This is a genomic window from Sphingomicrobium aestuariivivum, from assembly GCF_024721585.1.
Classification (GTDB): Bacteria; Pseudomonadota; Alphaproteobacteria; order Sphingomonadales; family Sphingomonadaceae; genus Sphingomicrobium; species Sphingomicrobium aestuariivivum.
The window spans coordinates 1,622,501-2,071,762 of record NZ_CP102629.1; the positions used below are offsets into that span (position 1 = coordinate 1,622,501).

Here is a 449,262-nt window from a genome sequence, read left to right on the forward strand (position 1 = left end):
TCGGATGAGCTGTGTCTAGGGGTGAAAGGCCAATCAAGCCGGGAAATAGCTGGTTCTCCGCGAAAACTATTGAGGTAGTGCCTCGGATGTATGCCGTTGGGGGTAGAGCACTGGATGGGCTAGGGCTGCGCGAGCGGTACCAAACCTAACCAAACTCCGAATACCAACGAGACTTATCCGGGAGACAGACGGCGGGTGCTAAGGTCCGTCGTCAAAAGGGAAACAGCCCTAACCTACAGCTAAGGTCCCCAAGTCATCACTAAGTGGGAAAGCATGTGGGAATCCCAAAACAACCAGGAGGTTGGCTTAGAAGCAGCCATCCTTTAAAGAAAGCGTAACAGCTCACTGGTCTAAATAAGGGTTCCTGCGGCGAAGATGTATCGGGGCTAAAGTGATGCACCGAAGCTTAGGGTTCGTGATTTATCACGAGCGGTAGCGGAGCGTTCTGTAAGTCTGTGAAGCCGAAGGGTAACCGACGGTGGAGATATCAGAAGTGCGAATGCTGACATGAGTAGCGATAAAGAGGGTGAGATGCCCTCTCGCCGAAAGCCCAAGGGTTCCTGCGCAAGGCTAATCCGCGCAGGGTGAGTCGGCCCCTAAGACGAGCCCGAAGGGGGTAGTCGATGGGAAACAGGTTAATATTCCTGTACCTGGAGATGTGTGACGCATGGCGGATGTAGTTCGACCTTATCGGATTGGTCGGGCTGCCAAGTTGTGCCGGGAAATAGCCTCTCCATTATAGACCGTACCCGAAACCGACACAGGTGGGCAGGTAGAGTATACCAAGGCGCTTGAGAGAAGGGTGTTGAAGGAACTCGGCAAATTGCCTCCGTACCTTCGGAAGAAGGAGGCCCCGTTAGAAGGCAACTTTTAGCGGGGGGCACAGGCCAGGGGGTAGCGACTGTTTATCAAAAACACAGGGCTCTGCTAAGTCGGCTTCAAGACGACGTATAGGGTCTGACGCCTGCCCGGTGCTTGAAGGTTAAAAGGAGGAGTGCAAGCTCCGAATTGAAGCCCAAGTAAACGGCGGCCGTAACTATAACGGTCCTAAGGTAGCGAAATTCCTTGTCGGGTAAGTTCCGACCTGCACGAATGGCGTAACGACTTCCCCACTGTCTCCAACACCTGCTCAGCGAAATTGAATTCTCCGTGAAGATGCGGAGTACCCGCGGTTAGACGGAAAGACCCCGTGCACCTTTACTGCAGCTTCAGAGTGGCTGTGGGAAACATTTGTGTAGGATAGGTGGGAGGCTTTGAACTTTCGGCGCCAGTCGGAAGGGAGCCATTGGTGAAATACCACCCTGATGTTTTCTACAGTCTAACCTCGAACCGTTATCCGGTTCAGGGACCCTCTGTGGCGGGTAGTTTGACTGGGGCGGTCGCCTCCTAAAGAGTAACGGAGGCGCGCGATGGTAGGCTCAGGACGGTTGGAAACCGTCTGCAAGAGTGCAATGGCATAAGCCTGCCTGACTGCGAGACTGACAGGTCGAGCAGAGACGAAAGTCGGTCATAGTGATCCGGTGGTCCCTCGTGGAAGGGCCATCGCTCAACGGATAAAAGGTACGCCGGGGATAACAGGCTGATAACCCCCAAGAGCTCATATCGACGGGGTTGTTTGGCACCTCGATGTCGGCTCATCACATCCTGGGGCTGGAGCAGGTCCCAAGGGTTTGGCTGTTCGCCAATTAAAGTGGTACGTGAGCTGGGTTCAGAACGTCGCGAGACAGTTTGGTCCCTATCTGCCGTGGGCGTCGATACTTGAAAGGAGTTGCCCCTAGTACGAGAGGACCGGGGTGAACATACCTCTGGTGGACCTGTCATCGTGCCAACGGTGCAGCAGGGTAGCTATGTATGGACGGGATAACCGCTGAAAGCATCTAAGCGGGAAGCCTCCCTTGAGATAAGGTATCATCGAGTCGTGGAAGACCACCACGTTGATAGGCCGGGTGTGGAAGTGCGGTAACGCATGGAGCTAACCGGTCCTAATTACTCTTTTCGCGCTTGAGAGTCCCACCATCATCGACAGCCCTTTGGCTCGACATGATGCGGTATCGCTCAGCAAGATAACGCCCCAAGATTTCTAGATACTTCATACGACGATCCCATAGCTTGGTGACCATAGCGTCCGTGCCCCACCCGATCCCATCCCGAACTCGGCCGTGAAACCGGACAGCGCCGATGGTACTTCAGCTTAAGCTGCGGAAGAGTAGGTCGTCGCCAGGCTTTGCGATCGCCGTATGAAGTGACCCATTCTCAATGTTACAAAAACCGCTGCTGGATCCCTGGCGGCGGTTTTCGTGTTTATAGATCGAGCCAATGCCAGCACGCATGAAGCGTGCCGTCATCACGGCTCAGCTGGTGACGCGGGGTGGAGCAGTCCGGTAGCTCGTCAGGCTCATAACCTGAAGGTCGTAGGTTCAAATCCTACCCCCGCAACCATCACACTCACAAACACACACCCGCACCCCGCCCCAAAAAGGCGGGGTTTTTTATTGACCAAAATCCCAACAGGACGGGGCCGACAGGCTCAGGGAACCCGCTCCCCCCTTCAGGGCGTTCAGCCTGCGGATCCAGACGATAGGGGACATTCCATGAAGACCATTACGCTCGCGCTCGGCGCCATCGCCCTTGCCGCAGCAGGCACGCACCTCAACGCCCAGCCCGCGGGCGCGCCCGCAAGCAGCGAGGAAGTCGCGGCAGTCACAGCGGGCAGCTATGCCACTGACCCCGCCCATACGCTGGTCCGCTGGTCCGTCAGCCATTTCGGCTTCAACCCCTATTGGGGAAGTTTCGGTGATGTGACCGGGACGCTCGACATCGACCCCGACGATATCGAGTCGGCAAAGCTCGACGTCACGATCCCGATCGACAGCCTGGCGGTGGTCAGCGAGGACCTGCGCGCCCATATGCTGCGGCCGGGGAGCGAGGGCGCCGCGCCCGACTTCTTCGGGCCCGACGCCGGCAATGCCCGTTTCGTATCGACCAGCGTCAGTCGCACCGGCCCGATGACGGCGACCATCCACGGCAAACTCAGCATGATGGGCGAGACCCGTCCCGTTGCGATCGCCGCACAATTCACCGGCGCAGGCGCCAACCCCATGACCAAGGCCGAGACGATCGGCTTCACCGGCCGCGCCCGCATCCTGCGGAGCGAATATGGCATCGCTTTCGCGCTGCCGGTCATCTCGGATGAGGTCGACCTCGAGATCAGCGTCGCCTTCGAGCGCCAGTAGCGCACACGACGTCAGGGCCGACTATGGGGCTTGGCGCGCGGCCGCGAGCCAGCGACGCGTGCCGGCGAGAAAGAAGCGAAGCAGGTCGGGCGTATGGTCGATCGCGCCGATCAGCTGCCTGCGATCGAGCCGGCAAAGCAGCACCTCGCCGATGGCATGAGCGGCAAGGATGGCGCGCGAGGCGAACAGGTCGCCGACGATGTCTCCCTTGCCAAGCTCGCACAGCGTGCCGGCATCGGGGCGCACCAGCGCGACCTTGCCCGACAGGATGAGCCCGAGCCGGTCGTTGGCGTCGCCGCTATTGAAGATGATCGCGCCCGGTGCGAGGCGCTCGGGCCCGGCGACGACCAGTTCCTGCCGCAGGCCATCCGAAAGCAGGCAGCAAGGCGGCACCGTTTGGCCCTTGCAGCAGCGGCAGGCGGCCGGCGTGCTCATCGGGGTTTCACCCGCTCCTCGCGAAGGCAGGCCGCGTGACACGCGCCGGCCTGTCCACCGTGCTGGTGTCGCCCGGGTTCCCGCTCGCCATCATCCATGTCCATGGCCTCGTGCGGACATTCGCAACGCGCCATCCCGAAAGGCGACAGCGCCATTGCAAGGGCGAGCAGCCCCGGCATCGCCAGGCGGGCGCGGTCAGACAGCACTGCTGAACTGCCGTTGGCTCTGCTCACGCCACGGATCGAGCCGTGCGGCCATCGCGCGCGCATAGGGCCAGCCCTCTTCGAGGATCTGGAGGCGCCCGTCGTCTAGGCGGGCAAGCCCGCGCTCGAGGAACGGTTGCAGCCGCTCGGCAATGCGGGCGCGATCGGGCAGGAGGTCGAGCCGTGTCGAGCCGTTGCACAGCAAGCGCTCGATGACGCGCCCGCGCAGGACGTCAAGCGGCTCGAGCGCGATCCCGCGATTGCCCGATAGCAGGCCGTTCGACGCGCGCAGCGCATAGCGGCCGCTATTCTTCTCGGTCTGGACGAGGAGTCCGGGGAGGCGGCTGATCGAACTTGCGCCGAGACCGATCAGCGTCTCGCACGGATCGTCGGTATAGCCTTGGAAATTGCGACGGACGCGGCCGAGATCGGCTGCTTTCGCGAGCGGATCGTGAGGTCGCGCGAAATGGTCGAAGCCTATCGCCCGATAGCCGGCCTCCACGAGCTGCATTCGTGCAATGTCGGCCTGTGCGAAGCGTTCGGGCGCCCCCGGCAGTGCGCGCGCGTCGATCACTTTCTGGCGCGGCACGATATGCGGCACATGGGCATAACCGAAGACGGCGAGGCGGTCGGGCGAGAGCGCCACTGCCCGCTCGAGGTTGTCGGCGAGCAGCGCCGCATCCTGCCCCGGCAGTCCGTACATCAGGTCGAAGTTGAGGCTGGTGACGCCCGCCTCGCGCAGGGTCATGGTGGCCGCGGCGATCATCTCTTCGGGCTGGACGCGCCCGATCGCGGCCTGGATCGCGGGATCGAAGCTCTGCACGCCGAGGCTGGCGCGCTCGAACCCGATCCGCGCCATTGCCTCGGCGAAATCAGGCGTCAGCGAGCGCGGGTCGATCTCGATCGACCAGCTCGCATGATCGCCGCCGAAGGCATCGGTGAGCCTCGCCGCGAGCGCATCGAGCTGCGCGGCCGTCAGGGCGTTGGGACTGCCGCCGCCAAGCGCCACGCGAACGACGCGCCCGCGACCCTCGAGCTTTGCTGCCACCATGTCGATCTCGGCATGGAGCGCGGCCATGTAGCGCTCGAGTCGTGCCGCCTTGCCCGCCGCCCCCGTGTTGCAGCCGCAGTAGAAGCAGATCTTCTCGCAGAAGGGGATGTGGACGTAGAGCGACACGGGTGCGTGCTCGCGCACCCTCCCGAGCGCGCGCGCCTGGTCGTCGGGGCCGATGCCGTCATGGAATTCGGCAGCGGTCGGATAGCTGGTGTAGCGGGGGACGGGGGTGGCGAGGAGGTCGGCGTGATAGGGCATGACCGCCCTATGCGCCGCGCATGTCGTCCCCGCCTTGATCCGCGTCAAATGGCACATCCTCCTCTTCATCGATGAGGATGCGGTGGGCCGCGCCGTCGAGATCGTCATATTGTCCCGAGCGCAGCGTCCAGAAAAAGGCCGCGAGCCCGGCAAGCCCCGCGAGGAGCGCGATGGGGACCAGCCAGCCGAGCGCGGTCACTGCGCCGCCCTTGCGAGCCGGAGCGAATTGGCGACCACGATCAGGCTCGAGCCCGACATGGCGATGGCGGCGATGAGCGGCGTGACCTTGCCCGCCAGCGCGAGCGGGACGGCGAAGGCGTTGTAGATGATGGCGAGCGCGAAATTCTGGCGGATGACCGCCATGGTTCGGCGCGCACCGCGGACGGCGCGGGGGACAGCCTCGAGGCTTTCGCCAAGGAACAGGAAGTCGGCGGCGCTCTGGCCCACGTCGCTGGCCGAGGCGGGGGCGATCGACACGTCCGCGCTCTTGAGCGCAGGGCCGTCGTTGAGCCCGTCGCCGACCATCAGCACCGCATGACCCCCGGCGCGCAATTCGGCGATGCGGTCGCTTTTCTGGCCGGGGCGGACTGCACCGCGCCCCGGAACGCCAAGGTCATGGGCCACGCTGGCGACGCTAGCCGGTCGGTCCCCGGACAGGATTTCGCTGCGGATGCCCAGCCCCGCCAGCTGCGCCAGGCTGGTCTTCGCATCGGGTCGCAGCTGGTCCTCGAAGCGGAGCAGCGTGGCGCATCCACTGACTTTCTCGCCGAAGGCCGCGAGGGCCTGTGTCTCGGTCTCCGCGACCCCGATCCCGACCCAGTCGGGCCGTCCGAAGCGGAAGATGCGCTCGCCGATCCGCGCTTCGACCCCCTTGCCGACATGCTCCTCCACCCGGTCGAGACGCGCGGGTTCGACCTTCTCCAACAGGCAGCGGGTGGCGCGGCTCAGCGGGTGGCGACTGGCGGCGACCATCGCGGCGAGGGTGCGGCGGTTCTCGTCCCCCAGTGGCAAGGCGAGCGGGCGCAGGTTTCCGCTGGTCAGCGTGCCGGTCTTGTCGAACAGCGCATGGTCGACGCCAGCAAGCCGCTCGAACGCGCTGCCCTCCCGCACGAGGATGCCCGAGCGCATGAAGGCGCCCGCCGCGACCACCTGCGCGACCGGGACCGCGAGGCCGAGCGCACAGGGGCAGGTGATGATGAGCACCGCGACCGCGATGAGCAGCGCGTCATGCGCGCCCATGCCCGCCAGCATCCAGCCGACGAAGGCGAGGAGCGCGAGGCTGTGGACGAGCGGCGTGTAGAGGCGGGCGGCGCGGTCGGCGATGCGGACATAGGCCGAGCGGCTTTCGCTCGCCCGTTCCATCAGGCGCGCGATCTCGGCGATGGCGGTCGCGTCGCCTGCCGCGGTCACCCGCATCTCGATCGGCGCGGCCAGGTTGATGGTGCCCGCGAGCAGCGCGGCGCCCTCGTCGACCGCGACGGGCAGGCTCTCGCCGGTCACCAGCGAGCGGTCGACCTCGCTATGGCCGCGCTCGAGCGTGCCGTCGGCGGGAATGCGCTCGCCCGCGGCGACGAGCAGGCGGTCGCCGGGCGCCAGTGCATCGACCCGCACGGCGCGGACCAAGCCGTCTTCGCCGACGAGGCTTGCCTCGCGCGGCAGGCGGCGCATCAGCGTGGCAACCGCGCCCTCGGCTCGCGCGCGCATCATGCTGTCGAGGACGCGCCCGACGAGGAGGAAGAAGAGCAGCATGACCGCGCTGTCGAAATAGGCATGGGGCGCGTGGGTGGCGGTCTCGTAGAGGCTCATCCCCGTCGCCAGCAAAACGCCGATCGAGATGGGCACGTCCATGTTGGTCCGGCCCCGTTTCAGCGCGGCGAGCGCGGAAGAAAAGAAGGGGCGTCCCGCATAGGCGACCGCAGGCACCGCGATGAGCGCCGAGAGCCAGTGGAACATCGAGCGCGTGATGCCCTCGGCGCCGGCCCAGACCGACACCGAGAGGAGCATGATGTTCATCATCGCAAAGCCCGCGACGGCAAGCGCCTTGACCAGCGCGCGCGTCTCGGCCGAGCGCGGGCTCTCGACATCCTCGCCAGCATAGGGGTGCGCATCGAAGCCGGCCCTTGCGAAGGCCTCGGCGATCACCTCTTCGGCGAGCCCGTCGTCATGCTCGACGCGGACGCGCCGCGCCGACAGGTTGACCCGCGCTGCGCCGATCCCCGCGGTCGCCGGAAGCGCGCGCTCGATCCGCGCGATGCACGCAGCGCATCGCATGCCCTCGACCGACCATAGCGAGCTGGCGGCGGGGGGCGAAGACCGGGGTGCGTCCATCAGGCGCCCAGCGGCAGGAGGAAGCGCGCGCTGCCGGCGGGACCGTCGGCGGTAACGCGGACGCTCCACCGGCCCTCGCCGACCGCTTCCTCGCTGAGGAAGAGATTGTCGCCGAGAGGGACGAAGGCCAGCGCGACATCCTCGCTCTTGCGGAGGCGATGCTCGGCACGGCCCTCGAGCCGGTCGGCATCGGGGCCCGTGATGCGCACCTCGACGCGGCCGTCGCTGCGCCAATGCGCCTGCGCGCCCCAGCCGAGCGCGTCTTGGCGTTGCTGCGCCTCGCGCCACTCGTCATGGGCCTGCCCCGCGACATAGCTGTTGTCGACGACCGTGCCGCCGAAATTGCCGATCGCGAAGCGCGCCATCGTGAAATTGACGGCCATGACGACCCCGAAGAAGGCGACGAGGACCAGCGCCATCTTGCGTCCGGTGAAAGGTGTTTTCATCGCTATCGTCCCTCGCGGTTGAAGTTGGTTTCGGCGCTGGCGGTGCCGCCCTCGTCGTCGAGCGCGGTGGCCTCGAAGAGGATGTCCTGCCGCGCGGGGCCTTCTCCTGGCGCGGCGAGGTAGACAGTGGTGCGCTGGACCGCATCGGCCGGCACCTCGACGGTGATGCGGGTTGCCGCCTCGTCGCGGATCTGGCGGTCGGTCCACAGTTCGACATCCTCGAGCCCCGACACGCCGACCGAGAAGCTGCGCGGACGCTGCTGCATGTTGCGCAGCTTGACGACATAGCCGTTACGGATGTCGCCGTCGGACAGGGTCAGGCTGAGCGGGTTGCGGATCTGGCCTGCGTCCAGCTCGATGCGGGTGCGGTTCGACACGGCGAAAAGCATGGCCAGCCCGATCGCCGCCCAGATGCCGAAATAGAGGAAGGTGCGCGGGCGAAGCAGGCGCTTCAATGGCGGCTCGGGTGCCTGTCCGCTGGTTGCCAGCTTCTCGTCCTCGATGGTGGTGTAGCCGATCAGCTTGTCGGGCCGCCCGACGCGGCGCATGACCTCGTCGCAGGCATCGATGCACAAGGCGCAGGTGATGCAGCCGATCTGCGGGCCTTCGCGAATGTCGATCCCGGTAGGGCAGACCGCGATGCAGGCCTTGCAGTCGATGCAATCGCCCTGCGGCAGCAGCTTGGCGGGGTCGTCGGCCTCGAGCGCGGCCGCCTTCGCGCGCTTGACCCCCCGGCTACGCGGTTCGCCGCGCCAGTGCTTGTACGTGACGAGCAGGCTCTTGTCGTCCATCAGCGCGGTCTGGATGCGCGGCCAGGGGCACATGTAGATGCATACCTGTTCGCGCATGAAGCCGCCGAAGATGAAGGTCGTCATCGTCAGGATGAAGATCGAGAAATAGGCGGTGTAGGGCGCCGTGCCCTCGACCAGCTGCATCGCCAGCGTCGGCGCATCGGCGAAATAGAACACCCAGGCCCCGCCCGTCAGCACGCCGACGAGCAGCCACAGGCTCCACTTGGTCAGCCGCTTGGCGATCTTGCGCGGGCCCCAGGGCGCCTCATCTAGCCTATATTGTTCGCGCCGCCCGCCATCGACGAAGCGCTCGATATGCATGTAGAGGTCGGTCCACACCGTCTGCGGACAGGCATAGCCGCACCAGGCGCGTCCAACCGCCGAGGTGACGAGAAACAGCCCCAGCGCGGCCATGATAAGGAGCCCCGCGACATAATAGAATTCATGCGGCCAGATCTCGATCTGGAACATGTAGAAACGCCGGTTGGCGATATCGACCAGTACCGCCTGGTCGGGCGCATAGGGACCACGGTCCCAGCGGATCCACGGGGTCACGTAGTAGATCGCCAGCGTGACGATCATGATCGCCCATTTCAGCCGCCGGAACGACCCGTCGATGCGGCGCGGGAAGACCTTCTTGCGCGCCTCGAAGAAGCGGTTGGTCTCGCGGTCGGTGAGGTTAGCCGGCTGGTTGTTCATTCTGCGTCACCGGGTCGGGGGCATCGCTGCCGGTGGATTGGACTTCTGCATCGGAGACTTCAGGCACGAAGGCCTCACCCCCGCCCAGCGAGTGGACATAAGCGGCGAGCATCTTGACCGTGACCGGATCGAGGCGGCTGCCCCAGCTCGGCATGATGCCGTAGCGGCTGTTGGTCACGGTTTCGGTCAGGCTCGCGCGGTCGCCGCCGTAGAGCCAGATGGCGTCGGTCAGGTCGGGCGCGCCCATCGAGCGATCCCCCTTGCCGGTCGCACCGTGGCAGGCGGCGCAATTGTCGGCGTAGAGCCCGGCGCCGCGAAGGCTGCTTTCGCTCGAGCCTTCCGCGCCGGAGATGAAGCGGACGTGGCTGACGACATCGGCGATCTGGGTGCGGTCGAGGATGCCCATCTTCCCGAAGGCGGGCATCTCGCTGTAGCGCGTGTCGTCATTGCCGGGTTCGCGGATGCCGACCTCGAGCGTCTCGTGGATCGACTGGAGGTCGCCGCCCCACAGCCAGTCGTCGTCGTTGAGGTTGGGATAGCCCTTCGAGCCCGCCGCGCCGGAGCCGTGACACTGGACGCAATTGACCTTGAAGGCCGAACGCCCGCCCTCGACGGCGAACTGGAGCAGGCGGCTGTCCTCGGGCAGGCGCTCCAAGGGGATCTGCGCCAGCGCGGCGGTCATCGGGGCCTTGCGGGCGGTCTCGGCGGCCATCTCCTCGGCCAGCTCGCCGCGGCTGGACCAGTCGGCCGTGCCCTCGGTGAAGCCGGTGATGCCGGGCCAGGCGGGATAGACCACGGTATAGCCGATCGCCCAGATGATGGTCGCATAGAGCGTCCACAGCCACCAGCGCGGCATCGGCGTGTCGAGCTCCTCGATGCCGTCCCATTCGTGGCCGACGGTCTCGGTGCCGGTCGGCTCGTCGATGCGCTTTTTCTCGTCAGCCATGGGTGCGGCCTTCCTGTTCGTCGTCATGGTCGAAGATGCTGTGCTTGGCGCGTTTCGCGGCGGCCTTGCCGCCCGGACGCCAGCCCCAGCCGATCAGGCCGAGGAAAAGGAGCGTCATGAAGAGGAGCCCCCAGCTGTCGGCGAAGGTGCGGAGGAACTGGTACATCAGCGCTCCACCTCCTGCGCCTCGACCTCGCTGAAGTCGATATGGGTGCCGAGCTGCTGGAGATAGGCGACCAGCGCGTCCATCTCGGTGATCACGCTCGGCTGGAGGTCATAGTCGCGCGCCTCGGCATCGGGGTAGCGTGTCGTCAGCCCCGCGACATCGCCGCGACCGGTGGCCTGCGCGCGAAGGTCGGCCACGGCGTTGGCGAGATGTTCCTCGCCATAGGGAACGCCGACCGCCGCATTGGCCTCGAGATGGCCCTCGATCGACTTGGGATCGAGCACCTTGTCCCTGAGGAAGCCATATTGCGGCATGATCGATTCCGGCACGACCGACTGCGGGTCGGCGAGATGCTGGACGTGCCATTCATCCGAATAGCGACCGCCGACGCGGGCAAGGTCGGGTCCCGTCCGCTTGGAGCCCCACAGGAAAGGGTGGTCATATTTGCTCTCGGCGGCGAGGCTGTAGTGGCCGTAGCGCTCGACCTCGTCGCGAAACGGACGGATCATCTGGCTGTGGCAGGTATTGCAGCCCTCTCGGATGTAGATGTTGCGCCCCGCCAGCTCGAGCGGGGCGAGCGGGCGGATGCCCTCGACGTCCTCGATGGTACTGTCGAGGTAGAAGAGGGGGGCGATCTCGACGATCCCGCCGATGAGGACGGTGACGAGCGCGCCGGCGGCGAGAAGCGTCACGTTCTTCTCGATCTTCTTATGCTGTTCGACGATTTTTCCCATGGGTCTTTCCTCAGGCGCGCTGGCGGGCAGGGACGGGGGCGGGGGCGACCGGACGGTCGGCGGCCACGTCATGCGGGGTTTCGGTCATCGGCGCTTCGTCGCGCACGCGGCCCTTGACCGTCATCCAGATGTTGTAGGTCATCAGGACGGCGCCGGCGAAGTAGATGAGCCCGCCGCCCATGCGCATGACGTAATAGGGGTTCATGGCGGCAACGACGTCGGCGAAGGCGTAGACGAGGTAGCCGTCGGCCCCATATTCGCGCCACATCAGCCCCTGGGTGATGCCTGCCACCCACATGGAGGCGGCGTAGATGGCGATGCCGAGGATCGCGAGCCAGAAGTGCCAGTTGATCATGCGGAGCGAGTACATGCGGGTCCGGCCCCACAGGCGCGGCACGAGATAGTAGAGGCAGGCGAAGGTGATCAGCCCGTTCCAGCCGAGCGCGCCCGAGTGGACGTGGCCGATGGTCCATTCGGTGTAGTGCGACAGCGAGTTGACCGCCTTGATCGACAGCATCGGGCCCTCGAAGGTCGACATGCCGTAGAAGGCGAGGGCGGCGACCATCATGCGGATGATCGGGTCGGTGCGGATCTTGTCCCATGCCCCGTTGAGGGTCATCAGGCCGTTGATCATGCCGCCCCAGCTGGGCATCCACAGCATCACCGAGAAGACCATGCCGAGCGTCTGCGCCCAGTCCGGCAGCGCGGTGTAATGGAGATGGTGCGGGCCGGCCCAGATGTAGAGGAAGATCAGGCTCCAGAAGTGCACGATCGACAGCCGGTAGCTGTAGACCGGGCGCTCGGCCTGCTTGGGCACGAAGTAGTACATCATCGCGAGGAAGCCGGCGGTCAGGAAGAAGCCGACCGCATTATGCGCATACCACCATTGGGTCAGCGCATCCTGCACGCCCGAGAAGGCCGAATAGCTCTTGGCGCCGAGCAGGCTCACGGGCACCGCGAGATTGTTGACGATGTGCAGCATCGCGATCGTCAGGATGAAGGCGAGATAGAACCAGTTGGCGACATAGATGTGCGGCTCGGAGCGCTTCACGATGGTCCAGACGAAGACCACCGCATAAGCCACCCAGACCACCGTCAGCCACAGGTCGACATACCATTCGGGCTCGGCATATTCCTTCGAGCTGGTTGCGCCGAGGAGGTAGCCGGTCGCCGCCATCACGATGAACAGCTGGTAGCCCCAGAAGACGAAGCGGGCGAGGCCGGGGAAGGCCAGCCGCGCGCGGCACGTACGCTGGACGACGTAGAAGCTGGTCGCGAGCAGCGCATTGCCGCCAAAGGCGAAGATCACCGCGCTGGTGTGCAGCGGGCGCAGCCGCCCGAAGTTGAGATAGGGCTCGATGTTGAGCACGGGGAAGGCGAGCTGGGCAGCGATGAACACGCCCGCGAGCAGCCCCGCGATGCCCCAGAAGCTTGTCGCGACCACGCCCCAGCGGACGATCTGGTCGTCGTAGCGGCTCTCTAGGTCGCGCGCCGTCGGCTGGAGGATACCGAGCTGGTTGGCCGCCGCGAAGGTGGCGATGAATGCGGCCGCGGCGAGCAGCAGCATGTGGAACGAGAAAATCGAATCCTTCGCCGCCGCCGCGGCAATGACGAGAAGGACGCCGGCCCAGAGCCAGGCGAAGCTGCGTTGAAAAGCGGTATCCATAAAAAAGCCTCCCGGAATGGGTCGGCCTTAGGGCAGCTGCACGTCAGGCGAATTGACCGCGGTCAAAGACGGGCCCGCCCCGCTCGGCGAGGGACAGGGGCGCATCGCAATCACCCTGGGCCGCGCCGGGCGGCCACTGCGATGCCGGAAGATTATCGCATGAAAGCCGCATTCCTCGCCGCGACCGCCACTGCCGCGGCCGCGCTCCTCGCCCAGCCTGCCGCCGCGCAGGAGCAGGGTCGTGTCCAGATCAAGCTGCTCGGGACCGCCGTGCTGCCCGATGGCGAGATCAGCGAGGTCGACACCGACCTCGTCGGCCTGCCCGCCACCCTCCAGACCGAGGCCAGCGACAATTATGTCCCGACCCTCGCTATCGAATATTTCGTCAGCGACAATTTCTCGGTCGAGACCATCTGCTGCATGACCCAGCATGACGTCGATGGCACCACCGGCCTGCCGGGCGCCGAGCTCGTCGCCGACGGCAAGCTCATCCCCGCGACCATCATGCTGAAGGCGCATCTCGATGGCGGCTGGATCAAGCCCTATGTCGGCGCCGGCCCCGCCTATTTCTGGTGGGTCGATGTCGATACCGGCGCGGCCGCCGCCGCGCTCGGTGTGACCGAGACCAGCCTGTCGGACGAATTCGGCGTCGCGCTGCAGGCGGGTGTGGACTTCCCCATCGAAGCCAACGGCTGGTCGCTCAGCGTGGACGCGAAGAAATATTTCATCGGCACCACCGCGCGCTGGTTCGTCGACGGCACCAAGGTGATCGAGACCGAGCACAAGCTCGACCCGTGGGTGCTGAGCGCGGGCGTCGGCTACCGCTTCTGACCCCCGAGCAGGAGCGGAGAGAGGGCGTCGCGACCGACGGGTCGCGGCGCCCCTTCTTCATCTTGTCAGCGGATGGGCAGCGGGGTGCCGGGATCGGGCAGTGGCGCGATGGCGTCGATCGCCTGCATGAGGTCGGCCGACAGCGGCGCGGCCGCGACCGCCGCCGCGATCTGGTCGAGATGTTCCTGCCGCGCCGACTTGGGGATGGGCGCGGCGAGCCCCAGCGTGAGGTGCCACGCTACCGCCAGCTGGGCGAGCGTCAGGCCCGCTTCTTCGGCGACCTCGTCGAGGCCCTCCATCTCGCGCATCGGCCCGATCTCGAGCGGCGAATAGGCGATGGCGGCGATGCCGCGCTCGGCCATGAAGGGAAACAGGCCCGCCTCCGCCGCCCGGTGCGGGATGTTGTGCATCACCTGGTTGGCCGCGACCATGTCAAGGAGCTGGCGGTCGGCGAGGTCAGAGAGCGCGTCCTCGTCGAAATTGCTGACCCCGAAGGCGCGGATCCTGCCCTCGTCCAGCAGCCGCCGCGCGCCCTCGAGCGTCTCCTCGAACGGCACGTCACCCGGCCAGTGAAGAAGGTAGAGGTCGAGCTGCTCGATGCCGAGCCGGTCGAGCGAGGCCGCGCAACTTGCCAGCATTGCATCCGGATCGGCATTCCACGGATAGAATTTGGACACGAGGAAGAGCTTGTCGCGGTCGGTATCGGCGATGGCTTCGCCAAGCACTTCCTCGGCCCCGCCATCGGCATACATTTCGGCCGTATCGAAATGGGTGAAGCCGAGGTCGATCGCATGGCGCAGCGCGGCGACCTCCTCGCGGCGCTTCGAGCCGTCCTCACCCATGTGCCAGGTGCCGATTCCGACAGCGGGGATTTCCACGTCGGCGGCATCGGGGCGGAAGGGGTCGAGATCGAACATGGCCCCCCAACGCGCCGCCTGCGCGTGATGTTGCCTAAAGCGCCTCGACGATGGTCGCGTTGGCGATGCCACCGCCTTCGCACATGGTCTGGAGGCCGAAGCGCTGGCCGTTCTGGCGAAGCGCATGGATCATCGTCGTCATCAGCTTGGTGCCCGAAGCGCCGAGCGGGTGGCCGAGTGCGATCGCCCCGCCGCGCGGGTTGAGCTTGTTCCTGTCCGCGCCCGTCTCTTCCAGCCATGACAGCGGTACCGGCGCGAAGGCCTCGTTGACCTCATAATGGTCGATATCGGCGTGGGCACGCCCGGCGCGCTCCAGCACTTTTGCCGTGGCGGGCGCGGGCTCCATCAGCATGACGACCGGATCGCCTGCGGTGACCGCCAGCGCATCGATGCGCGCGAGCGGGGTGAGGCCATGCGCCTTCAGCGCCGCCGCCGACACCACCAGCACGCCCGAGGCGCCGTCGCAGATCTGGCTCGCATTTCCCGCCGTGATCACGCCGCCGGGCGTGATCGGATCGAGCCCCGCCAGCCCCTTCATCGAGGCATTGGCGCGAATGCCCTCGTCATGGGCGTGGCGGATGGCATTGCCCTCCTTGTCGAGACCGTCGAGGACGAGGATTTCGTCCGCGAAGGACCCCGCCTCGGTCGCTGCCGCGGCGCGGCGGTGGCTCTCCAGCGCGAAACCGTCGAGCTCCTCGCGGCCCATGCCGTAGCGCTCGGCGATCATCTGGGCGCCGATGAACTGCGAGAAGGTCGGCACGCCGAAGCGGTCCTTGATCGACTTCGGGAAGGGGTCGGCGGGAAGGCCCGCCTTCGCGACCGCCATGATCGGGGTCCCCATAGGCACCCGCGTCATGCTCTCGACCCCGCCCGCGATGACCATATCCTGCGTCCCGCTCATCACCGCCTGCGCGGCAAAATGCAGCGCCTGCTGCGAGGAGCCGCACTGGCGGTCGATGGTCACGGCCGGCACCGACTGCGGCAGCGAGGAGGCGAGCACGCAATTGCGTGCGACATGGAAGGCCTGTTCGCCCGCCTGGCTGACGCAGCCCATGATGACGTCGTCGACCGCTGCCGGATCGACCCCGCTGTCGGCGACCAGCGCATCGAGGATCGCCGCGCCCAGGTCGGCGGGGTGCCAGTCGCGCAGCGCGCCCTTGCGTTTGGCCCCCGCGGTGCGCCGTGCGGCGACGATATAGGCCTCGGCCATTCGATCCTTCTCCCTCGTCATTCGTTGATCACCTGATGGACAAGCGCGCTGCGATTGTCGATGCCGCGCCCGCTATGCTAGGCGCCCCAGCGAAACGGTATTCCCATGGAGAGGGACAAGGAAAATGGCTGACCTGTTCGACAACCCCGCCGGCCTCGACGGCTTCGAATTCGTTGAATTCGCCGCGCCCGAAAAGGGCATGCTCGAGCCGGTGTTCGAGGCGATGGGCTTCACCCATGTCGCCAACCACCGCTCCAAGGACGTGCAGCTGTGGCGCCAGGGTGGCATCAACCTCATCACCAATTACGAGCCCGACACCCACGCCGCCTATTTCGCCGCCGAACACGGCCCCGGCGCCTGCGGCATGGCGTTCCGCGTGCGTGACATCGAGACCGCCTGGGACCATGTCATGGAGCAGGGCGCCCAGCCGATGCCGACCGAGACCGGCCCGATGGAACTGGCCATCCCCGCGATCCGCGGCATCGGCGGCAGCTACCTTTATCTCGTCGACCGCTATCGCGATGAAAATGGCGAAGGCCTCGACATCTACGACATCGATTTCGACTATATCGACGGCGTTGAGAAATGGCCCGAAGGCGCCGGCTTCAAGGTGATCGACCACCTCACCCACAATGTCTACGGCGGCCGCATGGCCTATTGGGCCGACTATTACGAGAAGCTCTTCAACTTCCAGGAAATCCGCTACTTCGACATCAAGGGCGAATATACCGGCCTCACCTCCAAGGCGCTGACCGCGCCCGACGGCAAGATCCGCATCCCGCTCAACGAGGAAGGCGAGGGCGGCAAGGGCCAGATCGAGGAATATCTGCGCCAGTTCAACGGCGAGGGCATCCAGCATATCGCGCTCATCTGCGGCGACCTCTACAAGGCGTGGGACAAATTGCAGGCGCTCGGCGTGCCCTTCATGACCGCCCCGCCCGAAACCTATTACGAGATGCTCGACGAGCGCCTGCCAGGCCATGGCGAACCGGTCGGCGAATTGAAGGCGCGCGGCATCCTGATGGACGGCACGACGGAAGGCGGCAGCCCGCGCCTCCTCCTCCAGATCTTCGCCGAGGCGAAGATCGGCCCCGTCTTTTTCGAGTTCATCCAGCGCAAGGGTGACGAAGGCTTTGGCGAGGGCAACTTCAAGGCGCTGTTCGAGAGCATGGAGCGCGACCAGATCCGCCGCGGTGTGCTCAAGACCGAAGACGCCTGAAGACGGCCTAGCCCAACACCACCGGCACGAGCAGCAGCGCGATCGCGCTGATCACGGCCACGCTCAACAGGTTGAGGAGGACGCCCGCGCGGATCATCTGCGCGGTCGTCACCTTTCCGCTCGAGAAGACGATTGCATTGGGCGCGGTCGCCACCGGCAGCATGAAGGCGCAGCTCGCCGCCAGCGTCACCGGCACGATCAGGAGCAGCGGGTCATGCCCCGTCTGCGTCGCGATCGCCGCCATCACCGGCAGGAAGGTCGCGGTGGTGGCGAGGTTCGAGGTGAATTCGGTCAGGCTGATCACCAGCGCGCAGGCCGCCACGACGAGCAGCGCGATATGCCAGCCCGCCAGCGGCGCGAGCTGGCCGCCGATCCATTCCGACAGCCCGCTCTCGGTCATCGCGCCCGCCAGCGCGAGCCCGCCGCCGAACAGCACGAGCACGCCCCACGGCATGCGCTTCATTTCTTCCCAGTCCATCAGCGCACCGGGCCGCGAGCCGGCGGGGATGAGGAAGGCAAAGAGCGCCGCGGTCATGGCGATGGTCGTGTCGGTGATGGCGGTGATGCCGGTGAGGCTGGCGAAGGGCGCGCGCAGCACCCAGGCTAGCACCAGCCCGAGAAACAGCATCCCGACCCGCTTCTCCGCCGTGGCGGCCGGTCCGAGATCGTCATGCAGGCGCTCGATCTCGGTATGGGCTTCGGACGCCGAGCGGAAATCGACCCGGAAGGCGAGCCGCGTCAGCACCCACCATGCCAGCGGCAGGAGCAGGAGCGTCACCGGCAGCCCGACGAGCATCCACTGCGCAAAGGGAATGGCGAGCCCGTAACTCTCGTCGAGGAAGCCCGCCATCAGCGCATTGGGCGGCGTGCCGACCAGCGTGGCGACCCCGCCGATGGTCGCGCCATAAGCCACACCGAGCAGGAGCGCGGTCTCGAACTGGACGCGCTTGTCCTCGTCCAGATCGGGCAGGCAGCCGCGCATCGCCACCGTGATCGACAAAGCGATCGGTACCAGCATCAGCGTGGTCGAGGTGTTGGAAATCCACATCGACAGGAGCGCGGCCGCCAGCATGAAGCCCGCGACCAGCGCGCGCCCGTCACTGCCGATCCGCCGCACCATCTTCAAGGCGATGCGCTGGTGCAGCCCGCAGCGCTCGATCGCGAGCGCCACGACAAAGCCGCCGAAGAACAAGTAGATGACCGGATGCGCATAGCGCGCCGCCGTGGCGTTCATGTCCATCGCGCCGATCAGCGGGAAGAGGATGAGCGGCAGGAAGGCGGTGGCCGCGGGCGGGATCGCCTCGGTCATCCACCAGCTCCCCATCAGCACCGCTGCTGCCGCCGTCAGCCGCGCTTCCTCGCTCAGCCCCGGCGGATCGAAGAAGAGCGCGATCAGGAGCGCCGCGACGAGCCCCCCGAAACGGCCGATGATCTGCGTACGGCTGGGCGCGATGCCGCGCCGTATCTGGCTGTCCCCCGTCATGGGCGCGACGGTGGGAAAGCGAAGGCCCGCTGTCAAACCGCAACTTTGCGGGTTAGGCTAAGGCATGACCGACATGCCGCCCTTCCATCTCGCCTTTCCCGTCGACGACCTTGCCGCCGCGCGCACCTTCTATGGCGGCCTTCTCGGCTGCCCAGAGGGGCGATCGAGCGGTGAGTGGATCGACTTCGACCTGTTCGGCCACCAGATCGTCGCCCATCTCGACCCGAAGCATGCGGGTCTGGCGCGGACCAATGCGGTCGATGGTGATGCGGTGCCGGTCTTCCATTTCGGCGTGGTGCTCGACTTCGCCGCCTTCGACGCGCTCGCCGCGCGCCTGCGCGCGGGCGGTGCCGACTTCATCATCGAACCGCGCACGCGTTTTGCCGGCCAGCCGGGCGAGCAGCGCACGATGTTCGTGCGCGACCCCGCCGGCAATGCGCTCGAATTCAAGGCCTTCGCCAGCCGCGACCGCATCTTCGCCACCGATTAAGTCTCATCCGATCAATGACTTCATGTTCCATCGAAATCTTCGATGGATGTGACCAATGTTGTTGATTGGACGGAACGTTCGCGGGGGCGCACCCTTTGGCACGACAGGAAAGTGAGTCGAACCAGCCAAGGGGAGAAGTACCGATGGACGCCAAGACCGGAACGACGGGGGGCGGCTGCCCCTTCCATGGTGATGGGGGCGTGCGTTCGCTCCTCGGCCGCCAGAACAAGGACTGGTGGCCCGACCAGCTCGACCTCGAGATCCTCACCACGGGGGCCAAGAGCGTCAATCCGCTGGGCGAGGACTTCGACTATCAGAAGGCGTTTCTCGAGCTCGACTATCAGGGCCTGAAGAACGACCTCAAGGCGCTGATGACCGACAGCCAGGAATGGTGGCCGGCCGATTACGGTCACTACGGGCCCTTCTTCATCCGCATGGCGTGGCACGCGGCGGGCACCTATCGCACCGGTGACGGTCGCGGCGGCGCCTCCTCGGGCCAGCAGCGTTTTGCCCCGCTCAACTCTTGGCCGGACAATGGTAACCTCGACAAGGCGCGCCGCCTGCTTTGGCCGATCAAGCAGAAATATGGCAACAAGATCAGCTGGGCCGACCTGTTCGTGCTCACCGGCAATGTCGCCATTGAGAGCATGGGCGGCCCCGTCTTCGGCTTCGGCGGCGGGCGCGCGGACGTGTTCGAACCCGAGATGGTCTATTGGGGCTCGGAAGAGAAATGGGTCGATGAAGGCGTCGAGACGCGCATCATCCCCGACGAGGGCAAGGCGCTCGAAAACCCGCTCGCGGCGATCCAGATGGGCCTCATCTACGTCAATCCCGAGGGCCCCGGTGGCAATCCCAACGACTGGGAAGGCATGGCGCGCGACATGAAGGAAACTTTTGCGCGCATGGCCATGAATGACGAGGAGACGGTGGCGCTGACGGCTGGCGGCCACGCTTTCGGCAAGGCGCATGGCGCCAAGCCGATCGACACCTTTTCAGGTGCGCCCGAGGGCGAGCATCTCCACCGCATGGGCTTCGGCTGGCTCACCGACCCCGAAGAGATCGGCAAGGGCCATATCACGACCTCGGGCATCGAGGGGGCGTGGACGCCCAACCCGACGCAGTGGGGCGGCGACTATTTCCGCCTCCTCTTCAAATATGACTATGAGCTCGTCCAGTCGCCCGCCGGTGCCAACCAGTGGCAGCCGGTCGACCCCGACCCCGAGGACATGGCGCCCGACGCGCGCGACCCCTCGAAGAAGGTGCCGACGATGATGACGACGGCAGACATGGCGCTGAAACGCGACCCCGACTATCGCAAGATCTCGGAGCGCTTCCGCGACGACCAGGCGGCATTGGACGATGCCTTCGCCCGCGCCTGGTTCAAGCTGACCCACCGCGACATGGGGCCCAAGGTCCGCTACCTCGGCCCCGACGTGCCAGATGAAGACCTCATCTGGCAGGACCCGACGCCCGCCGGCTCGACCCCGTCCGACAGCGACGTCTCGGCCTTCAAGTCGAAGATTCTCGACGCCGGCCATTCGGTCAGCGAGCTCGTCAAGGCGGCCTGGGCCTCGGCCTCCACCTATCGCAAGTCGGATCATCGCGGCGGTGCCAACGGTGCCCGCGTCCGGCTCGAGCCGCAAAAGGACTGGGCGGTCAACGATCCCGAGGAACTGTCGAAGGTGCTGGCCACCATCGATAGTCATCGCGGCAGCCTGTCGATGGCCGATGCCATCGTGCTTGCGGGTGCCGCGGCGATCGAGAAGGCAGCCAGGGATGGCGGCTTCGACGTCAGCGTCGAGGTCACCACCGGCCGCGGCGATGCCAGCCAGGAGCAGACCGACGCCGAGAGCTTCGAGCCCTTGGAGCCCTTCGCCGATGGCTTCCGCAACTATCTTCGCACCAAGGCGCAGGTGAAAACCGAGGACATGCTGATCGACCGGGCAGAAAACCTCGACCTGTCGGTGCCCGAGATGACCGCGCTTCTCGGCGGCATGCGCGCGCTCGGCGCGGTCAGCAACCATGCCGATCATGGCAGCAGGATCGGCGTCCTCACCGACCGTCCCGGCAAGCTGTCGAACGACTATTTCGTCAACCTCCTCGAGATGGGGACGGTCTGGGAAGTGGTCGATGAAAGCGGCGACGAGGAATTCGTCGGCAAGTGCCGCAAGTCGGGCGAGGAAAAGTGGCGCGCGACCCGCACCGACCTCGTCTTCGGGTCGAATTCGCAGCTCCGCGCCGTGGCCGAAGTCTATGCCGAGAGCGGCAATGAAGAGAAGTTCGCGCGCGACTTCGTGGCGGCCTGGACCAAGGTCATGGACGCCGACCGCTTCGATCTTCGCTACAAGAAGTATCACGGCTGATGCCGTGCCCCGCGCGGGGCATCGCTCACCCAGACGGTAGCGCCCCCGACCCCGGCGGTCGGGGGCGCTATCGTATCGGGGCCTCAGGCCGTGCCGGTGGCGGCCATGACCAGCGTCAGGGTCGTGCCGCAGGCGACGACGAGCGCAAACAGGCGTTGGATCTGCATCGCATCCTCCATCTCAAGTCGCGTCCCTGCATCCGCGATCGCGCCCAAATGTGGCAGTCCCGCGTCATAATTGGCTGGCTTCGATGAAGGGGCGGGCAGCATCGACCGGCGGCACTGTGGCCGATAAGCCGCTTGCCAGTGACATGTTGGTCGTTATCGTCGGCGCCCGAACGGAAACATCATCGCGCTCGGGGAGGGCGTCTTCATGGCTGCAACACAAGAGGTCTCGCTGATCGATCGCGTGACCAACATTTCCGACTTTATCTGGGGCGGCGCGTGGAATGGCGAACAGGTCATCCCGCTGCCGCCGATGGTGCTCGTGCTGTTCGGCATCGGGCTCTACATCATGATCGGCCTCAAATTCTATCCGATCCGCCAGCTCGGCAGTGCCTTCAAGGGCCTGTTCGCGGGCCGCAAGAGCGCGGGCGATGGTGAAATCTCGCCTTTCGCGGCGCTCTCGACCGCTTTGTCGGGGCAGGTCGGCACGGGTAACCTTGCCGGTGTCGCCACCGCCATCACGCTGGGTGGCCCGGGCGCCATCTTCTGGATGTGGATCACCGCGATCATCGGCATGGCGCTCGCCTTCGCCGAAGGCAGCCTCGCCATCCGCTATCGCGAAAAGGCCGCCATCGGCGTCTATCGCGGCGGCCCGATGACCTACATCATGATGGGCCTGGGCAAGAAGTGGACGTGGCTCGCCATCCTCTTCTGCATCGGCACGCTGTTCTCGGCGGTGGTCACCGGCAACTCGATCCAGGCCAACTCGATCGCCGACAGCTTCGGCGAACTGTTCGGCTTCCAGGAATGGCTGTCGGGCCTCATCGTCGCCATCGCGGTGTTCCTCGTCATCATCGGCGGCATCAAGTCGATCGGTTCGGTGGCGGAGAAGATCGTGCCGGTGATGGCAGTCGCCTACATCCTGCTCGCGATCCTCGCGCTCATCCTCAACATCGAGGACCTGCCGGCGACCTTCGGGCTGATCTTCCACGGTGCCTTCAACCCGCAGGCCGCATCGGGCGGTTTCCTCGGCGCGATGATCATCATCGCGATCCGGGCGGGTGCGGCGCGCGGCCTCTTCTCGAACGAGGCCGGGCAGGGTTCGACCCCGATCGCCCACGCCGTGGCGCAGACCAACGATCCCGAGCAGCAGGGCCGCATGGCCATGCTCGGCACCTTCATCGACACGATCGTCATCTGCACCATGACCGCGCTGGTGATCCTCACCGTGCGCGGCGACTTCACCTATGAGGGTGAAGCGGTGGCGCATGCATGGCAGTCGGGGCTCAACGGCTTCGAGATGACGTCGGCGGCCTATGGCGCGGCCTTCCCGCTGCCGGTGCTCGGGATCCCGATCGGGACCTTCATCGTCAGCCTCGCGCTAATCCTGTTCGTCTTCACCACGCTCCTCACCTGGAGCTACTATGGCGAACGTGCGATCACCTTCATCTACGACCGCGTCCCCGGCGCGAGCGTGAAAGGCGAGAAGGCGCTGCACCTCGTCTGGCGCCTCCTGTGGTGCGTCGTCATCTACGTCGGGGCGAGCCAGGATCTCGAACTGGTCTGGCGCATGGGCGATATCTCCAACGCGACGATGGCGCTGCCCAACCTGCTCGCGCTGGCGCTGCTCTCGGGCGTGGTCTTCAAGCTCGCCAAGGGCGAGCGTGACGCAGGACCCACGCATGAGCTGAAGAAGGTGAAGAAGGTCGGCGAGGAGGACGGCGCTGCCGTTCACACCCCGCCACCGGGTGTCGGCCACTAGGGCCGGCGCATCACCGCCTGAAACGTGAAAGGCCGGGGTTCATCGCCCCGGCCTTTTCCTTGTCTCGCCCCTTAGCTGTTGTAAGCGCGCTCGCCATGTTCGGCGAGGTCGAGCCCCAGGCGCTCGTCCTCTTCCTCGACGCGCAGCGGCATGACCGCGCGAATGGCGAAGAGGATGAGGGCGCTGCCCACGCCCGACCAGCCGACGGCGATGAGGACGCTGAGCAGCTGCACCCACAGCTGGGGCAGGAAATCATAGCCGCCCTGCCCGCCGAGTGCGGGAAGGCCCGCGAAGACGAGACCGACCGACCCGACAAGCCCGCCGAGACCATGGATGCCGAAAACATCGAGGCTGTCGTCGAGCTTGAGCTTGTGCTTGGCGACCGCGACGAAGCCGTAGCAGGCCAGCGCCGAGACCGACCCGAGCAGCAGCGCGCCGAGCGGGCCCGAGATGCCTGCGGCGGGCGTGATGGCAACGAGCCCCGCGACCGCGCCCGAGGCACCGCCGAGCAGGCTCGCCTTGCCAGAGCGCAGGCGCTCCGCCGCCATCCAGGCGAGGACGCCTGCGGCGGGGGCGATGAAGGTGTTCATCATGGCAAGCGCGGCAAGGCCGCCCGCGCCGAGCGCCGAGCCCGCGTTGAAGCCGAACCAGCCGACCCACAGGAGGCCGGTGCCGACGAGCACGAGCGCGAGGCTGTGCGGGGGCATCGCGTCCTTGAGGAAACCGCGGCGCTTGCCGACGAAGGCGACGGCGACCAGCCCCGCGATACCGGCGTTGATATGCACCACCGTGCCGCCCGCGAAGTCGATCGCGTCCATGCCGAGGATGATGCCGCCCTCGGCCCAGACCATGTGCGCGATGGGGGCATAGACGAAGGTCAGGAACAGCGCGGCAAAGGCCAGGATGGCGGAAAAGCGCATCCGCTCGACCACCGCGCCGACGATGAGCGCGGCGGTGATGGCGGCAAAGGTCATCTGGAAGGCGGCAAAAAGCAGGGTCGGGATCGATCCGCTCGTATCCTCGGGTCCCAGCCCGACGAGACCGGCGAGCTCGAGGTTGCCGACCAGCGCGCCCTCGCCCGAGAAGGCGAGGCTGTAGCCCCACAGCACCCAGAGGATCATGACCAGCGCGGCGACCCCCATCACCTGGCTCATCACCGACAGGAGGTTCTTGGCGCGCACGAGCCCGCCATAGAATAGTGCGAGCCCTGGCAGGATCATGAGCATGACCAGGAGGGTCGCGGTCAGGAGCCAGGCGGTATCGCCGCTATCGATCATTTGAGTGTCCCCGCTCGATTTGTTGCACCTGCGAACGGTAACCGGCGGGGGTGGGGAGACAATTAAAATGGCGGCTGGAGTGAACTTTTCACCAGCAAGAACAGCGGGCTAGCGTGACTCGAAGCCTGCCAGCGCCTCGGCCATCCAGCGCCCCGCGACGAGGCTCGACAGGTCGGTGCCATCGAGCGGCGGGTCCCATTCGACCAGGTCGACGATCCTGACGCGCGGTTCGGCGGCGAGCCTGCGCACGGCGGCGAAGAAGTCGCGCGCCTGCATGCCGCCGGGGCGCGCGCCGGGAGCGCCCGGGAATTGCGCGCGGTCGATCACGTCGATGTCGCAGTCGACGACGATCGCCTCGACATGGTCGAGATGTGCGATCGCGGCACTGATCGCGGCCATCACGCCCATCGCTTCGGCCTCGGCGAGCGTGATCACGCGGTTGCCCGCTGCCCGCGCATCGTCATGCATGACCTTCGAATTGGCGAAGGGCAGGAGCCCGACTTGCGCCACATTGGCGCCGGGCAGCCCGTCTTCGAGCAGCGCGCGCACGGGGTTGCCGTTGAGCAGCCCGTCCTCGGTGCCGCGCATGTCGAAATGGGCATCGAGCGTGATGAGCCCGACTTTCCCGAGCGGCAGCCCGAGCGCATGGACGCAAGGGCGCGTCACCGCATTGTTGCCGCCGATGACGAGGCTCAGGGCGTGCGCATCGACGCTGCTGGCGATGGCGTCGACCATCGCGCCGGTCACCGCCTCGATCGTCTCGCCCTCCAGCGCCACGTCGCCATGATCGGCGACGCGCGATGAAAGTTCGCGGCCCGTGTCTACGTCATAGCGCCCGATCCGGCGCAGCACCTTGCGTAAGCCGGCGGGTGCCTCGTCGCAGTTTCCCGGCGTTACCGAGCCGATACCGAGGGGAACACCGACGAGACCGACCGGTGCGTCGGCGGGTGCGGGGGTGACGAGGTCGGTAAGATTGGGCCAGCTCATGGCTTGACGAATAGCACCGCGCGCGCGCACTGCCAGCCTCATGGGGGAAGTGATTTTTCAAGGTGGCGGCATCGCCACGATGGAACCTCGTGACGGCGACCCGCTCGGCCGCATCGCCGACGGCGCGGTGCACGTGTCTGACGGCCGCGTCGTGGCGGTCGGACCGCGCGACCGGATCGATGCCGGCGGAGCCGAGATCATCGACCTTGGCGGCCAGTGGCTGACCCCCGGCCTCGTCGACTGCCACACCCACCTCGTCTTCGGCGGCAACCGCGCGCGCGAACATGCGATGCGCCGTGCGGGTGCGACCTATGAGGAGATCGCCGGGGCGGGAGGGGGCATCGTCTCGAGCGTGCGTGCGACCCGCGCCGCGAGCGAGAACGAGCTGTTGGCGTCCGCCCGCAAGCGGCTCGAGGCGCTGGCGAAAAGCGGCGCGACGACGGTCGAGGTGAAGTCGGGCTACGGGCTCGATGCCGACACCGAGGTGAAGATGCTGCGCGTCGCCCGTGCGCTCGACGGCCATGCGGGCGTCAGCGTGGTGCCGACCTTCCTCGCGCTTCATGCCCTCCCGCCCGGCGTCGACCGCGCCGCCTATGTCGAGGAGGTCGCTCGCAACACCATCCCCCGCATCGCGGCCGAAGGCCTCGCGCGGAGCGTCGATGCCTTTTGCGAACGCATCGCCTTCACCGCTGAAGAAGTCGAACAGGTCTTCGCCGCGGCGCAGCGCGAGGGGCTGCCCGTGCGCCTCCACGCCGAACAATTGTCCAATTCGAACGGTGCCGCGATGGCCGCGCGCTTCAAGGCGCTGTCCGCCGACCATCTCGAACATCTCGACGAGGCCGGCGCGCGCGCGATGGCCGCGGCGGGCACGGTCGCCGTCCTGCTCCCCGCCGCTTTCTATTGCCTGCGCGAGACGCACCTGCCGCCCGTTTCCATGCTGCGCGAGGCGGGCGTGCGCATCGCCATCGCCAGCGACTGCAACCCCGGCACCTCGCCGACCCTGTCGCTGCCGCTCGTGATCAACATGGCCGCGACGCTCTTCTCGCTCAGCCCCGAGGAAGCGCTGGCCGGCATGACGACCCATGCCGCCGCCGCCCTCGGTCTCGACGACCGTGGCCACATCGCGCCCGGCCAGCGTGCCGATTTCTGCACCTGGGACGTCGAGGCGCTCGACGAACTTGCCTATTGGATCGGGCATCCCGGCCCGGCCCGCCGCTTCGTGGCGGGCGAACAGAGATGAGGAACGACATGACCGACCCGCGCCGCGACAACAGCCGCGTCATCCACGCCCGCACCGGCCCCGAAAAGGTGGCCAAGCACTGGACCACCGAGGCCGCCGTGCGGATGCTCCAGAACAACCTCGACCCCGCCGTCGCCGAGGCACCCGAGGAGCTGGTCGTCTATGGCGGCATCGGCCGCGCCGCGCGCAACTGGGCCGCCTACGACAAGATCATCGAGACGCTCGAGCGGCTGGAGGAGGACCAGACGCTGCTGGTCCAGTCGGGCAAGCCCGTCGGTGTCTTCCCGACCCACAAGGATGCACCGCGCGTCCTCATCGCCAATTCCAATCTCGTCCCCAAATGGGCGACCTGGGAGCATTTCAACGAGCTCGATGCCAAGGGCCTCATGATGTACGGCCAGATGACCGCGGGCAGCTGGATCTACATCGGCAGCCAGGGCATCGTGCAGGGCACCTACGAGACCTTCGCCGAGATGGGCCGCCAGCATTTCGGGGGCGACCTTTCGGGCAAGTGGGTGCTCACCGCGGGCCTCGGCGGGATGGGCGGCGCGCAGCCGCTTGCCGCGGTCATGGCAGGCGCCCATTGCATCGCCATCGAGTGCCAGGAAAGCCGCATCGATAAGCGCCTCGAGACGCGTTATCTCGACCATAAGGCGCATTCGATCGAGGAAGCGCTCGAGATCATCGCCAAGGCGGACAAGCCGACCAGCGTCGGCGTCCTCGGCAATGCCGCCGAGATCCTCCCCGAGATGGTGGAAAAAGGCATCCGCCCCGACGCGGTCACCGACCAGACGAGCGCGCACGATCCCGCCAACGGCTACTGCCCCGCCGGCTGGAGCGTCGCCAAGTGGACCGAGATGCGCGAGAAGGATCCCGCCCTCGTCGCGGCCGAAGCGCGCAAGTCGATGGCGGTGCATGTGCGCGCGATGCTCGCCTACCACGAAATGGGCATCCCGACGTTCGACTATGGCAACAATATCCGGCAGGAAGCCTTCGACGAGGGCGTCGACAATGCCTTCGACTTCCCCGGTTTCGTGCCTGCCTATGTCCGTCCGCTCTTCTGCCGCGGCGTCGGGCCGTTCCGCTGGGCCGCGCTGTCCGGCGATCCCGAGGATATCGCCAAGACCGACGCCAAGGTGAAGGAGTTGATCCCCGACGATCCGCACCTCCACCGCTGGCTCGACATGGCGGCCGAGAGGATTTCCTTCCAGGGCTTGCCCGCGCGCATCTGCTGGGTCGGCCTCGGCCAGCGCCACCGCCTCGGCCTCGCCTTCAACGAGATGGTTCGGAATGGCGAACTCAAGGCCCCCGTGGTGATCGGCCGCGACCATCTCGATTCAGGCTCGGTCGCCAGCCCCAACCGCGAGACCGAGAGCATGATGGACGGCTCGGACGCGGTCAGCGATTGGCCGATCCTCAACGCCCTCCTCAACACCGCGGGCGGCGCGACCTGGGTCAGCTTCCATCACGGCGGCGGGGTCGGCATGGGCTATTCGCAGCATAGTGGCGTGGTCATCGTCGCCGACGGCTCGGAAGACGCCGACGCACGCCTCGGCCGCGTCCTGTGGAACGACCCCGGCACGGGCGTCATGCGCCACGCCGATGCGGGCTATGACATCGCGAAAGAGTGTGCGCGCGAACAGGGTCTCGACCTTCCCATGCTGGAGAACGACCAGTGATCACCCTCGTCCCCGGCAACGTCTGCCTCCACGATTTGAAGCGTCTTTGGGAAGGCGCTCCCTGCCAGCTTCACGACGCCGCCAAACGCGATATCGAGGACAGCCATGCGGTCGTCACCCGCATCGTCGCGGGCGGCGAGACCGTCTATGGCGTCAATACCGGTTTCGGCCTGCTCGCCTCCGAGAAAATCCCGCAGGAACGGCTGGCCGAACTCCAGCGCAACCTCATCCTCTCGCACAGCTGCGGCCTCGGCGCGCCGCTGCCGCGCCACGTCACGCGGCTGATGATGATCCTCAAGCTCATCGGCCTGGGTCGCGGTGCCTCGGGCGTGCGGCTTGAATTGGTCGAGGCGCTGCAGAAGATGGTCGACAAGGATGCCATTCCCGTCGTCCCGAGCCAGGGCAGCGTCGGTGCCTCGGGCGACCTTGCGCCGCTCGCGCACATGACGGCCGCGATGCTCGGCGAGGGCTGGGTCGATCTTTGCGGCGAGCGCCTGCCCGCCGCCGAGGCGCTCAAGCGGATCGGCATGGAGCCGGTGGTGCTGGGCCCCAAGGAGGGGCTCGCCATGATCAACGGCACGCAGGCCTCGACCGCGATCGCGCTGGACGCCTTCTTCAAGGGCCAGCGCGTGTTCGACGCGGCGATGGCCGCCGGCGCGCTGTCGGTCGATGCGCTCAAGGGCAGCGTCAAGCCGTTCGACGAACGGATCAGCGAATTGCGCGGCCATCGCAGCCAGGAGTTCGTCGCCATGGCGATGCGCGACTGGCTCGAGGGGTCGGAGATCGTCGACAGCCATCACCGCTGCGGCAAGGTGCAGGACCCCTACAGCTTCCGCTGCCAGCCGCAGGTCATGGGCGCCTGCCTCGACCTGCTCACCAAGGTCTCGCAGATGCTCGAGATCGAGGCCAATGCAGTGACCGACAATCCGGTGCTGTTCGGCGCCGGGGACGAGGAGGCCGACGAGGCCATCTCGGGCGGCAATTTCCACGCCCAGCCCGTCGCCTTCGCCGCCGACATGCTGGCGATGGCGCTGTGCGAGGTCGGCAGCCTGTCGGAGCGTCGCACCTCGGTCCTCGTCGATCCCAAGATGAGCGGGCTGCCCGCCTTCCTGATCGACGATGGCGGGGTCAATTCGGGGCTGATGATCCCGCAGGTCACTGCCGCCGCGCTGGTCAGCGAGAACAAGGCGCTGGCGCATCCGGCGAGCGTGGATTCGATCCCCACTTCGGCGGGGCAGGAGGACCATGTCTCGATGGCGCCGATCGCCGCGCGCAAGGCGGGCCAGATCGCCGACAATGCGGCGGGCGTGATCGCGGTCGAACTGATCGCGGCGGCGCAGGGGGTGGATTATCACGCGCCCCTGAAGACCTCGCCCAAGCTCCGTGCGCTTCACGAGAAGGTGCGCAAGCATAGCGCCTACCTCGAGAGCGATCGCTACTGGGCCGACGAGATGGCGGCGCTGCAGGCCGCCGTGCTGGCGGGGGAGATCGCCTAGGGCGTTTCTCCCTCGAAGCGGCGCGCCAGCATCGAGGTCGCGATCAGGAAGATCGGCCCATAGCCGATGATCCCGATATTGCGTACCTGCATCGATCCGGTCAGCGGCCCGAGCCAACCCGCGAGGGCGAGGAGCCCGCCGAAAAGGAACAGGCGGCGCAGCAACTGCCTGCTGCGGTCGATCGTCGTGGCAGCGGCAACCATGGCGAGCGCAAAGAAGCCGTCCCAGGCGATGATGTCGGTCCAATAAGCCAGCGAGGGCCATTCGAAGTCCAACCCCTGCCGGGCACGCTGCGCTGTCGGCGTCGTGATAATGGCATGGTGAAGGGTGCCGGTCAGGATGGCCGTGCCCCACGCGCCGATGCGCAGGAGCCTCCTCTTGATGGGGTCGGATTCCTGTCCGTTCTGGGCAAGCGCCTCGAATTGTACGAGCAGCGCGGGAAGCAGCGCGAGGATGAGCAGTTCCATCAGCGTGAACCAGGGCTCGCCGATAGGCCTGCCGGGCACCATTGTTGCGAGGCCGATGGCAAGGACCAGGAGGTAGAGGGCCAGGAGCGCTGTTAGAATTCGTGCAGCGCCGCGCCCCATCCGTGGCGTGAAGCTTGGCATGGACCGACACCTTTCGTCGCGCGAGCGATGCTATATTCTAGCGGAAATTGCGTCCCTTGGGGATGCAGTCGACGTTGCGCGGATGGACGCCGGTGGTGCGCGGGCGCATCGCGCCGGCGCCGTCGCCGCGCCCCGGAGCGGCGACCAGCATGTCGTCGGACAGGTGCTGGAGGAGCGCCGTATCGTCTTCCAGATGCGCGGCGATGACGTGGACCACCGCATCGTCATGCTGGACGATGCCCGTCACCTTCAAAAGCCGCGCGCCCATGACGATGGGACGATAGGCCTCGAACGCATCGGGCCAGACGACGAGGTTGGCGACCCCTGTCTCGTCCTCGATGGTAGTGAAGCACACGCCCTTGGCGCTGCCCGGGCGCTGGCGGATGAGGACGAGGCCGGCAAGACTGACGCGGCGGCCATAGCGCATGTCGCGGAGTTCGCCCGCGGTCACGCAGCCTTGCGCCGCATAATGGGCGCGCAGGAACTGCATCGGATGCGCCTTCAAGGACAGCCGCGTGGTCTGGTAGTCGGTCACCACCTGCTCGGACAGCGGCATGGCGGGCAGCCGCACCTGCTCGACTTCCCAGCCTTCATCGCGCGCGTCGGCCGCCTCGAACAGCGGGAGCGCGGGCGCGCCCTTCAATGCCTTGGCGTCCCACAAAGCGGCGCGGCGGTCGAGCCTCATCGAGCGGAAGGCATCGGCCTCGGCGAGCTTTTCGACACCCGCGACCGAAATCCCCGCGCGCTTCTTCATGTCCTCGACGCTGTCATAGGGCGTGCCCGAGCGCGCCGCGACGATGCGGGTGGCGTCGTCGAGGCGTAGCCCGTCGACCTGTCGCAGCCCGAGGCGGAGCGCCATGCGCGGGCTGGGCGGGGGCAGGCTGTCGGGCGCCCATTCGCCCGTCGGCAGCGCGGTCGAGCCCCATGAACGCCGCTGCGCCACCGGCTCGCGGTCGGTCGGCTCGAGGGTGCAGTCCCAATGCGAGTGATTGACGTCGATCGCGCGCACCTCGACCCCATGTTCGCGCGCATCGCGGACGATCTGCGCGGGGGCGTAAAAGCCCATCGGCTGCGAATTCAACAGCGCGGCGGCGAAGGCGGCGGGGTAGCGCCACTTGAGCCAGCTACTCACATAGACCAGCAGCGCGAAGCTCGCCGCATGGCTCTCGGGAAAGCCATATTCGCCAAAGCCGCGGATCTGGTGGAAGCAGCGCTCGGCGAACTCGGGATCGTAACCGCGCTCCACCATCCGCCCGACCATCTTGTCCTGGAGCAGGTCGATGGTGCCGCGCGAACGGAAGGTCGCCATCGCCTTCCTCAGCTGGTTGGCCTCGGCGCTACTGAACTTGGCGGCATCGAGCGCGATCTTCATCGCCTGCTCCTGGAACACCGGCACGCCGAGTGTCCGCCTGAGGATGCGTTCGAGCTCGTCGGGCGGGCCGTGGTCGGGGTCGGGGCAGGGGTAGACGACCGGCTCCTTGCCCTGCCGCCGCTTCAAAAAGGGGTGGACCATGTCGCCCTGGATCGGCCCCGGGCGCACGATCGCGACCTCGATGACGAGGTCGTAGAACTCGCGGGGGCGAAGGCGTGGCAGCATGTTCATCTGCGCGCGGCTTTCGACCTGGAAGACGCCGAGGCTGTCGCCCTCGCACAGCATGTCGTAGACGCCCGGCTCCTCCTTGGGCAGCGTGGCGAGGTCCCACTTCTCGCCGTGATGCGCCTCGATGAGGTCGAAGGCCTTGCGGCAACAGGTCAGCATCCCCAGCGCGAGCACGTCGATCTTGAGGATGCCGAGCTCCTCGATGTCGTCCTTGTCCCATTCGATGAAGGTGCGGTCGGGCATGGCACCATTGCCGATCGGCACCGTCTCGGTGAGCGGGCGCTGGGTCAGGATGAAGCCGCCGACATGCTGGCTCAAATGGCGCGGCATGCCGATCAGCTGCTCGGCCAGCGCGACGGTACGCCTGAGGTGCGGATCGCTTAAATCGAGCCCCGCCTCGGCCACCCGCTCCTCCCGCATCTCGCTTTCCATCGAGCCCCAGAAGGTGCCCGCGATGGCGGCGCACACATCCTCCGACCAGCCCATCACCTTGCCGACCTCGCGGATCGCCATGCGCGGGCGATAGTGGATCACCGTCGCCGCGATGCCCGCGCGCTCGCGGCCATATTTGGCATAGATGTGCTGGATCACCTCCTCGCGCCGCTCATGCTCGAAATCGACGTCGATATCGGGCGGCTCCTTGCGCTCCTCCGAGATGAAGCGCTCGAACAGGAGGTCGGTCGTGGACGGGTCGACCGCGGTGATGCCGAGGCAATAGCAGACCGCGCTATTGGCCGCGCTCCCGCGTCCCTGGCACAGGATCGGCGGGTCGAGGCTGCGGGCGTAAGCGACGATGTCGTGGACGGTGAGGAAGTAGCGCGCGAAGTCGAGCTTTTCGATCAGCGCGAGTTCCTTCTTCAGCTGGGCGATGATCGCTGGTGGCACCCCCTCGGGCCAGCGGCGGCTGGAGCCCGCCCAGGTGAGATGTTCGAGATGCTGCTGCGGGGTGCGCCCGCCGGGACAGGTCTCTTCCGGATATTCGTAAGCCAGCTCGTCGAGGCTGAAGTCGATGGCATCGGCGAACGCGCGGGTGGCGTGGATGGCGTGGGGCCAGCGCTCGAACAGCGCCGCCATCTCGCCCGGGCCCTTGAGGTGCCGCTCGGCATTGGCGTGGAGGCGCCAGCCCGCGGTCTCGAGCGTCACCTTCTCGCGGATGCAGGTCATGACGTCCTGCAGCGGGCGCTTCTCGGGGGCGTGATAATGCACGTCGTTGGTGGCGAGGATCGAGCAGCGGTGCGCGCGCGCGAGCCGGTCGAGCCGCTCGATGCGGGCGACATCGTTGCCACGATAGAGATAGCTGGCGGCGACATGGGCCAGGCCCGGTAGCGCCGCGACCAGTGCGGGCAGCGCTTCGGCAAAGGCGTCGACATCCTCGCCGGGGATGGCGATGAACGCGATATCGGCCCCTCGGGCCGCGATCTCGGAGAGGAGGAGGTCGCATTCGCCCTTCTCGCAGCGCATCTTGCCGGTCGAGAGGAGCGCCGAGAGATTGGCATAGCCCTCGCGGCTGAGCGGATAGGCGAGCAGCTCGGGCGCATCCACGGGGCACAGGCGGCAACCGATCAGCGGGGTGAGCCCCGCCGCCTTGGCCGCGCTATGCACCCGCACCACGCCGGCCAGCGTATCGCGGTCGGCGACCCCGATGGCGTCCATCCCTTTCTCGAGCGCGGTCAGGACGAGCTCGATCGCATCCGACGCGCCGCGCAGGAAGGAAAAGGGGGTGGTGACGCCCAGCTCGACATAGGGCGCGCGCGGGATCTTGGGCCGCGGCGCGCCGTCGCCCAGCACGAGCTTGCGCTTGGACAGCGAGGAAGGGCTGGCGTCGGGCATGGCGCGCTACCCGAACAGGCCGTGGATATACCAGACCGGATCGCCCCCACGCCCGTCGCCGAAGACGCCCTCGCGAAAGATCCAGTAGCCGCGCCCGGCCTGGTCCTCGACGCGATAATAGTCGCGCAGCCGGGCGGGCCGATATTCGCGCCACCATTCGGGCGAGATGCGCTCGGGCCCCTCGACGCGCTTGATGTCATGCACCGCGCGGCGCCAGACGAAGCGGCGCGGCAGGCCCTCGGGGGTGGCGTAGAGCACGCTGATCGCTTCGGGCGTATCGAGCAGCCGCTCGGGGCGCGGCGCCTGTGGCGGCGGTGTCTCCGCCTCGGCCGGATCGGCGAGCGCCGACTGCCAGCCTGCCGAGCGTTCGGGCATATGCGCGGGCACGCGGTGCGGGCGGCTCACCGCCTCGCTGCCGAGCCGGGTGGCGATGCGGTCGACGAGGCGCCCCACGGCGACACCGGCGGGCTCGCCCCCGTCCAGCGCGTCCTGCGCGGGGTCCAGGGGTTCGGCCCAGCTGGCGGTCAGCGCGAAGGCGTCGAAGCCGAATTCGGGGTCGAGCCGCTCGGTCCGTTCCGCGAGCAGCCGCCGGAGATGGTCGGCCTCGCGGGTCGCCAGCGCGGTCGAGGCTTCCACGCTCGCGACCGAGCCGTCGACGCGAAAGCCCGCCAGCGTGACCGTCCGCGCCCCCAGCCGCCGCACCTCCAGCTGGCGCGCGAGGTCGGGGACGAGCAGGTCGAGCGCCTGTGCGGCCGCGGCGGGATCGTCGACCGGCTCCTTCAGCCTCAATCGCGCGGCGGGCGGCGGTTCGTCGGCCTCGGCGGTCAGCGGATCGGCGATGCGGCCCAGCGCGCGGTCGAGCGCGTCCAAGGGATTGTCGGCGGCGCGAAACCGCCGCGCGAGGCTGCGCCGCTCGATCCCCGACAGGCTGGCAATGGTCTTGAGGCCGAGGCGGTTGAGCGTCTGCACCACGTTGGGCGGTAGCCGCAGCGCCGAGACGGGCAGCGGCGCGAGCTGCGCGGCGAGTTGTCCCGATGCCAGCCTGCCCTCCAACTTGTTGCGGGGCGGGGTGTGTGCCGAGCCGACAAGCTCCCCCCGCCCCGATCCCTCGCGGGAATGATGCGCCAGCGCCCAGGCGGCGAGCGGCGTGTCGGCGATCGCGGTGCGCGCGGTCAGCCCGAGGCCGGCAAAGCGCGCCTCGACATCGTCCAGGAGCGCCTTCTCGCCGCCCCACAGGTGCGCGATCCCGCTTGCATCGAGCCGGAAGCCATCCTCGCCGTCGCGCTCGACCAACGGCGACCAGCGCTGCGCCCAGCGCGCGAGCCGCGCCATGAGCTTGCCGTCCCCGATGAGGTCGCAGGCGATGACGGTCGCCTTGGGATCGACCGCGCGCGCATCGGTGAGCCGCATGCCCGCGCGCAGCCCGAGGAGCGCGGCATTGTCGCAGGTCGCATGCACCAGCGTGCCATGCGGCCCCTCGCGTGTGAGGAGGATTCGCGCGTCCTCAGGAGGCGCGTCGCCATGCGCGTTCGCGATCTTGCGCCAGCGCTCGATCGACAGGCGCGGCAGCCAGATGGCCAGCGTCCTTGCGCGCACCTTCCTCATCGACCCACTCCCATTGCCCCGGCGCACGCCCGCGCGCGCGGAACAGGTCGAGCGCCAGTCGCGATGGCCCGGGCGCTTTCATATTGTAGGGGTTGGGCCCCGAGGGCCGGCTCTCCACCCGCCAGCGCCAGCGCGCGCCCGACAGGTTGGCCGCGCCCGCGCCCAGCCGGACGAGCCAGCAGGGCACGCCATGCGCCTCGGCGGCAAAGGCGAGGCGCCGCGTGGCGGTGAAATCCAGCCGCGCATGCTCGCCCCACGCCTCGCCCACGACCCCGCTCAGGGCCGAACATCGCAAGGCCTCCTCCATGACCCAGAGCAGCTTCGGCGTGTCGGCCGCGCAGACGTGGATGAGCGGAAGATTGCCGTCCCCGAGGCCGGGGGGATGGATGCGCCCGGCCTCGAGGATGGCCATCCGTTCCTGTACCCACAGGAGCGGACGATCGGGGGTGGCTTGCGCCAGCAGGAACCGGACCCAGCCCGCATCGCGCGCATGGGTCGGGAAGATCTCGCCGAGCGTCGGGCGGTCGGGCAGCGGGATGCGCTCGCGCTCCGATGCGCCATCGCGTTCCTCGCCTTCCCCTCCGGGAAGGTCGGAAGAAGGCCGCACAAGCCCCCGCGCGGCGCCGTCGGGCAGCACCACGGGAAGCTCGCCGGCGCGGATGGAAAGGCCATCTGCCACACGACTCGCCGTCACCTTGTTCTTGTTATGTTCTATTTCGCCCAACAGGCAGGGGCGAGTCAAATCTGGCGGAAATGCAGGGCGCGCCGGGCGGCGCTTTTCAGGCCTGCCGCGCCGACTCGGAGGCGTCGCGCCGCGCGCGCTTTTCGGCACGCTCATGGGCGCGCTGCTCGGACCTCGTGCGCGCCGGCATCTCGCCTTCCACCTCGCACACGAAGCGGTTCACATGCGCCATGATACGGCTCAAGGCAGGGCGCCAGACGGCAAACCCCATGTGATGCGTGTCGATCTCGATCGCACGGTCCGAATGACACTCGTCGCCGCGTGCCGCGCGCGGTGCGACGATGCCGTCCCTGCGGCTCCAGAAGGCCATGGTCGGCACCGGCGGCTTGTCCTCCAATCGCGGGAAGGGCGGCTCGTTGACGTCATGGCCCGCGACCCATTCGTAGAGCCAGCGGACATTGTTGTTGCTCTTCAGGTCGCCGCAGAAGGGCGAGGCGAGGGTGACGACCGCGCGCACCTTGTCGGGGGCATGGCGCGCCAGCTCGCGCGCATAGAGCCCGCCGAGGCTCCAGCCGAGCACCAGCACCTTGCGCCCGTCGCCGACCGCATCGAGCCGCTCCTCGAGCGTTTCGAGGAGCCCGTGATAGGCGCCCTTGTTGGTGCCGAGTTCCCACGGATGCGCGCGCCAGCCATAGCGGCCCAATGCACCACGGATCTGGCTGGTCGAACGGTCCGAGGAGAGGAAGCCGGGCAGCACCAGCGCGGGCGGGCCTTCCTCGGGGCCGGTCGGTTCGATGGGCCCCCAGGCCGAGGCGAAGCGCGGAAACTGCCACAGGACTTCGCGCGTCCGCTCCCAGGCCGACGGGGCGATGTCGTCGGGATGGATGCGGTTCGAAGGATCGACCGCGGCCTTGTCGCGCTGCCAGATCATGATTCCCATGTGGGGTCGATAAACCCCCGTAACAAGGGAAGTTCCGGCAAATCCGGCCCGGAAGCGGCCTATTTCGGGACGAAAGCATTCACCGCGTCGACCACGCGCGCGATCATCGGGCGCGACATGCCGATGCGGAAATGACCGCAGGGAATGCCGATGCAGGCATCGCTCTCGTGGGTCTCACCACGCTGGCAGCCCTGCGCGAGCAGCCCGTCCTTCTCGGCATAGAGCGCCAGTGTCGGTACCGGCGGTTTGTCGGGCTTTTGGGCGACCGGCGGATCGTCGACCGCATGGCCCGCGACCTTCTCGTAATATTGCCAGACATTGTTGTGCCGCCGGTCGCCCGAGAAGGGCGAGGCGAGGGTGACGACCGCGCGGACCTTGTCGGGATGGGTGCGCGCCAGTTCGCGCGCCATCACCCCGCCGAGGCTCCAGCCGACGACCAGCGCCTTGTCGCCGTGCCGGACCTCGTCGAGCCGTTCGTCGAGATCCTCGATGACGCCCGCATAGGCGCCATTGTTGCGCCCGCGTCCCCAACCATGCACCCGCCAGCCCCCGTCGGCGAACCCGCGCCTTAGCGCCAGTGTCGTCCGGTCGGTGGTGAGGAAGCCGGGAATGACCAGCGCCGGCGGGCCGCCCCTCGGCCCGCGCGGCCCGAGATGACCGAAGCGGTGCGGCAGGCGCGAGAAATTGTTGGCGACCTCGACGATCTTCTCGCCGAGGCCGGGGACCCGGGTGAGGTCCTCAGAGATATTCATCGCCGTTCATGAGATGGCGGATGCCCTCGGGAAGGCGCACGCGACCGTCCTCGGTCTGGTGGTTCTCGAGCAGCGGCACGAGGATACGCGGGCTCGCCAGCGCGGTGTTGTTGAGCGTGTGCGCGAACACCACCTTGCCCTCGGCATTGCGATAGCGAAGCTTGGCGCGGCGTGCCTGCCAGTCGTGCAGCGTCGAGCAGCTGTGCGTCTCGCGATACTTGTTAAGGCTCGGCACCCAGCTTTCGAGATCGTTCATGCGATACTTGCCGAGGCCCATGTCGCCGGTCGAGGTCTCGATCACCTGGTAGGGGATGTCCATCGCCTTCAGCAGCTTTTCGGCGGCACCGAGGAGCTTCTCGTGCCATTCGGCCGAGACATCCTCGTCGGCCTGGCAGATGACGAACTGCTCGACCTTGACGAACTGGTGGACGCGCAGGAGGCCGCGCACATCGCGTCCCGCGCTGCCCGCCTCACGGCGGAAGCAGGGGCTGTAACCGGCATAGAGGACGGGAAGCTGCGCTTCCTCGAGGATCTCGCCCGAATGCAGGCCCGTCAGCGCCACCTCGGCGGTGCCGGCGAGGAACAGGTCGTCCTTCTCCAGCTCGTAGGTCTCCTCGCGGTGGCCGGGGAATTGCCCCTGCCGGACGAAGGCTTCCTCGCGCGCGATGGCGGGCAGGGTGATCGGCTGGAAGCCGTTGCCCATGATCTCTTCCAATGCCCAGGCCATCAGCTTCTGCTCGAGTAGCGCGAGGCGGCCCTTGAGGCAGTAGGTGCGGCTACCCGACACCTGCGTGATGCGGCTCAAATCGGCCCAGTCGTTCTTCTCGAGCAGCGCGACATGGTCGAGCGGCTCGAAGTCGAACTGGCGCGGGCTGCCTTCGGTGCGGATGACGATGTTATCATCCTCGCCGGGGCCGACGGGGGCACCTTCCCACGGGATGTTGGGCATCTTCAGCATCATCGCCTCGAAGGCCGCGACCTTCTCGCCAAGGCCATTTTCAAGTTCACCCGCGCGCTTGCCCGCTTCCTTGGCCTTCCTGCCGAGCTCGGCTTTTTCCTCGGGCGCGGCGTCCTTGAACATGCCCGAGATGCGATTGCGCTCGGCGCGCAGCTGGTCGATCTCGGTCTTGGCCGAGCGGATCTCGGCGTCGAGGGCGAGGAGCGCGTCGAGGTCGAGGTCGACATTCTTGGCGGCGATGGCATCGCGCACTTGCGCGCGATTGTTCTTGATGAAGTCGATGCTGAGCATGGCCGCACCCCTGCGCCATTATGGTGGCGATTGGCAAGAGGTCGCGCCGCCCCGCCGCGATGGCGCGAGGTCTTTACGGAACCGGAAAGGCCTGCCACCCCTTCACGACGATATATCTGAAGTGAAGGGGTTTTCGATGCCGTCAGGACTGGTTGCACTGCTCGACGACGTCGCGCTCATCGCGCGGACTGCCGCTGCCAGCGTCGATGACGTGGCCGCCGCGGCGGGCAAGGCGGGGACCAAGACGGCCGGCGTCATCATCGACGATGCCGCCGTGACACCGCGCTACGTCACCGGCCTCGACCCCAGCCGCGAACTGCCGATCATCGGCAAGATCACGCTCGGCAGCCTCAAGAACAAGCTCATCTTCCTGTTGCCCGCCGCGCTGCTCCTGTCCGAATTCGCGCCTTTCCTCATCATCCCCATCCTGATGCTCGGCGGCGGCTTCCTTGCGTTCGAGGCGACCGAGAAGATCATCGAGGCGATCACCGGTGACCATCACGGCGAGGCGACGCTCGCCGCTACCGACACGCCCGAGGAACTGGAAAAGCGGCAGGTGTCGGGCGCGGTGCGCACCGACTTCATCCTGTCGGCCGAGATCATGGCGATCACCCTCAATGAGCTCACTGCGGGCGGGATGGTCGACAATATCTGGATGCGCGCGGGCGCGCTGGCGATCGTCGCGGTGGCGGTGACCGTCATCGTCTACGGCAGTGTGGCAATCATCGTGAAGCTCGACGACATCGGCCTCCACCTCGCAAAGCGTGAGAACGGCTTTGCCAGGAAGTTCGGCCGCGCGCTCATCGCCTTCGTACCCAAGCTCCTCAAGGCGCTTAGCATCATCGGCACCGCCGCCATGCTGTGGGTCGGCGGCTCGATCCTGCTTCACGGCTTCCACGAGCTGCACGTCCTCGGCTTCCTTTACGAATGGAACCATGACGCGGCGGTGGCGGTCGCGGGCGACAATGGGGTCGGCGTCTGGATCATGGAAACGCTCGGCGCGGCGCTGACCGGCCTCGTGTTCGGCTTCATCATCGTCCAGGTCGTGACGCGCCTGTTCGGCCACCACCCGCTGCACGGTGGCGGCGAGCCGGTGAAGGATACACATTGATGCACGCGCTGGCGGTGTTCCTCGGCGGCGGCCTGGGCGCGCTCGCCCGCTATGGCGTGGGCAAGTGGACGATGGCCTGGTTCGGCACCGGCTTTCCGGTGGGCACGCTGGCGGTCAATGTCGCGGGCAGCCTGATGATCGGCATCGCGGTCGGCGCGCTGGAAGGCGTCGGCCAGCCCGCCAAGCTCTTCTTTGTCACCGGCCTGCTCGGCGGCTTCACCACCTTCTCGGCCTTCAGCCTCGACACGATGACGCTTTGGGAGAGGGGACAGGTCGGGGTGGCGCTCGCCTATGTGGGCGCCTCAGTCCTCCTCTCGCTCCTCGCCTGCGCGGCGGGCTGGGCGCTCGCCCGCTAGGCCGGGGCCTAGTCGTCGAAGTGGAGGCGGCGGTAGCGGCCGCGATAATAGAGTAGCGGATCGGGCCCTTCCTCGAAGCGCGCGCGCAGCACGCGGCCGACGAGGATCCAGTGATCGCCGCCGTCATGCACGGCATGGCGCGCGCATTCGAAATGCGCGAGGCTGCCGGTCAGTAGCGGCGCGCCGCCCGCGCCCTCCTCCCACTGCGTCTTGCCGAAGCGGTCGCCCGCGGGCGTCGAGAAGGTGATCGAGGCGGGGCGCTGCTCGGTGCGCAGCACGTTGACCGCGAAATGGTCCGCGCTCGTCAGCGGGTCGGCGCTGGTCGTCACCTTGGCGGGGCAGACGATCAGCAGCGGCGGATCGAGGCTGAGCGAGGTGAAGCTGTTGGCGGTCAGGCCGTGCGGCACGCCTTCGGCATCGCGGCAGGTGACCACCGTCACGCCGGTCGCGAAACTCCCGAAGGCGTCGCGCAAATCGCGCGGGTCGCCGTCCTCACCGTCAAATGTGCGCCATCCGCTCATGCTCTGCCGCATAGCGGGGTGCCTCGGCGCCGCCAAGGCTTGCCAGCCCCTTGATCGTGAGGTCGGCGATCTTGGCGCAGCTGCCCTCGACGCTGTCCGACACGAAATAGAGCGGCTGGAAGCGGTCGGAGCGATAGGCGGTGGCCGCCGCATCGCGGAGGGTGAAGCGCGGGCGCGGCAGGTCGGCGACCAGCGCATGCTCGGCCTCGCCATAGGAGGACGCCAGCCCCGCGCCCCACAACTTCAGCTGCTCGTCCTCGCGCGCGAGCCCGAATTCGATGGTGTGCCAGTAGAGGCGGCTCATGATCTCGCCATGTCCCCCAGCGCAGGCCGCCATGCCGAGATGCCCCATCGCCTCCATCGCATCGGCGACCGGCTGCCACGCGAGCAGCGGGACATGGCCGAAGATGTCGTGGAAGCAGTCGGGTTCCTCGAGATAGTCGAGGTGGCGTCCGTCGCGGATGAAATTGCCGATCGGGAAGCGCTTCTCGCTGAGCATGGCGAAGAAGACCTCGTCGGGGACGATCCCCTCGACCGACACCAGCCGCCAGCCCGACTGGCCCTCGAGCCGGTCGCTGAGGCGCTCGAGCCGCGGGATGCCCGGCTCCTGCAGGCCGAGGCGGACCATGCCGCCGATGAAGGCATGGACGAAGTCGCCGCGATGGCGCGCGACCTGCCGTTCGAACAGTCGGTCCCAGGTGGCATGGTCGGCGGGCATGAAACGCGCCCAGTTTTCGGGCACGAGATAGGCGCGCCAGTCGACCTTGGCCTTTGAGGGGGCGATACGGGACTGGAACATCATCACGTGCCTTTCTTCTGCTTTGCCGGAAAATAAAAAAACCCGCCGAGGCTGGGAGCCTGGCGGGCGGTGGTTTCCGGTTGATGTCTATTAGATGATCAACTCGTCTCCACCGCGCGCCCATACGCATAGATGGCTCGCACCGTCGTCGGCGCGAGATACATGCAGGGAAGGGCGATCGAATTGGTCATCGAGATGGAAGATGACGAAAATTGATCCATGTTGCAAGCGCTAAGTCGGCCACTCGACGAAGCCCCGGACCCGTTCGTCACTTTTTCGGCGTCGCCTTGCGGCGGAAGAGCTCGGCGAGGAAGACCGCGGCGCCCGCGACCAGCGACATTTCGAGCGCCCGCTCGGGGCGGTCGAACACCACGGCGGCGAAGAACCAGACGAGGCCAGCGGCAAGCGCGGCATCGAACAGGGCGCCGGGAACGGGCGGCAATCGCGACCTCATGCCACCACCTTGTCGATCGCGGCGGCCAGCGACTTGTCCTTGTCGGTCACGACATTGCCGGCGCCATGCGTGGTCAGCCGGAGCGTCACCCGGTTCCAGACATTGTGGATCTCGGGATGGTGGTCGTGCTTCTCCGCGAGCAGCGCGACCCGCGCCAGGAAGGCGAAGGCCTCCGAAAAATCCTCGAAGGCGAAGGTGCGGACGAGGGCATCTTCGCGCTCGTGCCAGTCGTTGCTGTACATGTCATCGAGCCTAGCGGGTTGCATGGGCGGCGCAAGATGCGCTTATGCCTGCCTCGAACAGGAGAGATTATGACCGACGCCTTTATCTGCGATGCCATCCGTACCCCCATCGGCCGCTTCGGCGGGGCGCTTTCGTCGGTGCGTGCCGACGACCTCGCCGCCGTGCCGCTGAAGGCGCTGAAGGAGCGCAATGCGGGCGTCGACTGGGCGATGCTCGACGATGTCATCATGGGCTGCGCCAACCAGGCGGGCGAGGACAATCGCAACGTGGCGCGCATGGCTGCGCTGCTGGCGGGGCTCGGCGACACCGCGCCCGGCACCACGGTCAACCGCCTGTGCGGCTCGGGGCTCGACTGCGTGTCGATGGCGGCGCGGGCGATCAAGGCGGGCGAAGCGGACCTCGTCATCGCCGGCGGGGTGGAATCGATGAGCCGCGCGCCCTTCGTCATGCCCAAGGCCGAGACCGCTTTCTCGCGCAACAATGCGGTCTATGACACGACCATCGGCTGGCGCTTCGTCAACAAGCGGCTGCAGGCCGAATATGGCATCGACTCCATGCCCGAGACTGCCGAGAATGTTGCCGCGGACTATGGCATCAGCCGCGAGGACCAGGACAGGTTCGCGCATGAAAGCCAGGTCCGCGCCGCCCGTGCGCAGGAAAATGGCCGCCTCGCCGCCGAGATCGTCGGGGTCGCTATCCCCCAGCGCAAGGGCGATCCGCTCCTTGTCGAACAGGACGAGCATCCCCGCCTGTCGAGCGTGGAGGTGCTGTCGAACCTCAGGCCCATCGTCAAACCCGACGGCACCGTCACGGCGGGCAATGCGAGCGGGGTCAATGACGGTGCCGCCGCGCTGATCGTCGCCTCGGAGGCCGCGGTGAAGCGCCACGGCCTCACGCCGCGCGCCCGCGTGCTCGGCGGTGCGGTGGCCGGCGTGCCGCCGCGCATCATGGGCATCGGCCCCGCGCCCGCCTCGGCGAAACTGATGGAGCGGCTCGGGCTGCACATCGACGACTTCGGCGTGATCGAGCTCAACGAGGCCTTTGCCGCGCAGGGGCTGGCGGTGATGCGCGAGCTCGGGCTGGCCGACGATGCGCCCCATGTGAACCCCAATGGCGGCGCCATCGCGCTCGGCCACCCGCTCGGCATGAGCGGCGCGCGGCTCGCGCTGACCGCCACCGAGGAGTTGCAGCGCTCGGGTGCCGACAAGGCGCTTGCCACCATGTGCATCGGGGTCGGGCAGGGCATCGCGCTGGCGCTCGAGCGGGTCTGATGGACAAGGCGGCCCTCCTCGAGCTGCTGGCGGGGGTGCCCGACCCCGAGATCCCCGTGGTCTCGGTGCTCGACCTCGGCATCGTCCGCGGGCTGGAAGAGGATGCCGAGGGGATGAAAGTCATCATCACCCCGACCTATTCGGGCTGTCCCGCGACCGTCGCCATCGAGGAAGCGGTCCGCGCCGCGCTCGACGCCAACGGCTTTCGCGAGGTCCGGATCGAGAACCGGCTCGTCCCGCCCTGGTCGACCGACATGATCAGCGAGGAGGGCCATGCCAAGCTCAAGGCCTATGGCATCGCCCCCCCGAGCCGCGCCGAGACAGCCGAATGTCCCCGATGTGGTTCGACGAACACCAAGGAAATTAGCCGTTTCGGTTCAACGCCCTGCAAGGCGCAGTGGCAGTGCAAGGACTGTCTCGAACCCTTCGACCGGTTCAAATGCCATTGAGCCTCCCGACTGATCAATGAGCGAACCGACCGCCTTCCTCCTCGCCATGCTGGCGATCTACACGCTGCCGTGGCTGCTCTGGCGCGCGCTCGGGCGGCGCAGCTGGGCGCCGCTGGTCGTCGTCCAGATCGTCGGCGGCGTCTTGGCGGGGCCGGCGCTGCTGGGGGCGGTGGTGCCCTCGGTCCACGAGGCGGTGTTCACGCCGTCGGTCCTCGGCGCGCTCGGGGGCATCGCCAGCTGGGCGGTGATGCTGTTCGTCTTCGTCGCCGGGCTCGAACTCGACCTGCCCGACGCCTGGGCCAAAAGGCGCGACACCGGCACGACGGCGGGGCTTGCACTGCTCGTCCCCTTCCTCCTCGGGGCGGGGGCCGCGATGCTGGTGATGCGCGATGCCTTGTGGATGGGCGAGGGGGCGGAACGCTGGCAGTTCCTGCTCGGCATCGGTCTGGCCTGTTCGGTCACCGCGCTGCCCATCCTCCTCCTCTTCCTCGAGAAGCTCGAGATATTGCGCAGCGCGCTCGGCCAGCGGATCCTGCGCTATGCCAGCCTCGACGATCTCGTCGTCTGGGCGCTGCTCGCGCTCATCCTCGTCGATGCCGAGATGCTGGGGCGGCAGGCGGTCTTCGCGCTCGCCTTTGCTGCTGCCACCTTCCTTGCCCGCAAACTGTTTGCCCGGGCAGGCGGGAAGGACCGCGTGCCGCTGGCGCTCATGTGGCTGATCCTCGTGGCATTGGGGGCCGACTGGGCGGGGCTGCATTACATGGTCGGGGCCTTCCTTGCCGGCGCGGTGCTCGAGGCGAGCTGGTTCGGCATTACCGCGATCGATGAATGGCGCGACCGCATCCTCACCCTGCTGATGCCGGTCTTCTTCCTGTCGACGGGTCTCAGGACGCGCTGGGAGATGGGAGGGATGGACGTCATCCTCGTGGCGCTGGCACTGCTCGTCGCGGCGGTGGCGGGCAAGCGACTGGGCGTCGCGCTGGCGGGGCGGATGCTCGGCTGGGCAAAGGGGGAGGCGCGGCTGGTCGGCTGGCTGCTCCAGACCAAGGCGCTGATCATGATCATCTTCGCCAACATCCTGCTCGACCGGCAGGTGATCAGCTCGACCGCCTTCACCGCGCTCCTCCTGATGGCGGTGCTGTCGACCATGCTGGCGATGCCGATGGCGGCGCGGGCGCTGGGCAAGGCGCGCGCCGCCTAGCCGCTGCGGCACGCAAAACGGACAGTGTCCACTTTGTCCACTTCGGGAACTTCGGGGTGCCGGCGCGGGAGAAAGAGCAGTCGGATATTAGCCCGCGCGGGCCGTGTAGGACAGCGCGCTCAGCCGCCGCACTGGGCGCGGTGGAGGAGGAAATGATCGGCCAGCACGAGCGCCATCATCGCCTCGGCAACGGGGGCGCCGCGAATGCCGACACAGGGGTCGTGACGGCCGCGGGTCGAGGCGTCGACTTCCTCGCCCCGGGCGTTGATGCTCGGGACCGCGGTGCGGATCGAGCTGGTCGGCTTGAAGGCCATGCGGACGATGATGTCCTGGCCCGTCGAGATACCCCCCGCCACGCCGCCGCTATGGTTGGCAGTGAAGGCGGGCCGTCCGTCCTCGCCCATGCGCATGGGGTCGGCATTGTCCGAGCCGCGCGCGGCGGCGGTCGCCATGCCCGCACCGATCTCGACACCCTTCACGGCGGGGATCGACATCATCGCGCCGGCGAGCGCGGCGTCGAGCTTGGCATAGACGGGGGCGCCCCAGCCGGCGGGCACGCCGCTGGCGACGACCTCGACCATCGCGCCGAGGCTATCCCCGTCGGTTCGCGCTTGATCGAGCATTGATTCCCATTTGGTACCATCGCGCTCGCCGCCGATGGCGGTGACGCGGGCGTCGATGCGAACGTCGGGGATGACGAGGCGCGCCACTGCGCCGCCCGCCACACGGATCGCGGTTTCGCGCGCGGACGCCCTGCCGCCGCCGCGTGGGTCGCGGAAGCCATATTTGGCGTCATAGGCATAATCGGCATGGCCGGGGCGATAGGGGGCATCGGCCGGATAGTCCTTCGAGCGCGCATCCACATTGTCGATCATGAAGGCGATCGGCGTGCCGGTGGTGCGGCCTTCGAAGACCCCCGAGAGGATGCGGACCCGGTCGGGCTCCTGCCGCGGGGTGACATTGCGTCCCGTGCCGGGGCGCCGCTTGTCGAGGAAGGCCTGGACATGGGCCTCGTCGAGCTCGAGCCCCGGGGGGCAGCCGTCGATCATGCCGCCGATGGCGGGGCCGTGGCTCTCGCCCCAGGTCGACAGGCGGAAGAGGTGGCCGAGGCTGTTGATGCTCATCGCGTCGCGATCCCCGCGCCAAGGCCGCGCATCAGCGCGGTGAAGTCGGGGAAGCTGGTCGCGATCGGTTCGGCATTGTCGACCGTGATCGCGGCCTTGGCGGCGAGACCCAGCGTGAGGAAGGCCATGGCGATGCGATGGTCGTGGCGGGTCGAGACCATGCGGCCGCCCGCGACCGCGCCATTGCCGATGACGCGCAGGCTGTCTTCGGTCGCGAAGGCGGTCACGCCATTGGCGGTAAGGCCGGCGGCGACCGCGCCGATCCGGTCGCTTTCCTTGACGCGCAGCTCGCCGATCCCCTCGAACACGCTCTCGCCCTCGGCGAGCGCGGCGACGCAGGCGAGCATGGGGATCTCGTCGATCATCGCGGGCACCTCCTCGGGGCGCACGTGGACGGGCTCGAGGCGGTCATGCGCGACAGTGACATCGCCGACCGGTTCGCCCGAACGCAGGACGTGATTGTCGAGCGTGACGGCGGCGCCCATTTCCTCGATCTTCTCGATGAAGCCGGTGCGGGTGGCGTTGACTAGCACACCGCGGGTGGTGACGCGCGCGCCCGGGATCATCGCGGCGGCCGCCCAGATGAAGGCGGCCGACGAGGGGTCGCCCGGCACGTGCAGTTCGGTCGCGGTGAGGCGGCGCTGCTCGCCCAGCGTGATGGCGACGCCTTCCTCGACCTCCTCGACCCCGCCCTCGACGCCGAACTGGGCGAGCATGATCTCGGTATGGTCGCGACTGGGGCGCGGCTCGACGATCCGGACGGGCGCGTCGGTGCGCAGCCCCGCGAGCAGGATCGCCGACTTGACCTGCGCCGAGGCGACGGGGCTGGCATAGTCGATGCCGCCGAGGCGCGCGCCGATGAGGTCGAGCGGCAGTGTTTCGCCGCCGTCGATGGAGGCGCCCATGCGGCGGAGCGGCTGGGTGATGCGGTCCATCGGCCGCGACGACAGGCTGGCATCGCCGGTGAAGGTTGCGGCAAGACCCTCGAAGCCTGCCGCAGCACCCATCAGGAGGCGCGCCGAGGTGCCGCTGTTGCCGCAATCGACGGGCTCGGCAGGCGACTGCCACGTGCGGCCGGTGACGAGCGCGGCGCCTTCGCTGTCGCGCTCGACATGGGCACCGAAGGCTTTGACCGCCTCCTCGGTGGCGCGCACGTCGTCGCTGGCGAGCAGGCCGGTGATGCGGCTGGTGCCATTGGCCAGCGCGGCGAGGATCAGCGCGCGATGGCTGATCGACTTGTCGCCGGGCAAGTCGGTCTCGCCGCCGAAGCGGGGCGAGGGATGGGCGGTCAGCGGGGTCACAACATTCTTTCCAGATCGGTTATAAACTGCATCGCCTGATCACCATTCAGGCGAGGGTCGCAGGCGGTGCGATAGGCGCGGCCGAGCTCGTCGGCGCTTTCGGGCCCGCCGCCACCGAGGCATTCGGTGACGGGGTCGGGAGACATTTCGAGATGCACGCCGCCGGGATGCACGCCGGCCTCGCGGGCGAGGCGGAAGAAGGCGGCGGTCTCGTGGAGGATGCGGTCATAGCGCCTGAGCTTGCGTCCGCCTGCTTTCTCCGTGTTGCCATGCATGGGGTCGACGATCCACGCCAGCGGGCGGTCCTTCATGGCGGCGAGCAGCGGGGGCAGGCGGTCCTCGACGAGATCGGCGCCGAGGCGGAGGATGAGCGTGAGGCGGCCGGCCTCGCGCCGCGGATCGAGCCGGTCGACGAGGGCGCCGAGCGCATCGGGTTCGACGTCGGGGCCGATCTTCACGCCGAGCGGGTTGGCGATGCCCGAGAGGAAGGCGACATGGGCGCCATCGAGCTGGCGCGTGCGATGCCCGAGCCACAGGAAATGGCCCGACGTCGCCCACCAGCGCCCGTCGCGATCGGCCCTCGTCAGCGCTTCCTCATAGGGGAGGAGCAGGGCCTCGTGGCTGGTGAAGACGGGCGCGCGGCCGTGGCGCGCGGCCGCCAGCGTGGCGGCAGTGCCGACCGACTGGATATGCGCCTGCACCATGCGCTCCGGATCGGGCGCGCGGGCGGCGCCCGAGAAGCCCTGCCCGTTGATGATGTCGCCGCGATAGGCGGGAAGCTCGACCTGTCCGCGCTGTTCGGTCGGGGCCGAGCGCGGCTTGGCGAACTGGCCGGCGATGCGCGCGATGCGTAGCACGGGCGCGCCGGTGCGCGCCTCGATGGGTGCCGCCATCGCGTCGAACAGGGTGGCGAGACGGGCCACGCGCTGGGCGATGGCATCGTCGAAATTCTCGGCACAGTCACCGCCCTGGAGGAGAAAGGCACGGCCCTTGGCGACGCTGGCGATCTCGCGGCGCAGCGCGGCGATGTCGGCGCTCGCCACGACGGGAGCACCCTCGTGCAGCCGCGCCTCGACCGCCGCCAGCCGTTCGGCATCGGCATAGTCGGGCTGCTGGTGCGCGGGCGCGCTGCGCCAGCTGTCGGGGCGCCAGCGGTCGGCGGAAGGGGCGAAGGGGCGGTTCATGGTGCGCGCCGAGGAGTAGCCGAGCCGGACCCCGCTGCAAAGCGTGGAAGAAGGGCCTAGTCGGCGGGCCGGAAGGTCGAGCCGTAGCCCCAGTCGTCGGCGCGGCTGAAGCTCTTGTAGTCGCCCTCCTCGGTGCGCTCGAGCATGGTCGCGTTGCCGTAGCTTTCGGAATAGTCGAGCACGGTGACGATGTCGGGGTCGATCGCCATGACCGCGGCGCGGTGCGGGTCGGGGCGGTCGAGCTGTTTCAATGCGGGGCGCGAGGCGATGAGGAGGTCGATGGCCTTGTCCCGCTCGGCCGCGTCGGTGACTTCCTTGGCATGGCCCGCGATCGACAGGCCCTTGATCGACACGGGATCGATGACGTCGCGCCCGATCGTGGCGGAGACTCGATCATCGGCGCTGATGTTGCGAAATTTCTGGCTGCGCTTGGAGACGACGAAATAGAGGCGCATGCCGTCATGGGCGTAGGCGACCATCGTGACCTGCGGCCAGCCGTCCTCGCGCAGCGTGGCGATCGACATCAGCCGGTTGTCGCGCAGGATCGAAAGGGCCTTGTCGAGCATGGCGTGTCTCCCTCTTTTTTCGAGGGCGAGTATCGCAGATCGGGGGGCAGGGGTCGAGCCCGAGGGAAATGGCGGAGCGGGTGGGATTCGAACCCACGATACGGGGTTACCGTATACACACTTTCCAGGCGTGCGCCTTCGACCACTCGGCCACCGCTCCGCGCCAGTGCGAGCGCCTAGCCCAAGCGGCGCGCCCGTTCAAGCAAGGGTTGCGGGGGGCGGGCGGCTTTGCTTAGGCGAACATCATGACGCGAGCGTTCGGCACGGCGCCCTCGGGGGCGGAGATGGAGGAAATCGCGCGTGCGGCTTTTGCAAGGCTGCCCGCCGAATTCACCTGCCATCTCGGCGCTGTCGTCATGCTGGTCGAGGACTTCGCCGACGAGGAAACGCTTCGCCAGATGGCGATCGAGGATCCTTACGAGCTCACCGGCCTTTATGAAGGCCTGCCGATGACCGAGCGGTCGATCGACCATAGCGGCACGCTGCCCGACAAGGTGCGGCTGTTCCGCCTGCCGATCCTGCTCGAATGGATGGAGCGCGGCGACGAGACGCTGGAGCATCTCGTCGCCCATGTGCTGATCCACGAGATCGGGCATCATTTCGGTTTTTCCGACGAGGACATGCACGCGCTCGAGGACATGGTCTGATGGCGGGCGTGATCCCGCATTTGCGCTTCGAAAGCGTGACCTGCCGCCGCGGCGGGCGAACCCTGTTCGAGGATCTGAGCTTCGAGCTGGCGCCGGGCGAGGCGATGCTGCTGACGGGGCCCAATGGCGTTGGCAAATCCTCGCTGCTCAAGGTGGCCGCGGGGCTGCTGCCGCCTGCCGCGGGGCGGGTGGTGAGCCGCGAGCTGGCGTTGGCCGATGACCGGCTGGCGCTGGAGCGTGACCGCCCGCTCGGGCAGGCGCTGGACTTCTGGGCGGCGCTTGATGGCGGGACGGAACGGCTCGGCGCGGCGATGGAGGCCTTGGGCCTGTCGGCGTTGGCCGATGTGCCGGTGTCCTATCTGTCGACAGGGCAGAAGCGGCGCGCGGGGCTGGCGCGGGTGGCGGCCTCGGGGGCGAGCCTGTGGCTGCTCGACGAACCTGCCGACGGGCTCGATGCCGCGTCGAAGGAGCGACTGGCCGACCTTGTCGCGCGGCATCGCGCGCTGGGCGGGGCGGTGCTGGCGGCGAGCCACCAGCCGCTGGGCGAGGACTGGCGCAACCACGAGATGCGACCATGATGCGCGCGCTTGTCGGACGCGAATGGCGGCGCGCACTGGGCGGCGGCGCGGGGCTGCCGATCGCCTTCTTCCTGCTCGTCGCCACGCTGGTGCCCTTTGCTACCGGCCCCGATGCCGAGCTGCTGCACCGCGTCGGGCCGGGGATGGTGTGGATCGCCGCGTTGCTGGCCGCGCTGCTACCGGTCGACCGGCTGGTCGGCCCCGACCTTGCCGACGGGACGATCGACCAGCTGCGCCTTCGCGGTGCCTCGACCGAATGGATCGCGTTGTCGAAGCTCGCCGGTCACTGGCTGAGTTTCGGCCCGCCGCTGATCGTCGCGCTGCTGCCTGCGGCTGCATTGCTCGGGCTTGAAGAAGGCGAGGTGCCGCGGCTTGCCTTGACGCTGCTGATCGGCACGCCCGCGCTGGCGGGGCTGGGGCTGATGGCGGCGGCGCTGACCGCGGGGCTGTCGCGCGCAGGGGCCTTGGCGGGGTTGCTCGTCGTGCCGCTCGGCGTGCCGGTGCTGATCTTCGGGACGGGCGCGGCGCAGGGTGAGGCGGGGGCGATGGCGCTGCTGGGCGCCGTGTCGCTCTTGCTGACCGCGGCGAGCCCCTTCGTTGCCGGAATGGGGCTGCGCGAGGCCTAGTCGTTGACGTAGCGGGCGAAGATGGCGGTGGGCAGGACGAGCCCGCGCCGTTCCTCGCGCACGCCCATCTCGCCGAGCTCGACACGGCCGGGCAGGTGCGCGGCCTGCTGGCGCATCAGTTCGCCGATGGCGAGCGCGCTCATCCGCACGGCATAGACGGTCAGGATGCAGAAGCGGCTCTTGTCGTCGAGCAGGCTGATGCAGTCCTTCAAGAGCGGGGCGAGGCCGGTGTCGATGTCCCAGCGCTCGCCCTTGGGGCCGCGCCCGAACTTGGGCGGGTCGAGCATGATGCCGTCGTAGCGGCGTGTCCGCCGGACCTCGCGCGCGGCGAACTTGCCGGCGTCCTCGACCAGCCAGCGGATGGGGCGGTCGGCCATGTTCGACAGCGCCGCATTCTCGCGCGCGCCCTCGACCGATTTCTTCGAGGCATCGACATGGACGAGCTCGGCGCCCGTATCGCTCATCTGCAGCGTGCCGACGCCGGTGTAGCCGAACAGGTTGAGGGCGGTGCTGCCTTCGCCAAGGCGTTCCCGAGCGAAATCCCATTGCGGCGCCATGTCGGGGAAGAAGGCCAAGTGGCGGAAGGGGGTGAGGCTGGCATTGAAGGCGACATTGCCGCGCTTCAGTTGCCACTGGTCGGGGACGTCGCGGTAATGCTGCCAGCGGCCCTTGCCCTCGGCGTCGGAGGCGGGGACGAATTCGGCATGGGCGTCCCAGTCATGGTCGGCCGGCTCCCACATCGCCTGCGGCTCGGGACGGATCGTGCGGATGGGGCCGAAGCGCTCGAGCTTTCGGCCGTTGCCGCTGTCGATGAGCGCGTAATCGTCCCACGGCTCGGTCACGAGGGTGAGGAGGTCGGTCATTTTCCGGCGTCCTGCTTTTTCTTCTTGCGGGTAGCGAGGAGGAAGATGGTGGTGGCGATGGCGGCAAAGGCGAACCACTGGATCGCATAGGCAAGGTGGTTGTTGCGGATCGCGTCGAGCGAGGGCGGGGCGCTGGCGGCGAGCCCGCCGAGGCCGGTGTCCGACACGAGGCGGTAGCGATATTTTTCGTCGGGGCCGATCACCCCCTCCACCTGCCCGCCCTGCCAGTCGGTGCCTGCGGTCGGTTCCTGGCTCCAACCGGTCTCGACCGCCGCGCCCGGGCCCTCGGCGCCGAGGCGGCAGTCGGCGACATGGACATAGCCCGACCTGCCGTCGCGGTTGGCCCCTGCCTGGTGACGCCAGCCGGTGACCTCGAGGCAGGTGAGCGCGCTCTTGCGGTAGAGCGGGAGATCCTCGCCCGGCATCAGAGGATAGGCGATCGGCGGCTGGTCGGCAGCGGCCTCGTAGCGGGCGATGAGCGCCTCTTTTTCCTCGAGCCGGTCGAGTTGCCAGAAGCCGAGGCCGATCATGACCGCGACCGCGCCCGCGGTGATGATGCCGCCGATGAGGAGCTTGGTGCGGTTCATTCGGACAGGCGTCCTTCGCGCGCGTCGTTCTTCACCTCCTGGTAGAGCAGCGCGGCCTTGCCCACGCGCAGCCCCCAGATGGTGAGGGCGAGGAGGACCGGCACCCAGACGAGATGCACATACCAGGCCGGTTCAAGCGCCAGCTCGAGCCAGATGGCGGCGACGCCGATCACGGTGCCGAGGATGAGGATGAGGAAGGCGGCGGGACCATCGCCGACATTGAAGCTGCCGATGTCGAGCCCGCAGGCGGGGCAGTGGTCGGCGAAGGTCAGGAGGCCCTTGAACAGGGTCTTGGCGCCGCAGCGCGGGCAGCGGCCCCCGAGGCTGGCGTCGGCCAGCCCCGGGCGATCGCCACTAGTGATAGGTCGCGCCCCAGCCGCCCCACACGTAGATGGTGGCGAAGAGGAACAGCCAGACGACGTCGACGAAGTGCCAGTACCAGGCCGCCGCTTCGAAGCCGAAGTGGTGCTTGGGGGTGAAGTCGCCGCGCTTGGCGCGCAGGTAGCAGACGATCAGGAAGATCGTGCCGATGAGGACGTGCGCCCCGTGGAAGCCGGTCGCCATGTAGAAGGTCGAGCCGTAGATGTTGCCGCCATTCTCGGTCGAGAAGGCAAAGGGGGCGACGGCATATTCAAATGCCTGGATGCACGAGAAGACGACGCCGAGCGCGATGGTCGCGAGCAGGCCCTTCTTCAGGCCGTCGCGGTCACCGTGGATGAGGCTGTGGTGCGCCCAGGTCACGGTGGTGCCCGAGCACAGGAGGATCAGCGTGTTGAGCAACGGATAGCCGAAGGGGTTGAGGACTTCCTGCCCGGCAGGCGGCCATTCGCCGCCGACCGCGTCGACCGCGCTGGGGAAGAGCGAGGCGTCGAAATAGGCCCAGAACCACGCGACGAAGAACATCACTTCCGAGGCGATGAAAAGGATCATGCCATAGCGATGGTGCAGCTGGACGACGGGGGTGTGGTCGCCCGAATTGGCTTCCTTCACCACGTCGGCCCACCAGCTGTAGAAGGTGAACAGCACGCCGATGAGGCCGGCGCCGAAGACGAGGCCGCCATAGGCGTAGTCGTGCATCCACATGACGGCGCCGGCGAGCATGGTCATTGCCGAAATGGCGCCGACCAGCGGCCAGGCGCTGGGGGGAAGAATGTGATAGTCGTGGTTGACGGTGCCAGCCATGAAACAGGTCCTCTAGTTCAGCTTTGCGCGGGTCCTAGCCCGCCTCTCCTCATTTTTCCACCGGGAAAAACGTATAGGAGAGCGTGATCTCGTCGATGAAGTCGGTGTTGGGGTCCTCGGCGATCGCGGGATCGACGAAGAAGATGATCGGCATTTCCACCTTCTCGCCGGGTTTCAGCGTCTGTTCGGTGAAGCAGAAACATTCGATCTTGGAGAAATATTGCCCCGCCTGGAGCGGGGAGACGTTGAAGGTCGCGGTGCCCGTGACCTCGCGCGCGGTGAGGTTGGTCGCGGTGTAATTGACCACCGTGCGCGCGCCCGGCTGGATGCGCACGGTCTTGGCGGCCTCGACCTTCCACGGCAGCGCGCCGTTCACATTGGCATCGAAGCGCACGCCGATCTCGCCCGCCACCGCGCCGGGGGCCTCGACCGCCTGCTGGGTGGTGCCGCCGAAACCGGTGACCTGGCAGAAGATCCGGTAGAGCGGGACCGCGGCGAAGGCGACGCCGAGCATGAGAAGCGCGAACAGCGCGGCGCGAATCGCGATGCGATTGTTGTTCTTCGAGGCGAGCGCTTCGCTCACGAATAGAGCCCCATCTTGGCGATGGTGATGCCGAAGACGAGCGCCACGAAGGCGATGAGCAGGATCGCCATGATGCGCGCGCGTTCGCGCTGGCGGCGGCGATATTCGTTCTCGTCGAAAGGCGGGGGCGTGTCGGTCATCAGAAGAACATCCGGTCGATGGTGAGGATCGCGAAGAGCGCGAACAGGTAGAGGATCGAATAGCCGAAGAGCTTTTTCTCGGGGCCCATGTCGGCGGGATCCTCGGCCTTGTTCATGCCGACGCGGATCGCGAGGAAGAGGAAGATGGCGTTGAGGACGATCGAGGCAATACCGTAGACGGTCCCGGTCAGGCCGAGCGGCCAGGGGGCGAGCGCGGCGGCGACCATTGGCAGCGTGTAGATGACGATCTGGCGGCGGGTCGTCGCATTGCCCGCCACGACGGGGAGCATGGGGATGCCCGCCGCGTCGTAATCGGTCTTCACGAACAGGCTGAGCGCCCAGAAGTGCGGCGGCGTCCACAGGAAGATGATGAGGAACATCAGCACCGGCAGCAACGTGACATCGCCCGTCACCGCGGCCCAGCCGATGAGCGGCGGGAAGGCGCCGGCGGCGCCGCCGATGACGATATTCTGCGGGGTGCGGGGTTTCAGCCAGACGGTGTAGATCACCGCGTAGAAGAAGATCGAGAAGAGAAGGATCGCGGCGGCGAGATAGTTGGTCGCCAGCCCCATCAGCACGACCGAGAAGGCGCCGAGGCCGACGCCGAAATGGAGCGCCGAGCGCTTTTCCATCCGGCCCGCGGGGAGCGGACGCCCCCTGGTGCGCTTCATCTTGGCGTCGACATCGGCCTCGTACCACTGGTTGAGCGCGCCCGAGGCGCCGGCCGCGACCGCGATGCACAGGATCGCGGTGAAGCCGAGGACGAAGGGGATCGTCTCGGGCGCGGCGAGCAGGCCGCACAATGCGGTGAAGACGACAAGGCTCATCACCCGCGGCTTGGTCAGCGCGAACAGGTCGGCGGCGCTGGCGGGATAGCGCGGCATATCGGTGGCGGCATTCTGCATGGTCGGGCTGGCCTATAAGGCGTTGATTGCATGAATCAAAGAGGGACTTGGGGGAAGGGGGCGGTGGAGCTAGGATGGCGGCCATGACGAACCTGCCCCTCCTCCTCGCCGCCCTGCTCGCCACCCCGCTGCAGGAGACCGCGCCGCCGCCCGCCGATCCGTTGGCCGTGGCCGCGCCCGAGGCGGTACAGGTCGCCGAGGACCTCGTGCGGGTGGCGATCGACACCGACAAGGGGCGCATCCTGCTCGCCCTCGACCGCGGGCGCGCGCCGGTCACGACGGAGGCCTTTCTCGGCTATGTGGAGAAGGGTTTTCTCGAGCATGCGACCTTCTATCGCGCCATGCCTTATGCCGATGGCGGGATCGCGCAGTTCGGGGTGCGGCGCACCGACAAGCTGCTCGACCCGATCGCGCATGAATCGACCGCCGACACGGGGATCCTTCACGAGCGCGGGGTGATCTCGCTGATCGCGCCGCAGCCTGGGCAGGGGCGCAACGACTGGTTCATCACGCTGAACGAGATCCCCGCCTTCGACGCGAGCACGGATTTCCACGGCTTCACCCCCTTCGGCCGCGTGGTCGAGGGGATGGAGGTCGTCGAGGCGATCTTCGGCTCGCCCGTCGATCCGGAGGCGGGCGAGGGCCCGATGAAGGGGCAGATGCTGGTCGAGCCGGTCAAGGTGACCGGCGCGGAAAAGCTTTCCGACTAGCGCAGGAAGTTGACGTAGAGGCCGTGGATCAGGCCCGGCACGAAGAAGAGCAGCGTCAACACGAGGTTGATCCAGAAATCGCGGTCGAGCCCGTGCTTCAGCGCCACGCCCAGCGGCGGGATGAAGATGGTGGCGATGAGGATGAGAAGGTTGGCCATCAAATACTCCTGACAAAGGTGCGGGCCGCCCGAAGGGGACGGCCCTTTGCCTTGTCGAACCGATGATGGCGCGGCGGCGTTCCCGCCTCAGCTGCCGAGGTTGGTGAAGATGCCGACGGCAAGCTCGGCCCAGATGTAGAGAAAACCGAGCAGCGCGGCGATGATCGCGAGCGCACGGGTCGAGCCGCTGCGGATGCGGGCGACGATCAGCTCGACGGCAAGGCCGACGAGGCCGAGCAGCATGGCGAAGATGACAAAATCGCCGGGGCCCCAGCGGACCTCGTCGCTGAATTGCATGGCGACGGCAGGGGCGAGGAGGAGGGCGAGGGCGAGGCCCCAACCGAGCGGGCGGATGAGGCGGCTATCGAACGTAAGGGTCATGCGGAAAATCTCCTGTTGGACAGGCTTCCTGCCTAGCCCGCGGCCTCCTCGCCTGCATGAGCGGGAGGTGAGGATGTCGTGATTTCCGCAGCTTTGCGGTGGAGGCGCAGGAGGATGGCGGCGCTGATCGCGGCACCGTAGAGGAGGCCCTCGAAGGCCCCGACCGCGACCGGCAGCGCGCCCGCGCCCTCCGACAGCGCGCCGAATGCGCCGAGGTCGGTCGAGGCGCCGTGGAACTGGCGGGCGAGCGCGCCGAGGCTGGCCGCCATGAGCTTGCCGCCGGCGATGAGGATGAGCGCGCCCGCGAAGGCGCCCGCGAGGCCCGCGCCGAGGATGACGCGGCGGCGGGGGGCGTCCGTGCCCCCCGCCATCTGCGCGCCCGCGGCAATGGCGCCGCCGAGGATCAGTCCCTCGAGCCCCCCGGTGAAGTCGCGATGCTCGGTGCCGAGGAGGACGGAGAAGCTGCCCGAGGCCAAGAGGTGGAAGAGGTCGCCAATGATGAAGCCGCCGAGCCCCGCGCCTACCGCGCTAAACAGCCAGCGCCGCCCCGCGAGGCGGCTCGCTACCGCCATGCCCGTGCAGAGCGCAAAGGCGCCGAGCAGTGCGACGAGGGTGGTCAGCGTGGTCATGACGAGAAGGATCGGGAGCCACGCGTCGTTGGCGATGCCCGCGCTGAGGCCATAGACGAGCCCGCCGGCGAGCCCCGCCATGCCGCCGCCGAGCGTGCCCGCGAGGACGAGGTCGAACTGGCCGTGGGGACGGCTGGCAGGTGTCGAAGGCGCTGAAGTTTCGACGGGCGCGATGAAGCGATAGCCGCGGCCGCGCACGGTCTCGATATAGGCAGGCTCGGTAGCGCTGTCGCCGAGCGCCTTGCGGAGGTCCTTGATCGCCTGCGTGAGCGCCTCGTCACCGACGGTGACGCCGGGCCAGACCGCCTCGAACAGCGCGTCCTTGCCATGGAGGGTGGCGGGGTGGCGGACGAAATGGACGAGCAGGTCGAAGGTGCGCGGCTGGAGCGGCACCACGCTGCCGTCGTGCGTCAGCCGCGCCTCGTGCGGGGCGAGGAGATAGGGGCCGAACCCGTAGGTGGTCGCGTCGCTCATGCGGCCAAGCTGTAGCAGAGGCCGCGGCGCTGCAAAGACCGTCGCGACCGTTTCGCTATGGGAACAATAGGCGTCCCCAAGCGCTGGGCCTGCATTAATTCTCGCATCTGAAAACAAACTGTGATACAGATGTCATATTATGGCAACGCAAATGAAACATTCCGTCCGCGCATTCGATGATGATCTCACCACCCTTCGCGACCTGATCGTGGAGATGGGAGGCATGGCGCGTACCGCGCTCGACGGGGCGATCCACGCCTTGTCCAAGAACGACCGCGCGCTGGCCGAGAAGGTTATTGCGGGCGATGCGGCGATCGACGCGCTCGAGGCGCGGATCGACCAGTTCGCCATCCGCACCATCGCGCTGCGCGCGCCGATGGCGGACGATCTGCGCGACATCATCTCGGCGTTGAAGATCGCCAATGTGCTCGAGCGCGTCGCCGACTATGCCAAGAATATCGCGCGCCGCTCGCGCAAGGTGACCGACGAGGATGCCGAGCCGCTCAAGGGCCGGCTGGCCGAGCTGGCGCTCTTGTCGGGCAACCTTATCGACCAGGCGGTCAAGGCCTATGCCGACCGCGATGCGGATCTTGCCACCAAGACCTGCGAGGACGATGACGCGATCGACACGCTCTACGCGTCGATCTTCAAGGACACGGTCGGCTACATGCGCGGCCATGCCGACGAGGTCGACTGGGCGGCGCACGGCCTGTTCATCGCCAAGCATCTCGAGCGTATGGGCGACCAGGCCACCAATATCGCCGAGATCGTCTATTACATGGAAACGGGCGAATTGCTGCCCGACCGGCCCAAACAGGACGAGACGGCGGCGGATTAAATCCGCGCGCCGTCCCGGCTCCCTTCAGATTGTCGCCTGACTAGAAGGCGAATTGCGCGCGAGCGCCAACGACGTCGACGTCATAGTCGCGGTCGCCCGCGGCGCTGATCGCGGCGTCCTCATAGGCAATGTTCGCATAGTTCACGAGGAAGCGCATGTAGGCGTTGGGGCTCCACGACAGCGAGGCCATGATGGCGTCCTGCGTGCCGCCGACGATGCCATTGTCGCTGAGGTCGAGACGGTCGTAGCGGAGGTTACCCGAAAGGGCACCGAAGCCGCTCCAGCTGCCGTTCTTGACGGGGGCGACGCCCTTGAACTTGCCGCCCGAATAGCCGCGCTCGTAGCCGGGCGTGAACACATAGCCGATTTCTGCATAACCACCGAAGAAAGTGGGGTCCTCGCCGAAGATGACGTCGGGCTTCATCCAATGACCCTCGGCGGCGATGTGGAAGCGGTCGAACAAGGCGGCGGCCTCGAGCCCGTAGTTCAATTCGGTGTAGGTCGGCAGGCTGCCGGTGTTGAGGAAGCGCACGTCGGTGACGTGGAGCTGCGGACGCTGGCGATAGCGCACCGAGCGGCCGTCATTGTCGAGGTCGCGCCAGTGGAGCGAGCCGCCGAAGTGGAGCTGCGCATCGCCGACCGAGGGGCTGAACACCGCGCGGGTGTCGAAGCTGTAGCCCTGCTCGCCGTCATCGCCGAGGTCGGAGATGTTCGAGGAGAAGACACCGCCCCAGACGGTGAGGTCGCCGGCACCATATTCGGCCGACACGCCGAGGCGACGTTCGAAGCCGAAGGCGTCGGTGAAGGCGGCGCGCTCCATGAAGCTGATGTCGTTCGACGAGGTGATTTCCTCGAGGCCCTGGAAATTGTTGTGTTGGCCCAGCGTGAAGGTGGCATCGCCGGTCTCGTAGGTCACGAGCGCGTCGGTGAAGGCCACTTCGCTGTCGGCGAAGTCGAGCTCGAACTTGTAGCCGAAGTCGCCCGGCAGGTCGCCCGAGACACCGAGGCGCGCGCGGCGCACTTCGGTCGAATTGCCGAGGCCGTCCTCGTCGATCGCATCGGGGGCCCCGACGCCGCCCATGTCGAACTGGAGGCGGCCGCGCGGCTTGAGGGTGAAGCCGTCGGCCTTCTTGAAGGAGGAGATGGTGGGGGTCTTGGCCGCTTCTTCCTTGGCGACTTCGACCTCGGCCTGGACGGCGGTCGTGTCGGCCTGGGCAGCGGCGGCGACCGCGGTGGCTTCGGCGGCAGCGGCTTCGGCGGCGGTCAGGCGCGCGCGGAGCTCGGCGCTTTCGGCTTCGAGCGCTTCGAGGCGCTCGAGCATGGCCTGCGCCTCTTCGGTCGTGATGTCCTGCGCATGGGCCGGATTGGCGGCGAGCGCGATGCCGAGCGCCAGCGGCGCCGTGGTGATCAGTTTGGCCATGATGGCTCCCTCCCTCATGCCCCGCACGGGGACTTTGTGACTTTGCGATGGCCGTTCGACGACGAACGAGAAACCTTGATGGCTTCTCGGTTTCTGTTTGATGACGGTGCGCGGCGGTCACCGAAACGGGCGAGCAACGAGATCGTCAAATAGCGCGATGCGAGAGGCCACGCGGGGGCAGGGCGGCCTGTCCCCGTCCGTCCTGTCGCTGACGCGCAGGCTGGGCGCGGCCCGGCTTCTCTTCGACAAAAGAAAAAGCCGCCCCCGAAGGGACGGCTTTGTCTTTTGCTCGGAGCCTACGCTCAGTCGACGCGCGGGAGCGTTTCGAACTGGTGGTAGGGCGGCGGGCTCGACAGCGACCATTCGAGGGTGGTCGCGCCTTCGCCCCATTCGTTATCCGGAGCGGGCTTGCCCTTGGCGAGGCTCCAGAAGACATTGACGAAGAAGATCACCATCGAGGCGGCCATGATGAGATAGCCGATCGAGCTGACTTCGTTCCAGTAGCTGAAGGCTTCCGGATAGTCGGGGTAGCGACGCGGCATGCCGTCGAGGCCCAGGAAGTGCTGCGGGAAGAAGATCACGTTCACGCCGATGAACATGATGAAGAAGTGCAGCTTGCCGAGGAACTCGTTGTAGCGCTTGCCCGACATCTTGCCGAACCAGTAGTAGAAGCCCGCGAACAGCGCGAAGACCGCACCGAGCGACAGGACGTAGTGGAAGTGCGCCACGACGTAGTAGGTGTCGTGCATGTAGTTATCCACGCCGCCGTTGGCGAGCACGACACCGGTCACGCCACCCACGGTGAACAGGAAGATGAAGCCGATCGCCCAGAGCATCGGGGTCTGGAAGCTGATCGAGCCGCCCCACATGGTGGCGATCCACGAGAAGATCTTCACGCCGGTCGGGACCGCGATGATCATGGTCGCGGCGGTGAAGTACATCTTGGTGTTCACGTCGAGGCCGACGGTGAACATGTGGTGGGCCCAGACGACGAAGCCGACGACACCGATCGCGACCATGGCATAGGCCATGCCGAGATAGCCGAAGACGGGCTTGCGGCTGAAGGTGGCGATGATCTGGCTGACGATGCCGAAGGCCGGCAGGATCATGATGTACACTTCGGGGTGGCCGAAGAACCAGAACAGGTGCTGGTAGAGGATCGGGTCACCACCGCCGGCAGCGTCGAAGAAGGCGGTGCCGAAGTTGCGGTCGGTCAGCAGCATGGTGATCGCGCCGGCAAGGACCGGAAGCGCGAGCAGCAGCAGGAAGGCGGTGACCAGCACCGACCAGACGAACAGCGGCATCTTGTGCAGGGTCATGCCCGGCGCACGCATGTTGAAGATGGTGGTGATGAAGTTGATCGCGCCGAGGATCGAGGCGGCACCGGCAAGGTGCAGCGAGAAGATCGCGAAGTCGACGGCGGGGCCGGCCGACCCCGAGGTCGAGAGCGGCGCATAGACGGTCCAGCCGGTGCCGGCGCCGGTGCCCGTGCCGCCCGGCACGAAGGCCGAGGCGAGGAGCATGACGAAGGCGACCGCGGTCAGCCAGAAGCTGACATTGTTCATGCGCGGGAAGGCCATGTCGGGGGCACCGATCATGATCGGCACGAACCAGTTGCCGAAACCGCCGATGAGCGCGGGCATGACCATGAAGAAGACCATGATCAGGCCGTGCGCGGCGATCAGCACGTTCCAGTGGTGAAGCGCTTCGTTGAAGGTCGCCTCGGCGCCGGCGCCGAAGGGCCAGCCCATGGTGTTGAGATACTGGATGCCCGGCTCGGCGAGCTCCATGCGCATGATGCCCGAGAAGGCACCGCCGATGATGCCGGCGATGATCGCGAAGATCAGGTAGAGGGTGCCGATGTCCTTGTGGTTCGTGGACATGAACCAGCGGGCGAAGAAGCCCGGCTTGTGGTCGGCGTCATGCGCGTGGTCGTGCGTGTCGCCCTTGGGGGCGTCGAACGGCAGCGTGTCAGCAGTGGTAGCCATGGATATCGTCTCTCTTAGGCGTTCGTATTGGCAGCGGCGGCTTCGGCTTCTTCGGCCGCAGCCTCGTCACCGGCTTCGAGCGCGTCCGCGGCGCTCTCTTCGTCTTCGGCGGCGGTTTCCTCGCCCTCGCCCGGGAGCGTGCCACCCTTGGCGGCGACCCAGGCGTTGAACTGGTCTTCGGGGAGGACTTCGACGGCGATCGGCATGTAGGCGTGACGCGCACCGCACAGCTCCGAGCACTGGCCGAAGTAGAGGCCGGGCGTCTCGACGTTGACCCAGGTCTCGTTGATGCGGCCCGGCACGGTGTCGAGCTTCATCCAGAAAGCCGGGACGGCGAACGAGTGGATGACGTCGTTGGCGGTCATCAGGAACTTCACGTTCTTGCCGGCGGGGATGACGAGGCGCTCGTCGACGGCGAGCAGCGCGGGGCCGTCGGCGTCGGTACGGAAGCGCGAGCCTTCCTCGCGGTCGGGATCGTCTTCCTCGAGCAGCATGTTCGACACGATGCTGATGCCCATGTCGGGATATTCATATTCCCAATACCACTGGTTGCCGATCACCTTGACGGTGAGGTCGGCCGGCGGGGCGTCATACTGCTTCTTGATGAGGCCGATCGAGGGCACCGCGAGGACCAGCAGGATGAGCACCGGCACGACCGTCCAGATCACTTCGATCGCGGTATTGTGCGTGGTGCGGCTGGGCTCGGGGTTGGCGCTGCGGCGATAGCGGACCATCGCCCAGATCAGAAGGATGAGGACGAAGATGCAGATCGCCGTGATGATCGGCAGCAGCATGTTGTCGTGGAAGGCCGCGGCCTGGCGGCCGACCTCGGTCACCTGGTCCTGGATCCCCATGCGGCCGTCGGGGCCGGCATAGCCCTGCGTGGCGTCGAGGCCGACCCATTCGGGCGCGGCGGCTTCGGCCGGGGCACCGTCGAGGTCGGCTTGCGCCGCGACCTGGTCGCCGATCGGCGTCTCGATCGTGGCCGAAGCGGCGCTCGGCAGGAAAGTGAGGGCGGTGAGGGCGGCTAGCCAGCGTTTCCCGTTCATCGTCATCCTAGGCTTATCTGTTATGGGCGCGCGAGAAGGCGCGAACCTATCGCGAATTGCGGCCTCTATAGAGAGACGGCCCCGATAGCTCAAGGCCGCAAAAAGGGCCGGGGCGGGCGACTTTACGATAGCCCCCCCGAACCTTATGTGCAGAGCCGAACGCACAGAGGAAAAATCATGACCGAAGACGAGGTTCTGGCCGAATTCCGTAGCGCCGATGCGCTGCTGGAAGGACATTTCATCCTTTCCTCGGGCAAACGCAGTGCCGCCTACCTGCAATGCGCGCGCGTGCTGATGGAGCCGGCCCGCGCCGCGCGCCTCGCCGAAGCGCTGGCCGCGAAAATCCCCGCCGACGTGCGCGACTCCATCGATGCGGTCGTCTCGCCCGCGATGGGCGGGGTGATCATCGGCCATGAAATGGGCCGCGCGCTGGGCAAGCCCGCCATGTTTCTCGAGCGCCCCGAGGGTACCTTCCACCTGCGCCGAGGATTCGCACTGGAGAAAGGTGCCAAGGTGCTGATGGTCGAGGACGTGGTGACCACCGGCCTGTCGAGCCGCGAGGCGATCGAGGCGGTGGCCGAGGAAGGCGGCGAAGTGGTGGGCGAGGTCAGTCTCGTCGATCGCGGCGGCGGTGACAGCCTCGGCGTGCCTTATTGGGCGCTCGTGAAGCTCGACATCCCCGCTTACGATCCCGACGCACTGCCGCCCGAACTGGCCGCGATTCCCGCGATCAAGCCCGGCAGCCGCGCTTCGTGAGGGCGCTGGCCGCGCTCCTGCCGCTCGCGCTGGTCGCCTGCGCGCCGTCCGTCGCCGAGGTCGCGCCCGAGCCGGCACCGCCGCTGCTCGAGGAAGGCGCCGACCCGCTGACGGCGGTGATCGAGCAATATGGCTTCGAGGGCGAGGTCGCCCTGTCGCGTGGGCCGGCGGCGGACGACTATAGCTATCGCGGCGGTCCGGCGGAGGCCGTGTGGCCGTGGGCGTCGGTGACCAAGCAGGTCGTCGCCATCATCGTCATGCAGGAAGTGGAGGCGGGGCGCCTGTCGCTCGATGCGCCCGTGTCCGATTATGTCGACTGGGCGGGCGAGGGCCCTGCCGCGCCGAGCCTGCGGCAGCTCCTCCGGCACCAGTCGGGGCTTTTTGACCCCGAGGACCAGCCCGGATTCGACGGCGATACCGGCTTCCCGCTCGACCTCGATGACTGCATCGCCCGCCGCGGCGCGCCGGGCGGCGATTTCGATTACAGCAATTGCGACACGCTGCTCGTGGCCCGCGTGCTCGAGGCGGTGACGCAGCACGACCTTGGCGCGCTTTATCGCGAGCGCATCGGCATGCCGCTCGGCCTCACCTCCTCGGGCCTCGTCACCGCCACGACCCCGCTGGCGCCGAGCGCGGGCGGGACGACTGCCGAGCGGATCGCGGCCTATGGAGCGGCAGGGGCACTTGCCGGTCCCACGAGCGACCTGATCGCCATCGACGAAGGGCTGATGGCGGGGGCGCTACTCGGGGCGGATGCGCTGGCGACCTTGTGGCAGGGCGATCCGGCGGTCGGCTATTCGGCGCTCGGGCAATGGGAATTTACGGCCCCGCTCGCCGGCTGCGAGGCGCCGGTGCGGATCGTCGAGCGCCGCGGCGCCATCGGCAGCTACCAGGCGCGCAACTATATCCTGCCCGAACAGGGGCTCGCGCTGGTCGCCTTCACCGGCCTTGGCGAGGACATGTTCGGTTTCGGCGAGATCTGGACGGGCAGCGGCTTTTCGCACGACCTGTTGGCAGCGGCGGCGTGCGGCGCATGACCCCGACGAAACTTCGCCTCGGGGTCAATATCGACCATGTCGCGACCGTGCGGAACGCGCGCGGCGGCGATCACCCCGATCCGGTGCGTGCCGCCGAGATCGTCGCCAGCGTCGGCGGCGATGGCATTACCGCGCACCTGCGCGAGGACCGGCGGCATATCCGCGATGCCGACCTCCGGCGTATCCAGGAGGCGACCGACCTGCCGCTCAACCTCGAGATGGCGGCGACCGAGGAAATGCTCGAGATCGCGCTCCGGCACAGCCCGCACGCCGCCTGCATCGTGCCCGAGAAGCGCGAGGAGCGGACGACCGAGGGCGGGCTCGACGCCGACGGGCTGCACAACCAGCTCGCCCCCATCGTCACCCGGCTGTCGGACGCGGGCATTCGCGTGTCGCTCTTCATCGAGGCCGAGGAGCGCCAGCTCGATGCCGCGCTCCGGCTCGGCGCGCCGGTGGTGGAATTCCACACCGGCGAATATGCGCACGCCTTCCTCGACGGCGATTCGGAAAAGCTGGCGCGCGAATTGAAACGCATCGCCGACATGGCCGCGCTCGCCGCAAAGAACGGCATCGAGCCCCATGCCGGCCACGGCCTCACCTACGAGAATGTGCAGCCGATCGCCGCCATCCCGCAGATCGCCGAACTCAACATCGGCCATTATCTCGTTGGCGAAGCGATCTTCGTCGGGCTCGAGGCGGCGGTGTGGCGGATGCGCGAGTTGATGGACGAGGCGCGATGATGGCCACCGCCACGATCCGCAAATCTACCGCGCTCCGGCTCGTCATGCTTTTCGTGGCGGCACAGGCGCTGCTCTTCTGGGCGGCGGCGGCGTGGTTCGGCTTCCTGTTCCGCGTCGAATTCGGCTGGGTCGCCGCGGCCCTGATCGGCTTCTTCGCGCTGCAGATGGTTTCGGCAGGATGGTTCTTCCTGTCGGGCCGCCATGACCGAACCCCGAGCGCGGGCCACCTTGTCGCCCATGTGCTGATCGTCGTGCCGCCGACGATCGCGCTGGCACTGCATGTCGGGAGCTAGGCGATGATCATCGGGCTCGGCAGCGACCTGTGCAACATCGAGCGGATCACCAATTCGCTCGAGCGTTTCGGCGAACGTTTCGAGATGCGCGTCTTCACCGAGGTCGAGCGCGCCAAGGCCCGCCGTCGCCCCTTCACCATTGCCGGCACCTACGCCAAGCGCTTCGCCGCCAAGGAGGCTTTTTCCAAGGCGGTGGGCACGGGCTTCAAGCGCGGCGTCTACATGAAGGACATCGGGGTGGTGAACGCACCCTCGGGCGCGCCGACGCTGGCGCTGACCGGCGGGGCGCAGGCGCGGCTTGACGAACTCACCCCCGAGGGCCACCGCATCCACGTCCATGTGACCCTGACCGACGACCATCCCTGGGCGCAGGCCTTCGTCATCCTCGAAGCCAAGCCCCTCTGAAGAGTTTTTTCGTGAGCGACACCGAGACCCCCGCGCCCGAGACCCCCGCGACGCCGCCCGTCGAAACGGCGGGCAAGACGCCGGCGCGCAAGCCCCGCAACCTGCGCGAGACGGGCGCCTTCCTGTGGCGCGAGCTTAAAGGGTTGTTCTGGGTGATGCTGGCGGTGCTGGGCTTCCACAGCTTCATCGCCAAGCCCTTCTACATCCCGTCCGAATCGATGATGCCCGTGCTGCTCGAGGGCGACCGGCTGGTCGTCTCGAAATTCCCTTATGGCTACAGCCATGTCAGCCCGACCATTCCCAATCCGGCGGCGCTGACGCGGATGCTGATCCTGCGCGGGCCCGCCGAGCCGTGGAGCGTGACCCTGCCCGAAATGGAAGGGCGACTGTTCGGCAGCTATCCAACACGCGGCGATATCGTCATCGTCACCCCGCCGGGGCGCTCGGACGATTATATCAAGCGCGTGATCGGCCTGCCCGGCGACACCATCGCCATGACCGGCGGCCGCCTGGTGCTCAACGGCAAGCAGGTGACGTCCGAAAAACGCCCTGCCGCGCTCATCCCCGTCGATGCCAATGCGCCGTGTCACATCATGGACGGGACGCGGGTGAAGGGCGCCGACGGCGCGCTCTACTGCCGCCTGCCGATCGTGCGCGAGACGCTGCCGGGTGGCGTGAGCTACGACACGGTCGACCTCGGCTACCGCCGCTCGAGCGACGAGTTCGGGCCGATCACCGTGCCGGAAGGCCATGTCTTCCTGCTCGGCGACAATCGCGACAGCTCGGCCGACAGCCGCGTGCCGCTGGCGCAAGGGGGGCTGGGCGGCCCCGTGCCCGTCGAGCGGATCGGCGGGCGCGCCGAATTCATCACTTTCTCGCTCGATGGCAGCGCGACGCTCAACCCCGCGACCTGGTGGTCGAGCTTGCGTGACGGTCGAAGCTGGTCCAGCCTCAGGGGAACGACCGCGACCGGCATGGAGGACTGATGAGCCCGAGCCTTGAAGAGCAGACCGCAGGCCCGACGGAGATCGAGGACCCGCGGCTTCGCTTCGAGGTCAAGAAGGCGCTCATCTGGATCGGGCTCATCATGCTGGCGGCGGGCGTCGTGCTGCTCGCCGCGCCGCTTCTCCTCATCACCGGCGGGATGGTCTTTGCCGTGATGCTCGATGGTGGCACGCGGCTCCTCGGGCGCATCCTGCCGATCGCGCGCGGCTGGCGCCTGCTGATCGTCATCATGGCCTTCTTCGGCTTCATCGGCTGGACCGGCTGGTATGCCGGCACCTCCTTCTTCGAACAGTTCGCCACCCTGCGCGACACGGTCGCCGGGCAGATCGCGCGATTGTTCGATTGGGGGCAGCGGATCGGCGTCATCAACGAGCTGACGGTCGAGCGGGTGGAGACCACCCTGTTCGATTCGGTCGGGCGCGTGACCAGCATCCTCGGCACCGCGCTGGGCGCTATCACGGGGGCGATCCTGATGATCGTCATCGGCATCTTCGTGGCCGCCGAGCCGCGGCTCTACGACCGCGGGGTGGCGTGGATGTTGCCCACGCGCACGCGCCCGAAATTCTACGAGATCTCCGACCATGTCGGCTATGCGCTGCGGCGCCTCCTCGCGGGGCGACTTCTCGGGATGTTCATCGAGGGGGTATTCACCTTCATCATGCTGACGGTGGTGGCGCAGGCGATCGGTATCGGCACCTTCCCGCTCGCCGCGCTGCTGGCGCTGCTCACGGGCCTGCTCGCCTTCATCCCCAATGTCGGGGCCTTCGTGTCGGGGGTGCTGATGGTGGCGATGGGTTTCTCGCTGTCGAACGAGGCGGGCTTCTACGCCATCTTCGTCTATCTCTTCGTCCAGAATTTCGACGGCTATGTCGTCATCCCGATGATCGCCAAGAAGACGGTCGACCTCGCGCCCGCGCTGGTGCTGGCGATGCAGATCGTGATGGGCACCTTGTTCGGGATCCTCGGCCTCTTGCTCGCCGATCCGCTCATCGCGGCGATCAAGGCGGCGCTCGAGCAATATTCGAAGGTAACGCCGAACAAGTCGGCTGACCTTCCAGACAAAGAAGAACGCCCGGCCAGCTGAAGCTGACCGGGCGTCTCTTGTTTCCTGGCGTGGGCCGTCCGCTTATTCGGCGGGAGCGGCCTCCTCACCGGCTTCGGGCGGCAGCGGCTGGGGTGCCTGCTGCTGCATCATCAGCGCGGCGCCGCGGACCACATCGACAATCTCGATGTCGAAGTAGAGGTCCGCGCCGGCGGGAATGATGCTGCCCGGGGGCGGGTTGTCGCCATAGGCCAGCTCGGCGGGGATGCGCACCTTGTAGGAGCCACCGGGACGCATCGCCTGGAGCGCTTCGGAGAAACCGGCAACCGTCTGGGCCGGCAGCATGGGCACCGGACGACCGTCGCTCGTGTCGAACACGCGGCCGTCGGCAAGGCTGCCGGTATAGTTGACGAAGGCGCCGTCGACCACGTCGATGGTCTCGCCCTCACCCTCGACGAGGGTGCGGATCGATACGCCGCTCTCGGTCGTCTCGGCCTGGAGCGGACGGGTCGCGGCCCAGGCGACGGCAAAGCCGAGCACCATGAGCGCGACGATCGCGACCCAGAATTTGGCGACCGATCCCTTGGCGATCGGACGAAGCGGGACCTGCGTGACCGACATCAACCTTCCCCCTGCAAGAAGGTCCTAGCGACCGCCTTCGCGTTCCATGCGCTTGCGCTCGAGCTTGCGGGCGCGGCGAACGGCGGCAGCCTTTTCGCGGGCACGCTTTTCCGAGGGCTTCTCGTAATGACGGCGCAGCTTCATCTCGCGATACACGCCTTCACGCTGCAGCTTCTTCTTGAGCGCGCGCAGCGCCTGGTCGACGTTATTGTCGCGAACGATAATCTGCATAAAAAACCACCAGCTCCTTTAGTCCCGCCGGAGGGTTGGACAGGCGGGATTGTCCATAGAGAATCGGGCCGCGGACGCCCGAACGGGCCGCAGCGAGGTCGCGCCCTTAGCAACCTTGGGCCAGCTGTTCAACCGCCAGCACAGCTTTTCATCGCCTTGCCGACACCTTGGCTCGGGCTGCCGTTTAATATGGATAAGTTCCGACCGTCATCGGTGAACCGTTGCGGCGAAAGGACGAATGGAACCCCACCTCATGTCGCGTTAACTTTTTGATAGGTATAAGAAAAGACGTTGAGTGCATGGAGTGACACACGAGAGCGGGGAAGTTTGTAGTGACGGATCTGGGGCGGCGTACGCTTTTGAAAGGTGCAGTGGCGGGGGCAGCGGGTTTGGCGCTTCCGGGAGCCGCATTCGCGCAGCCGGTCCCGCGCATCGTCCGCCCCGGCCAGCAGGGTGCCATGTTCGTCGACCAGGCCGCGCCCGCAGGGATCAATCCCCTGCTGTTCGCCAAGGCCAAGGCGGCGCTCAATGCGCACCGCACCCGCATCCGCCATCACGACCGCATCGGCATCGTCGATTATTCGAAGCATAGCTCGGAGAAGCGCTTCCACATCGTCGACCTCGCCTCGGGGCAGGTCGAGAATTTCCTCGTCACGCACGGCAGCGGTTCGGACCGCAGCCACAATGGCTTCCTCGACCAGTTCTCGAACCGGCATGGCAGCCATGCCAGTTCGCAGGGCGCCTATGCGACGGCCAACCGCTATCACGGCAAATACGGCCTCTCGATGAAGCTCCAAGGCCTCGACTTCACCAATTCGAACGCCATGTCGCGCTACATCGTCATGCATTCGGCCGATTATGCCGAAGCGGGCATGGTGCGCCGCCACGGCAAGCTCGGGCGGAGCCAAGGTTGTTTCGCCTGTGGCAAGCGCGACCATTGGCAGGCGATGAACCTGCTCGGCGACGGGCGCCTCCTCTACGCCGACAAGCTGGCGTAGAGGCTTTCACTGGCGAGCATGGACAAGGGCGGGGCGTCTGGGCGACCCGCCTTTTTTTCGAGCGCGCCAAATTCAATGTTGCAGGCGGAGCAGTCGGCAGACAGGCTGGGCACCGCCGATCCTAATGCGTGCCAGGGGGACCTTCATGAAACGTCCGTTTCACCGCTCCATGGGAAAGATCTTTCTCTTCGAGATCGTCTTCCTGTTCACCGCGACCCTCGCGGCGCGCCATCTTGTCGGCAGGGCCGAGACCAGCGGGACGCTGCATGCCTGCGACACCGGTTGGGGAGAAAGGCTGCCCTATTTCCAGGATCACGTTGCCGCTTATTGTGCCGATGAAGCAGCGCGCCAGCTGATTGCCGCCTATTTCCTCTCAGGGCTGGCCGTCTACGTCCTGACGACCTTGTTGGCGATGACCAGCGCCAAGATCGCCAGCCATGATGGCGGCCCGCTTGTCGACGAGCGATTTATCAAACGTCCCTTGCTGGTGAAGCTGGGCTGCTGGGTTCTGTTCGTGGGCGGCGTTGGCCTCTGGCTGTACGGCGTGGACGGTGCCCGCGGCGACTATCAGGTCTTCGACAGCTCGACGGGCGAGTTTGTCGGCGCGCTGTTCGTGACCAGCCTGTGCCTGCCCTTCATGCAGTTCATGGCGACGCAGATCGGGCGCCGGGGCGGGACGGTCCGGAGAGCGATCGATACCGACCAGCGCGAGGTTCTTGGCACCCTGCTGGAGCGTGCGGTCAAGGAGCAAAAGCGCTAGAAAAGAAAAACCCTGCCGGTGAGGGCAGGGTTTTCCGGTTCAGTTCGTCCGGGTCGAGCCTAGTTGGCGCTGGCGACCTCTTCGCCAAGCGGGGCGAGGGGGTCGGCGGCCTGCTCGATCTCCTCGGCCCCGGGCATCGGCACCGTGCCGGCGTCATTGAGCGCCTGCAGCACCTGGCCGTCGCGGTCGTAGATGTCCTCATAGGCGAGGATCGAGCCGTCGCCCTTGGCCGCCACCGACATGTAGACGATGTAGACCGGGATCGGGTTGACGAATTTGGCGCCCGTATTCTCGCCCGAATTGACGACGTCGACCGTCTTTTGCGCCGACCAGTCGCCGCCGTCTTCCTCGAGCAGCATGGTGGCGAGGCCGAGGATGTTCTCGGTGCGGATGCAGCCGTGCGAATAGGCGCGCGCCTCGGTGTCGAACAGGCCGCGGGCGTTGGTGTCGTGCAGGTAGATGAGGTGCGGATTGTACATCACGAACTTCACCCGGCCGAGCGCATTGGTCGGCCCCGGCGGCTGGCGCCAGCGCACGACATTGCCGTCGGCGTCCTTGACCGCCTCGTAGCCGCCCTTGCCGCGGATCTCGGGTTCGATCGACTTGGGCACGTTCCAATAGGGGTTGAAGATGACCCCCGTCGCCTCGGCCATGAGCTGCGGCGTCGGTGTGCGCTTGGCACCCGCGACGGCGCGATGGCGCGACTTGGTCACGCCATCCTCGACCAGCGCGGCGGTATAGGCCGGCACGTTGACGATGATGTAGCGATCCCCGAGGTCGCGCGGCAGCCAGCGCCAGCGGTCGAGGTTCAGGCGGATGTCGGCGATCTTCTCCGCATCGGCCGCATCGCCCTTGGCACGCTCGGCTTCGAGCGCGTTGACCAGCGCCGCATATTGCGGGTGGGTGGGGGCCAGCTGGTCGAGCGAATTGGTGATCGAGGCCGAGGCGATGGCCTGCGCGGTATAGCCGCGCAGGCTGCCGTCTTCGGCGAAGTCGGTGTCCTTGATGTGCCAATCGACGCGGCCGTCCTGGCCGACATGGCCGAGCGCTAGGTCGCGCGCGAGTTTCTCGAAAAGTTCGGTCGCGGCGACCGACATGGCGTCATAGTCGCCGGCGGCGATCGCGGCATCCACCGCGGCGCGATCATAGTCGGCGGCATCGAGGCCGAGCGTGTCGATGGTGTCGATATAGCTCAGGAGCTCCTCGACATCGGCGACCTGCCAGAAGGGAATCTGTTCCACGGGTTCGACCGGCCACATCGGCGCGCCCAGCTCGCGCTCGGGCGAGGCGGGGAGGAGATGCTGGTCGGGCCCGGACTGCGCTTTGCCGGTCGCGGCGGGCGCGGTCTCGCCCGGCACCTCGGCGGCGGGCAGCTCGACCGGGTCGACCTGCGGCACGGCAGGCGGCGTCGGCGCGGCGTCCTGCGCGGCCAGCGAGGCGGGCAGGAGGATGGTGGCGGCAGCAAGCGAGCGAAGCGAACGGGTCATGGAAAATCCTGCAGGACCAAGGGATTGACGACACCCCACATGTCGTCTTCTGCCCCCCGGATAGCAAGGCTGGACAATATACAAGCTGAACGGCCAGCACCAGCGATTCGGCACGCGTCCGGACGCCCCGCGATCACGCCCGGTCGCGGCCGCGCGGCTCAAGCCTTCGAGAAACTTCCCCCTTTTGCGAATTTGTGACTATAAGGCGCGCGAATTGACCGCCTCGGGCGGACGGAAAAAGGACGAACGGAAACTCATGGTCGAAGCGCGAATCGCGGAAGTCGATCCGGCGGCCGAACGGCGGCGCTCGAAGCGCCAGCCGGTCGATGTCGACGCGCAGGTCCGCGAAATGGGCGCCGAGGGCAGCGAGGCGCGCCTCGTCAACATCTCGGCGCACGGCTTTTCCGCCGAAGTGCCGGGGCACGAGTTCGATACCGGCATGCGCATCTGGCTGATCATCCCGAACCGCGACCGCGCCAGCGCGATGGTCAAGTGGATCGCGGGCGACCGTCTCGGTGCCGAATTCTTCGAGGAAGTGGACGTTACCGGTCTCGTCGGCGACGAGGACTAGTCGAGCAGCGGCACCAGCCGCGCCGTGAACGCCGTCACGATCTGCTTCACCCCTTCGAAATTGGGATGCACGCCGTCGGGGAGCAGCAGCCCCGCGCGGCTCGCGCCTTCGGGGACGAAGGGCAGGACGGGTATGCCATAGCGCTCGCCGAGCGCGGGATAGACGGCATCGAAGGCGGCGACATAGTCGGGGCCGTAGTTGCGCGCGGCGGGGATGGCGGCGAGCACCACCTCGATCTCGCGCGCCTGCAGCGCCTCGATCATCGCGGCGAGATTCTCCTCGGTGACCGACGGGTCGAGCGCGCGCAGCATGTCGTTGCCGCCCAACTCGAGGATGGCCACGTCGGGCAGCTCCTCGAGGCTGTCGAGCGTCCAGCCGAGGCGTTCGCGCCCTTGGGCGCTGGTATCGCCCGACACGCCCGCATCGATCACGGTGGCGGCCAGCCCCTCGCGGCGCAGGGCGTCCTCCAGTTGGGGCGCGAAGCCGAGACCTTCGGCAAGGCCGTAACCTGCCGTCAGGCTGTCGCCGAACGCGAGGATGGTAACGCCGCGCGGCTCCGCGACTTTCGCCGTTTCCTGCGCCCCGCCTGCAGAAAGCGGCGCGACGAGGAAGGCGAGAAGGAGAAGGATGCGCAGCATGGTCGAAGGTCGGGCTAGCGCGTTCGGCCCTCGCCCGCAATTGCCAAGCTGCCCAACTGCCCCTAGCCCCGAGAGCCATGACCCAGACCCTCCTCGATCTTTCCGACGTCCATCTTTCCCTCGGCCAGGGCGCGGCCCGCGTCGACATCCTCAAGGGTGTCGATCTCAAGCTGTCGTCGGGCGAGACGCTCGCCATCCTCGGCCCCTCGGGCTCGGGCAAGTCCTCGCTGCTCGCGGTGATGGCGGGGCTCGAGCGCGCCGATAGCGGCAGCGTCGAAGTGGCGGGCGAGGACCTTGCCGGGCTCGGCGAGGACGGGCTGGCGCGGCTGCGCGGCCGACACGTCGGGATCGTCCTCCAGGATTTCCAGTTGCTGCCGACGATGACGGCGCGCGAAAATGTCGCTGTGCCGCTCGAACTTGCCGGCGCCAAGGACGCCTTCGCGCGCGCGGAGGCCGAACTGGCGCGCGTCGGGCTGGGCGAACGGCTGACCCACTATCCGAGCGAACTGTCGGGTGGCGAGCAGCAGCGGGTAGCCATCGCCCGCGCCACCGCGCCCGGCCCCGCGCTCCTGCTCGCCGACGAGCCGACCGGCAATCTCGACACCACCACGGGGGCGGGGATCGCCGACCTGTTGTTCGAACGCGCCGCCGAGCGCGAGGCGGGGCTCGTCATCATCACCCATGACGCGGGGCTGGCGGCGCGCTGTGACCGCACCGTGCACATGCGCGACGGGAAGCTCGCCGAATGATCGGCTGGACGCTGGCGCGGCGCGACCTCAAGGGCGGACGCGCGGGCCTCGGCCTCCTGTTCGCCTGCCTGCTCCTGTCGGTCGCGGGGCTGGCGGCGGTGTTGAGCCTCGTCGCCTCGATGAACAGCGCGATCGACGAGAATGGTCGCGCGCTGTTGGGCGGCGACCTGCTCGTCAGCCAGGCGCAGCGCCCCGCAACCGCCGAGGAGCGCGCCGCGATGGATGCGCTCGGAACGGTGAGCGAGGCGGTGGCGACCCGCTCGATGCTGCGCCGCGACGATGCCATCGCGCTCGTCGACCTGCGCGGCGTCGATGCGCTCTTCCCGCTGGCGGGCGAAATCACGCTGCAGGGCCGCGCGCCCGATGCCGCGGACGAGATCGCACTGGGGCGCGGCGCGGCGCGCCAGCTCGGGCTCGACGTCGGGGACAATGTTTCGCTGGGCACCGCCGACTATGTCGTCGCGGGGCTGATCGACCGCATGCCCGGCGGCACCTTCCTCTTTGCCCCGCCAGCGCTGGTCACGAGCGAGGGGCTGGCGCGCAGCGGGCTGGTCGTGCCCGGCAGCCTCGTCGATTATCAGTATCGCATCGCCCTCGATGATCCCGCCGCGCTCGAGGGCGCGGAGGAGACGCTGCTCGCCGCGCTCGAACCGATCGGCTGGGAAGCGACGACGCGCGAAGGGGCGAGCCGCGGCACGCAGCGCTTTGTCGCGATGGCGGGCGACATGCTTCTCGTCATCGCCATCGCCGCGCTGGGCATCGGCGCGCTCGGTATCGGCGCGGCGATGCGCGCCTTTGCCACCTCGCGGCAGGCGGCGGTGGCGCGGTTGAAACTCATCGGTGCCCAGCGCCGCGACCTTGCTGCCATGCTCGGGATCGAGATCCTGCTCGCGGTGGGGCTTGCGCTGCTGCCCGCGCTGCTGATCGGCGCGGCAGTGCCGCCGCTGCTCGAGGATTTGCTCGCCGACCGTTTCCCCGTGGCGCCCGATGTCGGGCCGCACTGGGGCGCGCTGGCGCTGGCGGCGGGAATCGCGGTCGCGGTGACGCTGGCGGTGGCATGGCGCCCGCTGCTCGGGGCGCTGCGCACCGCGCCCAAGGCGCTGCTGCGCGCCGATGCGGGCAGCGGCCGGCTGCGCGGGCGGCGGACCGACTGGCTCGTGCCTGCGCTCGCCGCGCTCATCGCGGTGGCGCTGCTGCTGCTCGGTTCGGACAGCTGGCGGCTGGCGGCGGTGGCGATCGCCGCGCTGGCAGTGCTCGCGCTGCTCTTCTGGCTGCTCGGGTGGGTGATCCAGTTCATGGCGAGGCGCGCCAGCGGACGCGGCGGGCCGATCGCGCGGCTCGGCGTGGCGGCGCTGCATCGGCCGGGCAATGCGACCCGCGCGCTGACGGTCGCACTGGGGCTCGGCCTGTCGATCCTCGTCGCGCTGGCGGCGACCAGCCAGAGCCTGCTTGGCGAACTCGACGGGGCGATCCCCGAGCGCGCGCCCTCGCACTTCATCACCGACCTGCCGCGCGGCAGCGGCGATGCGCTGGCGGCGCTGGTCGAGGAGGAAATCCCCGGCGCCACCTTGCGCGTCGTGCCGAGCCTGCGCGGATCGGTCAGCGCGGTCGACGGCGTGGCGGTGGCAGACCTGCCCGAGGAGCGCCGCAGCTGGCTTACCAGCGGCGACCGCGGGCTGACCTGGTCGGCGGGCGTGCCCGAGGGCAACAAGCTTACCGCGGGCGACTGGTGGGCGGAGGATTATGACGGCCCGCCGCTCGTCAGCCTCGAGGAAGAGGCGGCGCGCGATCTCGGCCTGTCGGTCGGCGACACGCTGACGCTGTCGATCGCGGGACGCGAGGTCACCGCGACCATCGCCTCGCTGCGCAGCGTCGACTGGCGCAGCTTCGGCTTCAATTTCGGCATCGTCTTCGCGCCCGGCGCGCTCGAACAAGCCCCGCATGTGCTGATGGCGACGATCGAGCCCGAGGGGCGCGAGATCCCGCAGGGCTTCGAGGCCAAGCTGGCGCGGCGCTTCCCGACGGCAAGCGCCATCTCGGTGGCGGGCGTGCTCGAGGACGTGCGCTCGGTGCTGACCGCATTGGATGCGGCGGTGCGGATCGCGACCCTGCTCGCCATCCTCATCGGGGTGGTGGTGCTGACCGGCTCGGTGCTGGCAACGCGGGCGGCGCGGGCACGCGATCTCGTGCTGTTGCGCCTCGTCGGCGCGCGCGGGGCCCAGCTCGTCGGCACCCAACTGGTCGAATTCGCGATCCTCAGCCTCGGCGCGGTGCTCACCGCCATCCTCGCCGGCATCACGGTGGCACGCTTCGTCGTCGCCGACCGGTTCGAGATCCCCTTCGCACCCGATGCCGGCGCGATCGCGGGGCTGGCGCTGGCCACCGTCGCGGTGGCGATCGGCAGCGCGATGCTCGCGGTCCGGCCGGCGCTCAAGCGGCGTCCGGCGGCGGCGTTGCGGGCGCATTGAGGACAGGCGCGCCAAGCCCGCTTCGTCAAAAGTGACTCGAATCCTGTCCTAAATTAAGACTTTGGAAACCCTTTCGGTCGGGCGGACGTTTATGCGGGTTGAAAGGAAGCCCGAATGAGCCAGGTCCCGCAGATGAACCACGACATGGTCAGCCAATCGCATGACCGCGGCTATCACGCCGTCTATCGCGAGGCCGAAGTGAACCATTGTCCGGGCTGCGGGCGCACCCACTGGCTGGTCGGACGGACCTCGGCCGAATGTGCCTTCTGCGCGACGGCGCTGCCGCTCGAGGGCGCGGTGCTCGACCAGGGGCCGGTCGACTTCATCATCGCCCATCGTCCCAAGCGCGAGACGCATCGCGACGTCTGGGCCGCCTGAACCCAACCGTAGCGCGTCCTATTCGGCGGCGCGCACCGGCACCTGCACATTGCACACATCCACCCCGCCCGCGGGGACGTCGTAGAAGGCGTCGTCGCGGTTGGCGCGCACCGCGACGTAGCGCGCGAATGCCTCGCTGTCGGAGCGCAGCACCTCGTAGTTCGGGCGATCCTCGGGCGCCAGCATGTCGGCGAGGATCACGCTCTTGATGGGCGCGGCGACCTCGCCTTCTGGATACATGCCGAGCACCTCGGTGCCGCGGGTGAGCGAGGTGTAATGCGCCATCCCGTCGACGACGCGGCCGACGATGGCGATATTGCGGTCGAGATGGCGCGGGGCGTGGCCGATGACGGCATAGAGCTCCTCGCCGGTGCCGGTGTCGGGGCTCATGTTGCGGCCGACGCCGACCGCACCATAGCAATGGGTGAGGCTCGCCGTGCCGTCCGAGTAAAGGGCGACGGGCCAGCCGTCCGAAAAGCCGACGGCGGCGGCATAGCTGTCGCGCATGCCGAAGCCGTTCACGGCAAGGCCCTCGATCGAGCGGACATATTCGGCGGGCGGGGTTTCCTCGACCCCGGCAGGCAGTTCGGGCTGGTCGTCGCGGTGGCCCCACTGGACGACATAATTGTCCTGTACGCGATAGACCGAGGCGCCACCGCCGGTCCAATAGCCGGCGCGCGCCATGGCCTGGATGTTGGCGACATGGACGGGGGCGAAGGTCGAGTTGAGCTCGATCGCCACCTCGCTGTCGTCGGCTAGCGTGACAAGGAGGAGATGGTCGGGCGCGATGGCGCGCCAGGCCTCGGCGGGCGCGGCGGCGACGACTTCGCCCGGGGTCTGCCCCGCGACGTCGGGATCGACCTCCTGCGCGAGAAAGGCGGCAAGGGCGATGGCGGCGGTCAGCATAGGAGGATCTCCGGACGGGAAAAACGGGTCGGGCGCCACCATGCCAGCGGGGGGTGAAAGCGCAAGGGCGCGTCAACCGCGCATCAAAATTCGCGTGCCGGGAAACAAAGTGCAAAGTGGATCATTGCTCCTTGCATGGAGATGGACACGACCCCCCGGCTTTCGCCCCGCGAATTGAGGACCATGGCGCAGACGAGTGCCGATCCCACCATTCGCCGCGCCCTCAAAACCCTTGCGCAGGACTATGAGGAGGAGGCATCGAGGCCGGTGCGAGGGGAGAAGTGGATTTGATCTTCAGGAAGTCGTTGCCAGTCATGGCCTGTGCCGCGTTGCTCCAGGGGTGCGGTGAACCCGCCCCGACCGAGGATGCCCCGGTGACCGTGCGCTCCGAAGCGCAGAACCGGATGTTCGACCTCTCCCCCGTCAATCGCGATATCGCGCTCAAGCGCGCCATCCGCGCGAGCGGGCTGCGCTGCGAGCGGGTGACGCGCTCGGGCTATGTCGCCGATTACGAGAATCTCATGATGTGGACCGCGAGCTGCGACGACGGGCGCGACTGGGCGATCTTCATCGGTGCCGACGATTCGGCGCAGGTCCGCAATTGCGTCGATGTCGCCGAGCAGGGCCTGCCGGCCTGCGAGATCACCCGCGCCGACAGCGAGGGGCAGAACCAGCCCGAGCTTGGCGAGGTCGAGCCCGGCTCGAACGAGCCCTAGGCGCCGGCCGCCGCCTTTTGCGGCGGGAAGCGTGCGATTTCCACGAACTCATGGGCGTTGCGGTGGCCCACCACCGGCAGTTCGCCCGAACTCACCCAGACATGCGCCTCGAGCCCGTCCACGCCGCGGCGGGTGCCGTAGTGCAGCAGGACATCGCGCCGGCGCCGCTCGAGCATGCGCATGGCGACGATGGCCTGGATGAAACATTCGGTCTTCCACGGCAGCCGGCGGGCCCAGCCGCGGGTGGCGCGCTCGATGAGGTCGCGCTCCTCCATCGTGGCGCCCGGACGGTGGCGCTGGCGGGTCGGCACGAGCGCCTCGAAGGGGCGCGACCGGAGCGCGGCGGCAGCGGCGAGATGGTCGCCGAGTGCCTCGATGACGACGCGGGCGGGAAGGCGGCGCACGGGATTTTCGCTCACGGGCAGCCGTCCTCGACCCATTGCGAGAAGGCGGCGCAGGTCATCGCGCGCCCCAGATGGATGCGGTAGCGAATGACCTGGTCCTCGTCGTCCCAGCCGCTGGCGGGCCAGTCGTCGAGGGCGCGGCGCATGGCGCGGGCGTTGAACAGATGCGCGCCGGCATGGCCTGCCTCGAGCCGCTCGAGGATGTTGCGCATGAGCCCCGCATCGCGCAGCGCGGCGGCGCGCCAGTCGGCACCCTGTGCGGCGGTCATCACCGGTTCGCGGATGGCGGGCGGCAGGCGCGGGTCGAGCATGGCGCGCTGGAGCCAGCGCGAGCGGCCCTCGTGGCGGTAGATATGTTCGGGCAGGCGCAGGCAGAACTCGACCAGCTCGCGCTGCGCGTAAGGGTCGACGAGCGTGACGCCGTGGCGCAGCTGGGCGGCGCGGGTGCGCGGGGCGGGGTCGAGCTGGAGGATATATTCGCGCAACCGGCGCTCTGGCACCCAGCTGCCGTCGGCATTGTTGTCGATGCGGATGCCGGCGTCGACCTCGGGGCGGAGCGCGGCGCGGATGTCGCCCGACCAACGGTTGGCGAACAGCGCGCCTGCGTGGCGCCAGCCCGCGGGGATGGCGAGGAGCCGCGCCAGCCAGCGCGGCGGGGCGGCGCGCAGCGAGGCGCGGATGTCGCGCCCGCCATTGGCGAGGATGAGCGAGGCCCAGCGCCCCCACTGGCCGCGCGCGGCGGCCGCAATGGTCGGGCGCACGCCATTGTGGCCGAGCGTATAATTGCCCTGCATCCCGTCGAGCATGCGGTTCATGCCGAGGTCGGCGGCAAGCGCCTGGCAACCGTCGACCCAGCCGAGATTGGACGGATTGTACATGGGGCGCTGGAAGGCGGCGAAGCCCCAGTTGAGGGCATCGCGCAGCCCGCTCGGCGCGGCGCGCAGGCGGTGGTGCTCGCTGCCGAGGTCGAGGCTGCGCAGGCCGGCGTGGGCGAGCGGATATTCATCGACCAGCTGGATCGTCGAGGGATCGGCATGGGCGGATGGCGAGCCGGTGATGGCGCGCGGGCTGCGGCCCATCGCGGCGAGCCGCGTGAGGATGACGTTGCTGTCGACGCCCGCCGAGAGGAAGAGGTCGCCGCGTTCGCGGTGGATGCCGCGGTCGAGCAGGCGCGTGGCCTCTGCCAGTGCCTCGTCGAAGCTGATGTCGAGGGCTGAGAAATCGGGCTCCCACCAGCGTGCGACACGCACCTCGTCGCCGCGCATCTCGACGACATGGCCGGGGGGCACGCGGCTGACGCCGATGTAAGGGGTGCGAGGTCCCTCTTCGGGCAATGTCAGGAAGAAGCGCGCCAGCCACTTGTCGTCGAGCCGCGGGGCGCCGAGCTGGCGGGCGAGCGGGAGAGGATCGCGTGCCAGCAGGATCCGGCCGTCGCCGGTGGCGGCGTAATGGAGCGGACGATGGCCGAGCGCGTCGCGGAAGAGGATCGCGATGTCGGGCCCGGTGAACAGCCCGGCGAAGCCGCCTTCGATGAGGTCGAAGGCCGCTGCATCGTCAGCGACAAGCAGCGACAGGATGCGGTCGAGCGTGTCCGCGTCGGGCAGGATGTCGGCATCGAGCCAGAGCGCGAAGCCGTCGCGCTCATGGGCGGGAGGGGGTGTGTCGGCGGGAGAGCCCCCGGGAACGACGTGCCGGGGGAGGGGGAATTCGGAATCGGGTTGCGGCGTCAGCTGCAATTCATCGACTTGCCGACCTTGGTATATTGTCCCTCGCACAGGTTCCCGTTCGTCGCCATGCGCGCATGCTTGGCAGGAACGCGATCGAGACGCGGACAGGACCAGACGGCTTTGTTGACGGTCATCTTGGACATACTAGTGGATCCGAACATGAAATACAGGCTGATTTCACCGCGTTACCTAATAAGAGGTAGCGTTCGCGTCTACAGCTATATTTAACCGAGCGTTAAATTAACGGGATCGCGCGGGCTCAGCTGCCGCAGAGCCGCGACTTGCCGATCTTGCCCGAGCAGCCCTCCGCCGAAGGCCCGTTGCCGGGCATGCGGGCGCTCTTCGCCTCGAGGCGGGCGAGCTTGGGCGCCATCCAGGGCGCTTTGGGGGTGACGGTTTCGGTCATATCGAATCGGCACCGTTCTGTTTAAACAGTGATGCTTGACGATCCGTTAAACCTGTCTGTTGAGCGTCACGATGCGGTCCGCGAGCGCCTGGCTCTGCGGGCGGTGGGAGACCATCAGCGCGGTGAGATCGGGGGCCATCCGGCGGATGTTGGCGACGAGCGCGGCCTCGGCCTCGAGGTCGAGCGCGGCGGTGGCCTCGTCGAGGATGAGGAGGCGTGGGCGGCGCAACAGCGCGCGGGCCAGCGCGAGCCGTTGCCGTTCGCCGCCCGAGAGGGTGGCGCCATGTTCGCCGAGCGGGCGATCGAGCGCGGGGCCGAAGCGGCTGCGCAGGGCCGAGAGGCCGAGCGCGTCGAGCAATGCATCTACCCTTGCGTCCGGGGCGCCCGCGTCGAGGCCGAGCATGGCACGCGGCGTGTCCCCGAGAAGGAGGTCGTCCTGCCCGACATAGGCGAGGCCCGCGGCCCAACCGTCATGGCGCGTGAGGTCGACCAACTGGCCGTCGAGGGTGATGCTGCCGCCAAGCGGCGGGACGAGCCCCGCGATCGTATCGAGGACGAGCGACTTGCCCGTGCCCGAGGGGGCGACGAGCGCGGTCCAGCTGCCGCGTTCCAGCGCGAGGTCGACGGGCGCGGTGGCAATACCGTCGGCGATGCCCGCGACAAGGCCGCTTGCCTCGAGGCGGCGCCAGTCGGCGGGCGCGTCGCCCGAAAGCGGTACGGGGGCGGGAGCGGCGCTGGCTTGGGCAAGGAGGGCGGACAGCTCTGCGAAACCCGGCGCATTGACCGCGATCCCCTGCCACGCGTCGAGCAGCGCGCGCAGTGGCGCATAGAGGCGCGCGAAGAGGATGACGAGGAGGATGAGGAGCGCGGGCGCGAGGTCGAACAGGAAGAGGCCGGCGTAAAGCAGGGCGACGAGGCTGGCGGCGGCGACCAGCTGGGCGACGGTGGCGGCGCGGATCTGGCCGTCGTCGATGGCGACATAGGCGTCGCGCTCGGCGGCGAGGCGCGCGGCATAACGGTCGAGGAAGGCGCTGGTGCGCCCCTCGGCGAGCGCGGCCTTGAGGCCGGCGCGCAGGCGGTGGGCTTCGTCCACGCTGAGACCGCTCAGCGTCGTGAGGCCGACGGCAGCGCGCTGGCTGGCGCGCAGGAAAGGAAGGCCGACCGCCATGCTGGCCAGCGCCAGCGCAACGGCGGTCAGGGTGAGCGCGGGCGAGAGGAAGAGCGCGATCGCGCCCTGCACCCCGATGATGAAAGCGGTGACGATGACCTGCTCGACATAAGCGGCGGCAGTGGCGCTGCGCGTCACGTCATGCTGGAGGAGGCGCTGGAGGCGGGCGGGGCCGAGCAGCTCGGCCTCGCGCCAGCCGATGCGCAGCAGCGCGTCCGCGACGGCTTCGCGCAACCCGGCCGGATAGCCCTGCGCAAGGCGGGTGCGCAGCCGCCCGCGCCATTCGACCAGCAGCGCGCGCAGGGTCATGACGAGGAGGAAAAGGAGGAGCAGCGTGCCCGTGCCCGGAAGCGCGGGGAGCCAGTCTGGCAATGCGCCGCGACCCGCCTCGCTCGCGCTGGCGAGGACGGGAACGAGGAGGAGGAGCCCTGCGCCCTCGGCGAGCGCGGCGACGAGCGACACCGCGACGAGCCGGTCCAGCCGTGCGCCTTCGCGGGCGCGCAGGTCGGCAAGGAGGGCGCGGGCCTCGCGCGTCATGCCTCGACGATCACCAGTCCGGCCTCGCGGGCCTGTTCGAGGAAGGGCAGGATGTCGGCGAGGCACTGCTCGGGGCTGACGTCATGGTCGGCGACCATCGCCTCGACCAGCGCGGCCACGGTCGTGCCCCCGCCGATCCGGTCCCACAGGAGGGTGGCGATGGGGTCGAGCCCGAAGACGTCGCCCGCGCGCGGGTCGAGCGCCATCAATTCGCCATCGACGCGGCCGGTCGGGATGGTCTCGTTGCGCCGGATGCGCGTTTCGGGGGTCAGGGGGGGTGCCTTTGCCATGCCCGTTGGGGTAAGCCGCCCCCAGATGGAGGGCAAGAGGATGCACGGTCACGGCGCCTTCGGGCTGCACTTTGCAAGCGAATTGCCGCTGCCCGAGCTATATGCCGCCGAGGGGGAGGCGGATGTCGTCATCCGCTTCGGCCGCGATGCTGCGCTCGAGCCCGACCTCGAGACCGACTGGCGGGTGGAGGAGGACGGCACGGTCGCCTTCGAACTCCACGGCATCCGCTACCGCGTGCGCGAGGGGCGCGAGATCCATGTGACCGCGCCCGAGGAGACGCCCGAGGCGATGGTGCGGGTGTGGTTGCTCGGTTCGGTGATGGGCGCGCTGTTGCTCCAGCGCGGGATGCTTACCGTCCATGCCAATGCGGTGGCATTCGGCGAGGGCGACGCGGCGGCCTTCCTCGGCGACAGCGGGGCGGGCAAGTCGACGCTGGCGGCGAGCCTCCGGCAGGCGGGGCTGCGGCCGCTGTGCGACGATTTGCTGGCGATCCAGTTCGACGGGGAGGGCGCGTGGGTGCGACCCGGCATCCCGCGGATCAAGCTCGGGCCGGTGGGCGCCGACGCGCTGGGCATCAGCCTCGAGGGGCTGCCCAAGGTGGCGCCCGACATCGACAAGTACCAGCTGCCGCTCGACCGCTCGGCGCCGTGGCAGGACCGCTTCCGGCTGTCACGGCTCTACCGGCTCGACCAGGGGGAGTTCGCCATCACCCCGATCCGCGGGCAGGAAGCCGCGCTGGCGATGCTCGACAACCTGTTCCGTCCCGCGATCGGCGAGGAACTGGCCGATGACGACCGCCGCTTCGTGCAGGCGATGCGGCTGGCCAATGATTGCGCGACCTTCGCTTTCGCGCGGCCGTTCCGCCTCGACGAGGCGGTCGACAATGCGCGCCGGCTGAAGGCGCATCTCGACACGGCGCTGTAGCGCGAACAGCAAAAAACGCCCCCGAAAGCTCGGAGGCGTTCAATGCTGTCTCAAGACCTGCGCTTGGGCAGGCGCCGGAGGCTTAGCCCTGGCGCGCCTTGAAGCGGCGGTTGGTCTTGTTGATCACATAGGTGCGACCGCGACGACGGATGACGCGGCAATCGCGGTGACGCGACTTCAGCGATTTCAACGAGTTACGGATCTTCATGTCGCAAAACCTTGCAGATAAAGTGATTCTGTTTTTCGGGAGCCGAAAAGTCTGAGCGCCACCTAGGGGTTGACGCTGGCGGAGTCAAGCGCGGCCGGACGTGTCGCGCGCGCATCGCCCGGCGCGAAGCGGTCGCCGAAGAAGGTGCCTGCATACCAGAGCGGGCGTTCCTCGTCCGCCGCAATGGTTTCGGCGATGCGATAGTTGAGATCGGCATATTTGGCGAGCGCGTCCCATTGCAGCGGCTGCGACAGGTCATCGCCCGCCTGGTGGTAGCGCTCGGCGAAGAAGGCGCCCCACTGCTCCTCGCCGCCATTGGCATAGCCGGTGAAGAGGAGGATGGCGGGCACGCCCTCTTGCGCGAAGGCATAATGGTCCGAGCGCACGAAGATATTCTGTTCGGGCATGGGGTCGGACGAGACGGTGATGCCGAGGCTGGCGCCCGCATCGGCGACCTTCTCGGCGACGCTGTTATATTGTGCCCCGAAGGCGACGACATCGGTGAAGTCGTAGAGCGGCACGGGCATGTCGAGATTGACGTTGGCGACGATCCTGTCGGTCGGCACGGTCGGGTGGGCGGCATAATAATAGGCGCCGAGCAGGCCCATTTCCTCGGCCGAGAGGGCGATGAAGGTGACGCTGCGCGGCGGGGCCTTGTCGGCGAGCGTGAACAGGCGCGCGGCCTCGAGCATGGTGGCGATGCCAGCGGCATTGTCGAGCGCACCGTTGAAGATCTTGTCCTCGCCGCGCGTCTCGGGCTTGACCCCGACATGATCGAGGTGGGCGGACATGATGACATGTTCGTCTGCAAGCTCGGGATCGCTACCGGGCAGGCGGGCGATGACATTGGGGCTGGTGAAGGCCTCGTGGGCCGAGCTGACGCTGGCGGCGAGGCTGGCGTCGGTCGCGACCGCGGCAACGGCGCCGCCATTGCGGGCGGCTTCGACATGATCGGTGAGGTCGGTACCGAGCACGGCCTCGGCGCCTGCCTTGGTGAGGATGCCGCTCAGCTGCAGCGCGCCGGGGAGCGAGCCGGGGCTGCCGTCGGGGGCGATCCAGTCGACCTTGGGGTTCTTGCGAAGATAGCCGATGAAGTTGCGGGCGCGGGCGTCATCGGCGCGGCTGATTTCGAAGAAGCCGACCGCGCCATTGGCTGCGGCAGTCTTGGCCTTGGCCGATGACAAATGCGCGGCGACATCGCCTTCGATTCCCTCCGGCAGGCCGCCAATGGCGATCACGATCTTGCCCGTGACGTCCTTGCCCGCATAATCGTCATGGCCGAGCAGCGGCTCGTCGAGGCCGTAGCCGACGAAGACGACATCGGCATCGACCGCCACCTCTTCGCCGCGCGCATTGGCGGTGATGACATAGTCTTCATCGGCCAGCGCGGTGGCGGTGCCATTCACCGTCGCGACTGCTTCGGTGCCGGTGAGGCGAGCGCGAATGAAGGGGACGTCCTGGTACCAGCTGCCGTCGGGGCCGCCGGGCTCGAGGCCAATCGCGCGGAACTCGCTGACCACGTAGAGCGCGGCGAGGTCATAGCCGCGGGTTCCCGACTGGCGGCCTTCGAGCAGGTCGTCGGCGAGATATTCGACATGGGCGCGGACCTGGTCGGCATCGGCGCGCGGGGCGCTGTCGAGCGAGGTCGCGGGGGTTTCGGCGGCAAGCGCGAGGCCTGCGGTGAGGAGAAGCGGGAGACTGGGCACGGGATCCGTTCCGATCGTTAAATGGGCGTTTGGCGGAGAAGCGTAACGGGCCCGCGTGCGATGGCGAGCCTTTTTCGACGAGGAGACGGGCCGAGCAAGCTCGACGGACGGGCTTTTCCTTCCGCGCCGCCTTGCCTAGAGAGGGCGGCAACCAAGAGAATAGCAGCGAAAGAGCTTCATGACCCTATCCGTGACCAGCGCCTTCGACAGCGGCAACATCCGCCTTGTCTCCCAGCAGGGCGACCGCCTCGAACTGGAGATCGTCAAGGATCACCAGTCGGACTTCTACCAGTGGTTCCACTTCAAGCTGGTCGGCGGTGCGGGGCGCGAGGTCGAGCTCGCCATCACCAATGCGGGCGGCGCGGCCTATGTCGACGGCTGGCCCGGCTATGAAGCGCTGATGAGCATCGACCGCGAGGACTGGACCCGCGTCAAGGCGACCTCCTACGAGGACGGCACGCTGACGATCCGCCTCGTGCCCGATACCGACTGCGTCTATCTCGCTTATTTCGTGCCCTATTCGATGGACCGGCACCTCGATCTCGTCGCGACCGTCGCGGCGCTGCCCGATGTCGAATATCGCAGCCTCGGCAAGACGATCGACGGGCAGGACCTCGACTATTTCGTGATGGGCGAGGGCGATCTCGTCGTCTGGCTCTATGCGCGCCAGCATCCGGGCGAGAGCATGGCCGAATGGTGGATGGAAGGCGCGCTCGAGAAGCTCACCGATCCCGACGATCCGGTCAGCCGCAACCTCTTGAAGCAGTGCACCTTCCACATCGTGCCCAACATGAACCCCGACGGGTCCAAGCGCGGGCACCTTCGCACCAATGCGGTCGGCACCAACCTCAACCGCGAATGGGACAATCCGACCGCGGAGAAGAGCCCCGAGGTTCTCTACGTGCGCAACCGCATGGACGAGACCGGCGTCGACTTCGCGATGGACGTGCATGGCGACGAGGCCATTCCGGCCAACTTCCTCGCGGGCTTCGAGGGGATTAAGAGCATCACCGACGAGCAGTATGGCCTGTTCAAGAAATTCAGTTCGACGCTGGTGACCAATTCGCCCGACTTCCAGGAGCAGAAGGGTTATGAGGTCTCCAAGCCGGGTGAAGCGAACCTCAGCATGTCGACCACGCAGGTCGCCGAGCGCTTCGGTGCGGTGTCGATGACGCTGGAAATGCCCTTCAAGGACAATGACGACCTGCCCGATCCCGTCTACGGCTGGTCGACCGAGCGGTGCAAATATCTGGCCGAGGCCTGCCTTTCGAGCCTCAACCAGATGCTGCCCGACCTCAAGGCCTATCGCGGCAAGGGGAAATAAGCATGGGTGCCAAGCTGATCCTCGTCCGCCACGGCCAGTCGCAGTGGAACCTCGAGAACCGCTTCACCGGCTGGTGGGACGTCGACCTCACCGACAAGGGAGTCGCCGAGGCCCGCAATGCGGGCGAGGTGATGAAGGAGAAGGGCATCGCCCCGACCCGCGCCTTCACCTCGATGCAGACCCGCGCCATCCGCACGCTGCACCTCGCGCTCCATTCGCTGGGGCGGCTGTGGATCCCCGTGACCAAGGACTGGCATTTGAACGAGCGCCACTATGGCGGGCTCACCGGCATGAACAAGCAGGAGATGCGCGACAAGGTGGGCGACGAGCAGGTCCACATCTGGCGCCGCAGCTTCGACGAGCCGCCGCCCGCGCAGGAGGAAGACGACAAGTACCGGATGGACGATGATCCTCGCTATACCGGTGTCGACGTCCCCGCGACCGAGAGCCTCAAGGACACGATCGCGCGCGTGCTGCCATATTACGAGGCGAACATCCGCCCCCATCTCGAGGCGGGCGAGACGGTCATCGTCTCGGCGCACGGCAACAGCCTTCGCGCGCTGGTCAAGCATCTGTCGGGCATTTCGGACGATGACATCACGGGGCTCGAGATCCCGACGGGGCGCCCGATCATCTACGAATTCGACGATGGCATGCAGCCGGGCGAGCGGCGCTATCTCGACGAGGCCTGAGCCGTTGAAGGCGGGCCCCGTGTGGCCTAAGTGAAGTCCACGACATTTCGGCAAACGGGGGAATGAACGCGTGAAAGTCGGCATCATCATGGGGAGCCAGTCCGACTGGGAGACGATGGCGCGCGCCGCCGCGATCCTCGAGGAATTCGGCGTGGACCATGAAGTGAAGATCGTCTCGGCGCATCGCACGCCCGACCGTCTCTACGATTATGCGAAGAGCGCGCGGGAGCGCGGACTGCACGCGATCATCGCGGGCGCCGGCGGCGCCGCGCATCTGCCCGGCATGGTCGCCGCGCTGACGCCGGTGCCGGTGCTCGGCGTGCCGGTGCGCTCGAAAGCGCTGTCGGGGCAGGACAGCCTGCTGTCGATCGTCCAGATGCCCGCGGGCGTGCCGGTGGCCACCTTCGCCATCGGCGAGGCGGGGGCGGCCAATGCGGCGCTCTTCGCGGTCGCCCAGCTGGCGGTGAACGACGATGGCCTGGCGACAAAGCTCGACGACTGGCGCAAGGCGCAGACCGAAAAGGTCGGGGAGACCCCGCAATGACTCCGCTGCCGCCCGGATCGACCATCGGTATCGTCGGCGGGGGGCAGCTCGGTCGCATGCTCTGCCTCGCCGCCCAGCGCATGGGGTATCGCACCCACGTCTACGCGCCCGATCCCGCGCCGCCGGCGAGCGAGAGCGCCTCGCTCTACGTGTGCGCCGACTATCAGAATTCGGATGCGCTGGCGGCCTTTGCCAACGAGTGCGACGTCGTCACCTACGAATTCGAGAATTTGCCCGTCGCGCCGCTGGAGGCGATGGGGGACAAGCTGCGTCCCGGCACGCGCAGCCTCGCCATCGCGCAGGACCGCGCGGCGGAAAAGCGCTTCATCGAGGAACATGGTGGCACGGTCGCCAACTGGCGTCCCGTCAGCGAGACGAGCGACCTCGACGGACTTGAGGAGGCGATCGGCTTTCCGCTCGTCCTCAAGTCGCGGCGCCTTGGCTATGACGGCAAGGGGCAGGCGTGGGTCCGCGAGAAGGGCCAGCTGATGGACGCGTGGGAAGCGATCGGGCGCGAGCCGGCGGTCGCCGAGGCCGCGGTCGACTTCGCCGCCGAATTCTCGATCCTCGTCGCGCGCCGCGCCGACGACACGCTCGCCGTGTGGAACGCACCGCGCAACATCCATGACGGCGGTATCCTCCGGCGCTCCGAAGTGCCCGCGGGCGAGCCGGTCGAGGAGCAGGTCGAGGAAGCCGTCGCCATCGCCTGCAGGCTGGCGCAGGAACTCGGCCATATCGGCGTGATGGCGGTCGAATTCTTCGCCACTGCCGAAGGCCCGCTCGTCAACGAGATCGCGCCGCGTGTGCACAATAGCGGGCACTGGACCATCGAGGGTTCGCAGTGCAGCCAGTTCGAGCAGCACCTCCGCTGCATCGCCGACCTGCCGCTGGGCGACCCGGCGCTGGTCAGCCCGCGCGTGACGATGGACAATCTCATCGGCAGCGATGTCGACCTGTGGGCCGAGCTGCTCGCCGAACCCGGCGCGCACCTCCACCTCTATGGCAAGAAGGAAGCCCGCCCGGGCCGCAAGATGGGGCACGTTACCCGCCTCGGCTGAGGCGCCCACGTTCTCCTAGTCCAAATGGAAAAGGGGCGCGCCACCCGCCTGGGTGACGCGCCCCTTTCTTTCGGGCCCTGGCGGCTTATTCGCCGTCGAAGGCGCGGGTTTCGTAGGTCACGCCCGCGGCATCGAGCTGCGGCGCGACGACATCGGCATCGCCGACGATGACCCAGATGAAGTCCTCGGGGTCGATGACCGCGCGGATCGCCTGGTCGAGGCTCTCGCGGGTCTGCGCCTCATATTTGGCGGGCAGCGTCTCGTAATAGTCCATCGGACGGCCGAGCTCGACATTGTTGCGGATGCCGCCGAGCACCGAGGTCGAGGTCTCGAAGGCCCCGGGCAGCGAGGCGATGTTCGAGGCCTTGATGCGGGTGATTTCCTCTTCCGAAAGGCCGTTGGCGGTCAGGAAGTCGACCGTCTGGTCCTGCAGCGCCTTGAGGCTGTCGGCGGTGCGGTCGGCCTGGACCGGTGCCGAGAAGCCGTAGCGCACGTCATTGTCGGTGCGGGTCACCGAGCCGCGCACACCGTAGGACCAGCCCTTGGTTTCGCGCAGGTCCATGTTGATGCGGCTGAGGAAGTTGCCCCCGAGCGCTTCGTTGGCGGCATTGAGGTCGACGAGGTCGGCCTTCGGGTCGATCGGCAGGAGCTGCGCGCCGGCGATGATCGACTGCGGCGAGTCCGGACGGTCGAGCAGGATCACGACCGGTTCGTCGGGACGCACCGGGCGGTCGGGAAAGACCTTCGCGCCGGCCGCGGTGGCGGGCGCCTGCCAGTCCCCGAGCTCGGCCTCGAGCGCGGCCTTGACCTCGGCCAGCGACAGGTTGGAGGTCACGTAGATCTCCATATTGTCGGGACGGATATAGGCCTGGTGGAAGGCGGTGAGGTCGCCGGCATCGATGCTGTTGATCGCCGCGACGTCGCCATAGGGGCTGCCGCCATAGGGATCGGCCTCACCATAGATGATGGCGGGGAGCGTGTCGGCGATGAGCCCGTTGGGGCTCTTCAGCGAGCGGGCGCGGTTGGCCAGCGTCTGGCTGCGCACGCGCTCGATCGCGTCAGCCTCGAAGTCGGGCTGGCGCAGCATGGTGCCGAACAGGTCGAGCGTCTGGTCGAGATTGACCGACAGCGCGCTCATGCTCGCGGTGGTTTCATCGAGGCTCGATCCGAAGCCGATGTTGGCACCGAGCGATTCGGTCTTCTCGGCGATTTCCTGCGCGTCCATGCCACCGGCGCCCTCGTCGAGCAGGCTGGTGGTCATCGAGGCCAGGCCGCGCTTGTCCATCGGGTCGGCAGCGCTGCCGGCGTCGAATTCGACGATCATGTTGGTCACCGGCACGGTATCGCGCATGGCGTAATAGACGGTCGCGCCGTTCGACAGCGTGGTGGTTTCCACATCGGGGAAGTCGAGCGCGGCGGTCGGGTAGACCGGCGGCTTTTCGCGCGGTGTGATCTCGTAATCGGCGGCAACGGCGCTTTCCGGCTGCGGGCCGGTGGCGCCCTGCGCTTCCTCATAGCCCTGGCGTTCGCCCGGCATCAGCGTGATGGTGAGCGAGGGGCGCGACAGCCACTTGGCAGCGGCGGCCTGCACATCGGCCGGCGTCAGCGCAGCCAGTGCGGCGAGGTCTTCGGAATATTGGTCGCTGTCGCCATTGTAGAGCAGGCCCTCGGCCAGCGTGTTGGCCTTGCCGCCGAAACCGCCGACGGATTCGAGCCCGCGGACCTGGCCGGCGAGATAGTTGGTGACCGCGCGGTCGACTTCTTCCTGCGTCGGGCCGTTGATGACGAAATCGGTCATCACCGACTGGAGGTTGAGTTCGAGCGCCTCGATCTCGGTTCCTTCCTTGGCCTCGCCGCCGAGCTGGAAAAAGCCGACGCGGTGGTTGGGCGAATAGGAGGAGTAGGCGAAGTTGGCGATTTCCTTGCCGCGCACCAGCTCGGCATCGAGGCGGCTCGACGACAGGCCGCCGAGGATCGAGGAGGCGATGTAGAGCGCATAGCGGTCATCGTCCTGCAGGCCCGGCATGGCCCAGTTCTTGATGACCCGCGGGCGCGAGACATTGTCGTACATGACATGGCGACGGGGCGCATCGAAGGTGGGCACCTCGGCCATCGCGGGCGTCAGCTGGGGACCGCGCTCGATGGCGCCGAAATATTTCTCGACGAGCGGCCTGGCGGTCTCGACATCGACATCGCCGGCAAGGACGAGGACGGCATTGTTGGGGCCGTAATTGTCGATGAACCACTGCTGGACGTCGCCGAGGCTGGCGCTGTCGAGGTCGGCCATCGAGCCGATCGGCAGGTGGCCGTAGGGGTGATCCGGCCCGAACAGGCGTTCGAACACCTCGTACCAGACGAGGCCGCCCGGCTGGTTGTCGCGCTGGCGCTTCTCGTTCTGGACGACGCCGCGCTGGTTATCGAGCTTTTCCTGCGTCACCGCGCCGAGCAGGTAGCCCATGCGATCGCTTTCCATGAACAGGACGCGCTCGAGGGCGCCGGTCGGCACGTTCTGGAAATAGTTGGTGCGGTCGAAGCTGGTGGTGCCGTTCAGGTTGGTGGCACCGATTTCCTCGGTGTAGGTGAAATAGTCGCCCGGCAGGTTTTCCGAGCCGTTGAACATGAGATGTTCGAACAGGTGGGCGAAACCGGTCTTGCCCTCGGGCTCGTCCTTCGAGCCGACATTGTACCAGACGCTGGCCGCGACGATCGGCGCCTTGCGGTCCTCATGGACGATGACGGTGAGGCCGTTGTCGAGCTGGAAGGTCTCGTGCGGGATGCTGACCTGGCTCGCGAGCTCGGCGACGGGGTCGGCTTGCGCCGCGGTCGCGGCGGGCGTGGCCACCGCCATCGTGTCGGTGGTCGAGCAGGCAGCAAGCAGCGATCCGCTGGCGAGCAGCAGCGCGGTCATGGGCAGACGGGACATGAACTTCTCCGGGAGATTGACGTCGTTACGCCCGCGTTCATGCACCCCGTTTCCGGCAACCGCAATACGGCACTCTGCAGACGGCGGTGAACGCCCTCCTAACGACCCGGACGCAAATCCTCGTTGGGAATGATCCGGTAGCGCGCCTCGATGAGGCTGAAGATGCCGAACAGGATGAGGCCGATGCACAGGAGCGTGAAGACCGTGCCCATGTCCTTGAGGCTGGCGAGCGCGCCGGGCAGGCCCTTGGCCGCATCGGCATTGCCGGTTGCCTGGATGACGGCCCAGCCCGAGACGATGAAGACGATCCCGCGGGCCAGATGGCCGGCCAGCCCGAGCCAGCCGACAAAGGGCGGGGTGCCCGCCGCGAGGCCGCGCAGGAAGTCGCGCGTGACGCCCTTCTTGATCTGGTAGACGCCGGCGATGAGGATGCCCGCGCCGGTGGCGAGCAGCAGCCAGTCGGGCGCCATGGCGGCGGCTTCCTCGGTGCCGTCGCCCGAGCCGCCCGACCCGAAGACGGTCTTGGCGGCGAGGAAGGCGAGGATCCAGTAGCCGACCCCGCCGACGATATAGAAGAAGCGCTTGGCCTTGCCCTTGGCATCGTCGTCAAAGCCCTCGAGGTTCTTCACCGCATCGAAGATCTTCCACAGCCCGTATCCGAAGGCCCCGATCATGATGATCCACAGGAGGACGGTCCCCGCGGGCAGTTCCTCGACCTGCTTGAACAGCTCGGACGAGCTGTCGGGCGCGCTGGCGGATAGCGCAACATAGCCGAGGAGGATGTAGATGAGGCCGCGCGCGACATAGCCGACGCGGGTCCAGTTCTCTAGGCTGGAAGCGGTGGATTCGAGACTCGACGTGGTGACCATGCGCATGAAACTCCCTGTTATCCACGAGGAGACGAGCGGCAGGCCGTGACGGTTCCGAAAGTGCTGACAGGCGCGCCAATCGCTGCTAGCTGGCGTGCCAATATGGCCGTGGAACATCCGCCGGCCCTTCAGCTTTCAGAAGAATCACATGGCCGATCTCGAAAAAATCCGTAATTTCAGCATCATCGCGCATATCGATCATGGCAAGTCGACGCTTGCCGACCGGCTCATCCAGGTCACGGGCGGGCTGACCGAACGCGAGATGAAGCAGCAGGTGCTCGACAATATGGAGATCGAGCAGGAGCGCGGGATCACCATCAAGTCGCAGACGGTGCGCCTCAACTGGCAGGCGGCCGACGGCGAGACCTATGAGCTCAACCTCATGGACACGCCCGGCCACGTCGACTTCGCCTATGAAGTCTCGCGCAGCCTTGCCGCCTGCGAAGGCGCGCTGCTGGTCGTCGACGCGGCGCAGGGCGTCGAGGCGCAGACGCTCGCCAACGTCTACCAGTCGATCGAGCACGATCACGAGATCGTACCCGTCATCAACAAGATCGACCTGCCCGCCGCCGACCCCGAGAAGGTCAAGCTCGAGATCGAGGAAGTCATCGGGCTCGACAGTTCGGACGCGGTCGAGGCGAGCGCCAAGTCGGGCATCGGCATCGAGGACATCCTGCAGGCGATCGTCGACAAGATCCCGCACCCGAGCGGCGACCGCGATGCGCCGCTCAAGGCCATGCTCGTCGATAGCTGGTACGACCCCTATCTCGGGGTCGTCATCCTCGTGCGCGTGGTCGAGGGCAGCCTGAAGCGCGGGCAGAAGATCAAGTTCATGCAGGCGGGCACCGAGCATCTCATCGACCGCGTCGGCTGCTTCACCCCCAAGAGGGTCGAACTCGAAAGCCTCGAGGCGGGCGAGATCGGCTTCATCACCGCGCAGATCAAGGAAGTCAGCCAGACCGCGGTCGGCGACACGATCACCACGGTGAAGAACCCGACCGACAAGCCGCTGCCGGGCTTCAAGGAAGTGCAGCCGGTGGTGTTCTGCGGGCTCTTCCCCGTCGATGCGGCGGACTTCGAGAAGCTGCGCGAGAGCCTCCACAAGCTGCGCCTCAACGATGCGAGCTTCAGCTTCGAGATGGAGACATCGGCGGCGCTCGGCTTCGGCTTCCGCTGCGGCTTTCTCGGTCTCCTCCACCTCGAGATCATCCAGGAGCGGTTGACCCGCGAATATGACCTCGACCTCATCACGACCGCGCCGAGCGTCGTCTATACGATGCACCTGTCGCACTCGAAGACCGAGGATGCGCAGACGATCGAGCTGCACAATCCGGCGGACTATCCTGATGTGAACCGGATCGAGAGCATCGAGGAGCCGTGGATCAAGGCGACCATCTACACCCCTGACGAATATCTGGGCGGGATCCTCAAGCTGTGCCAGGACCGGCGCGGGATCCAGAAGGACCTGACCTATGTCGGCGGGCGCGCGCAGGTGGTCTACGAACTGCCGCTCAACGAGGTGGTGTTCGATTTTTACGACCGGCTGAAGTCGATCTCACAGGGCTATGCGAGCTTCGATTACGAGCAGATCGGCAACCGCGAGGGCGACCTCGTGAAGATGAGCATCCTCGTCAACGAAGAAGCGGTCGATGCGCTCTCGATGATCGTCCACCGCTCGACCGCCGAGAGCCGCGGCCGCGGCATGTGCGAACGGTTGAAGGACCTCATCCCGAGGCACTTGTTCAAGATCCCCGTCCAGGCCGCGATCGGCGGCAAGGTCATCGCCCGCGAGACGATCAGCGCGATGCGCAAGGACGTGACGGCGAAGTGCTATGGCGGCGACGCCACGCGCAAACGCAAGCTCCTCGAGAAGCAGAAGAAGGGCAAGGCGAAGATGCGCGAATATGGCAACGTCTCGATCCCGCAGGAAGCCTTCATCGCCGCGCTCAAGATGGGGGATGAGGGCTAGGATCGCCGAGCAGAAGGCGGCGATTGCGCGAGCAATCGTGCCTTCTGTCGAGAGGCGATCCTGATCGGCCGGCGGGTCGGCATAGCCGAACCCGTTCGACGACGGCAGGCCGCCCTGCCGTCGATATCGTCCGACTACCCGCTTGCATTGTCGAGCAGGCGGAGCAATTCCGCAGTGTCAATCCCGTAGGCTTCGACCAGATCAGCTTGAGTAATCTTCAGGCCCAAAGCCTGCAATTTTGCCGACCTGGCGCCGAACAGGCGAAGCAGAAGTTCAAGGCGTTCGTGAGTGGCGGCATGGTGCAGTTTTCGATGGCAGGTCGGGCAGAGGGCAACAATGTTTGCTTGAGAATCCAGTGTTGGATCGTGCGAGGCTTGAGTCGATAGGGGTACGAGATGGTGAGCTTCTACGAAGGGCTCACCTGAGACCGCCGAGGTGAAGGTTGCGTGTCGCTCTCCGTCGACCTCCGCCTCGCATCGAAAACCAGCCTGTCGGATTGCCGCCAGTGCGATCTTCGGATCCCTTGGATACCTCTCACCGGAAAATTTCACGGGCTTTTTTGCGGCGGCATCCTCGATTGCCTGCTGAAAAGTTGCATCCTCGCTCTCGTCATCGAAGACATAGCGTTCCTTGTCGTTCACGACATCTGCGCGCTTCGCATTCCGTAGGGTTGCAAGGGAAGAGGGCGTGATCGTACCGACAAACGGGTTCGGCTCACCCTTTCTAGTGAAGATGTAGAACAGCTCATCCGCCTTTAGATCGATAATCGAATTCGTGCCATATAGACGCAATTCGCTCCCAGTCTGTTTGGGCAGCAAGATCCGCAAAGACTCCAAGGAGGGATTTCCTACGAGGTGAGGGTTCACAAGAAAATTTTTGTATTCGGATTTCCCATCTGGCGCGGCACCTCCCCTACGCGCAAAACTACCTTCGTGGTAACGCGTAAAAAGAACGCTTTTCTCAAACCTATCCAAAGTAACACTTCGGTCTCGCGTGGCCTCCCTCACAGTGATTTTCGAGATCGCACCGTTTTCCGCACCAAAAGCAGTCAACTGTTCTGTCGTCATTCGAGGCATGATCACCCTCCTTTGCATCCAATACGGATATACATAACCGGCAAACCGGACAATTCAACCGGCCGGTCGGGTAAATGCAGGGGAACTCGGGTCGATCCAGTATAAGCATATGAATTGACGATGAAAAAATATCAAAACTTATGTGGATCAGACGCCTCGAATGTCGAAATCTTCTGTTTTGCGTCGGATTGAGGCGATAAGTCGTTGTGCGAGGGTTAATCGGGGAAGTTGTTTCCGTCCCTTCAGCGCGCACTCCCACACTGTCAATACGCGCCAGTCTGCGGCGGTTAGGATAGCGATGTGTTTGGCATCTCGCTGCTTGTTGGCCTCCACCTTATCTGCCCAAAAGTCGGTATTCGATTTCGGAAGGCGATATAGGTGGCACGCTTCATGGCCATGCCAGAAGCATCCGTGGACAAAAATAGCCGCGTTCCACTTCGGGAGCACAATGTCCGGCCGAGTATCGAGAATTTTCTTGTTTAGCCGAAATCGAAACCCTGATCGATGCAATACGCTCCGGACAATCAACTCTGGCTTGGTATTCCGGTTTTTGATTCCGGACATCATTTCGCTACGTTTTTGTGGCGAGACGATATCAGCCAAGAGCTGTTTGATCAGTTATTGCTTGGGCTTTACCTAGCTGCGAGACCATAGCCTGTGCCAGGGCCCTGATGACAGGGACCGAAACCGAATTGCCGAACTGTCGATAGAGTTGTGTATCTGAACAGGCATCCAGCTCGAACCATTCGGGAAAACCTTGAATGCGCGCGCATTCCCTCGGGGTCAGTCGGCGGGGGTTGCGGCCAAGAGTGCTTTGATCGATCAGGATTTCGCGACCATCCTTATAATAGCGCGATGTAATCGTATTGCAGTACGGCGCGTCATGGCTGAACACCTTATGGCCAAAGCCATTACCTTTGGCCTCGTGTCTCGCCATCCGTCTCTGCAGCCCGTCCCAGAGACGATCACTGATCGTATAGCCCGTGACAGAATTGCTTCCTTGTGGCTCCAGAGCATGCGCTAAAAGGGAGACATCTTCCCGCCCCTCAAGACCATCAAAAAACGTATCGAAATCGACTTCACCGAACTGACTTCTGTCGAACCCGACAATATAAATTCTCTCGCGGTTCTGCGGTACGCCAAATTCCGTGGCTCCGATGACCTTAAAACCGACAGAATAATCAAGGCGCTTGGATAGCGATTTTCGCGCTTCGAGCGACATAGGGATTTCATCGGGCACTGCTACGTCGGAGTCCCCCCGCAGGATCGAAAGGATTGTTTCGAGCGTGCGGCCTTTGTCATGTCCACGAAGCTGTTTTACATTCTCGAGCAGGAACATGGCTGGACGGTGCTCGGCCAATATTCTCTGGATTTCGAAGAACATGGTCCCTCGCGTATCCATGAATCCCTGCTTCAGCCCTGCGTTGGAAAACGCCTGGCAGGGAAAGCCCGCCAAGAGGAGGTCGTGCGCGCCAATCTTCTTGGCGGAAATTTGGGAGATATCTCCCTCCGGCAAATGACCGAAATTGCGTTCGTAAGTCCGTTGGGCAAATTTGTCCCATTCCGAACTGAAAACGCAATGACCGCCGAGTTCATCGAACGGAATACGCATCCCACCTATGCCGGCAAACAGGTCGATGAACCGGAAATTCCGGCCTTTTCCAAAATCGGGTTTGGGTTGGGCTAGCGCCTCGGACAGCTTCATAATTCGACTTTCTTTCGGTCGTTTACGACTGCCATGCCTATATCGGCAATGCAATATCGTCCACGTTTTGTTCTCGAATTCCGCCCCGAATTGGCGACTATTGTGCTATGACTTCGCCCCCCTCACAACCGCTTGATCATCATCCCCCCGGGCCCCTGCTCGAACCCTCGCGCGATCAGCTCCTCTCGCGTCACGTCGCGATAGTCCTTGGGGTGGCGCTCGCCGAGGCGGGTCTTGGCCTGGGCCTGCTCGATGGTGGCGCTGGCGTTGGGGTCGGTGGGGGTTTCGGGCGCCGGCTCCTCCGCTTCTTCCGCCGCGAGGACGGGGAGGGGCGGGGTGTCGGGGGTGGATCGCTCGCCCGAAGTGCTGGCTCTCCACGCCGCATCGCGGGCGGCTTGCTCGCGCACCGCCTCCCAGTCGACCTTACCGTAGAGCACTTCCCAGGCGGCGCGCTTGTCGGGGTCGTCCATGATCTTCGCGCGCTCGTCCTGCGTGTGTTCGGCGGCGAGGCGCTGCAGGCGTTCGAGGATCGCGGCGCGGGCGGCGGCGACCTGTTCGGCGTCGGGGCCGTGGTGGTCGGTGAAGTCGACCTTGGGCGGGCGGCCTCTCGCCTTGCGGGGGAGGATCGCGCTGCGGCGGGCCTCGCGCTGTTCGTCATGTTCGGCGGCGAGGTCCTCGAGATTGTCCTTGAGGAGGGCGAGTTCGCGTTCGCGGTAGAGGTCGAGCGCATTGTCCCAGGCCTCGGCGAAGCTGCGGCCCTTGGGGTGCTTGCGCAGGCGCTCGGCGCCGTTGGGCCAGCGGCCGATGGCGCGGGCGGCGGGGCGGACGTTGCCGGTGGTGGCGAGCGCGGCGATGAAGGCGCGCTGATGCTCCCCGGTCCAGGTGTTGGCGTGGCTCTTTACCGGCACGGGGGTGAAGGCGAGGAGCTCGGCAAGCTCGGCGAAGCGATCATCGCCGGCGGCGCCGCGGGCGCGGCAGAGATCGCACAGGACGGGAATAAGGGGCTGGTCTGGCATAAGGCGGCTCCGGGGACTGGCGCCTGCCACTTTATCGCAAGGGGTGCGCTGTAGGACAGGGCACGGCGTCGTGGGCACCCAAAGCGGTTTCGGTTGCGTTCAGGAACGGATCCGTATAGGGGCCACAGCACATATCGGCGCAGCGTGACGTCCCGTATCCGGGAACCGGCGCCCTTCACTCTCCTAGAGCTTCTCTTTTCACGCAGGGTCGCATCGCAAGCCAACCCTGCTGCGTGAGCGGTGCATGCGTGCACGCTCGCGCCGCTCTTTATTTGAAAGAACATCCATGAGCTTTTTTGCCAAGCTTGGCCTCGCCAAGCCGATCCTGCGCGCCTTGCAGGAACAGAATTATTCGACCCCGACCCCGATCCAGGAGCAGGCGATCCCGTCGCTTCTCGAAGGCCGCGACCTCATGGGGATCGCGCAGACGGGCACGGGCAAGACGGCGGCCTTTTCGCTGCCGTCCATTCACCGCCTCCTCGAGCGCGGCTTCGTGATGCGCCAGCCGGCCTCGTGCCGCATGCTGGTGCTCTCGCCGACGCGTGAGCTCGCCGCGCAGATCGCCACCTCGATCAAGGGCTATTCGAAGGGCACGGGCCTCAAGACGCACGTGGTCTTCGGCGGCAAGCCGATCACTGCGCAGGCGCGCGGGCTCACTGGCGGCACGGACATCCTCGTCGCCACCCCGGGGCGTCTCCTCGACCTTATCGACCGGCGCGCGCTGACGCTGCGCAATGTCGAGATCTTCGTGCTCGACGAGGCCGACCAGATGATGGACCTCGGCTTCATCAAGCCGCTCCAGCAGATTGCGCGCATGCTGCCCAAGGAGCGCCAGTCGCTCTTCTTCTCGGCGACCATGCCCAAGGCGATCGCCGACCTGGGGCGCCAGTTCATCTCCGATCCGGTGAAGGTCGAGGTGACCCCGCCGTCGACCACCGCCGAGCGGATCGACCAGTCGGTCACCTTCATCGACCAGCGCGAGAAGCAGGCGCTGTTGACGCTGCGCATCCGTGACGGCCTGCGCGACAATTCGATCGACCGCGCGCTCGTCTTCACCCGCACCAAGCATGGCGCCGACCGTGTCGTGCGGCATCTCGTCGGGGCGGGCATCGAGGCGGCCGCGATCCACGGCAACAAGAGCCAGGGCCAGCGCACCGCTGCCTTGAACGGCTTTCGTGAAGGCAAGCTGCGCATCCTCGTGGCGACCGACATCGCCGCGCGCGGCATCGACGTGCCGGGCGTGAGCCACGTCTTCAACTTCGAGCTGCCCAACGTGCCCGAGCAATATGTCCACCGTATCGGCCGTACCGCGCGTGCGGGGCGCGAAGGCGAGGCGATCAGCTTCTGCGCGCCTGATGAAAAGGCCTATCTGCGCGACATCGAGCGGCTCACCGGCGTGAAGCTCAACCCCGCGCGCCTGCCCGACAATTTCAACCAGCAGGCTGGCGCGCTGCCCAAGCCGGTCTCGCGCGGGGAGACGCAGGGGCGCTGGACGCCGACGGGCGAGGATGAGGGGGACGGCGTCAACAGCCGTCCGCCGCACCAGCGCCGTCCGCGCACCGGTGGCCACAAGGTCAAGCCCCGTCACGGCGGTGCCGGCGGGTTCGAGCGCCGCGAGAGCGGCGAGGGCGGCGAGCGTCGCGGTCCCAAGAAACGCTTCAACAACGAGGCCGGCGGCCAGCGCGACGAGCGTCGCGGGCAGGGCCAGCAGCGCGGCGGCGAGGGTTTCCAGCGCCGCGAACGCCATGAAGGCGGCGAGGGCGGCGAGCGTCGCGGTCCCAAGGCGGGACAGCAGCGCCGCAACGGCCCGCCGCGCGGCAAGTTCGCGGGAAGCGCGGAAAATGGCGATAAACGCGGTCCGCGCGGGCCCCAGCGCAAGGGCCGTCCGCAGCGCCGCGGCGCCCCGGCCTGACTTTTGACGTAGCAAAAGGGGGGGAGGCGATCTCCCCCTCTATTGCCTGATCGTTAATTGCGGTTAAGCTTCCCCTATGGAGCGAATGGGGGAACACGAGTCGCCCTCTTTGCCTTCGGGGGAAGGGGATGCGCCGGGCCGTGATGCACGGGACGGGCTGACACGCACCCACAACATCGGTCGCGAGCTCCGCCTCCTCCTTGCCAACCTGCCCGATCGCGTCGACTTCGACAGCGTCGTGGCGCTGGCCGACGCGCTGCCCGTGATGATCGCTTATTGCGATACCGAGCTGCGCTACCGCTTCGTCAACCAGCCGCTCGCCGACTGGCTGAACCGCAGTCGCGAAGCGATGATCGGGAGGCGCATCGCCGACATGATGGGCCCCGAAAGCTATGCCGCGCGCGAGCCCATGCTCAAGAAGGCGCTGGCTGGCGAGAACCAGTTCTATGCCGCCGAATATAGCCATCCGAGCAAGGGCGACCTGGTCACCGAGGCCGAATATATCCCCCATGTCGGCAGCGACGGGACGGTGCTCGGCCTCATCCTCATCATCAGCGACATCACCGGCCAGCGCGGTGCCGAACGCGCGCTGCGCGAAAGCGAGGACCGCTTCCGCCGCATCGCCGATTCAGCGCCCGTGCCGATCTGGGTCGCGGGGCAGGACGGCACGCGCGAATTCATCAACCAGGCCTATGCCGACTTCCTCGGTCTGCCGCGCGAGGCTGCCGCCGAGATCGACTGGGTCGATCTTGTCCATCCCGACGATGCCCAAGCGACCCGCGAGGCGCTGGTCGAGGGCCTGAAGGCGGGCAGGGCCTTCTCCTTCTGTCCGCGGATCCGGCGCCATGACGGGGTCTATCGCTATCTCGCGGTGCAGGTGCAGCCGCGGATCGATGCCGAGGAGCGCGTCGATGGCTATATCGGCACTGCCAGCGACGTCACCGCGGCCAAGGAAGCCGAGAGCCGGCTGCGCCGCGAGGTCGCCGACAAGCGCGGCGAACTGGCCTCGAGCGAGATGCGCTTTCGCGCCGTTTTCGACACGCTCGACATGGTCGCGCTGATCGATCTCAAGGGCTGCTATCTCGACATGAATCGTGCCGCGCGCTCGGTGCTCGGCGAGGAAGCGGTGCTGTCGGGCAAGAAGGCGTGGGAATTGCCGCCGGTGGCCGACCACCCCGCCAATGCGGCGGTGATGCGAAAGCTCATCGAGCGGGCCGCGCGGGGGCATGAGGGACGCGCCGAGATCGACCTCGACCTCGAGACCGAATATGCCACCCACCTCCTGTCGATCCGCCCGGTTCGGGACGAGGAGGGGCGGCCGCAATATCTGGTCGGCGAGGCGCGCGACGTGAGCGCGCTCAAGGCCGCCGAGAGCCAGCTGCGCCAGTCGCAGAAGATGGAAGCGCTCGGCCAGCTTACGGGCGGCATCGCGCATGACTTCAACAACCTCCTGACCGTCGTGCTCGGCGGGCTCGATCTCATTTCCAAGCGGGTCGAGGACGAAAAGCTCAAGCGCTATGCCGACAATGCGCTCGCCGCCGCGCAGCGCGGGGCACGGCTGACCGGCCAGCTCCTGTCCTTCAGCCGTACCCAGAAACTGGAGGTCCGCCCGGTGCGGATCGCCGACATGAAGCGCGAAGTCGGGCCGTTGATCGCCAATGCGATGGGCGGGCGCTACGAGGTGCAATGGAAGGTCGAGGACGGGGGCGAACGGATCCTCGCCGACCTGACGCAGCTCGAGGTGGCGCTGCTCAACCTGGCGATCAACGCGCGCGACGCGATGGAGCGCGGCGGTCGGCTGGTGGTCGAAACACGGCGCGTGCATCGCGAGGGCGGCGACGACCTGCCGGCCGGCGATTATCTCGAGCTCAGCGTGTCGGACAGCGGCAGCGGCATGGCACCGCGCACGCTCCAGAAGGCATTCGAGCCCTTCTTCACCACCAAGGAAGTGGGCAAGGGCACGGGGCTCGGCCTGTCGATGGTCTATGGGATGGTGCGCCAGTCAGGCGGCAGTGCGCGCATCGACAGCACGCTCGGGAAGGGTACCACCGTGCGGCTCTACTTCAGGCTCGCGGAGGCGGAGGCAGACAGCGGCGATGCGGTCGCGGCGGCACGGCACTGCGCCGAAAACATCGAGGGCCGGTCGATCCTCGTCATCGATGATGACAGCGATGTGCGTGCTTTCGTCTCGCAGACGCTGGAGGACCTTGGCGCCAAGGTCAGCCGCGCCGCCGACGGGGCGCAGGGGCTCGATGTGTTCCGCAAGGTGCGGCCCGACATCGCGCTGATCGATTTCGCCATGCCCGGCCTGTCGGGGGCCGAGGTCGCGGCAAGGCTGCTCGAGCGCCATCCCGACCAGCCCATCCTCTTCATGTCGGGCTATAGCGAGACCGACGCCATCCGCGCGGTCGCGCCCGAGGCGCCGATCCTCGTCAAACCCTTCTCGCCCGATGCGCTCGAGGAAGCGCTGTGCCGGCTCCTGACCGACTGAGCGGGGCAATGGCGGGTCGTTAGCCCGCCTTGCGCGACAGGCCGACGACCATCTGGTTGGCGCGCTCGTAGGTGAGCGGGCGGCCGAAGAGATAGCCCTGGATGGTGTCGACACCGAGGCTGCGCATGCGCTCGAAATCCTCGGCCGTCTCGACGCCCTCGGCGGTGACGTTCATGCGGAACGACTTGGCGAGCTGGACGATCGACTTGATGATCGCGACATTTTCCTCGCGGGTGCCGGCTTCGCGCACGAAGCTGCCGTCGATCTTCAGCTTGTGGAAGACCGCCTTGTTCAGATAGCCGATCGAGGAATAGCCGGTGCCGAAATCGTCCAATGCGATGCCGACGCCGAGCTGGCGCAGGCGCTGGAGGATTTCGAGCGTGGCCGAATTGTTGCCGAGGAAGACGCCCTCGGTGACCTCGAGTTCGAGGCGGTTGCCCGGCACCTTGTGACGCGCCAGCGCCTGGCTGACGAGCTGGGGCAGCGAGGGCATCTGGATCTGCTTGGGGCTGACGTTGACCGCGACGGTGATCGGTTCGGGCCATTGCGACAGCGTCTTGCAGGCCTCCTCGATGACCCACTGGCCGATTTCCATCATCAGGCCGCACTCTTCGGCGATCGGGATGAAGACCGGCGGGGGCACGAGGCCGCGCTTGGGGTGGTTCCAGCGGATGAGCGCCTCGAAGCCGATGAGCTTCTGGTCCTTGGCCGAGACGAGCGGCTGGTAGAGGAGGTGGAACTGCTTCGACGCGATGGCGGCGCGAAGGTCGCTCTCGAGGCGGACGCGGTCCTCCTGCTCGCTCATCAGTTCCGAGGAGAAATATTTGGCCACGCCGCGACCGGCATTCTTGGCTTCGTAGAGCGCAAGGTCGGCCTTGAGGATGAGGTCGTCGACGGTGGCGCCGTCGATGGGACCGAAGGCGCAGCCGATCGAGACGCCGATGCGGATCTCGATCTGGTCGATCATATAGGGTTCGGCGACCGAGGTGATGATGCGGTCGGCTAGCGCCTGCACGCCCTTCCGGCTCTGCGCGTCCTTGATGATGATGGCGAATTCGTCGCCGCCCATGCGCCCGACATGGCCCATGTCGCCAACCTCGTCGACGAGGCGCTTGGCGACCGCCTGGAGAACGGCATCGCCCTTGGGGTGGCCGAAGGTGTCGTTGACCGGCTTGAAGCCGTCGAGGTCGAGGAACATGATTGCGCAAGGGACATTGGAGCTGGTCGCATTGCGCAGCGCCTCGCCCGCGAGCTGGCGCACGCGACCACGGTTGGGCAGCCCCGACAGCACGTCGACATTGGCGAGGTGGGTGAGGCGTTCCTGCTGCTGGCGCACCTCGGTGATGTCCGAGCCCACGCCGCGGAAGCCGGCAAAGCGGCCGGCATGGTCGATGATGGGATCGCCCGCGAGGCTGATCCAGCGCCCGCCGCGCTGGGTATCGAGCTGCATCTCGAGATTCTGGAAGGGCTTGTGGTCGTAGAGGACCTCGCCGAATTCCTTCTGCCCGCCGAGCAGGGCGGGGAGCGAATGGCCGATGATCGCCGAGGAGGGGCGCCCGATGAGCGCGACCATGCGGCTGGACAGGTAGGTGACGCGGTTTTCCTCGTCGACCTGCCACAGCCAGCCGACACCGCGCTTTTCATATTCCTGGAGGAGGAGCGAGGCGCTCTCGGACTGCGAGCCGACGTCGGCGTTGGTCTTGAGCTGGTGGAAGGCCCAGCGCGCGACGGTCATGACGCCTGCCATGGCCACGCCGATGACGAAGATGATCGCGACCATATGCTCGAACGGCACGGTGTCGCGGCCGATGAAGAGATTGACGCACAAGGCGGTGACGAAGACCGTCATCCACGTCATGGCGGCAGTCGGCACGGCGACGAGGCCGAGGGCCGCGACGCCGAGGCCGGCGATGACGGAGGCGGCGATGATCTGGTCCGACGGGCCGAGGCCTGCGAACACCATCATCGGCAGGCTCAGCCAGACGGCGGCGCGCAGCGCGACGTCGGAGATCATCAGCCAGTGCGGCACGCGGCGGCCCGAGCGGCCGATATGGGTGATTGCCTGGCGACGCGCGAGCATGGTCATGAGGACATTGATGACCGCCACGCCGAGGATCCAGCCGCCCATCAGGACGACCTCGATCGAGCTATGCATCGAGGCGGCGAACAGGAGCGCGGCGAGGATGTTGGCGGCGGCGAAGAAGGGCGCGAGCTGGGCACGGCTGATCAGCTGCACGTCGCGCAGGGGAGTCGAGGCCTGGTCGTCATGCACGCCCTGCGCGACGCCGAGCGAGGCGCCGTCAGGCAATTTTGCCGAAATCATGCGTTTGTAGCGGTCGGGTGCCTGATACATTCGACTCACGCGCTCCTATGATGAGAGCGTGAGTCGTAGGCCCGTGGTGGTTACGACGGGGTTAAGGCCGTGGTTAACCCTGCGTTGATTGCGCTACGTCAGCCTCGCCGCCGAGGCCCATTTCATCGAGTTCCTGGTAGGTCACCGGATGATAGAGCGGGCGGGCGCGGGGATAGATGTCCCTGGCGATCGGCAGGCCCCATTCCTCGTCCTCGGCCAGCGCGGTGAAGAGCGGGCGGACGAACTTGCGGCGGCCCTGGCTGGTGAGGAAATCGTCGAGCCGCGCAACGGCGGGGTCGTAACGGTTCTCGACCGCCAGCTTGAGCCAGAGGAAGAGGATTTCGTTATTGCCCGTCGCGTTGAGGCCGAACGCCTCGTCGAGCGCGGCGAGGCGTTCGTCGGTAAGGTCGGTGTCGATCTTGCCGAGGAAGCGCAGCCTTTCGGCGGTGTTCCATTCGGCCCAGCCGAGGCTGGCGGGGTCGGCGCCGCCGTCGAAATCGACGACCGCGGCATCGACCGCGGCGAAGGCATCGGCGTTGCCGCGCGCGATATTGTCGGGAAGCCCCGCCTCGTAGATCCACTCGTTGAGGCCGAAGGCGGCGATCTTCTCCTCGTCGCCCTCGAACAGCTGCTGCGCGACCGCCTCGAAGAACATGGAGGAAGTCACGGGCTCGAAGGCATGGTCGTCGAACCACTGGCGGATGAAGGCGTCGAACTTCTCGCGCCCGACCTCGGCCTCGAGGGTGCGCAGGAAGGCGGCGCCCTTGTCATAGGGGATGTCGGTAAAGCCATCGTCGGGATGGCGGCCGGCAAGGTCGACCGCGAGCACCTGGTCGCGTTTCTCGAGTTCGGCGATGGCGCCGTCGGTGGCGTCGAGCGAGAGGCTGACGGCCTGGTCGAAGGCTTCCTCGCCATAGACCGCCTCGACGATGCGCTGCTCGGCATAGACGGTCATGCCCTCGTTGAGCCAGAAGTCGGCCCAGGTGGCGTTGGTCGCAAGGTTGCCCGACCAGCTGTGGGCGAGTTCGTGCGCAATGAGCGCGGTCAGCGACTTGTCACCCGCGATGAAGGTCGGGGTGAGGAAGGTGAGGACGGGGTTCTCCATGCCGCCGAAGGGGAAGCTGGGGGGCAGGACGATCATGTCGTAGCGGTCCCAGCGATAGGGGCCGAACAGCTTTTCGGACGCCGTGATCATGCGCTCGGTATCGGCCAGTTCGGCGGCCGCCTCGTCGAGCATCCCGGGCTCGGCCCAGACGCCGGTGCGCAGGCCGAGCGGGCGGAACTCGATGTCGCCGACCGCGATGGCGATGAGATAGGGCGGGACCGACTTGTCCATTTCGAAGGAGAAGATGCGGTGGTCGGGGCCGTCGGGGACGGGGTCGCCGGCCGACGGCGCGCTCATGACGGCGGTCAGCGGGTTGGGAACGCGGATCTTCGCTTCCCAAGTCTGGCGGATGCCGGGGCTGTCCTGCGTCGGGATCCACGAACGGTTGAGGATCGACTGGCCCTGCGAAAAGAGGAAGGGATGCTCCTTGCCCGAGGTCTGTTCGGGGCTGAGGAACTGGAGCGCGTCGCTGTCGGGGGCGGCGACATAGTCGATCACGATCTGCTCGTTGCCGCCCAAGGTGACGGTAATCGGCTGGCCGAGCTCCTCGCTGCCGTCGCCGACCGTATAGTCGAGCGCGCTGCCGTCGGGCGCGGTGATCGAGTTGATGGTGAGATTGCGGCTGTCGAGGACGATCTCGGTGGCATCTTCGGCGACATCGAGGTCGAGGGTCGCGATGCCCGACACGCGCTTGGTGTCGAAGTCCATGTCGAGATCGAGCGCGACATGGTGGACGCGCGCCTCCAAGGGCTTGGCGAAGCTGTGCTGGTCGACGGCGTCCTCGCGGTCGAGGATCGGGGCGATGGTCGGGTCGCTGCCCGTGGCGGCATCGTCGCGGGTCGAACAGCCTGCAAGGGCAAGCGCCCCGAGGGCGATAAACGCGAGACGAACCATCGAAAACTCCTGCCAACCGTGTCTGCCGTGCGACGAGGCCAAAAGCTGCGCCTCTAGGAAACACTGCATCTGCGCCTTATGTTGCGCCAGCGCAACCATGATGGAGCAAGCATTTGGCGAGCGAGCCTGTATCGGGGCTGAAGCAGTCAGGCAGGGACGAGCGACCCGCGCGCCGTGAGCGCGTCGGGGGCACGTCGGTCGAGCAGGCCGCGCGCAAGGCGGGCGACAGCGCCGCTGCCGGCGTGCCCGAGGGACAGGTCATCGGCGCGGTCGGCCTCGACCGGCCCTTCTTCTCCGACAAGAACCGCGCTTTCTGGCTGCTCCAGAGCTTTGGCTGGTCGGGCTATCTCATCCTCAGGTACCTGACCGGGGTGGTGAACGGCTTCCAGCCGATCGTCTTCCTGTTCCACTGCCTGATCATCACCGCGACGGGCTATTCGCTGACCCTCCTGATGGCGGCGCTCTACAAGCGGCTGATCAAGCTGCAGGCGGCAATCACCATGCTGGTGTCGATCGCCACGGTGGTGCTCGCCTCGGTGCTGTTCAGCTTCCTCGAGACGTGGAGCATCTCGACCTTCGTCAACCCGACCTTCGAGCCGCGCGGGACACAATTCCTCGGCGCGATGGTGCTCGACTTCGCGCTGCTCGCGGCGTGGACCGCGCTCTATTACGGGATCAACTATTACCTGCTCCTGGAAGAGCAGATCGACCAGCGCCGCGCGCTCGAGAGCCAGGCCTCGGCGGCGCAGCTGGCGATGCTGCGCTACCAGCTCAATCCGCACTTCCTATTCAACACGCTCAACAGCATTTCCACGCTGGTGCTCCTGTCCGAGCGCGAGCGGGCCAATGCGATGCTGGCGCGGCTGTCGAGTTTCCTTCGCTATACACTCGCTAACGAGCCCACCGCGCAGGTGCCGCTGGCCAAGGAAATCGACACGCTCAAACTCTATCTCGAGATCGAGAAGATGCGCTTCGAGGAACGGCTGAAGCCGCATTTCCGGATCGAGGCGGAAGCCGCCGGCGTGCCGGTGCCGAGCCTCATCCTCCAGCCGCTGATCGAGAATGCGATCAAATATGCGGTGACACCCGCCGAGAATGGCGCCGATATCTGGATCAACGCACGCCGCGAGGGGCAGCACGTGCGGATCGAAGTGTCGGATTCGGGGGCCGGCGGGGCGGTGGTGAGCGAGAGCCAGTCGACGGGACTCGGCCTTGCCAACACCCGCGAACGACTGATCGCCGCTTATGGTTCGGACAGTCGTTTCGAGACGAAAACGAACGAAAAGGGGGGCTTCAGCGTTATCCTCCACATACCCCTTGGTAAGAAAGACGAAGAATGACCATCCGTACCCTATTGGTCGACGACGAACCGCTCGCCACGCAGGGCCTCCAGCTGAGGCTCGAGGCACATGACGATGTCGAGGTGATCGGCACCGCCAACAATGGCCGCGAGGCGATCCGGCAGACCAAGACGCTGAAACCCGATCTCGTCTTCCTCGACATCCAGATGCCGGGGTTCGACGGTTTCTCGGTGATCTCGGGGCTGATGGAGGTCGAGCCGCCGCTGTTCGTCTTCGTCACCGCCTATTCGGACCATGCGGTAAAGGCGTTCGAATCCAAGGCGGTCGACTATCTGGTCAAGCCGGTCGAGGAGGATCGCCTCGCCGAAACGCTCGACCGCGTGCGCCAGCGACTGGCCGAGAAGGGCGCGGCGCGCAAGGCGCGCAAGCTCGAGGAAGCACTGAACGAGCACGCCCCCGAGGCCGCCAGCGAATTGTCCAAGCAGGACCCGAGCGCGCCGGCGGCGAGCCGCTATGAAAGCGTCATCAACATCCGCGACCAGGGGCAGATCTTCCGCGTCGACGTCGAGGATATCGAGCGTATCGATGCCGCGGGCGACTACATGTGCATCCAGACGGGCGACAATACGCTGATCCTGCGCGAGACGATGAAGGACCTCGAGAAGCGGCTCGACCCGCGCAAGTTCCAGCGCGTCCACCGCTCGACCATCGTCAACCTCGACAAGGTCAAGCAGGTCAAGCCGCACACCAATGGCGAATGCTTCCTGATCCTCGGCTCGGACGCCGAGGTAAAGGTGTCACGCAGCTATCGCGACGTGGTGGCGCGGTTCGTGCATTAGGGCGGGCTAAAGGTCGGCCGCCTCCCATCGCGCCCGCCCGCGGCGTTCGATGTCGGCGCGGGCGTCGTCGGGGATGAGCTGTTCGACCCATTCGCCGGTGCATTTTCGACCCTGCTCCTCGGCAAGGACGACGCACAGGAAGGCGGCGTCGTCGAGCAAGTCGTTGCGATAGCGTTGGAAGACGGCCTGATTGCGGACCGCGAAATTGACGGCGTCGGCAAATTCCCTGTCGGCGCAATAGGCCTCGCGATCGAAGACCATCCGCATCCCCCTGCCTTCGTCCGAACCGCTGGCGTGGACGGCGAGCCGGGGGTCCTCGGGGCGAAGGAATTCTTCCTGCGAGCGGAAATTGGGTAGCTGCCCCTTCACGTAGTTGAGGCTATTGCGATAAAAGTCGACCGCGAGACGGGCGTCGGCGGACAGCGCGGAGACGCCGACCGAATTGACGAGTTCGTCATAGACGCCGCTCGGCGGGTCGATCATCTCGTACAGCTGGACCGACCAGAGACTCTGGAAGGCGGCATCGTCGGGGCAGCGGCCTGCCGCGAGGTCACGCGCCGCGCTGCGCGCCAGTGGCAGCTCTTCCTCGCGCTGCGAGGTGCGCCGCCAGATCAGACCCAAGGCGGTGCGGGCTTCTTCGAGAAGTTGCGCCTCGATCCGGCCCAGACGCGCGGCATCGCGGCGATTTTCGGCAAATTCGCTCAATTGGAAGGCGGCGAAGATCGAGAGAAAGACGATGACGCCCTCGATGGCGAGAAGCGCCCATTCGGTCGGGCCGATGCCGCCGACTGCACTCCTGACCTTGCGCCACAAGACGATCATCACTGCCCCCCGCTCTGGAGACTAACCTGCGTCAAGCGACCATCGGGGGCAAGCGCTTATGCGGCGCCTTCGCGAGGCGCGGTGGCGAGGAGCCACAGGCCGAAGAGGATCTCGCTGGCGGCAACGAGCAGCGCGACGCTCAGCGCGGGGAGGCCCTCGCCCCAGATGGCGTAGCCGCCGATCGCGGTGACCACTGCTGCCAGTCCCCAGAAGCGCACATCGCCATAGGCCGTGCGGAAGGCGAAGAAGTGGGTGCCGACCGCGATGGCGACCAGCGGGAAGACATAGTCGGGGCGGCTGCCGAGGAAGAGGTGGGCGATGACGATGCCTGCGATCATCGCGAGCGTGCTCTCGAGCGCGACGCGGCCGAGGGGGTTCTCCTTGGCGGCAGGCGCGCGGCCGAAGAGGAAGCGGCAGATCAGCATGGCCGAGGGAAAGATGAACATGCCGGTGACGAAGAGGACGGCATAGCCGGTGGGCACGCCCTCGGCGTTGGCGACGAGGCCGGCAGCGAGCCAGAAGAGGCCCGAGACGATAAGGCCCGGGCCGCCGCCCACGAAGGCGCGGCGGAGGTCGGCCTGGGCGTTGGCGATGGTCATGATGCTTTCTCCAGGGTGGGATCACGGTCGATGGCCCGTGTGAGGCGCGGCAGCGCGAGGCGCTGGAAGACGGCGCGGGCGATGAGGAAGAGGGTGAAGCTCAGCCACAGGCCGTGGTTGCCGAGGCTCCATGTCGCCCACAGGCTGACGGCATAGACGGCGGTGCCGCCGATCATGGTGAGGAGCAGCGCGCGGGTCCACGAGGCGCCGACATAGACGCCGTCGTAGATGAAGCCCGCCACGCCCGCGAAGGGCAGGACGACGAGCCAGGGCGAGACGAACATGGCGGCGGCGGCGACCTCGCGGGTGGCGGCGAAGCTCTCGATCAGCGGCACGGCGAAGGCGCCGAAGAAGAGGCTGACCAGCGCGGCGGCGCCGAAGCCGCGGAACAGGATGGCACGGGTCAGCCGCTCGAAGCGGACGCGGTCGGCGGCGCCCTTGGCTTCGCCGTTCAGCACCTGCGCGGCATTTTCGAAGCCGTCGAGGAAGAGCGCGGAGAAAAGGAAGAACTGGAAGAGGATGGCATTGGCGGCAAGGACCACCGGCCCGCGCTCGGCACCGATGCGGGTCAGCGCGGCGAGCGCGAGGCTGAGGATCACCGTGCGAAGAAACAGGTCGCGGTTGACCGAGAGGAAGGGCAGGAGCCGCTCGCGCGACAGGACTTTCTCGCGCAGCGCGGCACCGATCGCCTCGCGGTTGGCGGCAAGGACCACCGCGCCCGCCACGCCGAGCTTGGCATATTCGGCGATGAGGCTCGACCAGCCGATGCCCGCGATGCCCATGTCGAGGCGCAGCACGAAGAGCAGGCCGAGGGCGACATTGAGGAGGTTGTAGCCGACCTCGATGACGAGGACGGCGGTCATGCGGCGCTGGCCCACGAGCATGCCGACGAGCGCGAGGTTCATGAGCACGCCCGGCGCCGACCAGTAGCGGATGCCGGCATAGATGCGCGCGGCGGTCATCACCTCGCCCTTAGCGCCCAGCGCCTCGAGGAGGAGGGGGAGGAGGACGGGCTTGAGTGCAAGGAGGAGGAGCGCGATGACGAGGCCGACGGCGAGCCCGCGCAGGAGGGTGGCGGCCTGCTCGACGGGCCCCACCCGCGTGCCCGCCTGCGCGACGAGGCCGGTCGTGCCCGTCTTGAGGAAATTCATCACGGTGAAGAGCAGGGCGAAGAGCCGCGCGCCGAGATCGACCGCGCCCTGCGCCGGCGCGCTGCCGAGGCGGCCGACGATCCACAGGTCGGCCACGCCGATCAATGCGGTGGCGACATTGGTGATCATCGCCGGAATGGCGATGGCCCAGATCAGCCTGCTGTCGATCTTCCCCCCTGTCATCCCGCGATGCTATGCACAGGCTTCACGACAGGGGAAGCGAAATGGCTGGAATCACGGGTCTGGGCGGCGTGTTCGTCAAGCGCAAGGACGTCGAGGCGTCGACGAAGTGGTACAAGGAGGTGCTCGGCATCGCGGGTGAATATGGCCCCGTCTTCCGCTGGTCGGACGAGCCGCAGGACGATCCGTTCAGCCTCCTGTCGAGCTTTGCCGAGGACACGACCTATCTCGATCCGGGCACCATGCCCTTCATGATCAATTTCCGCGTCGACGATCTCGACGCCTTCCAGGCCGAACTGGAAGCCAAGGGCGTGGAGATCCTCGGGCGGCAGGACGAGCCCTATGGCAAGTTCGCGTGGCTCCTCGATCCCGACGGCATCAAGATCGAGCTGTGGGAGCAGATCGGGCCGGCGCCCACAGAGTAGCCGCTAGCGATCAGAAATGCGCCAAACCACGGGGAAGATATAGGCGCCGGACACGGCATTGCCCGCCGCATCGCGGGGCGGCGAGGAGGCGCGGTATCGGCGGAAGAGCACTTTGCAGGTCGGCTCGTCGAGGATTTCGTGGCCGCTCGATTGCCAGACTTCGCAGTGCTCGATCCGGCCTTCGGCATTGACGACATAGAGGATGGGGACGGTGCCGCTGATACTGCGGTCCAGCGCAGCGCGCGGATAATCGTCCCCACGATAGGTCGAGGCGATATGCGGGGAGGGGGCGGTGACGGGCCGCTCGATGAGGTCGGGCGTGAGATTATGTTCGGCCCACAGATCGACCATACAATCGCGCAGCGCGGTCTCGAGCGCGTGGGCCTCGGGGACCTCGAGCGTCAACACGACCTCGCCTTGTGCCGCAAAATCGATCCGCCTGGGGACATGGGTAGTGGCATTGTCGGGATAGAAATCCATCGCGGCCGCGAGCTTTTCGCCGTTGGCGAGGTCGCCCATCGCCACCTGCGCGCTGTGGGCCGTCGACGGTGCGCCGGGCAGGTCCCAGCGGGCCTCGTCCAGCATCGGCATGGCGGGCGGGTCGACGAATTTCACGAGGAGCTGGCCCTTCTTGCCGAGCATGTCGGGCTTGAAAGCCAGCGCGAGCCTGCCCAGCGCGGCATGGTCGAAGGTACGCATCGCGAGGCACTGCCGGTCGCCATAATCGACCGACCATGGGCCCTCGGGCGTGGCGAGGGTCGAGGCGTCGGCGGGGGCGGCGGCGAGCGCCAGCGCGGTGAGGGTAAGCGACATGGGAACTCTCCGTTAAGACAATCAGCTCGCCTTGCGGCGGCGCCACGGCCAGCGGATCGGCTTGCCCGACTTGAGCACGCTTTTCCTGAAGATGCTGGCGGCGCCCTTGAGGATGAGCGCGACCCAGAGCGCCTGCCACAGGAGCGCGACGAGATGGGGCCAGAGGGCGTCGACTTCTGCGGCCCGCGCGATCATCGCGAAGGGGCTGGTGAAGGGGAAGATCGCGGCGGCGATGGCGTTGCGCCCATAGGGATCGCCGACCGCCATCTGCGCGCCGAGGAAGATGACCACCTGGATCATCGTCACCGGCATCGACAGCGTCTGCACCTCGCGCACGGTCGAGGCCTGCGCGCCGATGCCGAGGAAGGCCGCGCCAAGCAGCAGGTAGCTGGTCGCGAAATAGAGAAGGCCCAGGAGGATGAAGACCGGCCAGCCGACCGCGGGGGCGGGGGGCACGAGCGCGAAATCGCCGCCACCGAAAGCGAAGAGCGCGAGGATGATGGTCGCGATCCACACCGTGATACCGGTGAGCGAGATGGCGAGCATGGCGAACAGCTTGCCGATGAAGATGCTGTCGACGGGCACGGCGGAAGCGAGCACCTCGATCGCCTTGTTGCCCTTCTCCTCGAGCATCTGGGAGAGGAGCATGCCGGCAAGCAGGATGGTGACGAAGAAGAGGATGAGCTGGCCCATGCGCGCGGTGATGACCTGCGCGAATTCGGTACGCGAGGCGGTGGTGCGCAGCGTGCGGACTTCGAGCGGCGGGTCGTGGACGGTGAAGGCGGCGCCCGCTTCGCCTCGGCGGGCCTCGACGATGAAGGCCTCGAGCTGGTGGGCGGTGCGCGAATGTTCGCCCATCGTGCCGGTCAGGACCGGCGCATCGAGAGGACCTTCGAGCACACCGAGGACAGGGCGCTCGGTGCGCGACAGCAGCGCCTTGCGCTGGGCGTCGGTATCGGCCTCGGGCTCGACCTGTTCGAGCTGCACGAAGCCGCCGCCGGGGGCAAGGATGCCCAGCCGGTCGCGCGCGGCCTCGAGGTTGGCGACCTCCTCGGCGCTGGCGACCACCGCGACGACGGGTTCGACGTCGTTGGAGGCGATGTTGGTGCCGACCGCGCCGAACAGGACACCGATACCGACGGGAAAGAGCGGGCCGATGAGGAAGAAGAGGAAGGTCTTCGACATGACGGTCGCGAAATAGTCGCGGCGGCCGATGACGAAGGCGGCGCGGATGATTTCCTTCACGAGCGGGCATCCTTCTTCATCTGGGCGGCGACCGCCTCGCCCGCGATGGCGACGAAGGCGTCGTGCAGGCCGGGGCGCTCGATCGACAGCGTGTCGATGCCCGCGCCATGGTCGATCAGGCTCTTGAGCATCTTCTCGGGGCCGCTGCCCGGCAGCTCGAAGCGGAATTCGTTGCCCGAGCGGCGCGCATCGGCGGGCAGGTCGGCGAGCCACGGGCCGTCGGCCTCGCGGGTGCGCAGGTTGACGATGGGGGAGAGGCGGTTGCGCGCCTCGTCGACCCCGCCCTCGAAGGCGATGGCGCCATTGGCGATGATCGCGACCTTCTCGCACAGGCGCTCGGCATGGGCGATGACATGGGTCGAGAAGATCACCGTGGTGCCCTCGGCGGCGAGACGCCGGATGAGGTCTTCGAGCTTGCCCTGGTTGATCGCGTCGAGACCCGAAAAAGGCTCGTCGAGGACGACGAGGCGGGGGCGGTGGACGATGGTGCCGAGGAGCTGCACCGTCTGCGCCATGCCCTTCGACAGGGAGCGGATCGGCTTGTCGACCCATTCGGCAAGGCCGTGGCCCTCAAGCAGTTCGACCGCGCGGGGGCGACCCTCTTTCAGCGGCAGGCCGCGCAGCGCGCCCATGAAGGCGATGGCCTCCTTCGCGCTCATCGCGGGATAGAGGCCGCGCTCCTCGGGCAAGTAGCCGACATCATGGGCGACGCGCAGCGGGTGCTCGTTGCCGAGCAGGGTGCGGTGGCCGCTGTCGGGATCGATGATGCCGAGCATCATGCGCAGCGTCGTCGTCTTGCCCGCGCCATTGGGGCCGAGGAAGCCATAGATGGAGCCGGCGGGGACCGACAGGCTGGCGCCGTCGACCGCGGTCTTTCCATCGAAGGTCTTGACGAGGTCGGTCGCCTCGGCGGCGAGGCCCTCGATGGGAGCAGTGGCGTTCATCCCCTGATTTGGTAAGGGCTGGTGTCCTGATGGCAAGCCTCGAATCCCGCATATCCCAAGAAGCGACGGCGCTGGGCTTTGCCGCCTGCGGCTTCGCGCGCGCCGATGCGGCCGACGCGGCGGGGGAGGATTTGCGCGCCTTCGTCGCCGAGGGGCGGCATGGCGAGATGGGCTGGATGGAGGAACGGCTTCACCACCGCGTCGGGGTCAGGGCGCTGTGGCCCGAGGCGAAAAGCGTGATCGCCTTGGGGCTGTCCTACGCGCCCGCGACCGATCCGCGCGCGCTGGCGGACGCGCCGACGCGGGGACGGATCAGCGTCTATGCGCAGGGCGCCGACTATCACAAGCTCGTCAAGCAGAAGCTGAAGGCGCTGGCCCGCTGGCTGGTCGCGGAAGAGCCGTGCGAGGTGAAGGTGTTCGTCGATACCGCGCCGGTGATGGAAAAGCCGCTGGCGGCGGCGGCGGGGATCGGCTGGCAGGGCAAGCATACGAACGTGCTCAACCGCACCCACGGCAACTGGCTGTTCCTCGGCATCATCTACACGACGCTGGAGCTCGAGCCGTCGGCACCCGCCAAGGTGCATTGCGGCAGCTGCACCGCCTGTATCGCCGACTGTCCGACAGGCGCGATCACCGCGCCGCACCGGATCGATGCGCGAAAATGCATCAGCTACCTGACCATCGAGCATCCGGGGCCGATCCCCGAGGCCTATCGCGACGCGATGGGCAACCGCATCTACGGCTGCGACGACTGCCTTGCGGCCTGTCCGTGGAACCGCTTTGCCGACCCTTCGCAGGGGCATGAGAAGTTCAGGCCGCGCGCCGAGCTGGCGGCGCCCGAGCTCGCCGACCTGCTGCAACTGGACGATGCGGGGTTTCGCGAGATGTTCGCGGGCTCGCCGATCAAGCGCATCGGCAGGAACCGCATGATCCGCAATTGCCTCATCGCGGCGGGCAATAGCGGGGAGGAGGCCCTGCTCGAGAGGATCGAGCCGCTGCTTGGCGATCCCGACCCGGTGGTCGCCGAGGCGGCGGGCTGGGCGAAAGCGAAACTGCTGGCGGGCTAGCGCTGCGCTTCCAATGCGCGGATGCAGGCGTCGCGGTCGACGCTCGACCCGTCGGGGCCGCGTGCCTCGACATGCGTCGTCTCGGTGCCGCCGCGGCGGTTGGGGTAGAGATAGGCATCGAGCGTGCAGCCCGGCGCCTTCCACTGGAGCATGAGGCTTTCGCCCTCGGGCACCTGAAGCGCGGGGCTGCCGAAGCGGCCGAGCAGGGTGGCCGCGCCCATGCCGATGAGCGCGCCGGCGCTGGCGGGCGCGGTGGCGGCGACGAGCGAATAGTTGGCCGAGGGGATGGGCGGGCGCGCCGAGGTCGCGCGCGAACCGCAGGCACCGAGTGACATTGCGGCGGCCCCGAGGGCAAGGATGGCAAGGCGGTGGTTCACGGCGCGGGCAACTCCAACTGGCAGGGCCGCCAGCCTAATCGGGCGCGGCGCATGCGCCAACCGGATTCGACGCGGGCAGAGAACGGAATGGCGCCCGCGTTGACAGGCGCGGGCCATGGGCGGAAAATCGGGGCTTCGAGCGACGTGCCATGCCCGGAGGGGGTGCCTTCATGTCGACTGCCGTTGCCCTGGTTCGACCCTATGCGGTCGCCGCCCTGCTCGGCGGCGCGGTCGGGCTGGTGTCGGCCGCCTTCCTCGGCGCGGTGCATGTGCTGCAGCGGCTGGTGTGGGACGTCGTCCCCGCCACGCTGCCTTGGTGGCAGGGCCATCGCGCCGCGGCGACGCTTCTCACCTGCACGCTCGGCGGGCTCCTCGTCGGGCTGGTCAATCGCGGGGCGGGAGGCGGCGTGCATGCGCAGGAGGGGCCGCACGATCTCGAGGAGAGCCTCGTGCAATCGGAGGATCCGCGCACCGGCGGGGCGGCGCTGGCGCGGCTGGCCACGTTGGGGGTGGTGTCGCTCGGGTTCGGCGCGGCGCTGGGGCCCGAGGCGCCGCTGATCGCGCTGGTCGCGGGAATGGCGGCGAACCTTCGCGGCGTGCTCCACCTCGCGCGCGACGAGGCGGTGCAGCTGTCGCTGGCGGCCGCCTTGGGCGGGCTGTTCGGCGCCCCGCTCGGCGCGGTGGCGATGCCGGTCGAGAAGGCCTCGCCGCCGGTGCTGCGCGAACGGGTCGCGCGGATCGCGCCCTCGCTCTTGGCAGCGATCGCGGGGCTGTGGGTGCTGCTCCTCATCCTGCCCGAAGGCTCGCTCCATCCGCTGACCTTCGCGCATACGCTGGCACTGCCGCAGACGGGGCGGCCGGGGCTCGAGGTGCTGGCGTGGATCGGCGCGGCGGCCGTGGGCGGGCTGGCGGGATGGGCGCTGCTCCTCGCCATCCCCGCGCTCCAGCATCGGGTTGCCCGCGCCATTCCCGCGCTGCCGCTGCGGGGCATGGCGGGCGGGCTGGTGCTCGGCATCATGGGGGCGATCACCCCGCTCGCGCTCTTCTCGGGGCATGAGGGCATCCAGCATGTCTACAACGAGGTGGCGACCATCGGCGCATGGGCGCTGGTCGGGCTGGCGCTCGTCAAGGCGGTGGCGCTCGTCGCCTGCCTCGCCACCGGCTGGTTCGGCGGGCAGATTTTTCCGGCGGCGATGGTGGGCACCACGCTCGGGCTGGCGGTGGCGGCGCTGTTCGGGGGCGATGCGGTGGCGGGCGCGGCGGCGGCGGGTCTTGTCGCCGCCTCCGCGGTGCTGATGCAGCGGCCGGTCGCGGCGCTCCTCGTCTTCCTCTTCTTCCTGCCGGGCGGCACGCTGGTCGCCTCCGCGCTCGGGGCGGCGGTGGGGGCGCTCGTGCTGGCGCTGGCGGGACGCGGCGGGACGGGGCGGGCGCGGGCCCACTGAAGGCGGCGGGACTTGCTTATTGAGGGGGGCTCCAATAGGGGCGCAGGCGATTGTTTTTCCATCCAAGGCCCAAGTGAAATGACCCAGCCCCGTCTCGCCGTGCTCGCCATCGGCAATGCCATCGTCGACGTGATCAGCGACGCCAGCGAGGAATTCCTCGAAGAGCAGTCGCTCGACAAGGGATCGATGCGCCTCATCGACGAGGCCGAGGCCGAGCGCCTCTACGACCTGATGGGCGCGGGCCGCGAAGTGTCGGGCGGCTCGGCGGGCAACACCGCCGCGGGCATCGCCGCGCTGGGCGTGAAGACGGGCTTCATCGGGCAGGTCGCCGACGACCAGCTCGGTGCCATCTACAAGCATGACATCGAGGCCGCGGGCGTGGAATTCCTCGTGCCGCCGAGCGCCGATACCGAGGCCGCCACCGCGCGCTGCCTCATCCTCGTCACCCCCGATGCGCAGCGCACGATGAACACCTTCCTCGGCGCCGCGCAGGAACTGCCCGCCGCCGCCATCGCCGACGACATCATCGCCGATGCCGGCATCCTCTATCTCGAGGGCTATCTGTGGGACCCCGAAGCGCCGCGCATGGCGATGGAAAAGGCCATCGACGTGGCGCGGGGCGCTGGGCGCAAGGTGGCCTTCACCCTGTCGGACACCTTCTGCATCGATCGCCACCGCGACGATTTCATCCGCCTCATCGACGAGGGCCGGATCGACATCCTCTTCGCCAACGAGGCCGAAGCCAAGGCGCTGGCGGGCAAGGGCGACCTCGACGAAGCCGTCGAGTGGATCGCCCCCAAGGTGCCGCTGCTCGTGGTGACTCGCTCGGAAAAGGGCGCCATCGCGGTCGAGGACGGCCACCGCGCCCGCGTCGGCGCGCAGCCGATCAAGGCGCTCGTCGACACCACCGGTGCCGGCGACCTGTTCGCGGCGGGCTTCCTCGCGGGGATGGCGCAGGAGCGCGACCTCGAGGAATGCCTCAAGATGGGCGCCATCGCGGCGGCCGAGGTGATCCAGCATTATGGCGCGCGTCCCGAAGAGGACCTGCGCGCGCTGGTTGCCCGCAAGCTGGCCTAGGCCAGCGTCCACTGACAAAGGAAAAGGCCCGGCGGGAGACGATCCCGCCGGGCCTTTTTCGTTGGGGCTGGACCCTGTCCCTAGCCGAGCAGGCCGGGGAAGAGGCCGAACAATAGCACCAGCCCGACCGCGATGGGGCAGAGCCACGCGATCAGGAAGCGCCACAGCTTGAACATGCCGCCCGACAGGCCGGTCGCCGCCTGCATCATCTTGCGGTCGGCCTTCCAGCCGATGAAGATCGACAGGATCATGACGCCGACGGGCAGCATGATCTTGCCGGTGAAGCCGTCGATGGTGTCGAGGATGTCGGCATTCTCGAAGATGCCCCAGAAGCCTAGCGGACGCACGTCGGACAGGACGTTGTAGCCCAAGAGCGCGAACACCCCGAGGCCGAAGGCGCCGAGACCGAAGATGGTGGCCGAGGTATGACGGCTCCACTTGAGTTCGCCCTTGCCCCATGCGGTCGGTACCTCGAGCAGCGAGACCGAACTGGTCAGCGCGGCCACGAAGATGAGGAGGAAGAAGAGGAAGCCGATCAGCGCGCCGCCGGGCATCGTCTGGAAGGCGACGGGCAGCGCCTGGAAGACGAGCGTCGGGCCGCCCGCCGGGTCGAGCGACGCGCCGAAGACGATCGGGAAGATCATCAGGCCCGCGAGCAGTGCGACGCCGGTATCGGCGAGCGCGATGGTCGCCGCGGTCCCGCCAAGCCCGCCCGACTGCTTGATATAGCTGCCGTAGGTGATGAGGCCGGCGACGCCGAGCGAGAGCGAGAAGAGCGCCTGGCCCAGCGCTTCGTTGATCACCTGCGGGGTGAGCTTGGAGAAGTCGGCGGTGAACAGGAAGGCGGTCGCCTCGCTGAAATTGCCGGCAAAGGCGCCGTAGATGGTGATGCCGATGAGCAGGAAGAAGAAGATCGGCATGAGGATGGTGGCCGCCTTCTCGATGCCCGAATGCACGCCGCGGCTGACCACGAACCAGGTCACGCCCATGAAGGCGGCATGGAGGCCGAGCAGCAGGGGCCAGTTGCCCAGAAGGGCGCCGAGGCGCGACTGGATCTGCTCGTTATTCTCGCCCGCGAAGGCGCCGCCGAGCGGATCGCCGCGACCGATGGCGGAGACGAGCTCGCCGCCCATGACGCCCGCATAATAGAGCACCCAGCCGGCCACGACCGAATAGAAGGAAAGGATGAGGAAGGCGCCGATGGTGCCGAGCGTCGCGGTGATCGACCAGCCGGTCGAGGCGTTGGAGCGTCGCGCGACATCGCGCACCGAGCCGACCGCGTCGGTCTGGCCGATGCGCCCGGTGGCGATTTCGGCCAGCACCAGCGGCAGGCCGAGGAGCGCCACGAAGGCGACATAGACGAGGACGAAGGCACCGCCGCCATTTTCCCCCGCGAGCGTGGGGAAGCGCCAGATATTGCCCAGACCGACCGCTGCGCCGACGGCAGCGAGAATGAAGGCACTACGGCTCGACCAACCTTCCTTGGCCGATGCACTGCCCATCGCGGCTCCCTTGGAAACCATCAAAACCCTCCCCGGAGAAAAACTGTTGGCGCGAAGTGGTAACGGGCAAAATCGCGCCCGCCTAGTGCGTTAGCGCAACGCCCTTTCGAAGATTACTTGCAGAGCATCGGCCCCAGCGGCTCGCCCGCGAACAGGTGGACGTGCAGGTGGGGCACTTCCTGGCCTGCGCGCTGGCCGACATTGGCGAGCATGCGATAGCCCTGCTGCTCCATCCCGCGATCGCGCGCGACCTTGCCGACGAGGCGGACGAAATCGAGGATTTCCTCGTCCGACGCCTTGGCGGTGAAATCGTCCCAGCTGACATATTGCCCCTTGGGAATGACGAGGATGTGGTGCGCCGCGAGCGGATTGATGTCGTGGAAGGCGAAGCTGTGGTCGGTCTCGGCTTCCTTGTGGCAGGGCAGCTCCCCGCTCAGGATCTTGGCGAAGACATTGTCCGGATCATAGGGCTTGGTGGCATCGATCGGCATGGATGTGCGGCTCTCTCGTGACTAGCGTTTCCCTTGACCCATCGCGCATGCGGGTTCACGAGGCAAGCCATGACCGACGAGACCCCCGAGAGCCTGATTCCCTATGACGAAATCGTGCAGGAAGCGCTGCGCGCGGTGGTCGGCCGTGTCCTGACCAGCGTTGCCACGCAGGGAGGGCTGCCGGGCGGGCACCATTTCTACATCACCTTCCGCACGCGCCATCCGGGCGTCGACATCCCCGCGCATCTCTCCGAGCGTTTTCCCGAGGAGATGACGATCGTCATCCAGCACCGCTTCTGGGACCTCAACGTGGACGCGGACGGTTTCTCGGTCGGCCTCAGCTTCGGCGGCGTGCCTTCGACCCTGCGCGTGCCCTTTGCCGCGGTGACCGACTTCGTCGATCCGGCGGTCGAATTCAGCCTCAAGTTCCACGCGAACGAGGAGGATGAAGCGCCGGGCCCCGAGGGCAATGGCGATGCGCCCAAGCCCGAACCGGTCGAGGACGGCTCCAACGTCGTCGCGGTCGACTTCACCAAGAAGAAGTAGCGCGGCGGCGGCGTGAACCCGCTCGCCGCGATCCTGTTCGCGCTCATCGCGCCCCCGCTCATCGCGCTGTTCTGGGACGGGCGCCGGCTCCACCGGTTGCGCCAGCGCGCGAGGGCCGAGGGGGTGGACCCCGCGCCGGCCAGCGTCCCCCGCTATCTCGCGCGGGCGTGGCCGGCCTTCCTGACCGCCAGCCTCGGCATCGGCCTCACCATCTCTCTCATGCGAAGCTTTTCCGCGGTATTGCCGGAGCATGCCGAACTGCTGCTGTTCGCGCCCTTCGCGCTGGCCGCGATCAGGATCCAGCACGCATCGGTGCGAGGGATCGAGGCGGCGATGTTCGACAGGAAGCGTTGAGCGGTCAGCCGCGGCCGCGGGTGCCGGTGCGACCTTCCTTGTAGGTCTTTTCCAGATATTCGATGATCTTGCCCGCGACGTCGATCTCGGTCGACTTCTCGAGGCCTTCGAGACCGGGCGAGGAATTCACTTCCATCACCACGGGGCCCTGGTTGCCGCGCAGGATGTCGACGCCGCACACGCGCAGGCCCATCGTCTTGGCGGCCAGCGTGGCGGTCTTGCGCTCGATCGCGGTGATCTTGACCGGCTCGGCCGAACCGCCGCGGTGGAGGTTGGAACGGAAGTCGCCTTCCTTGCCGGTGCGCTTCATCGCGGCGACGACCTTGTCGCCGATGACGAAGCAGCGGATGTCCGAGCCGCCGGCTTCCTTGATGAACTGCTGGGTGAGGATGTTGGTGCCCACGCCCGCGAAGGCCTGGATGATCGATTCGGCGGCCTTCTGCGTCTCGCCGAGCACCACGCCGATCCCCTGCGTGCCCTCGAGCAGCTTGACGACGACGGGCGCGCCGCCCGCCATCTCGATGATTTCCTCGGCGCGGCTGGTCTGGTGCGCGAAGACGGTGACGGGCAGGCCGACGCCCTTGCGCGCGAGGAGCTGCATCGAGCGCAGCTTGTCGCGACTGCGGCTGATGGCGACGCTCTCGTTCAAGGGAAAGACGCCCATCATCTCGAACTGGCGCAGGACGGCCGTGCCGTAAAAGGTGACGCTCGCGCCAATGCGCGGGATGACCGCGTCATATTTGGGCAGGTCCTCGCCCTTGTAGCGGATCGTCGGGCGGTTGGAGGTGATGTTGATGTAGCATCGCAGGTGGTCGATCACGTCGATCTGGTGGCCGCGTTCCTCCGCCGCCGCGACGAGCCGCTTGTGCGAGTAGAGGTTGGCGTTGCGGCACAGCAGTGCGATTCTCATGCGGGGACCCCCTTGGGCGGCTTGTTACGAGTGACGAATGATTGTGCCGGATCAACGAGCCAGCGTCCATTGAGTGCCTGGCGGCCGATCAGCATGCGGAAACCCATCGAGTCGCGGTTGGTCAGCGTCAATTCGATCGGATAGGTCGCATCGCCCATTTCGAGGTCGACGGCAATGACGAAGCGGCGCTGCTTCATGCCGTTGGAGGAGGTGATGACGCGGGTGTCGAGGAGCGGGCATTCGCAGGCGATTTCCTCGCTGTCGTTGCGCTGCTCGGGATGGAGGTTGAAGCGCACGTGCTCGACGCCGTCCTTTTTGAAATGATGGACGTCCCAGGCGTGGATCGCGCTGGTCTTGGCGCCGGTGTCGATCTTGGCCTTGATGGCGCGCACGCCGAGGCCGGGAAGGGCGACCCATTCGCGCCAGCCCACAATCGGTCGATCCATATGCCTCGTCCCCTCGACAGTCGCCCCCCGCTTGGGCTAGCGCGCGCCCCAAAGTCAATTGGAGAGCGAATATGAGCGACATCCGCATCGAGAGCGACAGCATCGGCGACATCGAGGTGCCTGCTGCTGCCTATTGGGGCGCACAGACCCAGCGCAGCTTGCAGAACTTCCCCTTCTCGGAGCGCGAGCGCATGCCGATGGGGATCGTCAAGGCGCAGGCCATCGTCAAGCAGGCCGCCGCGCGGGTCAATCGCAAGCACGGGCTCGACGAGGACCTCGCCGATGCGATGGAAGATGCCGCCCAGTCGATCATCCAGGGCAAGCGCGATGGCGAATTCCCGCTGACCATCTGGCAGACGGGCTCGGGCACGCAGACCAACATGAACGTCAATGAAGTGATCGCGGGCATCGCCAACGAGGCATTGAGCGGGCAGCGCGGCGGCAAGGAGCCGGTCCACCCCAACGATCACGTCAACAAGTCGCAGAGCTCGAACGACAGCTTCCCGACCGCGCTCCACGTCTCGGCGGTACTGGCGACCGAGAACGAGCTCTTCCCCGCGCTCGACCGACTGACCGCGAGCCTTGCCGCCAAGGCCAAGGAATTCGACCATATCGTCAAGATCGGCCGCACCCACACGCAGGACGCCACCCCGCTGACGCTGGGGCAGGAGTTCTCGGGCTATGTCGCGCAGCTGGTGAGCGCGCGCAAGCGCATCGAGGGGGCGATGAACGGGTCGCTGCGCAAGCTCGCCATCGGCGGCACCGCGGTCGGCACCGGCCTCAACGCTCCCGAGGGCTGGGCCGGCGACATGGCCGCGGCGATCAGCGACATTGCCGGCACCAAGTTCGAAAGCGCCCCCAACAAGTTCGCCGAACTGGCCGCCAAGGACGGCATGGTCTTCTTCCACGGCGCGCTGAACAGCCTCGCGGCCGCCTTGAACAAGATCGCCAACGACATCCGCTTCCTCGGCTCGGGGCCGCGCTCGGGGCTGGGCGAACTCAACCTGCCCGCCAACGAGCCGGGTAGCTCGATCATGCCGGGCAAGGTGAACCCCACCCAGAACGAGATGCTGACGATGGTCGCCGCGCAGGTCATGGGCAACCAGACCGCGGTCACCGTGGGCGGGGCGCAGGGCCATTTCGAACTCAACGTCTTCATGCCGCTGATCGGATCGAACGTGCTGCGCTCGATCGAGCTGATGGCGACCGGCATGGTGAGCTTCGCCGAGCGTTGTGTCGACGGCATCGAGGCCAATGAAGAGCGCATCAAGGAACTGGTCGACCGCTCGCTGATGCTGGTGACCGCGCTGGCGCCGGTCATCGGCTATGACAATGCCGCGGCCATCGCCAAGCATGCGCACAAGAAGGGCCAGACCCTCAAGGAAGCCGGCCTCGAGCTCGGGCTGGTCGATGAGGAGACGTTCGACCGTGTCGTCCGGCCGGAGACGATGATCGGCCGTTAATCGGCGGTTTTCCGCCACCAACTCCTTGAAAAGGGGCGTCGTTAACGCGGCGCCCCTTTTTGCTTTAACGACAGGGCGTTAGGTCCGGACGCCGAACCGCTCACCCTGTTCATTGAGCCGCCACCCCCTTTTTGACACTGTGTCAAAACGGAACAAACGGCGGGGTGGCGCGAACCACCTCGGCTAAACACGGGGTGGGGAAAAATTGGTTAACCAGAAGTTTCTCGGGCTCACGGGCCTGATGCTCGCCAGCGCGTTCGCGCTCGACCTTGGTGCCACGCCGGCTTCGGCCGCCACGATGGCCAGTGCGGCGGCCGCTGCCAAGGCGACGAGCCCGCACCGCTATGTCGATGTCGCCGCGTCGGCCGCGCTCTACCAGGTCGAGGCCGCCAAGCTCGCCGAGCGCCGTGCGCGTTCCTCGAAGGTGAGGGCGCTGGCCAAGGCACAGAAGGATGTCGGCTATGGCATCGGCGGCCAGCTGAGCTGGGCGGGGCGCCGCGTCAACGCGCTGCCCGACAATGTGCTGACCGCCAAGCACCAGCGCATGCTCGATACGCTCGCGCGCTCGAGCAATTTCGATGCGACCTACCTCGCGCAGGCCAAGGCCCTCGTGCCCGAGATGCGCCAATTCCATGAGAGCTATGCGACGAGCGGCGGCTCGGCGACGCTGCGCCCCGTGGCCCAGTTCGGCGCCGCCAAGATGCGTGACCAGGAAGTCGCGCTCCAGCGCCTCAACTAGGCGCCAATTCCCCGCCCCTTGCCCGCTCCCCCTGTTGGAGTAGGGTGTCGGAACGACAAGCAGGGGACGGGGCATGAAGAAGTTTCTTGGCATCACGGCCGGCGCGATGGTGCTGGCGGGCTGTGCATCGAGCCAGCCGGCGGCCGCACCGGTCGCGGCGGCAGCCTCGCCCGCGGCCGCGGTCAATCCGGGGGTGATCCTCACCGCCGCGCGCTTCGTCGATGTCGCGGCATCGGCGGCGCTTTACGCCATCGAGGCCGCCAAGCTGGCCGAAACGCGCTCGGGAGACCGTGACGTGCGTGCGCTCGCGGCGATGCAGAAGGCCAATGGCGAGGGGATCGGCGGCCAGCTCAGCTATGCCGGCCGGCGCGTCAACGCGCTGCCCGACAATGTGCTGACCGCCCAGCACCGGGCGATGCTCGACGAATTGCGCTATGCGCGTGATTTCGACGCGACCTACCTGGCGCAGCAGCAACGGATGGTGCCGCTGATGCGCCAGTTCCACGAGCAATATGCACGGCAGGGCGATTCGCCCACGCTGCGTCCGGTGGCGGAATTCTCGGCGGAGAAGCTGGCAGCGCAGGAACGCGCACTCGGCCGCATCCGCTAGTCGTCGCTGTCTTCGGCACCGGCCCTTTCGGCCTTGGCGCGGGCGAGCGCCTCGTAAGCGAGCGCGAGATGGCCGGCGACGCGGGCCTCGCGGCCACCCGCCTTGTCGCATGCACGCACGCGGGCCTGTTCGGCCTGCGCCGCGAAATAGTCGCCGTCTTTCGGTGCCATGCGGGCCAATATACAGGAGTGCGGGCTCGCGCCTAAGGGCGCGACTCGGGAGCCGGTCGCGCCGAGCCTGCCCTTCGTCGAACGCTGACGGAGCTTTTGCGGCTTCCCACGCTTTGCCTCTTTGAAAAACAGGTGCTAGGGCGCGCGGCATATCGCGCGCACGACCGTTGCCGCGCACCACGGACACGAACCTCAAAGGAGCCTCCATGACCGCCACCGGCCAGGACAGCCTGAACAGCCGCTCGACCCTCGAGGTCGATGGACAGACCTTCCATTATTACAGCCTCGAGAAGGCCGCCGAGACGGTCGGCGACGTGAGCCGCCTGCCTTTCTCGATGAAGGTGCTGCTCGAGAACATGCTGCGCTTCGAGGACGGCAAGACGGTCACGAAGGAAGACGTCCAGGCGATCGCCGACTGGCAGAAGGAACAGCGCATCGACCGCGAGATCCAGTACCGCCCCGCGCGCGTGCTGATGCAGGACTTCACCGGCGTTCCCGCCGTGGTCGACCTTGCCGCGATGCGCGACGGCATCAAGGCGCTCGGCGGCGATCCGCAGAAGATCAACCCGCAGGTCCCCGTCCACCTCGTCATCGACCATAGTGTCATGGTCGACGAGTTCGGCACGCCGATGGCCTTCGAACAGAATGTGGCGCGCGAATATGAGCGCAACAAGGAGCGCTACGAGTTCCTCAAATGGGGCAGCCAGGCGTTCGACAACTTCAAGGTGGTCCCGCCGGGCACCGGCATCTGCCACCAGGTGAACCTCGAATATATCGCCCGCGCCGTCTGGTCCTCGAAGGATGCCGACGGCAACACGGTCGCCTATCCCGACACGCTCGTCGGTACCGACAGCCACACCACGATGGTCAACGGCCTCGGCGTGCTCGGCTGGGGCGTCGGCGGGATCGAGGCCGAAGCGGCCATGCTCGGCCAGCCCATCTCGATGCTCGTTCCCGAGGTCGTCGGCTTCCGTCTCGACGGCAAGCTGTCGGAAGGCGTGACCGCGACCGACCTCGTGCTCGTCATCGTCCAGATGCTGCGCGAAAAGGGCGTCGTCGGCCGGTTCGTCGAATTCTACGGCCCCGGCCTCGACAACCTGTCGCTCGCCGACCGCGCGACCATCGCCAACATGGCGCCCGAATATGGCGCCACCTGCGGCTTCTTCCCGATCGACCAGCGCACCATGGATTATATGGAGCTGTCGGGCCGCGGCGACCAGATCGGCCTCATCAAGGCCTATGCGCAGGCGCAGGGCATGTGGCGCGATGCTGGCACCCCCGACCCCGTCTTCACCGACACGCTCGAACTCGACATGGCCTCGGTCGAACCGAGCCTTGCCGGCCCCAAGCGCCCGCAGGACCGCGTCGCGCTGTCGGCGATGGCGAGCGAGTTCAAGAAGCTGCTCGACACCCAGTATGACGGCGGCAAGAAGGGCGCCGACGTGGCGGTCGAGGGCGAGGACTATGGCATCACCGATGGCGATGTCGTGATCGCCGCCATCACCAGCTGCACCAACACCTCCAACCCCGACGTGATGATCGCCGCGGGCCTCGTCGCCAAGAAGGCGCGTGCGCTCGGCCTGACCCGCAAGCCGTGGGTCAAGACCAGCCTCGCGCCCGGCAGCCAGGTCGTCACCGACTATCTCGACAAGGCCGGCCTGTCGGACGATCTCGACGCCATCGGCTTCGATCTCGTGGGCTATGGCTGCACTACCTGCATCGGCAATTCGGGCCCGCTGCCCGCACCGGTCTCGAAGGCGATCAACGAGAACAACCTCGTCGCCTGCTCGGTGCTGTCGGGCAACCGCAACTTCGAGGGGCGCGTGTCGCCCGACGTGCGCGCCAACTACCTCGCCAGCCCGCCGCTGGTCGTGGCCTATGCGATCCTCGGCAACACCCGCGAGGACATCACCACCTGCGTGATCGGCCAGGACAAGGACGGTAACGACGTCTACCTCAAGGACATCTGGCCCTCGAACGAGGAAGTGCGCGCGCTGGTCGACGCCAACGTCAACGCCGAGATGTTCAAGTCGCGCTATGCCGACGTCTACAAGGGCGACGAGCGCTGGCAGGGCATCGAGGTGTCGGGTGGCGACACCTACGACTGGCCGGCCTCCTCGACCTACATCCAGAACCCGCCCTACTTCCAGGGCATGGGCATGGAGCCGGCTGCGACCAGCGACATCGACGGCGCGCGTCCGCTCGCCATCTTCGGCGACTCGATCACCACCGACCACATCTCGCCGGCCGGTGCGATCAAGCTCGACAGCCCTGCGGGTGCGTATCTGCAGAAGCACGGCGTCGAACGCGCCGAGTTCAACAGCTATGGCGCGCGTCGCGGCAACCACGAGGTCATGATGCGCGGCACCTTCGCCAATATCCGCATCAAGAACCAGATGCTCGACGATGTCGAAGGCGGCTACACCAAGGGCCCGTCGGGCGAGGTCGAGCCGATGTACGATGCCGCCATGGAATATATGGCCAAGGGCACGCCGTTGATCGTGCTCGCGGGCAAGGAATATGGCACGGGTTCGAGCCGTGACTGGGCCGCCAAGGGGACCATCCTCCAGGGCGTGCGCGCGGTCATCGCCGAGAGCTTCGAGCGTATCCACCGCTCGAATCTCGTCGGCATGGGCGTCCTGCCGCTCCAGTTCTTGGACGGCGAAGGGGCGGGGAGCTTCGGCTTCGACGGCTCGGAGACCTTCTCGATCTCGGGCCTTGCCGGCCTCGAGCCGCGCCAGGACGTGAAGGTCACCGCCACCCGCGCCAATGGCGAGACCGTCGAGTTCACCGCCAAGTGCCGGATCGACACCTATAACGAGCTCGAATATTTCAAGAATTCGGGCATCCTGCACTACGTCCTGCGCAAGCTCGCGGCGTAAGCATGACGATGTGGCGCCTCGCTCTTCCCTGCCTCCTCCTCGCCGCCTGCGGTGAGAGGGAGGGGGCGAGCGAGGCGTCCACCATCGCCGAAGCGCAGGTCGCGGCCTCTGTCGTGGCGCTGTCCGCGACGGAAGCGGCGGCGATGCGCGAGGCGCCCGAACCGCCGACCTTCATCGACGTGCGCACGCCCGAAGAATGGGCCGAGGGACATGTCGAGGGCGCACGGCTGATGCCGCTCGCCGACTTCGACCCCGCCGCCTTGGATGGCGAGAATGTCGTTCTCTACTGTCGTTCGGGGCGCCGTTCTGCGGAGGCCGCGACTATGCTGGCCGAACATCGCGGCGAGAGTGTCGCGCATATGGACGGCGGCTTCATCGCCTGGGCGGACGCGGGCTATCCGACGGTTACGCCGGAGGGCTGATCGCTTCTTCCAGCCAGTCGGGCAGGAGCGCCTTGTCCGGTACCGCGTCGATCCGCGCATGGACGACCGACAGCCCGGCTTCCGGATAGGAGGCGCGGGCTTTTTCGTGCATGCCTTCGACGACGAACAGGCGGCGATTGACCTTGGCGCGCCAGTTCATGCGTGCGGTATTTTCCTGTCCGACGAAACAGCCCTTGTTGAAGGCGACCCCGTTGAGCTCGCCCGCATTGCATTCGAGCCAGAGGAGATCGCCGAGTTCGGGCTGGCCCTCGCAGATGTTGAGGCGGAGGCGGTGCTCGCGATAACCGGTGGCGGGATCGGCCGCGGGGGCCAGCCAGCGGCGACCCATCGCGGGGTGGCGCGGATCGGCATGACCGTCGTCGCCATCGGGGCTCCAGTGCACGGCGAGGCTGTCGTCCTCCGCTATCTCGATCTTGCGGCGCAGACGATACATGGTGAGGCGTTTCGCCAGCGCCTCGGCCTCGTCCGCCGCGACATCGATGAGCATGTCCTCGCCATCGACCCACAGGAAGAAGTCGGCGATGGCCTTGCCCTGCGGGGTGAGGAGCGCGGCCCAGCTCGGGCCCTCGTCGGCGATGCGATTGGTGACGAGCTTGTCGAGAAACTCGCGCGGATGATCGCCCGAGAGGCGGAGGAGGGTGCGGTCGGTCAGGGTCGTTGCGGGCATGGAGCTTGAGCTAGGTAGCGCCGGCTCCTAAGGCAAGCGCCATGACCGAGACGATCACGATCCGCCGCCCCGACGACTGGCACCTCCACCTGCGCGATGGCGCGATGATGGAAGCGGTGCTGCCCTATACCGCACGCCAGTTCGCGCGCGCGATCGTGATGCCCAACCTTGCCCCGCCGGTGACCACCGCTGCCGCCGCTGCGGCCTATCGCGAACGCATCCTCGCGGCGCTGCCCGAGGGGATGGACTTCACCCCGCTGATGACCGCCTATCTCACCGACGATACGGATCCGGACGATCTGGCGGCGGGGTTCGAGCAGGGGATCTGGGTCGCGGCCAAGCTCTATCCGGCGGGCGCGACGACCAATTCGGCGAGCGGCGTGACCGACATCCGCAACATCGACCGCGTGGTCGAGCGGATGGAAAAGATCGGCATGCCCTTCCTCGCGCATGGCGAGGTGACCCATGACGAAGTGGACATCTTCGACCGCGAGGCGCGCTTCATCGAGGAGGTGGCGATCCCGCTCCTGAAGCGGCACGAGGGGCTGAAGTTCGTGTTCGAGCATATTACCACCCGCGATGCCGCGCAGTTCGTCGAGGCGGGCGATGCACGGATCGCCGCGACAGTCACGCCGCAGCATCTCCAGATCAACCGCAACGCCATCTTCAAGGGCGGCATCAACCCGCATGCCTATTGCCTTCCGGTCGCCAAGCGCGAGGAGCATCGCCTCGCGGTGCGCAAGGCGGCGACGGGCGGCTCGGGCAAGTTCTTCCTCGGCACCGATTCGGCGCCGCATGCGAGAAGCGCCAAGGAAAGCGCCTGCGGCTGCGCGGGAATCTTCAATGCGCCCTTCGCGCTCGAGGCCTATGCCGAGGTGTTCGAGGAAGAGGGTGTGCTGGGTCGCCTCGAAGCCTTCGCCAGCCTCGACGGGCCGCGCTTATACGGCATGGCGCCCAATGAAGCGACGGTAACGCTGGAGAAGGTGGAGACCCGCGTGCCTGGCACGATCGATGGCGGGACCGAGCCGGTCGTGCCCTACCGCGCCGGCGGCACGATGGGCTGGCGCCTAAAAGCCTAGCGCTGGCAGCTGTCGATCCATCTGGACTCGGTATCGCCGAGGACATGGTCGAAGTGGCGCTTGACCGAGGCGTAGCATTCGCAGGCGCGATGCTCGAGCTCGTCGCGGTCGGTCACGGTGACGATGCCGCGGCGATAATGGATCAGCCCTTCGTCCTGGAGCTGCTTGGCGACCGCATTGACGCTGGTCCGCTGGACCCCGAGCAGCGCGGCGAGCGCGCTCTGCGTCAAAGCCAGCTCGTCGCCGGCACGGTCCTGCGCGGTCAGTAGCCAGCGCGCGGCGCGCGCCTCGATCGGGTGAAAGGCGTTGCAGGCGACCGACTGCATGATCTGCGCGAGGAGGGCATCGGCATAGCGGCAGAAGAGGTCGCGGATGACGAGGCTGTCGCGCTTGGCCTTCTCGATGGCCTCCATCGGCACGGCGAGGACGCGGCCCGCCACCTGCACCTGCGCGCGCGTGTAGGCGGGCAGGTCGCCGCAGCTGACGATGCCGCCGATGGCGCCTTCCTGTCCAATGGTGGCGACCTCGACGCGCCTCCGGTCATCGACCTCGACGAGAAGCGAGACCATCATCGGCAGCATCGGGAAATAGGTCCGCTCGATGTTGCGGCCGCTCTCGAACAATACCTCGCCCGAGGCCAGGTCGATGGCCTCGCCCGCCTCCTCGATCGCCTCGCGCTGGGCGGCGGGGAGCATGTCGAGCAGGGCGTTGCCGGTCGAGGGCGTCTCCTCGGGGCTGGCGGGCGGCGGCGAATAAGGCATGGGTCCCTCTCTTCATGCGCAAGGCTCCGCGCCCTCGAAAAGAGGTCGCGGTGGTCGGTTGGCCAACGGTTTGCCGAAGAAAAAAGGTCCGAGCGTCGATCACTGCCCGATCAACGGTTGAACTGCTGCGCGATCCTCGCTAGATGCGCCGCTCAGCCCCCGATTATCGGGATGCGGAGACGTGGGTGAGTGGCTGAAACCAACGCTTTGCTAAAGCGTCATACGGGTAATCCCTGTATCGAGGGTTCGAATCCCTCCGTCTCCGCCATTTTCTTTCCTTCACGAACAGTGGCTTGATCGCCGGACGGCAGTGCGTCCGACGCGATAGGTCGTGCAACCGACATAGGGCTTTGACGTTCTAGGGGGCAGGAGGTGCGCTGCACGTCATGTCCGACCTGCCCGTCGAATTGCACGACTATATCACCGGCTCTTCGCTGGCGCTGTCGGCGTCGCCGGTCGGGGTGGAAGATCATCCGTTGCGGGCGGTCAGCGACGGCTTCTGCCATCTCACGGGGTTTGGGCGCGACAAGGTCATCGGCAGGAACTGTCGCTTCCTCCAGGGAGGCAAGCGCGAGCAGGAAGGGCTCGGCAAGCTGCGCGCCTTTCTCGCGAGCAAGGGACGGGGCATGTGCCGCGTCAACCTCGTCAATTTCCGCGCCGACGGCACCCCCTTCATCAACATGCTCACGCTGACCCGGATCTGCGACCATGACGGCAAGGACTGCTTCCTGTTCGGCAGCCAGTTCGACATTGGCCGTGCCGAGGTCGATGAGGCCGAGGAATTCGACGGGCAGTTCCGCGACGTGGCCGAGCGCGTGAAGAAGCGGCTCGATCCGCACAAGCTGTCGATGGTCGGCAGCGTCTCGGCGCTGGCCAATGCGGCGAGCGCGATCGCCGAGGCCAAGATGCTGGTCTCGCAGCTCGAGGGCGCCGACCGGCTCTACTGACGCGACACCGGCTTTGGGGCAGGTGGATCCTTAGGGGCTTGGCGACAACGATACGCCTGCGTATCAATGGCGCCATGTCGGAAGGGACGCGTAGCATCGACGTGAGTAAGCAGCAGGGTAGCGAGGCCAAGGAGCCTCCGGTGCCGATCATCGGCGTAGGCGCCTCCGCAGGCGGCCTCGAGGCGCTGCGCGAGATGTTCAGTTCGGTCAAGGACCGCACGGGCATGGCCTTCGTCATTGTCCAGCATCTCGACCCCGATCACGAGAGCCTGATGGCACAGCTGATCGCGCGCGAGACCGCACTGCGGGTGACGCAGGTAGAAGGCGGCGAGGAGCCGCTGCCCGACCAGGTCTATGTGATCCCGCCCGGCAAGGCGCTCGCGCTGCGCGAGGGGAGGCTCATGCTCGAGCCCTTCGATGCGCCGCGCGGCCAGCGCCGCCCGATCGACGATTTCCTCATCAGCCTCGCCGAGGAACGCGATCAGTTCGCCGCGGGCGTGATCCTGTCCGGCACCGGAGGCGACGGCGCCATCGGGCTGCGCGCCATCAAGGAGCATGGCGGCCTCGCCATCGCGCAGGAACCGACCAGCGCGCGCTATGACGGCATGCCGCTGTCGGCGGTGGGGACCGGCATGGTCGATTTCGTCCACGAGCCGAGCGACATCGTCGAGGAGGCGCGCGACTATTTCGAGCGGCTCAAGGGCTCGAGCATCTACAATCGCGAAGCCAGCGGCATCGTCGGCCATATCGACAATCTGTGCGCCACGCTGCGCGACGCGGTCGGCCATGATTTCACGGGCTACAAGCGCTCGACGCTGGAACGCCGCATCGCGCGGCGCATGCAGGTGCTCGGCATCGAGCAGGCGTCCGAATATGTCGACCTGCTCGGCGCCGACCGCGAGGAATGCGAGACGCTGTTCCGCGACCTCCTGATCAACGTCACCAAATTCTATCGCGATACCGAGCATTTCGATGCGCTGCGCAAGGGCGTGGTCGAGCCGCTGGTCGCGGCCAAGGAGCGCGACACCGAGATCCGCGTCTGGGTGCCGGGCTGTTCGTCGGGCGAGGAAGCCTATACGATCGCGATGCTGCTGTCGGCCGAGCTGGAGGCACAGGGCAAGCGCGCCGACGTGCAGATCTTCGCCACCGACATCGACGAGGCGATGCTCAACATCGGGCGCGAGGCGCGCTATGCGCCGGCCGCGCTCGTAGACCTGCCGACCGACCTGCGCGAGCGTTACACGGTGAGCCATGGCGACCATTTCACCGTGTCGCCGCGGATCCGCGACATGGTGCGTTTCTCCAACCACAGCATCATCAAGGATGCGCCTTTCTCGAAGCTCGACTTCGTGAGTTGCCGCAACCTGCTCATCTATTTCGGCGACCGGTTGCAGCAGGCCGTGATCCCGCTCCTTCATTATTCGATCGTGCCGGGCGGCTATCTCATGCTGGGTCCCTCGGAGACGATCGGGCGCTTCGAAGACCTGTTCGAGCCGATCGACCAGAAATCGCGCCTGTTCCGCCGCAAGAGCGGGCGCGGCACCTATCCGACTCATCTGGCGACCGGCCACGACCACCGCGCCCAGCGGCAGGTCCGGCGCACGCGGCGCATGCGCCACGACCGCAGCTGGGAGGACGATGCCGCGCTCAAACGCCTCGTCGACCGCTATTCGCCCGCCGCGATGGTGCTCGATCCCAATGGCGAGATCCTCGCCAGCTATGGCCGCCTGTCGCGCTATTTCGAATTTCCCAACAGCCAGACGGGCGAGGTGAGCGCGACCTCGCTGGCGCGTCCCGGCCTTCGCGAGGTGCTGGTGCCGCTCCAGCACGAAGTCCGGCTCGAGCACAGCCGGGTCGTGGCGCGTGACGTCGAGGTGCGCAGCGAGTTCGGTTCCCAGAAGATCAACGTCATCGCCGACCCGCTGCCCGACGGCAGCTACCTGTTCGTGTTCCGCGAGACCGCCGACTTTCGCGCCGAGCTCGACGAGGACCTCGTCGAACTGGGGCCCAATGACGGGCAGGTGCAGATCCTCGAGGACGAGCTCCGGCTGGCGCGCCATCGCTTGCGCTGCACGGTCGAGGAACTGGAGACGGTCAACGAAGAGCTCAAATCCTCTAACGAGGAAATGATGAGCATGAACGAGGAGCTCCAGTCGACCAACGAGGAGCTCACCACCGTCAATGACGAGCTGAAGTCGAAGGTCGACCAGCTCACCATCGCCAATGCCGATTTGAAGAACTTCTTCGAATCGACCCGGCTCGCGGTGGTCGTGCTCGACGGCGACCTCAATATCCGCAGCTATACCGAGGCGGCCGAAGAGCTGTTCCCGCTCAAGCCAGCCGACCGTGGTCGCAAGCTGGAGGAAATGACCTCGGAGCTGACGAGCGACCGGTATCTCCAGGATGCGCGAGCCGTGTGCAACGGCAGCAGCGCGATCGAACGCCAGCTCTACAGCCGTGATGGTCGCGCCTATCTGCTGCGCGCCATGCCTTATCGCGTGCTCGACGGCAGCGTCTCGGGCGTCACGCTCGTCTTCACCGACATCACCGAGGCGCAGGCGCTCGAGGCCGAATTGGCGCAGGAGCGCGAACGGCTCAAGTTGGCGCTCGAGGTCGCGGGCATCGGCGTGTGGGAATATCTGGTCGAGGAGGAGAATACCCATCTCGACGAGGCGGTCGAACGCATGTTCGGGCTCGAGCCCGCCGACAATCACGATATCTCGGCGGTGATCTCTGCCATCCACCCCGATGACCGATCGCGGGTCGAGGCGGCGCTGCGCCGCGCCATGACCGGTGAGACCGATTATCATTCGACCTTCCGCGTGCTTGATCCCGACGGCAGCATTCGCACACTGCGCGGGCTAGGGCGGCTGGTCTCGGGCGAGTCACCGCGGCGACTGGTGGGGGTCAATTTCGACATCACCAGCGAAGCCGAGGGCAATGCCATGCGCGAGCTCCTGCTGCGCGAGATGAACCACCGCGTGAAGAACCTGTTCGCGGTGATCGGCGGCTTGACCAGCCTGGCCGCGCGCTCGAGTCAGGATGTCGGCGAGATGGCGCGCACGCTGCGCGAGCGCATCGCCGCGCTCGGCCGTGCCCATTCGCTCACCAATGCGAGCGCCGAGGATGGCAGCGACCTTGGAAAACTGGTCGGTGCCGCGCTGGCGCCCTATGCCGATCACGACGGGCTCAAGATCGGCGGCGATGCGGTGAAGATCCGCCAGAATGCCGTTTCGGGACTCGCCTTGCTGCTTCACGAATGGGCAACCAATTCGGTCAAATATGGAGCGCTCGCGGACCCCGAGGCGCGCCTTTCGGTCAGCTGGTCGCTGCGCGAAGACGGAGGCATTGGTCTTTTTTGGGAGGAAAAGCTCAGCCGGACACGGAACGCCGCGCCGCATGGCGGGTTTGGAACCACATTGGTCGATGTGTCTGCCCGCCAGCTCGGGGCAACGGTCGAGGAAGAAAGTAGCGAGAGGGCATTCCGATTAGCGTTGAACCTGCCAGCAGCCTGTCGTCCGGCGACCACTATCGAATCCTCGTCGTAGAGGACGAGATCCTCATCGCGATCGATATCCAGCACACGCTCGAAGATGCGGGCTATGAGGTGATCGGACCGCACGAGAATGTTCGCGACAGCCTCGCCACCATCGACCTCGGCAAGCCCGATGCGGCGATCCTCGACGTCCAGCTTGACGGCGAGGACGTCTTTCCCGTTGCCGAACGGCTAAAGGCCGACGGCGTGCCGATCGTCTTCCATTCGGGCCATGCCGAACCCGCCCAGCTCGCCGAGCGCTTTCCCGAGGCGCGCTTCTGCTCGAAGCCCTGTACGCCCGGACTGCTCGAGGACGAACTGAAGCTGGCGATCCAGAGCGGCGCCTAGGCGCTACGCCCCTTCGGATTGATCGGGCCTGGGCGCGGCATTGCCGCCCAATGCCTGCCACAGGTTGATGCGTGCGCGCGCGGCCTGCCCCCTCGCGGCGGCAGCGCGTTCGCTGCTGGCATCGGCGGCGCGGCGCGCATCGAGCACGGTGAGGAAATTGTCGAGGCCGGCGCGATAGCGCGTGTCGGCGAGCGATGCGGCGCGCGCGGCCATCATGGCCTCCTCGGTGCTGGCGCTGGCGGCGAGGTCGGCGGCGGCGACCAGCGCATAGGCGCCCTCGACCTCGCCGAAGGCGGTGTAGAGCGCTTCGCGATATTGTTCGAAGGCGAGGCGGGTGGCGGCCTCGTCTCGGTCGATCTCGGCGGCGATGCGGCCGAAGTCGAGCAGGGGACCCGCGAGCCCCGCCCCGAGGTTGCCGACCACCGCGTCGCCGTCGAACAGCCCGCCCAGCGAAAAGGCAAGGAGGCCGAGGCCCGCCGACAGGTTGATCTGCGGGAAGCGCTGTGCAGCCGTGGCGGCAAGGTCGGCATCGGCGGCGGCGAGGCGGTGGACGGCGGCGAGGATGTCGGGGCGGGTTGCGACCAGCGCGGACGGGAGCGCGGGCGGCACTGGCGCGAGCGCCATGTCCTGGCCGTCGAGCGCGAGGATCTGCGTGACCTGCTCGGCCGGCATGGCTGTGAGGGTGACGAGGCGGCCGAGGATGGCGGCGCGCTCGAGCCCCAATGCGGCGAGGCGCGACTGGCTGGCGGCGGCCTGCGCCTCGGCGCGGTAGCGGTCGAAGCCCGGCGCGATGCCCGCTTCTTCCCGCGTGGCTGCGAGGGCGGCGAGCTGGGCAGCGGCACCGAGATCCTCCTCCAGCGCTCGGGTGCGCGCTTCCACGGTGCGCCAGTCGATGACGGTGGCGGCGATGTCGGCGGTAAGCGCGAGGCGGATGGCGGCGGCATCGGCACTCGCGGCGTCGAGGCGCAGCAGCGCGGCGCGCTCGGCATTGCGCAGGCGCCCGAAGACATCGGCGTCCCAGCGCGCGGTAAGGTTGGCGCCATAGGTGACGCGTTCGCTGTCGATGGCGAGGCTCGGCGGCAGGCTGGCACCGAACTGGTCGGGGTTCGTGCGGCTGCCGACGACGCTGGCGTCATAGCCGACCGAGGGAAGGCGCTCGGCGCCCGCGCGGGTCGCGCTGGCGCGGGCGATGTCGATCCGCGCGAGCGCCTGCCCGAGCGTGGGGTTCTGCGCCAGCGCCTTGGCGGCGAGCAGGCCGAACGCGGGATCGTCGGGCAATAGCGCGGCCACCGCGGCCTCGTCGGCGGGGGTCGCCCCGGGGGCGAGGAAGAAGCTTTCGGGCACGACCGCATCGCTGGCGTTCGGCACGGCGTCGGGGCCAGCGACGCAGGCCGACAGGGAGAGCGCGCTGGCGGCGGCGAGAAGGGCGCGGGCCATCACTCGCCCTCCGCCTTTGCCTTGGCGGCGGGGATGAAGGCATCGACCTGCTGGCCCACGCGGAAGGCGTCGGGGGCGTCGGCCGGCAGCGCGTAGATCAGCTGGAGGACGCGGACATCGACCCGCTCCTGCGCCGAATTGGTCAGGCTCTGCTTGGGCACGACGAGGGGTTCGGCGCGCACGAATGTGGCTGCCACCCGCTGCTCGGCGCCGCCGCGCGGGGAGACGGTGGCAGGGGCGCCCAGCTCGACGCGCACGGCCTCGTCCTCGTCGACATCGATGCGGACGTGGAGCGGGTTGGTCTCGCCCATGCGCACATAGGGGCCGCCGCCGCCCGGGCCTGCGTTGACCAGCTCGCCCGGGCGCACGTCGACGCGCAGGATCTCGCCCGCGATGGGGGCGCGGACGGTGGCGCGGTCACGCTCGGTGCGCGCGGCCGACAGGCTGGCGCGGGCGGCGGCGAGTTCGGCCTCGGCCAGCTGGCGGCGGGCGCGGGCAGCGCTGGCATTGCCCTCGGCATTGATGATCTCGGCGCGGCTGACCGCGAGCGGGTCGTCGACGCCGCGGTAGAGCGAGAGCTGGCGCGCTGCGGTGGCCTCGGCGGTGCGCGCTTCGGCAATGGCGGCGCGGGCGCGGGCGATATTGGCTTGCGTTTCGCGGATGCGCGCCTCGAGGCTGCGGGTGTCGACGCGGAACAGCGGCTGGCCCTGGCTCACGCGGTCGCCGGGGCCGACGAGCACGGCCTCGACCAGACCCGACAAGGCAGTGCCCACCTCGATGATCTCGCTCGAGGGCTCGACCACGCCCGAGCCGGCGACGCGGGCCTCGCGCGCGAGGTCGCCGGTCGCCATCGCGGGGGTCTCCTCGGCCTCGGCCATCGAGCGGTCCGGCGCCTGCACCACGATCAGGTAGATGGCGAAGGCGATGCCGACGAGGGCGATGATCGGTAGGATCTGGCGGGAGAAGGAGAGCTTGGCCATGGTCTAGTGGTCCCCAAGGTCTTGTGGCGGCATGCTGGTGCCGTCATGGGTAACGCGGCCGTCCTCGAGGACGAGGATGCGGTCGGCGAGGTCGAAGATGCGATTGTCGTGGGTGACGATGATGCAGGCGCGGTCGGGCGCGACGGCAACCTCGCGCAGGAGGTCCATCACGCGGCGGCCCGACGAAGCATCGAGCGCGGCGGTGGGCTCGTCGCAGACGACGAGCTTGGGTTCGTGGACCAGCGCACGGGCGATGGCGACGCGCTGTTGCTGGCCGCCCGACAATTGGCTGGGGAGCTTGTCGGCCTGGTCGCCGATGTTGAGCTTCTCCAGCATCTCGCGCGCGCGCTCGCGCGCCTCGAGGCGGGGCATGCCTTGCGCGATCAGCGGCACGGCGGCGTTGGAGGCCGCATCGATGGTCGGAATGAGGTTATACTGCTGGAAGATGAAGCCGATATTGTTGAGGCGGAAGTCGACCAGCTGGCGGTCCGACAGGGCGTAGATGTCGGTGTCGAAGACACAGACGCTGCCTTCGGTCGGCCACAGGATGCCGCACATGATCGAGATGAGCGTCGTCTTGCCCGAGCCGCTCTCGCCGACGAGATAGGTGAGCTCGCCCTTGCGGATGTCGAGGTCGATGCCGTGGAGGACACGGATGGTCTGCTGGCCCGCCTCGAAGTCGCGGGTGATGCCGCGCGCCGCGATGGCGGCGCCATTGGCCTGCGCCCCGCTCATCGGAACACCGCCGCGGGTTCGGTCTTTAGGACGCCGCGCAGCGCCACCCAGCCGGTGAGGAGGATGATGAGCGTGACCGAGACGAGGCTGATCACGGGGATCTGCCACGGGGTGTAGAAGCCCTTGAAGGTGGGATTGCCCGCGAAGGCCTCGATGAAGATGGCGGCGCCGAGAAGGCCGAGGCCGTAGCCGATGATGCCGACCATCCCCGCCTGCGCGGCGACCATCGCGCGGATTCGGCCATTGTGGACACCGATCGCCTTCAGCGCGCCGAACTGCTTGATATTGTCGCGGATGAAGAGGCTGAAGGTGAGGCCGACGATGGCCACCCCGACGATGAAGCCCAATCCGACGGTGATGCCGAAGTTCAACGGAATGCCGGTGTTCTCGATGATGAAGTCGATGCCGTCGCGGGCGAATTGGTCCCGCGTGCGCGCGCGAAGGCCGGTCTGCTCCTCGATGGCGGCGGTGAGCGCGAGCGGGTCGACCCCGTCGGCGGCCTTGACGAGGATGAAGCTCAGCCGGTTGCGCTGCCCCGGGACATAGCCGAGCGCATTGGAATAGCGGGTCGTCAGCGTGACCTGGCTGGTGAAGGTGGGGATGCTGTCGGTGACGCCGCGGATGACGGCGCGGCGGTCGTTCAACTCGAGCCGCTGGCCGATGAAGTCGAAGCCTTCGGGGAAGAGGCGGGTGGCGCCGACATCGTCAATGAAGACCGCATCGGGGCTGGCGAGCAGGGCGCGGTCGCCCTCGATCATGTTTTGCGGCAGGCCGATGAGGGTGGTGTCGTCAACCCCGATCACGGTGACGCCCTCGAGATCGCCTTCGGGCGTACGGATGGTCGCGCCCGAGCGCAGATGCGGCACCGCCCATTTGACGCCCGGCACGCCGCGAACCTGGTCGAGGGCGGTAGCGGGCATGGGATAGGCCACGTCTGGCGTGCGGCTCACCTTGTCCATCACCCATATGTCGTTCGAGCGAATGTCATAGACCGCGCTCGCGCCGCGCTCGAGGAGGTTGACGAAGATCGTCAGCTGCTGGGTGATGAGGAGCGTCGAGAAGGCGATGCCGAACAAAAGCCCGAAGAACTTCTGCCGGTCGCCGGTCAGCATGCGGATCGCGATCCAGATCATGAGCACCCGATCATCGTCAGTGGCGGCCTTTCTTGCCTTCCGGCGGAATCACGCATACTTTGAACGATAGCGTTCAATTGAACGGAGCCGTTCATTTTGTCAACACCACCCAAAGGGAAGGGGATGCGCCCCTCGTCCGAAGCCAAGCGTGCCGCCATCGTCGAGGCGGCGGCGCGGGTGTTCTTCGAGGCGGGTTACGAGGCGGCTTCGATCGAAGCCATCGCGGCGGCGGCGGGCGTATCCAAGGTGACGGTCTACAATCACTTCGGTGGCAAGGAGGCGCTGTTCAAGGCGTCGGTGCAGGCCGAATGCGCGCGGATGGAAGCGGCGATGGCGATCGATCCGGCTGGCCTGCGCCGCCCGATCGAGGAGCATCTGCGGCTACTCGGCGAAAGCTTCCTCGCCTTTACCGCGCGGCCCGAGATGATGCGCTTCGATCGCCGCATCGCCGCCGAGGCCGATCGCGACCCCGCCATCGGCACCGCCTTTCTCGATGCGGGGCCGCGCCCCATGAAGGCGCATATGGCCGCACTGATCGCCGCCGCCGTGGAGGCGGGCGAGCTCGAGGTCGAGGACCCCGATCTTGCCGCCGAGCAGTTCGTGTCGATGGCCAAGGGGTTCGGCGAGATGGAGCGGCGCTATTGCGGCCGGAGCGATCCGGCGCGCGATGCCGAACGCATCGAGGGCGCCATCCGCACATTCATGCGCGCATATGGCAAGAGGGCCTAGCCGCAGCGCACCGGAAGGGTAGGTTCGCATCATGATCCTCGTACTCGACGAAGGCACCAGTTCGACCCGCGCGCTTCTCTTTGCCGAGGATGGCGCGATCGCCCATGTCGCGCAGGAAGAGCTGCCCGCCGCCTATCCGCGCCCCGGCCATGTCGAACAGGATCCCAAGCTCCTGTGGGACAAGAGCCGCAAGGTGATGGGCGAGGCGGTCCATGCCGCGGGCGGCGCGAACCGGGTGCGCGCGATCGGCATCACCAACCAGCGCGAGACGGTGGTGGCATGGGACAGGCAGAGCGGGGCGCCGCTCGCCCCCGCGATCGTCTGGCAGGACCGGCGCACCGCCGATGCCTGCGATGCCCTGCGCGAGGCGGGGCACGAGCCGATGCTGCAGGAGCGCACGGGGCTGCTCCTCGATCCTTATTTCAGCGCCACCAAGATGCGCTGGATGCTCGACCATCACGAGGCCGTGCGCGAAGCGGCAGGCGCGGGGCGGCTGGCGTTCGGGACGGTCGATGCCTGGCTGTTGTTCAAGCTCACGGGGCGTCATGCGACCGATGCCACCAACGCCAGCCGCACACTGCTGATGGACTTGCGCAAGGTCGACTGGGACAAGGAATTGTGCGCGCTCTTCGGCGTGCCGGTCGATGCACTGCCCGAGATCGTGCCGACGATGGGCGAGCTCGGCACCACCGACCTGTTCGGGGCGGCGCTGCCCGTTACCGGATCGGCGGGCGACCAGCAGGCGGCGACCATCGGGCAGGGCTGTCTCGAGCCCGGCACCGCCAAGGCGACTTTCGGCACCGGGCTGTTCGCGCTGGTGCCGACGGGTGAAGTGCCGGCGCGCTCGCACCACCGGCTGTTGTCGACGCTACTCACACATGATGGTGCAAGCAGCCGATATGCGCTCGAAGGCGCGGTGTTCGTGGCCGGCAGCCTGGTCAAATGGCTGCGCGACATGGCGGGTCTCGTCGGCAGCGCGGAGGAGACCGAGACGCTCGCGCGCAGCGTTCCCGACAATGGCGGAGTGACCATCGTGCCCGCCTTCACCGGCCTCGGCGCGCCGCACTGGCGGCCCGACCTCAAGGGCTCGGTCCACGGGCTGAGCTTCGGCGTCGGGCGCGCTCATCTCGTGCGGGCCGCATTGGAGGCGGTGACGATGAGCGCGCACGACCTCGGCGAGGCCTTTGCCGCCGACGGGGCGGAATGGGAGCGGCTGCGCATCGACGGCGGCATGGCGCTCAACGACTGGTTCGCGCAGGACCTCGCCGACATGCTCGGCTGTGCGGTCGAGCGACCGACCAGTGTCGAGAGCACCGCGCGCGGGGCAGCGATGCTCGCCGGCGTCGGGGCGGGGCTGTTCGCGGACCTCGGGGAGGCGCTCGCGATGCAGCCGGCGCGCGACCGCTTCACCCCCGCATTGGGCGCGCCCGAACGCGCGACCAGGCTGGCGCAGTGGCGCGCCGTGATGGAGCATGCGCTGGGCCGCTGAGGCCGCCGCGACTCGCCCCCGCCGACAGCATCCGAGTCGCGCCGAAAGTCGGGTCTCCGACACGGCAATGCGGACTTTTGTTTCGTTTCGGGACGTGCCTTTTCGAGATTCTTTGGCAATGCGCGGGGCCCGCCCGCCAAGCACAAATTTAACTGCGACTTTTATCAACGTGGCAAATTAAGGGTTAACCATCACGGGTAAACCTTAATCTGTATCAATCTTCACAGTCGATTGAAAAGGCGCGTTCATTATCCTCTGTCGTTTAGTTCACTCCTACTGCGAATAGCTTGTGATCTTGGGAATGAGAGGCGCGACTAGTGGAAATCGTCTCAGGAGTTAATCTTCAAAAGTTAACAGTTCTTGAGGCGGCGACCTTGAGTAAAGTCACTCGAGATGACTCTGTCATGTGAGCGCTCAACTTGCATTTATCGTCCAAATCATGATCAATCCCTGCATCTGAAGCGGTGGGCCGGTGATTGCGTTAACCATTTCCGTTTAACGCCAGCGCAACTTCCACCGATCAAAGCGGGGGCGATCTGACCAGTCGCCCCGGGAAACAAAGAAGGTGGGACGACACATGCGACAGGATGAGCTTTCGATGACGCAGGGCGCACAAGGCGCCGATCTCCAGCAGCCCGAAATCGTGCTGCCGGAAAATGCGGTGCGCGTAGCACCCGGCCCCGGCGGCTCGGTCAATCTTCCCGAAGGCACCGAGGTCGACGACATCACCGTCGCCGGCCGCGACCTCGTCGTCCAGCTGCCCGATGGCAGCTACATGATCATCGAAGGCGGCGCCGTCTTCGTGCCCCAGCTCAATATCGGCAGTGTCGAGGTTCTCCCCACCACCCTCGCCGCGCTGCTGATCGGTGAAGAGCCCCAGCCCGCCGCGGGCGACACGCCCTCGAGCGGCGGCAACTTCGGCATTCCCGTGCCGCCGCTGCCCCCCGGCATTGGCCTCGGCGACCTGCTTCCCCCCACCGCGCTCTTCTACACCCCGCCCGAATATCGCGAGCTGGGCCTGTTCGAAAACGACGTGCCGGAAATCGTCATCCAGACGCCCGAGGTGCCCTTCGGCCTGCCCAATGCCTTCGCGATCGTCGACGAAGCCGGCCTGCCGGCGAACGGGCCGCTGCGCGGCGACGACGAGCCTGCCGGTACCGGCGAGGATGACGATGGCAATCTGACCAACAACAGCGACGCCAGCGAATTCACCGGCGGCACCTTCGTCTTCTCCTCGCCCGACAATGCCATCCCGGTGGTCGAGGCAGGCGGCCTGACGATCAATGGCGTGGTGGTGATCTACAACGAGAACACCAACCCCCCGCCCGAGGAATGGCAGGCCATCCAGGGTGAATATGGCATCCTGTACATCACCGGCGGCCTCGAGAACGGCTTCGTGACGTTCCAATATGTCCTCTCGGACAACACCATCGGTGCCGAGACCGACAATTTTATCGTCACCGTCACCGACCCCGACGGCGATAGCGCTACGGCGACGCTGACCATCCAGATCATCGACGACAGCCCCGAGCCCGAGGACGATGTCGTCACGCTGCAGCTCGGCCAGGACGAGGCCACGGGCAATGTCATCTCGGGCGAAGGCTCGGACGACGGCGCGGACAGCGCCGACATCATGGGCGCCGACGGGTTCAAGGACTGGGGCCTCGTCATCGACGGCCAGGACGTGGTCATCACCGGTCCCGGCTCGGTGAAGACCGACTATGGCACGCTCTTCTATGACGCCGAGGGCGAATGGACCTATGTGCGCGACGAGGGCGGCGCCGGCGGCAAGACCGAGGTGTTCGAATATTTCGTGCGCGACGGCGACAACAGCCGCGAGACCGCCACGCTGACCATCATCATTCCCGATGAAGGTCCCGACGTCGAAGTGCCGCAGGACAATGCGGACAATCCGGCGCTCGGCGCGCCCGGCACTTTCGTGTTCGAATGGGGCCTCGATGCTGGCGAGAACGGCAGCCCCGGCACGCAGGCCGCGGGCAATGGCGAGACGACCAACGGCACCGTCACCTTCACCGACGGTGACGCGCCCTCGACCTTCGAGATCGACGGCACGCCCGTGACCGCCGGCTCGATCGTCAACGGCGAGCATGGCACCCTCGAAGTGCTCTCGATCGAGAATGGCGAGCTCACCTATCGCTACACGCTGACCGAGAATACCGATGGTAACAGCACCTCGGACAGCTTCGAGATCACCGTGATCGATCCCGACGATCCCAATGATCCCAATGATGACGAGAAGGTCACCAAGACCCTCACCATCCAGATCATCGATGACGAGCCGATCGCGCTGGACGATGCCAACAGCATCGCCGCGGGCGAATATGGCCCCGCCACCGGCAATGTGATCGACGAAAATGACACCCCCGGCGCCGATGACGGCACCGTCACCGCGATCGCCAGCGTCAACGTGCCCGCCAACGAGAGCGAAGGCGAAGGCACGCTGGTGATCCAGGGTGAATATGGCGTGCTCACCATCGAGGCCGATGGCGACTACAGCTATGTCCGCGACTTCGGCACCGAAGGCGGCGTCGAGGACGTGTTCACCTACACGCTGACCGACGGCGACCAGGATCCGACCACCGCCCAGCTGGTCATCAGCATCGGCGATGATGGCGTGACCGTCTCGATCCCCGAGCCGGGCGGCGACAGCACGACCGTCTATGAAGATGCACTGCCCGCGCGCGGCGAGGAGCCGGCGGGCACCGACGAACTCGGCGGCGGCGTCAATGACGATCCGGGCGAATTCACCAGCGGCACGGTCACCTTCATCTCGAAGGACGGCCTTGGCGGCATCAGCGTGGCAGGCACGGCGCTCGTGCTCGACGGTGCCTTCCCGCAGACCGTGTCGAGCGATGCCTCCGGCGTCCTCGTCATCACCGGCGTCAGCTATGATGCGGAAACCGGCATCGGCTCGTTCGATTACGAATATACGCTCATCGACAACACGCTGACCGATCCGGACAGCGTCAGCTTCACCGTCGAGGTGAGCGATGCCGATGGCGATTCCAACGAGTTCGCCGAACTCGAGATCGCGATCATCGACGATGCGCCGATCGCCTATGCCGACACCGATTCGATCAACGAGTCCGACCTCGGCCTCGCCACCGGCAATGTCATCACCGACGCCGATCCGGGCGATGCGGGCGACAGCGACGACGGGGCCGACAATGCCGGTGCCGACAATGCCACGGTCGTCGGCGTGGTCGCCGGCGAGAATCTCAACGGCGACGGCACCGACCTGGTCGACACCGTCAACGGCGAGGTCGGCATGCAGCTCGACGGTCTCTACGGCACGCTGACGCTCTACAGCGACGGCAGCTACGACTATGACCTCGACAATGGCGATCCTACCGTCACCGCGCTTGTCGACGGGCAGGAGATCTTCGACGTCTTCACCTACACCATCGAGGATGGTGACGGCGACCGGGACAGCCAGACGCTGACCATCACCATCATCGGCGACAATGCCGGCCCGTCGGTCCGCAACGTCACCCTGTCGGTGTCGGAAGAAGGCCTGGCTGGCGGCAATCCCGACAGCGCTGGCGTCGACGACGACACCAACTCGGACATGGACACGGCCGACGTGCAGGGTAGCGATCCCGACGGCGATACGCTGACCTACAGCATCGCGGCGCCGACGACCGGCACCTATTACAGCGCCGACGGGCAGGTCATCACCTGGGTCCAGGTCGATCCGCAGACGGTCGAAGGCCGTGCCGGCGGCGAGGAAGGCCCGCTCGTCATCACGGTCAGCATCGACAGCGCCACCGGCGTCGTCAAAGCCGACCTTGACGCGCCGATGTACCACGGCACCCCGCCCAGCGATGGTGACGGCAACATCGAAGGCCAGCTGACTATCGCCTTCGGCGTGACGGCGACCGATCCCGACGGCGTGGAAGGTACGTCGGTCGCGACCGTCGAGGTCGAGGACGACAGCCCGCTCGCCGGCGTCAAGACCGGTGAACCCGTGCCGAGCATCACGCTCGACGAGAGCTTGCCGTCCGAGGACGGCCTCGCCGAGGATTCGGCCAACTTTGCCGGCAACTTCAACATCGCGCCCGTCCAATATGGCGGCGACGGCCCCGGCACGGTCGCCTACAGCCTCGTGCTGATCGACACTGGCGATGAAGGCATCGGTTCGGGTCTCTATGCGCTCGATCCGAGCGATGTCGACGGCGTCCTCGGCGACGGCGACGGTGTCGGCCAAGGCGACGAGATCATGCTCGTCAACGATGGCGGCACGATCAAGGGCATGGCCGGTGGCCAGACCTACTTCACCATCACCGTGGACAATACGGGCGAGGTGACCTTCACCCAGCTGCTCAACATCTGGCATTCGGACACCGGCGATCATGACGATGCCGAAGGGCTCGTTGCCAATGGCGGTTCGCTGGTCCTGCGCCAGACCGTCACCGACGACGACAATGACAGCGCGACGGCCGATCTCGACCTGTCGGCGGGCGTCTTCTCGATCGAGGATGACGGCCCCGACGCGGTTGCCGACGAGGAAGCCGGTCTCGACACGCTGACGCTCGACGAAAGCCTGCCGTCCGAAGACGGCATCGCGGAAGCGATGGCCGACTTCTCGGACAATTTCGACCTCGTCATCGACTATGGAACCGATGGTGCGGGCAGCGTGACCTACTCGCTCGTCCTCGCCGCCGCCAATCTCGGTTCGGGCCTCTATGCGCTCGACCCCAGCGATACCGACGCGGCCGCCGACGATGGTGACGGGATCGGGCAGGGCCAGGAAATCCTGCTCAACATCAATGCCGACGGTGACACGATCACCGGTTCGGCGGGTGGCACCGATTACTTCACCATCACGATCGATGGCACGGGCCAGGTGACCTTCACCCAGCTCGAGAACATCTGGCACGGTGATCCCGGCGACGACGACGACAGCGAGGCGATCGACCTTGTCGAGGGCAGCATCCTCGTGCGCCAGACGGTGAAGGATGCCGACGGCGACAGCGACAGCGACGATGTCGACGTCTCCTCGGGGGTCTTCTCGATCGAGGATGACGGTCCGCATGCCGAGGCCAATCCGCAGGCCGCGCTCGACACGCTGACGCTCGACGAGAGCCTGCCGTCCGAAGACGGCATCGTCACCGCGAGCGCCCAGTTCGCGGACAATTTCAACCTCGTCATCGACTATGGCACCGACGGTGCGGGCAGCGTGACCTATACGCTGGTCCTCAACGGCGCCAATGTCGGCTCGGGCCTCTATGCGCTCGATCCCAGTGACACCGACGCGCTGGCTGACGACGGTGACGGCATCGGCCAGGGACAGGAAATCCTGCTCAACATCAACGGGGCCGGCGACACCATCACCGGTTCGGCCGGCGGGGTCGACTATTTCACCATCACCGTCGACGGCTCGGGCGAAGTGACCTTCACGCAGCTCGAGAACATCTATCACGGCGATCCGACCGATCCCGACGACGGCGAGGACATCGCCCTTGCCGCCGAGACCATCCAGGTGCGCCAGACGGTGACCGATGCCGATGGCGACAGCCATTCGGACGAGGTCGACCTGTCGACGGGTGTCTTCTCGATCGAGGATGACGGTCCCGATGCAGAGGCCAAGGACGGCGTCGATCCCGACACGCTGACGCTCGACGAGAGCCCGCTGTCGGAAGACGGGATCAACCCCGTCTCGGCCAACTTCGCTGACAATTTCGTCGAACTCATCGACTATGGCACCGACGGTGAAGGCGACGTCGTCTACTCGCTGTTCCTCAACGGCAGCAATGTCGGCTCGGGCCTCTATGCGCTCGATCCCAGCGACACTCTGGGGGTTGCCGACGATACCGACGGCATCGGGCAGGGCGAGGAGATCCTCCTCAACCTCAATGCCGATGGCGACACCATCACCGGTTCGGTCGGTGGTACCGACTATTTCACCATCGAGGTCGATACCGAGACCGGTGAAGTGACCTTCACCCAGATCAACAATATCTGGCACGGCAACACGGGCGACAATGACGACAGCGAGGCCATCGACCTTGCCGCCAACACCATCGAGGTTCGCCAGACGGTGATCGATGCCGACGGCGACAGCGACACTGCTGCTGTCGACCTGTCGACGGGTGTCTTCTCGATCGAGGATGACGGTCCGAGCCGGACCGACGCCGAGCTTTCGGGCACGGTCGACGAAGACGGCCTCACCGATGGTATCGAAGGTGGCATCGGCGACGTCGTGGGCACCAACACCGTGCTCAACGGCAGCGTCACCTCGCTGTTCGACCTCGGCACCGACGGTGCCGGCACCTACGGGATCGACAGCGCGGTGCTCGGCGCCAGCGGGCTGACCTCGGGCGGCGCGGCGATCACCTATTCGCTCAGCGACAGCGGCGACACGCTGATCGCGCACACCGGCGCCGACAAGAATGTCGCCAGTGCGCAGGTCTTCACGCTGCAGGTCGCGGCCAACGGTGCCTACACCTTCACGCTGCTCGGCCCGATCGACCATGAGAGCCTCGACGGGTTGGCGGGCGATGACACCGAGAACGACCTTGTCCTCAACCTCAGCGGCGCGATCATCGCCTATGATGCGGACGGCGACAGCGTGAGCGCCTCGGGTGACGATTTCCTCGTCACCGTCGATGACGACACGCCGGTCGAATTCACCGCCGATGCGGTGGCCTCGCTCGACGGCGACCAGCCGCCGATCACCGCCGATCTCAACCTCGCCATGGGCGCGGACGGTCTCGGCGTCGACGGCCTCGAGTTCGACATCGTCGACAACACCATCGCCACGGACCAGGAAGGCAACCAGCTCCGTCTCGACGGGCAACTGCTCTACTTGTTTGGCGACGGCACCGACACGCTGGTGGCGACCACCGGCATGAACGGCACCGGCGATGTCGGCTTCATCGTCACGCTCAACGCCGATGGCACCTACACCTTCGACGTCGAAGGCGTGATCACTAACGGTACCGCGACGAGCTTTACCGATCTCTCCTCGACCAAGGCGGGTAATGTGAGCTTTGCCGCGATCGGCGCCGATAATCCGGCCAACACTGCGGACAATATCGATGTCATCGTCTCGGCGGTGAACGAGCTGGGCGGTGCCGCCACGGTCAACACCAACGTCGACCAGATCGGTGCCGACTCGCAGGCGATCGCGCCGGGCTATGTGATCCGTTTGGACCTCGTCCAGAACGCCCAGTCGGGCGGCCCCGCGCCGAGCGGCTTCAGCTTCGACAGCTATGAAGGGACCGACCGCTTCCAGCAGGAAATCCCGCAGGTCCAGGGCAGCAACAATACGGTCGCGATCCGCGTCGGTGCGGTCTTCGAGACGGTGCAGGACCAGACCTTCTCCTACGATCTCGACAGCCTTGCCGATGGCAATGAGTCGATCCAGGAGATCACTTCGGTCACGATCTACGACTATGTGAAGGCGGGCAATGGGAAGAACTTCGTCGCCTCCTACACGGTCGAGGATCCGGGCAATGACACGCCGGTCAGCGTCAATGGCGGCCAGTATGAGGTCACCTTCCACGATGACGGCACGGTCACCATCGACGGCCTTGGCGCGACCGATGAATATGCCATCGAAACGAGCACCGATTTCAACTCGGTGATCGTCGAAGCTGATCCGGCCAACACCGAGAACTTCGACCTCGGCATCTTCACGCTGGGTCGCGAGACGGCCGGTATCCCGATCGACCAGGACTTCGACGTCATCGCCACCGATGCGGACGGCGACAGTGTCACGGGCCAGGTCGAGACCACGATCATCCAGCAGTTCGCCGGCAACCTCGTCGGGACCAACGGCGACGACGTGCTCACCGGTAACGGCGATGCCGACTCGATTGCCGGCAATGACGGGAACGATCAGATCACCGGCTTCGCAGGCAGCGACTATCTCTACGGCGGCGCGGGTGACGACATCATTGCCGGTGGTGACGGCAACGACTACATCCGCGGCGGCAACGGCAATGATGAAGTCTATGGCGGCGCCGGCGGCGATATCTTCGTCATGTCGTACAGCTCGGTGACCGACGGCAGTGTCGACACCATCGGCGACTACAAGACGTCCGATGCGGATATCATCGATCTCAGCAAGCTGCTCGAGGTGCCGAACGGGACCGACCTCAACGGCGGCGGTTATGTCCGCTATCTCGATGACGGCACCCTGCAGGTCGATGTCGACGGCGGTGGTGACAATTGGGTCACCGTGGCCACCGTTTTCTCGAGCCCCGGCGTGCACCCCGCCTCCGTCTACGTGGTGGTCGAGAGCCAGGGCAGCAGCTTCGTCGTGGTCAATGCGCAACCGGCACCGATGGCGCTCTCGATGAGCCTGAGCGCCGGCCAGACGCTGGTCGTCGCCAATGACGAGGCCGAGATCTCCAAGTCGCTCATGATGGCCTCGGCGGTCGCGGTAGGCTTCGGTCTTGCCGCGATGAACGAGACGATGCCGATGCAGTCGCTGCAGGCACCGGAAACGGTCGATGCCGACAGCTTCTCGACCATGAGCATCGAGGCGATGGGCGGCTACGAAGCCACCGCGCCGGACATGTCCGCGCTGCATCCCGAAGCCGCCTTCCTTGGCGAACCGGTCAGCGTGGAAGCGCCGTCTGTGTCGTCGGGCGAGGCCGCGGCCTTCGGCTCGGTCGAGGGTGACCTCGGCCAGCCGGATGCGGGCAGCAACAGCGCGATGGTAACCGAACAGGTCGCCTTCGAGGCACCCGAAGCGCCGGCCGCCTTTGCCGGTGGCGAGGTGGTGATGCCCGGTGCCGACGCGCTTGCCGCGCTGGCCGCGGGGCACGCGCAGGGCGTCGCGCCGGAGCTGGCCGACGTACTTGGCGATGCATTGCTGAAGGGCGATGCGGGCGACGTGCTCGAGACCGCGCTTGCGGCGCTCGGCGAAGGGCATACTGCGCTGGATCAACTGGCCATGTTGCCGGCCAATGATGCTGCCTCGATTTGGGGTGATGCGCAAAATGCTGGATTTACCGCCGATTTCGGGGCAAATGTAGATATGGAAGCGATGATGCTTCAACCCGATGCGGGGCTGGCCAACGGCTAGCCCTCGGCGGGCGGGGGTGGCACCGATGCCCGGTGCACCCCTCGCATGTGTGGGACCAGAGAGGGGCAGAACATGAAGAAGCGTTTGATTGCAGTCGCGTCGGTCACCATGGCCGCGATCCTTGGGAGCCCTGCACAGGGCGCCGACCTGCGTGAAGCCATTGCTTACGCGCTCCAGACCAGCCCGGAAGTGCGCCAGGCGGTGCACAACCGCGAGGCCACCATGTTCGAGCGCAAGCAGGCACAGGGTCTCTACTACCCGCGCATTTCGGTCGAGGCCTCGGCAGGGATCCGCGAGCTTCGCAACCCGACCCGTCGTTCGCTCGGCATCGCCAATGACACGCTTTATCCGCGCGAGATCGCGCTGACGGTCGACCAGCTCCTGTGGGACAATGGCGCCCGTGAAGCCGAGGTCGGCTACCAGGCCGCGCGCACCGATGCCGCCGCGGCGCGCATCGAGGAGCGCTCCGAATATATCGCGCTGAATATCAGCCGCGCCTATATCGACTACCTCCTGCAGCAGCGCCTCGTCGCCATCGCGCAGGACAATGCCGCCTTCCACCAGGGCCTCGTCAACGACCTCCAGTCGGGTGTCGATGCCGGCTCGATCTCGATCGCCGACCTCCAGCAGAGCCAGGAGCGCCTGCAGTCGGCGCAGGCCCGCGTCGTCGAGGCGCAGGAAGAGCTGGACGTCGCCGCGATCAGCTTCGAGCGCCTTGCCGGCATGCCGATCGGCAATGTCTCGATGCCGCCCGACCTGTCGAACGCCATGCCCGACACGCTTGGTGCCGCGATCGAACTGGCGCGCCTCGAGAACCCGATGGTCGAGGAAGCCAAGCACGACTATGCCGCCGCGCGCGAACTCATCGACAAGGCCAAGGGCGAGATGGGCCCGCGCTTCAACCTCGAAGGTCGCGTCCGCTACGGCGAGGACATCGACGGCTTCGATGGCATCACCGAGGATTACCAGGCCCGCGGCGTGATGCGCTGGGACGTCTTCACCGGTGGCACCAACGCCTACAATGTGCGCGAGCAGCAGGCGCGGGCCGACGAGGTCCATGCCCGCCTGTTCGAAAAGCAGCGTGATGCCGAGGAACTGGCCCGCGCCGCCTGGTCGCGCCTCACCAACCAGGGCCGTCTTGCCGACGAGCTGGCGACGCAGAGCCGCATCACCGATGACCTGCTCCTGTCCTATCGCGAGCAGTTCAACGTCGGTCGCCGTTCGCTGCTCGACGTGCTCGACGCGCAGAATACCCGCTACAATGTGCAGGCGCAGCTCGAGACCGCGCAGCTGGCGCAGCTCTATGCCCAGTATCGCGTGCTCGCGGCGACGAATCGGCTGGTCTGGGCGATGGGTGCAGAAATCCCGACGCCTGGCTACGTCCGGACTGCGGTTGACCAATATTGGGTCGATCCCGTCGAGCCCGTTGAACTCCAGGAAGACAGCATGGAATACCCGCCGATGGGCCCGCCGGCCGTCGACGAAGACTAAAAATGAATGGAACGGGGTATGAGTTTTGCCGCATGGCTATCCGATGAGCAGTCGCACGCGCTCGACCCCGTTCTAGACTGCCTTGCCTATGTCGCCCGCATGGGTGACCGGCCTTCATCGCCAGTCCTGCTCCGCGCAGGGCTGGCGCTTGACGAACAGGGGCTGCTTCCCTTCCACCAGATCGAACCCGCACTCGAACAGGCGGGCATGCGCGGCACGCCCGTCGAACAGCGGCGGCTGCGCGGCTGGCGCCCCGAGGCGCTGCCCGCGATCCTCGAACTGGAAGCGGGCCGAGCGGCGGTGCTGCTCGAACTCGAGGGTGCGCAGGCGCTCGTCTACGCCCCCGGCCTCGAGGAGCCGCTGTGGATCGAGCGCGCCGAACTGGCGCCCGTGATGACCGGCCGCGCGGTCGAGGTCGAGCCCGACCCCACCCGCGAACGCGAAGGCGAGCGTCCTTGGGACAAGGCGACCAAGCGCCACTGGTTCTGGTCCGAGGTGTGGAAGGCGCGCCGCGATTTCCGTCCCGTGCTGCTGGCAGCGATGGTGATCAACCTGCTCGCGCTCGCGGTGCCGCTGTTCACCATGAACGTCTATGACCGCGTCATTCCCAACGAGGCCGTGTCCTCGCTGTGGGTGCTGGCCGCCGGCGTCGGGCTGGCCCTGTGCTTCGACTATGCGCTTCGCCTCGCCCGTTCGCGGCTGGTCGACGAGATCGGGCGCAAGCTCGACGCGCGCTATTCGCAGCGCATCTTCGAGAAGGTGATGAACCTGCCGCTGGCGGAGCGGAAGGGCTCGACCGGCGCCTTTGCCCGCCGCGTGTCGGAATATGAGCAGGTGCGCGACTTCTTTGCCTCCACCAGCGTCGTGCTGCTGGTCGACATCGCCTTCATGGGCATCTTCCTCCTCTTCATCGCGCTGCTGGCGGGCTGGCTCGTCTTCGTGCCGATCGTGATGATCGCCGTGATGGTGATCGTCGGCTTCTCGCTGCAAAAGGCGATGGGGCGCACCGCATTGGACGCACAGGCCGACGCCAGCCTCCAGCACAGCGTGCTGGTCGAGGCAATCGGCGGGGCCGAGACGCTCAAATCGGCGCGCGCCGAAGGGCAGATGCTCGGTCGGTGGCGCCGCTTCGCCAATATGTCGGCGGCGACGCAGCAGCGGATGCGCCGCCTCACCGCCATCGCCACCAACCTTGCCGCCGTCACCCAGCAGGCGATGAGCGTGGCGCTCATCATCGGCGGCTTCTACCTCTTCCACTCGGGCGACATCACGATGGGCGCGATCATCGCCATCGTCATGATCGCGGGCCGCGCCATGGCCCCCGTCGGCCAGTTCGCGCTCCTCATGACCCGCGCCAAGCAGGCGAGCGCCACGCTCGACAGCCTGCAGGAAATGATGGAGGCGCCCGACGAGCGCGCCGCCGCCAGCCGCTCGATCGTGCCGCAGGTGCGCGAGGGGCAGGTGGCGATGGAGCGCCTGTCCTTCCGCTATCCGGGCGCCGCGACCGACAGCCTGTCGGAAATGACGCTCCGGATCGAACCGGGCGAGCGGGTCGGCATCATCGGTCGCGTCGCCTCGGGCAAGTCGACCTTCGGGCGCGTGCTGTGCGGCCTCTATGCCCCGACCGAGGGCGTGATGACCGTCGACGGGCTCGACAGCCGCCAATACCACCCGCACCAGCTCCGCGATGCCTTCCGCTTCGTCGGGCAGGATGCCGAGCTTTTCTCGGGTACGGTGCGCGACAATCTCATGCTCGGCGCGGCGCGCGCGAGCGACGAGGAACTGGTCGACGCGGTGCGCCGCTCGGGCGCCGACCTCTTCCTCAGCCAGGGCGCGGCAGGTTTCGACCTGTCGGTTGGCGAGCGCGGCAGCGCGCTGTCGGGCGGGCAGCGCGCGCTGCTGGTGCTGGCGCGGGCGCTGGTCTCCGATTGCAAGACGCTGTTCCTCGACGAGCCTACGGGCGCCATGGACACGCAGACCGAACGCTATTTCATCGACAAGCTCGGCAAGGCTCTCCGCCCCGACCAGACGCTCGTCGTCTCCACCCATCGCCACCAGATGCTGTCGATCGTCGACCGCCTGCTGGTGATCGACAAGGGTCGCCTGATTGCCGACGGACCGCGCGACGAGGTGCTCGCCAGCCTGACGCAGGCCGCGACCAAGTCGGGCGGCGTGCCGACCCCCGGAGGCGACCGGTGAACCGGAGCCTCACTTTCCGCCGCGTCTCGGTCGCGCTGGTCCTGCTCCTCGTGACGGGGCTGATGGTGGCGGGCGCGCTTCTTTTCCCGATGGGAGCCAGGGCACCTGCCACGCCCGTCGAGGCCAAGGTCCAGGTGCCGCTGCCCGCGCCCGACAAGGTGGTCGAGGCGGCGACCGGCACGGCGGTCACCGACATGACCGCGCTGGGGAAAAGCGCCGAAGTCATCAACGCCTCGCTGCCTTTTGCGGGCGGACCGGTTCTTTCGGCACGCGCCTTCACCGCCGCGGCGCCCGGCAGCCTGTCCTATGACCGCGCGCACCTGTGCCTGACGCAGGCCATCTATTACGAGGCGGGATTCGAGCCGGTCGAGGGGCGCCGCGCGGTCGCGCAGGTCGTCCTCAACCGTGTCCGTCACCCCGCCTTCCCCGCGAGCGTCTGCGGCGTCGTCTACGAAGGCGCCAAGAAGCGCGTCTGCCAGTTCAGCTTCACCTGCGATGGCTCGCTCGACCGGCGACCGGCAGCCGGCGCCTGGGCGACCGCCAAGCGGATCGCCGCCGACGCGCTGGCGGGGCATGTCGAGAAATCGGTTGGCATGGCGACCCATTATCACGCCGACTATGTCGCGCCGCGCTGGGCGCCGATGCTCGACAAGGTCGAGAAGCTGGGCGCGCACATCTTCTATCGCTGGCCGGGGGGCTGGGGGCGGCCTGCCGCTTTCCGCATGGGCTACCAGGGCGAGCCGCGCAGCATCGCGTCGCTGCAGCGCAACGCTCCCCCGGTCGGCGCCCTCGTGGGCGAGCAACTGGCCGAGGCGATCGCGCCCGAGCCCAAGCCCTTCCCGACGCGGGACGAGGATCCGACCATCCGCCGCGCCGACAATGACGTCGGCGGGCTGATCGACACCTCGAAGGGCTGGCGCCCGAGCATGCCCGATCCGACGCGGACGGGCAGCGCGGTCGCCCGCGTCAACCACACTCAGACCGCGCGCGCGGCAACGCCCGCGCTCCCCGGGGGGGGACAGTAATGAACGCCTTTTCCTTCATCGACCGCAACCGCGACGAGAATCGCACGCCGCCGAGCGCGGCGCGCACGACGATCCTCCTCATTGCCGGCGCCTTTGCCGCCTTCCTGATCTGGGCGGGGCTGATCGCCGAGGTGGACGAGGTGACGCGCGGGCCGGGACAGGTCATTCCCTCCTCCAAGGTGCAACTGATCCAGGCATCGGAGCCCGCGGTCGTGGAGGAATTGCTGGTGCGCTCGGGCGAGCGGGTCGAGGCGGGCCAGCTGCTCGCGCGGCTCGATGACACGCAGAGTGCCTCGGCGCTGGGCGAGATCGCGGCCGAAACGCGCAGCCTAGAGGCCCGCGAGGCACGGCTGCGCGCCGAAGGAACGGGTGGGACGCTGTCCTGCGAGGGTGCCGACTGCGATGCGGAAAGCGCGGTCATCGCGGCCCGCCGCTCGGCGCTGTCGAGCCGCGTCAGTGCCTTGAACGCGCAGGCCCGCCAGGCGCAGGCCGACGCGCAGGAAGCCAGCGCCACCATCTCCAGCCTGACCTCGAGCCTGCGGCTGGCGCGCGAGAATGTCGGGCGCCTCGCCCCGCTCGCCGAGCGCGGCATCGTGCCGCAGACCGACCTTGCCGATGCCCGCCGCGAGGTCATCGACCTCGAGGGGCGCATCGCCGCGGCGCGCGAGCAGCGCACGCGGGCGCAGGCCGCGGTCGCGGAAGCCAATGCGCAGGCCGCCGAGGCGCGGGCCGATTTCGCGCAGCAGGCGCTGGACGAGCGCAGCCAGGTGGCGAGCCGGATCGCGGTCAATCGCGAAAGCCTGCGCGGGGCCGAAGGGCGGCTGGCGCGCACCGAGTTGCGCTCGCCCGTGGAAGGCGTAGTGAACAACCTTGCCGTCACCACCATCGGCGGATTCGTCCAGGCCGGCGAGAGCATCATGGAAGTGGTGCCGATCGGCGACAAGCTGCTCGTCGAGACGCGGGTGAAACCGTCAGACATCGCCTTCGTCGCGGTCGGCGATCCCGCGCTGGTCACCGTCACCGCCTATGATTTTTCGATCTACGGGGGCCTCGACGGCAAGGTCGTCGAGATCAGCGCCGACAGCATCTATGACGAGGTCGAGCGCGAAGCCTATTTCAATGTCATCGTCGAGACCGATAAAGCCTATCTGGAATCGGGCGCGACCCAGCTCCCGATCACACCGGGCATGATGACCGACACGCAGATCATCACGGGTCAGAAGAGCGTGCTGGCCTACCTGCTCAAGCCGTTGAACAAGGCGCGCCGCGAAGCACTGACCGAGCATTAGCGCGGGGGGTAGTGACTAGTTGGCGGTGTAGGCCGCGAGCTGGACCGGCGCGATGCGCGTCGGGCGGGGCGCGGTCTCGCGCTTGTAGCCGTGGATCCACGCCTTGCCCGCCGAATAGCTGAACACGGGCTTGTAATCGCGCACCGCGTCGGAATCGAGGAGGCGGTCGGTCGAATTGTCGAGCACGAGGAAGCGACCCTCGTGGCGCACCACCAGCACCGCATGGTCGGCGCGGCGGACGAGATCCTTCAAGACGACGAGATAGAGGTCGTCGGCGGCAAAGCCGGCGGCGCGGAGCATCTGCATCTTGGCGATGGCATAATCCTCGCAGTCGCCGCGGCCCGAGCGAAGCGTCTCCGCGGCGGCGTTCCAGCGGTCGGCGCGGCCGGTCGCGGCGCGGTCGTCGGTGAAGGTGACGGCGCGGTTCACATAGGCGTTGATGCCGAGGAGCGCGTCCATGCGGTCGGCGGCGGCAAAGCGGCGCGCGACGTCGGCGGCACGGCCGAGCGAGCGGCGCGCGAACACATTGGCGAAACGCGCATCGAAGGCGGTCTTCGACACCGACAGCGCGGTCGAACCGAAGACGTCGGGGCGGCTGGCATGGGCGGTGCGCAGCATCGGCGCGGCGCGGTGGGCGGGGGCGAACCCCTCGAAGGTCGGCTTGGCGGCCATCAGTGCGCTCGCCATCATCAGCGGGGTGCCCGACTGGCGCGCCTGGAGCGCGGCGAGCGCCGAGGGGGCGCCGATGATCGCGCTGGCGGCAGCAGGGCTCGAGACGGGTTGCGCGGCGGCAATGGCGAGCCGCGGCGGCGGGGCGTTACGGTCGGTGCCTGCGCTCGCCGCTGCGCTTGCGGCCAGCGCCGGCGAGGCACCGGCGAGCGCCAGCATGGCGGGGAGGGCGAGAAGGGAGGCACGCTTGATCATGCCGCCCAACTTGCCGAGGCAAGCCGAATATCTGGCTAAGGGTTAAGGTTAAAATCGCGGTAAGCTTATGGTTTTTCGTCCAAATCGGAGAGAAATGCATCCACCGACAGGTTAAAGGCTTCGGCGCGCTCGGCATTGGAAAGATGCCCCGCCCCGGCGATGTCCTCGCGCCGCGCGGAGGGCAGGGCCGCCGCGAGTTCGTCGGACAGCTGGGGCGGGGTCACCGCATCCTCGCTGCCACACAGGACGAGTGCGGGGCAGGCGATGCGATGCAAATGCTGGGTCAGGTCGGCGCGCCACACGGCCTCGGCGCCGAGGACATAGGCCTCGGGCGGGATGGCGCTCATCACTTCGATCACTTCCTCGGCGAGCCCCTCGGGCGGGTCCTTGCCGAGCAGCATGGGCGCACGGGCCTTGGCGAGCGCGGCCATGCCCATGTCCCGCGCCCCCGCGACCGAGCGGTCGTAGATGGCCTCGCCCTCGGGATGGCGCGCGAAGCTGTTGGCGATCACGAGGCCGGCGATGCGCTCGGGCGCGAAAAGTGCCATCTCGAGCGCGATGATCCCGCCCAATGACAGTCCGCAGACCACGACGCGGTCGACCTCGAGCCGGTCGAGCAGGCCGAGCATGGCACGGGCATAGTCGGCGCGGGTCGCGCCTTCGACGAAATCGCTGTCGCCATAGCCGGGATAGTCGGCCGCAATGGCCATGCGATCGCCGCCGAAATGGGCGAGTTGGGGCATCCAGACGCTCTTGTCCGAGCCGACGCCGTGCAGGAAGAGGACCGGCAGGCGCCCCGCCTCCCGCGTTCCGGTCGTGATGGCGCCGATGCGCCCCGACTTGCTGTCAGTCCCCCCGGGCATAACGCTCCGACATTCCCCCAAAACAGGCTGCTTGTAACCCTAGTCCAACGACCTAGTGTCTATTGCCATGACCCGCATGACCGTCAACGGCCAGCCGATGGCCTTCGCGCTCGATCCCGAGACGCCGCTGCTCCACGCACTGCGCGAGGCGGCCAATATCACCGGCCCCAAGCATGGCTGCGAGGATGGCGGCTGTCATGCCTGCACGGTGCTGGTAGACGGCACGGCGGTACGCGCCTGCACGCTGACGATCGCGCGCGCTGAGGGGGCGGCGGTGACGACCATCGAGGGATTGCCGCCGGACCATCCGCTGTTCGCCGCCTGGATGGCCCAGCAGCCGAGCATGTGCGGCTTTTGCGACCCCGGCTTCATCACCGCGCTGGCGGGGCTGCTCGCCGTCAATGCGGCGCCGGGCGAGGAAGAACTGGCGGCGCTGCCCAATCGCTGCGCCTGCGGGGCGGGGCCGCGGATCGTGCGCGCCGGCATGGCGGCGGCGGCGGCTTTGCGCGCGGCATCGGCCAAAGCTGACGAAAGGCCGACCTTAACGTTCAGCTTAGGGTCAGCGGTTAAGGCGGAGGAAGAAAAGGAAAGTAAGCGTATCGAGTAGGAGAAGCGCCCATGCGCACCGCTTTGACCATCACCCTCGCCATGGCGCTGGCTGCACCCGGCGCCGCCCATGCTGCCACTGCCGCTGACAATGGCACCAACTTTACCGCCGCCCAGCCCGAGGACGACCGCGCGCAGGAACGCCGCGAAGCGCGGGCCGAGCGTGCCCGCAAGGCGCGTGCCGAGCGCGCCGAACGCCAGCGCGAGGCGCGGCAGGAGCGCCAGCGCAGCGAGAACCGCGAGCGTTCGCGCCAGAACCGTTCGCAGGCCTCCGACCGCGACCGCGACCGCAGCTTCAATGCGCGTGCCGCCAACGAGCGGATGGAAGCGGCCCAGCGCCGCGCCGAGAACGCCGAGCGCCGCGAGCGCAGCTCGGTCCGCCAGCGCGGCGAGCGCCAGGTCGATCGCGCCGAGCGTCGTCGGGAGATCAACGCCCGCACCGAGCGCCTGCGCGACAATGGCAATGTCGTGCTCCGCGGCGACCGCGATTTCGAGCGCGAGCGCGTTCGCGATCGCCGCGGCGAGCGTCGCACCGAGCGCCGGATCGAGCGTCGCACCGACGAGCGCCGCGACCGTGTCGAGCGCCGCCAGTCCCATTCGCGCGAATATTATCGCGACCGCGAGGATTACGCCAAGCAGCGCGCGGCCGACCTGCGCCGCAACGGTGACCGGATCGTGCGCTACAACGGGCGCGACTATCGCCACTGGCATTCGCACGACTGGCGCACCGACCGTCGCTACGACTGGCGCCGCTATCGCGACCGCAACCGGACGATCTTCAGCCTCGGCTATTATTACGATCCGTTCGGCTGGAATTATCGCCGTTACAACATCGGCTATAACATGCGGCCGAGCTATTATTCGAGTCGCTACTGGATCAGCGATCCCTGGCGCTATCGCCTGCCGCCCGTCTACGGTCCCTATCGCTGGGTGCGCTATTATGACGATGCGCTGCTGGTCGACATCTACTCGGGCGAAGTGGTGGACGTGATCTACGACTTCTTCTGGTAGGCCGGGTTCCCCGAGCGAGGGAATGAGAAGGGCGCTCGCGGCGACGCGGGCGCCCTTTTCTCATGGAGTGGTATCGGAACGCGACTCGGGCCCCACGCTTTGATCCTTCAAACCAAAGGAGAAACGCGTATGGCCGATGTGAACCACAATAAGGCGCAGGGTAATAATGGCGGTCCCTCGATCGCCTCGCCCGGACCGCAGGACCAGACCAACCGTCCCGACAGCCAGCGCGGCGATGCCGCCAATGCAGTGGGTGCCTATGACCATGTCGAAGGCAGCCTGGCCGCGCCCGACGTGAACCAGTCGGGCGGCAAGCAGCCGACCGACCCCGTGCAGAGCTATGCGCACGAGGAAGAGGAATAGGGGGCTAGCCCCCCACGCGTGACGTCACGCGAGCGAGAAAGGTCCGTCGGGAAAACGGCGGGCCTTTTTGTCTTAGATCGCGGATCGTGGCTTCAAATCGCGGGCGCTCTCTGCAACCCTTCGATAAATGTGAGGAAGATAGGGGGGCGGTATGAGCGAGAGTGGAGGCGGCAGCGTGCCAATGCGCTGCGCTTCGGGCCTTCCCGAGGATTATGTGCCACCCCATGGCGCACGGCTCATAATGCCTGTCCGTGACCCCGGTATCGTCTTCGGAAGCGACGAGCGAACCAATTTCGTTCGCGCTCCGGACGGGATGCTGCTGAGACTGAAAAGCTTTCCCAAGCGCGGCGGTGTCGGCTTCTCTTCTTTCCTCGTGCAGCTTCCCGATGGCCGGGACCATCGGGTCGGTCGGATCAAAATCCACACGTTTCAGGATCGTTCCTATTATCTCGTCCGCGTGACGGCCTTGTCCGACTCGATAATGGGACTGAAAGACACCAGCCGGCAATTCGATCTCGACCCGCTCATCCCCTTCCTGTCCGAATTCTACATCCAGAAGTCGAACGACATCCTCGCCACCAACTTCCAGTTCCTGGACGAACGTCTGTGCGCGCCCGAGTGACAGGCACGGCCATCCTCAGGGCGGACCGCAGGATCAGGCCGAGGCGAGCGCCTCGGCGATGAGCCTTCGCGTTTCCTCGACGCCGTAGAGCGCGATGAAGCTGCCCATGCGCGGCCCCTGCGCGGAGCCGAGCAGCGTTTCGTAAAGCGCTTGGAACCAGTGGCGCAGGCTTTCGAAATCGAACGCCTTGCCGACCTCGAAGACGATGTTCTGAATGTCCTCGGCAGGGGTCGCGGGGTCGATCTCGGCGAGCTTCTCGTCGAGCATCTTGAGCGCATCGACCTCATGGCCGACCGGCGCGCGGCGCTTGAGGCCCGGCACCACGAAGTCGCGGGCATAATTGACGGCCAGCCCGATGAGATTGTCGAGCTCGGGGCTGTTTTCCGGCGTCGCGTCGGGCGCGTAGCGGTTGACGAACTTCCACGCGACCGCCTTGTCCTGGAGGCCTGGCAGGCTGACGAGGTTGAGCAAGAGGCCATAGGTCAGCGGCAGGGTGTTGGTGGGCACATCGCCATTGTGGATGTGGTGCACCGGGTTGCCGAGCTTCTTGTCGAGCTCCTGCGTCGGGTAATTGCCGCGGAACTGCCAATATTCATCGACCGCGCGCGGCACGAGGCCGAGGTGCAGGTTCTTGGCCTTGCGCGGCTCGCGATAGATGTAGAAGGCGAGGCTCTCTTCGGAGCCATAGGTCAGCCATTCCTCGATCGACAGGCCATTGCCCTTCGACTTGGAAATCTTCTCGCCCTTCTCGTCGAGGAACATCTCGTAGATGAGCCCCTCGGGCTTGCGGCCGCCCAGCACCTTGGCGATACGGCCTGACTGGACGCCTGAGTCGGTGAGATCCTTGCCGTACATTTCATAGTCGACGCCAAGCGCGACCCAGCGCATCGCCCAGTCGACCTTCCACTGGCACTTGGACTGGCCGCCCAGCGCCGACTGCTCGACGCGGCTGCCGTCCTCGTCGGTGAAGGCGATCATGCCGGCGTCGGCGTCGAGGATCTCGACCGGCACCTGCAGGACGCGGCCCGTGGTGGGCGAGATGGGGAGGATCGGCGAGTAGGTCGCGCGGCGTTCCTCGCGCAGCGTCGGCAGCATGATGTCGAGGATCTGCTCGTTGCGGCGCAGCACGGTGCGCAGCGCCTCGTCGAACTCGCCAGAGTTGTACTTGTCGCTCGCCGCCGCGAATTCGTAATCGAACCCATATTGGTCGAGGAAACGCTTCAGCAGCGCATTGTTGTGCGCAGCGAAGCTTTCATCCTTGGTGTCGAACGGATTCGGAATACGGCTCAGCGGCTTGCCGAGATTGTCGGCGAGCATTTCGGGATTGGGGACATTGTCGGGCACCTTCCTGAGGCCGTCCATGTCGTCGGAAAAGGCGATGAGGCGGGTCTTGCCGTCTTGCGGCTGCCACCCCATCAGCGCTTCGAAGGCGCGGCGGACCATGGTCGTGCGCAGCACCTCGTTGAAGGTGCCGATATGCGGCAGCCCGGAGGGACCGTAGCCTGTCTCGAACACCACCGGACGCTCGGGCACATTGCCGCCGAACCGTTTGGCCAGCCGTTTCGCTTCCTCGAAAGGCCAGGCCTTGGAGTTGCGTGCAGCGGCGGAGAGGGTGTCGAGATCGATGGTCATGGTCCGCAGCGGTTATCGCCATTTGTGCGCCGCATCAACCACTTGGAACCACGGGGCGCCATGCGCGTACTTTCCCGAACATCTGAGGGAAGTACAATCATGAACAGTTCGATGGTCTATTTCTTCGGTTTCCTGCTCGTCATCGCGGGCCTCGCTTATGGCGCGATCACGCTCGGCGTGCCGAGCCTGTGGGTCGGCATCGGCGCCGTCATCCTCGTCGGTCTCGCGATCATGAACACCGTAACCAGCACGAAGCGCCCCGCGCCCGCCGATGGCGAGGTGACGCGCACCACCACCACCGTCCGCGAGGAATAGGGGTCAGTCCCGGTCGAGGATGGTCGCCGCGTCACGCTTGTGCGCGGCGATCTCTTCTTCGCTGAGCCCGCAGATCTCGTGCGGGAAGACGAGCCAGTCGTCGCACTCGTGAACATAATAGTCGGGCACGAGGTCGGTGCGGTTGCGCCGCGGCTTGTAATAGACGGTGGCGATGCGGGTCTCGCGCGGCATGTTGTGGCGGCAGCGTGCCTTGAGTTCGGCGAGGAATGCTTCGATCGAGCGCCCGCTGTCGAACACATCGTCGATGACAAGCAGCCGGTCCTCGGGGTTGAGCGTGTCGATGAGATAGCCCAGCGCGAAGACGCGGACTTCCTTCTCTTGGCGGTCGATGCCGGTGTAGGAGGAGGTGCGGATCGAGATGTGGTCGGCGTCCTGCCCGTGGAAGGCGAGCAGTTCCTGCACCGCGATGCCGACCGGCGCGCCGCCGCGCCAGATGCCGACGATATGGGTGGGCTTGTAATCGCTCTCGAGGATCTTCCGCGCCAGCCTGAAGCTGTCTGAGAGGAGCTGGTCGGCGCTGATCCAGATCTTGTCGCTCATAGTGCGTCGATCTTTGCGAGATGCGGCGCCTGGTCGGCGGGGCTGAGGAGCGAGCCGGTGAAGGCATTGCGCGCGAGTGTCTTCAGTTCGTCCTTCGACAGGTCGAGCGCCTGTGCGGCGGCATGGAAATTCTCCGAGATATAGCCGCCGAAATAGGCCGGATCGTCGCTGTTCACCGTCGCCTTCAATCCGTGGTCGAGCATGGTCTTCAGGGGGCTGTCGGCGATGGCGTCGATGACGCACAGCTTGAGGTTGGAGAAGGGGCAGACGGTGAGCACGAGGCCTTCCTCCGCAATCCGCTTCGTCAGCGCTTCGTCCTCCAGCGCGCGATTGCCATGGTCGATGCGTTTCACCCCGAGGAGGTCCAATGCCTCGCGGACATAGTCGGGCGGGCCCTCCTCGCCGGCATGGGCGGTGGGGAAGAGCCCCATTGCGCGCGCCTCGGCAAAGACGCGTTCGAACTTGGAGGGCGGGTGGCCGACCTCCGAGCTGTCGAGCCCGACGCCGTGGATGCGGTCGAGCCACGGGCGCGCCAGTTCGAGGGTGGCGAAGGCGCTCTCCTCGTCGAGATGCCTGAGGAAGCACATGATGAGGCGGTGCGAGATGCCGAAGCGCCGCTCGCCCTCGTCGAGGCCGCTGGCGATGCCCTTCATCACCGTGTCGAAGGCGACGCCGCGCGCGGTATGGCCCTGCGGGTCGAAGAAGATCTCGACATGGACCACGCCGTCCTCGTGCACGCGCTCGAGATAGGCGAGGGTGAGGTCGTGGAAATCTTCCTCGGTCTGGAGGACGCTCATCCCTTGGTAGTAGATGTCGAGGAAGTCCTGGAGATTGGAGAAATCATAGGCCGCGCGCACCGCCTCGACGCTGTCGAACGGGATCTCGACGTTGTTGCGCTGCGCCAGCTTGAAGAGCAGTTCGGGCTCTAGCGAGCCCTCGATATGGAGGTGCAGTTCGGCCTTGGGCAAGGCATCGATCAGTTCGCGGCGGTCGGCGGCGGAGAAGGTCTCGGTCATGGCGCTGCACGCTGGGCATGCCGCCATGCAGAGTCAATGCGGGCGACCGTCTTGTTGCCCTTCCGTTCGCCTCGCGGCATCAGGGGCGGGTGAGCCTGCCCCCCGACCTTCCCGCGCTGCACGCGACCCATGCCGGCATCTGGCTGGCCAAGGGGGGCGAGGTGCGTTCGGTCTCGCGCGGCGAGGCGATCGCGCGCGCGGCGGAAAGCCCGCACCTCCTCCTCAACGCCCCGATGGTGGGCGGACGACTGGGCACGCCCGACCTGTCGGGGCTCGACCTCCTCGAACTGTTCGCCTTCGTCCATCCCGCGCGCTTTTCCGTGCCGACGGTGTCGGGGCTGGCGCGCGCGGTCGGCCTCGAACCGCCGGCGGGCGAGGAGGAAGCGGCGCTCATGCTGGCGCGGATCGCCGACACGCTGCTGGGGCGGATGGGCGAGAACGACTGGCACGAGCGCGAAGGAGCGTGGACGGTCAATCGCGCGCTGGCCCGCGCCGGCTGGCCGTGGGCGCCGCTCGCGGGTGCGCGGCTGCCGACACCGGGCAAGATGGAACGCAGCCTCTTCACCCGCCTGCCCGAATGGGAGGAGGGCGCGGGGCCTGCGCCGCCGCGTACCGTCCATGTCGACGAGGACGAGGCGCTGAAGCGGCTCGATGCCTTCACCGGCAAGGGCGCCGAACGCCGCGAGGGGCAGCGGGCGATGGCGACGGCGGTCGCGCCCGCCTTCGCGCCGCGAAAAGCCGAGCGCCAGCCCAATGTGCTGCTCGCCAATGCGGGCACGGGGATTGGCAAGACACTCGCCTATCTTGCGCCCTCGACGCTGTGGGCGGAGAAGTCGGGCGGCACGGTGTGGGTCTCGACCTATACCAAGGCGCTGCAGCGCCAGCTCGATGCCGAAGGGGCGCGGATCGAGCCCGATCCGGTGCGGCGCAAGAAGCGCATCGTGGTGCGCAAGGGGCGCGAGAATTACTGCTGCCTCCTCAATCTCGAGGATGCCATGCAGGGCGGTTTCGCGGGTCGTGCGGCAGTGCTGGCACAGCTGGTGGCGCGCTGGGCGGCCTATACCAAGGATGGCGACATGGTCGGCGGCGACCTGCCGGGCTGGCTGCCGAGCCTGTTCCGGCGGGCGGGTGCGACCGCGCTTACCGACCGGCGCGGCGAATGCGTCTATGCGGGCTGCGCGCATTACCGCAAATGCTTCATCGAACGCGCCGAGCGGGCAGGGCGAGAGGCCGATCTCGTCATCGCTAATCATGCGCTCGTCCTCATCGGCGCGGCGCGCGGGCGGCCCGATGCGCCGAGCCGCATCGTCTTCGACGAGGGGCATCACCTGTTCGATGCGGCGGATTCAACTTTCGCGGCGGCGCTGACGGGGCGCGAGGCGATCGAACTCAGGCGCTGGATTATCGGTCCCGAGGGCAAGCATCGCGGACGGCGGCGCGGCCTTCAGGCTCGGCTGATGGACCTCGCCAGCTATGACGAGGCGGGCAATGAGGCGATTTCCAAGATCGTCGAGGCGGCGCAATCCCTGAATTCGGACGGCTGGCTCGGCCGCGTGCAGGAAGGTGACCCGTGGGGCCCGCTGGAGAAATTCTTCGCCGCGATCCGTGCCATGACCTATGCGCGCGCCAAGGCGTCGGACGCGGGCTACGGGCTCGAGACCGAACTCGCCGACCCCGATGCGCCGCTGGTCGAGGCGGCGGCGAGCGCGCATGAGGCGATGGAAGCGCTCGCCCAGCCGATGGCGGCGCTGACGCGGCGGCTCGAAGCCGTGCTCGAGGATGCGCCCGACTGGCTCGACAGCCAGGCGCGCGCGCGGGTCGAGGGTGCGATCAATTCACTGGGATGGCGGCGCGAACAGGTGGCGGGCTGGAGCGCGATGCTCGGGCGCATCGGCGGCCCCGCCGATCCCGATTTCGTCGACTGGCTCGCCTGCCACCGCGTCGAGGGGCGCGACTATGACATCGGCATGCACCGCCACTGGCTCGACCCGACGCGGCCGCTTGCCAAGGCGGTGATCGAGCCTTCGCACAGCGTCATCGTCACCTCGGCCACCTTGAAAACCACCGAAGGCTGGGACGAGGCGGAGGCACGCACCGGTGCCGATCATCTCGAGGTCGCGGCACGCCATTTCGAGGCGAAGAGCCCGTTCGATTATGCCGGCAATACGCAGGTGCTGGTGGTCAATGACCTCGGGCGCGACAACCTCCCCGCGCTGGCGGGCGCCTATGCGCGGCTGATCGAGGCAGCAGGCGGCGGGACGCTCGGCCTGTTCACCGCGATCAAGCGGCTGCGCAGCGTCCACGCGCGGATCGCCGACCGCCTGGCGCGCGCGGGGCTTCCGCTGTTCGCGCAGCATGTCGACCCGATCGACACGGGCACGCTGATCGACATGTTCCGTGATGATCCCAAGGCCAGCCTGCTCGGTACCGATGCGCTGCGCGACGGGGTCGACGTGCCGGGCGAGAGCCTGAGGCTCGTCGTCATGGAGCGCATCCCCTGGCCGCGCCCGACCGTGCTCCACGGCGCACGGCGGCTGGCGGGCGGGGGCTCGGAATATGACGACAAGGTGGTGCGCGCCAAGCTCGCGCAGGCCTATGGGCGGCTGGTGCGCCGGGCGGGTGACGGGGGGCACTTCGTGCTCTTGTCCGCCGCCAGCCCGTCACGGCTCATGACCGCCTTCCCCGAGGGGGTGAGCGTCGAACGCGTGCCGCTCGAGGAGGCAGTGCGTCGGGTTGCCGACAGGCGCATTATCACCGACAATGCGCGGCAGGATGCCTGAACTCTTCCTCCTGCGTCACGCCAAGTCCGACTGGGGCGACCCGGGCTTGCGCGATGTCGAGCGCCCCCTGAACGCGCGTGGGCGGGAGGCGGCGCAGGCGATGGGCCGCCATCTCGACACCCTCGGCACGATCGACCAGCTGTGGGTCAGTCCCGCCACGCGGGTAGAGCAGACAATCGAGGGCTTGCGCGCTAGCTGCCCCGGCCTGCCCGAGCCGCAGGTGGTGCCGAGCCTCTACGGCGCGAGCGCCGACACGTTGATCATGCTGGCGCGGCAGGCGCGGGGTGAGCGGCTGATGATCGTCGGCCACAACCCGGGGCTGCACGACTGCGCGTTCGCGCTGGTGCGGGGCCAAGGCGGCGAGGGGATGGAGCAGCTGGCGCGCAAGTTCCCGACGGCGGCGCTGGCGCGGATCGGGATCGAGGGCGACTGGCCGATGCTGGATCGCGGGCGCGGGCGGCTGCTTGGCTTTACCCGCCCGAAGGACCTCTAGCGCGACAGGGCCTTTGCCAGCCGGTCGCGGATGCCGCGCAGGCGGTCGAGGTCGGACGGCGGCGGCGGCGGTTCGCGCAGCGCCTTCTTCGCCCCCTCCATCGTATAGCCCTCGCGGTTGAGGAGGGTGTCGATCCGGCGCGCCACGTCGACATCGGCGGGACGGTAATAGCGGCGGTTGCCCGCGCGCTTGAGCGGCTTCAGCTGGGGAAACTTGGTTTCCCAGTAGCGCAGGATATGCTGCGCCACCCCGATCTCGTCGGACAATTCGCCAATGGTGCGGAAGGCGGTGGGGTCCTTCGCGCGGGCCAAGGCCTTAGCCGGCGATCCGGTCGCGCATGATCTGGCTGGCGCGGAAGGTCATGACGCGGCGCGGCGCGATCGGTACTTCGACGCCGGTCTTGGGGTTGCGCCCGATGCGCTCGCCCTTGTCGCGCAGGATGAAGCTGCCAAAGCCCGAGATCTTGACGTTCTCGCCGTTCGACAGCGACTCGCACATATGGGCGAGCAGGCGCTCGACCAGCGAGGCCGACTCGGCGCGGCTCAGGCCCAGTTTGACGTGCACGACATCGGCAAGGTCGGCGCGCGTCAGCGTCCCCGCATCGACATTCTCGTGACCGTGGCTGCGTGCAATGCCGGCATCCGCCATGATGAAACTCCCGCCCCTGTTGGCACTGCCCCCTGTGACCGTGCCGAAAAAATCGTTTCGCATCAGGCCCGAACGGCCCGTGCGAGCGAATCCTTGCCTAATTTTCGTGCAAGTTCAAGGGGTCAGTCGTTAATAGCGCAGCGCCGCCGCGCCCCAGGTCAGCCCGCCGCCCATCGCCTCGAGGAGGACGAGGTCGCCGCGCTTGATGCGCCCGTCACGCACGGCGACGTCGAAGGCGAGCGGGACGGAGGCAGCCGACGTATTGGCGTGCCGGTCGACGGTGACGACGACCTTGTCGGGGTCGAGCCCGAGCTTCTTGGCGGTGGCATCGAGGATGCGCGCATTGGCCTGGTGCGGGACGACCCAGTCGACGTCGGCGGCCGAGAGTCCGGCGGCCTCGAGCGTCTCGGTCAGCACCTCGGCGAGATTGGTGACGGCGTGGCGGAACACCTCGCGCCCGCGCATGCGCAAATGGCCGACGGTCTGCGTGGTCGAGGGGCCGCCGTCGACATAGAGAAGGTCGTGATGCTCGCCCGCAGCATGGAGCTTGGCGGCGAGGATGCCCTGCTCGTCGCTCTCTTCGGCATCGAGCACCATCGCGCCCGCACCGTCGCCGAACAGCACGCAGGTGCCGCGATCTTCCCAGTCGAGGATGCGGCTGAAGGTCTCGGCGCCGATGACCAGCGCGCGCTTGCCCATGCCGGTGCGCAGGAGCGAATCCGCCACGCTGATGGCGTAGAGGAATCCGGTGCACACGGCCGCCACGTCGAAGGCAACGCAGTCCTTGATGCCGAGCGCGGCCTGTACCTTGGTGGCGGTCGCGGGGAAGGTCTCGTCGGGAGTGGCGGTGGCGAGGATGATGATGTCGACGCTATCGGCGGAAACGCCTGCGGCCTCGAGCGCCTTGCACGAGGCCTCGGTGGCGAGCGTCGAGGTGGTTTCATCCTCGCCCGCGATGTGGCGCTGGCGAATCCCGGTGCGCTCGACGATCCACTCGTCCGACGTGTCGATCTTCTCGGCCAGTTCGTGGTTGGAAACGCAGCGTTTCGGCAGCGCGCTGCCCGAACCCTTGACGACCGAACGGATCATTACTTGGCGGCCTCGTTCAATTTATCGAGCGTGTGGCTCCGGAATTTCTCGAGATCGTCCGTGATCTTCTGGGTGATCTCGTTGCGAACCATCGACCCTGCCACGGCGATCGCATTGGCGACACCCTTGGCGCTCGCCCCGCCGTGACTTTTCACGACGATGCCATTGAGGCCGAGAAAGACCGCACCATTGTGATTGTTGGGGTCGAGATGGACCTTGAGGAGGCGCATCGCGGGCTTGGAGATAAGGAAGCCCATGCGGCTTCGGATCGACGACTTGAAGGCGTTGCGCAAGAGGTCGGTGACGAAGCGCGCGGTGCCCTCGGCGGTCTTCAGCGCGATATTGCCCGAAAAGCCGTCGGTGACGACGACATCGACATCGCCGCGGGCAAGCTTGTCACCTTCGGTGAAGCCCTGGAAGTCGAAGGGGAGATAGTTGGCATCGCGCAAGAGCTGCGCGGCGTCCTTCAGCTCGTCGGTCCCCTTGAGGTCCTCGGTGCCGATGTTGAGGAGGCGCACGCGCGGGCGCTGGTTTTCCATGACGGTGCGCGCATAGGCCGCGCCCATCACCGCGAACTGGACGAGGTTCTGGGCATCGCACTCGGTATTGGCGCCGAGGTCGAGCATGACGAGGTCATCCTCGCGCACGGTCGGCAGGAGCGCCGACAGGGCCGGGCGGTCGATGCCCTCCATCGTCCGGAGCGCGAGCTTGGAGATTGCCATCAGGGCGCCGGTGTTGCCGCCCGAGACGGCGGCGTGGCTGGTCCCGTCCTTCACCGCGCGCACAGCCTCGCCCATCGAAGTACCCTTCGATTTGCGAATCGCCTGACTCGGCTTGGTATCGGCCTCGATCAGCCCATCGCAGTGATGGATCGTCGACACAGCCGCCAGCTTTTCGTACCGCGCCAGCTCGGCAGCGATACGATCCTTGTCGCCATAGAGGTCGAAGCGCAGGTCGCGATCACGCCGCCGGGCGAGGGCGGCGCCCTCGACCATAACCGACGGCCCGACATCGCCGCCCATGGCGTCGATCGCGATCCGTGGGTTTGCGGCCACTGCTAGCTGCGCTTCGCTCGAGACTTAGTCGTCGAGCGAAATGACTTCGCGGCCGTTATAGTGGCCACAGGCATCGCACAGGTTGTGCGGGCGCTTGAGTTCGCCGCAGTTCGGGCATTCCTGGAACGCGGCGGGCGTCAGCGAATGGTGGCTGCGACGCATGCCCTTCTTGGAGGGCGAGGTTTTTCTCTTCGGGACGGCCATGACGGCACCTTCATCTACTGATCGAAAATAAAACAGCGACCACCGCGTCCCGATGAAATGCGGACGCCGGGAGGTCGCTCGTGGCGCGTCCTATAGCGAAAATGGCCAAGGATGCAAGGGCCGGAAGCCCCTCCGGCGACACGGTTTTCAACCACGCCCCAGCGCGGCGTCGCCGACGAAGGGATTGGTCGCCCGCTCGTGCCCGAAGGTGCTCATCGGCCCGTGGCCGGGCACGAAAGCGGTTTCATCGCCCAGCGGCCAGAGTTTCTGCGTGATCGCGTCGATCAGGTCCTGGTGATTACCGCGCGGGAAATCGGTGCGCCCCATCGAGCCCTTGAACAACACGTCGCCGACCAGCGCGAGCTTCGATTCGGCATTGTGGAAGACGACATGGCCGGGTGTGTGGCCGGGGCAATGGTGGACGGTGAAGACAAGCTCGCCGACCGTGACCGTGTCGCCATCCTCGAGCCAGCGGTCGCTCTCGAAGCTCGACCCCGGGATGCCGTATTTGGCGCCGTCCTCCGGCAGGCGGTCGATCCAATACTTGTCATCGACATGCGGCCCCTCGATCGGCACGCCGAGATCCTCGGCGAGCACCCGTGCCTGCCCGCAATGGTCGATATGGCCGTGGGTAAGGAGGATCTTCTCCACCTCAACGCCGGTCTGCGCGATCGCGGCCTTCAACTTGTCGAGATCGCCGCCCGGGTCGCACAGCGCGGCCTTGTTGGTCTTCGTGCACCAGAAGAGCGTGCAATTCTGCTGGAGCGGCGTCACGGGGATGATCGCGGCCTTGAGGGGCGGCAGGGGGGTGTCGGTCATGGCAGTGCTGGCTAGTCGGCCATGTCCGGCTTGTCGAGCGCGGCGGGGGCGGCGGCCAAGTCCGTGGCGACCGCTTCGGCGGCGCGCATCACGCGCAGCACGTTGCCGCCGGCGAGCTTGGCGAGATTCTCGTCGGACCAGCCGCGCCGCACCAGCTCGGCGAAGAGCGCGGGATAATCGTCGACCGAATCGAGGCCTTCGACCGTCTGGCTGATGCCGTCGAGGTCGCCGCCGATGCCGACATGGTCGTGGCCGGCGACCTTCGCGATATGCTCGATATGGTCGGCGACCATCGCAATGGTGGCCGCAGGACGCTCGTGATTCTCGTCGAAGATTTTCATTGCCGCCTCGACCGTCTCGGGGCTGCCGGGGTTGGTCGCCTCGAGCCCGGCTTCGAAAGCGGTCCGGCCGGCGTTGAACTGCCAGATTTCGTCCGCAAGAAACGTCGGAACGAAGGTCACCATGACCACCCCGCCATTGTCGGAAAGGCGCTCCAGCACGGCGTCGGGCACGTTGCGCGGATGGGTGGCGAGCGCGCGGGCGTTGGAATGGCTGAAGATGACGGGCGCCTTCGTCATGTCGAGCACGTCATGCATCGCCTCGGCGCTGACGTGGCTCAAATCGACGAGCATGCCGACGCGGTTCATCTCGCCGATCACGGTGCGGCCGAAGTCGGACAGGCCGCCATGTTTGGGCGCGTCGGTGGCACTGTCGGCCCAGCCGGTGGTGCGGCTGTGGGTCAGCGTCATGTAGATGGCGCCCAGCCGTTTGAACTGACGGAGCGCGGCGAGCTTGCCGCCGATCTGGTGGCCACCCTCGACGCCCGCCATCGAGGCGATGCGGCCATCGCGGAACTGCGCCACCACCTCGTCGGCGGTGCGCGCCCAGGCGAGGTCTTGCGGATAGGCGCGGACCATGCGGTCGACAGTGTCGAGCTGTTCGATGGTGGTGCGGATGGCCTCATCGCCGGTGGTGGAGGCGGGGATATAGACCGACCACATCTGGGCGCCGACGCGGCCTTCGCGCATGCGTTCGAGGTCGGTCATGTAGGGCGTGCCCGCATCGATGCCCTCGACCGAGCCCCCGGCATCGCCCGCGAGCGCATAGGGAAGGTCGTTGTGCCCGTCGACCAGCGGGGTCTGCGACAGGATGCGCGCGACGCGGGCGTCGACGTCGCTGGCGGCGGGCTGGGTCGCGGCAAGCGCGGCGGCGAGGGTCAGGCTGAACATGAAAAAGCGTCTCCTTTGCGTCCATCCGTGCCCCAGATGGGCGGGGGTCGTAAAGCCACGGCTTTACGGCGGCGCGGCGCGGGTTCATGGGAGCGCGATGCGGATCCTGTTTGACGATGCGCGCCCCGACGGCGTTTCCCAGTCTCTCCTGTTCGAGCAGCCGCTGCGCACCATCCGCGCCATGCGCGAGGAAGAAGTGCGCCCCGCGCTCGATGCGCTACGCGCCGCGCTGGCCGAAGGGCATCATGTCGCGGGCTACCTTGCCTATGAGGCGGGCTTCGCGCTTGACCCCGCGCTCGAAGGGCAAGGGCGCGAAGGGGAGGGGCCGCTCCTCCTGTTCGGGGTGTTCGAGGCACCGCGGCAGGTCGAGCGAGCCGCCCTGCTCGCCGCGACCGGCGAGGCCCGCGTCGATCCGCCGCGACCGATGATGCCACGCGCGCGATATCTGGCGGCGGTGGAGGAGGTGCATCGCGCGCTCCATGCCGGCGACTATTACCAGGCCAACATGACCTTTCCCTGCGACCTCGGGGTCTCGGGCGATCCTTTCTCGCTCTATGCGCTGCTCGCGGCGCGAGGCGGCGGCGGCTGGGGCGGGGTGCTCGAGCATGACGATGGCGCGCTGGTCTCGCTCAGCCCCGAGCAGTTCTTCACGCTCGAGGACGGCCTCCTTACTGCCCGTCCGATGAAGGGCACCGCGCCGCGGCGCGCCGATCCCGCCATGGACGCCGCCGAGGCGCGCGAGCTGGCCCGCGACGAGAAGCAACGCGCCGAGAATCTCATGATCGTCGACCTTTTGCGTAACGATCTTGCGCGGGTGGCGGAGACGGGCAGCGTCGAGGTGCCCGAGTTGTTTGCCGTCGAGACCTATCCCACCGTCCACCAGATGACGAGCCGCGTGACAGCGCGAATCGAGGGGCGATTCGATGCGGTCGATGTCCTCGAACGGCTGTTCCCCTGCGGTTCGGTGACCGGCGCACCCAAGATCGCGGCGATGCAGGCGCTGGTTAACCTCGAGCCCCATGCGCGGGGTGCCTATACCGGCTCGATGGGGTGGATCGCGCCTCCAGCGGCGGACGGATCGGCGGGTAATGCCGCGTTTAACGTCTTAATCAGGACAATCGAGACTGTATCGCAAAGGTCACGGGCGCGGATGGGATTGGGTTCGGGGCTTGTCGTGGATTCGCACGGCGGCAATGAATGGCACGAATGTTTGCTTAAGGGGCAATTCGTGACGCAGATCGCCGACCCGTTCGATCTTATCGAGACGATGGCTTACGACCCCGTGGACGGGATCGTCGATCTCGAGCGGCACTTGGCGCGCCTCAAGGGCGCGGCGGCCGACCTCGGCTTCATCTTCGACCGGCACGATGCGCGCAACGAATTGCAGGCCGCCACCTTCGGCCACCGCAGCCCCGCCTTCGTCCGCCTGCTCGCCGCGCGTGGCGGCGGGGTGGCGATCGAATTGCTGCCCATCCCCGAGACGCCCGAGGAGCCGGTCAGCGTGCAGGTGAAGCCGCTGCCGGTCGATCCGTCGGACATGCGGCTGCGGCACAAGACGAGCGATCGCGCTTTCTATGACGATGCGCGCGAGCCCGAGATCGCCTTCGAGACCCTGTTCGAGCGCGAGGACGGGCAACTGACCGAGGGCAGCTTCACCAACCTGTTCGTCGAGAAGGACGGGCGGCTCGTGACCCCGCCCGCCGAGCTCGGGCTGCTGCCCGGCGTGCTGCGCCAGCGCCTCCTCGAGGAAGGCCGTGCGGTCGAGGGCGGGCTTACCCGCGCCGACCTCGAAACAGGCTTCTATATCGGCAATTCGGTGCGCGGCCTCGTCGGCGCGCGGCTCGTCTCAGGCCGCTAGGGGGAAGCGCAGGACGCGGTCCGACACCGGCACCAGCGCGCTCGCGCCGCCGCCCATCGCTTTCAATATCTCGGGATGGTCGGCATCGAGCCCGCCCGTCAGCGCGCCATAGGCGGGCAGGATCATCTTGGTGTCCGTCGCCACGAAGCAGCGCCGCGATACCCGCCGCCCGCGCGCCTTGATGCGGAGCTTGGGGTGGAAGTGGCCCGACAGTTCGGGGCGCGTCTCGTCCGCTTCGGCCTCGTGGCGCAGGACGAGTCCCTCGACCACGCTCTCGACCACCACTTCGCCCCCGCAATGATCGATCATGCCGGCGTCATGGTTGCCCGTGATCCAGACCCAGCGCAGGCCTTCCGTCAGCTCGGTGAGCTTGGCGCGTGCCCGTTCGGGCAGGCGGTCGCAGCCGAAGCGGTCGTGGAAACTGTCGCCGAGGCAATAGACGGCGCGCGCCTTCGACAGTGCGACATCCTCCGCCACCGCGTCGATTGTCGCCTCGCTGTCATAGGGCGGCAGCATCTGGCCGAAGCGTGCGAACCAGCTCGCCTTCTCGAGGTGCAGGTCGGCGATCAGCAGCGCCGCCTGGTCGGGCCAGAACAGCGCGCCCGACGGCAACACGGAGAAGTTTCGGGAGGCGAACGAAAGGGGAACCATGGCTTCTCCTACCGAGCCCAGGCGATTCCCTCCAAGTCCTTTGTCACATGGTCGCGCAAGGCCCGCGCATCGTGCAGCGCATTGTGCGGCACCGCACTGTTCGAGGCGGTCGAGAAGCCCGTCATGTCGAGCAGCCGGAGGGTGAAGGGCGGCACGCGCACCATCACCCCGGGGCCGGTGACGAGGAGGCGCGCGAAATGGGCGAGGTCCTCGGGCCAGTCGGCGCAGATTTCGGGGGCCTCGTCATGGGCGAGATAATGGGCCAGCGCCTGCGCCGCATCGGCGGCGGGCATGGGGCGCTCGCGCAAGGCTTCCGGCACGGTGTGAAGGAAGGGGATGACGTGGCGCGCGACCCACTCGCTCTCCGCCTCGGCGGGCTCGATGACGACGTAGAATTCCTCGTCGCCTTCCTCTTCGGGGACCAGCGCGAGGCTGATGAGGCGGCCGCCGAAGCCGTCATATTCGGTGTCGAGGAAATAGCGCATGGGCAATTCCCCTAATCGATGCGCATGGCGGCGTCGATGAGCGCCTGTTCGGCCTCGACCAGCAGTGCCTCGTCGGCCGCGCCGCCCGGCGCCTGTTCGCGGCCGATCACGACCATCAGCGGCACCGCCATCGGTGTGACCCGCTCGGCATCGACATGGACCATCGTGTCGGCGGCGCGCTCGACGAGGCGGGCGAGGCGGCCGAGTTCGGTCATCCGCGCCTTCGCATCCTCCCACGCCGCACGCATGAGGAGATGGTCAGGCTCGTATCGCTTGAGGACGTCGTAGATGAGGTCGGTCGAAAAGCTGACCTGCCGTCCCGACTTGCGCTGGCCGGGGTGCTGGCGCTCGACGAGGCCGCCGATGACGGCGACTTCGCGGAAGGCGCGTTTGAGGAGATGCGATTCCTCGACCCATTCGCGAAACTCGTCCTCGAGGATGTCGGCGGAGAAGAGCGCCTTGGGGTCCTTTACCGGCTTCAGCGAGGAGACCGCGAGGGCATAGTCGTTGGCGACCCAGTTCAAGGGCTTGAGGCCCGCGCGCTCCATGCGGTTGGTGACGAGCATGCCGAGGCTCTGGTGCGCGTTCCAGCCATCGAAGCTGTAGGCGACCATGAAGTGGCGTCCCTCGTGGGGAAAGGTCTCCACCAAGAGTTCATGAGGCTCGGGCAGGATCGAGCGCTTCGACTGCACGTCGAGCCATTCGCGCACGTCGTCGGGAAAGCGGCGCCACTGCGAGCGGTCGGCGAGAAAGCCGCGCACGCGGGCGGCGAGATGGGTGGACATGCTCATCCGCTGGCCGCCGTAGCTGACGATCCGCCCGTTCTTGGTCGAGGCGCGCACGATGATGTCGGCATCCTTGAAGCCTTCGACCTCGAGGCTGAGGCCCGAGAAATAGAAGGCATCGCCCACGGTGAGCGTCGAGCCGAAGCCTTCCTCGACCCGCCCGATCTTGCGTCCGTTCCTGAAGCGCACGTCCATCATGACATTGTCGACGATGACGCCTGCGTTCAGGCGGTGCTTCTGCGCCACCACCGGCTTGGTGATGCGCCACAGGCCGGGCTCGTCCTCGACGAGGCGGCGATACTTGTCATAGGCCTTGAGCGCATAGCCGCCGGTCGAATTGAGGTGGAGGATACGCTCCCATTCCTCGTCGCGAAGGCCGGCATAAGGCGCGGCGGAGCGCACCTCGGCGAGAAGCTCCTCCGAACGGAAGGGCCCCGCGCAGGCGACCCCCATGACATGCTGGGCGAGCACGTCCAAGGCGCCGGGGCGGAATTGTTCGGGGTCGAGTTCGCCGTCCTCGATCGCATCGAGACAGGCGCGGGCCTCGAGATATTCGAAGCGGTTGCCGGGCACGATCATGCCCTTCGACGGCTCATTGAGCCGGTGGTTGGCGCGGCCGACCCGCTGGAGAAGGCGGCTCGATCCCTTGGGCGCGCCCATCTGCGCGACGAGATCGACATTGCCCCAGTCCAATCCCATGTCGAGCGATGCGGTGGCGACCAGCCCGCGCAGCCGCCCTTCGGCCATCGCCAGTTCGACCTTCCGCCGTGCCTCGATACTCAAGGATCCGTGGTGGACGCCGATGGGCAATTGCTTGTCGTTGACCGCCCAAAGGTCCTGGAAGATGAGTTCGCACAAGCTGCGCGTGTTGCAGAAGATGATGCTCGCGCCATGCCCGTCGATGAGGTCGAGCACCTGCCGCGCGGCATAGCGCCCCGAATGGCCCGACCAGGGGACCCGCTCTTCGGGGATGAGGATCGACAGGTCGGCGGGCGCGCCGGGTTCGCCCTCGACGAGACGCACCGCGTCGATGTCGCCGTCGGGCGCAAGCCAAGCGCGATAGGCGTCGGGATCGGCGATGGTGGCGGAAAGGCCGACGCGCCGGAGCTTCGGTGACAATCGTTGTAGCCGCGCCATCGCCAGCGCGAGGAGGTCGCCGCGTTTCTCCTTCGCGAAGGCGTGGATCTCGTCGACGATGATGGTGTGGAGGTTGCCGAACATTCTTTCGGCATCGGGATAGGTGAGGAGGAGCGACAGGCTCTCCGGCGTGGTCAGCAGCATCTGTGGCGGGCGGCTGCGCTGGCGCTGCTTGCGGTTGGAAGGTGTATCGCCCGAGCGGGTCTCGACGCGGATCGGCAGCCCCATCTCCTCGATCGGCGTGAGGAGATTGCGTTGCACGTCGACCGCCAGCGCTTTCAGCGGCGAGATGTAAAGGGTGTGCAGCCCCTCGGTGGGCGTATCGATCAGGCTCTCGATGCTCGGCAGGAAGCCCGCGAGCGTCTTGCCCGCGCCGGTGGCGGCGACGAGCAGCGCGTGATCGCCGGCGCGACCTGCCTCGAGCATGCCCGCCTGGTGATCGCGCAGCCGCCAGTCGCGCTGCGCGAACCAATCACTGATGACCGCGGGAAGGCTGGCGCTCAGGCGTCACCCTCGCGGCGCTCGGCGGCGCGATGCTCTTCTTCATAGAGCTCGTCGGTGGCGCGTTCGGTGCGCGCGATGTCGGCGGGGCTGTCTTTCGCCTTGTTGCGGCTGATCGCATAGACGAAGACGATGAGGAGGAGGGCGGCGCCGATGATGGCGACGAGGCCGAGGCCTTCGGGCATGGATACATCCTTTCGGTCTAGGACCGGAACGAACCGGCCTGTTCACCCACTATAACGGCGCAATGCCCCGCTTGGGTTCCTGGATCGAGCCGCACCCCGAAGGGATTTATGTGAAGCCGGCCGATGCATGGGTCGATCCCATGCAGCCCAAGGAGCGCGCCCTCGTCACCCACGGTCATGCCGATCATGCGCGTTCGGGGCATGGCGCGGTCTGGGCGACGCCCGAGACGCTGGCAATCATGGGCGTGCGCTATGGCCCGCAGACCGAAAAGCCCGTCCACTATGGCGAGACGGTGCGGCTGGGCGAGGTGGAGGTGAGCTTCGTGCCCGCGGGCCATGTGCTGGGCTCGGCGCAGATCGTCCTCGACCATGCCGGCGAGCGGGTGGTGGTGTCGGGCGATTACAAGCGCCGGCCCGACCCGACCTGCGAACCCTTCCTTGTCACCCCTTGCGACATCTTCATCACCGAGGCGACCTTCGGCCTGCCGGTCTTCCGCCACCCCGACACGGGCCATGAAGTCGACCGCGCCATCCGCCGCCTCCACGACGAGCCCGGGCGCTGCGTGCTGGTCGGTGCCTATGCGCTCGGCAAGGCGCAGCGGGTCGTCAAGGAAATGCGGCTGCGCGGGCATCACGACCCGATCTATTATCACGGCGCGATGGAGCGATTGTGCACGCTCTATCAGGAACTGGGGGTCGATCTCGGCGAGCTGCGACCCGCGACGGGCGCCTCGAAGGACGAACTCAGGGACCGCATCATCATCTGCCCGCCGGGCCAATTGAACGACCGCTGGGCGCGGCGACTGCCCGATCCGGTGACGGCGATGGCGAGCGGTTGGATGCGCGTGCGCCAGCGCGCGCGGCAACGTAATGTCGAGTTGCCACTGGTCATTTCCGACCATGCCGACTGGGACGAGCTGACCACCACCATCCGGGAGGTCGCTCCAAAGGAGGTGTGGATCACCCACGGGCGCGAGGATGCGCTGAAGCACTGGTGCCTCACCCGACAGATCAAGGCCCGCGAATTGCGCCTGCTCGGACGCGAGGAGGAAAACGAATAGCCGCTAGCTGCGGCTGACGCCCAGCTTGCCCAGTTCGCCGTCGATCTGGGCGACGAGGCGGTCGAGGCCGGCTTCGTCACCGGCTTCGGCGCGGGCGGCGAGGACGTCCTGCGTGTTCGACGCGCGTAGCAGCCACCAGCCGTCCTCGGTCGTCACGCGCGCACCGTCGGTGTCGTCGATGGTCGCACCGGCCTGGCGCAGGTTGGCGAGAAGGTCATCGACGATCCGGAACTTGTCCTTGTCGCCCACCGGGAAACGCATCTCGGGGGTGGCGACCGTGTGCGGCATGGCATCGATCAACTGGGCGAGACTCTTGCCCGAGGAGGCGACCGCCTCGATCAGCCGGACGGCGGCGTAGAGCGCATCGTCGAAGCCGTACCAGCGATGCTTGAAGAAGATGTGGCCGCTCATCTCGCCCGCGAGCGGCGCGCCGGTTTCCTTCATCTTGGCCTTGATGAGGCTGTGCCCCGTCTTCCACATCAGCGGCGCGCCGCCGAGGTCCTCGATGCGGTCGAAGAAGGTCTTCGAGGCCTTCACGTCGGCGATGACGGTCGCGCCCGGATGCTCGGCGAGGACGGGCCCCGCGAGCAGCATCAGGATCTGGTCGCCCCAGACGACACGGCCCTGGCCGTCGACCGCGCCGATGCGGTCGCCGTCGCCGTCGAAGGCGATGCCGAAGTCGAGATCATGTTCGGCGACCAGCGCCTTGAGGTCGGCGAGGTTCTTCTCGACCGTGGGATCGGGATGGTGGTTGGGGAAGCTGCCGTCGACCTCGGTGTAGATGGCCTCGTGATGGCCGGGCAAATTCTCGAGCAGCTTCTCGAGCGCGGGGCCGGCGGCGCCATTGCCCGCGTCCCAGCCGATGCGGAACTCACCGCCACGGAAGTCCTCGGTGAGCCGCTTCACATAGGCGTCGAGCACGTCCTTCGTGGCATAGCTGCCCTTGCCCTGCGTCCAGTCGCCGCTCGCCGCGATGCGGCCGAGCTCCTGGATCGCCTCGCCATGCACCGAGCCATCGCCCAAGAGCATCTTGAAGCCGTTATAGTCGGCGGGATTGTGGCTGCCGGTGACCTGGATGCCGGCGTCGACGTCGAGCGTGGCGGCGGCATAATAGAGCATCGGCGAGGGGCCCATGCCGACATCGACGACATCGACCCCGCCCTTGCGCAGGCCCTCGATCAGCGCTTTCTGGAGGCGCGGGCTGTGCTCGCGCCCGTCGCGCCCGACCGCGACCGACTTGTAGCCCTTGCGCGCCGCCATGGTGGCGAAGGCACAGCCCAGCGCGGTGGCGTCACCCTCGTCGAGCGTCTCGCCGACCACCCCCCTGATATCATACTGGCGCAGGATGGAGGGGTCGAACTGGTGGCTCATCGCTAATCCTAACTGGCGGCGGCGATGGTCTCCGCCGAGGGGTCGGGCAGGTCGAGGCTGGCGACCATCTCGCGCAGCTCCTGCCGGGCCGCAATATGTCCCAAGCCGACGTCGGGCAAGTGCTTGAAGTCGAGCAGGGTCAGGCCCTTGGGGAAAAGCTCGCGGAAGATGACTCGTTCCCCGAGGCCCGGAATCGTGCGGAAACCGACGCGCTTCGACAGCTGCGACAAAGCGGCGGTCACGCGCGTCTTGTTGTGGCTCTCGATATGCTGGAGGCGGTTGCGCAAGATCACCCAGTCGACGCTGCGGCCCAGCTCCTTGGCGCGTCGCTGGCGCGACTGCCAGATGAGGTCGGCATAGAAGCTCGGGCGCGCGACCTCGTAGGTCTCGGGGTCGACCTGGCCGATGAGATCGAGGTCGACGAAGCTGTCGTTGATCGGGGTGACGAGCGTGTCGGCAAAGAGGATCGCGGTGCGCGCCATCTCGTCGTCGCGGCCGGGCGTGTCGACGACCACGAAGTCGTTCTTGGTCGCGAGGCGCGTGAGCGCAGCATCGAAGGCCGCGTCCGAACGGTCGGTCAGCACCTCGTGCTGGACCATCGGGATGGCGGCATCGAGCCGCGCGGCAGTCTTTTCGCGGTTCTCGAGATAGCGATCGAGCGTGCGCTGGCGCTGGTCGAGGTCCAAGGCCCCGACGCGCGCGCCCGCGGCGGCGAGCGCGATAGCGGTATGCACCGCGGTGGTGGATTTTCCGGTCCCGCCCTTTTCGTTGGCGAAGACGATGAAATGCGGCTGGCCCATTGGCTCCCTGCCCCCTAGGTATCTGGTCGAAATGGATTCTAGTCCAAGGGGCAAGTCCTGTGCAAATCATTAAGGGCAGGGAAAATTTGCGCGCTGCGCTCGGCACCTTGCGCGCCGGCGGCAAGTCGCTGGCGATGGTGCCGACGATGGGCGCGCTCCACGAGGGGCATCTCGCGCTGGTGCGCGAGGCGGCGGCCCATGCCGACAGGGTGATCGCCTCGATCTTCGTCAATCCGCTCCAGTTCAACGATGCGGGCGACCTCGAGCGCTATCCGCGCGACGAGGAAGGCGATGCCGCCAAGCTCGAAAGCGCGGGCTGCGATGCGGTGTGGATGCCGACCCCCGCCGACCTTTACCCCGACGGCTTTGCTACCACCGTCCATGTCGAGGGCATCACCGACCTGTGGGAAGGCGCGCATCGCCCCGGCCATTTCGACGGGGTCGCGACGGTCGTCACCAAGCTCTTCACCAACGTCCGCCCCGACGTCGCCGTGTTCGGCGAGAAGGATTACCAGCAGCTCGCGCTCATCCGGCGGCTGACGGCGGACCTCGATCTCGGGGTGGAGATCGTCGGGCTGCCGACCGTGCGTGCCGAAGACGGGCTGGCGCTGTCCTCGCGCAATGCGTTGCTGTCCGACGACGAACGTGCGGCGGCGGCGGCGCTTCCGCGCGCGCTCGATGAAATGGCCGCGATGATTCGCGCCGGCACCCCGCCGCGTGACGCCGAAGCGGCGGCAAAGCAAAAACTGGTCGGTGCCGGTTTCGGGCCGGTCGACTATGTCGCTTATGTCCATGCCGATACGCTGGAACCGCTGGAAACCGCCAATAAGGACGCGCGTATCATTGCCGCGGCGAGCCTCGGCAAGGTGCGGCTTATCGACAACAGGGCGGGCTGAACCGTCCGTTCCGGACATGGTTTTTTCCGCGTTAACCATTTGTCAGGACCGAATCGCGATCACTGATCCCATCGACGGGCACCAACGCCCGCAAGCAACAGGGGTTAAGTGACATGGCCATCAGCCAATCGAGTGCCGAGTTCCTGATCAAGAGCCGCATCGCCGACGCGATGGAGGGCGATGTGGATGCGCTGTTCGAACTGGGCGTGAGCTATTCGACCGGCCGGGGCGGCTGCGACGTCGACCTCATCGAAGCGCACAAGTGGTTCAACCTTGCGGCCCTTAATGGCGACAAGCGCTCGCAGCAGTGCCGCGCCGAAATCTCGGTCGAGATGACCGCGCGCGAGATCGCCGAAGCGCAGAAGAGCGCGCGTGCCTTCCTCGCCATGGGCGGTGCCGGCGCCGGCAGCCGCTACGCCGCCTAAAAGAAAAGCGGGGCGGCATCGCTGCCACCCCGCTCTCCAATAAGGATCGTCGCGCCGACTACTGGACGACGACGGTCACGGCGCGGCGGTTCTGCGCCCACGCCTGCTCGTTCGAGCCGAGCGCCACCGGGCGCTCCTTGCCCCAGCTGATGACGGTCATGCGCTGGTTGGGCACACCCATCGAGGCGAGATATTCGCGCGCCGCATTGGCACGACGCTCGCCCAGCGCGAGGTTGTATTCGCGGGTGCCGCGTTCGTCGGCATGGCCTTCGATCGAGGCATTGACGGTGGGGTTGTCGATCAGCCAGCGTGCCTGCGCCTCGAGGGTCGCGCGGGCGTCCATCTCGAGATTATACTTGTCGGTGGCGAAGTAGATGGTGTCCGAACCCGCCGCCGCGATCAGCGCCGCCTGGGCGTTGGGCAGCTCGACGAGGTCGAGGTCATTGTCGGCGACCGGGGTCGACGGCGCGGTATATTCTTCCGACGGTGCGACGACGTCGTCGTCCTTCGAACCGCAGGCCGCGAGGGTCAGCGTGGCCGCCGTGATGAGCAACAGTTTCTTCATTGGGTAACTCCCTTTTCCCTGGATCTAGTTTTGCAAGGGCGACCAGCTGGGATCGGAACCCCCCAGCGGGGTCGGCATGACGCGGGCGCGGCCACCATTGACCGGCACGGCATAGAGGGTCGCATCACCCGAACCCTGGGTGGTGCGATGGAACATCACGAACTGGCCGTTGGGGGCCCAGCTCGGGCCCTCGTCCTGCCAGGCCGAGGTGAGGAGGCGTTCGCCGCCGCCGGTCGGGGCCATGACCCCGATGCGGAACTGGCCGCCACCGATCTTGGTGAAGGCGATGAGATTGCCGAGCGGGCTCCAGGTCGGCGAGGCATATTGGCCGCCGCCGAAGCTGATGCGGCGCTGGTCCGAACCGTCGGCGTTCATCACGTAGAGCTGCTGCGAGCCCGAGCGATCGCTTTCGAAGACGATGCGGCGACCGTCGGGCGAGAAGCTGGGCGAGGTGTCGACACCGGGCATGGTGGTGAGGCGGCGCGGGGTGCCGCCATTGGCGCTGACGACATAGATGTCGGTGTTGCCGCCCGATGCCATCGAGAAGACGATGTTGCGCCCGTCGGGGGAATAGCTCGGCGCGAAGGTGAAGGCGGTGCCGGGCACGAGCAGGCGCGACTGGCCGCTCGCGAGGTCATAGACGTAGCTGCGCGGGCGGCGGCCCTTGTAGCTCATGTAGACGAGCTGGTCGCCGCGGGGCGAAAAGCGCGGGGTCAGCACCGTTTCCTGCCCCTCGGTGAGGTAGCGGTGGTTCTGCCCGTCCGAATCCATCAGCGCGATGCGCTTGACGCGATTACCCTTGGGGCCCGTTTCGGCGACATAGACGATGCGCGTGTCGAGGAAGGGCTCCTCCCCCGACAGGCGCGAATAGACGGTGTCGGCGCATTTGTGCGCGGCGCGGCGCCAGTCGTTGGGATCGACCGAATAGCCTTGGCGAACGAGTTCGCGCCCGGTGACCGTGTCGAACAGGTAGCAGGCCAGCGTGAGGCGGCCGTTGGGTGTCAGTTCGACATAGCCCGACACGAGCGCGCTGGCGCCCGCGCGCTGCCAGTCGGAGAAGATCGGGTCGGTAACCTCGCCATTGCGCAGGCGGCGGATGCCGACGGGGCCGATGGGGGTGATCACGCCGGTCGAGCGCAGGTCCGAGGCAATGACGATCGAGACATTGTTCGACACGGTGTCGACATTGCCGATCGGGGTGGTGGCGGGACCGCGCGCGGCCATCTGCGGCACGGCGACGGGCTGCGCCGCCTGCTGGCCGCCGACGACATCGACCTGGATACGATCATCGTCCTGCGCATGGGCGACGCCGGGCAATACCAGCGAGAGGAGCAACAGGGCTTTACGGAACATCTTCTTCTCCCTCACGGCAGTCGGTAGGTCATGTCGAAGTTCTTCCAATGGTCGTAATATTCCAGAGGAAGACCCGTTAAAGGTGAACAACCCGTATAGGCGGCGATCGCAAGGTCCTTCACGCGCTGTTCGTAGCGTTCATTCTCGCCGGTCACGCCACTCGTGCTGATGACGCGCGGCGGTCGCACAAGGTTTCCGGCGCGGTCGAGCCGCAGGTTGAGCGTGACGCGGATCTGGTTGGCGCCGGGGCCGGGGTCGATCTGGCGGTTGGCGCAGGGCTGGATCTGGCGGCGAATCGCCTGGACGATGCCGGCCTGCGCCTGCGCGCTGAACGCAGGCGCGCTGGGCGCGGCGCTCTCGGCCTCGCCCGACCGGCTGTTGCCTTCGCGCACGCCCTCGAGGAGGTCATCGCCGAGGCGGCCCGTCGGGCGCGGGCGCGGACGGGGGCGTTCGCGCGGCGGGGTCTGGGTCGGGGTGGCGCGCTCGCGCGGGGGCGCGGGCGTCGGCTCGGCGCGCGGCGGCTCGGGCGTCGCCTCGGGTTCGGGCGGGGGCGGCACGCTGTCGTCGGGAAGCTCGGGGGTGGTCGCCTGCGGGGCTTCCTGCGGGACCTGGCTCGGCGCTGCCGCCTCGAAGCCGACATCGTCGACGAACTCGACGAACACGGCGGGCGGCTCGGCGGGCAGTTCGTGCCCCGCCAGGTTCATCGACAGCGCCACGACGAGCGCGACGTGCAGGCCGAGGGCCATGCCGTTGCCGGCCCATTCGGCGCGGTCGAGCTTCACTCCGCGCCCTCTCCGACCGAGACGAGGGCGACGCGGTTGAGGCCCGCGGCATTGAGTTCGCCCATGACGCGCATGACGCGGCCATAGTCGAGGCTGCGGTCGGCGCGCAGATAGACGCGGCGGCCTTCGGGCGGCGCGGGCTCGGCGGCGATTTCGGCGAGGCGGGTGGAGAGCGAACCTTCCTCGATGACGAGGTCGTCGATCGAGATGACGCCGTCACGGTCGATCGACAGCTGCACCGGCTCGGCGGTCTGGTCGAGGGTCTCGGCGCGGCTTTCGGGCAGGTCCACGGCGACGCCCGCGACGAGGAGCGGGGCGGTGACCATGAAGATGATGAGCAGCACCAGCATCACGTCGACGAAGGGCGTGACGTTGATCTCGGCCATGACGCCGCGGCGCGAGCGACCCCGCCCGCGGCCGCGCCGGCGGCTACCCGAAGAGGCGAGCCCCATCGCCATTACTGGCGCTCCAGCTGGCGGCTCAGGGTCGACTGGAAGCGGTCGGAAAAGCGCGTGAGCTCGTTCTCGAAGGCATCGAGGCGGTGCGTCAGGCGGTTGTAGGCGATGACCGCGGGGATGGCGGCGAACAGGCCGATGGCCGTGGCAAACAGCGCCTCGGCGATGCCCGGCGCGACGACCGCGAGGCTGGTGTTGTTGGCGCCCGCGATGGCGGTGAAGCTGCGCATGATGCCCCAGACGGTGCCGAACAGGCCGACGAAGGGCGCGACCGAACCGATGGTGGCGAGGATGTTGAGGCGGTCGGACAGTTTTTCCAATTCGCCGCCCATGGCATCCTCGGTGGCCACCGCGATGCGGTCACGCGCGGCGGCGCGGTCGGTGAGGCCGGCCTTCACCGAGCGGTGATATTCATCGACGCCCGCGCGCAGCATCCGCGCGCTGGCATTGTCGTCGGCGCGGTGGGCATCGACGAAGCCGTTGATGTCCTTGGCCTTCCAGAAAGCATCGGCGGTCTTGCGCGACTTGGAGCGGGCGAGCGTGAGGCGCGCCGAATGGGTGAAGATGATGCCCCAGGTCCAGACACTGGCGAGCAGGAGCCCGATCATGACGGCCTTCACGACGATATCGGCCTGCATGAACAGGCCGAGCGGGCTCATCACATGGTCGTTGGCCGCGGCGTCGGTCATGGCAACGGCGGCGTTGGCAATCAGCCCTGCAATCACTGGTACTTCCCCTCATCGGTGACGGCCTTGAACTTTTCCACCCAGTCGGCCGGCTGGCGTCGCGGCCGGCCTTCGGGGGTGAGGAGCGCAGCCGTCACCTGCGCTTCCGCGAGAATGTCTTGCCCACGCCTTACGCGTTGCTGAATGGAGCAGCTGGCGGCGCGAACATTCGTTACCCGGCTCTCCACCACCAGCTCGTCATCGAGCTTGGCGGGGCGCTTCCACTTGATGTCCATCTGCGTCACCGCATAGGCGCCCAGCCCCTCGTCATGGGCGGCGCGCTGGTCGATGCCGACGCGCGCCAGCATGTCCGAACGGGCGCGTTCGAAATAGCGCAGGTAATTGGCGTGATAGACGATGCCCGACAGGTCGGTGTCCTCGAAATAGACGCGAACGGGAAAGGAATGCAGGCTGCCGTCGAAGCGGCCCTGGGGTGGGGTCAGGGTCATTATTTCCCGCTTTAGCGCAGCCCTTTCCCCCTGCAAAGCGCGGTTAACAGGGTATCGGCGAGGCGATTCCTATTTGCGATGGGCGGCAAGCCGTTAACCGGATCCGTTATGTCACCTGAAGGTTACGCTTGACGCGTGTCACCTGTGGGTTACAAGTAACGCACAGGTTACATGGAGTCTCGATCAATGGGTTACAGCAAGAAGGACAATCTCGACCTCAACCATTATCCGGCCTCGCAGGATTTGCGGAAGCAGCGGACCCTCATGCTGGCGCTGACGCCCTTGTGGCTTGTGCTGACGATGAACAACATGACCGATCCCGACCGCAGCGACCTGTCGCGGATCATCTTCGAGGCGATGTGGGCGCTGTTCGTGATCGTTATGATGCTCAACCTCACCGGAATCATGAACCGCTGGTGGAAGAAGTCGCATCCCGAGAATTATTACGAGCTCGAGGACGAGCTGGCGCAGCACCATCGCGGGATCAGCTTCCAATGGGGCATGATGGCGACCGTGCTGGTCGCGCTCTTCCTCTTCTTCATCGCGCCCTACACGAGCCTCGAGGCCCGCGAGGCGGTGCAGATCCTCATCCTAACCGCGCTCACGGTGACCGCCTTCCGCTTCATCCTCCTTGAAAAGGACGATGGCGAAGAGGAGCCGGCGTGAACCTTTCCAACAACATCAAGGAACGGCGCGGCGAGAGCGGGCTGACGCAGGCCGAGCTCGCCGCGGCCTGCCAGGTCAGCCGCAAGACCATTAACACGGTCGAAAATGGCGTGTTCGTGCCCTCGACCATCCTTGCCCTGAAGATCGCCGCCACCTTCGGGGTGGCGGTGGAGGAGGTCTTCTGGCTGGACGACTAGCCTAGCGCTGGCCGGCCGCGACCCGGTCCTGACCGAGGCGATCGATGAGGCGGATCAGGTCGTCTTGCGCGATGGCGATGTCGGCAAGATGCTTGCCCCAGCCGGGGAAGAAGAAATTGCCCATGCCGGGTTCGCCGCCGATGCGGTCGGTGCGGCTGTCGCCGATATCGCGGGGCGTGGTCCGCACCTCGAGATAGCCGCGCTGCCCCGCCGAGATGCAGCGCGCCTCGACAAGGTCCTCGCTGGTGGCGAAGGGGCCGGGCGGCGGGCCTTCGCCGCTCCAGCGGATGGGGCCGCCCTTTACCGGATAGCGGGACTTGGCGAACCAGAAGCCATCGAGGCTGGTCCATTCGCGGTTGTTCGCGCTGCCGGACGGCACGGTGCACAGCGGGCGGAGGCCCGGCACCTTGGAATAGCCGAACAGCGCGCCCGAGGTCGGCGCATCGCCGGTGCCATAGGTCGACCAGCTCATGACGCAGCCGGTCTCGCTCGCGCCGGTGCAGCCGGGCACTTGTCGGAAGCTGCCGCCGACGACCTCGCCCTCGGGCACCATGATGTTCCAGCCGGGCAGGATCGCGCGGAGCATGAGGTCCTGCGCGTCCGACCCCTCAATTTCCTCGCGGATCAGCTGCTCGAGCATGATCGAGCCCTGGCTGTGGCCGATGAGGACGAAGGGGCGACCCTTGTTGTGGGTCTTCAGATATTCGCGGAAGGCGGCGCGCACGTCGCCATAGGCGACCTGCCCATAGGCCGTCATGTCGGCGCCCGTCGCGGCGAGCGCGATCGCGCCCACGGTCATCTGGCGATAGACGGGGGCATAGGGCTTGCAGACGCTGGAGAAGCGCGAGAATTGCAGCTGCGCGAACAGCATTTCCTCGGAGGACGAGGGGGTCATGTCGCTGTTCATGCCGCTGTCCGAGCTGACCGTCGGATAGACGTAGAAGCAGTCGACGGGAGCCTGCGGATCGGGGGTGGTGGTGACGGGCGTGCCCCAGCCGGTCGGCTCGAGCGGATGGGCGGTCACGGGCCAGCTGCACACATCCTCGCGGCCCGGCAAGCAGAGCCAGCTGGCGGAATCGCGATAGTCGGGCGGCACGGGCGCGGCCTGTGCCGAGGCGGCGGCGAGGGCAAGGCTGGCGAAGACACTCATCTACTTTTCTCCGTCGAACAGACCGTCCTGCGTGGCGGTGCCCCGCGGCGGCGTGATGCCGAGATGCTGCCAGCCGCGGCCGTTCAGCACGCGCCCTCTTGCGGTGCGCGCGATGAGGCCAAGCTGAATGAGATAGGGTTCGATCACGTCCTCGATCGTGTCGCGCGGTTCGCTGAGGCCCGCGGCGAGGGTCTCGACCCCGACGGGGCCGCCGCCATAGAGATCGGCGATCATGGTGAGGTAGCGGCGGTCCATCGCGTCGAGCCCGAGCGCGTCGATTTCGAGGCGGGTGAGCGCGCGGTCGGCGCAGGGCGCATCGATGCTGGCTGCCCCCTCGGCCTGCGCGAAGTCGCGGACACGGCGGAGGAGGCGGCCCGCGACACGGGGCGTGCCGCGTGAGCGCTTGGCGATCTCGTGGGCACCGTCGGGCGCTAGCGGGGCATCGAGCAGGCGGGCGGCGCGGGCCACCACCTGTTCGAGTTCGCTCACCTCGTAGAAATTGAGGCGGACGGGAATGCCGAAGCGGTCGCGCAGCGGGGTGGCGAGGAGGCCCTGGCGGGTGGTGGCGCCGACCAGCGTGAAGGGAGGTAGGTCGATGCGGACCGAGCGCGCGCTCGGGCCTTCGCCGACCATGATGTCGAGGGCGCGGTCCTCCATCGCGGGGTAGAGGATTTCCTCGACCGCCGGATTCAGGCGGTGGATTTCGTCGATGAAGAGGACATCGCCCTCCTCGAGATTGGTCAGCAGCGCGGCAAGGTCGCCCGACTTGGCGATGACGGGGCCCGAGGTGGAGCGGAAGCCGACGCCCAGTTCGCGGGCGATGATGCCCGCGAGCGTGGTCTTGCCGAGGCCGGGCGGGCCGAAGAAGAGGACATGGTCGAGCGCATCGCCGCGCTTCTTGGCGGCATCGATGAAGATGCGAAGATTCTCGCGCGCGCCTTTCTGGCCGACGAATTCGTCGAGGCTCTTGGGACGCAGCGCGGCATCGGCGTCTTCGGGGCGGCGCTCGGGCGTGGTGAGGCGGTCGGGATCGGTGGCCATGTCAGACGCTGTAGGACATTTTCGGTTCGGGCGGTCGAGAAAGTTGGTGGCGGGTCATGCGGGCGCACCAGCTGGCGGTGGCGCCTTGGGCTTGGCGGCCTCGCGGCTCCTGAGCAGCGGGTTCTTTTCCATATCCTCGCAATAGGCGCGCAGGTTGGACAGGGCGGGAAGGCGACTTTCGGGAAGCTTCTCGATCTCGTCGGCAATGTCGAGCAGCGCCTCGAGGATGCCCAGCGTCGACTGCGCGCCCGCCGCCTTCGAACGGTCGTCGAGGTCGGAGACCTCGGGCGGATCGGGGCGGGTGGCGTCGATGGCGGCGCGGCAGAGGATGTAGAAAGCGGTGATCTTCTGCACCTCGTCGGGTTGCAGCAGGCCGATGTCGGACGCGAGCGCTTCGTAATTGGTGAAATATTGCGGGCCGAGGTCGATCACCCAGATGCGCTCGTCCCAGCTGTCCGCCTCGATCTGCCGCTCGATGGCGCGATAGGCATCGAGATAGCCATGATGGCGCAGGATGGTCGCGATGGCGGCGACCTCGGCGGCGATGGCGGTGCGTACCGTCTCCTTGCGGCGGGCGAGGTCGCGGCGTCCCTGGATAAACTGGAAACCGCCCGCGAAGAGCGCGCCGACGAGGGCGGCGAGCAGTTCGGTCACTTGGCCGCCTTCTTCAATGCCACACGGACCAGCGCGTCCAAGGTGGCGTCCTCGCCCACTTCTTCCTGTGCGGCGGCGACGGCCTTCGACGCGACGGCGGGCTTGAAGCCGAGATTGGCGAGCGCCGAGAGCGCGTCCTTGGCGGTGCTGCCCTTGGGGGCGACGCCGGGACCCGCGGCGGGAATGCCGGCAAAGCCCTCGAACTTGCCGGCGAGCTCGTTGCAGATACGCGCGGCGAGCTTGGGGCCGACGCCATTGGCCCGCGCAATCATCGCCTTGTCGCCATTGGCGATGGCGCTGCCCAACTCGTCGGGGCCGAGGGTGGAGAGGATGGCGAGTGCGACGCGCCCGCCCACGCCCTGCACGCCGGTGAGCGCGTGGAAGCTGGCTTTCTCGGCCTCGCTCTTGAAGCCGTAGAGCGTCATCGCATCCTCGCGCACCTGCATCTCGGTGAGGAGCATGACATGGGCGCCGACCTGTCCGACTGCATCCAGCGTGCGGGTCGAGACATGGACCAGATAGCCCACGCCGGAGACGTCGAGGACGAGGGTGTCGGGGCCGATTTCGGCCAGCTTTCCGGTAAGACGCGCGATCATTCGTCGGACTGTGGCGCTCGCTTGCCCGTCTGTCGAGAGGTTGGTGACGATGGCGCGGTGCGGGGGGTAGATTGGAGGCAAGCCAGCTCGGAGATCCCTATGCGCATTGCCACCCTTGCCGCCCTTCTCGCCCTCACCGCTTGTGCCTCCTCGCCGCAACAGCTGCGCTACGGCACCGATGCGGGCACGCTGGTCGTCGGCAACAAGGCCGAGGACAGCGTCAGCTTCATCGACCTCGACAGCGGGATGGAGCGGGCGCGGCTGGCGACGGGCCGGATGCCGCACGAGATCGCCGTCTCGCCCGACGGCGAGGAAGTGGCGGTTGTCCATTATGGCGCCAAGGCGGTCGAGATCTTCGATGTCGACGCGCCTTCCTCGAGCCGCGTCATCGACCTCGGCGACAATGTCGGTCCGCACGGCATCGCCTGGACCAGCGATGACCGGCTGGTGATCACCACCGAGCGTTCGAAGACCTTGTCGGTGGTCGACCTCGAGCGCGGCAGCGTGAGCGCCATCCCGACGGGGCAGGAGGTGAGCCACATGGTCGCGCTCTCGCCCGACGAGAAGCGCGCCTATGTCAGCAACATGGGCTCGGGCACGGTCAGCGTGATCGACCTCGAGAAGGGCCGCAAGCTGCGCGACATCAGTGTCGGCGGGGCACCCGAGGGGCTGGCGCTGTCGCCGAGCGGCAAGACGCTGTGGGTCGCCGACCGAGAAGGCAACGTGCTCTACGCCTATGAGACCGACCGCTTTGCCGAGGTGAAGCGCTATCGCACCGGCGGCTTCCCGATCCGCGTGGCGGTGAGCCCCGACGGGCGCCGCACGGTGACCTCGGATTATGAGGGCGGGTCGCTGACGCTGGTCGAACTCGACCGCGAGCCGCGCACCATCCCTGTATCGGGGACGAGCGATGCGGGACAGGTCACGATCCTCTTCGCCGAGGACAGCCGCCACTTGTTCGTTGCCGAAACGGGCCGCGCGCAGGTCGCGTTGGTCGATCTCGAGACGGGCGAGTTGGTGAAGCGCTTCAACGCGGGCGCGGGTGCGGACGGGCTGGCGCTGGCCGACTAGCGCCTAATAGCCGCGGCTGCTGCTCGCGGCATGGTGGGCGTGGGTGATGGCGACGGCGAGCGCGTCGGCGGCATCACTGCCGGCGACCTTCGTGCCCGGCAGCAGCACCTTCACCATCGCATGGACCTGGTCCTTATCGGCGCCGCCGGTGCCGACCACCGCTTTCTTGACGAGGCTCGGCGCATATTCGCCGACGGTGATGCCGCGGCTGGCGGCGATGCACAGCAGCGCGCCGCGCGCCTGCGCGAGTTTCAGCGTCGAGCGCGGGTTCTTGTTGACGAAGATCTCCTCCGCCGCCGCACCGTCCGGCTGATGATCGGCGATGATCGCCTCGAGCTGCGACGCGAGGTGCGAGAGCCGCTGCGGGAGCGGCTCCTTGGGATCGGTCTTCAGATGCCCGTTGGCGAGGTGGCGGAGGCGATTGCCCTCCGCCTCGATCAGGCCCCAGCCAGTGGTGCCGAGGCCCGGATCGATGCCGAGGATCTTCAACGCTAGTCGGCCTGGCCGAGGCGCTCCAGTTCGGCGTCGGAGAAGGTGTAGTTGCCCCACACCGTCTGGACGTCGTCATCATCCTCGAGCGCGTCGATGAGCTTGACGAGCGTGTCGGCATCCTTGCCCTCGACCTCGGTTTCGAGCTGCGGGCGCCAGGCGAGCTTGGCGGTCTCGGGTTCGCCGAGCGTCTTTTCGAGCTGGCTGGCGACTTCGTGGAGCTGGTCGGCTTCGGTCCAGATCGAGTGGGTGGTTTCGTCCGACTGGATGTCGTCGGCGCCGGCTTCCATCGCCGCCTCCAGGACTTTCTCTTCCGACAGTTCGTCGGCCTTATATTCGATAAGGCCGAGACGGTCGAAGCTGTGCGCGACCGCGCCCGAGGAGCCGAGGTTGCCGCCATTCTTCGAGAAGATGGTGCGCACGTTGGTGGCGGTGCGGTTGCGGTTGTCCGAGAGCGCCTCGACGATCAACGCGACGCCGTTGGGGCCATAGCCCTCGTAGCGCATTTCCTCGTAATTCTCGCCTTCGGACGCCGAGGCCTTGTCGATCGCCTTCTTGATATTGTCCTTGGGCATCGACTGCTTGAGCGCGGTGTTCACTGCGAGCCTGAGGCGCGGGTTCATGTCGGGGTCGGGCAGGCCCATCTTGGCCGCGACGGTGATTTCACGGCTGAGCTTGGAGAAGAGCGCCGAGCGCTTCTTGTCCTGCGCGCCCTTGCGATGCTTGATGTTGGCGAATTTGCTATGGCCGGCCATGATATCCTCGAAAACTGGCATTTTTCGAGGGCCCCGCACGGACGAAGCCCTCGATGAATCTGTGATTGAATGACGGCCTTATAGCAAAGAAGGCTCGCGAGGCGAGGCCTTAGGCGAGCTTTACCGCCGTGCCGCTGGCGGTGACCATGAGCATCGAGCCCGTGTCGCCGAGCACCTCGTAATCGAGGTCGATGCCGATGACCGCGTCGGCGCCCAGTTCGGCGGCCTCGCCCTGCAGTTCGGCGAGCGCCTGGCGGCGCGCCTGGTCGAGCGATTTTTCATAAGCGCCCGAACGGCCGCCGACGATGTCGCGGATGCCTGCGAAAATGTCCTTGAAGATGTTGGCGCCGACGATGACCTCGCCGTGGACGATGCCGAGATAGGTCGAGATGTCGCGGTTCTGGAGGGTCGAAGTGGTCGTCAGGATCATGAAAAAAGGCTCCCCGGATGGATGGTGCTGCAATGCACCAACCGCGGGGAGCCGATTTTGTTTCCGAGCCGAAATGGCTTGGCGGGCTTAGGCCATGCCGAGCGCGGCGCGATAGGTTTCGAGCAGTGCATCCTGCTCGTCGAGCTGGTGCTTCTCCATCTTGCGAAGGCGCACGATGGTGCGGATGGTCTTGGTGTCGTAGCCGTTCGACTTGGCTTCGGCGTAGACGTCCTTGATGTCGTCGGCGATCGCCTTCTTTTCCTCTTCGAGGCGTTCGATGCGTTCGATGAGCAGGCGAAGCTGGTCGGCTGCGATGGTCCCCTCGGCCATTGCTGATTCTCCTAAGGATGGATGTGAAATTTTCGTCGTCACGGTTAGGCGAGGGCGCCGAGCGGCTCAAGCGGCTTGCGATAAAATGTCGGAACGCTATGGCGGGCCGGCAACATATTGATCGAGCAAAAGAAGATGGAAGCGCGCGACATGAGCGAGATGATGAAGCCCCGGATGCGTAAGGTAAAAATCCTCGCCACGCTGGGGCCGGCATCCGACAGTCCCGAGATGATCGAGAAGCTGATGCGCTCGGGCGTCGATGCCTTCCGCATCAACATGAGCCACGGCCAGCAGGCCGACAAGGCGGCGCTGGTCGAGCATATCCGCGCGCTCGAGGGCAAGCTCAAGCGCCCGACCACCATCCTGTTCGACCTTCAGGGTCCCAAGCTGCGCGTCGGCACCTTCGATGGCGGCAAGGCCAAGCTCGAGAAGGGCCAGACCTTCACGCTCGACCGCGACGAGGCGCCGGGCAACAGCGAACGCGTCTGCCTGCCGCACCCCGAACTGTTCGAGGCGATCGAGGAAGGCTCGCTGCTGCTCGTCGATGACGGCAAGCTGCGCTTCAAGGTCACCGAGGTGCATGAGGATCGCATCGTCACCGAGGCGCGCGTCACCGGCACCATCCGCGACCGCAAGGGCGTCAACGTGCCCGACGTGCTGATCCCCATCCCCGCGCTGACCGAAAAGGACCGCTCGGACCTCGAGTTCGCGCTCGAGCAGGGCGCCGACTGGATCGCGCTCAGCTTCGTCCAGCGTCCCGAGGACGTCGAGGAAGCGCGCGAACTGGTCAAGGGCCGCGCTGCGGTGCTCGCCAAGATCGAGAAGCCGCAGGCGGTCGACAGCCTCGACGCCATTCTCCATGCCGCCGATGCGGTGATGGTGGCGCGCGGCGATCTCGGTGTCGAACTGCCGCCCGAACAGGTGCCGGTGGTGCAGAACAAGATCGTCGCCACCGCGCGCCAGCACGGCAAGCCGGTGGTCGTCGCGACGCAGATGCTCGAGAGCATGATCCAGTCGCCCACCCCGACCCGCGCCGAGGTCAACGACGTTGCCGACGCCATCTATGACGGTGCCGATGCGGTCATGCTGTCGGCCGAGAGCGCGGCGGGCGACTATCCGGTCGAGGCGGTCAAGATGATGGATCGCATCGGCCGCGCCGTGGAGGCGGACGAGCGCTATGGCGACCGCGTCCACTTCACCGAGACGGCTCCGGAAGCGACCACCGCCGACGCGCTCGCCGAGAGCGCCCGCGGTATCGCCAAGACGGTCAGCGCCAAGGCGATGGCCTGCTACACCTCGTCGGGCTCGACCGCGCGTCGCATCGCGCGCGAGCGTCCCAACGTGCCGATCATGGTGATGACCGCGAGCACCAAGGTAGCGCGCCGCCTCGGCCTCCTGTGGGGCACCTATGCGGTGGCCACGCGCGACGTCTCGAGCTTCGAGGAAATGGTCGGCAAGGCCAAGCGCATGGCGCTGCGCCACTCGATCGCGGGCGGCGGCGACCGCCTTCTCATCATGGCGGGCGTGCCCTTCGGCGTGTCGGGCTCGACCAACGTCATCCACATCGTCAAGCTGGTCGGCGACGAACTGGAGAATTACGGGCTCTAGGGCCCGGCGCGTCCCCGTTCACGGCAACGAAAGCGCGCTGATGCGTTGATCCCGTCCAGTGGGAGAGACGTATGCGTTGCTTCATTATCGTCGCGGTCTTTGCCTTGGCGGCCTGTGGGCCGGCAAATCCCCCCGTCGGCAATTCGGTCACATCGCCGCCTGTGGCGGCCTCGTCTGTCGCGCCAGAAGGCGCCTCGATCGGGCCTGAGGGCCATGCCACCGTCGTGACGGCACCGCCCGATCCCGACGCGGTCCGCAAGGCCGCCGACGATCCCCACGTCCCCGACAAGAGCGTCTATCACTTCTATGCCGCCGAGAACGGGTTGAGCCTCGAGGAGGCGAGGCGCCGGCTTGATGCGCAGCAGGCCAAGATGGACGAGGTGACGCGGCTTCGGGAGCGATTGCAACGCGAGGAGGGCGACAATTTCCTCGACCTGCGGCTCGCGCACCAGCCGGATTGGCGATACATCTTCTATTTCAAGCGCGAGCCTGAAGCGACGCTGTCGCGATATACGCGCGATCCGCGGTTCGAGGCGGCGAGTGGCACGCTGAGTTCGGACGAGCGCGCGGCGCTGATCGAGCCTTGGGCTGAGCGCTGGTCGTCGGAAGGCATTCCATACGCTTATGGCCTGGGCGCGACGCGGCCCGACCTCGAAGTGTCGCTCAGTATTACCGCCGCCGACTATCAGGCGCTGGCCGAGAAGAACGGCTGGCCCGCACCGCCCGCGCCGATCGTCACGCATTTTGCCAAGGCCCCGACCTTGCCTGCGGTCGACCCCCGGGTCGAACCGCTGCTCAAGGGCTATGCCTATGGACGCTTTGCCACGGGGATCCAGCTGGAGGCACTGGGTGCTGGGACGGTGACGCTGGAGGACGGCTGCCTGACGGTCGGGCGCGGCGAGGACAGGAAGGTCGTCGTCGTCCATCAGGAAACCGGTATCTCGCTCGACGAGGATGGATATCTCGTCTTCATCGACCGGCATAGCGGCGCGGTCAGGGGGCGGATCGGCGAGCCGATGGTCTGGGCGGGGCCCAATCGCACGCCCGAGCAATATCTCGTCGGGATCGAGCGATTGCGGGCGCGTTGCCCGGGCGAACTCCTCAATATCGGCAATCCCGAGAGCGCGGCGGCCTTCGAGGCGCGCTATCCGGGGGCGACGAGATGACGACATCGGAAAACAATTTTACGTAAAACATAAAAAAGTCATTGCAGAATCGAAAATGCGCTGGCAGAAGCTCCCCGACAACAAGGGGAGTTTGGACAATGAACGTGAAGCTGTTGCGCGGGCTGACCGCCTTTTTCGGATGGCTCTGGATCGTGGGGGTCGGCATCCTCCTCCTCCAGAACGGCATCAAGCTGGCGAACGGGTCGTTCGGCGAGGCGGTGTACGAGGCCTCGAGCACCAATGTCCTCGTCCAGCCCTTCGAGGGCGGCTATTGGGACCTCAATTACGGGCAGGTGCGCGTGGCCGGGGCGCCGCTGCTGGCGGGCTTCCAGATGCTGCTCAAGATCGCCTTCCTGCTGCTGCTCGCGCGGATCTTCTTCCAGCTGCGCGATCTCGTCGGCCGGATCGGCGAGGGGCGGATGTTCGAGGAGGAAAATGTCGCCTCGCTGCGCCGCATCGGCGTTGCGCTGGGCGCGATCTGCGCGCTCAGCATCGCCGGCGCGATCATCGTGCAGCAGTGGTTCCTCGCGCTCATCGGCCCGGCCGAGGGCAAGGTGCTGCACCCCTCGCTCAGCTGGAACCTGGACGGCGTGAACAATATCTGGATGGAATATAGCCCGCCGTTCGGGGCCTTCATCCTCGCGCTGCTCGCCTTCATCGCCGCCGATGCCTTCAAGCGGGGGATGGAATATCGGGTCGACAGCGAGGGAGTGCTCTAGATGGCGATCGTCACCAACATCGACGTGATGATGGCGCGGCGCAAGATGAGCCTCAAGGAGCTGGCCGAGCGCATCGGCATGTCGAACACCAACCTGTCGCTCCTGAAGAACGGGCGCGTGCACGGGGTGCGTTACAACACGCTCGAAGCGCTGTGCCGCGAGCTCGATTGCCAGCCCGGCGACCTGTTCGAATATCGCAAGGACGTGGAGGAGGCGGGCGGGGCCGATTGACGGCTCCGCCCCTCCTGTGCCACCCGCGCAGCCGAACAGGAGAGACGTCATGGGTACCACGATCGAGGAACTGGAAGCACGCCGCGAGAAGGCGCGCATGGGCGGCGGGGCCAAGCGCATCGATGCGCAGCATGCCAAGGGCCGGCTGACCGCGCGCGAACGCCTCACCGTGCTGCTCGACGAGGATTCGTTCGAGGAGCTCGACATGTTCGTCGAGCATAATTGCACCGACTTCGGGATGGACGAGGTGCATTATCCGGGCGACGGCGTGGTGACCGGATCGGGCACCATCAACGGGCGCCTCACCTATGTCTTCGCGCAGGACTTCACCGTGCTCGGCGGCTCGCTCTCCGAGCGCCATGCCGAGAAGATCTGCAAGATCATGGACGCGGCGATGAAGGTCGGCGCGCCGGTGATCGGATTGAACGATTCGGGCGGCGCGCGCATCCAGGAAGGCGTCGCATCGCTCGGCGGCTATGCCGAGGTGTTCCAGCGCAATGTGCTGGCGAGCGGTGTCGTGCCGCAGCTCTCGGTCATCATGGGCCCGTGCGCGGGCGGGGCGGTCTATTCGCCCGCCATGACCGACTTCATCTTCATGGTCGAGGATACGAGCTACATGTTCGTCACCGGCCCCGAGGTGGTGAAGACGGTGACCAACGAGGAAGTCACGCAGGAAGAGCTGGGCGGGGCGATCACGCACACGCAGAAGTCGGGCGTGGCGGATTGCGCGTTCGAGAATGACGTGGACGCGCTGCTCGCCACCCGCGAATTCTTCTCCTACCTGCCGAGCTCGAACCGCGACGCGGTGCCGCAGGTGCCGACCGACGATCCGTGGGACCGTCTGGAAGACAGCCTCGACAGCATCATCCCGGCAAGCGCCAACCAGCCCTATGACATGCACGAGGTGATCCGGAAGGTGGCCGACGAGGGCCGCTTCTTCGAGATCCAGCCGAAACATGCCGCCAATATCATCATCGGCTTCTGCCGCATCGAGGGGCGCACGGTGGGCGTGGTCGCCAACCAGCCGATGGTGCTGGCGGGCGTGCTCGACATCAATTCCTCGAAGAAGGCGGCGCGTTTCGTGCGTTTCTGCGATGCCTTCGAGATCCCGATCCTGACCTTCGTCGACGTGCCGGGCTTCCTGCCGGGCGTCGGGCAGGAGCATAATGGCATCATCAAGCATGGCGCCAAGCTCCTCTTTGCCTATGCCGAGGCGACCGTGCCCAAGATCACGGTGATCACGCGCAAAGCCTATGGCGGCGCCTATGACGTGATGGCGTCCAAGCATCTTCGCGGCGACCTCAACTATGCGTGGCCCTCGGCCGAGATCGCGGTGATGGGCGCCAAGGGCGCGGTCGAGATCATCTTCCGCAAGGATCGCGACAATCCCGAGAAGATCGCCGAAAAAACCAAGGAATATGAAGACCGCTTCGCCAACCCGTTCGTGGCGGCGAGCAAGGGCTTCATCGACGAGGTGATCATGCCGCACTCGACCCGCAAGCGGGTGGCGCTGGGGCTGCGCAAGCTGGCGAACAAGAGCCTCGAGAACCCGTGGAAGAAGCACGACAACATTCCGCTGTAATGCTCTTGTAACACACTACTGGACAGGTCAATAAACGCGGTTTAGCGTTGGTCCCGACTCAAACAGGGGAGTTTCGGGACATGATGCGTTTTTCCGGTTTGTTGACGACGCTCGCGGCGACCACGCTGCTGGCGGGCTGCACCACCACCGAGGCCGAAACCGCCAGTGCCTCGGCACCCGCTGCCGAGGAGATGGCGATGTATGACGTGAATGCCTATCCGCTAATCGACCGCGAGGCGCTGTTCGGCAATCCCGAACGCGCGCAGGGGCGTTTGTCGCCCGACGGCCAGTGGATGAGCTGGATCGCGCCCTATAATGGCGTGATGAACGTCTGGGTCGCGCCGCGCGGCAATATGGCGGCTGCCAAGGTGGTGACCAATGACACCCACCGCGGCATTTCCAACCACCAGTGGACGGTCGACAGCGACCATATCCTCTACCTCAAGGACAATGACGGCGACGAGAAGAACCACGTCTATGCCGTCGATCCCGCCACCGGCACGGCGCGCGACCTTACCCCCTATGAGGGGGTGAGCGCGCAGATCCGGGGGGTGAGCCGCGACAAGCCCGGCGTGATCCTCGTCGGTCTCAACGATCGCAACGCGCAGCTCCACGACCTCTACGAGATCGACCTTGCGACCGGCGAGCGCACGCTCATCCTCGAGAACCCGGGCTATGCCGCCATCATCAGCGACAATGTCTATGCCCCGCGCATGGCAGCATTGATGCAGCCCGACGGCAGCATGAAGCTGATGTGGCTGAAGGAGGACATGACCCCGGGCGAGGTCTTCGCCGAGGTGCCGTCGGAAGACCTTCTCAACACCAACATCTCGGGGTTCCACCGCGACAACAACACGGTCTACATGACCGACAGCCGCGGGGTGGACATCGCCGCCCTGAAGGCGATCGACCTGACGACCGGCGAGGTGAAGGTGATCGCGCAAGGCTCGAAGGCCGACATCAACGGGATCTACCGCGACATCGAGACCTATGAGCCGATTGCTTATTCGAGCAACTATCTCAAGAACGAGTGGACCGCGCTGACCCCCGAGGCGCAGGCGGAGCTGGATTTCCTCCAGTCGAACCTCGCGGGCGAGATTTCGGTCACCAGCCGGACCGATGATGATCGCTACTGGATTGTCCACCAGAGCGCGGCCGAGGCGCCCGGCGTTTATCACCTCTATGATCGCGAGAGCGACACGCTGACCGAATGGTTCTCGACCCGCCCCGACCTCGAGGGCGCGCCCCTGCAGCCGATGATGCCGCTCGAGCTGAAGGCGCGCGACGGGCGGACGCTGGTGTCCTACCTCACGCTCCCGCCGGGCAGCGACACGGATGGCGACGGGCGCCCCGAGGAAGCGGTGCCGATGCTGCTCTGGGTGCATGGCGGCCCGTGGGCGCGCGACAGCTATGGCTACAATACGGTGCACCAGTGGATGGCCAACCGCGGCTATGCGGTGCTCTCCGTCAACTATCGCGGCTCGACCGGCTTCGGGAAGGCGCACACCAATGCCGCCGTCGGCGAGTTCGCGGGCAAGATGCATGACGATCTCATCGATGCGGTCGACTGGGCCATCGCCGAGGGCGTGACCGAGGCCGACAGCGTGGCCATCGGCGGCGGCAGCTACGGCGGCTATGCGACGCTCACGGGCGTGGCGTTCACTCCCGACCGCTTCGCCTGCGGGGTCGATATCGTCGGTCCCTCGAGCCTCGTCACGCTGATCGAGAGCTTCCCCGAATATTGGAAGCCGTTCCTCGCCGGCACCTGGTTCCGCTATGTCGGCGATCCGAGCGACCCCGAACAGCGCGAGGATTTGCTCGCCCGTTCGGCGATCAGCCGCATCGACGATATCTCCGCGCCGTTGCTGGTCGGGCAGGGGGGTAACGACCCGCGCGTGACCAAGCAGGAAGCCGACAATCTCGTCGCTGCGATGCAGGCCAAGGGGCTGCCCGTGACCTACATCAACTTCCCCGACGAGGGGCATGGCTTCCAGAAGCCCGAGAACCGGCTGGCGTTCTTCGCGGCGATGGAAGGCTTCCTCGAGACCTGCCTCGGCGGGCGCGCGCAGCCGCTCGGCGACGCCTTCGAGGGAAGCTCGGCCGAAGTGCTGGCCGGCGCGCAATATGTCGACGGCCTCGATGCGGTGTCGGGCGGAGGCGAATAGGCCTCTTCCCCGTCGCTTGACGGACAGGGCGGTGTCGGCAATGCCGGCGCCGCCTTTTCCTTTTGACGGAGTGTGTTCTTTGCGACTGCTTGTCCCTCTTGCCTGCGCGCTTGTCCTATCCGCCTGCGGGGAGCCGGCGGCGCCGGTCCTGCCCGCCGATGCGAGCGTGGCGGCGATCCTCGAGAGCGGGATGGAAAACCCCGCGCTGACCGAACGGCTCGGCGCGCGGCTGTCGGTCGTGGAGGGCGAGGCGCTCGAGGCCGAGCTCGACGCGGCGGGTTTTACCGCGCGGGACCGTGATGACGAGGGCTGCGCGGTGCGGCGCTACGAGGGCGAGGCGGCCGAGCGCTATTTGCGCGATGCCACGCTGCGGGTCCGGCTCGCCGATTGCGACGACAAGGACGAGCCGCTGCGCTATGAAGTGATGACCGTGAATTTCGGAGACGCGTGATGAAGCTTGGCCGCCTGAACCATGTCGGGATCGCCACCCCCTCGATCGAGAAGAGCATCCAGCATTATGAGGCCACCATGGGCGCTCATGTGACGATGGAGCCCTTCGACCTGCCCGCGCAGGGGGTGAAGGTCTGCTTCGTCGACACGCCCAACAGCCAGATCGAGCTGATCGAGCCGCTGGGCGAGAACAGCCCCATCCACAAGTTCCTCGAGAAGAACCCCCTCGGGGGGCAACACCACCTTTGTTTCGAAGTCCCCGATATCGAGGAGGCACGCGCCTGGTTCGAGGGGATCGGCAAGCGAATCCTCGGCCCGACGCGCACCGGCGCGCATGGCACGCCGATCTTCTTCCTTCACCCGAAGGACATGGAAGGGGTGCTGACCGAGATCATGGAAAGCCCGAAGCAAGCGCATTGAGGAGCGGCACATGACGAAGCTGTGGATGTTGGCCGCACTGCCGATGCTCGCTCAGGCCGCGCCCCTGTCGGCCCATCCGGTCGCGGTCGCGGCATCGCCGATCGAGGCTTCGGGTGACGAAATTCTTCCCCATCGACTGACCGATCCCTCGGGCATCCACATCCTGTTCGCCGATCCGGCGCATCGCGAGGCAGCGGCCTCGATCCTTGCCGAGACGGTGCGGGCAACGGGTCGGCTTGAGGGTTGGTTGGAGGAGGCGGGCACGCCGACCGATATCCCGCCCTTCCCCGTCCGGCTCGGGAATGAACGGCGGGTGCCGACGGCCAGCCGCGGGGCGCTTTACCTACCCGTCGCGCGGATCGGCGAACTCGATGGTTGGCAGACGGACCCGATGAGCATCCAGCATGAGATCGTCCACTTGCTCGGCAGCGGGCGGCGGCCCGACAGGCTGATCGTCGAGGGCCTCGCGGTGCATCTCGCGGACCGTCTCGGCAAGCCGACCTATCCCAATCATGGGGAGGATCTCGATCGGTTGCTGGTCGCGCTGGAGGCCGAGAGCGGCACGCGCATCCCGCTTTTGCAAAGCGAACAGCATCGCAAGGCGGCGCAGACCGGCGTATTGCGGCGGCAGGCCTATGTGCAGGAGGGCAGCTTCGTTCGCTGGCTCCTTGCTCGGCAAGGCCTCGAGCGGCTCGTCGCCGAGATGATGGACGAGCGCGCCTGGGATGCCGATGACACCGACTGGGGGGCGCTGGAAGCCGAGTGGCGCGCGAGCCTGCCGGGGACGAGCGATGCTCGGTGAAGGGCGCGGCGAAGAGGTGCTGGTCGGCGTCGTCGCGGCGCTGATGGTCGTCGCCCTGTCGGTGCGCATCGGCAAGGCCCTCCGCACCGGCGAGATCCCGCTCTATCGCACGCGGATCGCGCGGGCCGACGCGGGTGATGCGAAATTCTACACGCTGGTGGGGATCAATGCGGCGGTGCTGCTGCTGCTGGTCGTCATCGCGGTCGACTTGATCGGAGGGTTCGGATGGCGATGAGGCTCTGGACGGCGGGCGCAATGGCGCTCGCTCTGGCGGCTTGCGGCGACAGGGCCGACAGGGGGGATGCGCCCGAGGAGACGGTAGTCGAGCCTGCCTTCGAGGAAGTGAACATCCAGACCGAAGGGCCGGTCTTCGAGGATGCAGCCTATACCGTGCTCGGCACGCTCGAGCCGCTCGAGGTGGAGTGGGAAGGCGAGCCGATGACCGTGGCCCCGCGCGCGCTGTTCCAGCTCGCGGACAGGGCCTATCTGCTCAGCGAGGGGCGCAATGCGAATGATTGTCACGCCTGTGAGGGCGCGAGCGCGCTGCACCGGCTGGAGCAGGGCGGGATGCAGGACTTCGCGCTGGCCTCGAGCGAGGTGGCGATGGTGCCGGGGTCGGGCTGGGGCGAACCGTCGAGCTTCGATCGCGTCGAGACCGGCCTTGCCGGGGCCCCCGTCCTGGTCTTCTCGCGCGGCTTTACCGCACAAGGCGTCACCATCTCGTCGATGACGCTGGTGACGCTCCTGCCCGACGGCGCGGTCGTGAGCGAGCCGATCATGGTGAGCGAGGACAATGGCGGCCTGCATGCCGAGGGCAGCGCCGACCATCACGCGGTCGAGGGCGAGATCGTCGATGCGGTCGCGGGCGAGGGCTTCACCATGCGCTACACGGGCACCGAGACCTCCGAACGGGCCTACCGCTATGAGGACGGGCGCTTCGTCGCCGCCGACTGATTGGCAAGCGGCGCGCTCGGCGCTAGGTAGCCGCCCATGACCGACAAAAGCGCATGGGCCGAAAAGGCCGCCAAGGAAGCCCGCGGCAAGGATCTCACCGTTACGACCCCCGAGGGGATCGAGCTGAAGACGGTTTACGGCCCCGAAGACGCGCCGGAACGCGACCCCGGTTTCCCCGGCCTGCCGCCCTATACGCGCGGCCCCTATGCGACCATGTATGCGGGGCGCCCCTGGACGATCCGCCAATATGCGGGCTTCTCGACCGCCGAGGAATCGAACGCTTTCTATCGCCGCAACCTGAAGGCGGGGCAGAAGGGCCTCTCGGTCGCCTTCGATCTTGCCACCCACCGCGGATACGACAGCGACCATGACCGCGTGTCGGGCGATGTCGGCAAGGCGGGCGTGGCGATCGACACGGTCGAGGACATGAAGCTCCTGTTCGACGGCATTCCGCTCGATGAAATGTCGGTGTCGATGACGATGAACGGCGCGGTGCTGCCGGTCATGGCCTTCTATATCGTCGCGGGCGAGGAACAGGGCGTGGATCGCGCCAAGCTGTCGGGGACCATCCAGAACGACATTTTGAAGGAGTTCATGGTCCGCAACACATACATCTATCCGCCCGCGCCCAGCATGCGGATCGTGTCGGACATCATCGGTTACACAAGCCGCGAGATGCCGCGGTTCAACTCGATCTCGATCAGCGGCTATCACATGCACGAGGCCGGCGCGACGGCGGTGCAGGAGCTCGCCTATACGCTCGCCGATGGCGTCGAATATGCGCGCACCGCGATGGAAGCGGGCATGGATCTCGACAGCTTCGCGCCGCGCCTGTCCTTCTTCTTCGGCATCGGGATGAACTTCTTCATGGAAGTGGCCAAGCTGCGCGCGGCGCGCACGCTCTGGGCCGAGCTGATGACCGACCTCGGGGCGAAGTCGGAAAAGTCGAAGCTCCTGCGCACCCACTGCCAGACGTCGGGCGTCTCGCTCACCGAGCAGGACCCGTACAACAACATCATGCGCACGACGATTGAGGCGATGGCGGCGACGCTGGGTGGCACGCAGTCGCTGCACACCAACAGCTTCGACGAGGCCATCGCGCTGCCGACCGATTTCTCGGCCCGCATCGCGCGCAACACGCAGCTGATCCTCGCCGAGGAAAGCGGGATCACCGCAGTCGCCGATCCGCTCGGCGGCTCCTATTATGTCGAGGCGCTCACTGCCGAGCTCGTCGAGAAAGCCAAGGAGCTGATCGCCGAGGTCGAGCAGGCGGGCGGGATGACCAGGGCGGTCGCCGACGGCCTGCCCAAGCGGCACATCGAGGAGGCCGCCGCGATGCGTGCCGCCAAGGTCGATACGGGCGAAACCGTGATCGTCGGCGTCAACCGCTACAAGCTCGACGACGAACCCGAGATCGACATTCTCGACATCGACAATGCCAAGGTCCGCGCCAGCCAGATCGCGCGCATCGAGAAGGTGAAGGCGGAGCGCGACGAGGCGGCCTGCGCGGCGGCGCTGAAGGCGCTCGAGGAAGGCGCCAAGGGCAATGGCAACCTTCTCGAACTGTCGGTCGCGGCGGCGCGTGCGCGCGCGACGCTGGGCGAGATTTCACAGGCGCTGGAGAATGTCTTCGGGCGCTATGACACCAAGCCCGAACCGGTCAGCGGCATCTACGGCCAGCGCGCCGACAAGGCCTGGGCGCTGGCCAAGGGAGGCACCGGCGCGGTCGAGGCGCGACTGGGGCGGGCGCCGAAGATGCTCGTGGCCAAGATGGGGCAGGATGGGCATGACCGCGGCGCCAACCTCGTTTCTTCGGCATTCGGCGATCTCGGCTTCGACATTGTCGCGGGGCCGCTGTTCCAGACCCCGCTCGAGGCGGCGAAGCTTGCGGTGGAAGAGGGCGTCGACGTGGTCGGTGCCTCCTCGCTCGCGGCGGGGCACAAGACGCTCATCCCCGAACTGATCGGGCATTTGAAGGACATGGGCCGCGGCGACATCAAGGTGGTCGCGGGCGGGGTCATCCCGCCGCAGGATTACCAGTTCCTGCGCGAGAAGGGCGTGCAGGCGATCTTCGGGCCGGGCACCAACCTTGCCGACGCCGCGCGCGACGTTCTGAGCCTCCTGGGCCACAACATGCCGCCCGTGGACGAGGCGGCCGAGTGATCCTTTCCGCGCTCCTCCTCGCCACCGCGCAGGCGGCCGATGCCGATCCCGATTGCGGCAGTGAGGAACTTGCGCAGATCGAGCTCAACTGGTGTGCCTGGAAGGGCGCCGAAGAGGCCGATGCCGAGCTCAACCTCCTGTGGGACCGCATCGGCGGCGACATGCGGGCGCGCATGCTGCCCTCGCAGCGGGCATGGCTCGCCTATCGCGACGCGCAGTGCGAGGCCGAGGGCAAGATGTGGGAAGGCGGCTCGGCACATTCGATGATCGTGGGCATGTGCATGGAGCGCATGACCCGCGCGCGCATGACCGAAATCCGCAATTCGCACCCTGAAGGGCCAGACTCCTACTAGCGCCGGAACTAAATTGAGTTAACAAAAAATAAATGCTATGGACCGTGGCTCCAATAGGGGAGAACAGGGACATGAAAGCATTTCTCGGTGCGGCCGCGCTCGCGGTCCTGTGCGTTTCGCCTGTCACTTCGGTCTCGGCGCAGGACATGCCGACCGCCGAACGCAATGATCTCAACTGGTACTCGATCCATTTCATCAAGTTCAAACCGGGCAAGCGTGCCCGCGCGCATGAAATCATCGACGATTATTACATCCCCGCCGACAAGGCCGCGGGCATCGGTGGCGGCACCATCGACCTGCATCTCAACACCGGCGAATGGGACGGCGTCGTCGCCTTTCCCATGTCGGGCGGCCCTGCCGACATGACGTGGGATACCTCGCCCAACGACGTCAAATGGATGGCGGCGATGGCCGAAATCGCCGGCGGCATGGACAAGGCGCAGGCCATCCTCGCCGAATGGGACAGCCTCGTCGAGGACGAGGAAATCCATGTCGGCCATATCGACAAGGACTGATCTTCAGCCTTGATCGACCGGACCGGGAGCGGCATGACGGCGAGGAGCCGTCATGCCGTTTTCCGGAGTTTCGCGTATGTTTCTTGCCCTTTCCCTCGCCGCCGCCAACCTTGCGGCCGAGGCCGCGCCGCTTGTCATCGGCGAACAGCATGTCTTCGAGGCGGTGGGCGCCGAGCGGCAGGTCAATGTGGTGCTGCCCGCCAGCTATGGCGAGGACCCGCAAGCTTCCTACCCGGTCGTCTACATGCTCGACGGCGGGCGCGGGCAGGACCTCTTGATGGGGGCGGGCATCGCCAATTGGAACGCCATGTGGGGGCGCTCGGAAGAGGCCATCCTTGTCGGCGTCGAGACCAGCGACCGCCAGCGCGAACTGCTGCCGCCGACCGGCGATGCCGAGGAAGCGGAGCGCTATCCGACCGCGGGCGAGCGCGAGGCGTTCCGCGCCTATCTTGCCGAGACGGTGATCCCGACGGTCGAGGCCGGCTATCGCACCGACGGGCGCCGCTATCTCGTCGGCGAAAGCGCGGCGGGCCATTTCGTGGTCGAGAGCTGGGCCTATGCGCCGACGCTGTTCACCGGCTACGCCGCCATCTCGCCGAGCCTCCAGTGGAATGGGCAGGCGCTGTCGAAAACGCTGGGTGAGGCTGACCTCACGCCGCGCGCGCCGCTCTACCTCAGCCTCGCGAGCGAGGGCGGGACCTTCGAGGCAGGGGTGATGCGGCTCGCGGCCAGCCTCGGTGACGCGCAGCCTCACTGCTTCTCCGACCGGCGCGAGGATCTCGATCATGGCACGAGCCTGCACGGCCTCCTCCCCGAGGCGCTGCAATATCTGATGCCGACCGAGGCCGACTGGCTCGAGGAATATGGCATGGTGCTGCGCTGCGAGAGCGGCGGCCCCCTGTCGTCCGACTAGGGCGCGGGGCAAGGCCCCACGCCTTGCCCTAACGGCCACGGCGCGGCATAGGCGTCCCGTCAGTTGAGAGACCCCACGGAGACCGCATGTTCAAGAAGATCCTGATCGCCAACCGCGGCGAGATCGCCTGCCGCGTGATGCGCACGGCGAAGAAGATGGGGATCGCGACCGTGGCGGTCTATTCGGATGCCGACGCCAAGGCGCCGCACGTGCGAATGGCCGACGAGGCGGTGCACATCGGTCCGGCGGCCGCGGCCGAAAGCTATCTCGTCGCCGACAAGATCATCGAGGCCTGCAAGCAAACGGGCGCCGAGGCGGTGCATCCTGGCTACGGCTTCCTGTCCGAGCGCGCCTCCTTCGTGAAGGCGCTGGATGAGGCCGGCATCGCCTTCATCGGCCCGCCGGCCGGCGCGATCGCGGCAATGGGCGACAAGATCGAGTCCAAGAAGCTCGCGCGCGAGGCGGGCGTCAACGTCGTCCCCGGCTATCTCGGCGAGATCGCCGACACCGAGGAAGCGGTGAAGATCGCTGCCGACATCGGCTATCCGGTCATGATGAAGGCCTCGGCAGGCGGCGGCGGCAAGGGCATGCGCCTCGCCTGGTCGGAAAAGGACGTGCGCGAGGGCTTCGAGGCGACCAAGCGCGAGGGCCTCAACAGCTTCGGCGACGACCGTGTCTTCCTCGAGAAGTTCATCGAGGAGCCACGCCACATCGAGATCCAGGTGCTCGGCGACAAGCATGGCAACACGGTCTATCTCGGCGAGCGCGAATGCTCGATCCAGCGCCGCCACCAGAAGGTGATCGAGGAAGCGCCCTCGCCCTTCGTCACGCCCGAGATGCGAAAAGCGATGGGCGAGCAGGCGGTCGCGCTGGCCAAGGCCGTGGATTACCATTCGGCGGGCACGGTCGAACTGATCGTCTCGGGCAAGGACAAGACGGGCGAGAGCTTCTACTTCCTCGAGATGAATACCCGCCTCCAGGTCGAGCATCCGGTGACCGAGGAAATCACGGGCGTCGACCTCGTCGAGCAGATGATCCGGGTCGCGGCGGGCGAGAAGCTGCCCTTCGTTCAAGGCGACATCGCCTATAACGGCTGGGCCATCGAGGCGCGCGTCTATGCCGAGGATCCCTATCGTGGCTTCCTGCCCTCCACGGGTCGCCTGACCACCTATTCACCGCCGCATGAGGAGCGCTCGGAAGAGGGCGTGGTGCGCGTCGACGACGGCGTCGCCGAGGGCGGCGAAGTGTCGATGTTCTACGACCCCATGATCGCCAAGTTGATCACCCATGGCGAGACCCGCGACGAGGCGATCGAGCTGGCGGTCGAGGCATTGGATGCATTCGAGCTCGACGGCCTTGCCGACAATATCGACTTCCTCTCGGCGCTCCTGCAGCACGAGCGGTTCAAGTCGGGCGAGCTGACCACCGGTTTCATCGCCGAGGAATATCCCGAGGGCTTCGAGGGCGCGCCGACCGACGCGCAGCTCAAGACCGACCTCGTTGCGCTGGCGGCCATCGTCGGCATGACCCACGAGACGCGCATGAGCCTGATCGACGGCCAGCTCGGCGAGCCGGTCTTCCCGTCGATGGAGCAGGCAGTGATCCTCGATGGCGAGCGGCACGAGGTGACGGTCGACCCGCAGGACGGAGAGACGCTGGTCACGGTGGGCGAGGAAGAGATCGAGGTGATCGCCGACTATTCGCCCGGCCAGTCGCTGCTGGTCGCGGGCTGCGATGACCGTCGCCGGATCGTGCAGGTCGCGCAGGACGGGCGCGGCTTCACGCTGGTGACCCGCGGTGCGCGCCATTCGGCGCGCGTGCTGCCGCGCCATGTCGCCGACCTCATCAAGCACATGCCCGAGAAGGTGGCGCCCGACCTGTCGCGCTTCCTGATGGCGCCGATGCCGGGGCTTCTGACCAAGCTCCATGTCGCCGAGGGCGATGCGGTCGAGGCCGGCCAGCCGCTGGCTGTAGTCGAGGCGATGAAGATGGAGAATATCCTGCGCGCCGAGAAGGCGGGGACGGTCAAGGCCGTGCCGGTCGCCGAAGGCGCGAGCCTGCAGGTCGACGAGGTCATCGTCGAGTTCGAATGAGTGCGCTGACGATCCAGCGGCTCCTCGCGAGCGTCTTCTTCCTCCTTGGCGGATGGGCGCTGTTCTTTCCGGACAGCGTGATCGCGCTCGGCGTCAACGAACCCTATCGCAGCGGGTCCTACCTCGAGACCCTGCTGATGGCCTGTTTCGGGGCGCAGGCTTGCATCGCGGGGACCTTTGCCTGGTTCAGCCGCTTCACCAAGGCGAGCTTCATCGCTTATGGCGTGGTGCTGCTGCCCTTCTTCGTCTTCAACTACTGGTTCACGATCCGCGAGCCGGTGCTCAATTCGCTCATGCTGGCCGATCTTGCCGGTAATGTGGTGATGCTGGGGCTCTGCTACCTCGGCTGGAAGAAAGCGCCGCGGCGGCTGGTCGCCGCCGACTAGCCAGCCGTTGCGGGCCGCGTCACGAACCAGGGTCGCTTCCAGAGCAGCGCAAGGATCGCGAGCCCCGCGATGACCAGCGCATAAAGATCGAACAGCGCGCGTTCGGCTTCGGGCGCCATCACGGCGGCCTGCCCGATGGCGGCATTGATGCTGCCGTGGGCGAGGGCGGCGAGGCCGATGCCACCGCCATGGCGCGCATAGGCGAGGACGAGGATCACCGACAAAGCGACCGCGAGGAGCAGGAGGCCGGGGAGCATGACGACCTTGGGGCCATGCCAGATGCCCCAGATGAGGCCGGTGGCCAGCCCCGCGACGATGGGACGATAGCGGGTCAGCATGCGGTCGGCGAGCCAGCCGCGCCAGCCGATTTCCTCGGGGAGCGCGATGAAGGCGGTCTGGATCGACAAGGCGATGAGGAATTCCACGGGGTCGACAGGTGCGCCAAGCAGCGCGGCGAGGCCGAGCGCGGCGAGCGGCACGAGAAGCCACCACCAGCGGACATGGCCTGCCCGCTCGCGCAACCAAGAGGCGATGCTGACGCCTTCGCGGTACACCATCCAGAAGGCGGCAAGCGCGGGGCCGAGCACGGCGATATGGTTGACCCAGCGGGTCTGGCCCAAGGGCGGATGCGCGGCCATCGCGAGGAAGGCGAGGCCGTAGGACAGGATGAAGGCGAGGAGGACGAAACGGACGATGGCGGACATGGGGGCTGCGCTAGCCGCTCCATCCCATGTCCGCCAGCGCCGTTGGTCAATCAGTCGGTGCCGATATGCTCGTCGAGGAAGGCAACATAGGCCTCGCTCGCGGCGATGCGGTTGGCCTTCTTGGAGAAGCCGTGGCCCTCGTCGTCGAACAGGACATAGTTCACGGGCACGTCATTGGCGCGCACGGCCTCGACCAGTTCGTCGCTCTCGACCTGGAGGACGCGCGGGTCGTTGGCCCCCTGCACGACCAGCATCGGCTTGACGATGTTGGAGGCGTGGAACAGCGGCGAGATGGCGCGCAGCCGTTCGCCGTCCACGGCGGGATCGCCGAGCTCGTCGTAAAGGGCGGCGCGCGCCGGGCCCCACCAGGCGGGGATCGATTCCAGCGTGCGCACCCAGTTGGTGACACCGAAGATGTTGATGCCGGCATCGAAGACTTCGGGGCGGAAGGCGAGGGCAGCGGCGGTCATGTACCCGCCATAGCTGCCCCCCATGATGGCGATGCGGTCATCGGCCACCCAGTCGAGTGACTTGAGCCAGGCCGCCGAGGCGGTGACATCGTCGAGGTCGGCCTCGCCGTGGCGCTTGTCGTCCATGTGGTAGAAGGTCTTGCCATAGCCCGAGGAGCCGCGGTTGTTGATGCCGTAGACGGCATAGCCCGCGTTCACGAGATGCTGGATCGAGGGGTTGTAGCCATGACCCGTCTGCCCGCCGGGGCCGCCATGGACATAGACGACGGCGGGAGCGGGATTGTCGGCGCTGGCACCGTGCGGGCGGTAGAGGATGCCGGGGATCTCGAGATCGTCGTAGCTGGCGAAGCGGACCATCGTGCCGGGAACGAGATGCGCTTCGTCGATAGCGGGGTTGAGCGCGGTGGTGAGGCGGGTGGTGGTGCCTTCGCCAAGATCGACCATGTAGAGGTCGGTGGGCGAGGTGTCCGAACCGAGCGCGACCATCACGCGGTCATTGTCCTCGTCGAAGCGGGCACCGACGAGGTTGCCCTGCGGCAGGCCGGGAAGGGCGACTTCCCTGCCGCTCGCGCGATCGATGAGCGTGACATCGCCAAGGCCGTCGGCGTTGATGACGCGGTAGAGATATTTGCCCTCGGGCGAGAAACCGTAGGCGGTGACGTCCCAGTCGGCTTCATGGACCTTCACATGCTCGCCGGTGGCAAGGTCATAGCCCCAGACCTGGCGGAACTCGCCATGGGCGTCGGTGCCGTAATAGAGGCGCCCGCCGTCGGGGTCGAAGCCGTAGGAGGAATTGGAGGTGTTGCCGGGGAGGTCGGTAAGAAGCTTGGGCTCGGCCCCGTCTGCGGCAAGGTCGACGAGGAACAGGTCGTTGTCGGCGCTGGAGTTGCTCTTCGACAGGACCAGCCAGCGCCCGTCCTCGCTCAGTTCGGCGATGTTGAGGCCGCCGGGGTTCTGCCAGACGAGCTCGCGCGAATAGTCCTCGAGGTCGACCTTGTAGATGTCGCTGACCGAGGCATCGCGCTCGTTGGTGCCGATGTAGAGCGACTTGCCGTCGGCCGACCAGCCAAAGGCGCCGGCGCGGTGCTCGGTGCCCTCGGTGAGGTCGCGCACGGTGCCGTCGAGTTCGCGCACGTAGAGCTGCCACAGCTCGTTGCCGCCGGCATTGCCGGTGAAGAGCAGGCGGTCATCCCCGGGAAAGAAGCCGATCGGATAGCGGGCATCGTCGGTCGAGGCGGTGAGCGGGGTCATCGCACCGCCGCCGACGGGCATCAGGTAGATGTTGTGCACGCCCGTCTCGTCCGAACGGACGAGGACATGATCGCCGTCGAGCGTGAAATTGCGCGCCCAGCTCGAACCGGTCGAATAGCTGTTGCTCTCGTAGAACTGCTCGGCGGTGTAGCGCGGCACGGCACTGGCCTCTGCGTGATGGTCGGCGCCGGCGGTCGCGGCGGTTGCGGCGAGCGGTGCGAGCGCGGCGGCGCCGGCGAGAAGTGCAAGCTTGGTCTTCTTCATGATCGTCCCCTGTTTTCCTGATCTGGATCAAGCCGAGGCTATGACGGGCGATGCGCGGGGGCAAGGCGCGGTCAGGTCGCCGGTCGAAAAGTCCGGCCTTTACGCAGCGAATCGCGGCCCCTAGCCTCGCGCGCATGCAGACAGGAACATTGATTTCGCTCGCCGCCTATTTCGTCGGCATGATCCTCATCGGCCTGTGGGCCTACAGGAAGTCGACCGATACCAGCGAGGGCTATCTCCTTGCCGGACGCAACCTGCCGCCCGCGGTGGCGGCACTTTCGGCGGGGGCCTCCGACATGTCGGGCTGGCTGCTGCTCGGCCTGCCCGGCGCGCTCTATGCCGCGGGGCTTGTCGAGGCGTGGATCGGTATCGGCCTGTTCCTCGGCGCGCTCGTCAACTGGATCGTCGTCGCGCCGCGCCTTCGCGAACAGACCGAGCGCTATGGCAATGCGCTGACTATTCCCGAATTCCTCGCCAACCGCTTTCCCGACAAGGCGGTGGCGCTGCGCGTGGCGAGCGCGCTCATCATCGTCGCTTTCTTCTCGGTCTATACCGCAGCTGGCCTCGTCGGCGGCGGCAAGCTGTTCGAGACGAGTTTCGCGGGGCTGCTGCCGGGCATTGGCCTCAGCGACTATATGATGGGCATCTGGATCACCGCGCTCGTCGTCCTCGCCTATACGATGGTCGGCGGCTTCCTCGCGGTCAGCCTGACCGACTTCGTGCAGGGCCTCATCATGGTGACCGCGCTCGTTGTCATGCCGCTGGTCGTCATGTTCGGCGCGGGCGGCGAGGGTGGCGGCTCGATCGCCGACGTGCCGGTCGAGGGCTTCCTCGATCCCTTCTACGGGCTGACCGCCATCGGCTTCATCAGCCTCATGGCTTGGGGTCTCGGCTATTTCGGCCAGCCGCACATCATCGTGCGCTTCATGGCGATCGACACGGTCGAGAAGGTGCGGCCGGCGCGCAATATCGGCATGACCTGGATGGGCGTCGCGCTCCTCGGCTCGATCGGCATCGGCATCGCCGGCCGCGCCTACGCCGAGCGCAACGGCATCCTCGTCGAGGATCCCGAGACGATCTTCATCGTGCTGGCGAACCTCCTGTTCCAGCCGGTCATCACCGGCTTCCTCCTCGCCGCGCTGCTGGCCGCGATCATGTCGACGATCAGCTCGCAGCTCTTGGTCGCCTCCTCCTCGCTTACCGAGGATTTCTACAAGCTGTTCCTGAGGAAGCATGCCTCGGAGCATGAGAGCGTGAACGTGGGCCGCATTTGCGTCGCGCTGGTGGCGCTGGTCGCGATCTTCATCGCGCGTGATCCCGACAGCCAGGTGCTCGGCCTCGTCTCCAACGCCTGGGCAGGCTTCGGCGCCGCCTTCGGGCCGCTCGTCATCCTGTCGCTGACATGGAAGAGGATGACCGGCGCGGGCGCGCTGGCGGGCCTCGTCACGGGCGCCGCGGTAGTGATGGCGTGGATCGCCTTCGACGTGGGCGTCATCTACGAGATCGTGCCGGGCTTCATCGCGGCCTGGGTGGCGATCTGGCTGGTGAGCCTTGCGACGCAGCGCTCCGATGCCGCCGCCGACCTTGCCGGAGATGGCGCGAAGGCCTAGCAGAAACGCCAGAAAAGGAGCCTCGAGCCGATGAAGACCAGAGCCGCCGTCGCCTTTGCCGAAAAGCAGCCGCTGGAGGTGGTCGAACTCGACCTCGAAGGGCCCAGGCAAGGCGAGGTGCTGGTCGAGATCATGGCGACCGGCATCTGCCACACCGACGCCTATACGCTCGACGGGTTCGACAGCGAGGGGCTCTTCCCCTGCATCCTCGGCCATGAAGGCGCAGGGGTCGTGCGCGAGGTCGGGCCGGGCGTCACCTCGGTGAAAGAGGGCGATCATGTCATCCCGCTCTACATTCCCGAATGCGGCAAGTGTAAGATGTGCACGAGCGGCAAGACCAACCTGTGCGAGGCGTTGCGCGCGACGCAAGGGCGCGGGGTCATGCCCGACGGCACAAGCCGCTTCTCCTACAAGGGCGAGACCATCTACCATTATATGGGCTGCTCGACCTTCTCGAACTTTACCGTCCTGCCCGAGATCGCGGTCGCGAAGATCGACCCCAAGGCACCTTTCGACAAGGCCTGCTATGTCGGCTGCGGCGTGACCACCGGCATCGGCGCGGTGCTCAATACCGCCAAGGTCGAGGAAGGCTCGAGCGTCGTGGTGTTCGGACTTGGCGGCATCGGCCTCAATGTCATCCAGGGCGCGAAGATGGCCGGTGCGCGCCAGATCGTCGGCATCGACCTGAATGACGACAAGGAAGAATGGGGCCGTCGCTTCGGCATGACCGACTTCCTCAACCCGACCAGGGTCGAGGACATCGGCAAGGCGATCTACCAGTTGACCGGCGGGGGTGCCGACTACAGCTTCGATGCCACGGGCAATGTCGATGTGATGCGGCAAGCGCTCGAATGCTGCCACAAGGGCTGGGGCAAGAGCGTCATCATCGGGGTCGCCCCCGCGGGCGCCGAAATCTCGACGCGGCCCTTCCAGCTGGTCACGGGGCGGACGTGGATGGGCACGGCCTTCGGCGGTGCCAAGGGGCGCACCGACGTGCCCGAGATCGTCGACTGGTACCTCGAGGGCAAGATCGAGATCGACCCGATGATCACCCACATCCTCACGCTCGACGAGATCAACAAGGGCTTCGACCTGATGCACGAGGGCAAGTCGATCCGCAGCGTCGTCGTCTACTAGGAGAGAGAAGCGAATGTTCAGCCATGTGATGGTCGGTGCCGACGACCTCGAGACGTCCAAGGCCTTTTACGAGGCGATCTTCGCGGCGCTGGGCGGCAAGCCCGGGGTGAGCGATCCCAAGGGGCGGACGAGCTGGCTGCACAAGGGCGCGGTGTTCATGCTCACCAAGCCGATCGACGGCGAACCGGCAAGCTGCGGTAATGGGATGACCATCGGCTTCCAGTGCGACAGCGCCGAGATGGTGCACGCCTGGCACGAGGCCGGCGTCGCTGCGGGTGGCACCGCGATCGAGGATCCGCCCGGCATCCGCCAGAACCCCTTTGGCCAACTCTATCTCGCCTATCTTCGCGATCCCGCCGGCAACAAGCTGTGCGGGCTCTATCGGGAACCGAGAAAATGACGATCGAGGCGGTCGACAGCTGGGTCAGCCACGGCGGGCGTCAGGGCGTCTATCGCCACCAGAGCGAGGCGACGGGCACCGGGATGACCTTCTCGGTCTTCGTGCCGCCGCACCGTGCGGGCACGCAATTGCCGGTGCTGACCTACCTCTCGGGGCTGACCTGCACCCATGCCAATGTCACCGAGAAGGGAGAATATCGCGCCGCCTGCGCTGAAGCCGGCATCGTCTTCGTCGCGCCCGACACGAGCCCGCGGGGCGAGGGCGTTCCCGACGATTCGAAGGGGCATTGGGATTTCGGGCTGGGCGCCGGCTTCTATGTCGATGCGACCGAGAAGCCCTATGCGCGCAACTATCGCATGTGGAGCTACGTCACCGAGGAACTGCCCGCGCTTGTCGCGGAGCATTTTCCCGTCGACCTCCACGCCCATTCGATCATGGGCCATTCGATGGGCGGGCATGGCGCGCTGGTCGCCGCGCTGCGCGAGCCGGGCAAATATCGCTCGGTCTCGGCCTTCGCGCCGATCGTCCATCCGATGAAGGTGCCGTGGGGGAAGAAGGCGTTCGAACTCTATCTCGGCGAGAACCAGAAGGACTGGCGCCAATATGATGCGGTCGCACTGATCGAAGATGGTGCGCATCGCGGCGAGATCCTCGTCGATGTCGGCACCGAGGACCCGTTCCTGCACGAACAGCTCTGCCCCGAGGCACTCGAAAGTGCGTGCGGCGGGGCGGGCATTCCCCTTAACCTTCGTCGCCAGTCGGGCTACGACCACAGCTATTATTTCATCTCCAGCTTCATGGCCGACCATGTCGCCTGGCACGCACAGCGTCTGAAAGGGACCGCATGAAAACCATCCTCCTCCACGTCCAGGCCGATCCGGCGGTCGCCAAGCGGGTCGAGACCGCGCTCGCCATCGCCCGCGCGGTGGATGCACATCTCGAGGTGCTGCACGTAACGAGCGAGGATGCGGCAGCGGTGTTCCAGAGCTTCGGCGGGATCGACCCCGACCGCTCGGCCGAGCGTGCGTTCGACGCCGGCGAAGATGCGCTCGAGGCAGCGGTGAAGAAGGAATTGTCCAACGAGGACATCCAGTGGGATTACCAGCGCGTGACCGGCTCGACCGCGGGCTCGATCGTCGCCAAGGCGGCGCTCGCCGATCTCGTTTTGGCGGGGCGCCTGCCGCGCAACGGTGACAGCAAGAGCGCGGCGATCACCGTGCTCGGCGATGTCCTCATGAACTCGGCCAGCCCCGTGTTCCTGCGCGGCGACGAACGCGACTGCTTCGATCCCAAGGGCCCGTGCGTGATCGGCTGGGACGGCAGCTTCGAAGTCGCCAATGCGGTGCGCGGCGGCATCGACCTCATCCGCCAGGCGAGCCAAGTGCATGTCGTGCGGGTCACCGAGGATGGCGAGGAAGTGCCCGCGGGGCTCTATCCTGTCACCGACGTGCTCGAATATCTCAGCCGCAACGGGGTGAAGGCCGAATACACCCGCATCGCTGAAGTGGACGGCAAGGTGTCGAAGACGCTGATCGACTTTGCCGAGGACAAGGGCGCCGAGATGCTCGTCGTCGGCGGCTACGGCCGCTCGCGGCTCGGCGAGAAGCTGTTCGGCGGCACCACCCATGCGCTGCTGAAGGCCTGCCCGATCGGGCTGATGGTCGCCCACTAGGTTCCCGGACATGATCGTATCGCTGTTGCTGCTCGCGGGCGCCCACCCGCTGCCCGATCCGCTCGCCGCCGGCTGGGAGGGCGAGCCTGTCTGCAAGCTCCTCCACGAGGATGAGCGCCAGCGCGTGCTCGAATGCCGCTTCGCGCCGGGCGTCGGCCACGAGCGCCACTATCACGCGCGCCATTTCGGCTATGCGCTGTCGGGCGGGCGGATGCGGCTCACCGACGCGCGGGGCACGCGCGAGGTCGACCTTGCCACCGGCAGCCATTTCGCCAGCGAAGGGACCGAATGGCATGAGGTGCTCAATGTCGGCGACACCGAGGTCGCCTATCTGATCGTCGAGCCCAAGGACTAGGGGGCGGGCGGCGTCTCGTGCCCGCTCGCTAACATAGGTTAAATCGGATATGCTGCTGCCCCGCCGACATTCGCGTCGGTTTCAGGGGAGAATGCACATGGTCAGGATGCTGGTACAGGCGCTGCTGTCGCTGGTCGCCAATGCGGTGGGCCTGCTCGCCGCCGCGGCCTTTCTCGACGGTTTCTCGATCGGCGGCATGGCCTTCGTCGTGGCGGTCGGGATCTTCACGCTGGTGACGATCGTGATGGGCCCGCTCATCCTCAAGACCGCGCTCGCGAGCGCGCGCTATCTCGTCGGCGGGATCGCGCTGGTGACGACGCTGGTAGGGCTCTTGCTGACCGAGTGGCTGTCGGACGGGATCGAGATCGACGGGGCGGTGACGCTCGTCCTCGCGACGTTGATCGTCTGGGTCTTCTCGGTGCTCGCCAATGTGCTCCTGCCGCTCATCCTGTTCAGGAAAGTGCTCGAACAGCATCGCGACTGAGGCGCGTGTGCCGTACAGGCTGCGCCCGGAAGCATCATCGGGATGTAAGGAAAGACACCGACGGATGGTGACCCCTACGGGACTCGAACCCGTGTTTTCGCCGTGAAAGGGCGACGTCCTAGACCGCTAGACGAAGGGGCCACACCGTCGGTGTGGGGGCGCATCTATAAGGGGTCGCGAGGGACGTCAAGCGCCTTTTGCAGCTTTTATGCGTAGGCCGCATCTTCGAGGTGCATTTCGGCGGCATCGCCCCCCGTCCATTCGTCCCGTTTCATCACGCCCGCGAGCCAAAATCGCTGGTCGGGACGGGCGCCGAGGAGGGCCTGGCCCCATTCGGTATCGGCGGCGCGGAAGGCGATCGCCTTGAAGCCGCGCTGGTCATCGCCGACCGCGCGCAGGCGGACATGGCCGTTGCCCACCACGCCGACGTTGAGGAGCCGCACGGGACCCACCGCGACGCGTGGGGCGGGCCAGCCGGCGCCATAGGGGCCGGCGGCCTCGATACGGTCGCACAGGCTGCCTGCAACGCCGCCTGCGGACAGCATGGCGTCGATGATGAGGGCGCGGCCCGCGCGCGCGGTCTCGACGGCCGAGCCAAGCCGCTCGGAGAGATAGGCGTGGAGCGCGTTGGTGCCGTCCGGGGCGACCGTGACGCCCGCGGCCATCGCATGGCCACCGCCCGCGACCAGCAGCCCCGAATCGCGCGCGGCGAGGATGGCGGCGCCGAGGTCGACACCCGAGATGGAGCGGCCCGAGCCCTTGCCCATGCCGTCCTCGTCGAGCCCGATGACCAGCGCGGGGCGCTTGAAACGGTCCTTCAGGCGGCTGGCGACGATGCCGACGACGCCGGGATGCCAGCCCTGGCCCGCGACACAGATGACGGGGCTGTCGGCCTGTTCCCGCGCGGCCTCGAGCGCGGCGTCGGTGACGGCGGCCTCGATGGCGCGGCGTTCCTCGTTGTAGCGGTCGAGGCGGGCGGCGATTTCCTCGGCCTCGGGCATGTCCTCGGTGGTGAGGAGGCGGACGCCGAGATCGGCCTCGCCGACACGCCCGCCCGCGTTGATGCGGGGGCCGAGGGCAAAGCCGAGGTCGCGCGATGCGGGGGCCTTCTTGAGGCCCGCGACGCGGGCGAGGGCGGTGAGGCCGATGTTGCGCTGGCCCGCCATGATCTTGAGCCCTTGCGTCACGAAGGCGCGATTGAGGGTCTGGAGCTTGGCAACGTCGGCAACCGTGCCCAAGGCGACGAGGTCGAGCAGCGGCAGGAGGTCGGGCTCGGGGGTGCCGTCGACAAAGCGGCCGCGCTTCCTCAGCTCGCGCAGCAGCGCGGCGCCAAGGATGAAGGCCATGCCCACGGCGGCGAGATGGCCGTGGGCCGCGCCCGTCTCGGTCTCGTCGAGCCGGTTGGGGTTGATGACACTATGCGCGGTGGGGAGCTTCGCGTCGCACTTGTGGTGGTCGCAGACGATGACCTCGAGCCCCGCGTTCGCGGCCTCGTCGAGCGCGTCGAAGGCCTGCGCGCCGCAATCGACGGTGATGCACAGGTCGGCGCCCTGTTCCTTTAGCTTCACCAGCGCGGCGCCCGAGGGACCATAGCCCTCCATCAAACGGTCGGGGATGTAGAGCATGGGCTCGGTGCCGAGCTGGCGGAACAGGCGGGCGAGGAGCGCGGCGGAGGTTGCACCATCGACGTCATAGTCGCCGAAGACGGCGATGGTCTCTTGCCTCTCGATGGCGTCCGCGAGGCGGCTGGCGGCGCGGTCCATGTCGCGGAAGGAGGAGGGGTCGGGCAGGAAGTCGCGCAAGCGGGGGGCACGATGACGCGGCAGGTCGGCTTCCTCGATCCCGCGCGCGAGCAGGAGCTGGTCGGTGAGGTCGCGGCGCAGGTCGTCGCCGCCCTTGTAGCGCCAGCGCCATGGCTGGCCCGACAGGCTCTGGCGGATGTCGAGGTCGGTCATGTCACCGGCTCCAGGAGAGCATCGCGCAGCGTGCGCGCTTCATGTTCGGGAAGGGCGTCGACCGCATGGGCGGCAAAACCGCTGCCGCCCGCGACACCGAAGCGCAGGTCGGCAATGCCGAACCATCGCTGGAAGACGTTGCGTGTCAAATCGATCGACTGGATGCGGTCGAGCGGCAGGACGATGAGCTTGCGCTGCCACCAGCCGCGGCGGATCAGCAGGCGGCCCTCGTGGAGGCGGTGGCGGCGGTGGCGCCAGTCGAAGATGCGGAAGAGGGCGAGCGTGCCGAGCGCGACCGCGGCGAGCGCCAGTCCCGCCATGATCCACGGCAGTGGCTCGGCGAGAAGGTCGGCCAGCCCCGCATCGCCGCGCGCGCGCCGCAGCCCCGAGAGGAGCAGCCCGAAGAGGGTGACGGGGACGGCAGCGACGAGGAGGTAGCTGGCGATGAAGGCGCGGCTCGGGCGGTCCCAGCTGTCGTCGACAGGGGGGAGCTGCGGCCAGTCCATCGCGTCCATGACGCGGCCTACTTCGGGGCCGGTGGCGAAGGGCGCGATCGCATGGTCGCCGCCCGCTCCGCTGTCGCGCGCGAGGCTCTGGATCGACAGGCCCGAATAGCCGAGGCGGCTGCGCAAGGGGCCGGTGCGGATGATGGCGGCCTGCACGCGCTTCAGGGGCAGGACGACGTCGGTGAGGGTGAACAGGCCGCGGCGGCGGCGGAAACCGGTCTCGGTGCGCTCGAGGCGGAAGCCCCAGTCGCGGGGGAAGACGCGGATGAGGCCCGTCACCATGCCGGTAAGGAAGAGGGTGGCGAGGCCGAGGAGGACGGTGAAGGCCTGGTTGGCCATGACCAGCCGCTCGAGCCAGCCGATGCGTTCGAAATTGGACTGCCACCAGTCAGCGTCGAAGGGATCGATGCCGAGCGCATCGCCATAGGTCTGCATGATCCCGAACAGCGCGCCGACGATGGCCAGCGAGAAGCTGAACATGGAGAAGAGGAGGAGGCGGCGGCTGTCCATCGTGAAGACGGGCGACGAGGCCTGTTCTTCGACGGCGGGAAGGTCGACGCCGGCGGTGGTAACGGGGCGGGCGAGGCCGGCTCGGTGGCTGCGGATGCGGTCGCGCAGCGCGGCGGCGCGCTCGAGCGTGATCGAATCGAGCACGCCATCCTCGTCCTTCGCCCCCGCCGATGCGCCGGTCTCGAGCTTTACCCGCGCAAGGCCGACGAGGCGGGCGAGGGGGTTCTGCTCGATATTGACGTCCTGCACGCGGTCGAAGGGGATCGAGCGCTGGGTGCGGTTGAGGACCCCGCTGGCGATGTCGATCTCGTCCTCCTCGACGCGGTAGGAGAAGGAAAAGAGGCGCACCGCGATCGCGCCCAGCGTGCCGAGCGTCGAGGCGGCAACCAGCAGGATGCCGATTTCCCAGCGTCCCTGCGAGATGAAGAAGATCGCGCCGGCCAGCGCGGCCCAGGCCTGCTTGATGACCGCGCCGAGGCCGGCGACGAGGCTCAGAGGATGAAGCCTTTCGCGTCTGGGTTCTTCGGGCGCAGCGAGCGGGGTGTCGAGGGTAGGCTCGAGCTGGCTGGTCCCCCCCGTCCCGGTCATTGCCAGTCGGTCTTGATCTGGGCGCGGATGGTGTCGCGCAATTCCTTGGCGCGCTCCGGCGCGAGGCCGGGCAGGGTGACCACGCTGTTATGCGTTCCCGCGGTATGGACGATCAGGCTGGCGGTGCCGACCAGCTTGTCGACCGGCCCGCGCGCTACGTCGATGTGCTGGACTCGCACGAAGGGCACGACGGTGTCGACATGGAACAGCCAGCCGCGCACGATGCGCAGTGATTTTTCGCCCAGCGCATAGCCGAGGCGGCGCCAGATGCGCTGCGGCCCGACGATGACGGCAGCGATGGCGAGAACCGCGACGATGCCGCTCAAGGCCCCGCGGAAGGGCGCGTTCTCGAGCAGGAAATTGTCGATCACCAGCGCCCCGACGAGGAGCGGCAACCACAGGCCCCCCATGCGCAGGCGCAAGCCCCACTTATGCGCCGTCTCGACCGGCGACATGCCCTCGGGCAGTGCCGCGCGGTCGGGATCGAAACTGGCGGGAAGATCGGAATCGGTCTGGAGGGTAGCCTCGGTCATGATCCGTATCTTAGCGCACCGCGCCGGTTCACAAAGCGTTTCCTTGGGCGTTTCCTTGGTCGTTCGACGAACGACCCTATGCGACGCCCTTGCGATGCTCGCCGCGGATATAGCGCACTGTGCCCGAGGAGGCGCGCATGACGATGCTTTCGGTCTCGAGGCAGCCGCCCTTGCGAACCTTGACGCCGCCGAGGAGCGAGCCGTCGGTCACGCCGGTGGCGGCAAAGATGCAGTCGCCCTTGGCCATGTCCTCGAGCTTGTAGACGCGGTCGAGGTCGTCGATGCCCCAGCGCCGCGCGCGGGCGCGCTCGTCGTCGTTGCGGAACAGGAGCTTGCCCTCGATCTGGCCGCCGACACAGGCCAGCGCGGCCGCGGCAAGGACGCCCTCGGGGGCGCCGCCCGTGCCGAGGTAGATGTCCACCCCCGTATCCTCGTCGGTGGTGGCGATGACGCCGGCGACATCGCCGTCGGGAATGAGCTTGATGCCGCAACCGAGGCGGCGCAGCTCGGAGATGAGCTCGCGGTGGCGCGGGCGGTCGAGCACGCAGGCGTTGATGTCGGCGGGCGCGCAGCCCTTGGCCTTTGCAAGGCGGGTGATGTTGGTCTCGACATCATCCTCGAGCGCGATCGTGCCTTCGGGATAGCCCGGGCCGATGGCGATCTTCTGCATATAGACGTCGGGTGCGTTCAAGAGGCCGCCATGTTCGGCGATGGCGAGCACCGCGAGCGCATTGGGGCCCGCCTTGGCGGTGATGGTGGTGCCTTCGAGGGGGTCGAGCGCGATGTCGATTTTCGGATCGTTATCGCCAGCCTGACCGACCTTCTCGCCGATATAGAGCATGGGCGCTTCGTCGCGCTCGCCCTCGCCGATGACGACGGTGCCTTCCATCGGCAGGAGGTTCAAGGCGCGGCGCATCGCCTCGACGGCGGCGGCGTCGGCGGCTTTCTCGTCGCCGCGCCCGACCAGCTTCGCGGCGGCGATGGCGGCGGCTTCGGTCACGCGGACCATTTCGAGGACGAGAACCCTGTCGAGGGCATTCATGTCGGCGGTCATCTTAATCACTCCCCTGATCCTGACGGCGCCTCCCATGGCAAGCGTTGCGGCACTTGTCGAGGCGCAGCGTTCATGAGAGAAGAACAAAGCGAAAATCACGCGGGGGGCGTTGCATGTTTCACTGGATCATGAAGGCGATCACGATCCTCTTCGGGTTGACCTACTTTATTGCGCTGGGTCTCTATGGCCTTGTCCGCGCGGATAGGTTCGACCAGAACCTGGCGGAGTTCTCGCTCAAGGTGCTCGAACCGATGGGGCTGCCGTGGAGCGCATGGTTCACCGAACAGCTCGATGTCTTCGGCGCGCCGTTCATCACCTTCCTGATCCTGATCCTGGTCACGCGGCTGACCAAGAAGCGCAAGCGCGGCTAGTCGCCCATCTCGTCCATCATGACGCGGTGCTCGAGCAGGTCGCTCGAGACGTGGATCCAGCGGCTCGCGATGCGGGTCTCGATGAGGAACAGGGTGAAGCCCGCCGCGATCGAGATCATCGCCAGCGCGAACAGGCCCGAGATGACGTCGAAGAGGATGACGTCGGTCATCTTGGCCGCGAACATCAGGATGACGACGAGGCAGATGAGCACCGCTGCGAGGACGACGAGGCCGATGGCGGCGTTGACGAGCCCGATGCGGCGGTCGATGGCGCGCAGTTCCTGCTGGATCGACTGGTGCTGGTGGCCGGTCGCCTCGATCAGGATCTGGCCGCGCGAGCGGGCGCGGTCGACGATGCGGTGGAGGCGGCCCGCGAGCACGTTGAGAAACCCGCCCGCGGCAACGAGCAGGAAGACGGGCGCGATGGCCAGCTCGATCGTCTGGCCGAGCGAGGTGACGTCATTGGGTTCGATCATGCGCCCCTGATGCCAGAGGCCGGGGCTGCGGAATAGCCCTGCCGGTCAGCCCTCGACGACGACCTCGGTGCCGATCTCGGTCAGCGCGAACAGCTTCTCGGCGAAGGGGACGGGCAGGCGGATGCAGCCGTGGCTCGCGGCATGGCCGGGGTTGTGCCCGCCGTGCAGGCCGATGCCGAAATTGTCCATTCGCTGGAAGAAGGGCATGGGCGCATTGTTATACTTGCGGCTCCGATAGTCGCGGTGCTTGGCGAGGATCGGCCAGAAACCGAGCTGGGTCTCCTTGCCTTCCTTGCCGGTCGACACCGAGGCGGCACCGACCAGCGTGTCGCCCTTGTAGGCGTAGGTCATCTGCGTCTTGAGATCGACGATGACGCGCGGCTCGCCCTCGGCGGGGAGGGTGTCGGCCCAGACGAACTCGTTGGCCGCGATTTCGGTCACGCCGAAGGTCTCGACCATCGCCTCGTGGCCCGCGGGGCCGTGGCCGTGGCTCCAGCGATAGCCTTCGGGCATGACGAAGGGCTCGGGTTCGGGCGCGGCAATCACGACGGGCGCGGGTTCGGGCGCGGGGGTCGAGGCACAGGCGGCGAGGCCGAGCGGCAGGGCAAGCGCGAGAAAGCGAATGGCGGTCATGAGACGTCCCGATAAGCGATGGTCGGCACCAACATAGGGCAAGTCGGCGCTGCAATTCGGGCGCCGACTAACGGTCGGGCGCGAGATTCGCAACCGTTCGTCGATAACGAAGTCGTTAATCTTCCATCATTTTCTTGATGCCGCGCGCGGCCTGGCGGAGGCGCTGTTCGTTCTCGACGAGGGCGAGGCGCACATAGCCTTCGCCTTCCTCGCCGAAGCCGATGCCCGGTGCCACGGCGACATGGGCAACCTCCATCGCATGCTTGGCAAAGCCGAGGCTGCCCATGCCGCGGAAGCGTTCGGGAATGGGGGCCCAGGCGAACATGCTGGCCTCCGGCACGGGGATGTCCCAGCCGGCGCGGGCGAAGCTCTCGACCATCACGTCGCGGCGTTTCCTATAGAGCTGCCGGTTCTGTTCGACGATGTCCTGCGGGCCGTTGAGCGCGGCGACCGCGGCGGCCTGGATGGGCGTGAAGGCGCCATAGTCGAGATAGCTCTTCACCCGCTTTAGCGCGGCGATCATGTCGGGGTTGCCGACCGCGAAGCCCATGCGCCAGCCCGCCATCGAATAGGTCTTGGACATGGAGGTGAACTCGACCGCGAGGTCCTTGGCGCCGTCGATCTGGAGGATCGAGGGGGTGGGCGTGTCGCCATAATAGATTTCGGCATAGGCAAGGTCGGAGATGACCTTGAGGCCGGCCTCCTTGGCGAAGGCGACGATGCCGGCGTAAAAGTCGAGCCCGACGACCTGCGCGGTGGGGTTGGACGGATAGCCGATCACCAGCACCTTGGGACGCGGCACCGAATAGCGCATCGCCTTTTCGAGCTTGTCGAAGAAGTCGGGGCCGGGCGCGGCGGGAATGGAGCGGATCGCGGCGCCCGCAATGATGAAGCCGAAATGATGGATCGGGTAGCTCGGGTTGGGGGTGAGGACCACATCGCCGGGCGCGGTGATCGCCTGCGCGAGATTGGCGAAACCCTCCTTCGAGCCCAAGGTCACGCAGACCTCGCTGTCGGGATCGAGGCTGACCCCGAAGCGGCGGGCGTAATAGTCGGCCTGGGCCTTGCGCAGCCCCTTGATCCCCGCGCTGGCCGAATAGCGGTGCGCGTCGGGCTTGCGCGCCACCTCGCACAGCTTGTCGATGACATGTTGCGGCGGCGCCCCGTCGGGATTGCCCATGCCGAGGTCGACGATATCCACGCCCGCGGCGCGCGCCTTGGCCTTCATCCTGTTTACTTCGGCAAAGACGTAGGGCGGCAGGCGCTCGATGCGATAATATTCGGACATGGACGTGATCATTGCGCCCAATGATGCAGTGCCGCAATCGGGAAAATGAGGGGCGCGCCTAGTCCTTGTAGGCCGGCAGGCTGAGGCCGCGCGAAATGGCCGCACCCCGCAAGCTGAAGCCGAGAAGACCGGCCACGACGGCGGCGAGGAGCAGCGGCACACCCGCGCTGACGAGCAGCACGAACAGCCCCGAGGAAAAGGCTGCCGCGGTGACATAGAGCTCGGGGCGCATCAGGATCGAGGGCTCGCCCGCGAGCACGTCGCGGATGATGCCGCCGACGCAGGCGGTCATGATGCCCATGACAACCGCGGGCAGCGGGGCGACGCCGTAGCGCAGCGCTTTCGAGGCACCATAGACCGAATAAGCGGCGAGCCCGAGGGCGTCGAACCACAAGAGCGGGCGCTCCGAATTGCGCAGGCTCTTGATGAACCAGGCGGCCAGCGTGGCGATGATGATGACGATCAGCGTCTCGTTGTGCCGGACCCAGAAAACGGGCGCACCGATCAGGAGGTCGCGCAATGTGCCGCCGCCAACGCCCGTGACCAGCGCGAAGAAGAAGAAGGTGACGAGCGTCTGCTGTTTCTTGGCCGCGAGCAGGGCGCCCGACACGGCGAACACGGCGATGCCGACGAAGTCGAGCCAGACCAGCGGGCCTGGACCGATCGGCAGGGGCGGAAGATCGAGACTCTGCATCGTTCCCATCGCGTAACCGAAAGCCTATGGCTTGTCCTGTCGAAAGTTTCGAACCGGAGGTGCGGGCGATGGCGGACAAGTCGGGCGAGGGCAGATCGGGCGAGGATTGGGCGGCGGTGATGGCGCGCACCCAGAAGATGTGGATGGACGCCTGGGCCGACAGCTTCAGCCATGCGACCAAGGCGCCGGGGCTCGGGGTCGGCAAGACCGGTCCGGCCGATGCGATGGAGCTTGCCAGCGCGGGCGCGGAGGCCTGGGCGCAGGGGCTCGAGGCGTGGACGAAAATGATGGGGCAGATGGAGGCGGCAGGCCACGCCCGCGACCGCCGCTTCGCCGCGCCCGAATGGTCGGACAATCCGCTGTTCGCCTCGATGAAACAGGCCTATCTGGCGTGGAGCGCGCAGATGCTCGGCACGGTCGACCAGGTCGAGGGGCTGGAGGAGGCCGACCGCGAGAAGCTGCGCTTTGCGACCAAGGAAATGGTCGATGCGATGAGCCCCGCCAATTTCGCGCTGACCAATCCCGAGGTCCTGGCGCGCGCCTCCGAGACGGGGGGCGACAGTCTTGCGAAGGGCATGAGCAACTTCTTTGCCGACCTTGCCGCGGGCCAGCTGACGCAGAGCCCCGAGGGGGCTTTCGAGCTGGGCGAAAACCTCGCCACGACGCCGGGCAAGGTGATCTACGAGACCGATCTCTTCCAGCTCATCCATTATGCGCCGACGACCGAGAAGGTTCTGGAGACGCCGCTCGTCATCTTCCCGCCGTGGATCAACCGTTTCTATATCCTCGACCTCACCCCCGAGAAGAGCTTCGTCAAATGGGCGGTCGACCAGGGCGTGAGCCTGTTCATGGTGAGCTGGAAGTCCGCCGACGAAACGGTCGCCGATGCCGGCATGGACGATTATGTCACCGCGCAGGTGGAGGTGATCGACACGGTGCGCGACCTCTTGGGCGTAAAGAGCGTCCACACCATCGGCTATTGCGTGGCGGGCACGGTGCTGTCGATGACGCTGGCGCTGCTCGCGGCCAAGGGCGAGACGGACATGGTGGAGAGCGCCACCCTGTTCACCGCGCAGGTCGATTTCGAGGATGCGGGCGATTTGAAGATGTTCGTCAACGACGAGACCTTCACCACGCTCGAGCAGCTGGCGGGGGAGACGGGGATCACCGACGGGCGCGTGCTGGCGGCGACCTTCAACGTGCTTCGCGGGCGCGACCTCGTGTGGAATTATGTCGTCAACAACTACCTGATGGGCAAGGACCCGCGGCCGTTCGACCTCCTGCACTGGAACGGCGATGTGACCAACCTGCCGGCCAACTGGCACATCGACTATCTGAAGCGTCTCTATCGCGACAACCTGCTGGTCGAGCCGGGTGCGATCAGCGTCGACGGGCATCCGATCGATCTCACCATGATCGAGACCCCGCTCTACGTGCAGGCGGGCGAGCAGGACCATATCGCGCCGCCCGCCAGCGTGTGGAAGATTACCGAGCATGTGAAAGGGCCGGTGCGCTTCGTGCTGGCGGGCTCGGGGCACATCGCGGGGGTCGTGAACCCGCCGTCGGCGGGCAAATATCATTATGCGGTGCTGAAGGACGGCGTGCCGGCCCATGACCTCGCCGCCTTCCGCGAGAAAGCGGAGACGCATGAGGGCAGCTGGTGGCCCGACTGGATCGGGTGGCTGCGCGGCATCGACGGCGGCGAGGTCGAGGCCAAGGGCGCGCGCGTGCCGGGCAAGGGCAAGCTGAAAGCAATCGAGGATGCGCCGGGGCGCTATGTGAAGACGCGTTAAAGGGGGAATTTCATGTTCATCACGATGGTCGCGGCGGCGGCCCTACAAGCTGCGCCCGAATTCTCGGCGAGCCCCTTCACCATGTTCGACATGGAAGCGCGCTATAGCGCCAATGTCGCGCTCGCCGACATGGATGGCGACGGCGATCTCGACGTGCTGCTCGCCAACGGGCGGCACTGGGCGCAGCCCGATTTCGTCTATCTCAACGATGGCAAGTCGCGGCTTCTCGAGGCCGTGCCGGTCGGCGAGACGCTGGCGGCGAGCTATGCGCTGCTGCCCGGCGACCTCGATGGCGATGGCGACATGGACGCGGTGGCGGTGCGCGACAGCCTGCCGGTGCTGATGTTCGAGAATGACGGGAAGGGGCGGATGAGCCTCGTCGGCGAAGTGGCGGAGAGCGGGGGGAGCGCGCGCGGCGCGCTTCTAGAAGATCTCGACGGCGATGGGCGGCTCGACCTCGTGATCGCGCGGCGCGGCCATGCCGACCTCCTGTACCGCGGCAGCGAAGCCTTTCTCTTTGCCCCGCCGACGTTACTGCCCGACGGGAGGTCGACATCTGTCGATGCGGGCGATCTCGACGGTGACGGCGACATGGACCTCGCCTTCGCGCGGCGCGACGGGGACGAGAGCATCGTTCTCCTGAACGAGGGCGCTGATGGTTGGCGCAAGGTGGCGCTTGCCGGCTCGGCGGGCGATCATCGCAAGCTCGCCGTGGCCGACATGGATGGCGACGGGCTCAAAGACGTCGTGCTCGCCTCGACCGAGGGAGCGCTGACCTTCTATCGCAACGAGGGCGGCACGTTTGCGGCCACGGGCAGCACGAGCGTCCCCTCGGGGCAGGTACAAGCGCTGGTCGCGGGCGATGTCGACGGCGATGGCGACATGGATCTCGTCGCGGGCGGCGAGGGTGCCAATGCGCTACTGCTCAACGATGGCGCGGGGGTGCTCACCGCCCATGAGTTGCCGGGGCTCGAGGGCGACAGCTACGGCCTTGCGCTCGGCGACATGAACGGGGACGGCAAGGTCGATGTGGTCGTCGCCAATAGCGAGGAAGCCAATATCGTCCTGCGCCAGCGCTAGGCGACTAGATCCCGCCAAGGAGGACGAGGCGCGCGAGCATCAGGACCACGATCACGGCGTTGAAGTTGCGCCCGTGGTTGCTCGACGACAATGCGCCGAGGACGACGCCGATCACGGGCACCATCAGCCACAGGATGTTGGTCCAGCCGAGAAAGGGGATCTGGCCGATGATGAGCAGCGGGATCGAGATGATGCCGATGAGGATCGAGACGATGTTTAGCATGGGCTCAATCTAGGGATTTCCCTGCTGTATTGCAAGGCTAAGACGGTCGCTTGCGCCGCGCCTCGCGCACCAGCGCGATGACATAGAGGGTGATGGCGCTCCAGATGAAGGCGAAGGCCAAGCCGCGCCCCGTGGTGAAGGCTTCGCCGAACAGGAAGACGCCCATCAGGAACTGCATGGTCGGGGCGAGGAACTGGAGGATACCGAGCGTCGAATAGGGCAGGCGGCGCGCGCCCTCGGTGAAAAGGAGGAGCGGCACGGCCGTTACGGCGCCCGAGACGAGGAGGAGGCCGGTGTGCCAGTCGCTCGGGCCCCACAGGGGGTCGGACATGTCGCGCAGGCCCCACAGCCACAGGATGGTGAGCGGCGCGAGGATGAGCGTCTCGAGGAGGAGGCCCGGCGCGGCGCCGACGTCCACCTTCTTGCGGAAATAGCCGTAGAAGCCGAAGCTGAAGGCCAGCGTGAGCGTGATCCACAGGTCGGTGAAGCTCGATCCCGCGGCGAGGATGGCGATGCCGACGGCGGCGAGCCCGAGCGCGCCCCACTGCAGCCGCGTCAACGTCTCGTGGAGGAGGAAGCGGCCGATCAGCACGTTGATCAGCGGGTTGAGATAATAGCCGAGGCTGGTGGCGAGCACGTGGCCCGAATTCACGCCGAGGATATAGACCAGCCAGTTTACCGCGATGAGCCCCGCGGTGAGGAGCAGCGTCCAGCGCACCCTGGGGTTGCGCAGTGCGGCGGCGACCTCGCCGAGGCGCCCGCGCGCCCACAGGAGCAGCGCCAGCGGCGGCACTGCCCAAAGGACGCGATGGGCGACGATGTCGAGCGATTCGACGGGGATCAGCGCCTTGAAGAACAAGGGGATCAGCCCCCACAGGGTGAAGGCGGTCAGCGCATAGGCATAGCCGGCGCGGGTGGTGGAGGCCTCGGACATCGCCGCTGCCGCTGCTGTCCCGTGGCGGGAAAGTCAACGCTTTCGCGCAACCCGAAGGGGAGGACGGCGTTTGTCGGGCATGGTGAGGGGCATCTCCTTGAAGCTTGCTGGCGCGGTGGCTTTGCTGCCGCTGGCGGGCTGTGCCGCGCTCCCGCCAGAGCCGGTCGGCGCCGTCGTGGTGCCCTCGGAGGAGGTTCCCGCCGACCTCGAGCTCGAATGGCAGCGCTATGCCAGCGCCGAGGATGTCGCGCGGATCGGGCGTATAGACGCGGCCTGGGCCGAGGGGCTGGCGACCGTGCGCGAGGCGGGCTTCGTCACGGCGGTCGAGGAGGAAGGCGCGCTGCTCGACCCGCAGGGCGGGCTCCAGCGGCCCGATCCGACGCCGGGGAGTTATCGCTGCCGGCTGGTCAAGCTCGGCGCGGCGGAGGCGGGCGACCCCGCTTTCATCGCCTACCCGGCCTTCTTCTGTTACGTCGAGATCGAGGAAGACCGCTTCACTATCGTCAAGCAGACCGGCTCGCAGCGTCCAGCGGGGCGGCTGTTCGAGGCCGAGCGGCGTTATATCTTCCTGGGCAGCCTGGCGCTGGGCAACGAGCGCGAGCCCTTGGCCTATGGCGAAGAGACGAGCCGCGACATGGCGGGTGTGTGGGAACGGGTCGGCCCGTTTCGCTGGCGCCTCGCCATCCCCTATCCCCGCTCGGGCGGGGTGATGGATGTGTTCGAACTGGTGCCGACCGCCGATCAACCCTAGATTGGTCGCCATGACCGATCCGCTCCACGATCCCGATGAAGTGCGCGCGCATCTCGTCGGTGCGGCGAGCGCTGGCACGGCGCTGACCTATTCGGAGATGCTCGCCCATCTCGGCTATCGCTTCACGCGGCCCAAGATGCGTGCCCTGTGCAGCACGCTGGGCGAGGTGGATGCGCAGGCGCGGGCGAAGGGCGAGCCCGAACTGGCGGTGCTGGTGGTACGCGCCTCCGACGGCCTGCCGGGGCAGGGCTGGTGGATCGGGCCGCAGAAGGGCGACTATGCGGGGCCTTGGGAAGGGCCCAAGGCCCGCGAGGTGATCGACCGGCTCCAGCAGGAAGCCTTCGACTATTGGGCGCAGCACGGCTAAGGGCGCGGATTATGAGCGACGACGTACGAAATTTTACTGTCGAGGACGAGGATGACGGCATCCGTCTCGACCGCTGGTTCAAGCGCCACCTGCCCGATGTGAGCTTCGGCACCATCGCCAAATGGGCGCGGACCGGACAGCTGCGCCTCGATGGCGGGCGCACCACGCCGGGCGACCGCATCGCCACCGGCATGCAGATCCGCGTTCCCCCCGACAGCGACGAGGCACCCGCGCCGCGCGAAAAACCCAAGGTCGAGCTGACCGACGAGGAGATCGACCAGGTCGAGGACATGGTGATCCTCAAGACGGTCGATGCCTTCCTCCTCAACAAGCCGCCGGGCCTCGCCACGCAGGGCGGGACCAAGACAAAGCAGCATCTCGACCGGCTCTTGAACGGGCTCGACCAGGACGGCATGGGCAAGCCCAAGCTCGTGCACCGCTTGGACAAGGATACGTCCGGTGCCATCCTAGTGGCGCGCGGGCCGCGTGCGGCGGCGCATTTCTCGGCGGCCTTCCAGAACCGCTCGGCGCGCAAGGTCTATTGGGCGATCGTCACCGGCGTGCCCGAGGTGTCCGACGGCATCATCGACCTGCCGCTCGCCAAGCAGCCGGGCACCGGCGGCGAGAAGATGCATGTCGACATGGAGGAAGGCGCGCCGGCCAAGACCAAGATCCGCGTCATCGACCGTGCGGGCAGCCGCGCGGCCTTTGTCGAACTGCAGCCGCTGACGGGGCGCACGCACCAGCTGCGCGCACATATGGCGGCGGTCGGGCACCCCATCGTCGGCGATGCCAAATATGGCGGCGCCGACGCGATGTTGACCGGCGGGATCAGCCGCAAGCTGCATCTCCATGCGCGGCGGCTGAAGATCGGCGCGCCCAAGGGCAAGGTCATCGACCGCACCGCCGAACTGCCGCATCACTTTGCCGAGAGCCTCGAGAGCCTCGGCTTCGAGGCGCGCGACGGGGACAATCTGCCGCTGTCGACCCCCGATCCCGGGATGAGCCTCGAGGCCAAGATCCGGCGCAAGAAGAATATCGTGAAGGAGTATCGCAAGCAGGGCCGCCCCGACCGAAAGGCGCGCGGGGCAGCCGGCAAGGCGGGTCCGAAGAAGGGCGGCAAGCCGGTGCGCGGCAAGCCCGGTGGTCGTCCCGGCGGCAAGCCTGGTGGGGGCAAGGGGCCTGGGAAGCCCGGTGGTCGTCCCGGTGGCAAGCCTAGCGGGGATAAGCCCGCGCGGCGCGGTCCGCCCAAGGGGCGCGGGCGGTGAGCGTGAAGCTCGCGATCTTCGATTGCGACGGCACGCTGGTGGATTCGGGCGCGACCATCCATGACGCGCTCGACACCGCGCTCAGGCATCATGGTCACTGCTGCCCGCCGCGAAAGGAAGCGCAGAAGGTCATCGGTCTCAGCCTCGTCGAGGCGATGCGCGCGCTGGTGCCCGATGCCGATCATCATGCGCTGGCCGAAACCTACAAGCAGGCCTTCGTCGACCTGCGCGCTTCGGGTGCGGCGGCAGAGGATCCCTATGAGGGGATCGATGACCTCCTCAGGGCCTTCGAGAATGAAGGCTGGCTGCTCGCGGTGGCGACCGGCAAATCGATGCGCGGGCTCCAGCATATCATCGAGCAGCATGACTGGACGGGCACGTTCATCAGCCTCCAGACCGCCGACCACCACCCCTCCAAGCCCGATCCCTCGATGATCCATCAGGCGTTGCGCGATGCCGGCGCCGAGCCGCGCGACACGGTCATGATCGGCGATACCGCGCACGACATGCGCATGGCGCGCAACGCCAGCGTCGGCGCGATCGGCGTGATGTGGGGCTATCACGAACATGAGGAACTGACCGAGGCGGGCGCCCATGCCATTGCGGGGCGCGCGCCCGATGTCCTGACGCTGTCCGAGGCGTGGCGCGCGGGCGCGTGGCACGTGAAGGCCGATGCACCGAGGATGCTCTAGATGACCCCGACCGACGATGAAGACCTGCAGTGGAAGAAGCGTTTCGAGGCGTTCGCGCTGGTGCGCCTGTCGGGCCTCATTTTCCTGTTCGGCGGGATCATGGTGGCGCTGAAGAACCCGTTCGGGGACGAATATCCGATCATCGGTGCGATCCTCGCCCTCTCGGGCGCCGCCGACCTCATCTTCGGGCCGAAGATGTTGAAGAAGGTCTGGGAGGAAAAGGACCGGTGAAGCGCTTCTGGAAGGATGTCAGCGTCGAAGAGGCCGACGGCGGCTGGACCGTGCGGCTCGACGAGCGGGTGCTGAAGACGCCCGCGCGCGGCGACCTCGTGGTGCCGACCGAGACGCTGGCGGAGGCGATCGCGGAGGAGTGGCGCGCCGTCGAGGAGAAGATCGACCCGCGCGCCATGCCGATGACGGGCCTCGCCAATGCGGCGATCGACCGTGTCGCGGTCGCGACGGAGGCGTTCGCGGCCGAACTGGGCAAATATGCCGAGGGCGAATTGTGCTGCTATCGCGCCGACTATCCGACCAGCCTCGTCGACCTGCAGGCGGCCCAATGGGACCCGCTGCTCGACTGGGCGGCGGCGCGCTATGACGTCTCCTTCGAGAAGACGAGCGGCATCATGCATGTCGACCAGCCGCCCGCCACGCTCGAGCGGCTGAAGGCGGCAGTGCATGCCGAGGATGCGTTCGTCCTCGCCGCCCTGTCGCCGATGATCCGTAACGGCGGCTCGCTCGTGACCGCGCTGGCCGTGCGCCATGGCGCTCTCGAGGCGGAAAAGGCGTGGGATGCGACCGACTGCGACCGCCGCCACCAGGCCGAGCAATGGGGCACGGACGAGGAAGGCGAAAAGGCCGCCGCTGCCAAGCGCGAGGATTTCCTCACCGGCGCGCGGTTCCTGCAAATGCTGGAAGGCTGAGCGCCGGCCCTAGTCGTTGGGGCGTTCGACCAGCTTGCGAACGAATTGCGGCAGGTCGGGGCGGCGGATCTTTTTCAACCGCTCGGCCTCGATGATCTTCTTCACCTCGTCGAGGCACTGGGTGAAGTCGTCGTTGACCAGCACATAGTCATAGCTGAACCAGTGGCCGATCTCGCGCTCGGCGCGGTGCATCCGGCCCTCGATCACGGCGTCGCTGTCCGTGTTGCGCCCGCGCAGCCGCTTCTCCAACTCCTCCATCGAGGGCGGCAGGATGAAGATCGGTACCAGTTCGTGACCGAAGGCGTAGACGAGGGCCTGCGTGCCCTGCCAGTCGATGTCGAACAGGATGTCCTTGCCCTGGCGGAGCGCTTCCTTGATCGGCTCCTTGGGGCTGCCGTAGCGGTGATCGAAGACGTAAGCCCATTCGGCGAACTCGTCTTCGTCGACCATGCGGTCGAACTCTTCGTCAGTGACGAAGTGATAATGCTTGCCGTCGACCTCGCCCGGGCGGGGCGCGCGGGTGGTGGCCGAGATCGACATGGTGATGTTGCTGTCGTCGGCCATCAGCTGGCGGCTGATCGAGGACTTGCCTGCCCCCGAGGGGCTCGAAAGCACGATCAGCAGGCCGCGCCGGTTTTTCATCGCCAGTTCCATCTTGGCGCCATGCGAAACTGGGGCGCGTGCGTCAAGCCGTGCGACGAGGTGAGGCCGGCTCGCGACCGCTGTTTGTGCAGCGCAACAAAAACGCTTGATCCATGCTGCGATGCAATATATATTGCAATGCAACATCAGCGAGGAAGGTGGGCGTGATGGCAAAGGGTGACGCGAAGAAGCCGCAGCCGGCGAAGGCCGGGCAGGCGGACAAGGCGGAGGCGCCCAAGGCCGCGCCCGTGAAGGTGGAAGCGGCCAAGGAAGCGGCCAATCCCGCTCCCGAGCCGGTGAAGAACGAAGAGAAGAAGGCGGCGGAACCGGTCAAGCCGGTCAAGGCCGCCGTGAAGAAGATCAACCGGAAGGCGACGAAAAAGGTCGCCACCGCGAAGAAACCGGCGGCGCGCAAGCCGGCTGCAAAGCCCGCGCCCAAGCCCGCCGCCAGAAAGGAAAAAGCGATGACCAATTTTGACATGAGCAAGTGGTTCGGCGGTTACGACGTTCCCAGCGCCGACAAGGTCGAGGAACTGATGGCCAAGGCCGGCCAGCAGGGCGAAGAGTGGGTCGCCAAGACCCGTGCCGGTTCGGAAGAACTGACCGAGCTCGCCAAGGCCAATGTCGAAGCGATGATCGAAAGCTCGAAGATCGCTGCCTCGGGCGCCAAGGAAATCGGCACCGAGCTGATCGAAGACGGCCGCACCCAGTTCGAAGCCGCTTCGGACAACCTGCGTCGCCTTGCCGAAGCCAAGAACCCGCAGGAATATATGGCGATCCAGTCGGAACTGGCGAAGTCGCAGTTCGACCTGATGGTCGCCGAAGGCTCCAAGCTGACCGAAAAGATGGTCAAGCTTGCGGGCGACGCGATGCAGCCGGTTTCGAACCGCGCCAGCCTTAACGTCGAGAAGGTCAAGTCGCTGATGGCCTAACGGCCTCGCGTTGCCGGACGACGCGAGAGGGGGCCGCCATCCCATGCCGGGACGGCGGCCCCCTTTTGTTTTGATTTTCGGACCCTTGGCGGTTGCGACGCGTTCGCGCCTTGCCATATGAGACCCCGCATGAGTGACCTGAAGACGATCTTTTCCGGACAGAATGATGTCGACGACGCCGAAGGCGAGACCGGCGTCGCCACTGCCACGCGTCCCAAGACCAAGAAGCCGTCCAATTACAAGGTGCTGATGCTCAACGACGATTACACGCCGATGGAATTCGTCGTGCTCGTGCTCCAGCGCTATTTCAACATGGGCATCGACGATGCCACCCGAGTCATGCTGCAGGTCCACCAGCAGGGCGTCGCCGTGTGCGGCGTCTTTCCTTACGAGGTCGCCGAGACCAAGGTCAGCCAAGTGATGGACTTCGCCCGCGACAACCAGCATCCGCTGCAGTGCACGCTCGAGAAAGCCTGACGCGACGCGACCCGGGGGGGTATTTCGGGAGCGCGGTTAGGCGCCGCATGGCCGGCGGGATCGGCCTGACCCTGAGCCGGGCCACCGTGGCCCCCGACGATCTTCCCGAGCATGGCCATGAGGAAGCGCATTGCGTCCTCGCCATCGATGGCGGCTACCAGAGCCGCGCCATGCGCGATGACCCCGCCGCCGCGGGTTTTGCCGTCTACAACCCTCCCGGCACGATCCACCGCGACCGGTTCTTCGAGACGGGCGGACGCTTTCTCGCGCTCGACCTGCCGCTGGAGTTGATCGACAGAGGGGGAGACCCCGGGGTGCTCGACAGGGCAGGCGGGGCTGCGCGATTGATGGCCATGGTGGGACCCGCGCTCGAGTGGGAGGCCGATGCGCCCTTGCAGGTCGAAGCGCAAGCGCTCGAACTGGTGGCATCGATCGAGACCCGCCATGACGCCACCCGCCGCCCCGCATGGTTCGATCGCGCCCACCGCGCGCTGGAGGCGGCCGCCGAGATGCCCGGCGGTGACGTCCGGCAGGCGGCGCATGACTGCGCCGTCCACCCGGTGCACTTCGCCCGTGTCTGGCGGCGCGAAACGGGCGAGGCTCCGGCTCGCAGCCTCACGCTCTTTCGTGTTCGCCGGGCGATGGCCCTCCTGGGGAAGGATCGCTCGCTCGGCGAGATCGCGCATGAGTGCGGCTTCTCCGACCAGGCGCACCTGACACGTTCGCTGCGTCGCTTTACCGGCACCACCCCGCGCCGGTTGCAACGCCAATTTTCCTGATGTTGCAAATGTTCAAGACCTGAGCGTATTGGTTGGATAACACAGCTCGAAAAGGAGACTGTCGATGACCAACCCGTTTTTCGCCGCAGCCGTTGCTGCCACGCTCACCCTCGGTGCCCCTGCCGCCGCCCAGGACTTTGCAGCGGTCGATACCGCTATCGAAGCGGGCGACTTCGAACAGATCACCAGCCTCATCGTCTGGCAAAACGGCAAGCTGCTGCACGAAGCCTATTATGACGGCGATGCCGAGACCCGTCGCAACACGCGCTCGGTGACCAAGACCGTGACGGCGATGCTGGTCGGCGCGGCCATCGCGGAGGGACATCTGTCGGGGGTCGAGCAGCCGCTCTTTCCCTTCTTCGCCGACCGCGGCCCCGGCCGCCATCCCGATCCGCGCAAGGATGCCGCACCGATCGAGGATTTCCTCACCATGTCGAGCCTGCTCGAGTGCAATGACGAGAACCCCTATTCGCGCGGCAATGAGGAGAAGATGTATCTCCTCGAGGATTGGGTCGGCTTCATGCTCGACCTGCCGGTGCGCGGTTTCCCGGCGTGGGAGGCCAAGCCCGAGGATCGCCCCTATGGCCGCGCCTTTTCCTATTGCACGGCGGGGGTCAGCCTGATGGGGGCGATGCTCGAGCGCGCGACCGGCGAGGGGCTGCCCGCTTTTGCCCGCCGCACACTGCACGAGCCGCTCGGCATTGCCGAGCCCGAATGGCAGTTCGCCCCGCTCGGTTTCGCGCAAGGGGGCGGCGGGGCCGGCTATCGCAGCCGCGACCTGTTGCAACTGGGGCGGCTCCTGCTTGGCAAGGGCGAGGTCGATGGCCGGCGTATCCTTCCCGCCGACTATGTCGAGGCGATGGTAACGCCAAAGGCGCAGGTCATGCCGGGCTTCGACTATGGCTATCTGACCTGGCTCCCCACCCTCGAGATCGAGGGCGAGCAGGTGGCGACCTATGCCATGAACGGTTCGGGCGGAAACCGCGTGCTGGTGGTGCCCGATCGCGAAGCGGTCATCGTCGTGACGACTACCAACTTCAACACGCGCCAGCCGCACGCCATCACCGACCGGCTGTTGTCCGAGCAATTGCTGCCGCGGCTCCGATAGCCACGCCCTTGTCTTCCCCGCCATGGTCTTTATGGCGGGGAGCATGGACTCTATCTGGATCGAAGGCGGCAAGCGGCTCGAGGGGAAGATCCCCATTTCGGGCGCGAAGAACGCCGTGCTCACCCTCATCCCCTGCGCGCTCCTCACCGAGGAGAAGCTGACGCTGTCGAACCTGCCGCGCCTCGCGGACGTCGACAGCTTCTCGCATCTCATGAACGAGCTGGGTGTTGGCACGGCATTTGCCGGCAAGAAGGGTGGCCGGACCAACCGCGCCATCACGCTTGATGCCAGCCATATCGATTCGACGGTCGCGCCCTACGAGTTGGTTCGCAAGATGCGCGCCTCGATCCTCGTCCTCGGGCCGATGCTGGCGCGGATGGGCGAGAGCACCGTGTCGCTGCCGGGCGGCTGCGCCATCGGTGACCGCCCGATCGAACTGCACTTGCGTGCGCTCGAGGCCATGGGTGCCGAGATCGAACTGGCAGAGGGCTATGTGAAGGCGATCGCGCCGGGCGGCAAGCTGCCGGGCGGCGAATATACCTTCCCCGTCGTCTCGGTCGGCGCGACCGAGAATGCGGTCATGGCGGCGACCTTGTGCACCGGCACCACCCACCTTTTGAACGCCGCGCGCGAGCCCGAGATCGTCGACCTGTGCAACTGCCTCGTCGCGATGGGCGCGAAGATCGATGGCATCGGCACCTCGCACCTCAGCATCACCGGCGTCGAGGCGCTACACGGCGCCGACTATGCCGTCATGCCCGACCGTATCGAGGCGGGCAGCTATGCCTGCGCGGCGGGCATCACCGGCGGCTCGATCGAGCTGGTCGGCGCGCGTGCGTCCGACATGCTGGCGACGACCAATGCGCTGGCGGCCGCGGGCCTGCTCACCGAATTCACCGACGAGGGCATCAAGGTGTCGGCCACCGGCAAGCTCCGCCCCCTCGCCATCTCGACCGCGCCCTATCCGGGGTTTGCGACCGACATGCAGGCGCAGTTCATGGCGATGATGACGCTGGCCGACGGCGACAGCTACATGGAAGAGACGATCTTCGAGAACCGGTACATGCACGTCCCCGAACTCAGGCGCATGGGCGCGGAGATCGAGACGCGCGGGCGCAGCGCCATCGTGCGCGGCGTCGAGGGGCTGACGGGGGCCAAGGTGATGGCGACCGACCTTCGCGCCTCGATGAGCCTCGTGCTCGCGGGGCTTGCGGCCAAGGGCGAGACCGAAGTGCTTCGCGTCTACCACCTCGACCGCGGCTACGAGCGGCTCGAGGAGAAGCTGGCGGGCGTCGGCGCGACGATCGAGCGACGCTCGGGCGGCTAGATCCCGAACTTGCCCAGCGCGTGGAGGCCGGTGCCGACGAGGCCGCCGACCAGCGTGCCGTTGATGCGGATATATTGGAGATCGCGCCCGACCGCGCCCTCGAGGCGCTCGGTCACCGTGGTCGTGTCCCACGAGCGGATCGTGTCGGAGACCAGCGTGACGATATTGTCGCCATAGCTGGCCGCCATGCCGACCGCGGTGCGGCGGGTGAAGCGGTTGATGGCGGTCTTGAGGCGGATGTCGTTCTCGAGGCTCGAGCCGATCGACTGGAGGACCTCGCCGAGCTGGCCCGCCATCGCATTGTCGGGATCGTGGGCGCCCTTCACGATCCCCGTGCGGAAGCGCTGCCACAGGTCGTCGAGCCACAGGGCGACCGATGAATTTTCGATCGCGCGTACCTTCCATTCCTCGACCTTGGCCATGAGATCGGGGTCGGTCTGGAGATTGTTGGCGAGGTCGGCGAGCTGGTGTTCGATCTTGACCCGAACGGGATGGCCGGGGTCGGCCTCCATGTCGCGGAAGAGCTTGCGTAGCCCCTCGACGAGCTGGTCGGCGATGCGCTCGTCGACCGTGGCCAACCGGAGCAGCCAGCTGGTGCGCTTGTAGACCATGTCGCGGATCATATGCTCGTTGTCGTCGAGCGCATTGGCGAGATAGGCGATGGCTTTCTCCATCGCGGGCAAATGGCGGTCCTCGTTGATCGCGACGGCGAGCGCGCGGCCGATCACGGGCGAGATGTTCATGCGCTTCAAACGCGCCTTCAGCGCATCCTTGGCGATGCCGCCGAGGCGTTCGTCGTCGAGGCCCTCGAAGGCATCGGCGATGAGCCGGCTGGCGCCGCTGCGCATCCGCGTCTCGCCGCCCGAGGGGCGCGAGAGGAAGCGGCCAATGGCGCCCGCGACGTCGGTCCGGCGCATGCGCCGCGCGATGACCTGCGGGGTGAGGAAATTCTCGCGGATGAAGCGGCTGAGCGCGGTACCGATGCGATCCTTGTTCTTGGGGATGATCGCGGTGTGCGGGATCGGCAGGCCGAGCGGGTGGCGGAACAGCGCGGTGACGGCGAACCAGTCGGCGAGCGCGCCGACCATCGCGGCCTCGGCAAAGGCCTCGACCCATTCGAGCCACGGATAGGCGGGCTCCAATTGGCGCGAGGTGAAGTAGAGCACCGCCATCAGGACCAGGAGGCCCGTGGCGAGCCGCTTCATCCCGCCGGCACCCGGCTGGTCGGAAGAAAAACGCGAAAGGGGGACAGGGCCGCTCACCATGTCCGCCCTAACGCATCTGTCGGCTTAAAGTCACCCGCGGCCGTTACTCGGCTGCCGGAAGGGCGGGACCGTCGCTGCCCGGCGGCAGGGGACGCTCGCCGCCATAGGGCAGCTGCTTGGCCTCGTCCTTGGAGTTGACGAAGCCGCCGAACTTGCGGGCGAGCTTCTTCTCCATGTCGATGGCGAGGCTGTAATAGGCCGGCACGAGGAGCAGCGTGAGCGCGGTCGAGAAGATCAGGCCGCCGATCACCGAGGCGCCCATCGGGGCGCGCCACGAACCGTCACCGTGCAGCGACAGCGCGATCGGGATCATGCCGGCGACCATCGCGACGGTGGTCATGACGATCGGCTGCGCGCGCTTGTGGCCCGCCTCCGCGATCGCCTCGTCCTTCTCCATGCCGTGGTTCATCATCTCCAGCGCGAAATCGACCAGGAGGATCGAGTTCTTGGCGACGATGCCGAGCAGCATCAGGAGACCGATGAAGACGGGCAGCGAGATCTGCATGCCGGCGAGGTTGAGCGCCACCGCGGCACCCAGCGGCGCGAGCAGGAGCGAGCCCATGTTCACGAACGGCGCGAGGAAGCGGCGGTAGAGCAGCACGAGGACCGCGAAGACGAGCATGACGCCCGCCGCCACCGCCACGACGAAGTTGAACAGGAGTTCCTGCTGCCACTTCTGCTCGCCCAGCTCGAGGCGCTGCACGCCGCGCGGCAGGTTCTGGACGCTCTCGAGGCCGTTGACGATGGCCCAGGCCTCGCCCTGCTGGAGGTCGGGCGAGAAGTCGGTGCCGACGGCGATGCGGCGCTGCTGGTCGGTACGCTGGATCGAGGTCGGGCCGGCGCCGAAGCTGATGTCGGCGACCGATTTGAGCGGGACCGAGCCACCGTTCGAGGTCGGGACCGGCAGGTTCAGGAGCGTGTCGATATTCTCGCGCTCCTGTTCGGACAGCGAGACGCTGACCGGGATCTGGCGATCCGAGAGCGAGAATTTCGCGCTATTCTGTTCCACCTCGCCGATGGTGGCGATGCGGATGGTCTGCGACAGCGAGGCGGTGGTGACACCGAGATCGGCCGCGAGGTCGAAGCGCGGGGTGATCTGGATTTCCGGACGGATATCGTCACCGACCACGCGCGGGCCGACGAGCTGCGGATGCTGGCTCATCTCCTCGGCGATGTCATAGGCTGCCTTCTCGAGCAGTTCGGGGTCCGAGGAGCCGAGATAGAAGGTGATCGCCTGGCCCGACCCGCCGGGGCCGCCGCCACCCTGCGACTGGAAGTTGACGCGGGCGTCGGGGATCTTGGCCAGTTCGGGCGAGATTTCGCGCTCGTAGACGAAGCTTTCGGCCGGTCGGTCGTTCTTCCACACCACGTTGATGTAGGCGCGGGTGGTGAAGATGCGCTGGAAGACATTCTCGACCTGCGGATGATCCTCGACCGTGGCGGCCACGCGCTCGGTGATGGCGGCGGTCTGCTCGATGGTCGCGCCGGGCGGCAGCGCGACGTTGATCGAGCTGGTGTCGCGGTCTTCCTGCGGACTGAACTGCATCGGCAGCTGGGCGAACAGGACGACGGTGAGGAGGATGGTGGCGACGCCACCGGCGACGGCCGCCATGCGATGATCGCGCAGGCGCGCGCCAATGCGGCGCAGGCGGTACTGAGAGCGAGCCGCGAAAGCACTGTTCTCGAAGCCGCGCAGCTTGCCCCAGATCCAGCCGATGAAGATGGTCAGGAGGCTCAGGATGGCGACGATGCCGAAGAACTGAACGGTGCCGCTGATGATCGCCATGAAGGCGCCGGGCGCCTGTCCCTCGGGGGCCTGCGACGCCTGACCCATCACCGACATGGTAGCGAGGCCGAAGGCGAGGACGGCGGGCACGACCTTGGCGGCCATGACCGGACGCGGCTCCACGAGGCCGGCGCGGATTTCACGCATCTTCTCGGACGAGATGGTCCAGCGCAGGACCTTCATATAGGCCTGCATGAAGCGGCCGTTGGCATGTTCCTGTTCGCCGCCGGCCTTGAGGAAGTAGGCGGCCATGAGCGGGGTGATCATGCGCGCCACGAGGAGCGACATGATGACCGCGAGGACGACGGTGTAGCCGAAGTTCTTGAAGAACTGGCCCGAGATGCCGGGCATCAGCGCGACGGGCAGGAAGACGGCGACGATGGTCGCGGTGGTGGCGAGCACGGCGAGGCCGATCTCGTCGGCGGCATCGATGCTGGCGCGCCATGCCGATTTGCCCATGCGCATGTGGCGCACGATATTCTCGATCTCCACGATCGCGTCATCGACCAGCACCCCCGCTACCAGCGCCAATGCGAGGAGACTGAGGAAATTGAGGTTGATGGACATGAGGTCCATGAAGAAGAAGGCGGGGATGGCCGAGAGCGGGATGGCGACCGCGGCGATGATCGTGGCGCGAAGGTCGCGCAGGAACAGGAAGACCACGAGCACGGCGAGCAGCGCGCCCTCGATCAGCGCCTGCATCGAGGACTTGTACTGGGTCTTGGTGTATTCGACGTTGTTCGAGATCTCGATGAAGTCGATGCGCGGGTCGTTTTCCTCGATCTCGGCGAGCACTTCCCAGCCCATGTCATAGGCGGTGACGTCGGAGGCGCCCTTGGCGCGGCTGAAGTTGAAGACGACGACTTCCTCGCCGTTCATGCGCGCATAGCTGGTCTGTTCGGACGAGGCATCGCGCACGGTGGCGATGTCGCGCAGGCGCACGGTGCGCCCGCCGCCGGTGGCGATCTGGGTTTCGCCGAGCTGGGCGGCGGTCTCGGCATTGCCGAGGACGCGGACCGACTGCTGCGAGCCGGCGATCTCGGTGCGCCCGCCGGCGGCATTGATGTTGAGCTGGCGCAGCTGGTTGTTGACGGTAGCGGCGGTCAGTCCCTGCGCCTGCAGCGCGCGCGGGTCCAGGATGACGCGGATCTCGCGGTCGACGCCGCCATAGCGCTCGACCTCGGCGATGCCCTCGACGCCGAGGAGCTGCCGGTTGACGTCATTGTCGATGTACCAGCTCAGTTCCTCGAGCGTCATGTCGGTGGTGCGCGCGGCGATGAAGGAGAGGCTGTCGCCCGAGATGTCGACGCGGCTGACGCGCGGTTCGAGGATGCCCTGCGGCAGCGAGCCGCGGACCTGGCTGATGGCATCGCGCACGTCGTTGACGGCGCGGTCGGTGTCGGTGCCGATCTCGAACTGGACGAAGGTGTTGGACGAGCCCTCGTTCACGCTCGAGTTGATCTCGTCGACCCCCTCGATGCCGCGCACCGCGGCCTCGACGCGCTGGGTGATCTGGTTCTCGATCTCCTCAGGGGCGGCCGAGGGCAGGATGATGGTAACGTTCGCCGCGGGGAAGTCGATGTCGGGGTTGTTGGTGACCTCCATCCGCAGGAAGCTGATGACACCGGCGAGCAGCAGCACGGTGAACAGCACGATCGGCGGCACCGGGTTGCGGATGCTCCATTCGGAAATGCGGCGAAAGTTCACTTGTTCTTCTCCTAGCGCGCGGATTCGCGGACGGGCGAAACCTTGCGGCCTTCGGTGAGGAAGGAGCCGGCGCGGCTGACGATCTGTTCCGAACCGTCGATGCCGCCCGAGATGGTGACACCGCGGTCATCGACCGAGGCGACGGTCACGTTGCGGCGCTCGACCTCATTGTCGGCGTTGACGACGAAGACGTAATTGCCGTTGGCGTCGGCAAGCACGGCCGACTGCGGCAGGAGCGGGGCGGTGGTGGCGCCGGCGCCGATCCGTGCCTCGGCAAAGCCGCCGGGGCGGATGGCCGGGTCATAGGGAATGGCGATGCGCACTTCACCCTGGCGGCTGGCCGGGTCGATCACGGGGGCGACCTGCCAGACGCGGCCGTCGAACTGCTTGTCGGTGCCGGTCGGAATGATCAGCGCGGGCATGCCGACATTGACACCCGAAAGGTCGTCCTGGCTGAGGCGGGCGCGCATTTCCATCTCGCCGCCACGGGCCATGCGGAAGGCCTGCGGGGTGCCGGGGCTGACGACTTGACCGACCTCGATGTTGCGCTCGAGGATAAGGCCCGAGGTGGGGGCGCGGATGTCGAGGAGGCCGATCGAGGCACGGGTCTGGTTGAGCTGCGCCTGCGCGACGGCGACACGGGCGACGGCGGCGTCATAGGCGGCCTGCTTTCGTTCGATGTCGGCGGTCGAGACGAAGCCGCGTTCTTCGAGCGCGCGGGCGCGTTCGAGTTCGCCCTTGGCGAGGTCGGCATCGGCCTGCGCGGCGGCGATCTGGGCGCGCTGCTGCTGCGCGGTCTGCGACTGCACCGAGCGTTCGATCGAGGCGAGGAGCTGGCCCTGGCGGACCCAGTCGCCGGCCTCGACGAGGACGCGGGTGACGCGGCCCGAGCCCGAGACGCCGACCGCCTGGTCGCGGCGCGCGGCGAGCGTGCCCGAAGCGATGATCGTGCGGCCCACCTCGGTGGTGCCGGGGACGATGACCGAGACGCTGGGCGCCTGGCCGCCATTGGCGGCGCCGGCGGCGCGGGGGCCGGTGGCCGCCTGTTCCTCGCCCTGCCCGAAGGCGAAATAGGCCGCCAGCAGGACGGCGGCCACGATCAGGCCGCCGATCAGGAAAATCCGGCGTTTGCGCTTGGCAGCCGAACGGTCCTCGAGCGCCATATTGCCTTCGAAGGCGAGTTCACGGTTCATCGTCATATCCCTAAAATGTCCCCACGACCGTTCCGATGCGAACCGCCGTATCATAGGAGTAGCACACATGCATCGCAAAAGTAGGAAGCTCCGTCCGGCGGGCGTCCTGTTTCGACCAACGGCGGAACGCTTGTGCTCGCGAAACGATACTCTATCGTAACGAGGCCCGATAGAGGGCCTGTTCGCGTAGCTACATATTAGCAGGGAGAAGCGGGCGATGCTCGAGGAATATAGCTGGTTCTGGTGGATCGTCATCGGCCTCATTGCGGGCGCGATCGCCAAGCTCATCATGCCGGGCAAGGACCCGGGCGGCTGTTTCGTAACGATCCTCCTCGGGATCGCGGGCGCGCTGCTCGCCGGTTTCCTCGGCAAGGCGGTGGGCTGGTATGACGAAGGCGAGGGCGCGGGCTTCATCGCCGCGATCGTCGGCGCGCTGATCATCCTCGGCATCTATCGCATGGTGCTCAAGAAGCGCTGATTTGCGGGCACGTTCATCGAGGGTTGGGGTTGCGGCTGCTGCTCTGTCGGACAGGCGACCCTTCCCCGCGGGTTGTCAGTGAAGGAGTAGAGCGATGAAGACATTGTTGATGGCCGCGCTGCTGGGCGCGGCGGCGACGGGCCTGCCGATGCAAGCCGGCGCGCAGCCGGGCATGGCGATCGAGGTCGGCGAGGACCAGACGGTGCTCGACCTTGCGGTGCGCGGTACTTCGACCCGCGTGCCCGACGTGGTCAACATCTCGGCGGGCGTGGTCACCACCGCGCCGACCGCGGCCGAGGCATTGAGGCAGAATAGCGAGACGATGCAGCGGATCGTCCGGGCTCTTCGGCAGGCGGGGGTGAAGGAGCGCGACATCCGCACCCAGCGCATCAACCTCAACCCGCGCTACGACGACCGGGGCGGCTACGAGAACCGCAAGATCATCGGCTATCAGGCCCAGAACATGGTCTCGGTGAAATTCCGCGAGATCGAGCAGTCGGGGCGGATCCTCGACGTGCTGGTGGGCGAGGGCGCCAACCAGATCTACGGCCCGAATTTCGAGCTCGACGATCCCGCCGAAGCGCTCGACGAGGCGCGTGCCGATGCGCTGGAGCAGGCGCGCGAGCGGGCCGGCCTTTATGCCGCCGCGCTGGGCAAGCGGGTGGTGCGGCTGGCCTATTTCTCCGAAGGAGGCGCGCAGATGCCCTCGCCCATCGTGGTGACGGGCTCGCGCATCCGGATGGAAGCGGCCGACGCGGCCCCGCCGGTGGCCCCGGGCGAGCAGGAGGTGGGGATCACCCTCAACCTGCGCTACATCCTCGAATAGGGGCCGGAGCGGAGACGAAAAAAGGGCCGGGCACCACGCTGGCGTCCGGCCCTTTTTCCTGTGGTGCGTAAGGGCTTAGCGAACCTTGCCGCGACGCACGAGATTGACGATCGCGAGCAGCACGATGGCGCCGAGCAGCGACACGAGCAGCGCCGAGATCGAGAAGTCGCCGGTGGTGATCGATGCACCGCCGATGATCGGGGCGAGCAGGAGCCCGCCGAGGATGGCGCCGACGATGCCGACAACGATGTTGAGAAGGATGCCCTGCTGGGCGTCGGTGCGCATCACGATGCTGGCAAGCCAGCCGAGGATGCCGCCGACGATGATGATCAGGATCCAGGTCATGTGAACTCTCCCTATGACAATCGGTCGGCTTCTTGCGGCCGACTCAGGCGAATCAAAGACGGAAGGGCGGGCTTTGTTCCGCCTCTGTCACTTTTCCGAAGGCCATGAAAAAACGGCCCCGCCAGGGAGAAGGCAGGGCCGTTTCCAGGGAAGACGTAAAGTCTCGGGTTACGCGGGTGACCGCGTCTCGTGGCGATCAGAAGCGCTGCTGGCGCTCATACTGGTCGCGATACTGCTTGAGGCGGGTCACGCGCAGGCCGGGCATGCCCGAGCGGTCGACCGCGCGCTGCCAGCTGGTGAACTCCTCGAGGCTGAGATCGTAGCGCTCGCACGCCTCGTCGACCGTCAGGAGACCGCCGGCGACGGCGGCGACGACCTCGGCCTTGCGGCGCACGACCCAGCGGGTGGTGGTTGCCGGCGGCAGGCTGTCCAGCGTCAGCGGTTCACCGAGCGGGCCAATCACCTGGGCGGGGCGGATTTCCTGGTTCTCGAGCATTGAATTCCTCAACCTGTATGTCTCTCGTTACGGCTTGAGATTTAACCGGCTCCCTTGAACAAATGGTCATGGGGAAGGGTTAACGCGCCGCTTAACTATCCTTGTCGTCCGTTAACCGTGCGATGTCCGCAAAGGCGCCGGACAAGGTGCCCGCGACCTGCTCTCCCGAGAGGAAACGTACCAGATCCTGGTCCTTCGCGATTCGGACGCTGAGCGCCGGCAATCCCGCCTCGATCATCTCGAGGGTGACAGGCGTGCCATCGTCAAAGTCCTGTTCATGTTTCGCCAACGGCTGTTCCCCTATTTACACCTCGTGGTTCCCAAGCCCTATGCGAACAGGGTGAATTTCCGGTAAAGAAGACGTCATGTTCCCGACTTTTGATCTTCCAGGCGCCGCTGCCGACGCGCGCATCGTCGTCGCCATGTCCGGCGGCGTGGACAGTAGCGTGGTCGCCTGCCTTGCCGCCGAAACGGGCGCCGAGGTGATCGGCGTCACGCTCCAGCTCTATGACCATGGCGAAGCCGTGGCCCGCTCGGGCACCTGCTGCGCGGGGCAGGACATCTATGATGCCAAGACCGTCTGCGACCGCCTCGGCATCGCGCATTACGTCCTCGACTACGAATCGCGCTTCCGCGAGGGCGTCATCGACAAGTTTGCCGACGATTATGCCGCGGGCCGCACGCCCATTCCCTGCTCGCAGTGCAACCAGGGGGTGAAGTTCGTCGACCTGCTCGCCTTCGCCCGCGAACTTGGCGCGACCTGCCTTGCGACCGGCCATTATGTCCGCCGCGTCGTGGGCGAGGATGGCAAGCCGCAGCTGTGGAAGGGGCGCGACCCGCGCCGCGACCAGAGCTATTTTCTTTACGGCACCACGCTCGACCAGCTCGATTTCCTGCGCTTCCCGCTGGGCGACCTGCCCAAGGACGAGGTGCGCAAGTTGGCGGAAAAGGCGGGGCTGGAAGTGGCGAACAAGCCCGATAGCCAGGACATCTGCTTCGTGCCCGACGGCGATTATGCGCGGCTCGTGAAGAAGCTGCGCCCAGAGACCGAGGCGCCGGGCGACATTGTCGGCCTCGACGGCGCGGTGCTCGGCCAGCATCGTGGCACGGTCCATTATACCATCGGCCAGCGCCGCGGGCTCGAGATCGGCGGACAGGCCGAACCGCTCTATGTCGTGCGGATCGATGCGGCCACGCGGCAGGTGGTGGTCGGCCCGAAAGCCGCGCTCGCGGTCGCGGGCGCGAGGATCGAGGACATCAACTGGATCGGCGAGGAGCAGTTGCTGGTCGAGACCAAGGTGCGCAGCCTCGCGCCGCCGGTACCCGCGCGGCTTGGGCAGGGCGCGGTGCGGTTCGAGGCGCCGCAGTTCGGCGTGGCACCGGGCCAGTCGGCGGTCTTCTACGACGGCGACCGGCTGCTCGGCGGCGGCACCATCGCGGCGACCGAGCCGGCCACCCTCGAACCGGCCTGAGCGGCGCCGACCGAAAAAGAAAAGGGGCCCGGCGAGCAGCTGCTTGCCGGGCCCCTTCTATCTTGATGCCATGCCTTAGTTGGAGGCGGGCTGGTCCGAGGTGGCCTGGTTGACCACGGCGGCGACGATGCCGACCTGCATCGCACCGATGGCGACAGTGGCTTCGTCGACGGGGATCGCCGCCGCGGCGGCGCGCTTGACGCAAACGCCGTCGACGCCGTCCTTGATGACGATTTCTTCGGTCTTGGCGGTTTCGGGATCAACCTCTTCCCAGACCTTGCCCTTGGGGCAGATCGTGGGCGCTTCGGCAGTGGCCTGCGCATTGCCACCGGGGGCGGCGGCGAGAAGAAGGGTGGCTGCGAGAAGATCGAACATGGAAAGCTCCAGCTTGCAGGCCCGCGCGGTGGGAGGGGGCCGATGATGAATTTGTGCAGTGGGACGGGTCGGACGACCCGCCTTTCAGCTGCTGAATGTCATCAACTTTGCGGGCGCTCAAGGTAAATTTTCAAAAACTAAACTTACCCCTGATCACGGTGCGCGCTTCACCGCCGAGATGGAGGCGATCGCCGGTGATCGCGCAGGACAGGTCGCCGCCGCGCGTGCTTGCCTGGTGCGCGCTCATCCGCTGCTTGCCAAGCCGGTCCGCCCAATAGGGGGCCAGTCCCATATGCGCGGCGCCGGTCACCGGATCTTCGTCGATGCCATAGGCGCCCGCGAAGACCCGACTGGCGAAGTCGGTCCGGTTGCCCGGTGCGGTGACGATGACCAGCGCTTCGACCGTTTTCAACACGCCGAAGTCGGGCGTGCAGGCGCGCACCGCCGCCTCGTCGGCAAGCGGGATGATGACGATTGGTTCGACGCCCGCGTAGAAATGCGCCTCCCCGCCCGAACCGACGGCGGCCAGCGCTTGCGCCGCGCGGGGATCCTTGCTGGCGGTGGCGAAGGGCATGTCGAGGACGAGCCGGTTACCATCGCGGGTGACGGTGATGATACCCGCCTTGCGCGTACGAAAACGGATGCGGTCCGCCTCGCCGATCAGCACGTGCGCGCTCGCCAGCGTGGCATGACCGCACATGGCGACCTCGCAACCGGGCGTGAACCAGCGCAGGTCGTAATCGGCGTCGTCATCTGCGCAAGGAAGGGTGAAGGCGGTCTCGGACAGGTTGTTCTCGACGGCGATGGCGAGCAGCGTCGCATCGTCGAACCAGTCGCCCTCGAGCGGCATGACGGCGGCGGGATTGCCGGTCAGCGCGGCACCGCCGACGGTGAAGGCGTCGACCTGCGTGAAGGGAAGGGTCGGCATCAGTTGCCCGCCGTTTCGGGCGTCATGTCCTGCCCCGGCTCCTCCAGCCCCTTGGGATCGGGATGGATGAGGATGTCGACGCCGGGGAATTCCTTTTTGATGCGGCGTTCCACGTCGTCCATCACGTCATGCGCCTCGGCCACCGTCATGCGCGGGTCGAGCCAGATGTGGAATTGCGCGAAATCATGGCCTCCGCTCGTGCGGGTGCGAAGCTCGTGAATGCCATGCAGTTCGGGATGGGCGTTGATCATGGCGATGAAGCGGTCGCGTTTCTCGTCGTCCCACTCGCGGTCCATCAGCTGGTCGACGGCATGGCTTGCCCCCGCCCAGGCCCCGCGCAGCAGCCACAGCGCGATGAGGATGCCGAAAATGGGGTCGGCGAGCGGGAAGTTTCCGAGCTGGTCCAGCGCCAGCGCGGCAATCACCGCAGCGTTGAGCAGGAGGTCCGACTGGTAGTGGACATGGTCGGTGGCGATGGCCACCGAACCGGTCTTCCTGATCACCATGCGCTGGTAGGCGAGCAGCGCGAGGGTGACGAGGATCGCCACCGCCGACACACCGACGCCCAGTTCGAGTTCGTGCGTGCGCTCGCCCGAGCCGAAACGCGCGATGGCACGCCACGCGATACCAATGGCGCTGACCGAGATGAGGATGACCTGGAAGAGCGCGGCGATGGCCTCCGCCTTGCCATGGCCGAAGCGATGTTCCTCGTCGGCGGGCATGGCGGCGTAGCGCACGCCGAAGAAGGTGACGAGGCTGGCGATGAGGTCGAGGCTGGTGTCGGCAAGACTGCCGAGCATGGCGACGCTGTCCGTCGACCAGCTGGCCCAGACCTTGATGCCGACAAGGAAGAGCGCGACCGAGACCGAGAAGATCGCGGCCTTGGAGGTCAGGCTGGCGCGCTCGCCGTGATGGTCATGGGCATGGCCGTGCCCGTGCCCGTGGCTATGTCCGTGCAATCCGCTCATGGATAGAGAAGTCCCTCGCGCCAGCCCTCGCCGGTCCGGGTGAAAAGGATACGGTGGTGCATGCGTTCCGGCGTGCCTTCCCAGAATTCGATGCTGTCGGGGACGAGTCGATAGCCGCCCCAATGCGCCGGCCGCGGCAGGTCGCCTTCGGGATATTCCTCCTCGAGCGCGGCGATGCGACCCAGGAAAACCTCGCGCGAGGGCAGCGGGCGGCTCTGGTCGGAGGCGGTGGCGGCGAGCTGCTTGTCGCGCCCGCGGCTGTCGAAATAGGCATCGGCGGTGGCCTCGTCGACATGTTCGACCCGCCCCGTGATGCGCACCTGCCGATAGGTCGATTTCCAGTGGAAGGCGAGCGCGGCATGGGCGTTGGCGGCAAGCTCCGCGCCCTTGCGGCTCTGCTTGTTGGTATAAAAGGTGAAGCCGTCCGGCCCGTGGTCCTTCAGGAGCACGATGCGCACCGAGGGCAGCCCGTCGGGGGTCGCGGTGGCCAGCGCCATGGCGTTGGGATCGGAGGGTTCGCGGGCGCACGCCTCGGCAAACCAGTCGTCGAACAATTGGAACGGATCCATATCCATGGCGTAGGGGGCAGGGAGGAGCCTTGCAAGGCTGGCAATTTCGCGAAGGATGCGCTTTAGGACTGTTCTATGGACCTATACCAGCAACTGGGCGTCTCGCGCAGCGCGAGCGAAGCCGACATCAAGAAAGCCTATCGCAGCCTTGCCAAGCAGCTGCACCCCGACCGCAACAAGGATAATCCGAAGGCGGCCGAGCGCTTCGGCAAGGTCACGCAGGCCTATGACATCCTGTCCGACAAGGACAAGCGCGCGCGCTACGACCGCGGCGAGATCGACGAGGAGGGCAATCCCAAGTCGCCCTTCGGCGCCGGTTTCGGCGGGGGCAGCCCCTTCGGCGGCGGCGGCGGCGGCCGCGCGCAGGGCTATCCCGGTGCCGGCGCGGGGCAGGCGGGCTTCGAGGAAGCCGATCTTTCCGACCTGTTCGAAGGCATTTTCGGTGGCGGGCGCCAGCGCCAGTCGCAGTCGCAGGGCGGCGGCGGCTTCGGCGGTTTCGGGCGGCGCGGACCGCCCCCCAAGGGTGCCGATGCCAACTATCGCCTCACCGTGCCCTTCATCGATGCAGCCACGCTCGAGCCGCAGCGGGTCAAGCTGGCGGGGGGCAAGACGCTCGACATGAAGCTGCCCAAGGGGGTCGAGGACGGCACCAGGATTCGCCTCGCCGGCCAGGGCGAGGAAGGCCCCGGCGGCAAGGGCGATGCGCTCGTCACCATCGCCATCGCCGGCCACAAATATTTCAAGCGCGACGGGGACGACATCCGCCTCGACCTGCCGATCACGCTCCCCGAAGCAGTGCTGGGGGCCAAGGTGAAGGTGCCGACCGTCACGGGCGCGGTCACGATGACCATCCCCAAGGGTACCAGCGGCGGCACCGTCATGCGCCTCAAGGGCAAGGGCTTTTCGAAGAAGGCGGGCGGCAATGGCGACCAGCTCGTCACGCTCGAGATCGACATCCCGAAGGGCGACAAGGCACTCGAGGACTTCGCCGCCGGCTGGACCCACCCCGGCAACCCGCGCGAGGGAATGGGAGGGTAGCTGACTGACCCAGCGCTCGCCCCAGTCCCCCGAAGCGCGGCGCCGCCGGTTGGCAGCGCTCAAGGCCAAGTTCGGTGCCGACGCGATCCGCCGCCTGCGCGATAGCGACCGCCCGTGGGAGGTGACCAAGCGCGTCGCCATCGGTGTCTATTCGGACGGCTTCATCCACGCCGGCAACCTTGCCTATATCTCGATGCTGGCGATCTTCCCCTTCATCATCCTCGCCACCGCCGTCGCGGTGCTGCTGGGGGAAGGGGGGGCGAGCGAGAGCGCGATCCTCACCGTCCTCTCGCGCCTGCCGCCCAATGTCGCCGAAGCGCTCGCCGACCCGTTGTTCGAGGTGTCGGCGCGCGATCCCGGCCCACTCCTGTGGTTCGGCGCGCTGGTCGGCATGTGGACGACGGGCAGTTTCATCGAGACGATCCGCGACGTGCTGCGGCGCGCCTATGGCGTGCGCATGGTCGCGCCCTTCTGGGAATATCGCCTCGCCTCGATCGGGCTGATCGTCGGCGCGGTCATCCTCCTCATCATCGCCTTCGCCTCGAGCCTCACCCTGTCGAGCGTGCAGGAGATGATCGAACAATGGTTTCCCGTGACCAAGGACGGGGCGGGGCTGGTCACGCTCCTGCGCATCATTCCGGCGGTCACGCTCTACGGCACCATCTACCTCGTCATCTGGGCGCTGACCCCGCTGCGCTATCGCAGCAAGAGCTGCCGCATCTGGCCCGGCGCGCTGGCGATCACCATGTGGTGGCTCGTCACCGTCGCGCTCCTGCCGCAGGCGGTCCAGCTGTTCGGCGGTTACGGCAAGACCTATGGCAGCCTTGCGGGCGCCATGGTCGCGCTCATCTTTTTCTACATCATCGGTTTCGGGGTGGTGATCGGGGCGGAACTCAACGCGGCCCTAGCGTCATCGGGCGACAAGGCGCTAAAGGGCGAGCATTATCATGGCCCCCATGTCGACGAACTCGAGGTCGAGGACCCGGGTGAAGACGAGGAGGTCGACGAGGACATCGAAGAAGAGGGATTGAGATGACCGGATTGATGAAGGGCAAGCGCGGGCTGATCATGGGGCTCGCCAACAACAAGAGCCTGGCGTGGGGCATCTCCAAGCAGCTCGCCGAGCAGGGCGCCGAGCTCGCCTTCACCTATCTCGGCGATGCCCTGAAAAAGCGCGTCGGTCCGCTCGCGGCCGAGCTGGGCAGCGACATCCTGATCGACTGCGACGTCAGTGACATGGACAATCTCGACCGCGCCTTCGAGGAACTGAAAGGGCATTGGGACAGCCTCGACTTCGTTGTCCACGCCATCGGCTTTTCGGACAAGAACGAGCTGCGCGGCGGTTATGTCGACACCAGCCTCGAGAACTTCCTCATGACGATGAACATCTCGGCCTACAGCCTCGTCGCGGTGGCCAAGCGGGCGCGCGAGATGATGTCGGACGGCGGCTCGATCGTGACGCTGACCTATTATGGCGCCGAAAAGGTCATTCCCCATTACAACGTCATGGGCGTGGCCAAGGCGGCGCTCGAGACGAGCGTGCAATATCTTGCCTCCGATCTCGGTCCCGAGGGCATCCGCGTCAACGCCATCTCGGCGGGCCCGATCAAGACGCTGGCCGCCAGCGGCATCGGCGACTTCCGCTACATCATGCGCTGGAACGAGCTGAATTCGCCGCTCCGCCGCAACGTCACCATCGAGGATGTCGGCGGCGCCGGCCTCTATTTCTGCTCGGACCTGTCGTCGGGCGTGACGGGCGAGGTGCACCATGTCGATGCGGGCTATCATGTCGTCGGCATGAAGGCCGAGGACGCGCCCGACATCGCGCTCGACTGACGGCCACCGTCAAAATTTGCTGCGATGCAACAGCCGGGGAGGGCATGCGTTGTCCCCCCCATGGTCGCACGGCATCTCCACATCACCGGCAAGGTCCAGGGGGTCTTCTTTCGCGATACGACGCGCAAGGAGGCCGAGGCGCGCGGCGTGACCGGCTGGGTGCGCAACTGCGAGGACGGCAGCGTCGAGGCCTATGTCGAGGGCAGCCGCATCGCGGTGGACGAGCTGATCGACCGGCTCGCCGAAGGACCGCCCGCGGCGAAGGTCGCGGCGGTGGAGAGCGAAGAGGTCCTGCCGCAGGGCTGCGAGCGTTTCCTCATCAAGCGATGACCACGCGCGCATGAAGGACTGGGCGCGGCGGCTGAAGCGCGAGGCGCTGGTGCTGTGGGTCGCGGCGCGCCACCCGGGCGTGCCCTTCATCGCCAAGGCGGTGGCGGGGCTGGTCGCGGCCTATGCCTTTTCGCCGATCGACCTCATCCCGGATTTCATTCCCGTGCTCGGGCTGCTCGATGATCTCCTCATCGTGCCGCTCGGCGTGTGGCTGGCCCTGAAGCTCGTGCCCAAGGGACTGCGGGCGATCTTGCGCAGCGAGGCGGCGGCGCTCGCGGAAAAGCCGGTCAGACGCGCGGGGCTGGGGATCGTGATCCTGTTGTGGCTGGGCGCAATGCTGCTGGCGTGGCGCGCGCTGGCCTAGGCCTTCTTGCGTCCGACCAGCGTTCCCTTCTCGCCGCCCTTCCACAGGTGGAAATCGATCTCGGGATGCGCCTTCTTCCAGCGCCGTGCGACGAGCCGCTCGCCGGGACGCGAGGCGTCGTCGAGGAACAGGGTAGCGCCGGGCGCGAGATGGCCGAATAGCCGCTCGGCGCCGCCGCGGGTCATCGGGTTGATGGTCCAGGGCGGCCCGTCGATGATCATCATGTCGACGCCGTCCTCGAGCGGGCCGGTGTCGTAGAAGAGGCCCGGCCATTCATCGTCGATGGGCTTCAGCGCGGCATGGCGGATGTCGGCATGAAGGCCATGCTCGTGAAGCCAGTCCTTCGTTTTCTCGACGAACTCGGCATGCTGGTCGAAGCTGAGGTGCGGCGGGCAGCCCGCCTTTTTCAGCGCGGCGGCGATGACGAGGCTCGAGGCACCGCATCCGAACTCGACCACATGTCGCGGGCGATGCTCGAGGATATGGTCGACGATGAGGTGGAGGAAGCCCGTGTCGGCCTTCCACGAGCCGAGGTTGGGCAGCGCGTCGCAGTCGAGTCCGAGGCGGTCGCACAGCCGCTCCTTCTCGGCCTTGGACCCGCCGCGCAGGCTCTTCAGCAGGAATGGCGCGGTAAAGGGCGCGAACAGCGCGAAGGCGACACGATCGGTCCAGCCGACATGCGCGTCGGCGGCATGGTCCTTGGGAAGGAAACCCGTCGTCTCGCGGCTGGTCACTGGCTGAACGGATCCGATACGAGGATGGTGTCGTCGCGCTCGGGGCTCGTGGACAAGAGCGTGACGGGGCAGCGCACCAGCTCCTCGATCCGGCGGACATATTTGATCGCATTGGCGGGCATGTCGGCCCAGCTGCGCGCGCCGGCGCTGGTCTCGGACCAGCCGGGCATCTCCTCGTAGACCGGCTCGATCTTCTCGGTCAGCATCGCCGAGGCGGGGAGATAGTCATACTCCTTGCCGTCGATCCTGTAGCCGGTGCAGATCTTCACCGAGTCGAGGCCGTCGAGGACGTCGATCTTGGTGAGCGCGATGCCGTTGATGCCGGTGACCGCGACCGACTTGCGCACCAGCACCGCGTCGAACCAGCCGCAGCGGCGCTGGCGGCTGGTGACGGTGCCGAATTCATGGCCGCGCTCGCCGAGGCGCTGGCCGATCTCGTCATGCAGTTCGGTCGGGAAGGGGCCCGAGCCGACGCGGGTGGTATAGGCCTTGGTGATGCCGAGCACGGTGCCCGCCGCATTGGGACCCATGCCCGAGCCCGCGCCGACCGTGCCTGACACGGTGTTGGAGGAGGTGACGAAGGGATAGGTGCCATGGTCGACGTCGAGCATGGTGCCCTGCGCGCCTTCGAACAGGATGCGGCTGCCATCGCGGCGCGCTTCGTCGAGGTCGCGCCAGACCGGGCGCACGAAGGGGGTGACGAAACCGGCGATCTCGCGCAGCTGGGCGAGCAGCTCGTCGCGGTCGATCGGATCCTCGCCGAAACCCGCGCGCAGGTGATCGTGATGCGCGCACAGCCGCTCGAAGATGGGTGCGATATGGTCGAGTTCGGCAAGATCGCAGACGCGGATGGCGCGGCGGCCGACCTTGTCCTCGTATGCGGGGCCGATGCCACGACGCGTGGTGCCGATCTTGCCCTTCGACAGCGCATCCTCGCGCAAGGCATCGAGGTCGCGGTGGATCGGCAGGATCAGCGGCGTGTTCTCGGCGATCCAGAGATTGTCGGGGGTGATCTCGACGCCCTGCCCGCGGACCTTCTCGATCTCGCTCTTCAGGGCCCAGGGGTCGAGGACGACGCCGTTGCCGATGACGCTGGGCGTGCCGCGCACGATGCCCGAGGGCAGCAGCGAGAGCTTGTAGGTGGTGCCGCCGACGACGAGCGTATGGCCGGCATTATGGCCGCCCTGGAAACGAACGACGAGATCGGCGCGGCTTGCCAGCCAGTCGACAATCTTGCCCTTGCCTTCATCGCCCCACTGGGCGCCGATGACGGTCACGTTGGCCACGAAAAGCCTCCCGATAATTGGTTCGACGTTGCCTAGGAAAGCAGGGGGCCCACGTCCAGCGGCGATTTGCCTATCGTGGACGGAACGCGGCGGGTGGTTCGGCCCTTCTTTGAGCGCGAAGGAGATTTTTCGATGAGCGACCAGCCGCACCTTACCCTGAACGATGATCGCGAGATGCCGCAGCTCGGCTTCGGTACCTGGCAGGTCGAGGAGGAGGATGCGGCCGGCGTGGTGAAGACCGCGCTCGATGTCGGCTACCGGCTCGTCGACACGGCGGCGATTTACGAGAATGAGCGCGGGGTCGGCAAGGGGCTCGAAGGGCGCGAGGACATCTGGCTGACGACCAAGATCTGGAATGACGACCAGGGCTATGCGGAAGCGAAGACCGCCTTCGGCCATTCGCTGAACCGGCTCGGGCGCGAGGATGTCGACCTCCTGCTGATCCACTGGTCCTGCCCGCAAAAGGACAGGTTCGTCGACACGTGGAAGGCGATGATCGAACTCCGTGAGGAAGGGCGGGCAAAGTCGATCGGCGTGTCCAATTTTCGCCGCGAGGACCTCGCGCGGATCATCGAGGAGACGGGGTTCGCGCCCGCCGTGAACCAGATCGAGCTGCACCCCAGCTTCCAGCAGCGCGAGTTGCGCGCCTTGCACGACGAGCTTGGGATCAGGACGCAGAGCTGGTCGCCGCTCGGGCAGGGCAAGGGTATGGATGCGGACGTGGTGGGCAGGATCGCCGAGGAGACGGGACAGTCACCCGCCGCGGTGATCATCCGCTGGCACCTGCAGTCGGGCCTCCTCGTCATCCCCAAGGCCTCGAGCCGCGCGCATATGGCGGACAATCTCTCGGCGCTCGATTTCACCCTGTCGGACGCGCAGATGGCGGCGATCGACGGGCTCGACCGGGCAGACGGCCGGATCGGTCCCGACCCGGCCGACTACTGCTAATCGAAGCGGAGCGGCACCACGCGCTTCACGTCGGGGATCGCGCGCAGCGCCTCGAGCAGCTGGTCGGTTGGCTGCGAATCGATGGCGACGAGCGCCAGCGCCTCGCCGCCGATGTCGCGGCGCCCGAGGGCGAAGGTGGCGATATTCACCCCCGCATCGCCGAGCGTCGAGCCCAGCGCGCCGATGAAGCCCGGCTGGTCGGCGTTGACGATATAGAGCATCGGGCCGGTGAGTTCGGCTTCGACATCGACCCCGAACATGTCGACGAGACGCGGATTGGCATTGCCGAACAGCGTGCCCGCAACCGAGCATTTCGAGCCGTCGGGGAGGGTCGCCTTGACCCGCACCAGCGTGTGATAATCGCCCTCGTGGCTGTGTCGCACCTCGGAGACGTCGAGACCGCGATCCTTGGCCAGCACGGGCGCGTTGACCATGTTCACGCTGTCCGAATAGCTGCCCATGAGCCCCGCCAGCACGGCTCCCGAAATCGGCGTGATGCTGAGCTCGGCGGCCGCGCCCTCGACCTCGACCGAGATGGCACAGACATCCTCGCCCAGCACTTGGCCGACGAGGCGCCCGAGGTTGGTGGCGAGGCCCATGTAGGGCTTCACGCGCGGCGCTTCCTCGGCGCTGATGGAGGGCGAGTTCAAGGCATTGGTCACGCCCCCCAATAGCAGATAATCGCTCATCTGTTCGGCGACCTGGATGGCGACATTGACCTGCGCCTCGGTGGTCGAGGCGCCGAGGTGCGGGGTGGCGACGAAGCCCGGCGTACCGAACAGCGGGCTGTCCTTGGCGGGCTCTTCCTTGAACACGTCGAGCGCGGCGCCGGCGATATGGCCGCTCTCGAGGAGGTCCTTCAGCGCCTCCTCGTCGATCAGGCCGCCGCGCGCGCAATTGACGATGCGCACGCCCTTCTTGGTCTGCTCGAGCCGCTCGCGCGACAGGATGTTGCGCGTCTCGTCGGTGAGCGGGGTGTGCAGCGTGATGAAATCGGCGCGGCGCAAGAGCTCGTCGAGCTCCACCTTCTCGATGCCGAGGTCGACCGCGCGCTCGGGGGAGAGGAAGGGGTCGAAGGCGACGACCTTCATCTTGAGGCCCTGCGCGCGGGACGCGACGATCGAGCCGATATTGCCCGCGCCGATGAGGCCCAGCGTCTTGCCGGTCAGCTCGACCCCCATGAAGCGCGATTTCTCCCACTTGCCCGCCTGCGTCGAGGCATCGGCCTCGGGCAGCTGGCGGGCGAGCGCGAACATCAGCGCGACGGCATGTTCGGCGGTGGTGATCGAATTGCCGAAGGGGGTGTTCATGACGACGATGCCGCGGCTGGTGGCGGCGGGGATGTCGATATTGTCGACGCCGATGCCGGCGCGGCCGATGACCTTCAGCTTGTCCGCGTGGGCGAGAATGTCGGCATTGGGCTTGGTCGCCGAACGCACGGCGAGCCCGTCATAATCGCCGATGATGGCTTTCAACTCTTCGGGGTTGAGGCCCGGTTTCTCGTCCACCTCGATGCCGCGCTCGCGGAAGATCTCGGCGGCGCGGGGGTCCATCTTGTCGGCGATGAGGACTTTGACGGTCATGGATGATCCTTTGGAATTCACTGTCCCGCCATCAGCGGGGAAAGGGGCAGGGGGTTGCGCGGATGCTGCGGGGCGCAGCGATTACGCGGTCTGTTCCCACGCCCAGTCGAGCCACGGCCCGAGCTTCTCGATGTCGGCACTGTCGACAGTGGCGCCGCACCAGATGCGCAGGCCCGGGGGCGCGTCGCGATAGGCGCCGAAGTCGTAGGCGACATCCTCGTCCTCGAGCAGCTTGACGATCGCCTTGGCCCGCGCCGGCTCGCCGTCCACCGTGAGGCAGACGCCGGTGCGGCTCCGGAGGGCGGGATCGGTGCACAGGTGATGCAGCCAGTTGCGCTCCTGCACCAGTGCATCGACCGCGGCCGCATTGGCCTTGGCGCGTTCGATCATGCCGTCGAGGCCGCCGATGCTGTTTGCCCATTCCATCGAATGGATCGCATCCTCGACGCAGAGCATCGAGGGCGTGTTGATGGTCGCGCCGGTGAAGATGCCTTCATTGAGCTTGCCACCCTTGGTCAGGCGGAACAGCTTGGGCAGCGGGCGGTCGGGCTTGTAGCTTTCGAGCCGTTCTACAGCGCGGGGGCCGAGGATGAGGACGCCATGCGCCGCCTCGCCGCCGAGCACCTTCTGCCAGCTGAAGGTGGCGACATCGATCTTGTCCCACGGCAGGCGGTGGGCAAAGACCGCGCTGGTGCTGTCGGCGAAGGACAGGCCCTCGCGGGTCTCGGGGATCCAGTCGCCGTCGGGCACGCGGACGCCCGAGGTGGTGCCGTTCCAGGTGAAGAGCACGTCGGTCGACCAGTCGACGCAGGACAGGTCGGGCAGGTCGCCATAATCGGCCTCGACTGCAATCGGATCGAGCTTCAGCTGCTCGATCGCGTCCTTGACCCAGTCCTTGCCGAAACTTTCCCAGCCCATCGCCGTCACGCGGCGCTGCCCGAGCATCGTCCACATCGCCATCTCGAAGGCACCGGTGTCGGAGCCGGGAACGATGCCGATTCGGTGCGAATCGGGCAGTTCGAGCAATTCGCGCATCATCGCGATGCAATGCGCGAGGCGGGCCTTGTTAACCGCACCGCGGTGCGATCGGCCGAGGCCGTCGAGGTTCAACTTGTCGGGGCTCCAGCCCGGCGGCTTGGCGCAGGGTCCGGACGAGAAATACGGTCGTGCAGGGCGCACTTCAGGCTTCAACATCAAACTCTCCTTCCAGAGAGGCGCGCCGCGTTGGGGCGACGTGTCCCGGGACTTGGTTAAGCCGCTGCTTGGCAAAGCGAAAGACCGCTTTTGGGTACGGTGAAAATTTAACAAGAAATCGCGGTTTCCTGCGTTAAACCGACGTTAAAAAGTTAATCTAACGCAAACGTCAACTCAACTCATCGCTTCGTCGTGGCAACTCGTCACGGAATAGGGAACGAGCGCTTGAGTTTCTTAACCAATCGGCGACAGGGTCATTCTCGACAAAGGCCTGTGAACCTTCACGGGCAGAGCGGGGAAGGATGGGGCCTTCCTATAGGTAGTGGGTGCGAATTCCTCCGGGGGAGGGGTCGCGACGAGTGACTGGAGCGGGCGGAACGATGGCTTTCAAGTCGATTTTCAAGAGCGGGCTTTTGCGGGATCGCGAACTTTTCCTGCGTGACGGTGAACGGGTCACGCGGCTGAAGGTTTCGGCGATCAGCCAGGTTTTCGCCGTGGCGATGGTGTTCGGGCTGACCAGCTGGTCGGGCTTCGCCACCGCGCAGCTCCTCAACGAACGCGAAGAGGTGATGAGCCTCGAGCAGGAAATCGCCTGGCACAAGCAGATCGAGACCCGTCAGCGCGTCCTCGCCGAGATGGGCGCCCGCCTTCTCGACGAGCGTTACGCCGCGCAGGTCAAGGAGCTCGAGAGCCTCGGTGTCGCCGACCGCGTCGACGGTGTCGGTGGTCCGCTCGAAGCCGCCGCCAACGGTGACGAGACCTTCGCCCAGCTGTTCCAGAGCTGGAAGCGCCTCGACAATCTTTCGGAAGGCGCCATCGCGGTGCCGTCGGCCAAGCCGGTGGAAGCCGCGCGCCTCACCTCGAGCTACGGCACGCGTAACGACCCGTTCAAGAAGCGCCGTGCGCGTCACGCCGGCATCGACCTTGCAGGTCCGATCGGTACCCCGATCCTCGCCACCGCCGACGGTGTCGTGAAGCGCGCCGGCTGGAACTCGGGTGGCTACGGCAACCTCATCGAAGTCGATCATGGCAATGGCATCATCACCCGCTATGCCCACCTTTCGAAGGTCGAAGTGCGGCGCGGCGACCGCGTGACCCGCGGCGAGCAGATCGGCAAGATGGGTTCGACCGGCCGTTCGACCGGCAGCCACCTCCACTATGAGGTCCGCATCGACGGTCGCTCGGTCAACCCGATCCCCTTCATGGAATCGACCGATTATCTGGTCGCCATGCGCGACGGCGGCGACGGCGACACCATGCACGCGATCGGCGGCGGCGCGCAGTAAGCGCCCGCTCCCCACGCCAACTTATTCCGAAGGGCGGTTGCCGGCGGCAGCCGCCCTTCTTACATCGGGGCCATGGATACACCGCTTCTCACTCCCAAGGCGGCAGCGCGCGTGAAGGCGATCGCCGACAAGCAGGGCAAGGCGCCCATGCTCCGGCTCGGCGTCGACGGCGGCGGCTGCGCGGGCTTCACCTATCGCTTCGAACTGGGCGAGCCCGAAGAGGGCGACACGCGCTCGGAAACCGACGGGGTGACGCTGCTCGTCGATCCGGTCAGCCTCGATTTCCTCAAGGGCAGCGCGGTCGATTTCGTCGAGAATCTCGGCGGCGCGAGCTTCCAGGTGACCAACCCGCAGGCGGCCTCCGGCTGTGGCTGCGGTTCGAGCTTCTCGATCTGATGCCCAGTATCGTCAGCTTCAACATCAACGGGATCCGCGCGCGCCTCGAGCGACTGACCGAGTATCTGGCCAAGGAACAGCCGGACATCATCTGCCTGCAGGAGCTGAAGTCGGCCGACGACACGCTGCCGAAGAAGGCGTTCGAGGAGGCGGGCTACCCCGGCGTCTGGCACGGCCAGAAGGGCTTCAATGGCGTCGCGATTCTCGCGAAGGGCGAAGAGCCCGAGCTGGTGATGAAGGGCCTTCCCGACGACCCCAACCCCGACCAGTCGCGCTACATCGAGGCGAAGGTGAAGGGGATTACGGTCGCCTCCATCTATTTGCCCAACGGCAATCCGGTCGGCACCGACAAGTTCAGTTACAAGCTCGACTGGATGGAGAAGCTGCGGCTCCACGCCGCCGACCTGCTCGCCACCGAGACGCCGGTGGTGCTGGCAGGCGATTACAATGTCATCCCCGAGGACCGCGACACTTTCTCGCGTTCGGCGATGAAGGATGACGCGCTGTTCCAGCCCGAAAGCCAGCAGGCCTTCCGGCGGACCGTCAACCAGGGCTGGACCGATGCGCTGCGCAGCTTCCACCCCGACGAGCCGCGGCTCTACACCTTCTGGGATTACCAGCGCGGGGCTTGGGCGCGCGATGCGGGCTTCCGCATCGACCATTTGCTGTGCTCGCCCTCGGCGGCCGACCGCCTTACCGGCGCAGGCGTGCACAAATGGGCGCGCGGCGAGGAAAAGGCCTCCGACCACGCACCCGTCTGGGCGACGCTCGCCGACTAGGGGTAAGCGCTAGAGCGCTTTTTCGTAGACGCGATAGGTGTGGTTGGTGCCGGCGCCGGGCAGCTGGGCGATCGACATCATGCCCTGGTTGTCTTCCAGCACCCAGCCGAACTCGCCGAAGTTGATGCCATATTTGTCGACGCACACCCGGCGCGTGAACTCGATCATCATGAAGGCGAGCTGCGAGGCCATGCGGCCCTTCTGGTGCGACTTCCTGACGCCCATCAGCGGTACGCGGACGCGGCGCGTATAGGGCTTGCGCAGGCGCCAGAGCAGCTTGGCCCAGCCGAAGGGCAGGAGCCTGCCGTCGAGATCGTCGATCAGTTCGTTGACGTCGGGAATAGTCAGCATGAAGGCGACCGGTTCGCCGTCGACCTCGGCAATCTTGACGAGATCCTCGACGATGATGGGTTTCAGCTTCTTGCCCGCATAGGCGATCTCGGCATCGGTCAGCGGGATATAGCCCCAATTGTCCGACCAGGCGTCGTTCAGGATATCGAGGATGATCGCGGCTTCCTCGTCGAACTTCGACTTGTCGACGTCCCGGATGCGGATGCGCGGGTTCTTCTCGCCAAGCTGGATGAGCTTGTCGATCACGGGAATCATGTCGATGCGGATGTCGAGCGCGAAGGTGTGGAGGTCCTTGACCTTCGCATAGCCCGCATCCTCGACGTAGCCCTCATAGGCGGGGCTGTGGTGGCCCATCATCACCATCGGCTTTTCCTCGAAGCCGTCGATGAGCAGGCCGGGCTCGTCCCAGATCGACAGCGAGAAAGGACCGACCACGCTGGTGATGCCTTTACCGCGCAGCCAGTCCTCGGCGGCGGCGATGAGCGCGGCGCCGGCCTCGGCGTCCTTGGCCTCGAACAGTCCCCAATGGCCCTGTCCCGGATAGCGCTCGATCCACAGGTGGTCGACATGCGCGCTGATACGGCCGACCACCTCCTCGCCGCGGCGGGCGAGGAAGAGCTGCAGTTCGCCATGCCCGAACCACGGGTTCGTGTCGGGATCGAGCAGCCCTTTCACCTCGGCCTTCAGCGGTGGCACCCAATAGGGGTCGTCGGCATAGATGGCCCACGGCAGGTCGATGAAGGCGGCGCGGTCGGCGCGGCTCGAGACGGGGGTGATGGCGAGCGCTTTTGACATGGCGCAAAGCGCTAACCGCGAATGAATGCTTTGTCATCCTGGCTTCAGCTTGGTTTTGCTAAAAAACCGATCAAGCCGCCTCGTCGCCATGCGATCGCCATCATGGTGCCGTATTTGGCGAGGAAAGGCGCGAGGAACCGGAAAAGCGACAAGAATAATGTTCGAAGCCAAGACCTTTGCCCCCGAAGAGACGGGATTTTCGCCGGCCGACGCGCCGCGCCCCGTTCGTGCGCCCAAGACCAATGACGACAAGGCGATGCTGAAGGCCGCCGCGCAGCTGACGCGCGACCTCAACCGTCCCGACGCGCGCATCTACTGGGCCGACCTCATGGCCTCGGTGCTGGTCGGCTATGGCGCGCTGGTCGCGACCATCCTCGCGGGGCCGATCGGCTTCAAGCTTGCCTTCGGCGCAGTGGCGACGCTTGCCCTCTATCGCGCCGGCAGCTTCATCCACGAGATCTCGCACATCAAGCGCGGTGACCTGCCATATTTCCGGCTCGTCTGGAACTTGGCTGTCGGCGTGCCGCTCTTTGCCCCGTCCTTCATGTACGAGGGCGTCCATAACCAGCATCACGCCAAGACCAAGTTCGGCACGATCGACGATCCGGAATATCTCCCGCTCGCCTCGATGAGGCCGTGGAGCCTGCCGCTGTTCATGCTGTTCGGCACGCTGGCGCCGGTGTTGCTCCTGTTCCGCTTCGCGCTGCTCGCGCCGTTGAGCTTCTTCTCGAGCCGTCTTCGCAAGCAGGTCGTCGAGAAATATTCGGGGCTGCAGATCAATCCCGACTTCCGCCGTGCCTGGCCCGAGGGCGAGTTCGCCCGCCAGTTCACCTATCAGGAAGTGGGATCGGTGATCTGGAGCTGGCTGCTGATTGGCTCGGTCGCGGCAGGCGTGGTGCCGGTGTCGGCCTTCGTCACCTTCATGGTCGTCGCCTGCGCGCTCATGGGCCTCAACCAGCTGCGTACCCTTGTCGCCCACCTGTGGGAGAATGACGAGCGCAAGCCGGTGACCGTGACCGAGCAGTATCTCGACAGCGTCAACGTGCCGCCGCCCAACGTGCTGAGCGCTTTGTGGGCGCCGGTGGGCCTGCGCTATCATGCGCTGCATCACCTGCTGCCGGGCGTACCCTACCACAATCTCGGCAAGGCGCATGCGCGTCTCAGCGCCGAGCTGGACGCGGGTTCGGCCTATCACAAGACGACCGCCACGGGCCTTTGGCCGCTGGTCGCCAACCTCGCCCGCCAGACGCTCAAGCGCGGCTAGGCCGAGGCTTTCCTTATCGATGAATGCGAAGCGCCATGTCCCTTACGGGGCGTGGCGCTTTTTCGTTCTACTCTTCCGAACGGATCAGGATGGCTTCGCCCAGCGCGGCGAAGAGGATGACGGGCCCCCATGTGGCGAGCAGCGGCGAATAGACGCCCGCATTGCCCATCGCGAGGCTGAAATTGTCGGCCACGAAATAGGCGAAGCCCAGCGCCATGCCGATCACCGCGCGCAGGAGAAGCTGGCCCGAGCGCGCCAGCCCGAAGGCGGCGACTGCGGCGAGCAGCGGCATGAGGATGGTCGAGACGGGCCCGGTGATCTTGTGCCACCAGCCCGCGCGCGCGACCGTGGTCGACAACTGTGCGGCCTCGAGGTCGTCGATCGTGCGGCCAAGCTCGACGATGTTGAGCGCTTCGGGGTCGACCTTGGCGAGGCGGAATTGCGCGGGTTCGATGCCGCGAAGGCCGGTCTCGCGCGCCGCCTCGGTGACGAGGTTCATGCCCGCATCGTAGCGGCGCACGCCCTCGAACATCCACTGGTCGCCATAGGGCCGCGCACGTTCCACTTCGACGATGCGCTCGACGGTACCGCGTTCGCGCTCGTAGAGGGTGAGGTCGGCGAGCTGGAAGTCCATCCCGCGGCCCGAGGCGCGGCGGGCGTGGACGAGCGTGCCGTCCTGCGCCAACCAGACATTGGTGTAGATGCCGGTCTCGGGCGGGATCGGTTCGTAGTCGCTGTCCTTCCACGCGTTGATGACGCGCGCACTATCCACCACGACCACTTCGTTGAAGGCGAAGAGGACGCCGCCGAGGCCCGCCGCCGCGATAATCAGCGGGGCGAGGACCTGGTGCGCCGACAGGCCTGCCGCCTTCATCGAGATGACTTCGCTGTTCTGGTTGAGGCCGGCAAAGGCGATGAGGCAGCCCAAGAGTACCGAGAAGGGCAGGAAGCGGCTTACCAGCATGGGCAGGCGAAGGCTCGCATAGCGCCACAGGTCGGCTTCGGTGTTGCCTTCGACGGCGAGGATCTTGCCGCTCTCGCCCAGCAGGTCGAGCATGAGGAGGACGAGCACCAGCGCGACCAGCACGGCCAGGCTGCGGGTCACCATCAGCTTGACCATGTAGAGCGCCAGCCGGCGCGAGGGCATGAAGTCGAGGTTGATCATGATGCGGCGCTCCCCTGCGCCTCGCGGGCTTCACGTGCCGCCTGCCGCCGCGCAAGCGCACGCGCGCGCGGGTTGGGCATGATCTTCTTCACCCCCTTGGCGACCTTGGAGAAAACCGCCTCGAGCGCGCCGATCGGCTGGCCGCCGGGGCGATGCGCGATGACATGGTACATCCAGCCGATGAGGACGACGAAGAAAAGGAAGGGCACGTAGAGCGCCACTTCGGGGTTGAGCCTTCCTTGCGCGCCCGCGCCCCAGGCATATTGGTTGATCTTGTGATAGGTCACCACCATCACGATTGCCACGAAGATACCGAGCGAGGAGCTGCTGCGCTTGGGCGGCACCGCCAGCGCGATGGCGAGCAGCGGCAGCATCAGCATCATGATCACCTCGACGAGGCGGAAATGCAGGTTGGCGCGCGCGGCGAGCCGCTGTTCGAGCTCGGCTTCGGGCGTGAAATAGGCCAGCTGCGTCAGCTCGGGCAGGTAGAGTTCGCGGATCTGGTCGAGCCCGCGGTCGCGGAAAGCGCCCACGCGGGGCAGGCTGACGGGCAAATCATAGCTGTCGAAGGCCAGCGTGCGCGGGGTGGCGAAATTGTCGGCATCCTGGATGAGGCGGCCGTTCTGCAGGCGGAAGATGATCGTGTCGGGATCGTCGGTGGCGAGGAATTCACCGCGCTCGGCGGTGGCGGCGACATCCATCTCGTCGGTCTTGAGCGAGACGAAGATGCCCGAAAGGTCGGTGCCTTCCTCTTCCGACTTGTCGATGCGCAGCGTGAGATTGTCGCCGAGCCGGTTGAACTCGCCGACCTTGATCGAGGCGCCGAGGGTCCCTGAGCGCAGGTCGAATTGCAGCCCCTCGTAGTTATAGCGCGCATAGGGCTCGACATAGCTGACGATGAAGAGATTGAGCGCCATCAGCGCGATGGCATAGAAATAGGGCACGCGGAGCATGCGGCCATAGCCCACCCCGATGCCGCGCAGCGCGTCGAGCTCGGAGGAGAGGGCAAGGCCGCGGAAGGCGAGGAGGATGCCGAGGAGCAGGCCGATCGGGATACCGAGCGCGAAATATTCGGGCAGCATGTTGGCGAGCATCTGCCACACGACGCTGACGGGTCCGCCCGCCGAGACGACGAAGTCGAACAGCCGCAGCATCTTGTCGAGCACCAGCAGCATCGCCGCGAGAAGCAGCGTGCCGAGCAGCGGAATGAAGATCGCCCGGGCCAGGTAGCGGTCGATCAGTGCCATTAGTCTCCCGTTCATCAACCGACCATGAAATTGCCCATATTCCGCCCATATAGGGCGGCGGGGCGCCTCCTTCGGCGAAGCGCGCCCCCTGTGCCCATAGCCAAGAAGCCAAGTCAATGATCTCCAAACCCCTTTTTGCCACCATCGGTGCCCTCGGGATGGCGCTTGCCTTGCCTGCCGCGCCCGCGCAGGCAGCGGTCGGGGTCTATGGCGATGTCGCGGCCTGCGACGCGGGGCGCCCCGCCGTGCTGATCCGCATCTCGGGCTTCAAGGAACAGCGCGGCAAGCTTCGCCTGTCGCTCTACGACGACAATCCCGACAATTGGCTGGTGGGTGGCCGCAAGATCCATCACGTCACCGCCGATGTGCCGCCGAGCGGCGATGTCGACCTGTGCGTGAAGGTGCCGCGCCCCGGCACCTATGCCTTCGGGCTCCAGCACGATCTCGACGGCTCGAAGGAATTCGGTCGCAAGGACGGCGGGGCCTTCTCGAACAATCCGAGCATCTCGCTGATCGACCGCAAGCCCGACCATGACGAGGTCACCTTCCGCGTCGGCAACGGGACCAAGCGGATGGGTATCCGCCTCCTCTACCTCAAGGGCCTGTCGATCGGGCCCTGGAAAAAGTAGCGCCTAGCCGGCGACGGCGGCGGGCGGGGTCGCCTGCCGCAGCGCATCGGCGACGGCCTGGCTCAGTGCGCCCACGGTGAAGGGCTTGCGCAGGAGTTCGTGGTCGGCGAGCTCGTCGCTCTCGTCCTCGCCGACATAGCCGGTGACGAACAGCACCGCGAGCCCCGGTTCCTGCGCCTTGAGGTGACGCACCAGCTCGGTGCCCGTCATCTCGGGCATGATGACATCGGAAATGACGAGATCGAACTTGCCGGGTTCGAACAGGTCTAGCGCCTCTGCGCCGCTGCCGCAGCTGGCGGGATCGTAGCCGAGGTCCTCGAGCGCGCCGACGGTGGCGGTGCGCACGCGGGGATCGTCCTCGACGACGAGGATGCGCGCATTGGCGCAGACCATGTCGTCGCTCTCGTTGCCCGTGATGATGCGGCTCGTCGGCGCGGGCGCCTGCGCCTCGGCCGAGCTTCTTGGCAGGTAGATCGAGACGGTCGTGCCTTCGCCGACCTCGGTGTCGATCCCGATGTCGCCGCCCGACTGGTGGGCGAAGCCGAAGATCTGGCTCAGCCCGAGGCCGGTGCCCTTGCCCACCTCCTTCGTGGTGAAGAAAGGCTCGAAGGCGCGCTCGCGCACTTCATCGCTCATGCCCTTGCCGGTGTCGCTGACAGCGACGCGCAGATAGTCGCCGCCGCGGATGTCGCCGACCTCTCCCGCCTCGAGCGTGACATTGTGCGCGCTGATCAGCAGCTTGCCTTCGCCCGCCATCGCGTCGCGGGCGTTCAAGGCAAGGTTGAGGAGCGCATTCTCGAACTGGTGGGCATCAACGAAGACGGGCCAGGTGCCCTCCCCGATGTCGTAGGTAATGTTGATCTGTTCGCCGAGCGTGCGGTCGAGCAGTTCGCGCATCGAGCCGATCATCTGCCCCGCTTCGACGCGCTCGGGCAGCAGCGGCTCGGCACGGGCGAAGGACAGGAGGCGGCGGGTCAGCGCGGCGGCGCGGGTGGCGCCTTCCATCGCGTTGGTCAGGTGTCCCATGAGGTCGCGGCGCGGGCCGTCGATGTGGCGTCGCGCCAGGTCGAGGCCGCCGACGACGACCGCGAGCATGTTGTTGAAGTCGTGCGCGATGCCGCCCGTCAACTGTCCGACCGCTTCCATCTTCTGGGCCTGGCGCAGGCGGGCCTCGGCGGCCTCGCGCTCCTCGGCCTCGGCACGCAGTGCCTCGTTGGCGGCGCTGAGTTCGGCGGTGCGCTCGGCGACCGCTTCCTCGAGCGCGAAGGCGCGGTTGGTCTCGCGCTCGGCCTCGCGGCGGGTCGCGGCATATTGGCGCAGGACCTCGAAAGCCATCGCGCCGAGGAAGATGGCGATCAGCCCCGACAGCGCGCCGAGCCAGATGAGATAGTCGTTCAGGCGGTTGGCGCGGGCGGCGAAGAACTGGGTGCGGCCGATCGAGGAGGACAGGGCCTCGCGCTCGGCATCGGCGATATCCTGGAGGGCCGAGCGCATTTCCTGTCCGGTCGGCGAGCGGCCGGCGGCATAATAGAGGCTGATCCCGCCTTCACGCTGCTTGGCGGCGGCGGCGCGGGCGGCGGCCGATAGTTCTTCCTCGCGCTCGTTGAACAGGCCGACGAGCACCTGCACGCGCTGGCGCTGTTCGGGGCGGTCGCGGGTCAGGCGGTAGAGTTCGTTCAATTGCTGCCGGGCAAGGCGCCAGTTGTTGTAATAGAGATTGCCCGACATCGTCTCCTCGTCGAGCACGAAGCGGCCGAGCGCGGCCTCAGAGCGCGACATGCTGGCATCGAGGGTGCGGGTGAGGAGGGTGACGTCATAGGCCGAGCGCTCGCGCTCCATCGCCGCGTCGCGCATCGAGGAGGCGGTCGAGACCAGCCAGATCGAGCCGATGAGCGCGAGCATCGCCAGGAAGGCGACGATCGCCACACCGACGCGTTTCCAGTCGGCCGCGTCCTGATGTTCCCCACCCGTCATTCCTTCGTGCATAGGCAAGAACGAACAGGGTTAAAAGACTAGATACAACCGGTCCGCTTGCCGGCGCGCTCGAACATACCGAGGATGTCGCCGACCTGCTCGTCCGAGTGCAGCGCACAGAGCGAACAGCGCAGGAGGGTCATGCCGGCGGGCGTCGCGGGCGGACGGGCGAGGTTGACGTAGAGCCCTTCCTGGAGAAGCGCTTCCCACATCATCGCGCCGCGCTCGAGGTCGGGCATGATCACCGAGATGATGGCCGACTGCGGCTCCTTGGTGCCGAGGATGAAGCCGAGGTCGGTCAGCCCCTTGTGCAGGCGGCGCGAATTCTTCCAGAGATGCTCGCGCTTGTCCTTGGCCTGCATGATCTTGCGGATCGAGGTGGCCGCGGTCGCCACGACGCTCGGCGGGAGCGAGGCGGTGAAGACATAGCCGCGCGACACGAGGCGCATGATCTCGAATTTCGGGTGGTTGGAGACGCAGTAGCCGCCGACCGTGCCCACGGACTTGGAGAAGGTGCCGATGATGAAGTCGACATCATCGATCACGCCCTGCGCTTCGCACACGCCGCGACCATGCTCGCCGATGAAGCCCATCGAATGCGCTTCGTCGACCAGCACCATCGCGCCGTATTCCTTGGCGAGCGGGACCATCTTGTCCAAGGGCGCGACGTCGCCGAGCATCGAATAGACGCCTTCGAGAATGACGAGCTTGCCGGCGTCCTTGGGAAGACGCTTGAGGCGCTTCTCGAGGGCATCGATGTCGTTGTGGCGGAAGGGCACGACATTGGCATTGCCCATCGCGCAGCCGTCGTAGATCGAGGCGTGGCTGTCGATATCGAGGATGATATAGTCATCCTTGCCCGCGATCGTGGAGATGATGCCGGTGTTGGCGAGATAGCCCGTGGAGAAGACCATCGCGCCGTCCATGTCGAAGAATTCCTTGAGGGCTTCTTCGCAATCCTTGTGCGGCGCGTAGGTGCCGTTGAGGACGCGGCTGCCGGTCGTACCCGAGCCGAATTCCTCGAGCGCCTTCTTGCCCGCCGCGATGACGTCGGGGTCGAAGGTCATGCCCATGTAATTGTAGGTGCCGAGCAGGATCGTCTCCTTGCCGTTGCAGATGGCAACGGTGGGCGAGACGACCTTTTCCATGACGAGGTTGAAGGGGTCGGTGACCCCCGTCGACAGGAGGGCCTCGCGCTGGTCGATCAGCGGCTGGAACTTGTCGAACAGGTCGCCCGAAGCAGGCGCACCGCCCTCGAGATTGGCGCCGGTACCGCTCACTCGGCCATCTCCGTCACCGCGTCGATGAGCTGGCCGACCTTCTCGATCTCGGCCTGCTGGTTCATGGTGATGAGAATGTCGAATTCGTCCTCCACCTCGGCAACGAAGTCGAGCACGGTGAGGCTGTCCCATTCGAGATCCTGCGCGAAGCGGGTCTCCTCGGAGACCTCGACGTCCTTCTTGTTATACTGGTCGATGAGGCCGAAAAGGCGGGTTTTCACATCTGCGCGGTCAGTCATGGTTCAAGCCCTTATGGTTGCGCGGGCGCATTGGCAATGGAAAGCGGCGAAATCGGGGCGGGGTGGTAGCGACGAGTGAACATTGTCCACTTTGTCCACTTCCGGAACTTTCCGCCTGTCCCGTAGAGCGTTTGAGGCTTGCGATTGTTTCAGCCGAATTCCTACTTTTCCAGCGCTTTGTCGCCGGCAAGCCAGCCCTGTTCGCGATACCAGCGGGCGGTGTCGGCAAGCCCGCGCTCGGTCGGGATGGCGGGCTGCCACAGCGACGGCTCGGGGCGATGGCCTTCGGCGACGGTCCAGTCGGGATGGCAGAAATAGGCGGCGCGGTCGGGGGTCAGCTTGGCGCCGTCCCCGCGCACGAGCTTGTCGAGCTGGGCGCCGAGGCGGACCATCGTGCGCGGCATCGAAAGGGTCGTGACATGCTCGCGTCCCAGCGCCTTGCCGATGGCCTGCGCGAATTCCTCGTGGCTCCACCCGCCCGGCCGGTTGTCGTCGGGCTCGAGGGTGAGGCCGGCGCGGCCCTTTCCCGCGGCGAGGTCGAGCAGCAGGTCGGCGAGATCGTCGGCATGGATAAGGCTGAGGCGACCCTTGGGGGGCAGCGGAACGAAGCCGCGCTGCGCGAACTGGAACAGCTCGAGCGTCTCGCGGTCGCCGGGGCCGTAGACGGCGGGCGGGCGCACGATCTGCTGGTCGAGCCTCGAGGTGCGCACCGCGCTTTCCGAGCGTGCCTTGGAGGCACCGTAGAGCGACAGCGAGGGCTCGCGCGCGGCAAGGCTCGAGACATGGACGAAACGCCCGACACCGGCACCCTCGGCGGCGGCGATCAGGTTCTTCGTGCCCGCCACATTGCCATGTTCGAAGCCCGCCGCATCGGGGGCGCTGATGACGCCCGCGATATGGACGACGGAGTCGGCACGCTCGCACAGACGGGCGAGGGCGCCTTCGTCGTGGAGGTCGCCCTGCACCCACGATACGCCCTCGCGCTCGGGCTGGAGGCGTCGGGTCAGGCAGACGAGCTCGAGCCCGCGGGTCGCGGCCCGTTCGAGCAGGCGCTGGCCGACGAAGCCGGTGGCGCCGGTGACGGCGAGGGGACGCGCGCTCATAGCGGCGACCAGTCGCCCCCGCCTTCCTCTTCGCCCTCATGCTCCGCCGCGACGGCGGCCGGGGTCTTGCGCTCGGGCAGGATCGTGATGATGCGGTCGAGGAGGGCGTCGATGCCCGTGCCCGCCATCGCGCTCAGCTCGAGGAGGTCGGTGACGCCGATCGCGGCCAGTTCGTCGCGAGCGATCTGGAGGACTTCCTCGTCGACCGTGTCGATGCGCGACAGGCAGACGATCTCCTCCTTGTCGCCGAGGTCGGCGCCATAGGCCTCGAGCTCCGTGCGGACCGTCTCATAGGCCTTGGCGGGATCGCCGCCGTCGGCATCGATGAGATGGACGAGGATCCTGGTGCGCTCGACATGGCCGAGGAAGCGGTCGCCGATGCCGGCACCGTCGGCCGCGCCCTCGATGAGGCCGGGGATGTCGGCCATGACGAAATCGCGCTGCTTGTGCTGCACCACGCCCAGCTTGGGATGGAGGGTGGTGAAGGGATAGGCGCCGGTCTTGGCCTTGGCGTTGGTCACCGCGTTGAGGAGCGTCGACTTGCCCGCATTGGGCAGCCCGACGAGCCCGACATCGGCGAGCAGCTTCAACCGGAGCCATACCCACGCTTCCTCGCCCGGCTCGCCCGGCTGGTGCTGGCGCGGGGCGCGGTTGGTCGAGGTCTTGTAGCTCATGTTGCCGCGGCCACCCATGCCGCCCTCAAGGAGGCGCACTTCCTGCCCCTCCTTGGTGAGGTCGGCGATGAGCGAGCGTTCCTCGTCATCGGCAAGGATCTGGGTGCCGACGGGCACGTCGATATAGAGGGTGCGCCCCTGCGCGCCTGTCTGGTTGCGGCCCGCGCCGCCCTTGCCGCGCGGGGCCTTGAAATGCTGGGTGTAGCGGAAGTCGATGAGGGTATTGAGCGCGGGCACGGCGCGGAACACCACGTCGCCGCCCTTGCCGCCATTGCCGCCATCGGGGCCGCCGAACTCGATATATTTTTCGCGGCGGAAGCTGACCGCACCGGGGCCCCCCGCGCCCGATGCCACGTAGATCTTCGCCTGGTCTAGAAAATGCGCCATGGCGCGCCCCTAGCGCAGTTCGCCGCGAAGGGCGAGAGGGCGCGGGAAACGGGAGCAGGGGTCGTGCCTTGGGGTCGGTGAAGCCGGAAAGGAGACCTCATGAGCATCACCATGCAACGCATCCACCATGTCGGTGTCATCGTCACCGACATCGACCGTTCGATGAAATTCTACAACACGCTGCTGGGACAGGAGCCCGACATCCGCACCGACGTCGCCAATAGCGCGGGGCTGAGCCGCCAGTTCGGGGTCGGCGATGAGGCGGGCGATGCCAAGGTGAAGATCGCTTTCTATCACATCGACAATACGAGCTTCGAGATCATCGAGGTGGAGCAACCGAACACGATGCTCGACCAGCCCGAGGTGTTTCACGCGGGCGCAAAGCATGTCTGCTTCCAGGTCGAGGATTGCGACGCGACCTACGAGCGGATGAAGGGCGAAGGATATGAGTTCGTCGCCGAGCCCTGCCATTTCGACGAGGGACAGCCCAAGCTCGAGGGCGTGAAATGGGCGTATTTCCGCGACCCCGACGGCAACTTCCTCGAGATCATGGAAGACCCCGGCAAGGAAGGTTATGTCGGGCGCGAACCCGCCGCGGGGCTCGAGCCGGGCTAGGACTTCAGCGCAACTCGCCGAGGACGGCGAGGATCTGCTTGACTGCGATCTCGTGCGCGACCTCGTGCGGCAGGTCGCAGGCGCGGGCGATCTCGTCGCCGACCAGCGCATCGCCGATGGCGAGGAGGACGAGCCCCATGGTGGCGCGGTCGAGCGGCCGGTCGTCCTCGGGCTGGGTGATCTGGGTGATCACGCCGGCGATGGCATGTTCGACGGGTTTCAATGCCTCGCGGCGGCGCTGCAGCACGACCCAGGCGATGAGCTCGCCGAAATGCTGTTCGCGAAAGGCGGTGAACATCTCCTCGACCACCTTGCGCAGCTTCACCTTGCCCGCCTGGTAACGGCCGATCGAGCCGGCGATCGAATCGGCGACCTCCTGCGCGATCTCGTTGGCAAGCGCGGCATGCAATTCGTCGACCGAGCCGAAATGATGGAGGAGGGCGGCGTGGGTGCGGCCCATCCGTCCGGCCACCGCCTTGAGGGTGACTGCCGCTGCGCCCTCGCTGCGCAAGAGCTCGCGCGCCGCCGCGACCGCCGCGGCGCGGCTTTCCTCGGGGCTCATCCGTTTACGTTTCGGCAATGCTGTTGACATAATTGTCAGTAAGACCCACTTTGACGATCAATCGCTTCCATTAGGAGCAGCCACGTGGCTACTGCAACTGTTACCCCGTCCGATCTTACCATCACCCCGCGCGACCGCGAGTTCGGGCGCGACGGCGCGACCCCGCGCTGGTGGCACGGGGGCAACCCCTATGCGACCGCCATGTACAATGCGCTGTCGGCGACCTTTCCTGATGGCGAGGCCTTCTTCGTCCGCTCGGTGCGGGCCTTCGCCAAGGACTGCCCCGAGGCGCTGAAGAAGGACATCAAGGCCTTCACCACGCAAGAAGCGATCCACAGCCGCGAGCATGACGCCTTCAACAAGCGGGCGAGCGAGAGCGGCTATGACATGGGCCCGCTTTACGACCGCGTGCGCGAACGCATCGCGCTGCTCCAGGACAAGCCGCAGGTCGCCAGCCTCGCGGCGACGATGGTGCTCGAACATTATACCGCGATCCTCGCCCAAGAGATCCTCGCCAACCCGAAGCATTTCGAGGGCGCGGAGGAAGCCACCGCCATGCTGTGGAAATGGCATGCGGCCGAGGAGATCGAGCATAAGGGCGTGGCCTATGACACGTGGATGCACGCCACCCGCGACTGGTCGCGCTTCAAGCGGTGGAGCGTGAAGGCGAAGGTAATGCTCTATGTCACCAGCCACTTCTTCCCCGACCGTTTCAAGGGCGCGCTCTACCTGCTCGAGCAGGACGGCATCACCGGCTGGAAGGCGAAGTGGGGGCTGATCAAATATGGGCTCGTGTCGCCCGGCATGTTCCGCAAGATCCTTGGCGCGTGGCTCGAATTCTTCCTGCCCAAATTCCATCCGTGGAACGAGGACGACCGCGAGCTGATCGCGGCCTATGAGGATGCCGAGGGGCACAAGTATATGCGCAACGGCAAGAAGGTGCGTGCGGCGGCCTGAGGGCTGAAACGCCGGACGAGAAAGAAGGGGCGGTGCCGGAGGTTGGCACCGCCCCTTTTTTCATGTGCGGGCGAGGGGGTCAGGCCGCGGCTGGCGCGGCGTCCTCCGCCTCGTTGAGGTCGAGGAGGTAGAGCCGGCTCATCGCTTCCTCGCCGCGCGCGCAGCTGTGCCGCATGGCGTGGCGACCGGTCGGCGTGAAGCCCAGCTTCTCGAGCACGCGCCCGCTGGCGGGATTGTCGAGATAGTGGCCCGCCTCGATGCGGCTCCAGCCGAGCGTCTTGGCGATGTCGAGGATCGCGGCGGCCGCCTCGGTGGCATAGCCGTGGCCCCAATGGCCTTCCGCGATCCAATAGCCCAGTTCGATCTCGCCCGAGGGGGCATAGCCGAAGCCGCAGGCGCCGATCACCTCGGCGCTATTGCGCAGCGTGATCAGGAAAGTGGGCAGGGGCATGTCGTCCATGCGCGCGAGGAATTGCTCCGCCTGCTCGAGGCCGTAGGGCCATGGCGCCGAGGCGAGGTTGGCGACGATTCGTTTCGTGCCGATTGCCTTGGCGAGCGCGGGCGCATCGCAACTCCAGCCGGGCCGGAGCAGCAGGTTCTTCGTCACTGCAAACATCTCACACCTCCTTCGCCGCCGCCCCTAGCGCGGGACGGTGACAGTTCAGGGAGAAGTTTCGGACGTGCCCCTTACAATTACCGTGGGCACAAAAAAGAGAAGGGACCGAGAGCGGTCCCTTCTCCCATTTGTCTTTTTGTCCGGACCGTCCCTCGGTGGGATGGTCCGTTATCGACCAGCCCTATTCGGCAGCTTCGCCCATCGGGGCAACGCTCACATATTTGCGGCCGAGCTTGCCGTCACGGAACGTGACTCGGCCGTCGGTAAGCGCAAAGATGGTGTGGTCGCGGCCGAGGCCGACATTGTCGCCCGGGTACCACTTGGTACCGCGCTGGCGCACGATGATGTTGCCTGCGACGACGCTCTCGCCGCCAAACTTCTTGACGCCGAGATACTTCGGATTGGAATCGCGGCCGTTACGCGACGAACCGCCTGCTTTCTTATGTGCCATCGTTACTTGCTCTCGGTCTTCTTGGCCGCGGGCTTCTTGGCAGGAGCCTTCTTGGCCGCAGTGGTCTTCTTGGTTGCCGCCTTCTTAGCAGGTGCAGCATCCTTTGTCGATTTCTCGTCGGCCTTCTTGGCCGGCGCCTTCTTGGCGGCCGCCTTCTTGCCGCCGATCGACACGATCTCGAGGATCGTGTGCTGCTGGCGGTGGCCCCGCTTGCGGCGGTAGTTGTGACGGCGACGCTTCTTGAAGACGGTGACCTTCTCACCCTTCGCCTGGGCGACGATGGTGGCGGCAACGGTCAGGCCGTCGGTCGACTGAAGGTCCGAACCTTCGCCGGCGAGCAGCACGTCATCGAGGGTCACCGAATCACCCGCTTCACCAGCGAGTTTCTCGACAACGATCTTGTCTCCGGGGGCAACGCGATACTGCTTACCGCCGGTGCGCACGACTGCGAACATAAGCTCTTCTCTTCGGTCTAGAATTTATCTCTTCAGCCCATGGCTAAGCATTGCCGAAAACAACACCTGCGCGAGGGGATGGGGCCACCTATGGAAATGAGGTCGCCATGTCAACCGATTCCCTGAGGAATGCGGCGATCAGTGGCGGCGTTCTGGCCGCAGGTGATAGCGGCCGGGCTCGAAGCCGTCGAAGACCGCCGCGATGCCGGGGTGGACGATCTCTTCCTCGTCATCGTCGGCGACGAGGTTCTGCTGGCTGACATAGGCGATATAGCTCGTCTCGTCATTCTCGGCCATCAGGTGGTAGAAAGGCTGGTTCTTCGCGGGCCGGATGTCCTCGGGAATGGACGCATACCATTCCTCCGTATTGTCGAACTCGGGGTCGACATCGAAGATCACGCCGCGGAAATCGAGGAGGCGGTGGCGCACCACCTCGCCGATGGCGAAGCGCGCGGTGGGAATCGCATTACTCATGATGGGCCTAATGTAGGCGCTGGCGGTCCTGCGGCAAGTGGGGGAAGCGCAGGAGGGCGGCGAGCCCGGGCTTGCCATCGGCACGATCCGCAAGGCGCAGCGTGCCGCGATGACGCCGCATGATGGCCGCCACGATGGCAAGGCCGAGGCCGTGGCCGCCGGTCGCGCGGTTGCGGCTTTCATCACCACGCTCGAAGGGGCGCATCAGGCGCTCGCGCTCGGCCTCGGCAATGCCGGGGCCTTCGTCCTCGACGCGGAACGAGACGCGGTCGCCATCGATACCTTGCATGAGGGTCACGCTGTTGCCGTGGCGAAGGCCGTTGTCGATGAGGTTGGCCAGCGCGCGCAGCACGGCCGCCTCGTCCCCCGGGAAGCGCGTGGGCGATGCCGGTTCGATGGTGACGGCCCTGCCTTCATACTGGTGTGCGAGGCGATCGAGCATCGGGCCGGTGTCGACCCACTGGTCAGGGCCGAGCGGGCGATTGGATCGGGCAAGCTCGAGGATCGCCTCGAACTGCGCGTGGAGCCGCTCGACCTGCTCGACGAGCGCGGCGCGCTGGGCCTCGTCCTCCACCCCCTCCGCCTCGATGCGCAATGCGGTGAGCGGGGTACGCAAATCGTGGCCGATGGCGCCGAGCATGACGTCCTTTTCGGACACCATCGCGGTGATGCGCGCCTGCATGTCGTTGAGGGCACGGGCGAGCGCGGCGACGTCGCGCGGACCGGTCTCGGCGAGCGGCGCGGCGCTGCGCCCGTCGAAGCGCTCGGCGGCGCGCGTGACGCGCCGCAGCGAACTCGCGGTGCTGCGCAGGACGAGGAGGGTGGGCACCAGCACGAGCAGGACGACGAGCAGGCTGTGCATCACGAGACGATGGACGAGCGGTCGCAGCGGTTCGGGGCCGGGCACGCGCAGGCTGATCCAGCGCCCGTCCTCCAACCGCGCGGCGAGGACGAGCTCGCCGCGCGCCTCGCGGGCATGTTGCGGATGGGGCGGCGGGGGGATGAGGCCCGCCTTGATCGCCTGCGCTTCCACGCCGGCGCGCTCGAAGCGGTCCTTGACGAGTGCTTCGGCAACGGGGACGGGGCGGGCGATGGCGGGAACGGGATCCTCGCGACCGATATCGGCACGGCGCGCTGGCGGGCGGCGACCCTCGCGGCCGAGGCGACGGGCGCGGGCATCGCGAAAACGGGCGCCCCGCTCGGCGCGATCGAGCAGCTGCGGCAACTCGGCGACGGTGGCGAGCCGCTCGGCGGCGGGCAGCACCGCCTCGTCGATGAGCCGGTCGCGGCGCTCGTGCAGCGCCATGACGAAGTTGATCGACTGGGCAACGAGGATCGCCAGCGCGACGATCAGCGCGACCTGCGCCGACAGGCTGAGGCGGCCGCGCATCAGTCCTTCTCCACCCGCGCGGCGAAGCTGTAGCCGGTGCCGTGGACCGTGCGGATGATCTCGGCCCCTTGTGCGCCCAGCTTGCGGCGCAGGCGCATCACCGCATTGTCGACCGCGCGGTCGAAGGGATCGGCCTCGCGCCCCTTGGTGAGGTCGAGCAATTGCTCGCGGCTCAACGGGCGGCCGGCGCGCTCGACCATCGCGAGGAGGAGGGCATAGTCGCCGCCCGTCAGTGCGATCGGCTCATCGCCCCTTGAAAGGGCCTGCCGGTCAGGGTCGAGGGTGAAGCCGGCGAAGCGGTAGCAGGTGTCGCGCGGTTTTTCCGTCGCGGGCTCGTGGTGGCTCCGGCGCAGGATCGCCTTGAGGCGCGCCGTGAGCTCGCGCGGGTTGAAGGGCTTGGTGAGATAGTCGTCGGCGCCCATCTCGAGGCCGATGATGCGGTCGACGTCCTCCGCGCGCGCGGAGAGGAAGAGGATGGGCAGGTCGCTGCCCTCGCGGATCGAGCGGGCAAGGCTGAGGCCGTCCTCGCCCGGCAGCATGATGTCGAGGATGGCGGCGTGGAAGGCGAAGCCCGCCAGCGCCTCGCGCGCTGCCGCCGCATCGCCGCAGGCGGTGACGCGATAGCCGTCGCGCTCGAGATAGCGCACGAGCGGGGTGCGGATCGCGGGCTCGTCCTCGACGAGCAGGAGGTGCGGGCGCTGGCTCATGGCTTGGCACCTGACATGCAACGAGGGGACCGGCAGCGCCAGCCCCCTCGCGCGCGGGGTGAAGAGGATGCGATCAATTGCCGCGCTGCTGGCGACGTTCGGCGCGCTGCTCGCGCATCGCGTCACGATGGGCCTTGCGCTCGGCCTCGGTCACCACGCCATTGCCGTCGGCATCGGCCTTGTCGAAGCGCTCGAACGCCTTGGCCTGCAATTCGGCGAGGCTGACGGCGCCGTCACTGTTGGCGTCCATCGCGGCGAACCGGCGGGCATGGCGCTCGGCGCGGCGTTCGGCCGTGCGCTCCATGCGATGCTTGCCGCGCTCGCCTGCGCGCTCCTGTCGCTCGGCGCGGCGTTCGGCCCGTCGCTCGGCCATGCGCTCCATGCGCTTGGCGTGCATCGCTTCCATCTCGGCGGTGGTGACGAGACCGTCGCCATTTTCGTCGAGGTGCGAGAAATGCTCGGCGGTGCGGGCTTCCACGTCGGCGCGGGTCATGTCGCCTTGCGGGCCGTGCTGGCCGTGGTGGCCGCCGTGCATCGGCTGGGCGACGAGCGCCGTGGGCACGGCGACGAGCAGGGCGGCAGTGGCGAGAAGGGTCTTTTTCATGGGGGCTGAACTCCTTTGTCTGATGCTGCCTTCTACCACCCTGCCTGTCGCAGCCCGATCCCGGGGAGGGGGGAGATTGTCGCAAATTGTCGCGGGGCGCGATCAGGCGGGGACGCGCTCGCCCGCCCAGTCGAAATGGCCGCCGCTGTCGGCGGGGGTGAGCCCCTCGAGCACGTCGAGGAGGTGGGCCGCGCTTTTTGCGGGCGTGAACAGCTGCCCCTCGGGCACATTGGCCTGGAAGGGTTCGGACAGTGCGGTGTCGACGGTGCCAGGATGGAGCGCGGCGACCACGGCCACCTCGTGCGTGCGCGCCAGCTCGATCGACAGGGTGCGGGCGAATTGCGCGAGCGCGGCCTTGGAGGCGCGATAGCCGTACCAGCCGCCGAGCCGGTTGTCGGCGATCGAGCCGACCCGCGCGCCGAGCATGGCGAAGAGGCTGCGCTTCTTTCGCGGCAGGAGGGGGAGGAAGTGGCGCGCCACCAGCATGGGGCCGATCGTGTTCACGCGGAACACGGCCTCGAGCGGATCGGCCTCGAGCATCTTCCAGCTTTTCTCGGGGCCCCAGCCGTCGTCGTGAAGAAGGCCGGTGGCGATGATCACCGCGTCATAGGGCGCACCGGCCTCGAGCGCGCTGGCGGCGGCGGCGATGGTCGCGGGGTCGGCAAAGTCGAGCGCGGGTTCCGAGCGGCGCGACAGGCGCGTGACGCGGCCGCCTCGCGCCTCGATCGCATCGGCCATCGCGGCGCCGATCCCGCCCGAGGCGCCGATGATGATGGCATTGGAAAAATCGCCCATGGCTCCTGAAAGCACGGGCACGGCGAGCGGTTCATTGGCCGACGCGAAAAGAAAGGCTTTTCAACTCGGGAAGGGCTTGCTAGAGGCCCGCTCCGACCAGAGGGGTTTGCCCCTCGAACCTACCGCGGAGAGGTGCCGGAGTGGTCGAACGGGGCGGTCTCGAAAACCGTTGTGCGGGTAACCGTACCGTGGGTTCGAATCCCACCCTCTCCGCCATTTTTTCCCCCGAGAATCGATCGCCCGCCCCCTGGGGGCCACGCAAGGGCACGCGCGCATCCGGCCATAAGGGACGAGGCGTTGGCACCGCCGTCGTCCCGGCCTGTGAAAAAGGGGCCGCCGCCCGAAGGCTGCAACCGCTTTTCCCGGTCCGATATCGATCGATGATCAGATGATGATATTGTCCATCGTGAAGTCTTCGGGCAGCGCGATGCAGTCCTGCTCGTAAAAATTGTCAGGCAGCGCCCAGGTGTGCGGGGTCGGGCGGCGCAGGTAGCAGAAGCTGAACGGGTCCGCGGCATAGAGGCGGAAGCCCTTCGAGCGCAGGTTCACGAGCTGGAAGGTGTCCTCGCCGGTGCTGCGGTCGGCGAAGGGATTGTCGACGAACATCTGGCGGTGACCGACAAAGGTCGCGCCGTAGAGGAAGTCGTTCTTGCGGTGATAGAGATTGGGGTGCTTCAGGTAGAAGCGGCCCGTGGCGACATCCTTCCAGAAGGTGCCCGCCTTGCCGACGAGGTCGTAGCCGCCCCACTGCATCGGCAGCAGCATGTCGGACAGGTATTTTTCGCCATAGAGATCGTCATCGTCCATCTTGGCGATGACGTCGCCGGTCGAGATGGCGATAAGCTCGTTGAGCTTGCGCCCCAGGGACAGGCGTTCCTTGAAGTGGATATATTTGAAGTCCACGTCCTTGCGGTAACGGCGCGCCGCCTCGGCGACCTGCTCCTTGGCGCGCTCGACATCCTCTGCGGTGTAGAGGTAGCCGAAACCGACGACGAGTTCGAGTTTCTCGTGCGCCTGCGAGAAGCAGTTCTCGATAAAGCGGACATATTCGCCCGGCTGCTTGGTCGGGACGATCATCGAGACCTTGGGGGTCTCGCGTTTCTCGTACCGGTCGGGGAAGACGGTTTCCATGATCTCGCGGCGGCGGTCGGCATAGGTCTCGCCGTTCATCACGTGGCGGTAGCCCCGGTGGCTCTGACGCATCCAGCGGTGGCGGTCGTTGATCAGCCTCTCGGTCGCCTCGATGCCTTCCTGCGTGGTCTCCACGGTGACAACCGCATCGCCGAACTGCTCGGTGACGGCCTTGGAAGGCGAGGTGACGACCGGCGTTCCGCAGGCCAGCAGCTCGTAGACGCGGCGCGAGATCATGGTGTCCGAATCGGTGATGGTATTCACGTTCAGGAACACCTTGAAATTCTTATATTCCTGCAGCATCCGCTCATAAGAGATGGACGGGTGGCAGAAGGGACGGAATTCCTCGGGATAGCGGTATTTTTCCTGCGGCATTTCCGACATGCGGTCGAAGATCACGCCGTTGAACTCGGAGACGATGGGCAGCATGTAGTCCATCTGCTCGATGCGGGCATCATGCGCCTCCCCGTAATAGGAGCCGGCGAAGGCAACGCTCTTGCGCTTGTCGAAGGAAGGCAGGTTGCTGGGGTTGCAGATCTTGGCGGGCGCGGCAAAGCGGAGCGTCTTGACCGTCTTGTCGGGGAAGCGCTCGCGATAGGCGTCTTCACAGCTGCTGTCCGAGGTAAAGATGAAGTCGGCCCGTTCCGCCCAAGGGAGGAACAGGTCGAAATGCATCGGATCCTCCTTGTTGTAGAAGACCACCTTCAGGCCTTTTTCATGGGCGATGTCGATCGCCTCGCGCAGCGCGACCTTCTGCGGGTGGTCGGGAGTCTCGTAGGTCATCGCCCCCTTCCACGAGCCGGTCGGGCCGTTCCAGAAGCTCTCGAGCATGAGCATCTCGCACTTGGTGCCGTTGATCTGGCGCTCGTAGCCGTGGCGGGTCAGGGCATAGCTTTCACCGGTGCTGCGGAAGCAGCGCTCGGTAAATTCGTCCATGATGTAGAGGAAGGGGTAGCCGTCCGACTGGACCTGCTCGCCCTCGGCGCGGCCATCGCGCAGCGTCGCCATCTTCGAGATGAGATCGTGCCGCCCCTTGGCAAGCGCCTTGCGCTGGTCGAGCAGCGAGAGCGGCAGCATCTGGAAATAGGGCTCGAAGGTCATGGAGCTGTCGAGAACCGGCTTGGCACCCTTTTCCGCCGGCTTGGGGTTGCCCCAACGGCGGAGCACCAGCTTGAGCGTGTCGGTCCCTTCGGGTACCTCGAAAACGCGGCTGATCATGCCGTCCCCGTCGGGCTCGAGGTAGAAGAACTGGCCCACTTCGGCATCGGCCGACTTGGTCAGGCGGCCGATGGGGAGCTCGCGGTGGCCAACATCCTGCGCGCTGACCGAACAGAGGAACTTCACGCCGTCCGCGCCGGCCTTGTGATGCTTGACGAAGAACTTCAGCTGGACCTTGCCATGGATGGCGGGCAGCCGCAGCTCGATCGGGGCGATCGCGATATCCTGTGCCGGGCCGGTCGGCAGGGCTTGCGGAACCGCCAGATACTGGTCGAGCGCCTTGCCCAGCCGCGTGGCCAGCTGTTCATGCTCCTGCGCTGCATTGAAGATGTTGTCGGCATAGACGGAAAGGTCGGATTTGTCGGCCATTTGGTCCTCATACTTCTCTTGTTACTGCAGCCACGGGGAGGGCTACGGCCTTGGTCAGTCGATGGCAACCGATGCGGCTCCGCCATCGTCGGGAGCGGCGCCGGTAGGTGTGGTAGCTGTGTGGCGGAAGCGGGCGATACCGCTGGCCTCGCCCGCGGCGAGAATGTCGAGACGGTGGCGCGTTACACCGTCGTCCCAGCCGAGGCATCCCGCCGCGTCGGGCGCGCCGAGGTCGCTCTCGACCACCCGCGGCACCCCGTCCGCGAAATGGAAGAGGGTGGCGATCGTCCCTGCCGCGCGATCCTTCATCGCCAGCCCGATCGTATCGACCGGTTCGAACTTGCGGTTGACCGGCGACCACCATCCCTGGAGACGGGGCTCCTCCTGCCCGCGCACGACGGGCAGGGCGGTGCAGTCCCTGCTGAGGGGGAGGATGTGGAGTGGCTGCGAGGAACTCTTCAGCCGTGCGCGATAACCCTGCTCGCCCGCTCGTTCGACGCCGATATGGGGCGCGAAGTGGAACCACTGGGTCACGTCGTGACGGTCCCGCCCCCCGTCCTCGAAATCGTCGAGACAGAGAAGCCACTGGCGCGGTTTGAGGACAAGGCGGCGGCGGTGCAACACGCCCTCGAAATGCGCACAGGCGGTGTCGAAGACGACGAGCCCCTGCGCCTCGTCGAAAATCGCGTCGCGCGCGATTTGCGGCGGCTCGATCCCGCGCCGCGGATAGTCGCGGCCGTCGAATTCGAGGCAATTGTGTGCGCGGGTGGTCTCGCAATAAATCCGCCGCGGATCGGCATACCAGAAGCCGCTCTTGTGGAGGTCCGAGCCCGGCTTGGTCTTGCCGACATAACCGTAGCGGCCGGCATCGACGAGGATGCGCTCGCCGCGGTCGCACCACAGGAAGCCAAGCGTGTCGGCATGCTTGTGGGTGCGTGAATGGAAGCCGGCCTGCTGGAGGAGGTAGCTGTCCGAAAGGAAGGCCCGTTCGCCGGGGTGCTCGACCCGTGCCGCGCAATAGCCGCTGCCGCCGAACAGCCGTACCGGATCGGCAGGGCGCACGCCCGCCTCGCCCATCGTTACGGCAAATCGCATCTCGCGCGTCCGCCACTTGGCGCGCGCGTCCTCCGCCTCGTCGAGGATGAAATAGCTGTCCGTGTCGCCGAGATTGGCGATATGCCCCGAGGGCATCACGAACCATGAAAGCGCGCGTTCGATGCGGTCGAGAAAGGCGAGCGTCTTCTCGTCATTGACCAGCTCGGCATCGACCACCTCGCGCGCGGTCAGGTAGACCATGCGGTGATAGCCGGGCGAATGTTCGAGGTGGCCGCCATCCTCGGCAAACTGCTCGTGCAGCATCCGGTCGAAGCGCTCGGCGCCAAGACGGTGGGCTTCGGCCATCGCCTCGCTGCGACCTGCAAAGCGTCGTCCCATGGCCAGCTGTCCCGCTGCCTGGAAGAAGCCATGGTTGTTGTGGAAGCGGATGTTCCCGTCGTCGGCGAGATATTCTTCGTGCAGTTCGAGCGCGGCCCAGAACCGCGCGACGAGTTCGGGATCGCCGACCGAGGCCCGTTCCATCGCGTCGATGATGAAAGCCAGCCGGTAGGCGCGAAGCCCGACCGCCATGTCATACCATGCCATGTCGGTGACGGCCGGTTCGAGCGCCATCTTCTCGCGCGTGGCGTAATGGTCGATCCAGTCGGCCGCGACCGCGATCGCAGCCTCGAGATAGTGCGGCTCCCGCGTCTGCGAATAAGCAGCGAGCGGCAGTTCGAGCATCGCCCAATTGTGGCGGTGGAAATTCTTTGACCGCTCGGCCTGGTCGCCCATCAGCCAAGCCGCGCCGCCACTTTCCCCGGAAAAGGGCGCGAGCTCGCCGCTTGCAAGGAAGTCCGCGGTTTTCGCCTCCAACTTGGCACGGCTCGAACCATGGAGGTTTTCGTAGGGGCGGAGGCCCTCGCTCGGCGTCATCGGGATTGTCTTTCGGTATGATAAAGGGCGCGGGCCATCGTTCAGCCGGCCTCCAGCGCGAAGTCGACGAGACCGGCAAGGCGGCTACCCCACGAATGGTTCGTGCGCACCTCTTCGGAAGCCGCCGACCGCATCGCCTGCTGATGCGGCGACAGTCCATCGCGGCAAAGGCGATCGAACAATTCCCCGATCTCGGCAGGATCGTCGCTGGCGTGGCAATAGTCGGCGAAATGGGTGTCGATCGCGCGGGTACGGTTCGACAGGACGAAGCCGCCGCAGCCGAGGATCTCGACCAGCCGGCGCGAGAAGGCGGTCTGGCTGTCGGTGATGGTGTTGACGTTGAGATTGACCATGTGGCGGCGGTAGACCCGCGGCGTGTGATGGTGCGGGATGGCGGGGCGCACCTCGATCCACGGATGGTCGGGAAAACGGTAATGGTCCGGCTTGCGATCCGAATTGCGGTCGAAGACGGTGAGGCCCAACGGGCGCGCGGCTTCGAACACCATGTCCTGCCAGATCCGGCGCGCGTCGTGGACATGGCGGCCATAGCTGCCGACGAAGGCGGCGCGGCGCAGTTGCGGTCCCTCGGCCGGATAATGGAGGCTGGGCGAGGCGGCGAACATCATCACGCCGAGCTTCGCATCGGGCCCGAGCCGTTCGCGATAGGCCGGCAGCATGGTCTCGTCGACCGTGAGGACGCGATCGAACAGGCGCGCGCTGTCGATGAAGCGCTCGAAATGGACGCCGTCCTCGCGGTTCCAAAACACTGCCGGAATGCCCGCCTCGCGCGCGGCAGCGACCACGCGGGCAAGCGCGTCATTGTTGCGCTCGGGATGGTCGGGATAGGCGGCGATCCCGTAACGCCAGGCCTCCTTCGCGCCTTTCCAGGCGGACTCGACGAACAGGAGGTCGGGCTTCCAGCGTGCAAGGATCCGGCGATGATTGTCGGGGGTGACATTGCGCACGCGGCATTCGCGGGCGAGGCACTCGCTGGTGAGATCGTCGGTGACGAGCGCCACCTTGAGGCGGGCGAACGGCGAGCGGCGACGGGCAAGCACGCTGGCGGCGCGACTGGGGAGAGAGGGGAACGGGCGTCTCGTCACGGTCTGCCGGTCATCCTGCGACGCGAGGCTGCGACACGGGCGCGGCGCGGCCCGCGGCGAATGCCTCGCGATAGACGTCGGCGACGACGTCGCACTGGGCTTCCCAGGTGAAACGCGCCGCAAGTTCGGACCGAGCGGCTTTTCGGATACGCGCGCGTTCCGGCCCGGTCAACGCGGCGAAGCGGGCGATCGCGCCGGCAATCGATGCCGCCTCGCCAGGCGCGCAGAAAAGGGCGGCCTCCTTGCTAGCGATATCCTCGAGCGGGGGCAGGGCGGAGAGGAGGCAGGCGGTGTCGTTGGCCATCGCCTCGATCGGCTTCAGCGGGGTGACGAGGCGGCAGACCTGCCGGTCCTTGCGGGCGAAGATGCACAGGTCGAAGCGATCGTAGAGCGTGGGGACGTCGGCAGGAGCAACGCGGCCGTGGAAGGACACCTGCTCCGCGAGGCCGAGCGCGCGTGCCCGCTGTTCGAGCGCCTCGCGCTCCTTGCCGTCACCATAGACATCGTAGCGGACGTCCATGCCCTCGCGCGCGAGGATCGCCAGCGCGTCGAGGACGTCGTCGAGCCCCTCATAGGCGACCAGCGAGCCGATATAGCCGAGCCGCAGCGGCGGGCCGGGGTCGGCATCATCACCCGTGCTGCGGATGCGCTCGCGCGCGATGCTGTTGGGCAGAAGCCGGACATTGTCGCGCGGCCCCTTGGCCAGCGTGTCGCGCACCTGCGCGTTGATCACGAGCACGCCCTCGGCCTCGGCGAACAGGAATTGCTCGAAGCGCCGCTCCATCTCGAAGCGTTCGGTGTTGCGCCAGCCGGCGACCTTGCTGTCGGTCGTCTCTTCCCACAGGCCGCGCACCTCGTAGATGAAAGGCAGGCCAATGGCGCGGGCGAGCGCGAGGCCGATGGCACCGTTGCGGAAGTTGGACACGCCGTGGACGAGATGGTGGCCGCGGTCGCCTGCCGCCTCGACGAGGCGCGGCAGCGCGGCATCGAGATAGGCGTGGAGGTCGCCGCGATAGTCGACGGTGCAGTCGAAGCGGTCGAACAGTGTTTCGGCCGCCACCGCATGCGGATCGGCATCGGGGCGGTCCTCGGGAAAGCCCGGACGCGTCGCGGGGTGGAGGTCGAAGCGGGCGTCGGCAAGGAGCGCGCGCACCAGCGCATCGCTGCGGCTGGTGTAGCCCGAGGTGATGAAGGGCAGGCTGGTGGCGGCGAGATAGAGGCTGCGGACCGGCCCTTCGGGGGCGACGCCTTGCACTGCGCGCGGCGCGAGCGGGATGGGCGAACGCCCCTCGCGCAGCGCTTCGAGCGAGCGCCAGTCGGAGCGCACCCGCCCCGCGAGCAGGGCTTCGTTGTCGGTGAGACGCGCCGCCTCGATGCGATCGAGGAGCCCCGCCGCCCGCTCGAGCCGTCCGGCATGAAAATGTGCAAAGGCGAGAAACTTGTCCTGGCCTGCGGCAAGAAATTCCGCCTCATGCGCGTCGACCAGGCGACCGGCCGCCGCGGCATCGCGATGGCGCAGCGCGCGGATTTCCTGCGCAGCTGCGGCCAGTGCGGGCGACATGCGGGGCGCGCGCTGCCTTCTAGACAGGTAGAATTCGGGCGCGCGAAGGCGACCGTGGCGCCACAGGTTGCGGGCGCCATCGCGAATTCTCTCTGCAACGGGTTTGGCCATGCCCCTTACCCCTAGCGCAAGCGTGCAGCACCCGAGCATGCCATGCCGCCGCACGCAAGGCGCGGCGGGCCCAAGGCATGCGGGGCAGACGCTACCGGCAAACCAGCTTCAGGCGATCGCCGCGCTCTTTTCCGAACGACGCTCTTCATCGACAGGGCGAACGTCGGGGGTCGCCAAAGCGTTGCCACCGAGCACGCCGACGGCGTCGATGACCGCGCCGTGGCGGGCGAGGAGTCCGGCGTTCCGGTGGAATTCGCGGTGGCCGACGAGCACGACCACGACATCGGCCTCGAGCGCGCGTTCGAGGCTGACGAGCTCGGCATTGTCGAGCCCCTCGGGCAGTGCCTCGATATTGGGTTCGGCGACCAGCACCGGCGCATCGCTGCGCTCGGCGAGGATCGAGGCGATGCGCTTGGCGGGGCTTTCGCGAAGGTCGTCGATGTCGGGCTTGAAGGCGAGGCCGAGCGCGGCGATCGTGACCGGCGCGCCATGCTTTGAGGCAGCGGCGTCCTTGGCGGCCGCGGCGACCTTTTCGAGCACCCATTCGGGCTTGTAATTGTTCACTTCGCGCGCGGTGCGGATGAGGCGCGATTCCGCCGGCGCACCGGCGACGATGAACCACGGGTCGACCGCGATGCAGTGACCGCCCACGCCCGCGCCGGGCTTGAGGATGTCGACGCGCGGGTGGCGGTTGGCGAGCTCGATCAGCTCCCAGATGTCGATGCCCTGCTTGTCGCAGATCAGCGACAGCTCGTTGGCAAAGGCGATGTTGACGTCACGGAAGGCGTTCTCGGCCAGCTTGCACATCTCGGCGGCGCGCACGTTGGTGAGGATGCAATCGCCCTCGACGAAGGTCTCGTACAATTCCTTGGCGGCGCGGCCGCACGGCTCGGTCATGCCGCCGACGATGCGGTCGTTGGAGATGAGTTCCTTCATCACCTTGCCCGGCAGCACGCGCTCGGGGCAGTGGGCGATGCGGATGTCGGAGGCGGCGCCCGCCTGCTGCGGGAAGCTGAGGTCGGGGCGTTCCTCGGCGAGCCAGTCGGCCATCTTCTCGGTGGCACCGACCGGCGAGGTGGATTCGAGGATGACCACGTCACCCTTCTTGAGCACGCTCGCGATCTTGCGGCTGGCGGCTTCGATATAGCTCAGGTCGGGCTCGTGATCATGGCCCTTGAAGGGGGTCGGCACGGCGATGAGGAAGGCATCGGCGGCACGCGGCTCGAGCGAGGCGGTGAGCATGCCGTTCTTGACCGCGTCGTGGACGGCGGCATCGAGATCGGGCTCGACGATGTGGATCTCGCCGCGATTGATGGTGTCGACGACGCTCTGGTGGACATCGATCCCGAGCACCTTGACCCCGTGCTGGGCGAAGACCGCGGCGGTAGGCAGGCCGATATAGCCAAGGCCGACGACGACGATTTCCTTCGATGCTTTTCCGTCAGTCACAACGAGATACTCCATGAATCATACTGGGGGTGGCCGGGGCCGAATGCGGGCCGCGCTTAATCCATTTTGCTAAGCGCTTCAACAATTTGCGCCGAGGCGGTGCCGTCGCCATAGGGATTGCGGGCTTCCGACATCTGCCGGTAGACCGCTTCGTCCTCGAGCAGTTCGCGCACGCCAGCGACGATCCGGTCCTTGTCGGCGCCGACCAGCCGCGCCGTGCCCGCCGCCACCGCTTCGGGGCGTTCGGTGGTGTCGCGCATCACCAGCACCGGCTTGCCGAGCGCGGGCGCTTCCTCCTGGATACCGCCGCTGTCGGTGAGGATGAGATGCGCCTGCCGCATCAGCCAGACGAAGGGCAGATATTCGAGCGGCTCGATGAGGTGGACATTGTCCAGCCCGTTGAGGATGCGCTGCACCGGTGCGCGGACATTGGGGTTGAGGTGCACCGGATAGACGAAGCGGGCCTCGGGGTGCGCGGTGGCGAGGTCGCGGATCGCCTCGCAGATGGTCTCGAAGCGGTCGCCGAAATTCTCGCGGCGGTGACCGGTGATGAGCACCAGCGGCGCCTCGAGGTCGAGGAAGGAGAAGCGCTCCCGCATCTCGGCATCGAGCGCGGGCTCCGTGTCGAAGCGCGCGGTCGTCAGCTTGAGCGCGTCGATCACCGTGTTGCCGGTGACGAGGATGCGGTCTTCGGGCACACCCTCCTTGAGAAGGTTGTCGCGCGCGGTCGTGGTCGGCGCGAAGTGCAGCCGCGTGAGCGCACCGGTCAGCTTGCGATTGGCCTCCTCGGGCCAGGGCGAATAGATGTTGCCGGTGCGCAGCCCCGCCTCGACATGGCCGATCGCGACCTGCCGGTAGAAGGCCGCGAGGCTGGCCGAGAAGGTGGTGGTGGTGTCACCATGGACGAGCACCATGTCGGGTTCGAACTCGGCGAGCACGCCGTCGAGGCCTTCGAGCACCGCACTGGTGATGCCGCCCAGCGTCTGGCCGGGCTTCATCAGGTCGAGGTCGTAATCGGGCGTGAGTTGGAACAGGTCGAGCACCTGGTCGAGCATCTGCCGGTGCTGCGCGGTCACGCAGAGCTTTGCCTCGATGCCTTCGGCCTCGCCGAGCTGGAGCACCAACGGTGCCATCTTGATCGCTTCCGGCCTCGTACCGAAAATGGTCAGGATCTTCATTCATGTCCTCATGGGTCTGATATGCTCGGCGCGGGCCGCGTTAGTGGAGAAGAACGCGCTTGGCGACCCCCTTAACGCGTTAACGCACCGCCATCCGTCGAATGCGCCCCGCAATGTCGGATGGACAACATGGAACAATGCCGCCCGTTCAACGCTCCTTCAGCGAAAATCCGGCATATACGCCGCCATCGCGACCTGATAGGGGGCGCGCAAGGCGGGACGGTCGGGGCCAAAACGGCGACAAACGCGCCCGCCAGCAGTTGCGGACACGGGAATAGGGTCGTAGATTGAGGTTAACGACCTAGCTTAATTTCCGTTCATTTCGGGGTGTGAGTAAGAAATGAATTTCCTGAGACTGATGGTCAACCAAGAGCACAGCGCCTCGCTGCGCAGTGAAGTGACCGAGATTTTCGTCCGCGAGGCCGCGGCGATCGACCAATTCTCGCGCGTCGGCGGCGTCGACCAGGTGTGTGATGCGGTCTCGCTGATCCACGGCCGGTCGGGCTCGATCACTGTCTCGGGCATCGGCAAGAGCGGCCATATCGGTCGCAAGATTGCCGCCACCTTCCGCTCGCTCGGCCGTCGCGCGGTCTTCATGCACGCCGCCGAGGGCAGCCATGGCGACCTCGGGCTGATCGACCATGAGGGCGTGGTCCTCATCCTGTCGAACAGCGGCGAGACGGCCGAGCTGGCCGACCTCATCGCCTATTGCCTCAAGTTCGAGATCCCGATGATCGCGGTGACCCGCTCGCGCCTTTCGACGCTCGGCAAGGCGGCGACCATCTGCGTCGACTATGGCGAACTCGACGAGGTGTGCATCAACGGCCTTGCGCCGACCACCTCGACCACGCTCCAGCTGGCGATCGGGGATGCGCTCGCGGTCGGCCTGTCCAAGCTTGCCGGCATCACTGCCGACGATTTCCGCCGCTATCATCCGGGCGGCGAGCTCGGTGCGCATTTGCGCACGGTGGGCGAGGTCATGCGCACGGGGCACGACCTGCCCTTCGTCGACGCCGCCATGCCGCTGCTCGATGTCACCCTGACGATTGCGGAAAAGGCACTGGGTTGCGCGCTGGTGCGCGACGGCGAGCGCTTCCTCGGCATCATCACCGACGGCGACATCCGCCGCAACGCCGCGCGGATCAACGACTTTGCCGCGCGCGACGTGGCCAATGCCGATCCCGTCACGGTGGACGAGGAGCAGACGCTCGACCGCGCCGCCGAACATCTCGTCGCGCACAAGGTCTCGGTCGGCCTTGTCACCGACGAGGATGCCCAGCCCATCGGTCTCGTCCACATCCACCAGTGCGTGCGATAGACGCTTGAGCGGCCCCGTCATTATCATCCCGGCGCGCTACGCTTCGCAGCGCTTTCCGGGCAAGCCGCTCGCCATGCTCAAGGGCAGGGACGGCGTCTCCAAGAGCCTCATCCGCAGGAGCTGGGAGGCGGCGATGACCGTTCGCGGCGCGGACGGCGTCTATGTCGCCACCGACGACGAGCGCATCGCGACCCACGTCCGCGATTTCGGCGGCGAGGTACTGATGACGCCCGCCAATTGCGGCAACGGTACCGAACGCTGCGCGCGTGCGCTCGAGGCGCTGGATGACGAGCCCGAGATGGTGGTGAACCTGCAGGGCGATGCCCCGCTCACCCCGCACTGGTTCGTCGAGCCGCTGATGGCGGCGCTGCGCACGCATGACGATGTCGACATGGTTACCCCCGTGCTGCGCGCCGATGCCGCCCATTATGAGGCGCTGCTCGCGGACCGCCGTGCGGGGCGCGTCGGCGGCACGACGGTGGTCCGCAACGCCAAGGGGCATGCGCTTTACTTCTCGAAAGAGGTCCTTCCCTTCATCGCTCCCGAAGAGGCGGCGGGCATGGCGCAGCTGCCGGTGTTCCACCATGTCGGCGTCTATGCCTATCGGCCGGAGGTCCTGCGACGCTATCTCGAATATCCGGTCGGCACGCTTGAACGGCTCGAAGGATTGGAGCAATTGCGCTTCCTCGAACAGGGGCGCGCGATTCTGTGCGAGGAAGTCGACGCCCGTGGCCGGGTCTTCTGGGAACTCAACAATCCCGAGGACGTCGAACGCATAGAAAGAGCTTTGGATGTCGCCTGAACCCCTTCGCGAAGCCCGTCCCGTCACGATCGGCCAGATCGAGATCGCCAACGACCTGCCGTTCGCGCTGATCGCGGGGCCGTGCCAGATCGAGAGCCGCGACCATGCCATGAAGATGGCCGAGGGGATTGCCGAGGCCGCGGGCAAGGCGGGTCGCCAGTTCATCTACAAGTCGAGCTACGACAAGGCCAACCGCTCCTCGATCGACACCGCGCGCGGGATCGGCATGGAGGAGGGTCTGGCCATCCTCGCCGAGGTACGCGAGCAGTTCGGCTGCCCCGTGCTGACCGACGTCCATGACCCCGCGCAATGCGCGCCCGCGGCGCAGGCTGTCGACGTGCTCCAGATCCCCGCCTTCCTGTGCCGCCAGACCGACCTTCTCGTCGCCGCGGCGAAGACCGGCGCGGCGATCAACGTCAAGAAGGGCCAGTTCCTGGCGCCGTGGGACATGCGCAATGTCGCCAACAAGATCATCGCCTCGGGCAATGATCGCGTGCTGCTGTGCGAACGCGGGGCGAGCTTCGGCTACAACACGCTGGTGAGCGATTTCCGTGCGCTGCCGATCATGGCGCAGACGGGGTGCCCCGTCGTCTTCGATGCGACCCATTCGGTGCAGCAGCCGGGCGGGCAGGGCACCACCTCGGGCGGGCAGCGCGAATTCGTGCCGACGCTGGCGCGGGCCGCGGTGGCGGTCGGCTGCGCGGCGCTGTTCATGGAAACCCACGAGGATCCCGACAATGCGCCGTCGGACGGGCCCAACATGGTGCCGCTGTCCGAACTGCAGGAACTGCTCGAGCGGCTCGGCCGGATCGAGGTGGCCGCCGCCGCCTGATCGCGCTACGCGACACCATGGCCAGCGTGAAAGACCCTGACGAACGCATCGTCCTCGCGCCCTCGAGCGGGCTCCGGCGCGACCCGTCGGTTGCCGGCCTCATGGGCACGCGCGTGCGCTCCATCTGGTTCACAAGGCCCCGCGAGGGGCGCACCGTGCTCGGCTGGGGGCGCAAGCGCTCGGGGCGGCGCGCCGAGAAGATGGCGCGGCGCTCGGGCGCCGACCTCCTGCTGCTCGAGGACGGGTTTCTCCGTTCGGTCGGGCGCAGCGACCAGCGCATCGGCATCAATATCGATACGGGCGGCATCTATTATGACGCGCGTTCGGACAGCCGCCTGTTCGACCTGATCCACCGCGGGGTGGACGAGGCACAGGCGACGAGGGCGCGGGCCATCGCGGCGACATGGCGCGACCTCGGCCTGTCCAAATATAATGATGCGCGCCCGCCGCGCTTCGACCTGCCCGAGGATTATGTGCTGGTCATCGACCAGGTGCGCAACGACCAGTCGATCTCGGGCGGGCTGGCGGGACCCGCCGACTTTGCCGCGATGCTCGAGGCGGCGCTGCGCGAGCACCCGACCTCGACCATCCTCGTCAAGCTCCACCCCGATGCGCTGAACGATCCGTCCAAGCGGCATTTCGATATCGATGCGCTGGCGGCGCGCGAGCGGGTGCTTGCCGTCACCGAACCCTGTCATATCGCGCCGCTCATCGAAAAGGCCCGCGCCGTCTATACGGTGACCAGCCAGGTCGGCTTCGAGGCGCTGATGTGGGGGCGGCCGGTGCGCTGCTTCGGCATGCCCTTTTATGCCGGCCGCGGCCTGACCGATGACGCCATGCCCGCGCCCGAGGGGCGCGGGGCCGCCAGCCTCGAGGCGGTCATCCATGCCGCCCTCGTCGACTATCCGCGCTACTGGCACCCGGTACGTGGCGAGGAGTGCGAGGTCGAGGCGGCGATGGCGCATATCGGATTGAACCGCGCGCTCCGGCAGGCGCTACCGCCGCTTGTCCATGCGGCCCATTTCAGTCCGTGGAAGCGCCCATTTATCCGCCAGTTCCTGTCGGGCTCGAAGGTCGACTTCCTTGCCGAGGGCGAAGACGCACCCGAGGGCGCGACGCTGGTGCAATGGGGCCGCCGTCCCCGCCCCGAGGGGCGCGACGATCTCGACTGCCGCTGGCTCGAGGACGGCTTCCTGCGCTCGGTCGGCCTCGGCGCCGATCTCATCCGCCCCTTGAGCCTCGTGCTCGACGGGCCGGGTATCTATTATGATGCGACCCAGCCGTCGGGGCTCGAGACCTATCTCGCGACGCACGACTTCACCGATGCCGAGCGGGCGCGCGCGAAGGCCTTGCGCGAGCGGATCGTCGCCATGCGATTGTCCAAATATAATCTCGCCGGTGAAGGCTGGGTGCGGCCCGAAACCGACAAGCCCGTGCTGCTCGTCGTCGGGCAGGTGGCGAGCGATGCCTCGATCGACCGTGGGTCGCCCGAGCTGCGCACCAGCGGTGCGCTGTTGAAGCGCGTTCGCGAGCTCAATCCGCAGGCGCATATCCTCTACAAGCCGCATCCCGATGTGGTCGCCAGGCTGCGCGATGCCGGCGCCGACGACGAGGAAGCAGCGGTGCTCGCCGACGAAGTGCTGGTCGATGTCGACCCGGTCGCGCTGATCGAAGCGGTCGACGAGGTGCATGTGATGACCTCGCTGATGGGGTTCGAGGCGCTGCTGCGCGGCCGGAAGGTTACCTGTTACGGCTTGCCCTTCTATGCCGGCTGGGGGCTGACCGAGGACCGGCTATCGTGCGAGCGGCGCGGGCGCAAGCTGGCGCTCGACGAGCTCGTCCACGGCGCGCTCATCGCCTATCCGCGTTACTTCAGCCAGCGCGCGGAGGCCTTTGCCGCGCCCGAGGATATCCTCGATGAACTGACGCAGCCGGGTCGGAGCGCGAAGGCGACGGGTTGGCGCAAGCTGTTGCGCCCGCTGTTCCGGATGGTCAGGCCGAAGGGATAGGCGCGCGCGTCGCCGCGAGCGTGAGCGCGCGGTCGGCGATGATGTCGGCGGCCTGCGCGCGGCCCGAGGGCAGGTAGAAGTCACCCGGCACCAGCGCCTCGCGCGCGACGAAGCGCTCGTAATTGCGTCGCACCTCGAGCGGCGCGCTTGTCCGCGGGCCGGCGAGGAAGCGGTCGATGTCATCGGCGCCCGTTCCCGTCACGCACAGGTCGGGATGGCGGAATACCGCATCGCCGAGGACGAGGAGCGGCGTGCCGTGGTGGATCGCCGACAGGCCCGACGTTGAATTGATGGTGACCATGCCCTCCGAGGCAATGGCAAGCTGCGCGATCGATCCCGTGTGCAGGACGGTGACGCGGTCCGACAGGCCGTGCCGTGCCGCCGCCTCCCCGATCGCGCGGGCGCGGGCGTAGCCGCCCTCGTCGAGCGGATGGATCTTGAAGAGGAGATGGTCGAGCCCGTCGGCGGAGGCGAAGCGGGTCAGCATTTCCTCGACCAGCTTCTCCAGCGTCCAGCCCCGCGCGGCGCGGCCGAGCTGGCTGTCGGCGGGGACCTGCAGCGGCACGAGGATATAGCGCCCGCGCCCGCCCTTCAGGAAATCTTCGACGGCCTTGGCTTCGGTCATGCCCTTCGACCACAGCCGCCAGATGTTGCGCAGCCAGCGCATCGCCTCGGTCAGCGCCCCTTTCAGCGGGCGGTGGAAGGACCAGCCGTCGCTCTTCTTCGAGAAGATGATCCGGGTCGTGAAATAGAGGAAGCCGAGCCAGTTCATCGTCTTGAAGTTGGTCGTGGCGACATGGCCGGGGCCGACGTCGGCGACCTCGGCCGCGGGCAGCTTGCCGGCGATGGGCGAGAGGTCGTTGTTGCCGCCCAGCTCGCAGGTCACATAGCCCGAGCGCAGATAGCCTTCCTCGAGCGCGAGACAGGGGATGCCTGCCTCCTCGCACCACTGTCCCGCGATGCGGTGCGCGGGGCGCTTGCAGCCGAAACCGATGACGACATCGGGGCGGTCGCGCACGGCGAACGCGTCGAGCCAGGCCTGCCAGTCGGCCTCCTCGCCGGTGAACCGGTAGGTGCTGGGGCGGCGCTCGGAGAAGAGCGCATCGCCGGCATTGAAGAGGACGCGGGTCACGCGGGCGCCGCGTTCTTCCAGTTCGGCTTCGAGTTCGGTGAACATCGGGCCGACCGGACCTTGCAGGAGAAGGACGTGCGGAGGCACTGCCTCGCTACGATCCCTGCCGCGTGCTGCCACCCCTAAACTCCTGAAAATCCTCCGGCAGCGCGGCTTTGCGCCTTTTTGCTGCCGAAAGTAAAGCCTTACAGGCCGAGGACGACCCCGGCACCAAGCGCGACCTGGTAGATGATCTGCGCCACTTCCTTGAAAATCTGGCGGTTCTTCGAATCGACCGCGGGCAGGACCATGATCTCGTCGCCCGGGTTGACCATCGAGGCCCTGCCGTTGCGGCCGCTTACACGGGTAACGCTGCCATCAAGATGAACGACGACGACCTGCGTGCCGCGCTTGCCCGCCGAATAGCCGCCCGCCTGGTTGATATAGTCGCCGACATCGAAGCTGTCGTCATAGGCATGGGCATTGGGAAACATGACTTCGCCCGACACGAGGACGAGGCCGTCGCGCTTGGGCACGAAGATGATGTCGCCATTTTCAAGGAGGAGGTCCGACTGCTGGGGCGAGCGGGCGATGACCACCTGGCCCTTGAAGTCGACATCGCGGGCGCGCTGGACGAACTGGAGGAGGAGCGCGGCTTCCTCGGCGCGCAGCTGGGCCTCCTCGCGGGTGCCCGAGCGCGCGGTCAGCGCGGCGCGCTCGAGCGCGTTCAGCGAAAACTCGAGCGCTTCTTCCTGCCGCTCCTTCACGCTCTCGCGATAGAGCCGGATGGCATATTGCGCCGAGCGCTGGTTGAAGGTGATGAGCTCCATCACCTGCCCGAGGCGCGTGCCATAGGGCAGGACGAATTCCTGCGGGCCTTCATGCTCGCCCTCGACGCGCACGGTGATCGTGCCGGGGCGGCGGTCGGCGGTGAAGGCGACAAGGTCGCCGTCGAGAAGCTGGATTTCGGGGGCCTGCGCGAGCGCATAATATTCAACGTCGCGGACCGTGCCCGCGCTGCGGGTGACGCGCACGTGGGTCGCGGTCGGGTCGGGCCGCGCATAGGCGATGAGCTGGGTCAGCGAGAGGGAGGGGCCGGCGAACTCGAAGGTATTCTCGTTTTCCGCGAGTCCCGAAACGCTGACGGTCGACTGCTGCGGGGCGACGAAGATGACATCGCCCGTCTCGAGGTCGACGGGGGTGAGCTGGCCGTAGAGCAGGAAGTCGTAGAGGTTGACGACGGCGAGGTCGTAGCCGTCGCGGCGCACGGTGACGTTGAGATAGGAGCCGCGCTCGGGGTCGATGCCGCCGGCCTGGTCGAGATAGTTGAGCACCGAATCCTGGCTGGTACCGCCATAAGCGCCGGGGCGGTTGACGAAACCGGTGACGAAGACGCGCACCGGCTGCGCCTCGGCGAGCGCGGCATAGACCTGGACGTTCGAGCGGAAGACGGTCGAGACCGCGCCCTCGACGCGCGACTGGAGCTGCGCGTTGCGCACGCCGGCAAGGTTGATCGGGCCGACATTGGGCAGGAAGATATTACCCTGCGCATCGACGGTCAGCGCGGCCTGGTAATTGTAGCCGCCCCACAGGCGCACGTTGATCGTGTCGCCGACGTTGATCGCATAGTCGGGGTTGAAGTCGGCCGCGCCGCCGCCGGAGAAGGCGCCGGTGAAGAGCTGCGAGCCGAACATGTCGCTGTCGGCGTTGGTCTCATAATCCTCGACGCGCTGGTCCGAGACGCGGACCACCGAGCGGCCGTCCTCGACCGGTTCGAACACGGTGGCGAGCGGAGCGGTGTCGTCGCGCGAGCCGGCCTCGCGGCGCGCTTCCTCGTCGGCGATGACCTGCGCCTGCGCGGTGGCCACGGGGCCGATGGCGAGCAGCGCGGCAAGGAGGATGGTGAAAAGACGCATGGGAAACCTCAATCCTTGTGATCGCGCACGATCATGCCGAGCAGCTGGATGATGCCGGCGAAGAGGAAGGCGAAGAAGGCATAGGTCGCCGTCTTGAGCCAGCGATCGGGCAGCACGGCTTCCTCGGGCAGGGAGGGCTGCTGGATCACCGCGAGCGACTTGGCGGCGCGCACGCTCTCGACCCGCGCCTGCTCGAGCGAGGTGAGCGCGGTCTGGTAGAGCTGCTGGGCGAAGGTGGCATCGGCCTCGAGGCGCGCGAGCTGCTCGGCCTTGGTGTTGAGGCTGTCGCTGCCCGGCCCCGCGAGACGCGCATTCTGCTCGGCGATCTGGCGGTCGATGGCGGCGATCTGGCGGCGCAGTTCGACGAGGATGGGATGGCTGTCGACGAGGAAGCTCGACTGCGAGGCGAGGCTGACCTCGAGCTCGCTCTTGCTCGCCTCGAGGCCTGCGATGACCGAACCGATGGCCTGCGCCTGCTGCTCGGGCGAGGCGACGCGGTTGCGGTTCTGGAAGGCGATGACCTGCTGGCGCGCATCGACGAGGCGGCCGTAGAGCGTCTCGGCCTGTCCCTCGAGGAAGGCGACCTGCCCGCCGGCAAGCGCGTTTGCGGTGCGGTTCATGAAGTCCTCGCCAGAGGCGATCAGCGCGGCGCTGAGTTGCTCTGCCATTTCGGGCGTGAAGGCTTCAGGGCGCACGATGAGGACCCCGGCATAATCGTCGAAGGTGATGTCGACATGCTCGAGATAATATTTGTGCAGTTCCTCGATCGTGGCCTCGCTTTCTAGGCGCGAGAAGGGGTCGATCGACGAGGAGGAATAATGGGCGCGAAGGTCGAGCTGCTCGTCGAGCGCGATGACGACGTCGCGCGACAGGAGATAGTCACGCATCAGGAGCTGGTCGCCGCGATTGCCGCTGCTGTTCCCTGACAGGATGCCGGCAAGATCGGGGCTGCGCGGTGCCGAAAGGTCGGTGCTCTCGACCAGCACATGGGTCTCGGCGACATAGCGGTCGGAGGCGATCAGCAGCCAGTAGATGGCGGCCAGGATCGAGAAGAGGAGGGCGCCCGCCAGCACGACATTGCCGCGCGCCCAGCTGCGCAGGCGCATCGCGCGTTCGCCCAGCGCCTCGCGGCGGACCCTGCTGTCGCCGGCCACATCCATCTTCATCGCTTCATTGCCCATTCGGGGACCTTCTGCCCGATGCTTTCCTTGTAATAGCGGACGGCATCGCCGGCCCAGTCGAACCAGTGCGCATCGCCGTTCTCGAGGACGACCCCCGCATCGCAGAAGTCGCGAATGTCGGTCATGCTGTGCGACACCATGATCAACCCCGCTTTACCTACCAACGAACGGAAATGGTCCTTCGCCTTCTCCTTGAAGGTCGCATCCCCCACCGCCGTTACTTCGTCCGATATATAGATATCGAAGTCGAAGGCCAGCGACATTGCGAATTTGAGGCGGCTGCGCATGCCCGAGGAGTAGGTTTTCACGGGGCGGTCGAAGGCGGGGCCGATCTCGGCAAAGTCCTCGATCCGCTTGATGATCTCGTCCTTGTCCTTCTCGCGTCCCATGATGCGGATGACGAACATGGTGTTCTGGCGGCCGGTGAGCTTGCCCTGCAGGCCGCCGGCGAAACCGACCGGCCAGCTGACCCGCGTGTCGAGCGTCACCTTGCCGCGGCTCGGGCGGTCGCCGCCGCCGATGATGCGCAGGAGCGTCGACTTGCCCGCCCCGTTGCGCCCGAGAATGGCGACATTGGTCTTGTCGGGGATTTCGAGATTGATGTCGCGCAGCACCCAGGGGCTGTGGCCGCCGCGCCCGTCGGGAAAACGCTTCCAGACATTCTCGACGCGGATCATTCGGCCACGATCCGATAGGAGAAGTTGCGGTAGAGCAGGAGGCCGAAGCCCCAGAAGCAGGCCGCCCAGATGTAGAGATAGGAAAGTTCGATGCCCGGCACCGACCGGTAATGGGGCGTGAAGCTGTGGCGCAGCGTCTCGAGGCCGTGCGGGATCGGGTTGACGAGGAAGGCATCCATGAACTCGGGCGGGATGACGGTCAGCGGGAAGATGACTGCGGACAGGAAGTAGAGCGGCATCATCGCCATGGTCAGGATCTGCCGCACCTCGCCGGCGATCTCGCCCGCCATCGCGATAATGATGCCGAGCCCCGCGCCGAGGAGCCAGAGCCCGACCAGCGCGGCCAGCGCCGTCATCGGATCCGCCGGCATGACATCATATTCGAGCAGCAGGAGGCCGAAGAGGGTCAGCACGAAGGTCGCGATCATGATGCACCATTCGAGCAGGCCGCGCACGATGATCGTGTCGAAGGGCGTGACCTGCCGGTAGGTGAAGAGCGCGCGGTTGCTGTCCACCCCGCCGCCCATCTGCCCCGCCGCGCGGCGGAAGAGGAAGAAGCCGTTGAGACCGAGCACGAGGAAGATCACCGTGTCGATCCCCGCCACCTGCGTCTGGCGCACCACGCCGAAAAGGAAGGAGATGAAAGCGACGTGGACGACCGGTTCGATGAGCAACCACACCCAGGCCGCGCGGCTGCCGAACAGGCGCACGCCGGCCTCGCGCAGGAACAGGGCTTTCCAGACGCTCAGCATGATTTGGAGGGGAGAACGCTCGTTCATTGTCGGGCGCGACTGTATTGCCTAAAGCCTATGGGAGCAATCCGTGGTGATCGAGGACTGAAAGTGATGTTGAAGGCCTTGCGCCGTACCGCGACCCGGATCGCCACGCTGCCCGCCATCCTGACCGGCGCGAAGGGCTTCGAGGGAGCATCGGCGGTCGCCTCGCCGGCGCTCAACCGCAAGGGCCTCCATCGCTGGCGCGTGAAGACGGCGGCGCGGATGGTCGCCGCGCGACGCGCGCGCCTTGCCGACAGGATCAGCGCCGAGCATCGCGACGCCTTCGCGCGCGACGGTTTCGTCAAGGTCGAGGAGGCGATGCCGCCCGGGGACTTCGAAGCCATGCGCGACAGACTGTTGTCGCGCGCCTGGCCAATGCGCGAGATGGTGCAGGGCGACACGATCACACGGCGCTGCGCGGTCAATGGCGCGATGCTCGAGGCGGTGCCCGAACTGGCGCGCTTCCTGTCGGGCGACCTGATGCGCGGGCTGACCCGCTATGTCGCCGCCTTCGACAGCGAGCCACTCTATTATATACAGGCGATCCTCAAGAAGCCCGACGGCAAGCCCGATCCGCAGACCGCGCTCCATGCCGACACCTTCCACAGTTCGATGAAAGCGTGGCTATTCCTCGGCGAGGTGCGCGAGGGGGAGGGGGCCTTCACCTATGTGCCGGGATCGCACCGGGTCGACGAGGCGCGGCTCGACTGGGAAGAACAGCGCGCGCTCGACCTTCTCGAGGAAGGCGACCGGCTGAGCCGCCGCGGCTCCTTCCGGCTCGACGAGGCGGGGCGCCGCGCGATGGGACTGCCCGAGGCGCGCGAGCTTGCGGTTCCCGCCAACACGCTGGTCGTGGCCGACACGCTGGGCTTCCATGCGCGCGGTCCCAGCGGGCCCGCGGTCCATCGCATCGAGCTGTGGGCCTATTCGCGCCGCAATCCCTTCCTGCCGTGGACGGGGTTCGATCCCCTCAGTAGCCCTGTGATCGCGCCGCGCCGCGTCGACTGGATGTGGGGGTTGCGCGATCGCTACCGCCGTTTCCTGAAGCAGCCGTGGAAGGATGTCGGCTCCCGTTTTCTCGACAGTGACCATCGCGGAGCGCGCGGCGCGTGATGTTCGATATCCTGTTCGATCTCGACGGCACGCTGGTCGACAGCGCGGGCCAGTGCGAGGCGGTGATCGCCGCGATGCGCGCCGACCGCGGCCACGACCCCGCGCTGCCCCGCGCCCTGTGCGAGGCGCTGGTCGGGCGACCTGCGCCCGAACTGGTGCCGCCCTTGCTCGGCCCCGCGGCGCGCGAGGTCGAGGACGACGTCATCGAGTTCCGCGCCCGCTATACCGCGCTCGAGACGCCCGTGTCGGCGCTCTATCCGGGCGTTGCCAAAGGGCTCGGGCAGCTTGCCGCGGTGCCGGAACTGCGCCTCAGCATCTGTACCGCCAAGCCGCAGCATCTCGCCGAACGGCTCCTCGAGGATACCGGCATCGGTCGCCATTTTGTCGCCGTGGTAGGCGGCGACCGCGCGCCCGCCTGCAAGCCCCACCGCGCCCATGCCGATGCAACGCTCGCCGCCACGGGGGGCGATGCCGCGCGCGCCATCCTCGTCGGCGACAGCGCCAGCGACCGCGACCTCGCGCGCAATGCCGGCATCGACTTCCTTTTCGTCACCTGGGGATATGGGGGCGGGCTCGACCGTCTGGGGCTCGAGGCGGTCGACAGTTTCGAGGCCGCGGTCGCATGGCTGCACGACCGGCTCGGGACGGCGATCACCTAGGAAAACGACGGGAGGAGCGTCGGTGAGGCGCCCCGCCAGGCTCGGCCGGCCGCCGGATTTCGGGGAATCTCCGGTAAAAATCGGCCTTTCGCGAAAATTTGTCCCGCCGCTAACCCCTTGGGCTGGCGGGTTTAATCGCCCCTTAAATGATATAGAGCCGTAACGAAGCTATGGAACTAATTGAAGTTAGTAACATTAGCGCATAGTCTTGAGACGTCCAGAACGGGGGTTCCCTCCAGATTGTGGCAGTGATGCAACAGTCATGGGCGAAAAGAATTTGTTGGGAACGACTGCCGTCCGCGGCGGTTTTCCAACAAAGTTTCAATGAGGGAGTATTTCATGAAGAAGCTGATAATGGCAACGGTAGCCGCCACGGCTCTCGCTGCGCCGGCGATGGCGCAGGACGAGAGCTATGGCTATGTCGGCGTCGAAGGGGGCGTCCTGTTCCCGGGTGACCTGAACGGTACGATGGTCGCCGATTTCTATGACGACGACGTGTTCCGCGCCGGTCCGAACGAATTCAACTCGTCCTATGACGTTGGTTACGATCTCGATCTCATCGGGGGTTACGACTTCGGCTTGTTCCGCCTCGAAGGCGAATTTGCCTACAAGTCGGCCGGCTACGACACGATCGAAGACACCAACTTCTTCAACCGCTACAACCTTCGCGCCGGCGAAGCGGGCTCGGCGACCCTCGGTCCCGACAGCTTCAGCTTCGACGATGACGAAGATCCGTTCGACGACGATCTCAGCGTCTGGTCGCTGATGCTCAACGCCCTCGTCGACTGGGATGTCGGCGGCGCCGCGCTCTATGCCGGTGGTGGTATCGGTTACGCCGAAGCCGACGTCTACAACGTCAGCGATGGTGGCATTGCCTACCAGGCGATTGCCGGTGTGCGCTTCGCGCTCAGCGACAATCTCGATGCCGGCCTGAAGTATCGCTACTTCCGCACCGAAGAACTCGACTTCTCGGATGCGATCGCGCAGGGCACCGATGCTGCCTTCATCTCGGGTACGATGGTCGACAATGTGCAGACGCACAGCGTCCTCGCGAGCCTGATCTACAACTTCGGCCAGGCTGCGCCTCCGCCGCCGCCCCCGCCGCCCCCGCCGCCCCCGCCGCCGCCGCCTCCGCCCGAGACGGTGACCTGCCCGGACGGCACGGTGATCCTGGCGACCGAGCAGTGCCCGCCGCCGCCGCCGCCGCCCCCGCCGCCGCCGCCGCCGCCCGAACCCGAGCGCGGCTAAGGCCCGGGAGGCTGAAAAGCCCGATAGAGGGGTCGGTCGAGAGACCGGCCCCTTTTTCGTGCCCGCAAGCCGGCGCTCGTGGTGCGCGATAGGGGCGGCAGGTCGCGCGCCCGCGCGGCCATTGCGCAGGGCAAGGGCGCGCTTCGCTGGAATGTCCCGTTTTGGGGCGGGGGCATGTGATACTGGACCGCTGCGAACATCCGCTTACGGGAGGGGCACCGCCTCCTCCCGTAGCCCTTCTATGCTAGAAACCCCCGCTTTTCCGCCAAACCCTTCTCCCAGCCGGAACGCGACCCCGTCGAAGTGAAGCCTGGGCGCAACGCTTTGCCGCTCGCGCGCGACGGGATCGCGGAAACGCTGGATTTAACCCGTTTACGAGGTTAATGTAGCGCAAGATTCTGGTGCGGGAGCGGGGCGAGTCCCCCGAGGCTGCGCCGAGTTCGTCATCGCGCTTCGCATCATGGGCGGGGCGCGCCAGCAAGGGGGACCCAGCATGAAGACCAGAAGCGCGCAGCTGTTCTGCGCAACCTCGGCGGCAGTGCTTGCCGTCGCATTGCCCTCGCAGGCCGCCGCGCAAGTGGTCGGTGCGGACGGCGCCGCTTATGCCAGCCACGCCCAGTCGCGGCTCGCCAACGGCATCCATTACAACGACCTGCTCACCGACATGTCGGAATGCGAGATCCCGCTGCTCTGCGAAGAGCGCGGCGATGTCACCATCTTCGGCGCCGGCCAGTGGCAGGCAGCCGGACAGGACGGCGATGACATCGCGCCCGACTATGCGATGGACAATTGGACCGGCATGGTCGGCGCCCAGTTCGCCATCGGCGAGGGTGCCTTCGCGGGTCTGGCTTTGTCCTACAATGTGCAGGAAACCGAGTTCAGCCGCGACGTCACCGACGAACTGTCGAGCGACGGCTTCGCGCTCGGCGCCTATGTCGGCCATGACACCGGCACCGGTTTCTACGGCAAGCTGCTCGGCAGCTATGGCTTCTACGACCTCGACGCCGACCGCGGCGTGGCGATCGGCGACACGAGCCTCAACCAGTGGACCCTCGGTGCGCATATGGGCTACCACTGGGCCTTCCACGAAGGCGCCAAGGCGACGCCCTACGTCAACATCGACCACAGCAGCGTCTCGTTCGACGGGCTGACCGAAACCGGCGATGCCGGCGAGGTCGTCACCTTCCTCGGCGATGATGCGGGCCGCACCTACAGCACGGTGGGCGGCAAGTTCGGGTCGGAGATCGGCGGTGTCTATACCGAGATCGACCTCGCCTGGCGCCACATGTTCGGGGACCAGCGCCTCGACCTCGCCGCCACTGACGACATCGTCTTCTCGAGCCTCGAGGAGCGTGACAGCGCGCTTATCGGCCTGTCGGTTGGCGGCTGGCTGGGCGACCTCGACGTCAAGGCCGGCTACCAGGCGGTCTTCAACGGCGCGCGGGAAAGCCACGCCGGCATGCTGCGACTGCGCCTGCCGATCGGTGGCCGCCAGCAGGCGCTGCCGCCGCCCCCGCCGCCGCGTCCGGCCGAACGCCCGGTGCCGCCGCCCGCGCCCGCGACCATCACCTGCCCCGACGGCACGGTGATCCTCGCGACCGAGCAGTGCCCGCCGCCGCCGCCGCCGCCGCCGCCGCCCCCGCCGATGCCCGAACCCGAGCGCGGCTAGGGCCGCAACCCGACCACAAGCGAAGGGCCGGTGCGATCAAGAGATCGCGCCGGCCTTTTGCCTTCGCGCCTTCTCCCTCGCCCTTGTGAGGGCAGGGCGCTCGGGCTAGGCCTTCGGCATGACCCTCGCGTATCGGCCATCATGCAGGCCCTGACCCACCTCGAGCGGCTCGAAGCCGAGAGCATCCACATCCTGCGCGAGACGGTTGCCGAGACCGAACGGCCGGTCATGCTCTATTCGATCGGCAAGGACAGCGCGGTGATGCTGCACCTTGCGCGGAAGGCGTTCTTCCCGGGCCCGCTTCCCTTTCCCCTCCTCCATGTCGACACGAACTGGAAGTTTGCCGACATGTACGCGATGCGCGAGCGCGTGGCGGGTGAGGTCGGGATCGAGCTCATCGTCCACCGCAACCCCGAGGCCGAGGCGCGCGGCATCAACCCGTTCGACCACGGCCCGCTCCACACCGACCTGTGGAAGACCGAGGGGCTGAAGCAGGCACTCGATGCCCATGGCTTCGATGCGGCCTTTGGCGGCGCGCGCCGCGACGAGGAGAAGAGCCGCGCCAAGGAGCGCATCTTCTCCTTCCGCACCGCGAGCCATCGCTGGGACCCCAAGCGCCAGCGGCCCGAACTGTGGAACCTTTACAATGTCCGCCGTGCACCCGGCGAGACGATGCGCATCTTCCCCCTGTCCAACTGGACCGAGCTCGACATCTGGCAATATATCCTCGCCGAGAAGATCGACGTCGTGCCGCTCTACCTCGCAAGGCCGCGGCCGGTGGTGGAGCGCGACGGGCTGCTGCTCATGGTCGATGACGATCGCTTCCGGCTGGCCGAGGGGGAGGCGCCCGCGATGCGCTCGGTCCGCTTCCGCACGCTTGGCTGCTACCCGCTTTCGGGCGCCATCGAGAGCGAGGCCGACACGCTCGAAAAGGTCGTGCAGGAAATGCTGCTGAGCGCGACCAGCGAACGGCAGGGGCGCCTCATCGACCGCGATGGCGGCGGCGCCGCGATGGAGAAGAAGAAGCAGGAGGGCTATTTCTGATGGCCCGTCCCGGCGACAGCGACCGCGCGCTGATCGAGCGCGACCTCGGCGCTTTCCTCGCCCGCCAGCGCGACAAGCAGCTCTTGCGCTTCATCACCTGCGGTAGCGTGGACGACGGCAAGTCGACGCTGATAGGGCGCCTGCTCCACGACAGCCGCCAGCTGTTCGAGGACCAGCTGGCCAGCCTCGAGGCGGATTCGAAGGTGCAGGGCACGCGCGGCGATGCGGTGGACTTCGCGCTCCTCGTCGACGGCCTCGCCGCCGAGCGCGAGCAGGGCATCACCATCGACGTCGCCTATCGCTATTTCTCGACCGACAGGCGCAAGTTCATCGTCGCCGATACGCCGGGCCACGAGCAATATACGCGCAACATGGTCACCGGCGCCTCGACCGCCGACCTTGCCGTGCTGCTGGTCGATGCGCGCAAGGGCGTGCTGCGCCAGACCCGCCGCCACGCCTATCTTGCGCGCCTCGTCGGCATCCGCCACTTTGTCCTCGCCGTGAACAAGATGGATCTTGTCGGCTACGACCACGCGCTGTTTGGAAAGATCGCCGACGACTTCGCCGCCTTTGCGCGCGAGATCGGGATCGAGGATGTCGCCGCCATCCCCGTGTCGGGCACCGAAGGCACCAACATCGCCGCGCGCGATCGCGCCAACACCCCTTGGTATGAGGGGCCGAGCCTGATCGAGCATCTCGAGACGGTGCCGGTGGCAAGCGCGGAGAAGATGGCCAAGCCGTTCCGCATGCCGGTGCAATGGGTCAACCGCCCGAGCCAGGACTTCCGAGGCTTTGCGGGACAGGTCGCAGCGGGGACAATCGCGCCGGGCGATGCGGTGCGGGTGCTGCCCTCGGGCCGGACCAGCCGCATCGCGCGCATCGTCACGATGGACGGCGACCTCGCCCATGCCGTCGCGGGGCAGTCGGTGACCCTGACGCTCGAGGACGAGGTCGACTGTTCGCGCGGCGATGTGATTGCTGCCGCGGGCGACCCGCCACAGGCCGCCGACCAGTTCGAGGCGCGGATCGTCTGGATGGACGAGGAGAAGCTGCTGCCGGGACGCGCCTATTGGCTCAAGCTCGGTACGCAGACCGTCTCGGCGACGATCCAGCCGCCCAAATATCGCGTCGACATGGACACGCTGGCGCAGCTTGCCGCCAAGACACTTGAGCTCAACGACATCGGCGTGGCCGAGATCGCCACCGACCGCGACATCGCCTTCGAGCCTTATGACGATCCCGAAGGCGGGCGCGCCAATCGCGCGATGGGCGGCTTCATCCTGATCGACAAGCTCACCAATCGCACGGTCGGGGCGGGGATGCTCAATTTCGCGCTGCGCCGCGCCGCGAATATCCACCACCAGGCATTGGACGTGACGCCGGAGCGGCGCGCGGGGCTGATGGCCCAGCGCCCCGCGATCCTGTGGTTCACCGGCCTGTCGGGGGCGGGCAAGTCGACCATCGCCAATCTCGTCGACAAGAAGCTGGCGGCGCGCGGGCGGCACAGCTTCCTCCTCGACGGCGACAATGTGCGCCACGGCCTCAACAAGGACCTCGGCTTCACGCAGGCCGACCGCATCGAGAATATCCGCCGCATCGGCGAGGTCGCCAAGCTCATGGCCGAGGCGGGGCTGATCGTGCTCACCGCCTTCATCAGCCCCTTCCGCGCCGAGCGGCAGATGGTCCGCGACATGGTCGGCGATGCCCTGTTCGTCGAGATTTTCGTCGATACCCCGCTCGAGGTCGCCGAACAGCGCGATGAGAAGGGGCTCTATGCCAAGGCGCGCGCGGGCAAGATCGCCAATTTCACGGGCATCGACAGTCCCTACGAACCGCCCGAAGCCCCCGAACTGCGCATCGACACGACCGCGATGAGCGCCGAGGAAGCCGCCGATGCGGTGCTCGCAGCATTCATCGAACGGCTCGAACGATGAACCCACCGCCCGAAATGACGTTGGCTCCCTGATGTACGCGGAAGAAAAGAGCTGGAAGGGCCGGGCGGGGACCGTTGGCGTGGTGGTGGGGGTGCATGCGCTCGCCATCGCCGCGCTGCTGACCGCCGGCGGGATCGAGGTGCTGGTCGAGGAGCAGCCCGACCTCACCACCTATGATATCGAGCTCGAGCCGCCGCCGCCGATCATCGAGGATATTCCCGAACCCAAGCAGGCGACCCCGCGCGAGGAAGGCGAGGCCTCGGCCAAGCAGGTCGAGAGCAAGGCGACCGAGATCGAGCGCCCAGAGGTCACGCCCCCCATTCCGGTCCCCCCGCCGGTCGTCGCCTCGCCCAAGGCGGGCGAGGGTGACGACGCCACGCAGGGTGCCTCCGACCGCGACGAGGGCGGTTCGGGCGCGGGCGGGGTCGGCGACGGTACCGGCTCGGGCGGGCAGGGCGACGGATTGGGCGGTGGTGGCGGCACGCGCCCCAGCGTCATTCCGCGCACCACGCTGACGCAGCGCGACTATCCGCGCGAACTCCGCCGCCGCTGGCCGCGCGGCGGCGCGGTGCTGGTCGCGGTGCGGGTGCAGACCGACGGGCGCGCCACCGACTGCAAGGTCAACCGCTCGATCGGCGATCCCGAGATCGACGCCATGACCTGCCAGCTCGTCGAGCAGAAGGTCCGCTTCAACCCCGCGCGCGATGCGCAGGGGCGGCCCTATGTCGCCTGGTACGGCTACATGCAGCGCTGGGTCGGCGGCTGAGGCCTCAGGCCGCGTCGCCGTTCGCCTCGGCCTCCGAAATCCGCAGCATCGAAAGCGCCGCCAGCGCCATCACGCCGCCCGCAAACAGCATCGTCCAGATGGGTTGGGTCGGGAAGAAGGCTTTCAGAACACTGCCCATGAGGGTGGCGACAATGAGCTGCGGCACGACGATGAAGACGTTGAACAGCCCCATGTAGATGCCGAGCTTTGCCTGCGGCAGCGCGCTGGCGAGGATGGCGTAGGGCATGGCGAGGATCGAGGCCCAGGCGATGCCGACACCGATCTCGGAGAGATAGAGCATCTCGGCATCCGGCAGGACGAGGAAGGACAGATAGCCCGCCGCACCGCACAGGAGGCCGACCATGTGGGTCTTCACCTTGCCGAGGCGCTTCGACAGGAAGGGCAACAGGAGCAGCGCCGCGACCGCTGCCACGCCATTGTAGACCGCGAACAGTTCGCCGACGAAATTGCCCGCGTCCTGGAAGGCGGCCGAGCTGCTGTCGGTGGTGCCGTAATAGCGCTGGGCGACCACGGGGGTGGTGTAGATCCACATGATGAAGAGCGCCGACCACGAGAAGAATTGTGCCAAAGCGAGTTTCTTCATGAGGCTCGGCATGCCGGAGAAGTCGCCGACGATCTGGCTCAGCATTCCGGGGCGGTCGCCCTTCCTGGCCATGCCGATGGCGAGCATCGAGGCGAGCCCGTAGCCCGCTAGCAACGCGGCGAGGAGATAGACTTCCTTTTCGAGCCCGAAGCCCGCGGTGACCAGCGCGACCAGCGCGCCCGCGCCGACCCAGCCGAGCGCGCTGCCCTGCTTGCGTTCGGCGAGCAGGCGGATGGTCGCCGCATCGTCCGCGGCCTCGTCATGACCATCGAAGGCGGCCATCTCGTCGGGGCTATATTCCTTGGTCGTCAGCACGGTCCACATGACCGCCACGAACAGCGCCGCGCCGCCGAACCAGAAGCTGTATTTCACCGTGTCGGGGATGCCGCCGTCGGCGGCGACATTGGACACGCCCATGGCGTCCATCATCGAGGGGAAGAGCGAGCCGACCACCGCGCCCGCGCCGATGAAGGCGGTCTGCACGGCATAGCCCGCGGTATGCTGGTCCTTCCGGAGCATGTCGCCGACGAAGGCGCGGAACGGCTCCATCGAGATGTTGAGGCTGGCATCCAGCACCCAGAGCAGCACGGCGGCCATCAACAGGACGGGCGCCAGCGGCATGAGGAAGAGCGACAGTGCGGCAAGGAAGGCGCCTGCGACGAAATAGGGACGGCGGCGTCCGAAGCGGCCGAGCCAGGTGCGGTCGGACATGTAGCCGATGACCGGCTGGACGAGGAGGCCGGTGAGCGGGGCGGCGACCCACAAAGCGGGCAAATCGTCGAGCGAGCTGCCCAGCGTCTGGAAGATGCGGCTCATGTTCGCATTCTGCAGCGCGAAGCCGATCTGGATGCCGAAGAAGCCGAAGCTGATATTGGCCAGCCCGAGCCAGTTTTGGCGCGGTTTCTGCGCCATCGTCGCATGTTCGTTCATTGATAATCCTCCCCAGGATCGGGGGAGACTGGCAGGATGGCCGTGGCGTGACAATCGCCGCCGCGCTGTATTCGTATGCAGAAGTGCCGGCGGGCGCCTCGCCTAGCTCGAGCCGCGGACCTTGAGGTCGACGGGGAGGAGGACGCTGTCGGGCGCCTCGTTGGCGATCTTCTTGAGGAGGGTCGCGATCAGCGTCTCGCCCGCTCGGCGCACATTTTGCGACACGCTGGTGAGCGGCGGCGAGGTGAGGGCGGCGCCGGGGCTGTCGTCGAAGCCGACCAGCGAGACGTCCTCGGGGATCGACTTGCCGGCCGCCTTGAGCGCGTTCATCGCGCCGATGGCAATGGGGTCGGCGGCAGCGAAGATGGCGTCGAATTCGACGCCGCTGCGCAACAAATTGGTCGCTGCCTGCTCGCCCGCCTCGACGGTGGCATTGGCATCATGGCTGGCGACGATCTCGTGGCCCGCCTCGCCAAGCGCGCGGGCAAGGCCGAGATAGCGCTCGAGGAATTCGGGCGCACTCTCGTCCGACTGTCCGAGAAAGGCGACCTTCTTTCTCGCGCGCGCGAGGAGGTGCCGGCCGACGAGATAGCCGCCCTGGTCGTTGTCCGAGCCCACGGTGGTGCCGATCTGCCCCGCCTTGGCGGCTCCCCAGCGGACAAAGTGCGTGCCCTGGCTGACGAGCTGCTCGAGCCGCGGGCGCGCCTTCAGATAATCGCCATAGCCGAGGAGCAGGATGCCGTCGGCCTTGTGGCTGTCCTCATAATCGACGTGCCAGTCCTCCGACAGCTGCTGGAAGCTGATGAGGAGGTCATAGCCCTTGTCCGAGGCGGCGCGCGCGAGGCTGCCCAGCATCGAGAGGTAGAAAGGGTTGATGAGGCTGTTGTCGGGCGTCGGGTCCTCGAAGAAGAGGAGCGCGAGCGTGTTGGACGAGCGCTTGCGCAGCCCGCTCGCATTCTTGTCGACCGTATAGTTGAGCTGCGTGGCGGCGGCGATGACCTTCTGGCGGGTCTCCTCCGAAACCGCGGGGCTGCCCGACAGGGCGCGGCTGACGGTTGGCTGGGACACCCCCGCCAGCGCTGCGATATCGAAACTTGTGGGACGCTTGGACCCCATTAACTCACCGTTGCAATTCGGCATCAGCCTGACGGAGAACGACCCTAGGGACGGTTGAAGCCAATGTGAATACGTATGTGCATACGTATGTAGCGCGGCCCGCCCCCTGTCGCATTTTCGTCACCTTCCATAAGCTCCCGCGTCATCAGGTCGCTGTGTCAGGCGGCGGCCACCTAGGGGAGGATCCTATATAATGAAGAAGACCACGATGTTCCGTGGTGCGGTCACCGTCAGCGCGCTGGCGATGGGCACCATGCTTGCACAGCCTGCCTTCGCGCAGGACGTTTCCACCGACGAGGACGCCAATGCCGTCACCGGCCCGAGCGATGTTGCGCAGGCGGACGAAGAGACCGAGCTTGGCGAACAGATCGTCATCACCGGCATCCGCGCCAGCCTCGAGAATTCGGTCGCGGCCAAGAAGGCCAACACCTCGATCGTCGAAGTCGTGAGCGCCGAAGACATCGGCAAGCTGCCCGACGTCTCGATCGCCGAAACCCTGTCGCGCCTGCCGGGTCTTGCCACCCAGCGCCTCGACGGCCGCGCCAACGTCGTGTCGATCCGCGGCCTCGCGCCCGACTTCACCACCACGCTCCTCAACGGTCGCGAGCAGGTCAGCGCCAACAACAACCGCGGCGTCGAGCTCGACCAGTATCCGGCCGAACTCATCAACGGTGCGGTCGTCTACAAGACCCCCGACGCCAGCCTGATCGGTCAGGCGCTCGGCGGCACCATCGACATGCGCACCATCCGCCCGCTTAGCCATGGCAAGCAGACCTTCGTGATCGGCGGCCGCCTCGAGCTCAACGACCTCGGTGAAATCAACCCCGACATCTCGAACAAGGGCTATCGCGCCAATGCGTCGTATGTCGGCCAGTTCGCCGACGGCACCCTCGGCATCGCCATCGGCGGCTCGCTCATGAGCTCGCCGACCGCCGAAGAGCGCGTCCAGATCTGGGGCTATCCGACCAACGGTAACGGCAACTATGTCATCGGCGGCATCAAGCCCTACATCAAGTCGAACAAGCTTGATCGTGCGGGCCTCATGGGCGTCGTCGAATATGAGCCCAACGACCAGCTCCACGTCACGCTCGACGGTTACTGGTCGCAGTTCAAGGATAACCAGCGCCTGCGCGGCCTCGAAGTCCCGCTCGCCTGGTCGGGCGCGAGCCTTCGTGACGACTATGTCGTCGATCCCGAGACCAACCTCATCACCGACGGCACCTTCGACGGCGTCGAGGTTGTCGGCCGCAACGACTTCGTCGATCGCGACAGCGAGATCTTCGCTGGCGGCATCAACTTCCAGTATGAAGTCAGCGACGGCCTGATGATCGAAGCCGACGCCGGCTACTCGACCCTCGACAAGACCGAGCGCAACGCCGAAATCTACTTCGGTACCGGCCGCGGCAGCGGTGTGGGCGCGGTCGACAGCTTCGCTTTCAGCTTCGACGAAGACTATATCCCGCAGTTCACCACCGGCCTCGACTATGCCGACACTAGCGAGGTCTTCCTGACCGCGCCGCTCAGCTGGTGTGGCCGCCCGGGCTTCCCCGGCGACTGCCAGGACGGCTTCATCAATGCGCCTGAAGTCGAAGATGACCTGATGAGCCTGCGTCTCCAGGCCACCAAGGCCGTCGGCGCCAACGACAGCTTCCGCCTCGGTGCCAATTTCAGCGAGCGCACCAAGAAGCTCGTCGATCAGGGCTTCGTCCTGACCAACAAGGCCTATCCGGACGACGTCGCAGTGCCGACCGACCTGCTGTTCGAGCCGGTGTCGCTCGGCTTCATCGGCATCGACAGCCTGCTCGCCTTCGACAGTGTCGCTTATTACGAAGCAGGCAATTACGAGGAAATTTCGGGTAGTCTTTGGGATCCGAGCCGTCTGACCAACAGCTACGAGATCAACGAGAAAGTGCTGACCGGTTTCGCCCAGTACAATTTCGACTGGGAAATGGGCACCGTCCCGACCGTGGGGAACATCGGCGTCCAGATCGTCCACACCGACCAGGAAGGCCGCGGTCTTGCAGCGCGCAACGCTGATGGCGTGGTGGTCACCGCCCCGGTGACCGATGGCGATACCTACACCGAGATCCTGCCCAGCCTGAACATCAGCTTCGAAGCCGAGGAAGGTACCTTCCTGCGCTTCGGTCTGGCCCGCATCCTGGCCCGTGCCCGCATGGACCAGCTCAACCCGGGTATCGGTTTCAACTACAACCCGGCCTTTGCCGACAACACCGACATCCAGCTCTCGCCGTGGAGCGGGACCGTCGGCAACTCGGCGCTGCGTCCGCTCATCGCGAACACTGTCGACGTCGCCGTCGAGCGCTACTTCGCGCCGCGCGGCTACGTCTCGCTGTCGGGCTTCTACAAGAACCTCGAGACCTACATCTATCGCAGCAACGAGCTCTACGACTTTACCGGCTTCCCCTACACGGGCGACGAACCGGCGACGTTCGACGGCATCGTGTCGCAGTGGGTCAACGACGGTTCGGGTGATGTCTACGGTATCGAATTCTCGGGCGCGCTTCCCTTCGAAGTGATCACCCGCGATCTCGACGGCTTCGGCCTCATCCTGTCGGGCAGCTACACCGACAGCGAAGTCAAGCAGGCCGACGGCGCCCGCCCGACCGACCTGCCGGGCCTGTCGAAGTGGGTCATCAACTCGACCGCTTACTACGAGAAGGACGGCTTCCAGGCGCGTATCTCGGGCCGTTACCGTTCGGAATTCCTCGCCGAAGTCGCGGGCCTCAGCCTCGCGCGTGACCTCGATTTCGCGAAGGGCGAATTCCTCGTCGATGCGCAGGTCGGCTACGAGTTCCAGGACGGCTCGAGCCTCGAGGGGCTCTCGCTCCTCCTGTCGGCCTCGAACCTCACCAACGAGCCGTTCGTGACCTACCGCAACGAGGAGTATCTGATCCGCGACTACAACAATTACGGTCGCACCTTCTCGATCGGCGCGAACTACCGCTTCTAGTTCGCATCGCCAGGATCGCCCGTCCCGTCCACCGCACCCTCCCCGGTGCGGCGGGCGGGGCGGGCAACCCTCGCGGAGAACGCATATGACGAAGCCCAATCGTATCCAGCGACTGACCATCCTCGGCGGCGGAACTGCCGGATGGATGGCAGCGATCGCCTTTGCCCGCGTGCTCGGGCACCAGGTCAAGGTGACGCTCGTCGAATCGGAAGCGATCGGCACGGTCGGGGTCGGTGAAGCGACCATTCCCCCGATCAAGATCTTCAACCAGCTGGCCGGCCTCGAGGAGGATGAATTCCTCCGCCAGACCAAGGCGAGCCTCAAGCTGGGCATCGAATTTTCCGGATGGGGCGGCGCGGACGACCGCTACATCCACCTCTTCGGCAATGTCGGGCAGAGCCTCGGCCTTTCCGAATTCTTCCAATATTGGCTGCGCGCCCGCGAAGAGGGCATCGCCAAGGACTTCGACCTTTATTCGCTGACCGGTGCCGCGGCGCGGGCCGGCAAGGCCGAGCGCGCCACCGGCATCCGCGGCTCCAAGCTCGAAGGCATCACCTATGCCTTCCATTTCGACGCCGGGCTCTACGCCCGCTATCTGCGCAGCGAAGCGGAGAAGCTCGGCGTCGACCGGATCGAGGGCAAGGTGGCAGGTGTCGAGCGCGATGCCGAAACCGGCTTCGTCACGGCCTTGAAGCTCGAGGACGGGCAACAGGTCGGCGGCGAATTCTTCATCGACTGCTCGGGCTTTCGTGCCCTCCTCATCGGCGAGGAAATGGGCAGTGCCTACAGCGACTGGACGCATTGGCTGCCGTGCAACCGCGCGGTCGCGGTGCCGTGCGAGAATGGCGCGAAATTGCGCCCCTTTACCCAGTCGATCGCGCACAAGGCGGGCTGGCAGTGGCGCATCCCGCTCCAGCATCGCACCGGCAACGGCCATGTCTTTTCTTCCGCGCACATGTCGGAGGACGAGGCGACGCAGATCCTCCTCGACAATCTCGAGGGCGAACCGATCGGCGATCCGCGCGTCATTCGCTTCACCACCGGCATGCGGCCCGAGATGTGGAAGGGCAATGTCGCCGCGCTGGGGCTGGCCTCGGGCTTCCTCGAACCGCTGGAATCGACCTCGATCCACCTCATCCAGGTCGGCATTTCCAAGCTGATGAGCCTGTGGCCCGACACCGCCTGCGACCCCGCGCTCGCCGCCGAATATAATCGCAAGATGGCGTTCGAATATGAAAGCGTCCGCGACTTCATCATCGCCCATTATCATGTGAACCAGCGGCCCGAGCCCTTCTGGCGGCAGGTCGCGACGATGGACGTGCCCGACAGCCTCCAGCGCAAGCTCGACGTCTTCAAGTCGAGCGGGAAGATCTACCGCGACCATGACGAGCTCTTCACCGAGATCGGCTGGTTCCAGGTGCTGATGGGGCAGAATTTCACGCCCGAGCGCTATCACCCGCTCGCCGACCGGCTGAGCCGCGACCAGCTCGCGGGCTTCCTCGGCAACATCGAACAGATCGTGGGCAAGGCCGCCGACCAGCTGCCCTCCCATGAAGACTTTCTCGCCTCGATCGGGGCGCCCCCCACCTTGAAGGAGACGGCCGCATGATGATGACGAGCCTGATTGCCGCGCTTGCGAGCGCTGCCCAGATCCAGGAAACGCCCACCGCCGAAGCCCCGCTGTTCGGCAGCGCCGAGACCTATCGCGGGCGTCCGCCGCAAGACGAGATCGTCTATTTCGTGCTGCCCGACCGCTTCGAGAATGGCGATACGTCGAACGACCGCGGCGGCCTCACGGGCGACCGGCTCGAGACCGGCTATGACCCGACCGCCAAGGGCTTCTTCCACGGCGGCGACCTCAAGGGGCTGACCGAGCGCCTGTCCTATCTCGAGGGCCTCGGCGTCACCGCCATCTGGTTCGCCCCCATCTTCCAGAACAAGGCGGTGCAGGGCCCGCGGGGCGAGGAGAGCGCTGGCTATCACGGCTATTGGGTGACCGACTTCACCCGCCCCGATGCGCATTTCGGTTCGATGGACGAGTTCAAGGCCTTCGTCGACGCCGCCCACGGGCGCGGCATGAAGGTCTATATGGACATCATCACCAACCACACCGCCGACGTCATCGGCTACGAGCAGGGCGACGAGTTTGCCTATCATTATCGCCCGCTCGCCGATTATCCCTATTCGACGCGCGGCGGGATCGACGGCGAGCGGATCAACGAGGGTTTCCTTGGCGACCATATCCGCACCGAGGAAAATTTCGCCAAGCTCACCAACCCGAACTTTGCCTATGACGTGGTGGTCCCCGAGGCCGAGAAGGACGTCAAAGTCCCGGCCTGGCTCAACGACCCGATTTACTATCACAATCGCGGCAACTCCTCGTTCCGAAACGAGGACAGCCTCTATGGCGATTTCTCCGGCCTCGATGACCTGTTCACCGAGCATCCGCGCGTCGTTGCCGGCATGACCGACATCTTCGCCGACTGGATCACGGGTGTCGGGATCGACGGCTTCCGCATCGACACCGCGCGCCACGTGAACCCCGAGTTCTGGCAGCAGTTCATCCCGGCGATGGAAGCCACCTCGGAGGCCGAGGGCATCCCGCACTTCCACATGTTCGGCGAAGTCTATCGCGACGACAGCGACAATGGCTACATCGCCCAATACACCCGCCGCGACAAACTGCCCGCCGTGCTCGACTTCGCCTTCCAGCAGGCGGTGCGCGAGACGGTGGCGATGGACAAGGGCACCGAGGTGCTCGCCTACATGTTCGCGGGCGACGTACTCTACGAAGGCGGCGAGGCGACCGCGATGACACTGCCGACCTTCCTCGGTAATCATGACATGGGCCGCTTCTCGCAATTCGTGCGCGAGGCCAATCCGGACGCGGACGACGCCGAGATGTTGGCGCGCGTGAAGCTCGGGCATTCGATGCTGCTCACCCTGCGCGGTTCGCCCGTCATCTATTCGGGCGACGAGCAGGGCTTCGTCTCCGACGGCGGCGACCAGCTGGCGCGCGAGGACATGTTCGCGAGCATCACGGACGTCTATAACGACAACGATCTCATCGGCACCGACGCCACCACCGCCGACGAGAATTTCGATGTCGCCCATCCGCTCTACCGCTGGATCGGCCTCCTCTCGAACATCCGCAAGGAAACGCCCGCGCTGCGCCGCGGACGGCAGGTGACGCGCGCCTATGGCGCCGAGACCGGCCTGTTCGCCGTCTCGCGCTTCGATCCCGAAACGGATCGCGAATATCTCCTTATGTTCAACACCAGCGAGGAAGCGATTTCGGGGCAGGTGCTGGTCGAGGTGCCCAACGAGGAATGGACCACCATCCTCGGCAAGTGCGCCGCCAAGGTGAGCGCACCCGGCAGCCTGTCCTATGAACTCCCCGCCCTCGGCTTTTCGATCTGCGAGGCACGATGAGCAACGCGCGTACCGCCTGTAACGACCTGCCCTGGTGGCAGGGTGCGGTGATCTACCAAGTCTATCCGCGCAGCTTCCGCGATAGCAACGGTGACGGCATCGGCGATATCGCCGGCATCACCGAGAAGATGGAGCATATCGCGGACCTCGGCTGCGATGGCCTGTGGGTCAGCCCCTTCTTCACCTCGCCGATGGCCGATTTCGGCTATGACGTCGCCGACTATCGCGGGGTCGATCCGATCTTCGGCACGATCGAGGATTTCGACGCGATGGTCGCGCGGGCGCACGCGCTCGGGCTCAAGGTCATCATCGACCAGGTCTACAGCCACACCAGCATCGAACATGCATGGTTCGAGGAAAGCCGCCAGAGCCGCGATAACCCGAAGGCCGACTGGTATGTCTGGGCCGATCCCAAGCCCGACGGCTCGCCGCCCAACAACTGGCAGTCGGTGTTCGGCGGGGCGAGCTGGACGTGGGATGCGCGCCGCGGCCAATATTACCTGCACAATTTCCTGAAGGACCAGCCCGACCTCAACGTCCATAACGCGCAAGTGCAGGACGCGCTGCTCGAGGTCGCGCGCTTCTGGCTCGACCGCGGGGTCGACGGCTTCCGCCTCGATGCGCTCAATTTCGCGATGCACGATCGCGCGCTGACCGACAATCCGCCGGTCGAGAGCCCGAAGCAGAAGACGCGCAGCTTCGATTTCCAGCATCATTTCCACAACCAGTCGCAGCCCGAGATCCTCGGTTTCATCGAGCGCATCGCGGGGGTGATGAAGGACTATGGCGCGCGCTTCACGCTGGCCGAGGTCGGCGGCGAACAGGCCGCGCGCGAGATGAAGGAATTCACGCACGGCGATCACCGCCTCAACAGCGCTTACGGCTTCGACTATCTCTATGCCGATGCGCTGACCCCCGATATCGTTCGCACGGCGATCAGGAGCTGGTCGGGCGAGGAAGGCGAGGGCTGGCCGAGCTGGGCCTTTTCCAACCATGACGCGCCGCGATTCGCCTCGCGCTGGTGGGACGAGGCGGATCGCCCGCAGGCCGTGCGCACCGCGCTCACGCTGCTCATGTGCCTCAAGGGCAATGCGATCCTCTACCAGGGCGAGGAACTCGGCCTGCCGCAGGCCGAGGTGCCCTTCGAGCATCTGCAGGACCCCGAGGCGATCGCCAATTGGCCGCTCACCCTTGGCCGCGACGGCGCGCGCACGCCGATGGTCTGGAACGACAGCGACTGCGCGGGCTTCGGCTCGACGCAGAGCTGGCTGCCGATCGCCGCGCCGCATCGCGCACATCACGTCGCTGCGCAGGAGGCCAACGAGGGCTCGATCCTCAACTGGACAAAGAAGGTGATTTCGCTTCGCAACGCGAACGACGCGCTGCGTTGCGGCGAGATCGAGATTGTCGACGAGGGCGGTGACCTGCTCGCCTTCGAACGGTCGAAAGATCACCAGCGCATCCGCTGCTATTTCAACCTTACCGCCGAAGTCGTGGCGCTGCCCGACGTGGCCGGAACGGTGCTCCTCGCAACCGGCGAGGTCGCCGCAGACCAGAACGAACTACCCCCTTATTCCGCCCTGATCGTGGAGACCCAATGATCCAACGCCTCGCCCTCGGGCTCACCGCCGCGCTGTTCGCGCTTCCCGCTGCCGCCACCGCCGAAGAGGTCGTGACCTCGCCCGACGGCCGCATCAGCGTCACGGTGGACGTGAACGGGGAGGGGCGCCCCTTCTACCGCGTCGACCTCGACGGCGAGACCATCGTCAATGACAGCCGCCTCGGCTTCCTCATGGCCGACCAGGACAAGCTCGAGCGGCGGCTTGCGCTCATCGACGCCGAGACTGGCAGTGCCGACGAGACTTGGGAGCAGCCGTGGGGCGAGAAGCGCTATATCCGCGACCATCACAACGAGTTGTCGGTCACCTTCCGCGAGGACAGCGAGGCAGCGCGCGAGTTCGGCGTGACTTTCCGCGTCTTCGATAACGGCGTCGGCTTCCGCTACGACTTCGAGCACGCCTCGCTGGGCGAGACGATCCGCATCGCGGATGAACTCACCGAGTTCAATTTCGCCGAGGACGGCACCGCCTGGTGGATCCCCGCGGGCGAGTGGAACCGCTACGAATATCTCTACGAGGAAACGCCGATCTCGGGCGTCTCGATGGTGCATACCCCCTTCACCGTGAAGCTCGAGGGCGGCACCCATGTCGCCGTGCACGAGGCCGCGTTGGTCGACTTTGCCGGCATGTGGGTCAAGCGCACCACCGGCACCAATTTCCGCGCCACGCTGGCACCGACCGGTTCGACCGCCGCGCGTGTCGTGCGCGAGAACGGCTTTTCCACGCCGTGGCGCACGCTGACCATTGCCGATGATGCGGCGGGCCTCGCCAATGCCGACATCACCTTGAACCTCAACGAGCCCAACAAGCTTGGCGACATGAGCTGGTTCACCCCGCACAAATATGTCGGCGTCTGGTGGTCGCTCCATCTCGACGAGGAAAGCTGGGGCTCGGGGCCCAAGCACGGTGCCACCACCGAGAATGTGAAGCGCTACATCGACTTTGCCGCCGAACATGGTTTCGAGGGGGTGCTGGTCGAGGGCTGGAACATTGGCTGGGACGGCAACTGGTTCTTCAACGGGGCCGAGTTCAGCTTCACCGAGGCCTATCCCGATTACGATTTCGAGGAACTGGCCCGCTATGCCGCCGAAAAGGGCGTGCCGATCGTCGGCCATCACGAAACCTCGGGCGATGTCGGCAATTACGAGAGCCAGCTCGAAGCCGGCCTCGACCTCATGAAGGCCCGCGGCGTCTCGGCGATCAAGTCGGGCTATGTCACCGACGCCTGCAACCTGCGCTACGTCCATCCCGACGGGCGCGAGAGCCGCGAATGCACCGAGAGCCAGGTGATGCAGCGTCACCACCTGAAGGTCGTGATCGAGGCGGCCAAGCGCCAGATCGTCATGAACCCGCACGAGCCGGTGAAGGACACCGGCCTTCGCCGCACCTATCCCAACTGGGTCACCCGCGAGGGCGCGCGCGGGATGGAGTTCAACGCCTGGGGCGTGCCGGGCAACGGGCCGGCGCATGTGCCGACCATGGTCTTCACCCGCCTCCTGTCCTCGCCGATGGATTATACGCCGGGCATCGTCAGCCTTGAGGGACGCGGCCAGCCCTTGGAGATGACGCAGGCGCGCAACCTTGCCGAATATGTGCTGGTCTATTCGCCGCTCCAGATGGCGGCCGACCTGCCGGAACATTATGCCGACAATCCCGAGGCCTTCGGCTTCATCAAACAGGTGCCCGCCGACTGGTCGGACAGCCGCGTGCTGATGGGCGAGGTGGGCGACTATGCCGTCACCGCGCGCAAGGACCGGGGCAGCGAGGACTGGTATGTCGGCGGCGGCACCGACGAGAAGGCGCGCAATGTCCGCGTCGCGCTCGACTTCCTCGAGGAAGGGCGCGTCTATCGCGCGCATATCTGGCGCGATACGGCGACCAGCCACTATGAGGGCGAGGCGCGGTTCGAGATGGAAACCGAGACCCGGACGGTCCGTGCCGGCGACACGATCGACCTCATGATGGCTCCCGGCGGGGGCTTTGCGATCCGCCTCGAAGCACAGTAAAGCCGGGCAAAGGGAACGATCAGGGGGTTTCCTGCGCTGCCACGAGGTGGCAGAGAGGCCCCCTGTGTGAACGTTCCCACCGGAATGTCACGGGGCTAGAGACAAGGAAATCCCATTTGAGCGACAAGGCCTCGACCCTTCTACTCTTCGGCGCGACCGGCGATCTGTCGCGCCGCATGCTGCTTCCTTCGCTCTACGGCCTGTTCGCCGACAAGCTGCTGCCCGAAGACGTTCGAATCATCGGCACGGCGCGCAGCGACCTCACCGACGAGCAGTTCCGCGAGACCGCGATCGAGGCGCTGCGCGAGCGGCTGCCGGCCGATTTCTACAACGAGATCACCGCGCGCCAGTTCGCGGCCAAGCTGTCCTACCTGCCCGTCGATGCGACCACGCCCGAGGGCTATGACGAGCTGGCCGCGCGCATCCCGATCGAGAAGGGCGTGTCGATCTTCCTGTCGACCGCGCCCTCGCTCTTCACCACCGTCATCGAGAATCTCGAGCGGGTCGGGCTGGCGGGGCCGACGGTGCGGCTCGCGCTCGAGAAGCCGATCGGCACCGATTTGCCGAGCTCGCAGAAGATCAACGATGCGGTTGCCGCGGCCTTTCCCGAGGAGCGGATCTTCCGCATCGATCATTACCTGGGCAAGGAGACGGTGCAGAATCTCCTCGCGCTGCGCTTTGCCAATTCGCTGCTCGAGCCGGTGTGGAACGCAGGCCATATCGACCATGTCCAGATCACCGTCGCGGAGACGGTGGGGCTCGAGGGCCGCGCGGGCTATTATGACGATGCGGGCGCCAGCCGCGACATGCTGCAGAACCACATGCTCCAGCTCTTGGCGCTGGTGGCGATGGAGCCGCCTGCCGATTACGACCCCGAAGCGGTGCGCGCCGAGAAGGTGAAGGTGCTCAAAGCGCTGCGCCCGATCAACAAGCAGGACGCGCCCGACAATGTCATCCTCGGCCAATATGGCGAGGGCGAGATGGGCGGCGACAAGGTCCGCGCCTATGCCGACGAGCTGGGCGAGAAGAGCGACACCGAGACCTTCATCGGGCTGCGCGCGCATGTCGACAACTGGCGCTGGTCGGGGGTGCCCTTCTACCTCAGGCACGGCAAGCGGATGGCCACGCGCAAGACCGAGATCCTCATCCAGTTCAAGTGCGTGCCGCACTCGATCTTCTCGAACGTCAATGCGGTGCCGCAGCCCAACGAGCTGATCATCTCGATCCAGCCCGAGGAAAATATCCGCCTGAAGATCATGACCAAGACGCCGGGGCTCGACCGCGGCGGCATGGCGCTGCGCGAGGTGCCGCTCGACATCACGCTCGACGGGGCCTTTTCGGACTATCGTCGGCGTATCGCCTACGAGCGGCTGCTGCTCGACCTCATCGAGGGCGACCCGACGCTGTTCGTGCGGCGCGACGAGATCGAGGCGCAGTGGAGCTATATCGACCGGCTGCGCGCCAGCTGGCTCGAGGCGGGGATGACCCCCGAGATTTACGAAGCCGGAGGCTGGGGGCCCGCGTCCTCGGCAGAGCGAATGAAAAAAGACGGAAGGCAGTGGAATGATTGAAGCCGAATGGTGGGACTATGACGACCGCGACGAAATGGCCGATGCGGTTGCCGGAGACATCGGCTTCATCGTCGAGAGCGCGATCGACGCGCGCGGCGAGGCGCTACTCGCCTTCCCCGGCGGTTCGACGCCCAAGGCGGTGTGGGAGCGGCTGGCGCAGAAGAAGCTGCCGTGGAAGCGCGTGACGATCATCCCGGGCGACGATCGCCTCGTCCCCGTCGATAACGAACTGTCGAACATCCGCGCCATCGCGCAGGCGATGATCTCCACGGGCGCGCGCATCTATCCGATCGTCACCGATACGGATGACTATGTGATGGCGGGGCATGCCGCCAATGCGCGGTTGAAGGACCTGAAATGGCCGCCTGATCTCGTGTGGCTCGGCATGGGGACCGACGGGCATACCGCCTCGATCTTCCCCGGACCCGACCTCGACAGCGCACTCGATGCGCCCAAGGCGAACCTCGCCATCGGCGTGCATCCCGACCCCATGCCGCCGGAAGCGCCGGTCGATCGCGTCACGCTGACCCGTGCGGGCATCCTCCAGGCACGCACGATCATCGTGACGATCACGGGGCAGGAAAAGCGCGACATCCTCGAGCAGGGCCTCGCCGACGGGCAGTCGTCCAAGCTGCCGATCGTTCGCGTGCTCGCCGAGAGCGAATTCCCCATCGACATTCACTGGGCACCCTAAGGAGCCACCATGGCGACCCTCGACCCCCGCATCGCCGCCGTCACCGACCGCATCCGCGAGAAGAGCGCGAAGAGCCGCGCCGCCTACCTCCGGCTGATGGACGAGGAAGGCGAACGCGGCATCGACCGCGCGCGCCTGTCGTGCGGCAACTTCGCGCACGGCTTTGCCGCCGCGGGTGACGACAAGAAGGCGATCCGGACCTTCTCGGGGCCGAACATCGGCATCATCACCGCCTATAACGACATGCTGTCGGCGCATGCGCCTTATTACCGCTATCCCGAGCAGATGAAGGTCTGGGCGCGCGAAGCGGGCGCCACCGCGCAGGTCGCGGGCGGCGTGCCGGCGATGTGCGACGGGGTGACGCAAGGGCAGCCCGGGATGGACCTGTCGCTGTTCAGCCGCGACAATATCGCGATGGGCGCGGGGATCGCGCTCAGCCACGGCATGTTCGAGGGCGTGGCGATGCTCGGCATCTGCGACAAGATCGTGCCGGGGCTGCTGATCGGCGCGCTGCGCTTCGGGCACCTGCCCGCGCTGCTGGTGCCCGCAGGACCGATGCCCTCGGGCCTTGCCAACAAGGAAAAGCAGCGCGTGCGCCAGCTCTATGCCGAGGGCAAGGCGACCAAGGAAGAATTGCTCGCCGCCGAGAGCGCCAGCTATCACGGGCAGGGCACCTGCACCTTTTACGGCACCGCCAACTCCAACCAGATGATGATGGAGATGATGGGGCTGCACGTCCCGGGCGCGGCCTTCGCCAACCCGGGCACCAAGCTCAGGCAGAACCTGACGCGGGCCGCCACGCATCGCATCGTCGAGCTTGCCAAGGCGAAAAGGCGCCTGTGCGACACGGTCGACGAGCGCGCCATCGTCAATGCGGCGGTCGGCCTGATGGCCACGGGCGGCTCGACCAACCACATGATCCATTTGCCCGCCATCGCGCGCGCGGCGGGAATCATCTTCGACTGGACCGACCTTGCCGACATCAGCCACGCGGTGCCGCTGATCGCGCGGGTCTATCCCAACGGGTCGGGCGACACGAACGACTTCCACCATGCCGGCGGCATGGCCTTTGTCACGCACACGCTGCGCGAGGCGGGGCTGGTCCACGACCATGATGCCGCCGGTGCCGACGATTTCGCGGCCTATGCGACCAACCCGATCGAGGATGGCGAGGGTCTGCGCTGGGAAGCGGTGACGGCGTCGAACAACGACACCATGCTGCGTCCGGCTAGCGATCCGTTCCAGCCTGACGGGGGCATGCGCCTCCTTAGCGGCAACCTCGGGCGCGCCTGCTTCAAGACGAGTGCGGTCGAGCGGGAACGCTGGACAATTCAAGCGCCGTGCCGGATCTTTGCCGACCAGAAGAGCGTGGTCGACGCCTTCGAGGCGGGCGAGCTCGACAAGGATGTCGTGGTCGTCGTTCGCTTTCAGGGGCCGCGCGCCAACGGCATGCCCGAACTGCACAAGCTGACCCCGCCACTGGGCGTGCTTCAGGACCGCGGCCACAAGGTCGCGCTCGTCACCGACGGGCGCATGAGCGGCGCATCGGGCAAGGTGCCCGCCGCCATCCACTGTTCGCCCGAAGCGCTGGGCGGTGGACCGCTTGCTTTCCTTCGCGACGGCGATGTCGTCCGTGTCTGCGCCGAGACGGGCGCGCTCGAGGCGGTCGGCGTCGACCTGTCGGGCCGCGATGCCGCCGACGCGCCGCCGCCCCCCGTTGGCACCGGACGCGAGCTGTTCGCGCTCTTCCGCCACCACGCCGATGAAGCCGAAAAGGGCGGATCGGCCATGCTTCATGCCATGGAGGCCTCGCTGTGAGCCGCACCATCGCCGTCGCCGACATTGGCGGCACCCACGCCCGTTTCGCGATTGCCGAGCTCGACGGGACACATGTGACGTCGCTCAGCGACCCGGTCACGCTTGGCACCAACGATCATGCCAGCTTCCAGACCGCCTGGCGGCATTTCTGCGAATTGAACCCGGGACCCGAGCCCAAGGACCTGTCGATCGCTTTCGCAGGGCCCGTCGATGGCGAGGTGCTCAAGCTCACCAACAACCCGTGGGTGATCCGGCCGGCGCTGGCGCAGGAGAAGCTGGGCGTCGACAATTTCACCATCGTCAACGATTTTGCCGCCATCGGCCATGCGGTGGGCGAGCTCGGCGACGAGGACTTCCTCCACGTCACCGGCCCCGAAGGCCCGTTCCCGCGGCATGGCGTGACCAGCATCGTCGGCCCCGGCACGGGGCTTGGCGTCGCGCAGGTGCTTAAGACGCCCGACGGGCATAACCATGTCATCGCCACCGAGGGCGGGCACATCGACTGGGCCCCGCTCGACAGCCTCGAGGACCGCATCCTCCAGCGCCTCCGCAAGCGCTACGTCCGCGTCTCGATCGAGCGGATCGCCTGCGGTTCGGGGCTGGTGAACATCTACGAAGCGCTGGGCGCGATCGAAGGCAAGGCGGTGCGCGAGGTCGACGACATCGAATTGTGGACGATGGCGATGGAAGGCACGGATGCGCTTGCCGCAGCCGCGCTCGACCGCTTCTTCCTGTCACTGGGTGCCGTCGCGGGTGATCTCGCGCTGGCGCATGGCGCCAATGCGGTCGTGCTCGCGGGCGGGCTCGGCTATCGCCTGCGTGAACGTTTCGAACGCTCGGGTTTTGCCGGCCGCTTCATCGCCAAGGGCCGCTTCGAGCGGCGCATGCAGAACATTCCCGTCAAGCTCGTCACCCACCCGCAGCCCGGTCTCTATGGCGCCGCGGTGGCTTTCGCGAAGGAACATCCATGACCATCGACGACATCATGGGGCTCGCCCCCGTCATTCCTGTGCTCGTGCTCGAGGAGGACGGGCCCGACCCCGTCGCGCTCGCCGAGACTTTGGTCGAGAACGGCCTGCCCGTGATCGAGGTGACGCTGCGCACCGAGGGCGCGCTCGAGGCGATGGAGAAGATGGCGAGCGTCGAGGGCGCGATCGTCGGGGCGGGCACGGTGCTCAACCCCGTCATGCTCTATGAAGCCGTGGATTATGGCGCGCAGTTCATCGTCTCGCCGGGGCTGACCGACTGGGTCGTGCGCGCGGCGCAGGACAAGCGCGTGCCGATCCTTCCCGGTGTCGCCACCGCGAGCGAAGTGATGCGCGGGCTCGACATGGGGCTCGAGCGGTTCAAATTCTTCCCCGCCGAGGCCAATGGCGGGCTGCCCGCGCTCAAGGCCATCTCGGCGCCGCTGTCGATGGCCAAATTCTGCCCCACCGGCGGGATTAAGGAAGAGACGGCGGCCGACTGGCTCGCGCATGACGCGGTGATGTGCGTCGGCGGTAGCTGGATCCTGCCCAAGGGCGAAAGCGATCTCGACAAGGTCGCCCAAAAAGCCAAGGCTGCAGCCGCACTCAGGAGCTAGGAGCAGATATGCGTCGTCGCTTTTCCCTTCTGGTCGCGGCGGCGCTTCTGCCGACCACGGCCTGCGCTACCACCGAGGCCGGTACCGTCGAGCCTGCGGTGAGCGAGGTCGCGCCGCCCTATATGGGCCGCGACCATGTCGACTGGTCGCGCGATGCGGTCATCTACCAGATCAACACCCGCCAGTTCACGCCCGAGGGCACGCTGGCGGCGGCCACGCGCGAGCTCGACCGGCTCGATGCCATGGGCGTCGACATCCTCTGGCTGATGCCGGTGCAGCCGATCGGCGAGCAGAACCGGAAGGGCACGCTCGGATCGCCCTATTCGATCACCGACTATACCGCCGTGCGGGGCGAGCTTGGCGACATGGACGACTTCAAGGGCTTCGTCGATGCCGCCCATGCGCGGGGCATGAAGGTCATTCTCGACTGGGTCGGCAACCACACCGCCTGGGACCATCCGTGGGCGAGCCGGCATCCCGACTGGTACGAGAAGAACTGGAAGGGCGAGTTCGTCTCCACCCCTTATTGGGATTGGACCGACATTATCGACTTGGATTATTCGAACGTCGCGATGCGCCGCGCCATGACCGACGCGATGAAATTCTGGGTGCGCGAGACCGACATCGACGGCTTCCGCGCCGATGTCGCGGGTTACATGCCGCCCGATTTCTGGGAGCAGACGCGGGCCGAGCTCGAAGCGATCAAGCCGGTGTGGATGCTCGGCGAATTCGGCCAGCGCGACCTGCATGATTACAGCTTCGATGCGAGCTATGCGTGGGACTGGGAAAAGGGCCTCAGGAATATCGCGCAGGGCAAGTCGGACGCGACGGGGCTTTACGGTTTCTATTCGGAACATGCCTCGCTCTGGCCAAAGGGCGCGCAGCGGATGATCTTCACCTCGAACCATGACGAGAATGCATGGGCGGGGACGGCCTATGAGCGGCTCGGTGAGGCGTTGCCCAATGCCTTCGTGCTGATGTTCACGAGCGAGGGTATCCCGCTCATCTACAACGGGCAGGAAGCGGGTCTCGATAGGCGGCTCGAATTTTTCGAGAAGGACCCGATCGACTGGCGCGAGCATCATAACGCCGCCAACTTGCAGAGCCTGATCGCCTTTCGCGATGCGCACCCGGCGTTGCACAATGCGCCGTGGGGCGGCGAAATGGTGTATGTGAAGAACTCGGACGAGGCGAAGGTCTTCAGCTTCGTGCGGGCGAAGGACGGCGATGCCGTTTTCGTGGCGCAGAATTACTCGGGCGAGGCGGTCACCGTCACGCTCGACGGGCTGCCGTATGAGGGCGCGTGGCAATATGTGGGGACAGGCTGGATGGAAGGCGATGATTCCGACGGCCCCGTCCGTGTGCCTGCAGCGAACCGAATGATGGATCTTGGTGCGGGAAGCGAGATCAGCATCCCCGCCTGGCGCAGCGCGATCTTCATTCGCCGCTACTAAGGAGAAGGGCCGGTCGCCAACTTGGCAACCGGCCCCAATTTCATCGGGTTTTTTCGCCACTCCTAATGGAGCGGCTGCCCGTGCCTTTCCTTCCAGAACAGGAGCGCGCAGATGATGCTGAGCGCGATGAAGAAGATCGGGTACCACAGGCCTGCGTAGATGTTGCCGGTCGCCGCCACGATGGCGAAGGCGGTGACGGGCAGGAAGCCGCCGACCCAGCCGGTGCCGATGTGGTAGGGCAGGCTCATCGCGGTGTAGCGCGTGCGCGTCGGGAACATCTCCACCAGCGCGGCGGCCTGCGGGCCGTAGAGCGCGGTTGCCGCGACGGTGAAGACGATCAGCCAGAAGTAGAGCGTGGCATGGTCGATCTCGGCCGGGTCGGCGCTCAGCGGATAGCCGGCGGCCTCGAGCGCGGGGGCGATGGCATCGCCATTGTCGGTGACGACCACGCGCTCCTCGCCGAGACGCACGGCGGTCGAGCCGTCATCGCTGGCGACCTTGGTATAGCCGATGCCCTTGGCCGACAGCGTCTTCGAGGCGATGTCGCAGGGGCTGGTGAACTCGGCCTTGCCGATGAGGTCGAACTGCACCGAGCAGGTGGCAAGGTCGGTTTCGATGACCGCCGGGGTGGCTTCCTGCGCGGCGGCGAGGCGCGGGTTCACCGCCTCGGTGATGGCGTGGAAGCCGGGCCAGAAAGCGACGAGGCCGAGGACCATGCCGCCGACCATGACGGGCTTGCGCCCGACCTTGTCCGACAGCCAGCCGAAGAAGACATAAAGCGGCGCCGAGACGACGGTGACGGTGAGGATGATCCAGTTCACCTCCGCGCCCGGGACACCGAGGTTCCGCTCGAGGAAGACCTGCACGTAGAAGAAGGCGCAATACCAGAGCGCGCCCTGCGCGGCCATGAAGCCGAAGAAGGCGGTGAGCACCTGCTTGAGGCTTTCCTTCTCGGCGAAGGCTTCGCGCAGCGGGGTCTTGGTGACCTCACCCGCTTCCTGCAACTGCCGGAAGGCGGGGCTTTCCGACAGCTTGAGGCGCATCCAGACGCTGATCAGGAGCAGCAGTACCGAGACGAGGAAGGGCACGCGCCAGCCCCAGTCGAGGAAGGCTTCCTCGCCGATGGCGGTGCGGGTGAAATAGATGACGAGCAGCGCCGCGATGAGGCCGAAGGCGGCCGACGACTGGATCCAGCCGGTCGCCGCACCGCGCTTGTCGTCATCGGCATGCTCGGCGACATAGATGGCCGCGCCGCCATATTCGCCGCCCAGCGCAGTGCCCTGGCAGATACGCAGGATGATGAGAAGGATGGGGGCGATGATGCCCGCGGTCGCATAGGTCGGCAGCAGGCCGATGGCGAAGGTCGCGCCGCCCATCAGCGAGACGGTAGTGAGGAAGGTCGCCTTGCGGCCCACCCGGTCGCCCATCGCGCCGAAGATGATCGCGCCCAGCGGCCGGAAGGCGAAGCCCGCCGCGAACAGGCCCAAGGCGGCAATGACCCCCGCGGTCTCGCCGAGACCGGCGAAAAAGACCTGCCCGATGGTGCTGGCGAGCGCACCGAAGATGAAGAAGTCGTACCATTCGAACGCCGTGCCCGCCGACGAGGCGGTCACGACCTTGGCCATCGACCAAGGCTTAGCTTCAGACATGTAATCCCCCCTGAAAACAATCGGCTGACAGGCTTAGCGCGTCAGCGGGGAGGTTCAAGTCCTAGCGTTTGGAACGGGCGAGGAGCGCCTTGGCCTGCGTGAGGTGGGGGCGGTCGACCATGCGTCCGCCGACATCTAGCACGCCCGCATCGGGGTGGGCGGCGAAGGCATCGACGATGGCTTTCGCGCGCGCCACTTCGGTGTCGCTCGGCGTGAAGGCGGCGTTGATGATCGGCACCTGCGCGGGGTGGATGGCGAGCTTGCCGGTAAAGCCCTCGGAGGCCGCGGCGCGGGCTTCCTCCTTGAGGCCGTCCTCGTTGCGGAAGTCGGTATAGACGCCGTCGACCGGCTGCGCGCCGGCGGCGACCGCGCCTGCGAGGCAGAGCGAACGGGCGAGCTGGTAGGTAAAGGCGAGCTTGCCGTCGCGGTCATATTTGGACCGCGCACCGAGCGCGGCCGACAGGTCCTCGGCGCCCCAGCTCATCGCGGCGAGCGGGGCCTGCGTGCCCTTGTAGCTGCCGAGGTTGAACAGGCTGGCGGGCGTCTCGGTGACGATGGCGTGGATCGGGATCGAGCCGGTCGAGTGGGCGAGGTGGACGAGGTCATCCTCGCTCTCGGCCTTGGGCAGGACAATGCCTTCGAATTCGGCCTTGGAGAAGAGCTTCAAATCCTCGCGATGCTCGGGCGCGAACATCGGGTTGATGCGCACCCACCAGCGCGGGCCGCCGTCGCGGGGGCCGAGCTCCTTGAGGAGGTCGCGGGCATAGGCCTTGGCGGCGGGCGCGACACTGTCCTCGAGATCGAAGATGATCGCGTCGGCTTCGGAGGCGAGCGCCTTGTGGATCTTCTTTTCGCTATCGGCGGGGACGAACAGCCAGCTACGCGGCGGGGGCAGGTCGGACATCAGGACTTCCGGAGGAGCGCGGAGCGCTTGAAGGACAGGACGAGTTCGTCGCGCTGGTTGAAGGCGCGATGTTCCCAGGTGACGATGCCCGCATCGGGGCGCGACTTGCTCTCGCGGACGGCGAGGCATTCGCTTTCGATCTGCAGCGTGTCGCCGACGAAGACGGGGCGCGGGAACTTCAGCTCGTCATAGCCGAGATTGGCGACCAGCGTGCCGAGCGTGGTCTCGCCCACCGAGATGCCGACCGCGAGGCTGAAGGTGAAGCAGCTGTTGACAAGCGGCTTGCCGAATTCGGTCTTGGCCGCGACCTCGTGATCGAGGTGCAGCGGCTGCGGATTGTGGGTGAGGGTGGTGATGAGGAGATTGTCGGTCTCGGTCACCGTGCGCGTGATGGGGTGGCGCACGATATCGCCCACCGACCACTGATCGAAATAACGTCCGGACATGGGCTAAGGGCCTAGGGGCTAGGCGGCTTGCCCGCAAGACGCCTTGCGCGTCGCGTCGATTGCGGCGGGCAGGAGCTTCATCTTGAGGTCGTGCATGCCGATGCCCTCGACCGTCTCGCGGCGGTCGTCCGAGCGCACGACATTGGCGATATGGCCGAGGATCTGCATGACGATGTCGATCGTCTGCAGGCTCGTGCAATGCTTGGTAATGGTGTCGATATCGGCGGCCAGCTCGTCACCCATGATCTCGAGGAGCTTGCGCGCTTCCTCCAGTTCGTGGGCGAGGCTCTGGTCGAGCATGTCGGGCGAACGTGTCATGAGAATCGCAAGTAAGCCGAGAGGGTTAAGATCAGGTGAGGAGAATCTCGGCCATCGCTTCGGTAATCGCCGCCGGATCAAGGCGGTAGGTGGCGTAGAGGTCGGCGAGGTTGCCGGTCTGGCCGAAGCGCTCGACGCCGAGCGGCGCGACGCGCTGGCCGAGCACGCCGCCGAGCCATGACAGCGAGGCGGGTGCGGCGTCGCACAGGGTGACGAGGCCGGCGCGCGGACTGAGACGCGACAGAAGCGTCTCGGCGTGGCTCGGCTGGCGCTGGCCGTCCCAGCGGGCTGCCTGCGCGGCGGTCCAGCCGCGGTGGAGGAGGTCGGGCGAAGTGACGGCGAGCAGGCCGAGACCCGGGATGTCGGCGGACAGCTCCTCATGCGCCGCGAGCGCTTCGGGCATGAGCGCGCCCATGGCGACGATGGCGGCTTCGGCGCCCTCGGCGGGTTGCTTCAGCCAGTAGCCGCCCTCGAGCGCGCCAGCCTTCCAGTCGTCATTGTCGCGCGCGACCTGCTGCACGGGGCGGGTCGACAGGCGCAGGTAGGTGCTCTCGCCATCGGGATCGTCGATCAGCGCGAAGGCGTGGCTCATCATCGCGGCCAGTTCGTCGGCGAAGGCGGGTTCGTAGTGGCGGAGCCCCGGCTGGCCCATGGCAATGAGCGGCGGGTTGATCGACTGGTGCGCGCCGCCTTCCGGCCCGAGCGTCACGCCCGAAGGGGTGGCGACGAGGAGGAAGCGGGCGTCCTGGTAGCAGCCGTAGTTGAGGCTATCGAGGCCGCGCGCGATGAAGGGATCGTAGAGCGTGCCGATGGGGAAGAGCCGCTCGTTCCAGTGATCGCCCGCCAGCCCTGCGGCGGCGAGCATGAGGAAGAGGTTGGATTCGGCAATGCCGAGCTCGATGTGCTGGCCGCTGTCGTTGCCCGCCCACTTCTGGGCGCTGGGGATCTTGGCCTTGGCGAAGACGTCCTCCATCGCGCGGCGCTTGAACAGGCCGCGGCTGTTCACCCAGGCACCAAGGTTGGTCGAGACGGTAACATCGGGCGAGGTGGTGAGGATGCGGTCGGCGAGCTCGCCGCCCGCCTTTGACAGGTCCATGAGGATGCGGCCGAAGGCGGCCTGCGTCGACTGCTCCTCGCCCTCGGGGGCGGGGAGCTCGGGAATGGGGACCGAGCCGAAGCTTCGCGGGCGCTTCTCGCGCTTGATGCGGGTCTCGTCGAGGACCGCCTCGACCTTGGGGACCATGTTGTCGGAGAGGCCGGCAAACTTGTCCCATTCTGCGCCCTCGGCGATGCCGAGATCGTCGCGCCAGGCGGCGATCTGCTTGGGGTTCATGAGGCCGGCGTGATTGTCCTTGTGACCTGCGAAGGGGAGGCCGAAGCCCTTCACTGTCCAGGCGATGAAGAAGGTCGGCGTGTCGTCCTTTTTCGCTTCCTCGAAGGCCTCGACGAGCGTTTCCATGCAATGGCCGCCGAGGTCGGTCATCAGGCTGCCGAGCTGCTCGTCATCCTTGTGCGCCGACAGGAAGGCATCGGCCTTCTTCCCGAGATCGTCGGACAGGCGCTGCCGCCATGCCGCGCCGCCCTGGTAATGGAGCGCGGCAAAGTCGGCGTTGGGGAGTGTCTCGAGCCAATCGCGGACCGCCTTGCCGCCCTTGCCCGAAAGGGCCTTCTCGAGGCGCTTGCCGAAGCGGAGCTCGACCGAGCGCCATCCGCAGGCGGAAAAGATTTCGTCGAAGCGCTCGAACATGCGGTCGGCGCTGGTCGCATCGAGGCTCTGGCGGTTGTAGTCGACGATCCACCACAGGTTGCGCACGTCATGCTTGGCGCCCTCGATGATGGCTTCGTAGATATTGCCCTCGTCGAGTTCGGCATCGCCGATGAGCGCGACGAAGCGGCCGCGCTCTTCCTCGGCGATCTTTCCTTGCGCGGTGAGCAGGTCCTGCACGAGGCTGGAGAAAAGGGTGATGGCCACGCCGAGGCCGACGCTGCCGGTCGAGAAATCAACGGGGATCGTGTCTTTCGTGCGGCTGGGATAGCTTTGCGCGCCGCCGAGGCCGCGGAAATTCTCGAGCTTTTCGAGGCTCTGCGAGCCCAAGAGATAGTGGATCGCGTGAAGGATCGGGCCGGCGTGCGGCTTTACCGCCACGCGGTCATTGGGCCCCAATGCGTGAAAATAGAGCGCGGTCATGATCGCGCTGATCGACGCCGAGCTCGCCTGGTGCCCGCCGACCTTCACCCCGTCCGATTTCTCGCGCAGGTGATTGGCGTTGTGGATGGTCCAGCTGGCGAGCCAGCGCAGGCGTTCGTCGAGGGCGGCGAGGGCTTCGGTGTCGGGCGAGGAAGTCATGTCTTCGCCCTAGCCGAGCGCGAGCGTTCCGCCAATGTCGCTTGTCGTCCTAGCGGCCGCAGCTATTGATCCCGAGGAGGCTGTAGGCCGGGCAGGTGCCGACGAGACCCGTCACCAGCGGGACGAGGCCGAGCCAACCCCAGCTGGTCTTCGGTCCGACAAAAACCATCGCGACGAGGATCAATCCGATCACGACACGGGCGACGCGATCAATCTTTCCGACATTGTGAAGCATGAGGGGGTCTCCTTCTTGAGCTCCCTCATCCATGACAGCGCCCGCGGCGGGACGCCTTGACCGGCGTCAAGACAGTCCGACGAGATAGGCCATGTAGGCAGCATAGCCCGCCAGCAGCACGGCTCCCTCCCAGCGGTGGATGGTCCAACCGGTGCGCAGGAACATGAGCAGCAGGCCCACGGTGGCGAGCAGGATCCAGATGTCGAGCCCCGCGATCTCGGGGGGCACGCCCAAGGGATGGACGATCGCGGTCAGGCCGAGGATGCCGAAGATGTTATAGATGCAGCTGCCGACCACATTGCCGAGCGCAACGTCGGGCTCGCGCTTCCACGCGGCGGCGAGACAGGCGACCAGTTCGGGCAGGCTGGTGCCGAGCGCCACGACCGACAGGCCGATCACCGCCTCGGAGACACCCATCGCGGTGGCGAGCTCGATCGCGCCGCCGACGAGGAACCGCGCGCCGAAGATGACGCCTGCGATGCCGGCGAAGGTGAAGAAGACGAGCGCGAGCGTGTTCGAGGGCGCCGCGGTTGCCTCGTCGACATGCTCCGTGGTGCTGTCGGTTGCGGCGTTCTTCTCGGAGAAATAGGCGTAGAGAATGTAGCCGATCAGGCCCGCAAAGAGCGCGGCGCCGATGGCGCGGCTGACCCCGCCCGCGAGCACGGCACCGAGGGCCGCAAGCCCCGACAGCCCCAGCGCCAGCCCGTCGCGACGAAAGGCCTTGCGGCTGATGGGGATGGCGATCACCAGCGCCGAGGCGCCGAGGATGAGCAGGATATTGGCGATGTTCGAGCCGATGACATTGCCGATGGCGATGTCGGGCGAACCCGCGAAGGCGGCCTGGATGCTGGTGACCAGTTCGGGTGCCGAGGTGCCGAAGCCGACGATGGTGAGGCCGGCAAGGAGCGGCGAGATGCCGAGCTTGCGGGCAAGACCGACGGTGCCGCGAACGAGGAACTCGCCGCCGGCGGCGAGCAGGACGAGACCGAGGAGAAGCGCGAGCCAGCTGGGCATGGGAATGCGCTAACGGCTGGGGCGGCGACGGCAAGCGAAATCTTGCCGATGGGCCAAGGTCATCAAGCGGTCAGGCGGTGCAAGTGGAGGCGTTCTTCCTCGTCGGTGCCGTAGATCGCCACCGCATTGCGGCCGGCATCCTTGGCCCGGTAAAGCGCCTGGTCGGCCGCCGCATAGGTCTGGCCCAGCGGGCGGCGATGGACGTAGGACGCGACGCCGAAACTGGCGCTCAATCGTGTCTTTTCGGAGAAGGCCTCGTGGCGATAGGCGGCGAAGTCGGCGCGTAGCTGTTCGGCAAGCTCGGCGGCACGCGCGAGCGAATAGCCGGGCAGCGCAATGGCGAATTCCTCGCCCCCGAAGCGCCCGGCGCAAGGCGCTGCCTGTTCGAGCAGGGTGGCGAAGTGGCGGATCACGTCATCGCCCACGCCATGGCCGTAGCGATCGTTGATCGACTTGAAATGATCGATGTCTGCAAGGACGATCGCGCCAAACCGCGGGCTCTGGGCGCGCACCGCATCGCCGAAGGCACGGCGGTTGAGCAGGTCGGTCATGCCGTCATGCTCGGACTGGCGACGATAGTGGCGCAATTCGCTCTGCACGATGGCGGCGATGGTCAGCAACACGACGGCCGGCACCGCAAAGGCGCTGCTGACGAGCAGGACGCCCGGCAGCCATTCGGCACCGAATTCGGGATAGGCGCTCCCAGCATCGAGCAGCGAGGGGAAGAAAGGCAGGCGCATGGCATCGCCGATCGCCATCGCTCCCATCGCGACCAGCATGGCCGTGCGGATGCCGCCATGGTCTCGCCGCCACAGGAACAGCAGGATATTGGCGTAGACGACCAGCCCCGCGGCCATGGCCGGCAAATGCTCGACCCGGATCGGTGCCCCCATGGCAACGAGCGCGACCGACGTCGCCGCCCCGGCAGCCCACAGCTTGAACAGCCAAGGCGCCGACAGCTTCCCGCCCATGGCGAGCCGGATCGACTGGCCCACCAGCCAGACGGTGAGCGGGTCCATGGCGTAGAGGAAGGCGCGGGTCAGCGGGCCGTGGCCGCCATCGACATAAAGGAAGGTGTTGAACCCCCCGATCAGGAGGCCGGCGGCGAGATAGGAGGTCGCCTCGTGACGCGTCGGCCCGATGCGCACGAACAGGACCACGCCCGCAAGGACGCTGACGAGGATCAGGAGGAGGGTGTACAGATCGACACTCACGCGGGGAGCTTAACCGCGAGTTTAATCACGTAAAAGGGCTAAAATTCACCCGAGTTGGTTAATAATCCGCAAGGCTCAAACTGTGTCTTCGCGGTCGTCGTAGCGCGCCTGGGCGGCGCGGATGCAGTCGATATGCTCGATCGCCCAGTCGCCCAGCGCCTTGACGGGGCCGGTAAGCGACCGGCCGAGTTCGGTCAGCTCGTAATCGACCCGCGGCGGGATGGTCGGGGTGACCGTGCGATCGACGAGGCCGTCGCGCTCCAGACCGCGCAGGCTGCGGGTGAGCATGCGCTGCGAGATGCCGTCCACCTCGCGCTTCAGCTCGTTGAAGCGGCGGCTGCCGGTGGCCAGCACCATGACGATGAGCATCGACCATTTGTCGCCGACACGGTTGAGGACGGGGGCGACATTCTTGCAGCCGGCGAGGTGGAGATGTTCGAGCTCGGGCTCGTCAGTCTCGGCTCGCCGCGTGGTTACATCCATGTGCCTCATCCCCAAAAATGTGCCGTCTTGCGGGCGGAACCCATAGGCACGATATGCGTCTAGGTATCAAACAGTGACTTAGAAAGCGAGTCCCCGATGACCATTCTCCATATCGACAGTTCGACGCAGGGCGATGCCAGCGTCACGCGTGACCTCACCGCTTATGCGGTCGGCAAGATGACAGGCGAGAAGGTGGAGCGCCTCGACCTGGTTGCCGACCCGATCCCGCACCTCGTCGGTCGGCCGGAGGCCAATGCCTATGTCGAGCAGCTGAAGGCCGCCGACACCATCGTCATCGGCGCCCCGACCTACAACTTCACCGTGTCGACCCAGCTCAAGGCCTGGATCGACCGCGTCGCGGTGGCGGGCGAAACCTTCCGCTACACCGAGAACGGCCCCGAGGGGCTGCTGCGCGACAAGCGGGTGATCGTCATGATCGCGTCCGGCGGTGTGTATGAGGAAGGCCACAGCTTCGAGCATAACCAGAGCTACCTGCGCGCCTTCTTCCAGTTCCTCGGGCTCGAAGCGGAATTCGTGATCGCCAACGGCGTGGCGATGGGCGAGGAAGCGCGTGCCAAGGCCATCACGGAAGCGAAAGCGAAGATCGACAAGATCGCCGCAAGCCGCGAATTCGCCTGATCGGAGAGACTGAATAGGAGAAGGAGGGCGTCGCCGACGGGCGGCGCCCTTTCTATTTGCGCGATCGGATGGGGAGCGAGAGGAAGAGGCCGAGCATGCAGCTTGCGGACAGGCCGATGAGCGGGGTCGGGTAGGGCCCGACGAGCGAGGCGACGAGCGCCCCGGTCCAGAAGGCTGCGATCGCCTGGCCATCGCGGTGCGCAAGGAGCGCCCACGCGCCAAAGCCCATCGACAGCAGGCAGGCGATGAGGGCCGGCAGCGGCATGGCCGGCAGCGATTGCACCATGTTTTCGACGAAGGCCACCGTCTGTCCCTCGCCCCGCGCGAAGAGGATGGCGACGGCGACGAGGCTGAGATGGGCAAGGTTGAGGTTCAGGCGGCGCTGCTGGCGCTCGCGATGCAGGCCGACCCCCGCGACGAGGGCGAGAAAGGTGCCCGGATCGGGCTGCACGACGAGCAGGACGGCCGACAGCAGCATGGCCGCGACCCAATATCCGTCCGTTGGCGCGCGGAGCAGGAGCGGGAGGAGGATGAGTGCGGGCTGGAGCGTGACGGGGCCGAGCGCGAGCCAGCGCCGCGCACCATCGAATTCCGGGCCGACGACCAGCGGCGCCGCCAGAAGCAGCGGGACGAGCAAGACCGCCCATCGCGGCAGGCGCGGCGCGAACCGCCGGAGCGCGAGGTGCAACGCCAGACCGAGCACGAGCGCGGCTCCATAAGCTGCCATCAGTCCGCGGGGCGCACCGGCAAGAGCCGCACCGCCTAGCGCGCAGAGCCCCGCGAGAAACATGAGCGCGCCCGGTCGCAGCGGCGCCGGGCGCGTCATGACCATCAGGCGCTGAGCAGCCGGATCGGGTTTTCGATGAAGCTGCGCAGGTGCTGGAGGAAGCTGGCCGCGTCCCAACCGTCGACGACACGGTGGTCGCAGGACAGCGAGAGGTTCATCTTCTTCTTCGCGACGATCTCGCCATCCTCGATGACGGGCAGTTCCTGCATCTTGTTGACCGCGATGATCGCCACCTGCGGCGGGCTGATCACGGGGGTCGAGACGAGGCCGCCCATCGGGCCGAGCGACGACAGCGAGATGGTCGCGCCCTGGAGGTCGGCGCGGTCGATCTTGCCGCTGCGCGCTTCTTCCGCGAGGCGGTTGATCTCGCTGGCAAGCTGCCACACCGACTTGGCTTCGGCATTCTTGATGACGGGGACCATCAGCCCCGCGTCGGTCTGGGCCGCCATGCCGAGATGCATCGCACCCGAACGGGTGATGATGTTGGCCTCGTCGTCATAGGTGGCGTTGAGCATCGGATAGTCGGGCAGCGCTTTCGCCATCGCGGTGATGAGGAAGGGCAGGACGGTCAGCTTGGGCTGGCCCCCGCGGTCCTTGTTCATCATGGCGCGCGTTTCCTCGAGCGCGGTCATGTCGAATTCGTCGACCAGCGTGAAATGCGGGATCTTGCGCTTGGCCGCCTGCATGTTCTCGGCGATCTTGCGGCGCATGCCGACGACCTTGATGGTCTCGTCGCGGCGCGGGGCCGAGCCGCCGTGGCTGACGCTGCCGCCATTGTAGAGGAGGTAGGCGTCGAGGTCGGCGTGACGGACGCGGTCCGAGGTGGTCTTCACCTGCGCAAGGTCGATGCCGAGATCGCGGGCGCGCTGGCGAACGGTGGGCGAGGCGAGGACCTTGTCGCCCTTGCTTTCGGCGTGGGTTTCGGGCTCGGGCGCCGGGGCAGGCGCCGTCTCGGCCTGGTCGACGACGGGAATTTCCTCTTCCTGCGCGCTGGTCGGCTCTTCGGCGCCGTCGCCGAGCGGCATTTCCTCTTCGGCGGCGGGGGCGGGCGCTTCCTCGGCGGGGGCGGCGTCGCCCGCGGTCTCGATCTCGACCAGCACCGAGCCGATGGCGATCATGTCGCCGACCTCGCCCGCGAGCTTCACGACCTTGCCGGCGACGGGGCTTTCCATCTCCACCGTAGCCTTGTCGGTCATCATGTCGGCGAGATGGGCGTCTTCCTCGATCATGTCGCCGACTGCGACATGCCATTCAACGATCTCGGCCTCGGCGATGCCTTCGCCAATGTCGGGGAGCTTGAAGTTGTACGTACCCATCAGTCGGCCATCACTTTCTTGAGTGCAGTCTTGATGCGGGCGGGGCCCGGGAAATAGGTCCATTCATAGGCGTGGGGATAGGGGGTGTCCCAACCCGTCACGCGCTCGACCGGCGCTTCGAGGTGATAGAAGCAGCGTTCGGTGACCAGCGCCGAGAGTTCGGCGCCGAAGCCCGAAGTGCGCGGCGCTTCATGGACGATGAGGCAGCGGCCGGTTTTCTTCACGCTCGCCTCGATGGTCTCGATGTCGAGCGGCACGAGGGTGCGCAGGTCGACGATCTCGGCATCGACATCGGCCTCTTCCATCGCCGCGGCGGTCACATGGACCATGGTGCCATAGGTGAGGACGGTGAGCGCCTCGCCCTCGCGGACCACGTTCGCCTTGCCGAGCGGCACGGTATAGTGGCCCTCGGGCACCTCGCTGTTTTCCGCCTTCGACCAGGGCACGACCGGCTGGTCGTGGTGACCCGAGAAGGGGCCGTTGTAGATGCGCTTGGGCTCGAAGAAGATGACAGGGTCGGGGTCGGCGACCGCGGCCAGCAGGAGCCCCTTGGCGTCATAGGGATTGGACGGCACGACGACCTTTAGCCCCGCGATGTGGGTGAAGAGCGATTCCGGCGACTGGCTGTGCGTCTGGCCGCCGTAAATGCCGCCGCCATAGGGCGAGCGGATGACCATCGGCATCGTCCATTCACCCGCGGTGCGATAGCGCATCTTGGCGACTTCGCTGACGATCTGGTCGTAGGCGGGGTAGATGTAATCGGCGAACTGGATCTCGATCAGCGGCTTCAGGCCATAAGCGGCCATGCCGACGGCGGTGGCGGCGATGCCGTTTTCGCTGATCGGCGCGTCGAAGGCGCGGGTCTTGCCGAATTCCTTCTGGAGCCCCTCGGTGACGCGGAAGACGCCGCCGAAATAGCCAGCATCCTCGCCGAAGACGACGACGTCATCATCGGCGCGCATGGCGACCTTGTGCGCGTCATTGAGCGCCTGGATCATGTTCATGACGGCCATTATTCGCCCTCCTTCAGCGCCGCATCGCGCTGTTCGGCGATATGCCAGGGCATGTCGGCATAGACGTCCTCGAACATGCTTTCCTTGCCCTCGTCACCCTGTTCGGAGAGGACGCCGAGCTTTTCGGCTTCCTTCTGCGCGGCGCGGACGGTGGCGGAGAGTTCTTCCTCGAGCGCCTTGTCCTGTTCGTCATCCCACGCGCCGAGGCCGACGAGATGCTGCTTCAGGCGGAGGATGGGATCGCCGAGCGGCCAAGCCTCGCTCTCTTCCTTGGGGCGGTAGCCGGTGGGATCGTCCGAGGTCGAGTGGCCCTCGGCACGATAAGTGAAGAATTCGATGAAGGTCGGGCCGTTGTTCGAGCGCGCACGCTCGGCCGCCCAGCGCACGGCGGCATAGACGGCAAGCACGTCATTGCCGTCGACGCGGAGCCCCGCGATGCCATAGCCGACGGCGCGGGCCGCGAAGGTCGCCTGTTCGGCGCCCGCGATGCCGCTGAACGAGCTGATCGCCCACTGGTTGTTGACGCAAGCGAGGATGACGGGGGCCTGGTAGACGCTTGCGAAGGTCATGGCGGCGTGGAAGTCGCCCTCGGCCGTCGCGCCGTCGCCGATCCAGCCCATCGCGATGCGGCTGTCGCCCTTGATCGCCGAGGCCATCGCCCAGCCGACCGCCTGCGGGAACTGCGTGGCAAGGTTGCCCGAGATGGAGAAGAAGCCCTTCTCCTTGTCCGAATACATGATCGGCAGCTGGCGGCCCTTCATATGGTCGCCCGCGTTCGAATAGATCTGGCACATCATCTTCACGAGCGGATAGCCGCGGCTGACGAGCAGGCCCTGCTGGCGATAGGTCGGGAAGTGGATGTCCTCGGCGTCCATCGCGGCGGCGGCGGACGTGGCGATCGCTTCTTCGCCGGTGCACTTCATGTAGAAGCTGGTCTTGCCCTGCCGCTGGGCGCGATACATGCGGTCATCGAAGATGCGGACCGTGACCATGTCGCGGTAGATCTTCTTCAAGACCTCGACATCGAGCTTGGGGTCCCACGGGCCGACCGCCTTGCCCTCGTCATCGAGGACGCGGACGAGGTGGGTCGTCAGCGGGATCGTTTCCTTGTCGTCGCAGGCGCTGTCGGGACGCGGCGCCTCGCCGGCGGCGGGCACGGTGACGTGACTGTAATCGGGCGTGTCGCCGGGGCGATAGGCCGGTTCGGGAACGTGCAGTTTCAGCGCAGGCCGGTTGGTCCGCGTTTCGCTTGAAGACATTCTTGTACCTCTCCTGGCGCCAACGCGGGGACCCGCGCCGACGATCCTCTCGCGGCGCGCCTTAACCGCTAACGGCCCCGGCCTCAAGGGAGGGCGGGGCCGTAGGGTAAAGGAAGCGGCTTGTCAGGAGGCGGGGCACGCGCTCGTCGCACAGAGCGCGGCGCGCTCTTCGCGCAACATGTGGATGACCTGCCCGAGCTGGGGTTCGTCCATGTGCGGGCGGGCGAGCTCGAGCAATTCGATCGAAAGCGACAGGGCCTGCGGGTCGTCTTTCACCATCAGGCCGCGATAATAGGCCCAGGCCGCGACGATCGGGATGTCGAGCGAGGCGGGCTCGTTCGCGATGGCGCGCGCCAGCGGCGCCTTGTCGCCCGCGGCCGCCTGCGCGACGAGCATCATGCTGCGCTCGTCCTTCCACATCGCGCGCGGTGCGGGGCGATGGCCGTCGGCGCGGATCGCGGCTTCGGTGGCACCGACCACCGAGAAGGGGTTCTGGCCGGTCACGAGATTAGCGTCGACCGAGACGTGCGGGAGCATGATGTCGGATTCCTCGAACGTGGCGCCCAGCTCGCGAAGGCGCGTCTCGATGAGGAAGGGAAAATCTCCCACCCACTTCTCGCCGAACGCGGCTTCCTCCTCGTCGGTGAAGGCGCTCAGGCGGCGACCGGTCACCAGCCGGGTCCCGTCCTCGCGCTCGACCCGCGCCAGCACGGCGGGGCCGTGGCAGACGGCGACGACGACGGCGCCACGATCATGCTGCTCGAGGAGGATCGATTGAAGTATCTGGCTGAAGGGCAGGTCGAACATCGCGCCCTTGCCGCCGATCACCATGACGATGTCGTAGCCCGTGCCCATGGCCGGATCGAGCCGTAGCGTTGAGGCGAGCCGCGAGGCGGCAAGGGGATCGCCGAGGAAGGCGGCATTATAGGCCTTGGAGGCATCATATTTGTCGGCCACGACCAAGCCGCCCTCGGGGCTGGCGATGCGGACGTCATAGCCATTGGAGGCGAGCACCAGCCAGGCCTGCGCCAGTTCGTCCATCTCGAAGCCGGGCTGGGCCTCGCCGCCGTCGCGACCATGACTGCTGACGACCAGCAGCGCCTCGCGGCTGTCCTGCGCCGCAAGCGGCGTCGGCCAGGCCATCAGGGTGATGAAGCAAGCGAGCAATATCCTGAGCATGTCATTTTCTCCTTGGCATTCGGGCAAGCCGCTCCCGTCGACCGCCCCGGTTGGGAGGCGGTCCGAGCGCTGCGTTGCGTGACAAGTGGTTAGTCTTCGGTGCGGCCCAGCAGATCGCCGGGCTGGCAATCCAGTTCGCGGCAGATGGCATCGAGGGTCGAGAAGCGCACCGCCTTGGCCTTGCCGGTCTTGAGGATCGACAGGTTGGCCAGCGTGATGCCGATGCGATCGGCCAGTTCGGTGAGCGTCATGCGCTTTTGATGGAGGAGCTCGTCCAGCTTCACTTCGATGCTCATCAGACGGTCCCCTCGAGGTCGGCGCGCATCTGGGTGCCAAGGCGGAAGACGCGGGCGAGAATGAAGAGGACGAGCGGCAGGAGAAACCCTGCGCCATTGATGCCGAGATCACCGTAACGCTCAAGGTCGCTAAGGAAGCTGCCGAGCCAGCGCGCAGAAGCGGTAGCGCCAATCACCAAGAGTTGGATGAGGAGGCTGGTCCAGCCCATCGCGCGCAGCCGGTCAGCGTTTTCCTCGGTGAAAGGATCGCCGCGCTCGACCGAGCGGACGAGGTGCCAAGTCAAGCGGATGAACCAGGCGGCGAACGCCAGCGCGGCGACGATCAGCGTGATCATGAGGAAAGTGACCCCGAGAGCGCTCGCGGGCGCGTCTGCGGCGGCAAGGTCAGCGAGCAGCTTGGCGCGCTCGGTGGTGAGCACGGCACCCGCACTGCCAGCGAGGACAAGTGCGGTGAAGAGGATCATAACGCCCATGAGCAGCATCACACCTTTGGCGGTCAGCAGCAGCGGATCGACACGGGATTGCATTTCTCGTTCTCCGATATTGAACTTATCGGAAATCGATATGACGCCAGTTCGCCTTATTGTCAAACGATAATATTGAAAAACGATATGCCGGGTGGAGACCTCTCCACCCGGCAGGTTCGATCAGTGCTGGTGGACGCCTTCGGCTTGGGCCTCGCTCATCGTGTAGCTGCCGCCCGATTCCGACTGGAACCAGAAGGGCTCGAGTCCCCCGGTCCCCCCGGCGATGACCTGCAGGTTCTGGTCATAGAGCTTGCCGTCCTGCATCACCATCGAGACGCTCGCGGAGTTGCGGATATTCTCGAGGGGGTCGCCGTCGAGGATGACCATGTCGGCCAGCTTGCCCGGCTCGATCGAGCCGAGGTCGGTGTCGAGGCCGAGGGTGCGGGCGGGATAGATGGTGGCGGTGCGCAGCGCGTCATGGTTGGTCATGCCGCCCAGCGCATAACTCCAGATTTCCCAATGCGCGCCCAATCCTTCGCGCTGGCCGTGCGCGCCGATGTTGGTGAGGACGCCCAGCTCCTCGAGCTCGGCGGCCGCCTCGGCGACCTGCTTGAGGTTGTTCTCCTCCTCGGGGAAGAAGGTGCCGCGACGGCTGCCCGCGTCGAGCAGGCCGCGCGGCACGAAGCGGTTGAGCACCGGATCGGCCCAGACATTGGTGGTCTGGTACCACCACATCTCGCCCCACGGCCCGCCGTAGGAGACGTTCAAGGTAGGGGTGTAGGCGGTCTTTGGCGCGTCCTTGCCGCCCCAGAACTGCTTCACATCGTCATAGATGACCTGCACCGGCAGCGCATGTTCGATGGTGGTGTGCCCGTCGGCGACCATCGTCATGTTGTGCTGGTAGAGGCTGCCACCTTCGGGAACGACGTCCATGCCGATTTCGCGCGCGGCCTCGATGACCATCTGGCGCTGGTCGCGGCGCGGCTGGTTGTAGCTCTTCACGCTCCACGCCCCGATCGACTGGAGGCGGCGAAGGTGGCTTATCGCATCCTCTTTCGTATCGATCGAGGCAGTGAAGCCCGTCGTCGCGCCGTAGAGAATGGTGCCGGTCGAGGTGATGCGCGGGGCGATGATGCGACCCGCACGCTGATATTCGCCCGCCGCGAAGACGGTGTAGCTGTTGTTGGAAGGGTCGTGGACGGTGGTTACGCCATGCGCGAGGCTGGCGGCGTGGTTCCAATTCTGCTGTGGGATGACGAGGCCCGCGCCCATCGGCCCGTGCCAATGCGCATCGATGAGGCCCGGGATGATGGTCTTGCCGCTGACATCGACCACTTCGGTGCCCTGCGGCCAGCTCATCGCGGCGAGCGGGCCGACCGCGCTGATGCGACCGTTGGAGACCATCACCGCGCCATTCTCGATGACCTCATCACCGTTCATGGTGACGATCTTCGCGCCCGAGAGGACATAGGTGTCGCCCGACAGGTCGGCATCGACGGTCATGGCGAGATCGGCGATGCGGGTCGGTTCGACCTTGTCGGCCTCGTCCTCGGGGGCTTCGAGATCGGCGATGCCGGCCAGCGCGCGGCTGTAGAGGGTGGGGCCTTCGGACCAGTAGAGCGTGCGCCCGTCCGAGGACCAGTGGACCCAGTCGCCGACATCCTTGGTGACTCGCATCTGCGGCAGTGCCTTGCCGTCGGGCGACAGGTCGAGCGTGCGGCCCGATAGGGGGAGCGGCATCACATAGGTCTGGAAGCGCTCGGTCCAGGCCACGAAGGTGCCGTCGGGTGAAAGCTGGTAGTCGGCGGCGAACCTTGAGCTGAAATGATCCTGACGCTCGCGGCTGTCGAGGCGGACCGACTGGAGGAAGCTCTTGTCGTCGCGGCTGGTCATGTAGAACAGCCGGTTGGGATCCTTGCCGAACTGCGGACGCGTACCGCCGGGCGCGATCTTCTCGGGCTCGCCACCGTCGAGGCTGGCGAGGTAGATGCCGGGGTCGCGGCTGTAGAGGGGGCTGGTGAGATAGCCGCCGCCGGTGCGGCGATAGGCGATCGACTTGCCGTCGGGGCTGAAGGTCGGCTCGACATAATGGCCGGGCGGCAGGTCGAGGGCACGCGCGCGGCTGCCGTTGGCGCGCGCGACCATGATGCGCGAGAGGTCCTGGTCGTCCCATTCGACCCAGGCGAGCTGGCGCCCGTCGCGGCTGAAGGTCGGGTAGGACTGGAAGGCGTCGGTGGCGCGCGTGAGCGGTTCGGTTTCGCCCGAACGAAGGTCGCGCAGATAAAGGCGGCCGAGCGCCTCGAACACCACCTTGTCGCCCGCGGGGCTCATGGTGGTGAAACGCAGCGCCTTGGTGTCGAAGGTCGGCATGCCGATGCGCTTGTCATGGCGCACCGCATCGGCGACCCAGCGCTGGCCCTGCACGCGGAAGGGGATCTCGCTGACCGCGCGGCTATTGGTGTCCACGCGATGGATGCCGCCTTTGGCCCAGAAAATGATGTACTTGCTGTCAGGCGTCCAGGCGATGTGCGGATAGACGCCGTGCACCGCCCAGGTCTCCTGCATGTCGCGGTCGAGCATGTCGGTCAGCGGCGTGACGCGGCCGCTGTCCAGTTCCATCTGCATCAGCACGGTCTTGCCGCGGATGCGACGGACGAAGGCGAGCTTGTTGCCGTCGGGCGAGGGGGTGGGGCGCACCGCGCCGCCCGCGCCCGAGACGAACTGCTCGATCTCGCCCGTCTCGCGGTCGAGGCGGCGGATGACGTAGATCTGGCCGTTGACGTCCTTGCTATACTGGAAGGTTTCGCCGGTCGTCGCATCGTCAGAATAATAGAGGTAGCGGCCATCGGGGCTGAAGGCAGGTTCGCCCGTGTCCTTCTGGTCGGTGCGCTTCTCGGTCATCTGGACGCCGCCGCCGGTGCCCGACTTGTGATAGAGCCACATCTCGCCAGCACCCAGCGAGCGGTCCGAGGTGAAATGCTTGCGCCCGACGATGAATTCGCCGTCGGGGGTCCATTCGGGCTGGTTGAGGAGGCGGAAGCTTTCGTCCGAAACCTGCCGCGGCTCGGTGCCGTCGCGCTTCATCACCCAGAGGTTGTCGCCCCCGCCGCGGTCCGAGGTGAAGGCGATCTCGCTGCCGTCGGGGGAGAAGACGGGCTGCATGTCCCACTGGTGACCGGTCGCCAGCGGGACGGCGTCGCCGCCGGTGATGGGGAGGAGGTAGAGGTCGCCCAGGAGGTCGAAGACGATCTGGTTTCCATCGGGCGAGACGTCGAGGCTGATCCACGTTCCCTCGGTCGTGTCGAGCGGCACCATGTCACCGGGGCCGCGCAGTTCGGCGACGTCCCAGTCGCTGGTTTCGCTCTCGGGCGCTTCGGCCTGCTCCTCGGGCACGACCACCGCGGCATGTTCATGGCCGTGTTCGTCCTGCGCGGCGGCAGGCGCGGCGACGAGCGCGGAGGTGGCGAGAAGCGAGAGCAACATCTTCATGGCGGGGTCCCCTGGTATCCGGATTTTGGCGGGGACTATGGGGAGGGCACTGGGCCTTGGCAATCGGCGTCTCGACCAGCGACCGATTGACGGCGCGCGGGCGAGGGGGCTAAGCGCGCGCCATGAGCGAGAATGAAAAAACCCAGCTGCCCGACCGTCTGTCGATGGACCCCAAGAGCCCCTATTTCGACGGCGAACTGCTCGCCAAGGGGATCGGGATCCGCTTCAACGGCCAGGAAAAGGTCAATGTCGAGGAATATTGCCTGTCGGAGGGCTGGATCCGCATCGCCGCGGGCAAGAGCCGCGACCGTCACGGTAACCCGATGACGATCAAGCTCAAGGGCAAGGTCGAACCCTATGTCGAGGGCGAGGACGAACAGCCCGAGGGCTGATCGCCTCCTCCTTCCTGCCTCAGGCGGCGCGTAGCTGGATCACGAAGTCGCGCGTCGCCGATTGCAGCGTCTCGGCGCTGTCGGCGAGCCGCGCGGCGGCCTCGCGCACTTCTTCGGACAGTCGCGACGAATTCTGCGCTTCGCCCGCCAGCGCGGTGCAGAAGCGCGCCATCGAATCCACCGACAGCGCATTTTCCTCGGCGGTCTGCTGGATGACGTCGGAGACGGCGCGCTGTTGCTCGAGCTCGGCCTGGACCTCCGAGACATGGGCGAGCAGTCGGTCGACCGTCGAGGCGACCTCGCCAAAGGCATCATCGGCCCCGCGCGCGCCTTCGCCGATGGTGGCGATGAGGGTGGTGACCTCGTCGGTCGCCTTGCCCGCCTGGCCCGCGAGCCCCTTCACTTCGCCCGCGACGACGGCAAAGCCGCGTCCCGCCTCGCCCGCGCGCGCCGCCTCGATGGTGGCATTGAGCGCGAGCATGTTGGTCTTTTTCGCCACGCCGCGAATGAGATCGATGAAATGCTCCACGTTGGCGGTGCGCGCGGTGAGCGTGCGCACGGTGCGCTCGCCCATGTCGGTCGACTGGCGGGCGTCTTCGGAGAGCGCCTGCTGCTCGCGGCTGGCATCGGCAATGTTGCTGACCGAGCGCGACAGGTCGACGACGCGCTGGGTGACCTGTTCGGCGCTCTCGGCGGCGAGGCGCGCCTGCGTCATGGCTTCATTGGCCTGGTCGCCGGTCGAGCGGGCGATGCCGTTCATGGCCTCGGCGGAGGCTTCGAGCTGGTTGGCGGCGGCGCCGACGGCGGCGGCGATACCCGAGATCGAGGCTTCGAACTGGTCGGCGAGGTCGTGGACCGCGTCGCGGCGCGCTTCCATCGCTTCGCGTTCGGCCTCGAGGCGCAATTCGCGCTCTTCCTCCACATCGCGCTCGGCATCGGCCTGCGCGGCGAGCGCGGCTTCGGCGGCAACGCGGGCAGCTTCGGCTTCGGCGGCGGCGGCGCGCTGCGCCTCGGCATCCTCGCTCTGGCGGTTCAAAAGGTTGCTCGCGGTGATGGAGACATTGGCGGTGATGCCGGCGAGGATGACCACCGCGACGGCATGGACGATGACGCGCACGAGGCTCCAGCCCCCCATGAACACCCAGTCGGGCAGGAGATAGCCCAGGACGAGGTGGTGCAGGGCGACGAAGACGGCGCCGAGGACGATCGGGCGCCAGTCGAACAGCAGGACCAGCGCGGCAAGCGCGGGGAAGAAATAAAGATGTCCCTCCATCTGCCACATCGAGCCCTGGTAGGTGTAGACCAGGAGCGCCGGCTGGATCGCGCACATCAGCGCGGCGGGCAGGTAGGTGGCGAAACGGTAGCTCCTGGCGTGGGCGGCGAGCGAGCAGGACAGGCTGAGGAGCGCGCTCACCCCGATGACGGGCAGCGGGTCGCGCGTCGGCGTCATGAGCGCGAGGACGAGCAGGCCGAGCGTGCAGCCCCAGCCGAAGCGCGCCACGCCGCGCAGCCCCGAGAGCCGGAAGGCGGCAAGCTCGGGGGTGGCGACGGCGCTGTCGCGAAGGAAGCGCGTGAAAGTGCCGAAACGGGACGAGCGGACATAGTGATTCTCAACCATGACACGGGATGTGCCGCGAACAGGGTTAAGACATCGTAAGCCGCGTTAGTCCTTGTTTCGAAACACTTTAATCCGCATCAATGCCCTAGGCTGCGGGGGCGGCGACGGGGGGCGTCACGGGTGCGGCCTTGTCGGGATAGACCTGCCGCTCGAGACGACGGCGACGCACATAGTCGAGGCCCTGCTTGGCGACCCAGCCCGCGCTCAGCGCCAGCCCGAGGGGGCCGAGGCCCTTGCGCGCGACGAAGGGAAGGGCGGCCGCGGCGATGGTGCCGAGCGTGCCCCCGCCGAGGGTCTTGGAAACCTGGCGACCGGCAAGCCCGGTGGCGACGTTGCGAAACAGCATGCGAAACTCCTTATAAGCGGTGCGATGTTGGCCAATGAACGCACCAGCGGGGCCGCGAGGTCCGATTTGGGAAAGTGTCCCATTGGGTGGTGGCAAATCCCACCACCACCCGAAATGCCGCGAACAAATCCACGGAAATCCGCCAAAAACCAAATTGGCACGGCTGATGCATAGTATGGGTCAGCCGGTCCAACGCGATGGTCCGGCCGGAAAAAAGGGAGTTTGAAAATCATGTTCGGAAAGAATGTCCAACGCCACCTTGCCGCAGCGGTCGCCTCGATCCTGATGAGTTCGATCGCCATCGGCGCCGCCGTCGCCCCGAGCGACCTGTCCGCCAGCCCCATCGAGATGCCTGCCCATGCCTGACCTGACCCCGATCCATGCCCAGCCTAAAAAGCGCGTGCGCAACCTCGAGCCGCTGGGGCGGACCGAGAGCGCGGGTGCCGGAGAAGGCGCCGGCCTGCCTCCGCTGAAGGCGATGCTGTCGGGACCTATCTTTACCCGGGCCCGCGACATCATCGCGGCCAATGTGAACGAACTGATCGAGAAGAGCGCCGACCCCGCCAAGATGATCCGCATGATCATCATGGAAATGGAGGACGTGCTCGCCGAGACCCGCGCCACCGCGGCCCGCGCCATCGCGGACCTCAAGGAAATGCGCGCTGCCCACGGCCGCCTCGAGCAGCTTGCCCATGACTGGCAGGACCGCGCCGAACTGGCGCTCTCGAAGGACCGCGAGGATCTCGCCAAGCAGGCGCTGATCGAACGCGGCAAGGTAACCGAAATGCTCGGCAGCCTTGCCAGCGAGATGAACGGTATCGAGGATGTGCTGAAGGGCTATGAAGCCGACATCCAGCGCCTCCAGGCCAAGTTGAACGAGGCCCGTGCGCGCCAGGCGTCGATCGCCAGCCGCATCGAGAGCGCGATGAGCCGTGCCCGTGCCCGCGAACTGCTCTATGGTGAGCGGACCGAGGAAGCCTTCGCCCGCTTCGACCAGCTCGAGCGCCGCGCCGACCTTGCCGAGGGGCATGCCGACGCGATGGGGATGGGGGCCAAGAGCCTCGAAGAGGAATTCGCCGAACTGAAGGCGGAAGAGCGCGCGCTGGAAGCGCTCGAAGAGATGAAGAAAGCCCGCGCGATGAGAGAGGCGGGCGACAAAGGGGAAGTGAAATGAGCAAGCAGTATCGCTACAGCCTGGCGAGCGAAGACAAGAAAGTGGCAGGCGTCTGCGCTGCCGGCGGTCGCCGCTTCGGGATCGACCCCACCTTCCTGCGCATCGCCTTCCTCTTCGTCTTCCTGTTCGTCGAATGGGAGTTGGCGGTCGGCGGCTACATCGCGGCCGGTCTCGCGCTCACCTTCATGCGGGCCAAGGAACTCGGCCACGGCGGCAGCCATGAACGGCTGCCCCGCGAAAAGAAGGCGCCGCGTGGCTCGATCCACGATGTGCGCACCAAGCTCGATGCCCGCGACCGCCGCATGATGGCGATCGATCATCACCTCAACAGCCACGACAGCGACGAGCTTGCTCGCGAGATCGAGCAGCTGCGCGCCAAGGTCGAGGCCAAGAAGGCCGCCGCCAAGTCCGATGACGCCGGCGCCGCCGCAGAGAAGGGAGAAGCCCAGTGACCGACCCCATCAGCATCGCGCTCATCGGCCTGTCCGTGCTGGCCGTTGCTGCCCTCGCCGCTTTCGCAGGGCTCCGCGCCTTCACCGGCTGGCTCGACCTGAAGCGCGCCGAACTCGACGGCCAGATGGATGCCGACCTTGCCCCGGCGGGCGGCATGATCGAGATCGCCGACCTTCGCGAACGGGTCCGCAAGCTCGAGGCCATCGCCGCAGGGATCGACCCCTAGGGCAGCGACGCCGGGATTTTCGAACTTCTCCAAGGGCCTTGCAGCGATGCAGGGCCCTTTTTCCATTCATCGCGTCCAGCAGGGCGTTGGTCGAAGGACTGTCTTGTAAGGATATACTGTCACCTCTATCCCTCCGGTACCGACGTTATTCATCGACACCTCGATAAAGGGTCCCATGCTCGAAATCCTGCTTGCCTCGACCGCGCTCCAGAGCGCGCCTGTCACCCAGAACGACACCGCGCCCGAGGAAGAGCGCATCGTCATCACCGGTCATATCATCGAGGGGCTCGACCTGCTCGCCGGTGCATCGGTCGTCGAGGGCGAGGAAATCACCCGCACCATCGAGACGCAGGTCGGTGACATGCTGACCAGCCTTCCCGGTGTCAGCGCGACCAGCTTTACCCCCGGTGCCTCGCGCCCGATCCTGCGCGGCTTCTCGGGCGAGCGCGTGCGCGTCCTCAACGACGGCATCGGCTCGATCGACGTCGCCAACACCTCCGCCGACCATGCGGTCACCATCGACCCGCTCACCGCCGAGCGGATCGAGGTGCTGCGTGGGCCTGCCGTGCTGATCTTCGGCGGGCAGGCGATCGGCGGCGCGGTCAATGTCATCGACCGCCGCATCCCGCGCACCGACACCAACGAGCCCTTCCACTTCGACGGCCTCGCGCAATATCGCACTGCCGATGACGGCACCGCGCTCGGCGGCGCGGTCGACGTCGAGGTGGTCGAGGACCTCTATGTCCACCTCGACGGCAACTGGAGCCGCGGCGAGGATGTCGAGGTCGGCGGCTATGTCCTGTCCGACGAGCTGCGCGCCGAAGCACTCGAGGAGGCTGCCGAGGAATTCGAGGAAGGCAATCTCGAGGAAGCGGCGGAATTCGCCGAGCTCGCCGAACTGCGCGATGTCCTGCCCAACAGCGCGTTCGAACAATGGTCGGCCGCCGCCGGTATCGGCTATGTCGGCGAGGATATCGAGATCGGCGCCTCCTACAGCATCTTCGACACCGACTATGGCGTCCCCACGCGTCCCGGTGCCCACCATGCCCATGAGGGCGAGGAAGGCGCCGAGGAAGAGGAAGAAGGCGAGGAAATGGTGTCGATCGGGATGCGCCAGGAGCGTTTCGACGCGCGTGCCCGCTTCTACGTGCAGGGCTTCTTCGAGAGCGCGACGCTGCGCTTTGCGACCGCCGATTACACTCACACCGAATTCGAGGGCGACGAGGTCGGAACCGTGTTCGACAGCTCGGGCTTCGAGGGTCGCCTCGAGATGAAGCAGGCCGACCGCGACGGCCTGCATGGCGCCTTCGGCATCCAATATTATGAACGTGAATTCGACGCTGTCGGTGCCGAGGCCTTCCTGCGCGACAACGAGACCGCCACCTTTAGCGTGTTCGGTATCGAGGAATATCAGCCGGGCGCGCTCGGCATCGAGGGCGCGGCGCGCTTCGACTTCACCAGCCAGGAAAGCGATTTCCTCGGCATCGAGCGCGACTATTCGACCTTCTCGGGCGCGATCGGCGCCAATTACGAGGTGGCGAGCGACATGACGCTCGGTGCCAACCTGTCCTATACCGAACGCGCTCCGAGCGCCGAGGAGCTCTTCTCCGAAGGCCCCCATATCGCGACGCAGGCCTTCGAGGTCGGCGATCCCGATCTTGAGGTCGAAAGCAGCGTCGGCGGCGAACTGTTTGCCCGCTACGAGGGTGAAAATGTCGCTGCACGCGCGACGCTCTGGGCCAACTGGTTCGACGATTTCATCTACCAGCAGGACACGGGGCTCGAGGAAGACGAGCTGCCGCTGTTCCTCTACCAGCAGCAGGGCGCCGATTTCTGGGGTATCGAGCTCGAGGCCAGCGCGCCCTTGTGGCGTGACGGCCTGTGGAGCGTGGAGGGCGATGTCGTCGCCGACTATATCCGTGCCACGCTCGAGGATGGCTCGCCTGTGCCGCGTATCCCGCCCTTCCGCATCGGGACGGGCCTGACGCTCAGCCGCGACACGCTGTCGCTGCGCGGGGAGGTCGAATATGTCGGCGAGCAGGACCGCACCGCGGCCTTCGAGACCGCGACCGACGATTTCACGATGGTCAACGCCTCGCTCAGCTGGAAGCCGCTCGGCAAGGACAATGAGACCACGCTGATCCTGCAGGCCAACAACATCTTCGACGTGACCGCGCGGCGCCATGCCAGCTTCACCAAGGATTTCGTGCCGCTCGCTGGCCGCGATATCCGCCTGACGGCGCGCTTCAGCCTGTAGTGGCATTTGCCGCGGACCTGCGCTTATCCTCCGGACGTGAGGCCTTGAGTCGCAGTTAGGGGACGGGCGTGCAGGACACGGGGGCAGGAGTTGCCGGCAAGGGCGTGACGGGTCGGTGGCGCGTCGGCCCCGACCTTCCCTTCGTGCCGGCGCTCGTCGCGATGGTGCTGGTGACGCTGGGGCCGGGCCTGCTGGCGGTGCGGGAGGCCGGGCTGAGGGGTATGCCCGACCCTCATGTGTTCGGCAGCTTCATCTTCTTCCTGCAGATTTTCGTCATCATTCTCGGGGCGATGGCGCTGGCGCAGCTTGTCGTGTTGATGAGGGCGAGGGAGGCCTCGCCCATCGATGCGCTGCGTCGACGCTTCGGGCGGGCCGAGCTGGCCTCGCTCGTGGCGTGGATGCTCCTGTTGTGCCTCAATCTCGCGCTGTTCGGCGTGGTCAAGCCGGTGCTCGGACAGGTCGTGCCCTTCGACATGGATGTCGCCTTCGCGCAGGCCGATGCGGCGATTTTCGGCACCGATCCGTGGCGCCTGTTCACCGTCTTCAACCATCCCGGAATGCCTTTGCTCTACCATCAGGGCTGGTTCGCGGTGCTGTTCGCCACGCTGATCGCGCTTGCGTTGCAGGGCAGGCACCGGGCGCTGCTCGCCTATGCGCTGATCTGGACGCTGGTCGCGCCGCTGGTTCATCTCCTGTGGCCCGCGGCGGGGCCCCTGTTCTGGGACGAACTCGGCCTTGGCCAACGCTTCGCAGCCATCCCGATGACGGCCGAGACTGCCATGACGGAAGCCTATCTCTGGCAGGGATTTGTCGATGGCGAGTTCAATACGGCGGGGGGCATCAGCGCGATGCCATCGGTCCATATCGCGACCAGTTTCTGGCTCGTGATGGTGGCCTGGGAGAGCCCCCGCTGGCGACTGCCCGCGATCGCCTTCTTCCTCTACATGTGGGGAGCGAGCGTGGCGATCGGTTGGCACTATTGGGTGGACGGGCTGGCCGGCGTGGGCGTCGCACTGATCGCCTATGCGCTTGCCGAGGGGCTCGCGCGGCTCGTCAACGGAGCGGGGCGTTCGGCGGGATGAGGGCGGTGCCGGTTGCAGGAGTCGAACCCGCGACCTTCGGTTTACAAAACCGCTGCTCTACCAGCTGAGCTAAACCGGCGACCGCGAAGCGGCCTTAAGCTCAAAAGACGCCGAAGGTCCAGCCCTCGGTGCGTGCGATCTCGGGGGTGAGGGCTTCGGGCGCGAAGGGTTCGGCTTCGGTTGCCAGCACGTGCATCATGCCCGCCGCCGTGACGAGCGCGTCGCTCTCATGGTCGCTCGGATCGCGGCCGAGCCTTGCGGGCGGACTGCCGAGCGCCTTCAAAGCGGCGTCGAGCATGTCGGCGTCGCGCACCTTGGTACCGCGCCCGCCAGCACGCTGGAGATAGAGGCGGCCGTAGATCTCGACCACCGCGCTGCCCTTTGCGGGCAGGGGGTCGAAGGGCCAGACAGGCAGCTGGCCGTCGAGCCGGTGGAGAAGCCGCATGCCGGCGAAGCTGGCCTTGGCGACCTGCGCCGCGCCGATCGCGTCATAGACCGTCGCCGCCTTGCCGCCACCCTGCGCATTGAGGCGCTTCTCGGTCTCGCGGAACCACATGTAGGCGGCCTTCTCGCCATCCTCCTTGCCGAAATAGAAATGACGGCGATGCTTTTCCTCGAGGAAGGAGGCGGCGCCAAGGTCGGCGTCCTCGACCAGCCGGTCGACATAGGCCCAGAAGGCCTTCGCGCCTGCCGGGACATTCTCGCCCGGCAGGTAACTGCCGCGCTCGACGAGCGGCGGGGCGAAGGAGAAATCGAAGCCGAACAGGGTGGGCGCACGGCACGCCTCTCGCCGCAGCCAGTCGAGCACCTCGCTGCGCGACCAGACGTGGCGGGGCCGGACGAGGGCGGGGGCGTGGCCGCGCTCCATGCGCGCGACCGCGATCCCCTTGTGCCGACTTCCCTTGGCGCCCGACCAGTCGATCGCGACCGTCTGGTCGAAGCGCTTGCGCGCGCTCACACCAGTGGCGGCTGGCTGTCGTCGTCGGCAGGCTTTGCCTTGGGCAGTTTCTTGGGACGCGGGGCGCGTCCCGCCGCGCTGCCCGGCATTTCTTCCTGCCAGCGCTCGAGGGTGCGCGCCGCCGCCTCGCGCCCGCCCAGCCCGAAGGCCAGCGCGGTGGCCACCGCGGCCGAGCCGAGGATGAGGCCGAAGGCGAGGATGACGATCTCGTTGGCCAGCCCCATGAAGGTGAGGCCGATCGCCGTGAACAGCGCGATGATCGAATAGCGCACGATGGTCTGGGCATAGCCGCCTTCGCCCGTGCCCTCGCCGATGATGCGCGCAAGGAGGCGCGAGAGGAACAGGCCGACGGTGATGATCACCGTGCCGAAGATGACCTTGCCGCCCAGCGCCGTGACCTGGAAGAGGAGCGCGGCGACGCTGTCACCCCCGATCGAGTGCATCGCCTCGATGGCAGCGGTCAGCATGACCGCGATGAAGGCCACCGCACCGACGATGCGGCTCGGCTGGGCGCCCTCGTTCATGACCCCGACCGAGCGGATCGCATTGTCGAAGCCGAGGCTCGGGAGGATCGTCTCGATCAGCGACTTGACCCAGCGGGCGATCACGAAGGCGATGGCGAGCCAGAGGACGGCGGCGATGACCTTGGGGATCGCCAGCGCGATGACTTCGAGCATGTCGGTCGCAGGACCCGAGATCGCCTCGATCTGGAGCGCCTGCAACGCGGCGATGCTGGCCGAGACGATGATGATCGCGCTGACCGTCATGCCGGCGGCCTTGGCGATCGAGTGGCGCGCGGGGGCGACGCCCTCGGACGCTTCGCCCTCGGCGCTGACGGCGACCGGCTTGTCGCCCAGCGGCAGGCCCGCACGAGTCGCCCAGTCCTCGATGTTGAGCGCTTTCAGCGCCGCCTCGACGATGTGGCGCGCGACCTTGGCGACGATCAGCCCGACGACGAAGATGATCACTGCACCGATGAGGTTGGGCAGGTAGCTGAAGACCTCGTTGGTCATGCGGGTGACGGGGGTCAGCACGCTCGACAGGCCGAGCGGTTCGAGCGCGGCGACGAGGCCGACCAGCCAGACCAGCCAGTAGCCGAGGCGGCCGAGCTCGGTGCCGATGGACGAGCCGTCCATGTCGGGGTCCTTCTGGAGCGCGGGCACCTTCTCGACGAGCCGCTTGATCGCCCATTGCACCGCCTTGGCGATGAAGTGGGTGGCGACGAGGATGAGAAGCGCGAAGAGGACGCGCGGCCCCCATTCGGCAAGCTGGCCCTGCCAGTAGGCAGGCATGTCGTTGCGATACATTCGAAGTCCCCCTGTTGGACGTTACGGCTCGAAACTACGCCGAAACGATTTGCTTGGCAAAGCGCGAATGTTGCACGTGGGAACCAGTGGCATGCCGCTGCCGTCTGGTCCTCTGGAGACAGTCACGGAGAAAGTGATGACGATCCCTGCGCTCATGCTTGCCCTGTTGGAGCCGTCCGGGGCGGTGCATGCGATGACTGATGGTGTTGCCCGCATCGAGGCCGAAGACGCGGCACTCGTGGGGGAATGGAGACGGGTCGTGGATGCGGATGCCTCGGGCGGTGCAGCGATCCATTATGACGGACCCAACCGCTATCCGCTCGATGCCAGCGAGGTGGGCGAGGGGCTGCGCTATTGCGTCGCGCTCGGGGAAGCGGGCGACTATCATTTGCGCATCCGCATGAAGCGCTCGCGCATCGGCGAGCCGGACATCCGCGACGACGAGCGCAACGACCTTTGGCTAAGGCACGAGGGGCGCTTCTGGATGAAGCTGTTCGCCAACCCGCCGTGGGAAGAATATGGCTGGGACGGCGGCCTCGATTTCCATCACCTGACGGGGCGTCGGCCGGCCGCGATGTTGACCTTCGACGAGGCCGGCGTGCAATGTTTCGAAATCGCTGGGCGCTCCGAAGAAGTGCGGCTCGACGCGCTGGTGCTGACGAAGGCGCCCTAGCCGCCGCCTTTTTCGGCGCGCCGCGCGTCCCACCAGTCGAGGCGTTCCTTCAGGCGTTTTTCGAAACCGCGCTCGACCGGCTCGTAAAAGCGCTGCGGCCCGAGGTCATCGGGCCAGTAATTGTCGCCCGAAAAGCCGTCCTCGGCGTCATGGTCGTAGGTGTAGCCCTTGCCGTAGCCGACCTCCTTCATGAGCTTGGTCGGCGCGTTGAGGATGTTCTGCGGCGGCATCAGGCTGCCGGTTTCCTTCGCGGTGCGGATAGCGGCCTTCTGCGCCTTGTAGGCGGCGTTCGATTTGGGCGCGGAGGCGAGGTAGAGCACCGCCTGCACCAGCGCCAGTTCGCCCTCGGGGCTACCTAGGAAGTCATAGGCATCCTTGGCGGCGAGACACTGGACCAGCGCATTGGGGTCGGCGAGGCCGATATCCTCCGAGGCCATCCGGACAAGGCGGCGGCACAGGTAGAGCGGATCCTCGCCCGCGGTCAGCATGCGCGCGAGATAATAGAGCGCGGCCTGCGGGTCCGAACCGCGCACCGATTTGTGAAGCGCGCTGATGAGGTTGTAATGGCCCTCGCGGTCCTTGTCGTAGACCGCGACGCGGCGCTGGAGGAGGTCGGCGAGTCCCTTGGGATCGAGCGGCTCGGTCAGGCCGAGGTCGAACAGGGTCTCGGCCTGGTTGAGGAGGAAGCGCCCGTCGCCGTCGGCGCTGGCGATCAGCGCGGCGCGGGCATCGTCGTCGAGCGGCAGGGCGGTGCCGGTGAGGGCCTCGGCCTTGTCGAGGAGCTTCGACAGCGCCGCCTCGTCGAGACGGTGGAGGATGAGCACCTGCGCGCGGCTCAAGAGTGCGGCGTTGAGTTCAAAGCTGGGGTTCTCGGTGGTCGCGCCGACGAGCGTGACGGTGCCGTCTTCGACAAAGGGCAGGAAGCCGTCCTGCTGGGCGCGATTGAAGCGGTGGATCTCGTCGACGAAGAGCAGGGTGCGCTTGCCCGTCGCCGCCATCTTCCTGGCATCGGCGAACGCTTTCTTGAGGTCCGCGACCCCCGAGAAGACCGCACTCAGCATCTGGAAGCGCAATCCGACCGCATCGGCGAGCAGCTTGGCGATGCTCGTCTTGCCGGTGCCGGGCGGCCCCCACAGGATCATCGAGGACAATTTGCCCGCCGCGACCATGCGGCCGATCGCGCCCTCGGGACCGGTGAGATGCTCCTGCCCGACGACCTCGTCCAGCGCGCGCGGGCGCAGCCGGTCGGCCAGCGGCGCGCCCTCGGCGGGTGTGTCGGAGGGCTGTTCGGGCTCGGCGCCGAACAGGTCAGCCATGATGCTCGGCGATCACCCTTTTGTAGGTGTCGACCACCACGCTGTTGATCGAATCCCAGTCCATCGTCCTGGCCTTGGCGAGACCCGCCTCGCCATGTGCGGCGCGAAGGGCAGGGTCGGCCTGATAGTCGGCAAGGTTCTGCGCCAGCCCCTCGATGTCGCCCGGCGGCGAGACGAGGCCGGTGACGCCCGGCGTGACGAGGCTGTTGGTGCCGGTCGCGGCAATGGCGACGACGGGTAGCTGGCAGGCCATCGCTTCGAGCGTCACGTTACCAAAGGTCTCGGTGATCGAGGGGTTGAGGAAGACGTCCGAGGAGGCCAGCGCGCGGGCGAGGTCGGGGCCTTCCTGATGGCCGACGAAGACGGCATTGTCGGGGAGGTGTTCCTCGAACCAGCCGCGCGCGGGACCATCGCCGATGACGAGGACGCGGTGCGGCAGGCCCTTCTTCTCGAGCACCTCGATGGTCTCGGCGAACACGTCGAGGCCCTTTTCCATGACGATGCGGCCGAGGAAGGCGATCGCCATCTCGTCATCGCCGATGCCGAGACCGCGACGCCAGTCCATGTCGCGCCGTTCGGGATTGAACTGGTCGCGGTCGACCCCGCGCGCCCAGATGGTGATCGCCTCGTTCATGCGCTGCTCTTTCAGCACATCGGCGGTCGACTGGGCGGGGACGAGCAGCGCGTCGCACTTGCCGTAAAGGCTCCGGAGCCAGCTCTGCAGCACCGGCTCGAGGAAGCCCAGGTGATAATATTGGAGATAGGTCTCGAAGCGCGTGTGGACCGAGGCGACCGCAGGGATGCCGCGCTCGTTGGCCCAGTTGACCGCCTTCACCGCGACGAGGTCGGGCGAGGAGACGTGGACGACATCGGGCTTAAAGGCGGCGAGGTCCTCGCGCACCTGTTTGGACAGGTTGAAGGCGAAGCGATATTCGCCGCGGCCCGGGATGGCGAAGCTCGGCACCGAGACGAGGTCACCTGTCGGCTCGAAGGCGGGTTCGTCCACCGTTGGCGAATAGACCCTGAGATGCACCCCCTGCCGCAGCAGGTAGCCGGCAAGGCGATTGAGGGCCTGGTTCGCGCCGTCGCGAACATAATTATAGTTGCCCGAGAAAAGGGCGACGCGAATTTCTTCGGGCTTCATGGGGCAAGGCTCTAGCGAAGGACGGGGCCGCCGCCAAGTTGGGCGTTGCTTTTGCCGCCCGCAAGCGCATGCTGTGGGGCATGAGCGATGAAGAACTGGGCGAGGCCCCCGAAGCCGAAGGCGAGGATGGCGAGAGCAAGGACCAGCGGCTGAGCATGGTCGACGAGGCGCTGGTCGCCTCTTCCATCGCCAATACCAACGGCCTGCTCGTGATCCTGGCGCGGCTGGTCGCGCGCGGGGTGTTCGACCAGGAAGACCTGCAGGCCTTTTCGGAAAGCTATTCCAAGCCGCTCGACCATGAGGGCATGCGCGAGAACGAGCTGATCACGCAGATGCAGGACCAGATGGAAAATACGCTGGCGCAATTGAACGCCTATCTCGGACAGGGCGAGAAGGGCGGCAGCGAGGGCTAGCCCAGCGCGGGGCGCGTCCACAGGTTCCGGCGGTCCATCTCGGGCGGTGCCGAGAAGCAATCGACGAGCGCGCGCGCGACATGCCACAGCTTCTCGCGCTTGGAGACGGTGATGCGCCGGTCCCATGCGGTAGCGCCGAAATCGCGCGCCTTTTCCGCGATCGCCCCGTAGATGCGTGCTGCCGACAGCACCGCCCAGCGGCTGCGCATCGGCAGCCGCGCCGCGCCGACTCGCGCGCTCATGCGATAAAGATCGGCGTGGGTAGCGAGCCGCCTCGCGAGGCGGGCGAGTTTCTCGCGCTGCGCCTCGTCATCGGGGTCGATCCGGTCGATCCCCTCTTCGGTGAGCCATTGCCGAGGCAGGTAGCAGCGTCCGACACGCGCGTCCTCGACCACGTCGCGGGCGATATTGGCGAGCTGGAAGGCGAGGCCGAGGTCGGAGGCGCGGTCGAGCGTGTCACTGTCCTGCGCGGGCACGCCCATGACCTGAGCCATCATCACGCCGACCGCGCCCGCGACCTGGTAGCAATAGCTGAGGAGGTCTTCCTCACTCTCGGGCTGCCAGCCCGCGGCATCGCGCGCGAAACCGGCGAGATGGTGGGCGGGAAGGTCGGGATGGATCGCGCATTCGGCGGCGACCATGCCGAGGGCATCGAAGGGGACTAGGCCGGTCTTCTCTCCCGCCAGCGCGGTCGCGGTCTTCTCGCGCACGAAATCGAGCCGCTCCCCGGGATTGGCAGGGGTGGTGGCGTCATGGCCGAGCGTCTGGCCGTCGGTGATGTCGTCGCAGGCGCGGCACCAGCTGTAGAGCAGCCACGATCGCTCGCGCGTCGGCTCGTCGAACAGCTGGCTGGCGAAGCGGAAGCTCTTCGAGCCGATGGCGATGCTGTCGCCCGCGGCCGCCACGAGGTCGGCGCGCTGCATCATCCGATCATCAGCTCCGCGGTCGCTTGCGCCGAGCCGACGACGCCCGGGATGCCCGCACCCGGATGGGTGCCCGCGCCGACGAAATAGAGGTTGGACAATTTGTCGTCACGGTTGTGCACGCGCATCCATGCCGACTGGGTGAGGATCGGCTCGAGGCTGAAGGCGCTGCCGAGATGGGCGAACAGGTCGCTCTCGAAATCGGCGGGCGAGTAGCAGAAGCGGGTGCGGATGCGGCTGCGGATGTCGGGAATGAGCCGCTCTTCCAGCGTGTCGAGGATGACCTCGGCATAATGGTCGGCATTCTCGCGCCAGTCGACATCGGCCTTGCCCATGTGCGGCACGGGGGCGAGCGCATAGAATGTCGAGCAGCCCTCGGGCGCCATGCTCGGGTCGGTCTTCGTCGGATGATGCAAATAGAGCGAGGGGTCGGAGGCGAGCGTGCCGCGCTTGTAGATGTCCCCGAGCAGCCCCTCGTAGCGCGGGCCGAACAGGATCATGTGGTGCGGGATGTCGGAGAAGGTCCCCTCGAGCCCGAAATGCAGGACGAAGAGCGAGGGGCTGAAGCGCTTGCGCTTGAGCGCCTTGTGGCGCTTGGCGCCGCGCGGATGGTCGAGGAGGCCATAGGTCGCGACCACATCGCCGTTGGAGGCGACCGCATCGGCGTTCGCATGCCATCCGCTGGCGGTGGTGACACCGGTGACCTTGTCGCCTTCGGCGTGTATCTCCGTCACCGGATCACCGAGGCGGATGGTGCCGCCAATCCGCTCGAATAGCGCGACCATGCCCGCGATCAGCCGGTTGGTGCCGCCCATCGCAAACCACACGCCGCCATCGCGCTCGAGCTTGTGGATGAGCGCGTAGATGGACGAGCAGGTCATCGGGTTGCCGCCGACGAGGAGGGTGTGGAAGGAGAGCGCCTGCCGGAGATGCTCTTCCTCGACATATTCGGACACGATCGAATAGACGCTGCGCCACGCCTGGTATTTGGCGAGCGCGGGCGCGGCTTTCAGCATGTCGCTGAGCTTGAGGAAGGCCTTGGTCCCGAGCTTCTCATAGCCTTCGTGGAAGACGCCTTCGGAATAAGCGAGAAAGCGCTTGTAGCCCTCGACATCGGCCGGATTGAGCTTCTCGATCTCGGCGAACAGCTTCTCGTCGTCGTTGCTGTAGTCGAAGCGCGTGCCGTCGGGCCAGTCGAGCGCGTAGAAGGGGGTGACGGGGACAAGGTCGACGTCCTGCGCGATATCCTGCCCCGACAGTTCCCACAAAGCCTTCAGGCAGTCGGGATCGGTGATGACGGTCGGGCCGCCATCGAAGACATGGCCGTCGCGTTCCCAAAAATAGGCGCGTCCGCCGGGTTTGTCGCGCGCCTCGACGATGGTGGTCTGGATGCCGGCGGACTGGAGCCGGATGGCCAGCGCGAGGCCGCCGAACCCCGAACCGATGACGATGGCTGACTTCACGCGCGCACTCCGATCAGGGCTTTCAATGCGCGGGAAATGCGCACCGGGGGCTTGCCGGCGAGGATGCGAACCTTGTCGGCGAACATCGTGTTGCCCGCATAGAAACGTTCGATCAACCCGTCGGGAAGGCGGTAGAAGCGCTGGAGGATGCGATATCGTTCCGCAGGCTCCGCCGCATGGAACAGCATGCGCGCCAAGAGCCGGTCGTAGCGCGCGGCCTTCCAGTGGCGGGTGGCGCGCGCTCGGGTGGCGCGGGCGAGCGCCTCGCCGTCCATCGGCATGGCCTTTGCAAGCCAGCTGGCGAAGCGCACCGCATCGGGCAGCGAGTAGCTGGTGAGATGGTGGAACAGCCCTGCGCGAACGCCGGCGCGGGCAACAGGGTCGTCCTTGGGCCAGAGCCTGTTCCAGTCGCCGCCGGTGACCACCGGCAGCACGCCCTGTTCTTCGTGGACGACGCGATGGTCAGCCCAGCCGCGCTCGGCGGCGTAGGCGCCGATGCGCTGCGACAGGATGCGCCGGTCGAGCTCGGGACCGGTCTGGTAATAGGTGTCCTCGACGAACAGATGCGTCTCGTCGAAGGGCAAGAGGTAGACGAAGCGGTAGCCGTCCGCCTGGTCGACGGCGGCGTCCATGATCACCGGCTCCGCGATGCCGTGGCCGCCCTCGACCTCGAGCATCTGGCCGACGAATTTCTGGTAGCCGCATTGGAGCGCCTGCGGACGGCAGCCGAAGCCGCGGGCATCGAGGGTGGCGCGCGCCTCGATCCGGCGGCCGTTGTTGATGCGCACATGGGTGGGGCCGAGCTCGCTCACCTCGCCGTGGAGGATGCGCTCGCCGAGTGTCTTGCGCAGCACGGTATCGAGCCGCTCGGAGGTGATGCTGTTGTAGCGCTGGTCGAGCTGGCGCTCGTGCGCGGGGAAGCGGACGCGGTTGCGCGGCCACGACTGGACGACGAGCGGCTCGATGATCCAGCGGTCGCCTTGCGCCACGTCGCTGTCGAAGAAGGACCAGACATGGTTGCCGCCGAGCGCGGCATCGCGTTCGACGAGAAGGATGTTCAAGTCCGGTCGGCGCCGGCCGAGCGCCAATGCGCAAAGGCCCCCCGCCAGTCCCCCGCCGACGATGATGAGATCCAAAGGCTCTTCCATCCGCCTGCGACTATCGGGGCAGGGGCGGGGCGGCACAAGGTGAAATCGGAAGCGGGCCTAGCTTCCGGCGCCCAGTCGCACGCGCACGGTGCGCCGCATGTCGCCGCGCATGACCGTCAGCTCCACGCTGTCGCCGATCGCATAATCGTCGAGGCGGGCGAGATAGTCGCCGACGCGCGCGACGGGCGCGCCGTCGATCGCGGTGATGATGTCGCCCGCCGCGATGCCGCGCCGCGTGCGCCGTGCGGGCTCGAGCCCCGCCTCGGCGGCAGGCGAGCCCGGCTCGACGCGCAGGACGAAGACGCCGTCGACGCCCGAGGCACGCTTGAGGCGGTCGTTATAGTCCTCGTCGCCCTCCGCGCCGAGGGTGGGGCGGACATATCGCCCCTCGGCGATGAGCTGGGGTACGACCCGCATGACCGTGTCGACGGGCACCGCAAAGCCGATGCCCGCACTCGCGCCCGAGGGCGAATAGATGGCGGTGTTGATGCCGATGAGGCGGCCCGCGCTGTCGAGCAGGGGCCCGCCCGAATTGCCCGGATTGATCGCCGCGTCGGTCTGGATGAGGCGGCGGATGTCGGGCCCGTCCTGCCGCGGCAGCGAGCGGCCGAGCGCCGAGACGATGCCGGTGGTCAGCGTCCAGTCGAGCCCGAACGGGTTGCCGATGGCGAAGACCTTCTGGCCGACCTGCAGGTCCTCGCTCGTGCCGACGGGAACGCTGCGCGGCGCATCGAAGCCGACCCCGCCGACCTTGAGGACGGCAAGGTCGTGCTCGGGGCTCGCGCCGACCAGCCGCGCTTCATAGTCGCGCCCGTCGGCAAGCTGCACCTGCGCCGAGGAGGCGCCCGCGACCACGTGCCAGTTGGTGACGATATGGCCCGATGCGTCCCAGATCAGTCCCGAGCCCGTGCCGCGCGGCACATCATAGGCGTTGCGGCTCCAGAAATCGCGCACGCGGCTGCGGGTCGAGATGGCGACGACCGAATCGCGCGCGCCCTCGAACAGCGCGATGGTCGCCTGTTCGTCGGCGGCCAGTTCGCCGCGCGGGGTGACGGTGCGCGGCTCGGGCGCGCTTGCGGATTGCGTGAAGAGGAGGGCGGCGACGGCGAGGAGCAGCATGACATTCCCTACGACTAACGGGGCGATGAAAGGCGAGCGTTGCTTTACCGGCGATGAAGGCTGGATGTTCATTGCCCCCGACCTAGGAAGCCTCGCGAGACGTTCAATGGTGGCGGCGGCGTCAACCAAGCTTTCATTGTAAGAGGTTAGCGGTGCTGGCATGACCAAGGGCATGGACGCCGCCACCGCCATCATCATCAGCGCCATCGCGATGACCGCGATCGTGGCGGTGCGCTATCTCATCACCAGCGGCTTCTTCGCCGCCTGGACCGCGCGGCGCTTTCCGGGGCGGCTGGCGGGGCAGGGCAAGCAGGTGCGGATGGAGCTCTTCTATTCGTTTCTCTCGGCTGCCATCTACGGCATTCCGGCAGGCGTCATCGCCTGGGGCTGGGACCAGCATGGCTGGACCAAGATTTACACGGATTGGGACGCGATGCCCTTGTGGTGGCTCCCCGCCAGCCTGTTCCTCTACCTTTTCCTCCACGACACCTGGTTCTACTGGACCCACCGCGCGATGCACTGGCCGCCCCTGTTCCGGAAAGTGCATGCGGTCCACCACGCCTCCAAGCCGCCGACCGCCTGGGCGGCGATGAGCTTCCATCCGTGGGAAGCGATGACCGGCGCGGTGGTGATTCCCGCGCTTGTCTTTCTCGTCCCCATCCATGTCGCCACGCTCGGGCTCGTCCTGTTTATCATGACGCTGATGGGGGTGACCAATCACATGGGCTGGGAGCTGTTCCCGCGGGCGTTGGTTCACGGGCGGTTAGGCCGCCACCTGATAACCGCCAGCCATCACGAACTTCATCACCAAAAGTATCGGTGCAACTATGGTCTCTACTTCCGCTTCTGGGATCGCCTGTGCGCGACCGACAAGGGGCTCGGGCAATTCGGCGTCCCGCGCCAGCCTCGCCGCGCTCGCGCTCGTGGCGCTGACGGCAGCGGCGAACCCGTCGCCGCGCGCCGCTGAGCTCACGGTCGAGCTCGAGAACGTCCGCAACGCCAAGGGCGAAATCCGCATCTGCATGACGCGCGACGTCGAGCAATTCCTCAAGTGCCGCGAGGACCCGCAGGCGGTGAAGGTGCGCGTGGCGGCCACCGAGGGGGAGAGCGAGATCAGGGTGCCGGGCCTGTCCGAAGGCCGCTGGATGCTGCTCGTGCTCCATGACGAGAACGGCAATGGCAAGATGTCGAAATCGCTCGGCATTCCCAAGGAAGGCTTCGGTTTTTCGGGCAATCCCGCCATTCGCATGGGACCGCCGCGGGCCGAGGACGTGGTCTTCGACCTGCCCGCCGGCCAGAGCAGCCAGCGCGTGCGCGTGAAGTATATCCTCTAGCAATTAGGGTTCGACATTTGCCGCGCTGGCTGCAAGGCTCGCGAGCATGGCACAGAACAAGGCCGAGGAAATCGCCGAGGAAGCCGTCGACACGACGGTACGGCTGTTCGACAATCTCGACGAGATCGCGATCGCGGTCGGCACCTATCGCATCAGCCTGCTCGATGTGCTGACCATCATCGTCACGATCGTCCTGCTCTACGTGGTCACCCGCGCGGCGCTGTGGACGATCAAGCGGGTTATCAAGCGGACCAGCCGGTTCGACCCCGCGCAAGGGTTGCTGGCGGAGAAGATCGCCGCGATCCTTGTCGTCGGCCTTGCCTTCCTCGTCGGCATCGACCTCGTCGGGATCGACCTGTCAGCGCTCGCCGTCTTCTCGGGCGCCGCCGGCCTCGCGGTCGGTTTCGGGCTGCAGAAGACCTTCGGTAACCTCATCGCGGGGATCATTCTCCTGATGGACCGCTCGGTGAAGCCCGGGGACGTTATCGTCGTCGGCGATTCCTTCGGTGCCATCTCCAAGATCGGCACCCGCGCCGTCAGTGTGATCACGCGCGACGGCAAGGAGCATCTCATCCCGAACGAGCTGCTCATGACCGAGCCGGTAGAGAATTGGTCCTATTCCTCGCGCAACGTGCGCGTGCAAATCCCCGTGGGGGTGAGCTACGCCTCCGACCTCGAGCTGGTCGAGGAAATCCTGATCGAATGCACCGTGGCGTGCGACCGCGTGCTCAAGGCACCCAAGCCCAATGTCTGGCTCAAGGAATTCGGCGACAATAGCGTGAATTTCGAGATCCAGGCGTGGATCATGGATCCCGAATCCGGGGTGGGCAACGTGCGCTCGGCGGTGCTGAAGGCGATCTGGTGGCGCTTCAAGGAAGAGGGGATCGAAATCCCCTTCCCGCAGCGCGACGTCTATATCAAGACGATGCCGGAAGGCGTGGCCAAGCCCGCCTGAGCGGGCCGCGACTTATTTGAAATTGTCGGCGTAAGCCTGGATCTTGAGCTTGTGCGGCGGCGCCTTGACGACATGATAGTCGACGCCGCGTTCCTCGCAGTAGCGCTTGGCTTCCTCGAGATTGGGGAAGGTGAGGCGGATCTGCGTCTCGGTGTCGCCCGAGCCGGCCCAACCGGTCAGCGGATCGGGCAGCATCTTTTCGTCGCGCTCGAACATGAGGAGCCAGCGGCCGGCCTGTGCCTTGCCCGACTGGGTGGTCTTGCGAACGTTCTCGATGATGCGCGCGGTGCTCATGGGGGCGATTTGGCGGCTGGCGCGCCGTCGGTCAAGTCCTTCGCTGCGCGCGCTTTGTCCTGAGGCTGGCGACCGCCTGTGTGGGGTCATCGGGCCAATGGTGCTTGGGATAGCGCCCGCGCATCTCCTTGGCGACTTCTGCCCAGCTGCCCGACCAGAAGGCAGGGAGGTCGGTCGTGGTCTGGATCGGGCGCCCCGCGGGGCTGGTGAGGCTCAGCACCAGCGGGGTGGTGCCGACCATCGGATGCGCATCGAGCCCGTAGAGCGCCTGCGCGCGTACCGTAACGGTGGGGCCGGCGGGTGCGTCATAGTCGATCTCGTGGCTCGTCCCCGCAGGGCTATCGAAGCGCGGCGGCGCGATGCGGTCGATCGCCTGCATGGCATGGTAATCGATCCTGTTCGCGAGCGCATTGTGGAGATCGCCCGCCTCGAGCCGGTCGAGCCGCCGCAGGCCGTCGAGCAGGGGCGCGAGCCAGTCGTCGAGGCTGCCCACAAGCGCCTCGTCGGACAGGTCGGGGAGCGAGGGATCGCGCTGGCGGGCATAGGCCGTGCGGCGCCGGAGCAGGCTGGCCGCCTTGCCCCAAGGCAGTAGGTCGAGCCCGCCCGAGCGTACCGCCTCTAGCAGTGCCTGCGCGACCGCCTGCGGATCGGGGTCGCTCGCCTGCCCGCGCTTGAGGACGAGCGTGCCAAGCTTTTCGCCGCGGCTGGCGTCCACCGCCTTGCGCGCGGGGTCGTAGCGTACTTCCTCGAACGGCTCGATCTCGTCGGCGAAGAGACGCCTGACCGCCTCTTCCTCGATCCGCGCGCCCGACAGGATGCGCGCACCCGCTGCCGCACCGGCGACCTCGGCGACCGCGATCCAGTCGGCGCTGGCCAGCGGGCTGGCGGGGTCGAGCGTGAAGCCGCGCCCGCCGACCGAGGCCCAGCGCGCACCATCGCCGCCGCGCCCGCGCGACAGCCGGTCGGGGAAGGCCAGCGCGATGGCCTCGGCGGCACGTTCAGGTGCGATCGACTCGCTGGCGCCGACCCGCCTGGCCCATGCGGCCGCAAGCTTTCGTGCCTGCGTCGCCCTTGGTGACCGGTCGCCGACGAAGCGGCGCAGCCGTGCCTCCATGTCCTCGCCGCGCCCGCCGAGGCCGCGTTCGCCGAGCAGCAGGGCCACTGCGGCGGCGGTGCTGCCGAAACCGCGTGTCGCCGCGAGGACGAGCATGTGCGCGAGACGCGGTTCAAGCGGGAGGGTGGCGATGCGCCGTCCGTGGGCGGTCAGCCCGCCACTCGCGTCCATGGCCCCGATCCGTTCGAGCAGCCGTCGCGCTACGGCCAGCGCAGGGGCGGGCGGGGTGGTCGGTAGCGGCAGCTCGGCAGGATCGCGCGTCCCCCACATCAGGCTCGACAGGAGGAGCGGGGCAAGGTCGGCCTCGACGATCTCGGGCGGATCATGGGCGGGCAGTGCCTTGTTGGCGGCTTCCTCCCACAGGCGGATGGCGACGCCGGGCGCCTGCCGCGCCGCGCGGCCCGCGCGCTGGGTCACGGCGGCGCGGCTGGCGCGTTCGGTAACGAGGCGCGTGAGGCCTGCGCCGACATCGTAGCGCGGGCGCCGCGCGAGGCCGGCGTCGACCACGATGCGGACATCGTCGACCGTCACGCTGGTCTCGGCGATGGCGGAGGCGAGGACGAGCTTGCGCGTGCCGGGGGCGGGGCGCTTGAGCGCGGCGCGCTGCGCGGCGGGGTCGACTTGGCCGTGAAGACGGTGGAGGACGACAGTGTCGGGGAGCTTGCCGAGCGCATCGGCGGTCCGCTCGATCTCGCGCACGCCGGGCAGGAAGGCGAGTAGCGAGCCCTTCTCTTCGGCCAGCGCGGTGCGGATGGCGCTTGCCGTCTCCCGCTCGACCGGGGCGGCGGGATCGCGTCCGACGTGGCGCAGCTCGAGCGGGTGACTGCGGCCCTCGCTCTCGACCAGCGGCGCTTCGCCGAGCATCGGCCGGAACGCATCCACGTCGAGCGTCGCCGACATGAGAAGGAGCCTGAGGTCCTCGCGCAATCCTGCCTGCGCTTCCAGCGCGAAGGCGAGCGCGAGGTCATTGTCCATGCTGCGCTCGTGCACCTCGTCGAACAGCACCGCGCTCACGCCCGCCAGCTCGGGATCGGCCTGGATGCGCGCGAGGAAGACGCCGTGGGTCATCAGCGTGACGCGGCTGCCCGGCTTGCTGTCGAGACGGGTGGCATAGCCGAAACGCTGGCCGACCTTCTCGCCCGCTTCCTCGGCGATCCGCTCGGCCGCCGCGCGCGCGGCAAGGCGGCGCGGCACGAGGAGCAAGATTTCGCCCGAGCACCAGCCTGCCTCGAGCAGGGCAGGGGCGACCTGCGTCGTCTTGCCCGCCCCCGGCGGCGCGATCAGCAGGGCGCGAGAGGCGCCATCAAGCGCGCGCAGAAGCTCTGGCAGGACGTGGTGGATCGGCAGCATCGCCTTGCTCATCGACCAAGCGGCGGGCCGTGGCAAGCAAGGCCATGTTTTTAACAATTGTTGTGTTTAGGTTGGATTCGTGCTCCTGTTCGCGCTTCGCCTCGTCATCGCAACGGTGACGAGTCGCGGCGTGGGGGGCGCCTGTCCACGGCATTCCCTTCGCAATGGGACGAAGGGGAATGACATGAAGAAACTGACCACCATGACGGCCGTACTGGCCCTGTCGCTGGGTGCCGTCGCCTGCGATGCGGGCGGGGACATGGACGCCGACACGACCACCGCCGCCGCTGCCGCCGAGGGCATCAGCGGCGACTGGATGATCGACATCGACAGCGCCGAGTTCGAAAGCAGCGAGGACGAGTGGGTGCTCGCCGACGGCACCTATGAGTGCAAGAGCTGCGACACGCCCTATTCGGTGCCTGCCGATGGCGAATGGCATGCGGTCGAATTGCCAGGCACCGACGAGGTGATGGTCGAGGAAGTCGATGACCGCACCGTGAAGTTCAGCGGCCGCCACGAAGGCGAGGTCGTCTACGAGAGCAGCATGACCGTGTCGGAAGACGGGCAGAGCGCGACCGGCAATTTCAAGAACATGCGCGGCGCCGAAGTCGTCGAGGGCTCCAACCGCTGGACGCGCGTCGAGGCGGGTGCCGATGGCAGCCATGCCGTGTCGGGCAAATGGATGTACGATGATGTCGAGACGGTCAGCGATGCCGGCCTGCGCGCCAGCTTCAATGTCGAGGGCGACCAGTTCAGCTGGCAGGGCAACAGCGGCAGCTACACCGCCACGCTCGGCGGCGAGCCCGTCGCGGTCGAAGGCAGCGATTCCGGCGAGATGGTGAAGGTCGAGCAGATCGGCGAGAACAGCTATCGCGAAACCTTCATGCGCGACGGCGAGGAACAGGGCACGACCGAATGGACTGTCGGCGAGGACGGTCGCCTCAACGGTCTCTATCGCAACGCCAAGAACGGTGACGTGACCCGCTTCAGCGCGACCCGCGTCTGACGCGATACGCCTTCCCCAAGGGGGGCAAACTTGCGGTCCGGCTCCACCCGCTCGCGGGGCCGGACCGCATTTTTATGCTCAGTAGGCGCGGGCGACCGCGAAGTTGGCGGCCTCGACCATCGCGCGGCGGGCATTGCTGTCGGGGAAGATGTTGAGCGCATCGACGGCGCGACGGGCAAAGCTGCGCGCGGCTTCCATCGTGTCGTCGAGCGCGCCGGTTGCCCGCATCAGCGAGACGGCATGGGCGAGGTCCTCGTCGCTCGTCCGGCTGCCCTGCATGGCGGCCTTCCAGAAAGCGCGGTCCTCGGCCGAGCCGCGGGCATGGGCGAGGATGACGGGTAGCGTCATCTTGCCGTCGCGGAAATCATCTCCGAGGCCCTTGCCCATCGTGGCCTCGTCGCTGGTGTAATCGATCGCATCGTCGATCAGCTGGAAGGCGATGCCGAGATTGCGGCCATAGGCCTCGAGCGCGGCCTCGGCTTCCTCGCCCGCTTCGGCGACGACGGGGGCAACCTGGCAGGCGGCGGCGAACAGCGCGGCGGTCTTGGCGCCAATGATGTTCAGATACTCGTCTTCCGACGTCTCGATACGGCGCTGGGCGGTGAGCTGGTCGACCTCGCCCTCGGCGATGACCGCGCTGGCGTGGCTGAGGATCTTGAGGACCTTGAGGCTGCCGTCCTCGACCATCAGTTCAAAGGCGCGGCTGAAGAGGAAGTCGCCGACCAGTACGGTAGCGGGATTGCCCCAGATGAGGTTGGCGGCGCGCTTGCCGCGGCGCATTTCCGAGCCGTCGACGACATCGTCGTGAAGGAGCGTCGCGGTGTGGATGAACTCGACCGCGGCGGCCAGCTTGTGATGGCGTGCGCCCGGATAGTCGAGCAGCCGTGCAGCGGCCAGCGTGAGCATAGGCCTGAGCCGCTTGCCGCCGCCCGCGATGAGATGTCCCGCAAGCTCGGGGATCAGCGCGACCTTCGACTGCATGCGGTCGAGGATGATCGCGTTGACGGCGTTCATGTCCTCGGCGACGAGGCCGATCATGGGCTCGAGCGAGGGCGTGGAATCGGGGCGGAGCGGCGTGACGTTTCCGGTCATGGCACGCCCCCTAGCTTGTCTCGAGCACGGCGGGAAGGGAAAGCCGCGCGAGGAGGCCGCCGAGGTCCTCGCTCTCGGAAAGCGCGACGGTGCCACCATAGATTTCGGCGACGTCGCGCACGATGGCGAGCCCGAGGCCCGAGCCCTGCTTGCCGGTGGTATCGAGCCGGGCACCGCGCGCGAAGATCGCGTCGCGCTGGTCCTTGGGGATGCCGGGCCCGTCGTCCTCGACCAGGATGTCGACGACAGGTGCTGAAGCTTCGATCGTCACGAAGACACGCCCGCCTCCATATTTGGCGGCATTCTCGACGAGGTTGCCGAGCATCTCGTCAAGGTCCTGCTTCTCGACGCGAACGCAGGCTTCGCGGTCGCCCGCAACATCGACGGTGACGCCGTCGTAGAGGCGCGTGACGGCGCGTTCGATCGGGTCGAGGCTGGTCGCGACATGGGCCCGCGCCTGCGCCGAGGCGCGGCGGCCGATGGCGCGGGCGCGGGCGAGATGGTGGTCGACCTGGCGGCGCATCACGGTCGCCTCGCGGCAGACGATCTCGTCGAGGTCGCTCTCGCGCGCGGTGGCGGCATTGGTGATCACGGTGAGCGGGGTCTTCAGTGCATGGGCAAGGTTGCCGGCGTGGCGACGGGCCTCCTCGGCCTGCGCCTCGTTATGCGCGAGCAGTTCGTTGATCTCGTCGACGAGCGGGGTGATCTCGCGCGGGAAATCGTCGGTGATCCGCTGTTTCTCGGCGGTGCGGATCTCGACCACGGCGCGGCGGACCCGCCGTAGTGGCCACAGGCCGTAGATGGTCTGGATCCCCGCCATGATGAGCAGTCCGAGGCCGAGGACGGCGAAGGAGCGGATGAGGGTCGAGCGCAGTTCCTCGATCTGCTCGTCGAGCTGCTCGCGGCTCTCGGCGACCTGGAAGCGCCAGCGCACGTCGCTGTCGGGAAGGATGATGTCGCGCTCGACGATGCGCAGTGGTTCGCCCTCGAACTCGAAGCTGTCGCGGACATGCACGTCGAGATCGCTGTGCGAGACTTGCGTGGCGAGGCGCCGGTCCCAGAGCGAGCGTGAGGCGAAAGTGTCGGCACCCTCGCCCGAGATCTGGAAATAGCGGCCCGAGTAGATTTCAAGGAAGCGCTGGTCGGCGGGTGGACGGTTGAAGCGCACCTCGCCATCGGGGCCGATCTCGGAGGCCGCGATCATGGCGTTGAGGACATATTCGAGCTGGCCGTCAAAATTGTCGACGATCGAGCGCGTCAGGATGCGGTCCAGCGCATAGCCGCCGATGAGCAGCAGCACCGCGATCCACAGCGCGGCGATGCCGATCATGCGGCGGGTCAGCGATTCGCGCCGTTCACGCCGCACGCCCGGAAGGATGTCCCCCAGCGGAGGCTCAGCCGTCGTCACGATCCTCGGGGTCCTCGAGGCTGTAGCCCAGCCCGCGAATGGTGGTGATCGTCTCCGAGCCGAGCTTCTTGCGGATGCGCGTGACGAACACCTCGATGGTGTTCGAATCGCGGTCGAAATCCTGGTCGTAGATATGCTCGATCAGCTCGGTCCGGCTAACCACCTTGCCCTTATGGTGCATGAGGTAGCTGAGGAGCTTATACTCCTGCGCCGTGAGCTTCACGGGCTCGCCATCCTTGGTGACCTTGCCCGAGCGGGTGTCGAGACGGATCTCGCCCGCTTCGAGCACCGAGGAGGCATGGCCCGCCGAACGGCGGATCAGCGCGCGCAGCCGGGCGATCAGCTCTTCGGTCTGGAAGGGCTTGGCGAGATAGTCGTCGGCGCCGGCATCGAGGCCGGCGACCTTGTCCGACCAGCTGTCGCGCGCCGTCAGGACGAGGACGGGCATGTCCTTCCCGCCCTTGCGCCACTTGTTGAGGATGGTGAGGCCGTCCATCTCGGGCAGGCCGAGGTCGAGCACGACCGCGTCATAGCTCTCGCTCTCGCCGAGGAAGTGACCGTCGACGCCATCGGTGGCGAGATCGACGGCATAGCCGGCGCCTTCGAGCGTGGAGCGCAGCTGGCGCCCGAGATTGGGTTCGTCTTCGACGATGAGGATTCGCATCTTTTTCCCGTTTTTCCCTGTTCCACCTCGTTCAACCCTTCATGGCATGAACGGTTGCTTGACGCCACCGTAACGACGGGAACGTGCAGCAGGAAGATCTCTGGAAAAAAGGAGGGGCGCTAGCGGTTCGAGGTGCCGACGACGCGGCCGGTGCGCGGGTCGACATCGACCCACACGAGGCGACCGTCGCGGACGAACTTCAGGCGATAGACATTGCCGCGCATCTCGGGGCCGAGATACTGGAAACCACGCATGCGCGGTACCACGCGCTGCTCGAGCAGCGGCAGCGGCATCGCATTGCCGTTGCGGGCCTTGTCATAGGCACGGTCCTGGTCACGCTCCGCGCGGGGCGGCTCGGGCTGGAACGCACCAAGGGCCGCCGCGGGGGTCGCAAGCAGGGTGGCCGCGCCAAAGGCGGCGAGAAGGGAAGTTCGTACACGCATCACTGATTTGTCCTCGGCCTCCCTCCTAGGGTCGGGGCATTGAATGATGTGTGAATGGCATGCTTTTCGCGCGTTCAGGAACAAAGATGACGGGAGGCCGCGGAAAGGCTAGGCGCTGTGACAATATGGCACCACCGATTCTCAGCCTCGAAGACGTCCGGCTCCATCATGGCGACGGCATCCTGTTCCAGGACCTCACGCTCCACGTCGGCCCCAAGGACCGGCTCGCGCTGATCGGGCGCAACGGCGCGGGCAAGACCACGCTGTTCCGCACCATCATGGGCGATGTGGAACTGGACGCGGGTAGCCGCACGGTGATGCCCGGCGTCAATATCGTCTGGCTCCAGCAGGACCCCGACATGAGCGGGCACGAGCGGTTGATCGACTGGGCGACGAGCGGTGAGCGGGCTCCGCCAGCCCATGCGATCGAGGCCATCGCGCAGCAAATGGGCGCCGACCTCGACCGCGAGGCGAAGACCGCGAGCGGGGGCGAACGCCGCCGCGCCGCGCTGGCGCGCGCATTGGCGAGCGAGCCCGACCTGCTGCTGCTCGACGAGCCGACCAACCACCTCGACCTCGGCGCGATCGAATGGCTCGAGGATTGGCTTGGACGCTACAATGGCGCCTTCATCGTCATCAGCCATGACCGCTCGTTCCTGAAGCGGCTGACGACCAGCTGTATCTGGCTCGACCGCCGCACCCTGAGGCGTGCCGAGATCGGCTATGGCGGGTTCGACAAATGGACCGAGGAGGTGCTTGAGGAGGACCGGCGACGTCTCGAGAAGCTCGACGAGAAGCTGCGGCAGGAAACCGAGTGGCTGCACAAGGGTGTGACGGCGCGGCGCAAGCGCAACCAGGGCCGCCTTCGCCAGCTGTTCGAACTGCGCGCCCAGCGTGCCGCGATGATCGGCATGCAGGGTACCTCGGCACTCGGCCTCGCCAAGGACGAAGTGAAGACCAAGACGGTGATCGATGCCGAAAATGTCACCAAGCGCTTCGGCGAGCGGACGATCATCGACGACTTCAGCCTGCGGGTGCAGCGCGGCGACCGGATCGGCATCGTCGGCGCCAATGGCGCGGGCAAGACGACGCTCCTCAGGATGCTGACGGGCGAGCTTGAACCCGACGAGGGCAAGGTCAACCTTGCCAAGACGCTGTCGGGGATCGTCGTTGACCAGCAGCGCAAGCTCCTCGACCCCAAGAAGAAGGTACGCGACATCCTCGCCGAGGGCGGCGACTGGATCGAGGTGCGCGGCACCAAGAAGCACATCAAGGGCTATCTCAAGGAATTCCTGTTCGACCCGGGCCTGTCCGAGGCGCTCGTCGGCACGCTGTCGGGGGGCGAGCGGCACCGCCTGCTGCTGGCGCGCGAATTCGCCCGCGAGAGCAATTTGCTCGTGCTCGACGAGCCGACCAACGATCTCGACATGGAGACGCTCGACCTCTTGCAGGAAGTGATCGCCGACTATCAGGGCACCGTGCTGCTGGTCAGCCACGACCGCGACTTCCTCGACCGCACGGTGACGATCACGCTCGGCCTCGATGGCTCGGGCACGGTCGATGTCGTGGCGGGCGGCTATGAGGACTGGGCCAAGCGCCGCAAGGACAGGAAAAGCGGGGCGAAGAAGGCGAAGAAGAGCGGTGCTGCCTCCAAGCCCGCGCCGAGCACCCGCGCGGTGAAACTCAGCTACAAGGACCAGCGCGACTTCGACCGGCTGCCGAGCGAGATCGAGAAGCTGGAGACCGAAATGGTCGAGATCGAGACCGCGCTGGCCGACCCCGAGCTCTTCTCCGCCGACCCCGACCGCTTTGCCGCGCTCACGCAGAGCCTCGAGGACAAGCGCGCGGAGAAAGACGCGGCCGAAGAGCGCTGGCTCGAGGTCGCGGAGAAGGCCGAAGGGCTCGGCTAGGCCAGCGGCGCGCCATCTGGTGCCGCGAGTGCCAGTTCGACCGGATCAAAGGGCATGATCATCATGTCCGCGATGCCGTTGTCGGCTTCCGCGACGACGGGCATGGCGCTTTCCGCATCGGACTCGCTGCGCGCGGTGAGCGCAGCGAGCAATGCCTCGACCGGATCGCCATCAACCTCCACCAGCGCCTCCACGAGAACGGCGGCCAGGTCGGCATCGCCTGTCATGGGGGCCGCCATCATCACGCCGTCGCCGAAATCGGGAGGTGCGATATGCTCGGCCGGCATCGGCAAGTCGGATGCATCGGGGAGGGGTGGTAGCGCGACTTCCTCCACCACCGGCACCAGTGTCGCGGACGTTTCTGCGAGGCCGTGGGCCGACCGCGCGCTTTCGACCGTCACGCTCTCGGCGGCAACCGGAGAGGCAAATTTCACCACATCGCTTGTTGCCATCGTCAGCGGTGGCAGTTCGGCGGCCTGCGGGGTCGGCGACGACATCACATAGGTGTCGTGGCTTTCCGCGCTGTCGGCCACTTCCATCGCCACGACCGCGAAGGCGGTGAGGCCGAGCGGGGAGGCGAGCAGGGAGTTGGCGGTCAGGTTGTTCCTGCCACCCTTCGGACCGCCGCCACCCTTGGATCCGCCGCCGCCGCCCTTGGTGGCGCCGAAGCTGACCTCGGCGACCTCGCCGCCCGAACGGTAGAGGAAGGTCGCGGCACTGACACCGACCTCGGCGATGGCGACCCATTCGTCGCCGCCACCGTCGAGATCGACCTCGACCTGCCCGCCCGCGATCCGCAGATAGCCGGCCGACACGGGGTCGACGCCCGCCTCGAGCGACAGCAGCGTGCCAACGTCGATGCGGTCCTCGCTGCCATAGTCGAGGATGCGGTCGACCCCGTCGCCATCGAGCACGAAAATGTCTTTCCCGCGCCCGCCGAACATCTCGTCTTCGCCGCCGCCGCCGTCGATGCGGTTGTTTCCCGCATTGCCCTGGATGAGCTGGTCGAAGCCGTTGCCGGTGAGATCGATCGACGCCTTGCCCTTGTCATTGGCCGTCTCGAGTACCTCGATCTCGCTGCCCCCAGCGAGCGCGTAATCGACGCTCGCGCGCACGACATCGGTGCCGACCCCGCCCTCGGCCTCGAGCACCAACGTGGTGGAGGATGAGACGACATAGCTGTCGCCGCGGCCCATTGCCGCACCGCCGACCGCGGCGGCGAGCAGGACATAATCGCCCGTCACCATCCCCACCGCATCGAGGGTCAGCGCGTAGGTGCCCGATTGCGCGACAGTGACGGCGAGATGGGCATCGAAACCCGCCCCGCTGTCGTCATCGCCCGCCGACAGCCCAGCGCCCGACAGGAAGAGGATCGGGTCGGCGAGGCTGCCTGTGATACCCAGCGAACTCATGCCGAGCATGTCGAACGCATAGTCGGTGTCCGCGACGAGGAGGACGTCCACGGTCGTCGTCGCCCCGGCCACGTCGAGCGAGCCTGCGACGAGCGCCTGCGGCGCCTCCATCGGCAGGATCTCGATCCATTCGGTCCCCGCCATCTGCGCCATCATCAGCGAGCCGGCGATGGCATGCACCTGCGCGGTCGGGTGGATGTCGTCGAAGAAGACGAGGTCGCGATAGGTGAGGAAGTTGTTGGCGAGCTCGGCCGGATCGAGCCCGTAAAGCCCCGCCAGCGTCGGCAGGATGAGCGACAGAGCACCGAGCTGGCCGACATTGTCGGTCAGCGGCGCATAGGTGACATTGGCGCCGCGCGCCTCGAGGTCGGGGACCACCACCGTGCGGATGAGGAAGTCGAGGTAGAGACTGTATTCGGTCGCCGCGTCCGCGCGCGCCTGCTCGTCGGGATCAAGCACGCCGTTGCGGTTATAGTCATATTCGGGGACCACGCCGATGTCGGCGACGCCCGAGATGAGCATGTCGACCGCGCCGTCGCGCACCAGCTGGCCGAGATGCTTGAGCATGTCGGCGATGATGTCGTCGATCCGCGCATAGGCTTCGGACGGCGGCGTGATCGTGCCATTGTCGGGAACGAGGCTGCGGATGTCATTGCCGCCCAGCGTGACGATGATGAGCGCATCAGACGGGATGTCATTATCGAGCGCGTCCTGCAGCGCATCGACCTGGTCCGACAGGTCGAGGACGGCCTCGTCGCCCTTCAGCACCTGCGCGCCGCCATAAGCGAAGTTGAGCGCATTTCCGACGGGATCGGGCTCGAAGGGCGCGATCGGGATACCGAGCCACGGATCCTCGTAGCGGAAGGGGAAGGTCGGCTCGCTCACCTCGCCGGTGAACTTGTTCGAGATGAGGTCGGAGAAGGTATAGCCGTCGGTGAAGCGTCCCTCGAAATAGCCGAGCTCGGGCAGCGGGGTGCCGGCGGGCAGGGAGGCGAAGGGCAGGCCGTCATACCAATAGGCAAGCGCAAGGGCATTGCCGCTGTCGGCGAGGCTGTCGCCGATCACATAGACGCGCGCATAGGTCATGGGATGTCCCCCGAAGCGTCGCGACCCCTACATCGAGTCGCTCCGGAGAGTGTCTCTCACTATGCTTGTTAATACAATAGGTTAAGAAATCAGGCGCTGAGCTTATACTGTTTCATGAGGTCGTAGAGCGTCGGGCGGCTGATGCCGAGGAGCTTGGCCGCGCCCGAGATATTGTTGTCGGTGCGGGTCAGCGCCTGGCGGATGGCCTTGCGGTCGGCGATCTCGCGCGCGGCGCGCAGGTTGATCGGGCTCGCGCCCTCGCCGTCGCTGTTCGATTGCAGGTCGAGGTCGCCCGCGGTGACGAGCTTGCCGTCGGCCATGATGACCGCGCGTTTGATGCGGTTTTCCAACTCGCGGACATTGCCGGGCCAGGGATGCTCGTCGACCGCCTCGACCGCATCGGGGGCGAGCCCGCTGATGTTGCGCCCGAGGTCCTTGGCATATTTGCCGGTGAAATAGCGCGCCAGCAGCACGGCATCGCCGGTGCGAGCGGACAGCGGCGGGATCGGCACGACGATCTCGGCGAGGCGGTAATAGAGATCCTCGCGGAAGCTGCCCTCGGCGATCATGCCGTCGAGGTCGCGGTGGGTGGCGCAGACGATGCGCGTGTCGACATCGATCGGCTTCCTGCCGCCGATGCGCTCGATGACGCGTTCCTGGAGGAAGCGGAGAAGCTTGACCTGGAGGGGCAGGGGGATGTCGCCGACCTCGTCGAGGAACAGCGTACCGCCCTGCGCCAGCTCGATCTTGCCCGGCGTGGTCTTCACGGCGCCGGTGAAGGCGCCGCGCTCGTAGCCGAACAATTCGGCCTCGAGCAAATTCTCGGGGATGGCGGCGCAGTTGATGGCGACAAATTCGCCGCCCTTGCGCGGGCTCTGGTCATGGACCGCGCGGGCGAGCAGTTCCTTGCCGGTGCCCGAGGCGCCCAGCAGCATGACCGAGACGTCGGCCGAGGCGACGCGCTCGATAGTGTGGGCGACCTTGAGCATTTCCGGCGATGCCGAGACGATCGAGCCCAGCACCGTCTGGCTGTCGTTGGCGGTCGCCTCGAGGCGGCGGTTCTCGCTCTCGATCTCGTGCAGCTGGAAGGCGCGTTTCACGATATGGCCGAGCTCGTCGATGTCGACGGGCTTGCGGTAGAAGTCGTAGGCGCCGTTGGCGATGGCCTTGAGGGCACTCTCGCGCGCGCCATGGCCCGAGGCGACGATGACCTTGGTGTCGGGCTTCAATGCAAGGATTTCGGACAGGGTGGCGAAACCCTCGCTGGTGCCATCGGGATCGGGCGGCAAGCCGAGGTCGAGCGTGACCACGGCGGGCTCGTGGAGGCGCAGGAGGTCGATCGCCTGCTGGCGGCTCGTGGCCGCGACGACTTCATAGTCCTCATAGGCCCATTTCAACTGGCGCTGCAGGCCCTCGTCATCCTCGACGACGAGCAGGATCGGGCGGGTCGGCTTGGTCATGCGGATTTCCTCAATTCCCCGGGCGCGGCGGCGGCGAGGCGGATGGTGAAGCGGGTACCCTCTCCCGCGCGGGATTCGACATCGAGGCGGCCCCCCATGGCGAGGATCAGCGCGCGCGCCTCATAGGCGCCGATGCCGAAACCCCCGTCCTTGGTGGAGGCGAAGGGTTCGAACAGGCGCGAGCGGACGAAGTCGGGATCCATGCCGTGCCCCTCGTCGATGACGTCGATGACGACGTCGCCGTCGTCGCCGCCGATGCGGACGATGACAGGCTTGTCCTTGGAGCTGGCATCGATGGCATTCTGGACGAGATGGCCGATCGCCTGTTCGAGGCTGGCGGCATCGGCCACCGCCCAGCGCTCGCGATCGCCGAGAAGGCGGACGTCATGGTCCGCGCGCTTGGCGGCGATGGCGAAGGAGAGGACATCGTCGAGGCGGGTAGCGCGTGCCTTCTTGTCGGGGCGGGTGCCTTGCGGTGCGAGGCGGGCGAGGAGGTCGTTCATCTTCGCCACCGAGCTCTTGAGCGTGGCGACCATGTCTGCGCGGAACTCGGGGTTGTCGGCATGGCGCTCGGCATTACGCGACAGGAGCGACAACTGGCTGACGAGATTCTTGATGTCGTGCATGATGAAGGCGAAGCGGCGGTTGAATTCCTCGAACCGCTGGGCCTTGGCGAGCGCTTCCTGGCTGACCTTTTCGGCGAGCGCGCTGGCCGCCTGCCGTCCCGCGGTGCGCAGGAGGTCGAAATCCTCCCAGTCGAGCGGACGGCTGTAATCGGGCTGGGCGAGGAGGACGAGGCCGATCAGCTGGCGGTCGGCGAGCAGCGGGATGGCGACATAGGCCTCGTCGCGCTCGAGCAGCCATGAGGGCGGACCGGCGGCGCGGTCGCGCGGGTCGCCCCAGCCTTCGCGAAGGCCGTTGAGTTCGAGGATGCGCGTCTCGGCGACGACATGCTCCCAGAAGGGCGCTTCGCGCTCGTTGGTGAAGACCCCGGCGGGCGGATCGACGAGGCGCGCGCCCCAGTTCCAGACGCCGCCAGCGCGCAGCCCCTCATGCTCGTCGCGCACGAGGAGGACGCCGCCCGGCGCATCGAGCATGTCGGCAAAGGCGCGCACGATGCGGGCACCCAATGCGCCGCGCTCGCCTTCGTCGCCGCCGATCGTCTCGGTAAAGCGCAGCCATTCGGTGCGATAGTCGTAGCGATGCTCGAAGAAATGCTTGGCGATCTTGACCTTGGCCCAGGCGCGCGCGCGGCTCGAGGGGAGGATCGCCATCGCGCCGACGACGAGGATGGTGAGCAGCGTGACCGCGACCCCGCCCGCCACTTCGCCGCCTTCCTCGCGCATCACGGTGGCGAGCACCGCCATGACCGCGAAATAGGCGCAGATGCCGAGGAGCGAGAGCGACTGGAAGGTCGCCGCGCGGCTCATCCGGAAGCGCCATGCGACGTCCGAGCGCGCGCCGAGGGCGAACAGCGGACCGGCGGCGGCGACCGCGAGTCCGCGCCAGTCGCCCACCGCGGCCCCGAGTTCGGGCGAGAGATAGGCGATGGTGTAATAGTTGAGGTCGTAGAGCCAGATCCAGGCGAGCGCGAGCATGGCATAGCGCATGGTCGAGCGACTGCCCGGCTCGGCCTGCCCATAGAAGTTATGGACGAGGACAAGACCGCCCGCGGCCCCGAGGATGTGCAGGAGGTTGAGCGTGGTCGACACGGTCGCGAGGTCCATGTCTGCAGGAGCGAGCGGGGGGACGATCACGGTCACTAGCTGGAGGCCGAGCACGCCTGCGACCGAGGCATAGACGAGCTTCAGCCCCTTCTGGCGCCGGTCGGGCTCGCCGCTGGTCGCGAGGCTGTGGAGGAGGCCGATCCAGACGAGGTTGCGCAAGGTCTCTGCCAGTCCCGTCAGCACGTCGGCGGCGCCCAGCGCATCGAGCCAGGCCCAAAGGCTGGTCAGCGCGAAGGCGCCGATGAGCGTGCGCTGTGCGGCCGTGCGCGGGCCCTTGAAAAGCTGCCACGCGACGAGCAGCGCGAAGAGGATCGCCGCGAGATAGGAGCTGTAATGGGCCTCGGGGAACGACATCAGCGGGCCAAACCTTCTGTCAATGATACCGACATGGCCCCACTGTCGGAAAAATTTACAAAGATAAGGTGAACGACATGGCAAGCATCGACGTCGGCAAGGTCGCGCCCCTCGCACTCGGCGGCAATGTCTTCGGTTGGACCGCCGACGAGGCAGTTAGCTTCCGTCTGATGGACGGGTTTGTCGCCGCGGGCGGGCAGATGATCGACACCGCCGACAGCTATTCGGCCTGGGTACCGGGGCATGTCGGCGGCGAGAGCGAGACGGTGATCGGCAAGTGGCTCAAATCCTCGCGCAAGCGCGACGAGGTGGTGATCGCCAGCAAGGTCGGTTTTCTCGAGGGCCTCGCGCCCGAGGTGGTGGCGAAGGCCTGCGATGCTTCGCTGAAGCGTCTCGGCACCGATATCGACCTCTATTACCTCCACACCGATGACCAGAAGGTGCCGCTGGCCGACAGCCTCGGCGCCTTCGATGCATTGGTGAAAGCGGGCAAGGTCCGCGCCATCGGCCTGTCGAATTTCACGCCCGGGCGTATCGACGAGGTGATGGCGACCTGCGAGGCCGAGGGACTGACGAAGCCCGTCGCACTCCAGCCGTGGTACAATCTTGTCGAACGCGCGCGCTATGAGGACGAGCTCGAGGCCTGCGTGCGCAAGCACGACCTGGCGGTCTTCACCTATTACAGCATCGCCAACGGCTTCCTCGCCGGCAAATACCGCTCGAAGGACGATCTTTCGAAAAGCCCGCGGGGGCTGCGCAACATCGCCTATCTCGAGGGCAGGGGGCCGAAGGTGCTCGAGGCGATGGACGCGATCGCGGGCGAGACGGGCGCGCCGCTCGCCACCATCGCGCTGGCGTGGCTCGGCTCGCGCCCGACCGTCACCGCCCCCATCGCCAGCGCGACGAGCCTCGCGCAACTGTCCGAGCTGACCGCGAGCCTGACGCTTGAGTTAAGCGAGGCGCAACTCGCCGCGCTCGACGCGGCCAGCGCCTAGTCGGCGATCCGCCAGGAGATGGTCGTCCAGCTTCGCCCCTCCACGGCGTTGCCGGACGCATCGCGTGCGGGGTCGTAGCGCAGGCGCTGCGTGGCGAGGCGGCAGGCGGCTGCGTCGAGCACGTCCGAGCCGCTGCTCGTGGTCACCGCGCAATCCTTCACGCGACCATCGTTGCCCACTGTCCACGTCATCGTCACGTTGCCCTCGGCGCCCTGCCGCATGGCGACGACCGGATAATCGATCCCGCGCACCAGCGGGCGCCCGGGCAGGAGATGAAAGCCGAGCGGCCCGACCCCCGCCACGGGTGCCGACAGCGCCTCGAGCCGCTCGAGCTCGTCGAGCGCGACCCGCATGCGCGGCGCGCAGGCGTGGGCGGGGTATTCCGTGAGCGCCTGCCTGTAGGTCCGGACCGTGTCGGCGGCGAAGGCCTTGCGATAGGTCGAGGCCTCGTCATCGATGGGCAGGTCGTCGGCATAGGCATCGCAGGCCGCCGACTGGGCCTCGCTCTCGACCGGGCGCGATGGCGCGAGCCGTGCCAGCGCCGCCTTTGCGGTATCGACATGCTCGCCCTCGGGGAAGCGCCGCAGGTAGATGTCGTAGGCGTCCGCATGGTCCGCCGCCGACACCTGCGTCCAGACGGTGTCCTCGCTGCTCGTCGGCGCGGCATCATGGGGCAGCGACGCCGCTGCCTGTGCCGCGAGCAAGGCGAGGGGCGCCGCCAGCATCGCTAGCCGAGGATGTCGAGCGCCAGCAGGGTCAGCGCTTCGGTCGCGGTCGAGATGACGGCTTCGGCATCGGGCGCATAGAAGGGGCTGTGAAGGCTCGGCAGCTGGGCCGTGTCGCCGCCTGCCGCCGCCCACTTGTCGGCGGGCGTGCCGCCGACCCAGAAGATCAGGCTCTCGATGTCATTGTCGGCGCGGTAGAAGCGGCCGAAATCTTCCCCGCCCATGACCGGCGGCACCTCGGCCACGCGCGCCTCGCCGAAGCGCTCCTTGAACAGGCCGAGCGCGCGGCCCGCCAGTTCGGGGGTGTTGTAGGTGGCGGGCGTATATTCCTGGTCGCGGATGGTGACGATCGGCATCCGGTCCTCGGGCACGCCCGCGACCATCGCCTCGGCCTTGGCGATGCGCTCGATCGCCGAGAGAAGATGCGCGCGCGTCTCGTCCGAATAGCTGCGCACGGTGAGGAGGAGGTCCGCCTCGTCGGGGATGATGTTGTGCTTGGCACCCGCGTGGAAGCTCCCGACGGTGACGACCGCCGGTTCGCGCGGGTCGAGCTCGCGCGATACGATGGTCTGGAGCGCGCCGACGATGCGGCTGGCGATGACGATGGGGTCGCGCGTGGTGTTGGGGTAGGCACCATGCCCGCCAATGCCGCGCACCTTGATGTCGACGCTGTCGACATTGGCGAGCGCGAAGCCCGAACTTACGCCGACAAAGCCCGCGGGGCCCGCCGCTGCATTGTGGAAGGCGATGGCGTGGGTGGGGTGGGGGAAGCGGTCGTAGAGCCCGTCGTCGAGCATCGCCTTTGCGCCTTCGCCAATCTCTTCGGCGGGCTGGAGGATCATGACGAGCGTGCCCGACCATTCGTCTTTGCGATCGACAAGCTGGCGCGCGGTGCCGACCCAAGCGGTCATGTGGGTGTCGTGGGCACAGGCATGCATGACGCCGGTCTCGACCCCCGAGGCAGGCGCGGTGGTGACGACCTTGCTGGCGAAATCGAGCCCCGTCTGTTCGACGACCGGCAGCCCGTCCATGTCGGCGCGGATGAGAAGGGTGGGACCCTCGCCATTTTCCATGACCGCCACGACGCCGGTGCCGCCGACGCCTTCGGTGACATCGAAGCCCATGTCGCGCGCGATCCCCGCGAGCTTCGCGGCGGTCTGCGTTTCCTGGTTCGACAGTTCGGGATTGGCATGGAGGAAGCGGTAGAGCTCGATCAGCTCGGGCATGTCCTCGGCGATCCCGGCGGGCACGCCTTGTGCGGCGGCGGGGGTGGCAAAGGCGATGCTGGCGGCTGCGGCCATCAGGGAAAAGCGCATGTTCAGACCTCCGGGACGAGTTCGATGATGTCGAGGCGGCTCTCGTAGCGCGGCTCGGGAATGATAAGGCGATAATGATTGTCACCGATGCGCTGGAGCGCACCGATCATGTCGCGCTGCGGGTCGGCGCCGTAGCGCATGGCACGGTCTTCATCGCCCAGCACCAGCGTGCCGAGGAAGACCTGTCGATAGGCATCGTCGGGAAAGAGCAGCCCCACGGGGCGTTGCGAGCCGGTCAGCTTGGCGAGGCCGAAAAGATCCTCTTCGGGACGGATGCGGCAGTCAAACCAGGGATAGTCCACATAAGCGAGCGTGCCGCCACCCTGCGTGCCGAGCTTGATCGTGCGGCAGCGGAAGTCGCCCTCCGGCACCGGACCGAGGCCAAGCAGCAGGTCGGGGTCGCCGACCGCACCGAGCGCGTCGACCTGAGCGCCATAGCCCTTGTCGCGCGCCTCGGCGAGCGCGGCGCCGAAGGTCGAGCGCCAGGTGCGCAGGCGGCTTTCGTCGGCATCGCTGACGACCTGGCGCCACTCGCGGCTCTCGATCGTCTCGATGGCGGGCTGGCCCGGCAGGACGGCGCAACCAGCGAGGAGGAGCAGCGGGGCGAGGAGGGCGGCGATGCGCGGCGCGATGCAGTTCATGGGGGCGAGCCTATTGCGCGGTCCAGCCGCCGTCCATGCTGATGTTCGTGCCGGTGATCGAGGCGGCCCCGTCCGAGCAGAGGTAGAGCGCGCAGCTCGCCACTTCCTCGACCGTGACGAAGCGCTTGGTCGGCTGTGCCTTCAGGAGCACGTCGTTCATCACCTGCTCGCGGGTCAGCCCGCGCGCCGCCATCGTGTCGGGGATCTGCTGTTCGACGAGCGGCGTCCAGACATAGCCGGGCGAGATGCAGTTGACGGTGATGCCGTCCTCGGCTGTCTCGAGCGCGACTGTCTTGGTGAAGCCGGTCACGCCATGTTTTGCCGCGACATAGGCCGACTTGTTGGGGCTGGCGACGAGGCTGTGCGCGCTGGCCGTGTTGATGATCCGCCCGAAGCCCGCCTTGCGCATCATCGGGATGACAAGCCGGCTGGTATGGAACACTGCCGACAGGTTCAGGGCCATGATCGCATCCCATTTCTCTATCGGAAATTCGGCGATCGGGGCGACATGCTGCATGCCCGCATTGTTGACGAGGATGTGCGGAGTGCCGATCGCGCTGACGCAATCGGCGACCATCGAGGCGATGGCTTCGGGGTCGGTGAGGTCGGCGTCCGAATGAACCGCTTCGGCGCCCGAGCGCTTGCGCAAGTCGCCGAGGATGGCGTCGATCTCATGTTCCTTGCCGAAGCCGTTGATCATGACCGCGGCCCCGGCATCGGCGAGCGCCCTCGCGATGGCCAGCCCGATACCCGAGGTGGAGCCGGTGACAAGCGCGCATTTTCCGGTGAGGTCGGTCATTTTCTCGTCTCCCTTTCGAACAGCCATGACGTTAGCGCAACGAGGATGCAACCGCCACGGTCACCCGTCCGTTCAGGCGGGGCAAAGAGGGAGAGCATGAGCGATGCGCATCGGCGACCGTGACAGTGACAATTTCATCGACCGCACCGGCCAGCGCGGCGGCGGCATGCGCGGCGGCGGCATGTCGGCGGGTGTCTTCGCGCTGCTCGCGCGCTTCGTCTTCAACAAGTTCGGGGTCGTCGGCCTCCTCATCCTCGCGCTCGGCTATTGCGCAATTTCCGGCGGGCTCGGCGGCCTGACCGGCGGCGCGCCGCAGGGCAGCAGCAGCAGCGCCTCGGCAGGCGAGAGCACACTGACCCAGGAGGAGCTCGCGCTGCTTCGCGGCACGCTCGAGAGCACCGACGATGTGTGGGGCGACCTGTTCCGCCGCGCCGGTGCCACCTACCAGGAACCCGAACTCGTCGCCTATGAGGGCGGCACGCAGACCGCTTGTGGCTACGGGCAGGAAGTGATGGGGCCCTTCTACTGTCCGGGCGACAGCCGCATCTATATCGACCCCGACTTCTTTACCGAACTGTCGCGCCGTTTCGATGCGCCGGGCGATTTTGCCGCGCGTTATGTCATCGCGCATGAGGTCGGCCACCACATCCAGAACCTCGAAGGCACGCTCGCCAACGTCCAGCGCCAGCAGCAGCGCGTCAGCCAGACCGCAGGCAATCGCCTCCAGGTCGGCGTCGAGCTGCAGGCCGACTGTTATGCCGGCGTGTGGGCCGCGCAGACGGGGGCGATGGAGCCGGGCGATCTGGAGGAAGGGCTGCGCGCCGCCGCCGCCATCGGCGATGATGCGCTGATGGAACAGGCAGGCCGCGCGGTGCGCCCCGAAAGCTTCACCCACGGCACCTCCGCGCAGCGGATGGAAGCTCTCCGCCGCGGCCTTGCGAATGGCAATCCGGCCGACTGCGACTACGCCGGCTAGGGTCTGGCCTTACCCATCGCCGGCGCCTAGGCAGGACCCATGGAAACGACCGCGCTTCGCCGGTTTGCCCCGGCCCTGCTGATCGTCGCGCCGCTTTTACTTGTCGGCGGCGCGAGGGCCTTCACCTTCACCGACTGGGCGGCCGCAAATGCCAGCATCGCCGCGCTCCTCTTCGCCTGGGTCATCGCTGATACGCTGGGGATCGTGGCGCTCACCAAGGCGCCTCGCGACCGCGTTCGGTTGCGCGCCCTGCTCGGCGCGCTGACGCTGGCAAGCCTTGTCATCCTCGCGGGCGCGTCTGGCCCGGTGCGCGAGGCGATCCTCGCCATGCCCCCGCTGCTTGCGGCCATGGGGCTCGTTGGAACGCTCTGGGTTGGCTGGAGCTTAGGGGTCTTCGGCAAGGCGCTGCGCCGGGGAGCGAGCCTTGAAGAGAGCTTCGCGACGATCCTGCCGCCGCGGCTGGTCCACCTCGCCGCTCGCGAAAGCGCGGCGATGCGGCTGGCGCTCTTTCGCTGGCGCCTGGTCCCCGACGTCCCGGAAGGCGCGAGCGCGCATCGCTACGACCGCTATCTCGCCCCGATGCTGTGGGTCTTTCTCGGGCTGCAGGTGGTGGAGCTGGGCGTCGTCCATCTCCTCCTCATGCAATGGAGCGAGACGGTGGCCTGGGTCATGTTCGCGCTGACGATGGCGGGGATCCTGTGGTTCGTGGCGCTGATCAAAAGCATCCGCCTCAAACCGGTGCTGCTGACCGACAGTGGCATCGACGTGCGGCACGGCCTGCTCGTCGATCTCCACGTGCCTTATGACGCGATCGCCCGCCTCGGTGAGTCCTTCGATGTCGAAACGCTCAAGCAGTCCGACACGATCAATTGCGCGCTCATGTCCGCGCCCAATGTCACGATGACGCTGGCGCGGCCCGTGGCGATGACCGGAATGCTCGGCAACCAAAGACAAGTCATGCGGATCGCGCTCCGGCTCGATGCACCGGAGCTGTTCCAGCTCGAGTTACAACGCCGCCTCGCGCACTAGAGGCGTTTGATCATGCGCAGGGTTTCGGGCGCGAAATCCTGTTTCTCGTAAAATGCGAGGGCGCGCCGATTGCTCGCGAAGACGTCGAGCGCGAGGCGCTGATGCCCCTGCTCGCGGCTCCAATCCTCCGCGCCTTCCGTCAACCGCCGTGCAACGCCCTTTCCCTCGGCCTCGGGGGCCACGGCAAGCAGCGCGATATAGCCGCAGTCGTCCCCGGAAATCTCGTCCCGGCCGGACCGAACATTGACATAGCCGAGCCGCTCGCCGCTTTCCCCTAGCGCCACGAAGGTCGCCTGCTCGCCGAGCGAGGCGTCGTGTCGGCTTGCCGTGAAATCGCGCTGGAAGGCGCTTACTGCCTCGGCGTCGTGCGCGGGGGCCTCGATGACCTCGGCCAGCCGACGGTCGAGCGCCTCGATAAAGTGCGCATCGTCGGGCTGCTCGCGCCTGATGGTGATCAAAGCTTGACCAGCATCTTGCCGGTGTTGGCGCCCGAGAAGAGGCCGAGGAAGGCATCGAAGGTGCTCTCGAGGCCTTCGTGGACGGTCTCGCGGCTCTTGACCTGGCCCGACATGATCATCGGGCCCATCGCGCCGTAGAATTCTGGCATGCGCTCCATGAAGTCGGTGAAGATGAAGCCCTTCAGCTGGAGCCGCTTGCCGATCACGTACATGATGTAGCGATAGGCATAGGGATCCTCGTGATTGTAGCCGTCGATCATGCCGCATTCGGCAAAGCGCGCCTCATTGTTGGCGGTGGCGAAGGCGGCATCGAGGTGGTCGCGCCCGACATTGTCGAAATAGACGTCGATTCCCTTCTTGCCGATCTCCTTGAGCGCGGCCTTGAGGCCCTTGAGGATCGGCCCTGCCTTATAATCGACGCAGGCATCGGCGCCGAGGCCCTTCACGAAGTCGCATTTGTCGGGCCCACCCGCCGAGCCGATCACCGTCATGCCCTTGGCCTTGGCGATCTGGACCACCGCCGAGCCGACCGCGCCCGCGGCGGCGGAGACGAAGACGGTATCACCTTCCTTGGCGGAGGCCACGTCCATCAGCCCGAACCAGGCGGTGCCGCCGGTGAGGCCGAGGTTGGCGAGGAAGTGATAGGGCTCGACGCCGAGGTCGGGCAGCTTGTTGGCAGCCTTGGCGGGGATGACCGCCTCGTCGCGCCAGCCCGCCATGTGCAGCACCTTGTCGCCTTCTTCGAAGCCCTCGGCCTTCGAGGCGATCACGGTGCCGACCGCGCCGCCTTCCATCGGCTTGTCGATCTGGAAGCTCTCGAAATAGCTTTCGGTGTCGTCCATCCGGGCGCGCATATAGGGATCGACCGAGAGCCAGTCGTTGCGGACATGGATCGTGCCGTCTTCGAGCGCGGGCAGGTCATAGGCCTTGAGCGCGACGTCCTCGGTGGTGGGCTTGCCCTGCGGGCGCTGCATGAGGTGCCAGGCATTGGCCATGATATTCTCTCCTGATGGGTCGCGTTTCGCAACGAAGTAGGCGCTGCCAGCGCATAAGGAAAGGCCCGACCGTGGTGGCCGGGCCCTCCGGTGCCGACAGCAGGTCGGCTAGCCTGTTGCTGACTTAGTAGTTGTCCGAGAGGCTGCGGTTGTTCATGCGACCTTCGGTCAGGTCGTCATCGTCGCGCATGCGGCGACGGGCATCTTCGCTCGTCAGGTTGAGGCGCACCTCACTCTCGCCGATCTGGTCGACATTGCGCAGCGAAAAGACACAGCGGCTGTCATCGTCCTGACCCTTCAGGATCATGCGGTCGCCGCGGATGCTCGATAGCGAACCGATGGTCTCGCCATCGGACCCGATCACGGTCGCATCGTCGCCAAGGCCGCGAAGCTGCTCGCGCTTCATCTGGCGGTCCTGGCGCCACGAGGTGAATTCGTCGTCGAAGCGCGCCTGGTTCTCCGAGCGCCACTCGTCATAGTCGCGGTCGAGTGCGTCGATCTGGCGGGTGCGCCATTCGTCATAGTCGCGGTCGCGCGTATATTCGGCCTGCGTCTGCGGGCGGCCCCAGCGGTTCTGGGTATAGCCGCGATCATAGTCATAGGTGTCGACGCGGTCATAGTCGCCGGTCGGGGTCCGCGTGCGGGCCTGCGAGCGACCGTAGGCGCGGCGGCCGAGATGGTCGTCGTCGACATTCATGCTCGAGCGACCGACAAAGCGGCCACCTTCGTCATAGGGACGGCGATAGCCTTCGTTGACGCTCGAATAGGTGTCTTCGAAATCGAAATGCTGGTTTTTGTAGCCATCACCCGCATAGCCGTAGCGCTCGTCGAGTTCGCGGCGGCGTTCGGCGCGTTCATCGCCGAACCAGCTGCGCACTTCGTCGCTGGCGCGGTCGAAGAAATCGCGGTCGTCGCGGTCATAGCCGAAGCGCTCGTCGCGGGTCATGCGGCCACGGGGGCGATCGCGACGCATGTCGTGGCGGTCGTCCTCGCGGTTCCTCATCCGGTCATATCGATTGTAAGCCATTGGGTACTTCCCCTTACTATACATTTTTCGGGGGCCGGGCCGACTGCCCAACCCTTTGAAAACCAATGGATTTCGGGGAAAAATCGTTCCGTGGAGAGGCGCTCCACCCGATGAGGGGTGCATAGCGGCAGACAGGTTGTTGCAATGCGCGAAAAGCGGCGCTAAAGACCCCTCCACCCGAGGGTGCGGGGCTGTAGCTCAGTTGGGAGAGCGCTGCAATCGCACTGCAGAGGTCGGGGGTTCGAATCCCCCTAGCTCCACCATCCTCGGGTCATTCAAAAAGCCCCCGGCGCTAGACTGGCACCGGGGGCTTTTTGCTAGCCTCTCGATGAGGCCTCGTCCTAGCGGAAGAGCAGCACCGGCTTGGTCAGCGCGCGCATCATCGCGGTGGTCGTCGATCCCACGATCATGGTGCGCAGCGGGCTGTGGCCGTAGGCACCCATGAGCAGGATGTCGGCGTCGATGCGCTTGGCCTCGGCGGTCAGCGCGCCTTCGACATCGCCATGCACGCGCTCGCAGCCGCCGAGCCGCTCGCCCATGGTTTCGATCGCCCAGTTGAGGCCGCTCGTGCCCTTGTCGTCGTCATGGCCGACCATGAGGACGTGGCTTTTCACATTCTCGAATAGCGGCGAGGTGGCGGCCATCGCCACCGCCTTGCGGCTGGTGAGGCCACCGTCGAAAGCGATGAGCGCGGTTTCGATCGGCTGGAAGGCGCGGCTGGCGACCAGCACCGGCTTGTCCGACTGGCGCACCACGCGCTCGATCTTGCTACCGAGGTGGCCGCGCGCGAAATCGGCGCCGGCGCCGCGCTTGCCAATGACGACCATGTCGGCCTCGGCCTCGCGCTCGATCACGGTCTCGACGATGTCGCCGTGGCGCTCGAGAAGGGTGACCTTGTCGACACCCTGTTCGGCAAGGCGCGCGCGGGCGGTCTCGAGCAGGGCATCGGCCTGCGTCCTGGCGAGGCGGCTCTGCGCTTCCTCGATCGACACCAGCTCTTCCATCAGCGCCGACTTGGCACCGAGGCCGAGCGCGCCCGACAGGTCGTGGCGCTTGGCGACGACGTCGCGGCGCTGGATGACGTGGAGCAGCTCGACCGAACCGCCAAGACCCTTGGCGACCCAGCCGGTATGGTCGGTGACGCTATTGGCGTAGAGCGAGGCGTCGAGGCAGGCGAGAAGCTTCATCAATCCTAATCCTATGCGTTGGCCGCGGTCGCGGCATCCTTGTCATCGCGCTCGGCGAAGCTGCGCACAAGCGTGGCGCTCGCCGCGTTCATGCCCTTGATCTCGACGGTCGTGCCCTCGCGGCGGAATTTCAGCACCACCTTGTCGAGCGCGCCAACCGCGCTGATGTCCCAGAAATGCGCGTCCGAGACGTCGATCACGACGGTGTCGAGCACTTCCTTATAGTCGAAGGCGGCGACGAAGCTCTGCGAGGAAGCGAAGAACACTTCGCCCAGCACGTGGTAGGTGCGCGTCTTGCCGTCGGCCGACAGGCGGCTTTCCATGCGCGACAGGCTGGTGACCTTGTGGGCGAAGAAAATGCCCGACAGGAGGACGCCGACGAGCACGCCCTTGGCAAGGTCGTGGGTGGCGACCACGGTCACGACGGTGGCGACCATGACGACCGACGAATGCCACGGGTGCGAGGCGATGTCGCGGATGGACGACCAGCTGAAGGTACCGATCGAGACCATGATCATGACCGCGACCAGCGCAGGCATGGGGATCTTGGCGACCCACGGGGTGACGAGCATCAGGAGCGCGAGCAGTGTCAGGCCCGCGGTCAGCGTCGACAGGCGGCTGGTACCGCCCGACTTCACGTTGATGACCGACTGGCCGATCATCGCGCAGCCGCCCATGCCGCCGAAGAAACCGGTGACGAAGTTGGCGATGCCCTGTCCACGGCTCTCCTTGGCCTTGTTGCTGTCGGTGTCGGTGAGGTCATCGACGATCTGCGCGGTGAGCAGGCTCTCGAGCAGGCCGACCGCCGCCATCGTCAGCGAGTAGGGCAGGATGATCTCGAGCGTCTCCAACGTGAAAGGCACGTCGGGAATGAGGAAGGGCGGCAGGTCGGAGGGCAGCTTGCCCATGTCGCCGATGCGGTTGACGTCGAGATCCGCATAAAGCGCGATGATCGTCAGGATGACGATCGCGACCAGCGGCGACGGCACGGCCTTGGTGAGGCGCGGGAAGAGGTAGATGATGCCGAGGCCCAAGGCGATCATCCAGTAGGTGTGGATGCTCACGTCGATGAGCTGCGGCAGCTGCGCCATGAAGATGAGGATCGCGAGCGCGTTGACGAAGCCGGTGATGACCGAGCGGCTGACGAATTGCATCAGCCGGTCGACGCGCAGGAACCCGCCGAGGAACTGGAGGACACCCATCAGGATGGTCGCGGCGAACAGGTACTGGATGCCATGATCGCGCACCAGCGGCACGACCAGCACCGCGACCGCGGCAGTCGCCGCCGAAATCATGCCCGGGCGCCCGCCGACCAGCGCAATGATGATCGCGATGGTGAAGCTGGCATAGAGCCCCACCGCCGGATCGACGCCCGCGATGATCGAGAAGCCGATGGCTTCGGGGATGAGCGCGAGCGCGACGACGATCCCGGCGAGGATGTCGGCGCGGGGGTTGGCGAGCCATTCGCGGCGGAGCTTTTGCGTGTCGATCATGGGCATCGGCGGCCGGCGCTCGGGGGGAACGCGGCCAACTTTCCTTGAAATTCTTACGAAAAAGGCCGCCGACGGCGACCTTGAATGAGCCTCATAGCGGTTTTTGCTTGAGGCGCAAGGGGTTGGGCAGGGAGGCGCGGGGGTGCGCGCCTCCCCCTTGCCCTATTTGCCGCCGCGCTCGCCTGGCTCGGCGACCTCGGCGGGGCCGATGCGGAAGCGGCCGAGCGGAAGGCGGTCGCGAAGCTGCCCGTCCATCGCGACATCGACATATTCGACCCGCTCGGTCGGGCGACCGAAGTCGCGGATCAGGCGGGCGCGCACCCACGGTGCGCCATTGGGATCGATATTGTCACGGCGGAAGACGGTGGAGCTCACCTCGAAGCTGCCGCCCGGTGCCTTGCGGATCCAATATTCCTCTGGGCCGAAGCCCTGCGTCATGTCGTTCGACATCCAGCCGCCCGAGAAGCTTTGGCGGTGGCCGTAGAAAACATGTTCGCCGCTCGGCTCGTCGACATGCATGTCGAGGTCGGTGGCATCGGCGGTCCATTCCATCGTCACGCGGAAATCGCTGTCGAGATTCTTCACGATGCGCGGGTCGAGGTCGTGGCTGCCGCCGAGCGCCTCTAGCCGCGGCACGAGCGCATTGGCTTCCTTGAGCGCGATCATGTCGATCCCGTTGAAGCGCGGGTCGAAGGGGCGCAGCGCGACATCGGCGAGCAGCGCGATGGCGCGGGCATAGTCGTCGCGCGCGCCCGTGGCATCGCCCGCCGCAGCGCGAGCCTTGCCGCGCTCGGCGAGCGCGAGACCGAGCAGGCGGTCGGGCTGCGGGCGGTGCGTCACCATCGCTGCACGGCGGGCGCGCAGGTCGACCGCGAGGTCGAACTCGCCCCACGCCTCGAGCCGCGCGGCGACCATCGCCAGCGTGGTCGAATCCGCCAGCGGCAGGTCGAGCGCGGACAGGAGCGTGCGGATCGCCTTGTCCTTCTCGCCCGCGAGCCACAGCCAGTTCGAGCTTTCGAGATAGAAGCCGGGCAGCGTGCCCGCCTTTTCCTGCCACTCGGCAAAGGTCGCGTCGAAGGCGGCGGGATCGGCGTCGTAAGCGGCGATCCATTCGCTGTCGGGATATTGCGCGCCGACCGCGATGCGAATGCCGCTGCCCTGCGGCGAGGGCGCGATGTCGGCTTCGGCCGCGGCTTCCTCGACATCCATTACCATGAGCGGCTCGGCGCTTTCCTGCACCTGCCGGCTGACCCGTGCGCCGGTGACCACGATATTCTGGGCCTGATCGTCTCCGCCGCGCTCCGGCGTGGGCGGGGGCGGCGGAGGTGGCGGCGGTGCGACCGTCGGCGGCGGCGCGGTGGTCCGCACCGGCGGCGGGGGCGGGGGCGGAATATTGCCGTTCTTGTCGGAGCGCGCGTCGAACCGGGAGGGATCGTGCTCCTTCTCCCACCATTCGACCTCGCGTTCCCAGCTGGCGATGACCTGCGCGAGGCGATCCTCGCGCGCCTCGGCCATGTCGAGATCCTTCTCCTTGCGCATACGCTGGAAGCGCAGGAATTGCGGGTGATCGGCCTGCGGAGTGACGTCGAAGCGCAGATAGTCCTCCACGCTCTCGAGCACGAGGAAGGGCAGGCTCTGCGAGGCGATGCCATAGCGACGGCTGTGCGCGACGAAGGCCTCGCGGTCGGCGCCGGCCTCGAGGATGGCGTTCTGCGTGGCCTCGAACAGGATCGCGTCCTGGTCGGTCTCTGTGATGTTGCGCGGCGCGTTGAATCCCGAGATCTGCCCATCGGAAACCATTCCGAGGCGGCCTTCCACGGGCGCTTTCACGATGGCGCGCAGCATGCCGTCCTCCGAGGGCAGGCGGCGGTGCGGAAGGGTGACATTGCCGAAGGCGGTGAAACGGATGCCATCGAGCGTGGCGGGCGCGGTATCGCCGGCTTCGACCAGCGCACCGCCGCTGCGGTCGGCGAGTGCGGACAGGACAGCGTCGGCCGCGCCATCGCGCGTCGACACGACGAGAGTCGGGCAGTCGGGGACGACATCGAGCGTACCGAGCGTTGCCTGTCCGTCGCTGACGAGGATGCAGCGGTCGGCGGCGGGGGCGTCGGCGAGCCAGTCGAGACGGCTCGCGCCGCCGTAGGTCAGGCCGGCGACCGCCTGCTCGAGCGACAGGTCGCGGCCGATGGCGCGCGGTGCCCGGGCGGCATGGTCGAAAGCGACGAAGGTCACCCGTCCGGCGCGCCATTTCGACAGCGCGCCCTCGACGGTGCGGCGCGCGGCGGCATGGTCGTCATCGAGGCGCGAGCGCGACATGTCCCAATAGACGCGCACTTCTTCGGGGCGCTCGCGCTTGGTCGCGGCGCGGATCGGCGTGTTGACCTGCCAATAGGTCTCGCCCGTTTCGGGATGCCGGCTGGCGAGCACGCGAATATTGTCATCGGGACGACGAAGGCGGATCTCGGTCTCGAAGGCACCGCGTCCGCTCACGGACGCGAAGCCGTCGCCGGCCTCGAGTCGGCGGTCAGCGAGGGTCAGTCCGTCGCCGTCCTCCCCGTCGAAGCGGATTGTCCAGTTGCCTGCCTTGTCCCCGAGGCGGATCGGCAGGGCGAAGTCGTCGGTCAGCGGGGCGACGAAATCGACCCGAATGGTCCGTCCGTCCCTGCCGACCGGAAAGACGCGGGTCGAGAAGGTGCCGTCACGGCTGATCTCGCCAAGCCCCGGATCGACCTGCCCGCGCACCAGCGTGTTGAACGCCTCGCGTGCCTGCGCCTCGTCGACCAGGGCGCCCTCGATCATCTGCCCCTCAACATCGAGCGCATAGCCGGTGACGACCGCGCCCTTTGGCAGGTCGATGGAGAGGCGGCCTTCGGTGCCTTCCTCTTCGGCCGAGAATGTCATCAGGTAGCTGACGGCCACGCTCGCGCCGTGGCGGCGGGTGGTGACCTTGAAATCGTCGAGCGCGAGGTCGCGGACCATGCGTTCGTCCTCGACGCCGCGCGCGCGGGCGGTGAGGGAGGGGGAGAGGGGCGGTGCTTCGACACCCACACCGGTGGTGGGTTGCCCAACTTCGGCGTGGGGCGCGGCCATCGCCGCCGTTCCCGCCAGAAGCATGATCGCCGCAAAACGCATCGCCGTCATCTGCACTCTCCCATCAAGGAATAGGCGGATGTTACAATGTTACATAGTCTTGACAAGCCCCCAAAATCGGGGCGAGGGGTCAGCCGTGGCGGGCCCAGATCTCGTAGGTGCCGTCCTTCTTGAGGAGGAGGACGTTGTAGGGCTGGACATGGTTGCCATGCTCCATGCCGGGCGAGCCCATCGGCATGCCGGGCACGAAGATGCCGACCGCGTCGGGCTTTTCGGCGAGGAGGCGTTCGATGTCGGCGGCCGGCACATGGCCCTCGACGACATAGCCGCCGACGAGCGAGGTGTGGCAGCTGGCGAGGCCGGCCGGCACGCCGTGCTTCGCCTTGAAGGCCATCAGGTCGGCTTCATTGACGACCTCGACCTCATGGCCCGCCTCGACCATCTTCTCGACCCATTTGAGGCAGCAGCCACAGCCCGCATTGCGGTGCATGACGATGTCGGCGGCCTGTGCGGCGGTGGCCGACAGGGCGAGGGTGAGGGCGAGGACGGTCTTGCGCATCGTGAACACTCCGGAAGTCTGCTTGCGCTCTAGGATAGCAGCAGTTTCGCTCGAATGAACGAAAAACCCCCGATGCCGCGAGGCACCGGGGGTCTTTTCATCGGTCAATGGAGACGAGGCCTACTCGTCGTCGCCACCGGTGAGGAAGGCGGGCTTATGCTCCATCTCACCGCTGTCATTGCCCTTGTCCTCGCGATCACGGCGCGGACCGCGGCCACGGCCACCGTCGCGACCGCCGTCACGGCCACCGCCGCGCGGACCGCGACCACCGTCGCGACCACCACGACCGCCGTCACGACCACCGTCGCGGCGCGGGCCCTTTTCACGCGGCGGGCGCGTGTCTTCGAGCTCGTCGCCGGTTTCCTGGTCGACGACGCGCATCGACAGGCGGACCTTGCCGCGCTGGTCGATCTCGAGGAGCTTGACCTTCACTTCTTGGCCTTCCTCAAGGACGTCGGTGACCTTTTCCACGCGCTCGTTCTTGATTTCCGAGACGTGGACGAGGCCGTCCTTGCCCGGCATGAAGGTCACGAAGGCGCCGAAATCGACGATGTTGGCGACCTTGCCGGTGTAGATTTTGCCGACCTCGGGCTCGGCCACGATGCCTTCGATCCACGCCTTGGCGGCGTTGATCTGATCGACGTCGCTCGACGAGATCTTGACGATCCCTTCGTCGTCGATGTCGACCTTGGCACCGGTTTCCGCGACGATTTCGCGGATGACCTTGCCGCCCGTGCCGATGATGTCGCGGATCTTGTCCTTGGCGACCTGCATCGTCTCGATACGCGGTGCGTGCGCCGACAGTTCGGTGCGCGCTTCGCCCAGCGCCTTGGTCATTTCACCAAGGATGTGGGCACGGCCGTCCTTGGCCTGCGCCAGCGCGGTTTTCATGATCTCGGGGGTGATGCCCGCGACCTTGATGTCCATCTGGAGCGAGGTGATGCCGGCTTCGGTGCCCGCGACCTTGAAGTCCATGTCGCCAAGGTGATCTTCGTCACCGAGGATGTCCGACAGGACGGTATAGTCGTCACCTTCGAGGATGAGACCCATCGCGATACCCGAGACAGGGCGCTCGATCGGCACGCCGGCGTCCATCATCGAGAGGCAGCCGCCGCAGACGGTGGCCATCGACGAGGAGCCGTTCGACTCGGTGATGTCCGACAGGATGCGGATCGTGTAGGGGAAGTCCTCGGCGCTCGGCAGCACGGGGTGCAGCGCGCGCCAGGCCAGCTTGCCGTGACCGGTTTCGCGGCGGCTGGTAAAGCCGAAGCGACCCACTTCACCGACCGAATAGGGCGGGAAGTTGTAGTGCAGCATGAAGGGCGAGTAGCTGAGGCCCTCGAGACCGTCGATCATCTGCTCGGCGTCCTTGGTGCCGAGCGTGGTCGTGCAGATCGCCTGCGTCTCGCCACGGGTGAACAGCGCCGAACCGTGGGTGCGGGGCAGGAGGCCGACCATCGCCTCGATCGGGCGGACCTGGTCGGTCTTGCGACCGTCGATGCGCTGGCCGTCCTTGAGGATGGCGCCGCGAACGATTTCGGCTTCGAGCTTCTTGACCGCCTTGCCGGCCGTCATCTGCGTCTGGCCGTCTTCCTCGGCATAGGCTTCCTTGGCCTTCTCGCGCACGGCGTTGAGGGCGTTGGAACGCTCCGACTTGTCGGTCAGCTTGTAGGCGGCGGCGATGTCGTCGCCGACGAGGCCGCGCAGCTTTTCCTTGATCGGGCCGATGGTGTCGCTCTGGTCGAGCTCCCACGGATCCTTGGCGGCCTGTTCGGCCAGCTCGATGATCGCGCCGACGACCTTCTTCGAGGCTTCGTGCGCGAACTGGACGGCGCCGAGCATCTCGTCTTCGGTCAGTTCCTCGGCTTCGGATTCGACCATCATGACGGCGTCATGGGTGGCGGCGACGACGAGGTCGAGGCGACCTTCCTCGAAGATGTCCGAGACCTTGGGGTTGAGGACATATTCGCCATCGACGAAGCCGACGCGCGCGGCGCCGATCGGGCCCATGAAGGGCACGCCCGAGATGGTGAGGGCGGCCGAGGCGGCGATCATCGCGAGGATGTCGGGCTCATTCTCGCCGTCATAGCTCAGCACCTGCGCGATGACGTTGATCTCGTTGTAGAAGCCCTCGGGGAAGAGGGGACGGACCGGACGGTCAATGAGGCGGCTGGTCAGCGTTTCCTTTTCGGTGGCGCGACCTTCACGCTTGAAGAAGCCGCCGGGGATGCGGCCGGCAGCCGAGAATTTTTCCTGGTAGTGGACCGTGAGCGGGAAGAAGTCCTGCCCTTCGCGCACGCTCTTGGCGGCGGTGACGGCGCACAGCACCACGGTTTCGCCGAGGGTCGCGAGTACCGCCCCGTCGGCCTGGCGGGCGATACGGCCCGTTTCGAGCTTGAGGGTCTGGCCGCCAAGATCGATTTCAACAGTTTTCACATCGAACATATTTTTTGTCACCCGCAGGCCGGATGCCGGCGGGGCCTCTCATGGTGCGGACTGTCCGGTCCGCGCGGTTCGGGGCGGTTTCGACTTGCCCCACGGATGGCCCCGCCGGATTGCGAGGCGCTTGGTCTGGATGTCATTCCCCAGATGTTGCGGGATGACAATAAAAGAAAAGGGCGCCTCGTGGGCGCCCTTCCCTTGAAACTTGTTACTTGCGCAGGCCGAGCTTCTTGATGAGCGTGGCGTAGCGGTCGTGGTCTTCGCGCTTCAGGTAATCGAGCAGCGAACGACGCTTGTTGACCATCATGAGCAAGCCGCGACGCGAGTGGTTGTCCTTCTTGTGCGACTTGAAGTGGTCGGTCAGGGTGTTGATGCGGTCGGTCAGGATTGCGACCTGCACTTCGGTCGAGCCGGTATCACCTTCGCTGCGACCATATTCCTTGACCAGTTCGGCCTTGCGTTCGACAGTAATCGACATCGGTTCAATCTCCTAAATCATTTGCGGGTCATCCCCCAAGGGGGCGGCCCGGTTACAGGTTGAACCCGCGCAGGACGGCGACCTCGCCATCCTCCACCTCGACCAAAGCGATGGGGGTGTCACCCTCCATCGCCAGATGCTGCCCGGGCGGTGCGGGGTGCCCTTGGAGCCGCTGTCCATGTTTCAGGATCCGCGCTTCTTCGGGCGAGACGGCGAGGGCCGGGATGTCGTCCAGCCCCGCGTTAAGCGGGAGCACCTCGTCGTCCAAGTGGCGCGCCTTAGAGATTTCCTCCAATTTGTCCAGCGAAATCGCTTGTGACAGGTCGAAGGGACCGGCGCGGGTCCGCCTCAACTTGGTGACGTGCCCACGCGATTCAACCGCCAGCGCGATATCCCGTGCCAGCGAGCGGATGTATGTGCCCTTCGACACGACCGCGTGAAAGCGCGCTTCGAGCCCATCGAAGGCGATCAAGCGCAATTCGAAGATGGTGACCGTGCGGCTGTCGAGCTCCACCGTCTCGCCGGCTCGGGCGAGGTCATAGGCGCGCTTGCCGTCGACCTTGAGCGCAGAGAAAGCGGGCGGCATCTGCTCGATCGTGCCGGTGAAGCCCGGTAACACGTCGATAATTTGCTGTTCGGACGGGACATGGTCGCTGGTGGCGATCACCTTGCCTTCGACATCGAGCGTATCGGTTTCCTCGCCGAATCGGAGCGTGAACCAATAGGCCTTGGTGGCATCGAGCATGCGTCCTGCCAGCTTGGTCGCCTCGCCGATCGCAATGGGAAGGACACCGCTCGCCAGCGGGTCGAGCGTGCCGCCGTGGCCGACCTTGGGTTTGCGGATGCCCATTTCGCGCAGCGCGCGCTTGACCTTGCCGACACAGGGGGTCGAGCCGATCCCAACCGGCTTGTCGAGGACGATCCAGCCGTGGAGCATCAGGCGGCGGCGGCGGCGGCGCGCAGGCGGTCGTTGAAATGCTTGCGGCAGAGCGCGACGTAGCGGTCATTGCCGCCGATCTCGGTCTGCGCCCCTTGCGCCACCGCGCGGCCCTCGCCGTCGACGCGCAGGTTCATCGTCGCCTTGGCGCCGCATTCGCAAACGGCCTTCAGCTCGACGAGCTTGTCCGCGATAGCCAGCAGCGCGGCGGAGCCGGGGAAGAGTTCGCCCTGGAAGTCGGTGCGCAGGCCGTAGCAGATGACGGGAATCTTCAGCCGGTCGGCGACCTCGGCGAGATCGAGGACCTGTTGCTGCGTGAGGAACTGCGCCTCGTCGACGAGGATACAGTCGAGCGGGCGGGCGTTCTTCTCGGCTGCGATGCGCTCGTAAAGCGGGGTAGCGACCTCGAAGCGGTGCGCCTCGGTCTCGAGGCCGATGCGGCTGCCGATGGTGCCTTCGCCCATGCGGTCATCGAGGGCCGCGGTCCAGAGCATCGTGCCCATGCCGCGTTCGCGATAGTTGAAGTCGGTCTGCAGGAGCGTCGTCGACTTGCCCGCATTCATCGCGGCATAATAGAAATAGAGCTTGGCCATGGGACGGACGGTGCCGCAAGCGCGCGCGCTTGTGAAGCTATTCCTCTTCGTCCTTCGCGACGTCGCGGGCGACCTTGTCGGTGCGCAGCAGGCTGTCGATATGGCTGCCCTCGTCGAAGCTCTCGTCGACCTTGAACTTCAAGGAGGCGGCGAACTTCATGGCGACACGCTTGGAGACTTCGCCGCGCAGGTAGCGGACGTTCTTCTTCAATGCGGTCAGCACCTCTTCCTCGTTGCCGCCGAGAAGCGGCTTCACGAAGACCAGCGCATGGCGAAGGTCGGGGCTCATCCGCACCTCGGTGACCGAGATCGGGGTTTTCGAGAGCGCCTCGTCATGGACGTCGCCACGGCTGAGAACGTCGGACAGGGCGTGGCGCACCTGTTCGCCGACGCGCAGCATGCGCACCGACGGTTCGGTAGAAGAGGCTTTCTGCTTCATGCGGTTCCAACTCCTGCATCAAGCGGCGGGGGCAGGGCGCGCCTGCCCCCGTCCGGCTTAAAGCTGGCGCTCGCGCTCCTCGATCTCGAAGATCTCGAGCATATCGCCCGGTGCGATGTCGTTGGTGTCCTCGAGCACGGCACCGCATTCGGTCCCGGCTTCGACCTGGTCGACATCGTCCTTGAAGCGGCGAAGCGAGGCGATGGTCGTCTTCGAGACGATGACATCGTCGCGGGTAAGACGGGCGTGGAGGCCCTTCTTGATGACGCCTTCGAGAACGAGGAGGCCGGCGGCCTTGTCCTTCTTGCCCGAACGGAACACCTGCTTGACCTCGGCCTTGCCGACGATGTGCTCGATGATCTCGGGGCCGAGTTCGCCCGCCATCGCCTGCTTCACCCAGTCGGTGAGGTGGTAGATGACATCATAGTAGCGCAGTTCGACCTGGTCGCGCTTGGCGATTTCCTTGGCCTTGGCATTGGGACGCGCGTTGAAGCCGATGATCGGCGCGCCGCTCGAGGCGGCGAGCGTCACGTCGCTCTCGGTGATCGCGCCGACACCCGAATGGATGACGCGGACCTCGATGTCCTCGGTCGAGATCTTCTTGACCGCGTTGACGACCGCCTCGGCGGTGCCCTGTACGTCGGCCTTGATGATCAGCGGGAAGCTGATGGTCGAGCTGCCCTTCTTGTCGAACATCGATTCGAGGCTCATCGGCGCGGCGGTGGTGCGCTTCTTGTCGAGGACGCTCTGGCGATATTCCGCGACTTCGCGGGCACGCTGGTCATTCTCGACGACGGTGAACTGGTCACCCGCCGACGGCACGCCCGACAGGCCGAGAACCTCGACCGGGAAGGACGGACCCGCCTTCTTCACGCGGCGACCATGGTCGTCGATGAGGGCGCGGACTTTGCCGGCGGCAGCGCCGGCGACGAAGGTGTCGCCGACCTTGAGCGTGCCGCGCTTGATGAGCACGGTCGCAACAGGGCCGCGGCCCTTGTCGAGCTTGGCTTCGACGACGGTGCCGTCGGCATCGCGGTCGGGGTTGGCCTTGAGTTCGAGCAGCTCCGCCTGGAGGTTGATCGCCTCGAGGAGCTTGTCGATGTTGGTCTTTTCCTTGGCCGACACCTCGACGTCCTGCACCTCGCCCGACATCGCCTCGACGATGATCTCGTGCTGCAAGAGTTCCTCGCGGATCTTTTGCGGGTTGGAGCCTGCGGTGTCGATCTTGTTGATCGCCACGATCATCGGCACGCCGGCCGCCTTGATGTGGTTGATCGCCTCGACCGTCTGCGGCTTGAGGCCGTCATCGGCGGCGACCACGAGGATCGCGAGGTCGGTGACGGTGGCGCCGCGAGCGCGCATCTCGGTGAAGGCCTCGTGGCCCGGCGTATCGAGGAAGGTGATCGGATCGCCGCCCTTGGGCGTGACCTGATAGGCCCCGATATGCTGGGTGATGCCGCCGGCTTCGCCCGCCGCCACGTCGGCGCCGCGAATGGCGTCGAGGAGCGAGGTCTTGCCGTGGTCGACATGGCCCATGATGGTCACGACCGGCGGACGCGCCTTGAGGGTGTCCTCGGCATCGACATCCTCGGTGGTGTCGATGTCGATATCGCTGTCGCTGACGCGCTGCACGTTATGGCCGAATTCGTTGACCAGCAGTTCGGCGGTGTCCTGGTCGATCGTCTGGTTGACGGTGACCATCATGCCCATGTTGAAGAGCGACTTGACGAGGTCGGCCGCTTTCTCGCCCATGCGCTTGGCGAGATCGCCGACCGTGATGTGGTCGGGGACCTGGACGTCGCGGTAGGTCTTCTCGCGCGGGCCCGACTGGCCGGCCTGCGCCCGCTTTTCCTTCTCGCGGGCACGCTTCAAGGCTGCGAGGCTGCGCGCACGGCCACCGCCGTCGCCGCGCAGGGCGCGGTTGACGGTGAGCTTGCCCGAGCGGCGGTCGGGGGCCGGACGGCCCTTGTTGCGATCGTCGCGCTTGGGCGCGGCGGGCTTGGCGGGGGCGGGCTTGGCCGAACGCGGTGCGGGCGCGGCAGCGGCGGCCTTTTCGGCCTTGGCCTTGGCGGCAGCGTCCTTCTTGGCCTGCTCGGCTTCTTCCTTGGCGCGGCGCTCGGCCTCTTCCTCGGCCTTGCGGTTTTCCTCGGCGCGGCGGGCTTCTTCCTCGCTCGCACGGGCCTTGGCCTGCTCGTCGCGGCGGCGCGATTCCTCGAGCGCTGCCATGCGGGCTTCCTCGGCCTGGCGCTCGAGTTCCTTGACCTGCTCGCGGCGTTCCGCGGCGGTCAGCGGGCGCTTGGGCGCGGCGGCCTTCTTGGGCGCCGGCGCGGGCTTGCGGGCGGCGTCCTTGGCGGGCGCTTCCTTCTTGGGGGCCTCGGCCTCGGGGGTCTTTGCCTCTTCCTTGGGGGCCGCGGCGGCATCGCCCGGCTTCAGGATGCGGCGCTTCTTGACCTCGACCACGACGGTATTCGAGCGGCCGTGGCTGAAGCTCTGCTTCACCTGGCCGGCTTCGATCGTCTTCTTGACGCCGAGGGGTGCACGGGTCCCGAGCTTTTTCTTATCGTCGCTCATTCTGTTCCTTCGTTCCTCAAATCTTCGCTCACGGGCTCGGTCCCGGCGGGCTCGCCGCCGTTTACCCTAGCATCATTCCCAAGAAAAGCTTGGTATCGGGCCAGCGCGTGCGAAACGCGCCTGGCGGCACCGGCATCGACCAGCGCGAGATGGACCGCGTTGCCGCGGCCAAGTGCACTACTCAATGTGGTGCGATCGAACGGGAGAACAAGTCCCCCGGCCATCCCCAGTTCCTCGCCGCCGCCCATGCGCCAGCCCTGGCCGAGCTTGGACACGCCGTCGGCGCTGGCATCGCTGGCATGGAGGAGCAGCATCGCCTCGCCCTTGCGGCAGGCGACGTCGACCTTCTCGGAGCCCGAGATCAGCATGCCGCCACGTGCCTCGAGGCCGAGGCGGTCGAGGAAGTTGCGGCGCAAGGCCTCCTCGATCCGCGCGCCGAGGTCGGCGGGGATGTCGAGCTGGCCGGTCTTGAAGGCGCGGGCGAGCGCGCCCTTCAGCTTGCCCTTGGCCTGCGCCTCGTCGAGCTGCGCGCGGGTGACACCGACATAGGCGCCGCGGCCGGGGGCCTTGGCGCGCACGTCTGGAAGCACCTGTCCGTCGGGCCCGAGGGCGAGACGGACAAGCGCGTCCTTCGCGCCCGCATCCCTCGTCAGGATGCAGGTGCGTTCGGGCGACCGGTTATCGCTTAGTTGGCGCTCATTGGTTCCCATCCGCTGCCGCGTCCTCCTCGGATGCGGAAGCGGCAGGAGCCTCTTCCTCGTCTTCGAACCAGTGGGCGCGGGCAGCCATGATGATCTCGTTGCCCTGCTCTTCGGTCAGGCCATATTCGCCGAGCACGCCGCCGCGATGGTCATCGCCCGAGCGACGGGTGTCGCCGCGACGACGATTGTCGGTGCGCTTCTTCTGGATGAGCTCGTCGGTGGCGAGGTCGGCGACATCGTCGAGCGTCTTGAGGCCGGCTTCGCCCAGCGTCACCGCCATGATCTCGGTCATGTGCGGCAGTTCGGCGACGGCATCGTCGACACCCAGTTCGCGGCGCTTGCCCCGGGCGGCTTCCTCGGCGCGCTCCAAGGCTTCCTTGGCGCGGCTCTGCAGTTCCTCGGCGATTTCCTCGTCGAGACCCTCGATGGTCGAAAGCTCGTCCTGCGGGACGTAGGCGACTTCCTCGAGGCTGGTGAAGCCTTCGGCGACCAGCAGCTGGGCCAGCGTCTCGTCGACGTCCAGCTCGTTCTGGAACATCTCGGTGCGCTCGGTGAATTCCTTCTGGCGCTTCTCGGAGGCATCGGCCTCGGTCAGGATGTCGATCTGGCTGTCGGTCAGCTGGCTGGCGAGACGCACGTTCTGGCCGCGGCGGCCGATGGCGAGCGACAGCTGGTCATCGGGCACGACGACCTCGATGCGGCCTTCTTCCTCGTCGATGACGACGCGGCTGACGGTCGCGGGCTGGAGCGCGTTGACGACGAAGGTCGCGAGATCTTCCGACCACGGGATGATGTCGATCTTCTCGCCCTGCAGCTCCTGGACGACGGCCTGGACGCGGCTGCCCTTCATGCCGACGCAGGCGCCGACGGGGTCGATCGAGCTGTCGTAGCTGATGACGCCGATCTTGGCGCGCGAACCCGGATCGCGGGCGGCGGCCTTGATCTCGATGATGCCGTCGTAGATCTCCGGCACTTCCTGCGCGAACAGCTTGCGCATGAAGTCGGGATGGGCGCGCGACAGGAAGATCTGCGGGCCGCGGACTTCGCGGGAAACGCGCAGGATCAGCGAGCGGATGCGGTCGCCGACGCGGACCATTTCGCGCGGGATCTGCTGGTCGCGGCGGATGACGCCTTCGGCGCGGCCGAGGTCGACGACGACGTGGCCGAATTCGACGCGCTTGACGACACCGGTGATGACTTCGCCGGCGCGGTCCTTGAATTCCTCATACTGGCGCTCGCGCTCGGCGTCGCGGACCTTCTGGAAGATGACCTGCTTGGCAGCCTGTGCGGCGATGCGGCCGAATTCGATCGGCGGCAGCGGGTCGACCAGATAGTCGCCGACGGCGGCGCCTTCCTGCAGCTTCTGGGCGGCCTTGGGGTCGATCTGCTTGAAGTTGTCTTCGACTTCCTCGACGACCTCGAGGACGCGCCACAGGCGAAGGTCGCCGGTGTTCGGGTCGAGCTTGGCGCGGATGTCGTTTTCCTGGCCGTAGCGGGCACGGGCGGCGCGCTGGATCGCATCTTCCATCGCCTCGATGACGATGCCCTTGTCGATCAGTTTTTCGCGCGCAACAGCGTCGGCAATGGCAAGGAGCTCTGCCTTGTTGGCCGTGGCTGCGGGAGGAGGCGTGCTAGCCATTGTCGGTACCCTCTTCTTCGTTGATCTCTTCGGCGCCCTCGGCGGAGAGCGGCTGGGTTTCCTGGAGGAGCCTGTCGGTAAACAGGAGCTTGGCATCCTCGATCATGGGATAAGGGATGCGATGCTCCTTCTCATGATCGTCGGTGAGCATGATGGTCTCGCCATCGACGCCGTCGATCACGCCCTTGAACTTCTTCTGGCCCGCGAGCTTTTCCTCGAGCGTGATGCGGGCGAGGTGGCCCGACCAGTCGCTATAGTCCTTGAGGCGCGTCAGCGGGCGGTCGATGCCGGGCGACGACACTTCGAGGCGATAGGCATGCTCGATGGGGTCGGCCTCTTCGAGCGGCTCGTCGAGGGCGCGGCTAATGGCGGCGCAATCGTCGATCGTCAGCTGGCGCGTGTCGGGGCGCTCGGCCATGACCTGAAGCGTGGGTTCCTCTTCGCCGCCCATCATCTTCACGCGCACAAGCTCGAAGCCCATGGCCTTCACCACCGGTTCGATAATGTTCGCGATCTGATCCATGTCGGCCAAGCAGGGGCTCCTCTACGTAAATTCCATATCCCTTCGGTGCCGCCTCCGTCCCCGGTGGCGGCCCATGGCACCTGACGATGTCTTGGGATGAAGCGCATATAGGCAGAAGGTGGGGCCAGCGCAAGCGGTGATGCATCCCCGTAGCGCGCTGAAGTGTTGGCCTGTCATATCCACCCCGTCCTTTCCATTGGGAGAAGAACGTTGCGTCACCTGTCCGTCCTAGCCCTCCTGTTCGCCACCAGCGCTTGCGAGGAGGTGCCGGCAGGCGAGGGGGCGGCACGCGCCGCGCCGGAGGGGGGCGGCGCGGGCCCGGTGCTGCGCGGCGCCAAAGTGGCGCTGGCCGACGCGCCCTTCGCGGTGGAGGAGCTGGGCAATTTCGACGAACCGTGGGCGGCCGCCTTCATGCCGGGCACACCGCTCCTCTTCATCACGTCCAAGCGTGGCGGGATCGTCTTCAAGGACGTCGTGTCGGGGCGGCTGGGATCGGTCCAAAGCGGTCTGCCCGACATCGCTTACGGCGGGCAGGGCGGGCTCGGCGACATCGCCTTCTCACCGGGTTTCGAGGTCGAAAATCCCGGACGCCTCTATCTCAGCTGGGTCGAGAGCGGGGCGGACGGTACGCGCGGCGCCGTCGTCGGCCGCGGCATGCTCCTGTGCGAGGAGGCCGACAGTTGCCGTCTCGAGGGGCTCGAGGTCCTCTGGCGGCAGGACAAGACCGGCGGGTCGGGCCATTATTCGCACCGCCTCCATTTCTCGCCCGATGGCCAGCACCTCTTCGTGACATCCGGAGACCGGCAGAAGCAGGATCCGGCGCAGGACCTGTCGAACAATCTCGGGGCGGTGTTGCGGCTGACGCCCGATGGCAAGGCCGCGCCCGATAATCCGTTCGCGGATCGTGGCGGCTCGGCGGCGCAAGTCTGGAGCTACGGGCATCGCAACCTGCTCGGCATCGACTCCGACGGCGAGGGGCGCTTGTGGGTGAGCGAGATGGGGCCGCGCCATGGCGATGAACTCAACCTCGTCGAGAAGGGCGCCAATTACGGCTGGCCCGAGGCGAGCTATGGCGACAACTACAATGGCTCGCCCATCCCCGACCATGCGCCGGGCGACGGCTATGTCGGACCTGCGGCGACCTGGGTGCCAGCAACGAGCCCCGCGAGCCTGCTCATCTACAAGGGCGCGATGTTCCCCGACTGGAGGGGCGATGCGATCGTCCCCGGCCTGTCGGGCAAGGAATTGAACGTCGTCAGCCTCGAGGGCGGGCGCGCGACGGCGATGACGAGCTACGCCTTCGGCATGCGGCTGCGCGAGGTGGTCGCGGGGCCGGATGGTGCCCTGTATATCCTCGAGGACCAGGGCAGCCGAGGCGGTGACGGGACGCTGATGCGTCTGGTGCCCAAGTCCTGAACGGGAAAGGGCGGCGCCTCGCGGCACCGCCCTTTCTTCATTGCCAAAGCTCGCGGCTCACTGCGGCTGCGGGATGCGGCGCAGGTAGGGCTTCACGGTTTCGAAGTCGCCGAACTTGGCCTTGGCGTCCTCGTCCGAGACGGTCGGCGGCACGATGACATCCTCGCCATTCTTCCAGTTCACCGGCGTGGCGACGCCCTTGTTCTCGGTCAGCTGGACGCTGTCGAGAAGGCGCAGCACCTCGTCGAAGTTGCGGCCCGAGCTCATCGGATAGAGGAGCATGGCGCGGATCTTCTTGTCGGGGCCGATGATGTAGACGGTGCGCACGGTCGCATTGTTGGCGGCGGTGCGGCCCTCGGCGCTGCCGCTCTCGTCGGCGGGCAGCATGTTGTAGAGCTTGGCGACGTTGAGGTCGCTGTCGCCGATCACCGGATAGTCGACCTTGTTGCCCGACACTTCCTCGATGTCCGGAAGCCAGTTCTTGTTATCCTCGCTCGTGTCGACCGACAGGCCGATGATCTTGGTATTGCGCTTGGCGAACTCGTCCTTGAGGCCGGCCATGTAGCCGAGCTCGGTCGTGCACACGGGCGTGAAGGCCTTCGGGTGCGAGAAGAGGATCGCCCAGTCATCGCCGATCCAGTCGTGGAAGCTGATGTCGCCCTCGGTGGTCGAGGCGGTGAAGTCGGGGGCGGTCGAGCCGATCGAGAGGGTCATGCTTGTATCTCCTATTCGGTGGGAAGGTAGGGAATGTCGATTGCGGGGCGTTGGCGGGTCAGGAAATCGGGGACCCGATAGCCTTTCTCGCGCAGGAAGTCGGCGTTGAAGAGGCGGCTGGCGTAACGGGTGCCGGGATCGCACAGCACGGTCACGATGGTGTGACCGGGGCCCATTTCCCTGGCGAGGCGGATCGCGCCCGCCACGTTGATGCCCGAGGACAGGCCGAGGTTGAGGCCTTCTTCCTCGAGCAGGCCGAAGTTGATGTCGAGGCTTTCCTGGTCCTCGACGCGGAAGGCGTGATCGACGGTGAGGCCTTCGAGGTTGCCGGTGATGCGGCCCTGGCCGATCCCCTCGGTGATCGAGCTGCCCTCGGCCTTGAGTTCACCGGTCGTGTAATAGCTGTAGAGCGCGGCGCCGGGCGGATCGACGATGCCGATCTGGATGTCCTTCTTGCGCTCGCGCAGCGCCATCGCCATGCCCGCGAGCGTGCCGCCGGTGCCGACCGCACAGATGAAGCCGTCGACCTTGCCGTCGGTCTGCTGCCAGATTTCGGGGCCGGTCGTGTCGATATGCGCCTGGCGATTGGCCTTGTTGTCGAACTGGTCGGCGAACATGGCGCCGCCGTCGCGGCTGCGCGACAGTTCCTCGGCGATGCGGCCGGCGATCTTCACGTAATTGTTCGGGTTGCGATAGGGCACCGCGGGCACTTCGACGAGCTGGGCGCCGAGCATGCGGAGCGTCTGCTTCTTTTCCTCGGTCTGCGTGTCGGGGATGACGATCACCGTCTCCATGCCGAGTGCATTGCCGACCATGGTGAGGCCGATGCCGGTATTGCCCGCCGTGCCGTCGACGATCGTGCCGCCGCGCGCGATGCGCCCCTCGTCGATCGCGTCGAGGACGAGGCTCTTGGCCGCGCGATCCTTCACCGACTGTCCGGGGTTCATCCATTCGGCCTTGCCGAGGATCGTACAGCCCGTCTCCTCGGAGGCGCGGCGGAGCTTGATCAGCGGGGTGTTGCCGATGGCGTCGAGTACGTCGGTGCGGATGGTCATGCGCCATAGCTAGGAAGCCGGATGCCCGAGGGGAAGGGTCAGCCGCGGTTCAGGGCGCCGAGTTTAGGGCAAGTGGATGAAATTACGAGCTTCTTTGTTCCTTTTCGCCGCTCTTGTCGCCGCGCCCGCGCAGGCGACGCAGGGCATTGCCTGCACCGCGACCGACGATAGCGGGGTGGTCATCAGCCTCGGCGCGGGCACGATCCCTGCGCCGACATGGTGGGCCAGCGAGAAGGTGGACGGCGAGTGGCGCAAGCTCGGCGTCGCGATGCACTGGATCGACGACGAGGTCATCCGCATGATGTTCGTGGCCGAAGACGGCATGAGCCGTGCGGGCGAGCTACGCGCCGCGCGGGCCGAGGACTGGATCTATGAAGGCGAGCTCTTGCGCGGAGGGCAGGCCATTCCGATGCGCTGCCAGCCCGACTAGCGGCGGCGATAGCGCAAGTAGTAGGGGCGGCGTCCCTCGCGGCGCGCCTTGGCGGCATAGCGGGTGTCGACCCAGCCGCCCGATTTCTCGAGGAAACCGCTCGCGTCTTCGATCATCCAGTCGAACTGCTCGCGATGCTTCTCGAGCTGCATGACCATCAGCGCCCATGACAGGTAGACGGGGTGATCGGTGGCGCAGCGGAATTCGCCGCCGGGCTTGAGCTTGGCCGCGATCATGTCGACCGGCCCGTCGTTCATCATGCGACGCTTGGCATGGCGCGCCTTGGGCCAGGGATCGGGATGGAGGAGATAGACGAAGCTCAAGCTGCCGTCGGGCACGCGCCGCAGCTGTTCGAGCGCATCGCCCATGTAGAGGCGCACGTTGGTGAGCGCCTGTTCCTTCACGTGGACGAGCGCTTGCGCGACCCCGTTGACGAAGGGTTCGCAGCCGATGAAGCCGTGGGCGGGCAGGAGGTCGGCGCGATAGGCGAGATGCTCGCCGCCGCCGAAGCCGATCTCGAAATGCATCGGGCGATCGTCGCCGAACAGGGCCTGCGCGGTCAGCGGCCCTTCCTCGGGCAGGCCGATCTGCGGCAGGAGATTGTCGACCAGTTCCTGCTGGCCCTTGCGGAGCTTGTGCGTGCTCGACCGGCCGTAGAGCCGGTTGAGGGTAGTGGGGTCGCCTTGCTTGTACGCCGTCATGCGCGCCTCCCTAGGGCCAAGAGCGGGCGGCGTAAAGCACCGCCCAGATCAATGGACGAGCTTGTTGATTTGAAACTTTTCTTTTGCGGGGCAATCGGTTAGCCCTTGTCGCTTGTGGGGCAGATTGGGGAGCTGGGGGCAGCGATGTCCGACGCGCGCATTTTCTTTTTCCTGGTGCCGGGCATGTTTGCCATGTTCGGCGCATTTTTGGTCGCGCTGTGGATGGCCGACCGGTCGCTGAAGGCCGCGCTCTGGGGCGCGATCGCCTTCTTTGTCGGCTCGGGTAGCATCCTCGTCGATGCGCTTCGGCCGCCGGGCGAGGAATGGCTGCGCCATGTCGCGCTCACCCTGCATTTCGTGACGGTCGCGCTGTTCATCCAGTCCTTCGCGCGGCGGCATGGTGAGGACTTGCCCACCGCCGCGCTCGGCATCGCGGCCATTGCGAGCCTGATCTTCACGCCGTTCCAACCGCTTTCGCCGCCGTCGGACATGCGCCTCGTACTGGTCCAGCTGGTGGCGCTTGCCATGATCCTCACGGTCCTGCCGCGCGCCACGCGCTGGCGCGACGGGCAGGCGATCGGGCGGCTCGTGGTCGGTGCGCTGGCGGTGGCGGCGATTTCCTATCTGGTGCGCGCCGCGCTCTTCCTCGTGCGACCCGATACCCAGACGTCGACCGATTTCTTCGCCAGCTTCTACAATGTCACCTTCCATCTCACGACGGCAATCATCGGCTTTTCGCTGGGGCTGGTTCTCCTCGTAGCATTGGGAAGCGATGCGGTCCGGCGCGAGAACCGGGAGACGGCGATCGACCCGCTGACCGGGCTCGGCAACCGGCGGCGGCTGCACTGGGCGATCAATTCGGACGAGAGCGGCAAGTGGAATTGCGGCGGCGTGATTGCCATCGACCTCGACCATTTCAAGGCGATCAACGACCGCTACGGGCATGGCGGGGGCGACCGCGTGCTTGTCGGGGTGGCCGATGCGCTGAAGTTCGTCTTTCGCGGCCAGCGCATCTGCCGGTTGGGCGGCGAGGAATTCCTCATCCTCCTGCCGCGCGACCTCAATGGCCAGCTGCCCGCGCTGGCCTCGCGCGCGTTGGCGGCAATCGAGGCGCTGCGCTTCGAGCGGCCGCTCGACAATTGCCGCGTCAGCGCCTGTGTCGGCACCGCGATCCGACAGCAGGGCATGAGTATCGAGGAGGTCATCCGCCGTGCCGACATGGCGGTCTATCGCGGCAAGAACCAGGGGCGCGGGCAGGTCAACAGCGCCGATGCCGCCAACGACGGCGACCCCCCGGGCGAGGGCGCGCTGGCCTGAACGCTAGCCCTCGAGCGCGGTTTTCAATTCCTCGACGAGGTCGGTGCGCTCCCACGGGAAATGGTCGCCGTTCGCCGTGCGCCCGAAGTGGCCGTAGGCGGCGCTCTTCTCGTAGATCGGCTTGTTGAGGCCGAGGCAGGTGCGGATGCCGCGCGGGGTCAGGCCGCCGAGACGGGGCAGCGAGAAAATCGCGGCCTCGAGCGCATCGTCGGACACGGTGCCGGTGCCATGGGTGTCGACATAGAGCGACAGCGGCTGGCTGACGCCGATGGCGTAGCTGAGCTGGATCGTGCAGCGGCGGGCAAGGCCAGCGGCGACGATGTTCTTGGCAAGATAGCGGCTGACATAGGCCGCCGAGCGGTCGACCTTGGTCGGATCCTTGCCAGAAAAGGCACCACCACCGTGCGGGGCGGCGCCACCATAGGTATCGACAATGATCTTGCGGCCGGTGAGGCCGGCATCGCCGTCGGGACCGCCGATGACAAAGCTCCCGGTCGGGTTGATATGATAGACGGTGTCGTCCGACAGGAGGCCGTCGGGCAGGATGTCGGCGACGACGCCCTTCACGTAATTCTTGAGCTCGGCTTCCTTCTCGCCCTTGTCATAGCCTTCGACATGCTGGGTCGAGACGACCACCGCGGTGCAGGCGGCGGGGCGGCCGTCCTCGTAGCGCAGCGTGACCTGGCTCTTGGCGTCGGGTTCGAGGAAGGGCGCCGCACCCGAATGACGGTCGGCGGCGAGCCGTTCGAGGATCTTGTGGCTGTAGTCGATCGCGGCGGGCATGAGATCGGGCGTCTCGTCGCAGGCGAAACCGAACATGATGCCCTGGTCGCCCGCACCCTCGTCCTTGTTGCCGCTGGCATCGACGCCCTGCGCGATATGCGCGGACTGGGCGTGGAGGAAGTTCTCGAAGGTGAGGTTGTCCCAGTGGAAGCCGTCCTGCTCGTAGCCGATGCGCTTCACCGTGGCACGGACCTTGTCCTCGATTTCCCGCTTGATGCCGGGGGCCCATTCGCCGCTCGGGGTCATCACGCCCTGGCCGCGGATCTCGCCGGCGAGGATGACGCGGTTGGTGGTGACCAGCGTCTCGCAAGCCACGCGCGCCTCGGGATCCTTCGACAGGAAGAGATCGACGATGGCGTCCGAAATCTGGTCGGCAACCTTGTCGGGATGGCCCTCGGAAACGCTTTCCGAGGTGAAGAGATAGGTCTGGCGCATGGAAATCCTGTTTGTCTGCCGGATGGCTTGACCCAAAGGTCTAACGAGGGCGTCGGGCGAGGGCAATGCCGGTGAGCGCAAACGCGGCGGCGGCGATGAGCGCGAGCCAGTTGCCGAGCCGCGCGAAGGGGGTGGGCGCGAGGGCGCGGGGCAGGAGAGCATCGATATGTCCCTCGGTCCCTGACGGGATCGTCGCGAGGAGGTCGCCCTTGGCATCGATCAACGCGCTGATGCCCGTCGGGGTGGCACGGATGACGGGCAGGCCTTCTTCGGCAGCGCGCAGTCGGGCCTGTCCGAGATGCTGGGGCGGGCCCCATGCGCCGAACCACGCATCGTTCGAAGGGTTGAAGACGACGTCGGGGCGGTCGGCGGGATCGACGACTTGCCCCGAGAAGATGATCTCGTAGCAGACCTGCAGGCCCATGCGGAGGTCGCGGTGCGGCAGCGGCAGGCTGCGCGGGCCGGGGCCGGGAGAGAAATCATAGGCGCCGGGCGCGAGGCGCGACAGGCCGATCGGCTCGAGGATCGAGCGCATCGGCAGATATTCGCCATAGGGAACGAGATGCGCCTTGTCGTAGCGCCCGTCGAGGCTGCCGTCATGATCGAGCATGAAAATGGAATTGGTGGCCGCATCGACCGTGCGCCGGTCGGCGGATTCGACCCCGATGCCGCCGGTGACAAGGGTCTGTCCCTCGACGAGGCCGCGGGTCGCACGGAGGCGTTCGAAAAGGGAGGCTGTCCGGCGGCTCTCCCGTTCGTCATAGGTCGGCTTGGTGATGGCGGCTTCGGGCCAGAAGATGACCATCGGCGGGCCGACATCGTCGCTCGCGCGCTTCAGCGTGAGGGCCGAGAGGCGGTCGGCGGCGATGCTGTCGTAGCCTGCGCGCCACTTGTCCGCCTGGCCGATGTTCGGCTGGACGATGCGGATCGTCGGCCAGAAAGTCGCCGGATCGAGGGGCGGTGGCGCGGGTGGCGGCGCCATGTCATCGGATACGGGTTCGGGCGGCGGCGGGACGGCGGCGGCGAGCACCGCCTCGACATCCTGGTGGACCAGCCGTTCCTGCGGAATCAGCAGCACGAGGAGGAGGGCAACGGCGACGGTGGCGCTTGCCTTGAAACGTCGCAGGACCAGCCACCAGAGCGCTGCGCCGATGAGCACAGTGATGCCGGAAAGGGCGTAGGTGCCGACCAGCGGGGCGAGGCGCAGGAGCGGGGTCGGGACCAGCGCGACCGAAAGCGGGTTCCACGCAAAGCCGGTGAAGAGGGTAGCGCGGAGCCATTCGCCGACGATCCAGAGGCCTGCGAAGACGAAGCCGAGCGCGATCGGCTGGCGCCTCGACAGCCACCAAGCGCCGAGCGCGGCGAGCATCGGGAAGACGGCGAGGTAGAGGCTGAGGAGGGCGACCGCGATCCAGCCGAGCCATGCGGGCATGTTCGACTGGAAGGTAAAGGCGGTGGCGATCCAGTTGAGACCGAGCGCGAACTGGCCGACCCCGTAGAGCCAGCCGAGCAGGGCGGCGCGCTTTGCAGTCTGCGCGGCCTGGAGAAGCGCCAGCAGTCCTGCAAGCGAGAGCAGGAGCAAGGGCCACAGGCCGAGCGGCTCGAAACCGGTGGCGCCGACGAGCCCGAGAACGAACGCGAACGACGGCGCGGCGCGATGGCTCGCGACGATGGCGCGAACGTCAGGCACTATTCGGTAACAGTGGGTTCGGCCGGTTCGGGCGCGTGGATGCGCAAGCGCGTCATGCGCTTGGGCTCGGCCTCGATGCATTCGAGGCGCCAGCCCGAGGGGTGCTCGACCGACTGGCCGGGCTCGAGGATGCGGCCGGCAAGCAGGAAGGCGAGGCCACCCAGAGTGTCGACTTCATCCTCTTCCCAGGCGAGCGCGGGATCGACATGCTCGATCACCTCTTCCATCTCGACACGCGCATCGGCTTCCCAGACGCCCTCGTCGAGCAGGACCAATGCCGCCTCGGGCGTTTCGTCATGCTCGTCCTCGATCTCGCCGATGATCTCCTCGACCACGTCCTCGATGGTGACGAGCCCCTCGGTGCCGCCAAATTCGTCGACGACGACCGCCATGTGGACGCGCTGGGTGCGCATCGAGGCGAGGATGTCGATCACCCCCATGGTGGTGGGCACGAAGAGCGGCTCGCGCATGAGATCCTCGATGCGCTGCGGCTTGGTGCCGACCTTGGCCGCGAAGAGGTCCTTGATGTGAATCATGCCGACTATCTCGTCGAGATTGTCGCCGGTCACCGGAAGCCGGCTGTGCTCGGCATCGGCGAATTGCGCGACGAGGCTTTCGAAATCGGCATCGCGGCTGACCGCGATGATGTCACCGCGCGGCACGCAGATGTCGCCCGCGGTACGGTCGGCAAAATGCAGGAGGTTGCGCAGCATGGTGCGCTCGTGAGGGCTGAGGTCGCCGACCTTGGCGGGGCCGGCCTCGTCGGCCTCGTCGATCGCTTCCTCGATCTGGTCGCGCAGCGATTGCTCGCCCTCCTCGCCGAAGAAGAGGGCGCGCATGCCGCGCCAGATTCGTGAGCCTTCCTCAGGCTTGGTGGCCATTACGGTCTCCATAGGGGTCGGCGATGCCGAGACGGGCGAGCGCGCGGGTCTCGCGCGCTTCCATGTCGGTCGCTTCTTCATCGTTCATGTGGTCGTAGCCCAAGAGGTGCAGCATGCCGTGTACGATCAGGTGGCGGGCATGGTCCTCGAGGCTGATCTTCTTGTCCTCGGCCTCGCGCGCGCAAACGCCGTGGGCGAGCGCCATGTCGCCGAGCATCAGTGGGGGGCCGGGCTGGCCTGCGGCGTCCAGTTCCCCGGGCTCGGCCATCGGGAAGCTCAACACGTTGGTCGGCTTGTCCTTCTCGCGCCACTGGCGGTTGAGGTCGTGGACGTCGGCGTCGGACAGGAGGGCGAGGCTGACCTCGATCTCGCGATCGCTGTCGGCAAGGGCGGGAAAGGCGCTTTCGGCAATGGCGGCGCGAAGCGTGGGGTCGGCAAGCTCGCTCAGGCGAGCGCTGCTACTGTCCCAGTCGTCGTCGGCGTCGAAATTGATGGTGAGGCTCATTGAGGGCCTTCATAAGCGTCGACGATGCGTCCGACCAGAGGGTGACGTACGACGTCGGCGGCGGTGAAGCGGCTCATGGCGATGCCGTCGACGCCCTCGAGCTTCTCGACTGCGTCGGCAAGGCCCGAACGGCTGCCGTCGGGAAGGTCGACCTGCATGGGATCGCCGCACACGACCATGCGGCTGCGCATGCCGAAGCGGGTCAGGAACATTTTCATCTGCGCGGGCGTGGTGTTCTGCGCTTCATCGAGGATGATGAAGGCGTCATTGAGGGTGCGGCCGCGCATGAAGGCGATGGGCGCGATCTCGATTTCGCCGGAGGCGATGCGGCGCTCGACCTGTTCGGCCGGCAGCATGTCGTAGAGCGCGTCGTATAGCGGGCGCAGATAGGGATCGACCTTTTCCTTCATGTCGCCGGGCAGGAAGCCGAGGCGCTCGCCCGCTTCGACCGCGGGGCGCGAGAGGATGAGGCGCTCGACCGCGCCGGTGATGAGCATGGAGACAGCCTGCGCGACGGCGAGGTAAGTCTTGCCGGTACCGGCAGGGCCGAGGGCGAAGATCATATCCGATTTGGCCAGCGCCTTCATGTAGACGGTCTGGTTGGCCGAGCGCGGGGCAATGGTCTTCTTGCGGGTGCGGATCAGCACCTTGGGCGGGTCGGCGACTTCCTTGTCGATGATGCCGTCGAGGCGCGGCTGGTTGGCCATGCCGATCACGGCCTCGATGACTTCGGCGTCGACATCCTGCCCCTGGTCGAGGCGTTCGTAGAGGCCGAGGAGGACCTCGCGGGCGCGATTGGCGCTGTCCGCCTCGCCCTCGATCATGACCTTGTTGCCGCGCGCGGCGATGTTCACGCCCAGCCTGTCCTCGATGATGACGAGGTGGCGGTCATATTCACCGAACAGGGGGCCGAGCAGGAAGGGCTGGTCGAATTCCAGTTCCAAGCGGGCGCGGTCCTCGTGGACGGCGGCGACAGCGTCGCGTTTTGCCATTAAGCGGCGGCCTCCTTCGGGCGGATGATTCCCGCCAGACTATTGGGCAAAGCGTCGACGATGTCGACGGTCAAAATGTCGCCGATCCGCGCATCGCTTGTCGCGAACACCGATTGCAGCCACGGCGACTTGCCGATCATCTGGCCGTCCTTCTTGCCCTTGCGGTCGATCAGCACGTCCATCGTGGTGCCGATCTTGGACCGGTTGAAGGCAAGGCTCTGCTCGGCGAGCAGGGCCTGGAGGCGCTGGAGGCGCTCGTTCATCACCGCTTCGGAGACCTGTCCGTCCATGTCGGCGGCAGGCGTGCCGGGGCGGGGCGAATATTTGAAGCTGAAGGCGCTGGCGTAGCGCGCGTCGCGCACGACCTGCAGCGTTTCCTCGAACTCGGCGTCGCTCTCGCCCGGGAAGCCGACGATGAAGTCGCCCGAGATGGCAAGGTCGGGGCGGGCCTCGCGGAAGCGTTCGACAAGGCGCAGATAGCTCTCGACCGTGTGGTGGCGGTTCATCGCCTTGAGGATGCGGTCCGAGCCGGCCTGCACGGGGAGGTGCAGGTAGGGCATCAGCTTGTCGACCTCGCCATGCGCGGCAATGAGGCCCTCGTCCATGTCGGCAGGGTGGCTGGTGGTGTAGCGGATGCGTTCGAGGCCATCGATACGCGCCAGCGCGCGGACGAGCAGTTCGAGGCCGCCTTCCTGCCCCTTTTCATTCTCCCCGCTCCACGCCGACACGTTCTGGCCGAGGAGGGTGATTTCCTTGGCGCCGCCATCGACCAGCGCATGCGCCTCGTCGACGATGTCGGCCCACGGGCGGCTGATCTCGGCGCCGCGGGTGTAGGGCACGACGCAATAGGTGCAGAACTTGTCGCAGCCCTCGGCGACCGTGAGGAACGCGCTGGGCCCCGATTTGCGGCGCTTGGGCATGGCGTCGAACTTCGAGATCGCCGGCATGTCGGTGTCGACGGGCCGCTCGCCCTTTTCGACCTGCGCGACGAGGTCGGGGAGGCGGTGATAGGCCTGCGGGCCGACGACGACGTCGATCATCTTCGAGCGGCGCTGCGCCTCGGCGCCTTCGGCCTGCGCGACGCAGCCGGCGAGCGCGATGGTCGGGCGGCTGCCGTCCTCGCGCTTCAAACGGCCGACGTCCGAATAGGCCTTCTCGGCGGCCTTCTCGCGGATGTGGCAGGTGTTGAGGACGACGAGGTCGGCGTCTTCGCCATCCTTGGCGGCGCGCATGCCCTTCTCGTCCAAGAGCTCGCCCATACGCTCGCCGTCATAGACGTTCATCTGGCAGCCGAAGCTCTTGATTCGGTAGGTTTTCGTGTCGGTCATATCGGGCGCGCCATAGCCGATGCGGGCGCGGGCTCAAAGCCCAGCGCTGCGCTGATGCGGGCATGGGCCTCGAGCGCCATCTCCTTGCGATCAAGGGTGATGGGAATGGGCTCGAGCATGCGCACCGTCACGTGGATCGGGCGCCAGCGCGACAGAACGCGCTTCACATTGTCCATGCCGGGTTCGCCCGCGTGCCAGGCAATGGCCTCCGCCTCGGCGAAATCGAGCGCGACGGGGATGAGGTGCGCGCCTTCGGGCGCCGGGGTGATGGCTTTCAGCAGCGGCGAGCGGAAGGGCAGGAGCTGTGTGCCGTCGCTGGTCGTGCCTTCGGGGAAGAGGGCGAGGGGGAGGTGATGGTCGAAGCGCTTGCGGATGGCCTCGATCTGGCCATCGACGCTGCGGCGGTTCTGGCGCGTGATGTAGAGCGTCTCGCGCTGGTCGGCGAGCCACTTGGTCAGCGGGTGATCCTGCACCTCGGATTTGGAGACGAAGGCGCAGCCGGTCGCACCGCCCATCGCAAGGATGTCGAGCCAGCTGACGTGATTGACGAGGAGCAGGCTGCGTCGCGCCGGCGCAGGGCCGACGCGCCTGACCCTGAGCCCCATGATGAACCCGGAAACGCGCAGGAACAGGCGCGCGACCGGCCCGCGCCCCGTCACCGTGTGGACAAGGACGTGGAGGGGGCCGAGGAGGGCCAGCAGCAGGACGAGGAGGACGAGCCGGAGCCCGATGAGCGGCCAGTTAGCCGCCGGTCTTGCGGTCGAGGGCGACGCCATAAAGCTCCATCCGGTGGTCGACGAGGCGGAAGCCCAGTTTCTCGGCGATGCGCTTTTGCAGGAGCTCGAGCTCCTCGTCGACGAATTCGACGACCTTGCCGGTCTCGACATCGATGAGATGGTCGTGATGGGCATCGGAGGCGGCTTCATAGCGCGAGCGACCGTCGCCGAACTCGTGCCGCTCGAGAATGCCGGCTTCCTCGAACAGGCGGACCGTGCGGTAGACGGTCGCGATCGAGATATTGGGATCGATCTTGTTGGCGCGCTCGTGGAGCATCTCGACGTCGGGATGGTCCTCGCTTTCGCCAAGAACCTTGGCGATAACGCGGCGCTGCTCGGTGATGCGCAGGCCTTTTTCGGCGCAGATGGCCTCGAGATCGATCTTGCGGGTCATGGCCGATGGGGTAGCGGCTGGGAGCGTCCAAGAAAAGGGCGACGAGGCCGAAAAAGCCGCGTCGCCCCGATCGGGTAGCGCGATTATTTGCGCTTGCCGCGTTTTGCCTTGGTGCCGAGGCCGATTTTCTTGGCGAGCTGGCGGCGCTGTTCGGCATAATTGGGCGCGACCATCGGATAGTCGGCGGGCAGGCCCCACTTCTGGCGATAGTCGTCGGGAGTCATGTCGTAATGGGTCATGAGGTGGCGCTTGAGCATCTTGAGCTTCTTGCCGTCCTCGAGACAGACCAGATAGTCGGGCTTGACCGAAGCACGCACCGACACCGCGGGCTGCGGCTTTTCCTCGGGCTTTTCGGCGCCGCCGTGGAGCTTGGAGAGCGCGCCATGAACGTTCTCGATCAACTGCGGCACGTCGCCGACGGCAACCATGTTGTTGCCAAGATGAGCGGCAACGATTTCGGCCGTCAACGTGATGAGGGTTTCGTCACGAAGGGTATCTTCATCCATGATGATGGTCTTTCCGAGCAAGAAGTTCACGCGAATACCTAGAACTATGGTTAAGACCATTAGATCAGGCGGCGTGAATTCACAAGCTGGGGAAAATGACGGCCCCGGGGCCTAAATCATCTTTACATAGGTTAGGGCATCGCGGCGTGTCCCGTCGGTACCGCGATAGTATTCACGGCGCCTGCCAGCGAGACCGAACCCCGACTGTTCGTAGAAGCGGATGGCCGGATTGCCGTCACGAACTTCGAGATGGAGGCGCGTGGCGCCCGCTTTTTTTGCATGATCGATGAAACAGTCGAGCAGCGACTTGCCCAGGCCCTGCCCCTGATGGCGGGGGTCGACGCCGAGCAGGAGCAATTCGCTTTCGTCGAGGAGGGTGCGCCATAAGGCAAAGCCGGCCACGGGTTCGTCCTCGCTCGGGCGGACGAGGTAGAGTTCGACCCCGCGCATCGGCAGGATGCCGCCGCATTGCGAGCGGTTCCATGCCTCGCCGTATCGCGCATCGAAAGCGCGGTCCATCACCGCCATCACGGCGTCGAGATCGTCATAGCTCCCTCGCTCGATCGTGATGGCACGCAGGCGAGGGGTGGTGGCCATGTCAGGCAGCTTTCGGCTTGGCGTCGGGCGCGCGAACATAGATCGGCGCGGCGGGCAGGGCGCGAAGGGCTTGCGGCAGGAGCGCGGCCTTTTCGGCGAGCGGGTCGAGGGTGAGGGAGGGGATCCTGGCACCGGCCTCGGCCAACTGCTCGGCGGCAGGACCGGCGAGCAGGTCGGCCTCTACGACGCGCGCGGCAGCTTCGGGGCGGAGGCTGCGCACCTCATCGAGGGCCTTGAGCGAGCGGCCGCCGAAGGTCTGGAGGAACAGTTCGCCATGTCCGCCCTGCATGACCGAAACAACGGTCTTTGCATCGTCATGCTGGCGGCGCGCATTTGCGGCGATGACGGCGAGCGAGGAATAGCCGGAGAGCGGCACGTTCCAGCCGATGGCAAGCCCTTGCGCGGCGGCGATCCCAACGCGGATACCGGTGAAGCTGCCGGGGCCGGCCGAGACGAGGATGCTGCTGGGGACGCGCGAGCCGAGCAGTTCCTCGACCATCGGCACGAGCTTCTCGGCATGGCCGCGACCGATGCGCACGGCGCGGCTGTCGGCGACCGTGTCACCGTCAATCAACGCACAGCTGCACATGGCTGTCGATGTCTCGATCGCGAGGATCAAGGCGCTTCTCCCGTAACGCCCCCCGAGTCGGGATGACGACATAGTTGGCTGGAAAGCGCAAGCCCCGCGCGGGGCGTTGCGGTGGGCAGATTTATTCTAGACCGCCTCGACGCTGACAACTTCGGGGACGTAATGCTTGATCAGTCCCTCGATGCCGTTCTTGAGCGTGATGGTCGAGGAAGGACAGCCCGAGCAGGCGCCCTGCAGCTGGAGGAAGACATGGCCTTCCTTGTAGCCGCGGTAGACGATGTCGCCGCCGTCCTGCGCGACCGCGGGGCGCACGCGCGTTTCGATCAGTTCCTTGATCTGGGCGATGATGTCGGCGTCGGCGGGATCGTCCTCGAAGGCGAGTTCCTCATCGGGCGCTACCGTGATGTCGGCGGCGGTGCCGGGCTTGAACAGCGGCGTGTCGGTGAGGAAATGGTCCATCAGCGTCTCGAGCACGATGGGCTCGAGCCGGGGCCATTCGACGCCGGGCGCGGCGCTGACCGAGACGAAGTCGCGACCGAAATAGACACCATCGACCATCTGCGTGTTGAACAGCGCCTCGGCGAGCGGGCTGGCTTCGGCGCTTTCCATCGACGGGAAGTCGCGGCCGCCCGTCTCCATGACGGTGCGTCCCGGCAGGAACTTGCGGGTCGAGGGATTGGGCGTGGTTTCGGTCTGGATCAGCATGGCGCCCATGTGGGAGCCAAATCGGACCGGATCAACCCTTTTTGTCGCTCTTCCAGCTGTCGTCGATCATCTTGATGATGCCCGAGAAATCCACGCCGGCACCGCCGAGGTCGACGAAGCGCTGGTAAAGCTCCTCGGCCTCGCCACCCATCGGGGTGTAGGCGCCGGCCGTCTTGGCGGCATCCATCGCGAGCTTGAGGTCCTTGAGCATCAGCGCGGAAGCGAAGCCGCCCTGGTAGTTGCGGTCGGCGGGGCTGTCGGGGCCGACGCCGGGGACGGGGCAGTAGCTGGTCATCGACCAGGACTGGCCCGAGGCCTTGGACGAGATGTCGTAGAAGGTCTGGAGATCGAGCCCGAGCTTCTGGGCAAGCGCGAAGGTTTCGGCGGTCGCGGCCATCGTGGCGCCCAAGAGCATGTTGTTGCAGATCTTGGCGGCCTGCCCCGCGCCGGCATCGCCAGCGTGGATGACGGCCTTGCCCATCTTCTCGAGGATCGGGCGGGCCTTCTCGAAGCCTTCGTCCGAGCCGCCGACCATGAAGGTGAGCGTGCCCGCGTCCGCGGCCGCGATGCCGCCCGAGACGGGGGCATCGACCATGGTGAGGCCGGCGTCCTTGGCCTTGGCCTCGACCTCGCGCGCGGTGGCAACGTCGATGGTCGAGCAGTCGATCAGGATGGCATGCTTGTCGGCATTGGGAATGACGCTGTCGGCGTAGACCGAAGCGACATGCGTGCCGGCAGGGAGCATCGTGACGATCGCATCGGCGCCGGTGACGGCCGCGACGGCATCGTCGACGGGAGTGCAGCCGTGATCACGGGCGCGGCGAAGCGCATCTTCCGAAAGGTCAAAGGCCATGACCTCATGGCCCGCCTTGGCGAGGTTCGCGGCCATGCCGCCGCCCATGTTGCCGAGGCCGATGAATGCGATCTTGGCCATGTCCTCTACTCCCTTACTTTCCGGTCCAGTTGCCGGGGCGTTTCTCGACGAAGGCGGTCATGCCTTCCTTCTGGTCGGCCGTGCCAAACAGGCCGTGGAACAGGCGGCGCTCGAAATTAACGCCTTCGGCCAGCGTCATCTCGTAGGCCGCATTGACCATTTCCTTGTTCGCCATGGCGGCGAGCGGGGCCATGGAGGCGATCGTGGCGGCGGTCTTCAAGGCTTCGTCCACGAGTTCGGCGGCGGGGACGACCTTGGCGACGAGGCCGGAGGAGAGCGCTTCCTCGGCACCCATCATCTCGCCGGTGAGGCACATATGCATGGCCTTGGCCTTGCCGATGGCGTGGGTGAGGCGCTGCGAGCCGCCCATGCCCGGCGTGACGCCGAGCTTGATCTCGGGCTGGCCGAACTTGGCGCCGTCACCGGCGATGATGAAGTCGGCCATCATCGCGACTTCGCAGCCGCCACCGAGCGCATAGCCGTTCACGGCAGCGATCCAGGGCTTGCGGGTCGCGGTGACCTGTTCCCAGCCCTTGAAGAAGTTCGCCTTGTACATGTCGGCGAACGACTGGTCCTGCATTTCCTTGATGTCGGCGCCGGCGGCGAAGGCCTTTTCCGAGCCGGTGAGGACGAGGCAGCGCTGGCTGTCATCGGCATCATAGGCGGCAAAGGCGTCAATGAGGTCGGCGAGGACCTGGCTATTGAGCGCGTTCAGTGCCTTGGGGCGGTTCAGCGTGACGAGGGTGACCGCGTCACGCTTTTCGACGAGGATGGTGTCGTAGTCGCTCATGCTTGCGTCTCCGGGAAGGGGGTCCAGGCCTCACCCTCGGGGAGGGGGGCGAACAGGTCGTCGACCATCGCGTCGGTCACGCCCTGCGGGGTGGCGGGGTCGAACTTGGGCTCATTGTCCTTGTCGACGAGGAGGGCGCGTACGCCCTCGATGAAGTCGTGGGTGCGGACGACCTTCGAGGCGAGGGCATATTCGGCCTTCATCTCCTCGGCGAAATCCTCGCGCTGCGCGCCTTCGCGGACGAGGCGGAGCGAGACCTTGAGGCTCAAGGGCGACTTGGTGCCGATGGTGTCGCGCTCGGTCGCGGCCCAGTCGCTTTCGCCATTTTCGAGGCTTTCGCAGATCTGCTCGACGGTCTCGAACTGGAAATGCTTGGCGATGAGCAGGAGATTGTCCTCGATGCGCGCCTTGGGAGGGGTCGAGGAGGCGTTGCCGAGCGCGCCCTGAAGGCGGGAGGGCTGCGCGGCGATACGCTCCTTCAGATCCTCGAGGTCGCTCGTCGAGACATAATGGGTGGCAAGGCCGAGATAATGGCATTCGGCGCCGTCGAGGCGGGCGCCGGTCAGCGCCATGAACTCGCCGACATTGCCCGGAAGGCGCGACAGGTAGCGGCCGCCACCGACGTCGGGGAAAAGGCCGATGCCGGTCTCGGGCATGGCGAGGCGGGTGTTCTCGGTCGCGACGCGATAGGTGCAGGGCAGGGAGATGCCGACGCCGCCGCCCATGGTGATGCCGTCCATGATCGCGACCACCGGCTTTTCATAGGTGAAGAGCAGGTGGTTGAGGCGATATTCGGCGTGGAAGAAGGCGGCGGCTTCCCTGCCGTCTTCCTTGCCCGAGCGATAGAGCGCGACGACATCGCCGCCGGCGCAGAAGCCGCGGCCTTCGGCATGGTCGATCATGACCGCGTCGATGTCGGGATCCTGGCGCCACTGGAGCAGCGTCTCGCTCATCTTGTCGCACATGGCGTGGGTCAGCGCGTGGATCGCCTTGGGGCGATTGAGGCGAAGGCGGCCGAGGCGGCCTTCGCGCAGCACGAGGACGTCGTCGGTCATGCTACTGCCTCAGCATGTCGCGGCTGATGATCATGCGCATGATCTGGTTGGTGCCCTCGAGGATCGAGTGGACGCGAAGATCGCGCCAGAAACGCTCGATCGGATAGTCCTGCAGGTAGCCGTAGCCGCCGTGAAGCTGGAGCGCGCGGTCGACGACGGCCGAGCCGGTGTCGGTGGCAAGGCGCTTGGCCATGGCGGCGAAGCGGGTCTTGTCGGGGGCGTTCTCGGTCACCTTGACGGCGGCGGCATAGAGGAGCTGGCGCGCGGCCTGCAGTTCGGTCTCCATGTCGGCGAGCATGAACTGGGTGTTCTGGAAGTCGGCGATGGCACGCCCGAACTGCGAACGCTCCTTGGTGTAGTTGACGGCCTCGTCGAGGCAGCGCTGCGCACCGCCCAGCGAACAGGCGCCGATGTTGAGGCGGCCGCCGTCGAGGCCCATCATGGCGATGCGGAAACCCTCTCCCTCGCCGCCGAGGCGGTTGGACACGGGGACGCGGACGCTGTCGAAATTGACCTGGCGGGTGGGCTGCGAATGCCAGCCGAGTTTCTTCTCGTTGGCACCGAAGGAGACGCCGTCCCAATCCTTCTCGATGACCAGCGCGCTGATGCCCTTGGGGCCGTCCTCGCCGGTGCGGACCATGACGACATAGACCTCATTCTCGCCCGCGCCGGAGATGAAGGCCTTCGAGCCCGAGACGACATAATGGTCGCCGTCGAGGACGGCCTTGGTCTTGAGGGCAGCGGCGTCCGAGCCCGAGGAGGGTTCGGTCAGGCAGTAGCTCGCCATCCGCTCCATCGGGATGAGGTCGGGGAGATATTTGTCCTTCAACTGCTGGTCGCCGAAGCGGTCGATCATCCAGCTCGCCATATTGTGGATCGAGATGAAGGCGCTGGTCGAGGGGCAGCCATAGGCCATGGCTTCCATGATGAGCGCAGCCTCGAGACGGCCGAGGCCGATGCCACCGCTTTCCTCGGACACATAGATGGAGCCGAAGCCGAGCTCGGCGGCCTGCCGGATCACGTCCTTGGGGAAGTGATGCTCCTCGTCCCACTTGGCGGCGTGGGGCGTGATTTCCTCGGCGGTGAATTTCTGCGCCATTTCGAAGATCTGGCGCTGATCGTCATTGAGATCGAACTGGGTCATGGGAAGGCGCCCTAGCACCCCGCAAACCGCTGGCAAAGGGGGTCAGGAACAGCGCTGGTAGATGGTGCGCTTCCTGCGATCGTCAGGCCAGCGCACGAGGTCGCCGCCGGCAAAGCGCAGGATCTCGCGCGCGCCGTCGGGGCCCGAGAAGCGGAAGCGGCGCGGGTCGATGATCTCGGCGAGCGTGTGCAAATTGCCGCGATAGGCAAAGCCGATGTCGGTGATCTCGATATATTCGGTCATATAGCGGTTGCCGGGGTCGCAGTCGGCGGCGCTCACGCCATAGCGCCCGGTGAAGCGGGCAAGGTCCGAACGGTCGGTGAGATCATGCATGCCGGCGGCGGGCTCGAGGCTCGGCGCGATATCGGCGGGCTGGTCGTAGCCGATGGTCCCGCCCTCATCCTCCGAGGGCAGCTCGGTGCACGCTGCGAGCGCCAGCGCGGCAAGGAGGAAGCGCAGGTCAGGCATCGGGACAGCGCCGGTAACGGACAGTCTCGGCCTCGGGGCCGATGGTCGAGCGGCGCACGGTGCGCCCCTCGTCGCTGGCCGCGAAGCGTTCGCGCGCCTCGCCGTCCTGTGTGTCGAAGGTGGCGTAGATGCTGTTGCGCGACTGGGTCTCGACCGAGGCGATGGTGCCGCTGGCATCGCCGATGGCATAGCCGGTCTCGTCGATCGAAAGGGTCTCGCCTTGCGTGCAATCGGCGGGGTCGGGGGCGCCGTCGGCGGTGGCGCGGAACAGGCCGCGCGTGGCGAAGGGCATGGTGCCCTCGGGCGCCTTTTCGTCGAGTTGCGGCGCGGGCGGCGAGACGGTCGCCTGCTCCTCCTCGACAGGTTCGGCAGCGCAGGCGCCGAGCGCAAGGAGGCCTGCGAGGGCCAAGAGCCTAATCATGTCCGAGAATTGCCTCCGCTTCGATTTCCACCCGCCATTCCTCGCGCAAAAGCGCGGCGACGACAACCATCGTGGCAGCGGGGCGCGTCTCGCCGAAGACCTCGGCATGAACCTTGCCGATCATGTCGGCATCGGCGGGATCGGTGATGAACATGCGCGTGCGGACGACGTCGGCGGCACGGCCACCAAGTTCCTCGATCGCCTTGACCGCGATGGCGAAGCAGCGGCGCGCCTGCGCGGCGGCATTGCCGGGGGTGGAGGCGCCGTCCGCCTCGACGGGGCCGGTGCCCGCGACGAGAATGCGGTTGCCGGCGCGGACGGCGCGGCTGAAGCCGTAGAGGGCTTCATAGGGGCTGGTGCCGGACGTGCGCGTCATCGCGCGATTCTCGCTTCGATGGTGGCGCGAAGTGCGTCCTCCTTGTTGCCGTCGAACCAGATGGGCTCGGGCAATTCCTGTTGCCAGGCGAGTTGCTCGAACAGCGTGCCGCCGGCCCAGTCGGTGAGCGGCCAGGCGCCATAGGCGGGATCGGCATAGACGCGGTCGGGCGAGACGATGGTCCAGCCATCGGTGCGCAGCGCGGTGACGAGGTCGTCCACATGGAGCGCGGCGAGGTCGGTTTCGTGGAGGAGCATCATGTGCGGGACGGCGCGGCCATGGAGGCGGCGGGCGAGGGCATCAGCGAAATTCGCGGCGGATAGGTGATGCTCGATGTAGAGCTCGGCGAGCGCAGCGCGGTCGTAGGGGCGCCCATCTCGCTCATGTTCCCCGGCGACGCGTTCGAACAGCCAGTCGTAGCCATCGACGCTGACCCAGGCCTTGCGCAGGCCGCGCTCATGGATGGCGCGGCGCGAGGCATCGCGCTTGGCGGCGTCGCGCGCGCCCTCGTCGAGATAGGGGTAGCGCAGCCACGGGCGGTAGCCCTTGCGGCCCTCAAGATAGGCTTCGGCGGCATCTACGTCGGCGAGCCATGCATTGAGGTCGGTGGCCGACAGGCGGCGATGCGTCTGCGTATGGTTGGCGATGAGGTGGCCAGCCGCGACATAGGCGTCGATACGATCCTCGGCGCCTTCCTTGCCCGCCATGGCGATGCCGCCGGGGTTGAGAAAGAAAACGGCCTCGTCGACGCCCGCATTGTCGAGCGAGGCGATGAGGCGGCGGGTGCGCACGTCATGGTCGAGCCAAGGCCCGCGAGTGCGTGGGACGTCATCGAAGCTCAATGCGATCAGCTTGTCTGGGACCGGCGAGGGCGGGGCTGCGGTGCTGCAGGCGGCCAGCTGGAACGCGAGCAGCAGGAAAAGCAAGGGGCGGATCATGGCTTCACGCTATGACCCGCCCCGTCGCTTGTCTATCGAAGTCTGGCTTCACGCCCGGCCCGCCGATCACCTTCGGCGATCGGCGGTGCTTTGCCGTCGGCGTGCCCCGGCACGCCTTTTGGCTCAGCCCATCGTGGGAATGACGAAGGCGTTTTCGTGATCGCCCTGCGCCGAGCCGTCGGGCCAGCGCTGGGTGACCTTCTTGGCCTTCGTCCAGAAACGGATGCCGTCGGGGCCGTGCTGGTCGATGTCGCCGAAGCCCGAACGCTTCCAGCCGCCGAAGGTGTGGTAGCTGACGGGCACGGGGATCGGCACGTTGACGCCGACCATGCCGACATTGACGCGCGCGGCAAATTCACGCGCGGCATGGCCGTTGCGGGTGAAGATGGCGACGCCATTGCCGTACTGGTGATCGGAAGGAAGGCGCACAGCCTCTTCGAAGTTGTCGGCGCGGACCATCTGCAGGACGGGGCCGAAAATCTCTTCCTTGTAGCTTTCGAAATGCGGCTTCACATGGTCGAACAGCGTCGGGCCGACGAACCAGCCGTCGGTGCCCTGCAGTTCGAGCCCGCGGCCGTCGACGACGAGCTCGCCGCCTTCCTCGGCGCATTTGGCGATCCAGTTCTCGACCGTCTGCTTATGCTGTTCGGTGACGACCGGGCCGTAATGAGCGTCGGGATCGTTGGAGACGCCGACACGAAGGTTCTTGATCGCCGGGATCAGTTTTTCGCGCAAACGCTCGGCCGTGTCTTCGCCGACGGGGACGACGACGGGGAGCGCCATGCAGCGCTCGCCGGCCGAACCGAAGGCAGCGCCGGTGAGGTCGTTGACGACCTGGTCGAGGTCGGCGTCGGGCAGGACGATGCCGTGGTTCTTGGCGCCGCCGAAGGCCTGCACGCGCTTGCCGCGCGCGGTGCCGCCCGAATAGATATATTCGGCGATGGCCGAGGAGCCGACGAAGCTGATGCCCTTGATGTCCTCATGCTCGATGATGGCATCGACCATTTCCTTGTCGCCATGGACGACGTTGAGAATGCCGTCGGGAAGGCCCGCTTCGGTCATCAGTTCGGCGAGCCGAACGGGAACCGAGGGGTCTTTTTCCGAGGGCTTGAGGATGAAGGCGTTGCCCGTCGCGATGGCGGGGCCGAACATCCACATCGGGATCATGGCGGGGAAATTGAAGGGCGTGATGCCTGCGCCGATGCCGAGCGGCTGGCGCATCGAGAAGACGTCGATTCCGGGGCCCGCGCCCAACGTAAATTCGCCCTTCATGAGATGCGGGATGCCGCAGCAGAATTCGATCACGTCGAGCCCGCGCTGCACGTCGCCCTTGGCGTCGTCGACTACCTTGCCATGCTCGGACGACAGGAGTTCGGCGAGTTCCTGGTGATGCTCTTCGACGAGCGCCTTGAACTTGTAGAAGATGCGCGCGCGCTTCTGCGGGTTCATCGCCGCCCAGGCGGGCTGGGCGGCCTTGGCGGCATCGACCGCCTGGTCGAGCGCATCGCGGCCGGCGAGGGCGACCTCGGCCTGCTGCCTGCCTTCCGAGGGATTGTAGATGGGGTGCTTGCGGCTGCCGGCATCGACCGCCTTGCCGTTGATGTAATGCTTCACGCTACGCATGAATGATCCTCTCTCCTGATCCGTTGGCGCGGGTCGTAGCGAGGGACGGCGGGAAAGAAAAGCGGCGGCGGGGCGAGGCGGAGCAGAGCGGCGACCGGCCACCCCCGAGCGCAGTTAAACAGAACTTCAATCAACAAAGTAAAACGCAATACTACTTGTGAGCGCTCACGAATGATACAGTATTTCGCAAACTTGTAGCTATTCGGTCACAGTCGGGACTTTTCCCATTTCGGGGCGGCCTATTGTCGGCTGGCCCACTTGACCGCGACCGATATTGCTCAAAGCCTGCTGACACCGAAGTAAGCGGAGCGTGGGGCTCTGTCTGATACGGGGAGACGGACAAGTGAAAAAGATGATTGCGTATGGTGCCGCCGCGGTTTCGGCGGTAGCGATGGCGACTGCAGCCCAGGCCGCTCCGGCCCAGCCGATTTCCGGCCAGTATATCTGTACCTTCGATGCGAGCGTGTCGCCCGGCCAGGTGAAAGCCCAGTCGCAGCGCGCGGTGAATGCCGCCGGCGGGGCGCTGAAGTTCACCTACCAGAATACGGTTCGCGGTTTCGCGGTGAAGATGCCGGCCGGTGCCAGCGTTCGCGCCGACATCGCCAACCTCAAGGGCCGCAACGCCAACATCGCTTCGTGCGAGCAGGACAAGCTGATCACCCTGTCGGCTCCCCCTGCGGGCAAGGGCCCCGGTGGCGGCGGCGGTGATATCGACCAGCGTGTCGATTGGGGCGTCGAAAAGGTCGGTTCGGGTGCGCCCGTCTCGGGCCGTAAGGCTTACGTCATCGACAGCGGTGTCGACCTCGACCACAACGACCTCAACGTGGTCGGCCCGCACTTCTATGCGGTCGGCAAGAGCGCCGACGACCAGAATGGTCACGGCACCCACGTCGCCGGCACGATCGGTGCGGTCGACAACGCCATCGGCTTCAAGGGCGTCGCTCCCGGCGCGCCGATCGCCTCGGTCCGCGTGCTCGACCGTCGCGGTTCGGGCTCGATCTCGGGCGTGATCGCCGGTGTCGACTGGGTCGCCGCCAACGCCAATTCGGGTGACGTTGCCAACATGTCGCTGGGTGGCGGCGTGTCGCCGACGCTCGACGCGGCGGTCGAAGCGGCTGCTGCGGGCGGTGTCTGGATGGTTCTTGCCGCTGGCAACGAGTCGATGGACGCCAACAATTCGAGTCCGGCGCGAGCCGACGGGCCGCGCGTGCTGACCATCAGCGCGGTGGATTCGAACAACCGCCTGGCGAGCTTCTCGAACTACGGTTCGGTGGTCGATTATGCCGAGCCGGGCGTCGGCATCGGTTCGACCTACAAGGACGGCGGCTATGCCAGCCTGTCGGGCACCTCGATGGCGGCGCCGCATGCGGCCGGCATCCTGATGACGCAGGATTCGATCTCGAATGGCGGCGCCATCAACGATACGTCGGGTGACGGCACCGCCGAACAGCTTGGCGTCCGCTAAGCTTCACTCGCTGGACTGACGGAGGGGTCGGTGCCGCAATGGCGCCGGCCCCTTCTTCTTGGTCGTCAGTCGCGTTTCTTCGCCTCGGCCCAGCGGGCGCAGGCGGCGCGCTGGCGCTCGCGCTCCTCGGCGGCCAACTCGGCGATCGCCTCGTCGCTGCACGCCTTCTTCATCCTGATGTCGTGCGTCACATAGCGCGGGAAGCCCGTCGGCTTGGGGAAGGTCACGGGCGGTCGCTCGGTCGGCACCTTGTAGGCGGGGATGGACGCGCCCGAGCGTGCCGGCTGGGCGAGGGCCTGGCTTGCCGTCATCGCGGCAAGACCGGTGGCGATGACCATGGTGGTGATCGTTCGCATGGCTCGACTCCTTATCGTCAGAGGCCGGCCATCATAGCATATTCGCCCGCGCCCCGCGTGCAGGCTGGCCAAGCGGTGCGCGCGCTGCCAGTCTCGACCATCAAAGGAGATGAATGCCGATGACCCTCGCCGCGCTCGCCCTCGCCCTGTTTGCCGCCGACCACCACCATGCGGCGGGCCACGATCACCATCCCGGGGTTGCCGCGGGGCTCGAGGCACTGGCGGCTGGCGTGTCCGAAGACCGGCTCCGTTCGGATGTGGATACACTGGTGGGTTTCGGGACGCGACACACGCTGTCGAGCCAGGACGATCCGGAGCGCGGCATCGGCGCGGCCTGGGCGTGGAGCGAGGCGCAGTTCGAGGCTTTGGGGCTCGAGACAATGCGCGTGTGCGACGAAGTGACGGGGCGGCGCATCCCCGAACCGGTGCGGGTATGCAATGTCGTCGCGATCCAGCGTGGCACCGAGCGGCCCGACCAGATGATCCTGCTGACGGGCCATATCGACAGCCGGGTGTCGGACGTCATGGACGCGGTGAGCGATGCGCCCGGCGCCAATGACGACGGGTCGGGCACGGCGGGGGTGCTCGAGGCGGCGCGCGTGCTGAGCCGGCACAAGTTTCCCGCGACGATCGTCTATGCGCATCTGACGGGGGAGGAGCAGGGGCTGTTCGGGGGGAGGATCCTCGCCGCCCATGCGCGTGCGAATGGCTGGCAGGTCATCGCCAATCTCAACAATGACATCATCGGCAACAGTTGTGGTTCGGACGGGCATTGCGAGCCGGATGTGGTGCGGCTTTTCTCGGAGGGGCCGCGGCGGCAAGGCTATGATGCCGGGCTGATGGCGGCGCAGCATCGGCTGGGGGGCGAGAATGACGCGCCGAGCCGCGGGCTGTCGCGCTATGTCGATGCCCTCGCCGAGTGGCTCCCGGGCATCGGGCTCGACGTCCGCCCGATCTGGCGCACCGACCGCTGGGGGCGCGGCGGCGACCATATCGAGATGCTCGCCGCGGGCTATCCGGCGGTGCGCTTCACCGTGGGGGTCGAGGATTACGACCACCAGCACCAGGACCTTCGTACGGAGGACGGGACTTTTTATGGCGACGTCGCGGCGGAGATGGACTTTGCCTATCTCGCCAGGGTGACCGCGCTCAATGTCGCGACCGCCGCCGCGCTGGCGAGCGCGCCGCCGCCGCCCTCGGGCGTCGAGGCGGAAGGAGCGGTCTCGACCGACACGACGCTGCGCTGGGAGGCGGCGTCGGGGGCGGATCATTACAAGATTGTCTGGCGGCGCACCGATGCCAGCCAATGGGGCGCGGACCATCGCCGCGTCGATGCCGATAGCTGCACCGACGGGCAGTGCGAGGTGGTGCTCGACGGCGTGCGCGTCGACGACTGGATCTTCGGGGTCGCCTCGGCGAGCGCGGACCATCATTACAGCCCGGCGGTGGCGGCGGTACCCGGCGGGCAATATGCACCGCTCGAGGAGAGGGCGGAATAGCGGGCTTTCCTTTTGCCGCCTGCGCCCCCATCTCTTGGGGCAATGGCAAATAACCAAAAGACCAAGAAACCGCGCCGCCCGACGCCGGGCGTGCCGTCCAAGCAACAAATTCTCGATTTCATCGAACAGTCCGACGATGCCGTCGGCAAGCGCGAAATCGCCAAACATTTTCGCCTGAAAGGGCAGGACAAGATCGCGCTCAAGGCCGTCCTCAAGGACATGGCCGACGAGGGCCTGATCGACCATTCGCCGGGCCGCGCCTTTCACAAGATGGGCGGCGTGCCGCGCGTCACCGTGCTGCGCGTCGTCTCGACCGAGGATGGCGAAGTCTGGGCCGAGCCCGAACAGTGGCAGGGCGAGGGCGCCAAGCCCCGCCTGCGCGTCATCGAACGCGGGCGCCGCTCGGCGCTCGGCGTCAACGACCGCCTGCTCGCGCGGACCGAGGAACGTGGCAAGGGCCATGTCGCCCATGTCATGAAGAAACTCGCCCGCTCGGCCGAGATGCTGATGGGGGTGGTGCGCAAGGAAGGCAGCCGCTTCTTCCTCGCGCCGATCGACAAGAAACAGCGCACCGTCTTCGGCCTGACCGACCTCGGCGAGGCGGAAGTGGGCGACCTCGTCCTCGCCGAGCCGGTGCGCTCGGGCCGCAAGATGCCGACAGCGCGTGTCGATGCCGTGCTCGGCGATCCCTTCGCGCCAAAGTCCTTCAGCATGATCGCGATCCACAAATATGGCATCCGCAACCGCTTTCCTGACGAAGTGGTGGCCGAGGCCGAGAAGGTCGCGAAATGGGATCTTGGCGAGCGGGAGGACCTTACCCACCTGCCGATCGTCGCGATCGACCCCGAGGATGCGCGCGATCACGATGACGCGATCTGGGCCGAGGCCGATGATGCCAAGGATAATCCCGGCGGCTACAAGGCCGTGGTCGCCATCGCCGACGTCAGCTTCTATGTCCGCCCCGGTAGTGACCTCGACCGCGAGGCGTTGAAGCGCGGCAACAGCGTCTATTTCCCCGACCGCGTCGTGCCGATGCTGCCCGAGGAATTGTCGGCGGGCATCTGTTCGCTGAAGGAGGGCGTCGATCGCGCCGCGATGGTGGCGCATATCCGTGTCGACAGCGGCGGCAATATCAAGGACTTCCGCTTCAGCCGCGCGAAGGTGCGGATCGCCGCCAACATCGCCTACGAGAATGCGCAGGCGGCGATCGACGGCGAGAAGGATCGCGTCGATCCCGATATCGTGAAGTGTGCGCTCGAGCCGCTATGGCAGTGCTGGAAGGTGCTCCTGCAGGCGCGCGAGGCGCGCGAGCCGCTTGATCTCGACCTGCCCGAGCGCCGTGTGCAGCTCGACGAGAAAGGGCGGATCATGTCGGTCGCGCCGCGCGAGCGGCTCGATGCGCATCGGCTGGTCGAGGATTATATGATCCTCGCCAATGTCGCGGCGGCCAAGGCGCTCGAGAAGAAGAAGCGCCCCGTGATGTATCGCATCCACGAGACGCCGGGGCGCGAGAAGCTGGTCACGCTGAAGGACTATCTCGCGACCTTCGATCTTCCGTTCGCGCTCGGGCAGGTGGTGCTGCCCAAGACTTTCAATGCGATCCTCGAGAAGATCGGGCCCGATCACGACAATCGCATCGAGATCACCGAACAGATCCTGCGCTCGCAGATGCAGGCGCGCTACGGCCCCGAGCCGCTCGGCCACTTCGGGCTGGCGCTCGGAAGCTATGCGCATTTTACCTCGCCGATCCGCCGCTATGCCGACCTCCTGGTGCATCGCACGCTGACGGCGGCATACGACCTCGGGCCGGGCGGGATCAGTCTCAAGGAAGCCGAGGACTTCGCGCGGGTGGGCGAGGTCATCTCCTCGCTCGAACGGCGCGCGATGGAGGCCGAGCGCGAGACGGTCGACCGCTATGTGGCGGCCTATCTGTCGGACCAGGTCGGCCAGCTGGTCGAGGCGCGGATCACCGGTGTGCAGCCTTTCGGCTTCTTCGCCACGGTGACCGACCTCGGCGGAGACGGGCTCGTGCTCGCCAAGACGCTGGGGCGCGAATATTTCCGCTATGACGAAAAGCGCCAGGCCCTCATCGGCGAGAAGTCGCAGGACGAATATCGCTCGGGCATGCGGCTGAAGCTGAAGCTCGTCGAGGCTGATCCGGTGTCGGGCGCGCTGCGCTTCGAATTGCCCGAGGGCAGCTACGGCGGTGACCGGAACGATGGCCCGAGACGGCGCCGCGACGGGAAAGGCAAAAGCGGGGGCAAGAACCGGCAAAAAGGCCGCAAGCGCGGTTGACGGGCTGGCGGGTGACGGTCAGGCTGGACCCCGAGTTTCACCAACAGGAGAACTGCCGATGGCGCACAAATTCTACATCCGGAAGGACAAGGCCGGCGAGTTCCGCGCGAGCTTCGAATATAATGGCGAGAAGATTTTCTGGACCGAGGGCTACAGCTCGAAGGCCAGCGCGAAGAATGCCATCGAGAGCGTGCTCAAGAACGGCCCCAGCGCCGAGGTGGTCGACGAAAGCTAGAACTCCGAGGCGGGTTTTGGCGTTGGCCGGGTGATCCCATCCCGACAGGAGCGACCATGACCCGCCTCATTCCCGATCAGACCGTTCCCGCGCTCGACCTGCCGCTTGTGCAGGACGGGGGTTTTTCCTTGCAGGGCGCCAACCCCGATTACCTCACCATCATCGGCTTCTATCGCGGGCTGCATTGCCCGATCTGCAAGAAGTGGCTCGAGCAGCTCAATGGTGTGATCGACGAGTTTGGCGAGCTCGGCATCAGCGTGGTCGCGGCGTCGATGGACGAGCCGGTCCGAGCGCGCAAGACGCGCATGGACTGGGATGTAGGAAAGGTCCCTATCGCGCATGACATGAGCGAGGACACGGCGCGCAGCTGGGGTCTCTATATCTCCGACAAGCGCGAGGGGAGCGAAGAGCCTGATCGCTTCTCCGAACCGGGGCTGTTCCTCGTGCGCCCCGATCGTACGCTCTACGCCTGCGTGGTGCAAACCATGCCCTTTACGCGGCCCGACTGGAACGACCTGCTCGGCGGGCTGAAGTTCGTGAAGGACAAGGATTATCCCGCGCGCGGCGCGGCGACCTGAGGCATTAGCCCAGCGCGACGAGGCCGAGACCGAAGAGGACGAGCGCCGCCGCCGGCGAGCCGGGCAGGAGTAGCATGGGCAGGGTCAGGATGCCGAGCGACACCATGATCAGAGCTTCGGCAGCGTCACGCCGCGCTGGCCCATATATTTGCCGGCGCGGTCCTTGTAGCTGGTCTCGCAGCGCTCGTTGCCCTTGAGGAAGAGGAACTGGCAGGCACCCTCGTTGGCGTAAATCTTGGCGGGCAGCGGGGTGGTGTTGGAAAATTCCAGCGTCACATGGCCCTCCCAGCCGGGCTCCAGGGGGGTCACGTTCACGATGATGCCGCAGCGCGCATAGGTCGACTTGCCGAGGCAGATGACGAGCACGTCCTCGGGGATGCGGAAATATTCAACCGTCCGGGCCAGCGCGAAGCTGTTGGGCGGGATGATGCAGCAGTCGGTCTTCTTGTCGACAAAGCTCTGCGAGGAGAAGTCCTTGGGGTCGACCACGGCCGAGTCGATGTTGGTGAAGATCTTGAACTCGTCGGCGACGCGCGCGTCATAGCCGTAGGAGGACAGGCCGTAGCTGATATTGCCTTCGCGGCGCTGGGCTTCGACGAAGGGTTCGATCATGCCGTGGTCCTGCGACTGGGCGCGAATCCACTTGTCCGAGAGAATGCTCATGATGAAGGCGTAGCGCGGCTTTTTTGCCGCGTCACCCCGCGCGTTTGTGCGGCTCGCCCGAGTTATCCACACGACATCCCCGACTGTTTTTGTCCGCGCCCCCACGGGTCCCCAAAACGTGCTAGGGAATGGGCATGGCAGAAGTGGTCCAGATAGCCGAGAGCGGGGGCTCCGGGGAAGAAGCGCAGCAGGTGCTGCCGGCGAACGTCGAGGCGGAGGCCGCGCTCCTGGGCGCGCTGATGATCGATAATCGTCTGGTCGAGGACGTGCAGATGCGGCTTCGGGCCGAGCATTTCTTCGAACCGTTGCATGGCAGGGTCTACGAGCAGATCCTGCGGCTCACGGACAAGAACATGATCGCCACGCCGGTGACGCTGAAGCCGTTGTTCGAGGCCGACGAGGCGATGCGGGAGGTCGGGGGGCCTGCCTATCTCGCCAAGCTGACGGGCTCGGGCGCGAGCGTCATCGGCGCGCGCGACTTTGCCGCGCAGATCTACGACCTCGCGCTCTTGCGCGCGCTGGTCGGGGTCGGGCGCGACATGGTCGAGGGCGCGCTCGACACGTCGGACGAGGTGGCGCCGCTCGACCAGGTCGAGGCGGCCGAGACCGCGCTCTATCGCGTCGCCGAGGAAGGCGGGGCGGAAGGCAAGGCCAAGAGCTTCGGAGATGCCTCGAAGCTGGCGCTCGACATGGCCGAAAAGGCGCTCAATTCGGGCGGCCACCTGTCGGGGGTGACGACGGGGATCGAGGGCATCAACGCCAAGATCGGCGGCATGCACAAGTCCGACCTCATCATCCTCGCGGGGCGTCCCGGCATGGGCAAGACCTCGCTTGCGACCAACATCGCCTTCGCCGCCGCGCAGCGCTGGAACCAGGACGAGCGCGACGGCATCGAGGAGAAGAAGCGGGTCGGCGCGCCGACGGTCTTCTTCAGCCTCGAAATGTCGGCCGACCAGCTGGCGACGCGTATCCTTGCCGAACAGTCGGGGATTTCGGGCGAGAATTTGCGCATGGGCAAGATCTCGAAGACCGAGTTCCAGAGCCTTGCGCGCGCCGCGAGCGACCTTGCGAG

The 449,262-nt window shown here is 66.7% G+C and carries 435 protein-coding genes, 7 tRNA genes and 2 rRNA genes (2 of these 444 only partly in view); 188 read left to right on the forward strand and 256 right to left on the reverse strand.

Translation table 11 applies throughout. The features are described from left to right. From NUW81_RS08415 to NUW81_RS08430, 4 genes are all read left to right on the forward strand, one after another. Window positions 1-2,006 (forward strand): 23S ribosomal RNA (locus NUW81_RS08415) (it extends 785 nt beyond the left edge of the window). A gap of 102 nt (window positions 2,007-2,108) precedes the next feature. Next, window positions 2,109-2,223, forward strand: a 5S ribosomal RNA gene (gene rrf / locus NUW81_RS08420). Window positions 2,224-2,362: 139 nt separating this feature from the next. Continuing rightward, window positions 2,363-2,439 (forward strand) — tRNA-Met (locus NUW81_RS08425). 152 nt (window positions 2,440-2,591) lie between these two features. Beyond that, window positions 2,592-3,233, forward strand: coding sequence for a YceI family protein (locus NUW81_RS08430; protein WP_245112350.1), 642 nt, complete (start codon window positions 2,592-2,594; stop codon window positions 3,231-3,233). A gap of 21 nt (window positions 3,234-3,254) precedes the next feature. Here NUW81_RS08430 and NUW81_RS08435 read toward each other — a convergent pair whose 3' ends face one another. From NUW81_RS08435 to ccoN, 10 genes are all read right to left on the reverse strand, one after another. Then, a complete protein-coding gene (locus tag NUW81_RS08435; protein WP_245112351.1) occupies window positions 3,255-3,668 on the reverse strand; it encodes a cyclic nucleotide-binding domain-containing protein in 414 nt (137 codons plus the stop codon). A 195-nt stretch (window positions 3,669-3,863) separates the two neighbouring features. Then, entirely contained in the window at window positions 3,864-5,183 is a 1,320-nt protein-coding gene (gene hemN / locus NUW81_RS08440; protein WP_245112352.1) for an oxygen-independent coproporphyrinogen III oxidase, read from the reverse strand. Between the two features lie 7 nt (window positions 5,184-5,190). After that, the gene (gene ccoS, locus NUW81_RS08445) at window positions 5,191-5,382 is read right to left on the reverse strand and encodes a cbb3-type cytochrome oxidase assembly protein CcoS (protein WP_245112353.1); all 192 of its coding nucleotides are present in this window, start codon (window positions 5,380-5,382) and stop codon (window positions 5,191-5,193) included. Continuing rightward, on the reverse strand, window positions 5,379-7,511 hold the full coding sequence (locus NUW81_RS08450) for a heavy metal translocating P-type ATPase (protein WP_425335868.1): 2,133 nt from the start codon (window positions 7,509-7,511) through the stop codon (window positions 5,379-5,381). Before NUW81_RS08450 ends, ccoS begins: the two co-directional genes overlap by 4 nt. Beyond that, complete coding sequence (locus NUW81_RS08455) at window positions 7,511-7,957, reverse strand: FixH family protein (RefSeq protein WP_245112356.1); 447 nt, start codon at window positions 7,955-7,957, stop codon at window positions 7,511-7,513. Before NUW81_RS08455 ends, NUW81_RS08450 begins: the two co-directional genes overlap by 1 nt. A 2-nt stretch (window positions 7,958-7,959) precedes the next feature. Beyond that, window positions 7,960-9,447 carry a cytochrome c oxidase accessory protein CcoG gene (ccoG, locus tag NUW81_RS08460; protein WP_245112358.1) on the reverse strand — a complete coding sequence of 496 codons (1,488 nt, stop codon included), beginning with the start codon at window positions 9,445-9,447 and terminating at the stop codon, window positions 7,960-7,962. Further along, window positions 9,428-10,393 carry a cytochrome-c oxidase, cbb3-type subunit III gene (ccoP, locus tag NUW81_RS08465; protein WP_245112360.1) on the reverse strand — a complete coding sequence of 322 codons (966 nt, stop codon included), beginning with the start codon at window positions 10,391-10,393 and terminating at the stop codon, window positions 9,428-9,430. The genes ccoG and ccoP overlap by 20 nt, the downstream gene beginning before the upstream one ends. Beyond that, window positions 10,386-10,559, reverse strand: a complete 174-nt coding sequence (locus NUW81_RS08470; RefSeq protein ID WP_245112365.1) for a cbb3-type cytochrome oxidase subunit 3 — start codon at window positions 10,557-10,559, stop codon at window positions 10,386-10,388. The genes ccoP and NUW81_RS08470 overlap by 8 nt, the downstream gene beginning before the upstream one ends. After that, a complete protein-coding gene (gene ccoO, locus NUW81_RS08475; protein WP_245112368.1) occupies window positions 10,559-11,293 on the reverse strand; it encodes a cytochrome-c oxidase, cbb3-type subunit II in 735 nt (244 codons plus the stop codon). The genes NUW81_RS08470 and ccoO overlap by 1 nt, the downstream gene beginning before the upstream one ends. A gap of 10 nt (window positions 11,294-11,303) precedes the next feature. After that, a complete protein-coding gene (gene ccoN / locus NUW81_RS08480) occupies window positions 11,304-12,959 on the reverse strand; it encodes a cytochrome-c oxidase, cbb3-type subunit I (protein WP_245112370.1) in 1,656 nt (551 codons plus the stop codon). Between the two features lie 159 nt (window positions 12,960-13,118). Here ccoN and NUW81_RS08485 point away from each other — a divergent pair, with 159 nt between their 5' ends. Beyond that, a complete protein-coding gene (locus NUW81_RS08485) occupies window positions 13,119-13,790 on the forward strand; it encodes an OmpW/AlkL family protein (RefSeq protein WP_245112372.1) in 672 nt (223 codons plus the stop codon). A 65-nt stretch (window positions 13,791-13,855) separates the two neighbouring features. Here the strand turns inward: NUW81_RS08485 and NUW81_RS08490 are convergent, their stop codons facing one another. Next, entirely contained in the window at window positions 13,856-14,707 is an 852-nt protein-coding gene (locus tag NUW81_RS08490) for an aldo/keto reductase (RefSeq protein WP_245112374.1), read from the reverse strand. Between the two features lie 34 nt (window positions 14,708-14,741). Then, window positions 14,742-15,917, reverse strand: a complete 1,176-nt coding sequence (locus NUW81_RS08495; RefSeq protein ID WP_245113751.1) for an acetyl-CoA C-acetyltransferase — start codon at window positions 15,915-15,917, stop codon at window positions 14,742-14,744. A gap of 124 nt (window positions 15,918-16,041) precedes the next feature. Between NUW81_RS08495 and hppD the strand changes: the two genes are divergently transcribed. Further along, a complete protein-coding gene (gene hppD, locus NUW81_RS08500; protein WP_245112376.1) occupies window positions 16,042-17,136 on the forward strand; it encodes a 4-hydroxyphenylpyruvate dioxygenase in 1,095 nt (364 codons plus the stop codon). A gap of 7 nt (window positions 17,137-17,143) precedes the next feature. On the opposite strand, the gene NUW81_RS08505 is transcribed toward hppD, so the two are convergent. Continuing rightward, a complete protein-coding gene (locus NUW81_RS08505) occupies window positions 17,144-18,619 on the reverse strand; it encodes an SLC13 family permease (RefSeq protein WP_245112378.1) in 1,476 nt (491 codons plus the stop codon). A gap of 64 nt (window positions 18,620-18,683) precedes the next feature. Here NUW81_RS08505 and NUW81_RS08510 point away from each other — a divergent pair, with 64 nt between their 5' ends. The 3 genes from NUW81_RS08510 (at window position 18,684) to NUW81_RS08520 (ending at window position 23,398) form a co-directional block, all read left to right on the forward strand. Beyond that, window positions 18,684-19,109, forward strand: coding sequence for a VOC family protein (locus NUW81_RS08510; protein ID WP_245112380.1), 426 nt, complete (start codon window positions 18,684-18,686; stop codon window positions 19,107-19,109). 143 nt (window positions 19,110-19,252) lie between these two features. Continuing rightward, window positions 19,253-21,472, forward strand: coding sequence for a catalase/peroxidase HPI (katG, locus tag NUW81_RS08515; protein ID WP_245112383.1), 2,220 nt, complete (start codon window positions 19,253-19,255; stop codon window positions 21,470-21,472). A gap of 372 nt (window positions 21,473-21,844) precedes the next feature. Next, a complete protein-coding gene (locus NUW81_RS08520) occupies window positions 21,845-23,398 on the forward strand; it encodes an alanine/glycine:cation symporter family protein (RefSeq protein ID WP_245112386.1) in 1,554 nt (517 codons plus the stop codon). Window positions 23,399-23,469: 71 nt separating this feature from the next. Here NUW81_RS08520 and NUW81_RS08525 read toward each other — a convergent pair whose 3' ends face one another. Together NUW81_RS08525 and NUW81_RS08530 are read right to left on the reverse strand one after the other, a co-directional pair. Further along, on the reverse strand, window positions 23,470-24,675 hold the full coding sequence (locus NUW81_RS08525) for an ammonium transporter (RefSeq protein ID WP_245112390.1): 1,206 nt from the start codon (window positions 24,673-24,675) through the stop codon (window positions 23,470-23,472). 108 nt (window positions 24,676-24,783) lie between these two features. After that, window positions 24,784-25,662, reverse strand: coding sequence for an arginase family protein (locus NUW81_RS08530; RefSeq protein ID WP_245112392.1), 879 nt, complete (start codon window positions 25,660-25,662; stop codon window positions 24,784-24,786). Window positions 25,663-25,702: 40 nt separating this feature from the next. On the opposite strand from NUW81_RS08530, the gene hutI reads away from it, so the two are divergent. From hutI to hutH, 3 genes are read left to right on the forward strand one after another with little or no spacing between them, the layout of a single operon-like run. Then, window positions 25,703-26,902, forward strand: a complete 1,200-nt coding sequence (gene hutI, locus NUW81_RS08535) for an imidazolonepropionase (protein WP_245112394.1) — start codon at window positions 25,703-25,705, stop codon at window positions 26,900-26,902. An 8-nt stretch (window positions 26,903-26,910) separates the two neighbouring features. Further along, a complete protein-coding gene (hutU, locus tag NUW81_RS08540; protein WP_245112396.1) occupies window positions 26,911-28,581 on the forward strand; it encodes a urocanate hydratase in 1,671 nt (556 codons plus the stop codon). Continuing rightward, entirely contained in the window at window positions 28,578-30,077 is a 1,500-nt protein-coding gene (gene hutH / locus NUW81_RS08545; protein WP_245112397.1) for a histidine ammonia-lyase, read from the forward strand. The genes hutU and hutH overlap by 4 nt, the downstream gene beginning before the upstream one ends. Here the strand turns inward: hutH and NUW81_RS08550 are convergent. The 7 genes from NUW81_RS08550 to serS all read right to left on the reverse strand — a co-directional run bounded on the left by NUW81_RS08550 (window position 30,074) and on the right by serS (window position 39,343). Further along, on the reverse strand, window positions 30,074-30,685 hold the full coding sequence (locus tag NUW81_RS08550) for a hypothetical protein (protein WP_245112398.1): 612 nt from the start codon (window positions 30,683-30,685) through the stop codon (window positions 30,074-30,076). The two genes, hutH and NUW81_RS08550, sit on opposite strands and share 4 nt — an antisense overlap. A 37-nt stretch (window positions 30,686-30,722) precedes the next feature. Beyond that, window positions 30,723-34,115: an error-prone DNA polymerase gene (locus NUW81_RS08555; protein WP_245112399.1), complete on the reverse strand. Its 3,393-nt coding sequence runs from the start codon at window positions 34,113-34,115 to the stop codon at window positions 30,723-30,725. Window positions 34,116-34,121: 6 nt separating this feature from the next. Further along, window positions 34,122-35,720 (reverse strand): DUF6504 family protein, encoded by a 1,599-nt coding sequence (locus tag NUW81_RS08560; protein WP_245112400.1) that lies wholly within the window; start codon window positions 35,718-35,720, stop codon window positions 34,122-34,124. Beyond that, entirely contained in the window at window positions 35,620-36,399 is a 780-nt protein-coding gene (locus tag NUW81_RS08565) for an ImuA family protein (RefSeq protein ID WP_245112402.1), read from the reverse strand. Before NUW81_RS08565 ends, NUW81_RS08560 begins: the two co-directional genes overlap by 101 nt. A 100-nt stretch (window positions 36,400-36,499) precedes the next feature. After that, window positions 36,500-37,333 (reverse strand): alpha/beta hydrolase family protein, encoded by an 834-nt coding sequence (locus tag NUW81_RS08570; RefSeq protein ID WP_245112404.1) that lies wholly within the window; start codon window positions 37,331-37,333, stop codon window positions 36,500-36,502. Between the two features lie 68 nt (window positions 37,334-37,401). Then, window positions 37,402-38,094, reverse strand: a complete 693-nt coding sequence (locus NUW81_RS08575; protein WP_245112406.1) for an esterase/lipase family protein — start codon at window positions 38,092-38,094, stop codon at window positions 37,402-37,404. Continuing rightward, the gene (gene serS / locus NUW81_RS08580; protein WP_245112408.1) at window positions 38,081-39,343 is read right to left on the reverse strand and encodes a serine--tRNA ligase; all 1,263 of its coding nucleotides are present in this window, start codon (window positions 39,341-39,343) and stop codon (window positions 38,081-38,083) included. Before serS ends, NUW81_RS08575 begins: the two co-directional genes overlap by 14 nt. Window positions 39,344-39,479: 136 nt before the next feature. Between serS and NUW81_RS08585 the strand changes: the two genes are divergently transcribed. Both NUW81_RS08585 and crcB read left to right on the forward strand, forming a co-directional pair. After that, on the forward strand, window positions 39,480-40,454 hold the full coding sequence (locus NUW81_RS08585; protein ID WP_245112410.1) for a DUF808 domain-containing protein: 975 nt from the start codon (window positions 39,480-39,482) through the stop codon (window positions 40,452-40,454). Continuing rightward, complete coding sequence (gene crcB, locus NUW81_RS08590; protein ID WP_245112411.1) at window positions 40,454-40,810, forward strand: fluoride efflux transporter CrcB; 357 nt, start codon at window positions 40,454-40,456, stop codon at window positions 40,808-40,810. The genes NUW81_RS08585 and crcB overlap by 1 nt, the downstream gene beginning before the upstream one ends. Before the next feature lie 8 nt (window positions 40,811-40,818). Here crcB and NUW81_RS08595 read toward each other — a convergent pair whose 3' ends face one another. The 4 genes from NUW81_RS08595 to NUW81_RS08610 form a co-directional block, all read right to left on the reverse strand. Beyond that, window positions 40,819-41,331: a flavin reductase family protein gene (locus NUW81_RS08595; RefSeq protein ID WP_245112412.1), complete on the reverse strand. Its 513-nt coding sequence runs from the start codon at window positions 41,329-41,331 to the stop codon at window positions 40,819-40,821. Further along, window positions 41,309-42,133 (reverse strand): phenylalanine 4-monooxygenase, encoded by an 825-nt coding sequence (locus NUW81_RS08600; protein WP_245112413.1) that lies wholly within the window; start codon window positions 42,131-42,133, stop codon window positions 41,309-41,311. The genes NUW81_RS08595 and NUW81_RS08600 overlap by 23 nt, the downstream gene beginning before the upstream one ends. 265 nt (window positions 42,134-42,398) lie before the next feature. Then, a complete protein-coding gene (locus NUW81_RS08605; RefSeq protein ID WP_245112414.1) occupies window positions 42,399-42,584 on the reverse strand; it encodes a hypothetical protein in 186 nt (61 codons plus the stop codon). Next, on the reverse strand, window positions 42,581-42,850 hold the full coding sequence (locus NUW81_RS08610) for a 4a-hydroxytetrahydrobiopterin dehydratase (protein WP_376741943.1): 270 nt from the start codon (window positions 42,848-42,850) through the stop codon (window positions 42,581-42,583). Before NUW81_RS08610 ends, NUW81_RS08605 begins: the two co-directional genes overlap by 4 nt. A 45-nt stretch (window positions 42,851-42,895) precedes the next feature. On the opposite strand from NUW81_RS08610, the gene pcaF reads away from it, so the two are divergent. From pcaF to NUW81_RS08625, 3 genes are read left to right on the forward strand one after another with little or no spacing between them, the layout of a single operon-like run. Further along, on the forward strand, window positions 42,896-44,098 hold the full coding sequence (pcaF, locus tag NUW81_RS08615) for a 3-oxoadipyl-CoA thiolase (protein WP_245112416.1): 1,203 nt from the start codon (window positions 42,896-42,898) through the stop codon (window positions 44,096-44,098). Further along, complete coding sequence (gene paaD, locus NUW81_RS08620; protein ID WP_245112419.1) at window positions 44,098-44,547, forward strand: 1,2-phenylacetyl-CoA epoxidase subunit PaaD; 450 nt, start codon at window positions 44,098-44,100, stop codon at window positions 44,545-44,547. The genes pcaF and paaD overlap by 1 nt, the downstream gene beginning before the upstream one ends. A 16-nt stretch (window positions 44,548-44,563) precedes the next feature. After that, window positions 44,564-45,748: a cation:proton antiporter gene (locus tag NUW81_RS08625; RefSeq protein WP_245112421.1), complete on the forward strand. Its 1,185-nt coding sequence runs from the start codon at window positions 44,564-44,566 to the stop codon at window positions 45,746-45,748. A 119-nt stretch (window positions 45,749-45,867) separates the two neighbouring features. Here the strand turns inward: NUW81_RS08625 and NUW81_RS08630 are convergent, their stop codons facing one another. The 5 genes from NUW81_RS08630 to NUW81_RS08650 all read right to left on the reverse strand — a co-directional run bounded on the left by NUW81_RS08630 (window position 45,868) and on the right by NUW81_RS08650 (window position 50,083). Next, window positions 45,868-46,872: a chorismate synthase gene (locus NUW81_RS08630; RefSeq protein WP_245112423.1), complete on the reverse strand. Its 1,005-nt coding sequence runs from the start codon at window positions 46,870-46,872 to the stop codon at window positions 45,868-45,870. Next, window positions 46,869-48,173 (reverse strand): 3-phosphoshikimate 1-carboxyvinyltransferase, encoded by a 1,305-nt coding sequence (aroA, locus tag NUW81_RS08635; protein ID WP_245112425.1) that lies wholly within the window; start codon window positions 48,171-48,173, stop codon window positions 46,869-46,871. Before aroA ends, NUW81_RS08630 begins: the two co-directional genes overlap by 4 nt. Next, window positions 48,170-49,357 carry a 3-deoxy-7-phosphoheptulonate synthase gene (locus NUW81_RS08640; RefSeq protein WP_245112426.1) on the reverse strand — a complete coding sequence of 396 codons (1,188 nt, stop codon included), beginning with the start codon at window positions 49,355-49,357 and terminating at the stop codon, window positions 48,170-48,172. Before NUW81_RS08640 ends, aroA begins: the two co-directional genes overlap by 4 nt. A gap of 56 nt (window positions 49,358-49,413) precedes the next feature. Next, window positions 49,414-49,923 (reverse strand): pyridoxamine 5'-phosphate oxidase family protein, encoded by a 510-nt coding sequence (locus tag NUW81_RS08645; RefSeq protein ID WP_245112427.1) that lies wholly within the window; start codon window positions 49,921-49,923, stop codon window positions 49,414-49,416. Between the two features lie 69 nt (window positions 49,924-49,992). After that, a tRNA-Ser gene (locus NUW81_RS08650) sits at window positions 49,993-50,083 on the reverse strand. An 85-nt stretch (window positions 50,084-50,168) separates the two neighbouring features. On the opposite strand from NUW81_RS08650, the gene NUW81_RS08655 reads away from it, so the two are divergent. The 3 genes from NUW81_RS08655 to ccmB are packed head-to-tail and all read left to right on the forward strand — an operon-like array spanning window position 50,169 to window position 51,774. Then, window positions 50,169-50,570 (forward strand): metallopeptidase family protein, encoded by a 402-nt coding sequence (locus NUW81_RS08655; RefSeq protein ID WP_245112428.1) that lies wholly within the window; start codon window positions 50,169-50,171, stop codon window positions 50,568-50,570. Next, the gene (ccmA, locus tag NUW81_RS08660; protein WP_245112429.1) at window positions 50,570-51,148 is read left to right on the forward strand and encodes a heme ABC exporter ATP-binding protein CcmA; all 579 of its coding nucleotides are present in this window, start codon (window positions 50,570-50,572) and stop codon (window positions 51,146-51,148) included. The genes NUW81_RS08655 and ccmA overlap by 1 nt, the downstream gene beginning before the upstream one ends. After that, complete coding sequence (gene ccmB / locus NUW81_RS08665; protein ID WP_245113753.1) at window positions 51,148-51,774, forward strand: heme exporter protein CcmB; 627 nt, start codon at window positions 51,148-51,150, stop codon at window positions 51,772-51,774. Before ccmA ends, ccmB begins: the two co-directional genes overlap by 1 nt. Here ccmB and NUW81_RS08670 read toward each other — a convergent pair. Genes NUW81_RS08670 through NUW81_RS08700 form a run of 7 tightly spaced genes read right to left on the reverse strand, consistent with a single transcriptional unit; the run spans window position 51,771 to window position 56,034 of the window. Continuing rightward, window positions 51,771-52,637: a class I SAM-dependent rRNA methyltransferase gene (locus tag NUW81_RS08670; protein WP_245112431.1), complete on the reverse strand. Its 867-nt coding sequence runs from the start codon at window positions 52,635-52,637 to the stop codon at window positions 51,771-51,773. The genes ccmB and NUW81_RS08670 overlap by 4 nt on opposite strands. Then, complete coding sequence (locus NUW81_RS08675) at window positions 52,634-53,224, reverse strand: SURF1 family protein (protein ID WP_245112433.1); 591 nt, start codon at window positions 53,222-53,224, stop codon at window positions 52,634-52,636. Before NUW81_RS08675 ends, NUW81_RS08670 begins: the two co-directional genes overlap by 4 nt. Next, window positions 53,221-53,586 (reverse strand): DUF983 domain-containing protein, encoded by a 366-nt coding sequence (locus tag NUW81_RS08680; protein WP_245113757.1) that lies wholly within the window; start codon window positions 53,584-53,586, stop codon window positions 53,221-53,223. Before NUW81_RS08680 ends, NUW81_RS08675 begins: the two co-directional genes overlap by 4 nt. Further along, the gene (locus NUW81_RS08685) at window positions 53,579-54,406 is read right to left on the reverse strand and encodes a cytochrome c oxidase subunit 3 (RefSeq protein ID WP_245112435.1); all 828 of its coding nucleotides are present in this window, start codon (window positions 54,404-54,406) and stop codon (window positions 53,579-53,581) included. The genes NUW81_RS08680 and NUW81_RS08685 overlap by 8 nt, the downstream gene beginning before the upstream one ends. A 49-nt stretch (window positions 54,407-54,455) precedes the next feature. Then, a complete protein-coding gene (locus NUW81_RS08690; RefSeq protein WP_260508490.1) occupies window positions 54,456-54,989 on the reverse strand; it encodes a cytochrome c oxidase assembly protein in 534 nt (177 codons plus the stop codon). Then, window positions 54,986-55,129: a cytochrome c oxidase system small membrane protein gene (locus NUW81_RS08695; RefSeq protein ID WP_245112437.1), complete on the reverse strand. Its 144-nt coding sequence runs from the start codon at window positions 55,127-55,129 to the stop codon at window positions 54,986-54,988. Before NUW81_RS08695 ends, NUW81_RS08690 begins: the two co-directional genes overlap by 4 nt. Then, window positions 55,129-56,034 (reverse strand): heme o synthase, encoded by a 906-nt coding sequence (locus tag NUW81_RS08700; RefSeq protein WP_245112439.1) that lies wholly within the window; start codon window positions 56,032-56,034, stop codon window positions 55,129-55,131. Before NUW81_RS08700 ends, NUW81_RS08695 begins: the two co-directional genes overlap by 1 nt. Before the next feature lie 83 nt (window positions 56,035-56,117). On the opposite strand from NUW81_RS08700, the gene NUW81_RS08705 reads away from it, so the two are divergent. Then, window positions 56,118-56,744 carry a peptidylprolyl isomerase gene (locus NUW81_RS08705; protein ID WP_245112441.1) on the forward strand — a complete coding sequence of 209 codons (627 nt, stop codon included), beginning with the start codon at window positions 56,118-56,120 and terminating at the stop codon, window positions 56,742-56,744. Here the strand turns inward: NUW81_RS08705 and NUW81_RS08710 are convergent. The 3 genes from NUW81_RS08710 to NUW81_RS08720 form a co-directional block, all read right to left on the reverse strand. Continuing rightward, the gene (locus tag NUW81_RS08710; RefSeq protein ID WP_245112444.1) at window positions 56,741-56,902 is read right to left on the reverse strand and encodes a YqaE/Pmp3 family membrane protein; all 162 of its coding nucleotides are present in this window, start codon (window positions 56,900-56,902) and stop codon (window positions 56,741-56,743) included. The genes NUW81_RS08705 and NUW81_RS08710 overlap by 4 nt on opposite strands. 87 nt (window positions 56,903-56,989) lie before the next feature. Further along, entirely contained in the window at window positions 56,990-57,283 is a 294-nt protein-coding gene (locus NUW81_RS08715; RefSeq protein WP_245112445.1) for a hypothetical protein, read from the reverse strand. 32 nt (window positions 57,284-57,315) lie between these two features. After that, on the reverse strand, window positions 57,316-58,386 hold the full coding sequence (locus NUW81_RS08720) for a winged helix-turn-helix domain-containing protein (RefSeq protein WP_245112446.1): 1,071 nt from the start codon (window positions 58,384-58,386) through the stop codon (window positions 57,316-57,318). 151 nt (window positions 58,387-58,537) lie between these two features. On the opposite strand from NUW81_RS08720, the gene phoU reads away from it, so the two are divergent. Next, window positions 58,538-59,224, forward strand: coding sequence for a phosphate signaling complex protein PhoU (gene phoU / locus NUW81_RS08725; protein WP_245112447.1), 687 nt, complete (start codon window positions 58,538-58,540; stop codon window positions 59,222-59,224). 40 nt (window positions 59,225-59,264) lie between these two features. Here phoU and NUW81_RS08730 read toward each other — a convergent pair whose 3' ends face one another. The 3 genes from NUW81_RS08730 to coxB form a co-directional block, all read right to left on the reverse strand. Then, entirely contained in the window at window positions 59,265-60,644 is a 1,380-nt protein-coding gene (locus NUW81_RS08730; RefSeq protein WP_245112448.1) for an OprO/OprP family phosphate-selective porin, read from the reverse strand. A 302-nt stretch (window positions 60,645-60,946) separates the two neighbouring features. Continuing rightward, complete coding sequence (gene ctaD / locus NUW81_RS08735) at window positions 60,947-62,632, reverse strand: cytochrome c oxidase subunit I (RefSeq protein ID WP_260508491.1); 1,686 nt, start codon at window positions 62,630-62,632, stop codon at window positions 60,947-60,949. A 14-nt stretch (window positions 62,633-62,646) separates the two neighbouring features. Further along, window positions 62,647-63,681 (reverse strand): cytochrome c oxidase subunit II, encoded by a 1,035-nt coding sequence (gene coxB, locus NUW81_RS08740; protein WP_245112450.1) that lies wholly within the window; start codon window positions 63,679-63,681, stop codon window positions 62,647-62,649. Between the two features lie 177 nt (window positions 63,682-63,858). Here coxB and pyrE point away from each other — a divergent pair, with 177 nt between their 5' ends. The 7 genes from pyrE to NUW81_RS08775 are packed head-to-tail and all read left to right on the forward strand — an operon-like array spanning window position 63,859 to window position 69,001. After that, window positions 63,859-64,437 (forward strand): orotate phosphoribosyltransferase, encoded by a 579-nt coding sequence (gene pyrE / locus NUW81_RS08745; RefSeq protein ID WP_245112451.1) that lies wholly within the window; start codon window positions 63,859-63,861, stop codon window positions 64,435-64,437. After that, entirely contained in the window at window positions 64,434-65,474 is a 1,041-nt protein-coding gene (locus tag NUW81_RS08750; protein WP_245112452.1) for a serine hydrolase domain-containing protein, read from the forward strand. The genes pyrE and NUW81_RS08750 overlap by 4 nt, the downstream gene beginning before the upstream one ends. After that, window positions 65,471-66,214: a pyridoxine 5'-phosphate synthase gene (locus tag NUW81_RS08755; RefSeq protein ID WP_245112453.1), complete on the forward strand. Its 744-nt coding sequence runs from the start codon at window positions 65,471-65,473 to the stop codon at window positions 66,212-66,214. Before NUW81_RS08750 ends, NUW81_RS08755 begins: the two co-directional genes overlap by 4 nt. Then, window positions 66,211-66,507, forward strand: a complete 297-nt coding sequence (locus NUW81_RS08760; RefSeq protein ID WP_245112454.1) for a hypothetical protein — start codon at window positions 66,211-66,213, stop codon at window positions 66,505-66,507. Before NUW81_RS08755 ends, NUW81_RS08760 begins: the two co-directional genes overlap by 4 nt. A 3-nt stretch (window positions 66,508-66,510) precedes the next feature. After that, window positions 66,511-66,912: a holo-ACP synthase gene (acpS, locus tag NUW81_RS08765; protein ID WP_245112455.1), complete on the forward strand. Its 402-nt coding sequence runs from the start codon at window positions 66,511-66,513 to the stop codon at window positions 66,910-66,912. 11 nt (window positions 66,913-66,923) lie between these two features. Then, window positions 66,924-67,898 (forward strand): signal peptidase I, encoded by a 975-nt coding sequence (gene lepB / locus NUW81_RS08770; RefSeq protein WP_376741944.1) that lies wholly within the window; start codon window positions 66,924-66,926, stop codon window positions 67,896-67,898. After that, entirely contained in the window at window positions 67,898-69,001 is a 1,104-nt protein-coding gene (locus NUW81_RS08775) for an AI-2E family transporter (RefSeq protein ID WP_245112456.1), read from the forward strand. Before lepB ends, NUW81_RS08775 begins: the two co-directional genes overlap by 1 nt. Window positions 69,002-69,043: 42 nt before the next feature. Here NUW81_RS08775 and NUW81_RS08780 read toward each other — a convergent pair whose 3' ends face one another. Next, window positions 69,044-69,580: an FKBP-type peptidyl-prolyl cis-trans isomerase gene (locus tag NUW81_RS08780; RefSeq protein ID WP_245112458.1), complete on the reverse strand. Its 537-nt coding sequence runs from the start codon at window positions 69,578-69,580 to the stop codon at window positions 69,044-69,046. 24 nt (window positions 69,581-69,604) lie between these two features. After that, window positions 69,605-69,811 (reverse strand): 30S ribosomal protein S21, encoded by a 207-nt coding sequence (gene rpsU / locus NUW81_RS08785; protein ID WP_245112460.1) that lies wholly within the window; start codon window positions 69,809-69,811, stop codon window positions 69,605-69,607. 389 nt (window positions 69,812-70,200) lie between these two features. Here rpsU and NUW81_RS08790 point away from each other — a divergent pair, with 389 nt between their 5' ends. Together NUW81_RS08790 and NUW81_RS08795 are read left to right on the forward strand one after the other, a co-directional pair. After that, the gene (locus NUW81_RS08790) at window positions 70,201-70,809 is read left to right on the forward strand and encodes a murein L,D-transpeptidase catalytic domain family protein (protein ID WP_245112462.1); all 609 of its coding nucleotides are present in this window, start codon (window positions 70,201-70,203) and stop codon (window positions 70,807-70,809) included. Between the two features lie 145 nt (window positions 70,810-70,954). Next, complete coding sequence (locus tag NUW81_RS08795) at window positions 70,955-71,569, forward strand: hypothetical protein (RefSeq protein WP_245112463.1); 615 nt, start codon at window positions 70,955-70,957, stop codon at window positions 71,567-71,569. A 59-nt stretch (window positions 71,570-71,628) separates the two neighbouring features. Here NUW81_RS08795 and NUW81_RS08800 read toward each other — a convergent pair whose 3' ends face one another. After that, the gene (locus NUW81_RS08800) at window positions 71,629-73,056 is read right to left on the reverse strand and encodes a L,D-transpeptidase family protein (protein ID WP_245112464.1); all 1,428 of its coding nucleotides are present in this window, start codon (window positions 73,054-73,056) and stop codon (window positions 71,629-71,631) included. Between the two features lie 256 nt (window positions 73,057-73,312). Between NUW81_RS08800 and NUW81_RS08805 the strand changes: the two genes are divergently transcribed. Continuing rightward, on the forward strand, window positions 73,313-73,627 hold the full coding sequence (locus tag NUW81_RS08805) for a PilZ domain-containing protein (protein ID WP_245112465.1): 315 nt from the start codon (window positions 73,313-73,315) through the stop codon (window positions 73,625-73,627). On the opposite strand, the gene NUW81_RS08810 is transcribed toward NUW81_RS08805, so the two are convergent. Further along, window positions 73,624-74,265 (reverse strand): arylesterase, encoded by a 642-nt coding sequence (locus NUW81_RS08810; protein ID WP_245112467.1) that lies wholly within the window; start codon window positions 74,263-74,265, stop codon window positions 73,624-73,626. The genes NUW81_RS08805 and NUW81_RS08810 overlap by 4 nt on opposite strands. A gap of 77 nt (window positions 74,266-74,342) precedes the next feature. Between NUW81_RS08810 and NUW81_RS08815 the strand changes: the two genes are divergently transcribed. The 3 genes from NUW81_RS08815 to NUW81_RS08825 all read left to right on the forward strand — a co-directional run bounded on the left by NUW81_RS08815 (window position 74,343) and on the right by NUW81_RS08825 (window position 77,860). Continuing rightward, window positions 74,343-75,014 carry an ABC transporter ATP-binding protein gene (locus NUW81_RS08815; protein ID WP_245112469.1) on the forward strand — a complete coding sequence of 224 codons (672 nt, stop codon included), beginning with the start codon at window positions 74,343-74,345 and terminating at the stop codon, window positions 75,012-75,014. Beyond that, complete coding sequence (locus tag NUW81_RS08820) at window positions 75,011-77,482, forward strand: ABC transporter permease (protein WP_245112471.1); 2,472 nt, start codon at window positions 75,011-75,013, stop codon at window positions 77,480-77,482. The genes NUW81_RS08815 and NUW81_RS08820 overlap by 4 nt, the downstream gene beginning before the upstream one ends. A gap of 114 nt (window positions 77,483-77,596) precedes the next feature. Continuing rightward, on the forward strand, window positions 77,597-77,860 hold the full coding sequence (locus NUW81_RS08825) for a hypothetical protein (RefSeq protein ID WP_245112473.1): 264 nt from the start codon (window positions 77,597-77,599) through the stop codon (window positions 77,858-77,860). An 18-nt stretch (window positions 77,861-77,878) separates the two neighbouring features. Here the strand turns inward: NUW81_RS08825 and NUW81_RS08830 are convergent, their stop codons facing one another. Further along, window positions 77,879-78,766, reverse strand: coding sequence for a peptidylprolyl isomerase (locus tag NUW81_RS08830; RefSeq protein ID WP_245112476.1), 888 nt, complete (start codon window positions 78,764-78,766; stop codon window positions 77,879-77,881). 374 nt (window positions 78,767-79,140) lie between these two features. Here NUW81_RS08830 and NUW81_RS08835 point away from each other — a divergent pair, with 374 nt between their 5' ends. Next, the gene (locus NUW81_RS08835) at window positions 79,141-79,482 is read left to right on the forward strand and encodes a hypothetical protein (RefSeq protein ID WP_245112478.1); all 342 of its coding nucleotides are present in this window, start codon (window positions 79,141-79,143) and stop codon (window positions 79,480-79,482) included. On the opposite strand, the gene NUW81_RS08840 is transcribed toward NUW81_RS08835, so the two are convergent. The 6 genes from NUW81_RS08840 to NUW81_RS08865 form a co-directional block, all read right to left on the reverse strand. Further along, window positions 79,479-79,901: a lasso peptide biosynthesis B2 protein gene (locus NUW81_RS08840; RefSeq protein WP_245112480.1), complete on the reverse strand. Its 423-nt coding sequence runs from the start codon at window positions 79,899-79,901 to the stop codon at window positions 79,479-79,481. The two genes, NUW81_RS08835 and NUW81_RS08840, sit on opposite strands and share 4 nt — an antisense overlap. After that, the gene (locus NUW81_RS08845) at window positions 79,898-81,622 is read right to left on the reverse strand and encodes an asparagine synthase-related protein (RefSeq protein WP_245112483.1); all 1,725 of its coding nucleotides are present in this window, start codon (window positions 81,620-81,622) and stop codon (window positions 79,898-79,900) included. Before NUW81_RS08845 ends, NUW81_RS08840 begins: the two co-directional genes overlap by 4 nt. Continuing rightward, window positions 81,613-81,756, reverse strand: coding sequence for a hypothetical protein (locus tag NUW81_RS08850; protein ID WP_245112485.1), 144 nt, complete (start codon window positions 81,754-81,756; stop codon window positions 81,613-81,615). The genes NUW81_RS08845 and NUW81_RS08850 overlap by 10 nt, the downstream gene beginning before the upstream one ends. 116 nt (window positions 81,757-81,872) lie before the next feature. Beyond that, a complete protein-coding gene (locus NUW81_RS08855) occupies window positions 81,873-82,019 on the reverse strand; it encodes a hypothetical protein (protein WP_245112488.1) in 147 nt (48 codons plus the stop codon). 46 nt (window positions 82,020-82,065) lie between these two features. Next, window positions 82,066-83,724, reverse strand: coding sequence for an ATP-binding cassette domain-containing protein (locus tag NUW81_RS08860; RefSeq protein WP_245112490.1), 1,659 nt, complete (start codon window positions 83,722-83,724; stop codon window positions 82,066-82,068). After that, on the reverse strand, window positions 83,721-84,014 hold the full coding sequence (locus NUW81_RS08865; RefSeq protein ID WP_245112492.1) for a PqqD family protein: 294 nt from the start codon (window positions 84,012-84,014) through the stop codon (window positions 83,721-83,723). Before NUW81_RS08865 ends, NUW81_RS08860 begins: the two co-directional genes overlap by 4 nt. Before the next feature lie 25 nt (window positions 84,015-84,039). On the opposite strand from NUW81_RS08865, the gene NUW81_RS08870 reads away from it, so the two are divergent. Next, window positions 84,040-84,939 carry a phosphoenolpyruvate carboxykinase (ATP) gene (locus NUW81_RS08870; RefSeq protein WP_245112495.1) on the forward strand — a complete coding sequence of 300 codons (900 nt, stop codon included), beginning with the start codon at window positions 84,040-84,042 and terminating at the stop codon, window positions 84,937-84,939. A gap of 82 nt (window positions 84,940-85,021) precedes the next feature. Here NUW81_RS08870 and ykgO read toward each other — a convergent pair whose 3' ends face one another. Beyond that, a complete protein-coding gene (gene ykgO / locus NUW81_RS08875) occupies window positions 85,022-85,147 on the reverse strand; it encodes a type B 50S ribosomal protein L36 (RefSeq protein WP_006833921.1) in 126 nt (41 codons plus the stop codon). A gap of 62 nt (window positions 85,148-85,209) precedes the next feature. Next, window positions 85,210-86,853 carry a M20/M25/M40 family metallo-hydrolase gene (locus NUW81_RS08880; protein ID WP_245112497.1) on the reverse strand — a complete coding sequence of 548 codons (1,644 nt, stop codon included), beginning with the start codon at window positions 86,851-86,853 and terminating at the stop codon, window positions 85,210-85,212. Between the two features lie 178 nt (window positions 86,854-87,031). Between NUW81_RS08880 and NUW81_RS08885 the strand changes: the two genes are divergently transcribed. The 4 genes from NUW81_RS08885 to NUW81_RS08900 all read left to right on the forward strand — a co-directional run bounded on the left by NUW81_RS08885 (window position 87,032) and on the right by NUW81_RS08900 (window position 90,471). After that, window positions 87,032-88,177, forward strand: coding sequence for a M14 family metallopeptidase (locus NUW81_RS08885; RefSeq protein WP_245112500.1), 1,146 nt, complete (start codon window positions 87,032-87,034; stop codon window positions 88,175-88,177). A 2-nt stretch (window positions 88,178-88,179) separates the two neighbouring features. Further along, window positions 88,180-88,869 (forward strand): 2,3-diphosphoglycerate-dependent phosphoglycerate mutase, encoded by a 690-nt coding sequence (gene gpmA, locus NUW81_RS08890; protein WP_245112502.1) that lies wholly within the window; start codon window positions 88,180-88,182, stop codon window positions 88,867-88,869. A 70-nt stretch (window positions 88,870-88,939) separates the two neighbouring features. Then, window positions 88,940-89,413, forward strand: a complete 474-nt coding sequence (gene purE, locus NUW81_RS08895) for a 5-(carboxyamino)imidazole ribonucleotide mutase (protein WP_260508492.1) — start codon at window positions 88,940-88,942, stop codon at window positions 89,411-89,413. Beyond that, window positions 89,410-90,471 carry a 5-(carboxyamino)imidazole ribonucleotide synthase gene (locus NUW81_RS08900; RefSeq protein WP_245112504.1) on the forward strand — a complete coding sequence of 354 codons (1,062 nt, stop codon included), beginning with the start codon at window positions 89,410-89,412 and terminating at the stop codon, window positions 90,469-90,471. The genes purE and NUW81_RS08900 overlap by 4 nt, the downstream gene beginning before the upstream one ends. 85 nt (window positions 90,472-90,556) lie before the next feature. Here the strand turns inward: NUW81_RS08900 and NUW81_RS08905 are convergent, their stop codons facing one another. Both NUW81_RS08905 and NUW81_RS08910 read right to left on the reverse strand, forming a co-directional pair. After that, window positions 90,557-93,394 carry a M16 family metallopeptidase gene (locus NUW81_RS08905; RefSeq protein ID WP_245112506.1) on the reverse strand — a complete coding sequence of 946 codons (2,838 nt, stop codon included), beginning with the start codon at window positions 93,392-93,394 and terminating at the stop codon, window positions 90,557-90,559. A 98-nt stretch (window positions 93,395-93,492) separates the two neighbouring features. Beyond that, window positions 93,493-94,263 (reverse strand): DUF1206 domain-containing protein, encoded by a 771-nt coding sequence (locus NUW81_RS08910; protein ID WP_245112508.1) that lies wholly within the window; start codon window positions 94,261-94,263, stop codon window positions 93,493-93,495. A gap of 148 nt (window positions 94,264-94,411) precedes the next feature. Between NUW81_RS08910 and lepA the strand changes: the two genes are divergently transcribed. Continuing rightward, window positions 94,412-96,232: a translation elongation factor 4 gene (lepA, locus tag NUW81_RS08915; RefSeq protein ID WP_245112511.1), complete on the forward strand. Its 1,821-nt coding sequence runs from the start codon at window positions 94,412-94,414 to the stop codon at window positions 96,230-96,232. A gap of 134 nt (window positions 96,233-96,366) precedes the next feature. On the opposite strand, the gene NUW81_RS08920 is transcribed toward lepA, so the two are convergent. The 4 genes from NUW81_RS08920 to NUW81_RS08935 all read right to left on the reverse strand — a co-directional run bounded on the left by NUW81_RS08920 (window position 96,367) and on the right by NUW81_RS08935 (window position 100,029). Continuing rightward, window positions 96,367-97,308: an HNH endonuclease gene (locus NUW81_RS08920; RefSeq protein WP_245112513.1), complete on the reverse strand. Its 942-nt coding sequence runs from the start codon at window positions 97,306-97,308 to the stop codon at window positions 96,367-96,369. Between the two features lie 147 nt (window positions 97,309-97,455). Then, window positions 97,456-97,911: a very short patch repair endonuclease gene (locus NUW81_RS08925; RefSeq protein ID WP_245112517.1), complete on the reverse strand. Its 456-nt coding sequence runs from the start codon at window positions 97,909-97,911 to the stop codon at window positions 97,456-97,458. Continuing rightward, window positions 97,904-99,013, reverse strand: a complete 1,110-nt coding sequence (gene dcm / locus NUW81_RS08930) for a DNA (cytosine-5-)-methyltransferase (protein WP_245112520.1) — start codon at window positions 99,011-99,013, stop codon at window positions 97,904-97,906. The genes NUW81_RS08925 and dcm overlap by 8 nt, the downstream gene beginning before the upstream one ends. Before the next feature lie 122 nt (window positions 99,014-99,135). After that, window positions 99,136-100,029 carry a hypothetical protein gene (locus NUW81_RS08935; protein ID WP_245112522.1) on the reverse strand — a complete coding sequence of 298 codons (894 nt, stop codon included), beginning with the start codon at window positions 100,027-100,029 and terminating at the stop codon, window positions 99,136-99,138. A 286-nt stretch (window positions 100,030-100,315) separates the two neighbouring features. Here NUW81_RS08935 and NUW81_RS08940 point away from each other — a divergent pair, with 286 nt between their 5' ends. Next, entirely contained in the window at window positions 100,316-101,941 is a 1,626-nt protein-coding gene (locus NUW81_RS08940) for a DEAD/DEAH box helicase (RefSeq protein WP_245112524.1), read from the forward strand. An 85-nt stretch (window positions 101,942-102,026) separates the two neighbouring features. Beyond that, window positions 102,027-104,432 carry a PAS domain-containing protein gene (locus tag NUW81_RS08945; RefSeq protein WP_245112526.1) on the forward strand — a complete coding sequence of 802 codons (2,406 nt, stop codon included), beginning with the start codon at window positions 102,027-102,029 and terminating at the stop codon, window positions 104,430-104,432. 19 nt (window positions 104,433-104,451) lie between these two features. Here the strand turns inward: NUW81_RS08945 and NUW81_RS08950 are convergent, their stop codons facing one another. Further along, window positions 104,452-106,785, reverse strand: a complete 2,334-nt coding sequence (locus tag NUW81_RS08950) for a putative bifunctional diguanylate cyclase/phosphodiesterase (protein WP_245112528.1) — start codon at window positions 106,783-106,785, stop codon at window positions 104,452-104,454. Between the two features lie 73 nt (window positions 106,786-106,858). Continuing rightward, on the reverse strand, window positions 106,859-108,784 hold the full coding sequence (locus NUW81_RS08955) for a M1 family metallopeptidase (protein WP_245112530.1): 1,926 nt from the start codon (window positions 108,782-108,784) through the stop codon (window positions 106,859-106,861). A gap of 260 nt (window positions 108,785-109,044) precedes the next feature. On the opposite strand from NUW81_RS08955, the gene NUW81_RS08960 reads away from it, so the two are divergent. Together NUW81_RS08960 and NUW81_RS08965 are read left to right on the forward strand one after the other, a co-directional pair. Further along, window positions 109,045-110,124 (forward strand): sensor histidine kinase, encoded by a 1,080-nt coding sequence (locus tag NUW81_RS08960; RefSeq protein ID WP_245113766.1) that lies wholly within the window; start codon window positions 109,045-109,047, stop codon window positions 110,122-110,124. Continuing rightward, complete coding sequence (locus NUW81_RS08965) at window positions 110,121-110,924, forward strand: LytR/AlgR family response regulator transcription factor (protein WP_245112532.1); 804 nt, start codon at window positions 110,121-110,123, stop codon at window positions 110,922-110,924. The genes NUW81_RS08960 and NUW81_RS08965 overlap by 4 nt, the downstream gene beginning before the upstream one ends. Window positions 110,925-110,930: 6 nt before the next feature. Here NUW81_RS08965 and NUW81_RS08970 read toward each other — a convergent pair whose 3' ends face one another. From NUW81_RS08970 to NUW81_RS08980, 3 genes are read right to left on the reverse strand one after another with little or no spacing between them, the layout of a single operon-like run. Next, the gene (locus NUW81_RS08970; protein ID WP_245112534.1) at window positions 110,931-111,746 is read right to left on the reverse strand and encodes a hypothetical protein; all 816 of its coding nucleotides are present in this window, start codon (window positions 111,744-111,746) and stop codon (window positions 110,931-110,933) included. 56 nt (window positions 111,747-111,802) lie between these two features. Continuing rightward, the gene (locus tag NUW81_RS08975) at window positions 111,803-112,345 is read right to left on the reverse strand and encodes a DUF7010 family protein (RefSeq protein WP_245112536.1); all 543 of its coding nucleotides are present in this window, start codon (window positions 112,343-112,345) and stop codon (window positions 111,803-111,805) included. Beyond that, window positions 112,342-113,679 carry an MATE family efflux transporter gene (locus NUW81_RS08980; protein ID WP_245112538.1) on the reverse strand — a complete coding sequence of 446 codons (1,338 nt, stop codon included), beginning with the start codon at window positions 113,677-113,679 and terminating at the stop codon, window positions 112,342-112,344. Before NUW81_RS08980 ends, NUW81_RS08975 begins: the two co-directional genes overlap by 4 nt. 41 nt (window positions 113,680-113,720) lie before the next feature. Here NUW81_RS08980 and NUW81_RS08985 point away from each other — a divergent pair, with 41 nt between their 5' ends. Beyond that, window positions 113,721-114,101, forward strand: coding sequence for a VOC family protein (locus NUW81_RS08985; RefSeq protein ID WP_245112540.1), 381 nt, complete (start codon window positions 113,721-113,723; stop codon window positions 114,099-114,101). A 3-nt stretch (window positions 114,102-114,104) separates the two neighbouring features. Here NUW81_RS08985 and NUW81_RS08990 read toward each other — a convergent pair whose 3' ends face one another. Genes NUW81_RS08990 through NUW81_RS09000 form a run of 3 tightly spaced genes read right to left on the reverse strand, consistent with a single transcriptional unit; the run spans window position 114,105 to window position 117,103 of the window. Next, entirely contained in the window at window positions 114,105-114,914 is an 810-nt protein-coding gene (locus NUW81_RS08990) for an energy transducer TonB (protein WP_245112542.1), read from the reverse strand. 21 nt (window positions 114,915-114,935) lie between these two features. Further along, on the reverse strand, window positions 114,936-116,159 hold the full coding sequence (locus NUW81_RS08995; protein WP_245112543.1) for an ABC transporter permease: 1,224 nt from the start codon (window positions 116,157-116,159) through the stop codon (window positions 114,936-114,938). Next, the gene (locus NUW81_RS09000; RefSeq protein WP_245112544.1) at window positions 116,156-117,103 is read right to left on the reverse strand and encodes an ABC transporter ATP-binding protein; all 948 of its coding nucleotides are present in this window, start codon (window positions 117,101-117,103) and stop codon (window positions 116,156-116,158) included. The genes NUW81_RS08995 and NUW81_RS09000 overlap by 4 nt, the downstream gene beginning before the upstream one ends. A gap of 29 nt (window positions 117,104-117,132) precedes the next feature. Between NUW81_RS09000 and queG the strand changes: the two genes are divergently transcribed. Beyond that, entirely contained in the window at window positions 117,133-118,170 is a 1,038-nt protein-coding gene (gene queG, locus NUW81_RS09005) for a tRNA epoxyqueuosine(34) reductase QueG (protein WP_245112545.1), read from the forward strand. On the opposite strand, the gene NUW81_RS09010 is transcribed toward queG, so the two are convergent. Continuing rightward, complete coding sequence (locus NUW81_RS09010) at window positions 118,167-118,547, reverse strand: hypothetical protein (protein WP_245112546.1); 381 nt, start codon at window positions 118,545-118,547, stop codon at window positions 118,167-118,169. The two genes, queG and NUW81_RS09010, sit on opposite strands and share 4 nt — an antisense overlap. 170 nt (window positions 118,548-118,717) lie before the next feature. Here NUW81_RS09010 and NUW81_RS09015 point away from each other — a divergent pair, with 170 nt between their 5' ends. Then, window positions 118,718-119,989: a chloride channel protein gene (locus NUW81_RS09015; protein ID WP_245112547.1), complete on the forward strand. Its 1,272-nt coding sequence runs from the start codon at window positions 118,718-118,720 to the stop codon at window positions 119,987-119,989. A gap of 78 nt (window positions 119,990-120,067) precedes the next feature. Beyond that, window positions 120,068-121,066: an adenosine kinase gene (locus NUW81_RS09020; protein WP_245112549.1), complete on the forward strand. Its 999-nt coding sequence runs from the start codon at window positions 120,068-120,070 to the stop codon at window positions 121,064-121,066. Window positions 121,067-121,146: 80 nt separating this feature from the next. Here the strand turns inward: NUW81_RS09020 and NUW81_RS09025 are convergent, their stop codons facing one another. Both NUW81_RS09025 and NUW81_RS09030 read right to left on the reverse strand, forming a co-directional pair. After that, window positions 121,147-122,589: a sodium-dependent transporter gene (locus NUW81_RS09025; protein ID WP_245112551.1), complete on the reverse strand. Its 1,443-nt coding sequence runs from the start codon at window positions 122,587-122,589 to the stop codon at window positions 121,147-121,149. A 92-nt stretch (window positions 122,590-122,681) separates the two neighbouring features. After that, entirely contained in the window at window positions 122,682-123,059 is a 378-nt protein-coding gene (locus tag NUW81_RS09030) for an HIT domain-containing protein (protein ID WP_245112553.1), read from the reverse strand. Between the two features lie 69 nt (window positions 123,060-123,128). Here NUW81_RS09030 and NUW81_RS09035 point away from each other — a divergent pair, with 69 nt between their 5' ends. Together NUW81_RS09035 and NUW81_RS09040 are read left to right on the forward strand one after the other, a co-directional pair. Then, a complete protein-coding gene (locus NUW81_RS09035; RefSeq protein WP_245112555.1) occupies window positions 123,129-123,605 on the forward strand; it encodes an SspB family protein in 477 nt (158 codons plus the stop codon). A 12-nt stretch (window positions 123,606-123,617) separates the two neighbouring features. Beyond that, complete coding sequence (locus NUW81_RS09040) at window positions 123,618-123,959, forward strand: hypothetical protein (RefSeq protein ID WP_245112557.1); 342 nt, start codon at window positions 123,618-123,620, stop codon at window positions 123,957-123,959. Window positions 123,960-123,963: 4 nt separating this feature from the next. Here the strand turns inward: NUW81_RS09040 and rimK are convergent, their stop codons facing one another. Further along, window positions 123,964-124,869 (reverse strand): 30S ribosomal protein S6--L-glutamate ligase, encoded by a 906-nt coding sequence (rimK, locus tag NUW81_RS09045; RefSeq protein WP_245112560.1) that lies wholly within the window; start codon window positions 124,867-124,869, stop codon window positions 123,964-123,966. Then, window positions 124,866-125,315: an ATP-dependent zinc protease family protein gene (locus tag NUW81_RS09050; RefSeq protein WP_245112562.1), complete on the reverse strand. Its 450-nt coding sequence runs from the start codon at window positions 125,313-125,315 to the stop codon at window positions 124,866-124,868. The genes rimK and NUW81_RS09050 overlap by 4 nt, the downstream gene beginning before the upstream one ends. A gap of 71 nt (window positions 125,316-125,386) precedes the next feature. Between NUW81_RS09050 and fumC the strand changes: the two genes are divergently transcribed. The 3 genes from fumC to NUW81_RS09065 all read left to right on the forward strand — a co-directional run bounded on the left by fumC (window position 125,387) and on the right by NUW81_RS09065 (window position 128,127). Continuing rightward, window positions 125,387-126,778: a class II fumarate hydratase gene (gene fumC, locus NUW81_RS09055; protein ID WP_245112565.1), complete on the forward strand. Its 1,392-nt coding sequence runs from the start codon at window positions 125,387-125,389 to the stop codon at window positions 126,776-126,778. A 241-nt stretch (window positions 126,779-127,019) separates the two neighbouring features. Continuing rightward, window positions 127,020-127,517: a DUF4142 domain-containing protein gene (locus tag NUW81_RS09060; RefSeq protein ID WP_245112567.1), complete on the forward strand. Its 498-nt coding sequence runs from the start codon at window positions 127,020-127,022 to the stop codon at window positions 127,515-127,517. A gap of 73 nt (window positions 127,518-127,590) precedes the next feature. Then, window positions 127,591-128,127 (forward strand): DUF4142 domain-containing protein, encoded by a 537-nt coding sequence (locus NUW81_RS09065; protein ID WP_245112569.1) that lies wholly within the window; start codon window positions 127,591-127,593, stop codon window positions 128,125-128,127. Here the strand turns inward: NUW81_RS09065 and NUW81_RS09070 are convergent. Further along, on the reverse strand, window positions 128,124-128,297 hold the full coding sequence (locus NUW81_RS09070) for a hypothetical protein (RefSeq protein WP_245112570.1): 174 nt from the start codon (window positions 128,295-128,297) through the stop codon (window positions 128,124-128,126). The genes NUW81_RS09065 and NUW81_RS09070 overlap by 4 nt on opposite strands. A gap of 206 nt (window positions 128,298-128,503) precedes the next feature. Here NUW81_RS09070 and acnA point away from each other — a divergent pair, with 206 nt between their 5' ends. Both acnA and NUW81_RS09080 read left to right on the forward strand, forming a co-directional pair. Then, window positions 128,504-131,179, forward strand: coding sequence for an aconitate hydratase AcnA (acnA, locus tag NUW81_RS09075; protein WP_245112571.1), 2,676 nt, complete (start codon window positions 128,504-128,506; stop codon window positions 131,177-131,179). Between the two features lie 2 nt (window positions 131,180-131,181). Continuing rightward, window positions 131,182-131,601, forward strand: coding sequence for a rhodanese-like domain-containing protein (locus tag NUW81_RS09080; RefSeq protein WP_245112572.1), 420 nt, complete (start codon window positions 131,182-131,184; stop codon window positions 131,599-131,601). On the opposite strand, the gene ygfZ is transcribed toward NUW81_RS09080, so the two are convergent. Continuing rightward, window positions 131,585-132,289 carry a CAF17-like 4Fe-4S cluster assembly/insertion protein YgfZ gene (ygfZ, locus tag NUW81_RS09085; protein ID WP_245112573.1) on the reverse strand — a complete coding sequence of 235 codons (705 nt, stop codon included), beginning with the start codon at window positions 132,287-132,289 and terminating at the stop codon, window positions 131,585-131,587. The two genes, NUW81_RS09080 and ygfZ, sit on opposite strands and share 17 nt — an antisense overlap. Window positions 132,290-132,330: 41 nt before the next feature. On the opposite strand from ygfZ, the gene pyrC reads away from it, so the two are divergent. Beyond that, window positions 132,331-133,368, forward strand: a complete 1,038-nt coding sequence (gene pyrC, locus NUW81_RS09090; RefSeq protein WP_245112574.1) for a dihydroorotase — start codon at window positions 132,331-132,333, stop codon at window positions 133,366-133,368. On the opposite strand, the gene NUW81_RS09095 is transcribed toward pyrC, so the two are convergent. Continuing rightward, window positions 133,365-134,129 carry a Crp/Fnr family transcriptional regulator gene (locus tag NUW81_RS09095; RefSeq protein ID WP_245112575.1) on the reverse strand — a complete coding sequence of 255 codons (765 nt, stop codon included), beginning with the start codon at window positions 134,127-134,129 and terminating at the stop codon, window positions 133,365-133,367. The two genes, pyrC and NUW81_RS09095, sit on opposite strands and share 4 nt — an antisense overlap. A 175-nt stretch (window positions 134,130-134,304) precedes the next feature. On the opposite strand from NUW81_RS09095, the gene NUW81_RS09100 reads away from it, so the two are divergent. The 4 genes from NUW81_RS09100 (at window position 134,305) to NUW81_RS09115 (ending at window position 138,959) form a co-directional block, all read left to right on the forward strand. Continuing rightward, window positions 134,305-134,397 (forward strand) — tRNA-Ser (locus NUW81_RS09100). A gap of 118 nt (window positions 134,398-134,515) precedes the next feature. Then, window positions 134,516-135,076, forward strand: coding sequence for a PAS domain-containing protein (locus NUW81_RS09105; RefSeq protein WP_245112577.1), 561 nt, complete (start codon window positions 134,516-134,518; stop codon window positions 135,074-135,076). Between the two features lie 74 nt (window positions 135,077-135,150). Beyond that, window positions 135,151-138,624, forward strand: a complete 3,474-nt coding sequence (locus NUW81_RS09110) for a CheR family methyltransferase (RefSeq protein WP_245112579.1) — start codon at window positions 135,151-135,153, stop codon at window positions 138,622-138,624. Window positions 138,625-138,650: 26 nt separating this feature from the next. Beyond that, window positions 138,651-138,959 carry a response regulator gene (locus NUW81_RS09115; RefSeq protein ID WP_245113769.1) on the forward strand — a complete coding sequence of 103 codons (309 nt, stop codon included), beginning with the start codon at window positions 138,651-138,653 and terminating at the stop codon, window positions 138,957-138,959. A 3-nt stretch (window positions 138,960-138,962) separates the two neighbouring features. Here NUW81_RS09115 and NUW81_RS09120 read toward each other — a convergent pair whose 3' ends face one another. From NUW81_RS09120 to NUW81_RS09135, 4 genes are read right to left on the reverse strand one after another with little or no spacing between them, the layout of a single operon-like run. After that, the gene (locus NUW81_RS09120; protein ID WP_245112582.1) at window positions 138,963-140,396 is read right to left on the reverse strand and encodes an efflux transporter outer membrane subunit; all 1,434 of its coding nucleotides are present in this window, start codon (window positions 140,394-140,396) and stop codon (window positions 138,963-138,965) included. Then, the gene (locus NUW81_RS09125) at window positions 140,396-141,376 is read right to left on the reverse strand and encodes an HlyD family secretion protein (protein WP_245112584.1); all 981 of its coding nucleotides are present in this window, start codon (window positions 141,374-141,376) and stop codon (window positions 140,396-140,398) included. The genes NUW81_RS09120 and NUW81_RS09125 overlap by 1 nt, the downstream gene beginning before the upstream one ends. 3 nt (window positions 141,377-141,379) lie before the next feature. Then, on the reverse strand, window positions 141,380-142,111 hold the full coding sequence (locus NUW81_RS09130; protein ID WP_245112586.1) for an ABC transporter ATP-binding protein: 732 nt from the start codon (window positions 142,109-142,111) through the stop codon (window positions 141,380-141,382). Beyond that, entirely contained in the window at window positions 142,108-143,244 is a 1,137-nt protein-coding gene (locus tag NUW81_RS09135; RefSeq protein ID WP_245112588.1) for an ABC transporter permease, read from the reverse strand. The genes NUW81_RS09130 and NUW81_RS09135 overlap by 4 nt, the downstream gene beginning before the upstream one ends. Before the next feature lie 123 nt (window positions 143,245-143,367). Between NUW81_RS09135 and NUW81_RS09140 the strand changes: the two genes are divergently transcribed. The 7 genes from NUW81_RS09140 (at window position 143,368) to NUW81_RS09170 (ending at window position 160,524) form a co-directional block, all read left to right on the forward strand. Continuing rightward, window positions 143,368-143,973 (forward strand): TetR/AcrR family transcriptional regulator, encoded by a 606-nt coding sequence (locus NUW81_RS09140; RefSeq protein WP_245112590.1) that lies wholly within the window; start codon window positions 143,368-143,370, stop codon window positions 143,971-143,973. A gap of 31 nt (window positions 143,974-144,004) precedes the next feature. Next, the gene (locus NUW81_RS09145; protein WP_245112591.1) at window positions 144,005-145,462 is read left to right on the forward strand and encodes an FGGY family carbohydrate kinase; all 1,458 of its coding nucleotides are present in this window, start codon (window positions 144,005-144,007) and stop codon (window positions 145,460-145,462) included. 577 nt (window positions 145,463-146,039) lie between these two features. Beyond that, window positions 146,040-154,520, forward strand: a complete 8,481-nt coding sequence (locus NUW81_RS09150; RefSeq protein ID WP_245112592.1) for a DUF5801 repeats-in-toxin domain-containing protein — start codon at window positions 146,040-146,042, stop codon at window positions 154,518-154,520. A 72-nt stretch (window positions 154,521-154,592) separates the two neighbouring features. Beyond that, entirely contained in the window at window positions 154,593-156,011 is a 1,419-nt protein-coding gene (locus tag NUW81_RS09155) for a TolC family protein (protein WP_245112593.1), read from the forward strand. 18 nt (window positions 156,012-156,029) lie between these two features. After that, on the forward strand, window positions 156,030-158,210 hold the full coding sequence (locus NUW81_RS09160) for a type I secretion system permease/ATPase (RefSeq protein ID WP_245112594.1): 2,181 nt from the start codon (window positions 156,030-156,032) through the stop codon (window positions 158,208-158,210). Further along, on the forward strand, window positions 158,207-159,235 hold the full coding sequence (locus tag NUW81_RS09165; RefSeq protein WP_245112595.1) for a cell wall hydrolase: 1,029 nt from the start codon (window positions 158,207-158,209) through the stop codon (window positions 159,233-159,235). Before NUW81_RS09160 ends, NUW81_RS09165 begins: the two co-directional genes overlap by 4 nt. After that, window positions 159,235-160,524 (forward strand): HlyD family type I secretion periplasmic adaptor subunit, encoded by a 1,290-nt coding sequence (locus NUW81_RS09170; RefSeq protein ID WP_245112597.1) that lies wholly within the window; start codon window positions 159,235-159,237, stop codon window positions 160,522-160,524. Before NUW81_RS09165 ends, NUW81_RS09170 begins: the two co-directional genes overlap by 1 nt. Before the next feature lie 15 nt (window positions 160,525-160,539). Here the strand turns inward: NUW81_RS09170 and NUW81_RS09175 are convergent, their stop codons facing one another. After that, window positions 160,540-161,448, reverse strand: a complete 909-nt coding sequence (locus NUW81_RS09175) for a transglutaminase-like cysteine peptidase (RefSeq protein WP_245112599.1) — start codon at window positions 161,446-161,448, stop codon at window positions 160,540-160,542. 65 nt (window positions 161,449-161,513) lie between these two features. Beyond that, window positions 161,514-162,311, reverse strand: coding sequence for an alpha/beta fold hydrolase (locus NUW81_RS09180; RefSeq protein WP_245112602.1), 798 nt, complete (start codon window positions 162,309-162,311; stop codon window positions 161,514-161,516). Between the two features lie 67 nt (window positions 162,312-162,378). Between NUW81_RS09180 and NUW81_RS09185 the strand changes: the two genes are divergently transcribed. The 4 genes from NUW81_RS09185 (at window position 162,379) to NUW81_RS09200 (ending at window position 164,913) form a co-directional block, all read left to right on the forward strand. Next, window positions 162,379-162,918 carry a (2Fe-2S)-binding protein gene (locus NUW81_RS09185; protein ID WP_245112604.1) on the forward strand — a complete coding sequence of 180 codons (540 nt, stop codon included), beginning with the start codon at window positions 162,379-162,381 and terminating at the stop codon, window positions 162,916-162,918. An 11-nt stretch (window positions 162,919-162,929) separates the two neighbouring features. After that, window positions 162,930-163,928, forward strand: coding sequence for an RcnB family protein (locus tag NUW81_RS09190; protein WP_245112607.1), 999 nt, complete (start codon window positions 162,930-162,932; stop codon window positions 163,926-163,928). 129 nt (window positions 163,929-164,057) lie between these two features. After that, window positions 164,058-164,291, forward strand: coding sequence for a hypothetical protein (locus NUW81_RS09195; protein ID WP_245112609.1), 234 nt, complete (start codon window positions 164,058-164,060; stop codon window positions 164,289-164,291). 151 nt (window positions 164,292-164,442) lie between these two features. After that, window positions 164,443-164,913, forward strand: coding sequence for a hypothetical protein (locus NUW81_RS09200; RefSeq protein ID WP_245112610.1), 471 nt, complete (start codon window positions 164,443-164,445; stop codon window positions 164,911-164,913). 33 nt (window positions 164,914-164,946) lie between these two features. Here NUW81_RS09200 and NUW81_RS09205 read toward each other — a convergent pair whose 3' ends face one another. Further along, window positions 164,947-166,545, reverse strand: a complete 1,599-nt coding sequence (locus NUW81_RS09205; RefSeq protein WP_245112611.1) for a lysine--tRNA ligase — start codon at window positions 166,543-166,545, stop codon at window positions 164,947-164,949. A 99-nt stretch (window positions 166,546-166,644) separates the two neighbouring features. On the opposite strand from NUW81_RS09205, the gene NUW81_RS09210 reads away from it, so the two are divergent. Continuing rightward, window positions 166,645-166,860 carry a hypothetical protein gene (locus NUW81_RS09210; protein ID WP_245112612.1) on the forward strand — a complete coding sequence of 72 codons (216 nt, stop codon included), beginning with the start codon at window positions 166,645-166,647 and terminating at the stop codon, window positions 166,858-166,860. A 3-nt stretch (window positions 166,861-166,863) separates the two neighbouring features. On the opposite strand, the gene NUW81_RS09215 is transcribed toward NUW81_RS09210, so the two are convergent. Both NUW81_RS09215 and NUW81_RS09220 read right to left on the reverse strand, forming a co-directional pair. Further along, entirely contained in the window at window positions 166,864-167,421 is a 558-nt protein-coding gene (locus tag NUW81_RS09215; RefSeq protein WP_245112613.1) for a phosphoribosyltransferase, read from the reverse strand. Next, entirely contained in the window at window positions 167,418-168,437 is a 1,020-nt protein-coding gene (locus tag NUW81_RS09220; protein ID WP_245112614.1) for an adenosine deaminase, read from the reverse strand. Before NUW81_RS09220 ends, NUW81_RS09215 begins: the two co-directional genes overlap by 4 nt. Window positions 168,438-168,526: 89 nt before the next feature. Between NUW81_RS09220 and NUW81_RS09225 the strand changes: the two genes are divergently transcribed. Together NUW81_RS09225 and NUW81_RS09230 are read left to right on the forward strand one after the other, a co-directional pair. Further along, a complete protein-coding gene (locus NUW81_RS09225) occupies window positions 168,527-171,217 on the forward strand; it encodes an ATP-dependent DNA helicase (RefSeq protein WP_376741945.1) in 2,691 nt (896 codons plus the stop codon). Beyond that, window positions 171,210-171,710, forward strand: a complete 501-nt coding sequence (locus tag NUW81_RS09230; protein WP_245112616.1) for a SixA phosphatase family protein — start codon at window positions 171,210-171,212, stop codon at window positions 171,708-171,710. Before NUW81_RS09225 ends, NUW81_RS09230 begins: the two co-directional genes overlap by 8 nt. Here the strand turns inward: NUW81_RS09230 and NUW81_RS09235 are convergent. The 7 genes from NUW81_RS09235 to NUW81_RS09265 all read right to left on the reverse strand — a co-directional run bounded on the left by NUW81_RS09235 (window position 171,707) and on the right by NUW81_RS09265 (window position 176,754). Next, window positions 171,707-172,021 (reverse strand): MerR family transcriptional regulator, encoded by a 315-nt coding sequence (locus NUW81_RS09235; RefSeq protein ID WP_245112618.1) that lies wholly within the window; start codon window positions 172,019-172,021, stop codon window positions 171,707-171,709. The genes NUW81_RS09230 and NUW81_RS09235 overlap by 4 nt on opposite strands. Before the next feature lie 4 nt (window positions 172,022-172,025). After that, on the reverse strand, window positions 172,026-172,358 hold the full coding sequence (locus NUW81_RS09240; protein WP_245112621.1) for an integration host factor subunit alpha: 333 nt from the start codon (window positions 172,356-172,358) through the stop codon (window positions 172,026-172,028). Window positions 172,359-172,487: 129 nt separating this feature from the next. Beyond that, entirely contained in the window at window positions 172,488-173,447 is a 960-nt protein-coding gene (locus NUW81_RS09245) for a beta-ketoacyl-ACP synthase III (protein WP_280638885.1), read from the reverse strand. After that, a complete protein-coding gene (plsX, locus tag NUW81_RS09250; RefSeq protein WP_245112624.1) occupies window positions 173,447-174,502 on the reverse strand; it encodes a phosphate acyltransferase PlsX in 1,056 nt (351 codons plus the stop codon). The genes NUW81_RS09245 and plsX overlap by 1 nt, the downstream gene beginning before the upstream one ends. A gap of 24 nt (window positions 174,503-174,526) precedes the next feature. Next, complete coding sequence (gene rpmF, locus NUW81_RS09255; RefSeq protein ID WP_245112626.1) at window positions 174,527-174,706, reverse strand: 50S ribosomal protein L32; 180 nt, start codon at window positions 174,704-174,706, stop codon at window positions 174,527-174,529. A 147-nt stretch (window positions 174,707-174,853) separates the two neighbouring features. Beyond that, complete coding sequence (locus NUW81_RS09260; protein WP_245112628.1) at window positions 174,854-175,525, reverse strand: MBL fold metallo-hydrolase; 672 nt, start codon at window positions 175,523-175,525, stop codon at window positions 174,854-174,856. 11 nt (window positions 175,526-175,536) lie between these two features. Beyond that, a complete protein-coding gene (locus tag NUW81_RS09265; RefSeq protein WP_245112631.1) occupies window positions 175,537-176,754 on the reverse strand; it encodes a dipeptidase in 1,218 nt (405 codons plus the stop codon). A gap of 97 nt (window positions 176,755-176,851) precedes the next feature. On the opposite strand from NUW81_RS09265, the gene pabB reads away from it, so the two are divergent. Continuing rightward, a complete protein-coding gene (gene pabB, locus NUW81_RS09270) occupies window positions 176,852-178,612 on the forward strand; it encodes an aminodeoxychorismate synthase component I (protein WP_245112634.1) in 1,761 nt (586 codons plus the stop codon). Here the strand turns inward: pabB and pdeM are convergent. The 4 genes from pdeM to NUW81_RS09290 are packed head-to-tail and all read right to left on the reverse strand — an operon-like array spanning window position 178,601 to window position 182,356. After that, window positions 178,601-179,263: a ligase-associated DNA damage response endonuclease PdeM gene (gene pdeM / locus NUW81_RS09275; protein WP_245112636.1), complete on the reverse strand. Its 663-nt coding sequence runs from the start codon at window positions 179,261-179,263 to the stop codon at window positions 178,601-178,603. The two genes, pabB and pdeM, sit on opposite strands and share 12 nt — an antisense overlap. 8 nt (window positions 179,264-179,271) lie before the next feature. Beyond that, window positions 179,272-179,748: a hypothetical protein gene (locus tag NUW81_RS09280; protein ID WP_245112638.1), complete on the reverse strand. Its 477-nt coding sequence runs from the start codon at window positions 179,746-179,748 to the stop codon at window positions 179,272-179,274. 11 nt (window positions 179,749-179,759) lie between these two features. Next, window positions 179,760-182,174, reverse strand: coding sequence for a ligase-associated DNA damage response DEXH box helicase (locus NUW81_RS09285; RefSeq protein ID WP_245113773.1), 2,415 nt, complete (start codon window positions 182,172-182,174; stop codon window positions 179,760-179,762). Then, window positions 182,171-182,356 (reverse strand): hypothetical protein, encoded by a 186-nt coding sequence (locus NUW81_RS09290; RefSeq protein WP_245112640.1) that lies wholly within the window; start codon window positions 182,354-182,356, stop codon window positions 182,171-182,173. The genes NUW81_RS09285 and NUW81_RS09290 overlap by 4 nt, the downstream gene beginning before the upstream one ends. A 71-nt stretch (window positions 182,357-182,427) precedes the next feature. On the opposite strand from NUW81_RS09290, the gene NUW81_RS09295 reads away from it, so the two are divergent. Continuing rightward, window positions 182,428-183,417, forward strand: a complete 990-nt coding sequence (locus NUW81_RS09295; RefSeq protein ID WP_245112642.1) for a ligase-associated DNA damage response exonuclease — start codon at window positions 182,428-182,430, stop codon at window positions 183,415-183,417. Between the two features lie 3 nt (window positions 183,418-183,420). On the opposite strand, the gene pgmG is transcribed toward NUW81_RS09295, so the two are convergent. Together pgmG and NUW81_RS09305 are read right to left on the reverse strand one after the other, a co-directional pair. Then, window positions 183,421-184,788, reverse strand: a complete 1,368-nt coding sequence (pgmG, locus tag NUW81_RS09300; protein ID WP_245112643.1) for a phosphoglucomutase/phosphomannomutase PgmG — start codon at window positions 184,786-184,788, stop codon at window positions 183,421-183,423. 8 nt (window positions 184,789-184,796) lie between these two features. Continuing rightward, the gene (locus NUW81_RS09305; protein ID WP_245112645.1) at window positions 184,797-185,588 is read right to left on the reverse strand and encodes a division plane positioning ATPase MipZ; all 792 of its coding nucleotides are present in this window, start codon (window positions 185,586-185,588) and stop codon (window positions 184,797-184,799) included. Window positions 185,589-185,647: 59 nt separating this feature from the next. Here NUW81_RS09305 and panC point away from each other — a divergent pair, with 59 nt between their 5' ends. Continuing rightward, complete coding sequence (gene panC, locus NUW81_RS09310; RefSeq protein WP_245112648.1) at window positions 185,648-186,484, forward strand: pantoate--beta-alanine ligase; 837 nt, start codon at window positions 185,648-185,650, stop codon at window positions 186,482-186,484. Between the two features lie 113 nt (window positions 186,485-186,597). Beyond that, window positions 186,598-186,909 (forward strand): SEL1-like repeat protein, encoded by a 312-nt coding sequence (locus NUW81_RS09315; protein ID WP_245112650.1) that lies wholly within the window; start codon window positions 186,598-186,600, stop codon window positions 186,907-186,909. A 58-nt stretch (window positions 186,910-186,967) separates the two neighbouring features. Here the strand turns inward: NUW81_RS09315 and pal are convergent, their stop codons facing one another. The 6 genes from pal to NUW81_RS09345 are packed head-to-tail and all read right to left on the reverse strand — an operon-like array spanning window position 186,968 to window position 191,238. Further along, window positions 186,968-187,474, reverse strand: a complete 507-nt coding sequence (pal, locus tag NUW81_RS09320; RefSeq protein WP_245112651.1) for a peptidoglycan-associated lipoprotein Pal — start codon at window positions 187,472-187,474, stop codon at window positions 186,968-186,970. Window positions 187,475-187,498: 24 nt separating this feature from the next. After that, on the reverse strand, window positions 187,499-188,827 hold the full coding sequence (tolB, locus tag NUW81_RS09325) for a Tol-Pal system beta propeller repeat protein TolB (protein WP_245112652.1): 1,329 nt from the start codon (window positions 188,825-188,827) through the stop codon (window positions 187,499-187,501). A gap of 11 nt (window positions 188,828-188,838) precedes the next feature. Next, complete coding sequence (gene tolA, locus NUW81_RS09330; protein WP_245112653.1) at window positions 188,839-189,609, reverse strand: cell envelope integrity protein TolA; 771 nt, start codon at window positions 189,607-189,609, stop codon at window positions 188,839-188,841. Beyond that, window positions 189,606-190,061, reverse strand: coding sequence for an ExbD/TolR family protein (locus NUW81_RS09335; RefSeq protein WP_245113775.1), 456 nt, complete (start codon window positions 190,059-190,061; stop codon window positions 189,606-189,608). The genes tolA and NUW81_RS09335 overlap by 4 nt, the downstream gene beginning before the upstream one ends. A gap of 5 nt (window positions 190,062-190,066) precedes the next feature. Next, complete coding sequence (gene tolQ, locus NUW81_RS09340; RefSeq protein WP_245112654.1) at window positions 190,067-190,753, reverse strand: protein TolQ; 687 nt, start codon at window positions 190,751-190,753, stop codon at window positions 190,067-190,069. A gap of 32 nt (window positions 190,754-190,785) precedes the next feature. After that, the gene (locus NUW81_RS09345; RefSeq protein ID WP_245112655.1) at window positions 190,786-191,238 is read right to left on the reverse strand and encodes a YbgC/FadM family acyl-CoA thioesterase; all 453 of its coding nucleotides are present in this window, start codon (window positions 191,236-191,238) and stop codon (window positions 190,786-190,788) included. 186 nt (window positions 191,239-191,424) lie between these two features. On the opposite strand from NUW81_RS09345, the gene NUW81_RS09350 reads away from it, so the two are divergent. Beyond that, a complete protein-coding gene (locus NUW81_RS09350; protein WP_245112657.1) occupies window positions 191,425-191,904 on the forward strand; it encodes a hypothetical protein in 480 nt (159 codons plus the stop codon). Beyond that, window positions 191,901-192,101 (forward strand): helix-turn-helix transcriptional regulator, encoded by a 201-nt coding sequence (locus NUW81_RS09355; protein ID WP_245112659.1) that lies wholly within the window; start codon window positions 191,901-191,903, stop codon window positions 192,099-192,101. Before NUW81_RS09350 ends, NUW81_RS09355 begins: the two co-directional genes overlap by 4 nt. 1 nt (window position 192,102) lies before the next feature. Here NUW81_RS09355 and NUW81_RS09360 read toward each other — a convergent pair whose 3' ends face one another. From NUW81_RS09360 to ruvA, 4 genes are read right to left on the reverse strand one after another with little or no spacing between them, the layout of a single operon-like run. After that, window positions 192,103-193,251, reverse strand: coding sequence for a DUF3089 domain-containing protein (locus tag NUW81_RS09360; RefSeq protein WP_245112662.1), 1,149 nt, complete (start codon window positions 193,249-193,251; stop codon window positions 192,103-192,105). Next, complete coding sequence (ruvB, locus tag NUW81_RS09365) at window positions 193,252-194,292, reverse strand: Holliday junction branch migration DNA helicase RuvB (RefSeq protein ID WP_245112664.1); 1,041 nt, start codon at window positions 194,290-194,292, stop codon at window positions 193,252-193,254. It abuts the gene before it with no gap. Between the two features lie 54 nt (window positions 194,293-194,346). Continuing rightward, window positions 194,347-194,946, reverse strand: a complete 600-nt coding sequence (locus NUW81_RS09370) for a hypothetical protein (protein ID WP_245112666.1) — start codon at window positions 194,944-194,946, stop codon at window positions 194,347-194,349. Beyond that, on the reverse strand, window positions 194,943-195,542 hold the full coding sequence (gene ruvA / locus NUW81_RS09375) for a Holliday junction branch migration protein RuvA (protein WP_245112669.1): 600 nt from the start codon (window positions 195,540-195,542) through the stop codon (window positions 194,943-194,945). Before ruvA ends, NUW81_RS09370 begins: the two co-directional genes overlap by 4 nt. A 99-nt stretch (window positions 195,543-195,641) precedes the next feature. Here ruvA and NUW81_RS09380 point away from each other — a divergent pair, with 99 nt between their 5' ends. After that, on the forward strand, window positions 195,642-196,613 hold the full coding sequence (locus NUW81_RS09380; RefSeq protein WP_245112671.1) for a YncE family protein: 972 nt from the start codon (window positions 195,642-195,644) through the stop codon (window positions 196,611-196,613). Window positions 196,614-196,616: 3 nt separating this feature from the next. On the opposite strand, the gene ruvC is transcribed toward NUW81_RS09380, so the two are convergent. The 4 genes from ruvC to NUW81_RS09400 all read right to left on the reverse strand — a co-directional run bounded on the left by ruvC (window position 196,617) and on the right by NUW81_RS09400 (window position 198,617). Continuing rightward, window positions 196,617-197,102: a crossover junction endodeoxyribonuclease RuvC gene (gene ruvC / locus NUW81_RS09385; RefSeq protein WP_245112673.1), complete on the reverse strand. Its 486-nt coding sequence runs from the start codon at window positions 197,100-197,102 to the stop codon at window positions 196,617-196,619. A gap of 2 nt (window positions 197,103-197,104) precedes the next feature. Beyond that, the gene (locus NUW81_RS09390) at window positions 197,105-197,857 is read right to left on the reverse strand and encodes a YebC/PmpR family DNA-binding transcriptional regulator (RefSeq protein ID WP_245112674.1); all 753 of its coding nucleotides are present in this window, start codon (window positions 197,855-197,857) and stop codon (window positions 197,105-197,107) included. Window positions 197,858-197,966: 109 nt separating this feature from the next. Further along, entirely contained in the window at window positions 197,967-198,287 is a 321-nt protein-coding gene (locus tag NUW81_RS09395) for a heavy metal-binding domain-containing protein (protein ID WP_245112675.1), read from the reverse strand. Between the two features lie 87 nt (window positions 198,288-198,374). Further along, window positions 198,375-198,617 carry a DUF2312 domain-containing protein gene (locus tag NUW81_RS09400; RefSeq protein WP_245112676.1) on the reverse strand — a complete coding sequence of 81 codons (243 nt, stop codon included), beginning with the start codon at window positions 198,615-198,617 and terminating at the stop codon, window positions 198,375-198,377. A gap of 150 nt (window positions 198,618-198,767) precedes the next feature. Here NUW81_RS09400 and pyk point away from each other — a divergent pair, with 150 nt between their 5' ends. The 17 genes from pyk (at window position 198,768) to NUW81_RS09485 (ending at window position 215,137) form a co-directional block, all read left to right on the forward strand. After that, window positions 198,768-200,225: a pyruvate kinase gene (gene pyk, locus NUW81_RS09405; RefSeq protein ID WP_245112677.1), complete on the forward strand. Its 1,458-nt coding sequence runs from the start codon at window positions 198,768-198,770 to the stop codon at window positions 200,223-200,225. A 71-nt stretch (window positions 200,226-200,296) separates the two neighbouring features. Further along, window positions 200,297-201,391: a hypothetical protein gene (locus NUW81_RS09410; RefSeq protein ID WP_245112678.1), complete on the forward strand. Its 1,095-nt coding sequence runs from the start codon at window positions 200,297-200,299 to the stop codon at window positions 201,389-201,391. Between the two features lie 98 nt (window positions 201,392-201,489). Beyond that, window positions 201,490-202,110 (forward strand): DUF2975 domain-containing protein, encoded by a 621-nt coding sequence (locus NUW81_RS09415; RefSeq protein WP_245112679.1) that lies wholly within the window; start codon window positions 201,490-201,492, stop codon window positions 202,108-202,110. Then, window positions 202,111-202,341 (forward strand): helix-turn-helix domain-containing protein, encoded by a 231-nt coding sequence (locus NUW81_RS09420; RefSeq protein ID WP_245112681.1) that lies wholly within the window; start codon window positions 202,111-202,113, stop codon window positions 202,339-202,341. Window positions 202,342-202,390: 49 nt separating this feature from the next. Beyond that, on the forward strand, window positions 202,391-203,923 hold the full coding sequence (locus NUW81_RS09425; RefSeq protein WP_245112683.1) for an acyl-CoA carboxylase subunit beta: 1,533 nt from the start codon (window positions 202,391-202,393) through the stop codon (window positions 203,921-203,923). An 80-nt stretch (window positions 203,924-204,003) separates the two neighbouring features. Next, entirely contained in the window at window positions 204,004-206,088 is a 2,085-nt protein-coding gene (locus NUW81_RS09430; protein WP_245112686.1) for a S9 family peptidase, read from the forward strand. Between the two features lie 79 nt (window positions 206,089-206,167). Beyond that, window positions 206,168-206,539: a hypothetical protein gene (locus NUW81_RS09435; RefSeq protein WP_245112689.1), complete on the forward strand. Its 372-nt coding sequence runs from the start codon at window positions 206,168-206,170 to the stop codon at window positions 206,537-206,539. Further along, window positions 206,539-206,958 (forward strand): methylmalonyl-CoA epimerase, encoded by a 420-nt coding sequence (mce, locus tag NUW81_RS09440; protein WP_245112691.1) that lies wholly within the window; start codon window positions 206,539-206,541, stop codon window positions 206,956-206,958. Before NUW81_RS09435 ends, mce begins: the two co-directional genes overlap by 1 nt. A gap of 10 nt (window positions 206,959-206,968) precedes the next feature. Continuing rightward, window positions 206,969-207,760 (forward strand): hypothetical protein, encoded by a 792-nt coding sequence (locus tag NUW81_RS09445; RefSeq protein WP_245112694.1) that lies wholly within the window; start codon window positions 206,969-206,971, stop codon window positions 207,758-207,760. Continuing rightward, window positions 207,750-207,995, forward strand: coding sequence for a hypothetical protein (locus NUW81_RS09450; RefSeq protein WP_245112696.1), 246 nt, complete (start codon window positions 207,750-207,752; stop codon window positions 207,993-207,995). The genes NUW81_RS09445 and NUW81_RS09450 overlap by 11 nt, the downstream gene beginning before the upstream one ends. Further along, a complete protein-coding gene (locus tag NUW81_RS09455; RefSeq protein WP_245112698.1) occupies window positions 207,986-208,714 on the forward strand; it encodes a hypothetical protein in 729 nt (242 codons plus the stop codon). The genes NUW81_RS09450 and NUW81_RS09455 overlap by 10 nt, the downstream gene beginning before the upstream one ends. A 36-nt stretch (window positions 208,715-208,750) precedes the next feature. Then, complete coding sequence (scpA, locus tag NUW81_RS09460; protein WP_245112699.1) at window positions 208,751-210,877, forward strand: methylmalonyl-CoA mutase; 2,127 nt, start codon at window positions 208,751-208,753, stop codon at window positions 210,875-210,877. Next, window positions 210,874-211,230: a lysozyme inhibitor LprI family protein gene (locus NUW81_RS09465; RefSeq protein WP_245112700.1), complete on the forward strand. Its 357-nt coding sequence runs from the start codon at window positions 210,874-210,876 to the stop codon at window positions 211,228-211,230. The genes scpA and NUW81_RS09465 overlap by 4 nt, the downstream gene beginning before the upstream one ends. A gap of 71 nt (window positions 211,231-211,301) precedes the next feature. Then, window positions 211,302-211,745: a hypothetical protein gene (locus tag NUW81_RS09470; RefSeq protein WP_245112701.1), complete on the forward strand. Its 444-nt coding sequence runs from the start codon at window positions 211,302-211,304 to the stop codon at window positions 211,743-211,745. Between the two features lie 76 nt (window positions 211,746-211,821). Beyond that, on the forward strand, window positions 211,822-212,658 hold the full coding sequence (locus NUW81_RS09475) for an alpha/beta hydrolase (protein ID WP_245112702.1): 837 nt from the start codon (window positions 211,822-211,824) through the stop codon (window positions 212,656-212,658). Between the two features lie 86 nt (window positions 212,659-212,744). Continuing rightward, on the forward strand, window positions 212,745-214,751 hold the full coding sequence (locus tag NUW81_RS09480; protein WP_245112703.1) for an acetyl-CoA carboxylase biotin carboxylase subunit: 2,007 nt from the start codon (window positions 212,745-212,747) through the stop codon (window positions 214,749-214,751). After that, window positions 214,748-215,137 carry a hypothetical protein gene (locus NUW81_RS09485; protein ID WP_245112707.1) on the forward strand — a complete coding sequence of 130 codons (390 nt, stop codon included), beginning with the start codon at window positions 214,748-214,750 and terminating at the stop codon, window positions 215,135-215,137. Before NUW81_RS09480 ends, NUW81_RS09485 begins: the two co-directional genes overlap by 4 nt. Here the strand turns inward: NUW81_RS09485 and NUW81_RS09490 are convergent. Together NUW81_RS09490 and NUW81_RS09495 are read right to left on the reverse strand one after the other, a co-directional pair. Further along, a complete protein-coding gene (locus NUW81_RS09490) occupies window positions 215,134-215,841 on the reverse strand; it encodes a CPBP family intramembrane glutamic endopeptidase (RefSeq protein ID WP_245112709.1) in 708 nt (235 codons plus the stop codon). The two genes, NUW81_RS09485 and NUW81_RS09490, sit on opposite strands and share 4 nt — an antisense overlap. Before the next feature lie 50 nt (window positions 215,842-215,891). Beyond that, on the reverse strand, window positions 215,892-217,826 hold the full coding sequence (locus NUW81_RS09495; protein WP_245112712.1) for a S9 family peptidase: 1,935 nt from the start codon (window positions 217,824-217,826) through the stop codon (window positions 215,892-215,894). 134 nt (window positions 217,827-217,960) lie between these two features. On the opposite strand from NUW81_RS09495, the gene putP reads away from it, so the two are divergent. From putP to NUW81_RS09530, 7 genes are all read left to right on the forward strand, one after another. Then, the gene (gene putP / locus NUW81_RS09500) at window positions 217,961-219,436 is read left to right on the forward strand and encodes a sodium/proline symporter PutP (protein WP_245112714.1); all 1,476 of its coding nucleotides are present in this window, start codon (window positions 217,961-217,963) and stop codon (window positions 219,434-219,436) included. Window positions 219,437-219,466: 30 nt separating this feature from the next. Then, window positions 219,467-220,573, forward strand: a complete 1,107-nt coding sequence (locus tag NUW81_RS09505) for an S-(hydroxymethyl)glutathione dehydrogenase/class III alcohol dehydrogenase (protein WP_245112715.1) — start codon at window positions 219,467-219,469, stop codon at window positions 220,571-220,573. A 13-nt stretch (window positions 220,574-220,586) separates the two neighbouring features. Continuing rightward, entirely contained in the window at window positions 220,587-220,973 is a 387-nt protein-coding gene (locus NUW81_RS09510; RefSeq protein ID WP_245112716.1) for a VOC family protein, read from the forward strand. Beyond that, window positions 220,970-221,821 (forward strand): S-formylglutathione hydrolase, encoded by an 852-nt coding sequence (gene fghA, locus NUW81_RS09515; RefSeq protein WP_245112718.1) that lies wholly within the window; start codon window positions 220,970-220,972, stop codon window positions 221,819-221,821. Before NUW81_RS09510 ends, fghA begins: the two co-directional genes overlap by 4 nt. Continuing rightward, window positions 221,818-222,645 carry a universal stress protein gene (locus NUW81_RS09520; protein ID WP_245112719.1) on the forward strand — a complete coding sequence of 276 codons (828 nt, stop codon included), beginning with the start codon at window positions 221,818-221,820 and terminating at the stop codon, window positions 222,643-222,645. Before fghA ends, NUW81_RS09520 begins: the two co-directional genes overlap by 4 nt. A gap of 10 nt (window positions 222,646-222,655) precedes the next feature. Further along, window positions 222,656-223,000, forward strand: coding sequence for a cupin domain-containing protein (locus NUW81_RS09525; RefSeq protein ID WP_245112720.1), 345 nt, complete (start codon window positions 222,656-222,658; stop codon window positions 222,998-223,000). A gap of 97 nt (window positions 223,001-223,097) precedes the next feature. After that, entirely contained in the window at window positions 223,098-223,484 is a 387-nt protein-coding gene (locus NUW81_RS09530) for a phage holin family protein (protein ID WP_245112721.1), read from the forward strand. Between the two features lie 65 nt (window positions 223,485-223,549). Here the strand turns inward: NUW81_RS09530 and NUW81_RS09535 are convergent. From NUW81_RS09535 to glpX, 5 genes are all read right to left on the reverse strand, one after another. After that, a tRNA-Glu gene (locus NUW81_RS09535) sits at window positions 223,550-223,625 on the reverse strand. 65 nt (window positions 223,626-223,690) lie between these two features. Beyond that, the gene (gene recJ, locus NUW81_RS09540) at window positions 223,691-225,439 is read right to left on the reverse strand and encodes a single-stranded-DNA-specific exonuclease RecJ (RefSeq protein ID WP_245112722.1); all 1,749 of its coding nucleotides are present in this window, start codon (window positions 225,437-225,439) and stop codon (window positions 223,691-223,693) included. After that, window positions 225,436-227,043, reverse strand: coding sequence for a PH domain-containing protein (locus NUW81_RS09545; RefSeq protein WP_245112723.1), 1,608 nt, complete (start codon window positions 227,041-227,043; stop codon window positions 225,436-225,438). Before NUW81_RS09545 ends, recJ begins: the two co-directional genes overlap by 4 nt. Beyond that, window positions 227,040-227,576 (reverse strand): PH domain-containing protein, encoded by a 537-nt coding sequence (locus tag NUW81_RS09550; protein WP_245112724.1) that lies wholly within the window; start codon window positions 227,574-227,576, stop codon window positions 227,040-227,042. The genes NUW81_RS09545 and NUW81_RS09550 overlap by 4 nt, the downstream gene beginning before the upstream one ends. Window positions 227,577-227,652: 76 nt before the next feature. Next, window positions 227,653-228,630, reverse strand: a complete 978-nt coding sequence (glpX, locus tag NUW81_RS09555) for a class II fructose-bisphosphatase (protein WP_245112726.1) — start codon at window positions 228,628-228,630, stop codon at window positions 227,653-227,655. Between the two features lie 113 nt (window positions 228,631-228,743). On the opposite strand from glpX, the gene NUW81_RS09560 reads away from it, so the two are divergent. Further along, the gene (locus tag NUW81_RS09560; RefSeq protein ID WP_245112728.1) at window positions 228,744-229,001 is read left to right on the forward strand and encodes a hypothetical protein; all 258 of its coding nucleotides are present in this window, start codon (window positions 228,744-228,746) and stop codon (window positions 228,999-229,001) included. Here NUW81_RS09560 and NUW81_RS09565 read toward each other — a convergent pair. The 4 genes from NUW81_RS09565 to NUW81_RS09580 form a co-directional block, all read right to left on the reverse strand. Then, window positions 228,998-229,477: a DUF2721 domain-containing protein gene (locus NUW81_RS09565; protein WP_245112730.1), complete on the reverse strand. Its 480-nt coding sequence runs from the start codon at window positions 229,475-229,477 to the stop codon at window positions 228,998-229,000. The two genes, NUW81_RS09560 and NUW81_RS09565, sit on opposite strands and share 4 nt — an antisense overlap. Before the next feature lie 45 nt (window positions 229,478-229,522). Continuing rightward, window positions 229,523-230,110, reverse strand: coding sequence for a L,D-transpeptidase family protein (locus tag NUW81_RS09570; protein WP_245112732.1), 588 nt, complete (start codon window positions 230,108-230,110; stop codon window positions 229,523-229,525). A gap of 115 nt (window positions 230,111-230,225) precedes the next feature. Beyond that, on the reverse strand, window positions 230,226-231,398 hold the full coding sequence (locus NUW81_RS09575; protein ID WP_245113778.1) for an LL-diaminopimelate aminotransferase: 1,173 nt from the start codon (window positions 231,396-231,398) through the stop codon (window positions 230,226-230,228). Window positions 231,399-231,456: 58 nt separating this feature from the next. Next, on the reverse strand, window positions 231,457-232,092 hold the full coding sequence (locus NUW81_RS09580) for a trimeric intracellular cation channel family protein (protein ID WP_245113780.1): 636 nt from the start codon (window positions 232,090-232,092) through the stop codon (window positions 231,457-231,459). Between the two features lie 68 nt (window positions 232,093-232,160). On the opposite strand from NUW81_RS09580, the gene NUW81_RS09585 reads away from it, so the two are divergent. Both NUW81_RS09585 and NUW81_RS09590 read left to right on the forward strand, forming a co-directional pair. Continuing rightward, complete coding sequence (locus NUW81_RS09585; protein WP_260508493.1) at window positions 232,161-233,885, forward strand: PHA/PHB synthase family protein; 1,725 nt, start codon at window positions 232,161-232,163, stop codon at window positions 233,883-233,885. Window positions 233,886-233,897: 12 nt separating this feature from the next. Beyond that, window positions 233,898-234,965 (forward strand): FG-GAP repeat domain-containing protein, encoded by a 1,068-nt coding sequence (locus NUW81_RS09590; protein ID WP_245112738.1) that lies wholly within the window; start codon window positions 233,898-233,900, stop codon window positions 234,963-234,965. A gap of 4 nt (window positions 234,966-234,969) precedes the next feature. On the opposite strand, the gene NUW81_RS09595 is transcribed toward NUW81_RS09590, so the two are convergent. Continuing rightward, entirely contained in the window at window positions 234,970-235,188 is a 219-nt protein-coding gene (locus tag NUW81_RS09595; RefSeq protein WP_245112741.1) for a hypothetical protein, read from the reverse strand. A gap of 37 nt (window positions 235,189-235,225) precedes the next feature. Further along, complete coding sequence (gene rarD / locus NUW81_RS09600) at window positions 235,226-236,122, reverse strand: EamA family transporter RarD (protein WP_245112743.1); 897 nt, start codon at window positions 236,120-236,122, stop codon at window positions 235,226-235,228. A gap of 97 nt (window positions 236,123-236,219) precedes the next feature. On the opposite strand from rarD, the gene NUW81_RS09605 reads away from it, so the two are divergent. Genes NUW81_RS09605 through NUW81_RS09630 form a run of 6 tightly spaced genes read left to right on the forward strand, consistent with a single transcriptional unit; the run spans window position 236,220 to window position 240,123 of the window. Then, a complete protein-coding gene (locus NUW81_RS09605; protein ID WP_245112746.1) occupies window positions 236,220-236,873 on the forward strand; it encodes a DUF4893 domain-containing protein in 654 nt (217 codons plus the stop codon). 10 nt (window positions 236,874-236,883) lie between these two features. Beyond that, window positions 236,884-237,240, forward strand: a complete 357-nt coding sequence (locus tag NUW81_RS09610) for a ribose-phosphate pyrophosphokinase (protein WP_245112749.1) — start codon at window positions 236,884-236,886, stop codon at window positions 237,238-237,240. An 11-nt stretch (window positions 237,241-237,251) separates the two neighbouring features. Further along, window positions 237,252-238,508, forward strand: coding sequence for an RluA family pseudouridine synthase (locus NUW81_RS09615; protein WP_245112751.1), 1,257 nt, complete (start codon window positions 237,252-237,254; stop codon window positions 238,506-238,508). Continuing rightward, a complete protein-coding gene (locus tag NUW81_RS09620; RefSeq protein WP_245112754.1) occupies window positions 238,505-239,200 on the forward strand; it encodes an HAD-IA family hydrolase in 696 nt (231 codons plus the stop codon). The genes NUW81_RS09615 and NUW81_RS09620 overlap by 4 nt, the downstream gene beginning before the upstream one ends. Next, a complete protein-coding gene (locus NUW81_RS09625; RefSeq protein ID WP_245112757.1) occupies window positions 239,201-239,431 on the forward strand; it encodes a hypothetical protein in 231 nt (76 codons plus the stop codon). Next, window positions 239,428-240,123 carry an ATP12 family chaperone protein gene (locus NUW81_RS09630; RefSeq protein WP_245112760.1) on the forward strand — a complete coding sequence of 232 codons (696 nt, stop codon included), beginning with the start codon at window positions 239,428-239,430 and terminating at the stop codon, window positions 240,121-240,123. The genes NUW81_RS09625 and NUW81_RS09630 overlap by 4 nt, the downstream gene beginning before the upstream one ends. A 9-nt stretch (window positions 240,124-240,132) precedes the next feature. Here the strand turns inward: NUW81_RS09630 and gmk are convergent, their stop codons facing one another. Continuing rightward, entirely contained in the window at window positions 240,133-240,777 is a 645-nt protein-coding gene (gmk, locus tag NUW81_RS09635; RefSeq protein ID WP_245112762.1) for a guanylate kinase, read from the reverse strand. A gap of 155 nt (window positions 240,778-240,932) precedes the next feature. Between gmk and NUW81_RS09640 the strand changes: the two genes are divergently transcribed. The 5 genes from NUW81_RS09640 (at window position 240,933) to murA (ending at window position 245,388) form a co-directional block, all read left to right on the forward strand. Beyond that, a complete protein-coding gene (locus NUW81_RS09640) occupies window positions 240,933-241,697 on the forward strand; it encodes a TIGR01841 family phasin (RefSeq protein ID WP_245112764.1) in 765 nt (254 codons plus the stop codon). 129 nt (window positions 241,698-241,826) lie between these two features. Beyond that, on the forward strand, window positions 241,827-242,174 hold the full coding sequence (clpS, locus tag NUW81_RS09645; protein ID WP_245112765.1) for an ATP-dependent Clp protease adapter ClpS: 348 nt from the start codon (window positions 241,827-241,829) through the stop codon (window positions 242,172-242,174). 47 nt (window positions 242,175-242,221) lie between these two features. Next, window positions 242,222-242,953, forward strand: a complete 732-nt coding sequence (locus NUW81_RS09650) for a helix-turn-helix domain-containing protein (RefSeq protein ID WP_245112766.1) — start codon at window positions 242,222-242,224, stop codon at window positions 242,951-242,953. Between the two features lie 64 nt (window positions 242,954-243,017). Then, complete coding sequence (locus tag NUW81_RS09655) at window positions 243,018-244,061, forward strand: serine hydrolase domain-containing protein (RefSeq protein WP_245112767.1); 1,044 nt, start codon at window positions 243,018-243,020, stop codon at window positions 244,059-244,061. A gap of 43 nt (window positions 244,062-244,104) precedes the next feature. Further along, the gene (gene murA, locus NUW81_RS09660; RefSeq protein ID WP_245112768.1) at window positions 244,105-245,388 is read left to right on the forward strand and encodes a UDP-N-acetylglucosamine 1-carboxyvinyltransferase; all 1,284 of its coding nucleotides are present in this window, start codon (window positions 244,105-244,107) and stop codon (window positions 245,386-245,388) included. On the opposite strand, the gene NUW81_RS09665 is transcribed toward murA, so the two are convergent. The 3 genes from NUW81_RS09665 to NUW81_RS09675 all read right to left on the reverse strand — a co-directional run bounded on the left by NUW81_RS09665 (window position 245,385) and on the right by NUW81_RS09675 (window position 251,339). Beyond that, window positions 245,385-246,593 (reverse strand): DUF445 domain-containing protein, encoded by a 1,209-nt coding sequence (locus NUW81_RS09665; protein WP_245112769.1) that lies wholly within the window; start codon window positions 246,591-246,593, stop codon window positions 245,385-245,387. The genes murA and NUW81_RS09665 overlap by 4 nt on opposite strands. 103 nt (window positions 246,594-246,696) lie before the next feature. After that, a complete protein-coding gene (locus NUW81_RS09670; protein ID WP_245112770.1) occupies window positions 246,697-250,146 on the reverse strand; it encodes an efflux RND transporter permease subunit in 3,450 nt (1,149 codons plus the stop codon). Window positions 250,147-250,157: 11 nt separating this feature from the next. After that, window positions 250,158-251,339 (reverse strand): efflux RND transporter periplasmic adaptor subunit, encoded by a 1,182-nt coding sequence (locus NUW81_RS09675; RefSeq protein WP_245112771.1) that lies wholly within the window; start codon window positions 251,337-251,339, stop codon window positions 250,158-250,160. Window positions 251,340-251,556: 217 nt separating this feature from the next. Between NUW81_RS09675 and NUW81_RS09680 the strand changes: the two genes are divergently transcribed. Continuing rightward, window positions 251,557-251,817, forward strand: coding sequence for a GlsB/YeaQ/YmgE family stress response membrane protein (locus NUW81_RS09680; protein WP_245112773.1), 261 nt, complete (start codon window positions 251,557-251,559; stop codon window positions 251,815-251,817). 94 nt (window positions 251,818-251,911) lie between these two features. Continuing rightward, entirely contained in the window at window positions 251,912-252,643 is a 732-nt protein-coding gene (locus NUW81_RS09685) for an SIMPL domain-containing protein (RefSeq protein WP_245112775.1), read from the forward strand. Window positions 252,644-252,718: 75 nt separating this feature from the next. Here the strand turns inward: NUW81_RS09685 and NUW81_RS09690 are convergent, their stop codons facing one another. The 3 genes from NUW81_RS09690 to NUW81_RS09700 all read right to left on the reverse strand — a co-directional run bounded on the left by NUW81_RS09690 (window position 252,719) and on the right by NUW81_RS09700 (window position 253,773). Beyond that, window positions 252,719-252,988 carry a GlsB/YeaQ/YmgE family stress response membrane protein gene (locus tag NUW81_RS09690; protein ID WP_245112777.1) on the reverse strand — a complete coding sequence of 90 codons (270 nt, stop codon included), beginning with the start codon at window positions 252,986-252,988 and terminating at the stop codon, window positions 252,719-252,721. Window positions 252,989-253,184: 196 nt separating this feature from the next. Next, window positions 253,185-253,484, reverse strand: coding sequence for a CtrA inhibitor SciP (gene sciP, locus NUW81_RS09695; RefSeq protein ID WP_245112778.1), 300 nt, complete (start codon window positions 253,482-253,484; stop codon window positions 253,185-253,187). A gap of 91 nt (window positions 253,485-253,575) precedes the next feature. Further along, window positions 253,576-253,773 carry a hypothetical protein gene (locus NUW81_RS09700; RefSeq protein ID WP_245112779.1) on the reverse strand — a complete coding sequence of 66 codons (198 nt, stop codon included), beginning with the start codon at window positions 253,771-253,773 and terminating at the stop codon, window positions 253,576-253,578. Window positions 253,774-253,849: 76 nt separating this feature from the next. On the opposite strand from NUW81_RS09700, the gene mnmA reads away from it, so the two are divergent. Beyond that, complete coding sequence (gene mnmA, locus NUW81_RS09705) at window positions 253,850-254,956, forward strand: tRNA 2-thiouridine(34) synthase MnmA (protein WP_245112780.1); 1,107 nt, start codon at window positions 253,850-253,852, stop codon at window positions 254,954-254,956. 75 nt (window positions 254,957-255,031) lie between these two features. Here the strand turns inward: mnmA and NUW81_RS09710 are convergent, their stop codons facing one another. The 4 genes from NUW81_RS09710 to pdxH form a co-directional block, all read right to left on the reverse strand. After that, window positions 255,032-255,331 (reverse strand): hypothetical protein, encoded by a 300-nt coding sequence (locus NUW81_RS09710; RefSeq protein WP_245112781.1) that lies wholly within the window; start codon window positions 255,329-255,331, stop codon window positions 255,032-255,034. Window positions 255,332-255,461: 130 nt separating this feature from the next. Then, the gene (locus NUW81_RS09715) at window positions 255,462-256,259 is read right to left on the reverse strand and encodes a PhzF family protein (RefSeq protein WP_245112782.1); all 798 of its coding nucleotides are present in this window, start codon (window positions 256,257-256,259) and stop codon (window positions 255,462-255,464) included. Next, on the reverse strand, window positions 256,259-257,227 hold the full coding sequence (locus NUW81_RS09720) for a cation diffusion facilitator family transporter (RefSeq protein ID WP_245112783.1): 969 nt from the start codon (window positions 257,225-257,227) through the stop codon (window positions 256,259-256,261). The genes NUW81_RS09715 and NUW81_RS09720 overlap by 1 nt, the downstream gene beginning before the upstream one ends. Next, the gene (gene pdxH, locus NUW81_RS09725) at window positions 257,224-257,802 is read right to left on the reverse strand and encodes a pyridoxamine 5'-phosphate oxidase (RefSeq protein WP_245112785.1); all 579 of its coding nucleotides are present in this window, start codon (window positions 257,800-257,802) and stop codon (window positions 257,224-257,226) included. The genes NUW81_RS09720 and pdxH overlap by 4 nt, the downstream gene beginning before the upstream one ends. A gap of 69 nt (window positions 257,803-257,871) precedes the next feature. Between pdxH and NUW81_RS09730 the strand changes: the two genes are divergently transcribed. Genes NUW81_RS09730 through NUW81_RS09750 form a run of 5 tightly spaced genes read left to right on the forward strand, consistent with a single transcriptional unit; the run spans window position 257,872 to window position 261,364 of the window. Next, on the forward strand, window positions 257,872-258,834 hold the full coding sequence (locus tag NUW81_RS09730) for a DnaJ C-terminal domain-containing protein (RefSeq protein WP_245112786.1): 963 nt from the start codon (window positions 257,872-257,874) through the stop codon (window positions 258,832-258,834). 49 nt (window positions 258,835-258,883) lie between these two features. Next, the gene (locus NUW81_RS09735; RefSeq protein WP_245112787.1) at window positions 258,884-259,870 is read left to right on the forward strand and encodes a YihY/virulence factor BrkB family protein; all 987 of its coding nucleotides are present in this window, start codon (window positions 258,884-258,886) and stop codon (window positions 259,868-259,870) included. Next, window positions 259,867-260,670, forward strand: coding sequence for an enoyl-ACP reductase FabI (gene fabI / locus NUW81_RS09740; protein ID WP_245112788.1), 804 nt, complete (start codon window positions 259,867-259,869; stop codon window positions 260,668-260,670). The genes NUW81_RS09735 and fabI overlap by 4 nt, the downstream gene beginning before the upstream one ends. A 60-nt stretch (window positions 260,671-260,730) precedes the next feature. Next, window positions 260,731-261,000: an acylphosphatase gene (locus NUW81_RS09745; RefSeq protein ID WP_245112789.1), complete on the forward strand. Its 270-nt coding sequence runs from the start codon at window positions 260,731-260,733 to the stop codon at window positions 260,998-261,000. A gap of 10 nt (window positions 261,001-261,010) precedes the next feature. Further along, window positions 261,011-261,364, forward strand: coding sequence for a YkvA family protein (locus NUW81_RS09750; protein ID WP_245112790.1), 354 nt, complete (start codon window positions 261,011-261,013; stop codon window positions 261,362-261,364). Here NUW81_RS09750 and NUW81_RS09755 read toward each other — a convergent pair. Together NUW81_RS09755 and NUW81_RS09760 are read right to left on the reverse strand one after the other, a co-directional pair. Next, the gene (locus tag NUW81_RS09755; protein WP_245112791.1) at window positions 261,361-262,098 is read right to left on the reverse strand and encodes a class I SAM-dependent methyltransferase; all 738 of its coding nucleotides are present in this window, start codon (window positions 262,096-262,098) and stop codon (window positions 261,361-261,363) included. The genes NUW81_RS09750 and NUW81_RS09755 overlap by 4 nt on opposite strands. After that, window positions 262,095-263,384 (reverse strand): adenylosuccinate synthase, encoded by a 1,290-nt coding sequence (locus tag NUW81_RS09760; protein ID WP_245112792.1) that lies wholly within the window; start codon window positions 263,382-263,384, stop codon window positions 262,095-262,097. Before NUW81_RS09760 ends, NUW81_RS09755 begins: the two co-directional genes overlap by 4 nt. 132 nt (window positions 263,385-263,516) lie before the next feature. Here NUW81_RS09760 and NUW81_RS09765 point away from each other — a divergent pair, with 132 nt between their 5' ends. After that, entirely contained in the window at window positions 263,517-264,332 is an 816-nt protein-coding gene (locus tag NUW81_RS09765) for an aldo/keto reductase (protein ID WP_245112794.1), read from the forward strand. On the opposite strand, the gene serA is transcribed toward NUW81_RS09765, so the two are convergent. Both serA and NUW81_RS09775 read right to left on the reverse strand, forming a co-directional pair. Further along, on the reverse strand, window positions 264,329-265,915 hold the full coding sequence (serA, locus tag NUW81_RS09770; protein WP_245112797.1) for a phosphoglycerate dehydrogenase: 1,587 nt from the start codon (window positions 265,913-265,915) through the stop codon (window positions 264,329-264,331). The genes NUW81_RS09765 and serA overlap by 4 nt on opposite strands. Window positions 265,916-265,996: 81 nt before the next feature. Next, window positions 265,997-267,109, reverse strand: coding sequence for a phosphoserine transaminase (locus tag NUW81_RS09775; RefSeq protein WP_245112799.1), 1,113 nt, complete (start codon window positions 267,107-267,109; stop codon window positions 265,997-265,999). Between the two features lie 380 nt (window positions 267,110-267,489). On the opposite strand from NUW81_RS09775, the gene NUW81_RS09780 reads away from it, so the two are divergent. The 3 genes from NUW81_RS09780 to xth all read left to right on the forward strand — a co-directional run bounded on the left by NUW81_RS09780 (window position 267,490) and on the right by xth (window position 269,570). Then, window positions 267,490-268,395, forward strand: a complete 906-nt coding sequence (locus tag NUW81_RS09780) for a M23 family metallopeptidase (protein ID WP_245112802.1) — start codon at window positions 267,490-267,492, stop codon at window positions 268,393-268,395. 72 nt (window positions 268,396-268,467) lie between these two features. Further along, complete coding sequence (locus NUW81_RS09785) at window positions 268,468-268,791, forward strand: HesB/IscA family protein (protein WP_245112804.1); 324 nt, start codon at window positions 268,468-268,470, stop codon at window positions 268,789-268,791. Continuing rightward, window positions 268,791-269,570: an exodeoxyribonuclease III gene (gene xth, locus NUW81_RS09790; RefSeq protein ID WP_245112806.1), complete on the forward strand. Its 780-nt coding sequence runs from the start codon at window positions 268,791-268,793 to the stop codon at window positions 269,568-269,570. The genes NUW81_RS09785 and xth overlap by 1 nt, the downstream gene beginning before the upstream one ends. Before the next feature lie 9 nt (window positions 269,571-269,579). Here the strand turns inward: xth and NUW81_RS09795 are convergent, their stop codons facing one another. Then, the gene (locus NUW81_RS09795; RefSeq protein WP_245112808.1) at window positions 269,580-270,716 is read right to left on the reverse strand and encodes an N-acetyltransferase; all 1,137 of its coding nucleotides are present in this window, start codon (window positions 270,714-270,716) and stop codon (window positions 269,580-269,582) included. 157 nt (window positions 270,717-270,873) lie between these two features. On the opposite strand from NUW81_RS09795, the gene NUW81_RS09800 reads away from it, so the two are divergent. After that, on the forward strand, window positions 270,874-271,980 hold the full coding sequence (locus tag NUW81_RS09800) for a fatty acid desaturase family protein (RefSeq protein ID WP_245112810.1): 1,107 nt from the start codon (window positions 270,874-270,876) through the stop codon (window positions 271,978-271,980). A 67-nt stretch (window positions 271,981-272,047) separates the two neighbouring features. On the opposite strand, the gene lptG is transcribed toward NUW81_RS09800, so the two are convergent. After that, window positions 272,048-273,145: an LPS export ABC transporter permease LptG gene (gene lptG, locus NUW81_RS09805; RefSeq protein ID WP_245112812.1), complete on the reverse strand. Its 1,098-nt coding sequence runs from the start codon at window positions 273,143-273,145 to the stop codon at window positions 272,048-272,050. Beyond that, on the reverse strand, window positions 273,142-274,392 hold the full coding sequence (locus NUW81_RS09810; RefSeq protein ID WP_245112814.1) for an LptF/LptG family permease: 1,251 nt from the start codon (window positions 274,390-274,392) through the stop codon (window positions 273,142-273,144). The genes lptG and NUW81_RS09810 overlap by 4 nt, the downstream gene beginning before the upstream one ends. A 116-nt stretch (window positions 274,393-274,508) precedes the next feature. Between NUW81_RS09810 and NUW81_RS09815 the strand changes: the two genes are divergently transcribed. Continuing rightward, on the forward strand, window positions 274,509-275,021 hold the full coding sequence (locus NUW81_RS09815) for a DUF2141 domain-containing protein (RefSeq protein ID WP_245112816.1): 513 nt from the start codon (window positions 274,509-274,511) through the stop codon (window positions 275,019-275,021). A gap of 3 nt (window positions 275,022-275,024) precedes the next feature. Here NUW81_RS09815 and NUW81_RS09820 read toward each other — a convergent pair whose 3' ends face one another. From NUW81_RS09820 to obgE, 5 genes are all read right to left on the reverse strand, one after another. After that, complete coding sequence (locus NUW81_RS09820) at window positions 275,025-276,995, reverse strand: response regulator (protein WP_245112819.1); 1,971 nt, start codon at window positions 276,993-276,995, stop codon at window positions 275,025-275,027. Window positions 276,996-277,033: 38 nt separating this feature from the next. Further along, entirely contained in the window at window positions 277,034-278,275 is a 1,242-nt protein-coding gene (gene spt, locus NUW81_RS09825; protein WP_245112820.1) for a serine palmitoyltransferase, read from the reverse strand. Then, complete coding sequence (locus NUW81_RS09830) at window positions 278,272-278,514, reverse strand: acyl carrier protein (protein WP_245112822.1); 243 nt, start codon at window positions 278,512-278,514, stop codon at window positions 278,272-278,274. Before NUW81_RS09830 ends, spt begins: the two co-directional genes overlap by 4 nt. A 161-nt stretch (window positions 278,515-278,675) precedes the next feature. Continuing rightward, the gene (locus NUW81_RS09835; protein WP_245112824.1) at window positions 278,676-279,617 is read right to left on the reverse strand and encodes an NAD-dependent epimerase/dehydratase family protein; all 942 of its coding nucleotides are present in this window, start codon (window positions 279,615-279,617) and stop codon (window positions 278,676-278,678) included. Continuing rightward, window positions 279,614-280,678, reverse strand: coding sequence for a GTPase ObgE (gene obgE, locus NUW81_RS09840; RefSeq protein WP_245112825.1), 1,065 nt, complete (start codon window positions 280,676-280,678; stop codon window positions 279,614-279,616). Before obgE ends, NUW81_RS09835 begins: the two co-directional genes overlap by 4 nt. 99 nt (window positions 280,679-280,777) lie before the next feature. Between obgE and NUW81_RS09845 the strand changes: the two genes are divergently transcribed. Further along, the gene (locus NUW81_RS09845; RefSeq protein ID WP_245112826.1) at window positions 280,778-281,293 is read left to right on the forward strand and encodes a VOC family protein; all 516 of its coding nucleotides are present in this window, start codon (window positions 280,778-280,780) and stop codon (window positions 281,291-281,293) included. A gap of 4 nt (window positions 281,294-281,297) precedes the next feature. Here NUW81_RS09845 and NUW81_RS09850 read toward each other — a convergent pair whose 3' ends face one another. Further along, window positions 281,298-281,855, reverse strand: coding sequence for a TetR/AcrR family transcriptional regulator (locus NUW81_RS09850; protein ID WP_245112827.1), 558 nt, complete (start codon window positions 281,853-281,855; stop codon window positions 281,298-281,300). Between the two features lie 84 nt (window positions 281,856-281,939). Here NUW81_RS09850 and NUW81_RS09855 point away from each other — a divergent pair, with 84 nt between their 5' ends. Continuing rightward, window positions 281,940-282,812 (forward strand): metal-dependent hydrolase, encoded by an 873-nt coding sequence (locus tag NUW81_RS09855; protein WP_245112828.1) that lies wholly within the window; start codon window positions 281,940-281,942, stop codon window positions 282,810-282,812. A 79-nt stretch (window positions 282,813-282,891) separates the two neighbouring features. Here NUW81_RS09855 and NUW81_RS09860 read toward each other — a convergent pair whose 3' ends face one another. The 8 genes from NUW81_RS09860 to NUW81_RS09895 form a co-directional block, all read right to left on the reverse strand. Continuing rightward, window positions 282,892-283,428: a GNAT family N-acetyltransferase gene (locus tag NUW81_RS09860; RefSeq protein ID WP_245112829.1), complete on the reverse strand. Its 537-nt coding sequence runs from the start codon at window positions 283,426-283,428 to the stop codon at window positions 282,892-282,894. Between the two features lie 181 nt (window positions 283,429-283,609). Beyond that, entirely contained in the window at window positions 283,610-283,879 is a 270-nt protein-coding gene (gene rpmA, locus NUW81_RS09865) for a 50S ribosomal protein L27 (RefSeq protein ID WP_245112830.1), read from the reverse strand. Between the two features lie 2 nt (window positions 283,880-283,881). Beyond that, window positions 283,882-284,334: a 50S ribosomal protein L21 gene (gene rplU, locus NUW81_RS09870; RefSeq protein ID WP_245112832.1), complete on the reverse strand. Its 453-nt coding sequence runs from the start codon at window positions 284,332-284,334 to the stop codon at window positions 283,882-283,884. Window positions 284,335-284,472: 138 nt separating this feature from the next. After that, complete coding sequence (gene hspQ, locus NUW81_RS09875) at window positions 284,473-284,808, reverse strand: heat shock protein HspQ (RefSeq protein WP_245112833.1); 336 nt, start codon at window positions 284,806-284,808, stop codon at window positions 284,473-284,475. A 7-nt stretch (window positions 284,809-284,815) separates the two neighbouring features. Further along, window positions 284,816-286,198, reverse strand: coding sequence for a sensor histidine kinase (locus NUW81_RS09880; RefSeq protein WP_245112834.1), 1,383 nt, complete (start codon window positions 286,196-286,198; stop codon window positions 284,816-284,818). After that, the gene (locus NUW81_RS09885) at window positions 286,198-286,905 is read right to left on the reverse strand and encodes a response regulator (protein ID WP_245112835.1); all 708 of its coding nucleotides are present in this window, start codon (window positions 286,903-286,905) and stop codon (window positions 286,198-286,200) included. The genes NUW81_RS09880 and NUW81_RS09885 overlap by 1 nt, the downstream gene beginning before the upstream one ends. Window positions 286,906-286,978: 73 nt before the next feature. After that, a complete protein-coding gene (locus NUW81_RS09890) occupies window positions 286,979-287,509 on the reverse strand; it encodes an EF-hand domain-containing protein (protein ID WP_245112836.1) in 531 nt (176 codons plus the stop codon). A gap of 102 nt (window positions 287,510-287,611) precedes the next feature. After that, window positions 287,612-288,304, reverse strand: a complete 693-nt coding sequence (locus tag NUW81_RS09895; protein ID WP_245112837.1) for an SDR family NAD(P)-dependent oxidoreductase — start codon at window positions 288,302-288,304, stop codon at window positions 287,612-287,614. 126 nt (window positions 288,305-288,430) lie between these two features. Between NUW81_RS09895 and NUW81_RS09900 the strand changes: the two genes are divergently transcribed. Further along, window positions 288,431-288,520 (forward strand) — tRNA-Ser (locus NUW81_RS09900). Between the two features lie 168 nt (window positions 288,521-288,688). On the opposite strand, the gene NUW81_RS09905 is transcribed toward NUW81_RS09900, so the two are convergent. The 6 genes from NUW81_RS09905 to wecB all read right to left on the reverse strand — a co-directional run bounded on the left by NUW81_RS09905 (window position 288,689) and on the right by wecB (window position 298,395). Further along, window positions 288,689-291,022: a glycosyltransferase family protein gene (locus tag NUW81_RS09905; protein WP_245112839.1), complete on the reverse strand. Its 2,334-nt coding sequence runs from the start codon at window positions 291,020-291,022 to the stop codon at window positions 288,689-288,691. A gap of 54 nt (window positions 291,023-291,076) precedes the next feature. Continuing rightward, a complete protein-coding gene (locus NUW81_RS09910) occupies window positions 291,077-292,993 on the reverse strand; it encodes a heparinase II/III domain-containing protein (RefSeq protein WP_245112841.1) in 1,917 nt (638 codons plus the stop codon). A 41-nt stretch (window positions 292,994-293,034) separates the two neighbouring features. Beyond that, the gene (locus tag NUW81_RS09915; protein ID WP_245112843.1) at window positions 293,035-294,096 is read right to left on the reverse strand and encodes a CgeB family protein; all 1,062 of its coding nucleotides are present in this window, start codon (window positions 294,094-294,096) and stop codon (window positions 293,035-293,037) included. A 10-nt stretch (window positions 294,097-294,106) separates the two neighbouring features. Continuing rightward, window positions 294,107-295,768 carry a glycosyltransferase gene (locus tag NUW81_RS09920; protein WP_245112845.1) on the reverse strand — a complete coding sequence of 554 codons (1,662 nt, stop codon included), beginning with the start codon at window positions 295,766-295,768 and terminating at the stop codon, window positions 294,107-294,109. Window positions 295,769-295,876: 108 nt separating this feature from the next. Beyond that, complete coding sequence (gene wecC, locus NUW81_RS09925; protein WP_260508494.1) at window positions 295,877-297,232, reverse strand: UDP-N-acetyl-D-mannosamine dehydrogenase; 1,356 nt, start codon at window positions 297,230-297,232, stop codon at window positions 295,877-295,879. A gap of 41 nt (window positions 297,233-297,273) precedes the next feature. Continuing rightward, window positions 297,274-298,395, reverse strand: a complete 1,122-nt coding sequence (gene wecB, locus NUW81_RS09930; RefSeq protein ID WP_245112848.1) for a non-hydrolyzing UDP-N-acetylglucosamine 2-epimerase — start codon at window positions 298,393-298,395, stop codon at window positions 297,274-297,276. Between the two features lie 358 nt (window positions 298,396-298,753). Between wecB and NUW81_RS09935 the strand changes: the two genes are divergently transcribed. Genes NUW81_RS09935 through NUW81_RS09950 form a run of 4 tightly spaced genes read left to right on the forward strand, consistent with a single transcriptional unit; the run spans window position 298,754 to window position 303,356 of the window. Continuing rightward, complete coding sequence (locus NUW81_RS09935) at window positions 298,754-299,713, forward strand: KpsF/GutQ family sugar-phosphate isomerase (RefSeq protein ID WP_245112851.1); 960 nt, start codon at window positions 298,754-298,756, stop codon at window positions 299,711-299,713. A 4-nt stretch (window positions 299,714-299,717) separates the two neighbouring features. After that, a complete protein-coding gene (locus NUW81_RS09940; RefSeq protein ID WP_245112853.1) occupies window positions 299,718-300,515 on the forward strand; it encodes a 3-deoxy-manno-octulosonate cytidylyltransferase in 798 nt (265 codons plus the stop codon). Then, window positions 300,505-301,347, forward strand: coding sequence for a 3-deoxy-8-phosphooctulonate synthase (gene kdsA, locus NUW81_RS09945; RefSeq protein ID WP_245112857.1), 843 nt, complete (start codon window positions 300,505-300,507; stop codon window positions 301,345-301,347). The genes NUW81_RS09940 and kdsA overlap by 11 nt, the downstream gene beginning before the upstream one ends. Before the next feature lie 17 nt (window positions 301,348-301,364). Next, window positions 301,365-303,356, forward strand: coding sequence for a capsule polysaccharide biogenesis protein (locus tag NUW81_RS09950; RefSeq protein ID WP_245112859.1), 1,992 nt, complete (start codon window positions 301,365-301,367; stop codon window positions 303,354-303,356). On the opposite strand, the gene NUW81_RS09955 is transcribed toward NUW81_RS09950, so the two are convergent. From NUW81_RS09955 to NUW81_RS09975, 5 genes are all read right to left on the reverse strand, one after another. Beyond that, complete coding sequence (locus tag NUW81_RS09955; RefSeq protein WP_245112861.1) at window positions 303,340-304,533, reverse strand: capsular polysaccharide export protein, LipB/KpsS family; 1,194 nt, start codon at window positions 304,531-304,533, stop codon at window positions 303,340-303,342. The genes NUW81_RS09950 and NUW81_RS09955 overlap by 17 nt on opposite strands. A gap of 140 nt (window positions 304,534-304,673) precedes the next feature. Then, on the reverse strand, window positions 304,674-306,383 hold the full coding sequence (locus NUW81_RS09960) for a polysaccharide biosynthesis/export family protein (protein ID WP_245112862.1): 1,710 nt from the start codon (window positions 306,381-306,383) through the stop codon (window positions 304,674-304,676). Between the two features lie 8 nt (window positions 306,384-306,391). Continuing rightward, entirely contained in the window at window positions 306,392-307,549 is a 1,158-nt protein-coding gene (locus tag NUW81_RS09965; RefSeq protein WP_245112863.1) for a KpsE/RkpR family capsule polysaccharide export protein, read from the reverse strand. Continuing rightward, a complete protein-coding gene (locus NUW81_RS09970) occupies window positions 307,546-308,241 on the reverse strand; it encodes an ABC transporter ATP-binding protein (protein WP_245112864.1) in 696 nt (231 codons plus the stop codon). Before NUW81_RS09970 ends, NUW81_RS09965 begins: the two co-directional genes overlap by 4 nt. Beyond that, the gene (locus NUW81_RS09975; RefSeq protein WP_245112865.1) at window positions 308,238-308,993 is read right to left on the reverse strand and encodes an ABC transporter permease; all 756 of its coding nucleotides are present in this window, start codon (window positions 308,991-308,993) and stop codon (window positions 308,238-308,240) included. The genes NUW81_RS09970 and NUW81_RS09975 overlap by 4 nt, the downstream gene beginning before the upstream one ends. A 93-nt stretch (window positions 308,994-309,086) precedes the next feature. Between NUW81_RS09975 and NUW81_RS09980 the strand changes: the two genes are divergently transcribed. From NUW81_RS09980 to NUW81_RS10020, 7 genes are all read left to right on the forward strand, one after another. Then, window positions 309,087-310,130, forward strand: coding sequence for a phytanoyl-CoA dioxygenase family protein (locus NUW81_RS09980; RefSeq protein WP_245112866.1), 1,044 nt, complete (start codon window positions 309,087-309,089; stop codon window positions 310,128-310,130). Beyond that, complete coding sequence (locus NUW81_RS09985) at window positions 310,130-310,789, forward strand: HAD family hydrolase (RefSeq protein WP_245112868.1); 660 nt, start codon at window positions 310,130-310,132, stop codon at window positions 310,787-310,789. The genes NUW81_RS09980 and NUW81_RS09985 overlap by 1 nt, the downstream gene beginning before the upstream one ends. A 339-nt stretch (window positions 310,790-311,128) precedes the next feature. Beyond that, complete coding sequence (locus NUW81_RS09990) at window positions 311,129-312,037, forward strand: outer membrane protein (RefSeq protein ID WP_280638886.1); 909 nt, start codon at window positions 311,129-311,131, stop codon at window positions 312,035-312,037. Window positions 312,038-312,530: 493 nt separating this feature from the next. Beyond that, the gene (locus tag NUW81_RS12035; protein WP_280638887.1) at window positions 312,531-313,706 is read left to right on the forward strand and encodes an autotransporter outer membrane beta-barrel domain-containing protein; all 1,176 of its coding nucleotides are present in this window, start codon (window positions 312,531-312,533) and stop codon (window positions 313,704-313,706) included. Between the two features lie 141 nt (window positions 313,707-313,847). Then, window positions 313,848-314,750, forward strand: a complete 903-nt coding sequence (gene cysD, locus NUW81_RS10010; protein WP_245112871.1) for a sulfate adenylyltransferase subunit CysD — start codon at window positions 313,848-313,850, stop codon at window positions 314,748-314,750. Next, entirely contained in the window at window positions 314,750-316,684 is a 1,935-nt protein-coding gene (gene cysN / locus NUW81_RS10015) for a sulfate adenylyltransferase subunit CysN (protein WP_245112873.1), read from the forward strand. Before cysD ends, cysN begins: the two co-directional genes overlap by 1 nt. Window positions 316,685-316,715: 31 nt before the next feature. Continuing rightward, window positions 316,716-317,450 carry a TonB family protein gene (locus NUW81_RS10020; protein ID WP_245112876.1) on the forward strand — a complete coding sequence of 245 codons (735 nt, stop codon included), beginning with the start codon at window positions 316,716-316,718 and terminating at the stop codon, window positions 317,448-317,450. Between the two features lie 4 nt (window positions 317,451-317,454). Here the strand turns inward: NUW81_RS10020 and NUW81_RS10025 are convergent, their stop codons facing one another. Next, entirely contained in the window at window positions 317,455-318,984 is a 1,530-nt protein-coding gene (locus tag NUW81_RS10025; RefSeq protein WP_245112878.1) for an MFS transporter, read from the reverse strand. Between the two features lie 102 nt (window positions 318,985-319,086). Continuing rightward, complete coding sequence (locus NUW81_RS10030) at window positions 319,087-320,052, reverse strand: LacI family DNA-binding transcriptional regulator (RefSeq protein ID WP_312025029.1); 966 nt, start codon at window positions 320,050-320,052, stop codon at window positions 319,087-319,089. 241 nt (window positions 320,053-320,293) lie between these two features. On the opposite strand from NUW81_RS10030, the gene NUW81_RS10035 reads away from it, so the two are divergent. From NUW81_RS10035 to NUW81_RS10085, 11 genes are all read left to right on the forward strand, one after another. Continuing rightward, window positions 320,294-323,071, forward strand: a complete 2,778-nt coding sequence (locus tag NUW81_RS10035) for a TonB-dependent receptor (protein ID WP_245112882.1) — start codon at window positions 320,294-320,296, stop codon at window positions 323,069-323,071. Between the two features lie 85 nt (window positions 323,072-323,156). After that, complete coding sequence (locus NUW81_RS10040) at window positions 323,157-324,680, forward strand: tryptophan halogenase family protein (RefSeq protein ID WP_245112884.1); 1,524 nt, start codon at window positions 323,157-323,159, stop codon at window positions 324,678-324,680. Further along, window positions 324,677-326,503 (forward strand): alpha-amylase family glycosyl hydrolase, encoded by a 1,827-nt coding sequence (locus NUW81_RS10045; RefSeq protein WP_245112887.1) that lies wholly within the window; start codon window positions 324,677-324,679, stop codon window positions 326,501-326,503. Before NUW81_RS10040 ends, NUW81_RS10045 begins: the two co-directional genes overlap by 4 nt. Next, the gene (locus NUW81_RS10050; RefSeq protein ID WP_245112889.1) at window positions 326,500-328,104 is read left to right on the forward strand and encodes an alpha-amylase family glycosyl hydrolase; all 1,605 of its coding nucleotides are present in this window, start codon (window positions 326,500-326,502) and stop codon (window positions 328,102-328,104) included. Before NUW81_RS10045 ends, NUW81_RS10050 begins: the two co-directional genes overlap by 4 nt. Then, a complete protein-coding gene (locus tag NUW81_RS10055; protein WP_245112892.1) occupies window positions 328,101-330,128 on the forward strand; it encodes a glycoside hydrolase family 97 protein in 2,028 nt (675 codons plus the stop codon). Before NUW81_RS10050 ends, NUW81_RS10055 begins: the two co-directional genes overlap by 4 nt. A gap of 116 nt (window positions 330,129-330,244) precedes the next feature. Next, window positions 330,245-331,699, forward strand: coding sequence for a glucose-6-phosphate dehydrogenase (zwf, locus tag NUW81_RS10060; RefSeq protein WP_260508495.1), 1,455 nt, complete (start codon window positions 330,245-330,247; stop codon window positions 331,697-331,699). Then, complete coding sequence (gene pgl / locus NUW81_RS10065; RefSeq protein WP_245112894.1) at window positions 331,692-332,393, forward strand: 6-phosphogluconolactonase; 702 nt, start codon at window positions 331,692-331,694, stop codon at window positions 332,391-332,393. The genes zwf and pgl overlap by 8 nt, the downstream gene beginning before the upstream one ends. Before the next feature lie 9 nt (window positions 332,394-332,402). Continuing rightward, the gene (edd, locus tag NUW81_RS10070; protein WP_245112896.1) at window positions 332,403-334,211 is read left to right on the forward strand and encodes a phosphogluconate dehydratase; all 1,809 of its coding nucleotides are present in this window, start codon (window positions 332,403-332,405) and stop codon (window positions 334,209-334,211) included. Further along, complete coding sequence (locus NUW81_RS10075; protein WP_245112898.1) at window positions 334,208-335,182, forward strand: glucokinase; 975 nt, start codon at window positions 334,208-334,210, stop codon at window positions 335,180-335,182. The genes edd and NUW81_RS10075 overlap by 4 nt, the downstream gene beginning before the upstream one ends. Then, window positions 335,179-335,793: a bifunctional 4-hydroxy-2-oxoglutarate aldolase/2-dehydro-3-deoxy-phosphogluconate aldolase gene (gene eda, locus NUW81_RS10080; protein WP_245112900.1), complete on the forward strand. Its 615-nt coding sequence runs from the start codon at window positions 335,179-335,181 to the stop codon at window positions 335,791-335,793. The genes NUW81_RS10075 and eda overlap by 4 nt, the downstream gene beginning before the upstream one ends. Before the next feature lie 8 nt (window positions 335,794-335,801). Then, on the forward strand, window positions 335,802-337,247 hold the full coding sequence (locus NUW81_RS10085) for an alpha-amylase family glycosyl hydrolase (protein ID WP_245112901.1): 1,446 nt from the start codon (window positions 335,802-335,804) through the stop codon (window positions 337,245-337,247). A gap of 62 nt (window positions 337,248-337,309) precedes the next feature. Here NUW81_RS10085 and NUW81_RS10090 read toward each other — a convergent pair whose 3' ends face one another. The 9 genes from NUW81_RS10090 to NUW81_RS10130 form a co-directional block, all read right to left on the reverse strand. Further along, the gene (locus tag NUW81_RS10090; RefSeq protein WP_245112902.1) at window positions 337,310-338,896 is read right to left on the reverse strand and encodes an MFS transporter; all 1,587 of its coding nucleotides are present in this window, start codon (window positions 338,894-338,896) and stop codon (window positions 337,310-337,312) included. Between the two features lie 61 nt (window positions 338,897-338,957). Beyond that, on the reverse strand, window positions 338,958-339,800 hold the full coding sequence (locus tag NUW81_RS10095) for an HpcH/HpaI aldolase/citrate lyase family protein (protein WP_245112903.1): 843 nt from the start codon (window positions 339,798-339,800) through the stop codon (window positions 338,958-338,960). Beyond that, on the reverse strand, window positions 339,800-340,246 hold the full coding sequence (locus NUW81_RS10100; RefSeq protein ID WP_245112904.1) for a MaoC family dehydratase: 447 nt from the start codon (window positions 340,244-340,246) through the stop codon (window positions 339,800-339,802). Before NUW81_RS10100 ends, NUW81_RS10095 begins: the two co-directional genes overlap by 1 nt. 18 nt (window positions 340,247-340,264) lie before the next feature. Then, entirely contained in the window at window positions 340,265-340,564 is a 300-nt protein-coding gene (locus tag NUW81_RS10105) for a hypothetical protein (RefSeq protein WP_245112905.1), read from the reverse strand. 31 nt (window positions 340,565-340,595) lie between these two features. Further along, window positions 340,596-342,911, reverse strand: a complete 2,316-nt coding sequence (locus NUW81_RS10110; RefSeq protein ID WP_245112907.1) for a thiamine pyrophosphate-binding protein — start codon at window positions 342,909-342,911, stop codon at window positions 340,596-340,598. A 49-nt stretch (window positions 342,912-342,960) separates the two neighbouring features. Continuing rightward, window positions 342,961-343,146 carry a YgaP family membrane protein gene (locus NUW81_RS10115; RefSeq protein WP_245112909.1) on the reverse strand — a complete coding sequence of 62 codons (186 nt, stop codon included), beginning with the start codon at window positions 343,144-343,146 and terminating at the stop codon, window positions 342,961-342,963. Window positions 343,147-343,212: 66 nt separating this feature from the next. Continuing rightward, window positions 343,213-344,160: a calcium/sodium antiporter gene (locus NUW81_RS10120; protein WP_245112911.1), complete on the reverse strand. Its 948-nt coding sequence runs from the start codon at window positions 344,158-344,160 to the stop codon at window positions 343,213-343,215. 62 nt (window positions 344,161-344,222) lie between these two features. After that, complete coding sequence (locus NUW81_RS10125) at window positions 344,223-345,374, reverse strand: GGDEF domain-containing protein (protein WP_245112913.1); 1,152 nt, start codon at window positions 345,372-345,374, stop codon at window positions 344,223-344,225. 75 nt (window positions 345,375-345,449) lie between these two features. Next, complete coding sequence (locus NUW81_RS10130; protein ID WP_245112915.1) at window positions 345,450-345,857, reverse strand: winged helix-turn-helix transcriptional regulator; 408 nt, start codon at window positions 345,855-345,857, stop codon at window positions 345,450-345,452. 96 nt (window positions 345,858-345,953) lie between these two features. Here NUW81_RS10130 and NUW81_RS10135 point away from each other — a divergent pair, with 96 nt between their 5' ends. Beyond that, window positions 345,954-346,496: an FMN-dependent NADH-azoreductase gene (locus NUW81_RS10135; RefSeq protein ID WP_245112916.1), complete on the forward strand. Its 543-nt coding sequence runs from the start codon at window positions 345,954-345,956 to the stop codon at window positions 346,494-346,496. Between the two features lie 52 nt (window positions 346,497-346,548). Here the strand turns inward: NUW81_RS10135 and NUW81_RS10140 are convergent, their stop codons facing one another. The 8 genes from NUW81_RS10140 to NUW81_RS10175 all read right to left on the reverse strand — a co-directional run bounded on the left by NUW81_RS10140 (window position 346,549) and on the right by NUW81_RS10175 (window position 356,302). Then, complete coding sequence (locus NUW81_RS10140; RefSeq protein WP_245112918.1) at window positions 346,549-347,223, reverse strand: hypothetical protein; 675 nt, start codon at window positions 347,221-347,223, stop codon at window positions 346,549-346,551. A gap of 104 nt (window positions 347,224-347,327) precedes the next feature. Beyond that, window positions 347,328-348,599 carry a dihydrolipoamide acetyltransferase family protein gene (locus tag NUW81_RS10145; protein ID WP_245112921.1) on the reverse strand — a complete coding sequence of 424 codons (1,272 nt, stop codon included), beginning with the start codon at window positions 348,597-348,599 and terminating at the stop codon, window positions 347,328-347,330. Further along, the gene (locus tag NUW81_RS10150) at window positions 348,599-349,612 is read right to left on the reverse strand and encodes an alpha-ketoacid dehydrogenase subunit beta (RefSeq protein WP_245112923.1); all 1,014 of its coding nucleotides are present in this window, start codon (window positions 349,610-349,612) and stop codon (window positions 348,599-348,601) included. Before NUW81_RS10150 ends, NUW81_RS10145 begins: the two co-directional genes overlap by 1 nt. After that, on the reverse strand, window positions 349,612-350,871 hold the full coding sequence (locus tag NUW81_RS10155; protein ID WP_245112925.1) for a 3-methyl-2-oxobutanoate dehydrogenase (2-methylpropanoyl-transferring) subunit alpha: 1,260 nt from the start codon (window positions 350,869-350,871) through the stop codon (window positions 349,612-349,614). The genes NUW81_RS10150 and NUW81_RS10155 overlap by 1 nt, the downstream gene beginning before the upstream one ends. Window positions 350,872-350,994: 123 nt before the next feature. Then, window positions 350,995-352,050, reverse strand: coding sequence for a type 1 glutamine amidotransferase domain-containing protein (locus tag NUW81_RS10160; protein WP_245112927.1), 1,056 nt, complete (start codon window positions 352,048-352,050; stop codon window positions 350,995-350,997). A gap of 89 nt (window positions 352,051-352,139) precedes the next feature. Next, window positions 352,140-352,346: a helix-turn-helix domain-containing protein gene (locus NUW81_RS10165; protein WP_245112930.1), complete on the reverse strand. Its 207-nt coding sequence runs from the start codon at window positions 352,344-352,346 to the stop codon at window positions 352,140-352,142. Then, window positions 352,346-352,873, reverse strand: coding sequence for a DUF2975 domain-containing protein (locus tag NUW81_RS10170; RefSeq protein WP_245112932.1), 528 nt, complete (start codon window positions 352,871-352,873; stop codon window positions 352,346-352,348). Before NUW81_RS10170 ends, NUW81_RS10165 begins: the two co-directional genes overlap by 1 nt. Window positions 352,874-352,993: 120 nt before the next feature. Then, window positions 352,994-356,302 (reverse strand): amidohydrolase family protein, encoded by a 3,309-nt coding sequence (locus NUW81_RS10175; protein ID WP_245112935.1) that lies wholly within the window; start codon window positions 356,300-356,302, stop codon window positions 352,994-352,996. Window positions 356,303-356,424: 122 nt separating this feature from the next. On the opposite strand from NUW81_RS10175, the gene NUW81_RS10180 reads away from it, so the two are divergent. Then, the gene (locus NUW81_RS10180) at window positions 356,425-356,694 is read left to right on the forward strand and encodes a DUF3297 family protein (protein WP_245112937.1); all 270 of its coding nucleotides are present in this window, start codon (window positions 356,425-356,427) and stop codon (window positions 356,692-356,694) included. 19 nt (window positions 356,695-356,713) lie between these two features. On the opposite strand, the gene NUW81_RS10185 is transcribed toward NUW81_RS10180, so the two are convergent. Next, on the reverse strand, window positions 356,714-358,312 hold the full coding sequence (locus NUW81_RS10185) for a methyl-accepting chemotaxis protein (protein ID WP_245112940.1): 1,599 nt from the start codon (window positions 358,310-358,312) through the stop codon (window positions 356,714-356,716). A gap of 85 nt (window positions 358,313-358,397) precedes the next feature. Further along, complete coding sequence (locus NUW81_RS10190) at window positions 358,398-358,658, reverse strand: hypothetical protein (protein ID WP_245112942.1); 261 nt, start codon at window positions 358,656-358,658, stop codon at window positions 358,398-358,400. Window positions 358,659-358,889: 231 nt separating this feature from the next. Here NUW81_RS10190 and NUW81_RS10195 point away from each other — a divergent pair, with 231 nt between their 5' ends. The 6 genes from NUW81_RS10195 (at window position 358,890) to NUW81_RS10220 (ending at window position 363,850) form a co-directional block, all read left to right on the forward strand. Next, window positions 358,890-359,024, forward strand: a complete 135-nt coding sequence (locus tag NUW81_RS10195) for a hypothetical protein (RefSeq protein WP_260508496.1) — start codon at window positions 358,890-358,892, stop codon at window positions 359,022-359,024. After that, entirely contained in the window at window positions 359,017-359,832 is an 816-nt protein-coding gene (locus NUW81_RS10200) for a PspA/IM30 family protein (RefSeq protein WP_312025030.1), read from the forward strand. The genes NUW81_RS10195 and NUW81_RS10200 overlap by 8 nt, the downstream gene beginning before the upstream one ends. Beyond that, window positions 359,829-360,284 carry a PspC domain-containing protein gene (locus tag NUW81_RS10205; RefSeq protein WP_245112945.1) on the forward strand — a complete coding sequence of 152 codons (456 nt, stop codon included), beginning with the start codon at window positions 359,829-359,831 and terminating at the stop codon, window positions 360,282-360,284. Before NUW81_RS10200 ends, NUW81_RS10205 begins: the two co-directional genes overlap by 4 nt. Further along, on the forward strand, window positions 360,281-360,511 hold the full coding sequence (locus tag NUW81_RS10210) for a hypothetical protein (protein ID WP_376741946.1): 231 nt from the start codon (window positions 360,281-360,283) through the stop codon (window positions 360,509-360,511). Before NUW81_RS10205 ends, NUW81_RS10210 begins: the two co-directional genes overlap by 4 nt. A 175-nt stretch (window positions 360,512-360,686) precedes the next feature. Continuing rightward, window positions 360,687-362,768, forward strand: coding sequence for a TonB-dependent receptor (locus tag NUW81_RS10215; protein WP_245112947.1), 2,082 nt, complete (start codon window positions 360,687-360,689; stop codon window positions 362,766-362,768). Window positions 362,769-362,836: 68 nt separating this feature from the next. Beyond that, window positions 362,837-363,850 (forward strand): phosphatase PAP2 family protein, encoded by a 1,014-nt coding sequence (locus tag NUW81_RS10220; protein ID WP_245112949.1) that lies wholly within the window; start codon window positions 362,837-362,839, stop codon window positions 363,848-363,850. 6 nt (window positions 363,851-363,856) lie between these two features. Here the strand turns inward: NUW81_RS10220 and NUW81_RS10225 are convergent. The 3 genes from NUW81_RS10225 to NUW81_RS10235 all read right to left on the reverse strand — a co-directional run bounded on the left by NUW81_RS10225 (window position 363,857) and on the right by NUW81_RS10235 (window position 366,115). Next, window positions 363,857-363,929: transfer RNA gene (locus NUW81_RS10225), tRNA-Thr, on the reverse strand. A gap of 21 nt (window positions 363,930-363,950) precedes the next feature. Then, window positions 363,951-364,808 carry a hypothetical protein gene (locus tag NUW81_RS10230; RefSeq protein ID WP_245112951.1) on the reverse strand — a complete coding sequence of 286 codons (858 nt, stop codon included), beginning with the start codon at window positions 364,806-364,808 and terminating at the stop codon, window positions 363,951-363,953. After that, window positions 364,805-366,115: a mechanosensitive ion channel gene (locus NUW81_RS10235; RefSeq protein WP_245112954.1), complete on the reverse strand. Its 1,311-nt coding sequence runs from the start codon at window positions 366,113-366,115 to the stop codon at window positions 364,805-364,807. The genes NUW81_RS10230 and NUW81_RS10235 overlap by 4 nt, the downstream gene beginning before the upstream one ends. A 193-nt stretch (window positions 366,116-366,308) precedes the next feature. Here NUW81_RS10235 and NUW81_RS10240 point away from each other — a divergent pair, with 193 nt between their 5' ends. Further along, a complete protein-coding gene (locus tag NUW81_RS10240) occupies window positions 366,309-366,788 on the forward strand; it encodes a hypothetical protein (RefSeq protein WP_260508497.1) in 480 nt (159 codons plus the stop codon). On the opposite strand, the gene NUW81_RS10245 is transcribed toward NUW81_RS10240, so the two are convergent. Together NUW81_RS10245 and NUW81_RS10250 are read right to left on the reverse strand one after the other, a co-directional pair. After that, a complete protein-coding gene (locus tag NUW81_RS10245) occupies window positions 366,785-368,104 on the reverse strand; it encodes a replication-associated recombination protein A (RefSeq protein ID WP_245112958.1) in 1,320 nt (439 codons plus the stop codon). The two genes, NUW81_RS10240 and NUW81_RS10245, sit on opposite strands and share 4 nt — an antisense overlap. Beyond that, a complete protein-coding gene (locus tag NUW81_RS10250; protein ID WP_245112960.1) occupies window positions 368,097-369,248 on the reverse strand; it encodes a glycosyltransferase family 4 protein in 1,152 nt (383 codons plus the stop codon). The genes NUW81_RS10245 and NUW81_RS10250 overlap by 8 nt, the downstream gene beginning before the upstream one ends. Window positions 369,249-369,328: 80 nt before the next feature. Here NUW81_RS10250 and NUW81_RS10255 point away from each other — a divergent pair, with 80 nt between their 5' ends. Further along, window positions 369,329-369,661 carry a hypothetical protein gene (locus tag NUW81_RS10255; RefSeq protein WP_245112962.1) on the forward strand — a complete coding sequence of 111 codons (333 nt, stop codon included), beginning with the start codon at window positions 369,329-369,331 and terminating at the stop codon, window positions 369,659-369,661. On the opposite strand, the gene NUW81_RS10260 is transcribed toward NUW81_RS10255, so the two are convergent. Genes NUW81_RS10260 through NUW81_RS10275 form a run of 4 tightly spaced genes read right to left on the reverse strand, consistent with a single transcriptional unit; the run spans window position 369,658 to window position 374,314 of the window. Further along, a complete protein-coding gene (locus tag NUW81_RS10260; RefSeq protein ID WP_245112965.1) occupies window positions 369,658-370,587 on the reverse strand; it encodes a phytoene/squalene synthase family protein in 930 nt (309 codons plus the stop codon). The two genes, NUW81_RS10255 and NUW81_RS10260, sit on opposite strands and share 4 nt — an antisense overlap. After that, the gene (locus tag NUW81_RS10265; protein WP_245112967.1) at window positions 370,584-372,047 is read right to left on the reverse strand and encodes a phytoene desaturase; all 1,464 of its coding nucleotides are present in this window, start codon (window positions 372,045-372,047) and stop codon (window positions 370,584-370,586) included. The genes NUW81_RS10260 and NUW81_RS10265 overlap by 4 nt, the downstream gene beginning before the upstream one ends. Then, window positions 372,044-373,195, reverse strand: a complete 1,152-nt coding sequence (gene crtY / locus NUW81_RS10270) for a lycopene beta-cyclase CrtY (protein WP_245112970.1) — start codon at window positions 373,193-373,195, stop codon at window positions 372,044-372,046. The genes NUW81_RS10265 and crtY overlap by 4 nt, the downstream gene beginning before the upstream one ends. A 57-nt stretch (window positions 373,196-373,252) precedes the next feature. Further along, window positions 373,253-374,314: a S1C family serine protease gene (locus tag NUW81_RS10275; RefSeq protein WP_245112972.1), complete on the reverse strand. Its 1,062-nt coding sequence runs from the start codon at window positions 374,312-374,314 to the stop codon at window positions 373,253-373,255. A 160-nt stretch (window positions 374,315-374,474) separates the two neighbouring features. Between NUW81_RS10275 and NUW81_RS10280 the strand changes: the two genes are divergently transcribed. From NUW81_RS10280 to NUW81_RS10290, 3 genes are read left to right on the forward strand one after another with little or no spacing between them, the layout of a single operon-like run. Next, window positions 374,475-375,281: a sterol desaturase family protein gene (locus tag NUW81_RS10280; RefSeq protein WP_245112974.1), complete on the forward strand. Its 807-nt coding sequence runs from the start codon at window positions 374,475-374,477 to the stop codon at window positions 375,279-375,281. Then, window positions 375,238-375,648: a DUF2141 domain-containing protein gene (locus NUW81_RS10285; RefSeq protein WP_245112976.1), complete on the forward strand. Its 411-nt coding sequence runs from the start codon at window positions 375,238-375,240 to the stop codon at window positions 375,646-375,648. Before NUW81_RS10280 ends, NUW81_RS10285 begins: the two co-directional genes overlap by 44 nt. Window positions 375,649-375,694: 46 nt before the next feature. Further along, window positions 375,695-376,603, forward strand: coding sequence for a mechanosensitive ion channel family protein (locus tag NUW81_RS10290; protein WP_312025031.1), 909 nt, complete (start codon window positions 375,695-375,697; stop codon window positions 376,601-376,603). Between the two features lie 12 nt (window positions 376,604-376,615). Here the strand turns inward: NUW81_RS10290 and NUW81_RS10295 are convergent, their stop codons facing one another. Beyond that, a complete protein-coding gene (locus tag NUW81_RS10295; RefSeq protein ID WP_245112979.1) occupies window positions 376,616-376,897 on the reverse strand; it encodes an NADH dehydrogenase ubiquinone Fe-S protein 4 in 282 nt (93 codons plus the stop codon). Between the two features lie 31 nt (window positions 376,898-376,928). Next, a complete protein-coding gene (gene hrpB, locus NUW81_RS10300) occupies window positions 376,929-379,373 on the reverse strand; it encodes an ATP-dependent helicase HrpB (protein ID WP_245112981.1) in 2,445 nt (814 codons plus the stop codon). A 172-nt stretch (window positions 379,374-379,545) separates the two neighbouring features. On the opposite strand from hrpB, the gene NUW81_RS10305 reads away from it, so the two are divergent. After that, entirely contained in the window at window positions 379,546-380,367 is an 822-nt protein-coding gene (locus tag NUW81_RS10305; protein ID WP_245112983.1) for a hypothetical protein, read from the forward strand. Window positions 380,368-380,445: 78 nt separating this feature from the next. On the opposite strand, the gene NUW81_RS10310 is transcribed toward NUW81_RS10305, so the two are convergent. The 4 genes from NUW81_RS10310 to NUW81_RS10325 all read right to left on the reverse strand — a co-directional run bounded on the left by NUW81_RS10310 (window position 380,446) and on the right by NUW81_RS10325 (window position 383,974). Then, on the reverse strand, window positions 380,446-381,459 hold the full coding sequence (locus NUW81_RS10310) for a polyprenyl synthetase family protein (RefSeq protein WP_245112988.1): 1,014 nt from the start codon (window positions 381,457-381,459) through the stop codon (window positions 380,446-380,448). Window positions 381,460-381,469: 10 nt separating this feature from the next. Beyond that, entirely contained in the window at window positions 381,470-382,789 is a 1,320-nt protein-coding gene (locus NUW81_RS10315; protein ID WP_245113786.1) for a sensor histidine kinase, read from the reverse strand. Window positions 382,790-382,853: 64 nt separating this feature from the next. Continuing rightward, window positions 382,854-383,531: a response regulator gene (locus tag NUW81_RS10320; protein WP_245112991.1), complete on the reverse strand. Its 678-nt coding sequence runs from the start codon at window positions 383,529-383,531 to the stop codon at window positions 382,854-382,856. Window positions 383,532-383,650: 119 nt separating this feature from the next. After that, entirely contained in the window at window positions 383,651-383,974 is a 324-nt protein-coding gene (locus NUW81_RS10325) for a PepSY domain-containing protein (RefSeq protein WP_245112993.1), read from the reverse strand. Window positions 383,975-384,099: 125 nt separating this feature from the next. On the opposite strand from NUW81_RS10325, the gene NUW81_RS10330 reads away from it, so the two are divergent. After that, window positions 384,100-385,884 (forward strand): ABC-F family ATP-binding cassette domain-containing protein, encoded by a 1,785-nt coding sequence (locus NUW81_RS10330; RefSeq protein WP_245112996.1) that lies wholly within the window; start codon window positions 384,100-384,102, stop codon window positions 385,882-385,884. Here NUW81_RS10330 and NUW81_RS10335 read toward each other — a convergent pair. The 3 genes from NUW81_RS10335 to prsK all read right to left on the reverse strand — a co-directional run bounded on the left by NUW81_RS10335 (window position 385,881) and on the right by prsK (window position 391,923). Continuing rightward, complete coding sequence (locus tag NUW81_RS10335; protein WP_245112998.1) at window positions 385,881-388,382, reverse strand: SGNH/GDSL hydrolase family protein; 2,502 nt, start codon at window positions 388,380-388,382, stop codon at window positions 385,881-385,883. The two genes, NUW81_RS10330 and NUW81_RS10335, sit on opposite strands and share 4 nt — an antisense overlap. Before the next feature lie 89 nt (window positions 388,383-388,471). Continuing rightward, complete coding sequence (prsR, locus tag NUW81_RS10340; RefSeq protein ID WP_245113000.1) at window positions 388,472-389,842, reverse strand: PEP-CTERM-box response regulator transcription factor; 1,371 nt, start codon at window positions 389,840-389,842, stop codon at window positions 388,472-388,474. Further along, window positions 389,839-391,923, reverse strand: coding sequence for an XrtA/PEP-CTERM system histidine kinase PrsK (gene prsK / locus NUW81_RS10345; RefSeq protein WP_245113003.1), 2,085 nt, complete (start codon window positions 391,921-391,923; stop codon window positions 389,839-389,841). Before prsK ends, prsR begins: the two co-directional genes overlap by 4 nt. 77 nt (window positions 391,924-392,000) lie before the next feature. Between prsK and NUW81_RS10350 the strand changes: the two genes are divergently transcribed. Continuing rightward, window positions 392,001-392,918, forward strand: coding sequence for an aldo/keto reductase (locus NUW81_RS10350; RefSeq protein WP_245113004.1), 918 nt, complete (start codon window positions 392,001-392,003; stop codon window positions 392,916-392,918). On the opposite strand, the gene NUW81_RS10355 is transcribed toward NUW81_RS10350, so the two are convergent. Genes NUW81_RS10355 through NUW81_RS10370 form a run of 4 tightly spaced genes read right to left on the reverse strand, consistent with a single transcriptional unit; the run spans window position 392,915 to window position 396,399 of the window. Beyond that, window positions 392,915-393,643, reverse strand: coding sequence for an energy transducer TonB (locus tag NUW81_RS10355; RefSeq protein WP_245113005.1), 729 nt, complete (start codon window positions 393,641-393,643; stop codon window positions 392,915-392,917). The genes NUW81_RS10350 and NUW81_RS10355 overlap by 4 nt on opposite strands. 2 nt (window positions 393,644-393,645) lie before the next feature. Next, on the reverse strand, window positions 393,646-394,959 hold the full coding sequence (locus tag NUW81_RS10360; RefSeq protein ID WP_245113006.1) for an amidohydrolase: 1,314 nt from the start codon (window positions 394,957-394,959) through the stop codon (window positions 393,646-393,648). A 2-nt stretch (window positions 394,960-394,961) separates the two neighbouring features. Further along, the gene (locus tag NUW81_RS10365) at window positions 394,962-395,600 is read right to left on the reverse strand and encodes a DUF4893 domain-containing protein (RefSeq protein ID WP_245113007.1); all 639 of its coding nucleotides are present in this window, start codon (window positions 395,598-395,600) and stop codon (window positions 394,962-394,964) included. Between the two features lie 10 nt (window positions 395,601-395,610). Next, the gene (locus tag NUW81_RS10370; RefSeq protein ID WP_245113008.1) at window positions 395,611-396,399 is read right to left on the reverse strand and encodes a 3-hydroxybutyrate dehydrogenase; all 789 of its coding nucleotides are present in this window, start codon (window positions 396,397-396,399) and stop codon (window positions 395,611-395,613) included. 103 nt (window positions 396,400-396,502) lie between these two features. On the opposite strand from NUW81_RS10370, the gene ypfJ reads away from it, so the two are divergent. Beyond that, entirely contained in the window at window positions 396,503-397,375 is an 873-nt protein-coding gene (gene ypfJ, locus NUW81_RS10375; protein WP_245113009.1) for a KPN_02809 family neutral zinc metallopeptidase, read from the forward strand. Between the two features lie 39 nt (window positions 397,376-397,414). Then, window positions 397,415-398,404: a hypothetical protein gene (locus tag NUW81_RS10380; protein ID WP_245113010.1), complete on the forward strand. Its 990-nt coding sequence runs from the start codon at window positions 397,415-397,417 to the stop codon at window positions 398,402-398,404. Here the strand turns inward: NUW81_RS10380 and NUW81_RS10385 are convergent. The 3 genes from NUW81_RS10385 to NUW81_RS10395 form a co-directional block, all read right to left on the reverse strand. Beyond that, complete coding sequence (locus NUW81_RS10385) at window positions 398,401-398,862, reverse strand: GNAT family N-acetyltransferase (protein ID WP_245113011.1); 462 nt, start codon at window positions 398,860-398,862, stop codon at window positions 398,401-398,403. The two genes, NUW81_RS10380 and NUW81_RS10385, sit on opposite strands and share 4 nt — an antisense overlap. Next, window positions 398,859-399,857 carry an NADP-dependent oxidoreductase gene (locus NUW81_RS10390; RefSeq protein ID WP_245113012.1) on the reverse strand — a complete coding sequence of 333 codons (999 nt, stop codon included), beginning with the start codon at window positions 399,855-399,857 and terminating at the stop codon, window positions 398,859-398,861. The genes NUW81_RS10385 and NUW81_RS10390 overlap by 4 nt, the downstream gene beginning before the upstream one ends. Window positions 399,858-399,981: 124 nt before the next feature. Next, window positions 399,982-400,884, reverse strand: coding sequence for an SWFGD domain-containing protein (locus NUW81_RS10395; protein ID WP_245113014.1), 903 nt, complete (start codon window positions 400,882-400,884; stop codon window positions 399,982-399,984). A 187-nt stretch (window positions 400,885-401,071) separates the two neighbouring features. Between NUW81_RS10395 and NUW81_RS10400 the strand changes: the two genes are divergently transcribed. Next, window positions 401,072-401,147 (forward strand) — tRNA-Ala (locus tag NUW81_RS10400). 78 nt (window positions 401,148-401,225) lie between these two features. On the opposite strand, the gene NUW81_RS10405 is transcribed toward NUW81_RS10400, so the two are convergent. From NUW81_RS10405 to rimP, 13 genes are all read right to left on the reverse strand, one after another. Further along, window positions 401,226-402,071, reverse strand: a complete 846-nt coding sequence (locus NUW81_RS10405; RefSeq protein WP_245113016.1) for a universal stress protein — start codon at window positions 402,069-402,071, stop codon at window positions 401,226-401,228. Between the two features lie 11 nt (window positions 402,072-402,082). Beyond that, the gene (locus tag NUW81_RS10410) at window positions 402,083-403,564 is read right to left on the reverse strand and encodes a SulP family inorganic anion transporter (protein WP_376741947.1); all 1,482 of its coding nucleotides are present in this window, start codon (window positions 403,562-403,564) and stop codon (window positions 402,083-402,085) included. Window positions 403,565-403,726: 162 nt separating this feature from the next. Further along, window positions 403,727-406,705, reverse strand: a complete 2,979-nt coding sequence (locus NUW81_RS10415) for a DUF2135 domain-containing protein (protein WP_245113019.1) — start codon at window positions 406,703-406,705, stop codon at window positions 403,727-403,729. Between the two features lie 79 nt (window positions 406,706-406,784). Beyond that, window positions 406,785-407,213 carry a DUF411 domain-containing protein gene (locus NUW81_RS10420; RefSeq protein WP_245113020.1) on the reverse strand — a complete coding sequence of 143 codons (429 nt, stop codon included), beginning with the start codon at window positions 407,211-407,213 and terminating at the stop codon, window positions 406,785-406,787. 120 nt (window positions 407,214-407,333) lie between these two features. Beyond that, window positions 407,334-409,658, reverse strand: coding sequence for a polyribonucleotide nucleotidyltransferase (pnp, locus tag NUW81_RS10425; protein WP_245113021.1), 2,325 nt, complete (start codon window positions 409,656-409,658; stop codon window positions 407,334-407,336). A 205-nt stretch (window positions 409,659-409,863) separates the two neighbouring features. After that, the gene (gene rpsO, locus NUW81_RS10430; protein WP_245113022.1) at window positions 409,864-410,133 is read right to left on the reverse strand and encodes a 30S ribosomal protein S15; all 270 of its coding nucleotides are present in this window, start codon (window positions 410,131-410,133) and stop codon (window positions 409,864-409,866) included. Window positions 410,134-410,185: 52 nt separating this feature from the next. Further along, window positions 410,186-411,070, reverse strand: a complete 885-nt coding sequence (truB, locus tag NUW81_RS10435; protein WP_245113023.1) for a tRNA pseudouridine(55) synthase TruB — start codon at window positions 411,068-411,070, stop codon at window positions 410,186-410,188. Then, window positions 411,070-411,663 (reverse strand): thymidine kinase, encoded by a 594-nt coding sequence (locus tag NUW81_RS10440; protein WP_245113024.1) that lies wholly within the window; start codon window positions 411,661-411,663, stop codon window positions 411,070-411,072. Before NUW81_RS10440 ends, truB begins: the two co-directional genes overlap by 1 nt. 37 nt (window positions 411,664-411,700) lie before the next feature. Then, window positions 411,701-412,102, reverse strand: a complete 402-nt coding sequence (gene rbfA, locus NUW81_RS10445; protein WP_245113025.1) for a 30S ribosome-binding factor RbfA — start codon at window positions 412,100-412,102, stop codon at window positions 411,701-411,703. A gap of 57 nt (window positions 412,103-412,159) precedes the next feature. Continuing rightward, entirely contained in the window at window positions 412,160-414,673 is a 2,514-nt protein-coding gene (infB, locus tag NUW81_RS10450) for a translation initiation factor IF-2 (RefSeq protein WP_245113027.1), read from the reverse strand. After that, window positions 414,670-415,383, reverse strand: coding sequence for a DUF448 domain-containing protein (locus NUW81_RS10455; RefSeq protein WP_245113029.1), 714 nt, complete (start codon window positions 415,381-415,383; stop codon window positions 414,670-414,672). The genes infB and NUW81_RS10455 overlap by 4 nt, the downstream gene beginning before the upstream one ends. Further along, the gene (gene nusA / locus NUW81_RS10460) at window positions 415,370-417,013 is read right to left on the reverse strand and encodes a transcription termination factor NusA (protein WP_245113031.1); all 1,644 of its coding nucleotides are present in this window, start codon (window positions 417,011-417,013) and stop codon (window positions 415,370-415,372) included. The genes NUW81_RS10455 and nusA overlap by 14 nt, the downstream gene beginning before the upstream one ends. After that, a complete protein-coding gene (rimP, locus tag NUW81_RS10465; protein WP_245113032.1) occupies window positions 417,006-417,545 on the reverse strand; it encodes a ribosome maturation protein RimP in 540 nt (179 codons plus the stop codon). The genes nusA and rimP overlap by 8 nt, the downstream gene beginning before the upstream one ends. A 201-nt stretch (window positions 417,546-417,746) precedes the next feature. On the opposite strand from rimP, the gene NUW81_RS10470 reads away from it, so the two are divergent. Then, complete coding sequence (locus NUW81_RS10470; RefSeq protein ID WP_245113033.1) at window positions 417,747-418,952, forward strand: PQQ-dependent sugar dehydrogenase; 1,206 nt, start codon at window positions 417,747-417,749, stop codon at window positions 418,950-418,952. Between the two features lie 57 nt (window positions 418,953-419,009). On the opposite strand, the gene NUW81_RS10475 is transcribed toward NUW81_RS10470, so the two are convergent. Together NUW81_RS10475 and NUW81_RS10480 are read right to left on the reverse strand one after the other, a co-directional pair. Continuing rightward, a complete protein-coding gene (locus NUW81_RS10475) occupies window positions 419,010-419,666 on the reverse strand; it encodes a peroxiredoxin (protein WP_245113034.1) in 657 nt (218 codons plus the stop codon). 11 nt (window positions 419,667-419,677) lie between these two features. Next, window positions 419,678-420,721, reverse strand: coding sequence for a cysteine synthase A (locus tag NUW81_RS10480; protein ID WP_245113035.1), 1,044 nt, complete (start codon window positions 420,719-420,721; stop codon window positions 419,678-419,680). A 94-nt stretch (window positions 420,722-420,815) separates the two neighbouring features. On the opposite strand from NUW81_RS10480, the gene NUW81_RS10485 reads away from it, so the two are divergent. Further along, entirely contained in the window at window positions 420,816-421,151 is a 336-nt protein-coding gene (locus tag NUW81_RS10485) for a hypothetical protein (protein ID WP_245113036.1), read from the forward strand. Here the strand turns inward: NUW81_RS10485 and trmB are convergent. Further along, window positions 421,148-421,852 (reverse strand): tRNA (guanine(46)-N(7))-methyltransferase TrmB, encoded by a 705-nt coding sequence (gene trmB / locus NUW81_RS10490; RefSeq protein WP_245113037.1) that lies wholly within the window; start codon window positions 421,850-421,852, stop codon window positions 421,148-421,150. The two genes, NUW81_RS10485 and trmB, sit on opposite strands and share 4 nt — an antisense overlap. 192 nt (window positions 421,853-422,044) lie before the next feature. Between trmB and NUW81_RS10495 the strand changes: the two genes are divergently transcribed. Beyond that, window positions 422,045-423,169 carry a GGDEF domain-containing protein gene (locus NUW81_RS10495; RefSeq protein WP_260508498.1) on the forward strand — a complete coding sequence of 375 codons (1,125 nt, stop codon included), beginning with the start codon at window positions 422,045-422,047 and terminating at the stop codon, window positions 423,167-423,169. 3 nt (window positions 423,170-423,172) lie between these two features. Here the strand turns inward: NUW81_RS10495 and metK are convergent, their stop codons facing one another. The 21 genes from metK to NUW81_RS10600 all read right to left on the reverse strand — a co-directional run bounded on the left by metK (window position 423,173) and on the right by NUW81_RS10600 (window position 441,099). After that, the gene (gene metK / locus NUW81_RS10500) at window positions 423,173-424,387 is read right to left on the reverse strand and encodes a methionine adenosyltransferase (RefSeq protein WP_245113041.1); all 1,215 of its coding nucleotides are present in this window, start codon (window positions 424,385-424,387) and stop codon (window positions 423,173-423,175) included. Window positions 424,388-424,427: 40 nt separating this feature from the next. Further along, the gene (gene lnt / locus NUW81_RS10505; RefSeq protein WP_245113043.1) at window positions 424,428-426,077 is read right to left on the reverse strand and encodes an apolipoprotein N-acyltransferase; all 1,650 of its coding nucleotides are present in this window, start codon (window positions 426,075-426,077) and stop codon (window positions 424,428-424,430) included. Continuing rightward, window positions 426,077-426,958, reverse strand: a complete 882-nt coding sequence (locus tag NUW81_RS10510) for a hemolysin family protein (protein WP_245113046.1) — start codon at window positions 426,956-426,958, stop codon at window positions 426,077-426,079. Before NUW81_RS10510 ends, lnt begins: the two co-directional genes overlap by 1 nt. Further along, window positions 426,942-427,463 (reverse strand): rRNA maturation RNase YbeY, encoded by a 522-nt coding sequence (gene ybeY, locus NUW81_RS10515; RefSeq protein ID WP_245113048.1) that lies wholly within the window; start codon window positions 427,461-427,463, stop codon window positions 426,942-426,944. Before ybeY ends, NUW81_RS10510 begins: the two co-directional genes overlap by 17 nt. Beyond that, complete coding sequence (locus NUW81_RS10520; protein ID WP_245113050.1) at window positions 427,460-428,455, reverse strand: PhoH family protein; 996 nt, start codon at window positions 428,453-428,455, stop codon at window positions 427,460-427,462. The genes ybeY and NUW81_RS10520 overlap by 4 nt, the downstream gene beginning before the upstream one ends. After that, window positions 428,455-429,783, reverse strand: coding sequence for a tRNA (N6-isopentenyl adenosine(37)-C2)-methylthiotransferase MiaB (gene miaB / locus NUW81_RS10525; protein WP_245113052.1), 1,329 nt, complete (start codon window positions 429,781-429,783; stop codon window positions 428,455-428,457). Before miaB ends, NUW81_RS10520 begins: the two co-directional genes overlap by 1 nt. Further along, the gene (locus tag NUW81_RS10530; RefSeq protein ID WP_245113054.1) at window positions 429,780-430,559 is read right to left on the reverse strand and encodes a lysophospholipid acyltransferase family protein; all 780 of its coding nucleotides are present in this window, start codon (window positions 430,557-430,559) and stop codon (window positions 429,780-429,782) included. Before NUW81_RS10530 ends, miaB begins: the two co-directional genes overlap by 4 nt. After that, entirely contained in the window at window positions 430,525-430,953 is a 429-nt protein-coding gene (locus tag NUW81_RS10535) for a Fur family transcriptional regulator (RefSeq protein WP_245113056.1), read from the reverse strand. Before NUW81_RS10535 ends, NUW81_RS10530 begins: the two co-directional genes overlap by 35 nt. A gap of 83 nt (window positions 430,954-431,036) precedes the next feature. Further along, window positions 431,037-431,459, reverse strand: a complete 423-nt coding sequence (locus tag NUW81_RS10540; RefSeq protein ID WP_245113058.1) for a Ros/MucR family transcriptional regulator — start codon at window positions 431,457-431,459, stop codon at window positions 431,037-431,039. Window positions 431,460-431,570: 111 nt separating this feature from the next. Next, window positions 431,571-432,056 carry a GNAT family N-acetyltransferase gene (locus tag NUW81_RS10545; protein WP_245113060.1) on the reverse strand — a complete coding sequence of 162 codons (486 nt, stop codon included), beginning with the start codon at window positions 432,054-432,056 and terminating at the stop codon, window positions 431,571-431,573. 1 nt (window position 432,057) lies between these two features. Then, window positions 432,058-432,675 carry a tRNA (adenosine(37)-N6)-threonylcarbamoyltransferase complex dimerization subunit type 1 TsaB gene (gene tsaB, locus NUW81_RS10550; protein ID WP_245113062.1) on the reverse strand — a complete coding sequence of 206 codons (618 nt, stop codon included), beginning with the start codon at window positions 432,673-432,675 and terminating at the stop codon, window positions 432,058-432,060. 96 nt (window positions 432,676-432,771) lie between these two features. Next, on the reverse strand, window positions 432,772-433,350 hold the full coding sequence (locus NUW81_RS10555; protein WP_245113064.1) for a NifU family protein: 579 nt from the start codon (window positions 433,348-433,350) through the stop codon (window positions 432,772-432,774). Between the two features lie 31 nt (window positions 433,351-433,381). Further along, on the reverse strand, window positions 433,382-434,284 hold the full coding sequence (mmsB, locus tag NUW81_RS10560; RefSeq protein WP_245113067.1) for a 3-hydroxyisobutyrate dehydrogenase: 903 nt from the start codon (window positions 434,282-434,284) through the stop codon (window positions 433,382-433,384). A 13-nt stretch (window positions 434,285-434,297) separates the two neighbouring features. Then, window positions 434,298-435,074, reverse strand: coding sequence for an enoyl-CoA hydratase-related protein (locus NUW81_RS10565; protein ID WP_245113069.1), 777 nt, complete (start codon window positions 435,072-435,074; stop codon window positions 434,298-434,300). Then, complete coding sequence (locus NUW81_RS10570; protein WP_245113071.1) at window positions 435,071-436,129, reverse strand: enoyl-CoA hydratase/isomerase family protein; 1,059 nt, start codon at window positions 436,127-436,129, stop codon at window positions 435,071-435,073. The genes NUW81_RS10565 and NUW81_RS10570 overlap by 4 nt, the downstream gene beginning before the upstream one ends. A gap of 1 nt (window position 436,130) precedes the next feature. Beyond that, complete coding sequence (locus NUW81_RS10575; RefSeq protein WP_245113073.1) at window positions 436,131-437,273, reverse strand: acyl-CoA dehydrogenase family protein; 1,143 nt, start codon at window positions 437,271-437,273, stop codon at window positions 436,131-436,133. 42 nt (window positions 437,274-437,315) lie between these two features. Continuing rightward, on the reverse strand, window positions 437,316-437,741 hold the full coding sequence (locus tag NUW81_RS10580; RefSeq protein ID WP_245113076.1) for a hypothetical protein: 426 nt from the start codon (window positions 437,739-437,741) through the stop codon (window positions 437,316-437,318). Next, window positions 437,734-438,150, reverse strand: a complete 417-nt coding sequence (locus tag NUW81_RS10585; RefSeq protein ID WP_245113078.1) for a hypothetical protein — start codon at window positions 438,148-438,150, stop codon at window positions 437,734-437,736. Before NUW81_RS10585 ends, NUW81_RS10580 begins: the two co-directional genes overlap by 8 nt. A gap of 4 nt (window positions 438,151-438,154) precedes the next feature. Next, window positions 438,155-438,538 carry a RidA family protein gene (locus NUW81_RS10590; protein WP_245113080.1) on the reverse strand — a complete coding sequence of 128 codons (384 nt, stop codon included), beginning with the start codon at window positions 438,536-438,538 and terminating at the stop codon, window positions 438,155-438,157. Beyond that, the gene (locus NUW81_RS10595; protein WP_245113081.1) at window positions 438,535-439,476 is read right to left on the reverse strand and encodes a polysaccharide deacetylase family protein; all 942 of its coding nucleotides are present in this window, start codon (window positions 439,474-439,476) and stop codon (window positions 438,535-438,537) included. Before NUW81_RS10595 ends, NUW81_RS10590 begins: the two co-directional genes overlap by 4 nt. Before the next feature lie 123 nt (window positions 439,477-439,599). Beyond that, complete coding sequence (locus NUW81_RS10600) at window positions 439,600-441,099, reverse strand: CoA-acylating methylmalonate-semialdehyde dehydrogenase (RefSeq protein ID WP_245113082.1); 1,500 nt, start codon at window positions 441,097-441,099, stop codon at window positions 439,600-439,602. Window positions 441,100-441,490: 391 nt separating this feature from the next. On the opposite strand from NUW81_RS10600, the gene NUW81_RS10605 reads away from it, so the two are divergent. Next, entirely contained in the window at window positions 441,491-442,564 is a 1,074-nt protein-coding gene (locus NUW81_RS10605) for a S8 family serine peptidase (RefSeq protein WP_245113083.1), read from the forward strand. Window positions 442,565-442,629: 65 nt separating this feature from the next. Here the strand turns inward: NUW81_RS10605 and NUW81_RS10610 are convergent, their stop codons facing one another. Next, window positions 442,630-442,920 (reverse strand): hypothetical protein, encoded by a 291-nt coding sequence (locus NUW81_RS10610; protein ID WP_245113084.1) that lies wholly within the window; start codon window positions 442,918-442,920, stop codon window positions 442,630-442,632. 113 nt (window positions 442,921-443,033) lie between these two features. On the opposite strand from NUW81_RS10610, the gene NUW81_RS10615 reads away from it, so the two are divergent. The 4 genes from NUW81_RS10615 to NUW81_RS10630 are packed head-to-tail and all read left to right on the forward strand — an operon-like array spanning window position 443,034 to window position 447,527. Then, window positions 443,034-444,419 carry a M28 family peptidase gene (locus NUW81_RS10615; RefSeq protein ID WP_245113085.1) on the forward strand — a complete coding sequence of 462 codons (1,386 nt, stop codon included), beginning with the start codon at window positions 443,034-443,036 and terminating at the stop codon, window positions 444,417-444,419. A gap of 42 nt (window positions 444,420-444,461) precedes the next feature. Continuing rightward, a complete protein-coding gene (gene rnr / locus NUW81_RS10620; protein ID WP_245113087.1) occupies window positions 444,462-446,714 on the forward strand; it encodes a ribonuclease R in 2,253 nt (750 codons plus the stop codon). A gap of 58 nt (window positions 446,715-446,772) precedes the next feature. Then, window positions 446,773-446,949, forward strand: coding sequence for a YegP family protein (locus tag NUW81_RS10625; protein ID WP_245113089.1), 177 nt, complete (start codon window positions 446,773-446,775; stop codon window positions 446,947-446,949). A gap of 56 nt (window positions 446,950-447,005) precedes the next feature. Beyond that, window positions 447,006-447,527: a redoxin domain-containing protein gene (locus NUW81_RS10630; RefSeq protein WP_245113091.1), complete on the forward strand. Its 522-nt coding sequence runs from the start codon at window positions 447,006-447,008 to the stop codon at window positions 447,525-447,527. A gap of 108 nt (window positions 447,528-447,635) precedes the next feature. Here the strand turns inward: NUW81_RS10630 and dcd are convergent, their stop codons facing one another. Then, entirely contained in the window at window positions 447,636-448,190 is a 555-nt protein-coding gene (gene dcd, locus NUW81_RS10635; protein ID WP_245113093.1) for a dCTP deaminase, read from the reverse strand. Between the two features lie 134 nt (window positions 448,191-448,324). Here dcd and NUW81_RS10640 point away from each other — a divergent pair, with 134 nt between their 5' ends. Then, on the forward strand, window positions 448,325-449,262 hold the 5' portion of the coding sequence (locus NUW81_RS10640) for a replicative DNA helicase (protein ID WP_245113095.1). 562 nt of this gene lie beyond the right edge of the window; the window shows 938 of its 1,500 coding nt (coding positions 1-938); the start codon lies at window positions 448,325-448,327; its stop codon lies beyond the right edge, outside the window.

Coding starts and splice junctions, on each gene's coding strand:
- NUW81_RS08430 (WP_245112350.1), top strand. CDS start 2,592: ATGAAGACCATTACGCTCGCGCTCGGCGCCATCGCCCTTGCCGCAGCA.
- NUW81_RS08435 (WP_245112351.1), bottom strand. CDS start 3,668: ATGAGCACGCCGGCCGCCTGCCGCTGCTGCAAGGGCCAAACGGTGCCG.
- hemN (WP_245112352.1), bottom strand. CDS start 5,183: ATGCCCTATCACGCCGACCTCCTCGCCACCCCCGTCCCCCGCTACACC.
- NUW81_RS08450 (WP_425335868.1), bottom strand. CDS start 7,511: ATGGACGCACCCCGGTCTTCGCCCCCCGCCGCCAGCTCGCTATGGTCG.
- NUW81_RS08455 (WP_245112356.1), bottom strand. CDS start 7,957: ATGAAAACACCTTTCACCGGACGCAAGATGGCGCTGGTCCTCGTCGCC.
- ccoG (WP_245112358.1), bottom strand. CDS start 9,447: ATGAACAACCAGCCGGCTAACCTCACCGACCGCGAGACCAACCGCTTC.
- ccoP (WP_245112360.1), bottom strand. CDS start 10,393: ATGGCTGACGAGAAAAAGCGCATCGACGAGCCGACCGGCACCGAGACC.
- NUW81_RS08470 (WP_245112365.1), bottom strand. CDS start 10,559: ATGTACCAGTTCCTCCGCACCTTCGCCGACAGCTGGGGGCTCCTCTTC.
- ccoO (WP_245112368.1), bottom strand. CDS start 11,293: ATGGGAAAAATCGTCGAACAGCATAAGAAGATCGAGAAGAACGTGACG.
- ccoN (WP_245112370.1), bottom strand. CDS start 12,959: ATGGATACCGCTTTTCAACGCAGCTTCGCCTGGCTCTGGGCCGGCGTC.
- NUW81_RS08485 (WP_245112372.1), top strand. CDS start 13,119: ATGAAAGCCGCATTCCTCGCCGCGACCGCCACTGCCGCGGCCGCGCTC.
- NUW81_RS08490 (WP_245112374.1), bottom strand. CDS start 14,707: ATGTTCGATCTCGACCCCTTCCGCCCCGATGCCGCCGACGTGGAAATC.
- NUW81_RS08495 (WP_245113751.1), bottom strand. CDS start 15,917: ATGGCCGAGGCCTATATCGTCGCCGCACGGCGCACCGCGGGGGCCAAA.
- hppD (WP_245112376.1), top strand. CDS start 16,042: ATGGCTGACCTGTTCGACAACCCCGCCGGCCTCGACGGCTTCGAATTC.
- NUW81_RS08505 (WP_245112378.1), bottom strand. CDS start 18,619: ATGACGGGGGACAGCCAGATACGGCGCGGCATCGCGCCCAGCCGTACG.
- NUW81_RS08510 (WP_245112380.1), top strand. CDS start 18,684: ATGACCGACATGCCGCCCTTCCATCTCGCCTTTCCCGTCGACGACCTT.
- katG (WP_245112383.1), top strand. CDS start 19,253: ATGGACGCCAAGACCGGAACGACGGGGGGCGGCTGCCCCTTCCATGGT.
- NUW81_RS08520 (WP_245112386.1), top strand. CDS start 21,845: ATGGCTGCAACACAAGAGGTCTCGCTGATCGATCGCGTGACCAACATT.
- NUW81_RS08525 (WP_245112390.1), bottom strand. CDS start 24,675: ATGATCGATAGCGGCGATACCGCCTGGCTCCTGACCGCGACCCTCCTG.
- NUW81_RS08530 (WP_245112392.1), bottom strand. CDS start 25,662: ATGAGCTGGCCCAATCTTACCGACCTCGTCACCCCCGCACCCGCCGAC.
- hutI (WP_245112394.1), top strand. CDS start 25,703: ATGGGGGAAGTGATTTTTCAAGGTGGCGGCATCGCCACGATGGAACCT.
- hutU (WP_245112396.1), top strand. CDS start 26,911: ATGACCGACCCGCGCCGCGACAACAGCCGCGTCATCCACGCCCGCACC.
- NUW81_RS08550 (WP_245112398.1), bottom strand. CDS start 30,685: ATGCCAAGCTTCACGCCACGGATGGGGCGCGGCGCTGCACGAATTCTA.
- NUW81_RS08555 (WP_245112399.1), bottom strand. CDS start 34,115: ATGCCCGACGCCAGCCCTTCCTCGCTGTCCAAGCGCAAGCTCGTGCTG.
- NUW81_RS08560 (WP_245112400.1), bottom strand. CDS start 35,720: ATGAGGAAGGTGCGCGCAAGGACGCTGGCCATCTGGCTGCCGCGCCTG.
- NUW81_RS08570 (WP_245112404.1), bottom strand. CDS start 37,333: ATGATCTGGCAGCGCGACAAGGCCGCGGTCGATCCTTCGAACCGCATC.
- NUW81_RS08575 (WP_245112406.1), bottom strand. CDS start 38,094: ATGAATATCTCTGAGGACCTCACCCGGGTCCCCGGCCTCGGCGAGAAG.
- serS (WP_245112408.1), bottom strand. CDS start 39,343: ATGCTCAGCATCGACTTCATCAAGAACAATCGCGCGCAAGTGCGCGAT.
- NUW81_RS08585 (WP_245112410.1), top strand. CDS start 39,480: ATGCCGTCAGGACTGGTTGCACTGCTCGACGACGTCGCGCTCATCGCG.
- crcB (WP_245112411.1), top strand. CDS start 40,454: ATGCACGCGCTGGCGGTGTTCCTCGGCGGCGGCCTGGGCGCGCTCGCC.
- NUW81_RS08595 (WP_245112412.1), bottom strand. CDS start 41,331: ATGAGCGGATGGCGCACATTTGACGGTGAGGACGGCGACCCGCGCGAT.
- NUW81_RS08600 (WP_245112413.1), bottom strand. CDS start 42,133: ATGATGTTCCAGTCCCGTATCGCCCCCTCAAAGGCCAAGGTCGACTGG.
- NUW81_RS08605 (WP_245112414.1), bottom strand. CDS start 42,584: ATGAGGTCGCGATTGCCGCCCGTTCCCGGCGCCCTGTTCGATGCCGCG.
- NUW81_RS08610 (WP_376741943.1), bottom strand. CDS start 42,850: ATGCAACCCGCTAGGCTCGATGACATGTACAGCAACGACTGGCACGAG.
- pcaF (WP_245112416.1), top strand. CDS start 42,896: ATGACCGACGCCTTTATCTGCGATGCCATCCGTACCCCCATCGGCCGC.
- paaD (WP_245112419.1), top strand. CDS start 44,098: ATGGACAAGGCGGCCCTCCTCGAGCTGCTGGCGGGGGTGCCCGACCCC.
- NUW81_RS08625 (WP_245112421.1), top strand. CDS start 44,564: ATGAGCGAACCGACCGCCTTCCTCCTCGCCATGCTGGCGATCTACACG.
- NUW81_RS08630 (WP_245112423.1), bottom strand. CDS start 46,872: ATGAGCATCAACAGCCTCGGCCACCTCTTCCGCCTGTCGACCTGGGGC.
- NUW81_RS08640 (WP_245112426.1), bottom strand. CDS start 49,357: ATGAACCGCCCCTTCGCCCCTTCCGCCGACCGCTGGCGCCCCGACAGC.
- NUW81_RS08645 (WP_245112427.1), bottom strand. CDS start 49,923: ATGCTCGACAAGGCCCTTTCGATCCTGCGCGACAACCGGCTGATGTCG.
- NUW81_RS08655 (WP_245112428.1), top strand. CDS start 50,169: ATGACGCGAGCGTTCGGCACGGCGCCCTCGGGGGCGGAGATGGAGGAA.
- ccmA (WP_245112429.1), top strand. CDS start 50,570: ATGGCGGGCGTGATCCCGCATTTGCGCTTCGAAAGCGTGACCTGCCGC.
- ccmB (WP_245113753.1), top strand. CDS start 51,148: ATGCGCGCGCTTGTCGGACGCGAATGGCGGCGCGCACTGGGCGGCGGC.
- NUW81_RS08670 (WP_245112431.1), bottom strand. CDS start 52,637: ATGACCGACCTCCTCACCCTCGTGACCGAGCCGTGGGACGATTACGCG.
- NUW81_RS08675 (WP_245112433.1), bottom strand. CDS start 53,224: ATGAACCGCACCAAGCTCCTCATCGGCGGCATCATCACCGCGGGCGCG.
- NUW81_RS08685 (WP_245112435.1), bottom strand. CDS start 54,406: ATGGCTGGCACCGTCAACCACGACTATCACATTCTTCCCCCCAGCGCC.
- NUW81_RS08695 (WP_245112437.1), bottom strand. CDS start 55,129: ATGACCGACACGCCCCCGCCTTTCGACGAGAACGAATATCGCCGCCGC.
- NUW81_RS08700 (WP_245112439.1), bottom strand. CDS start 56,034: ATGCAGAATGCCGCCACCGATATGCCGCGCTATCCCGCCAGCGCCGCC.
- NUW81_RS08705 (WP_245112441.1), top strand. CDS start 56,118: ATGACGAACCTGCCCCTCCTCCTCGCCGCCCTGCTCGCCACCCCGCTG.
- NUW81_RS08710 (WP_245112444.1), bottom strand. CDS start 56,902: ATGGCCAACCTTCTCATCCTCATCGCCACCATCTTCATCCCGCCGCTG.
- NUW81_RS08715 (WP_245112445.1), bottom strand. CDS start 57,283: ATGACCCTTACGTTCGATAGCCGCCTCATCCGCCCGCTCGGTTGGGGC.
- NUW81_RS08720 (WP_245112446.1), bottom strand. CDS start 58,386: ATGAGCGACGCGACCACCTACGGGTTCGGCCCCTATCTCCTCGCCCCG.
- phoU (WP_245112447.1), top strand. CDS start 58,538: ATGAAACATTCCGTCCGCGCATTCGATGATGATCTCACCACCCTTCGC.
- NUW81_RS08730 (WP_245112448.1), bottom strand. CDS start 60,644: ATGGCCAAACTGATCACCACGGCGCCGCTGGCGCTCGGCATCGCGCTC.
- ctaD (WP_260508491.1), bottom strand. CDS start 62,632: ATGGCTACCACTGCTGACACGCTGCCGTTCGACGCCCCCAAGGGCGAC.
- coxB (WP_245112450.1), bottom strand. CDS start 63,681: ATGAACGGGAAACGCTGGCTAGCCGCCCTCACCGCCCTCACTTTCCTG.
- pyrE (WP_245112451.1), top strand. CDS start 63,859: ATGACCGAAGACGAGGTTCTGGCCGAATTCCGTAGCGCCGATGCGCTG.
- NUW81_RS08755 (WP_245112453.1), top strand. CDS start 65,471: ATGACCCCGACGAAACTTCGCCTCGGGGTCAATATCGACCATGTCGCG.
- NUW81_RS08760 (WP_245112454.1), top strand. CDS start 66,211: ATGATGGCCACCGCCACGATCCGCAAATCTACCGCGCTCCGGCTCGTC.
- acpS (WP_245112455.1), top strand. CDS start 66,511: ATGATCATCGGGCTCGGCAGCGACCTGTGCAACATCGAGCGGATCACC.
- NUW81_RS08775 (WP_245112456.1), top strand. CDS start 67,898: ATGAGCCCGAGCCTTGAAGAGCAGACCGCAGGCCCGACGGAGATCGAG.
- NUW81_RS08780 (WP_245112458.1), bottom strand. CDS start 69,580: ATGTCGGTCACGCAGGTCCCGCTTCGTCCGATCGCCAAGGGATCGGTC.
- rpsU (WP_245112460.1), bottom strand. CDS start 69,811: ATGCAGATTATCGTTCGCGACAATAACGTCGACCAGGCGCTGCGCGCG.
- NUW81_RS08795 (WP_245112463.1), top strand. CDS start 70,955: ATGAAACGTCCGTTTCACCGCTCCATGGGAAAGATCTTTCTCTTCGAG.
- NUW81_RS08800 (WP_245112464.1), bottom strand. CDS start 73,056: ATGACCCGTTCGCTTCGCTCGCTTGCTGCCGCCACCATCCTCCTGCCC.
- NUW81_RS08805 (WP_245112465.1), top strand. CDS start 73,313: ATGGTCGAAGCGCGAATCGCGGAAGTCGATCCGGCGGCCGAACGGCGG.
- NUW81_RS08810 (WP_245112467.1), bottom strand. CDS start 74,265: ATGCTGCGCATCCTTCTCCTTCTCGCCTTCCTCGTCGCGCCGCTTTCT.
- NUW81_RS08815 (WP_245112469.1), top strand. CDS start 74,343: ATGACCCAGACCCTCCTCGATCTTTCCGACGTCCATCTTTCCCTCGGC.
- NUW81_RS08820 (WP_245112471.1), top strand. CDS start 75,011: ATGATCGGCTGGACGCTGGCGCGGCGCGACCTCAAGGGCGGACGCGCG.
- NUW81_RS08825 (WP_245112473.1), top strand. CDS start 77,597: ATGAGCCAGGTCCCGCAGATGAACCACGACATGGTCAGCCAATCGCAT.
- NUW81_RS08830 (WP_245112476.1), bottom strand. CDS start 78,766: ATGCTGACCGCCGCCATCGCCCTTGCCGCCTTTCTCGCGCAGGAGGTC.
- NUW81_RS08850 (WP_245112485.1), bottom strand. CDS start 81,756: ATGTCCAAGATGACCGTCAACAAAGCCGTCTGGTCCTGTCCGCGTCTC.
- NUW81_RS08855 (WP_245112488.1), bottom strand. CDS start 82,019: ATGACCGAAACCGTCACCCCCAAAGCGCCCTGGATGGCGCCCAAGCTC.
- NUW81_RS08860 (WP_245112490.1), bottom strand. CDS start 83,724: ATGACGCGCGAGGCCCGCGCCCTCCTTGCCGACCTGCGCGCCCGCGAA.
- NUW81_RS08865 (WP_245112492.1), bottom strand. CDS start 84,014: ATGGCAAAGGCACCCCCCCTGACCCCCGAAACGCGCATCCGGCGCAAC.
- NUW81_RS08870 (WP_245112495.1), top strand. CDS start 84,040: ATGGAGGGCAAGAGGATGCACGGTCACGGCGCCTTCGGGCTGCACTTT.
- ykgO (WP_006833921.1), bottom strand. CDS start 85,147: ATGAAGATCCGTAACTCGTTGAAATCGCTGAAGTCGCGTCACCGCGAT.
- NUW81_RS08885 (WP_245112500.1), top strand. CDS start 87,032: ATGACCCTATCCGTGACCAGCGCCTTCGACAGCGGCAACATCCGCCTT.
- gpmA (WP_245112502.1), top strand. CDS start 88,180: ATGGGTGCCAAGCTGATCCTCGTCCGCCACGGCCAGTCGCAGTGGAAC.
- NUW81_RS08900 (WP_245112504.1), top strand. CDS start 89,410: ATGACTCCGCTGCCGCCCGGATCGACCATCGGTATCGTCGGCGGGGGG.
- NUW81_RS08905 (WP_245112506.1), bottom strand. CDS start 93,394: ATGTCCCGTCTGCCCATGACCGCGCTGCTGCTCGCCAGCGGATCGCTG.
- NUW81_RS08910 (WP_245112508.1), bottom strand. CDS start 94,263: ATGGTCACCACGTCGAGTCTCGAATCCACCGCTTCCAGCCTAGAGAAC.
- lepA (WP_245112511.1), top strand. CDS start 94,412: ATGGCCGATCTCGAAAAAATCCGTAATTTCAGCATCATCGCGCATATC.
- NUW81_RS08920 (WP_245112513.1), bottom strand. CDS start 97,308: ATGCCTCGAATGACGACAGAACAGTTGACTGCTTTTGGTGCGGAAAAC.
- dcm (WP_245112520.1), bottom strand. CDS start 99,013: ATGAAGCTGTCCGAGGCGCTAGCCCAACCCAAACCCGATTTTGGAAAA.
- NUW81_RS08935 (WP_245112522.1), bottom strand. CDS start 100,029: ATGCCAGACCAGCCCCTTATTCCCGTCCTGTGCGATCTCTGCCGCGCC.
- NUW81_RS08940 (WP_245112524.1), top strand. CDS start 100,316: ATGAGCTTTTTTGCCAAGCTTGGCCTCGCCAAGCCGATCCTGCGCGCC.
- NUW81_RS08945 (WP_245112526.1), top strand. CDS start 102,027: ATGGGGGAACACGAGTCGCCCTCTTTGCCTTCGGGGGAAGGGGATGCG.
- NUW81_RS08950 (WP_245112528.1), bottom strand. CDS start 106,785: ATGTATCAGGCACCCGACCGCTACAAACGCATGATTTCGGCAAAATTG.
- NUW81_RS08955 (WP_245112530.1), bottom strand. CDS start 108,784: ATGGTTCGTCTCGCGTTTATCGCCCTCGGGGCGCTTGCCCTTGCAGGC.
- NUW81_RS08965 (WP_245112532.1), top strand. CDS start 110,121: ATGACCATCCGTACCCTATTGGTCGACGACGAACCGCTCGCCACGCAG.
- NUW81_RS08970 (WP_245112534.1), bottom strand. CDS start 111,746: ATGATCGTCTTGTGGCGCAAGGTCAGGAGTGCAGTCGGCGGCATCGGC.
- NUW81_RS08975 (WP_245112536.1), bottom strand. CDS start 112,345: ATGACCATCGCCAACGCCCAGGCCGACCTCCGCCGCGCCTTCGTGGGC.
- NUW81_RS08980 (WP_245112538.1), bottom strand. CDS start 113,679: ATGACAGGGGGGAAGATCGACAGCAGGCTGATCTGGGCCATCGCCATT.
- NUW81_RS08985 (WP_245112540.1), top strand. CDS start 113,721: ATGGCTGGAATCACGGGTCTGGGCGGCGTGTTCGTCAAGCGCAAGGAC.
- NUW81_RS08990 (WP_245112542.1), bottom strand. CDS start 114,914: ATGTCGCTTACCCTCACCGCGCTGGCGCTCGCCGCCGCCCCCGCCGAC.
- NUW81_RS09000 (WP_245112544.1), bottom strand. CDS start 117,103: ATGAACGCCACTGCTCCCATCGAGGGCCTCGCCGCCGAGGCGACCGAC.
- queG (WP_245112545.1), top strand. CDS start 117,133: ATGGCAAGCCTCGAATCCCGCATATCCCAAGAAGCGACGGCGCTGGGC.
- NUW81_RS09015 (WP_245112547.1), top strand. CDS start 118,718: ATGTCGACTGCCGTTGCCCTGGTTCGACCCTATGCGGTCGCCGCCCTG.
- NUW81_RS09020 (WP_245112549.1), top strand. CDS start 120,068: ATGACCCAGCCCCGTCTCGCCGTGCTCGCCATCGGCAATGCCATCGTC.
- NUW81_RS09025 (WP_245112551.1), bottom strand. CDS start 122,589: ATGGTTTCCAAGGGAGCCGCGATGGGCAGTGCATCGGCCAAGGAAGGT.
- NUW81_RS09030 (WP_245112553.1), bottom strand. CDS start 123,059: ATGCCGATCGATGCCACCAAGCCCTATGATCCGGACAATGTCTTCGCC.
- NUW81_RS09035 (WP_245112555.1), top strand. CDS start 123,129: ATGACCGACGAGACCCCCGAGAGCCTGATTCCCTATGACGAAATCGTG.
- rimK (WP_245112560.1), bottom strand. CDS start 124,869: ATGAGAATCGCACTGCTGTGCCGCAACGCCAACCTCTACTCGCACAAG.
- NUW81_RS09050 (WP_245112562.1), bottom strand. CDS start 125,315: ATGGATCGACCGATTGTGGGCTGGCGCGAATGGGTCGCCCTTCCCGGC.
- fumC (WP_245112565.1), top strand. CDS start 125,387: ATGAGCGACATCCGCATCGAGAGCGACAGCATCGGCGACATCGAGGTG.
- NUW81_RS09060 (WP_245112567.1), top strand. CDS start 127,020: ATGCTCGCCAGCGCGTTCGCGCTCGACCTTGGTGCCACGCCGGCTTCG.
- NUW81_RS09065 (WP_245112569.1), top strand. CDS start 127,591: ATGAAGAAGTTTCTTGGCATCACGGCCGGCGCGATGGTGCTGGCGGGC.
- NUW81_RS09070 (WP_245112570.1), bottom strand. CDS start 128,297: ATGGCACCGAAAGACGGCGACTATTTCGCGGCGCAGGCCGAACAGGCC.
- acnA (WP_245112571.1), top strand. CDS start 128,504: ATGACCGCCACCGGCCAGGACAGCCTGAACAGCCGCTCGACCCTCGAG.
- NUW81_RS09080 (WP_245112572.1), top strand. CDS start 131,182: ATGACGATGTGGCGCCTCGCTCTTCCCTGCCTCCTCCTCGCCGCCTGC.
- ygfZ (WP_245112573.1), bottom strand. CDS start 132,289: ATGCCCGCAACGACCCTGACCGACCGCACCCTCCTCCGCCTCTCGGGC.
- pyrC (WP_245112574.1), top strand. CDS start 132,331: ATGACCGAGACGATCACGATCCGCCGCCCCGACGACTGGCACCTCCAC.
- NUW81_RS09095 (WP_245112575.1), bottom strand. CDS start 134,129: ATGCCTTATTCGCCGCCGCCCGCCAGCCCCGAGGAGACGCCCTCGACC.
- NUW81_RS09105 (WP_245112577.1), top strand. CDS start 134,516: ATGTCCGACCTGCCCGTCGAATTGCACGACTATATCACCGGCTCTTCG.
- NUW81_RS09110 (WP_245112579.1), top strand. CDS start 135,151: ATGTCGGAAGGGACGCGTAGCATCGACGTGAGTAAGCAGCAGGGTAGC.
- NUW81_RS09120 (WP_245112582.1), bottom strand. CDS start 140,396: ATGGCCCGCGCCCTTCTCGCCGCCGCCAGCGCGCTCTCCCTGTCGGCC.
- NUW81_RS09125 (WP_245112584.1), bottom strand. CDS start 141,376: ATGGCCAAGCTCTCCTTCTCCCGCCAGATCCTACCGATCATCGCCCTC.
- NUW81_RS09130 (WP_245112586.1), bottom strand. CDS start 142,111: ATGAGCGGGGCGCAGGCCAATGGCGCCGCCATCGCGGCGCGCGGCATC.
- NUW81_RS09135 (WP_245112588.1), bottom strand. CDS start 143,244: ATGATCTGGATCGCGATCCGCATGCTGACCGGCGACCGGCAGAAGTTC.
- NUW81_RS09140 (WP_245112590.1), top strand. CDS start 143,368: ATGCGCCCCTCGTCCGAAGCCAAGCGTGCCGCCATCGTCGAGGCGGCG.
- NUW81_RS09145 (WP_245112591.1), top strand. CDS start 144,005: ATGATCCTCGTACTCGACGAAGGCACCAGTTCGACCCGCGCGCTTCTC.
- NUW81_RS09150 (WP_245112592.1), top strand. CDS start 146,040: ATGCGACAGGATGAGCTTTCGATGACGCAGGGCGCACAAGGCGCCGAT.
- NUW81_RS09155 (WP_245112593.1), top strand. CDS start 154,593: ATGAAGAAGCGTTTGATTGCAGTCGCGTCGGTCACCATGGCCGCGATC.
- NUW81_RS09160 (WP_245112594.1), top strand. CDS start 156,030: ATGAGTTTTGCCGCATGGCTATCCGATGAGCAGTCGCACGCGCTCGAC.
- NUW81_RS09170 (WP_245112597.1), top strand. CDS start 159,235: ATGAACGCCTTTTCCTTCATCGACCGCAACCGCGACGAGAATCGCACG.
- NUW81_RS09175 (WP_245112599.1), bottom strand. CDS start 161,448: ATGATCAAGCGTGCCTCCCTTCTCGCCCTCCCCGCCATGCTGGCGCTC.
- NUW81_RS09180 (WP_245112602.1), bottom strand. CDS start 162,311: ATGCCCGGGGGGACTGACAGCAAGTCGGGGCGCATCGGCGCCATCACG.
- NUW81_RS09185 (WP_245112604.1), top strand. CDS start 162,379: ATGACCCGCATGACCGTCAACGGCCAGCCGATGGCCTTCGCGCTCGAT.
- NUW81_RS09190 (WP_245112607.1), top strand. CDS start 162,930: ATGCGCACCGCTTTGACCATCACCCTCGCCATGGCGCTGGCTGCACCC.
- NUW81_RS09195 (WP_245112609.1), top strand. CDS start 164,058: ATGGCCGATGTGAACCACAATAAGGCGCAGGGTAATAATGGCGGTCCC.
- NUW81_RS09200 (WP_245112610.1), top strand. CDS start 164,443: ATGAGCGAGAGTGGAGGCGGCAGCGTGCCAATGCGCTGCGCTTCGGGC.
- NUW81_RS09205 (WP_245112611.1), bottom strand. CDS start 166,545: ATGACCATCGATCTCGACACCCTCTCCGCCGCTGCACGCAACTCCAAG.
- NUW81_RS09210 (WP_245112612.1), top strand. CDS start 166,645: ATGAACAGTTCGATGGTCTATTTCTTCGGTTTCCTGCTCGTCATCGCG.
- NUW81_RS09215 (WP_245112613.1), bottom strand. CDS start 167,421: ATGAGCGACAAGATCTGGATCAGCGCCGACCAGCTCCTCTCAGACAGC.
- NUW81_RS09220 (WP_245112614.1), bottom strand. CDS start 168,437: ATGACCGAGACCTTCTCCGCCGCCGACCGCCGCGAACTGATCGATGCC.
- NUW81_RS09230 (WP_245112616.1), top strand. CDS start 171,210: ATGCCTGAACTCTTCCTCCTGCGTCACGCCAAGTCCGACTGGGGCGAC.
- NUW81_RS09240 (WP_245112621.1), bottom strand. CDS start 172,358: ATGGCGGATGCCGGCATTGCACGCAGCCACGGTCACGAGAATGTCGAT.
- NUW81_RS09245 (WP_280638885.1), bottom strand. CDS start 173,447: ATGATCCGTTCGGTCGTCAAGGGTTCGGGCAGCGCGCTGCCGAAACGC.
- rpmF (WP_245112626.1), bottom strand. CDS start 174,706: ATGGCCGTCCCGAAGAGAAAAACCTCGCCCTCCAAGAAGGGCATGCGT.
- NUW81_RS09260 (WP_245112628.1), bottom strand. CDS start 175,525: ATGACCGACACCCCCCTGCCGCCCCTCAAGGCCGCGATCATCCCCGTG.
- NUW81_RS09265 (WP_245112631.1), bottom strand. CDS start 176,754: ATGTTCAGCCTGACCCTCGCCGCCGCGCTTGCCGCGACCCAGCCCGCC.
- pabB (WP_245112634.1), top strand. CDS start 176,852: ATGCGGATCCTGTTTGACGATGCGCGCCCCGACGGCGTTTCCCAGTCT.
- pdeM (WP_245112636.1), bottom strand. CDS start 179,263: ATGGTTCCCCTTTCGTTCGCCTCCCGAAACTTCTCCGTGTTGCCGTCG.
- NUW81_RS09280 (WP_245112638.1), bottom strand. CDS start 179,748: ATGCGCTATTTCCTCGACACCGAATATGACGGCTTCGGCGGCCGCCTC.
- NUW81_RS09290 (WP_245112640.1), bottom strand. CDS start 182,356: ATGCCCGAAGGCCTCGGCCTCGTCGCCATCATCGGCGCCGCCCTCCTC.
- pgmG (WP_245112643.1), bottom strand. CDS start 184,788: ATGAGCCACCAGTTCGACCCCTCCATCCTGCGCCAGTATGATATCAGG.
- NUW81_RS09305 (WP_245112645.1), bottom strand. CDS start 185,588: ATGGGCCAGCCGCATTTCATCGTCTTCGCCAACGAAAAGGGCGGGACC.
- NUW81_RS09315 (WP_245112650.1), top strand. CDS start 186,598: ATGGCCATCAGCCAATCGAGTGCCGAGTTCCTGATCAAGAGCCGCATC.
- pal (WP_245112651.1), bottom strand. CDS start 187,474: ATGAAGAAACTGTTGCTCATCACGGCGGCCACGCTGACCCTCGCGGCC.
- tolB (WP_245112652.1), bottom strand. CDS start 188,827: ATGTTCCGTAAAGCCCTGTTGCTCCTCTCGCTGGTATTGCCCGGCGTC.
- NUW81_RS09335 (WP_245113775.1), bottom strand. CDS start 190,061: ATGGGGCTCGCCTCTTCGGGTAGCCGCCGGCGCGGCCGCGGGCGGGGT.
- tolQ (WP_245112654.1), bottom strand. CDS start 190,753: ATGACCGACGCCGCGGCCAACGACCATGTGATGAGCCCGCTCGGCCTG.
- NUW81_RS09345 (WP_245112655.1), bottom strand. CDS start 191,238: ATGACCCTGACCCCACCCCAGGGCCGCTTCGACGGCAGCCTGCATTCC.
- NUW81_RS09350 (WP_245112657.1), top strand. CDS start 191,425: ATGGGTTACAGCAAGAAGGACAATCTCGACCTCAACCATTATCCGGCC.
- NUW81_RS09360 (WP_245112662.1), bottom strand. CDS start 193,251: ATGAGTGTCTTCGCCAGCCTTGCCCTCGCCGCCGCCTCGGCACAGGCC.
- ruvB (WP_245112664.1), bottom strand. CDS start 194,292: ATGGCCACCGATCCCGACCGCCTCACCACGCCCGAGCGCCGCCCCGAA.
- ruvA (WP_245112669.1), bottom strand. CDS start 195,542: ATGATCGCGCGTCTTACCGGAAAGCTGGCCGAAATCGGCCCCGACACC.
- NUW81_RS09380 (WP_245112671.1), top strand. CDS start 195,642: ATGCGCATTGCCACCCTTGCCGCCCTTCTCGCCCTCACCGCTTGTGCC.
- NUW81_RS09390 (WP_245112674.1), bottom strand. CDS start 197,857: ATGGCCGGCCATAGCAAATTCGCCAACATCAAGCATCGCAAGGGCGCG.
- NUW81_RS09395 (WP_245112675.1), bottom strand. CDS start 198,287: ATGATCCTGACGACCACTTCGACCCTCCAGAACCGCGACATCTCGACC.
- NUW81_RS09400 (WP_245112676.1), bottom strand. CDS start 198,617: ATGGCCGAGGGGACCATCGCAGCCGACCAGCTTCGCCTGCTCATCGAA.
- pyk (WP_245112677.1), top strand. CDS start 198,768: ATGAGCGAGATGATGAAGCCCCGGATGCGTAAGGTAAAAATCCTCGCC.
- NUW81_RS09410 (WP_245112678.1), top strand. CDS start 200,297: ATGCGTTGCTTCATTATCGTCGCGGTCTTTGCCTTGGCGGCCTGTGGG.
- NUW81_RS09415 (WP_245112679.1), top strand. CDS start 201,490: ATGAACGTGAAGCTGTTGCGCGGGCTGACCGCCTTTTTCGGATGGCTC.
- NUW81_RS09420 (WP_245112681.1), top strand. CDS start 202,111: ATGGCGATCGTCACCAACATCGACGTGATGATGGCGCGGCGCAAGATG.
- NUW81_RS09425 (WP_245112683.1), top strand. CDS start 202,391: ATGGGTACCACGATCGAGGAACTGGAAGCACGCCGCGAGAAGGCGCGC.
- NUW81_RS09430 (WP_245112686.1), top strand. CDS start 204,004: ATGATGCGTTTTTCCGGTTTGTTGACGACGCTCGCGGCGACCACGCTG.
- mce (WP_245112691.1), top strand. CDS start 206,539: ATGAAGCTTGGCCGCCTGAACCATGTCGGGATCGCCACCCCCTCGATC.
- NUW81_RS09445 (WP_245112694.1), top strand. CDS start 206,969: ATGACGAAGCTGTGGATGTTGGCCGCACTGCCGATGCTCGCTCAGGCC.
- NUW81_RS09450 (WP_245112696.1), top strand. CDS start 207,750: ATGCTCGGTGAAGGGCGCGGCGAAGAGGTGCTGGTCGGCGTCGTCGCG.
- NUW81_RS09455 (WP_245112698.1), top strand. CDS start 207,986: ATGGCGATGAGGCTCTGGACGGCGGGCGCAATGGCGCTCGCTCTGGCG.
- scpA (WP_245112699.1), top strand. CDS start 208,751: ATGACCGACAAAAGCGCATGGGCCGAAAAGGCCGCCAAGGAAGCCCGC.
- NUW81_RS09470 (WP_245112701.1), top strand. CDS start 211,302: ATGAAAGCATTTCTCGGTGCGGCCGCGCTCGCGGTCCTGTGCGTTTCG.
- NUW81_RS09475 (WP_245112702.1), top strand. CDS start 211,822: ATGTTTCTTGCCCTTTCCCTCGCCGCCGCCAACCTTGCGGCCGAGGCC.
- NUW81_RS09480 (WP_245112703.1), top strand. CDS start 212,745: ATGTTCAAGAAGATCCTGATCGCCAACCGCGGCGAGATCGCCTGCCGC.
- NUW81_RS09485 (WP_245112707.1), top strand. CDS start 214,748: ATGAGTGCGCTGACGATCCAGCGGCTCCTCGCGAGCGTCTTCTTCCTC.
- NUW81_RS09490 (WP_245112709.1), bottom strand. CDS start 215,841: ATGTCCGCCATCGTCCGTTTCGTCCTCCTCGCCTTCATCCTGTCCTAC.
- NUW81_RS09495 (WP_245112712.1), bottom strand. CDS start 217,826: ATGAAGAAGACCAAGCTTGCACTTCTCGCCGGCGCCGCCGCGCTCGCA.
- putP (WP_245112714.1), top strand. CDS start 217,961: ATGCAGACAGGAACATTGATTTCGCTCGCCGCCTATTTCGTCGGCATG.
- NUW81_RS09505 (WP_245112715.1), top strand. CDS start 219,467: ATGAAGACCAGAGCCGCCGTCGCCTTTGCCGAAAAGCAGCCGCTGGAG.
- NUW81_RS09510 (WP_245112716.1), top strand. CDS start 220,587: ATGTTCAGCCATGTGATGGTCGGTGCCGACGACCTCGAGACGTCCAAG.
- fghA (WP_245112718.1), top strand. CDS start 220,970: ATGACGATCGAGGCGGTCGACAGCTGGGTCAGCCACGGCGGGCGTCAG.
- NUW81_RS09520 (WP_245112719.1), top strand. CDS start 221,818: ATGAAAACCATCCTCCTCCACGTCCAGGCCGATCCGGCGGTCGCCAAG.
- NUW81_RS09525 (WP_245112720.1), top strand. CDS start 222,656: ATGATCGTATCGCTGTTGCTGCTCGCGGGCGCCCACCCGCTGCCCGAT.
- NUW81_RS09530 (WP_245112721.1), top strand. CDS start 223,098: ATGGTCAGGATGCTGGTACAGGCGCTGCTGTCGCTGGTCGCCAATGCG.
- recJ (WP_245112722.1), bottom strand. CDS start 225,439: ATGACCGACCTCGACATCCGCCAGAGCCTGTCGGGCCAGCCATGGCGC.
- NUW81_RS09545 (WP_245112723.1), bottom strand. CDS start 227,043: ATGACCGGGACGGGGGGGACCAGCCAGCTCGAGCCTACCCTCGACACC.
- NUW81_RS09550 (WP_245112724.1), bottom strand. CDS start 227,576: ATGACCGAGGCTACCCTCCAGACCGATTCCGATCTTCCCGCCAGTTTC.
- glpX (WP_245112726.1), bottom strand. CDS start 228,630: ATGACCGCCGACATGAATGCCCTCGACAGGGTTCTCGTCCTCGAAATG.
- NUW81_RS09560 (WP_245112728.1), top strand. CDS start 228,744: ATGTTTCACTGGATCATGAAGGCGATCACGATCCTCTTCGGGTTGACC.
- NUW81_RS09565 (WP_245112730.1), bottom strand. CDS start 229,477: ATGATCGAACCCAATGACGTCACCTCGCTCGGCCAGACGATCGAGCTG.
- NUW81_RS09570 (WP_245112732.1), bottom strand. CDS start 230,110: ATGACCGCCATTCGCTTTCTCGCGCTTGCCCTGCCGCTCGGCCTCGCC.
- NUW81_RS09575 (WP_245113778.1), bottom strand. CDS start 231,398: ATGTCCGAATATTATCGCATCGAGCGCCTGCCGCCCTACGTCTTTGCC.
- NUW81_RS09580 (WP_245113780.1), bottom strand. CDS start 232,092: ATGCAGAGTCTCGATCTTCCGCCCCTGCCGATCGGTCCAGGCCCGCTG.
- NUW81_RS09585 (WP_260508493.1), top strand. CDS start 232,161: ATGGCGGACAAGTCGGGCGAGGGCAGATCGGGCGAGGATTGGGCGGCG.
- NUW81_RS09590 (WP_245112738.1), top strand. CDS start 233,898: ATGTTCATCACGATGGTCGCGGCGGCGGCCCTACAAGCTGCGCCCGAA.
- NUW81_RS09595 (WP_245112741.1), bottom strand. CDS start 235,188: ATGCTAAACATCGTCTCGATCCTCATCGGCATCATCTCGATCCCGCTG.
- rarD (WP_245112743.1), bottom strand. CDS start 236,122: ATGTCCGAGGCCTCCACCACCCGCGCCGGCTATGCCTATGCGCTGACC.
- NUW81_RS09610 (WP_245112749.1), top strand. CDS start 236,884: ATGACCGATCCGCTCCACGATCCCGATGAAGTGCGCGCGCATCTCGTC.
- NUW81_RS09615 (WP_245112751.1), top strand. CDS start 237,252: ATGAGCGACGACGTACGAAATTTTACTGTCGAGGACGAGGATGACGGC.
- NUW81_RS09625 (WP_245112757.1), top strand. CDS start 239,201: ATGACCCCGACCGACGATGAAGACCTGCAGTGGAAGAAGCGTTTCGAG.
- gmk (WP_245112762.1), bottom strand. CDS start 240,777: ATGGAACTGGCGATGAAAAACCGGCGCGGCCTGCTGATCGTGCTTTCG.
- NUW81_RS09640 (WP_245112764.1), top strand. CDS start 240,933: ATGGCAAAGGGTGACGCGAAGAAGCCGCAGCCGGCGAAGGCCGGGCAG.
- clpS (WP_245112765.1), top strand. CDS start 241,827: ATGAGTGACCTGAAGACGATCTTTTCCGGACAGAATGATGTCGACGAC.
- NUW81_RS09650 (WP_245112766.1), top strand. CDS start 242,222: ATGGCCGGCGGGATCGGCCTGACCCTGAGCCGGGCCACCGTGGCCCCC.
- NUW81_RS09655 (WP_245112767.1), top strand. CDS start 243,018: ATGACCAACCCGTTTTTCGCCGCAGCCGTTGCTGCCACGCTCACCCTC.
- murA (WP_245112768.1), top strand. CDS start 244,105: ATGGACTCTATCTGGATCGAAGGCGGCAAGCGGCTCGAGGGGAAGATC.
- NUW81_RS09665 (WP_245112769.1), bottom strand. CDS start 246,593: ATGAAGCGGCTCGCCACGGGCCTCCTGGTCCTGATGGCGGTGCTCTAC.
- NUW81_RS09675 (WP_245112771.1), bottom strand. CDS start 251,339: ATGAACCGTGAACTCGCCTTCGAAGGCAATATGGCGCTCGAGGACCGT.
- NUW81_RS09680 (WP_245112773.1), top strand. CDS start 251,557: ATGCTCGAGGAATATAGCTGGTTCTGGTGGATCGTCATCGGCCTCATT.
- NUW81_RS09685 (WP_245112775.1), top strand. CDS start 251,912: ATGAAGACATTGTTGATGGCCGCGCTGCTGGGCGCGGCGGCGACGGGC.
- NUW81_RS09690 (WP_245112777.1), bottom strand. CDS start 252,988: ATGACCTGGATCCTGATCATCATCGTCGGCGGCATCCTCGGCTGGCTT.
- sciP (WP_245112778.1), bottom strand. CDS start 253,484: ATGCTCGAGAACCAGGAAATCCGCCCCGCCCAGGTGATTGGCCCGCTC.
- mnmA (WP_245112780.1), top strand. CDS start 253,850: ATGTTCCCGACTTTTGATCTTCCAGGCGCCGCTGCCGACGCGCGCATC.
- NUW81_RS09710 (WP_245112781.1), bottom strand. CDS start 255,331: ATGTTCGATCTTCTCGCAGCCACCCTTCTTCTCGCCGCCGCCCCCGGT.
- NUW81_RS09715 (WP_245112782.1), bottom strand. CDS start 256,259: ATGCCGACCCTTCCCTTCACGCAGGTCGACGCCTTCACCGTCGGCGGT.
- NUW81_RS09720 (WP_245112783.1), bottom strand. CDS start 257,227: ATGAGCGGATTGCACGGACATAGCCACGGGCACGGGCACGGCCATGCC.
- pdxH (WP_245112785.1), bottom strand. CDS start 257,802: ATGGATATGGATCCGTTCCAATTGTTCGACGACTGGTTTGCCGAGGCG.
- NUW81_RS09730 (WP_245112786.1), top strand. CDS start 257,872: ATGGACCTATACCAGCAACTGGGCGTCTCGCGCAGCGCGAGCGAAGCC.
- fabI (WP_245112788.1), top strand. CDS start 259,867: ATGACCGGATTGATGAAGGGCAAGCGCGGGCTGATCATGGGGCTCGCC.
- NUW81_RS09745 (WP_245112789.1), top strand. CDS start 260,731: ATGGTCGCACGGCATCTCCACATCACCGGCAAGGTCCAGGGGGTCTTC.
- NUW81_RS09750 (WP_245112790.1), top strand. CDS start 261,011: ATGAAGGACTGGGCGCGGCGGCTGAAGCGCGAGGCGCTGGTGCTGTGG.
- NUW81_RS09765 (WP_245112794.1), top strand. CDS start 263,517: ATGAGCGACCAGCCGCACCTTACCCTGAACGATGATCGCGAGATGCCG.
- serA (WP_245112797.1), bottom strand. CDS start 265,915: ATGACCGTCAAAGTCCTCATCGCCGACAAGATGGACCCCCGCGCCGCC.
- NUW81_RS09775 (WP_245112799.1), bottom strand. CDS start 267,109: ATGTTGAAGCCTGAAGTGCGCCCTGCACGACCGTATTTCTCGTCCGGA.
- NUW81_RS09780 (WP_245112802.1), top strand. CDS start 267,490: ATGGCTTTCAAGTCGATTTTCAAGAGCGGGCTTTTGCGGGATCGCGAA.
- NUW81_RS09785 (WP_245112804.1), top strand. CDS start 268,468: ATGGATACACCGCTTCTCACTCCCAAGGCGGCAGCGCGCGTGAAGGCG.
- xth (WP_245112806.1), top strand. CDS start 268,791: ATGCCCAGTATCGTCAGCTTCAACATCAACGGGATCCGCGCGCGCCTC.
- NUW81_RS09795 (WP_245112808.1), bottom strand. CDS start 270,716: ATGTCAAAAGCGCTCGCCATCACCCCCGTCTCGAGCCGCGCCGACCGC.
- NUW81_RS09800 (WP_245112810.1), top strand. CDS start 270,874: ATGTTCGAAGCCAAGACCTTTGCCCCCGAAGAGACGGGATTTTCGCCG.
- lptG (WP_245112812.1), bottom strand. CDS start 273,145: ATGATCAACCTCGACTTCATGCCCTCGCGCCGGCTGGCGCTCTACATG.
- NUW81_RS09810 (WP_245112814.1), bottom strand. CDS start 274,392: ATGGCACTGATCGACCGCTACCTGGCCCGGGCGATCTTCATTCCGCTG.
- NUW81_RS09815 (WP_245112816.1), top strand. CDS start 274,509: ATGATCTCCAAACCCCTTTTTGCCACCATCGGTGCCCTCGGGATGGCG.
- NUW81_RS09820 (WP_245112819.1), bottom strand. CDS start 276,995: ATGACGGGTGGGGAACATCAGGACGCGGCCGACTGGAAACGCGTCGGT.
- NUW81_RS09830 (WP_245112822.1), bottom strand. CDS start 278,514: ATGACTGACCGCGCAGATGTGAAAACCCGCCTTTTCGGCCTCATCGAC.
- NUW81_RS09835 (WP_245112824.1), bottom strand. CDS start 279,617: ATGAGCGCGCGTCCCCTCGCCGTCACCGGCGCCACCGGCTTCGTCGGC.
- obgE (WP_245112825.1), bottom strand. CDS start 280,678: ATGGCGCATTTTCTAGACCAGGCGAAGATCTACGTGGCATCGGGCGCG.
- NUW81_RS09845 (WP_245112826.1), top strand. CDS start 280,778: ATGAGCATCACCATGCAACGCATCCACCATGTCGGTGTCATCGTCACC.
- NUW81_RS09850 (WP_245112827.1), bottom strand. CDS start 281,855: ATGAGCCCCGAGGAAAGCCGCGCCGCGGCGGTCGCGGCGGCGCGCGAG.
- NUW81_RS09860 (WP_245112829.1), bottom strand. CDS start 283,428: ATGTTTGCAGTGACGAAGAACCTGCTGCTCCGGCCCGGCTGGAGTTGC.
- rpmA (WP_245112830.1), bottom strand. CDS start 283,879: ATGGCACATAAGAAAGCAGGCGGTTCGTCGCGTAACGGCCGCGATTCC.
- rplU (WP_245112832.1), bottom strand. CDS start 284,334: ATGTTCGCAGTCGTGCGCACCGGCGGTAAGCAGTATCGCGTTGCCCCC.
- hspQ (WP_245112833.1), bottom strand. CDS start 284,808: ATGAGTAATGCGATTCCCACCGCGCGCTTCGCCATCGGCGAGGTGGTG.
- NUW81_RS09880 (WP_245112834.1), bottom strand. CDS start 286,198: ATGCGCGGCCGCCTCAGCCTGTCGGCGCAGGTCGCGCTGATCGTCGCG.
- NUW81_RS09885 (WP_245112835.1), bottom strand. CDS start 286,905: ATGAGCCAGCGCCCGCACCTCCTGCTCGTCGAGGACGAGCCCGCGATC.
- NUW81_RS09890 (WP_245112836.1), bottom strand. CDS start 287,509: ATGAAAAAGACCCTTCTCGCCACTGCCGCCCTGCTCGTCGCCGTGCCC.
- NUW81_RS09895 (WP_245112837.1), bottom strand. CDS start 288,304: ATGGGCGATTTTTCCAATGCCATCATCATCGGCGCCTCGGGCGGGATC.
- NUW81_RS09905 (WP_245112839.1), bottom strand. CDS start 291,022: ATGGCCGACAAATCCGACCTTTCCGTCTATGCCGACAACATCTTCAAT.
- NUW81_RS09910 (WP_245112841.1), bottom strand. CDS start 292,993: ATGACGCCGAGCGAGGGCCTCCGCCCCTACGAAAACCTCCATGGTTCG.
- NUW81_RS09920 (WP_245112845.1), bottom strand. CDS start 295,768: ATGGCCAAACCCGTTGCAGAGAGAATTCGCGATGGCGCCCGCAACCTG.
- wecC (WP_260508494.1), bottom strand. CDS start 297,232: ATGGAGTATCTCGTTGTGACTGACGGAAAAGCATCGAAGGAAATCGTC.
- wecB (WP_245112848.1), bottom strand. CDS start 298,395: ATGAAGATCCTGACCATTTTCGGTACGAGGCCGGAAGCGATCAAGATG.
- NUW81_RS09935 (WP_245112851.1), top strand. CDS start 298,754: ATGGTCAACCAAGAGCACAGCGCCTCGCTGCGCAGTGAAGTGACCGAG.
- kdsA (WP_245112857.1), top strand. CDS start 300,505: ATGTCGCCTGAACCCCTTCGCGAAGCCCGTCCCGTCACGATCGGCCAG.
- NUW81_RS09950 (WP_245112859.1), top strand. CDS start 301,365: ATGGCCAGCGTGAAAGACCCTGACGAACGCATCGTCCTCGCGCCCTCG.
- NUW81_RS09955 (WP_245112861.1), bottom strand. CDS start 304,533: ATGTTCACCGAACTCGAAGCCGAACTGGAAGAACGCGGCGCCCGCGTG.
- NUW81_RS09960 (WP_245112862.1), bottom strand. CDS start 306,383: ATGCGTCTTTTCACCATCCTCCTTGCCGCGCTGCTCGCCATCGGCCCC.
- NUW81_RS09965 (WP_245112863.1), bottom strand. CDS start 307,549: ATGAAGATGGATGTGGCCGGCGACAGCAGGGTCCGCCGCGAGGCGCTG.
- NUW81_RS09970 (WP_245112864.1), bottom strand. CDS start 308,241: ATGATCCGCGTCGAGAATGTCTGGAAGCGTTTTCCCGACGGGCGCGGC.
- NUW81_RS09975 (WP_245112865.1), bottom strand. CDS start 308,993: ATGCTGAGCGTCTGGAAAGCCCTGTTCCTGCGCGAGGCCGGCGTGCGC.
- NUW81_RS09980 (WP_245112866.1), top strand. CDS start 309,087: ATGTTGAAGGCCTTGCGCCGTACCGCGACCCGGATCGCCACGCTGCCC.
- NUW81_RS09985 (WP_245112868.1), top strand. CDS start 310,130: ATGTTCGATATCCTGTTCGATCTCGACGGCACGCTGGTCGACAGCGCG.
- NUW81_RS09990 (WP_280638886.1), top strand. CDS start 311,129: ATGAAGAAGCTGATAATGGCAACGGTAGCCGCCACGGCTCTCGCTGCG.
- NUW81_RS12035 (WP_280638887.1), top strand. CDS start 312,531: ATGAAGACCAGAAGCGCGCAGCTGTTCTGCGCAACCTCGGCGGCAGTG.
- cysD (WP_245112871.1), top strand. CDS start 313,848: ATGCAGGCCCTGACCCACCTCGAGCGGCTCGAAGCCGAGAGCATCCAC.
- cysN (WP_245112873.1), top strand. CDS start 314,750: ATGGCCCGTCCCGGCGACAGCGACCGCGCGCTGATCGAGCGCGACCTC.
- NUW81_RS10020 (WP_245112876.1), top strand. CDS start 316,716: ATGTACGCGGAAGAAAAGAGCTGGAAGGGCCGGGCGGGGACCGTTGGC.
- NUW81_RS10025 (WP_245112878.1), bottom strand. CDS start 318,984: ATGAACGAACATGCGACGATGGCGCAGAAACCGCGCCAAAACTGGCTC.
- NUW81_RS10035 (WP_245112882.1), top strand. CDS start 320,294: ATGAAGAAGACCACGATGTTCCGTGGTGCGGTCACCGTCAGCGCGCTG.
- NUW81_RS10040 (WP_245112884.1), top strand. CDS start 323,157: ATGACGAAGCCCAATCGTATCCAGCGACTGACCATCCTCGGCGGCGGA.
- NUW81_RS10045 (WP_245112887.1), top strand. CDS start 324,677: ATGATGATGACGAGCCTGATTGCCGCGCTTGCGAGCGCTGCCCAGATC.
- NUW81_RS10050 (WP_245112889.1), top strand. CDS start 326,500: ATGAGCAACGCGCGTACCGCCTGTAACGACCTGCCCTGGTGGCAGGGT.
- NUW81_RS10055 (WP_245112892.1), top strand. CDS start 328,101: ATGATCCAACGCCTCGCCCTCGGGCTCACCGCCGCGCTGTTCGCGCTT.
- pgl (WP_245112894.1), top strand. CDS start 331,692: ATGATTGAAGCCGAATGGTGGGACTATGACGACCGCGACGAAATGGCC.
- edd (WP_245112896.1), top strand. CDS start 332,403: ATGGCGACCCTCGACCCCCGCATCGCCGCCGTCACCGACCGCATCCGC.
- eda (WP_245112900.1), top strand. CDS start 335,179: ATGACCATCGACGACATCATGGGGCTCGCCCCCGTCATTCCTGTGCTC.
- NUW81_RS10085 (WP_245112901.1), top strand. CDS start 335,802: ATGCGTCGTCGCTTTTCCCTTCTGGTCGCGGCGGCGCTTCTGCCGACC.
- NUW81_RS10090 (WP_245112902.1), bottom strand. CDS start 338,896: ATGTCTGAAGCTAAGCCTTGGTCGATGGCCAAGGTCGTGACCGCCTCG.
- NUW81_RS10095 (WP_245112903.1), bottom strand. CDS start 339,800: ATGTCCGACCTGCCCCCGCCGCGTAGCTGGCTGTTCGTCCCCGCCGAT.
- NUW81_RS10100 (WP_245112904.1), bottom strand. CDS start 340,246: ATGTCCGGACGTTATTTCGATCAGTGGTCGGTGGGCGATATCGTGCGC.
- NUW81_RS10105 (WP_245112905.1), bottom strand. CDS start 340,564: ATGACACGTTCGCCCGACATGCTCGACCAGAGCCTCGCCCACGAACTG.
- NUW81_RS10110 (WP_245112907.1), bottom strand. CDS start 342,911: ATGACTTCCTCGCCCGACACCGAAGCCCTCGCCGCCCTCGACGAACGC.
- NUW81_RS10115 (WP_245112909.1), bottom strand. CDS start 343,146: ATGCTTCACAATGTCGGAAAGATTGATCGCGTCGCCCGTGTCGTGATC.
- NUW81_RS10120 (WP_245112911.1), bottom strand. CDS start 344,160: ATGCCCAGCTGGCTCGCGCTTCTCCTCGGTCTCGTCCTGCTCGCCGCC.
- NUW81_RS10130 (WP_245112915.1), bottom strand. CDS start 345,857: ATGGATGTAACCACGCGGCGAGCCGAGACTGACGAGCCCGAGCTCGAA.
- NUW81_RS10135 (WP_245112916.1), top strand. CDS start 345,954: ATGACCATTCTCCATATCGACAGTTCGACGCAGGGCGATGCCAGCGTC.
- NUW81_RS10140 (WP_245112918.1), bottom strand. CDS start 347,223: ATGGCAGCTTATGGAGCCGCGCTCGTGCTCGGTCTGGCGTTGCACCTC.
- NUW81_RS10145 (WP_245112921.1), bottom strand. CDS start 348,599: ATGGGTACGTACAACTTCAAGCTCCCCGACATTGGCGAAGGCATCGCC.
- NUW81_RS10150 (WP_245112923.1), bottom strand. CDS start 349,612: ATGGCCGTCATGAACATGATCCAGGCGCTCAATGACGCGCACAAGGTC.
- NUW81_RS10155 (WP_245112925.1), bottom strand. CDS start 350,871: ATGTCTTCAAGCGAAACGCGGACCAACCGGCCTGCGCTGAAACTGCAC.
- NUW81_RS10160 (WP_245112927.1), bottom strand. CDS start 352,050: ATGCTCAGGATATTGCTCGCTTGCTTCATCACCCTGATGGCCTGGCCG.
- NUW81_RS10165 (WP_245112930.1), bottom strand. CDS start 352,346: ATGAGCATCGAAGTGAAGCTGGACGAGCTCCTCCATCAAAAGCGCATG.
- NUW81_RS10170 (WP_245112932.1), bottom strand. CDS start 352,873: ATGCAATCCCGTGTCGATCCGCTGCTGCTGACCGCCAAAGGTGTGATG.
- NUW81_RS10175 (WP_245112935.1), bottom strand. CDS start 356,302: ATGAAGATGTTGCTCTCGCTTCTCGCCACCTCCGCGCTCGTCGCCGCG.
- NUW81_RS10180 (WP_245112937.1), top strand. CDS start 356,425: ATGAGCGAGAATGAAAAAACCCAGCTGCCCGACCGTCTGTCGATGGAC.
- NUW81_RS10185 (WP_245112940.1), bottom strand. CDS start 358,312: ATGGTTGAGAATCACTATGTCCGCTCGTCCCGTTTCGGCACTTTCACG.
- NUW81_RS10190 (WP_245112942.1), bottom strand. CDS start 358,658: ATGCTGTTTCGCAACGTCGCCACCGGGCTTGCCGGTCGCCAGGTTTCC.
- NUW81_RS10195 (WP_260508496.1), top strand. CDS start 358,890: ATGTTCGGAAAGAATGTCCAACGCCACCTTGCCGCAGCGGTCGCCTCG.
- NUW81_RS10200 (WP_312025030.1), top strand. CDS start 359,017: ATGCCTGACCTGACCCCGATCCATGCCCAGCCTAAAAAGCGCGTGCGC.
- NUW81_RS10205 (WP_245112945.1), top strand. CDS start 359,829: ATGAGCAAGCAGTATCGCTACAGCCTGGCGAGCGAAGACAAGAAAGTG.
- NUW81_RS10215 (WP_245112947.1), top strand. CDS start 360,687: ATGCTCGAAATCCTGCTTGCCTCGACCGCGCTCCAGAGCGCGCCTGTC.
- NUW81_RS10235 (WP_245112954.1), bottom strand. CDS start 366,115: ATGTATCGCAACGACATGCCTGCCTACTGGCAGGGCCAGCTTGCCGAA.
- NUW81_RS10240 (WP_260508497.1), top strand. CDS start 366,309: ATGACTGATGGTGTTGCCCGCATCGAGGCCGAAGACGCGGCACTCGTG.
- NUW81_RS10245 (WP_245112958.1), bottom strand. CDS start 368,104: ATGGCTGACCTGTTCGGCGCCGAGCCCGAACAGCCCTCCGACACACCC.
- NUW81_RS10250 (WP_245112960.1), bottom strand. CDS start 369,248: ATGAAGCCCGAAGAAATTCGCGTCGCCCTTTTCTCGGGCAACTATAAT.
- NUW81_RS10255 (WP_245112962.1), top strand. CDS start 369,329: ATGAGCGATGAAGAACTGGGCGAGGCCCCCGAAGCCGAAGGCGAGGAT.
- NUW81_RS10260 (WP_245112965.1), bottom strand. CDS start 370,587: ATGATGCAGCGCGCCGACCTCGTGGCGGCCGCGGGCGACAGCATCGCC.
- crtY (WP_245112970.1), bottom strand. CDS start 373,195: ATGGAAGAGCCTTTGGATCTCATCATCGTCGGCGGGGGACTGGCGGGG.
- NUW81_RS10275 (WP_245112972.1), bottom strand. CDS start 374,314: ATGCTGCTCCTCGCCGTCGCCGCCCTCCTCTTCACGCAATCCGCAAGC.
- NUW81_RS10280 (WP_245112974.1), top strand. CDS start 374,475: ATGACCAAGGGCATGGACGCCGCCACCGCCATCATCATCAGCGCCATC.
- NUW81_RS10290 (WP_312025031.1), top strand. CDS start 375,695: ATGGCACAGAACAAGGCCGAGGAAATCGCCGAGGAAGCCGTCGACACG.
- NUW81_RS10295 (WP_245112979.1), bottom strand. CDS start 376,897: ATGAGCACCGCGCGCATCATCGAGAACGTTCGCAAGACCACCCAGTCG.
- hrpB (WP_245112981.1), bottom strand. CDS start 379,373: ATGAGCAAGGCGATGCTGCCGATCCACCACGTCCTGCCAGAGCTTCTG.
- NUW81_RS10305 (WP_245112983.1), top strand. CDS start 379,546: ATGAAGAAACTGACCACCATGACGGCCGTACTGGCCCTGTCGCTGGGT.
- NUW81_RS10310 (WP_245112988.1), bottom strand. CDS start 381,459: ATGACCGGAAACGTCACGCCGCTCCGCCCCGATTCCACGCCCTCGCTC.
- NUW81_RS10315 (WP_245113786.1), bottom strand. CDS start 382,789: ATGATCGGCATCGCCGCGCTGTGGATCGCGGTGCTGCTGCTCATCGGC.
- NUW81_RS10320 (WP_245112991.1), bottom strand. CDS start 383,531: ATGCGAATCCTCATCGTCGAAGACGAACCCAATCTCGGGCGCCAGCTG.
- NUW81_RS10325 (WP_245112993.1), bottom strand. CDS start 383,974: ATGCGTGTACGAACTTCCCTTCTCGCCGCCTTTGGCGCGGCCACCCTG.
- NUW81_RS10330 (WP_245112996.1), top strand. CDS start 384,100: ATGGCACCACCGATTCTCAGCCTCGAAGACGTCCGGCTCCATCATGGC.
- NUW81_RS10335 (WP_245112998.1), bottom strand. CDS start 388,382: ATGACCTATGCGCGCGTCTATGTGATCGGCGACAGCCTCGCCGACAGC.
- prsR (WP_245113000.1), bottom strand. CDS start 389,842: ATGACCAAGCCGACCCGCCCGATCCTGCTCGTCGTCGAGGATGACGAG.
- prsK (WP_245113003.1), bottom strand. CDS start 391,923: ATGTCGTTCCCCGAGGCCCATTACAGCTCCTATCTCGCGGCGATCCTC.
- NUW81_RS10350 (WP_245113004.1), top strand. CDS start 392,001: ATGGCAAGCATCGACGTCGGCAAGGTCGCGCCCCTCGCACTCGGCGGC.
- NUW81_RS10355 (WP_245113005.1), bottom strand. CDS start 393,643: ATGCTGGCGGCGCCCCTCGCCTTGCTCGCGGCACAGGCAGCGGCGTCG.
- NUW81_RS10360 (WP_245113006.1), bottom strand. CDS start 394,959: ATGCGCTTTTCCCTGATGGCCGCAGCCGCCAGCATCGCCTTTGCCACC.
- NUW81_RS10365 (WP_245113007.1), bottom strand. CDS start 395,600: ATGAACTGCATCGCGCCGCGCATCGCCGCCCTCCTCGCCCCGCTGCTC.
- NUW81_RS10370 (WP_245113008.1), bottom strand. CDS start 396,399: ATGACCGACCTCACCGGAAAATGCGCGCTTGTCACCGGCTCCACCTCG.
- ypfJ (WP_245113009.1), top strand. CDS start 396,503: ATGCGCATCGGCGACCGTGACAGTGACAATTTCATCGACCGCACCGGC.
- NUW81_RS10380 (WP_245113010.1), top strand. CDS start 397,415: ATGGAAACGACCGCGCTTCGCCGGTTTGCCCCGGCCCTGCTGATCGTC.
- NUW81_RS10390 (WP_245113012.1), bottom strand. CDS start 399,857: ATGGCCAATGCCTGGCACCTCATGCAGCGCCCGCAGGGCAAGCCCACC.
- NUW81_RS10395 (WP_245113014.1), bottom strand. CDS start 400,884: ATGGCTTACAATCGATATGACCGGATGAGGAACCGCGAGGACGACCGC.
- NUW81_RS10405 (WP_245113016.1), bottom strand. CDS start 402,071: ATGAAGCTTCTCGCCTGCCTCGACGCCTCGCTCTACGCCAATAGCGTC.
- NUW81_RS10410 (WP_376741947.1), bottom strand. CDS start 403,564: ATGATCGACACGCAAAAGCTCCGCCGCGAATGGCTCGCCAACCCCCGC.
- NUW81_RS10415 (WP_245113019.1), bottom strand. CDS start 406,705: ATGACGGCGATGCGTTTTGCGGCGATCATGCTTCTGGCGGGAACGGCG.
- NUW81_RS10420 (WP_245113020.1), bottom strand. CDS start 407,213: ATGCGCAAGACCGTCCTCGCCCTCACCCTCGCCCTGTCGGCCACCGCC.
- pnp (WP_245113021.1), bottom strand. CDS start 409,658: ATGTTCGATGTGAAAACTGTTGAAATCGATCTTGGCGGCCAGACCCTC.
- rpsO (WP_245113022.1), bottom strand. CDS start 410,133: ATGTCGATTACTGTCGAACGCAAGGCCGAACTGGTCAAGGAATATGGT.
- truB (WP_245113023.1), bottom strand. CDS start 411,070: ATGCTCCACGGCTGGATCGTCCTCGACAAGCCGGTTGGGATCGGCTCG.
- NUW81_RS10440 (WP_245113024.1), bottom strand. CDS start 411,663: ATGGCCAAGCTCTATTTCTATTATGCCGCGATGAATGCGGGCAAGTCG.
- rbfA (WP_245113025.1), bottom strand. CDS start 412,102: ATGAAGCAGAAAGCCTCTTCTACCGAACCGTCGGTGCGCATGCTGCGC.
- infB (WP_245113027.1), bottom strand. CDS start 414,673: ATGAGCGACGATAAGAAAAAGCTCGGGACCCGTGCACCCCTCGGCGTC.
- NUW81_RS10455 (WP_245113029.1), bottom strand. CDS start 415,383: ATGGGAACCAATGAGCGCCAACTAAGCGATAACCGGTCGCCCGAACGC.
- nusA (WP_245113031.1), bottom strand. CDS start 417,013: ATGGCTAGCACGCCTCCTCCCGCAGCCACGGCCAACAAGGCAGAGCTC.
- NUW81_RS10475 (WP_245113034.1), bottom strand. CDS start 419,666: ATGACCCTCTCGATCGGCTCGACCGCCCCCGACTTCACCGCCTCGACC.
- NUW81_RS10480 (WP_245113035.1), bottom strand. CDS start 420,721: ATGACCATCCGCACCGACGTACTCGACGCCATCGGCAACACCCCGCTG.
- trmB (WP_245113037.1), bottom strand. CDS start 421,852: ATGACGGCGTACAAGCAAGGCGACCCCACTACCCTCAACCGGCTCTAC.
- NUW81_RS10495 (WP_260508498.1), top strand. CDS start 422,045: ATGTTCGGCGCATTTTTGGTCGCGCTGTGGATGGCCGACCGGTCGCTG.
- metK (WP_245113041.1), bottom strand. CDS start 424,387: ATGCGCCAGACCTATCTCTTCACCTCGGAAAGCGTTTCCGAGGGCCAT.
- NUW81_RS10510 (WP_245113046.1), bottom strand. CDS start 426,958: ATGGCCACCAAGCCTGAGGAAGGCTCACGAATCTGGCGCGGCATGCGC.
- ybeY (WP_245113048.1), bottom strand. CDS start 427,463: ATGAGCCTCACCATCAATTTCGACGCCGACGACGACTGGGACAGTAGC.
- NUW81_RS10520 (WP_245113050.1), bottom strand. CDS start 428,455: ATGGCAAAACGCGACGCTGTCGCCGCCGTCCACGAGGACCGCGCCCGC.
- miaB (WP_245113052.1), bottom strand. CDS start 429,783: ATGACCGACACGAAAACCTACCGAATCAAGAGCTTCGGCTGCCAGATG.
- NUW81_RS10530 (WP_245113054.1), bottom strand. CDS start 430,559: ATGGCGTCGCCCTCGACCGCAAGACCGGCGGCTAACTGGCCGCTCATC.
- NUW81_RS10535 (WP_245113056.1), bottom strand. CDS start 430,953: ATGACCCGCAAGATCGATCTCGAGGCCATCTGCGCCGAAAAAGGCCTG.
- NUW81_RS10540 (WP_245113058.1), bottom strand. CDS start 431,459: ATGGATGAAGATACCCTTCGTGACGAAACCCTCATCACGTTGACGGCC.
- NUW81_RS10545 (WP_245113060.1), bottom strand. CDS start 432,056: ATGGCCACCACCCCTCGCCTGCGTGCCATCACGATCGAGCGAGGGAGC.
- NUW81_RS10555 (WP_245113064.1), bottom strand. CDS start 433,350: ATGCTGATCCAGACCGAAACCACGCCCAATCCCTCGACCCGCAAGTTC.
- mmsB (WP_245113067.1), bottom strand. CDS start 434,284: ATGGCCAAGATCGCATTCATCGGCCTCGGCAACATGGGCGGCGGCATG.
- NUW81_RS10565 (WP_245113069.1), bottom strand. CDS start 435,074: ATGAGCGACTACGACACCATCCTCGTCGAAAAGCGTGACGCGGTCACC.
- NUW81_RS10570 (WP_245113071.1), bottom strand. CDS start 436,129: ATGACCGACGACGTCCTCGTGCTGCGCGAAGGCCGCCTCGGCCGCCTT.
- NUW81_RS10575 (WP_245113073.1), bottom strand. CDS start 437,273: ATGACCCAGTTCGATCTCAATGACGATCAGCGCCAGATCTTCGAAATG.
- NUW81_RS10580 (WP_245113076.1), bottom strand. CDS start 437,741: ATGCCTGACCTGCGCTTCCTCCTTGCCGCGCTGGCGCTCGCAGCGTGC.
- NUW81_RS10590 (WP_245113080.1), bottom strand. CDS start 438,538: ATGACGCGCACGTCCGGCACCAGCCCCTATGAAGCCCTCTACGGCTTC.
- NUW81_RS10595 (WP_245113081.1), bottom strand. CDS start 439,476: ATGATCCGCCCCTTGCTTTTCCTGCTGCTCGCGTTCCAGCTGGCCGCC.
- NUW81_RS10600 (WP_245113082.1), bottom strand. CDS start 441,099: ATGCGTAGCGTGAAGCATTACATCAACGGCAAGGCGGTCGATGCCGGC.
- NUW81_RS10605 (WP_245113083.1), top strand. CDS start 441,491: ATGGCGACTGCAGCCCAGGCCGCTCCGGCCCAGCCGATTTCCGGCCAG.
- NUW81_RS10610 (WP_245113084.1), bottom strand. CDS start 442,920: ATGCGAACGATCACCACCATGGTCATCGCCACCGGTCTTGCCGCGATG.
- NUW81_RS10615 (WP_245113085.1), top strand. CDS start 443,034: ATGCCGATGACCCTCGCCGCGCTCGCCCTCGCCCTGTTTGCCGCCGAC.
- rnr (WP_245113087.1), top strand. CDS start 444,462: ATGGCAAATAACCAAAAGACCAAGAAACCGCGCCGCCCGACGCCGGGC.
- NUW81_RS10625 (WP_245113089.1), top strand. CDS start 446,773: ATGGCGCACAAATTCTACATCCGGAAGGACAAGGCCGGCGAGTTCCGC.
- NUW81_RS10630 (WP_245113091.1), top strand. CDS start 447,006: ATGACCCGCCTCATTCCCGATCAGACCGTTCCCGCGCTCGACCTGCCG.
- dcd (WP_245113093.1), bottom strand. CDS start 448,190: ATGAGCATTCTCTCGGACAAGTGGATTCGCGCCCAGTCGCAGGACCAC.